410 protein-coding genes, 9 tRNA genes, 3 rRNA genes, 1 other RNA gene and 4 pseudogenes (2 of these 427 only partly in view) are annotated in these 451472 nt (G+C 65.2%); 284 read left to right on the top strand and 143 right to left on the bottom strand.

All coding sequences use genetic code 11. The features are described from left to right. The 7 genes from BLU04_RS15070 to BLU04_RS15040 form a co-directional block, all read left to right on the top strand. Positions 1-1101: ribosomal RNA gene (locus tag BLU04_RS15070) — 16S ribosomal RNA — on the top strand (it extends 416 nt beyond the left edge of the window). Positions 1102-1309: 208 nt separating this feature from the next. Next, positions 1310-1382 (top strand) — tRNA-Ala (locus BLU04_RS15065). A 27-nt stretch (positions 1383-1409) separates the two neighbouring features. Continuing rightward, positions 1410-1486, top strand: a tRNA-Ile gene (locus BLU04_RS15060). A gap of 197 nt (positions 1487-1683) precedes the next feature. Beyond that, positions 1684-4537: ribosomal RNA gene (locus BLU04_RS15055) — 23S ribosomal RNA — on the top strand. 206 nt (positions 4538-4743) lie between these two features. Then, positions 4744-4858 (top strand): 5S ribosomal RNA (gene rrf / locus BLU04_RS15050). The 16S, 23S and 5S rRNA genes sit together here with 2 tRNA genes alongside, the layout of an rRNA operon. Before the next feature lie 158 nt (positions 4859-5016). Continuing rightward, a complete protein-coding gene (locus BLU04_RS15045; protein ID WP_157895392.1) occupies positions 5017-5280 on the top strand; it encodes a hypothetical protein in 264 nt (87 codons plus the stop codon). Positions 5281-5307: 27 nt separating this feature from the next. Continuing rightward, on the top strand, positions 5308-5658 hold the full coding sequence (locus tag BLU04_RS15040) for a hypothetical protein (RefSeq protein WP_093287857.1): 351 nt from the start codon (positions 5308-5310) through the stop codon (positions 5656-5658). 841 nt (positions 5659-6499) lie between these two features. On the opposite strand, the gene BLU04_RS15035 is transcribed toward BLU04_RS15040, so the two are convergent. The 6 genes from BLU04_RS15035 to BLU04_RS15010 are packed head-to-tail and all read right to left on the bottom strand — an operon-like array spanning position 6500 to position 11351. Beyond that, on the bottom strand, positions 6500-6739 hold the full coding sequence (locus BLU04_RS15035; protein ID WP_093287855.1) for a hypothetical protein: 240 nt from the start codon (positions 6737-6739) through the stop codon (positions 6500-6502). Next, positions 6736-7365 carry a DNA-3-methyladenine glycosylase gene (locus BLU04_RS15030; RefSeq protein WP_093287852.1) on the bottom strand — a complete coding sequence of 210 codons (630 nt, stop codon included), beginning with the start codon at positions 7363-7365 and terminating at the stop codon, positions 6736-6738. Before BLU04_RS15030 ends, BLU04_RS15035 begins: the two co-directional genes overlap by 4 nt. A gap of 37 nt (positions 7366-7402) precedes the next feature. Continuing rightward, positions 7403-7843, bottom strand: coding sequence for a hypothetical protein (locus tag BLU04_RS15025; RefSeq protein ID WP_093287849.1), 441 nt, complete (start codon positions 7841-7843; stop codon positions 7403-7405). An 18-nt stretch (positions 7844-7861) separates the two neighbouring features. Then, positions 7862-8803, bottom strand: a complete 942-nt coding sequence (gene msrP, locus BLU04_RS15020; protein ID WP_093287846.1) for a protein-methionine-sulfoxide reductase catalytic subunit MsrP — start codon at positions 8801-8803, stop codon at positions 7862-7864. Positions 8804-8827: 24 nt separating this feature from the next. Further along, the gene (locus tag BLU04_RS15015; protein ID WP_093287844.1) at positions 8828-9475 is read right to left on the bottom strand and encodes an N-acetylmuramoyl-L-alanine amidase; all 648 of its coding nucleotides are present in this window, start codon (positions 9473-9475) and stop codon (positions 8828-8830) included. Between the two features lies 1 nt (position 9476). Beyond that, the gene (locus tag BLU04_RS15010; RefSeq protein ID WP_093287842.1) at positions 9477-11351 is read right to left on the bottom strand and encodes a S8 family serine peptidase; all 1875 of its coding nucleotides are present in this window, start codon (positions 11349-11351) and stop codon (positions 9477-9479) included. A gap of 55 nt (positions 11352-11406) precedes the next feature. Between BLU04_RS15010 and BLU04_RS15005 the strand changes: the two genes are divergently transcribed. From BLU04_RS15005 to murD, 3 genes are read left to right on the top strand one after another with little or no spacing between them, the layout of a single operon-like run. Then, positions 11407-11763 (top strand): hypothetical protein, encoded by a 357-nt coding sequence (locus BLU04_RS15005; RefSeq protein WP_157895391.1) that lies wholly within the window; start codon positions 11407-11409, stop codon positions 11761-11763. Beyond that, on the top strand, positions 11703-13103 hold the full coding sequence (locus BLU04_RS15000) for a hypothetical protein (protein ID WP_162274697.1): 1401 nt from the start codon (positions 11703-11705) through the stop codon (positions 13101-13103). The genes BLU04_RS15005 and BLU04_RS15000 overlap by 61 nt, the downstream gene beginning before the upstream one ends. A 4-nt stretch (positions 13104-13107) precedes the next feature. Continuing rightward, on the top strand, positions 13108-14430 hold the full coding sequence (gene murD, locus BLU04_RS14995; RefSeq protein ID WP_093287834.1) for a UDP-N-acetylmuramoyl-L-alanine--D-glutamate ligase: 1323 nt from the start codon (positions 13108-13110) through the stop codon (positions 14428-14430). A gap of 64 nt (positions 14431-14494) precedes the next feature. On the opposite strand, the gene BLU04_RS14990 is transcribed toward murD, so the two are convergent. The 10 genes from BLU04_RS14990 to BLU04_RS14945 form a co-directional block, all read right to left on the bottom strand. Then, a complete protein-coding gene (locus BLU04_RS14990; protein WP_093287831.1) occupies positions 14495-15352 on the bottom strand; it encodes a glucosaminidase domain-containing protein in 858 nt (285 codons plus the stop codon). Positions 15353-15553: 201 nt separating this feature from the next. Beyond that, the gene (locus BLU04_RS14985) at positions 15554-16057 is read right to left on the bottom strand and encodes an FHA domain-containing protein (protein ID WP_093287828.1); all 504 of its coding nucleotides are present in this window, start codon (positions 16055-16057) and stop codon (positions 15554-15556) included. A 43-nt stretch (positions 16058-16100) separates the two neighbouring features. Beyond that, positions 16101-17318 (bottom strand): glutamine-hydrolyzing carbamoyl-phosphate synthase small subunit, encoded by a 1218-nt coding sequence (gene carA, locus BLU04_RS14980; RefSeq protein WP_093287825.1) that lies wholly within the window; start codon positions 17316-17318, stop codon positions 16101-16103. Beyond that, positions 17318-18637 carry a dihydroorotase gene (locus BLU04_RS14975; protein WP_093287823.1) on the bottom strand — a complete coding sequence of 440 codons (1320 nt, stop codon included), beginning with the start codon at positions 18635-18637 and terminating at the stop codon, positions 17318-17320. Before BLU04_RS14975 ends, carA begins: the two co-directional genes overlap by 1 nt. 23 nt (positions 18638-18660) lie before the next feature. Next, the gene (locus BLU04_RS14970) at positions 18661-19638 is read right to left on the bottom strand and encodes an aspartate carbamoyltransferase catalytic subunit (RefSeq protein WP_093287820.1); all 978 of its coding nucleotides are present in this window, start codon (positions 19636-19638) and stop codon (positions 18661-18663) included. Between the two features lie 5 nt (positions 19639-19643). Further along, positions 19644-20171: a bifunctional pyr operon transcriptional regulator/uracil phosphoribosyltransferase PyrR gene (pyrR, locus tag BLU04_RS14965; protein ID WP_093287817.1), complete on the bottom strand. Its 528-nt coding sequence runs from the start codon at positions 20169-20171 to the stop codon at positions 19644-19646. 235 nt (positions 20172-20406) lie between these two features. Next, on the bottom strand, positions 20407-22545 hold the full coding sequence (locus tag BLU04_RS14960) for a hybrid sensor histidine kinase/response regulator (protein ID WP_093287815.1): 2139 nt from the start codon (positions 22543-22545) through the stop codon (positions 20407-20409). Between the two features lie 130 nt (positions 22546-22675). Then, entirely contained in the window at positions 22676-22915 is a 240-nt protein-coding gene (locus BLU04_RS14955) for a DUF4032 domain-containing protein (RefSeq protein WP_093287812.1), read from the bottom strand. A 147-nt stretch (positions 22916-23062) separates the two neighbouring features. Then, on the bottom strand, positions 23063-24169 hold the full coding sequence (locus BLU04_RS14950; protein WP_093287809.1) for an Mrp/NBP35 family ATP-binding protein: 1107 nt from the start codon (positions 24167-24169) through the stop codon (positions 23063-23065). After that, positions 24166-24804 (bottom strand): site-2 protease family protein, encoded by a 639-nt coding sequence (locus tag BLU04_RS14945; RefSeq protein ID WP_093287806.1) that lies wholly within the window; start codon positions 24802-24804, stop codon positions 24166-24168. The genes BLU04_RS14950 and BLU04_RS14945 overlap by 4 nt, the downstream gene beginning before the upstream one ends. 212 nt (positions 24805-25016) lie before the next feature. Between BLU04_RS14945 and BLU04_RS14940 the strand changes: the two genes are divergently transcribed. The 8 genes from BLU04_RS14940 to BLU04_RS14905 all read left to right on the top strand — a co-directional run bounded on the left by BLU04_RS14940 (position 25017) and on the right by BLU04_RS14905 (position 33211). Next, positions 25017-26591 carry a DUF1343 domain-containing protein gene (locus BLU04_RS14940; RefSeq protein ID WP_157895390.1) on the top strand — a complete coding sequence of 525 codons (1575 nt, stop codon included), beginning with the start codon at positions 25017-25019 and terminating at the stop codon, positions 26589-26591. A gap of 19 nt (positions 26592-26610) precedes the next feature. Continuing rightward, on the top strand, positions 26611-26973 hold the full coding sequence (locus BLU04_RS14935; RefSeq protein ID WP_093287800.1) for a type II toxin-antitoxin system RelE/ParE family toxin: 363 nt from the start codon (positions 26611-26613) through the stop codon (positions 26971-26973). Beyond that, positions 26960-27982, top strand: a complete 1023-nt coding sequence (locus tag BLU04_RS14930; RefSeq protein WP_093287798.1) for a VWA domain-containing protein — start codon at positions 26960-26962, stop codon at positions 27980-27982. Before BLU04_RS14935 ends, BLU04_RS14930 begins: the two co-directional genes overlap by 14 nt. 22 nt (positions 27983-28004) lie before the next feature. Then, entirely contained in the window at positions 28005-30302 is a 2298-nt protein-coding gene (locus tag BLU04_RS14925) for a cation:proton antiporter (RefSeq protein WP_093287795.1), read from the top strand. Positions 30303-30624: 322 nt separating this feature from the next. Continuing rightward, the gene (locus BLU04_RS14920; protein ID WP_093287792.1) at positions 30625-32142 is read left to right on the top strand and encodes an ammonium transporter; all 1518 of its coding nucleotides are present in this window, start codon (positions 30625-30627) and stop codon (positions 32140-32142) included. Between the two features lie 93 nt (positions 32143-32235). Beyond that, positions 32236-32574 carry a P-II family nitrogen regulator gene (locus tag BLU04_RS14915; RefSeq protein ID WP_093287789.1) on the top strand — a complete coding sequence of 113 codons (339 nt, stop codon included), beginning with the start codon at positions 32236-32238 and terminating at the stop codon, positions 32572-32574. A 111-nt stretch (positions 32575-32685) separates the two neighbouring features. Continuing rightward, positions 32686-33039, top strand: a complete 354-nt coding sequence (locus BLU04_RS14910) for a hypothetical protein (RefSeq protein ID WP_093287786.1) — start codon at positions 32686-32688, stop codon at positions 33037-33039. A gap of 96 nt (positions 33040-33135) precedes the next feature. After that, positions 33136-33211, top strand: a tRNA-Gln gene (locus BLU04_RS14905). 154 nt (positions 33212-33365) lie between these two features. Here BLU04_RS14905 and BLU04_RS14900 read toward each other — a convergent pair. From BLU04_RS14900 to BLU04_RS14885, 4 genes are all read right to left on the bottom strand, one after another. Continuing rightward, positions 33366-34922 carry a glycoside hydrolase family 2 TIM barrel-domain containing protein gene (locus BLU04_RS14900; RefSeq protein WP_093287783.1) on the bottom strand — a complete coding sequence of 519 codons (1557 nt, stop codon included), beginning with the start codon at positions 34920-34922 and terminating at the stop codon, positions 33366-33368. Positions 34923-34985: 63 nt separating this feature from the next. Further along, positions 34986-35363: a hypothetical protein gene (locus tag BLU04_RS14895; protein WP_157895389.1), complete on the bottom strand. Its 378-nt coding sequence runs from the start codon at positions 35361-35363 to the stop codon at positions 34986-34988. Between the two features lie 70 nt (positions 35364-35433). Beyond that, positions 35434-37596, bottom strand: coding sequence for a polysaccharide lyase family protein (locus BLU04_RS14890; protein ID WP_093287777.1), 2163 nt, complete (start codon positions 37594-37596; stop codon positions 35434-35436). Positions 37597-37626: 30 nt separating this feature from the next. Next, on the bottom strand, positions 37627-39801 hold the full coding sequence (locus tag BLU04_RS14885; protein ID WP_093287774.1) for a galactosylceramidase: 2175 nt from the start codon (positions 39799-39801) through the stop codon (positions 37627-37629). Positions 39802-39900: 99 nt separating this feature from the next. Here BLU04_RS14885 and BLU04_RS14880 point away from each other — a divergent pair, with 99 nt between their 5' ends. From BLU04_RS14880 to BLU04_RS14815, 14 genes are all read left to right on the top strand, one after another. Further along, entirely contained in the window at positions 39901-41226 is a 1326-nt protein-coding gene (locus BLU04_RS14880) for a glycoside hydrolase family 28 protein (RefSeq protein ID WP_093287771.1), read from the top strand. Further along, entirely contained in the window at positions 41226-43712 is a 2487-nt protein-coding gene (locus tag BLU04_RS14875) for a glycosyl hydrolase 115 family protein (protein ID WP_157895388.1), read from the top strand. The genes BLU04_RS14880 and BLU04_RS14875 overlap by 1 nt, the downstream gene beginning before the upstream one ends. A 62-nt stretch (positions 43713-43774) precedes the next feature. Next, entirely contained in the window at positions 43775-45031 is a 1257-nt protein-coding gene (locus BLU04_RS14870; RefSeq protein WP_093287765.1) for an MFS transporter, read from the top strand. A gap of 14 nt (positions 45032-45045) precedes the next feature. Further along, positions 45046-45837, top strand: a complete 792-nt coding sequence (locus tag BLU04_RS14865; RefSeq protein WP_197672973.1) for a rhamnogalacturonan acetylesterase — start codon at positions 45046-45048, stop codon at positions 45835-45837. Further along, positions 45834-46781 (top strand): family 43 glycosylhydrolase, encoded by a 948-nt coding sequence (locus BLU04_RS14860; protein WP_093287760.1) that lies wholly within the window; start codon positions 45834-45836, stop codon positions 46779-46781. Before BLU04_RS14865 ends, BLU04_RS14860 begins: the two co-directional genes overlap by 4 nt. A 119-nt stretch (positions 46782-46900) precedes the next feature. Continuing rightward, a complete protein-coding gene (locus tag BLU04_RS14855; RefSeq protein ID WP_093287757.1) occupies positions 46901-47977 on the top strand; it encodes a LacI family DNA-binding transcriptional regulator in 1077 nt (358 codons plus the stop codon). 4 nt (positions 47978-47981) lie between these two features. After that, the gene (gene rhaM, locus BLU04_RS14850) at positions 47982-48296 is read left to right on the top strand and encodes an L-rhamnose mutarotase (protein ID WP_093287754.1); all 315 of its coding nucleotides are present in this window, start codon (positions 47982-47984) and stop codon (positions 48294-48296) included. 240 nt (positions 48297-48536) lie between these two features. Beyond that, positions 48537-49316 carry a prepilin-type N-terminal cleavage/methylation domain-containing protein gene (locus tag BLU04_RS14845; RefSeq protein ID WP_093287752.1) on the top strand — a complete coding sequence of 260 codons (780 nt, stop codon included), beginning with the start codon at positions 48537-48539 and terminating at the stop codon, positions 49314-49316. 24 nt (positions 49317-49340) lie between these two features. Continuing rightward, positions 49341-49829: a hypothetical protein gene (locus BLU04_RS14840; protein ID WP_093287749.1), complete on the top strand. Its 489-nt coding sequence runs from the start codon at positions 49341-49343 to the stop codon at positions 49827-49829. Continuing rightward, positions 49801-50955 (top strand): prepilin-type N-terminal cleavage/methylation domain-containing protein, encoded by a 1155-nt coding sequence (locus BLU04_RS14835; RefSeq protein WP_093287746.1) that lies wholly within the window; start codon positions 49801-49803, stop codon positions 50953-50955. Before BLU04_RS14840 ends, BLU04_RS14835 begins: the two co-directional genes overlap by 29 nt. Positions 50956-50996: 41 nt before the next feature. Further along, positions 50997-55253: a hypothetical protein gene (locus tag BLU04_RS14830; RefSeq protein ID WP_093287744.1), complete on the top strand. Its 4257-nt coding sequence runs from the start codon at positions 50997-50999 to the stop codon at positions 55251-55253. Positions 55254-55269: 16 nt separating this feature from the next. Next, entirely contained in the window at positions 55270-56355 is a 1086-nt protein-coding gene (rhaT, locus tag BLU04_RS14825) for an L-rhamnose/proton symporter RhaT (RefSeq protein WP_093288720.1), read from the top strand. A 15-nt stretch (positions 56356-56370) separates the two neighbouring features. Then, positions 56371-57654 (top strand): glycoside hydrolase family 28 protein, encoded by a 1284-nt coding sequence (locus BLU04_RS14820; RefSeq protein ID WP_093287742.1) that lies wholly within the window; start codon positions 56371-56373, stop codon positions 57652-57654. Positions 57655-57776: 122 nt separating this feature from the next. After that, positions 57777-58475, top strand: coding sequence for a hypothetical protein (locus BLU04_RS14815; protein WP_157895386.1), 699 nt, complete (start codon positions 57777-57779; stop codon positions 58473-58475). Positions 58476-58482: 7 nt separating this feature from the next. On the opposite strand, the gene BLU04_RS14810 is transcribed toward BLU04_RS14815, so the two are convergent. Both BLU04_RS14810 and BLU04_RS14805 read right to left on the bottom strand, forming a co-directional pair. Beyond that, positions 58483-61038 carry a glycosyl hydrolase gene (locus BLU04_RS14810; protein ID WP_093287737.1) on the bottom strand — a complete coding sequence of 852 codons (2556 nt, stop codon included), beginning with the start codon at positions 61036-61038 and terminating at the stop codon, positions 58483-58485. A 90-nt stretch (positions 61039-61128) separates the two neighbouring features. Further along, positions 61129-62373, bottom strand: coding sequence for a Gfo/Idh/MocA family oxidoreductase (locus BLU04_RS14805; RefSeq protein ID WP_093287735.1), 1245 nt, complete (start codon positions 62371-62373; stop codon positions 61129-61131). Between the two features lie 303 nt (positions 62374-62676). Here BLU04_RS14805 and BLU04_RS14800 point away from each other — a divergent pair, with 303 nt between their 5' ends. After that, the gene (locus BLU04_RS14800; protein ID WP_093287732.1) at positions 62677-63957 is read left to right on the top strand and encodes a PEP-CTERM sorting domain-containing protein; all 1281 of its coding nucleotides are present in this window, start codon (positions 62677-62679) and stop codon (positions 63955-63957) included. Between the two features lie 120 nt (positions 63958-64077). Next, positions 64078-66087, top strand: a complete 2010-nt coding sequence (locus BLU04_RS14795) for a beta-galactosidase (RefSeq protein WP_093287730.1) — start codon at positions 64078-64080, stop codon at positions 66085-66087. A 47-nt stretch (positions 66088-66134) separates the two neighbouring features. On the opposite strand, the gene BLU04_RS14790 is transcribed toward BLU04_RS14795, so the two are convergent. Both BLU04_RS14790 and BLU04_RS16645 read right to left on the bottom strand, forming a co-directional pair. Then, a complete protein-coding gene (locus BLU04_RS14790; protein WP_093287727.1) occupies positions 66135-67355 on the bottom strand; it encodes an oligogalacturonate lyase family protein in 1221 nt (406 codons plus the stop codon). Beyond that, positions 67352-67705: a hypothetical protein gene (locus BLU04_RS16645; protein WP_157895385.1), complete on the bottom strand. Its 354-nt coding sequence runs from the start codon at positions 67703-67705 to the stop codon at positions 67352-67354. The genes BLU04_RS14790 and BLU04_RS16645 overlap by 4 nt, the downstream gene beginning before the upstream one ends. A 9-nt stretch (positions 67706-67714) precedes the next feature. Between BLU04_RS16645 and BLU04_RS14785 the strand changes: the two genes are divergently transcribed. From BLU04_RS14785 to BLU04_RS14765, 5 genes and pseudogenes are all read left to right on the top strand, one after another. Then, entirely contained in the window at positions 67715-68908 is a 1194-nt protein-coding gene (locus BLU04_RS14785) for a rhamnogalacturonan acetylesterase (protein WP_157895384.1), read from the top strand. A 118-nt stretch (positions 68909-69026) separates the two neighbouring features. Next, positions 69027-70316: an MFS transporter gene (locus BLU04_RS14780; RefSeq protein ID WP_162274696.1), complete on the top strand. Its 1290-nt coding sequence runs from the start codon at positions 69027-69029 to the stop codon at positions 70314-70316. Positions 70317-70328: 12 nt separating this feature from the next. Then, entirely contained in the window at positions 70329-71222 is an 894-nt protein-coding gene (locus BLU04_RS14775; protein WP_093287719.1) for a rhamnogalacturonan acetylesterase, read from the top strand. Between the two features lie 35 nt (positions 71223-71257). Beyond that, positions 71258-72061, top strand: a pseudogene (locus BLU04_RS14770) (alpha/beta hydrolase); the annotation flags it as partial. Next, positions 72013-72837 carry a GDSL-type esterase/lipase family protein gene (locus tag BLU04_RS14765; RefSeq protein ID WP_093287717.1) on the top strand — a complete coding sequence of 275 codons (825 nt, stop codon included), beginning with the start codon at positions 72013-72015 and terminating at the stop codon, positions 72835-72837. The pseudogene BLU04_RS14770 and the gene BLU04_RS14765, both read left to right, overlap by 49 nt. Positions 72838-73104: 267 nt before the next feature. On the opposite strand, the gene BLU04_RS14760 is transcribed toward BLU04_RS14765, so the two are convergent. Both BLU04_RS14760 and melA read right to left on the bottom strand, forming a co-directional pair. Then, positions 73105-75666 carry a carboxypeptidase regulatory-like domain-containing protein gene (locus tag BLU04_RS14760; protein ID WP_157895382.1) on the bottom strand — a complete coding sequence of 854 codons (2562 nt, stop codon included), beginning with the start codon at positions 75664-75666 and terminating at the stop codon, positions 73105-73107. Positions 75667-76109: 443 nt separating this feature from the next. Continuing rightward, positions 76110-78287, bottom strand: a complete 2178-nt coding sequence (gene melA, locus BLU04_RS17115; protein ID WP_093287712.1) for an alpha-galactosidase — start codon at positions 78285-78287, stop codon at positions 76110-76112. A 192-nt stretch (positions 78288-78479) separates the two neighbouring features. Between melA and BLU04_RS14750 the strand changes: the two genes are divergently transcribed. The 3 genes from BLU04_RS14750 to BLU04_RS14740 all read left to right on the top strand — a co-directional run bounded on the left by BLU04_RS14750 (position 78480) and on the right by BLU04_RS14740 (position 83475). Beyond that, the gene (locus BLU04_RS14750; protein ID WP_162274695.1) at positions 78480-79232 is read left to right on the top strand and encodes an AraC family transcriptional regulator; all 753 of its coding nucleotides are present in this window, start codon (positions 78480-78482) and stop codon (positions 79230-79232) included. Positions 79233-79260: 28 nt separating this feature from the next. After that, complete coding sequence (locus BLU04_RS14745; protein WP_093287707.1) at positions 79261-80328, top strand: substrate-binding domain-containing protein; 1068 nt, start codon at positions 79261-79263, stop codon at positions 80326-80328. 111 nt (positions 80329-80439) lie between these two features. Next, positions 80440-83475 (top strand): alpha-mannosidase, encoded by a 3036-nt coding sequence (locus tag BLU04_RS14740; protein ID WP_093287704.1) that lies wholly within the window; start codon positions 80440-80442, stop codon positions 83473-83475. A 72-nt stretch (positions 83476-83547) separates the two neighbouring features. Here BLU04_RS14740 and BLU04_RS14735 read toward each other — a convergent pair whose 3' ends face one another. Continuing rightward, positions 83548-84468 carry a hypothetical protein gene (locus BLU04_RS14735; protein WP_093287702.1) on the bottom strand — a complete coding sequence of 307 codons (921 nt, stop codon included), beginning with the start codon at positions 84466-84468 and terminating at the stop codon, positions 83548-83550. A 69-nt stretch (positions 84469-84537) separates the two neighbouring features. Here BLU04_RS14735 and plsY point away from each other — a divergent pair, with 69 nt between their 5' ends. The 11 genes from plsY (at position 84538) to BLU04_RS14680 (ending at position 94570) form a co-directional block, all read left to right on the top strand. Next, entirely contained in the window at positions 84538-85197 is a 660-nt protein-coding gene (plsY, locus tag BLU04_RS14730; RefSeq protein WP_197672971.1) for a glycerol-3-phosphate 1-O-acyltransferase PlsY, read from the top strand. A gap of 36 nt (positions 85198-85233) precedes the next feature. Further along, positions 85234-86133: an NAD(P)H-dependent glycerol-3-phosphate dehydrogenase gene (locus tag BLU04_RS14725; protein ID WP_093287696.1), complete on the top strand. Its 900-nt coding sequence runs from the start codon at positions 85234-85236 to the stop codon at positions 86131-86133. A gap of 84 nt (positions 86134-86217) precedes the next feature. Next, the gene (locus BLU04_RS14720) at positions 86218-87285 is read left to right on the top strand and encodes a M42 family peptidase (RefSeq protein ID WP_231964875.1); all 1068 of its coding nucleotides are present in this window, start codon (positions 86218-86220) and stop codon (positions 87283-87285) included. Positions 87286-87299: 14 nt separating this feature from the next. Beyond that, positions 87300-87686: a VOC family protein gene (locus tag BLU04_RS14715; RefSeq protein WP_093287694.1), complete on the top strand. Its 387-nt coding sequence runs from the start codon at positions 87300-87302 to the stop codon at positions 87684-87686. A gap of 15 nt (positions 87687-87701) precedes the next feature. After that, positions 87702-88379, top strand: a complete 678-nt coding sequence (gene rpe / locus BLU04_RS14710) for a ribulose-phosphate 3-epimerase (protein WP_093287691.1) — start codon at positions 87702-87704, stop codon at positions 88377-88379. A 371-nt stretch (positions 88380-88750) separates the two neighbouring features. Then, positions 88751-90553: a translation elongation factor 4 gene (gene lepA, locus BLU04_RS14705; protein WP_093287688.1), complete on the top strand. Its 1803-nt coding sequence runs from the start codon at positions 88751-88753 to the stop codon at positions 90551-90553. A 24-nt stretch (positions 90554-90577) separates the two neighbouring features. After that, entirely contained in the window at positions 90578-91807 is a 1230-nt protein-coding gene (lepB, locus tag BLU04_RS14700) for a signal peptidase I (protein ID WP_093287685.1), read from the top strand. Between the two features lie 10 nt (positions 91808-91817). Then, the gene (locus tag BLU04_RS14695) at positions 91818-92435 is read left to right on the top strand and encodes a hypothetical protein (protein WP_093287682.1); all 618 of its coding nucleotides are present in this window, start codon (positions 91818-91820) and stop codon (positions 92433-92435) included. A 45-nt stretch (positions 92436-92480) separates the two neighbouring features. Then, positions 92481-93443: an alpha/beta fold hydrolase gene (locus BLU04_RS14690; protein WP_093287679.1), complete on the top strand. Its 963-nt coding sequence runs from the start codon at positions 92481-92483 to the stop codon at positions 93441-93443. 60 nt (positions 93444-93503) lie between these two features. Then, positions 93504-94304, top strand: coding sequence for an ABC transporter ATP-binding protein (locus tag BLU04_RS14685; RefSeq protein WP_093287676.1), 801 nt, complete (start codon positions 93504-93506; stop codon positions 94302-94304). An 8-nt stretch (positions 94305-94312) separates the two neighbouring features. Next, the gene (locus tag BLU04_RS14680) at positions 94313-94570 is read left to right on the top strand and encodes a hypothetical protein (RefSeq protein WP_093287673.1); all 258 of its coding nucleotides are present in this window, start codon (positions 94313-94315) and stop codon (positions 94568-94570) included. A gap of 42 nt (positions 94571-94612) precedes the next feature. Here the strand turns inward: BLU04_RS14680 and BLU04_RS14675 are convergent, their stop codons facing one another. From BLU04_RS14675 to BLU04_RS14665, 3 genes are read right to left on the bottom strand one after another with little or no spacing between them, the layout of a single operon-like run. Continuing rightward, complete coding sequence (locus BLU04_RS14675) at positions 94613-95518, bottom strand: transglutaminase family protein (RefSeq protein ID WP_093287670.1); 906 nt, start codon at positions 95516-95518, stop codon at positions 94613-94615. 13 nt (positions 95519-95531) lie between these two features. Continuing rightward, complete coding sequence (locus tag BLU04_RS14670; protein ID WP_093287668.1) at positions 95532-96494, bottom strand: alpha-E domain-containing protein; 963 nt, start codon at positions 96492-96494, stop codon at positions 95532-95534. Positions 96495-96530: 36 nt separating this feature from the next. Then, entirely contained in the window at positions 96531-97949 is a 1419-nt protein-coding gene (locus tag BLU04_RS14665; RefSeq protein ID WP_343124807.1) for a circularly permuted type 2 ATP-grasp protein, read from the bottom strand. A gap of 340 nt (positions 97950-98289) precedes the next feature. Between BLU04_RS14665 and BLU04_RS14660 the strand changes: the two genes are divergently transcribed. Both BLU04_RS14660 and BLU04_RS14655 read left to right on the top strand, forming a co-directional pair. After that, positions 98290-100395 (top strand): hypothetical protein, encoded by a 2106-nt coding sequence (locus BLU04_RS14660; protein ID WP_093287662.1) that lies wholly within the window; start codon positions 98290-98292, stop codon positions 100393-100395. A gap of 134 nt (positions 100396-100529) precedes the next feature. Beyond that, positions 100530-101531 carry a 2-hydroxyacid dehydrogenase gene (locus tag BLU04_RS14655; protein WP_093287659.1) on the top strand — a complete coding sequence of 334 codons (1002 nt, stop codon included), beginning with the start codon at positions 100530-100532 and terminating at the stop codon, positions 101529-101531. Positions 101532-101549: 18 nt separating this feature from the next. Here the strand turns inward: BLU04_RS14655 and BLU04_RS14650 are convergent, their stop codons facing one another. From BLU04_RS14650 to proS, 4 genes are all read right to left on the bottom strand, one after another. Continuing rightward, positions 101550-101846 (bottom strand): hypothetical protein, encoded by a 297-nt coding sequence (locus BLU04_RS14650; RefSeq protein ID WP_093287657.1) that lies wholly within the window; start codon positions 101844-101846, stop codon positions 101550-101552. An 80-nt stretch (positions 101847-101926) separates the two neighbouring features. Continuing rightward, positions 101927-102955, bottom strand: coding sequence for an NAD(P)-dependent alcohol dehydrogenase (locus BLU04_RS14645; protein ID WP_093287654.1), 1029 nt, complete (start codon positions 102953-102955; stop codon positions 101927-101929). 49 nt (positions 102956-103004) lie between these two features. Continuing rightward, complete coding sequence (locus tag BLU04_RS16640) at positions 103005-103202, bottom strand: hypothetical protein (protein ID WP_157895381.1); 198 nt, start codon at positions 103200-103202, stop codon at positions 103005-103007. Positions 103203-103297: 95 nt separating this feature from the next. Continuing rightward, positions 103298-104851: a proline--tRNA ligase gene (gene proS / locus BLU04_RS14640; protein WP_093287651.1), complete on the bottom strand. Its 1554-nt coding sequence runs from the start codon at positions 104849-104851 to the stop codon at positions 103298-103300. Between the two features lie 69 nt (positions 104852-104920). Here proS and rbfA point away from each other — a divergent pair, with 69 nt between their 5' ends. After that, positions 104921-105295 (top strand): 30S ribosome-binding factor RbfA, encoded by a 375-nt coding sequence (gene rbfA / locus BLU04_RS14635; protein ID WP_093287649.1) that lies wholly within the window; start codon positions 104921-104923, stop codon positions 105293-105295. A 61-nt stretch (positions 105296-105356) separates the two neighbouring features. On the opposite strand, the gene purL is transcribed toward rbfA, so the two are convergent. From purL to gpmI, 7 genes are all read right to left on the bottom strand, one after another. Beyond that, complete coding sequence (gene purL / locus BLU04_RS14630) at positions 105357-107684, bottom strand: phosphoribosylformylglycinamidine synthase subunit PurL (protein ID WP_197672970.1); 2328 nt, start codon at positions 107682-107684, stop codon at positions 105357-105359. 21 nt (positions 107685-107705) lie between these two features. Continuing rightward, positions 107706-108401 (bottom strand): phosphoribosylformylglycinamidine synthase subunit PurQ, encoded by a 696-nt coding sequence (purQ, locus tag BLU04_RS14625; protein WP_093287646.1) that lies wholly within the window; start codon positions 108399-108401, stop codon positions 107706-107708. A 45-nt stretch (positions 108402-108446) separates the two neighbouring features. Beyond that, positions 108447-108902, bottom strand: a complete 456-nt coding sequence (gene purS, locus BLU04_RS14620) for a phosphoribosylformylglycinamidine synthase subunit PurS (protein WP_093287644.1) — start codon at positions 108900-108902, stop codon at positions 108447-108449. Positions 108903-108916: 14 nt separating this feature from the next. Then, positions 108917-110215 carry an adenylosuccinate lyase gene (gene purB / locus BLU04_RS14615; protein ID WP_093287641.1) on the bottom strand — a complete coding sequence of 433 codons (1299 nt, stop codon included), beginning with the start codon at positions 110213-110215 and terminating at the stop codon, positions 108917-108919. A gap of 806 nt (positions 110216-111021) precedes the next feature. Then, positions 111022-112860 (bottom strand): SPFH domain-containing protein, encoded by a 1839-nt coding sequence (locus BLU04_RS14610; protein WP_093287638.1) that lies wholly within the window; start codon positions 112858-112860, stop codon positions 111022-111024. A 121-nt stretch (positions 112861-112981) separates the two neighbouring features. Then, positions 112982-114103, bottom strand: coding sequence for a hypothetical protein (locus BLU04_RS14605; RefSeq protein ID WP_093287636.1), 1122 nt, complete (start codon positions 114101-114103; stop codon positions 112982-112984). A gap of 404 nt (positions 114104-114507) precedes the next feature. Further along, the gene (gene gpmI / locus BLU04_RS14600) at positions 114508-116094 is read right to left on the bottom strand and encodes a 2,3-bisphosphoglycerate-independent phosphoglycerate mutase (RefSeq protein WP_093287633.1); all 1587 of its coding nucleotides are present in this window, start codon (positions 116092-116094) and stop codon (positions 114508-114510) included. Positions 116095-116199: 105 nt separating this feature from the next. Between gpmI and rpiB the strand changes: the two genes are divergently transcribed. After that, positions 116200-116628, top strand: coding sequence for a ribose 5-phosphate isomerase B (rpiB, locus tag BLU04_RS14595; RefSeq protein WP_093287631.1), 429 nt, complete (start codon positions 116200-116202; stop codon positions 116626-116628). 251 nt (positions 116629-116879) lie between these two features. Here the strand turns inward: rpiB and BLU04_RS14590 are convergent, their stop codons facing one another. After that, on the bottom strand, positions 116880-117473 hold the full coding sequence (locus BLU04_RS14590) for a hypothetical protein (RefSeq protein WP_093287628.1): 594 nt from the start codon (positions 117471-117473) through the stop codon (positions 116880-116882). A 125-nt stretch (positions 117474-117598) separates the two neighbouring features. On the opposite strand from BLU04_RS14590, the gene BLU04_RS14585 reads away from it, so the two are divergent. Beyond that, positions 117599-117675: transfer RNA gene (locus BLU04_RS14585), tRNA-Arg, on the top strand. A gap of 226 nt (positions 117676-117901) precedes the next feature. Here BLU04_RS14585 and BLU04_RS14580 read toward each other — a convergent pair. Next, the gene (locus BLU04_RS14580) at positions 117902-118378 is read right to left on the bottom strand and encodes a hypothetical protein (RefSeq protein WP_157895380.1); all 477 of its coding nucleotides are present in this window, start codon (positions 118376-118378) and stop codon (positions 117902-117904) included. 155 nt (positions 118379-118533) lie between these two features. Between BLU04_RS14580 and BLU04_RS14575 the strand changes: the two genes are divergently transcribed. Genes BLU04_RS14575 through BLU04_RS14555 form a run of 5 tightly spaced genes read left to right on the top strand, consistent with a single transcriptional unit; the run spans position 118534 to position 123243 of the window. Then, positions 118534-119466, top strand: a complete 933-nt coding sequence (locus BLU04_RS14575) for a RodZ domain-containing protein (RefSeq protein WP_093287623.1) — start codon at positions 118534-118536, stop codon at positions 119464-119466. A 24-nt stretch (positions 119467-119490) separates the two neighbouring features. Beyond that, positions 119491-120969 carry a 30S ribosomal protein S12 methylthiotransferase RimO gene (gene rimO, locus BLU04_RS14570; RefSeq protein ID WP_197672969.1) on the top strand — a complete coding sequence of 493 codons (1479 nt, stop codon included), beginning with the start codon at positions 119491-119493 and terminating at the stop codon, positions 120967-120969. 28 nt (positions 120970-120997) lie between these two features. Continuing rightward, positions 120998-122230: a CDP-diacylglycerol--glycerol-3-phosphate 3-phosphatidyltransferase gene (gene pgsA, locus BLU04_RS14565; RefSeq protein ID WP_093287620.1), complete on the top strand. Its 1233-nt coding sequence runs from the start codon at positions 120998-121000 to the stop codon at positions 122228-122230. A gap of 10 nt (positions 122231-122240) precedes the next feature. Continuing rightward, positions 122241-122804 carry a DJ-1 family glyoxalase III gene (locus BLU04_RS14560; RefSeq protein WP_093287618.1) on the top strand — a complete coding sequence of 188 codons (564 nt, stop codon included), beginning with the start codon at positions 122241-122243 and terminating at the stop codon, positions 122802-122804. A 13-nt stretch (positions 122805-122817) separates the two neighbouring features. Then, a complete protein-coding gene (locus BLU04_RS14555) occupies positions 122818-123243 on the top strand; it encodes a VOC family protein (protein WP_093287615.1) in 426 nt (141 codons plus the stop codon). A gap of 18 nt (positions 123244-123261) precedes the next feature. On the opposite strand, the gene BLU04_RS14550 is transcribed toward BLU04_RS14555, so the two are convergent. The 4 genes from BLU04_RS14550 to ilvD all read right to left on the bottom strand — a co-directional run bounded on the left by BLU04_RS14550 (position 123262) and on the right by ilvD (position 128588). Then, on the bottom strand, positions 123262-123831 hold the full coding sequence (locus BLU04_RS14550) for a response regulator (RefSeq protein ID WP_093287613.1): 570 nt from the start codon (positions 123829-123831) through the stop codon (positions 123262-123264). A gap of 170 nt (positions 123832-124001) precedes the next feature. Continuing rightward, positions 124002-125624, bottom strand: coding sequence for a PAS domain-containing methyl-accepting chemotaxis protein (locus BLU04_RS14545; protein ID WP_093287611.1), 1623 nt, complete (start codon positions 125622-125624; stop codon positions 124002-124004). A 182-nt stretch (positions 125625-125806) separates the two neighbouring features. Next, positions 125807-126781, bottom strand: a complete 975-nt coding sequence (locus BLU04_RS14540) for a cation diffusion facilitator family transporter (RefSeq protein WP_093287608.1) — start codon at positions 126779-126781, stop codon at positions 125807-125809. Between the two features lie 34 nt (positions 126782-126815). Beyond that, the gene (ilvD, locus tag BLU04_RS14535) at positions 126816-128588 is read right to left on the bottom strand and encodes a dihydroxy-acid dehydratase (RefSeq protein ID WP_093287606.1); all 1773 of its coding nucleotides are present in this window, start codon (positions 128586-128588) and stop codon (positions 126816-126818) included. Positions 128589-128699: 111 nt separating this feature from the next. Between ilvD and BLU04_RS14530 the strand changes: the two genes are divergently transcribed. Beyond that, on the top strand, positions 128700-128885 hold the full coding sequence (locus BLU04_RS14530; RefSeq protein ID WP_093287603.1) for a hypothetical protein: 186 nt from the start codon (positions 128700-128702) through the stop codon (positions 128883-128885). After that, a complete protein-coding gene (locus tag BLU04_RS14525; protein WP_093287601.1) occupies positions 128875-129099 on the top strand; it encodes a hypothetical protein in 225 nt (74 codons plus the stop codon). Before BLU04_RS14530 ends, BLU04_RS14525 begins: the two co-directional genes overlap by 11 nt. Before the next feature lie 36 nt (positions 129100-129135). On the opposite strand, the gene BLU04_RS14520 is transcribed toward BLU04_RS14525, so the two are convergent. The 4 genes from BLU04_RS14520 to BLU04_RS14505 are packed head-to-tail and all read right to left on the bottom strand — an operon-like array spanning position 129136 to position 133027. Further along, positions 129136-129453 (bottom strand): hypothetical protein, encoded by a 318-nt coding sequence (locus tag BLU04_RS14520; RefSeq protein ID WP_093287598.1) that lies wholly within the window; start codon positions 129451-129453, stop codon positions 129136-129138. Positions 129454-129469: 16 nt separating this feature from the next. Beyond that, positions 129470-130291: a TatD family hydrolase gene (locus tag BLU04_RS14515; RefSeq protein WP_093287595.1), complete on the bottom strand. Its 822-nt coding sequence runs from the start codon at positions 130289-130291 to the stop codon at positions 129470-129472. A 32-nt stretch (positions 130292-130323) separates the two neighbouring features. Continuing rightward, positions 130324-132144 carry a TIGR03790 family protein gene (locus BLU04_RS14510; protein ID WP_093287592.1) on the bottom strand — a complete coding sequence of 607 codons (1821 nt, stop codon included), beginning with the start codon at positions 132142-132144 and terminating at the stop codon, positions 130324-130326. A gap of 40 nt (positions 132145-132184) precedes the next feature. Beyond that, positions 132185-133027, bottom strand: a complete 843-nt coding sequence (locus tag BLU04_RS14505; protein WP_231964873.1) for an MBL fold metallo-hydrolase — start codon at positions 133025-133027, stop codon at positions 132185-132187. A 116-nt stretch (positions 133028-133143) separates the two neighbouring features. Here BLU04_RS14505 and recN point away from each other — a divergent pair, with 116 nt between their 5' ends. Next, positions 133144-134832: a DNA repair protein RecN gene (gene recN / locus BLU04_RS14500; protein WP_157895379.1), complete on the top strand. Its 1689-nt coding sequence runs from the start codon at positions 133144-133146 to the stop codon at positions 134830-134832. Between the two features lie 33 nt (positions 134833-134865). Here recN and BLU04_RS14495 read toward each other — a convergent pair whose 3' ends face one another. Genes BLU04_RS14495 through ligA form a run of 3 tightly spaced genes read right to left on the bottom strand, consistent with a single transcriptional unit; the run spans position 134866 to position 141330 of the window. Further along, entirely contained in the window at positions 134866-135993 is a 1128-nt protein-coding gene (locus tag BLU04_RS14495; RefSeq protein WP_093287586.1) for a sulfotransferase domain-containing protein, read from the bottom strand. A 57-nt stretch (positions 135994-136050) separates the two neighbouring features. Further along, on the bottom strand, positions 136051-139191 hold the full coding sequence (locus tag BLU04_RS14490; RefSeq protein WP_093287583.1) for a PD-(D/E)XK nuclease family protein: 3141 nt from the start codon (positions 139189-139191) through the stop codon (positions 136051-136053). A gap of 12 nt (positions 139192-139203) precedes the next feature. Then, on the bottom strand, positions 139204-141330 hold the full coding sequence (gene ligA, locus BLU04_RS14485) for an NAD-dependent DNA ligase LigA (protein WP_093287580.1): 2127 nt from the start codon (positions 141328-141330) through the stop codon (positions 139204-139206). Between the two features lie 46 nt (positions 141331-141376). On the opposite strand from ligA, the gene BLU04_RS14480 reads away from it, so the two are divergent. Further along, positions 141377-143203, top strand: coding sequence for an N-acetylmuramic acid 6-phosphate etherase (locus tag BLU04_RS14480; protein ID WP_093287577.1), 1827 nt, complete (start codon positions 141377-141379; stop codon positions 143201-143203). Between the two features lie 36 nt (positions 143204-143239). Here the strand turns inward: BLU04_RS14480 and bcp are convergent, their stop codons facing one another. Both bcp and BLU04_RS14470 read right to left on the bottom strand, forming a co-directional pair. Further along, complete coding sequence (gene bcp, locus BLU04_RS14475; protein WP_093287575.1) at positions 143240-143710, bottom strand: thioredoxin-dependent thiol peroxidase; 471 nt, start codon at positions 143708-143710, stop codon at positions 143240-143242. Then, positions 143707-144852, bottom strand: coding sequence for an LptF/LptG family permease (locus BLU04_RS14470; protein ID WP_157895378.1), 1146 nt, complete (start codon positions 144850-144852; stop codon positions 143707-143709). Before BLU04_RS14470 ends, bcp begins: the two co-directional genes overlap by 4 nt. 20 nt (positions 144853-144872) lie before the next feature. Between BLU04_RS14470 and BLU04_RS14465 the strand changes: the two genes are divergently transcribed. The 36 genes from BLU04_RS14465 to BLU04_RS16635 all read left to right on the top strand — a co-directional run bounded on the left by BLU04_RS14465 (position 144873) and on the right by BLU04_RS16635 (position 166202). Then, positions 144873-145463 (top strand): SIS domain-containing protein, encoded by a 591-nt coding sequence (locus BLU04_RS14465; protein WP_093287570.1) that lies wholly within the window; start codon positions 144873-144875, stop codon positions 145461-145463. A 106-nt stretch (positions 145464-145569) separates the two neighbouring features. Next, entirely contained in the window at positions 145570-145785 is a 216-nt protein-coding gene (locus BLU04_RS14460) for a hypothetical protein (protein WP_093287567.1), read from the top strand. Between the two features lie 266 nt (positions 145786-146051). Beyond that, a complete protein-coding gene (gene rpsL, locus BLU04_RS14455) occupies positions 146052-146471 on the top strand; it encodes a 30S ribosomal protein S12 (RefSeq protein ID WP_093287565.1) in 420 nt (139 codons plus the stop codon). Between the two features lie 42 nt (positions 146472-146513). Continuing rightward, a complete protein-coding gene (rpsG, locus tag BLU04_RS14450) occupies positions 146514-146987 on the top strand; it encodes a 30S ribosomal protein S7 (protein ID WP_093287562.1) in 474 nt (157 codons plus the stop codon). A 34-nt stretch (positions 146988-147021) separates the two neighbouring features. Continuing rightward, a complete protein-coding gene (gene fusA, locus BLU04_RS14445) occupies positions 147022-149193 on the top strand; it encodes an elongation factor G (protein WP_093287559.1) in 2172 nt (723 codons plus the stop codon). A 45-nt stretch (positions 149194-149238) separates the two neighbouring features. Further along, entirely contained in the window at positions 149239-149547 is a 309-nt protein-coding gene (rpsJ, locus tag BLU04_RS14440; protein ID WP_093287556.1) for a 30S ribosomal protein S10, read from the top strand. 20 nt (positions 149548-149567) lie between these two features. Further along, the gene (gene rplC, locus BLU04_RS14435; RefSeq protein WP_093287553.1) at positions 149568-150266 is read left to right on the top strand and encodes a 50S ribosomal protein L3; all 699 of its coding nucleotides are present in this window, start codon (positions 149568-149570) and stop codon (positions 150264-150266) included. Between the two features lie 36 nt (positions 150267-150302). Next, complete coding sequence (gene rplD / locus BLU04_RS14430; RefSeq protein ID WP_093288707.1) at positions 150303-150917, top strand: 50S ribosomal protein L4; 615 nt, start codon at positions 150303-150305, stop codon at positions 150915-150917. Positions 150918-150947: 30 nt separating this feature from the next. Then, on the top strand, positions 150948-151232 hold the full coding sequence (gene rplW / locus BLU04_RS14425; protein WP_093287550.1) for a 50S ribosomal protein L23: 285 nt from the start codon (positions 150948-150950) through the stop codon (positions 151230-151232). 30 nt (positions 151233-151262) lie between these two features. Further along, complete coding sequence (rplB, locus tag BLU04_RS14420; RefSeq protein WP_093287548.1) at positions 151263-152105, top strand: 50S ribosomal protein L2; 843 nt, start codon at positions 151263-151265, stop codon at positions 152103-152105. Positions 152106-152146: 41 nt separating this feature from the next. Further along, positions 152147-152425 carry a 30S ribosomal protein S19 gene (gene rpsS, locus BLU04_RS14415; protein ID WP_093287546.1) on the top strand — a complete coding sequence of 93 codons (279 nt, stop codon included), beginning with the start codon at positions 152147-152149 and terminating at the stop codon, positions 152423-152425. 44 nt (positions 152426-152469) lie between these two features. Further along, positions 152470-153342, top strand: a complete 873-nt coding sequence (locus BLU04_RS14410) for a hypothetical protein (protein WP_093287543.1) — start codon at positions 152470-152472, stop codon at positions 153340-153342. Between the two features lie 38 nt (positions 153343-153380). Next, a complete protein-coding gene (gene rplV / locus BLU04_RS14405; RefSeq protein ID WP_093287541.1) occupies positions 153381-153800 on the top strand; it encodes a 50S ribosomal protein L22 in 420 nt (139 codons plus the stop codon). Positions 153801-153837: 37 nt separating this feature from the next. Beyond that, on the top strand, positions 153838-154482 hold the full coding sequence (gene rpsC, locus BLU04_RS14400; RefSeq protein WP_093287538.1) for a 30S ribosomal protein S3: 645 nt from the start codon (positions 153838-153840) through the stop codon (positions 154480-154482). 32 nt (positions 154483-154514) lie between these two features. Beyond that, positions 154515-154940 (top strand): 50S ribosomal protein L16, encoded by a 426-nt coding sequence (gene rplP / locus BLU04_RS14395; protein ID WP_093287536.1) that lies wholly within the window; start codon positions 154515-154517, stop codon positions 154938-154940. A 2-nt stretch (positions 154941-154942) separates the two neighbouring features. Beyond that, positions 154943-155188 carry a 50S ribosomal protein L29 gene (gene rpmC, locus BLU04_RS14390; RefSeq protein ID WP_093288703.1) on the top strand — a complete coding sequence of 82 codons (246 nt, stop codon included), beginning with the start codon at positions 154943-154945 and terminating at the stop codon, positions 155186-155188. A gap of 80 nt (positions 155189-155268) precedes the next feature. Next, on the top strand, positions 155269-155550 hold the full coding sequence (gene rpsQ, locus BLU04_RS14385) for a 30S ribosomal protein S17 (RefSeq protein WP_093287533.1): 282 nt from the start codon (positions 155269-155271) through the stop codon (positions 155548-155550). 32 nt (positions 155551-155582) lie between these two features. Continuing rightward, the gene (rplN, locus tag BLU04_RS14380) at positions 155583-155948 is read left to right on the top strand and encodes a 50S ribosomal protein L14 (protein WP_093287530.1); all 366 of its coding nucleotides are present in this window, start codon (positions 155583-155585) and stop codon (positions 155946-155948) included. 2 nt (positions 155949-155950) lie between these two features. Beyond that, entirely contained in the window at positions 155951-156256 is a 306-nt protein-coding gene (gene rplX / locus BLU04_RS14375) for a 50S ribosomal protein L24 (protein ID WP_093287527.1), read from the top strand. A 3-nt stretch (positions 156257-156259) separates the two neighbouring features. Further along, positions 156260-156877: a 50S ribosomal protein L5 gene (gene rplE / locus BLU04_RS14370; protein WP_093287524.1), complete on the top strand. Its 618-nt coding sequence runs from the start codon at positions 156260-156262 to the stop codon at positions 156875-156877. Positions 156878-156886: 9 nt separating this feature from the next. Continuing rightward, on the top strand, positions 156887-157072 hold the full coding sequence (locus tag BLU04_RS14365; RefSeq protein ID WP_093287521.1) for a type Z 30S ribosomal protein S14: 186 nt from the start codon (positions 156887-156889) through the stop codon (positions 157070-157072). Between the two features lie 33 nt (positions 157073-157105). Next, positions 157106-157507 carry a 30S ribosomal protein S8 gene (gene rpsH, locus BLU04_RS14360; protein ID WP_093287518.1) on the top strand — a complete coding sequence of 134 codons (402 nt, stop codon included), beginning with the start codon at positions 157106-157108 and terminating at the stop codon, positions 157505-157507. 9 nt (positions 157508-157516) lie between these two features. Next, positions 157517-158059 (top strand): 50S ribosomal protein L6, encoded by a 543-nt coding sequence (gene rplF, locus BLU04_RS14355; protein ID WP_093287515.1) that lies wholly within the window; start codon positions 157517-157519, stop codon positions 158057-158059. A gap of 27 nt (positions 158060-158086) precedes the next feature. Then, positions 158087-158449: a 50S ribosomal protein L18 gene (rplR, locus tag BLU04_RS14350; RefSeq protein ID WP_093287512.1), complete on the top strand. Its 363-nt coding sequence runs from the start codon at positions 158087-158089 to the stop codon at positions 158447-158449. Position 158450: 1 nt separating this feature from the next. Then, a complete protein-coding gene (gene rpsE / locus BLU04_RS14345) occupies positions 158451-159167 on the top strand; it encodes a 30S ribosomal protein S5 (protein WP_093287509.1) in 717 nt (238 codons plus the stop codon). A 36-nt stretch (positions 159168-159203) separates the two neighbouring features. Next, on the top strand, positions 159204-159704 hold the full coding sequence (rplO, locus tag BLU04_RS14340) for a 50S ribosomal protein L15 (protein ID WP_093287506.1): 501 nt from the start codon (positions 159204-159206) through the stop codon (positions 159702-159704). Positions 159705-159938: 234 nt separating this feature from the next. Next, positions 159939-161423 (top strand): preprotein translocase subunit SecY, encoded by a 1485-nt coding sequence (gene secY, locus BLU04_RS14335; RefSeq protein WP_093287502.1) that lies wholly within the window; start codon positions 159939-159941, stop codon positions 161421-161423. A gap of 33 nt (positions 161424-161456) precedes the next feature. Further along, positions 161457-162221 (top strand): type I methionyl aminopeptidase, encoded by a 765-nt coding sequence (gene map, locus BLU04_RS14330; RefSeq protein ID WP_093287500.1) that lies wholly within the window; start codon positions 161457-161459, stop codon positions 162219-162221. Then, positions 162194-162412, top strand: a complete 219-nt coding sequence (gene infA, locus BLU04_RS14325; RefSeq protein ID WP_093287497.1) for a translation initiation factor IF-1 — start codon at positions 162194-162196, stop codon at positions 162410-162412. Before map ends, infA begins: the two co-directional genes overlap by 28 nt. Positions 162413-162460: 48 nt before the next feature. Beyond that, positions 162461-162577 (top strand): type B 50S ribosomal protein L36, encoded by a 117-nt coding sequence (ykgO, locus tag BLU04_RS14320; RefSeq protein WP_093287495.1) that lies wholly within the window; start codon positions 162461-162463, stop codon positions 162575-162577. 38 nt (positions 162578-162615) lie between these two features. After that, a complete protein-coding gene (gene rpsM, locus BLU04_RS14315; protein WP_093287491.1) occupies positions 162616-163008 on the top strand; it encodes a 30S ribosomal protein S13 in 393 nt (130 codons plus the stop codon). 44 nt (positions 163009-163052) lie between these two features. After that, positions 163053-163607, top strand: coding sequence for a 30S ribosomal protein S11 (gene rpsK, locus BLU04_RS14310; RefSeq protein ID WP_093287489.1), 555 nt, complete (start codon positions 163053-163055; stop codon positions 163605-163607). 51 nt (positions 163608-163658) lie between these two features. After that, a complete protein-coding gene (gene rpsD / locus BLU04_RS14305) occupies positions 163659-164267 on the top strand; it encodes a 30S ribosomal protein S4 (RefSeq protein ID WP_093287486.1) in 609 nt (202 codons plus the stop codon). 94 nt (positions 164268-164361) lie between these two features. Beyond that, a complete protein-coding gene (locus tag BLU04_RS14300) occupies positions 164362-165375 on the top strand; it encodes a DNA-directed RNA polymerase subunit alpha (RefSeq protein ID WP_093287483.1) in 1014 nt (337 codons plus the stop codon). A 35-nt stretch (positions 165376-165410) separates the two neighbouring features. Next, positions 165411-165836 carry a 50S ribosomal protein L17 gene (gene rplQ / locus BLU04_RS14295; protein WP_093287481.1) on the top strand — a complete coding sequence of 142 codons (426 nt, stop codon included), beginning with the start codon at positions 165411-165413 and terminating at the stop codon, positions 165834-165836. 102 nt (positions 165837-165938) lie between these two features. After that, positions 165939-166202, top strand: coding sequence for a DUF4177 domain-containing protein (locus BLU04_RS16635; RefSeq protein WP_157895377.1), 264 nt, complete (start codon positions 165939-165941; stop codon positions 166200-166202). A gap of 316 nt (positions 166203-166518) precedes the next feature. On the opposite strand, the gene BLU04_RS14290 is transcribed toward BLU04_RS16635, so the two are convergent. The 8 genes from BLU04_RS14290 to BLU04_RS14255 form a co-directional block, all read right to left on the bottom strand. After that, positions 166519-166959: a nucleoside deaminase gene (locus BLU04_RS14290; RefSeq protein WP_093287478.1), complete on the bottom strand. Its 441-nt coding sequence runs from the start codon at positions 166957-166959 to the stop codon at positions 166519-166521. Positions 166960-166975: 16 nt separating this feature from the next. Then, on the bottom strand, positions 166976-167356 hold the full coding sequence (locus BLU04_RS14285) for a molybdenum cofactor biosynthesis protein MoaE (protein ID WP_093287476.1): 381 nt from the start codon (positions 167354-167356) through the stop codon (positions 166976-166978). Positions 167357-167373: 17 nt separating this feature from the next. Next, positions 167374-167610: a MoaD/ThiS family protein gene (locus tag BLU04_RS14280; protein ID WP_093287473.1), complete on the bottom strand. Its 237-nt coding sequence runs from the start codon at positions 167608-167610 to the stop codon at positions 167374-167376. Between the two features lie 7 nt (positions 167611-167617). After that, entirely contained in the window at positions 167618-168673 is a 1056-nt protein-coding gene (gene moaA / locus BLU04_RS14275; RefSeq protein ID WP_231964872.1) for a GTP 3',8-cyclase MoaA, read from the bottom strand. 6 nt (positions 168674-168679) lie between these two features. Further along, positions 168680-169600 carry a hypothetical protein gene (locus tag BLU04_RS14270; protein ID WP_093287470.1) on the bottom strand — a complete coding sequence of 307 codons (921 nt, stop codon included), beginning with the start codon at positions 169598-169600 and terminating at the stop codon, positions 168680-168682. A 152-nt stretch (positions 169601-169752) separates the two neighbouring features. After that, a complete protein-coding gene (locus BLU04_RS14265) occupies positions 169753-171090 on the bottom strand; it encodes a deoxyguanosinetriphosphate triphosphohydrolase (RefSeq protein WP_093287467.1) in 1338 nt (445 codons plus the stop codon). Positions 171091-171147: 57 nt separating this feature from the next. Beyond that, positions 171148-171513 (bottom strand): hypothetical protein, encoded by a 366-nt coding sequence (locus tag BLU04_RS14260; RefSeq protein WP_093287464.1) that lies wholly within the window; start codon positions 171511-171513, stop codon positions 171148-171150. Positions 171514-171632: 119 nt separating this feature from the next. After that, positions 171633-173663, bottom strand: coding sequence for a prolyl oligopeptidase family serine peptidase (locus tag BLU04_RS14255; protein WP_197672967.1), 2031 nt, complete (start codon positions 173661-173663; stop codon positions 171633-171635). A gap of 172 nt (positions 173664-173835) precedes the next feature. On the opposite strand from BLU04_RS14255, the gene BLU04_RS14250 reads away from it, so the two are divergent. Genes BLU04_RS14250 through BLU04_RS14235 form a run of 4 tightly spaced genes read left to right on the top strand, consistent with a single transcriptional unit; the run spans position 173836 to position 179264 of the window. Then, complete coding sequence (locus BLU04_RS14250) at positions 173836-175851, top strand: prolyl oligopeptidase family serine peptidase (protein ID WP_162274694.1); 2016 nt, start codon at positions 173836-173838, stop codon at positions 175849-175851. Further along, positions 175848-177497 (top strand): peptide ABC transporter substrate-binding protein, encoded by a 1650-nt coding sequence (locus BLU04_RS14245; protein ID WP_093287459.1) that lies wholly within the window; start codon positions 175848-175850, stop codon positions 177495-177497. Before BLU04_RS14250 ends, BLU04_RS14245 begins: the two co-directional genes overlap by 4 nt. Next, the gene (locus BLU04_RS14240) at positions 177494-178411 is read left to right on the top strand and encodes an ABC transporter permease subunit (RefSeq protein ID WP_093287456.1); all 918 of its coding nucleotides are present in this window, start codon (positions 177494-177496) and stop codon (positions 178409-178411) included. Before BLU04_RS14245 ends, BLU04_RS14240 begins: the two co-directional genes overlap by 4 nt. After that, entirely contained in the window at positions 178404-179264 is an 861-nt protein-coding gene (locus tag BLU04_RS14235; RefSeq protein WP_093287453.1) for an ABC transporter permease, read from the top strand. The genes BLU04_RS14240 and BLU04_RS14235 overlap by 8 nt, the downstream gene beginning before the upstream one ends. Before the next feature lie 6 nt (positions 179265-179270). Here BLU04_RS14235 and BLU04_RS14230 read toward each other — a convergent pair whose 3' ends face one another. From BLU04_RS14230 to BLU04_RS14215, 4 genes and pseudogenes are all read right to left on the bottom strand, one after another. Then, positions 179271-180290 carry an NAD-dependent epimerase gene (locus BLU04_RS14230; protein ID WP_093287450.1) on the bottom strand — a complete coding sequence of 340 codons (1020 nt, stop codon included), beginning with the start codon at positions 180288-180290 and terminating at the stop codon, positions 179271-179273. 16 nt (positions 180291-180306) lie between these two features. Further along, positions 180307-181460: pseudogene (dnaJ, locus tag BLU04_RS14225) on the bottom strand (molecular chaperone DnaJ). A 46-nt stretch (positions 181461-181506) separates the two neighbouring features. Beyond that, positions 181507-182094 (bottom strand): annotated as a pseudogene (gene grpE, locus BLU04_RS14220) (nucleotide exchange factor GrpE); the annotation flags it as partial. Positions 182095-182229: 135 nt separating this feature from the next. Further along, positions 182230-182721 carry an STAS domain-containing protein gene (locus BLU04_RS14215; RefSeq protein WP_343124806.1) on the bottom strand — a complete coding sequence of 164 codons (492 nt, stop codon included), beginning with the start codon at positions 182719-182721 and terminating at the stop codon, positions 182230-182232. Between the two features lie 151 nt (positions 182722-182872). Here BLU04_RS14215 and BLU04_RS14210 point away from each other — a divergent pair, with 151 nt between their 5' ends. After that, positions 182873-185458, top strand: coding sequence for a DNA translocase FtsK (locus tag BLU04_RS14210; RefSeq protein WP_157895375.1), 2586 nt, complete (start codon positions 182873-182875; stop codon positions 185456-185458). A gap of 464 nt (positions 185459-185922) precedes the next feature. Further along, positions 185923-187611, top strand: coding sequence for a methyl-accepting chemotaxis protein (locus BLU04_RS14205; protein ID WP_093287442.1), 1689 nt, complete (start codon positions 185923-185925; stop codon positions 187609-187611). An 11-nt stretch (positions 187612-187622) separates the two neighbouring features. Here BLU04_RS14205 and BLU04_RS14200 read toward each other — a convergent pair whose 3' ends face one another. The 8 genes from BLU04_RS14200 to lysS all read right to left on the bottom strand — a co-directional run bounded on the left by BLU04_RS14200 (position 187623) and on the right by lysS (position 194487). After that, complete coding sequence (locus BLU04_RS14200; protein WP_093287439.1) at positions 187623-189179, bottom strand: excinuclease ABC subunit UvrC; 1557 nt, start codon at positions 189177-189179, stop codon at positions 187623-187625. Positions 189180-189242: 63 nt separating this feature from the next. Next, positions 189243-189491 carry a hypothetical protein gene (locus BLU04_RS14195; protein ID WP_093287436.1) on the bottom strand — a complete coding sequence of 83 codons (249 nt, stop codon included), beginning with the start codon at positions 189489-189491 and terminating at the stop codon, positions 189243-189245. An 83-nt stretch (positions 189492-189574) separates the two neighbouring features. Continuing rightward, positions 189575-189952 carry a response regulator gene (locus BLU04_RS14190; RefSeq protein WP_093287433.1) on the bottom strand — a complete coding sequence of 126 codons (378 nt, stop codon included), beginning with the start codon at positions 189950-189952 and terminating at the stop codon, positions 189575-189577. 151 nt (positions 189953-190103) lie between these two features. Then, positions 190104-190778 (bottom strand): lysophospholipid acyltransferase family protein, encoded by a 675-nt coding sequence (locus BLU04_RS14185; RefSeq protein ID WP_093287430.1) that lies wholly within the window; start codon positions 190776-190778, stop codon positions 190104-190106. A 25-nt stretch (positions 190779-190803) separates the two neighbouring features. Continuing rightward, positions 190804-190878: transfer RNA gene (locus BLU04_RS14180), tRNA-Val, on the bottom strand. Between the two features lie 95 nt (positions 190879-190973). Next, positions 190974-191612, bottom strand: a complete 639-nt coding sequence (locus BLU04_RS14175) for a lysophospholipid acyltransferase family protein (RefSeq protein WP_157895374.1) — start codon at positions 191610-191612, stop codon at positions 190974-190976. A 17-nt stretch (positions 191613-191629) separates the two neighbouring features. Then, complete coding sequence (locus BLU04_RS14170; RefSeq protein ID WP_093287428.1) at positions 191630-192967, bottom strand: MFS transporter; 1338 nt, start codon at positions 192965-192967, stop codon at positions 191630-191632. Positions 192968-193017: 50 nt separating this feature from the next. Then, positions 193018-194487 carry a lysine--tRNA ligase gene (gene lysS, locus BLU04_RS14165; RefSeq protein WP_093287425.1) on the bottom strand — a complete coding sequence of 490 codons (1470 nt, stop codon included), beginning with the start codon at positions 194485-194487 and terminating at the stop codon, positions 193018-193020. Between the two features lie 131 nt (positions 194488-194618). On the opposite strand from lysS, the gene BLU04_RS14160 reads away from it, so the two are divergent. Then, entirely contained in the window at positions 194619-195128 is a 510-nt protein-coding gene (locus BLU04_RS14160; RefSeq protein ID WP_157895373.1) for a DUF2059 domain-containing protein, read from the top strand. 173 nt (positions 195129-195301) lie between these two features. Here BLU04_RS14160 and BLU04_RS14155 read toward each other — a convergent pair whose 3' ends face one another. Beyond that, complete coding sequence (locus tag BLU04_RS14155) at positions 195302-196039, bottom strand: glycosyltransferase family 2 protein (protein WP_093287420.1); 738 nt, start codon at positions 196037-196039, stop codon at positions 195302-195304. A gap of 77 nt (positions 196040-196116) precedes the next feature. Here BLU04_RS14155 and BLU04_RS14150 point away from each other — a divergent pair, with 77 nt between their 5' ends. Further along, positions 196117-198051, top strand: a complete 1935-nt coding sequence (locus BLU04_RS14150; protein ID WP_093287417.1) for a hypothetical protein — start codon at positions 196117-196119, stop codon at positions 198049-198051. A 19-nt stretch (positions 198052-198070) separates the two neighbouring features. Here the strand turns inward: BLU04_RS14150 and BLU04_RS14145 are convergent, their stop codons facing one another. After that, positions 198071-199336: a DNA recombination protein RmuC gene (locus BLU04_RS14145; RefSeq protein ID WP_093287414.1), complete on the bottom strand. Its 1266-nt coding sequence runs from the start codon at positions 199334-199336 to the stop codon at positions 198071-198073. A gap of 78 nt (positions 199337-199414) precedes the next feature. On the opposite strand from BLU04_RS14145, the gene BLU04_RS14140 reads away from it, so the two are divergent. Continuing rightward, the gene (locus tag BLU04_RS14140) at positions 199415-200620 is read left to right on the top strand and encodes a DEAD/DEAH box helicase (RefSeq protein ID WP_157895372.1); all 1206 of its coding nucleotides are present in this window, start codon (positions 199415-199417) and stop codon (positions 200618-200620) included. Positions 200621-200627: 7 nt separating this feature from the next. Here the strand turns inward: BLU04_RS14140 and BLU04_RS14135 are convergent, their stop codons facing one another. Continuing rightward, the gene (locus tag BLU04_RS14135) at positions 200628-200927 is read right to left on the bottom strand and encodes a 4a-hydroxytetrahydrobiopterin dehydratase (protein WP_093287412.1); all 300 of its coding nucleotides are present in this window, start codon (positions 200925-200927) and stop codon (positions 200628-200630) included. A 116-nt stretch (positions 200928-201043) separates the two neighbouring features. Between BLU04_RS14135 and BLU04_RS14130 the strand changes: the two genes are divergently transcribed. The 44 genes from BLU04_RS14130 (at position 201044) to BLU04_RS13920 (ending at position 236351) form a co-directional block, all read left to right on the top strand. Then, entirely contained in the window at positions 201044-201304 is a 261-nt protein-coding gene (locus BLU04_RS14130; RefSeq protein ID WP_093287409.1) for a hypothetical protein, read from the top strand. Between the two features lie 199 nt (positions 201305-201503). Beyond that, complete coding sequence (flgB, locus tag BLU04_RS14125) at positions 201504-201902, top strand: flagellar basal body rod protein FlgB (RefSeq protein ID WP_093287407.1); 399 nt, start codon at positions 201504-201506, stop codon at positions 201900-201902. Between the two features lie 23 nt (positions 201903-201925). Next, positions 201926-202348, top strand: a complete 423-nt coding sequence (gene flgC / locus BLU04_RS14120; protein WP_093287404.1) for a flagellar basal body rod protein FlgC — start codon at positions 201926-201928, stop codon at positions 202346-202348. A gap of 13 nt (positions 202349-202361) precedes the next feature. Further along, positions 202362-202799 (top strand): flagellar hook-basal body complex protein FliE, encoded by a 438-nt coding sequence (gene fliE / locus BLU04_RS14115; protein WP_093287402.1) that lies wholly within the window; start codon positions 202362-202364, stop codon positions 202797-202799. A 58-nt stretch (positions 202800-202857) separates the two neighbouring features. After that, positions 202858-204459, top strand: a complete 1602-nt coding sequence (gene fliF / locus BLU04_RS14110; protein ID WP_093287399.1) for a flagellar basal-body MS-ring/collar protein FliF — start codon at positions 202858-202860, stop codon at positions 204457-204459. A 32-nt stretch (positions 204460-204491) separates the two neighbouring features. After that, positions 204492-205577: a flagellar motor switch protein FliG gene (gene fliG / locus BLU04_RS14105; protein ID WP_093287397.1), complete on the top strand. Its 1086-nt coding sequence runs from the start codon at positions 204492-204494 to the stop codon at positions 205575-205577. Between the two features lie 28 nt (positions 205578-205605). Next, positions 205606-206226: a FliH/SctL family protein gene (locus BLU04_RS14100; RefSeq protein WP_093287394.1), complete on the top strand. Its 621-nt coding sequence runs from the start codon at positions 205606-205608 to the stop codon at positions 206224-206226. A gap of 20 nt (positions 206227-206246) precedes the next feature. Continuing rightward, positions 206247-207590 (top strand): FliI/YscN family ATPase, encoded by a 1344-nt coding sequence (locus BLU04_RS14095; protein ID WP_093287393.1) that lies wholly within the window; start codon positions 206247-206249, stop codon positions 207588-207590. 9 nt (positions 207591-207599) lie between these two features. Further along, positions 207600-208082 (top strand): hypothetical protein, encoded by a 483-nt coding sequence (locus BLU04_RS14090; RefSeq protein ID WP_093287390.1) that lies wholly within the window; start codon positions 207600-207602, stop codon positions 208080-208082. 12 nt (positions 208083-208094) lie between these two features. Then, positions 208095-208727, top strand: coding sequence for a hypothetical protein (locus tag BLU04_RS14085; protein ID WP_093287387.1), 633 nt, complete (start codon positions 208095-208097; stop codon positions 208725-208727). A 16-nt stretch (positions 208728-208743) separates the two neighbouring features. Then, a complete protein-coding gene (locus BLU04_RS14080; protein WP_093287385.1) occupies positions 208744-210576 on the top strand; it encodes a hypothetical protein in 1833 nt (610 codons plus the stop codon). A gap of 23 nt (positions 210577-210599) precedes the next feature. Continuing rightward, complete coding sequence (locus BLU04_RS14075; RefSeq protein WP_093287382.1) at positions 210600-211016, top strand: hypothetical protein; 417 nt, start codon at positions 210600-210602, stop codon at positions 211014-211016. Between the two features lie 48 nt (positions 211017-211064). After that, a complete protein-coding gene (locus tag BLU04_RS14070) occupies positions 211065-211508 on the top strand; it encodes a flagellar hook capping FlgD N-terminal domain-containing protein (RefSeq protein WP_093287380.1) in 444 nt (147 codons plus the stop codon). A 58-nt stretch (positions 211509-211566) separates the two neighbouring features. After that, positions 211567-212487: a flagellar hook-basal body complex protein gene (locus tag BLU04_RS14065; RefSeq protein WP_093287377.1), complete on the top strand. Its 921-nt coding sequence runs from the start codon at positions 211567-211569 to the stop codon at positions 212485-212487. Between the two features lie 153 nt (positions 212488-212640). Further along, positions 212641-213222: a flagellar basal body-associated FliL family protein gene (locus tag BLU04_RS14060; RefSeq protein ID WP_093287375.1), complete on the top strand. Its 582-nt coding sequence runs from the start codon at positions 212641-212643 to the stop codon at positions 213220-213222. Positions 213223-213226: 4 nt separating this feature from the next. Beyond that, positions 213227-214291 (top strand): FliM/FliN family flagellar motor switch protein, encoded by a 1065-nt coding sequence (locus tag BLU04_RS14055; protein WP_093287372.1) that lies wholly within the window; start codon positions 213227-213229, stop codon positions 214289-214291. A gap of 24 nt (positions 214292-214315) precedes the next feature. Next, positions 214316-214570: a flagellar motor switch protein FliN gene (gene fliN / locus BLU04_RS14050; protein ID WP_093287370.1), complete on the top strand. Its 255-nt coding sequence runs from the start codon at positions 214316-214318 to the stop codon at positions 214568-214570. Between the two features lie 22 nt (positions 214571-214592). Next, a complete protein-coding gene (locus BLU04_RS14045; protein WP_093287367.1) occupies positions 214593-215000 on the top strand; it encodes a flagellar biosynthetic protein FliO in 408 nt (135 codons plus the stop codon). Between the two features lie 218 nt (positions 215001-215218). Next, positions 215219-215845, top strand: a complete 627-nt coding sequence (gene fliP, locus BLU04_RS14040; protein WP_255360052.1) for a flagellar type III secretion system pore protein FliP — start codon at positions 215219-215221, stop codon at positions 215843-215845. A gap of 10 nt (positions 215846-215855) precedes the next feature. After that, entirely contained in the window at positions 215856-216134 is a 279-nt protein-coding gene (locus BLU04_RS14035; protein WP_093287362.1) for a flagellar biosynthetic protein FliQ, read from the top strand. A gap of 19 nt (positions 216135-216153) precedes the next feature. Continuing rightward, positions 216154-216921: a flagellar biosynthetic protein FliR gene (locus BLU04_RS14030; protein WP_093287359.1), complete on the top strand. Its 768-nt coding sequence runs from the start codon at positions 216154-216156 to the stop codon at positions 216919-216921. Between the two features lie 17 nt (positions 216922-216938). Continuing rightward, a complete protein-coding gene (locus tag BLU04_RS14025) occupies positions 216939-218033 on the top strand; it encodes an EscU/YscU/HrcU family type III secretion system export apparatus switch protein (RefSeq protein WP_093287356.1) in 1095 nt (364 codons plus the stop codon). A 15-nt stretch (positions 218034-218048) separates the two neighbouring features. Continuing rightward, positions 218049-220133, top strand: coding sequence for a flagellar biosynthesis protein FlhA (locus tag BLU04_RS14020; RefSeq protein ID WP_093287354.1), 2085 nt, complete (start codon positions 218049-218051; stop codon positions 220131-220133). An 88-nt stretch (positions 220134-220221) separates the two neighbouring features. Continuing rightward, a complete protein-coding gene (locus BLU04_RS14015; protein ID WP_093287351.1) occupies positions 220222-220533 on the top strand; it encodes a hypothetical protein in 312 nt (103 codons plus the stop codon). A gap of 25 nt (positions 220534-220558) precedes the next feature. Then, on the top strand, positions 220559-221344 hold the full coding sequence (locus BLU04_RS14010) for a FliA/WhiG family RNA polymerase sigma factor (protein ID WP_093287349.1): 786 nt from the start codon (positions 220559-220561) through the stop codon (positions 221342-221344). Between the two features lie 22 nt (positions 221345-221366). After that, on the top strand, positions 221367-222230 hold the full coding sequence (locus tag BLU04_RS14005; protein ID WP_093287346.1) for a motility-associated protein: 864 nt from the start codon (positions 221367-221369) through the stop codon (positions 222228-222230). 34 nt (positions 222231-222264) lie between these two features. Continuing rightward, positions 222265-223023: a flagellar motor protein MotB gene (locus tag BLU04_RS14000; RefSeq protein ID WP_093287343.1), complete on the top strand. Its 759-nt coding sequence runs from the start codon at positions 222265-222267 to the stop codon at positions 223021-223023. Further along, complete coding sequence (locus BLU04_RS13995) at positions 223020-223406, top strand: hypothetical protein (RefSeq protein WP_093287340.1); 387 nt, start codon at positions 223020-223022, stop codon at positions 223404-223406. The genes BLU04_RS14000 and BLU04_RS13995 overlap by 4 nt, the downstream gene beginning before the upstream one ends. Before the next feature lie 175 nt (positions 223407-223581). Further along, a complete protein-coding gene (locus tag BLU04_RS13990) occupies positions 223582-224376 on the top strand; it encodes a flagellar hook-basal body protein (protein WP_093287337.1) in 795 nt (264 codons plus the stop codon). 42 nt (positions 224377-224418) lie between these two features. Beyond that, positions 224419-225210 carry a flagellar basal-body rod protein FlgG gene (flgG, locus tag BLU04_RS13985; RefSeq protein WP_093287334.1) on the top strand — a complete coding sequence of 264 codons (792 nt, stop codon included), beginning with the start codon at positions 224419-224421 and terminating at the stop codon, positions 225208-225210. 19 nt (positions 225211-225229) lie between these two features. Next, positions 225230-226315, top strand: a complete 1086-nt coding sequence (gene flgA / locus BLU04_RS13980; RefSeq protein ID WP_093287331.1) for a flagellar basal body P-ring formation chaperone FlgA — start codon at positions 225230-225232, stop codon at positions 226313-226315. A gap of 5 nt (positions 226316-226320) precedes the next feature. After that, entirely contained in the window at positions 226321-226965 is a 645-nt protein-coding gene (locus tag BLU04_RS13975; protein ID WP_157895370.1) for a flagellar basal body L-ring protein FlgH, read from the top strand. A 59-nt stretch (positions 226966-227024) separates the two neighbouring features. After that, a complete protein-coding gene (locus tag BLU04_RS16630) occupies positions 227025-227171 on the top strand; it encodes a hypothetical protein (RefSeq protein ID WP_157895369.1) in 147 nt (48 codons plus the stop codon). Positions 227172-227178: 7 nt separating this feature from the next. Further along, entirely contained in the window at positions 227179-228408 is a 1230-nt protein-coding gene (locus tag BLU04_RS13970; RefSeq protein ID WP_093287326.1) for a flagellar basal body P-ring protein FlgI, read from the top strand. A 9-nt stretch (positions 228409-228417) separates the two neighbouring features. Further along, positions 228418-228840: a hypothetical protein gene (locus BLU04_RS13965; RefSeq protein ID WP_093287323.1), complete on the top strand. Its 423-nt coding sequence runs from the start codon at positions 228418-228420 to the stop codon at positions 228838-228840. 12 nt (positions 228841-228852) lie between these two features. After that, positions 228853-229314 carry a flagellar export chaperone FlgN gene (gene flgN, locus BLU04_RS13960; RefSeq protein WP_093287321.1) on the top strand — a complete coding sequence of 154 codons (462 nt, stop codon included), beginning with the start codon at positions 228853-228855 and terminating at the stop codon, positions 229312-229314. 38 nt (positions 229315-229352) lie between these two features. Beyond that, positions 229353-230924 (top strand): flagellar hook-associated protein FlgK, encoded by a 1572-nt coding sequence (gene flgK, locus BLU04_RS13955; RefSeq protein WP_093287318.1) that lies wholly within the window; start codon positions 229353-229355, stop codon positions 230922-230924. Between the two features lie 31 nt (positions 230925-230955). Beyond that, positions 230956-231912, top strand: a complete 957-nt coding sequence (locus tag BLU04_RS13950; RefSeq protein ID WP_093287315.1) for a hypothetical protein — start codon at positions 230956-230958, stop codon at positions 231910-231912. Between the two features lie 9 nt (positions 231913-231921). Continuing rightward, positions 231922-232338 (top strand): flagellar assembly protein FliW, encoded by a 417-nt coding sequence (gene fliW / locus BLU04_RS13945; RefSeq protein WP_093287313.1) that lies wholly within the window; start codon positions 231922-231924, stop codon positions 232336-232338. A 15-nt stretch (positions 232339-232353) separates the two neighbouring features. After that, positions 232354-232611, top strand: coding sequence for a carbon storage regulator CsrA (csrA, locus tag BLU04_RS13940; RefSeq protein WP_093287310.1), 258 nt, complete (start codon positions 232354-232356; stop codon positions 232609-232611). Between the two features lie 148 nt (positions 232612-232759). Further along, a complete protein-coding gene (locus tag BLU04_RS13935) occupies positions 232760-233488 on the top strand; it encodes a hypothetical protein (RefSeq protein WP_157895368.1) in 729 nt (242 codons plus the stop codon). A 145-nt stretch (positions 233489-233633) separates the two neighbouring features. After that, positions 233634-234155, top strand: a complete 522-nt coding sequence (locus tag BLU04_RS13930) for a chemotaxis protein CheD (RefSeq protein ID WP_157895367.1) — start codon at positions 233634-233636, stop codon at positions 234153-234155. Beyond that, positions 234152-235048, top strand: coding sequence for an HDOD domain-containing protein (locus BLU04_RS13925; RefSeq protein ID WP_093287301.1), 897 nt, complete (start codon positions 234152-234154; stop codon positions 235046-235048). The genes BLU04_RS13930 and BLU04_RS13925 overlap by 4 nt, the downstream gene beginning before the upstream one ends. A 49-nt stretch (positions 235049-235097) precedes the next feature. Continuing rightward, the gene (locus BLU04_RS13920) at positions 235098-236351 is read left to right on the top strand and encodes an acetylxylan esterase (RefSeq protein ID WP_093287298.1); all 1254 of its coding nucleotides are present in this window, start codon (positions 235098-235100) and stop codon (positions 236349-236351) included. Between the two features lie 46 nt (positions 236352-236397). Here BLU04_RS13920 and BLU04_RS13915 read toward each other — a convergent pair whose 3' ends face one another. Next, complete coding sequence (locus BLU04_RS13915) at positions 236398-237108, bottom strand: type I 3-dehydroquinate dehydratase (protein ID WP_157895366.1); 711 nt, start codon at positions 237106-237108, stop codon at positions 236398-236400. Between the two features lie 172 nt (positions 237109-237280). Here BLU04_RS13915 and BLU04_RS13910 point away from each other — a divergent pair, with 172 nt between their 5' ends. From BLU04_RS13910 to BLU04_RS13860, 11 genes are all read left to right on the top strand, one after another. Beyond that, positions 237281-238315 carry a rod shape-determining protein gene (locus BLU04_RS13910; RefSeq protein WP_093287293.1) on the top strand — a complete coding sequence of 345 codons (1035 nt, stop codon included), beginning with the start codon at positions 237281-237283 and terminating at the stop codon, positions 238313-238315. A 75-nt stretch (positions 238316-238390) separates the two neighbouring features. Further along, positions 238391-239218 (top strand): rod shape-determining protein MreC, encoded by an 828-nt coding sequence (gene mreC / locus BLU04_RS13905; RefSeq protein WP_093287290.1) that lies wholly within the window; start codon positions 238391-238393, stop codon positions 239216-239218. Between the two features lie 15 nt (positions 239219-239233). Continuing rightward, a complete protein-coding gene (mreD, locus tag BLU04_RS13900; protein ID WP_093287287.1) occupies positions 239234-239761 on the top strand; it encodes a rod shape-determining protein MreD in 528 nt (175 codons plus the stop codon). Beyond that, on the top strand, positions 239751-241829 hold the full coding sequence (gene mrdA / locus BLU04_RS13895) for a penicillin-binding protein 2 (RefSeq protein WP_093287284.1): 2079 nt from the start codon (positions 239751-239753) through the stop codon (positions 241827-241829). The genes mreD and mrdA overlap by 11 nt, the downstream gene beginning before the upstream one ends. 33 nt (positions 241830-241862) lie before the next feature. Further along, positions 241863-242996, top strand: coding sequence for an FtsW/RodA/SpoVE family cell cycle protein (locus BLU04_RS13890; RefSeq protein WP_093287282.1), 1134 nt, complete (start codon positions 241863-241865; stop codon positions 242994-242996). 51 nt (positions 242997-243047) lie between these two features. After that, positions 243048-244718 (top strand): Rne/Rng family ribonuclease, encoded by a 1671-nt coding sequence (locus BLU04_RS13885; RefSeq protein WP_093287279.1) that lies wholly within the window; start codon positions 243048-243050, stop codon positions 244716-244718. 33 nt (positions 244719-244751) lie between these two features. After that, positions 244752-246011: an FtsX-like permease family protein gene (locus tag BLU04_RS13880; protein WP_093287277.1), complete on the top strand. Its 1260-nt coding sequence runs from the start codon at positions 244752-244754 to the stop codon at positions 246009-246011. Beyond that, positions 246004-246684, top strand: coding sequence for an ABC transporter ATP-binding protein (locus tag BLU04_RS13875; RefSeq protein WP_093287274.1), 681 nt, complete (start codon positions 246004-246006; stop codon positions 246682-246684). The genes BLU04_RS13880 and BLU04_RS13875 overlap by 8 nt, the downstream gene beginning before the upstream one ends. A gap of 65 nt (positions 246685-246749) precedes the next feature. Then, on the top strand, positions 246750-247622 hold the full coding sequence (ilvE, locus tag BLU04_RS13870; protein WP_093287272.1) for a branched-chain-amino-acid transaminase: 873 nt from the start codon (positions 246750-246752) through the stop codon (positions 247620-247622). Between the two features lie 44 nt (positions 247623-247666). Further along, positions 247667-248158, top strand: a complete 492-nt coding sequence (locus BLU04_RS13865) for a UvrB/UvrC motif-containing protein (RefSeq protein WP_093287270.1) — start codon at positions 247667-247669, stop codon at positions 248156-248158. 1 nt (position 248159) lies between these two features. Then, a complete protein-coding gene (locus BLU04_RS13860; protein WP_157895364.1) occupies positions 248160-249647 on the top strand; it encodes a hypothetical protein in 1488 nt (495 codons plus the stop codon). 16 nt (positions 249648-249663) lie between these two features. On the opposite strand, the gene rlmN is transcribed toward BLU04_RS13860, so the two are convergent. Then, the gene (gene rlmN, locus BLU04_RS13855) at positions 249664-250707 is read right to left on the bottom strand and encodes a 23S rRNA (adenine(2503)-C(2))-methyltransferase RlmN (protein ID WP_093287265.1); all 1044 of its coding nucleotides are present in this window, start codon (positions 250705-250707) and stop codon (positions 249664-249666) included. A 61-nt stretch (positions 250708-250768) separates the two neighbouring features. Between rlmN and BLU04_RS13850 the strand changes: the two genes are divergently transcribed. From BLU04_RS13850 to ispG, 9 genes are all read left to right on the top strand, one after another. Next, entirely contained in the window at positions 250769-251755 is a 987-nt protein-coding gene (locus BLU04_RS13850) for a 2-enoyl thioester reductase domain-containing protein (RefSeq protein WP_162274693.1), read from the top strand. Between the two features lie 173 nt (positions 251756-251928). Further along, entirely contained in the window at positions 251929-254073 is a 2145-nt protein-coding gene (locus tag BLU04_RS13845; RefSeq protein WP_093287258.1) for an LPS-assembly protein LptD, read from the top strand. Positions 254074-254148: 75 nt separating this feature from the next. Then, positions 254149-255441, top strand: a complete 1293-nt coding sequence (locus BLU04_RS13840) for a UDP-glucose/GDP-mannose dehydrogenase family protein (protein ID WP_093287255.1) — start codon at positions 254149-254151, stop codon at positions 255439-255441. A 30-nt stretch (positions 255442-255471) separates the two neighbouring features. Next, a complete protein-coding gene (locus BLU04_RS13835; RefSeq protein ID WP_093287252.1) occupies positions 255472-256737 on the top strand; it encodes an adenylosuccinate synthase in 1266 nt (421 codons plus the stop codon). A gap of 32 nt (positions 256738-256769) precedes the next feature. Then, entirely contained in the window at positions 256770-257489 is a 720-nt protein-coding gene (locus tag BLU04_RS13830; protein WP_093287250.1) for an isoprenyl transferase, read from the top strand. Between the two features lie 13 nt (positions 257490-257502). Further along, positions 257503-258381: a CDP-archaeol synthase gene (locus tag BLU04_RS13825; RefSeq protein ID WP_157895363.1), complete on the top strand. Its 879-nt coding sequence runs from the start codon at positions 257503-257505 to the stop codon at positions 258379-258381. A gap of 57 nt (positions 258382-258438) precedes the next feature. Beyond that, on the top strand, positions 258439-259632 hold the full coding sequence (locus BLU04_RS13820; RefSeq protein ID WP_093287244.1) for a 1-deoxy-D-xylulose-5-phosphate reductoisomerase: 1194 nt from the start codon (positions 258439-258441) through the stop codon (positions 259630-259632). Positions 259633-259648: 16 nt separating this feature from the next. Then, a complete protein-coding gene (gene rseP / locus BLU04_RS13815; RefSeq protein WP_093287242.1) occupies positions 259649-261193 on the top strand; it encodes an RIP metalloprotease RseP in 1545 nt (514 codons plus the stop codon). A 56-nt stretch (positions 261194-261249) separates the two neighbouring features. Then, a complete protein-coding gene (gene ispG, locus BLU04_RS13810) occupies positions 261250-263025 on the top strand; it encodes a (E)-4-hydroxy-3-methylbut-2-enyl-diphosphate synthase (RefSeq protein WP_093287239.1) in 1776 nt (591 codons plus the stop codon). A 75-nt stretch (positions 263026-263100) separates the two neighbouring features. On the opposite strand, the gene BLU04_RS13805 is transcribed toward ispG, so the two are convergent. After that, positions 263101-263862: an SDR family oxidoreductase gene (locus tag BLU04_RS13805; RefSeq protein ID WP_093287237.1), complete on the bottom strand. Its 762-nt coding sequence runs from the start codon at positions 263860-263862 to the stop codon at positions 263101-263103. A gap of 90 nt (positions 263863-263952) precedes the next feature. Between BLU04_RS13805 and BLU04_RS13800 the strand changes: the two genes are divergently transcribed. Further along, on the top strand, positions 263953-264654 hold the full coding sequence (locus BLU04_RS13800; protein WP_093287234.1) for a TetR/AcrR family transcriptional regulator: 702 nt from the start codon (positions 263953-263955) through the stop codon (positions 264652-264654). On the opposite strand, the gene trmFO is transcribed toward BLU04_RS13800, so the two are convergent. Continuing rightward, positions 264561-265940, bottom strand: a complete 1380-nt coding sequence (gene trmFO, locus BLU04_RS13795; protein ID WP_093287232.1) for a methylenetetrahydrofolate--tRNA-(uracil(54)-C(5))-methyltransferase (FADH(2)-oxidizing) TrmFO — start codon at positions 265938-265940, stop codon at positions 264561-264563. The genes BLU04_RS13800 and trmFO overlap by 94 nt on opposite strands. Before the next feature lie 90 nt (positions 265941-266030). Between trmFO and BLU04_RS13790 the strand changes: the two genes are divergently transcribed. From BLU04_RS13790 to BLU04_RS13770, 5 genes are all read left to right on the top strand, one after another. Beyond that, entirely contained in the window at positions 266031-266351 is a 321-nt protein-coding gene (locus tag BLU04_RS13790; protein WP_197672966.1) for a lipid-A-disaccharide synthase N-terminal domain-containing protein, read from the top strand. Positions 266352-266518: 167 nt separating this feature from the next. Continuing rightward, positions 266519-267178, top strand: coding sequence for a CerR family C-terminal domain-containing protein (locus BLU04_RS13785; protein WP_093287226.1), 660 nt, complete (start codon positions 266519-266521; stop codon positions 267176-267178). Positions 267179-267204: 26 nt separating this feature from the next. Beyond that, positions 267205-268218 carry an HlyD family secretion protein gene (locus BLU04_RS13780; RefSeq protein WP_093287223.1) on the top strand — a complete coding sequence of 338 codons (1014 nt, stop codon included), beginning with the start codon at positions 267205-267207 and terminating at the stop codon, positions 268216-268218. Positions 268219-268254: 36 nt separating this feature from the next. Then, positions 268255-269808, top strand: coding sequence for a DHA2 family efflux MFS transporter permease subunit (locus BLU04_RS13775; RefSeq protein WP_093287220.1), 1554 nt, complete (start codon positions 268255-268257; stop codon positions 269806-269808). 5 nt (positions 269809-269813) lie between these two features. After that, positions 269814-271343, top strand: coding sequence for an efflux transporter outer membrane subunit (locus tag BLU04_RS13770; RefSeq protein WP_093287218.1), 1530 nt, complete (start codon positions 269814-269816; stop codon positions 271341-271343). Positions 271344-271355: 12 nt separating this feature from the next. Here the strand turns inward: BLU04_RS13770 and BLU04_RS13765 are convergent, their stop codons facing one another. Continuing rightward, positions 271356-272267, bottom strand: a complete 912-nt coding sequence (locus BLU04_RS13765; RefSeq protein ID WP_093287216.1) for a DnaJ C-terminal domain-containing protein — start codon at positions 272265-272267, stop codon at positions 271356-271358. A gap of 269 nt (positions 272268-272536) precedes the next feature. On the opposite strand from BLU04_RS13765, the gene BLU04_RS13760 reads away from it, so the two are divergent. Next, positions 272537-272923, top strand: a complete 387-nt coding sequence (locus tag BLU04_RS13760; RefSeq protein WP_093287214.1) for a flagellar protein FliT — start codon at positions 272537-272539, stop codon at positions 272921-272923. A 37-nt stretch (positions 272924-272960) separates the two neighbouring features. Here BLU04_RS13760 and BLU04_RS13755 read toward each other — a convergent pair whose 3' ends face one another. Next, the gene (locus BLU04_RS13755) at positions 272961-274106 is read right to left on the bottom strand and encodes a serine hydrolase domain-containing protein (RefSeq protein ID WP_093287213.1); all 1146 of its coding nucleotides are present in this window, start codon (positions 274104-274106) and stop codon (positions 272961-272963) included. Further along, entirely contained in the window at positions 274103-275902 is a 1800-nt protein-coding gene (locus tag BLU04_RS13750; protein ID WP_093287211.1) for a glycosyltransferase family 39 protein, read from the bottom strand. Before BLU04_RS13750 ends, BLU04_RS13755 begins: the two co-directional genes overlap by 4 nt. Positions 275903-275989: 87 nt before the next feature. Between BLU04_RS13750 and BLU04_RS13745 the strand changes: the two genes are divergently transcribed. Beyond that, positions 275990-276451 (top strand): acetolactate synthase, encoded by a 462-nt coding sequence (locus BLU04_RS13745; RefSeq protein ID WP_231964871.1) that lies wholly within the window; start codon positions 275990-275992, stop codon positions 276449-276451. A gap of 38 nt (positions 276452-276489) precedes the next feature. Continuing rightward, positions 276490-277230, top strand: coding sequence for a lycopene cyclase domain-containing protein (locus BLU04_RS13740; RefSeq protein ID WP_162274692.1), 741 nt, complete (start codon positions 276490-276492; stop codon positions 277228-277230). Between the two features lie 11 nt (positions 277231-277241). Here BLU04_RS13740 and BLU04_RS13735 read toward each other — a convergent pair whose 3' ends face one another. Both BLU04_RS13735 and BLU04_RS13730 read right to left on the bottom strand, forming a co-directional pair. After that, positions 277242-278447 carry a glycosyltransferase family 61 protein gene (locus BLU04_RS13735; RefSeq protein ID WP_093287204.1) on the bottom strand — a complete coding sequence of 402 codons (1206 nt, stop codon included), beginning with the start codon at positions 278445-278447 and terminating at the stop codon, positions 277242-277244. Between the two features lie 55 nt (positions 278448-278502). After that, positions 278503-279483, bottom strand: coding sequence for a metalloregulator ArsR/SmtB family transcription factor (locus BLU04_RS13730; RefSeq protein ID WP_093288688.1), 981 nt, complete (start codon positions 279481-279483; stop codon positions 278503-278505). Positions 279484-279575: 92 nt separating this feature from the next. On the opposite strand from BLU04_RS13730, the gene metK reads away from it, so the two are divergent. After that, on the top strand, positions 279576-280757 hold the full coding sequence (gene metK / locus BLU04_RS13725; protein ID WP_093287201.1) for a methionine adenosyltransferase: 1182 nt from the start codon (positions 279576-279578) through the stop codon (positions 280755-280757). Positions 280758-280790: 33 nt separating this feature from the next. Next, a complete protein-coding gene (gene ahcY, locus BLU04_RS13720) occupies positions 280791-282095 on the top strand; it encodes an adenosylhomocysteinase (RefSeq protein WP_093287198.1) in 1305 nt (434 codons plus the stop codon). 335 nt (positions 282096-282430) lie between these two features. Here ahcY and BLU04_RS13715 read toward each other — a convergent pair whose 3' ends face one another. Continuing rightward, positions 282431-284659: a methyl-accepting chemotaxis protein gene (locus BLU04_RS13715; protein ID WP_093287196.1), complete on the bottom strand. Its 2229-nt coding sequence runs from the start codon at positions 284657-284659 to the stop codon at positions 282431-282433. Between the two features lie 112 nt (positions 284660-284771). On the opposite strand from BLU04_RS13715, the gene BLU04_RS13710 reads away from it, so the two are divergent. Continuing rightward, complete coding sequence (locus BLU04_RS13710) at positions 284772-285653, top strand: polyprenyl synthetase family protein (protein ID WP_093287193.1); 882 nt, start codon at positions 284772-284774, stop codon at positions 285651-285653. 3 nt (positions 285654-285656) lie between these two features. Here the strand turns inward: BLU04_RS13710 and BLU04_RS13705 are convergent, their stop codons facing one another. From BLU04_RS13705 to BLU04_RS16625, 5 genes are all read right to left on the bottom strand, one after another. Continuing rightward, complete coding sequence (locus tag BLU04_RS13705) at positions 285657-286772, bottom strand: ATP-binding cassette domain-containing protein (RefSeq protein ID WP_093287190.1); 1116 nt, start codon at positions 286770-286772, stop codon at positions 285657-285659. Then, positions 286769-287437, bottom strand: coding sequence for a molybdate ABC transporter permease subunit (gene modB, locus BLU04_RS13700; protein ID WP_093287188.1), 669 nt, complete (start codon positions 287435-287437; stop codon positions 286769-286771). The genes BLU04_RS13705 and modB overlap by 4 nt, the downstream gene beginning before the upstream one ends. Before the next feature lie 18 nt (positions 287438-287455). Continuing rightward, entirely contained in the window at positions 287456-287818 is a 363-nt protein-coding gene (locus BLU04_RS13695; protein WP_093287185.1) for a 6-carboxytetrahydropterin synthase, read from the bottom strand. A gap of 165 nt (positions 287819-287983) precedes the next feature. After that, positions 287984-289042: an acyl-CoA reductase gene (locus BLU04_RS13690; RefSeq protein WP_157895362.1), complete on the bottom strand. Its 1059-nt coding sequence runs from the start codon at positions 289040-289042 to the stop codon at positions 287984-287986. Continuing rightward, positions 289039-290127, bottom strand: coding sequence for an acyl-protein synthetase (locus BLU04_RS16625; RefSeq protein ID WP_162274691.1), 1089 nt, complete (start codon positions 290125-290127; stop codon positions 289039-289041). Before BLU04_RS16625 ends, BLU04_RS13690 begins: the two co-directional genes overlap by 4 nt. Before the next feature lie 81 nt (positions 290128-290208). Between BLU04_RS16625 and BLU04_RS13685 the strand changes: the two genes are divergently transcribed. The 8 genes from BLU04_RS13685 (at position 290209) to BLU04_RS13650 (ending at position 300453) form a co-directional block, all read left to right on the top strand. Further along, positions 290209-290553: a polymer-forming cytoskeletal protein gene (locus tag BLU04_RS13685; RefSeq protein WP_093287183.1), complete on the top strand. Its 345-nt coding sequence runs from the start codon at positions 290209-290211 to the stop codon at positions 290551-290553. Beyond that, on the top strand, positions 290554-291291 hold the full coding sequence (locus BLU04_RS13680; protein ID WP_093287180.1) for a polymer-forming cytoskeletal protein: 738 nt from the start codon (positions 290554-290556) through the stop codon (positions 291289-291291). 89 nt (positions 291292-291380) lie between these two features. Beyond that, the gene (locus BLU04_RS13675; RefSeq protein WP_093287177.1) at positions 291381-291536 is read left to right on the top strand and encodes a small basic protein; all 156 of its coding nucleotides are present in this window, start codon (positions 291381-291383) and stop codon (positions 291534-291536) included. A gap of 241 nt (positions 291537-291777) precedes the next feature. After that, complete coding sequence (locus BLU04_RS13670; protein WP_093287174.1) at positions 291778-293079, top strand: MFS transporter; 1302 nt, start codon at positions 291778-291780, stop codon at positions 293077-293079. 63 nt (positions 293080-293142) lie between these two features. Next, on the top strand, positions 293143-294216 hold the full coding sequence (locus BLU04_RS13665; protein WP_093287172.1) for a pseudouridine synthase: 1074 nt from the start codon (positions 293143-293145) through the stop codon (positions 294214-294216). Between the two features lie 36 nt (positions 294217-294252). After that, on the top strand, positions 294253-295647 hold the full coding sequence (gene argH / locus BLU04_RS13660) for an argininosuccinate lyase (RefSeq protein WP_093287169.1): 1395 nt from the start codon (positions 294253-294255) through the stop codon (positions 295645-295647). Positions 295648-295723: 76 nt separating this feature from the next. Next, positions 295724-297046, top strand: a complete 1323-nt coding sequence (locus BLU04_RS13655) for a hypothetical protein (protein ID WP_157895360.1) — start codon at positions 295724-295726, stop codon at positions 297044-297046. Next, positions 297028-300453 carry a hypothetical protein gene (locus BLU04_RS13650; RefSeq protein ID WP_157895359.1) on the top strand — a complete coding sequence of 1142 codons (3426 nt, stop codon included), beginning with the start codon at positions 297028-297030 and terminating at the stop codon, positions 300451-300453. The genes BLU04_RS13655 and BLU04_RS13650 overlap by 19 nt, the downstream gene beginning before the upstream one ends. A gap of 15 nt (positions 300454-300468) precedes the next feature. Here the strand turns inward: BLU04_RS13650 and BLU04_RS13645 are convergent, their stop codons facing one another. Continuing rightward, the gene (locus BLU04_RS13645; protein WP_093287161.1) at positions 300469-300711 is read right to left on the bottom strand and encodes a hypothetical protein; all 243 of its coding nucleotides are present in this window, start codon (positions 300709-300711) and stop codon (positions 300469-300471) included. Positions 300712-300832: 121 nt separating this feature from the next. Between BLU04_RS13645 and BLU04_RS13640 the strand changes: the two genes are divergently transcribed. Beyond that, positions 300833-301378, top strand: a complete 546-nt coding sequence (locus BLU04_RS13640) for a 3-isopropylmalate dehydratase (RefSeq protein ID WP_093287158.1) — start codon at positions 300833-300835, stop codon at positions 301376-301378. 24 nt (positions 301379-301402) lie between these two features. Beyond that, positions 301403-302488: a 3-isopropylmalate dehydrogenase gene (leuB, locus tag BLU04_RS13635; RefSeq protein ID WP_093287156.1), complete on the top strand. Its 1086-nt coding sequence runs from the start codon at positions 301403-301405 to the stop codon at positions 302486-302488. Between the two features lie 81 nt (positions 302489-302569). On the opposite strand, the gene BLU04_RS13630 is transcribed toward leuB, so the two are convergent. After that, on the bottom strand, positions 302570-303022 hold the full coding sequence (locus BLU04_RS13630) for a hypothetical protein (RefSeq protein ID WP_093287153.1): 453 nt from the start codon (positions 303020-303022) through the stop codon (positions 302570-302572). Positions 303023-303154: 132 nt separating this feature from the next. Between BLU04_RS13630 and BLU04_RS13625 the strand changes: the two genes are divergently transcribed. Further along, complete coding sequence (locus BLU04_RS13625) at positions 303155-304300, top strand: AsnC family transcriptional regulator (RefSeq protein WP_093287150.1); 1146 nt, start codon at positions 303155-303157, stop codon at positions 304298-304300. Between the two features lie 131 nt (positions 304301-304431). Next, positions 304432-305589 carry a hypothetical protein gene (locus BLU04_RS16855; RefSeq protein ID WP_157895358.1) on the top strand — a complete coding sequence of 386 codons (1158 nt, stop codon included), beginning with the start codon at positions 304432-304434 and terminating at the stop codon, positions 305587-305589. Between the two features lie 66 nt (positions 305590-305655). On the opposite strand, the gene BLU04_RS13615 is transcribed toward BLU04_RS16855, so the two are convergent. Then, positions 305656-306234: a nucleoside monophosphate kinase gene (locus BLU04_RS13615; RefSeq protein WP_093287145.1), complete on the bottom strand. Its 579-nt coding sequence runs from the start codon at positions 306232-306234 to the stop codon at positions 305656-305658. Between the two features lie 144 nt (positions 306235-306378). Here BLU04_RS13615 and BLU04_RS13610 point away from each other — a divergent pair, with 144 nt between their 5' ends. The 8 genes from BLU04_RS13610 (at position 306379) to BLU04_RS13575 (ending at position 316481) form a co-directional block, all read left to right on the top strand. Continuing rightward, positions 306379-307101 (top strand): MotA/TolQ/ExbB proton channel family protein, encoded by a 723-nt coding sequence (locus BLU04_RS13610; protein ID WP_157895357.1) that lies wholly within the window; start codon positions 306379-306381, stop codon positions 307099-307101. A 25-nt stretch (positions 307102-307126) separates the two neighbouring features. After that, entirely contained in the window at positions 307127-307618 is a 492-nt protein-coding gene (locus tag BLU04_RS13605; protein ID WP_093287139.1) for a biopolymer transporter ExbD, read from the top strand. Next, positions 307615-310077 (top strand): tetratricopeptide repeat protein, encoded by a 2463-nt coding sequence (locus BLU04_RS13600; protein ID WP_093287137.1) that lies wholly within the window; start codon positions 307615-307617, stop codon positions 310075-310077. The genes BLU04_RS13605 and BLU04_RS13600 overlap by 4 nt, the downstream gene beginning before the upstream one ends. Before the next feature lie 6 nt (positions 310078-310083). Continuing rightward, positions 310084-311133: an OmpA family protein gene (locus tag BLU04_RS13595; RefSeq protein WP_093287134.1), complete on the top strand. Its 1050-nt coding sequence runs from the start codon at positions 310084-310086 to the stop codon at positions 311131-311133. Positions 311134-311236: 103 nt separating this feature from the next. Continuing rightward, complete coding sequence (locus BLU04_RS16620) at positions 311237-311629, top strand: hypothetical protein (RefSeq protein WP_157895356.1); 393 nt, start codon at positions 311237-311239, stop codon at positions 311627-311629. Positions 311630-311665: 36 nt separating this feature from the next. Further along, positions 311666-312883, top strand: a complete 1218-nt coding sequence (locus BLU04_RS13585) for a pyridoxal phosphate-dependent aminotransferase family protein (protein ID WP_093287131.1) — start codon at positions 311666-311668, stop codon at positions 312881-312883. Positions 312884-313008: 125 nt separating this feature from the next. Next, positions 313009-313401, top strand: coding sequence for a BlaI/MecI/CopY family transcriptional regulator (locus BLU04_RS13580; protein WP_093287129.1), 393 nt, complete (start codon positions 313009-313011; stop codon positions 313399-313401). Further along, on the top strand, positions 313398-316481 hold the full coding sequence (locus BLU04_RS13575) for a M56 family metallopeptidase (RefSeq protein ID WP_093287126.1): 3084 nt from the start codon (positions 313398-313400) through the stop codon (positions 316479-316481). The genes BLU04_RS13580 and BLU04_RS13575 overlap by 4 nt, the downstream gene beginning before the upstream one ends. Here the strand turns inward: BLU04_RS13575 and BLU04_RS13570 are convergent. Both BLU04_RS13570 and BLU04_RS13565 read right to left on the bottom strand, forming a co-directional pair. Continuing rightward, positions 316462-317697 carry a glycosyltransferase family 4 protein gene (locus BLU04_RS13570; protein ID WP_093287123.1) on the bottom strand — a complete coding sequence of 412 codons (1236 nt, stop codon included), beginning with the start codon at positions 317695-317697 and terminating at the stop codon, positions 316462-316464. The two genes, BLU04_RS13575 and BLU04_RS13570, sit on opposite strands and share 20 nt — an antisense overlap. A 9-nt stretch (positions 317698-317706) precedes the next feature. Further along, positions 317707-318795, bottom strand: coding sequence for a glycosyltransferase family protein (locus BLU04_RS13565; protein ID WP_093287120.1), 1089 nt, complete (start codon positions 318793-318795; stop codon positions 317707-317709). An 82-nt stretch (positions 318796-318877) separates the two neighbouring features. Here BLU04_RS13565 and BLU04_RS13560 point away from each other — a divergent pair, with 82 nt between their 5' ends. The 6 genes from BLU04_RS13560 to BLU04_RS13535 all read left to right on the top strand — a co-directional run bounded on the left by BLU04_RS13560 (position 318878) and on the right by BLU04_RS13535 (position 324039). After that, a complete protein-coding gene (locus BLU04_RS13560) occupies positions 318878-319357 on the top strand; it encodes a hypothetical protein (RefSeq protein WP_093287117.1) in 480 nt (159 codons plus the stop codon). Beyond that, the gene (locus BLU04_RS13555; protein ID WP_093287115.1) at positions 319354-320337 is read left to right on the top strand and encodes a hypothetical protein; all 984 of its coding nucleotides are present in this window, start codon (positions 319354-319356) and stop codon (positions 320335-320337) included. Before BLU04_RS13560 ends, BLU04_RS13555 begins: the two co-directional genes overlap by 4 nt. 51 nt (positions 320338-320388) lie before the next feature. Next, positions 320389-321522 carry a glycosyltransferase gene (locus BLU04_RS13550; protein ID WP_162274690.1) on the top strand — a complete coding sequence of 378 codons (1134 nt, stop codon included), beginning with the start codon at positions 320389-320391 and terminating at the stop codon, positions 321520-321522. Further along, a complete protein-coding gene (locus BLU04_RS13545) occupies positions 321519-322301 on the top strand; it encodes a hypothetical protein (protein ID WP_093287111.1) in 783 nt (260 codons plus the stop codon). The genes BLU04_RS13550 and BLU04_RS13545 overlap by 4 nt, the downstream gene beginning before the upstream one ends. 4 nt (positions 322302-322305) lie before the next feature. Beyond that, positions 322306-323547 (top strand): aminotransferase class III-fold pyridoxal phosphate-dependent enzyme, encoded by a 1242-nt coding sequence (locus tag BLU04_RS13540; RefSeq protein ID WP_093287108.1) that lies wholly within the window; start codon positions 322306-322308, stop codon positions 323545-323547. A gap of 63 nt (positions 323548-323610) precedes the next feature. Further along, positions 323611-324039: a hypothetical protein gene (locus tag BLU04_RS13535; protein ID WP_157895355.1), complete on the top strand. Its 429-nt coding sequence runs from the start codon at positions 323611-323613 to the stop codon at positions 324037-324039. Here BLU04_RS13535 and BLU04_RS13530 read toward each other — a convergent pair. The 3 genes from BLU04_RS13530 to BLU04_RS16755 all read right to left on the bottom strand — a co-directional run bounded on the left by BLU04_RS13530 (position 324036) and on the right by BLU04_RS16755 (position 327044). Then, entirely contained in the window at positions 324036-324884 is an 849-nt protein-coding gene (locus tag BLU04_RS13530; protein WP_093287103.1) for an SDR family NAD(P)-dependent oxidoreductase, read from the bottom strand. The two genes, BLU04_RS13535 and BLU04_RS13530, sit on opposite strands and share 4 nt — an antisense overlap. 4 nt (positions 324885-324888) lie before the next feature. After that, complete coding sequence (locus BLU04_RS13525; RefSeq protein ID WP_093287101.1) at positions 324889-326166, bottom strand: beta-ketoacyl-[acyl-carrier-protein] synthase family protein; 1278 nt, start codon at positions 326164-326166, stop codon at positions 324889-324891. Positions 326167-326264: 98 nt separating this feature from the next. Continuing rightward, positions 326265-327044, bottom strand: coding sequence for a phosphopantetheine-binding protein (locus tag BLU04_RS16755; protein ID WP_162274689.1), 780 nt, complete (start codon positions 327042-327044; stop codon positions 326265-326267). Between the two features lie 201 nt (positions 327045-327245). Between BLU04_RS16755 and BLU04_RS17185 the strand changes: the two genes are divergently transcribed. Beyond that, positions 327246-328388, top strand: coding sequence for a glycosyltransferase family 4 protein (locus BLU04_RS17185; protein ID WP_093287099.1), 1143 nt, complete (start codon positions 327246-327248; stop codon positions 328386-328388). A 9-nt stretch (positions 328389-328397) separates the two neighbouring features. On the opposite strand, the gene BLU04_RS13510 is transcribed toward BLU04_RS17185, so the two are convergent. Further along, positions 328398-329987, bottom strand: coding sequence for a 1,4-alpha-glucan branching protein domain-containing protein (locus BLU04_RS13510; RefSeq protein ID WP_093287097.1), 1590 nt, complete (start codon positions 329985-329987; stop codon positions 328398-328400). Between the two features lie 102 nt (positions 329988-330089). Next, complete coding sequence (locus BLU04_RS13505) at positions 330090-331316, bottom strand: DUF4912 domain-containing protein (RefSeq protein WP_093287094.1); 1227 nt, start codon at positions 331314-331316, stop codon at positions 330090-330092. Positions 331317-331620: 304 nt separating this feature from the next. On the opposite strand from BLU04_RS13505, the gene BLU04_RS13500 reads away from it, so the two are divergent. Beyond that, positions 331621-332463: an NAD(P)-dependent oxidoreductase gene (locus BLU04_RS13500; protein ID WP_093287092.1), complete on the top strand. Its 843-nt coding sequence runs from the start codon at positions 331621-331623 to the stop codon at positions 332461-332463. A gap of 77 nt (positions 332464-332540) precedes the next feature. Here the strand turns inward: BLU04_RS13500 and BLU04_RS13495 are convergent, their stop codons facing one another. Then, on the bottom strand, positions 332541-332945 hold the full coding sequence (locus BLU04_RS13495) for a hypothetical protein (protein ID WP_093287089.1): 405 nt from the start codon (positions 332943-332945) through the stop codon (positions 332541-332543). Positions 332946-333111: 166 nt separating this feature from the next. Between BLU04_RS13495 and bamD the strand changes: the two genes are divergently transcribed. The 12 genes from bamD (at position 333112) to BLU04_RS13435 (ending at position 344056) form a co-directional block, all read left to right on the top strand. Further along, positions 333112-334191, top strand: a complete 1080-nt coding sequence (gene bamD / locus BLU04_RS13490) for an outer membrane protein assembly factor BamD (protein ID WP_093287087.1) — start codon at positions 333112-333114, stop codon at positions 334189-334191. Beyond that, the gene (locus BLU04_RS13485) at positions 334191-334712 is read left to right on the top strand and encodes an LptE family protein (protein WP_093287084.1); all 522 of its coding nucleotides are present in this window, start codon (positions 334191-334193) and stop codon (positions 334710-334712) included. The genes bamD and BLU04_RS13485 overlap by 1 nt, the downstream gene beginning before the upstream one ends. Positions 334713-334719: 7 nt before the next feature. After that, positions 334720-336021: a pitrilysin family protein gene (locus BLU04_RS13480; RefSeq protein ID WP_093287081.1), complete on the top strand. Its 1302-nt coding sequence runs from the start codon at positions 334720-334722 to the stop codon at positions 336019-336021. 19 nt (positions 336022-336040) lie between these two features. Then, the gene (locus BLU04_RS13475; protein WP_093287079.1) at positions 336041-337246 is read left to right on the top strand and encodes an anthranilate synthase component I family protein; all 1206 of its coding nucleotides are present in this window, start codon (positions 336041-336043) and stop codon (positions 337244-337246) included. A gap of 19 nt (positions 337247-337265) precedes the next feature. Next, a complete protein-coding gene (hprK, locus tag BLU04_RS13470; RefSeq protein ID WP_093287077.1) occupies positions 337266-338312 on the top strand; it encodes an HPr(Ser) kinase/phosphatase in 1047 nt (348 codons plus the stop codon). Positions 338313-338437: 125 nt separating this feature from the next. Next, positions 338438-338746, top strand: coding sequence for an HPr family phosphocarrier protein (locus BLU04_RS13465; RefSeq protein ID WP_093287075.1), 309 nt, complete (start codon positions 338438-338440; stop codon positions 338744-338746). A gap of 30 nt (positions 338747-338776) precedes the next feature. Next, complete coding sequence (gene ptsP / locus BLU04_RS13460) at positions 338777-340549, top strand: phosphoenolpyruvate--protein phosphotransferase (RefSeq protein ID WP_157895352.1); 1773 nt, start codon at positions 338777-338779, stop codon at positions 340547-340549. A 62-nt stretch (positions 340550-340611) separates the two neighbouring features. After that, positions 340612-341352 (top strand): glycosyltransferase, encoded by a 741-nt coding sequence (locus BLU04_RS13455; protein WP_093287069.1) that lies wholly within the window; start codon positions 340612-340614, stop codon positions 341350-341352. Next, on the top strand, positions 341333-342229 hold the full coding sequence (locus BLU04_RS13450; protein ID WP_093287067.1) for a polysaccharide deacetylase family protein: 897 nt from the start codon (positions 341333-341335) through the stop codon (positions 342227-342229). Before BLU04_RS13455 ends, BLU04_RS13450 begins: the two co-directional genes overlap by 20 nt. A gap of 3 nt (positions 342230-342232) precedes the next feature. After that, on the top strand, positions 342233-343036 hold the full coding sequence (locus BLU04_RS13445) for a fumarylacetoacetate hydrolase family protein (RefSeq protein ID WP_093287064.1): 804 nt from the start codon (positions 342233-342235) through the stop codon (positions 343034-343036). 31 nt (positions 343037-343067) lie between these two features. Next, positions 343068-343655 carry a hypothetical protein gene (locus BLU04_RS13440; protein WP_093287061.1) on the top strand — a complete coding sequence of 196 codons (588 nt, stop codon included), beginning with the start codon at positions 343068-343070 and terminating at the stop codon, positions 343653-343655. Positions 343656-343693: 38 nt separating this feature from the next. Then, a complete protein-coding gene (locus BLU04_RS13435) occupies positions 343694-344056 on the top strand; it encodes a DUF6504 family protein (RefSeq protein WP_093287059.1) in 363 nt (120 codons plus the stop codon). Here the strand turns inward: BLU04_RS13435 and BLU04_RS13430 are convergent. Then, positions 344053-345273: a metallophosphoesterase gene (locus BLU04_RS13430; protein ID WP_093287056.1), complete on the bottom strand. Its 1221-nt coding sequence runs from the start codon at positions 345271-345273 to the stop codon at positions 344053-344055. The two genes, BLU04_RS13435 and BLU04_RS13430, sit on opposite strands and share 4 nt — an antisense overlap. Before the next feature lie 267 nt (positions 345274-345540). Between BLU04_RS13430 and coxB the strand changes: the two genes are divergently transcribed. The 7 genes from coxB (at position 345541) to BLU04_RS13395 (ending at position 352889) form a co-directional block, all read left to right on the top strand. Beyond that, positions 345541-346596: a cytochrome c oxidase subunit II gene (gene coxB / locus BLU04_RS13425; RefSeq protein WP_093287054.1), complete on the top strand. Its 1056-nt coding sequence runs from the start codon at positions 345541-345543 to the stop codon at positions 346594-346596. A 6-nt stretch (positions 346597-346602) separates the two neighbouring features. Beyond that, positions 346603-348873: a cytochrome c oxidase subunit I gene (ctaD, locus tag BLU04_RS13420; RefSeq protein WP_093287051.1), complete on the top strand. Its 2271-nt coding sequence runs from the start codon at positions 346603-346605 to the stop codon at positions 348871-348873. A 40-nt stretch (positions 348874-348913) separates the two neighbouring features. Continuing rightward, positions 348914-349759, top strand: coding sequence for a cytochrome c oxidase assembly protein (locus BLU04_RS13415; RefSeq protein ID WP_093287049.1), 846 nt, complete (start codon positions 348914-348916; stop codon positions 349757-349759). A gap of 12 nt (positions 349760-349771) precedes the next feature. After that, positions 349772-350053 carry a hypothetical protein gene (locus BLU04_RS13410; RefSeq protein ID WP_093287046.1) on the top strand — a complete coding sequence of 94 codons (282 nt, stop codon included), beginning with the start codon at positions 349772-349774 and terminating at the stop codon, positions 350051-350053. After that, a complete protein-coding gene (locus BLU04_RS17030; RefSeq protein ID WP_231964869.1) occupies positions 350046-350705 on the top strand; it encodes a Rieske 2Fe-2S domain-containing protein in 660 nt (219 codons plus the stop codon). Before BLU04_RS13410 ends, BLU04_RS17030 begins: the two co-directional genes overlap by 8 nt. Before the next feature lie 16 nt (positions 350706-350721). After that, positions 350722-352179 carry a cytochrome b N-terminal domain-containing protein gene (locus BLU04_RS13400; RefSeq protein WP_093287044.1) on the top strand — a complete coding sequence of 486 codons (1458 nt, stop codon included), beginning with the start codon at positions 350722-350724 and terminating at the stop codon, positions 352177-352179. Between the two features lie 116 nt (positions 352180-352295). Beyond that, a complete protein-coding gene (locus tag BLU04_RS13395; RefSeq protein WP_093287041.1) occupies positions 352296-352889 on the top strand; it encodes a hypothetical protein in 594 nt (197 codons plus the stop codon). 20 nt (positions 352890-352909) lie between these two features. On the opposite strand, the gene BLU04_RS13390 is transcribed toward BLU04_RS13395, so the two are convergent. The 5 genes from BLU04_RS13390 to gnd form a co-directional block, all read right to left on the bottom strand. Further along, entirely contained in the window at positions 352910-354190 is a 1281-nt protein-coding gene (locus tag BLU04_RS13390; RefSeq protein ID WP_093287038.1) for a HAMP domain-containing sensor histidine kinase, read from the bottom strand. 48 nt (positions 354191-354238) lie between these two features. After that, positions 354239-354313 (bottom strand) — tRNA-Cys (locus BLU04_RS13385). Positions 354314-354381: 68 nt separating this feature from the next. Further along, entirely contained in the window at positions 354382-355053 is a 672-nt protein-coding gene (locus BLU04_RS13380) for a tetratricopeptide repeat protein (RefSeq protein WP_162274688.1), read from the bottom strand. A 62-nt stretch (positions 355054-355115) separates the two neighbouring features. Further along, positions 355116-356654, bottom strand: a complete 1539-nt coding sequence (gene zwf / locus BLU04_RS13375; protein WP_093287032.1) for a glucose-6-phosphate dehydrogenase — start codon at positions 356652-356654, stop codon at positions 355116-355118. A 45-nt stretch (positions 356655-356699) separates the two neighbouring features. Further along, positions 356700-358157, bottom strand: a complete 1458-nt coding sequence (gene gnd / locus BLU04_RS13370) for a decarboxylating NADP(+)-dependent phosphogluconate dehydrogenase (protein ID WP_093287030.1) — start codon at positions 358155-358157, stop codon at positions 356700-356702. 213 nt (positions 358158-358370) lie between these two features. Between gnd and BLU04_RS13365 the strand changes: the two genes are divergently transcribed. From BLU04_RS13365 to BLU04_RS13350, 4 genes are all read left to right on the top strand, one after another. After that, positions 358371-359090: a UDP-galactose-lipid carrier transferase gene (locus BLU04_RS13365; protein WP_093287027.1), complete on the top strand. Its 720-nt coding sequence runs from the start codon at positions 358371-358373 to the stop codon at positions 359088-359090. A gap of 2 nt (positions 359091-359092) precedes the next feature. After that, the gene (locus tag BLU04_RS13360; protein ID WP_093287025.1) at positions 359093-359542 is read left to right on the top strand and encodes a thioesterase family protein; all 450 of its coding nucleotides are present in this window, start codon (positions 359093-359095) and stop codon (positions 359540-359542) included. 191 nt (positions 359543-359733) lie between these two features. Continuing rightward, a complete protein-coding gene (locus tag BLU04_RS13355) occupies positions 359734-361398 on the top strand; it encodes a methyl-accepting chemotaxis protein (protein WP_093287023.1) in 1665 nt (554 codons plus the stop codon). 157 nt (positions 361399-361555) lie between these two features. Then, positions 361556-363226: a methyl-accepting chemotaxis protein gene (locus BLU04_RS13350; protein WP_197672965.1), complete on the top strand. Its 1671-nt coding sequence runs from the start codon at positions 361556-361558 to the stop codon at positions 363224-363226. A gap of 29 nt (positions 363227-363255) precedes the next feature. Here the strand turns inward: BLU04_RS13350 and BLU04_RS13345 are convergent, their stop codons facing one another. Further along, on the bottom strand, positions 363256-364902 hold the full coding sequence (locus tag BLU04_RS13345) for an NAD+ synthase (protein WP_093287020.1): 1647 nt from the start codon (positions 364900-364902) through the stop codon (positions 363256-363258). 113 nt (positions 364903-365015) lie between these two features. Between BLU04_RS13345 and BLU04_RS13340 the strand changes: the two genes are divergently transcribed. Beyond that, complete coding sequence (locus BLU04_RS13340; protein WP_093287018.1) at positions 365016-366314, top strand: tetratricopeptide repeat protein; 1299 nt, start codon at positions 365016-365018, stop codon at positions 366312-366314. Positions 366315-366321: 7 nt separating this feature from the next. On the opposite strand, the gene BLU04_RS13335 is transcribed toward BLU04_RS13340, so the two are convergent. The 3 genes from BLU04_RS13335 to pyrF all read right to left on the bottom strand — a co-directional run bounded on the left by BLU04_RS13335 (position 366322) and on the right by pyrF (position 370863). Further along, positions 366322-367641 carry a dicarboxylate/amino acid:cation symporter gene (locus BLU04_RS13335; RefSeq protein WP_093287015.1) on the bottom strand — a complete coding sequence of 440 codons (1320 nt, stop codon included), beginning with the start codon at positions 367639-367641 and terminating at the stop codon, positions 366322-366324. Between the two features lie 110 nt (positions 367642-367751). Further along, the gene (locus tag BLU04_RS13330) at positions 367752-370004 is read right to left on the bottom strand and encodes an ABC transporter substrate-binding protein (protein WP_162274687.1); all 2253 of its coding nucleotides are present in this window, start codon (positions 370002-370004) and stop codon (positions 367752-367754) included. Positions 370005-370176: 172 nt separating this feature from the next. Next, the gene (pyrF, locus tag BLU04_RS13325) at positions 370177-370863 is read right to left on the bottom strand and encodes an orotidine-5'-phosphate decarboxylase (protein ID WP_093287010.1); all 687 of its coding nucleotides are present in this window, start codon (positions 370861-370863) and stop codon (positions 370177-370179) included. Positions 370864-370895: 32 nt separating this feature from the next. Here pyrF and ispE point away from each other — a divergent pair, with 32 nt between their 5' ends. The 19 genes from ispE (at position 370896) to BLU04_RS13230 (ending at position 391038) form a co-directional block, all read left to right on the top strand. Then, positions 370896-371756, top strand: a complete 861-nt coding sequence (ispE, locus tag BLU04_RS13320) for a 4-(cytidine 5'-diphospho)-2-C-methyl-D-erythritol kinase (protein ID WP_093287008.1) — start codon at positions 370896-370898, stop codon at positions 371754-371756. A 159-nt stretch (positions 371757-371915) separates the two neighbouring features. Next, positions 371916-374336: a hypothetical protein gene (locus BLU04_RS13315; RefSeq protein WP_157895350.1), complete on the top strand. Its 2421-nt coding sequence runs from the start codon at positions 371916-371918 to the stop codon at positions 374334-374336. 78 nt (positions 374337-374414) lie between these two features. Next, positions 374415-375506, top strand: coding sequence for a glycine cleavage system aminomethyltransferase GcvT (gene gcvT / locus BLU04_RS13310; protein ID WP_093287003.1), 1092 nt, complete (start codon positions 374415-374417; stop codon positions 375504-375506). A 31-nt stretch (positions 375507-375537) separates the two neighbouring features. Next, positions 375538-375927, top strand: a complete 390-nt coding sequence (gene gcvH, locus BLU04_RS13305) for a glycine cleavage system protein GcvH (protein WP_093287000.1) — start codon at positions 375538-375540, stop codon at positions 375925-375927. A 25-nt stretch (positions 375928-375952) separates the two neighbouring features. Beyond that, entirely contained in the window at positions 375953-378880 is a 2928-nt protein-coding gene (gene gcvP, locus BLU04_RS13300; RefSeq protein ID WP_093286998.1) for an aminomethyl-transferring glycine dehydrogenase, read from the top strand. 6 nt (positions 378881-378886) lie between these two features. Then, complete coding sequence (locus BLU04_RS13295; protein ID WP_093286995.1) at positions 378887-380209, top strand: hypothetical protein; 1323 nt, start codon at positions 378887-378889, stop codon at positions 380207-380209. Continuing rightward, positions 380206-381288 carry a hypothetical protein gene (locus tag BLU04_RS13290; RefSeq protein WP_093286992.1) on the top strand — a complete coding sequence of 361 codons (1083 nt, stop codon included), beginning with the start codon at positions 380206-380208 and terminating at the stop codon, positions 381286-381288. The genes BLU04_RS13295 and BLU04_RS13290 overlap by 4 nt, the downstream gene beginning before the upstream one ends. Beyond that, entirely contained in the window at positions 381266-381889 is a 624-nt protein-coding gene (locus BLU04_RS13285; RefSeq protein WP_093286989.1) for a hypothetical protein, read from the top strand. Before BLU04_RS13290 ends, BLU04_RS13285 begins: the two co-directional genes overlap by 23 nt. Beyond that, entirely contained in the window at positions 381882-382487 is a 606-nt protein-coding gene (locus tag BLU04_RS13280; protein ID WP_093286987.1) for a hypothetical protein, read from the top strand. Before BLU04_RS13285 ends, BLU04_RS13280 begins: the two co-directional genes overlap by 8 nt. Before the next feature lie 125 nt (positions 382488-382612). Beyond that, positions 382613-383911, top strand: coding sequence for a trigger factor (gene tig, locus BLU04_RS13275; protein ID WP_093286985.1), 1299 nt, complete (start codon positions 382613-382615; stop codon positions 383909-383911). 8 nt (positions 383912-383919) lie between these two features. Continuing rightward, entirely contained in the window at positions 383920-384591 is a 672-nt protein-coding gene (gene clpP / locus BLU04_RS13270) for an ATP-dependent Clp endopeptidase proteolytic subunit ClpP (protein WP_093286983.1), read from the top strand. Between the two features lie 18 nt (positions 384592-384609). Further along, complete coding sequence (gene clpX / locus BLU04_RS13265) at positions 384610-385914, top strand: ATP-dependent Clp protease ATP-binding subunit ClpX (RefSeq protein WP_173862572.1); 1305 nt, start codon at positions 384610-384612, stop codon at positions 385912-385914. Between the two features lie 64 nt (positions 385915-385978). Further along, the gene (locus BLU04_RS13260; protein ID WP_093286980.1) at positions 385979-386353 is read left to right on the top strand and encodes a hypothetical protein; all 375 of its coding nucleotides are present in this window, start codon (positions 385979-385981) and stop codon (positions 386351-386353) included. Between the two features lie 120 nt (positions 386354-386473). Next, entirely contained in the window at positions 386474-386785 is a 312-nt protein-coding gene (gene rplU / locus BLU04_RS13255; protein ID WP_093286978.1) for a 50S ribosomal protein L21, read from the top strand. A gap of 34 nt (positions 386786-386819) precedes the next feature. Continuing rightward, positions 386820-387071, top strand: a complete 252-nt coding sequence (gene rpmA / locus BLU04_RS13250) for a 50S ribosomal protein L27 (protein ID WP_093286975.1) — start codon at positions 386820-386822, stop codon at positions 387069-387071. A 94-nt stretch (positions 387072-387165) separates the two neighbouring features. Further along, a complete protein-coding gene (gene obgE, locus BLU04_RS13245) occupies positions 387166-388272 on the top strand; it encodes a GTPase ObgE (RefSeq protein ID WP_093286972.1) in 1107 nt (368 codons plus the stop codon). Positions 388273-388383: 111 nt separating this feature from the next. Next, positions 388384-389679, top strand: coding sequence for an NAD(P)/FAD-dependent oxidoreductase (locus BLU04_RS13240; protein ID WP_093286970.1), 1296 nt, complete (start codon positions 388384-388386; stop codon positions 389677-389679). Between the two features lie 71 nt (positions 389680-389750). Continuing rightward, positions 389751-390860: a Xaa-Pro peptidase family protein gene (locus BLU04_RS13235; protein WP_093286968.1), complete on the top strand. Its 1110-nt coding sequence runs from the start codon at positions 389751-389753 to the stop codon at positions 390858-390860. Positions 390861-390951: 91 nt separating this feature from the next. Further along, positions 390952-391038 (top strand) — tRNA-Ser (locus BLU04_RS13230). Positions 391039-391239: 201 nt separating this feature from the next. Here BLU04_RS13230 and BLU04_RS13225 read toward each other — a convergent pair. After that, positions 391240-392568 (bottom strand): MFS transporter, encoded by a 1329-nt coding sequence (locus BLU04_RS13225; RefSeq protein ID WP_093286965.1) that lies wholly within the window; start codon positions 392566-392568, stop codon positions 391240-391242. 331 nt (positions 392569-392899) lie between these two features. On the opposite strand from BLU04_RS13225, the gene BLU04_RS13220 reads away from it, so the two are divergent. The 4 genes from BLU04_RS13220 (at position 392900) to BLU04_RS13205 (ending at position 397296) form a co-directional block, all read left to right on the top strand. Continuing rightward, positions 392900-395614 (top strand): response regulator, encoded by a 2715-nt coding sequence (locus BLU04_RS13220; RefSeq protein ID WP_093286963.1) that lies wholly within the window; start codon positions 392900-392902, stop codon positions 395612-395614. An 80-nt stretch (positions 395615-395694) separates the two neighbouring features. Then, positions 395695-396081 (top strand): hypothetical protein, encoded by a 387-nt coding sequence (locus BLU04_RS13215; RefSeq protein ID WP_157895349.1) that lies wholly within the window; start codon positions 395695-395697, stop codon positions 396079-396081. 144 nt (positions 396082-396225) lie between these two features. Next, positions 396226-396600: a hypothetical protein gene (locus BLU04_RS13210; RefSeq protein WP_093286958.1), complete on the top strand. Its 375-nt coding sequence runs from the start codon at positions 396226-396228 to the stop codon at positions 396598-396600. Between the two features lie 57 nt (positions 396601-396657). Continuing rightward, a complete protein-coding gene (locus BLU04_RS13205) occupies positions 396658-397296 on the top strand; it encodes a hypothetical protein (protein WP_093286955.1) in 639 nt (212 codons plus the stop codon). A gap of 19 nt (positions 397297-397315) precedes the next feature. On the opposite strand, the gene BLU04_RS13200 is transcribed toward BLU04_RS13205, so the two are convergent. The 17 genes and pseudogenes from BLU04_RS13200 to panC all read right to left on the bottom strand — a co-directional run bounded on the left by BLU04_RS13200 (position 397316) and on the right by panC (position 415323). Next, positions 397316-398188 carry a DMT family transporter gene (locus BLU04_RS13200; RefSeq protein ID WP_093286952.1) on the bottom strand — a complete coding sequence of 291 codons (873 nt, stop codon included), beginning with the start codon at positions 398186-398188 and terminating at the stop codon, positions 397316-397318. 53 nt (positions 398189-398241) lie between these two features. Continuing rightward, positions 398242-398609, bottom strand: a transfer-messenger RNA (tmRNA) gene (gene ssrA, locus BLU04_RS13195). 50 nt (positions 398610-398659) lie between these two features. Continuing rightward, on the bottom strand, positions 398660-399349 hold the full coding sequence (gene nth / locus BLU04_RS13190) for an endonuclease III (RefSeq protein WP_093286950.1): 690 nt from the start codon (positions 399347-399349) through the stop codon (positions 398660-398662). Positions 399350-399372: 23 nt separating this feature from the next. Next, complete coding sequence (locus BLU04_RS13185) at positions 399373-400668, bottom strand: extracellular solute-binding protein (RefSeq protein WP_093286947.1); 1296 nt, start codon at positions 400666-400668, stop codon at positions 399373-399375. A gap of 25 nt (positions 400669-400693) precedes the next feature. Continuing rightward, positions 400694-402109 carry a leucyl aminopeptidase gene (locus BLU04_RS13180; protein WP_093286945.1) on the bottom strand — a complete coding sequence of 472 codons (1416 nt, stop codon included), beginning with the start codon at positions 402107-402109 and terminating at the stop codon, positions 400694-400696. Positions 402110-402164: 55 nt separating this feature from the next. Further along, positions 402165-403439, bottom strand: a pseudogene (locus tag BLU04_RS13175) (4-hydroxy-3-methylbut-2-enyl diphosphate reductase); the annotation flags it as partial. Positions 403440-403507: 68 nt separating this feature from the next. Continuing rightward, positions 403508-403861, bottom strand: a complete 354-nt coding sequence (locus tag BLU04_RS13170) for an arsenate reductase family protein (protein WP_093286939.1) — start codon at positions 403859-403861, stop codon at positions 403508-403510. A 158-nt stretch (positions 403862-404019) separates the two neighbouring features. Then, positions 404020-404093: transfer RNA gene (locus BLU04_RS13165), tRNA-Gly, on the bottom strand. Between the two features lie 48 nt (positions 404094-404141). Next, positions 404142-404215 (bottom strand) — tRNA-Arg (locus BLU04_RS13160). 72 nt (positions 404216-404287) lie between these two features. Continuing rightward, positions 404288-405007 (bottom strand): polysaccharide biosynthesis/export family protein, encoded by a 720-nt coding sequence (locus tag BLU04_RS13155; RefSeq protein WP_093286937.1) that lies wholly within the window; start codon positions 405005-405007, stop codon positions 404288-404290. A gap of 20 nt (positions 405008-405027) precedes the next feature. Then, the gene (locus tag BLU04_RS13150) at positions 405028-407217 is read right to left on the bottom strand and encodes a tyrosine-protein kinase domain-containing protein (RefSeq protein WP_093286934.1); all 2190 of its coding nucleotides are present in this window, start codon (positions 407215-407217) and stop codon (positions 405028-405030) included. A 143-nt stretch (positions 407218-407360) separates the two neighbouring features. After that, entirely contained in the window at positions 407361-408653 is a 1293-nt protein-coding gene (locus BLU04_RS13145; RefSeq protein ID WP_093286932.1) for an outer membrane beta-barrel protein, read from the bottom strand. A 117-nt stretch (positions 408654-408770) separates the two neighbouring features. Further along, the gene (locus BLU04_RS13140) at positions 408771-410561 is read right to left on the bottom strand and encodes a hypothetical protein (RefSeq protein ID WP_093286929.1); all 1791 of its coding nucleotides are present in this window, start codon (positions 410559-410561) and stop codon (positions 408771-408773) included. 21 nt (positions 410562-410582) lie between these two features. Further along, entirely contained in the window at positions 410583-411980 is a 1398-nt protein-coding gene (locus tag BLU04_RS13135; RefSeq protein WP_093286927.1) for a sigma-54 dependent transcriptional regulator, read from the bottom strand. Further along, positions 411977-413194 (bottom strand): ATP-binding protein, encoded by a 1218-nt coding sequence (locus BLU04_RS13130; RefSeq protein ID WP_093286924.1) that lies wholly within the window; start codon positions 413192-413194, stop codon positions 411977-411979. The genes BLU04_RS13135 and BLU04_RS13130 overlap by 4 nt, the downstream gene beginning before the upstream one ends. A gap of 30 nt (positions 413195-413224) precedes the next feature. Continuing rightward, on the bottom strand, positions 413225-414472 hold the full coding sequence (locus BLU04_RS17110; RefSeq protein ID WP_093286921.1) for an N-acetylmuramoyl-L-alanine amidase: 1248 nt from the start codon (positions 414470-414472) through the stop codon (positions 413225-413227). A gap of 2 nt (positions 414473-414474) precedes the next feature. After that, entirely contained in the window at positions 414475-415323 is an 849-nt protein-coding gene (panC, locus tag BLU04_RS13120) for a pantoate--beta-alanine ligase (protein ID WP_093286919.1), read from the bottom strand. A 344-nt stretch (positions 415324-415667) separates the two neighbouring features. On the opposite strand from panC, the gene BLU04_RS13115 reads away from it, so the two are divergent. Continuing rightward, positions 415668-416837, top strand: coding sequence for an ankyrin repeat domain-containing protein (locus BLU04_RS13115; protein WP_157895348.1), 1170 nt, complete (start codon positions 415668-415670; stop codon positions 416835-416837). 55 nt (positions 416838-416892) lie between these two features. On the opposite strand, the gene BLU04_RS13110 is transcribed toward BLU04_RS13115, so the two are convergent. Both BLU04_RS13110 and BLU04_RS13105 read right to left on the bottom strand, forming a co-directional pair. Next, positions 416893-417273 (bottom strand): hypothetical protein, encoded by a 381-nt coding sequence (locus tag BLU04_RS13110; RefSeq protein ID WP_093286914.1) that lies wholly within the window; start codon positions 417271-417273, stop codon positions 416893-416895. A 36-nt stretch (positions 417274-417309) separates the two neighbouring features. Beyond that, positions 417310-417771, bottom strand: coding sequence for a bifunctional nuclease family protein (locus tag BLU04_RS13105; RefSeq protein WP_231964867.1), 462 nt, complete (start codon positions 417769-417771; stop codon positions 417310-417312). A gap of 219 nt (positions 417772-417990) precedes the next feature. On the opposite strand from BLU04_RS13105, the gene speA reads away from it, so the two are divergent. Next, positions 417991-419910, top strand: a complete 1920-nt coding sequence (speA, locus tag BLU04_RS13100; protein ID WP_093286909.1) for a biosynthetic arginine decarboxylase — start codon at positions 417991-417993, stop codon at positions 419908-419910. Positions 419911-419924: 14 nt separating this feature from the next. Next, a complete protein-coding gene (locus BLU04_RS13095) occupies positions 419925-420941 on the top strand; it encodes an endonuclease/exonuclease/phosphatase family protein (RefSeq protein ID WP_093286906.1) in 1017 nt (338 codons plus the stop codon). Here BLU04_RS13095 and BLU04_RS13090 read toward each other — a convergent pair. After that, positions 420938-421567 carry a DedA family protein gene (locus BLU04_RS13090; protein ID WP_093286904.1) on the bottom strand — a complete coding sequence of 210 codons (630 nt, stop codon included), beginning with the start codon at positions 421565-421567 and terminating at the stop codon, positions 420938-420940. The genes BLU04_RS13095 and BLU04_RS13090 overlap by 4 nt on opposite strands. Positions 421568-422054: 487 nt before the next feature. Here BLU04_RS13090 and gap point away from each other — a divergent pair, with 487 nt between their 5' ends. The 7 genes from gap to BLU04_RS13055 all read left to right on the top strand — a co-directional run bounded on the left by gap (position 422055) and on the right by BLU04_RS13055 (position 429233). After that, positions 422055-423104 carry a type I glyceraldehyde-3-phosphate dehydrogenase gene (gap, locus tag BLU04_RS13085; RefSeq protein ID WP_093286901.1) on the top strand — a complete coding sequence of 350 codons (1050 nt, stop codon included), beginning with the start codon at positions 422055-422057 and terminating at the stop codon, positions 423102-423104. 112 nt (positions 423105-423216) lie between these two features. Continuing rightward, positions 423217-424434, top strand: a complete 1218-nt coding sequence (locus BLU04_RS17020) for a phosphoglycerate kinase (RefSeq protein WP_093286898.1) — start codon at positions 423217-423219, stop codon at positions 424432-424434. 66 nt (positions 424435-424500) lie between these two features. Next, entirely contained in the window at positions 424501-425295 is a 795-nt protein-coding gene (gene tpiA, locus BLU04_RS17015) for a triose-phosphate isomerase (protein WP_093286896.1), read from the top strand. 30 nt (positions 425296-425325) lie between these two features. Then, the gene (gene secG / locus BLU04_RS13070; RefSeq protein WP_093286893.1) at positions 425326-425709 is read left to right on the top strand and encodes a preprotein translocase subunit SecG; all 384 of its coding nucleotides are present in this window, start codon (positions 425326-425328) and stop codon (positions 425707-425709) included. Positions 425710-425728: 19 nt separating this feature from the next. After that, positions 425729-427369, top strand: a complete 1641-nt coding sequence (locus BLU04_RS13065; RefSeq protein ID WP_197672964.1) for a peptide ABC transporter substrate-binding protein — start codon at positions 425729-425731, stop codon at positions 427367-427369. Then, positions 427366-428313, top strand: a complete 948-nt coding sequence (locus BLU04_RS13060; protein WP_197672962.1) for an ABC transporter permease — start codon at positions 427366-427368, stop codon at positions 428311-428313. The genes BLU04_RS13065 and BLU04_RS13060 overlap by 4 nt, the downstream gene beginning before the upstream one ends. Continuing rightward, positions 428310-429233 carry an ABC transporter permease gene (locus BLU04_RS13055; RefSeq protein ID WP_093286891.1) on the top strand — a complete coding sequence of 308 codons (924 nt, stop codon included), beginning with the start codon at positions 428310-428312 and terminating at the stop codon, positions 429231-429233. Before BLU04_RS13060 ends, BLU04_RS13055 begins: the two co-directional genes overlap by 4 nt. Before the next feature lie 9 nt (positions 429234-429242). Here BLU04_RS13055 and BLU04_RS13050 read toward each other — a convergent pair whose 3' ends face one another. Beyond that, complete coding sequence (locus BLU04_RS13050) at positions 429243-429959, bottom strand: aminotransferase class IV (protein ID WP_093286888.1); 717 nt, start codon at positions 429957-429959, stop codon at positions 429243-429245. 55 nt (positions 429960-430014) lie between these two features. Between BLU04_RS13050 and BLU04_RS13045 the strand changes: the two genes are divergently transcribed. The 10 genes from BLU04_RS13045 (at position 430015) to BLU04_RS13000 (ending at position 442268) form a co-directional block, all read left to right on the top strand. Continuing rightward, entirely contained in the window at positions 430015-430587 is a 573-nt protein-coding gene (locus BLU04_RS13045) for a pseudouridine synthase (protein ID WP_093286885.1), read from the top strand. A 7-nt stretch (positions 430588-430594) separates the two neighbouring features. After that, positions 430595-431788 carry an L-2-hydroxyglutarate oxidase gene (lhgO, locus tag BLU04_RS13040; RefSeq protein ID WP_093286882.1) on the top strand — a complete coding sequence of 398 codons (1194 nt, stop codon included), beginning with the start codon at positions 430595-430597 and terminating at the stop codon, positions 431786-431788. Between the two features lie 138 nt (positions 431789-431926). Continuing rightward, positions 431927-433876, top strand: a complete 1950-nt coding sequence (locus tag BLU04_RS13035; RefSeq protein WP_162274685.1) for a glycosyltransferase — start codon at positions 431927-431929, stop codon at positions 433874-433876. Beyond that, entirely contained in the window at positions 433873-435819 is a 1947-nt protein-coding gene (locus BLU04_RS13030) for a glycosyltransferase family 1 protein (RefSeq protein ID WP_093286877.1), read from the top strand. Before BLU04_RS13035 ends, BLU04_RS13030 begins: the two co-directional genes overlap by 4 nt. 20 nt (positions 435820-435839) lie before the next feature. After that, positions 435840-436595, top strand: a complete 756-nt coding sequence (locus BLU04_RS13025) for a nucleotidyltransferase family protein (RefSeq protein ID WP_093286874.1) — start codon at positions 435840-435842, stop codon at positions 436593-436595. A gap of 23 nt (positions 436596-436618) precedes the next feature. Further along, positions 436619-437821, top strand: coding sequence for a class I SAM-dependent methyltransferase (locus BLU04_RS13020; protein WP_093286872.1), 1203 nt, complete (start codon positions 436619-436621; stop codon positions 437819-437821). 43 nt (positions 437822-437864) lie between these two features. Beyond that, a complete protein-coding gene (locus BLU04_RS13015) occupies positions 437865-438791 on the top strand; it encodes an NAD-dependent epimerase/dehydratase family protein (protein WP_093286869.1) in 927 nt (308 codons plus the stop codon). Between the two features lie 48 nt (positions 438792-438839). Next, positions 438840-439832: a hypothetical protein gene (locus BLU04_RS13010; RefSeq protein WP_093286867.1), complete on the top strand. Its 993-nt coding sequence runs from the start codon at positions 438840-438842 to the stop codon at positions 439830-439832. A gap of 31 nt (positions 439833-439863) precedes the next feature. Beyond that, positions 439864-441036: a UDP-galactopyranose mutase gene (locus tag BLU04_RS13005; protein WP_093286864.1), complete on the top strand. Its 1173-nt coding sequence runs from the start codon at positions 439864-439866 to the stop codon at positions 441034-441036. Further along, positions 441033-442268 (top strand): glycosyltransferase family 4 protein, encoded by a 1236-nt coding sequence (locus BLU04_RS13000; protein WP_093286861.1) that lies wholly within the window; start codon positions 441033-441035, stop codon positions 442266-442268. The genes BLU04_RS13005 and BLU04_RS13000 overlap by 4 nt, the downstream gene beginning before the upstream one ends. Here BLU04_RS13000 and BLU04_RS12995 read toward each other — a convergent pair. The 6 genes from BLU04_RS12995 to BLU04_RS12970 form a co-directional block, all read right to left on the bottom strand. Further along, complete coding sequence (locus BLU04_RS12995) at positions 442265-443908, bottom strand: glycosyltransferase (protein WP_093286858.1); 1644 nt, start codon at positions 443906-443908, stop codon at positions 442265-442267. The two genes, BLU04_RS13000 and BLU04_RS12995, sit on opposite strands and share 4 nt — an antisense overlap. Before the next feature lie 2 nt (positions 443909-443910). Further along, the gene (locus BLU04_RS12990) at positions 443911-444852 is read right to left on the bottom strand and encodes a chemotaxis protein (RefSeq protein ID WP_093286855.1); all 942 of its coding nucleotides are present in this window, start codon (positions 444850-444852) and stop codon (positions 443911-443913) included. A gap of 104 nt (positions 444853-444956) precedes the next feature. Continuing rightward, on the bottom strand, positions 444957-447137 hold the full coding sequence (locus tag BLU04_RS12985; RefSeq protein WP_093286853.1) for a thioredoxin domain-containing protein: 2181 nt from the start codon (positions 447135-447137) through the stop codon (positions 444957-444959). Next, positions 447134-448201 carry a glycosyltransferase family 9 protein gene (locus tag BLU04_RS12980; protein WP_093286850.1) on the bottom strand — a complete coding sequence of 356 codons (1068 nt, stop codon included), beginning with the start codon at positions 448199-448201 and terminating at the stop codon, positions 447134-447136. Before BLU04_RS12980 ends, BLU04_RS12985 begins: the two co-directional genes overlap by 4 nt. Positions 448202-448229: 28 nt before the next feature. After that, the gene (locus BLU04_RS12975; RefSeq protein WP_093286848.1) at positions 448230-449369 is read right to left on the bottom strand and encodes a DegT/DnrJ/EryC1/StrS family aminotransferase; all 1140 of its coding nucleotides are present in this window, start codon (positions 449367-449369) and stop codon (positions 448230-448232) included. 3 nt (positions 449370-449372) lie between these two features. Next, positions 449373-450143 carry a pyridoxine 5'-phosphate synthase gene (locus tag BLU04_RS12970; RefSeq protein WP_093286845.1) on the bottom strand — a complete coding sequence of 257 codons (771 nt, stop codon included), beginning with the start codon at positions 450141-450143 and terminating at the stop codon, positions 449373-449375. Between the two features lie 171 nt (positions 450144-450314). On the opposite strand from BLU04_RS12970, the gene glnD reads away from it, so the two are divergent. Continuing rightward, positions 450315-451472 carry the beginning of a [protein-PII] uridylyltransferase gene (glnD, locus tag BLU04_RS12965; RefSeq protein ID WP_093286842.1) on the top strand. Its footprint extends 1611 nt past the window's final position, so only the first 1158 of its 2769 coding nucleotides appear in the window; its start codon is at positions 450315-450317; the stop codon falls past the right edge of the window.

Genomic DNA, 451472 nt, shown 5'->3' with positions numbered 1-451472 from the left:
AGGTTTTCGGATTGTAAACTCCTGTCACTGCAGAGCAAAGCTACGGTACTAATATCACCGGAGTCTGATAGTATGCAGGGAGGAAGGGACGGCTAACTCTGTGCCAGCAGCCGCGGTAATACAGAGGTCCCGAGCGTTGTTCGGATTCACTGGGCGTAAAGGGTGTGTAGGAGGTTTGATAAGTCAGGTGTGAAATCCCATCGCTCAACGATGGAACTGCATTCGATACTGTCAGACTAGAGGATCGGAGGGGGAAGCGGAATTCTTGGTGTAGCGGTGAAATGCGTAGATATCAAGAGGAACACCGGTGGCGAAGGCGGCTTCCTGGAAGATACCTGACTCTGAAACACGAAAGCTAGGGGAGCGAATGGGATTAGATACCCCAGTAGTCCTAGCTGTAAACGGTGTGCGTTAAGCGCTAGCGGATTCGACCCCGCTGGTGCTGTAGATAACTCGTTAAACGCACCGCCTGAGGAGTACGGTCGCAAGATTAAAACTCAAAGAAATTGACGGGGGCCCGCACAAGCGGTGGAGTATGTGGCTTAATTCGATGCAACGCGAAGAACCTTACCCAGGCTTGACATGCATTGTTCAAGGGATGAAAGTCTCTGGCTAGCAATAGCGAATTGCACAGGTGCTGCATGGCTGTCGTCAGCTCGTGTCGTGAGATGTTGGGTTAAGTCCCGCAACGAGCGCAACCCCTATGAACTGTTGCCGAAAGGATCTCTGTTCAGACTGCCCTGTTTAACGGGGAGGAAGGTGGGGATGACGTCAAGTCAGTATGGCCCTTACGCCTGGGGCTGCACACGTACTACAATGCTCAGTACAGAAGGAAGCAAGACCGCGAGGTGGAGCAAATCCCTAAAACTGAGCCCAGTTCGGATTGGAGGCTGCAACTCGCCTCCATGAAGTTGGAATCGCTAGTAATGGCGCATCAGCTACGGCGCCGTGAATACGTTCCCGGGCCTTGTACACACCGCCCGTCACATCATGAAAGCCTATTGTACCCGAAGTCGGTTTCCGCCTAAGGTATGGTCGGTAATTGGGATGAAGTCGTAACAAGGTAGCCGTAGGGGAACCTGCGGCTGGATCACCTCCTTTCTAAGGAGTAGATTTGATTACCCTTTGCAATTTATTGCTCAAAGGCTCTGGCAAATCAGGTCGACCACTAACCCGAACGTCGCAAGATGTTCTGCATGTGGTTAAAGCCTTAAAACCGAAAGGAATTAAGGTACTTGACGTTCCGCACAATTCAGTCTTGTCGCTTCGATCTAAAACAAGGTAAGAGACCCTGACCAAAACACTCACCGGGGGCATAGCTCAGTTGGTAGAGCGGTAGCTTTGCAAGCTATAGGTCAGGGGTTCGAATCCCCTTGCCTCCACAAAAGTATTTTTCGGACACTTTGCAGGGGCCTGTAGCTCAGTTGGTTAGAGCATGCGCTTGATAAGCGCAGGGTCACTGGTTCGAATCCAGTCAGGCCCACCACTTCAATGCTGGTGATAAGAGCCTGACAAAAATTATCTCAATCAAAAATAAAGATTCCCGATTTGCAACGCTTTCCCGGCCGCAAGGCCAGGGTAACGTTCTTTGAAAACTACAGGTAACGCGGAAAAAATTACAACTTTTGTTGAGCAATTTTTTCAACTCAACGAGCAATCGTTGAGATGAGAACCAATGTAAGAAAATAAGCTACTAAGAGCACATAATGAATGCCTTGGCGCTAGTAGGCGATGAAGGACGTGGCAAACTGCGATAAGCCTCGGGGAGTGGTAAGCACACTTTGATCCGGGGATTTCCGAATGGGGTAACCCAGCCAGAGTAATATTTGGCTACAGCGGTGTGAATTCATAGCACCGTCTGCGCGACACCAGCTGAAGTGAAACATCTCAGTAAGCTGTGGAAAAGAAAACGACAGTGATTCCGTAAGTAGTGGCGAGCGAAAGCGGAACAGCCCAAACCCGAAAGTTTACTTTTGGGGGTTATAGGGCCTCGATGTGGAATTGATTGTGTTAGATGAAGCGGATGGAAAGTCGCCCCATAGAAGGTGAGAGGCCTTTAATCGAAAACATGATCATACCTAGAGGTACCCTGAGTAATACGATGCACGTGAAACTTCGTATGAATTCGTGCCGACCACGGCATAAGGCTAAATACTAACTAGCGACCGATAGTGAACCAGTACCGCGAGGGAAAGGTGAAAAGAACCGCTGTGAGCGGAGTGAAATAGAACCTGCAATTATGTGCTTACAAGGTGTCAGAGCCCGCAAGGGTGATGGCCTGCCTTTTGCTTAATGAGTCTGCGAGTTACTGTCCGTGGCAAGTCCAAGTCCCTTTGGGATGGAGGCGAAGCGAAAGCGAGTCTGAAATGGGCGTTAAGCCGCTGGCAGTAGACCCGAAGGTGAGGTGATCTACGCATGGCCAGGTTGAAGTTTCCTTAACCGGAAATGAAGGACCGAACCCGTGAAGGTTGAAAACTTCTGGGATGAGCTGTGTGTAGGAGCGAAAGACTAATCAAACCCACTGATAGCTGGTTCTCCCCGAAATAGCTTGAGGGCTAGCCTCGTGTGCTGATCTATAGGGGTAGAGCACTGGATAGACTAGGGTCCATACCCGGATACCGAATCTAATCAAACTCCGAATACTATAGAATGAAACACGGGAGTCAGACTGCGAGGGATAAGCTTCGTAGTCGAGAGGAAAACAATCCAGATCGACAGCTAAGGTGCCCAAATTGTGCTAAGTGGAAAGGATGTTAAGTTTCTAAAACAGTGAGGATGTTGGCTTAGAGGCAGCCATCATTTAAACAGTGCGTAATAGCTGACTCATCGAGAAACTTAGCGCCGAAAATGATTGGCGATTAAGCACAATACCGAAGCTTCGAATGCACCGGGATTTCGATCCTGGTGTTTGGTAGGGGAGCGTTCTTAGTGCTGTGAAGCAGGAGGGAAACCAACTGTGGAGCGCTTTGAAGTGAGAATGCAGACATGAGTAGCGATAAGACAGGTTTAATTCCTGTCCGCCGTAAACCCAAGGTTTCCTGGGGAAGGTTCGTCCTCCCAGGGTTAGCCGGGAACTAAGTCGAGGCCGTAAGGCGTAGGCGATGTCAAGCTGGTTTAATATTCCAGCGCCACCGACATTTAATCCAGAGGGACGCATGGTAGGAGAGATTCCAGGTGTTGAACGTCCTGGTGCCGCAAGGCATACTGAGGAAGCAATTCTGAGGGAATTTCTTGAATACTGTGCCGAGAAAAGCTCTGGTGTATACTAAGGTGCCCGTACCGTAAACCGACACAGGTGGGTGAGTCGAGTAGACTAAGGCGCGTGAGTGAAACCTCTTTAAGGAACTCGGCAAATTAACCCCGTAACTTCGGAAGAAGGGGTACCCTAGCAATAGGGTCTCAGAAAATTGCGTCAACCGACTGTTTAACAAAAACACAGCTCTCTGCTAAGTCGCAAGACGACGTATAGGGAGTGACACGTGACCAATGCTGGAAGATTACGGTAAGAGGTCAGCCGCAAGGCGAAGCTTTGAGCCCAAGTCCCAGTGAATGTCGGCCGTAACTATAACGGTCCTAAGGTAGCGAAATTCCTTGTCGGGTAAGTTCCGACCTGCACGAATCGTGTAACGAGTTGACGACTGTCTCAAAGAGGAGCTCAGCGAAGTTGTAATGGCGGTGAAGATGCCGCCTTCCTGCAGTAGGACGGAAAGACCCCGTGCACCTTTACTGTAAGCTGTTACTGGATTTTTATGTGGAATACTTAGCGTAAGTGGGAGGCTTTGAAGCAATCCTTGCGGGGATTGCAGAGCCGCCAATGAAACACCACCTTTTCTTCATGAAAATTCTAACCCCTCGCCATTATCTGGCAGGGGGACAATGGCAGCGGGTCAGTTTGACTGGGGCGGTTTCCTCCCAAAGAGTAACGGAGGAGTTCGAAGGTTCACTCAGCATGGTTGGTAATCATGCGTCGAGCATATAGGTAGAAGTGAGCTTAACTGCGAGACCTACAAGTCGAGCAGATACGAAAGTAGGACTAAGTGATCCGGTGGTAGAATGTGGAATTGCCATCGCTCAACGGACAAAAGGTACGCCGGGGATAACAGGCTGATCGCGCCCAAGAGTTCATATCGACGGCGCGGTTTGGCACCTCGATGTCGGCTCATCGCATCCTGGGGCTGGAGAAGGTCCCAAGGGTCCGGCTGTTCGCCGGTTAAAGCGGTACGCGAGCTGGGTTCAGAACGTCGTGAGACAGTTCGGTCCTTATCCACTGTGGGCGCAGGATATTTGAAGGGTTCATTCCTTAGTACGAGAGGACCGGGAATGACGAACCTCTGGTGTTCCGGTTGTGTTGTCAAACGCAGCGCCGGGTAGCTATGTTCGGAAAGGATAAGCGCTGAAAGCATCTAAGCGCCAAGCCTATCCTAAGATGAGATATCCCCATTAGGGTCGAGGTAGACCACCTCGTTGATAGGTCGCAAGTGTAATCACAGTAATGTGTTCAGCTGAGCGATACTAATTACCCGATTGGCTTATTTTTTCAACAATGCACGTTGGATTTTTTCTGCTTTGCCTGTAGTTTTCAGAGAACGATTGTTCTTTTGAAAATTTTTGAATACTGGTTTTCAGTATGTCACCAGAGATTCTGGCTTCGACCTCCGGTCGGTGTCAAAATCGATCCGGTTACAACTGAGTGTCGGGCGCTGAAACGCGCACTTTACTCAGCACAAACCCGGATGCCAGCACTCTGGTGGCTTTGAGACGTGGCCCCACCCGTTCCCATCCCGAACACGGAAGTTAAACGCGTCATCGCCGATGGTAGTGCTTCTATAGGCTGCGCGAGAGTAGGCTGTTGCCAGATTCATCAACCCCGACTAGTGAAAACTAGTCGGGGTTGTTTTTTGCCCAGATGGCGTCTCCACTTTGGTTTTGAACCGCGGGAGGCTGCCCTGAATTTCTAAAAAAAACCTAAAAACAGTTGTCGAGCCGGGAGTCGTTTCCTAGGCTTTTCCACCTCACATGAAAGTAGTCAATTTTGTCATCGCCCTGTTTGCGTTGCTGGTCACGATCAGCATCATCACGAATAATGTCCTGATCAGCTCGAACGCCGAGATTCAGAACGAGCTGGGCGCCGTCCAGCAGATCGCGCAGACGGCCCCGGGAAAGCGTGAAGCGTTGATCCGCCTGGCGAACCGGGTGAATCAGGACGCGCCGCTCGATCCGAAGCTGCGTGAGCTCCTCACCAGCCTCCAGATCACGGTGAATCCGACGCCCGCGAAGTAATTTTCATCCCCATTCTAAGGTATTTCTATGAGCCAGAATTTTGAGTCCCCGAGTTCCAACGACACCCCCGCTTGGCTGGATTGGTTCGGTTGGCAGGTTCCCGTTGCGATCCTCGTCCTGACACTGCTCGGGACGAACATGGTGCAGTTTGTGAAGATCCTCGACGCCCGCTCGACGCTGACGAAGAACAAGGAAGTGCTGCTTCGCGACGACGTGAAGAAGCAGCTGGCCGAGGCGCAGCAGACGGCGAAGACCCTCGACGCGCTGGTTCGCGGCGTGGTCGATCTCTCGGCGACCGATGCGAATGCGAAGAAGATTGTCGACGAGTTCCAGATCCGGGTGAACGCGCCCCAGGGTGGCGCTCCCGCGGCTCGCTAAGCGACGCTGAGATTCTCTCAAAAAACCCCGATCCGAAAGGATCGGGGTTTTTTGTTTTGATGGGGATGGGGGGATTCCGATGTGTCTCTCCGGATGGATTTGCAGGGGAGAAGCGTTGTTTTTGGGGCGCAATGGGGAGGGCGGCCGAAATGGTTTGATCCGCCCCAGCGTGGCTCTTCCATACGCTTCCTCTCCCAATAGGAGTCTAGGGGTATTGGTACCGCTACCCCTTCAGTACGTAACCTCGGACGCTTGGGGAAGCAGCGGACGATATCTCTCCGAAGGACTCCGCGAACGGACGCGCGTCCTCTCTCTCAGGCCTCTCAGAGCGGAGTCTGAGGGTGCAACCCTCAGAAGCTTTAAAGTGCGGTGGTCATGGAGGGGACACGGGGTGGCCGCCGGTCTGTCCCGAAGGGCTGCATGGCTCCCCTGGCATCCATGAAAGACTGACGCTTGGAAGCAGCATCCATGGGAAAGGGACGTGTGGGGGAAAGGGATCGCGGATTGGGGAGTGCCCTTCGGGACTTGCGCGGTCAACCCTGTACAGCTGGAGGCGATCCGCTTTAACGCCACAGAGGGGCTTGCCTCCCGGCCATGCCAGTTAGTTTCCCCTGAGGAACGAGTGTCGCTACCGCGACGGCATTCTGCCCCTCCGTGACCTCCTGTTCTGAGGGCCTCAACTAGGCGGACGCGTTTCCCCCTGCGCCTCGTCTCCGAACTGGATTAAAATCGGATGGTTCCAGTACGCCCGAGGGTACGAGCGATAGGGAGAGACGTGGCCAATAGGCCCTGACTCCTATTGGGAGACGGCTCTATGGGGGAGGGATGCTAGGCAGTCTGTCTAATGCCCTTCTACCGGCTTGCCTTCGAGGTGGTGGAGGGCTTTTTGGTAGCTTTTGTTTTGGAGGAAGTGGCGGAGCTGGGGGGAGGTGTGAGCTGTGTTTTTTGCCTGCCAGCGGTCGATGATTTCGAAGTGGGGGAGGAGGGGGGGCGGGGGGGTGACGCTCTTTTGGCGGGCGACGTCGGCGAAGAAGGCTTCGAGGGCGGCTTTCAGCTCGGCGTGGGCGGCTTCGGAACTCATGCCTCCAATATAACGCCGTCGTCTTCGGGCTTCCAGAGAAAGCGCCACGGTTTCCCGGCCCATTCGGGACCGGCGTAATCGATGCCGATGCGGGGGCCGGCGACGATGTGCCGGGGGCGAAGGCCAGTTTCCTCGATCGAGAGGCGTTGGGCGCGGGGGCCGGTGAGGGGGAGGCGGTTGTCGGCCCGGGTGAGGGCGAGGGCGGTGGCGATTTTTCCGGGGCCGTCGGCCCAGCGGGCTTCGGGGATGCCGGGGCGGCGGCGGGCGACGGTTTCTTTTCCTTCGGTGATGCGGAGGCCCCGAAGGAGGGTGGCCATGGGGGAGTCGGCGGGGCCGGTGACGACGTTGAGCATCGAGTGGAGGCCGTAGCAGAGGTAGACGTAGGCGATGCCGCCGGGGGCGAAGAGGGGCTCGGTCCGCGCGGTGCGGCGGTGGGCGAAGCCGTGGCAGGCTTTGTCTTCGGCCCCGCCGTAGGCCTCGGTTTCGACGATGATTCCGGCGGTGCGGGTGCCGTCGGGGGCTTGGGCGACGAGGCGTTTTCCGAGGAGGGAGCGGGCGGCGGCGACGGGGTCGGGGTTCCGGTAGAAGGCAAGGGGGAGGTGCCTGGGCTTGGATGGCTGCGCCATGGCCGGGAGGGGTGAGGAGAGGCGGCTCGCTTTTCCTTTAGCGGGCCGGTTCCGCCTCGACGGCGGAAAGGGGCTGGAGGGCCGGGGAGGGGAGGCGATGGGGGCGGGCTTTTTCGCCGATCCAGAGGAGGACGATGGGGACGAGGATGCCGGCGAGGAGGGCGGCGATGACCGATTTTTTCCGGGGGCTGCCCTTGAAGGCGAGGATGAGGCCGAGGAGGAGGGAGAGGAGGAGGCCGATCGACATAGCGACGACGAGCCATTTGAAGGCGTGGGTGGCGTAGGTGTGGGGGCCGGAGAGGGGGTAGTATTGGTCGATGTGGATGGTGGAGAGTTTCTCGATCCAGCTTTGGCCGAAGCCGAGACCTTTGTTCCGGTTGGGGCTGACGGTCTGCCACCAACCGGTGACGGTGAAGAGGATGAGGAGGGGGGCGAAGAAGACGCCGAGATAGAGATGGAGGCGGCGGAGGAGCTTCATTCTGTGAGAGCGGAGGCTCTAGCTTTTGTAGAGGGCGGCGACCTGGGCGGCGTAGCCGTTGTAGGGGAGGGTGGGGATGCGTTCGTCGCCGTTGCCGATGTCGCGCTCGGTTTCCTGGGACCAGCGGGGGTGGGGGACGCGGGGATCGACGTTGGAGAGGTAGCTGTATTCGTCGGGGGCGAGGTCGTTCCAGAAGGTGGGGGGCTGCTGGGCGATGAATTCGATGGAGACGATCGACTTGGGGCTCTTGTAGCCGTATTTCCACGGGACGACGAGGCGGAAGGGGGCGCCGTGCTGCATGGGGAGGGGTTTCCCGTAGACGCCGGTGACGCCGAGGGTGAGGTCGTTCCGGGCTTCGTCGATCCGGAGGCCTTCGTAGTAGGGCCAGGGGAAGCTGTTGTCCCGCTGGCCGGGGGCGTGGGCGGGATCGTTGAAGGAGAGGAAGCGGAGGTGCTTGGCCCCGGAGAGGGGCTTGCAGTAGTCGACGAATTTCGCGAAGGGGAAGCCGTCCCACGGGACGACCATCGACCAGCCCTCGACGCAGCGCATGCGGTAGATCCGCTCCTCGGCGGGGAACTTCGCCATGAGGTCTTCGATGCCGATCTCGAACGGTTTCTCGACGAGGCCGCCGACCCGGATGGTCCAGGGGTTGGTGGGGAAACCGGCGGCGAGGCGGCCGACGCGGCTTTTGTCGGTGGTGAATTCGTAGAAGTTGTTGTAGCTCCCGGCGATGTTGGCCGGGGTGAGGCGGCGGTCGGCGAGGGCGGGGAAGGCCGGATTGGGCTTTGGGGCGTAGGGCGGCTTGCCGGGGGCCTCGGCATCGGCGGCCCGCAGGAGGCCGGAGGAGAGGGAGTAGGCCCCCAGGCCGAGGCCGAGGCCTTTGAGGAATTTCCGGCGTCCGAGGAAGAGGGCTTCGGGGGTGACCCGCGCTTCGGGGAGAGAATGGCGGGGGCGGCTCATAAAAAGGGGGGAGGCGGCGGCCCGCTACTCGTCTTTGCCGTAGTTGGCGATGCCGTCGGCGATGGCCTGGGCGATCTGCTGGCGGTAGGCGGGGTCCAATATTTTCTTCCCTTCGGCGGGACTTGTCAAATAGCCGCCCTCGACAAGGATGCAGGGCCAGCGGTTGTGGTGGAGGACGAAGAGGCAGTGGGACTGGACGCCGCGGTCGGTATCGGGCTTCAGGCGGCGGACGAGGCAGCGGTGGACGGAGGAGGCGAGGGTGCGGCTGCCGCCGCCGCTGTAGTAGATGGTGGTGACGCCGTCGGCGTGGCTGGCGCGGTAGGCGTCGAAGTGGATGCTGACGAAGATGGCGTCCCGGGCGCGGTTGGAGATGGTGCAGCGGTCGGGGAGGGGGATGAAGGTGTCGTCGGTACGGGTCATGACGACGGTGTAGCCGGCGGCTTCGAGGAGTTTCTCGAGCCGGAGGCCGACGTCGAGGGTCATGGTTTTCTCGGCGATCCGCTGGCCGGGGATGCCGCCGCGGTCCTGGCCGCCGTGGCCGGGATCGACGACGACGGTGGTGAAGGCGGGGGCGAGGCCGGGCGCCAAGACGAGGGCGGCCAGGAGGACGGCCGGCAGGAAGGAAAGGAACTTCGGGAAGGACGGCATGGGGGAGGGCTTGGGCTGGCGCATCCTATTTTTGATGCCGGGCCTTGAGCAATGCAAAAGATCGGGCCGGGTTCATGAGGAGGATGCGGGAATCGGAGGGGGAGGGATCGGCCCCGTCCCGGATCAGGGCGGCGGCGTCGAGGGGGCTGAGGGCGGGATCGAGGGCGAAGAGTTTCGCCGCCAGGTTGGCGACATTGGGGGAGGCCATGGAGGTGCCGGAGAAGGGCATGACGGTGCCGCCGGGGATCTTGCTCTTCACCTCGAAGCCGTCGGCGTAGACGGAGACGTTCTTGCCGAAGCTGGTGAAGGAGGTCTCGTCGCCCGCCTGGTCGACGGCGCCGACGGTGATGAGGTTCGGCAGGATGAAGGAGGAGGGGATGACTTCGTCGAAGGCGACGTCGTTGTCGGAGTTCCCGGCGGCGGTGACGAAGAGGATGTCGGGGGCGCTGCGGAGGGCGTCGAGGAGGCCGTCCCGGCCGATGTCGAAGATTTTCCGGGCGGTCTTGGCGCGGTCGGCGGCGTCCTTGCCGACGCCGTTCGCCTCCAGGGCGTCCTCGATGCTGCGGAGGTCGCCGCCCCAGCTCATGTTGACGACGCGGACGCGCCGGGCGCGGAAGAAGGCGACGGTCTGCTTGTACGATTCGACGTCCTTCACGGCCTGCTCGACGGTGGGGACCTCGGGGATCATGTGGTAGTCGAAGGTGATGCGGCCCACGACGAGGCGGGCGGCGGGGTTCCCGGCGACGGCGATCCCGGCGACGTGGGTGCCGTGGGCGTAGTTGCCGAAGAGCTCGAGGTCCTCGAGGTAGGGCTTCACCTGGTCCTGGGGGATGGAGGAGGTCTTTTTCTTCACCTCGGTGGCCTCGGGGCTGTCGACGGCGGCGCGGAGGTCGAGGAAGCCCTTGATCTGGTTCTTCATCTCGGGGAGGCGCTTCTGGTCGGCGGGGGCGATGGGGAAGAGGGGGCCGGTGACGAGGTTGGAGTGGAGGTCGAAGGCGATGACGGCGGGCGCGTTGTCGCCGCCGGTCTCGACGTTGCCCTTGTAGAGGGGGAGGTCGACGCCGGAGTCCCAGATGCCGACGGGGACGGGGACGAGGTTCTTTTCCCGGGAGAGGTCGAGGTTGCGGGCGGCCCAGATGTCGGGCTTCTTCGTCTGATGCTTCGCGACGGCGTCGCTGAGGACGGCGACGACGTCGGCCTTCAGCGGGAGGGAGTAGAGGAGGAAGGCGCGGAGGGAGAGGAGGCGGGCGGCGGTGTCGGCGCTGAGGGTGTGGGTCTTCGCGACGGCGGGCTCGATCTCGCTCTCGACGACGCCCCGGATGAGGTTCTCGCTCCGGATCTCGAAGCTTCCCTTGAGGTCCTTCACCTCGGCCTGGACGACGTTCCAGGGCATCGCGGCGACCTTCGCGGCGAGGGCCTCGCGGAAGGCGGCGGAGAGGGAGAAATTCGGCCCCATCTGGGAGTAGGAGGAGACTTGGCCGACGGTGAGGCGGGTCTCGGAGACGAGGCCGGTGACGAGCTTGGCGGAGGGCTTGGTCTCGAGGTCGCGGATCTCGCGGATGAGGCGGAGGGCGGTCTCGGTGTCGTCCTTCAGGATGGCGATGGCGAGGAGGGTCCCCTTGAGTTTCTTCAGGGTGGTGGTGTCCTCGACGTCGTAGGTGGCGAGGTCGGCCTCGATGTCCTTCTGGACGGCGTCGGCGAGGGCGTTGGCCTTGGGGGCCGAGTCGAAGAGGGAGACGGCCTTGCCGTCGAGGGGGTAGGTGTGGCGGGGGAGGTCGTCGAGGGTGTGGACGGCTTTCTTGGCCGGGGCCTGGGCCGAGGTGGCGGCCTCGTTCTTTTTGCAGGAGGCGAGGGGGAGGAGGAGGAGCGGCAGGAGGAGCAGGAGGCGGAAATTCGTCACGGGGATAAAAATGGGCCTTTCCCCCGCTGAAATGAAGTTTTAAATGGAGAAAGCCATGCTTCGCCTTTTCTTTCTGTTGTTTCTCCTGGCGGCGGGAGGGGCTCTCCCTGCCCGCGCGGAGGAGGATGCGGCCCTGGCGAAGGCCCGGATCATGGAGCCGACGCCTCCCAAGGGGCAGCGGCCCGATTTCCTCTTCCTCCCGAATGGCTGGGGCAACTCTCCCGAGGCGGCGACGGCCGACCTCGACCGGGTGATCGCCGTCTTCGTCGACCGGCCCGGGTTCCGCCGCTTCGACTACATCAAGGTGGTGGCGGTGGGGCGGGGGATCTATGAGGCCGACGGGATGTGCACGTGGGACGCGAAGACGGCGATCTCCCCGGCGACGCGGAAGCAGCCGTGGCATTCGAGATGAGCGAGGAACGTTATCGCGCCCTCCGGGAGCGCCATCCGTCGCTGACCTACGAGGGCTTCACCGCCGAGGAGCGGGAGGGGAATCTGGTCTGCCATTTCGAGTTCTCGCTGGAGGAGGGGCCGACGTTCCGGCCTGCGCTTTCGATCCCGTTGCCGACGGAGGGAGGGGGCGTCCCGTCCGGGGCGCTGAAGGCTTTGGTCTTCCGCATCGGGCTCGTCGAGCTGATCAGCTATTGGAAGGCGGCCTGCCCGCCCCGCGTGGTGTTGCGGGCGGGGAAGCTCGGCGCGGAGGAAGCGGCGTGGTGGCGGTGGGTCTGGTTCCACGGCCTCGGGGAATTTTTCTATCTGAACAAGATCGGGGCCGAGATCGACACGTTCCTGACGCTGGAGCAGGACGCCGCCGCGCCCGATTGGCCGTTGCTCCCGGCTTCCGGGGGGAAGGGGATCCTGGTCCCGATCGGCGGGGGGAAAGATTCCCTCGTGACGCTCGACCTCCTGCGCGGCCATCGCGATGAGGTGAGCTGTTTCCTCCTCGGGCGGACGCGGGCGCAGGCGGAGAGCGTGCGGCTGATGGGCTACGGCGAGGCGCAGGTGATCCAGGGGCGGCGGGCGATCGCGCCGGAGCTGCTGGAGCTGAACCGGCAGGGCTATCTGAACGGGCATACGCCGTTCTCGGCGATGCTCGGCTACGTGACGGCGCTGACGGCGGCGCTCCACGGGAGGCGCTATATCGCGCTCTCGAACGAGTCGAGCGCGAGCGAGCCGACGGTGCCGGGGACCGAGGTGAATCACCAGTTCTCGAAGGGGTGGGAGTTCGAGCGCCGCTTCGCCGCCGAGCTGGGCCGGATCGCGCCGGGGATTTCCTATTTCAGCCTCTTGCGCCCGTGGAACGAGCTGCGGATCGCGGAGCGCTTCGCCCGCATCCCGGGGGCGCTGGGGGTCTTCCGCAGCTGCAATGTGGGGAGCCGGGACGATCGCTGGTGCGGGAAGTGTCCGAAGTGCCTCTTTGTCGACATCCTCCTCGCCCCCTTCGTGGGGCGGGCGGAACGGAGCGCGGTCTTCGGCGGGTTCCCCCCGCTGGAGGAGGCCTCGTTGCAGCCCATTTTCGACGAATTGACCGGGGTGGCGGCGACGAAGCCGTTCGAGTGCGTCGGGGAGGTGGGGGAGGTCCGGGCGGCGTTGGCGTTGGCGTTGGAAAAGGGGGAGGCCCCGGTGCTGGTCCGTGATTTTGCTTCCGGCCATGGGGAGAAACTCCCTTCCGCCGAAGAGGCCGCCGGTGTGTTACGCTTTTTTAATGACCGAAATGGGGTTCCGGCCCATCTTCTTCCCCTCCTGACGTAACATCATGGTTTCCGGTCTCATCGATTTTTTGGCGGGGAAGGAGATCCTTCTCTGGGGTTTTGGCCGGGAGGGGCGGTCGAGTTATCGCTTTTTGAGGAAGCACTTTCCGGGAAAGCGGCTGACGATCGCCGATGCGAAGATCGCGCCGATCCAGGAAGAGCTGAAGGCCGATCCGCTCCTTTCGTTCCTTTCCCAGGAGGCGGTGCCGGGGCGGTTGACCGCGTTCGATCTCGTCTTGAAGAGCCCGGGGATCCCGACGGCCAGCCTCGGCCTCCCGCCCGACGCCGCTTACCGCATCGCGGGGCAGGCCGATCTTTTCCTCCGCTTCGCGCCGGGCCGGGTGGCCGGGGTGACGGGGACGAAGGGGAAGAGCACGACCTCCCATCTGCTGCGGCATCTGTTGGCCGCCGCCGGGGCCGACGTCCGGCTGGGGGGGAATATCGGGATTCCGCTCTGGGAGCTGATCGAGGAGCTGGGGCCCGATTCGATCACGGTGGCGGAGCTCTCCTCCTATCAGCTGGAAAATATCCGGCACGGCCCTCACGTCGCCCTCTGGCTCAATCTCTATGAGGAGCATCTCAATTATCACGGTACCTTCGCGGCCTACCGGAGCGCGAAGGCGAATCTGGCCCGGGCGCTGAAGCCGGGGGGCCACCTGATTTACCGGGCTGACGATCCCCGTCTGGGGCAGGGCCTGGCCGAGGTGGCGCTTCCGCCTGGGGTGGTCCGCCACCCGTTCGATGCGGAGAGGGAGTTCCCGTTCTCGCTGGCCGGGAACGCCCAGCTGCCAGGCAATCATAACCGGCTGAATGCGATGGCCGCCTGGATGGCGGCGAAGCTCCTTCTTCCCGGCCTCGATCCGGCGACGGTGCAGAAGGCCCTCGACACCTTCCTGGCCCTGCCGCACCGGCTGGAGCCGGTGGGGATCGTGGGGGGAATCCGGTATTACAATGACTCGATCTCGACCGTGCCGGAGGCGACGCTGGCGGCGCTCGAGGCGTTGCCCGAGACCGATATCCTCATTGCCGGGGGGATGGACCGGGGGGTTTCCTACAAGGGATTGACCGAGGCGCTGCGCCGGTCGCGGCTCCGCTGGCTGATCGTGATGCCGGAGACCGGGGCGATCCTGGCGGCCCAGCTGCGGGCGGGGGAATGTCGTTTTCAAATCGCCGCGGTCGGGACGCTGGAAGAGGCGGTGGCGGTGGCGAAGCGGGAGGGGAAGGCGGGGAGCCTCTGCCTCCTGTCCCCGGCGGCGTCGAGCTATCACCAGTACAAGAATTTCGAGGAACGGGGGGAAGCGTTCCGAAGGTTGGTGCTCCAATCCTAATCCCAAGACGCAAAAAAACCGGCCTCCCTTTCGGGAGCCGGTTTTTTTCGTACGACGCTTAAGCTTACGAGCGCGAGTTCTTCGCCGTGATCGCCGCGTTGGCCTTGGCGACCTGCGAGGAGTACATGGTGTCGAGCTTGTCGAGGTTGTGGCGGTTGATGATGGTGCGGACCATCTCGACGTAGTGGGGGTCGCCGCAGTAGCCGTCGCGGAGGACGGTGCTGATGAATTCGAGCCCGGTCTTCTTGTTGAAGGCGTTGTCGTAGCGGCCGGTTTCCCGGAGGAAGGCGGCATAGCCGGAGAACCCTTCGGCGAGGTTCGCGTAGGCGCGGAAGTCGGCGATGGTCGGGATGCTGCCGTCGTCGAGGGTGGGGACGTTCTTCTGGCGGGGGCCCTTCCAGGTGTCGAAGGCCTTGATGCCGAAGAAGTTGTTTCCCTTCGTGGCGAGGCTGCTCTGGCCGTAGCGGCTTTCGAGGATCGCCTGGGCCATGACGGCGGAGGCGGGGATCCCCTCGGTGATCTGGATGCGTAGGGCCTCGGGGAGGGCCGCTTCGAGGAAGCGTTCCTGGGCCGAATTCTGGGCAGTCTCGAAGACCGAGTTCAGCGTCTTCGCCATCGTGAGGATATCGGCGGTCGAGCTGTTCTGGACGCTGAGGAGGTTGGCGATCTTGAGGTCGCGCTCGGCGATGGCCTGGGCCTTGGCGTCTTCGATCTCGGCCATCCGCTGGTGCTGCTCCCAGTAGGAGGCGGCGAACGACTTGCCGACCTTGCTCATCGAGATGACGGTGAGGAGGAGGGTCGCCGAGACGGCGATCCAGAAGGCGTTCGAAAGCACGAGCGTCGTGAAGAGGCCGACGCGCTTCGGCTTGTCCTCGAAGAAGGGCCGGCGGGCGATGGCGTGTGTCAGGTTGATGCTTTTCATGATGTGACCTTTTTTAAGTTCGTCCTATTCGCTGCGTGAGTTTCCTTGAGTAAGTACACTCAGTACAACGACCCTGTACGATAAGGGTTGAATCTGCCACGTTTCGGTACCGTGTCAAGTCAGCTTACTTCATTTAAATGAAGTAAACGGAGGGGGTCGAATCGCCCTCCCAGCGACCGGGGAACAGGGGGAAGCCCGGGATTACTTCGTCGTGAAGAGGACGAAGAGGGCGTAGCCGACGGCGCCGAGGGCGAGGAGGCCGACCGCCCCGAGGATGAGGGGCCAGGGGCCGCTTTCCTTTGATTTGGAGCGGGTTGCGGCGGTGGTGCCGGAGAAGTGGGAGGGGCGGCCCCGGGAGACCGACTGGTCGAGGGGGATGCCGATCCGCAGTTCGGGGAGGGGGGTCTCGGCGGGGGAGTTCTCCGACTCGTAGAGGAGATCGACGTTGCCGAAGCGGACGGTGTCGCCCTGGCGGAGGGGGGAGGTCTGGATTTTTTCTCCGTTCACCCGGCTCCCGTTGGTCGACTCGAGATCGGTGACGATGTAGTCCCCGGCTTCGAGGTTCAGCTCGGCGTGGTGGCTGGAGATGCTGTTGTCGGGGAGGTGGAGGGCGTTGTCGGGAGTCCGGCCGACGGTGATCTTCTGACCGGCGAGGTCAAAAACCTGATTCGCAAAATCGCTATTCTGGCCGATGAAACGAGGCATAGGAGGGTACCGTTATTCTTTGGATGAGGCTGCGGGAGCGGTTTTAGGAGACGCCGGGGACTTTTCCGGTTTCGATCGCGGTGGCGAAGTCGTCGAAGAAGCGGGTGGTCTCGTGGGGGCCGGGGGAGGCCTCCGGGTGATACTGGACGGAGAAGACGGGGAGCTTCCGGTGGGTGAGGCCCTCGCAGGTCCGGTCGTTCAGGTTGATCTGGCTGATCGCGACGGTCTCCGTGGGGAGGGAATCGGCGTCGACGGCGAAGCCGTGGTTCTGGGAGGTGATGCTGACCCGGCCGGTGTTCTCGCCGCCGACTTCCTGGACGGGCTGGTTGCCGCCGCGGTGGCCGAACTTCAGCTTGAAGGTCTTGCCGCCGAGGGCGTAGCCGAGGATCTGGTGGCCGAGGCAGATGCCGAAGACGGGGATCTTCGACGCCACGAGCTTCCGGGCCGTCTCGTGGGCGTAGGTGAGCTTCGAGGGGTCGCCGGGGCCGTTGGAGAGGAAGACGCCGGCCGGCTTCATGGCGAGGACTTCCTCGGCGGGGGTCCGGGCGGGGACGACGGTGACGGCGAAGCCGTGCTGCCGGAGGCGGCGGAGGATGTTGTACTTGATGCCGAAGTCGTAGGCGACGATCCGGTGGCGGACGGGGGGCAGGGGGGCGAAGTAGTCTTCGCCGGTGAGGGGGCGGGCTCCTTCGGGGCGGGTGCCCTGGACGAGGGTCCATTTCCGGCTCCGGGAGCCGTCAACGTCCCACTCGTAGGTTTTCTTGGTCGAGGTGAGCTCGACGAAGTCCTGGTCCTCGTAGCGCCAGGCGTTGGCCTGGGCGATCGCTTCCTTCTCGGAGACGTCCTCGGTGGTCAGGACGCCCCGGAGGGCGCCCTTCGTGCGGAGGTGCTTCGTGAGGGCACGGGTGTCGATGCCGGAGATGCCGGGGATGCCGTATTCGGAGAGGTAGCTGGAGAGGTCCTGGTTCGAGCGCCAGCTGCTGGCCCGGGGGGAGAGGCGGCGGACGGCGAAGCCGGAGACCTGGGCCTTGTCCGACTCGACGTCGAGGGGGTTGACGCCGTAGTTCCCGATCTCGGGGTAGGTCATTGTGATGATCTGGCCCGCGTAGGAGGGATCGGTGAGGATCTCCTGGTAGCCGGTCATCGAGGTGTTGAAACAGACCTCGCCGACCCGGGTGGCGGGTGCGCCGAAGGCTTGTCCGCGAAAGACGAGTCCGTCTTCGAGGGCCAGGAGTGCGGGGCGGGGGGAGGGAGTGGGCATTACAGTTTCCAGATGATGTGTCCGTTAACAATGGTGAGTACCGCGCGGCCACGCAAGGGCATTTTGTCGAACGGGCAGTTCCGGGAGCGGGACTCGAACTGCTCCGCGTCGACGACCCACTCCAGGGAGGGGTCGATGACGGTGACGTCGGCGTCGGCCCCGAAGGCGAGGGTTCCCTTGTTCAATTTGTCGAGGCGGAGGATCCGGGCGGGCTCGATGGTGAGGCGGGAGATCATCGTCGGCCAATCGATGACCTTCGGCTCGATGAGGGCCTTGATGAAGACGGGGAGCTCGGTCTCGAGGCCGATGATGCCGAAGGGGGCGCGGTCGAACTCGACCTCCTTCTCGTGCCTCGTGTGGGGGGCGTGATCGCTCGCGAGGACCTCGATGGTCCCGTCGGCGACCGCCTCGAGGAGGGCCTGGCGGTCGGCCTCGGTGCGGAGCGGGGGGTTCATCTTGTAGTTGGTGTCGTAGCCCTGGCAGGTCTCGTCGGTGAGGAGGAGGTGGTGGGGCATCGCCTCGCCGTGGATCCGGATGCCGCGCTGCTTCGCCTCCCGGAGGATGCGGACGGAGCCGATGCTGGAGAGGTGCTGGCAGAGGATGGTGGTCCCGGTCAGCTCGGAGAGCATGGCGTTCCGGCCGACGATGATCTCCTCGGCGATGGCGGGCCAGCCCCGGAGGCCGAGGACGGTGCTCCAGTAGCCCTCGTTCATGACGGCCCCGGCGGTGAGGGCGTAGTCCTGGCAATGGTCGAGGACGGGGAGGTCGAACATCTTCGCGTATTCGAGGGCGCGGCGCATCAGCTCGTTGTTCTGGATGCAGTGGCCGTCGTCGGTGATGGCGACGACGCCCGCCTTCTTCAGGGAGCCGATGGGGGCCAGCAGCTCGCCCTTCATTTCGACCGAGAGGCAGCCGGTGGGGTAGACGTTGACGACGGCGTCGTTCGCGATCTTCTGCTGCATCCAGACGACGGTATCGACGCTGTCGACGGCGGGCCGGGTGTTCGGCATCGCGACGATGCTGGTGAAGCCCCCGGCGGCGGCGGCGCGGCTGCCGTGGCGGATGGTCTCCTTCGCGGAGCCGCCCGGCTCGCGGAGGTGGACGTGGACGTCGATGAGGCCGGGGGTGACGATCTTCCCGGCGACGTCGACGGTCTGCCACGCGGCGTCCGGATGGAGCGCGGGATCGACGACCTTGCCGTCGAGGAGGTGGACGTCGCCGACGGCGTCGCGCTTCGACGCCGGATCGATGACGCGGCCGCCCTGGAGTTTCAGGGCGAGGGGTTGGGTGCCGGGGGCGGGACGTTCTTGGATGCTCATGCAGGGCGCGTCGTGAAATTAGGCTAGGCGGAGACTCCCTGCGGGCCTTGGCCGCCGGAGAGGAGATAGAGGATGGCCATGCGGACGGCCATGCCGTTGGAGACCTGTTCGAGGATCACCGAGTTCGCGCAGTCGGCGACGCCGCTGTCGATCTCGACGCCGCGGTTGATCGGGCCGGGATGCATGATCATGACATCGGGGCGGCATTTCTTGAAGCGATCCGCCGTGAGGCCGAAGAGGGCGGTGTATTCGCCGAGGGAGGGGAAGAGGGTCTTCTGCTGCCGCTCGTGCTGGATGCGGAGGAGCATGAGGACGTGGCTCTCGGCGAGGACGTCGTCGATCGAGTGGCTGAGCTTCACCCGGTTTCCCGCGACGCCGAACTGGGAGAAGACGAGGGGGAGGAGGGTGGTGGGGCCGACGAGGGTGACCTCGGCGCCCGATTTCAGCAGGGCCCAGATGTTCGAGCGGGCGACGCGGCTGAAGAGGATGTCCCCGATGATGGCGACTTTCTTCCCCTTCAGGTCGGGGAAGTGCTGGCGGATGGTGAAGAGGTCGAGGAGGCCCTGGGTGGGGTGCTCGTGGGCGCCGTCCCCGGCGTTGATGACGCCCGCCTCGAGGCGCTCCGCGAGGAACTGGGCGGCCCCGGCGGCGGAGTGGCGGAGGATGACCAGGTTGGTCCCCATGGCCTGGAGGTTGAGGGCGGTGTCCTTCAGGGTCTCGCCCTTGGTGAAGGAGCTGCGGTCGCTGTCGAGGGAGAGGACGTCGGCGCTGAGGCGGCTGGCGGCGAGCTCGAAGGAGGCGCGGGTGCGGGTGCTCGGCTCGACGAAGAGGTTGATGACGGTCTTGCCCCGAAGGGAGGGGACTTTCTTGATCTGCCGGCCCAGCACTTCCTTGAAGGCGGCGGCGGTCGAGAGGATGAGCTCGATCTCCCACGATTCGAGGTCGCGGATCGCGAGGAGGTCTTTGCGTTTCCAGGCTTGGGCTGGGGCGGTGGTGGGCATGGGCGTCAGGATTGGAGCAGGACGGAATCGTGGCCGTCGTTTTCGGTGAAGTGGACGGTGACGCGGTCGGCGAGGGAGGTGGTGAAGGCCGCCCCGACGAAGTCGGCCTGGATCGGGAGCTGGCGGTGGCCCCGGTCGACGAGCGCCAGGAGGCGGATGGCGGCGGGGCGGCCGAAGTCGTTCAGCGCGTCGAGGGCGGCCCGGGTCGTCCGGCCGGTGAAGAGGACGTCGTCGACGAGGAGGACGGTCTTCCCCGTCGGGTCGAAGGGGATCTCGGTCTGGTGGGGGATGGGGAGGTGCTGGCTGAGGTCGTCCCGGTGGAAGGTGATGTCGATCTGGCCGACGGGGGGGATCTGGCTGCCGGTGATCGCCCCGATCCGGTCGGCGAGGCGGCGGGCCAGGGTGACGCCCCGCGTGGGGAGGCCGACGAGGGCGAGGGACTGGGGCTGAGAAACGGAAGCGGCGACCTCGGAGGCGAGGCGTTCAATCAGGGCGGCGATCTGCGCGCCGTCGAGGAGGGGCCGGGTTTCCATGGGATAAAGAGAGTCTCATGGAACTACCCGATCCGGCAGGGGACTGCAAGCGTTAGCGGGGGCCCGCGGTCAGGGAAGGGGGAGGCGGGACCTGTCGCGGACGAATTGGCGCTGGAGCTGCAATTGCTGGTCGAGCTTGCGGTAGAGGATGTAGCCCACGACGCCCAATGCGAGGAATGCCCATTTCATGCCCAAAAGTAATGCAGGAGCGGGCGATGTCAAAAAACGGGGCGCGTCAAATATCCCAGGCATCCTCCGCGGGCGTCAGGATTTCCCACAGCTTGTCCCGGAGGGCCTGGGGGAGGAGGGGCTTGGAGAGGATGGCGGCGACGCCGAGTTCCTCGAGCTGCTGCTGGGCTTCCTCGGAGATCATGCCGCTGAAGACGACGATCTTGCCCCGGTAATCTCGGGGCGCGCGGCGGAGCTCGCGGATGAGGTCGAGGCCGGAAAGGTTCGGCATGTTGAGGTCGGTGAGGACGAGGTCCCAGCGCCGGGGCTCGGCCTCGTAGGCGCGGAGGGCGGCGAGGCCGTCGGCTTGGCGGGAGACGACGAATCCCTGGCGGAGGAGGAAGGCGCCGATGGCCCCGGCGACGAAGTCGTCGTCCTCGGCATAGAGGATCTGGCGGCCGAGGGCGGGGTTGGCGGGGGCGGCGGGCTGGGCCTTGCCGGGGGGCTTTTTCCCGGCGGGCTCTTCGGACTGGGTCCGGCGGGGGAGGTTCAGGCGGAAGGTGGTGCCGTGGCCGAGCCGGCTCTCGAGGTCGATGAAGCCGCCGACGGCCTCGACGAAGCTCCAGACGGCGGCGAGGCCGAGGCCGGTCCCCTTGCGCGGCCCCTTCGTGGTGAAGAAGGGCTGGAAGACCCATTGGCGGGTCTCGGTCGACATGCCGGTGCCGTTGTCGGTGACGTAGAGCTGCTGGAAGGGCTCCGGCTTCCCGGAGGCGGTGGCGGTCGCCGGAGGCTGGGCGATCAGGGCGCGGGTGCCGACGACGATGGTGGGGACCCAGGCGGGATCGCCGCCCTCGGACGCCTTGTCCAACTTATCGACCAGGGCGTCCTTGGCGTTGAGGATCAGGTTGATGAGGGCCTGGGAGAGGCTGCCCCGGTTGTAGAGGGCGGGGGGGAGGTCGGGATCGAAGGCGGTCTCGATCCGGATGCGGCGATCGAGGGTGCGGTGGATGAACTGGAGGGTCTCCCCGGCGATGTCGGAGAGGCGGAGGAGCTCGAGCTTCTCGTTCCCCGGCTTGCTCATCTGCATGATGCGGCTGACGAGGTTCGCGGCGGAGTGGATGGCCCGGTCGACGGCGGCGAGGTCGTCCTGGAGGCCGGGGCGGTCGCCGAGCTGGGCGGTGACGTTCTCCACGTGGAGGAGCATCGGGGTGAGGATGTTGTTGAACTCGTGGGCGACGCCCGCCGCGAGCTCGCCGACGGCCTTCAGGCGGCGGCTCTGGTGGAGCTCCTGCTCGGCCCGCTTCCGCTCCGTGATGTCGAGGCCGACGAGGATCGCCCCCGAGGGGAGGTCGTGGGCGTCGAGGAGGCGCGAGATGTTCCAGAGGAGGATCGGGGTGGCGACGTTCCCGCTGGTGGCCCCGGCCGCCGGGGCGGGGGTGACGGGGATCTCGTAGTTCCGGATGGGATGGCCGTGGAAGGCGGCGGCGATGCGGCGGGTGATCTCCTCCCGGAGCTCGGCGGGGACGGCGAGGGAGAGGTAGCTCTGGCCGAGGGCGGCCTCGCGCTTCACGCCGATGACGTGCTCGGCCTCGGTGTTCCACTCGAAGATCGTGTAGTCGAGGTTGATTCCGATGATGACGCTGGCGGCGGTCTCGATGACGGAGCGGAATTTCCGCTCGCGCTGCGTCAGCTCCTCGAGGACGCGGCGGCGGGCGTTGATCTCGTGGATCGTCCCCAGCATCCGGACGGGGCGGCCCGCGGTGTCGTGGAAGGCGCGGCCCCGGTTGCGGTACCACTGGTAGGTCCCGCTTCGCGTGCGGATGCGGAACTCGAAATCGTAGGGGGCGCGGTTTTCGAGGTGGGCAATGTGGATGTCGCGGATCCGCTCCCGCTCGTCGGGATGGAGGCGGGCCTCGAAGTCGGCGATCCGGGAGTCGGGGGCGGGATCGTCCTGCGGGTAGCCGAGGAGTTCCCCGTAGATGGGGGAAAAGTAGGCGTTGCCGGTGACGAGGTCCCAATCCCAGATGCCGGTGCGGGAGCCGAGGGCGGCGAGGCGGAAGCGATCCTCCTCCTCGGTGGGAGCGCGCCCGATAGGGGAAGCCGGGACGGGGAGGGGATAGAGGAAGCCGGAGGAGGTCCGCTCCTGTTCGCTCCGGGTGGTGGTGACGGAATCGAGGGAGAAGAAGGAGAGGAGCTGGTCTTGCATGAGGGAATTTATTTATATTTAGTCTATGGATTTAGTATTTTAAATAACAAAATAAGGCAAGAGCCGGTTATTTTGAAGTTAAAGAGGCCCGGAGGAGGCCGGAGGGAAGAGGGGCTGCCCTCTCCAGGCGTTAGGAAACGCCGATGCGGGAGCCGTCGCTGCGGCGCTGGAGGACGCCGTGGCGGTGTTCGCGCCAGGTGGCGCGGTGGTTGACGATCCAGTCGAGGAGGGCTTTTTCAAAGCCGACGTCCTGACCGGCCTTTTCACTCTCCAACCACTTGTGCTTGAGGATTTCTTCGCGTTCGGCGAGGAATTCCTGATACAGGGCGGAGTTCCGGAAGAGCTTTTCGTTATCGTGCGAGGTGTCCATCAGGTCGATGAAGCGGGTGTCACTTTCGAGTTACACTGTATATGCGAGAGAGGGCGTTTGTCAAGTGGCGGGGCCGCTGAACGCAATAACCGGCTCAGGTATTTTACCTAAAAATCGGGAAATATTTTGTAAAACTTTAATGGAGTCTTACCCGAGCCGTTTCTGAATCGCCGTCGCCGCAGCGAGGAAGGCCTGGGCGGTCGCCGATTCGGGAGAGTGAAGGCTGAGGGGAACGCCCGCGTCGCCCGATTCGCGCAGGGCGATCTCGATGGGGATCTCGCCGAGGAGGGGAACGCCGAGGCGGGCGGCCTCGTGCTTGCCGCCGTCGGAGCCGAAGATGGCGTACCGCTTGCCGTTGTCGGGACAGAGGAAGGCGCTCATGTTCTCGATGAGGCCGAGGAGGGGGACGTTGACTTTCTGGAACATCGAGGCGGCCTTGCGGGCGTCGATGAGGGCGACTTCCTGCGGCGTCGTCACGATGATCGCACCGGAGAGGGCGACGGTCTGGACGATGGTGAGCTGGATGTCGCCGGTGCCGGGGGGAAGGTCGAGGAGGAGGATGTCGAGCTCGCCCCAGGCGACGTTGCGGAGGAACTGCTGGGTGTAGCGGGTGACCATCGGCCCGCGGAGGACGGCGGGGGCGTCCCCCTCGAGGAGGAAGCCCATGCTCATGAGGCGGAGGCCGTGGCGCTCGATGGGAAGGATCCTCGTCTCGTCCTCGGCGACGGGGGCTTCCCGGGTGCCGAACATGTGGGCGATGCTGGGGCCGTAGATGTCGCAATCGCAGAGGCCGACGCGCCATCCGGCCTGCCGCAAGGCGACGGCGAGGTTCGCGGCGACGGTCGATTTCCCGACGCCGCCCTTGCCGCTGGCGACCGCGACGATGTGGCGGACGCCGGGGATCTCGGTCTTGTAGGAGACGGGACCGGTGGCCCCGGGGGCCTGCGCGTGGGCGTGGGGGGCGGCGGCGGGCGGCGCGGCGACGGCGATCTCGACCTCGATCTCGAGGTCGGCCCCGCCGGGGAGGAGGGTGTGGAGGGCGTCGCGGACGGCGAGGTCGATCTGCCGGGGCAGTTCCTTGTCGGCGGTGGCGAGGGCGAGGCGGAGGGTGATCTTTTGGCGATCCCCGGTTCCGATCGGGGCGATGGCGGTCCCCTTCACGAGGCCGAAGGAGACGATGTCCCGGCTGAATCCGGGGTATTTGACGGTCTTCAGCGCGGCGATGATCTGGTCTTCGCGTAGGGGGGAATTCATTTGAGGAAAAGGATGAGGTGTTCGGTGTGGGCCAGCACGTAATAGGTGAGGGCGCCGATCGCCGAAAGGAGGGGGGTGAAGGAGAGGAGGACGAAGAAGGCGACGAACCACCAGACGTTGCCGGGGTTCATGAGCTCCTCGGGGAGGCGGAAGAAGGCGCCGAGGAGGAGCCAGCCGTCGAAGGGGGGGATGGGGATGAGGAGGTGGGAGAGGCCGATGAAGCCGGAGATGAAGGCGGCGGTGTCGAGGAGGTTGCACCAAGTCGAGTCGGGGGCGAGGAAAAGGGTACGGCAGGCGGTGAGGATGACGGCGATGAGGAGGCTGGCGAGGGGCCCCGCGACGGCGAAGAGGACCATCTGGAGCCGGGGCTGGCGCTCGTCCGGGGTGAAGGGGACGGGACGGCCCCAGCCGAGGGGGGTGAGGCTGTGGTTGAGGACGAAGTTCAGGACGGGGAGGATGAGGGTCCCCCAGATGTCGATATGGCTGAGGGGATTGAGGGTGAGGCGGCCTTCGTCCTCGGCCTCGTCGTCGCCCAACCAGTGGGCGGCCCAGGCGTGGGCGACCTCGTGGAGGGTGACCAGCGGGATGAAGAGGAGGAAGATGTAGAGGGATTGGAGGAAGGACGGGGAGGACATGGGGTCGGGACGGGGATGGATCGGGGTCGGGAGCCAGAAGTTAGGGGGATTTGGGGGGAAGGGCAAGCGGGGAGGGGGGCGGGGCATTGCCGGGGCTTGCTCCGTCTTTTAGAAAGAACGCGACCTTTTCAAAGTGAATCACAGCCTCTAGAACGGGGGCCGATCGAAGCGCGTCAGCCAAGCGCGCCGGTCTTTTTCTGGTATTCTATCTCATGTCTTTCCGTCCTTTCCTGTTCCTGTTGCCGTTTTTGGCGCTGAGCCCGGTCCTGGGCCGGGCGCAGGAGGCGTCGGGAAGCGGGACGACTGCGGCCCCAGCGGCCTCGGCCCCCGCGCCGTCGGCGACGCCCGATCCCGCTCCGGCCCCGGCTCCGCCTGTCGCGCCCGGGCCGGTGACGGCGACGGCTCCCGCCGCAGCGCCCTCCGATCCCGCGCCGACGGCGGCCCCGGCGGCGAGTGCGGCGAGCGTCCCGGCCGCGCCGCCGAGCCCGACGACGACGACCACCACGACGATCACGACGACGGTGGCGACACCCGCCCCTTCCCCCCCCGCCGCCTCGACGGCTCCTTCGGCGTCTTCCGGGTTGAAGGTCGTCCGCCTCGGGATCGATGTGTTGGCGGCCGATGATTTCAAGGCGTTGGCGGGGAAGCGGGTGGGGCTGATCACGAATCAATCGGGGGTGAACCGGAAGGGGATCTCGACGATCGACGTGTTGCGGGCGGCTCCTAACGTGAAGCTGGTCGCCCTCTACGGGCCGGAACACGGGGTCTACGGGGCGGAGCATGCGGGGCTTTACGTGGCGAGTTCGGTCGACACGCGGACCTCGCTCCCGGTCTATTCCCTTTACGGCGACACGAAGAAGCCGACCCCCGACATGTTGAAGGACATCGACGTCCTGGTCCTCGACATCCAGGACATCGGGGCGCGGAGCTACACCTTCATCGGGACGATGGCGCTGGCGATGGAGGCCTGCGGGGAGGCGGGGAAGGAATTCATGGTCCTCGACCGGCCGAATCCGATCGGGGGGAACCGCGTGGAGGGGATGCCGCTGGGGGCGAAGACGCTGGCCCTCGACCTGAAGTCCCGCTCCCTGGTCGGGAACCTTCCGATCCCCTACGTCCACGGCCTCACGATGGGGGAACTGGCCCAGATGATCGTGGGGGAGGGGTGGATCAAGGCGGCCCCGAAGAAGCTGACGGTGATCCCGATGAAGGGCTGGAAGCGGGAGATGACGTGGAAGGAGACGAACCTGGCGTGGGTCCCGCCGTCCCCCCACATCCCGACGCCGGAGAGCACCTTCGGCTATGTGCTGACGGGGCTGTGGGGCGATATCCCGGGGATCGCGAACGGGGTCGGCTACACGCTCCCCTTCGGCCTGGTCGGCGGGGCGACGATCGACCGCTATGCGCTCCAGAAGGGGATGGAGGACCGGAAGCTGCCGGGGATGCTCTTCATCCCCACGCTCTTCCAGCCGTTCTATTTCGGGAACAAGGACAAGCTCCTCTCCGGGGTCCAGGTGATCTGCACCGATCCGGCGAAGGCGAACCTGATGACGACCTCGATGGCGCTGATCGAGGAGATCCAGACGGAGCTGGGCCACGAGGTCCTCTCCTCGATGAGCAAGTCCGACACCGACCTCTTCGACAAGCTGTGCGGCGGCGACACGGTGCGGCTCCACCTGATCGCCCGGAAGCCGGTCGCCGATTTGATCGCCAGCTGGCAGCCTTTCCTTGACGATTTCCGTGTTCGGCGGGAGAAGTATCTCCTGTACAAGACGACGCCTCCCTAGACCCCCGACCACCCTTACTTTGAAAAAGACCTTCCAGATTATTTTCAACAGCATTAGCGCCGAGGAATTGGCCGCGCTGCCGACGGTGCTGCAGCTCTCGGTGACGGCGAGCCTCGAATCGATCCCGGAGCACTTCGGCGCCGGGGGCGAGGGCGACTACGGCCGCCTGGAGCGCGAGGGGCGGACGATCTACCGCTACCGCGTCGGCGATTACCGGATCTATTTCGAGAAGGGGGAGCGGGGCATCATCGTCCATCGCGTCCTGAACCGGAACACGCTGAAGGATTTCCTTTTCCGCTCGAATCTCCCCGTCCTCGCGGCGGAAGACGAGGCGCTCCAGAAAAACCCTGAATTCTGGAAGATGCTGGATGGGCCTAAGTAAGGAAGAGAAGGAACGCTCCCAGCGATGGGAGGCACCCTCCTCGGGCGGCCGCTACGGCGGGCTCGGGCGGACGGGGTGGCTCTTCGTCGGGGCCGTCGTCCTTTACCTCGCCCTCTTCGGGCTCTTCCGCGGCCTCCCCCTTTTCAACACGCTCCAGGAGACCCCGCCCGTCGTCCCCGAGGTGGTGATCGAGGGGGGCGGCGCCTCCCTCCCGGCCCTCGCCTCGGTGGCGACGCCCGCTCCGGCCTCCCTCCGCCCGGCCCCCGCCCCGCTCCTCCCGTCCCCGACGCCCGGCCCCCTCGCGGCGACGCCGCCCCCGGCGGCGACGGCAGCGAAGACCGACCGGGCGTCCTCGGCCCCGGCGCTGGCTGCGGCGTCCCCTTCGGCCCCGGCGGCGACCGACGCCCCCTCCCAGGAGGGCGGGGAGGGGCGGGTAGCGTTGTTCGACATGGCGGTCTCCTCCCGCCGGGTGGTCTATCTCCTCGATGTCTCGGGGAGCATGCAGGAGCCTTCCGATCCCGCCGCGCCGGGCGGGACGGGGAAGAGCCGCTTCGAGGTCTCGACGGAGGAGATCCGCCGCTCGATCCGGGGGCTTCCGCCGCAGGTCTCCTTCAACATCGTCTTCTTCGCCGACGGGGCGGTCTCGCTCTCCCCCGATCCCCTCCCGGCGACGCCCGAGGCGAAGCGGCGGGCCGAGGCGTTCCTTTCCAAGCTCCCCGACATGGGCGGGAGTACCCGCTTCGTGGCGGGCATCCACGAGGCATTGCGCAACGGCGGGGACACGCTATTCCTGACGACCGACGGGGGCCTCAACGAGCCGGAGTGGAAGGTGATCGAGAAGGTGCAGGAGGAGATGGCGGCGATGCCGGTGAAGCCCCGGCTCTACACCTTCGGGATGACGGCGGGGCCGATGGAGGACGGGACCGACCGCCTCTTCGAGAAGCTCTGCCTGATGTATGGCGGCCGCTACCAGCCGATGCGGGAATGGCAGGCGGGAAAGCCGCAGTAAATCTTAGACCGAGGAGAGCGCGATGGAAGAGGGCCTGCTGTTGATCCGTGATTTGGCCGTGGTGCTCAGCTTCGCCGCGGCGGCGGGGGTGTTGCTGCGGAAGATCGGCATCTCGACCGTCGTCGCCTACCTGGCGGCGGGGATGATCGTCGGCCCGAACACGCCGCCCTTCTCCCTCGTCCACGACATCGCCCGCATCCACACCCTTTCGGAACTCGGCCTCGTCTTCCTGATGTTCTTCGTCGGGATGGAGCTGAGCCTGCGCCGGGTGCGGCAGCTCGGCGCGCCGCTCCTCCTGATCACGGCGGGGACGGCGGGCGGGGTCTTCTGGCTCTCGCAGGGGCTGACGCAGGCCCTCGGCTGGGACCCGACGGCGGGGCTCTACGTCGCCGGGATGCTGATGGTCTCCAGCTCCGCCATCATCACGAAGACCCTCGGCGAGTCGGGGGCGATGCACGAGCGTTTCGCCCGCCGGGCGATGGGCATGATGGTGCTGGAGGACATCGTGGCGGTGGTGATGCTGGCGCTGCTGGCGACGAAGGGGGCGGCGGCCCATGGCGGAAGTGGAGGCGGGGCGGAGGAGTTCGACCTCGGCAAGATGCTGGTGCTGATGGGCGGCTTCGTGGCGCTGATGGTGGTGGCGGGGATCCTCGTGGTCCCCTCGTTCCTCCGGGGGCTCTCGAAGGTCTCCGACGTCGACCTCCGCGTGGCGGCGGTGGCGGGGATTCTCCTCGGGATCGCCTACATGGCGGCCTCGGCGGGTTACTCGGTGGCGCTCGGCTCGTTCCTCTTCGGGATGGTGGTGGCGGAGACGAATTACCGGGAGCGGGTCGAGAAGGCCTTCACCGGGGTGAAGGCGATGTTCGTCGTCGTCTTCTTCGTCTCGGTCGGGATGCTGATCAATATCCACGACGTGCTCGCCCATTGGGGCCTCGTCCTCCTCGTCGCCTCCTTCTCGATCGCCGCGCGGGCGACGGCGGCGACCCTCTCCCAGCTGGTGACCGGCATCCCCCTGAGCGCCGCCGTCCGGACGGCGCTGGTGGTGACGCCGATCGGCGAATTTTCCTACATCATCGCCCAGCTGGCGGTCGACGCGAAGGCGGTCCCCCTCTATTTCTACAGCGTGGCGGCGGGGGCCTCGGTGATCTCGGCGTTCCTCGCCCCGTTCCTCGTCCGGTTCTCGGAGCGGATCGCGGAGGAAGTGGAGAAGAGGCAGCCCGCCCCACTGAAGTGGCTGCTGGGAGGCTATCGCGACCGGCTCACGAAGACCGGGGCCCGGATGGACCGGAGCCCGCTCTGGGTGCTGACCCGGGGGAGGATCGGGCAGGTGGTGCTGGAGGGGCTTCTCTTCGTCGGCATCCTCGGGTTCTCCCCGATGCTGCGGCGGTCGGTCGGCTGGACGGCGGAGTTCCTCGGCGTCAGCGCGTGGATGGACGAGCTGAAGTGGGCCTTCTGGGGCGTGGTGCTGGTCTCGGCCCTCGTCCTCGCGGTGGCGACGTGGCGGAACGTGGCGGCCCTCGGGATGATCGTCTCGCAGGCCTTCTTCTGGGAGAAGGGGCGGAAGGTCGGCCGGTTCCTCGATCTGGCGATCCAGATCGGCTCCGGCGCGGTGCTGCTGGGGGTCTTCTACCGGCTCTTCCCGGTCTACGTCCCGGGCGGGAAGGTCGGCTGGCTGCTCCTTCTCGCCGCGATGATTTCCTTCCTCTGGTTCCTGCGGAAGCGGCTGATCCGGTGGCACAGCCGCCTCCAGTTCTCGATGACGCGGGCGTTCAAGGAGGAGGTCTCCCGCGCGAAGCTCCGCCCGGGCAAGACGATGCGGGAGGAGGATTGGGGCGTCGACCTCGTCGAGGTCACCATTCCCCAGGGGGTCGCCTATGCCGGGCAGAGCCTCCGCGCCCTCGGCATCCGGAGCCGGATGGGGTGCACCGTCGTCGAAATCGAGCGGCAGGGCGTCGAGCTGGCCAATCCCCATCCCGATCAGTCCCTCTATCCGGGAGACCGCGTCCTCCTCGTCGGCGGCGAAAAGGAGACGGCCCAGACCCGCGCCTTCCTCGAGCGGGAAGGGAAGGACGAGGCTGAATCGTTCCGGGAAAACACCCTCGAAACGGTCCTCATCCCCGAGGGGAGTCCCCACCTCGGAAGGACCCTCGCCGAGCTCGGAGTTTTTACTGAAACAGGCGTGCAAATCATCGGTATCCGTCGCGAGGGTAAAACGTTCTTAAATCCTTCGGCGAAAGAGACTTTCAAAGCGGGGGACGCCCTCCTGATCCTCGCCACGCCTGAAGAGGGATCGCAGTTCGAGCAGTGGCTCCTCGGTTAATCGGGAGCCGAGCGAAAACACTTAGGAAAGTGGCATGACTGTTGCTTTAACTCCTCCATATGATTTCGGAATGGAAACAGACGTGGAACGGATGGCTTGCCGTCCTCTCCGCCCTTTTGCCCATTTTGAAGTCGATGCCTTCCCCAGCTCCCGTGGCGGTTCGGTCCTCCCATCATCGTCATGATGGAGGGCCCCGGGTGGGAATCCGGAGGAAGGCGTTCTAAACCATTTCGTCCGGGTTCGGTTTTGTGCCGGGAGCCTGGACGATGAACAGAAAGAAACACGGACTGCTGTGCGGTCCTAATCACTAAACAACAATAACATGAAGAAAATTGCATCGATCTGTTGCTCCTTGCTCTTGGGCCTTTCGGCTCTCGGCTTCCCGGCGGCCCATGCCGAAGAAGCGTCCGCGGCCATCGTCGCTGACGCCGCTGCCACCTCCGCCGCCCCCGCCACGCCTCCTCCCGGCACGCTCGAACAGCGTGTGGCCGACCTCGAGGCCTACATGAACAACGGTGCCGTCGGAACGGCGACCGAAGGGGACAAGACGACCACCTGGACGTCCAACCTCTCCATCGGACCGGGCCACAACGCCTGGATGATGACCTGCTCGGCGCTCGTCCTCTTCATGACGCTCCCCGGCCTGGCGCTCTTCTACGGCGGCCTCGTCCGTCGCAAGAACGTCCTCTCCGTCCTGGCCCAGTGCTTCCTGATCACCGGGATCGTCTCGATCCTCTGGTGGATCGTCGGCTACAGCTTCTGCTTCTCCGCCAGCTCGGACGGCCTCCTCAAGGGCATCCTCGGCGGGACCACGCAGGCCTTCCTCCACGGCGTGAGCTCCACCCCCAACACGGGCTACTCCGCGTGGGCCGGTGAGAACGTCTTCTCGATGTTCCAGCTCATGTTCGCTATCATCACCCCGGCGCTCATCGTCGGCGCGATCGCCGAACGCGTGAAGTTCACCGCCATCGCGGTCTTCATGACCCTCTGGATGTTCGCGGTCTACTTCCCCATGGCCCACATGGTCTGGGGCGGCGACGGCCTCATGAACGGTGTCTGGAACGCCGACGCCAAGATCAAGGCGATCGACTTCGCCGGTGGTACCGTCGTTCACATGACCTCGGGTTGGTCCGCGCTCGTCTTCGCGCTGATCGTCGGCAAGCGCCTCGGCTTCGGCACGCAGAGCTTCGCCCCCCACAGCGTCGTCCTCTGCATGGTCGGCACCGGCATGCTCTGGGTCGGCTGGTACGGCTTCAACGCGGGCAGCGCCGGCGCCGCCGACGTCGTCTCCGCCAACGCCTTCATGACCACCACGCTCGCCACCGCCTTCGCCTCGTTCGTCTGGGCCGCCCTTGAATTCATCTTCAAGAAGAAGGCCAGCGTCCTCGGCTTCTGCTCCGGCGCCGTCGCCGGCCTCGTCGTGATCACCCCTGCTTGCGGCTTCGTCAATGCCGAAGGCGCCGCCTGGATCGGCCTCGCCGCCGGTGTGGTTCCGTTCTTCGCCGTGACCTTCCTCAAGCCGATGCTCGGCTACGACGACGCGCTCGACACCTTCGGCGTCCACGCCGTCGGCGGCACCCTCGGTGCCATCCTGACCGGCGTCCTTGCGACCCCCGACGTGAACAGCAACCTCAACACCAACCTCAAGGACCTCATCGCGAACCACACCCTGGTTTACGAGCAGCTCAAGGCGGTTGGCGTGACGATCGTCCTCTCCGTGGTCGCCACGGCGGTCATCGCCTACCTCGTGAAGTTCACCATCGGTCTCCGCCCGACCCCCGAGCAGGAAACCCAGGGTCTCGACATCGTCGATCACGGCGAGGAGGGCTACATCCTCTAAACTTCGGTTTAGAAGAATCCAATCCAGGAACCCGCGCGGAGCGGGGCGCATCGCTCCACTCCGCCGGGATCCAAACAAAACTGAGATCACTACATGAAAAAGATCGAAGCCATCATCAAGCCCTTCAAGCTCGAAGAAGTGAAAGCCGCGCTTTCCGAAATCGGCATCGAAGGGATGACCGTCACCGAGGTTAAGGGATTCGGCCGCCAGAAGGGCCACACCGAGATCTACCGTGGCAGCGAATACACCGTCGACTTCCTCCCCAAGGTGAAGGTCGAGATCGTCGTCGCCGACGACAAGGTCGAGGCCGCCACGAAGTCGGTCCTCACCACCGCCAAGACCGGCAAGATCGGTGACGGGAAGATCTTCATCCTCCCCATCGAGCAGGCCTTCCGCATCCGCACCGACGAGACGGGCGACAAGGCTGTCTAATTCGTAGAGATACGCGTTAAAAGGTTATGGGAAGGGCGATCCGGCTTGCCGGGTCGCCCTTTTTATTTTGCGCGTCCCGGGCGATGGCACGTCCGATGCTTCCCTAAAAGCATGAGCGTTCTCAAGCGTTCGATGGACCTCGTCGAAGAGATTCGGCGGGAGCTCGATTCCCGTGCGATCGGGAAGGGGAAATCCGTTGCCGCCGGGCATAAATGGCCCCAGGGCCTCGGAGAAGAGATCGAGCGGGCCGTCTGGGAGGCCCTCCGCCTGTGGGATGCCGAGCTGGCGCTCCCCGTCTGCCCTCTCACCGGCCAGGTCTACGCCGGAGGCGAATGGATCGACCTCGTCACCTACCTCCGCGACCACATCGCCAAGCCCCTCGTCGGAAAGTTTTCCGACCGCGCCCTCCTCGACCTCGTCGAGCGGGAGATGAGTCTCTACCACCAGCACGTCCTCGTCCGCTGAGTGCGCCGGTGCCGGGCAAAATGCCGGTGAGGGGCCATTTTTTTAGCAACAGGCTTGCCAAGTTCCCGTTTTCACGTAGAACGATTCTTCCTCCATTGCCGCGTGGTGCAATTGGTAGCACACCAGATTCTGGATCTGGGTGTTCTAGGTTCGAGTCCTAGCGCGGCAACCACTTTCGAAAGGCCCGTCCTCATCTGAGGGCGGGCTTTTCCTTTGTATTCAAGCGGGTTTGGTGTGACGTGGGAGCGCAACCTCGTGGAGCGGCGCTCTTGCCGCATGAACCGAGCTAATCCATGGGATCGGGCGGCTGCGCTGATTTCTTCCAATCAGGGAGCGGGGGCGGAGCTAGCCTCCAGAACCCAATCGCACGAGTCGGTTGGTTTTTCGGTCGAGGACGAGCCGATTACTTCAATGTGATTGTTGCCCGGAAGAAGAAGTACATTTTCCCAATGCGCGATTTTCACGGCATCCGGTTTTGTCTTGCCGAGAGACTGACCGTTCACGATCAATTCCACCTCGGCACTGTTGGAGTAAGCTTTGACTTCGGTGACGGCGACTTTTCTCGGCGTCGATCGGCGTGAGGCGATATAGACCATGGGTTGCAGATTCCAGTTCGCCTTGTAAAAAAAGTAGGCGTCCTTCTTCGTTGCCCGATCTTGGGTGACTAATCCCTTGTCGTTCAATCCGGTTTGCCCCCCTTCGTCGCGGCCTGCGCTGGGAAGATCGAACATCACCCAGATGAAGCATCCCCATAGCTTCTGATTGTTTTGCATCGTTTTCCAGATGCGCTCGTGGATGTAACTTTGCCATTCCTCGGGATGAAACGGACCTTTGGGATTCACCTTGTCGAGCGAACCTTCCTGATGTTGGTCGGTGTTGGCGCCTCCACCGAATTCCGAAATGCAGATGCGCTCGCCCATCTCTTCGAAGCGATCGCTGATAAACTTCGCCATATCGTTCGGATTCCCTTTGTACCAGCCGGGATACGTATTGAAACAAATGGCGGTAGGGATGGTGTTAAATGTTCGGCCGGGGTGAGCCGTCGCGGCGACGTCGATGCGGGTCGGATCGAGTTCCTGAATCACCGCCTTCAGGTGGGTCAGGAGAGCGTCGGGCGGCGGGGCTTTTTGGATGTCCAGCTCGTTGAATAGGCCCCAGAAGGTCGCGGCGGGGCTATTGTAGTGTTGCAGGACCATTTCCCTCGCCTGGAGTTCCGCATTGGCGCTGAACTCGGGTGTATCGCGAATGCCAATGCTACTAACCAGGGGGACTTCATTCCAGAGCATCAGCCCTTCCCGATCGCACAAGTTGTGAAGATGCTCGCTTTGGGGGTAGTGAGAAAGGCGAATCGCGGTGACGCCCATGTCCGAGATGATCCGCACATCCCGTTCCTCGTCTTCGGGGCTCATGGCCCAGCCTTTGTCGCGAAGATCCTGATGACGGTTCACTCCGTGGATCGGGTAGGGAACTCCGTTGAGGAGGATTCCGTCGGTTTTGGAATAGGCAAGGGTCCGCAAGCCGAGGGCCTGCGTGATTTCATCGACTACTTTCTGGTCGCGCAACACACGGATGGTCGCGGTGTAGAGATAGGGATCATTGCGTCCATTCCAAGGATGAGGGAACGATAGGGTGATAAGACCAGTGGCTGTCTTCGTCGCTCGGCTTTCGACGGTCTCGTTGGTGGAGATCTTGCCTACCGATTTTCCGCCAGCATCGGTGATCTCGCATTCGACTGTCACGTTCGCCGATGCGGGGAGACCGTTGGAGACGAGGGATCGGATTTCGACTGAGGCCTTGTCTGCTTCGAGGGATTTCGTGGTGAGATATGCCCCGGGCGAAGCAAAATCGAGGGGGGTGATGCAAACGGGGTCGGTGACGATCAATTCGACGGGCCGATAGATGCCGCCATCGACGTTGAAATCGCCTCCGATGGGGGGAACGTCGTCCTAGTGAGAATTGTCGACTTGCACTCGCAGTTCGTTGGCCGAGCCGAAGTGCATCAGCGAGGCGGCTTGGAAGCGGATGAATACTCGCTTGTCCTTCCAGTCGGCCGGGATGTCGAGACTGCGTTCATACCAGCCGATGCCTCGGTAATAGCCTCCTTTGACTTCCGGATTCCCTTTTTTGCCTAATTGTCCGTCCATGGCATTCCACGTATGGGGGATGGAAATCTCTTCCCAATCGCCGGTCGATGCCGTCAGAGGGACGTCTGCCTTGATGAACTTCCATCCGGAAGTCAGCGGGCTTGTCATGCGTTGAGCGGAAGCTGTTCCCGAGGTGAACAATAGAAGCGTTCCGCACAGCGCTAGGATGGTCGATTTCATGAGCTTTGGTGCGATGCGCTTCCGCATCCTCTTGTGATCTGGTTTTGGCTTATTTCGTCAGAGACGCGCTTTATTCTTCGTCTGCTTTGTCCTGCTTGCCGTGGGGCGCTGTCGAGGGAGTGACGTCGTTGCTTCCGGGAGGGGGAGGGGTTTTGTCGGGATCGACCTCGAGACGGAGGTAGTCGTAGACGACGCCGCTGGTGAGGTCTCCGGCGGGAACGGTCAGCGTCATCTGGTTTTCGCCGGAGCGGAGGACGGAGGCGTCGAAGGGGAGGCTCTTTTCCTGCCAGACGCCCTTGTCCGTATTGTAGCGGATGGCGTTGGTGGAGACGGGACGGATGCCGCCCACCTTCTTTCCGTTGACGGCGACGAGGAGGGTGGTGCTGTCCGCGCCTGCCAAGGCGAGCCGCAGGGTGGCGGTGCCCCGCGAGGGAGCCTCCGTGGTGAACTTGATGGTCCAGGTGGTGTCCTTGCCGTGGCCGATGGTTTTCCACATGTCCTTGCCTTCGGTGCCGGTCATCACCCATCCGAAGGGCTGGTTGGCGGGATCTTCGGCGGCCGGGTTGAGCCAGGACCGGTTTTCTCCATGGGGGACCTGTTCGAAGAACCAGTCTTTGGAGCAGTCGCTTTGGCCGACGGTGTAGGTGATGTCGTTCGGGAAGAGGAGCGGATAGCGGACGCACCAGCCCCAGCGCCAGAAATTCGTGCCGTCGCCTTTGAAGAACTCGCTCGCGTTGCGATTGGGATAGCCGATCTCCCACACCTGCTTGCCGTAGCGGACGGGCGTCCATTTGATCTGGCCGAGATCGACGGTCTGGCCGGCGGCGACGGTGACGTTGGCCTGCTCATATTCGCCCAGGACGCCGTTGGCGAAGGCGTGAAGGGTATAGGTGCCGGGACGGATGTTCTCGATGGTGAACTTGCCGTCTTCGGTTCCGTCGGCCCAGAACTGGTAGTAGTTCCCGTCGTGGGGCCAGGTGACGAGGGTGCCGTTGCCCGCCCGGAGCTGGAAGGAGGAGCCGCTGCCTTGATAGTCCGGATGGGCGATGCCGACGGTGAGGTTGGGAAGCTTGGCGGTGGCGGCTTGGGGATCGTCGAGGATGAACTGGCCGGTGACGGTGCCGCGCTCGGCCTTCTTGGGGTAGTCGACGCCGTTGACCCAATCGAAGGGCCACTTGGCCTTCTGAATCTTTGCTTGGGCGACGGCGTCCTGCCACAGGGCGAGGCCGTTCTGCCTCCAGGCGTCGGGGACGGACGGGTTGCCGCTGCCGGATGTGGCTGCCAGCGCGTCGAGATCGGCCTGGGAGGGGACGCGGGGGTTGGCGAGGGTGTTGCAGTAGACGAAGATGGGGCCGACGACCTTGTTCCATTCTTCGCCCGTGGGGATATGGACGTTCGTCCCTCCGGCGTAGTGACCGGAGGTCCAGTAATCGAGCATGGTCGCGCTAAGATGGGAGAGGAGGTCGAGTTTCTCGGAGCCGCCGCCGATGTATTCCATCGACGGGTTCATGAAGTAGAGGCCGATGTGCTCCTTGGTGCTCGACCAGCCCCAGGCGGGGGTTCGATACATGATCGCGCAGTAGTTGTACTTGTGCTCGACCGAGTTCTTGTAGACGCCGGTACCGAGGATGTGCTGCTCCTTGGCGTGGATGACGGGCCCCGCCTCGAAGTCCTGGCCGGAGGCCATCAGCATGTTCCGGTCGGCGTCGACGGAGAGCCAGTCCATGACGGGCCTGCCCTCGATGCAGAAGCGGCCTTCGCCGATGCCGACTTCGGGGTAGTCGGCCTTGTGGGTGAAGATGCCGTAGGTGTAGAAGCCGCTGACGCCGCGTTCCATGCAGTAGCGGGTCTCGATGTCGAGTTTGCCATTCACTCCCTTCAGGGAGATCTCGGCCCGGTCCCCGCCGGTAGAGGCGGGATCGATCGTCAGCGACGCCTTGACCTCGCCTGATGGCGTCTCCTCCCAATTGCCGCCGCGACCGATCAGATCGACGCCGCGATAGGTCAACTGGACCATGTTGCCGTTCTTCTTGCTCACGGTCGCCTTGACGATGCCGTTGTCGAGGATCCAGACGGTGGGGGTGTCCTTGACGGTGACAGGCGACGAAACGGTCGGGGGAGCAACGACCGGCACGACATCGTCAGCCGCCCTCGTCGACAGGGTCGCGGAGACGACCAGGAGCAGGGCCAAACCAAGTTTCGCGGAATGGAAGGGGGAGGGGTGCGTATTCATTCGGAAAGGTCGGGGTTCACGAAATGTGGTCTAGGGTTTGTCCTGGCTTTTATACAGAGGGGCTGTTCCTGCATTGGCCGGCGTCGGCGAGGGAAGGGGAGCATCGGGGGCGTGGATGAGCAGGTTGTCGAAATAGGCGCCGCTGAAGGTTTTCCCTCCCCCGGCGATCAGTCCCGCCATGCCCCGCGGATAGAGGGTGTCCATGGCCGAAAGGACGGGCGCGCCATCGACCAGCCCTGTGATCGCCGATCCTGAGAAACGGAGTTTTACGTTGTGCCACTGGCCCGGGGCGATATTGGGAAGGGAAGCGGTGGCCAGTACCTTTTCTCCCCATTCGCCCTCTTGCTTCCCTTGGGCCTTGAGCAGTGCTTGTTGTTCCACATCGCCGACGGGTTTCTTGGGGGCTTTACCCCGAACGACGACGAGGCGGCATTGACCGTCCGATGCCAATTGGAGGAAATAGCCTTTGGGGATGGTTCCGTAGCCGGTGCCCACGTGATTCACGCGACCCATGACGCCGCCCGATTCGCCTTGGCCGAGCGAGATGTCGGCACTGATCTCGTAATCGCTCCACCGGTCATCTCCGAGGATGGTGTAAGGAAGCCATTCCGGAGCCCACGAAAGTGGCTGGATCGGGACGGACTGGTGTAGGCATTTCCCTTGATGATCGGGACGCTCGGCGATCTCGAACGCGCCGCTGATATCGGCGGTGTATCGGGGCAGGTATCCCCATTGTTCGGGAGAGCCGTATTCCTCGAAGGTTTCATAGTAGGGGAAGGGGAAGGGTTTGTCGGGCGGAATGTCGGGGAAGGAGCCCTTTTGCTGTCCCGTGGTGGTGGAGAGGGAGTAGACGGAGTCGGGCTCCAGAATGAGGGTGAAGCTGCCCTGGTCTGGAACGATTTTCTCCTGTTGGACGAATTGCTCTTTCTCGTTGCTCCGCCAGACGCAAAGTTCCTTGCTGGAGAGGCCGCCGCCGACGGTGAAGCGGACGCGCTGGGGCGAAGGGGCGCCTTTGGTTTCGACGATCACGCTGTAGTCGTTTTCCGGGGACTTCAGCGTGACGAAGGTGCCGCCGCCCTTCAGGTTGCCGCAACCGCCGTTGAGGTACTGCCACCCTGTCTGGGAGAATTGGCCATAGTGGGCGTAAGCCCAGAGCGCCTCGCGGATCTCATAGTGGCCGCTCCAGGGGGACCGGGCCAGCAGCATGGACGGATCTTCCGAATAGGGTTCCATCGGATAGACCCCCGCGACGTCGTACCAGAACATGACCTTGGTCGCGCCGCTGATGATGAAGTTCTCGTTCATGGCCTGGACGATGCTGATTTCGCAGTCGAACCCCTTTTTATAGACGTGCTCCTCGCTGTTCCAGATCGGCTTGCCCAGCCGGTCGGCCAGGGCGCGGACCTCGGGCGGCGCGGGCATCGCCAGGAAGGTATGGGCGCTGATGATGTCGACGGAGTCGCGCAACGCCGCGTCGGTCAGCATTTCGGAGGCCCAGTCGAATTTGGTCTTCGAGAAATTGTCGAAGCCGTGGATTTTGACCTTCTGAAAGCCGGCTTCGTTCAGCGTGGCGCGGAGTTTCTTGGGGAAATCGAGGTTCACCCCTTTTTCATTGCGGCATCCGACGGCGTCGAGATCGAGACCGTAGGCCTTCTTGAGTTCCTCAATCCATTTCACGTAGTAGTCGCACATGTCCTGCGACCAGAATTGGCCCTTGCCGATCCACCCCGGAGCGCTCCATGCGAGGGCGTCGAGGGTGATGGCGGGATTGCGCTTCTTGGCTTCCTGCAAAATCCACCACGTATAGCCCCGGCTGGCACTGAGGTCTCCCCGCTCATGCATGTGGGAGGGCATCGAGCCTTGGGTGGAATTGGCGTCGCCGGGGATTTCAACCAGGACCGCGCTCGTCGAGGCGCCGAACTTGGGCTTGAAGAGAAGGTCGAGGATCTGGCTCCGCTGGGGTTCGGGATAATCCTTGAGCAAAACCGAGGTGGCTCCCCCTCCGTTCACGGCACCGATCCCGTCGAACTGCCTGCCGCCGGCGTCCCCTCTAAGTTCGATTGCCTGAGCTTCGGGAGACGTTTCCTCCGGTGTGGGGTGGGCTACGATAGGGCTGAGAACGAGGGTCCACCCGAGGAGGGCGGGCCGCAGCAAGACGCGGGAAATGATCCATCCATGCGGATTCCTGAAGAGGGGTGGCTTCATGTGAAAAGGACGGATGAATTGCGGGGGTTGTATTAGTATTGCAAAAAATTACAGCAAAAAGAAGGTAAAAAATTGACTCCTTAAAAAGGGTGTTCTAGTGTGGCCCTGCTGCTGGGTGTCATTAAGATAATCGACGCCCAAAGCGAAAGTGTCTTCATGAAAATATTTCGCTCCCTCCTCCTGGCTGGATTAGGTCTTTTCGGTTGGGCGTCTCTCCTTGCGGTCGGTGCCCATGGAGAGGGGGACGAAACCCGACGCTTCAATGTCAGAGATTTCGGTGCCGTCGGCGACGGGGTGACAAAAGAGACCTTGGCCATCCAGAAGGCTCTCGACGCCTGTGCCGAGGCCGGGGGAGGGGAAGTGCTTTTCCCCGAGGGGACGTATCTGACGGGAAGTATCGAACTCAAAAGCCACGTCCACCTTGTTCTCGATGCCAAGGCGGTTCTCCAGGGCAGCGGAGACAAGGCCGATTACCCGTTGGGGACGGCCCGTTGGGAAGGGCTGATGGCACTTGCTTATCTGGCTCTCCTGCGTGCTGACCATGCTGAGGATCTCGCGATCACGGGGGCGGGGACGATTCAGGGAGACGCAAAGATCGGCACTCTGCGGAATCCGAGGGCTCCGACGCTGATCGAGTTCACGGAGTGCAAAAAGATCCTTCTCGACGGTCCCACGCTCCACAGCACCCATATTTGGACTTTCCATCCCACGTTCTGCGAGGACGTGACGGTGAGGAACCTGATGGTCCAGACCTACGGCTCGAATTCGGACGGAGTCGATCCCGATTCGTGCCGCCACGTGGTGATCGACAACTGTACCTTTGAGACGGGCGACGACAATATCGCGATCAAGTCGGGGAAGGGACAGGAGGGCGTCAAGGTGGGGCGTCCCTGCGAGGACATCTCGATCACGAATTGTACGTTCGTAAAGGGCGCTGCCGCCATCGCCCTGGGTAGCGAGCTTTCCGGAGGGATCAGCAATGTGCGGGTGAGCCACTGCAAGTTCAGCCAGGGCTGGGTCGCCATCCAGTTGAAGAGCCGGGCGGGAAGGGCGGGCTACATCAGGGACTTCGTCGCGGAGGACATCGATGTCGGTCCCGAGCCGATGCTCTGGGTCGAGACCGACTACAAGTACAACCCCGATCCCCAGGGAGTCGCCGGTCCGGAAGGCTTTACGAAGTTCGAGAACATCCGCATCTCCAACGCCCGGGTGAACGGCAAAAGCGTCGTCTCCATCAAGGCCACCCCCGACAATCCGGCCGACGGGATCGTGCTGGAGAACATCACTGGCACCTGTTCGGAACCCTGGATTATCAAGAATGCCTCGAACGTGACCCTTAGGGATATCCACGTCTCGGGCTTCAAGGGGCCGTTTCTTTCGCTGGAAAACGCGAGCGGGACGGGGCTCGATCAGGATAAGCACTGATGAGGACGGCACTCTGGCTTTTGGTGCTCGGCGTCGGGATGGCGCGCGCCGCGGTGCCGATCGTCGAGCAGGAAGCCAGCCCCGAGGACGCTCCTCTCGTCGCGGCAGGGAAGGCGACGCCTCTTTATTACGATGCGGGTGACGCCAAGGTCGTCCAGATCGCGGTGCGGCTCCTTTCGGAGGACGTGGAGCGGGTGACAGGGAGCAAACCCGAAGTCCGGACGACGGCGCCGGAGCCGGGAGCCGACGTGGTCTTCGTCGGGACGTTGGGCAAGAGTCCGCTGATCGACGGCCTGGTGGCGGCAGGGAAGTTCGACGCGGGGGATGTGAAGGGGAAGTGGGAATCGTGGGTGGTCGCCACCGTCGTCGATCCCGTCCCGGGCATCCATCGGGCGCTCGTCATCGCCGGGGCCGACCGGCGCGGCACGGCGTTCGGGGTGTTCAGCCTCTCGGAGGCCCTCGGCGTCTCGCCCTGGTATTGGTGGGCCGACGTCCCGGCAACCCATCGCGCCGCCGCCTTCGTGAAGGCGGGGCGCTACGTCCAGGCTTCTCCGGCGGTGAAGTATCGCGGCATCTTTCTCAACGACGAGGATTGGGGGCTGCAACCCTGGGCCGCGAAGACGTTCGAGCCTGAGACGAAGGACATCGGCCCCAAGACCTACGCGAAGATCTTCGAACTGCTGCTCCGACTGCGGGCGAACACGATCTGGCCCGCGATGCATCCTTGCACGAAGGCCTTCAATCTCTATCCCGAGAACAAGCGGGTGGCCGACGACTACGCGATCGTCATGGGCTCGTCCCATGCGGAACCGATGTTGCGGGACAACGTCACCGAGTGGGACGCCGCCTCGCGCGGCGAATGGAACTACCAGACCAACGGAGAGAACGTGAAGAAGTACTGGGAGGAGCGCGTCTCCGAGAACGGGGCCTACGAGAACCTCTACACGCTGGGGATGCGGGGCATCCACGACGGCGCGATGCCCGCCAAGGGGACGACGGAGGAGAAGGCCCGGCTCATGGAGAAGATCTTCGCCGACCAGCGGGACATGCTCTCCCGCCTCGTGAACCCGGACCTTGCGAAGGTCGGCCAGATCTTCGTCCCCTACAAGGAGGTGCTGAAGATCTATCAGGCGGGGCTACGTGTGCCGGAGGATGTCACTCTGGTCTGGGTCGACGACAACTACGGCTACATCCGCCAACTTTCCGATGCCGGGGAACAGAAGCGTTCCGGCGGCGCGGGAGTCTACTACCATCTCTCCTACTGGGGCAGCCCCGCCGACTATCTCTGGCTTTGCACCACGCCCCCCGCCCTGACCTGGGAGGAGATGACGAAGGCCTACGATTACGGGACGCGCAACGTTTGGATCGCCAACGTTGGCGATATCAAGCCGGGGGAAATCGGCATGGAATGGTTCCTCCAACTCGCCTGGGACGTCGACGGGCGGCGGGACTTCAACCAGCGGAAGTGGCTGGCCGCCTGGGCAGGACGGCAGTTCGGAACGGAGAATGCCGACGCCATCGGCGCGATCCTCGACGAGTACTACCGGCTCAACTACGCCCCGAAGCCGGAGCATCTCGACTCCAAGGAAGTCCGCTTCACGCCGTCCGAGGGGGCGGCGCGGCTCGAAAGATTCGCGCGCCTGCTTGAGCAGCTCGAAGTCGTCGAGGCGAAGCTCGCAGCAAACCAGAAATCGTCCTTCCTCGAACTCGTCGCCTACCCGGTCCGAGGCGCGGCCCGGATGAACCAGAAGTTCCTTGCCGCCGCAGCGGGAGACGACGCGAAATCGACAGCCGCCTACGAGGCGATCCGCAAGGAAACAGCCGCGTACAACGCCGTCGAAAACGGGAAGTGGTCCCTGATGATGGATATCGCCCCCCGGAAGCAGAAGGTTTTCGGTCCGGCGGCGAAGGAAGCGGGGGACGGAGAACCGGCGTGGCCTCAGGGGACGCTGGCCATGGAGGCGGAGCACTATGCCCGGGCGATGGATCGGGGGCCGGGGAGGTGGACGGTGATCGATGGCTTGGCGCGATCGGGGAACGCCGTTGGCGTCCTGCCGGCGACCGATTTCGTTGCGATCCCTCCCGAGTCGATCGCGACCCAGGCTCCCGGCCTCGAGTACGACGTCGAAACCCGGCTCTCCGGCCCGGTCACCGTCACCCTCTATTGCCTGCCCACCCATGCGGTTTATCCCGGGCGGAAATTGCGCTATGCGGTGGCGATCGACGACGAGAAACCGACGGTGGTCGATATCGAGACCTCCGCCGACGACAAGAAGGAGGGAGCCTGGTCGGGCAACGTCCTGCGCGGCGCGGCGATTCATGCGAGCGCCCACACCCTGGCCGCGCCGGGACGGCACACGATCAAGGTCTGGAGTCTCGATCCCGGGTTGCTGTACGACAAGGTCGTCCTTTCGTCGCAGCCGCTGCCCTATTCTTTCTACGGCCCTCCGGAAAACGTTCCGGTGCCTTCCCGGTCCACGCTGTAACTCGACCTCTTTCCACGATGTCATCCGCATCCCTCCCCCCGCAGCCGCACAGACTGATCCCCATGGGAGTGACGCGCTTCCGCTGGGTCATCTGCGCGCTTCTCTTCTTCGCCACGACGATTCTCTACGTCGATCGCCAGATTCTCTCGCTCCTCAAGCCGATCCTCGACGATCAGATGGGGTGGACGGCGACCCAGTTCGGCGCGATCAACGCCGGATTCCAGGCTGCCTACGGCGTCAGTCTCCTCTTCTTCGGCTGGCTGATCGACCGCTGGGGGACGAAGCGTGGCTACGCCCTTTCCATCGGAGCGTGGAGCATCGCCGCGGTCGGGCATGCGCTCGTGGGCGGCATCGGCAGCTTTGCTGTGGCGCGAGTGGCGCTCGGGCTGGGCGAGGGGGGGAATTTCCCGGGAGCGATCAAGGCGGTGGCACAGTGGTTCCCCCGGGCGGAGCGGGCCTTGGCGACGAGCCTATTCAACTCGGGCGCGAACGTGGGGGCGACGCTGGCCCCGGCGATCATTCCGCCCATCGCCCTCTCGCTCGGCTGGCACGGAGCCTACGTCCTCGTCGGCCTCACTGGCGTGGTCTGGCTGTTCCTCTGGTGGCGCTTCTTCGACGACCCCACGCGTTCGGATCGCGTCTCCGAGGCCGAGCTGGCCCATATCGAGTCCGACCCCGGCGATCCGGGCGACGCCGGGGCGGCGATGACGTGGCGCGAGGTCTTGCGCCATCGCGAGGCGTGGTCCTTCATCGCGGGCAAGTTCCTGACCGATCCGATCTGGTGGTTCTTCCTGATCTGGCTCCCCGACTTCTTCAAGAAGACGCGCGGCCTCGACATCAAGGGAAGCTGGGCGCTCCTCGTCGGCGTCTACGGGATCGTCACGGTGCTAAGCCTTTTCGGCGGCTGGGTTACGGGATGGCTCGTCAAGCTGGGCTGGACGGTCACCCGCGCGCGGAAGACCGGTATGGCGCTCTTCGCGCTCTGCGTCGTTCCCATCGCTTTCGCCACGCGGGTCGGGGATTGGACGGCGGTGATTCTCATCGGTTTGGCCGGGGCCGCCCACCAGGCCTGGTCGGCGAACCTTTACTCGACGGTCTCGGACATGTTCCCGAAGCGGGCGGTGGCCGCGATCGTCGGCCTCGGCGGGATGGCCGGATCGATCGGGGCGATGATCTTCCCCATTGTCTCGGGGGTGATCCTCGACCGCTTCACGGAGGGCTACGCGATCCTCTTCGGCTTTTGCTCGGGTGCCTACATCCTGGCGTTTGTCGTGAATCATCTTCTGGCCCCCCGATTTGAGCGGGTGCGCCTCGATTGAGGTCTGCCTTTTTTATGAAAACCCTCATGCTGGTACGGTCCTTGCTGATCCTCACCTTCGGTTGCGGTTGTGCCATCGCCCAGGACGTTCCGAATGCCTCGAAACTGAAGATCGGGATCATCGGGGATTCGACGGTGTGCAATTATCCTGCCGGATCGCGGCAGGAGGGCTGGGGAGAGGAGCTGCCCTCCTATTTCTCGGCCGATACGACGTTCCTGAACACCGCCGAGAAGGGGAGGAGTACGAAGACGTTTCCCGCTGCCCACTGGAAGCAGATCCTCGACTTCAAGCCCGACTACGTCCTGATCCAGTTCGGCCACAACGATTCCCATGAGAAGAGCCGCCCGGAAGCGACCGACGCCGCCACCGACTTCCGCGAGAACCTCAAGCGTTACATCGCCGAGGCGAGGGCGAGTGGGATCGTCGCGGTCCTCGTCACGCCGGTCCACCGGCGGACGTTCGACGAATCGGGCCACCTCACCACGGAACTGGAGCCCTACGTGACGGCGATGCGCGAGGTGGCGAAGGAAGTCGATACCCCCCTCGTCGATCTCTACCAGGCGAGCGGCGTCTTCTTCGAATCGCTCGGCGAGAAGGCGAGCGATACGCTCACGATGAACACCGTCAGCAATGCCGACCAGCAGGGCAAGCCCGACCGCACCCACTTTACCACGAAGGGAGCGAAGGCCATCGCCGGTCTGGTGGCGACGGAACTGGCGAAGGTTGATCCCAAGTTGATGGCGGCGGTTCTCCCCTCCATGTCGGCGAGTTCTTCGACTCCGGCGATTCCCCCCACAAATCCATGACGATTCGACTCCGCGCGGGGCATAGCATTCTTCTGCTGCTCATTTTGTTTGTGTGTCTCGCCTTGCCCCAGGTTCAGGCACAGGTTCCGATTTTGCCCGATTTTCATGCGGACCCCTCGGCCAGAGTCTTTGGCGGGAAGCTCTACGTTTACCCCACCCATGACATCGCCGGAATGCAGCATTGGGACGAGGTCGATTGGCATGTGTTCTCCACGGATGACATGGTGAAGTGGACGGACCACGGAGTCATTTTCAGCCTGAAGGAGATCTCTTGGGCGGACAAGGAGGCATGGGCGCCGGATTGCATCGAGCGGAACGGAAAATATTACTTCTATTTTCCCGCGGGAGGGCAAATCGGGGTCGCCGTCGGCGATTCACCGACCGGTCCGTTCAAGGACGCGCTCGGCAAGCCGTTGATTGCCTCGAAGGAGGCCGGTATCCGGTATTGCATCGATCCGGCGGTCTTCATCGATGACGACGGTCATGCTTACCTCTATTACGGAGGGGGAAGGCAATTGGGTGTGGTGAAGCTGAAAGACGACATGATCACACGGGACGGAGCGATTCAGGTTCTCGACATGGCGAACTTCTACGAGGGTGTCTGGATTCATAAGCGCAATGGCATCTATTACGCGAGTTATCCCACGCGCCCCGGCGGAGCGGCCCAGGCCAACGTGATGGTCTACAGCATGGCGAAGAATCCCCTGGGGCCCTGGGAATACAAGGGAGAGATCATCGACAATCATTCCCCGAACGTCCATGGCTCGATCACGGAGTTCAAAGGGCAGGCATATCTCTTTTACCACGCCGCTCTTTTTCCGGGTCGGCGGGAGCGGCAAACCTGCGTCGAGCCCCTTTTCTACAATGCTGATGGGACCATCAAACCGATCCGGATGTCGCAACCCGAGGCTTCGACCTCTTCGACTCTTCCTGAGTCCAAATAATGGAAGAGGGCATGGTCGTCGGAAAGAGGCTGAGGGGGGAATCTTGTTTTGCTTTGCAGCAAATCTCTAAATCGACGTTGTAAATGGCTGCAAATTAACGCAACGTAACCACGTTCACTATGGCACGCACCCGCAAGAAGACTGATTCCTCGGCTACGATGGAAAACGTGGCGAAGAAGCTCAACCTTTCGGTGGCGACCGTCTCCCGCGCCCTCCGGCGGGTTCCGGGCATCAATGCCGAGACCCGGGCGTTGGTCCTTCAAACCGCCTCCGAGGTCGGCTACCGCCTGCCGCGCAGCTACCGGAGTTCGACGGTCGGCGGGAAGGACCGCTTGCAGCATATCGGCGTCTTCATGGAGACGACGAACGGCACCCAGTCCCATCCCTACCTCACGGGGTTGAGTGATGCGGCGATGTCCCTGAACAGCTCGCTCGTGATCCATCATGTGAAGCCGGGCGAATGCGCCAGTGTGCTCGACCCGGCGCAGCAGCCCACGGCGATGCGCTCCGGGCTGCTCTCGGGCGTCGTCCTGATCTTCTGGTGGCCCTCCGATGTCGTCCGCGCCTTGAGCCAGAAGCTTCCGACGGTTTCGATCATGCACAAGTATCCCGGCACCGACGTCGACATGGTCGGCCTCGACAACGAGGGCGGCATGGATCTTCTGGTGCGGGAGCTTTACGCTAAGGGGCACCGGAAGATCGCCTTCGTCGGGCGCTGCTCGCAGCTCCATTGGTCGACCGCCCGCTTCGGGGGGTATGTCGCCGCGCTTGCCTCCCTCGGGATCGAATACCGGCCCGATTGGGTCATCGATGTCGACTTCGATACCCTTTCGAGCAAGGAAGCAGGCTGGGAAGGCTATGGGGAGAAGGTCGAGAAGCTGCGCAAGGCGGGGATCACCGCTTGGGTCTGCTCGACTGAGCCCGCGGGGTGGATGCTTCACGATTGGTTTACCGCGCGAGGACTTCGCGTGCCTGAGGATGTCTCGATCACCGGCTTCCACCGGCCTAACCAAGCCGAGTCTTCGCGGCCCGACCTCACCAGCGTCGGTGCCTCCTACGAGGCGATCGGCGCGGCGGCGCTCAAGCGGCTCCAGATTCGGATCAAGAATCCGGCCGAATCGTGTCGTTCCATCCTCTTCCCGAGCGATTTTTATCCGGGCTCGACCGTCGGTCCTGTTCCCTCCAAGGCTTCCTGATCCGATGCTCCGCAAGGCTTTCGTCATGTCCGTGGGGGAGGGGAACGAGGCCGAGTACGAACGTCGGCACTCTCCGATCTGGCCCGAACTGGAGGAAGTCCTCCGGCAACACGGGGTGAGCAATTACTCGATCTTCCTCCATCCGGAGACGCGCCAGCTTTTCGGTTATGCCGAAATCGAGGATGAGACGCGATGGAAGGCGATTGCGGAGACGCCGATCTGCCGCAAATGGTGGGCGCACATGAGCGAGATCATGCCCTCGAACCCGGACCACAGTCCGGTGAGTTGCCCGCTGGTTGAGGTCTTCCACCTCGACTGATTGCATTCTGTGCCCCATCGGGGCGTCTCTTCTCTCTGGCAGCCTCCCTTTTCTAAGGGTTCCTACTCAGTCAATTTGCAGTTGTATGGTTCGTATTCCTACTTATTTGCAATAGGTGTATTTTTTAAAAGTTTTTAAAAATCAACTAGTTAGGATTAAAGTTGCAAAAAATTACGGCATAAAATTGACTTTCAAGAATTGCTGCTTTAGGCTGAGGGCAGACTTCAAAAAGGTCGAATTATGCAAACCACGACGCATCGCTGCACGAGGGTTCGAGTTTCTGCTCTTTGCCGGAAGAGACGAGGAATGGGAGCGCGGAGATCGGGCGGATTCAGCCTGATCGAACTGCTTATCGTGGTTGCCATTATCGGCGTGATGGCGGTAGTCTCGATCCAGTCCTTCTCGTCCGTCGGGCGGAATCAAGCGGTGGGCAAGGCCACCGGCGATTTGGTCTCGATCCTGGAGATGGCCCGGTCCCACGCCATGGCCAACAACAGTTACGTCTACGTCGGGTTTTACAAACCCTCGGGGGCCGACCTCGCGAAGCGGGGCAGCGGCTCGTGCGTCTACGTCAGCGTCGCGGCGACGGTCGACGGCACTTCGGGATATGAGAACGGTTCGTGGACGCCCTCGCTGGTCAGCCTCTCGAAGCTCCAGTGCCTCGAAGGTGTCAGCCTCGTCCCCGTCGACAGCATCAAGACCTACCTGCCGAACGTCGACATGACGTTCTCGAGCCTCGACGCCGCGACGACGACGGCCCTCACCACGTTCACGGCGCAGGACCTCGGCTTCGGACAGGGACGCAATCCCGTGGGAACGTTCGATCTCGTCATCCAGTTCAAGCCGAACGGAGGCGCCAACGTCGTCACCGATCTTACCGGACAGACCGTGCCGCATTACGTCGCGGTGGGGTTGGTTCCGGCTACCGGAAGCAGCGCGACCGTCTCGGCGAACTGTTCCCTCATCCGCGTCGACGGGGTCACCGGGTTCGTCCGTTTCTATCGCCCGGGCCAGATGTAAAGACGGGGCCCGATGTGTGCGTCAATGTCCGTGAACGTGGGGAGCCGCCATCGCCGCATCGGGAGCCGAGGCTTCAACCTCGTCGAGCTGGCGCTCTCGCTTGGCATTTGCAGCTTTTGCATCATCGGAATCATGGGGCTCCTTCCCATCGGGTTGAACACGAATCGCGACACGGTGGCGCAGACCGAGGCCGCCGGGATCGTCCGGGCGGCTGTCGCCGACATCCAGACGGTGGGCTCGAGCGGGATCACCGGGCGCTTCAAGCTCAAGGTGACGAGTGCCTCTTCTTCCGACGCGGCGCCGCAGACCCTCTACGTCTTTCCGAACGGATCGTATTCGACCAGTCTCACCGGCGCCTCGGGAGCCGCCCAATACCGGCTCGACGTGGCCTTCTTGAAGTCCTCCGCGGTACGGATTCTCGTCACATGGCCGGCTCCGGGGATCAAAACGGTCGATCAATGGCCCTCGGGCCAGGCGGGAAGTTATGAGGTGGTCACGGTTCTCAATCCCTGACCGGCGTTCCCGCCTTCCGAAGCTGGCGGGCCGCCGGGGGTTCACGCTGGTCGAGATGCTGGTCACGCTGGCGGTCTTCGTCCTGCTGATGGTCCTCAATGCCGAGTTGGTCCAGAACACGACGGCGGCGGCCGGCCTCTCCCGAAAGCGCCTCGACATCGACGAGCAGGCCCGCTTCATCATGGACTGCCTGGGGCAGGACCTCGCGCGGATGGTCTCGCGTTCCGACGTCGACTCCTACTTCCCCACGCAGACGGGGAACGCCCAGATGCTCTTCTACTCGGAGGTCCCGGGCTACGCCGACGCCTCGGCGGGCGCTTCCTGCGGCGTCTCCCTCGTTGGGTATCGCGTCAATACGTCCTCGGCCAGCGCGAATTACAACTCCCTGGAGCGGTGCGGGTCCGCGGTCGGCTGGAGTGCCTCGGGCTCCGGCGGCAGCGGAATGGTCTTCCTGACGCCCAAGGGGAGCACCTCCGGCGGAGTTTTCAATTTCGAGCCGCTCCCGAACAGCACCCTTTCCCCCTCCACGAATCCCGACCTCGCCGCCTGGAAGGGCGCTTCCTCGACCCTCTACCAACAGATCGGCGCCGGGGTCTTCCGTTTTTCCGTCTGTTACCTGTTGCGGGACGGCACCTACTCGACGATCCCGGTGCTTCAGAAGACGCCCTCGGGATGGGGATCGAGCCCGTTTTACGCTTCCCAGAAGGGGGCGCCGACGAGTTCCTCCGATTCGGGCTCCGGCTATGCCGGAGGTTCCCGTTGGTATGATTCGACAGGTTATCGTGGCTACATCTGCACGGACGCGACGTCGGGGAGTGCCGTCTGGACGCCCCTGGGCTGGGGTGACGTTTCCGCCGTCGTCGTCACTGTCGCGGGGCTCGACAACGCGAGCCTCGGGATCATCCATTCGATGAAGCTCGATCTCCTCGCCGCGGCGAAAGCCTTGCCCGACATCGGGACCTCCGATCTCGGCCAGTCGTCGCCGCTCCTGCCTGCCCAGAAATGGACCGACGTGATTCAGTCGGGCTCGTTTGCCACTTCGTCCGGCCTGCCTGTCCGGATCGCCGGGGCGATCCGGGTCTACGAGCGGCATTTCTACCTGCACACCCGCACTCCCACTCCATGAAATCGATGCCTTGTTCGCAAAATCCGAAGGCTTTCCCGCCTGTGCTCGGTCGGGAGCGCGGCGTGGCCCTGGTGGTCGTCCTCTCCTTCATGGCGTTGCTGGTCGGCGTCGTCCTCGCCTTTTTCTCGATCAGCCAGCTCCAGCGGCAGGTCTCCAAGAGCAGTTCCAGCCAGACCTCGGCCGAGATCCTCGCCGACGGCGCGGTGAACCGCATCATCGGCGACCTGAAGAGCGAGATCGTGGCGGGATCGAAGACGCTCAGTCCCAGTGCCGGGACGGCCATCCTCTATCTTCCCTCCAAGGCGGCGAACGCCATCCCGGCCTTGGCTGTCCCCGGCTACACGAGCGCGACGATCGTCGGTTCGGGCCTCGAGAACGTCGTGAAGGTGAGCAAATCCGGCCTGTCCTTCTATTCCGGTGGAGCCTCCCGGGCGATCGCCGCCTCTACCACGAATGCCGCCCGCAACGGGCACGCGCTTTCGCTGAGCGCATGGAACAAGCCACTCCTTATGGCCAAGGCGACCTCCGGTTCCTCCACCGACTTCACGCCGAAAAATTTCACCGCCCCCGACTGGATCCTGGTCGATCGCTCCGGTAGTAATCCCACGGCGTGGAACTCCGACCTGATCCGGACTTCCTCGGCCGCCGACACGGCGGCAGTCGTTGGCCGCTATGCCTACGTTGTCTACAATGAAGGAGGCCTTCTCGACGCCAATGTGGCCGGCTATCCCTCCGTCGTCACCAATCAGCCGACGACCGGCTATGGCATCAAGAACCAGGTCGACCTGAAAAGTTCGCTCGCCTATGCCGACCTGACCCAGACTGGGCTCAATCAAAAGCAGATCGACCAGCTTGCGGCATGGCGGAACAGCGGCACGCTCCTCTCCTCGGGTAGCGGCCCCAGCAGTTTCGCCCTGACGGCTTCGAGCGCCGTTTACACCAACTTCTTCGTTTGGGCCAACCGCAACGGAAGCGGCTTCCTCAATGCTTCCCCGGTCGGAACGGCTCCGGCGGGGACGACCGACCACGTCTTCGTCAGCCGCCAGCAGCTTCTCAATTTCGCGACTCAGATCGCCAAGGTCGGCGGGAATTCCCTCAGCGCGACCCAGAACGCCCTCCGTTACCTCGGGACGTTCAGCCGGGGTGTGAGCCAGCCCAGCTACATCCCCCCGACCTCGAATCCAGTGCTGAGCACGTCGGCTCCCACGGTAGCGTTGTCCGCGGTAAGCGGGGGCAATACCGGTTACGGCCTCGACAAGTCGATCAACCCGATCTTTCCCCAGGTGGCGGCGTCGGGGACGTTTACTCGCAACGACGGCAGCACGGCTTCGGTGGGCGATGCCCTCGTCAAGAAGCGCTTCGCCCTCGATCGTCTGGTCTGGATCACCTATGCCGGACCGATCGCGGACGACAACGGCAACCTCAATCCGGCGAGTGATTCCGGAATTACGACGATGATCGCAACGTTGGAGGAGACCTACGGATTCGCGCCCACCTTCCTGAAGCAGGGAGGACCGGCGAACATCAAGAAATACTTCGGTCTCGAGTGGAAAGTCGATCCGGCCGACAGCCAACACAAGTGGTTCTACGACTACCACAACACCACGGGGTCTCCCACGGCGGGGAGCAAGCGCTCGATCCAGCTTCTCAAGGACATTGCCGCCCTGGGGAGCCAAGCCCGCGATCCCGATTTCTTCGAACTGATCAAGGCAACGGTTTCCGCCGGATCGAAGGCGAAGGTGGCCGCCAATCCGACGCTGGCCAAGGCGCGCAACGGGACCAGCTATCAGTACGATCCCCTCTACGTCCAGAGCCAGCTCGATGGCTCCCTCGATTACGCCATCCTCCAGATCGGTGCCAACATCATCGCCCAGGCAACCCTCGACGCCTATCCTCCCCGCATCGTCTTCGACGACAGCGGCAGCGTCTCCGGGGATGTGGCGACCGAATTTCGCGGCGTGAAGAACCTCCCCTACCTCTACCGGTTCCATTACGGCATGCTCAAGATGCGGATGGAGAGCCCGGACGCGAACAAGATCACGAGCAACGGCTCCACAGCAGTCAATTATGCGGTGGCGACCTCGATTTCGGGCAACACGGTGAGCGATACCGGCGTCGTCGCGTTGATGATGATCCCCGACGTCTGGAATCCGCACGACGTGAATACCTCCCCCGGGTATCCCTCTCCCGCCGACTTCCGGGTCACGGCCGACAGCATCTATCCCTCGGGGATCGTCGAGACGGAGCCGACGAACTACATTGGCTCCGCCGCCGCCGGGTCCGACACGGTCGACGTCTATTCTTCCTACAGTTCGTTCACGACCATCGATACCACCCAATTCAAGCAAAGCCGGGGAGGCGCGACGATGTCCCGGGCGTTCAACGGCAACGCGGGTAAGGCGACGGGGTTCGTCATCCAATCTCCCAATACAACGAAGGGCTCGAACGTCACGTTGAATTTCACAATCCCGGCCTCCGGCTCGACTTCGGCCGCCGCGACGACGATGTTCCGCGAGCCGACGATGCTGGGACAGGTGAACGTCAGCGGAAGCAACCTGAAGATGAACATTGCGTCCGATCCCGATCTGCTTCTCCTGAAGAACGCCGCAGGGCAGGCCGTGTACGATGCCTCGGCGGGAGGACTCCGCTGCGAAACGCCCGATCCTCTCAACCAGAGCGCCGCGCCCGCGATCAATCCGAACGCCAACTTCACCGGGTTCGTCATCGGCCTCTATCCCGTCGAGTGGGTGGCCGACGGCAATGTCTATCGGAGCTGGGCTCCACTGGCCAGCGCCAATGGGTTGGGGGGAGGCCTTGTCCCGATGACAATGCGGCTGCAATGCAGCAATCCGAACATCAACAACGGCAATGCGGATCCCGCCGGTTCCTGGCTGACCTACGACATGAAGTTCGTTTCGGGTTCCCCTTATGCCATGCTTCAAACCCTGACTCCCTTCGGGAGTGGTACAGCCGTCGGGAGCCTTAGAAACAGCGGGGGCACGGCCGTTGGCAACCGGAATGCGGCGACACAGGGGTCGCTCCTTCCGCCGATCTATACGTATGGCGCCGATTGCATGTGGACGGGCTTCGTCGATCCCCGCAGCAGCCGCTTCTCCTCTCCGGCGGGGATGTATGCGAGCGGGGTCAACGGTGTGGGCAATACCCGCACCGATTGGATCGACACGGCCAACGGCATCCTCCTGAGCACCCGCCCCGGAGTCAATGCGGGCTACGGGGTGCCCTACGGTTCAGCTTCGGCCAGTTACGGCAAGATGTCGAGGGGCGGGAGCATCAATTGGTTCGGTAGCAGCACCTATTTCCGTTCCGGCCTCTACGCCCAAAACCTCCCGACGGCCCTCGACGACGGCAAGAGCACCTCGGGCGCCACCTCCGGCGGCGGCGGTTCGGCCTCCTACTACCAGGATCCGGACGGCGTCCTTCGGCGCGCCATGGGGGGGTATGTCGTTCCTTCGGGGGGGACGCCGGCCGCCACGACGGTCGGCCTGCCGATTGCGAGCACCCTCGCGAACGGGGCTGTGAATGTCACGCCGGCGCAGAATCAAAGCCAGAGTCGACCGATCGTTTTGAACCGGCCTTTCGCCTCGGTCGCCGAGTTGGGTTATGTCTTTTCGGGAACGCCCTGGAAGAACCTCGACTTCTTCACTCCGGAGAGCGGAGACGCCGCGCTTCTCGACATCTTCTGCGTCCACGACACGCCCGATCCCGCGGGCCTCGTGGCCGGGATGGTCGATCTCAACACGCGCCAGGCCCCCGTCCTCCAGGCCTTGTTCTCGGGAGCCTGTATCGACGAGAACAATCATCTCGCAACAACTCCCACGGGCGCCATCGCCGCGATGAGCGATCCCACGCTCGTGAAGGATCTGGCCAATGCCGTGATCAGCCGGAGCACCTCTTCAGCGTCGAACAAGGGACCTTTCCAGAACGTCAGCGAGCTGGTCGGCAAGTACATCCCCGGCTACGCGGGCGGTTTCAACGGGCAGGCGTTCGACGGGTTCAGCAACGATATTGGCGCAATCTCCGGTTTCACCGCCTCTCCCTCGCTGACGAACATCCAGCGCTTCCGCGAGTCGGCGATCCGCCCGTTGGCGTCCGTGGGGCAGACGCGAGTCTGGAATCTTATGATCGATGTGGTTTCGCAGACAGGCCGCTATCCAACTGCCGCGAAGTCGGCTGATGACTTCATCATGGAGGGGGAGCGACGCTATTGGGTCCACCTCGCGATCGACCGCCTCACCGGCAAGGTGCTCGATAAGCAAGTCGAGGTCGTCCAACAGTAGAGATTTGTCTTTTTTCATGACTCCCAATCCCCTCCTCGGACTGATCTTCCATTGGATCGGCGGCCTGGCCTCGGCCAGCTTTTATATTCCCTATCGCGGCGTCCGCAAATGGGCATGGGAGAGCTATTGGATCGTGGGCGGATTTTTCAGTTGGATCGTCGCACCGTGGCTCTTCGCGTGGCTCCTCGTCCCCCATCTCGGCGCGATCCTGAGGGAGGCACCCGGCGGGGCCGTCGGTTGGTCGTTTCTTTTCGGCACTTTGTGGGGGGTGGGGGGGCTGACGTTCGGGCTCACGATGCGCTATCTGGGTATCGCGCTTGGGATGGCGATCGCCCTCGGGTTCTGCGCCGCGTTCGGGACGCTGATGCCTCCTCTCGTGGCCGGGGATTTGGGACGAATCGCCCATACGGTCTCGGGACAGTGGATTCTCTCCGGGGTGGCGGTGTGCCTTCTCGGGATCGGCGTGAGCGGGTGCGCCGGGATGTCGAAGGAGAGCGAGCTTTCGGAAGAGGAGAAACGACGGACCATCCGGGAGTTCCATTTCGCGAAAGGGCTGGGGATGGCGGTCTTCTCCGGGGTGATGAGCGCCTGCATGTCGTACGGCTTCGCCTCGGGAAAGCCGATTGCGGAGATCGCCGCAAAGCACCTTGCGGAGGACGGGGCGGGGCCTCTCTGGCGGAACCTGCCGGTCCTTGTCGTGGTGCTCCTGGGCGGTTTCGCAACGAATGGTGTGTGGTGCCTCGTCCTCAACCTGAGGAACCGGACGTGGGGTGATTATATTTCCCGCAGGGATGGCCACGGCCATGACGTGCCGCTCTTGGCCAATTACGTCTTCTCCGCGATCGCCGGAGTAACGTGGTATCTCCAGTTCTTCTTTTACTCGATGGGAGAGACCTGCATGGGAGCCTACGGATTCTCGAGTTGGACGCTCCACATGGCGAGCATCATCATCTTCAGCACGTTGTGGGGAATCGCCCTTCGCGAATGGAAGGGGACGAGCTTCCGCACTCACCTCCTCATCGGCCTCGGCCTCTTTGCCCTTGTCGGATCGACGGTGATCGTGGGCTACGGCAATTACCTCGGCGCGGCGGCGAAGCCTTAATAACCAGTCATTATCATGTCACAGATTTTTTCGTCCCTCTTCGTCCTTGTCCTTGTCTTGCTCTCCTGCGGGAGGGCCGAAACCTCCTCCTCGCCGGAAAGAGTCGACATCGTCCAATACGGTGCTGTGGGGGACGGCAAGACGCTGAACACCCTGGCGATCCAGTCTGCCATCGACAAGTGCGCGGACGCCGGAGGAGGGACGCTCCTGATTCCCGCAGGGACGTTCCTTTCCGGGGCGCTGTTTCTGAAGCCCGGCGTGAACCTCCATCTGGACAAGGGCGCGGTGCTTCAGGGATCGACGGATATCGCCGACTATCCGGAGGGGGAAACCCGCATCGAAGGCAAGATCCAGACCTGGGTGCCCGCTCTCGTCAACGCGGCGCACGCCGACCATCTCCGTATCGACGGAGAGGGGACGATCCAGGGCGGGGGAAAAGCTTTCTGGGACGCCTTCTGGAAACGGCGCGCGGCCAATAAGGACGCCACGAACCTCGAGGTGAAGCGCCCCCGCAACGTCTTCATCCAGGATTCGAAAGACGTCTACCTCGGCGGTATCGCCCTGCGCCAATCGGGTTTCTGGAACTTGCATCTGTTCCGCTGCCAGGATGTGCACATCGAGAAGCTCGATATTCGTACACAGCTTAAAGCGCCGAGCACCGATGGGATCGATCTCGATAGTTGCCAGAATGTGAGCATCGACGGTTGTTTCATTTCCGTGGACGACGACAACATCTGCCTCAAGGGAAGCAAGGGGCCGACTGCTCTCGACGACCCGACGATTTTGCCCGACGAGAACATCCATATTTCCAACTGCACGTTCGGGCTGGGGAACGCGGCGCTCACCCTCGGCAGCGAGGCGACGACGGTACGCAATGTGGTGATGGAAAACTGCAAAATTGCGGGAAAGGAGAAGAATTGCCTTGTCTCGCTCAAGCTTCGTCCCGACACGGAACAGCATTACGAAGGCATCGTCGTCCGCAACATCACGATCGACAATCCGGCGGTTCAATTGATCCAAATCAAGGGCTGGACGCAGTTCTTCGACTTGCAGGGAAAGCCTGCGCCGAGCCAATGGGTTTCTGACGTTACGCTTTCCGATATCACCGGAACCTTGAAAAGCTTTGGTCAGATCGATGGGCCGGAGAAAAGCACGGTCCAGAATGTCACGTTCAAGAATATCGACATCACCCTGAAGACTCCCGATGTGATCACGAAGAGGGTGAGCGGCTTGAAATTCGACAACGTGAAGATCAACGGGGTTTTTTACGGGAACGAGCCGCAGGCGAGTGGTAACTGACGAAGTATTTCACGACACATTTCGATAGACGAATTGCGGTAAATTATTGTAAAATATTGCAATAACTATACCGTATCTCAAGGGGGACGGCCTATGGTTCCAACACCCCATCGTTGAATGAAATGTCGCGAATCGCCTTTGCCTTCATGTTATCCGTGCTCTGCCTTGTTATCGGAACTGAGTCTCTCCGAGCAGAAATTCATCCGGTTCCTGCGGGAAAAGGGGTGCTTCCGCCAGCCCAGGGTAAAGAGGTGATCCAGGCCGATGATGTGGTGAAGCTCTTTCAGAAGGAGGAGCAGGGCGCCGTGGAAAGGCTCTCCTCCAAGCCTATCCGCGTGAAGGGACATGTCCGGAATTTTCACGACGAGCATCCGCTGAACCATGAGCATGATTTCTTCGTCGACCTGACGCAGGCCGATGCGCCGTGGCATGTCTACGTCCGCTTTTCTCACGATCAGCTCGATGCGTTTTGCCTTCCCGAAGACAAGAGGCCAAAGAGCCCGGAGAAGCACTATGCCGATTATCAGCGGACGATGAACCAGATCAATACGGACGCCTATTACGACAAGGATCTGAACTGCATCGCACTCCATTACTCCGAGACGCTCGCTCCGCCGAAGCAGAAGAACAAGGTCCCTCCCAAGGGGGTGAACCAGGGGAACGCGTCGAAGGATGTCTTCGAATCGTTCTCCGCCGACAAGATTCCCCTCCTGTCGGTGAACGATGCCTTCGACGCCGATGTCGAGTTCGAGCAGGTGGCGGCGGAGAATACGGTGATTTTCCGCTCGACCGCCGTTCCCTTTGAGCCGCCCCTCCATTGAGGAGACATCAAGGGGCGGATGGCGTGCTCGCGGGAAGAAGGGGTGCCACCGGAGTGAGCGTCACCGGACCTAAAAGCCCCGAGTCGGCGAGGGGCCACTTCGAAGCGTTGAAAGGCTTGTAGTTGGTGCCGACGACGCCGATATCGTTGAACTCATGCCAGGCGACGCCTCGGCGGTCGAGGTCGCTGATTCGGTTGGCCGAGGTGTTCGTGACTTCGATCTCGAGGACATTGCCTTTCGGCAAGAGGGGACCGATCACGATTTGGAAGGGGGGCGCGATCAGCGTTCCCATTTCCTGTCCGTTGAGGCGCACGCGCGCGCTTTGGCAGACCTTTCCGAGGTCGAGGCGGGCTGTGGTGCCCATGCCCGTAGGCGCATCCCAAGTCAGAGTATAGAGGGCTGTGCCGTCGAATGCCCGTGCAGTGTCGCCTCCATTCTGGGTCCAGGAGGCGAGGGTATCCATATCGAAGGGCGGAGGAAGTTCCGGGCCCCCGGTCAGGAAGCGGACGTGCCAGGTGCCCGTCAAGGGCACGGGCGTGGCGGTGGAGCGCCATAGAGCGGCGCTGGGGCCGTCGGGCCTGCGTTCGGAGAAGAGGCGGACCAGCGTCGATTCTCCTGGCGCGAGTTGGAGATAGACTTCGGAGAGGTCCGTTTCCCTGGCACGGATCGGGATCGATCCGATGGCGCCGCTCATCGGGTCGAAGCGGTAGGCGACCTCGGCGTGCTTCGCGAGGGAAATCCATCCGTCGACGGCCTGGTTTCCCTTGTTGGAGATGAAGTAGAACACCCCGTCGGGAAGCGCGCGCCGCACATATTGAAGGCCTGGCTGGTCGCACAGGAATTCACGCGGCACGCCCGCTCCCTCGAGGGAGGCCAGCAAGGGGCCGACGACGACTTTGCCCGAGAGCCCGCGGGCCGCCGCCGTCAGAGTGCGGAGCTTTTCGCGCCGTTCGTCGAGGCGTGTCCATCCCGGCACGTCTTCGGGCAATTGCTCCTCGAAGATCACCGTGGCGCCTTTGCGGGCGAGATCGAGGAGGGTTTCCAACGTTCCTTCGGGCATGAGCTTGCACTTCGGAACGACGAGGGCCCGATAGCGGACGTCGCCGATCGCGATGCGGCCTTTCTCCGTCTGGAGGCGCGCGATCTGCCGGTCGGAAACGTAGTCGAACTGATAGCCCCGCTCGTAGAGCTTCGCCGCGGCCCGTCCGAAGGATTGGCCTTCGAAGATCGTCTTGTCGTCGACGGCAAACGGATGGACGAGGCTCTTGCCCGCTTCGCTCCAGGCGTCGTAGACCGGCCAATAGAGGAGAAGATCGCCGTCCGGCTGGCCTGCCTGGAGGACCGATTGGCAGCGCGTGATGTAGGCGTTGAGTGTCCCCACGTCGTGCCAGATCGAGTTGCGCGGGTTCATCTCGGTGGAGGCATAGAAGACCCAGCCGGGCCAGGCGACCTCGTCGGGGGAGTAGCAGACTCCGTGGTAGACGATGTGGTTGATGCCGGAGAGGAACATGTCGTCGACGAGGTTTTTCATGTCGGCCAGAGTTTCGGTGAAGTGCTCGGCGAGCCAGGTTCCGGTCTCGCCCGAGCAGAGGGGATGCCCTCCCACGTGCGCGGCCGAGGAGGCGAACTTCGAGAAGAGCCGGTTCCGGGCTTTGTTGAACATCTCCGTCTCCGGGATGTCGGCGAGGGCGTAGAGGTCGAGCAGGTTCGCGGGGGCTCCGTGGGCCTGATAGCGGGCAAGGAAGCCGTGATCGTGTGACCAGGAGACCCACTTCGGCATGGTGACCTCGCACATCAGGTCGGAGAGGGTCTCGCGGTAATCGGAGCGGACGCGGGAGGCATGGTCGTCGGACGGTGTGGTGAGCAGGGCCGGTAGCTCGTCCTGGAAGCGATACCCCCGGCGTTTCTCGAAGGCTTCCGGGAAATCGGGGCTCCAGTTCGCGCCGAAGTACTCGTAGGAATCCTGGTGGACGGCTCGGGGTTTGAGGTCGCCCAGGCTGCCGAGGGGGCCGTCGAAGGTCTTGAGGTAATCGTCCATCGCCTTGCCGTAGAAGGGATTGATCATCCAGCCCTCGCCGCCGGGGCCGGCGCGCTTCACCTTGTCGCTCGGCTGCGTGCGGACGGCGGAGGAATCGCCGTTCGCCGCCAAGAGCTGTTTGAAGTCGATCTTGGCCGAGGCCTCCTCCTTGGTGACGCCCGGCCCGCCGAAGCACCAACCCGATCCGAGCGTCATGTCGATGCCCAGGCCGAGCCGCTTTCCTTCGGCGACGGTGTACTGGAGCATCCCGATCCATTGCGGGCTGAGGAACGGGATGTAGCTGCCTTCCGATCCCTTCGCCCCGTAGATGGGAATGATCTGGACCCCGCCCATTCCGGCATCCCGATAGCGCGTCAGTTCCCGGGTCAGATTCTCCTTGTCGACCGCGCTCCCCATCCACCACCAGAACGCCCACGGCTTCTGGGTTTCGGTGACGGGAGGCCAGACGGGGGTGGCATCCTGGGCGCTCAAGGGCAGGAGAGCTGTTGACCAAGCTGCGAGGAGGAGGAGAACGGGCTTTGTCATGGACAGGAGGAATGCCGCTTGCCGCTTCTCTTTTAGCGTATCGGAAAGAGTCGGTCTGCGCTATCGCCGATCCGTTTGAAGCGGACCGTCTTAGGCGGCCACCTGGACGGGGTGCGCATCGGTCCGCGCCGTCAAGTCCCCATCGAGGAGCAAATGGGTGAGTTCCGCGAGACGGACGGGGCGCGGCTTCGCCGTGGCCCAGGGGATGCCCTGCTCCGAGAAGAGCTTTCCGTTGAGAAGGGTGTGCTTCACGGCCTCGTGCAGGAAGGCGACGGAGAAGCCCGTCTGCTCTTCCTTCGTGTAGTGCCGGATATGGGCGCGGGAGATGTCGTGGATGCCCCCGGAGGAGAGGAGCATGCCGTTCGTGGCGGAGACGTAGCCCAGGGTATCCTGGAGCCGCGTCTCGAAATGGTCGCGATCCCCGCGCAGCACGTCGACGAAGGCGTCGTAGTTGCGGTCGAGGAGTTCCTGGGTCGTCTCGGGACGGTTCAGGCCGGGGCCCAGGTTGGTCTCGAGCGTGGCACCGTCGTTGCCGAGCCGGGCCCAGCCCTTCGATCCGCGCACGTCGATCCGGAAGGGGAGGCATTGCTCGGTGGCGTGGGTCACGGCCAAGGCGAAGCGGATGCCGCTGCGGCCGAACTTCCCCCTCAGGCAGGCGGTGTCGTAGCTCTCGATGGGGCGCGCCCGATACATCTCGCCCTCGACTTCCGAGGGAACGTCGAAATCGGATTCCGTCGCGCCCGCCAGGAACATCACGTTGTGGACGAGGTGGGCCAGCGCATTGGTCGCCGGGCCGTCGAAGATCGGGTTTCCGTCGCGGATCATCCGCCCGGCCCAAGGGGAGCGGTTGTAATAGCCGTCGAGGCGGGGCCAGCAACCTCCCGCATGGATTTCCTGAATCCTTCCAAAGTCCCCCGCGACGATCCGGCGCTTGAGCTCCTGCATGCAGGTTGACCCGATATATTGGAAGCCCACGGAGACCCGGCGTTCCGTGTCGGCGGCCACGAGAGAGCGGAGCTGCTGGACGAGGGGGACGGGCGGTTTCTCCAGATTCACCCAGAGCCCGCGATGAATGCAGGCCGAGGCCATCTCATAGTGGAAGGGGATCGGCGTGGCGATCGTCACCGCGTCGAGCTCGGTCTCCTCGTCGAGGAGGGAACGGTAATCCGAATACCAGCGGATGCCGAGAGCCTCCAGGGCGGTCTTCTGCTCAGGGAGGGGAGAGGGCTCGGCCACGGCGATCAAGCGGCCCTTTCCGGCCTTTTCGAGGCGCTCGATGGAGGCCCGATGATAGGAACCGATGCCGCCGACGCCGATCAGTCCGAAACGAATCATAAGGGAATAGTGGAGGAGATTCTCCGGGGGTTGTTCATTATTTTGCAATATTTTGCATAAAATACAAATATAAAATAAGACATAGGTGAAAATGCTCAATTTTTTATTATTACTCTTTTAAATCGAAATCCATTCAGAAGATATTTTGCAAAAATTTGCTGAGAAATTATAAAATTGTATTTACATGATTAGCGGCTTTTGAGATTCTTGAGATGGTTCAACCGCAAATCCTCTGCTCCGCAGCATGTTTTTTGGGGGGGAGGACAACGCGATAACTCAATACGCAGGAAAACGGATCGTCTTATGAAACAAGCAAACTTGGGAATCGCCGCCCGCGTTCTGGTCGCCTTAGTCTTGATGTTCGGGACAAGGGCGTTTTCGGCCGACGTCTATTATTACAATGGAGCGGGGACGACGAACGTCCTTCATGGGCTTGCGGATTGGGTCAACGGCAGTGCCTCGGCACCAGCTGATACGGCGACTCTCGGTAGCAGCGGCAATTCGCTGGTCTTCAGTGACAACAGTTCCTACCTCGCGGCAGGGTCTCCCACGAATCTCTCCATTTCGACCGAAGCTTCCCTCACCTACGGCAATATCGTCGACAACTTGGCTGAGAATCTGACGCTGTCGCTCTCTAGCGGTGCCTCGATCTCGATCAAGGCCACTCCCAACACATTCTACTCCGCTTACGGCTCCACTGCCTATTACATGATCGATATGAGCCAGGCGGGAGGGAACTTGGAATTCGCGATGGGGACGGGAGCTTCCTACAAGCTCATTGCCGCAACCGCTGCCATCACGCAGACGTGGAATGTTGCCACAGGCCGAACGCTCACCTTCGATAGCGGAACCATCAGCACGAGCGGGACGACTCAAGGTACCCTGGTCTTGACGGGTGGAGGCAATATCGTCCTCAACGCAAACATCACGACCGGTTCCAACTGGGGTTGGACGGTCCAGGGGGCGAATGTCACGATGGCGGGAGCCAATGTCTATACCCGCTCGACGAGCATTTCCTCCGGGGCCCTTACGCTGAGCGGCAGTATTGCGTCGAGCTTCATAAATGTCACCGGAGGGACTTTCCGGGGAACGGGAACCATCAGTCCGGGAACGGGCACCCAGGGTCTAGTTTCAGTGGCCAGCGGGGCCATTCTTCAGGCGGGAGCCGATTCTACGACGACGGGGACGACGCTTTCTCTCCTGGGTGGTCTGAAGATGCTTTCGGGATCGACGCTGGAGTTCGTCGTCAATTCTGACCTTAGTCATACGACGCTCGCTCTCGCCGCGGCACCGACGAACTCGCAGACGAATGCATTCGCCTCGGCTCTCTCAGTGACCCTTTTGGGAACGTTGGCGGCCGGCACCTACGATAATATCATCACTGGTCTTGCCTCTGATCCCGGGACGGAGAGCACATGGGTCCTCACCAATGGCGGCTATACGGCTACCTTTGTTTACGACGGGGCGGGTGATATTGATCTGACGCTGGCCGCCGTTCCTGAGCCGGGGACGGTCTCCCTCCTGATGTTCGGCTCCGCGGCGTTGCTCTTCGCGGCCCGGAAGCGGTTCCGGTTCGCCGCTTGAGCTTGAGGGATCCCTGTTTGCTCTCCACGATGGAGTCGAGACGACTCCCATTCCCACTGCGTCGTCCCCCCGCTTCCTTGCGTGAGGGACGGCGCTTTTTCATGATCCTCCTTTCCTGAAATGAACAAGAACACGATTCTCGCGAAGACCGGCCAGATTCTCTACGGCGGGGACTACAACCCGGAGCAGTGGCCTGAGAGCGTCTGGAAGGAGGACATGCGGCTGATGCGCCTTGCGGGGGTGAACTTCGTGAGCATCGGCATCTTTTCCTGGGCGAAGCTTCAGCCGACCGAGAAGACCTTCGACTTCGGATGGCTCGACCGCCTGATGTATCTCCTCGGCGAGAACGGGATCTGGGCCGACCTCGCCACGGCGACGGCCTCGCCGCCCCCGTGGATGTCCCGCTATCCCGATCTCCTCGCCGTCGACGTCGACGGGCACGTCTATTCCCATGGATCGCGGCAGCATTTCTCGCCGAGCAGCCCGACGTACCTGCGCTTCGCCGAGGCGCTGGTGAAGAAAATTGCCGCCCGCTACGCAAAGCATCCGGCCCTCGCCGCGTGGCATCTCAACAACGAGTACGCCTGCCACATGAACATGTGTTACGGCGAGGCCTCGGCGAAGGCGTTCCGTCTCTGGCTGAAGGAGCGCTATCACACCTTAGACGCGCTCAACGCGGCGTGGGGGACGGCGTTCTGGAGCCAGCACTACTCGGCCTGGGAGGACGTCCAGCCGCCCCGCAAGACGCCGATGTTTTCCAATCCGGCTCAGACGCTCGACTTCCACCGCTTCACCAACGCGGCCTTCCTGAAGATCGCCAAGATGGAGTGTGCCATCCTGCGCAAGGCGACGCCCGATCTCCCGATCACGACGAACCTGATGAGTTTCTTCAAGCCCCTCGATTACTTCGAGTGGGCCAAGGAACTCGATTTCGTGAGTTGGGACAGCTACCCCGATCCTCTCGACTACGGGGAGCTGATCGGGGCGCGAGGCCACGACCTGACCCGCTCGCTCAAGCCGGGCCGTCCGTTCGTATTGATGGAGCAGGTGACCTCGCACGTGAACTGGAGGCCGGTCAACGTCGCCAAGCCGGTCGGGACGATGCGTCTCTGGAGCCACCAGTCGGTCGCGCGCGGCGCCGACGGGGTCATGTTCTTCCAATGGCGGCAGGCGGCTTCGGGGGCCGAGAAATACCACGGATCGATGGTTCCCCACAGCCCCGATCCCGAGAAGACGCGGGTCTTCCAGGAAGTCCGCGAGCTGGGGGCCGAGCTGAAGAAGCTGGAGCCGGTGGCGGGCACTCTCGTCCGGAGCCGGGCGGCAATCGTCGTCGATTGGGAGACGTGGTGGGCGCTGGAGCTTCCTTCGAAGCCGACGGAGTTCAATTACCTCGCCGCGATCGAACCGGTCCACCGCTACTTCTATGAGCGGAATATCGCGGTCGACTTCGTCACACCCCAGAGCGATCTCTCCGGCTACAGTCTTGTCGTCGCTCCCACGCTCTACCTCCTGCGGGGGAAGGACGCCAAGCATCTCGACCGCTATGTCCGAGAAGGAGGAACGTTCCTTGCCACATGCTTCTCGGGCATCGTTGACGAGAACGAGCGGATCGTCCCTGGCGGCTATCCCGGCCATTTGCGGGAGACTCTTGGTCTCTGGATCGAGGAATGGTGGCCGCTCGGCCCGTCCGAGACCCGAAAGGTCCGCCTGGGTGCGAAGGCCCTTTCGGGATCGCGCTGGAGCGAGGTGATCCACCTGAAGGGGGCCAAGGCTTTGGCGACCTTCGAGGAAGGCTACCTGAAGGGGAAACCTGCCGTGACGCGGCATGCCCTGGGCAAGGGACAGGCGTTCTACGTCGGCACGGTTCTCGACGACTCTTCTCTCGGCGTCCTCCTTGACGACCTCTCCCGCGGACTGAAGTTGGCGGCGCCGATCAAGGCTCCGAAGGGGGTCGAGGTCACGCTTCGGGAGGGCGGGGGAAAGCGGTTCCTCTTCCTCCTGAATCACAATGGCAAGGCCGTGCGCCTTCCGCTGGGACGCCTGAAAGGAACCGATTTGATCTCCGGACGGAAGAGCGGGAAGGCCGTTTTGCTGAAGGCGAGCGACGTGGCCGTGATCGAGCTGGAATAAGGCATCCTGCCGGGAAGAGGGGTCCTCTTCCCCAGTCGGGAGGGGCGTTAGCGCCGGAACTCTTTCGGCATCTCGACGGCGTAGGCTTGCGGCTTGCCCGAGAAGGTCGCGGTGAACGTCACCCAGCGCTGGTCCGGGGTGAGGTGGGGATTGGGCTCGGCGGCCTTGTAGTCGTTGGCGGCCATGGTGCAGAGCTTGATGGGACGAAGGGCTCCCTTTTCGGGGACGAGGATGTACATGGCCTGCAAGGCGGGGTTCGTCTTATTGGTCCCCCCGTCGCAGACGAAGAATTTCCCGTCGGGAGAGTTCGTGTAATGGATCGAGCCGAAGGGGGGGACGATCGGGTAGCGGGTGATTTCCCCGGTGGCGATGTTCTTGCCTTCGAGGAAATGCTTGTCGGGCGTGTTGCGGTAGAGGTGGTCGTACCAGACGGTGGTGCCGTCGCTCGACCAGAATTCGTGGCCGGCGATCTCGTTCTCCTCGGTGCGCTTGAGGACGAGCTGCGGCTGCGAGCCGTCGCCGATGCGGAGGAGCCAGATGCGGTCGACCTTGGCCCAGTTGCCTTCGTGGCAGTACATCAGGAGCTTCGGATCGGTGGGCGAGAACTGGACGTGGCCGAGCCAGGTGTCGATCCGGTGGAGTTCGGTGACCTTCCCCGTCTTGATGTCGGCGGCCAGGAGTAGGTTGGTTTCATGGCGCTCGAGGATGTCGTTGAAGGCCTTGCTTTGATTCGGCGGCGTGGTGAGCGGCTTGTCGTTCTGATGTTCCTTGGCGAGGCCTCCGGTCCCGACGACGAGAGTCTCGTCGGCATTGACCGCCAGCCCTCCGGTGCAGACGAACTCGGCGGGGATGTCGGCGACTTTCCTGGTCTTGAAATCGAGAAGGTTCGTGACGTAGATCGCGTGGTCGTTGTCGCCGGTGAAATAGAGGTTGCCGGAGGCGGGTGCCAGAACCTGGTTCTTTGTCATCAGGTCGGTGAGCTTGCGCAGTTCGCCGGTCTTGAAGTCGTAGCGGTACATCAGCCCTGCCGTATGGCCGGAGCCGGGATCGAGATGGCGGACGAGGGTGTAGCGGCTGTCCGGGGTGGTGCTGGCCTGGGTGAAGTAGATGACGCCGGCGGCGGGATCGAGGCTTTTGGAGAGGTGGACGATTTGGGCTCCCGTGTCGGAATCCTTGAATGCGTCGGCAAGGGGGGCGTCGGCGGCATGGGCGATCAGCGGGGAGAGTGCTCCCACGAGGAGCCATGTGAAGAGGGGGAGGGGATTCATTGCGGTGTGAAGGTCTCGTTTTCGTTCGGCGACTCGGCGGAATGATGCTCGTCCGCGCAGTGGCCGGGTGAGGGGGAGTGTAATTGTAATTGCAATAAATTGCAGTAAAAAAATGTAAATAAATTGACTCTCACGCCACGATTGTTTAGTGTGTTTGCCGTGTTTGCTGCGCTGTCGGCAACGACTTCTTCATCTACATTTCGGTCCGAAAAGGGCGCAACCTTATCTTTTTCCGTCCCATGTTGTCCCGCCTGGCCTTCTTTGCCCTTCTGGCGTTCTTTCCGATCGCTTCTTCCGCTGCCAAGGAGTGGAAATTTGATTTCGGTCCCGCCCCGGCTCAGGACGGGCATGTGCAGGTTTTGGCGACATCGACGTACTCGAAGGAGGTGGGCTACGGCTTCCTCGACGCGTCGGAGGTTTCGGGCGTCGACCGCAAGACCGAGGGCTCCCGTGGCAGCTTCTGCACGGCGTCCTCGCCCTTCGTCTTCGCCGTCGACCTGCCCGAAGGGAACTACGACGTGAAGGTTACCTTCGGCGATCCGGCCGAGGCGGCCTCGACGGCGATCAAGGCCGAGGCGCGCCGCCTTCTTCTGGCGGAGACTCCCACGACGGCAGGGCAGATCGAGTCCCGCACCTTCACGCTCAATGTCCGCACGCCTGCCATTCCCGGCGGCGGCGAGGCCGCCATCGATGCCCGGGAAAAAGGGACGCCCGACTGGGACGACAAGCTGACGCTCGAATTCAACGGGAAGCGTCCCTGCATCGCCTCGGTTGAGATTTCCGAGGCACCCTCCGCTGTCACGCTCTTCATCGCGGGAGATTCGACCGTCACCGACCAGCCGAACGAGCCGTGGTCGGGCTGGGGCATGATGCTGCCGTCTTTCCTTCAGCCCGGCATCGCCGTCTCGAATCAGGCGCACTCGGGGCTCGCCCTGTTCAGTTTTGAGTCACAGAAGCGTCTCCAGAAGATCCTCGCGACGATGAAAAAGGGGGACTACCTCTTCATTCAGTTCGGCCATAACGACCAGAAGGACAAGCGTCCAGGAGCCGGAGCAGCGACGACCTACACCGCCGATCTCAAGCGCTATGTCGAGGCGGTCCGAGCGAAGGAAGGGCTGCCGGTCCTCGTCACCTCGATGGAGCGGCGGCTCTGGAAGGGGGACGAATTCCAGCCCAGCCTGGGAGCCTATGCCGACGCGGTGAGGCAGGTGGGGCAGGAGATGAATGTGCCGGTGATCGATCTCAATGCGATGAGCATGGTCTTTTACAAGGCGCTCGGGCCGGAGCCGTCGAAGCAGGCCTTCGTCCATTATCCGGCGAACACCTTCCCGGGCCAGGACAAGCCCCTGGCCGACAATACTCACCACAACGCCTACGGCGCCTACGAATTGGCCCGGTGCATCGTCGAGGGAATCCGGGCGCAGGTTCCTGCCCTCGCGCCCTTTCTGCGTGAGGGAATCGGAACCTTCGATCCGGCCAAGCCCGACGCGCCGTCGAGCCTCGGCATCCCGCCCAGTCTCTCCCAGTCGGTCGAAAAGCCGGCCGGAAATTGAGCCGTTCAGAGCGAAATCGAGTATGGAGTCCTCCGTCATTGTTCCCGACGAGCCGAACCCGGCACCGTCGCAGCCCCGTCAATGGAGGGTGGGAACGCTGGCGTACGGGAGCGCTGGTTTGGCAGTTCTCCTGGCTTGGCTGCTGTGGGGGGATTTCGCCCTTTCCCTCCGCGACCGCGCCGTGGTGCCGATCGTCCAACTCCTCTTCAAGCGTTTCGGAGCTTCCGACACGACGGTCGGCATCCTTTACTCCTCGCTGCCGTCCCTGCTCGGCCTCACCGTCGGGCCGATCATGGGGTATTGGTCGGACCGTTACCGCTCCCGACTCGGACGCCGCATTCCGTTTCTTCTGGGGACGACCCCCTTCATCGTCCTCACCATGGTCGGGATGGCGTTCTGCTCCCAGTTGGGAGCGTCGCTTCACGTACTCCTGGGGAGTCGCTCGCCGGGGCTCGGGGCGTGCTCGCTCGGTATGCTGGGCACCTTCTGGTTTTTCTTCGAGATGTGCTGCGTCACGTTGACGCCGATCTATCAGGGCCTGTTGAACGACGTCGTTCCGCAAGAGGTCATGGGGCGGGTCATGGGGCTCGTTCGCGCCTTCAGCCTCGGCGCGGGGATCGTCTTCAATTACGGAATGATGGGCATGGCGAAGACCCATTACATCGGGATCCTCCTGGCCGTCGCCGTCCTCTACGGCGTCGGCCTCACGATGATGTGCCTGCGCGTGAAGGAGGGAGGCTATCCTCCGCCTCCGGAGTCTCCGGCTGCGACCGAGGGCGGCGGCTTGGCGGGATACTGTCGGGAAAATTTCGGGCTCGGCTATTACCGACTCTACTTCGCGACGGTGGTGCTCATCTGCCTTTCTCCGCTCGCGTTCAATCTCTTTTCCCTCTTCTATGCGGACAGTGTCGGCATGAGCATGGACTCCTATGGGAAATGCATCGCCCTGACCTTCGGCATTTCCTTGCTCCTGGCCTATCCCCTGGGCGCCTTGGCCGATCGTTTCCATCCCCTGCGCGTGACCATCGCGGGGCTCGTTCTCTATGCCGCGGCGATGGCGATCTGCCCTCTTTACGTCCACGATGCCACGTCGTTCGGCGTGGCGCTGGTCGTTCATGGCGTCCTTTCCGGAGTGGCCATGACCGCCGCGGCATCCTTGGGGCAGCGTCTTTTGCCGAGGTCGAAGTTCTCCGAGATGGTCTCCGTCACCAGCGCTCTCTTCAGCCTCGTCCAATTCGGGTTCGCCCCGGCGCTCGGATTGCTTCTCGACCGGACGGGGCACGGTTACGTCCACACCTTCCACGTCAGCGTCGCGATGACGATCCTTGCCGTGATCGCAGGCCTCTTCCTCTATCGCCGTTTCGTCGCCTTGGGCGGGCCTTCCGGCTACCGGCCGCCCGAAATCTAACCTCACTCCCCTATGAAAAAAACGCTCCTGTTCTTCCTGCCCTTCCTCGCCCTTTCCTCGGTACTGGCCCAGAATGAGATCAATCCCGTCGAGAAGGAACCGACTCCGACCAAGCGGCAGGTTGATCCTTCTCTCCCGACCCTCTTCATTGTCGGCGATTCGACGGTCGAGAACGGCAATGCCGGGCACGTCGGCTGGGGCGAGCCCTTGGTCTCCTATTTCGACCTCAAGAAGATCAACGTCGTCAATATGGCGATTGGCGGGCGAAGCAGCCGTTCCTACATCGAGGAAGGCCGGTGGGCGGCTGTCCTCTCCAAGATGAAGGCGGGCGACTTCCTCCTCGTCCAGTTCGGCCACAATGACGGCGGCTCCCCGAGCGATCCGAAGCGCGGAGACCGCGCCACCCTCAAGGGGGGAGGAGACGACACGGTGAATGCCGTGAACCCCAAGAACCAGCAGGAAGTCGTCGTCCATTCCTATGGCTGGTATATGCGTCAGTATGTCTCCGACACCAAGGCGAAGGGTGCGACGCCTATCGTCTGCTCCCTGATTCCCCGCAAGCTGTGGGGAAGCGAAGGCAAGATCGGCCATTCCACCGATTACGGGGCCTGGGCCCAGGACGCGGCCAAAGCCGCCGGGGGTCTCTTCATCGATCTCAACGGGATCATCGCCGACCGCTACAACGCGATGGGGAAGGAGAAGGTCGACACCCTCTTCGCCGACGAGCACACCCACACCAACGCCGCCGGGGCGGAGATCAACGCCGAGTCGGTCGTGATGGGCCTCAAGGGCCTTGCCGACAATCCTCTGGCGTCGTTCTTCTCGGACAAGGGTGCCGCCGTCAGTGTCGCTCCCCCCATCGCGGAAGCGGCTTCGGCACCGGCGCCGACGGCTTCCAATCCTTGAAAACGGCGTTCCTAGGGGCTCTTGTTCTGGGGGTGATGCTGGGGGGGCTCTGCGCGGCGGGCGCCCAGCAGAAGATCGCCCTGTACGACGGCCCCGCGCCGGGAAGCCATGGGGAAGGCGAGGTCGATAAGCCGTACCTCCTCGTCTTCCTTCCGGAGGGCGACGCCTCCGGAGCCGTCGTCATCTGCCCGGGCGGAGCCTATGCCCATCTTTCGATGGAGACCGAGGGGACGAATGTGGCTCGGTGGTGGCAAGCGCACGGCGTGGCCGCCGCCGTGTTGCGGTACCGATTGCCGGGGGAGGGCTACCGGCATCCCGCCCCCTTGCAGGACGCCCAGCGCGCGCTGCGCCTCGTCCGCAGTCATGCCGAGGAATGGCATTTCAGTCCGCAGCGCGTCGGGATCATGGGATTCTCGGCCGGAGGTCACTTGGCATCGACGCTGGAAACCCATTACGACGGAGGTGATCCCGCGTCGGCCGATCCGGTGGAGCGCATCGATTGCCGTCCCGACTTCGCCGTGTTGGTTTATCCGGTGATCTCGATGACGGACGGCGTCGCCCATGCGGGTTCGAAGGCGAACCTCCTGGGTCCCTCTCCCGATCCGGTGCTGGTGGCATCGCTCTCGAACGAGACCCAGGTGACCTCCCGGACGCCGCCCACGCTGATCGTCCGGGCCGTCGATGACAAGTCGGTCGACCCCGGGAATGGGAACCTCATGCTCGCCGCCTTGCAGAAGGCGGGAGTTCCCTCGACGCTTCAGGAGTATCCGAAAGGTGGCCATGGCTTCGGATGGGGAAGGCCTTCTTCTCCCGTCGGCTGGCTCGACGCCGTGGCTCGCTGGCTGAACGAGCAGGGAATTTCTCTCGTCTCGACATCCCCGCCGGAGTCGTCCTCCTCGCCCGCTTCCACCGATTCGACATCGACCAAGGAAGAGAAATCCCTCCCTCCGTCGGGAAGCGGGGCGGAGAAAAGCGAAGAAAAGCGGCCGCTTCCGGAGATCCCATCGAAGCACCCAAGCGGATTCGCGTTGCCTGCGTTGGGGACAGCATCACGGCGGGTTACGGACTGCCTTCCACGGCCCAATCGTATCCGGCCCAGCTTGGAAAATTACTGGGGGAAGGTTGGGAAGTCGGGAATTTCGGCAGTTCCGGCAAGACTCTTCTCAAGAATACCCTGGCTCCCTATTGGAAGACCGGCGCGTTGAACAAGGCCCTTGCCTTCAAGCCCGATGTCGTGGTCATCCAGCTCGGGACGAACGACACGAAACAAGAATACCTCAAGCTCAAGGGCGATTTCGTCGGCGACTACAAGGCGTTGATCGCTCTTTTCCAAAAACTCGACACGAAGCCACGTATCTTCCTCTGTCGTCCTCCCTTCATCTTTCGAGCAGACAGCGGGGGAGACACGGAAGAGGGCCTTGAGCAGCTCTTGCCCCTCATCGACCAAGTCGCGACGGAAACGGGTCTGCCAGAAATCGACAACCATGCGGTCACTGGCGACAAGGGAGCGCTTTTCCCCGACAAACTCCATCCGAATCAGGAGGGAGCAGGCATCCTTGCCCGCACGGTTTACCGCGGGATTACCGGAAAGTCGTTTGAAGTAGTGATGCCCTGATCTGCGAATTCGGGCTTTTCGGGAAAGAGTACTGCATCTTTCTTTTAATGCCCAAAAAAGAGCCCAAAAATTTGGTAAATGCGTTTTTACTCTGAGGGCAACTAGGTTCGAGTCCTAGCGCGGCAACTTTTTCTCTCTCTGAGGGAAAGACTCCTCTCTAAGGGGGAGTAATCAGGGGAACTCTGGAATCATCCAGAGCAGCGCGTCTAGGTGGCACCAGCTTTTCTGTCCTCTTCGTGGCGAAAACTCTCTCTTTAACAATCCTGCTTAAGGGATTGGTGGCTTGCTCACTGTTGCTATCTTTAATTCGGGCTGCATCGTTCCTAGGTCGAGCCGCTTCGTTTCCTCGCCGAGAGTGAACTCGGTCGTCGCGATATAAACAGGCATCCCCTCTGCCGTGGCCGGTCGTGGCGAACGGAAGTGAATCACAAGGCGGTACTTGCCGGGAGCCACGCCATCAACATGGAACACTCCATCGGGATCGATCTCGAAAGCCCCAGTGAAGGCAGCCCCCGAAAAGCACGGCATCAACCGTCCTTGGATCGCCAGAGGCTCGAAACGCGACATGTCGCCGGGGAGCGTCAGCCTACCGCAGATCGATCCTTCACCTCTCCCCCGCAGGTCGATCTCCGTCACTGAGCCCTCGACCACCTCGATAAACGGCATGTGGCCCCAAGCCAACCCCGCTACCGCCATCTGAGCCAAACCGGCCCGCAAATGGCCGAAGAAAAGGCCCCCCTCTTCCGCCGTAGCCTGCTTTTCAAGCAAGATCGCCGGTAGGGCCGTTGGACCTTTTTCATCGGGAAAAAAGAGTGAGATATGGCTGCCGACAGGTAAAGGAGAGGTCTTAACTCGGACACCGGCCCACGCCTGGAGTCGGAGCACGGAAGTCCCCAGCACTTCTTCGCTGGTCGTTACGAGATAACCGATATCGGGATGGAGAACGACGACTGGAAAGTTCGCTTCCTGCGCAGGAAAGTCGTAGCTCCCTTTCTCGTCTGTCTCTACGGTCCAATGCTCATCCTCCTGGATAACCCTTCCCGCTCGGATCGTGGCGACACCTCCGGTCCCGACCACGGTCAACCGTGCGCCTTCAACAGGCTTCCCTTCGGGCGAAACCACCGTTCCAGAAACATCGGCAATGGGCGACAATGGAAAGTCGATCACGACATTCCCTTCTCCACGCGCAATGCGCCGGGAAACGGAGGGAAGATACCCATTCGCCTCGATCCGAATCCGTTGAAACGGCTCTTCCCCTGGTCCCCCGCCATGACCCACGCTCAAGAAGTCGTATCGTCCGAAGTGATGGAGATACCTTCCCTCCCGATACTCGACAGGGCGGCGAAGGCGGGGATCATTCCAAAATGGCACCGTCTGTCCCCCGAACTCTTTCCCTGCCAGCAACGTGAAGATCGGAATCGGCAGCCCCGTCCGCGCGTCGACGACGCTCCCTTCCACGCGAAGAGGTCGCCGCATGCGAAAGACCAGCGGATCGGCCTGAACCCGCAACTCTCCCATCTGGACCTCGAAGTCCTCGTGAACGAGAAGGCACCAGACGGAATCGTCCGGCCCATGTTCCCAGACGAACTCACCGTTCTCATCCGAATCGGCAAACCAGTTTCGCAGCGAGCGATGTCCGCGCCAACTATGCGGCCCAAGGTGAACCCCGGCCACCGGCTTCCCCTCGGCATCGACAATCCGCCCTCGAATCGGCGTCCCCTCGGAAAGGACCACCCGCAGCGGCACCGAAGGGACATCGATGAAAAGCTCGATCAACTCGGGCGCATATCCCGGCGCAATGAAGGTCAGAATCGGCCGGTCCCGGCCTCCTTCGAGGGAAAGGGCTCCGAAGCGAAACCGCCCCGCCACATCGGTGATCGTCGAAGGCCGCGTCACCGAATCGGACCCCGCCTCCCCGAAAAAGACCTCGACCCCGTTCAAGGGAACTCCCGCCGCATCGATAACCGTTCCCTCACAGACGGAGCCGTCCCTCACGATCAGCACCGCCTCTCTGGCGCGGAACGCCTCGGCAGGAGGGAGCGGGTCGATTCGTTCCCGGACATACTCTGGGTGGGCGACGGCTACACTCATGCGGATGAGATCGGACGGAGCCTCGGAGAAAGTCCAGCGTCCTTCCGCATCGGTCACCGCCTCCCGCTCCCACAGATCATTGAAGACCTGCGCGCCCTCGCGGTCCCCGGAGGAACCTCGCAGAATCAGGACCACCCGGGCATGGCCGACCGGCTCTCCCCGGCGATTTCGGACCACGCCCCCGATCGTCCGCCGCCGTTCCATTGTTAGGACAAAGGTCTCGGGCAATCGCGCTGTCTGTCGATTCCAGCTCCAGGAAACCAGGCGCGGCACCCGCTCCGAATGGACGACCCGGATGCTCAGATACTGAGAGCCAGAAGCGAGGGGAGGCACCACCGCCGTCCCGTCGGCCCCGGTCTTGAGTTGGTTTTTCGCCGCAGGACTTGCCTCGATGGAAAGAACAGCACCGACAATCGGCTCTCCCGTTTCAGGATCGACGACGCGAAACAGCATACCTCCCTCCGTCCGGGTTCTGGAAAGGACCGCCTCCTTGAATTCAGCCCAATTCTTGAAGCCATGTTCCCGGGCGATCACCCATTGCGCGTCATTCAGCGCGGGCGGCTCCTCCTTCGCTCCTCGTAGGGAGACAAAACGCGCCAGAGCTTCGGGGGCTCCCGTCGCGTGGGCCTTCAGCAGAGATTTGGCCTCGTTCCTGTAGAAATCGAGGTTGGGACGGGGCGGCAATTGCCGTGTAGGGGAACCGCTGGGACGAGGGAAATCGGGCTGCGATCCGGACATAAGACCTCCATGCGTGGTGCCTGGGGTCCGCCGTCAGGCCGCACAAAGGTTGAACGGCGCTGCTTCTTCGTCAAGTGGACAACGTCCTTTCCGCGGACCGGGATGCGCCCTTTTGCGCGGCCTCATTGAAGCCTCGAAACGGCAAAGCGTCAAGTTTTCGAGAGGCAGGCTCGCGCTTCAACGAAGACTATAACAATCTGGGCCCATAAATAGGTGAGAGGTGCCGCCCTTCTTCGGGCGGTGTGCTTGAGCGAAAGCCTCTCTACGGCTCCCCTATGCTCGTCGTCGTTCTCCTTCGGGCTGCCTCCTCCCGCCGCCTCGCGGGCCTTCGCTTCGTTTCTCCTCGCTAGAGGGCAAGGTTCCCTTGACGGCCCTAGGGCTGTTGTGAGCTTTGAGTGGGTTGCGTGAGGTTTTACTGAACGATGAAGGGGTGAAGCCCGGCCTTATCGGGCGAACTCGACGCGGGTGAAGTGGTTGGGGTTGGCGTGGGAGTCGAAGTGGCCGCCGAGGGAGGTGCGGCCGCCGCTGTGGGCGTCGCCGAGGGCGGTGACGTTGGCGTAGACGTCGAAGAGGAGGCTCTCCGCCGTGGAGCTGATTCCGGCGGTGGCGAAGGGGATCTCGATCTCGATCTCGTAGCCCGCGCCTTTCCGGCTCGGGGTGATGCGGGGGGCGAGGCCGGGGAACGGTTTCCGTGCGCTGGAGAGGCAGGTGACTTTCTTCGCGCCGGGCTGGGGGAGGAGGAAGAACGGGGTGATCGGATCGCTGTCCGAGGCGGCGAAGAAGAGTTCGACGGTCGATCCTTCCCAGGTGACGGCGGAGGGGGTGATCTTCGAGTCGTCGACGGCGATGCGGAAATGGATCGACCGGTTTTTGACTTTTAGCGTTCCTTCGGCGGCGGGGAATCCGGCGAGCTTCAGCTCGAAGCGGGCTCCCTCTCCTCCCGCTTGGAGGACGGTGCGGGGGCGGACGAGGTAGTCTTTGGTGAGGATGTCGGAGGAGGGGCTTTCGAGGCGGAGGGCGAGGCCTTGGGAAAGGGGCGTCCCGTGGGGGAGGGTGACCGGCTTGCGGACGGTCTTCCCGGCGGGGACGGCGATCTTGAGCTTGAGCGGGGGCCGGGAGGAGAGGCGGCTTCCGTAGGGGGTGGCGCGGAGCTCGAGGGAGGCGGTGACGGCCTTGGGGCGGGGGTTGATGACGACGACCTCGGCGTGGAGCGTGCCATCCTTTTTCCTGCTGGTGGCTTTTTCGTCGAGGCGGATGTCGGCGATGAGGCGGTCTCCGGTGCCGGCCCAGGCGCGGCCGGTGTGGGGGATGACGGGGGCGAAGTCGCCGAGGAGGCCGACTTTCTGGTGGGCTTCGATGAGGTCGTCGCACATGGCCCAGATCTTGTCGAGGGGGAGGACGGTGGCGGTGTGGGGGTCCATCATCACGGCGTGGTAGATGTGTTCCCGCTTTCCGGTGAGGGCGGCTTCGACGGTGAGGTCCTGGACGTTGATGTTGCTCTGGCAGAGGGCGGCGAGCTGGGGCGGGAGGGTTCCCACGTGGGTCGGCTGGATGCCCTGGGCGTCGACGAGGCAGGGAACCTCGACGCAGGCCCCGGCGGGGAGGTTGTCGATGAGGTTCCGGTTGGGGACGTTCCCGTAGATGACGCGGGGGGTGTCGGTCTCCCGCGAGTGGATGATGTAGGAGCCGTATTCGTGGGACTGGGGGTGGACGACGATGCCGTCCTTGCCGCCGAGGAGCTCGGCCTCGGTCTTTTCCCAGGTGCCGATGATCGCCTCGCAGCGGCGGAGGTATTCGTCGATGGGGACGTCGAACCGCTCGATCACCTTTTTCCCGTGGTGGATGAAGTAGGGGACGTATTCGCTCTGGTGTTCGCTCGACTCGGTGACGAAGTAGCCGGTGCGGCGCATCATCTCGAAGCGGACTTTCTCCGCATTGAAGCCGGGCTTGTCGAGGAGGGCGAAGAGGAGGGGGTAGGCGTCCTGGCCCTTGTACTCGAACTTCAGGAAGAAGGCCATGTGGTTGATCCCGGCGACCTTGTAGGTGACGTCCTCGAAGGGGAGCCCGGCGAGGGTGGCGAGCTGCTGGGAGGTGCCCTGGACGGAGTGGCAGAGGCCGACGTGGGGGATGCCGACGGCGCGGTGAACGGCGGTGCAGTTCATCGCCATCGGGTTGGTGTAGTTCAGCAGGAGGCAATCGGGGGCGCCGACCTCGGCGATGTCCTGTGCGATGCGGTTGATGACGGGGATGGTGCGGAGGGCGCGGAAGACGCCGCCGACGCCGAGGGTGTCCCCGATGGTCTGGAGGAGTCCGTATTTGCGGGGGATCTCGAAGTCGATGACGGTGCCGGGCTTGTAGCCGCCGACCTGGACGGTGCAGATGACGTAGCGGGCGCCGCGGACGGCCTCGCGGCGGTCGAGGGTGGCGGTGACCGTGGCCTTCACGCCGAGGGCGGCGACGATCCGTTCGGCCATGACCTTCGCCACCTTGAGGCGGGCGGGATCGATGTCCATGAGGCAGAGGGTGGCGTCGGAAAGTTCGGCGAACTGGAGGACGTCGCTGATGAGGTTCTTGGCGAAAACGACCGATCCGGCACCGATGAGGGTGATCTTGAGGCTCATGGTTCCACGCTGTCACGAAGCGGCCCCGGGGCCAGAAAATACTTGTGACATGGTTTATCATTTTTGTGATATAGATGGGTCATGGGAAATGAGGTCGAAGATCTGATTCTGGTGCCGTTCGGTATTTCCATGGAGAAACAGGGTGGGCCCCGTTATTCCTGGGACAACCAGGCGCGAGGGGACGATTTTTTTGTGATATTCCAGTACACCTACCGGGGCCGGGGGACGATCGAGTTCGGCGGGAAGGCCTATGACGTGCCGCCGGGGCACGCCTTCATCGCGATGATCCCGGAGGCGAGCCGCTATTACTATCCGCCGGAGGAAAAGGGGGAGTGGGTCTTTTCCTGGATCAATTTCTACGGGGACTTGGCGTTCCGGCTCTGGGGCGGATTGCGGGAGCGGGGCGGCCCGGTGGTGGCGCTGGCCCCGGCGGCGGTGCGGCTGCTGGAGGCGCTGATCGCGCGGGCGCGGAGCCGCGCCTGGCGCGATCCCTACGAGGTGAGCGGCGACGCGTACCGCTTTTACCTGGAGGTCCTCCGGCATGTGCGGCCGGTGCAGCGGAAGACGGCGGAGCCGCTGGCCCGGGCGATCGCCCACCTGCGGAACCATTACCAGACGCCGCTGCGGATCAAGGAGGTGGCGGCGCTGGTCGAGATGAGCCGGGAACACTTCACCCGGCTCTTCTTCAAGCAGATGGGGGTGAGCCCGGCGCTCTTCCTCCGGCAGATCCGGCTGGAGATGGCGGCCCGCCTGCTGCGGACGACGGAGCTGCCGGTGGCCGAGGTCGCCTTCCGGAGCGGCTTCGCCTCGGCGACGCAGATGGGGGTCTTCTTCAAGCGGCGGAACCGGCTCTCCCCGACGCTCTATCGTCGGCGGAACCGGAGCGAAGCGGGGAAGCCGGGGCCGAAGCAGAAGCGGCTGGCGTCGGCCAAGGCGATTCGGTAAGAGCCTTCCCGTTATCCTTTGAAGAATCATGGCGAGACCCGCTGACAAGCTCCGGGCGGTGGTGGAGGTGATCCGGGCGCGGATTGCCCACGGGAGCGACGCGCTCCGGGGGATGCCGGGGGAGCGGCAGCTGGCGATCGAGCTGGGGGTGAGCCGCCAGACGGTGCGGAGCGCGATCGGGCAGCTGGAGCGCGAGGGATGCCTGGCCCGGCTGCCGAACGGGCGGATCGGGGCCGCTGCCGGGAGGGAGGGGAGCGCGCGGCGGCCGGAGATCGGGTTCGTCCGGCGCGCGGAGGGATCCCAGGAGAATGCGTTTTGGCTGAACGGGATCACCCGGGCCGTCGACGGACGGGCGACGGTGCGGGAGGTTTCCTTCGACCACTTCGGCGATCCGGCGCTCGCGGCGGCGCTGGAGGCGTTCGACGGGATCTTCCTCCATCCGTCGAGGGAAAGTGCCTCGCCGTGGCTGGGGGAGCGGCTCCGTTCCTCCCGGTGCCGGGTGGCGATTCTCGATTTCGACTGGACCGCCTACGGCCTGCCCTCGATCTCGGTCTTCCCGGCGCGGGCCGAGTGGAAGCTCCTCGAGCACCTGCGGGACCTGGGCCATCGGCGGGTCGATTGCGTCAACGCGCAGCCCCTCGATCCGGTGATCGAGGCCCGCATCGCGGCGTGGCGGGAGGGGCTGGCGGAATTCGGCCTCACGGGCCGGCTTCATTCCGATCCGGGCTACCCGGCGGTGGAGATGGCCTATCGCCTGATGCGGCGGAAGCTGAAGGCGCGGGAGCGGTCGCCGCTCGGCACCGCGCTGCTCTGCGTGACCGGCCCCGCCGCTGTCGGGACGCTCCGCGCCTGCGCCGACGAGGGGATCGCGGTGGGGCGCGACCTCTCCGTGGTGGCGATGAATGACGAGGGGCTGGGCCCCTACCTGACGCCCTCGCTGACCTGCCTCCAATCGCCGCCCCGGGAGAATTTCCTCCTTTCGGCCGTCGAATGGATGATCGGAAGGAAGGAGTGGCAGGGGTCGCTGTGGGTGGAGCCGAAGGATATCCCGATGTTCGTCGGGGAATCGTCGGGTGCGGCCCTGCGATCGTTTTAATCCTTTTTGACCCGGGGCCCCTTTGTTGCTTTGATTGTTTGATTATTTGGCCTTTCTGAATCGACTTGCCAAAACTGAGTTAACATACCAATTTTGGTATTAATATTATTTATGCTGAAGCACCCCGAAATCACCAAGGGCCGCCTGGTCCGTTTTGCGAGCGAACTCAAGGCTGTTCTCTATCCGCGCTCCGTGGCGTTGGAAAAGCTGGAGACCTATGCCGCGCCGGGCCGGATTGCCTATGCCGAGGCGGTGAAGGGGAAGTTCCGGCCCGCGAAGGTCGGGGAGCGTTTCGGCCCCGGCTGGTCGACCCATTGGTTCCGCATCGGCTATGCGGTGCCGAAGGAGTGGGCGGGCGAGGAGGTCCTCCTCCACTTCGATTCGTCGTCCGAGGGGTGCGTCTGGCGGGACGGGGTGCCGATCCAGGGATTGACGAGCTATAATTGGGGGCCGGAGGAGATCCGCTCCCACTACACCCTCGCCGCGAAGGCGAAGGGGGGGGAGCGGGGCGTCTTCTACGTCGAGGGGGCGATCAACGGGATGTTCGGCCTGAGCGACGGCGGCGGGCGGACGCAGGACGAGGCGCTGGGCCACCTCCGGCAGGCGCGGCTGGTGACGCGGGACCGGCTGGCCTGGGACCTGATGTGGGACTTCGCGGTGATCAAGGAGATGGCCGAGCGGCTTCCCGCCGACGGCCTCGCCCAGGGCCCCGCGCTGACGGCGGCGAACGAGATCGTCAATACCGTGGTCCTGGGCGACCGCTCGACGTACGCGGCGGGACGCGCCATCGCGAAGAAGTTCCTGGCCGCGAAGAACGGGGACCGGACCCATCACGTCTCCGCCATCGGCCATGCCCACATCGACACCGCGTGGCTGTGGCCCCTGGCCGAGACGATGCGGAAGTGCTACCGGACGTTCTCGACCGCCGTCCTGATGATGGACACTTATCCCGAGTACAAGTTCGTCTGCTCCCAGGCCCAGCAGCTGGCCTGGATCAAGGTACAGCAGCCCGCGCTCTACGCGAAGCTGAAGGAGAAGGCGAAGACGGGGCAGTTCGTCCCGGCGGGCGGCACGTGGATCGAGCCCGATTGCAATATTCCCTCGGGGGAATCGCTGGTGCGGCAGTTCCTCGCCGGGCAGCGCTTCTTCAAGCGGGAGTTCGGCTCCTATTGCGAGGAGTTCTGGAATCCCGACGTCTTCGGCTACAGCGGCGCGCTGCCGCAGATCCTGCGCGGGGCGGGGATCGAGTACTTCCTGACGCAGAAGCTTTCCTGGAACCAGCTGAACCGGCCGGCGAGCAGCACCTTCCAGTGGGAGGGGATCGACGGCTCGCGGGTGTTGACCCACTTCCCGCCAACCGACACCTACAACGCGGTCTGCACGGTCGAGGAAATCCAGAAGCACATCACGAATTTCAAGGACAAGGAACGGGCCGCCGAGAGTTACCTGCTCTTCGGCTTCGGCGACGGCGGCGGCGGGCCGACGGAGGAGATGGTGGAGCGGCTGCGCCGGATGAAGAACGTCGCCGGACTTCCCGAGGTGGCGATGCGGACGCCGCGCGAGTTCTTCAAGCGCTGCGACGAGAACCTGAAGGACCCGACGGTCTGGTCGGGCGAGCTTTACTTCGAGCTTCATCGCGGCACCTACACGACGCAGGCCGCGAACAAGCGGGACAACCGGCGCAGCGAGGAGCTGCTCCACGACGTCGAGTTCCTCTCCTTCCTGGCCCGTTCCCTCAAGGGGGCGAAGTATCCGCAGGCCGAGATCAACGGCCTGTGGGAGACGGTCCTCCTCAACCAGTTCCACGACATCATCCCCGGCTCCTCGATCCGCGAGGTCTATGAGGATTCCGACAAGGATTATGCCCGCGTCCTCGGCTCCGCCGGAAAGCTGCGGGAAGAGGCGCTGGCGAAGGTCGTCCCGGCGGGGAATGGGAAGGGCAAGAATGTCCTCGCCCTCAACACGCTGGGCTGGCCCCGCCGCGAGGTGGCCTCGCTCGGCGGGAAATGGACTTTTGCCGAGGCACCGGCCTACGGCTATACCGTGGCGGCTCCGGCGGCGGCCCCAGCGGCCCCGGTCAAGGTGACGCTGGGGAAGAACGGCTTCACCCTCGAAAACGGTCTGGTCCGGGCGAAGTTCGACGGGCAGGGGCGGCTCGTCAGCTTCCTCGACAAGCGGGAGGCCGACGGAGGCCGTGAGACGGTCGAGGCCGGGAAGAAGGGGAATCAGTATGTCCTCTTCGAGGATCGGCCCGAACGTTGGGATGCCTGGGATACCGACATCTATCACCTGGACAAGCGGACCGACGTCGATGCGGTGAAGGCGCTCCGCGTGGTCGGGGACGACCCGCTGCGGGCGACGGTCGAGGTCGAGATGACGGTGAGTGCGAAGGCGACGCTGACGCAGCGCATCTCGCTTTCCGCCGAATCGCCCCGGCTCGACTTCGAGGCCGAGGTCGACTGGCGCGAGAAGGACCGTTTCCTGAAGGTCGAGTTCCCGCTCGCCCTCCGCAGCGACTACGCGACCTTCGAGATCCAGTTCGGCCACGTTCGCCGGCCGACCCATTTCAACACGACGTGGGACTTCGCCCGGTTCGAGGTCAGCGCGCACAAGTGGGCCGATCTTTCGGAGCCCGCCTACGGCGTCGCTCTCCTCAACGACTCGAAGTACGGCTACGCCTGCCACGGCAATGTGCTGCGGCTCTCCCTCCTCCGCGCCCCGAAGTCGCCCGATCCCGAGGCCGACATGGGGGTCCATCGCTTCCGTTACGCGCTCTATCCCCATGCGAACGGGCCGCAGCTCGGCGGGGTCATCCCGGAGGCGGCGGCGTTCAATCAGCCGTTGCAGGTTTCGGCGACGGGGGCGGCTCCCGGGGCGAAGGGCTTCTTTGCTAGCACGAACCCGGCGGTGGTGATCGACACGATCAAGAAGGCCGAGGACTCGGACGACCTCGTCGTCCGTCTCTTCGAGTCTCACGGCGCGCACCAAAACGCCACGTTCCGCAGCGCCTTCCCGATCGCGAAGGCGGCGAAGGTCAACCTGCTGGAGGAGGGAGGCAAGGCGGTCCCCGTCGGCAAGGAGGGGATCAAGCTGGCGTTGCGCCCCTTCGAGGTGGTGACGCTGAAGCTGGCGCTGAAGAAGGGGTAGTTTCTGCTGCCAGCGAAAAGCCCCACCCCTCCGAGGAGGGGTGGGGCTTTTGTTTTTACCGGAGGAAGGCGCTTACTTCAGCGTGGCGAAGAAGGCCTTGGCCCCGGCGACGGTGGTGATCGATTCGGAGAGGGTGCCGATCTGCCACGTCTCTTCATGGCTGCGGCTGGCGCCGACGGGGAGGGGGCCGAGGGGGGCGAGGGTTTCGAGCTCGAGGATGTCCTTGTTGGTGAAGAGCTCGAAGTTCGAGCCGTCGTCGGGGTAGGTGCCGCCGGGGGCGGGGACGGTCTTGGCGAAGTAGTGGTTGCCCAGCTGGTAGGCGACCCACTTTTCCTGGAAGTGGAGGCCCATCTTGAAGCATTTGGAGTCGGCCTCGTGGCGGACGAACCAGAACTCCTTCTCGAGCGTGAGGCGGGGGTCGTTCAGGTGGCTGTACTTCCAGAGGACGACGCGGCGGTTGGACTGGTAGTCGTCGACGTTGACGGGGGTGCCGGGGGGATTGTCGAGGGGATGGAGCTTCGGGGCCGACTGGGGGAGGACGGCGGTGCCGCCGGGCGCCATGACGCTGAGGGCCCAGGGGGTGACTTCGAGGGGCTTCGTCCCGCTGTTCGTGAGGGTGTGGAGGACGGTGAAGCGGCCGTTGCCGAGGGAGGCGATGCGCAGGGTCTTCTGCCAGCCGTGGTCGGACTGGGCCGGGGAGGCGATCTCGACGGTGTTGTCGTCGATCTTCCGGTAGTCGACGGGGACGTTGTCGGGGGTGTAGCTCTCCTCGTTCTCGGGCGCGGTCCAGAAGCGGTGGCCGCCGCGGATCTTCCATTCCTCCTCCCCGGCCCGGCCGATCTGGTCGGGGAACTCGCAGAAGAGATTCTTCCCGCCGATGGGGGCGGCGTGGAGGATGCGGGGGCCGACGTCGAGGGTGATGACGAGTTCGGCGATGCCGTCATTGAGGCGGAGGTTCCGTTTCCAGCCCTTGAATTCGATTTCGGAGATCATGAGTGGGGGGGAGGCTACAGCGTATTTCAGATTGCCGCAAGACAGTCGGAGCGGTAGAACGCTCCCCCTGTGGAATTGCCCTATTTTATCGAAACCGGTTCCCGTCACCTGCGGATGGCGGCGGCGGTGATGTTGTGTTTCTCTTTCCTGATCGGGTCGATCCCGTTCGGATTCCTGCTGGGTAAGTGGAACGGCCTCGACCTGCGCAAGCACGGCAGCGGCAATATTGGCGCGACGAATGTCTGGCGGGTATTGGGCTGGAAGTGGGGTCTTCCGGCGTTTCTCCTCGATTTCTTCAAGGGCTTCCTTCCCGCCTTCATCTTCGTCTTCTTCGTCCCCCACGGGCGGCGGATGGAGTGGGAGGTGGCCGTGGTGCTGATCGGCCTGGTGGCGACGCTGGGGCATAACTTCACGCCGTGGCTGGGCGGCAAGGGCGGCAAAGGGGTGGCGACCTCGGCGGGGGCGATCGCGGCCTTCATGCCCGAGGCCTTCCTCGTGATCCTGGCGGTCTGGGGGGCCTCCTTCTGGCTGACCCGCATCGTCTCGCTCGCCTCGATCCTCGCCTCGGCGGTGCTCCCGGTGGCCGCCTTCGTCCTCTATCCGAACAAGCGGATCTTCTTCGTTTTCGGCCTGCTCGCGGGCGGGATGACGATCCTCCGGCATCGGGCGAACATCGAGCGCCTCCTCCGCGGCGAGGAGAAGCGGATGGGTTCCCCGAAGGCGAAGTAACGGCGAAGCAGAACCCCGCCCCTTTTCCATTTTTCCATGAAAGTCGGCATCCTCGGCGCGGGAAAGTGGGGGACGGCGATGGGGGACGTCCTCCTCCGCAACGGCCATGAGCCGATTTACCGCCATCACGGCGATGCGGCCGAGGGGTGGCCCCCGGGCATCGACTTCCTCATCGTCGCGATCCCCGTCCAGGCGATGCGGGCGACGCTCTCCCGCTTCCCCGCCCCGGGTGTTCCGGTCCTCTCCCTGAGCAAGGGGCTCGAGGTCGGCACCGGACTGCGGGTGAGCGAGATCATCGGGCAGGTCTGGCCCGGGACCGAAACGGCGGCCCTCTCCGGCCCGAATTTCGCCTCGGAGATCGCCGCCGGGCTTCCCGCCGCCGCCGTCGTCGCCGCCGGGAGCGAGGCCCTCGCCGAACGGCTCCAGGCCCTCTTCCACCATCGTTCTTTCCGGCTTTATCGCTCGACCGATCTGACCGGGGTCGAGTTGGGCGGGGCGTTGAAGAACGTCTACGCCATCGCGGCGGGGCTCTGCGTCGGGATGAACCTTGGTCACAACGCCTTCGCCGCGCTGTTGACCCGTTGCCTTGCCGAGATGACCCGGATCGGCGTCCGCCTCGGCGGGAGGCCGGAGACCTTCGCCGGGCTGAGCGGGGTGGGCGACCTCCTCCTGACCTCGGGAAGCGAACTGAGCCGCAATTACCGCGTCGGCAGCCTGCTGGCGGGGGGGAGGACGCTCCAGGCCATCCTGGCCGAGGTCGGCGTCGCGGAAGGGGTCGAGACGGCCCGGTCGCTCTACAGCCTCGCGGCGGTCCCCGCCGAGGCGAAGCCGGTCGCCTGCCAGGTCTACGCGATCCTCTTCGAGGGCCTCCCCCCGCAGCGGGCGGTGGCCGGATTGATGGAGCGGGCGGCGGCTCCCGAGATTCGTCCGGTCTAACGGAAGAGGGAGGGCGTTGGGAGGGGATCTTTTTTAGGCCCTTTTCAATTGGGCGAAATGAGATACCTTGGTGGGCCTATCTCTATGAGACAAAAATCCCTCGATTTCCTGCGGAAGCTTCTTGAAACCCCCAGCCCTTCGAGCGGGGAGGCGGCGGGGCAGCGGGTCTGGCTCGATTACGTTTCCGAGTTCGCCGACGAGACGGGGAGCGATGCCTACGGCAATTCGTGGGCGATCCTGAACCCGAAGGGCTCCCCCCGCATCATGGTCGTCGGCCACGGGGACGAGATCGGCTTCCAGATCCAATATATCTCGGAGGAGGGCTTCCTCTACTTCGCCCCGGTCGGCGGTCCCGATCCGGCCCTGGCCCGCGGCCAGCGCGTCCACATCCATCATGAGGGGAAAAAGACCCTCGGCGTCGTCGGCTCCCTCGCCGTCCACATGCAGGAGCGGGACAAGAAGCCCGAGGTCCCGGCCTGGCACGATCTCTTCATCGACATCGGCGCCAAGAACCGCAAGGACGCCGAGAAGCGGGCCGCCGTCGGCGACCTCGTCACCTACACCGCCGGCTTCGAGCAGCTCAACGGCGATGTCTATGTCGCCCGCGCCTGCGACAACCGGGTCGGCACGTTCGTCGCGGCGGAGACCCTCCGCCTCGCCTCGGAGCTGAAGGGGATCGACGTCTGCCTGATCGCGGTCTCGACGATCCAGGAGGAGAACGGCCTCTACGGCGCGAGCATGGTCGGCTACTCCCTCCAGCCCGACGCGGCCCTCGTCGTCGACGTCGGCCACTCGACCGACATGCCGCTGGCGAACGCCAAACGCTTCGGCGACATCAAGCTCGGCAAGGGGCCGGTCCTGAACCGGGGCAGCGTGAACCATCCCGTCCTCGTCGAGCGCCTCGCGAAGACGGCGAAGGCGAAGAAGATCGACATCCAGCTGAGCATCGACGCCCGCTGGTCGGGCACCGACGCCGACGCGATCTTCAAGCAGCGCGGTGGCGTCCCGACGGCGGCCCTCGGCATCCCGAACCGCTACATGCACAGCCCCGTCGAGGTGATCGACCTCGGCGACCTCGTCAACCTTTCCGAATGGCTCTGCGCCTTCACCGCCGGGGTGAAGGAAGGGGAGAAATTCAAGGTCAAAATCTAAACCCTTCCCATCCCATGCCCGTCCTCCGCCTCCTCCACACCCGTTATCGGGTCGAAGACCTCGAAAAGACCGTCTCCTTCTACAAGGAGGTCCTCGGCCTCGAGCAGGTCAGCTCCCACACCTCCTCGCGCGGCTCGACCTTGGTCTTCTTCAAGGTCCCGGGCAGCGAGGAACTGATCGAGATCTGCCACTATCCGAAGAGCGGCCCCGTCCAGGTCGGCCCCGACCTGACCCACCTCGCCTTCGAGGTCGCCGACATCGAGGCCTTCGCCGCCGAGGCCGCCGCGAAGGGCTATCCCTTCAGCGAGGGGCCCTCGGCCCCCTCGGCCTCGGGCTCCCGGATCGGCTTCATCGACGCCCCCGAGGGGTACGAAATCGAGTTGATCGAGAAGAAGAAATAGGGTCCCCTGTCATCCATGAAGCCGATCCTCCTGGCCCCGTCGATCCTGGCCGCCGACTACGGAAACATTGAGCGCGATGTCCGTGCCGTCGAGGCCGCGGGGGTCGATTGCCTCCATGTCGACATCATGGACGGCCACTTCGTCCCGAACATGACCTTCGGGCCCGACTTCGTCGCGATGCTCCGCCGGATCACCCGGCTCCCGCTCGACGTCCATCTCATGATCCAGCAGCCGGACCGCTACGTCCGCTCCTTCATCGAGGCCGGGGCCGACACGATCACGATCCACCTCGAGGCGTATCATGACGTGGGCCGGACCCTCGACCTCATCAAGAGCATGGGCTGCCGCGCCGGGATCGCCGTCAATCCGCTGACGCTGATCGAGAAGGCCGAGAAGTACATGAAGCGGGTCGACCTGGTCCTCTGCATGACGGTGAACCCGGGGTTCGGCGGGCAGCCGTTCATCATGGAAGTGCTTGAGAAGGTCCGCTTCGCCCGTCTCTTCCGGGATCAGAATAATCTCAATTACGACATCGAGGTCGACGGCGGCCTCACTGCCGACACGATCGGACCGGCGGTTGTCTCGGGGGCGAACTTGATTGTCGCGGGGTCGTCGATCTTCGGGAAGCAGGACATTCCGGCGGCGGTGAAGCTTCTGCGGCAGAAGGCGGCGGAGGCGAACGCGGCGGGGTAGGGGTTTGGGGGCGCGTCCTTCGCGCCGTTTTGCGGAGTGCCCTTCGGGGCTGGCGGGGTCGACCCTGTACAGCTGGAGGCGATCCGCTTTATAGCCCAAGAGGGGCTTTGCCCCTCCTCGAACCTCCCCTTCGGAGGGCCTTAGCTAGGCGGACGCGCTTTGGCTGTGCCTCGTCTTCTATCTGGATTGAAATCGGCTGCTTCCTGGAGCGTCCGAGGGTACGGATTGCGGGGGGTAGACGGGACCAATACGCCTAGACTCCTATTGGGAGACGGCTCTATGGGAGAGGGGTGTGCAGGGGGTCCGAACCCTCTTGCCGTAGGGGGGATTTCCACTACAATCCCTTTTTTGCCCCTTTATCTCCCTTTTTCATGAGTTCCGAGCTGATCCGTAATTTCTGCATTATCGCCCACATCGACCACGGGAAGACGACGCTTTCCGACCGGTTGCTGCAGGCCACCGATACGATCTCTCTCCGGGACATGCAGAACCAGATGCTCGACTCGATGGATCTGGAGAAGGAGCGGGGCATCACGATCAAGGCCCACCCGGTCACGATGGTCTATCACGCGAAGGACGGGAAGACCTACCGGCTGAACCTGATCGACACCCCCGGCCACGTCGACTTCGCCTATGAGGTCTCCCGCAGCCTCTCGGCGTGCGACGGCGCGCTCCTCGTCATCGACGCGGCGCAGGGCGTCGAGGCGCAGACGGTGGCGAACGTCCACCTCGCCTCGAAGCAGAACCTGACCCTCATCCCGGTCATCAACAAGATCGACCTCCCGAGCGCGAACGTCCCCTCGGTCCAGAAGCAGGTCGAGGACCTCCTCGCCATCCCGGGGGAGGATTGCGTCCCGTGCAGCGCGAAGCAGGGGATCGGCATCTCGGAGATCCTCGAGGCCGTCGTCGCCCGCATCCCCGCCCCGCCGGAGCCGAAGGACAACACCCTCCGCGCCCTCGTCTTCGATTCCCTCTTCGACACCTACCGGGGCGTCGTCACCTACGTCCGGGTCTTCTCGGGCGAGCTCAAGGCGGGGACCCAGATCCTCCTGATGTCGACGAACCAGGCCTACGAGGTCAAGGAAGTCGGCATCTTCACTCCGAAGATGACCCGGCAGGACAAGCTCCTCCCCGGCCACACCGGCTACCTGATCGCGAACATCAAGAGCCCCGTCGACATCAAGATCGGCGACACGATCACGACCTCGGTCGCCCCCGCGAAGGAGCCGCTCCCCGGCTTCAAGCAGATCACCCCGATGGTCTTCAGCGGCATCTACCCGATCAACACCGCCGAGTTCGAGCTCCTGAAGGTCGCGATCGCGAAGCTCCAGATCAACGACGCGGCGCTGGTCTACACCGCCGAGTCGAGCGTCGCGCTCGGCTCCGGCTTCCGCTGCGGCTTCCTCGGCCTCCTCCACATGGAGATCGTCCAGGAGCGTCTCCGCCGGGAGTACGACATGGACATCATTGCGACCTACCCGAGCGTCATCTACCAGATCCGCCTCACGAACGGCGAGGAGATCGAGGTCGACAACCCGGTGAAGATGCCCGACCCCTCGACGATCGACGTGATCCGCGAGCCGATGGTGAAGGTCTTCATCATGATCCCGAACGAGAACATCGGGGACATCCTCCAGCTCGTCATGGAAAAGCGCGGCTCGTGCGAGCACACGGAGTCGGTCGACGACAAGCGGGTCATGCTCCATTGCGACATTCCGCTCTCGGAAATCCTCGTCGACTTCAACGACCGGATCAAGTCGATCACCCGGGGCTACGGCTCGATGGACTACGAGACGGCCCCCTACCGCGCGGGCGACCTCGTGAAGCTCGACGTGATGGTGAACGGCGAGCCGGTCGACGCCTTCTCCTCGATCGTCGACCGCGAGAAGGCCCCCGCCCGGGGACGCCAGATCGCGGCGAAGCTGAAGGAAGTGATCCCGCCCCACCTCTTCCGCATCCCGATCCAGGCGACGATCGGCGCGAAGATCGTGGCCCGCGAGGACGTCGGCTCGGTCGGCAAGAATGTGACGGCGAAGTGCTACGGCGGCGATATCTCCCGCAAGCGGAAGCTCCTCGAGAAGCAGAAGGAGGGCAAGAAGCGGATGAAGTCGTTCGGCCGCGTCGACATCCCGCAGGAGGCCTTCATCGCCGTGTTGAAGACCGACGTCGGTTGATCGCCATTCCCCCAGCCCCTTTTTATGGATCGTCTCCCCTCCGATTCCCCCAAGCCCAAAGACTCCAAGGCGGCGCAGGTCAGGCCGGCCCAGGCCGCCCCGGAAGGGTTCTGGGCGAAGTGGACGCTCCGTTCCCAGGCCGACGATTACCTGAAGGCGATCCGCAAGCAGCGCATCTATAATTCCGACCGCATCCCGGCGGCGCAGCTCCGCGAGGTCCTCGCCTTCGAGGAGGAACTGGGCGGGGCGCTGAAGCGGCGGGAGACGGCCCGCTACGCGCCGCTGATGGAAAAGGGGGAGGAGATCGCGGTCTCGCTCTTCCCGGTCCGGGGGAACGACTGGCTCCGGGAGAACGTCGAGGTGGCCTTCGTCGCCATCGCGGCGGCCCTCGCGCTGCGGGCCTTCTTCCTCCAACCCTTCAAGATCCCGACCGACTCGATGAAGCCGACGCTCTACGGCATCCAGACGGTGAAGGTCGACGCGGCCTCCCATGCGAAGACCTCGTTCCTCGGCTCGATCTGGCGGCAGCTCGTCTTCGGGGAGAGCGACGGGCTGATCGTCCTCGACCATCCGGCGAGGATCACCGACATCCAGGGGGGGAGCCTCACCCCGTGGTTCGATTACACCGACATCCTCTTCGACACCGGCGAGACGCGCCGGGCCTGGATCACGAAGGACGCGGTGACCTACAAGCTGGGCCTCGCCGTGGGGCAGCGCTTCGAGGCCGGGGAGCCGGTCCTCAGCTACCGGAACTCGGCGGGGGACCAGGTCTTCGTCGACAAGTTTTCCTTCAACTTCCGCCTCCCGAAGCGGGGAGAGGTCTTCGTCTTCCGCACGAACGGCATCCGGGGGATCGAGGACGACATGGCCCGGCGCGGCATCTTCACCTCCCAGTTCTACATCAAGCGGTGCGTCGGCCTCCCGGGCGACACCCTCCGCCTCATCCCGCCGCTGCTCGAGATCAACGGGGTCTCCGAGGGGGCGACGATCCCGTGGGCGATCCGGCGCGTCGAGGCGGCGCAGGACGGCTACCGGGGCTACGGCTATCTCAACTCCCTCGTCAATCCGCCGAGCTTCCTGCGCGGACCGGCGGAGACGTACAGCGTCGAGCCCGATACGTTCTGGGCGATGGGGGACAACAGCTACAACAGCCAGGACAGCCGCTTCTGGGGCGCGGTTCCCCGGGAGAACACGGTGGGGGTCGGCCTCGTCGTCTATTGGCCGTTCGGCGCCCGTTGGGGGCTGATCCGGTAGGAGAGGGGCGATGCGGCGCGTCCTGGTCTCCTCGGCGGCGTTGCTCCTGCTGCTTCTCCTCGGGACCGGGTTTTTTTATTGGCGATGGACCGCGACGGGACCGATGGCTTCGTCGGGCGGGCTCTGGTTCCCGAAGACGATCCTCCTCCCGGTGCCCGGCTTCGCGCAGAACGACCCGCGCTGGGGGGACGACTTCCTCGGGGCGACGCCGGGACGGCTCGGCGGGGAGGGGTGCGCCGTCACCTCGGCGGCGATGGTGCTCTGTTATTTCGGGATCCCGACCGATCCCCATTTCCTCAATCTCTTCCTCACCGAGACCGGCGGCTACACGCCGCAGGGCTGGATCGAGTGGGAGGGGGCCGAGGCCCTGCGGCCCGGGACGGTGCGGAAGGTCTACGAGGATCTGCCCTCCCATTTCCTCGTCGACCGGAACCTCTGGCGCGGCATCCCCTCGATCGTCCGCCTGCGGATGCGGGGCGGGACGACGCACTTCGTCGTCATCGTCGGGAAGCGGGGCTTCGATTACCTGATCCGCGATCCGGGGGCGGGGTTCGCGCAGGGGGTCTATCCGCTGCGGGAATTGACGCCGCAGATCGAGGCGCTGCGGTTTTACGTGGCGGGACGATAGCCCCCGCTTTTCTTTTCCGGCGGGCCTGCTACCGTTCACGGCACTATGCCCCTCGTTGATCTTCCTCTCGAAAAGCTCCATCATTACCAGGGGCTCTCTCCTCGGCCCGGTGACTTCGATGCCTTCTGGGACCGGAGCCTGGCCGAGATGAAGGCCCTCGACCCGAAGGTCGATCTCGTTCCCGCCGCCTTCCAGGCGCCGTTCGCCGATTGCCACGATCTCTACTTCACCGGCGTCGGCGGCTCGCGGATCCACGCGAAGCTGCTCCGGCCGAAGGCCTCGGCGGGACTCCAGCCGGCCGTCGTCCAGTTCCACGGCTATACGGGGAGCTGCGGCGATTGGCAGGGGAAACTCGCCCTCGTCGCCGCCGGTTTCACCGTCGCGGCGCTCGATTGCCGGGGTCAGGGCGGGCGCTCCGAGGACCGGGGCGGCGTCTCCGGGACGACCCATAACGGGCACATCATCCGCGGCCTCGACGGCGCGCCCGAGGGGCTCCTCTTCCGCCAGATCTTCCTCGATACGGCGCAGCTCGCCGGGATCGTGATGGGCCTTCCGGGCGTCGACGCCACCCGCGTCGCGGCGATGGGCGGCAGCCAGGGCGGGGCGCTCGCCATCGCCTGCGCGGCGCTGGAGCCCCGCATCCGCCGCCTCGCGACGGTCTTCCCGTTCCTGAGCGATTACCGCCGGGTCTGGGAGATGGATCAGGCGAAGGACGCCTACGCGGAGCTGAAGACCTACTTCCGCAACTTCGATCCGCTCCACGAGCGGGAGGACGAGATCTTCATGAAGCTCGGCTACATCGACATCCAGAACCTCGCCCCGCGCATCAAGGCGGAGACGGTGATGAGCGTCGGCCTGATGGATTCGGTCTGCCCGCCCTCGACCCAGTTCGCGGCCTACAACAAAATCACGGCGCCGAAATCGCTCCGCATCTATCCCGACTTCGGCCACGAGGGCCTGCCGGGGAACGACGACGCGATCTTCCAGTTCGTGACGCGGCCTTACTAAGGCAGCGACTTCACCGCCCTCGGTTGATTTCCGTCGGGGCCGCCGCCATAGTGGCTTGCTATGCGGCGGCCTTCTTCGTCTTCAGACCAACCGATTCTCGACATCCACGGCCTTTCCCTGCTCCGGGAGACGGCGATCCTGCGGGACATCGACTGGACGATCGGGCGGGGGGAGCATTGGGTGTTGCTGGGGGCCAACGGCTCGGGCAAGACCTCGCTCCTCTCGGCGTTGACGGGGTATCTCCCGGCGAGCTCGGGGACGGTCGCGCTCCTCGGGCGGACCTTCGGCGCGTACGACTGGCGGGAACTGCGGAAGCAGGTCGGGCTGGTCAGTTCGGCGCTCCGGCAGCGCGTCGAGGACGGGGAGACGGGGCTCGAGGTGGTCGTCACCGGCAAGGAGGCCGTCGTCAATCATTGGGGGCCGGTGAAGGCGGCCGATCGGAAGAAGGGACTGGCGCTCCTCTCCCGCCTCGGCTGCCGCCGCCTGGCCGACCGGCCGTGGCTTTTCCTTTCCCAGGGGGAGAGGCAGCGGGTCTTGATCGCCCGCGCCCTGATGGCCGACGTCCATGTCCTGATCCTCGACGAGCCCTGCGCGGGCCTCGATCCGGCGGCGCGGGAGGAATTCCTCGGCTTCCTCCAAAAATGGGTCGCCCGGCCCGACGCCCCGACGGTGATCCTCGTGACCCATCACGTGGAGGAGATCGTTCCCGGCTTCACCCATGGGCTGGTCCTGCGGAAGGGACGGGTGATCGCCTCGGGGACGCTGGAAAAGACGGTGACGAGGGCGGTCCTTTCCGCCGCCTTCGGCGCCAGGATGGGCGTGTCGCGCCGGAACGGGCGCTATGCCCTGAAGATCGGTTAAGGGGACGCATGGGAACCGAACTCAACGAAGCGATCCGCACGATCCTCGTCCGCGATTGGGACCCGCTCGACATCGCGTCGGAACGGCCGATCGAGGACGAGTACGATCCCTACCTGCTCCAGCTCCATGACATCGCCGAGCGGAAGCTGGGGGCCGACGCGCTTTTCGTCGCCCTGTGGCGGATCGAGACGGTCCTCCTGCGCCAGCCGGGCGATTGGCCGAAAACGCGGACGATCGCGGAGAGGATCGCGGCGATCGAGGTCTAGGGCCAAGGAGCAACGCGGCCTGGCCCTGAATGTCGATGGGCCCTAGTGATGGTCGAGCTGCGCGGGGAGGGAGAAGACGTGCTTCGGCCCTTCCTGCAGCTCCTTCACGGTCACCTTGCTCTCGATCTTGCGCTCGGCCATGCCCTGGAAGACGCCGCGCGTCGAGGGGACGTCGGCGTAGTCCCGGCCCGTGGCGACGCGGATGTGGCGGGTGGTGGGGACGGTGCCGTGGGTGGGGTCGAAGCCGACCCAGCCCCAGCCGGGGAGGCAGACCTCGACCCAGGAATGGGTGTCGGCGCGGTCGGCCATCTTGTGGCCTTCGGCGCTCCAGAGGTAGTAGCCGTTGACGTAGCGGGCCGGGATGCCGAGCTGCCGGACGAGGGCGATCATGAGGTGGCTGAAGTCCTGGCTCGTCGCCTTGCCCTTGGCGAGGACCTCTTCCAACGGCGAGGGGACGCGGGAGGGGGGCGGGACGAGGGAGAGCTTCTTCTTCAGCCCCTTGTTGATCTCGGTGAGGAGGGTGTAGGGATCGCCCCGGCGGACGACGTTGAGCGCCTTCACCAGTTCGAGGAGGGCCGGGGTCGTCTGGACGAATTTGCTCGGCATGAGGTCCTCCCAGTAGTCGCCGCCCTGGGAGGTGAGGTGCTCGATCTCCTCCCAGATGTCGGAGTTCTGGGTGGTGACGGAGGGGAACTCATCGACGACCTCGACGATGGCCCGGGCGGTGATCACGAGGTGCTCGTGGAGGCGGGGGATGTCGAAGTGGTGGACGGTGTTCCCCTGGTGGTCGGGGTAGTGGAGGACGTTGCTGCGGGGCTCGGTCTGGAGCTCGAAGGCGAGGCAGCGCTGGGCTCCCTCGGAGCGGGGCATCATCCGGCATTCGACGAGGTTCTCCGAGACGGGGGCCGAGTACTCGTGCCGGGTGCGGTGGAGGATGGAATAGAACATGGCGCGGAGGGGGCTAGATCGCGATGGCGTTTTCGAGGGGGAAGTTGATGTAGCTGCTGTAGACGGCCTGGTGGATCTGGTCCGACTGGGCCTCGATCGAGGCGGTGAAGGCGTGGAGATCCCCGGCGAGGACGTCGTCGATCTCGGCGTAGCGGAGCATCGAGGCGAGCTTCCCGGCGCGGCGGACGAGGGTGGGGGTGTGCTCCCCGTCATTGAGCTCGACGATGCGGTGGGCGGCCTCGTCGACGGCGAGGGCGGCGAAGCAGGCGGCCTGCGGGAACTCGGGCTCCAGGAGGAGGTACTCGGCGACGAGCTTCGGCTGGATGTCGGCGGTGTGGTGGTTGCAGAACGACTCGAAGGCGCTGCACGCCTTGAGGAGGCCGACCCATTCCATGAAGTTCTCCCCGACGCCCCCGCCCTCCTTCTTCTTGTAGAAGGTGCGGAAGTGGGTGCTGGTGAAGGTGGAGACGAGGGAGGCCCGCTCCAGGTAGCGGCCGATGAGGATGAACTGCCACGACTCGCCCCGGTTGATGGTGGTGTGGGTGAGGCCGTTGAAGAGGGTGATGCTGTCGATGATCTGGCGCAGGAGGTCGTTGGGATCGGTCGAGAGGATCGAGGCGAAGCCGGGCTCCCGGAGGCGGAGGTGGAGGCGGTTCAGCTGGGACCACATCTCGGAGCTGATGTGGTCGCGGAGCTGGCGGGCGTTCGACCGGGCGGCGCTGATCGAGGTGAGGATGGAGGCGCTGTTCTCGGGATCGAGGACGAGGTAATGGAGCATCGGCGCGCTCTCCAGCGGGACGTCCTTCGGGACGGGGATCGAGAGGCTGTCGAGGATCCGCTTCCAGCGTTCCTCCTCGCTGCCGCCGGAGTGGTCGAGCATGAGGTGGAGGTGGACGCTGAGGAGGCGGGCGGAACGCTCGGCCCGTTCGAGGTAACGGGCCATCCAGTAGAGGCTGTCGGCAACGCGGGAAAGCATAGGAAGGGTTTCGCTGGGGTGGGCTGGCGTTTGTGCTTAGTCGGCTTTGGTTCCCTTGGCCGGCTCGTCGTTGACGACCCAGGTGTCCTTGCTGCCGCCGCCCTGGGAGGAGTTCACGACCAGGGAACCGCGGGTGAAGGCGACGCGGGTGAGGCCGCCGGGGACGATGCGGACCTTTTCCCCGAAGAGGATGAAGGGCCGGAGATCGATGTGGCGGGGTTCCATCTTCCCATCGACGAAGCAGGGGGAGCGGGAGAAGCTGAGCGTCGGCTGGGCGATGTAGTTGCGGGGGTTCGACTTGATCTTGTCGGCGAACTCGGCGCGCTGCTCCTTCGTGCTCTGCGGCCCGATGAGCATGCCGTAGCCGCCCGACTCGCCGACGGCCTTGACGACGAGCTTGTCGAGGTTCGCCAGGACGTGCTGGCGGTCCTTGTCGCGGACGCAGAGGTAGGTCTCGACGTTGTGGAGGACCGGTTCCTCCTTCAGGTAGTAGCGGATCATGTCCGGGACGTAGGCGTAGATGGCCTTGTCGTCGGCGATGCCGGTGCCGAGGGCGTTGGCGAGGTTGACGTTGCCCGCGCGGTAGGCGTTGAAGAGGCCGGGGACGCCGAGCATGGAGTCCTCGCGGAAGGCGACGGGATCGATGAAGTCGTCGTCGATCCGGCGGTAGATGGTGTCGACGCGCTTCAGCCCCGCCGTCGTCTTCATGTAGACGATGTTGTCGTGGACGATGAGGTCCTGGCCCTGGACGAGGGGGATGCCCATCTGCCAGGCGAGGAAGGAGTGCTCGAAGTAGGCCGAGTTGTAGATGCCGGGCGTCAGGAGGACGATGGAGGGCTCCGAACGGCCGAGGGGGGAGAGCTCCCGCAGGGTGGTGAGGAGGGACTGGCCGTAGTGGTCGATCGGGCGGACGTGGCTGTTGCGGAAGATGCCGGGGAAGGTGTTCTTCATCACCTGCCGGTTCGTCAGCATGTAGGAGACGCCGCTGGGGACGCGGAGGTTGTCCTCGAGGATGACGAAGCTGCCGTCGGGCATGCGGAGCATGTCGGAGCCGCAGATGGAGACGTAGATGTCCCGCCGGACGCGCCAGCCGCGCATCTCGCGGCGGTATTGGGGGCAGGTGTAGATGAGCTCCGCGGGGATGATCTTGTCGGCGATGATCTTGCAGGGGCCGTAGATGTCCTTGAGGAAGAGGTTCAGCGCGGTGATGCGCTGGGTGAGGCCCTTTTCCAGGTGGTCCCACTCGGCCCCGGTGATGATGCGGGGGAGGAGGTCGAAGGGGATGATCTTCTCGGTCCCTTCCTTGCGGCCGTAGACGGCGAAGGTGATGCCCTGGTGGAGGAAGGCGTTGTCGGCGGCCTGCTGGCGCTTCCGGACGTCCTCGTGGGGGAGTTCCTTCAGCTTCCGGTGGAGGGGGCGGTAGGCCTTGCGGGCCCCGCCTTCCTTCTCGAACATCTCGTCGTAGATGCCTTCGTCGAGGGGGTAGGAGTCGAAGACGGAGGGCGGCGGGGTGCTTTCCGCGGCGGGGGTCGATTTCTGAGACTGGGACGAATCGCTTTTTTCAGTTTTGACCGTGGACATGGGGAAAGGATCGATGGGGGAAAGACCGGATAAGGCTCCGATGGGATTTAAGCAAGGGGTGTGCCGTTTGCCTGTTCTCGAGGGTAATAAATGGAAGGGGAACGGGGCCGAATGAGTCTAACTTGTTTGCTCTCTTTTATTTCCATTGAAAAGAATAAAAACTCTGTTTGAGTTTGCTGTTGATGAAGTTCAAGACCCTCCTCGGGACGGGCGAATGACGCTCCTCCTCTTCCTCGACGGGCATCCTGTCCTTCGCTGGAGCCTCGGCCTCCTGTTGCTGGCGGGGGCGGGTGCGGTGGCCTTGGCGCCCTTTTTCCCGGAGGTTCCGGCGGGGGTCGGCAAAGGGGGGAGGCGGACCGCCCTCCGCCTCGGGCTTTTCCTCCTCCTCGCGTTCGCGGCGTTGCTGACGCTGCAATCGCCCCTCGTCGTCCATCGGGAGGCGTTCAATATCGACGAGGCGGTCTTCGTCTCCGAAGCGGTGACGTATCGCGATGTCCCCCATGCCCTGCCGTGGCGGGAGGTCGACGGGTATTCGGGCGGGCCGCTGATTCCGTTGCAACTGCTCTGGACGGTTCCTTTTGGCCTGCCGATCGACTATGCGACGGCCCGGATCACGGTCCTCCTCGACATGGTTCTCTTCCTCGGCCTGTTCTGGCTGGGGGCGCGGCGGGTCTGGGGGGAGCGGATCGCGGGGCTGGCGGTGCCGCCCTTTCTCTCCCTGTTCGCCCTCAGCCTCTTGTTTTATGCGAGCGAGTATCCCTGCCTCCCCTTGTGCGGCGGGGCGTTGTGGGCCCTGGCTGTTCTCTTCGCCAGGCGTTCGGAGGGGGGGAAGGGGAGGTGGGCGGCGTTCGGCCTCGGCGTGGCGGTCGGGGCGATGCTGTTCGTCAAGCTGCAGGCGGCCCCGATCGCGCTCTTTTTGTTCCTCTCCGGCGTGGCGCTGATCGGATGGCGGCGGCAGGGGGCATCGCTGTGGCTCTGTCTCTGCCTCCTTGCGGGAACGGGGGTTCCGGCGGCGGCGTTGCTGGGGCCGCTGGCGGCGGCGGGGCGGTTCCTCGATTTCTGGAACGGATATGTCGTCTGGGCCTTCGGTTACGTGGGGGAGGGGGCCGGGATCGTGGCGCGGGTGAAGCTGATCCTCCAGTTTGTGCTGAACCCCAAAATCCCCATGACGCTTTTCCTGGTGCAGGCGGCGGTCGTGGCGACGGTCTTTCTCTTGCCGGGCTGGAGGCGCTGGGGGCGGACCCAATGGCTGTGGGCCGCCTGGGCGGTCGGCTTCGGCGTATTCGCGTTCCTGGCGGTGGGGGCCTCGGGGCGGAATTATCATCATTACGCGATCTTCACGATCCCGGCCCTCGCCGTGGGATGGGCCGTGGTGGCGCGGGGATGGGAATGGAGTGTCGATCGGGAGGCGATCCCGGTCGGCTTGGTCAGGCGCCCGGTTTCTTCCTCGTTCGCGCTGGGATGGCTCGCGGTCGGGACGGTCTTTCTCCTCGTGACGCGGGAGGCGTTGTTCATCGGCCTCACGCAGCATCATGCGATCGACATGGATCAATTCGGCCCGCGCGAGGCGGCGGTGCTGCCCCGGGCGATGATGTGGGGCGGTTGGGTCGCCCTGCTCGCCCTGGCCGGATTGGCCTGGGCGCTGGCGCGGCGGGGGAAGTGGCTGGGCGTGATCCTCTTCGCCGGGGTCGTGGCGGCGATGCCCCATTTCACCCCCTTCGGGTTTCTGGCCGTGATCCTCGGGACGCTGGTCGTGGTGCGGTGGGGGAGGCCGGGGGAGGGGGCGGCGGCCTGCCTCCTCGCGGTGGTCCTTCCCTATGCCTTCATGGTCCACTTCCGGATCAGCGAGGTGGGGGAGGTGGCCAAATGGAAGGATCCCTCGATCTATCCCGTGGCGGCGCAGATCCGAGCGTTGCGAGGGGATGCGGCGGTGCCCGAACGGGTGGCCGTCTGGGGCTGGTACTCGGCGATGAGCGCCGAGACCGGCCTGCCGATGGGGACCCGCGATCCGGGGAGCGACATGGCGATCCGCCCCGGCCCGCTGCGGGAGATGTACCGCGCGCGGTTCCTGGACGATGTGCGGCGGAACCGGCCCCGGTTCCTCGTCGACGCCGTCACGCCCCACGCGTGGTTCTTCGCCGATTGGCGTCAGGAACGGATCGATTCCTTCCCGGAACTCGCCGCCTATGTGGAGGCGCATTACCGCCTCGTCACGGAGATCGACGACGTGCGGATTTACCTCCTGCGGACGGCGTCGGCGCGGAATCCGGTCTTTTCCAGGATCGAAAGGCGATGGGCATGGAGACGTTCCCCGAACTGAGGGACGAGATCGAGCGGCGCTACCGCCTCGCGGTCGAGGTCAACGGGATGCGGCTCTATGTGCTGAGGGACGAATAGGCGAGGTGCGGCGGAATGCCCCTTTACGGCGGGAGGGCGATCTTCCTAAAATAAGGAATGAAAATCGCCGTCTTCGACACCCACCGGTTTGAACGCGAAGCCTTGGAGAAGGCGAATGTCGGGGGCGCGCTGGGGCATGAGCTCTCCTTCTTCGAGCCGATGCTGACGGCCCAGACGGCGGCCCTCGCCGAGGGGTTCCCGGTGGTCTGCGTCTTCGTTCACGACCGCCTCGATGCGGCGGCAATCGCCCTCCTGGCGAAGGGGGGGACGCGGCTGATCGCGCTCCGTTGCGCGGGATTCAACAACGTCGACCTCAATGCGGCGGGGGAGGCCGGGATCCGCGTGGTGCGGGTGCCGGAGTATTCCCCCTACTCGGTCGCGGAGCATGCGATGGGGCTCCTGATGGCGCTGAACCGGAAGCTGCCCCGGGCCTATAACCGGGTGCGGGATGGGAACTTCTCCCTCGACGGACTGGTCGGCTTCGATCTCCACGGGAAGACGGTGGGGGTGATCGGGACGGGGAAGATCGGGGCCGCCTTCACGCGGATCGCGAAGGGCTTCGGCTGCCGCCTCCTCGGTTACGACGCCTACCCGAATCAGCCGCTCATCGCCGAGACGGGGATCGAGTACGTCTCCCTCGATCGTCTCTACGCCGAGGCCGATGTGATTTCCCTCCACGTGCCGCTTTTCAAGGAGACCTTCCACCTCATCAACGCCGAGGCGCTGGAGAAGGTGAAGCCCTCGGTGATCATCGTGAACACGAGCCGCGGGGCGTTGATCGATGCGTCGGCGCTCTCCGACGCGCTGAAGCGGAAGCGGATCGGCGGCGCGGCCCTCGACGTCTACGAGGAGGAGGAAGACCTCTTCTTCCGCGACCTCTCGAACGAGGTCCTGCAGGACGACGTGCTGGCGCGGTTGCTGACCTTCCCTAACGTCCTGATCACGGCACACCAGGCCTTCCTGACCGAAGAGGCGCTGGGAGGAATCGCCGGGACGACGCTGGGAAATATCACGGCCTTCGAGGCCGGGAAGCCGCTCTCCTTCGAGCTGAAGGCGTAGGAAAGAAGGGGGAACGCTTTACCGTTCGACGGTGAAGACGGTGTGGAAGGTCGGCGCGAGGTAGCCGTTTTCCTGATCCGCCTCGACCCAATCCCAATCGACGTTGTCGGCGATGCACTCGAGGCGCGCCAGCTTGGGCACCTTGTCGTAATGCCCTTCGTACCGGTCGGGCTCGCCGAAGAGGGCGAACATCGAGTCGCGCGAGATCCCGACGCGGCCATCGGTGGTGGTGAAGGCGAGGAGGCCGAAAGCCCGAAGGAGGACGACGACGGCTTCGCTGTGGGGGTGCTCCGATTTGGAAGGGGTGGGGCTCACGTGTGTCCTAGTTATACCCCGTGAAAGGGGGTGAGGCAAGAGGCGATGGGTAAAAACACTTAATCACCCGCTTTCGCTGCTCAAGCGAGGTCGTTCACCAGCACGATCCGGTAGCGGGCCTTGCCGGAGCGGAGATGGTCGAGGGCCTCGTTGACCTTCGAGAGCGGGAAGGTCTCGGTGACCGGCGCGATGGCGTGGCGGGCGGCGAAGTCGAGCATCCGGCTCATCGCGACGGGGCTTCCGGTGGGGGAGCCGGAGACTTCCTTCTGTCCCATGATGAGGCTGAAGGCGGGGATCTCCAGCGGCTTCAGGACGGCGCCGACGACGTGGAGGCGGCCCTTCGGGGCGAGGGTGGAGAGGAGGGCGTTGTCGTCCTGGGGGGCGTTGATCGTCGACAGGATGAGGTCGAGGCTCCCGGCCAGGGACTTCAGCGCGTCGGCTTTCTTTGTGTTGTGGACGAAGTGAGCGCCCATCTGCCGGGCCTCGGCTTCCTTGCTGTCGCTCGTCGTGAAGGCGTGGACCTCGCAGCCCCATTTGTTCGCGAACTGGAGGGCCATGTGGCCGAGGCCGCCGATCCCGATGATGCCGACGCGTGCCGTAGGGGAGATGTTGAAGGAGAGGAACGGGTCGAAGACGGTGATGCCGCCGCAGAGCAGGGGGCCCGATTTCGCGGGATCGAGGGCCTCGGGCATCGGACGGGTCCAGGCCCAATGGGCGCGGAGCCGTTCGGCGAAGCCGCCGTGGCGGCCGCCGATGGTTGGCTGGGCGGTGGTGCAGAGATTATGGCTGCCCGAGAGGCACTGGGGGCACGACATGCAGCTGTTGGCCGTCCAGCCGATGCCGACGCGCTGGCCGATCTTCAGCCCCTTCCCCTGCGCCTCGGAGCCGAGGGCGAGGACGGTGCCGACGGCCTCGTGGCCGGGGACGAAGGGATAGGCGGTCATCCCCCACTCGTTGTCGAGCATCGAGAGATCGGAGTGGCAGACGCCGCAATGGCTGACGGCGATCTCGACCTCGGACGCGCCGAGCGGGCCGGGATCGAAGGAGAAGGGCTGGAGGGGGGCTCCGGCTGAGGGAGCTGCGAAGGCGCGGATGGGGGTGCTGCTCATGGTAAAGAAGGTAGGCGCTCGGGAGGGGAAGGCAATCCCGGGGCCGGGCCTACTTCCCCTTCAATCCATTGAGCATGCTGGCCATGCTGGGGCTGGCCAAGGCGTGGAGAAGGCCTCCGGCCACATCGGGGCCTCCCCCCGAGGTGGAGGAACTGCGTCCCGAGAAATCGTCATTGGAGCTGGTGGCGCTACTCCACGGCGAGACCGTGTTATCGGCATGGGAGGAGGCGCACCCTGCGAGCGGCAAGACGCTGAAGAGCGCGAAAGCTCCCGCAAGCCGAAGCGGCGAACATGTGGGAGGGGTCCTCACACTCCGTTTGTATCACAAACGGCTTCGCCGCATCAATACGACTTCGCGAAGACGACCCGCTGCTTGCTCGGCTGGCCGGTGAAGGGGCAGGTGCCGCCTTCGGGATTTTCCTCGAAGGGGATGCACCGGATGGTGACCTTCAGGTCTTCCTTCAGTTTCTCTTCCAGCGCGGTGTCGCCCGCGAAGTGGGTGAGGGCGAAGCCGCCGTGGATCTCGGGCTTGTCGGGGTTCTGCGGGGTGAAGAAGGCGTAGAATTCCTCCTTCGTGTCGATCTTCCGGGTGTGCTCGCGGAGGTTGGCCTCGGCGCGGGCGTAGAGGGCGGCCTGGATCTCGGTGAGGGTCGTTCCGATGTGGGCGACGAGGTCGGCGAGGGGGATGCCGCTCTTTTCCTTCACGCCCTTGTCGCGGCGACCGACGAAGGCGGTCCCGGCGGCGAGGTCGCGCGGCCCGATCTCGGCGCGGAGGGGGACGCCTTTCTTGATCCACTCCCAGCCCTTGGAGCTGCCGCCGGTGTCGCGGTTGTCGACTTCGACCCGGACGGGCTCGCCCGCGTAGGTCTGGGCGCGGAGCTCGGCGGCGAGTTTGTAGCAGGCGTCGAGGACGGCGTCCTTCTGGTCGTCCTTCGGGATGACGGGGATGATGACGATCTGGGTGGGGGCGACGCGGGGCGGGAGGACGAGGCCGTCGTCGTCGCTATGGGCCATGATCATGGTGCCGATGAGGCGGGTGCTGACGCCCCAGCTCGTCGTCCAGGCGTGCTCCAGCTTCTTCTCGCGGCCGAGGAACTTGATCTCGTAGGCCTTGGCGAAGTTCTGGCCGAGGAAGTGAGAGGTCCCGGCCTGGACGGCCTTGCGGTCCTGGACCATCGCCTCGATGCAGAGGGTGCGGAGGGCGCCGGGGAAACGCTCGTTCTCCGACTTCTCTCCCGTGAGGACGGGAAGGGCGAGGTGCTCCTTGGCGAAGGCCTCGTACTCGCGGAGCATCTTTTCCGTCTCGATCACGGCCTCCTCGGCGGTCTCGTGGGCGGTGTGGCCTTCCTGCCAGAGGAACTCCGCCGTGCGGAGGAAGAGGCGGGGGCGGAGCTCCCAGCGGACGACGTTGGCCCACTGGTTGATCAGGATCGGGAGATCGCGGTAGGACTGGACCCAGCGGCTGTAGGCCGCGCCGATGATCGTCTCCGAGGTGGGGCGGACGACGAGCGGCTCGGCGAGCTTCCCCGTGGGGACGAGCTTTCCGTCGGGACCGGCCTCGAGGCGGTGGTGGGTGACGACGGCGCATTCCTTCGCGAAGCCCTCGACGTGCTTCGCCTCTTTCTCCAGGTAGGAGAGGGGGATGAACATGGGGAAGTAGGCGTTTTTGTGGCCCGTCGCCTTGATGCGGACGTCGAGCTGGGCCTGGATGAGTTCCCAGATGCCGTAGCCCCACGGCTTGATCACCATGCAGCCGCGGACTTCGGAGTTCTCCGCCATGTCGGCGGCGGCGATCACCTGCTGGTACCACTCGGGGAAATCGGCCTGGCGGGTGGGGGTGATGGCGGTCGCCGGTTTGGCGTTTTGCTGCTGCTGGGGCTTGGGCTGCTGGGACATAAGGGAGCTGGCATTAAAGCCCAGACACTAGGGGTTGGCAACCCTGGCGGGGGGAGGTAGAGTGGGAATATGAGCGAACGGACGGAGAGAATGTCGGAAGTCATCCGGCGGGAATTGAGCACCTTGATGCTGCGGGAAAACAAGCTGGAGGGCCTCCTGTTGACGATCATCGCGGTCGAGACCAGCCCCGACATGAAGCATGCCTACGTCTATCTGAGCATGATCGAGCAGGAGGTCTCCAAGGGGAAGGCCCTCGGCCTCCTCAACCGCTGCAAGGGCGAGTGGCAGCACGAGCTCGGCAAGCGGATCAGCGCGAAGTTCACCCCGCGCCTCCACTTCGATTTCGACAACGGCCAGGAGCGGGGCGACCGCGTCCTCTCGGTCCTCGAGGAGATCGAGCGGCAGAAGGCGCGGGAAGAGGCGCTACGGAGCCCGCAGCAGTAATCGTTTTTTCAACAAAAAGGGCGTCCCGTTCCGGGACGCCCTTTTTGTCGGCGAGGATCTCTTAGGCCATGATCCGGTCGAGGCTCTCGCCCCAGGCCGTTTCCAGCTCGGGGAGGGGCCAGGAGAGGGTCTGTTCCCGGTAGTGGAGGACGAGGTCTTTCCCGCCGACGACGCCGATCCGCTGGGCGGGGACGCCCGCGGCGTCGCATTCGGCCAGCACCGCGCCGAGGCTCTCGCTGGAGACCGAGAGGATGATGCGGCTCTGGGTCTCGTTGAAGAGGGTGATGTCGAGGCGCTGGTCCCAGGGGAGGTCGACGATGGCGCCGAGGCCGGGCTGGGAGGGCGACTTCGAGGGGGAGCCGAGGCACGATTCGGCCAGGGCGAGGCCGAGGCCGCCCTCGCTGACGTCGTGGGCGCTGCGGACCCAGCCCTTCTTGATCAGCTCGACGACGGTGTGGTGGAGGTGCTTCTCCCGGCCGAGGTCGAGGAGGGGGGCGAAGCCGCGCTTCACGCCGTGGATCTCCTGGGCGTAGATGGTCCCGGCCATTTCCCAGCCGAAGCCGCCGAGGAGGACGATCTGGTCCCCCTCGTTCTTGAAGTCGGCGGTGGTGATGTGCTTCTCGTCCTCGATGACGCCGACCATGCCGATCGTGGGCGTGGGGTCGACGGCCCCGGCGGGGGACTGGTTGTAGAGGCTGACGTTGCCGCCGGTGACGGGGACGTCGAAGAAGCGGCAGGCGTGGGAGATGCCCTGGACCGATTCCTTCAGCTGCCAGAAGATCGCCGGGTTGTGTGGGTTGCCGAAGTTGAGGTTGTCGGTGACGCCGATGGGGAGGGCTCCGGTGACGGCGAGGTTCCGCGCGGCCTCGGCGACGGCGATCTCGCCGCCGCGGCGGGGATCGAGGAGGCAGTAGCGGGCGGTGCAATCGACGGTGGCGGCGAGGAACTTCGGCTTCGCGCCTTCCTCGGTGACGACGCGGAAGACGGCGGCGTCGCTGCCCGGGGGGACGGCGGCACCGAGGCGGACCATGTGGTCATACTGCCGGTAGACCCACCGCTTCGAGGCGAGGCTCGGCGCGGAAATCAGGTCGAGGAGGGTTTTCTTGTAGTCGGAAGGCTCGGGCGTCATGCCGAGGTCGAAGCGGTTCAGCTCGGCCTGGTGCTCGGGCATCTTCGACTCGCGGTAGTAGATGGGGGCCTCGTCGGTGAGGGAGGCGGCGGAGATCTCCGCGACGGTGATGCCGTGGAATTTCACGCGCATGATGCCGTCGTCGGTGACCTTGCCGATCTCGGCGACGGGGAGGTCCCACTTCTCGAAGATCGCCTTCACCTCGGCCTCGAAGCCCTTGCGGACGATAATGAGCATCCGCTCCTGCGACTCGGAGAGCATGATCTCGTAGGGGGTCATGTTCGCCTCGCGCTGGGGGACGTACTGGAGGTCGATCTCGATGCCGGTGCCGCCGCGGCTCGCGGTCTCGCAGGTGGAGCAGGTGAGGCCCGCCGCGCCCATGTCCTGGACGCCGACGACGGCCTCGGGATGCTTGAAGAGTTCGAGGCAGGCCTCGAGGAGGAGCTTCTCCATGAAGGGATCGCCGACCTGGACGGCGGGGCGGTCGGCCTTGGAGTCCTCGGTCAAATCGCGGGAGGCGAAGGCGGCACCCGCCAGGCCGTCGCGGCCGGTGCGGGCGCCGACGTAGAAGACGGGGTTGCCGAGGCCGGAGGCCTTGCCCAGGCGGATCTGGTCGTGCCGGAGGATGCCGAGGGAGAAGGCGTTGACGAGGGGGTTCCCCTCGTAGGAGGGATCGAACTGGACCTCGCCGCCGATGGTCGGGACGCCGATGCAATTGCCGTAGTGGGCGATGCCGCTGACGACGCCGCTGAAGAGGCGGCGGTTGTGCTTGGCGGCGGGGGAATCGCCCCGGATCTCGCCGAAGCGGAGGGAGTTCAGGTTGAAGACCGGGCGGGCCCCCATGGTGAAGATGTCCCGCAGGATGCCGCCGACGCCGGTCGCCGCGCCCTGGAAGGGCTCGACGGCGCTCGGGTGGTTGTGCGACTCGATCTTGAAGGCGACGGCCCAGCCGTCGCCGATGTCGATGACGCCCGCGTTCTCGTCGCCCGCCTTCACGAGGACGGTGGGGCCGGTGGTGGGGAAGTTCCGCAGCTCGGGGCGGGAGTTCTTGTAGGAGCAATGCTCGCTCCACATGACGGAGAAGATGCCGAGCTCGGTGATGTTCGGGTGCCGCCCGAGGATCTTCACGACGTGCTCGTATTCCTCGGCGGTGAGGCCGTGTTTCGCGATGACGGCCTCGGGCATGGCGGGGTTGCCGCTGGCGTTCGTGGTGGCCTTCGGGGCGGGCGTTTTCTTCGTGCTGCTCTTGCTCGTGGGCATAGGAGGAAAGGGGAAAGGACGTTAGTTCTTGGAAAGGACTTCGATCGCCGACTGGAAGAAGGCGAGGCCGTCGGTCGAGCCGAGGACGGCCTCGGCGGCCCGCTCGGGATGGGGCATGAGGCCGACGACGTTGCCGGCCTCGTTGCAGATTCCCGCGATGTTCAGGCGGGAGCCGTTGGGGTTCGCCTCGTCGGTCGCCTTGCCGGCGGCGTCGACGTAGGTGAAGAGGATCTGGCCCTTGCTGCGGAGCGCCTTCAGGGTGGCGTCGTCCGCGTAGTAGTTCCCCTCGCCGTGGGCGATCGGGATCTCAAGGGTCTGGCCGGTGAGGTAGTGGCGGGTGACGAGGGAGTCGGGCCGCTCGACGCGGAGGCGGACGGTCTCGCAGCGGAAGTGCTGGTCCCGGTTGCGCAGGAGCGCGCCGGGGAGGAGGCCCGCCTCGGTGAGGATCTGGAAGCCGTTGCAGATGCCGAGGACCGGCTTGCCCTTGGCGGCGGCTTCCTTCACGGCCTTCATCGCGGGGGAGAACCGGGCGATGGCGCCGCAGCGGAGGTAATCGCCGTAGGAAAAGCCGCCGGGGACGATGACGGCGTCGGCGTCGCGGAGGTTTTCCTCCTTGTGCCAGACGGTGTAGGCGTCCTGCCCGAGGACGTTCTTGAGGACGTGGTGGCAGTCCTGGTCGCAGTTCGACCCGGGGAATTGGAGGATGGCCCAGCGCATCTGTTTTGGTGAGGTTGAGGGGAGGGTTGCTTGCTTCGTTGCGGGCTACTTCTTCTTCGCCGTTTTCTTGGCGGGGGCCGGGGCGGGCGCGGCCTTCTTCGCCGGGGCGGCGGGCTTGGCGGCTTTGGCGACCTTCACGGCCTTGGGGATCTTGACGACGGCGGGCTTCGTCTTGACCGGGGCGGGCTTGGCTTTCTCGACCTTGGCGACGGGGACGGCGGCGGTCTTGGGCTTGGCTTCGACCTTGGCGGGTGAGGCGACGCCCTCGAGCTGGAGGGTGTAGTCCTCGACGACGGGGTTCGAGAGGAGGTCGCCGCTGATCTCGTCGAGCTTCTTGCGGAGCGCCTCGACGTTGTTGCCGGAGACTTCGAGCTCGATGTACTTGCCGATGCGGGCGGAGGAGACGGCGTCGAAGCCGAGGGAGTGGATGGCGCGGCGGACGGCCTCGCCCTGGGGGTCGAGGACGCTCTTCTTCGGGGTGACGATGATGCGGGCGATCATGATGATGGTTCCTGTTATTTGGTGATACCGAGTTTCTTGAAGGTCGATTTGACGTGGCGGAAGTGTTTGGCCGGGGAGCAGGCGATCTCGATTTCCTTCGGGGAAAGGTACTTCGCGATGGTCGCCGACTTCTTCACGTGGCCGATGAAGGGCTCCTGGGTCCGCCAGCAGTCCATGGCGGCGCTCTGGACGGCCTCGTAGGCGTCGCGGCGGGCGGCCCCCTTGTCGGTCAGCGCGAGGAGGATGCTCTGGGAGCCGTAGAGGCCCTTCGTGAGCTCCATGTTCCGCTTCATGTTCTCCGGGTAGACGATCTGGCGCTCGATCATCTTGTCGAGGAGGACGAGCATGTAGTCGAGGGCGATCGTGGCGTCGGGGAAGATGATCCGCTCGACGGAGGAGTGGGAGATGTCCCGCTCGTGCCAGAGGGCGACGTTCTCCAGGGCGGCGACGGCGTGGCCGCGGATGAGGCGGGAGAGGCCGCTCAGTTTTTCCCCGGTGATCGGGTTCCGCTTGTGGGGCATGGCGCTGCTCCCCTTCTGCCCGGGGGCGAAGTATTCCTCGACCTCGAGGACCTCGGTCCGCTGGAGGTGGCGGAATTCGGTGGCCCAGCGGTCGACGCTCGAGGCGATGAGCGCGAGGGTCGTCATGAAGTGGGCGTGCCGGTCCCGCTGGAGGGTCTGGGTGCTGAGGTCGGCGGCCTTCAGTTTCAGCTTCTTGCAGACGTAGGTCTCGACGCGGGGATCGAGGTGGGCGTGGGTGCCGACGGCCCCGGAGAGCTTTCCGACGGCGATCTGGGCGCGGGCCTCCTGGAGGCGGGTGATGGAGCGGCCGAACTCGTCGTACATGAGGGCGAGCTTCAGCCCGTAGGTGAGGGGCTCCGCGTGGATGCCGTGGGAACGGCCGATCATCGGGACGAGGGCGTATTTCTTCGCCTTGGCGGCGACGGTCTTGCGGAGGCTCTTCAGGTCGGCGAGGAGGATGTCGGCGGCGGCGACGAGCTGGAGGGCGAGGGTGGTGTCGAGGAGGTCGGACGAGGTGAGGCCCTGGTGGATCCAGCGCCCGGCGGGGCCGACGTGGTGGGCGACTTCTTCGAGGAAGGCGAGGACGTCGTGGTTCGTCCGCTTTTCGTTCTCGTGGACCTGGGCGGCGCGGTAGGTGGCCTTGGCTCGGACGGTCTTGGCGTCGGCGGCCGGGATCTGGCCGATCTTGGCCATCCCCTCGACGGCGAGGACCTCGATCTCGAGCCAATGGTCGAGTTTGGTCTTTTCTTCCCAAATGGCCGTCATTTCCGGCCGCGAATAGCGTGCGATCATGGAACCGAAGAGACTAGGCGGGAGGGGGACACTCCGTCAATGGCATCTGGAGAGGGGGGGCGCGAAGTTGTGGGGTGTGCCCTTTGGGGCTGGCGGGGTCGACCCTGTACAGCTGGAGGTAACCCGCTTTAACGCCACAGAGGGGCTCCGCCCCTCCGTGACCTCCTGTTCTGAGGGCCTGAACTAGGCGGACGCGTTTCCCCCTGCGCCTTGTCTCCTCACTGGATTAAAATCGGATGGTTCCAGTACGCCCGAGGGTACGTACGGAAGGGGTAGCGGTACCAATACGCCCTGACTCCCATCGGGAGGGAAGCGTATGGGAGAGATATATTCAGGGTTCAGCCCCGAGGAGATAGGCCTGTATCCTTGGATGCTCTTTCCCATGGCTCGGCCCTCATGGAGGTTAAGATCCAGCGGAGTAGAGCGGGCGTATGGGAGATCGGCCTCTCGGTTCCGCCAGTGCTGGGAAACGTTTTTCTTCCATGCGCTTGGCAAATGGAGTGCTTGGGAGAGGGACGCTCGGCGACGCCACGGAGCGGGGCAGCCCTTCGGGACCTGCGCGGTCAACCCTGTACAGGTGGAGGCGATCCGCTTTATAGCCCAAGAGGGGCTTTGCCCCTCCTGGAACCTCCCCTTCGGAGGGCCTTAGCTAGGCGGACGCGCTTGGGCGGCGTCTCGTCTACTAACTGGATTAAAATCGGATGGTTCCTGGAGCGTCCGAGGGTACGAGCTATAGGGAGAGACGGGGCCAATACGCCCTGACTCCTATTGGGAGGGGCGCTTGGGATGATCACGCGTTCCTGCGCCTAGGCGGACGGTGCTGGCGGTATTACGCGGGGCTGTGCGGGGTGATCCTTGGCGATCAGGTTCGCCAGGAGGACGCTGACCAGGGAGCCGCCTTCTCCCTTTTCTCCGCCGCCGGCGACGGTGATGTGGGGGACGAGGGGCATTCCGGAGGCGGCGAGCGCCTTTCCGATCTCGATGGTGGCGTAGTTGCCCTGGCCGACGGCCTCGGTCTTCAGCCGGATGACCTCGGCTTCGGCGGTGCCGACGGCGGTGATCTTCCGGCCTTCGGCGTCGCCGACGAGGCTCAGGACCTCGGCGTCGGCGGCGGCGTTGATCTTCTTCGCGTCGGCCTCGCCGCTCGCCTTCTTCACGGCGGCCTTCGCCGCGAAGTCGGCGATGCTGACGCTCCGCTCGGCGTCGACGACGCGGGCCTGGGTGTCGGCGAGGGACTTCGCCTGCTGGAAGGCCATGCGGTTGTCCTCGGCGACTTTCTGGGTCTGGTAGGTCACCGTCTCCTGCTCGGCGATCTTCCGGTCGGTGAGGGTCTTCATCAGGTCCTCGGGCGGGACGATGTCGCCGATGAGGGTATCGACGGCGACGACGTCGTACTCGGTCAGCGCCCCGGCGATCCGGCTCCGGGCGTCGGCCTGCCGCTGCTGGCGCTGCTTGAGGAAGTCGATCACGTCGGCCCCCTGGGCGGCGTTGCGGAAGTAGTTGCCGATCGTCGGCTCGAGGACCTGGGTGACGAGGTTCGCCATGTTGCCGAAGCGGGCGATGACCTTCGGGGCGGCGTTGCGCGGGATGTGGATGATCTGCGAGACGTCGAGGTTGAAGCGGAAGCCGTCGGAGGAGCGGACGGTGATGGTGGAGAGCTTCTCGTCGAGCTTGTGGGACTCGCTCTTACCGGTCGCCCAGTTCAGGACGACGTTGGCCGTCGGGACGTTCTCGACCTTGTGGGTATAGGGGTTGATCGGGTACTTGCCGGGGTCGAGGGGCTCCGCCCAGACGCCCTTCTGGCCGCGGCCGACGAGGTTGCCGTGCTTGAAGCTGTCTCCCGAGAGGTCGACCCCCTTTTCCCCGACGTAGGCGATGACGACGCCCGCGTAGGCGATGGGGACTTCGGTCATCGGCTTCAGCTCGATCCGGGCGAAGGCGGGATTGATGAAGTAGCGGCCCGCGAGGAGGACCTGCTCCTGGAGGCCCTTCGAGCCGCCATTGTCGAGGAACGACTGGGCGTCCTGGTACATGTTGTGGTTCTCGATCTCCTTCCCCGCGATGTCGCCGGTGGCGAGGGGGAAGCCTTCCTTCGTGGTGACGACGCCGACCATGTTGTCGGGGATGTCGAGGACGTCGGCCTCGGTGATCGTGAAGAGGGCGGTGTTGATCCGGTAGTCGCCGGGCGGGATGATGGTGATCTGGGTGCCGCGCTCGCCGCCGTCGGTGAGGAAGGCGCGGGCGTTCTGGAACGAGTCGCAGGCGACTTTCTTCGCCAGGACCTTGCCACCCCGCAGGGGGTTGCCGCCGCGGGCCTCGACGACGCCGACCTTGCCGCCGCGGACGGTGGTGAAGGGCTGGATGCTGACGGCGAACTGCCAGGGCCAGAGCCAGAAGTGGACGCCGGGGGAGAGGGTGTCCGCCTGCCAGCCCGCCTCGCCGTGGAGGGCGATGATCTCGCCGTCGGGGAGGCTGCGGTGCTCGCCGAAGAGGACCCACTTCTTGTTGAGCAGGCCGATGGCGTCGTTCGGGATGATGACGACGCCGAAGAGGCGGAGGATCGCCTTGTAGCAGACCAGGGCGATGAGGAGGAGGATCAGGGCTACGACGGAGACGCCAATGATGAGGATCGTGTTCGAGTCCATAGGGGTGAGGGAGGGTTACGTTGTAGCCATCCCGGACCCGGCGAACAAGCGATGTCTCCCGAAGTAGCCGGGGAAAATGACGAATCCGGCTGAAGAGTGAGGGGCCGGAAGGAGGGAGGCTCTAGTGGCCGAATCCGAAGTCGTTCGGGTCCTTGACCTTGGAGCGGTAGGGGGCCGTGGTGGGCGGGGCGGCGCTCGTCGGGATCGAGGGGGTGACGATCGGGCGGGGGGTCGAGATGGCCGAGGTCGGCATCGAGGCGGGGATCGGATTGGAGAAGCTCTGGCTGGTGAAGAGGGTCGGCATCGCCGAAGGGGGGAGGGAGGAGGGGCTGATCGAGGCGGTCCGCATGGTATTGGCCGAGGGAAGGGCGGCGGTCTGGCCGAAGGAGGCGGAGCCGGGGACGATGCCCGAGGTGATGGGGGCGGTCCCGGCGATCGAGGTGGAGGAGAAAGTCGGGGTCGAGGCCGTGGCGGCGCCTCCCTTGCCGTTGCCGGTGAGGACGACGGGGGCGAGCATGTCGGGGTTGATCGGCTCGATCGAGGCGATGGCGGCGGAGGAGCCTGCCGCCGCCGAAGCGGTCGCGTTGCCGCCGCCTTCGAGCGGCTTGCTGACTTCCTTGTTGAGGCCCTGGAGGAGGGGCTTGAAACCGTTGCCGTTGGCCGAGTTGGCGGAGCCCGACGAATCGGAGCCCTTGTCCTGGCCGGGGGCGGAGTTCGTCATCGCAAGGCCATCGCCGGTGTTCTTCGTCGCGGCGGTGTTTTTATCCTTGTCCTTGTCGGCGGCCTTGGCGGTTTTCTTCGCGTCGGCGGTCTCGTCGGAGCCGAGGCCGGCTCCTTCCTTGCTCGCCTTTTCGCGGTCCTTGGCGATCTGTTGGGGATCGAGGAGCTTTTTCTCGTCGTAGGGGTTGGCCTTCTGGCCGTTCTTGTCGGTGCCGAGGGCGTCCTGCTCTTTCTTGATCCCCTTGGCGAGCCAGTCGGAATTGGGGTTGGAATCGTTGCTCTTCGCCTTCGGGTCCTTGAGGGTCTTCCCGTCGGGCTTCAGGAGGCTGGTCGAGTCGGAAGGGGAGGGGGCGGGCGTCGGCGTGGCGACGGGCGTATTCGGCATGAGCGAATCGGGCGTCAGCGCGGGCGAGGTCGAGGGCCCCATTCGGGAGGAGTCGACGGGGGCGTAAATGGACTGGGGAAGGACGGCGGTACCGTCGGCGCGCAGGGGGAGTGTCCCGAACGCGGCCAAGGAGCCCAAGAGGAGGGTCTGGAAAGTTAAACTGCGTACCTTCACTGCTTAAGGATACCTTGGAATCCGTTGGGTAGCAATCAAAGTCAGGCAAAAAGGGCTCCTTTTACCACTTAGGGGAAAAGGGCCATGAGTGAGTGGGGAAAGGGGGCGCGGGGGAGTGGCGGCCCTTCGGGACGGGGTACATGGCCCTGTACAGCTGGATGCGATCCGCGCGTTTAAAGATGCAAGAGGGGCTGCGCCCCTCCTGCACCGCCCCCTCTGATGGGCCTTGGTGTAGGCGGAGCGCGACCCAAAAGGCCTATCTCCCATAAGCCTGCTCTATTCCGCTGGATCTAACCTCCTTGAGGGCCGAGCCATGGGAAGGAGCATCCGAGGAGCAATCTTATGCTCCTCGGTGCCGGGAGCTCCCCCTACTTCCGCACGATCAGGCTATGCCCCGTCATTTCTGCCGGTTGCGGCACGCCGAGGAGGTCGAGGAGAGTCGGGGCGACGTCGGCCAGGACGCCGTTCTTCAATTCGACCGATTCATGATCGGCTCCGACGTAGAGGAAGTGGACGAGGTTCGTCGTGTGGGCGGTGTGGGGGGTGCCGTCTTCGGCGATGAGGCGCTCGCAGTTGCCGTGGTCGGCGGTGACGAGGACGGCCCCGCCGAGGGAGAGGATCTTGTTCACGACCTTCTCGACGTCGCGGTCGATCTCCTCGACGGCCTTGATTCCGGCCTCGACGATGCCGGTGTGGCCGACCATGTCGGGGTTGGCGAAGTTCAGGATGAGGAGGTCGTACTTCCCGGTGTCGAGCCGGGCGAGGACCTTGCCGGTCAGCTCCGGGGCGCTCATCTCGGGCTGGAGGTCGTAGGTGGCGACCTTCGGGGAGGCGGCCATCTCCCGGTCCTCGCCGGGGTAGGCGATCTCGACGCCGCCGTTGAAGAAGTAGGTGACGTGGGGATATTTCTCGGTCTCGGCCATGCGGAGCTGGGTCTTGCCCGCCGCGCTGACGACCTCGCCGAGGATGTTCTTCATGCTCTGCGGCCCGTAGAGGACCTTCACGCCGCGCGCGCCGAAGGTGGCGTCGTACGCAGTCATCGTGGCGAAGGCGACCCGGGGGACCTTCCCGGTCTCGAAGCCCTTGAACTCGGGATCGAGGAAGACGTGGGAGAGCTGCCGGGCGCGGTCGGAGCGGAAGTTCGTGAAGAGGATCGCGTCGCCGTCGGCGATGAGGGGGCGGGGGTGGTCGACGAGGACGGTGGCGGGGAAGAACTCGTCGGTCTTCCCGGCGGCGTAGGCGGCCTCGATGGCGGCGATCGGATCGGCCGCCTTCGCGCCGATGCCGGAGACGACGAGGTCGTAGGCCTGCTTCACCCGCTCCCAGCGGTTGTCCCGGTCCATGGCGAAGTAGCGGCCGATCATCGTGGCGAGGGTGCCGTGGCCGATCCGGGCGAGCTGCGCTTGCAGGGCCTTCACGTAGCCGAGGCCGCTGGAGGGGGGCGTGTCCCGGCCGTCGAGGAAGGCGTGGACGTAGACCTGCGCGATGCCCGCCGCCTTCGCCGCCTCGATGAAGGCGTAGAGGTGCTCCTGGCTGGAGTGGACACCGCCGTCGGAGAGGAGGCCGAAGAGGTGGAGGGCGCCGTTCTTCGCCTTGAGGTCGGCGAGGAAGGCGGCGAGGACGGGGTTCTTCGCGAACTCGCCGTCGGCGATCGCCTTGTTGATCCGGGTGAGGTCCTGGTAGACGATGCGGCCCGCGCCGAGGTTCAGGTGGCCGACCTCGCTGTTCCCCATCTGGCCCTCGGGGAGGCCGACGTCGAGGCCCGAGGCGCTGAGGCGGCTCTGGGGGTAGGTGGCGTAGAGGTGGTCGTGGAAGGGGGTCTTCGCGAGGAGGGTCGAGTTCCCCTCCTTCACCGCCGCGGGGGACTGGTGGTCGTTGCCGCTGGCGGGGCTGATGCCCCAGCCGTCGCGGATGATGAGGGCTACGGGGCGGTGGGGGGCGGGGGAGGTGGACATAGACGGGTTATATCTACGACGGAACGGGCGGGATTGCCAATCTTCGATTCAAGTCTGCGGTTGAAAAGCGTCATGAAATAGGTTCAATTGCTACACCACTCCCCCATGAAAATTTCCATCGGCTCCGACCACGCCGGCTTCCGCTACAAGGAGGCCATCAAAGCTCACCTCGAAGGCAAGGGCCATGAGGTCCTCGACTTCGGGACCCATTCCGACGCCTCGTGCGATTATCCGGTCTACATCCGTCCCGCCGCCGAGGCGGTGGCGAAGGGTGAGGCCGTCTGCGGCATCGTCCTGGGCGGCTCCGGCAACGGCGAGGCGATCGTCGCGAACAAGGTGAAGGGGATCCGCTGCGCGGTCTGCTTCTCCCTCGACACCGCGAAGTGGGCCAAGGGCCACAACAACGCGAACGTCATCTCCATCGGAGAGCGGACGGTGAGCCAGGAACTGGCCCTCCAGATCGTCGACGCGTGGCTGGCGACCGAGTTCGAGGGGGGACGCCACCTCAACCGGATCAACCAGATCGAGGGGTAGGGGGTTCGCGAAGGAGGCGGTGAATGCCCTTCGGGACTGGGTACAGACCCTGTACAGGTGGATGTAACCCGCACGGGTTAGACGACGCAAGAGGGGCTTCGCCCCTCCTGGACCTCCCCGTCAGATAGGCCTGAACTGTTTGGAGCGGTACCACATTAGGCTGTCCGCTTCGGGTAAAGCGCGTCCGCTAGTTCCCCTGTCCGCTTGGGAGGAACTACGCGTCCGAATGTTGGGGGAGAGCCGAGGGGGACTTAGTTTACCGCTCGATTCCCCGCCCGGTTCATCGCCTGGACGGTAATGCCGATCGCAGCGAGGACGGCGAAGACGATCAGTCCCGTCCGGCCCGCCCCGCCCGCGACGGCGGCGATGCCACAGCTGCGGACGATGAGGGAGGCCCCGTAGAGGGAGGAGAGGACGATCAGGCCCCAATCGAAGAGGACCAGGGCGAGGACCGCCCCGAGGATGCCCCCGATGATGAAGGGGAGGTTCGGGGCGATGTGGGGGATGAAGCGGCCCAGTTCCTGGAGGGAGACGGGGGGCGCCCAATCGGGGCCGGTCGAGGAAACCAGGCCGAGGCGGAAGGCGATCTCGCAGACCGCCGCCCCGCCCGCGAAGAAGCCGACCCAGGCCGCCGCGAGCGGCTGGAAGCAGATCGCGAGGACGATCCCGAGGCCCGCCCCGGCGACGGCGGCGAGGAGTTCCATCCACCAGGGACGCCCGACGAGCCATTGGAGGCCGAGCTGCCAGCCGATCACCGCCCCGATGACGGCGACGCCGACCCAGAAGAGAGTCCGGCCGAGAAGGAGGAGTACCACGCCGCAGAGAAGGGGAAGCCAGTCGATCATATCCCCGAAGATAGCGCGGTTTGCTTTTTCGCGCTAGGGCTCACTTCTGACTTGCCCGAAGGAAGGGCTCCCCTCATAGTCCCTCTCCCTTATCGGGAGCCGTCCGATTCCCCCGGACAGCCATCGCACTCGTAGCTCAACTGGATAGAGTACAGCCCTCCGAAGGCTGGGGTTTTGGGTTCAAATCCCAACGAGTGCACCACTTCCAACACCATTGCCCCAAAGGGTGTTACGCCCTGGAAAATGCAGGGATTTGTATTTAATCAAACGGACTGTAAGTGTTTGGAGCTGAAATGCGGCCGGCCGTAACTCTGCCGACTCGAAAACAGCCCTTGGTTGCCCTCATTGTTGCATGAATCACCATTCCGGTCTTCGTCAGCGACCCGCTTGGGTGTGCTGGATTGGCCTCGCCTTGCTCTTGATTCAGCCTAACGGATCGCGAAAACAATCTCCTCCCAGTAGCCGTCCCCCCGCTCCTTTTTCATGTTGTCAGAAAAAGGCTCTAACGGAAGGCCTTCTCGGATTGCTCTAAGGGAAACTGCTTTCAAAACGTCGGCCTGGCCACTGGACGAAATGGTAGTGATCTGATCGATCATGCCGTTGGCTCGGACGTAGAATTTGAATCGAACTTCCCCGACGCCGATGAGAGGCATGTTTTTTTCGACGTTGATATACCAGTAGGTGCCGATGGTCTTGTAGAGCTTCGACTCGTACTTATCGGATTCGGACGCATCGACTCCATCGTTCACGATCTCTTTGGGAGCGCCTCCCTTAATTTGAGAGCGGACCTGAATGAATGTGTGAGTAGGCGGAATGGAATCAACAGCCGCCGTCGGAATGAGGTCTTCGGCGTGGACGGCGAGCGCCAGGAAGGCCGAGACAAAGAAGAGGTGGCAGGGCTTCATATTAGCACCGTAGCGCAGAACCACGCGCAAGGCATCGACAAACCACTTTTCTCTTTGCTTTCTCTCCTGGAGGATTCTCTGGTCGACACTGCAAAATCGGGCGAAGAGGGCCTTGCCAACCCTGCGGCACCCGCCTACCCTGTCCTCTCTTTTAAATGAAAAGTGTAGGCACTCAATTGCGCGAGGCGCGTCATGCCCGGGGATGGACCCCGAAGGCCGCCGCCAAGGCGACGAAGATCAAGGAGCAGCAGATCCTTCTCCTTGAAGGAGAGGAGTACGGGAAATTTCCCGCCCCCGCCTATGTCCGCGGCTTCGTCCGGATCTATGCCAAGACCCTCGGCCTGAACGAGGCCAAGGTGTTGCACGAGCTCGACAAGGTCCTCGCCATCGAGGGGGAGGAGGTTTACCTGGCTTCCTCGCCGGTCCATTGCATCCCGGTCGAGCCCCGCTGGAAGAAGCTCCTCTCGCCGCGCGGCCTCGCCCTTCTCTTCGCCCTCTCGGTGATCGCCGTCGTCATCACCTTCCTCTCGATCCGCCTCACCCAGGTCATGCCCGACGTCCGGCACAAGATCGAGGCCGCCCAGGTGGCCCACAACCAGGCGACGGAAAAGAGCGAGAAGGCCGATAAGGGGGACAAGAAGGAAAAGGAGAAGGATGAGATCCCCGTCGCCAAGGCCGTCGCGGTCGAGTCGGAGCCCCCGGTGGCGAAGGCCGTCGCGGTGAGTCCCGCGCCCTCTCCCGATTCGGAGCCCGTCGCCGTCGCCAAGGCCGTTCCCGTCGAGGGCGGGGCTTCCGCCCAGCCGTCGGCGACCGGGTCGGCCCCCGTCGTCGCCGCCCCCGCCGCCGCCGACAACCTCGTCATCAAGGCGACCGACGATTGCTACGTCCGCGTGCTGCTGACCGAGGGGGGGCAGAGCAAGGAACTCTTCTCCGCCGTGATGAAGGCGGGGGCGGAGCAGCACTTCAGCGGCCAGAAATTCCAGCTGCGGCTCGCCAATCCGTCGGCGATCACGGCGATCTTCAACGGGGAGAGCTACCACAGCGACGCCCGTTCCCAGGGCGATTTCTCGATGCCCCCCGGAAACTAGTCAACTCGGACCCTCCCTCCTTCCATGAGCCCCTCTTCCGCCCTTCCCACTCCTGCCGCCCCCGTTCCCGACGTGATCCGCGTCGGCCTCCTCTCCCTCGGCTGCGCGAAGAACCTCGTCGATTCGGAGATCATGATCGGCCACCTGAACCAGGCCGGGATGGCGATGACCGCGAACGCCGAGGAGGCCGACGTCCTCATCGTCAACACCTGCTCCTTCATCGACGCCTCGAAGGAGGAGAGCATCAACGCGATCTTCGAGGCGAACAAGGAGCGGGGCATGAGCAAGCGGCGCAAGGGCCAGAAGCTCATCGTCGCCGGGTGCATGGCGCAGCGTTTCTCGAAGGACCTCCCCGGGATCATGCCCGAGGTCGACGCCTTCATCGGCCTCGACCAGGTGACGAAGATCGTCCCGATCATCGAGCAGATCTTCGGCCTTCCCTCCCGGAAGAAATCGACGGCGACGCCGCCCCCGAGCTTCATCGAGGGGAAGTCGACCTACATCCCCGACTTCGACACGCCCCGCATCCGCCTCACGCCGAAGCACACCGCCTACGTGAAGATCGCCGAGGGGTGCAACCATCCCTGCACCTTCTGCATCATCCCCCAGATCCGGGGGAAGCACCGGAGCCGGACGATTGCCTCGGTGGTCGCCGAGGTTCGGCAGCTCGTCGCCGCGGGCGTCCGCGAGGTGAACCTCATCTCACAGGACACGACCTACTTCGGCATGGACCGCTGGGAGCAGAAGGCCGGTCCCCGCCAGCAGATCGATTCGAGCCGGGGGGAGACCCTCTGCGACCTCCTCGCCGCCCTCCAGGAGATCGAGGGCGATTTCTGGATCCGACTCCTCTACACCCACCCCGCCCACTGGAGCGACGAGCTGATCGCCGTCATCGCCCGCTCGAACAAGGTGGCCCGCTACATCGACATCCCGCTCCAGCACATCGCCCAGAACATGTTGGAGAAGATGCAGCGCGAGACCTCGGAACAGTATATCCGCGACCTCGTCGCCCGCATCCGCAAGGGGATCCCCGGCGTCACCGTCCGGACGACCTTCATCGTCGGCTTCCCCGGCGAGACCGACGCCGATTTCGAGACCCTCCTCGGCTTCATCGAGGAATCGCGCTTTGACCGCCTCGGCGTCTTCCGCTACTCCCAGGAGGAGGGGACCCGCGCCGCGAAGATGGACGGGCAGCTTTCCGACAAGGTGAAGCAGTCCCGCTGGAACCGCGCCATGGCCCTCCAGAAGGAGCTGGCCGGGCAGGTCGGCGGGCAGTTCGTCGGGAAGAAGCTCCGCGTCCTCGTCGAGGCCCCCGGCATCGCCCGTTCCGAGGGGGACGCGCCGGAGGTCGACGGGCAGGTCTTCGTCGATCCCGCGCTCCCGGTCTCCGAGTTCGCGACGGTGACGATCGCCGAGGCCCACGATTACGACCTGATCGCGCAGGGCTCCGATCCCGCGCAGGTCGCCGCGACCGCCGCCTCCGAAATCGAGATGACGGCCTAGGCCCCGTCCCAAAAACACGGGGAGTCTTATGGCCAAGCCGCTTCGCTTCACCCTGAATCTGCCGAACCAGCTCTCGCTCGGGCGGCTCGTCCTCTGCGCGTTCTTCGTCGCCGCGCTGAGCATCGACTTCTCCTTCCGCTACACCGTCGCCCTCGCCATCTTCGTCGTGGCGAGCCTCACCGACTGGCTCGACGGCTACATCGCCCGGAAGCAGAACATCGTCACCGACCTCGGGAAGCTCCTCGACCCGCTGGCCGACAAGATCCTGGTCAGCGCCGCCTTCGTCGGGATGATCGGGGACGACTACGGCGCGCCGATGTGGATGGTGGTCACGATCATCGCCCGGGAGTTCCTCATCACCGGCCTCCGCATCGTCGCGGCGAACCGGGGATACCTACTCGCCGCCGAGAAGGCCGGGAAGCACAAGACGATCTCGCAGATGGTCTTCGTGATCGTCTCCCTCTTCCTCGCCGCCACGCTCGAGATGAGCATCCCCGACGGCCCGATCATCACCTTCCTCGATTACATCCAGCCCGCCCTCCTCTGGATCGCCCTCGGCATCACCCTCCTTTCGGGGTGGATCTATTTCTGGAAGAACCGGGGACTCTTTGCCGTCGAGGACGAGGTCGAGGAGAAGAAGGGGGACGCCCCCGCGCCCTCTCCCGCCGCTCCCGTCAAGGAGCCCGCCTTCAAGGAATGGCAGGCCGTCGTCACCTCCCTCGGCGCGGGCCGCCAGGCCCTCATCCTTCGCAAGGGCGGGATCGCCGAGGGGAAGAGCGGCTTCTCGGTGAAGCACCGCCGTTTCTGGCTCCTCCCGACCCGGTTCCATCAGCAGGGGGAGAAGCTCCTGGCCGAGCGGCTCCCCGCCGGGGCCATCGTCACGGGCGGCTTCGAGGAAGTCCCCGCCTCGGGCGTCGACACGGTGCGGGTCGAGTTCTTTGCCGAAGTCACCCACGTCGCCTACCTCACCGAGTGGAGCGCCGTCGCCGCCCTCGCCCCCTTCCATCCGTGGAAGGAAGAGGTGATCCGGGAGCGGTTCGAGTGGAAGGAGCCGGGCATCCACGCCTTCCTCGTCCGGGTCCGCCGCCTCCGGGAGCCGAAGGAGATCGTCTGGGAGAAGGGCTTCGACGGGTGCAAGTCGTGGGTCGAGGTCCCCGTCGCCTTCTCGTCCGCCGATCCGGTTTTGGACGAGGCCGCCTATCGTGCTATCGTCGGGGAGATCGGCGCGGCGTTGCCTGGAACGGCACTTGCTGAAATTTAAAGACCAACCTATGAGCAAGACCGCCCTGGTGATTCTGGCCCCCGGCTTCGAGGAGATCGAGGCCATCGCGACGATCGATCTCCTCCGCCGCGCCGGAGTCGAGGTGACCGTCGCCGGGACGATCCCCGGCATCCTCATCGCCTCGCGGAAAACCCGGCACCTGGCCGACATCGACCTCAGCGACGTCATCGAGCACCTTTACGACCTCATCGTCCTCCCGGGCGGCAACGACGGCGTCGCCCACCTGAAGATCGACGGGCGGGTGAAGGCGATCGTCGAGCGGCAGATCGTCGCGGGGCGGCTGCTGGGAATGATCTGCGCGGCCCCGACGCTCCTCCTCGAGTGGGGCTTCCTGCCCGGCGAGAAGGTGATCTGCCATCCTTCGGTCCAATCCCAGTTCCCCCCGGAGCGGCTCGCCGCCGGAGAGCGCGTCGTCACCGCGGCGAACGGGAACCTCATCACCAGCCTCGCGGCTGGGAGCGCGGTCGAGTTCGGCTACGCCCTCGTCGGGCGGCTGCTCGGGCCCGAGGCGGTGGAGGCCGTGAACGGCGGTGTCTGCGCGAAGCTCTCTTAAATTTTCATTTTTTATGGCGAACAAGAATCCCCTCATCGGCGGCGGTTTTCATCACGTGGCGGTCAAGGTCGTCGATTTCGACGCCGCCGTCGCGTTCTACACGAAGCTCGGCTTCACCGAGAAGGTCTCCTGGGGCGAGGGGGACGGCCGCGCCGTGATGCTCGATACCGGGGACGGAAATTACGTCGAGGTCTTCGCGGGCGGCAAGCCCGGGGCGGTCTCCGACGGGATCATCCACTTCGCGATCCGGACGCCCGACACCGACGCGGCCCACAAGCTCGCCCTCTCCCTCGGCGCGGTCGAGACGATGGCCCCCACGACGGTGCCGGTGAAGAACACGAGCAAGGCGGGGCTGCCCGCCGAGGTCCCGTTCCGCATCTCGTTCGTCCGCGCCCCCGGCGGGGAGAGCATCGAGTTCTTCCAGAACGAGTTGACCTAGGTCCAGGTTGAATCGCCTTCAGATTCCTTCGGGAGGAATCGGATGGGGGGCGTCGGGAGTTGCTTCGGGTCCCTTCTCGTCACCGGGTTGCTCGAAGCGTTCTCCGAGTTTGCCGTGACTCTCGGTATGGAGCTGCTTGCCCGTCCGATCGACGGCGGGTACCTCGCAGGTGATCCAATAGGAATGGAGCACCTCCAGCTGGTGGGCGAGATCGTCGGGAGAGGACGGCTTCACATGATAGGAGCTGGCGCCGAGCATGTAGGCTTTTTTGATGTCGTCCTGATCGGCCGATCCCGAGAAAACAATTGTCGGAATCACGGCCCATTCGGGATTTCCCATGAGAAACTCGAGGACCGCGAAGCCGTCGGCCTCCGGCATTTTCAAGTCGGTCATCACGAACGTGGGATAGGCGAAACGGCTCCGGTCGGCGTATTGGCCCTCCCCCATCATGTAGGCGATCGCCTCCAGGCCGTTGTTCACGATGTGAATGGGGGTCGTGACGCCGACTTTCCTGAAGCCTCGAGTCATCAGGAATTGGTCGTTGGGATCGTCCTCCACCATCAGGATCGTGGGGTTTTCTTTTTTCATGAGGGAAAACGGTCGTGAGCCCAGCACCCCGGGTGGGGCGCGAGAGTGCTCCCGGGGCACTCCCAAACTACCCGTGAATCCCGATAATTCCTAGCGATGCTTTTGCGAAAGCGGCCCAACGGGAGGACCAGGGCTTTTCTCGGGCCCTGACCGGCAAACCTCCCGAACGCTTAGCTCTGGAGCCGTACCGCTTTCGCCCGGGCCTTGATTTCCCGGGGCCGGGGGGCGGCAGCTTCCCCGTCTCCGAGGTGGAAGATCGAGACGGCTTCGGACAGCTTCCGGATCTGCTCTTCGAGATCCCGCGTGTTGTCGAGCGATTCGGCGACCATCGTGGCGTTCTGCTGGGTCAGCTCGTCGACCTGGGTGAGGGCAGTGTTGATCTGGGTGACGCCGAGGCTCTGCTCCTCGGTGGCGGTGGTGATCTCCCCGACGGCGACGGTGATGTTCCGGGCCGAGGTGACGATGCGGCCCATGGTGGCGTTGGCCTCGGTGACGAGGGTGTTCCCGAGGGCGACTTTCTGGTGCGATTCCTCGATCAGCTCGTCGATCTCCTTGGCGGCCTGGGCGGAGCGGTGGGCGAGGGAGCGGACCTCGTCGGCGACGACGGCGAACCCGGCTCCGGCGTCCCCGGCGCGGGCGGCCTCGACGGCGGCGTTCAGGGCGAGGATGTTCGTCTGGAAGGCGATGGCGTCGATCAGCTTCGTGATGTCGGCGATCTTCTTCGATTGGGCGGTGATCTCGTACATCGTCGACTCGACGCGGGCGACGGCCTTGCCGCCCTGCTCGGCGATCTCCGAGGCGGTGGCGACGAGGGTCCGCGACTCGGAGGCCCGGTCGGCGTTCTGCCTCACGGTGGAGGAGAGTTCCTCGACGCTGGCGGCGGTTTCCTCGAGGTTCGCGGCCTGGGCGGTGGTCCGGTCGGAGAGGGCGGCGGCGCCGGAGGCGAGGTCGCCCGTGGCGACGCGGAGCTGGTCGGCGTTGGCCCGGACGTCGCCGATGGTGGCGATGAGGTTGACGTTCATCTGGCGCAGGGCCTCGATGAGGAGGCCGAAGTCGTCCCGGCGGCGGGTGCTGATGCGGAGGGTGAGGTCGCCCGAGGCGATGGCGAAGGCGGCCTGGGTGACCTGTCGGAGCGGGACGAGGATCCCCGCATGGAGGACGACCCAGAGCATCCCGATGACGATCATCCCGACGAGGGAGAGGAGGGAGAGGACGTGGCCGTCGAAGCCGAAGAAGGGAAGGAGGCCGTGGGCGATGAGGAGAAGCATCGTGAATCCGAGTGCGGCCCCGATCTTCACGGTGAGGGACATGTCCCGCACGCGGCCCGCGAGGCCGCGGAGGCCGGACGACATGACGCGGCCCCCGTGAAGGCGGATGCCGGAGTGGCCCTGGTTGATCCGCTCGTAGAGGTCGGCGGCGGCGGCGATCTGCTGCCGGGTCGGCTTCGTGCGGACCGACATGTAGCCGACGAGGACGCCGTCTTCCCGGACCGGGGTGACGTTGGCGAAGACCCAGTAGTGGTCGCCGTTCTTGCAGCGGTTCTTCACGACGCCGGTCCACTGGCCGCCGGTGCGGACAGTCTCCCACAGGTCGGCGAAGGCCGCGGCGGGCATGTCGGGATGGCGGATTAGGTTGTGGGGCTGGCCGAGGAGTTCCTCCTCGGTGAAGCCGCTGATCTCGATGAAGGCCGGGTTGACGTAGGTGATGTGGCCCTTGAGGTCGGTCTTCGAGACGATGGAGGAGCCTTCGCGGAGTTCCTGTTCCTGGTTGGTGACGGGCTGATTCAGTCGCATAAAAAAGGGAAGCTGAGCAAGGCAAGCACAGACCTTTTCGAGAACAATTAAAAAGATGCGATCTAAGTAATCAATTGGGAGTAAATGTTAGATAAGATTTACTAAAATGGCGTGGGTGGACCGAAATTGGCGTGGAACGCCGGCGCGTGTCCTTGTGCGGGCAGGACCGAACGCGCTTGGCCCTAAACCCAGCCCTTCGGCGTCGGCTCGATGTGGACGTCGACGTCGACGATGTTCTCGTCGGAGGCGATGAGGCTGTCCTTCACCTGGTGGGCGATGCGGTGGCCGGTGCGGACCGAGGCGTCGCCGTCGACGATGACGTGGATGTCGACGTAGTATTCGAGGCCGCTCTTGCGGATGCGGCACTTGTCGATCCCGACGACGTCGTCGACCCGGGCGGCGAGTTTCCGGGTCTTTTCGATCAGGTCCTCGGGCGGGGCGGCGTCCATGATCTCGTTGAAGGCCGGTCCGGCGAGGGCGATGCCGTTGATCCCGATGATGACCGAGGCGGCGAGCGCGGCGATGGCGTCGGCGGAACGGTAGGTCGGCCCGCCGAAGATGGCGATGCCGACACCGACGAAGGCGGCGAGGGAGCTCATGGCGTCAGAGCGGTGGTGCCACGCCTCGCCCATGAGGGAGCTGCTTTTCAGCGTTTCCCCGGCGCTCTTCACCCGGCGGGCGAGGAGCTCCTTCACGACGATGATGAGGCCGAGGACGGGGAGGACGAACCACTTCGGGGCGTGTTCCCCCGGGTGCATGATTCGGTTGATCCCGCCGACGGCGATGGCGACCGCCGCCGCGATGAGGGCGAGGGCGACCATCAGCCCCGCGAGCGACTCGGCCTTGCCGTGGCCGTAGGGGTGGGAGGAGTCGGCGGGGCGGAGGGAGAGGCGGAGGCCGATCCAGACGACGGAGGAGGTGACGGCGTCGGTGGTCGACTCGATGCCGTCGGCAATCAGCGCGTAGGAGTGGCCGAGGAGGCCGACGGCGATCTTCAGTGCGGCGAGGCCGAGGTTCGTGACGACGCCGAGCCCGGCGAGCCGAAGGGCGTTCTGGATCGAGGGGGTGTCGAGCGTCAGCGGGGCGTTCCCCCTCGAATCCGAGGAGCTGGCCTGGGAACCGACCGAGGGGAGGTGGGAGGTGAGGTCCTTTTCCATCGGTCGGTTCCCTTGGCGCAGGCGCTCGGGCCTCCTACTGGTGGCCCTTGCCGGGCGCGATCTGCGGGTCGAGGTGGAAGTCGGTGACGGCGCCGAGGTTCGCCGGGCTGACGAGGGCGGCGTACTTCGCGAGGACGCCCTTCGTATAGCGGGGGGCGGGGGCCTTCCACTTCTTCTTCCGGGCGGCGAGCTCCTTCGCGGGGACGCCGAGGGTGATCGTGTGCTTCTTCGCGTCGATGGTGATCGGGTCGCCGTTCTTCACGAAGGCGAGGGGACCGCCCGCGTAGGCCTCGGGCGCGATGTGGCCGACGACGAAGCCGTGGCTGCCGCCGGAGAAGCGGCCGTCGGTGATGAGCGCGACCTCCTTGCCGAGGCCCTTGCCCATGACGGCCGAGGTGGGGGCGAGCATCTCGCGCATGCCGGGACCGCCGCGCGGCCCCTCGTAGCGGATGACGATGACGTCGCCCTTCTTCACGGTGCCGTCGAGGATCGCGGCGAGCGATTTCTCCTCCGACTCGAAGACGCGGGCCTTGCCCTCGAACTTCAGGCCTTCCTTGCCGCTGATCTTGGCGACCGCGCCGTCGGGGGCGAGGTTGCCCTTGAGGATGACGAGGTGGCCGTCGGGCTTGATCGGGTTGTCGAAGGGACGGATGATTTCCTGCCCGGCGGGGTAGTCCTTCACGTCCTTGAGGTTCTCGGCGAGGGTCTTCCCGGTGACGGTGAGGCAATCGCCGTGGAGGAGGCCCTTCGCCAGCAGGCGCTTCATGAGCGGGGTGAGGCCGCCGATGCGGCTGAGGGCGGCCATGACGAAGCGGCCGCTCGGCTTGAGGTCGGCGAGGACGGGGACCTTCTTCCCGATCCGGGTGAAGTCCTCGAGGGTCAGCTTCACGCCCGCCGTGTGGGCGATGGCGAGGAGGTGGAGGACGGCGTTCGTGCTGCCGCCGAGGGCCATGACGACGGTGATGGCGTTCTCGAAGGCCTTCCGCGTCATGATGTCGCGGGGGCGGATGTTCTTCGCGATGAGGTTGAGCACCGCCGCGCCCGCCTTGCGGCAATCCTCGCGCTTCTCGTCCGACTCGGCGATCTGGGAGGAGCTGTTCGGGAGGCTCATGCCGAGGGCCTCGATGGCGGAGCCCATGGTGTTCGCCGTATACATGCCGCCGCACGAGCCGGCGCCGGGGATGGCGCATTTCTCGATGGCGGTCAGTTCGCTCTCGGGGATGTTGTGGTTGGCGTGCTGGCCGACGGCCTCGAAGACGTTGACGAGGTCGATCTCCTTCCCCTTGAAGCAGCCGGGGAGGATGGTGCCGCCGTAGACGAAGACGGAGGGGCGATTCAGGCGGGCCATCGAGATGAGGCAGCCCGGCATGTTCTTGTCGCAGCCGCCGATGGCGACGTAGCCGTCCATGCCCTGGCAGCCGACGACGGTCTCGATCGAATCGGCGATGACCTCGCGGGAGACGAGGGAATATTTCATCCCCTCGGTCCCCATCGAGATGCCGTCGGCGATGGTGATGGTGTTGAAGATGATCGCCTTGCCGCCCGCGGCGTCGGTCCCGGCGGCGGCCTCGTCGGCCAGCTTGTTGATGTGCATGTTGCACGGGGTGACCATGCTCCACGTCGAGGCGATGCCGATGATGTTCTTGTCGAAGTCGGCGGGCTTGAACCCGGTGGGATAGAGCATCGACCGGTTCGGGGCGCGCTCGACGCCGTCGACGACCGTGGCCGAGAAGGCGCGGTGGGCTTTGGCGGGATGGGCGGCTTCCTTGGCGGAGCCCTTGCGGCTGGGATCGTCGATGGTTCTCATGGGAGGTGGATCACTCTAAGGGAAGGGAGGGGAGGGGGCAAGCTTGTGTCGCGGATTGCCAAGAGATAGGCGGTGAGGGTAGGTTTCCCTCATGCCGAGGAAAGTCAGGAATTGATCGCTGACTTGGAGCGTGCCGGATGGGTGATGATCGAGGGAGGGAAGGGGAGCCATCGCAAGTTTGCGCATGACCGATCAGGGCGTAAACTGATCCTGAGCGGGGCGATGGGAGCCGATGCCCATTTTTATCAGGAAAAGCTGGTTAAAAAAGCGGTTCAGGAGGTCAAAAATGAAAAGTGATTATCTCAAGTTCGTCCAGTGGAGCGCCGAGGATCGCCTTTATGTGGGTTACTGCCCCGATCTTTTCATTGGCGGCATCTGCCACGGCAAGGATGAGCAAAAGGTCTATGCCGACTTGTGCCGCCATGTGACCGAAGAGCTGGCCGGACTCCGCAAGGCGCGGCAGCCGATGCCGGAACGGCGGGCTTTGGTTGCTGAAGCGGTGGCGGTGTAAGCCCGCACAGCGCGAAGGAGGCGCGGGTAAGAGAATTTATTGCGCCGCCGGAGGCTCCGGATGCGTGTGCCAGGGATTGAATCGGCCGCGGTCTCCTTTTTCGAGCCACCAAATCAGCCAGCCTTTCTTCTCCAGATCCCGGATGCGTCGATCAAGGAAAGTCAGGGCCTGCAGAAGGCTGCCGAGTTGATCGACTTGGAAAATCTCGATGGGGCGTGCCTCGACTTCGTCGAGGCTGATGGTGCAGGCGTAGTCGCCATTTCCGCATGATGTGAAGCCATGAACGGTGGCGACGATCTTTGTGACGACACCCTCGCGTTCCAGGAAGAGTTCGCGTTGGAAGAGGGGGTCCATAAGAGGATGGATGATATTAACCCATCCTGAAAAACGCCCGCGCCGTCTTTGTCGTGGCGGTGGCGAGTTCTTCCAGGGGGATGCCGCGCAGCTCGGCGATCTTCTCGGCGACGAGGCGGGTGTGGGCGGGCTCGCACCGCTTGCCCCGGTGGGGGACGGGGGCGAGGTAGGGGCAGTCGGTCTCGACCATGAACTGATCGAGGAGGACGGCTCGGGCGGTCTGGTGGACGAGTTCGGCGTTCTTGAAGGTGACGATGCCGGTGAAGGAAACGAGATGGCCGAGGGCGATGACTTCGGCGGCCTGGGCGGGGCTCCCGCCGAAGCAGTGGAAGACGCCGCGCAGTTTCCCGGTGAAGTCTTTCAAAACGGCCAGCGTGTCAGCCCAGCAGTCGCCGCGCTGGTGGATGACGACGTTCAAGCCTGCCTCGGCGGCGATTTCCAATTGGGCGCGGAAGACCTCGGCCTGCCATTTCTTGACCTGCTCGTCGATCTCGGCGGCGAGGACGGGGTCTTCGGGGGCTTCCTTCGCGCCGGGGAGGCGGTAGTAGTCGAGGCCGGTCTCGCCGATGGCGGCGACCCCTTTTTCCTTCGCCATCTCGCGGAGGAGGGGGATCTGGGAGAGCGATTCGGAACCGACATCGCACGGATGGATGCCGACGGCGGCATGGACGACGCCGGGGTATTTCTGCGCGAGGCCGAGGGCGCGGCGGCTCGAATCGATGCGGGTGCCGATGGAGACGATCCCGGTGACCCCGGCTTCCTTCGACCGCGCCAGGACGGCATCGAAGTCGGGAGCAAAGTCGGGGTAATCGAGGTGGGCGTGGGTGTCGATCAGCATGGCGCTAACGTAAGACCTGATCGGACGGAAAGCTAGGGCGCCTCGGGCTTCGCCAGCGCCGGGCTCGAGATCGCCGGAGCGGCCGAAGGCGCAACGGCAGGGGGCAGGGCGGTCCCGGAGAGGCTGGGGGCCGAGGTGTTCCCGGCGGCGCTGGGAATCCCGTCGGAGTTCATGACCTGCTTGTAGTAGTCCATGAGGCCGTAGTAGACCGACTCGTTCGGGTAGCGGTTGAGCTGGAGGAGGAGGACCCGCTTGGCGTCCTTCAGGCGGAAGCGGTTCTGATAGGCCTTGGCGGCCTTGAGGTTGGTCCGCTCCTGGTCTTCGAGGCTGGTCGCGGTGTTGAAGGCCTTCTCGTAGGCCTGGGCGACGGTGGTGTTCGCCGGGAGGAGGCGGGGGTCGCTCATGAGGTCGCCGTAGCCTTCCCATCCGGCGGTGGTCAGCTTCGGGTCCTGGGCGACGGTCTTCAGCCGTTCCTTGAGGTCATTAAGGTTGTCGGTGTCGTCCTCGGCGCTGCCGGCGGCGTTGAGCTGGCGGCGGAGGGACTGGATGAGGAGGAGGTCGCGGTGCTTGCCGGGGCCGCTGACGGCGATGGCTTTGTCGGTGGGAAGGCCGAAGGGGGTGTAGAGGGGGTCGCCGACGAAGGTGGTCATCCAGGAGAGGACTTTCTGGGAGCCGTAACCGGCCTCGATGAAGCTCTCCCCGTCGAGGATGCGGCGGGAGAAGTCGTCCCAATGGGGCATGAAGTCGAGGTAGGGTTCGTAGACGGCGCCCATGGTGGCGGCGGCGCCCTTCGCAAGGAGCGGGCCGGCCCAGTTTTCCTTGTCGGAGCGGAGGGTGGCGGCGTCGTAGGAATGGATGTGGTAGGCGATGGCGCCCTTGGCGAAGGCGGGCTCGCTGGTGGAGCCGTCCTTGACCTCGCGCATGAAGGGACCCTTGGCGTTCCCGGCATACCAGCCCGCGTAGAGGGCGACGTTGGTCCAGGGGAGGTTGTCGGGGAAGAGGTCGGGCTTGGTGTCGACCTCGATCTCCATCCCCTCGCGGCGGAAGTAGGGGACGCTGTCGAGGAGCATCTTGTCCCCGGAGAAGTAGCCGCTGCTCGCCTTGTCGAGGCCGCGGGTGTCGATCTCGACCCGACCGGCGAGGCGGTTCTGCTCGGCGAGCTTCGCGTCGTCGATCATCCGGCGGACGTCGTTGGCGGTCGGGCCGTCGAGGCGGCCGACGAGGATCATCTGGAGGGCGTCGAGCTCGTCGAAGGAACGCTTGAAGCCGAGGAGGTAGAAGGGGTTCGGCATGACGCCGATGATCGGGAGGCCCTGGAGGGGGAGGAGGGTGAGCTCGGAATCGACGGAGGCGGCGTTCGTGTTGAGCTCGGCGACGGCGGTGGGGGTCTCCTGGACGCTGGGGTCGTGGGCGATCTTCAGGGGGATCCCCTTCATCAGGACGATGCACCAGATCTTGTTCTCGATGGCGAGGCTGACGTCGAGGGTCTTGTTCTGGCCGAGGGGGAACTGGCCGGGGGCCCGCTTGATCCACCGCTTCCGCACGAGGTAGTCGTCGATGGGGGCGCGGATCTGTTTCTCGTATTGGGCGCGGTTGATCTCCTCCTCCAGGGGGGCGTCGATGCCGAGGATGCGGTCGTCGGGGATGCCGCGGGCCTTGGCGTAGTAGCGGGCGAGGGAGAGGCTGTCGGGAGAGAGGTTGTTGTAGACGATGAGGAGGTGCTCCTTCAGCGCGGAGGAGCCGCCGCCGCTGCCGCTACCGCCTTCGGCCCGGAGGGGGGACGGAAGGAGGAGCGGGAGACCGAGGACGAGGAGCGTCGTCAGGAGGAGGAGCCGGGGGAGGGGAAGCGTCATCGTCGTGTGTATCGGTGTATCGGCAGGAAAAGGGGGAGGATTAAGACGATTGCTTTAGGGGTTCTCCAAGGGTAAACCGCATCCCATCATAGGCGACATGGACGCCGGGGGGCAATCCCGCTTCTCGGTCGGCATGCGATTTGTGGTGGGTGAGGTGGGTCAGGATCGTCTCCCCGGCCCCGACTTCCCGGCCCGCGGCGATGGCCTCGGCGATGGTCATGTGGGTCGGGTGCTCCTCGTCCCGGAGGCCGTCGATGACGAGCCGCTCGACGTCGCGGAGGGCCGCCTTCGTCGCGTCGGGGAGGGTCTTGCAGTCGGGGATGTAGGCGAAGAGCTTCCGTCCCGCCTGCGGACCGGTCCCCCGGAAGAGGAAGCCGTGGGTGACGGTCCGGCCGTGAGTCACGGGGAGGGGGATGACGTCGAGGACCCCGACGCGGAACGACTCCCCCTCCGGCGGGAAAGGGACGGCGTCGGCCCGGACATAGCCGTGGACGACGATGGAGGGATCGAAGGCGTAGGCGTAGGTCCGCCGGAGGACTTCGAGGGTCTCCGGGGAGGCGTGGACCGGCATCCGGGCGCGGTTCAGCTCGCAGAAGCGGCGGAGGTCGTCGAAGCCGAAGAGGTGGTCGGCATGGCCGTGGGTGAAGAGGACGGCCCGGACGTGGCGGACCCGTTGGGCGATGCACTGGAGGCGGAGCTCCGGCGTGGTGTCGACGAGGATCTGGGTGCCGTCCGGCCCCTCGTCACCGTCATTGAGGTAGATCGAGGAGCGGGTCCGCTTGTCCCTGGGATCGGCGGAGGTGCAGACGGCGCAATCGCAGACCATCATGGGGACCCCCTGGGAGGTGCCGGAGCCGAGGAGGGTGACGGTGACGGGGGTCATGGATGGCCGCTCTGAATGATCCCTTTCTTATCAGTTGGCACGGAGGGGAGGAAGAGCTAAATAAACCCCGTTCCTCTCCCGCCGCAACCCCGTCCCTCCAACCTCGTTTTTCGGTCATGATCTCCTCCCTCCGCATCAAAAACCTGGCCCTCATCGACGATCTCCGCTGGGAGATGGGGCCGGGCTTCAACGCGCTGACCGGCGAGACCGGCGCGGGCAAATCGATCCTGATCGACGCCCTCATGCTGCTGGCCGGGGAACGGGCCGACAAGACCCTCATCCGCTCCGGCGAGACGGCCTGCTCCGTCGAGGCCGAGGTCGCCCTTTCCGGGGAGCTGGCCGCCGCCATGGCGGCGATCCTCGACGACATCGGCGCGGAGCCGTGCGAAGACGGGGTGCTGCTGCTGAAGCGGACGCTCAGTGCTTCCGGGGCGACCGGCGCCTCCCTCTCGAACAAGCAGTTCGCCAACGGCGGCGCGGTGACCCTCCAGGCGCTGAAGCGGATCGGCGATCTCCTCGTCGACCTCCACGGGCCGCACGACCACCAGTCCCTCCTGCGGACGGCGGAGCAGCTCCACCTCCTCGACGCCCACGGGAAAACGGCCCCGCTCCGCGCCGAGGTCGCCAAGGCCCACGGGGCGTGGCGGGAGGCGGCCCAGCGCCGCGCCGCGATGACCCTCAGCGAGAAGGAGCGGACGGAGCGGATCGACCGCCTCCGCCACCGCGTCTCCGAGATCGAGAACGCCCGCCTGAAGCCGGGCGAGGACGCCGAGGTCGAGCGCGATTTCAAGCTGGCGAACAACTCCCGGCAGCTCCTCGAATGGGCGTCGACCCTCCTCAACCTCGTCACCGACGGGGAGGGGGCCGTCCTCGGGCAGCTGGCGCAGGTCGAGAAGACCCTCCTGGCCTGGCAGAAGATCGATCCCGACGCCGTCCAATGGGCCGAGGCGAACCATCGCGCCGTCGCCGAGCTGCAGGAGCTGGCCTCCTCGGTCCGCGATTACTCGGAGCGGGTCGACCTCGACGGGGAGCGGCTCCGGCAGGTCGAGGAACGGATGGCGCTCCTCCACGGTTTGAAGAAGAAGTACGGCCCGAGCCTCGACGAGGTCATCGCGACCGGCGCGGCCGAGGCCGAGGAATTGAAGGGCCTGGAGGACCGCGACGAGACGCTGGCCCGGCTGGAGAAGGAGGAAGCCGCCGCGAAGAAGGCGCTCTCCGCCCTCGCGGAGAAGCTGACCGCCGCCCGGAAGAAGACGGCGAAGCCGCTCGCCGAATCGGTGACGAAGGAGCTGCGCGGCCTCGGCTTCAAGTCGGCGGTTTTCGACGTCTCCCTCAAGGCCAAGGCCGAACCGACGACGGACGGGGCCGACGAGGTCGAGTTCCTCTTCGCCCCGAACGTCGGCGAGGCGACCCAGCCCCTCCGCTCCATCGCCTCGAGCGGCGAAATGGCCCGCGTGATGCTGGCGATCAAGACGACGCTGGCCGAGGTCGACTCGGTCCCCGTCCTCGTCTTCGACGAGGTCGACGCGAACGTCGGCGGCGAGACGGCGTGGGAGGTCGGGCGGAAGCTCGCCCGCCTCGGCGCGAACGGGGAGCGGCAGGTCCTCTGCATCACCCACCAGCCCCAGGTCGCCGCCCAGGGGAAGGCCCACTTCCACGTCGAGAAGGCGGTGAAGGAAGGCCGGACGACAACGAAGCTGACCGAGCTGAACCGCGCCGCCCGGGCGAAGGAACTGGCCCGGATGCTCGGCGGGGCGAACAAGGAGTCGCTGGCGCTGGCGGAGAAGATGCTCGATCGAAAGTAGGCTCGCTTTTCCCGGACCCCGAATCAGGAGGGTTTAGAACCCGGAAGGCTGGGCCTCATAGCCCAACCGACGGTTCAGTTCCAATAGCCCCGTCTCCTTGAAGAAAACCTCCACAGCAGGGGTCCAATGATCCTGCCACCGGCTCCGCCGGCCGCTGTAGGTGGGGGTGGGGGTGTTCCGGGTGTGGATCAGGGCGACCTGGATGGTGACGGCGAGGCCGGGGGCGATGTTCTCGAATTCCTTGCGCCAGAAGGGCGAAAGGAGGCCGTTTTCAAGCTCCTCGTAGCGGAGGAACGAATCGACGCCGGGATGGGCGGCCTCGGCCTGGGCCAGGAGCGTGGCGGCCATGTCGCCGATGAAGTGGAGGTCGTGGTCCCGGAAGGCGTCGAGGAAGAGAGAGAAGCGGTCGAGGTCGCCCGCCTTGCGCCAGAGGGCGTCCTTGATGTCGAGGGGGTGGACTTTGTTGAGCTTGAAGCGGTAGAGGCTGACGAGGATGTCCCGCAGGTTGCGGACGCAGGGGAGGGTCTTGATCCCGAGGCGGGCGATCCTTTCGGTCTCCGCTTCCTTGCCGAGATGGCCGACGAGGAGCTGGCCGGGGTGGAGGATCGCGGCGATGAGGTCTTCGTCGCAGGCGAGGCGGACCCGGTAGGGGTTCACGTGGAGGTGTTCGTCGGGCAGGCCCCGGTAGTCGTCGACGATGCCGTGGCCGAGGTGGAGGCGGAGGCTGTGCCAGCCGACGGAGGCGAGGGCCTTTTCGAGGAAGTAGGTGCCGCTCTTCGGGATGCTGTTGATGAGGAGGGGCGGGAGCGGGCAGGCCGGGGAGGGAAGGGGGGCGTCGTTCTCCAGAAGGGGGGCGAAGAGGAGGGGCCAGCGGTGGTTTTCCAGGGTGCCGGACCAGGTGCGCCCCTCGCGCCGGAAGCGGCTGACGACCTTCCCGCCTTCGTCGATCAGGATGAGGTCGATCCCGTCCTCTTTTTCCTCGAGCGCCCATCGGATGACGTGGGGCGGACGGTAGCCGTAGAAGGTGCCGCCGGGCCGGAGGACGAGCTGGCCGTGGAAGTTGTTGCAGGGGCTGCCGTAGGCGAAGACGGCGCTGGAAAGGGCGGCGGCCTCGCGTTGAAGGAGGATGGAGGAGACCGGAGTGGCTTCGAGTTCGGGCATGGGTCGACGTTTGGAAATGGGGCGATTGGACTGCCTGACGCGAGGGGCCCCGCTTTGTTACGCCGATTTCTTGCCCCGCTCCCAGACGGAGAGGCCGGGAGTCCGCGCCCACTTGGCCGCGAGGGTCTTCGCCGGAATGTCGAGGAGGGCGAGGGGGACCGCCTTTTTCTGGGTGAACCGTTCCCGGAGCGCGAGGAACTGGCCCCACCGGCCCTCGATCCACGCCTCGCGGAGGACGGCCCAGAGGGGGGCGAAGGCGGGATCGGCGGGATCGACCTCGACGGGGGCGGCCGGTTCCTCGGCCCCGCGGTGGAGGACGAGGGCGTGGGTCTCGCGGAGGTGGGGCCAGGTGGCGCGGAGGAGGGCGGCGTAGACGACGAGCTGGAAGTAGGTCCCCTCCCGCGCGGTCTCCCCGGGGGAGAAGTCCCTGGCGTTCTCGCCGGTCTTGAAGTCGATGACGACGGCGCGGGTCGCCTCCTCCGGGGTCGGGGCGTCGAGGGCGACGAGGTCGGCTTTCCCCTTCCACAACAGCGGCGGGAGGACGGACTCGCCGCCGCCCGCGGAATCGGAAAGGGGCGGCGTCAGGGGGATCTCGACGGCGATGTGGGTGAAGGCGGCGGGGAGCTGGGCGCGGCATTTCCGGGCGAGCTGGCCGACGTGGGTGGCGAGGCGCTGCCATTCGCTCCTCCACCAGCGGGGGGGCTCCCGCCGGGCGGCGGTGAAGGCGCGCCGGAGTTCGGCCTCGCCCTCGGCGAGGGAGGCGGCGAGGGCGGCGTCCCACGCGGCGATTTCGGGGATCGGGATCCAGCGGGAGCCCAGATGCAATCCCTCGGCGGTCGCGGGCCGGAGGCGGGTGATCGATTGCTCGATGAGGCGGTGGAGGAGGTTTCCCTGGAAAAGTGCCCAGCGGCTTTCCTCGGTCCATTCGGGGCGCTCCCGCTCGTTCGCGTCGAGGCGGAGGGCGTGGGCGAACCAGGCGGTCGCCGGGTCCCGGAGGGTCGCCTCGGCGGCGCGGGCGGTGATCTCCGCAAGGGGGTTGGGCTTCCCGGGGCCGGAGCGGAGGAGGAAGGAGAATTCGTTGAAGGCGGTTTGCGGATCGGTCCGCGCGCGGCGGGCCTGGGCGACCGCATCGAGGGCGGGGGAATCGGTCGATGGGCGGGCGGGCGTCGGATCGGCCGCCTTCATATCGGCAGCCTTCAGGAGGAGGGCGGGGAGGCCGTCGTTCCAGGGGCCGCGATGCGCCTCCCAGGCCTGGCGGAAGAACTCGGAGGGGTGGAGTTCCCGCGCGCCGTCGATCTCGTTGGCGGCGGCGCTGCAGAGGACGATTTCCTCGGCCCCGCCGTCGAGGAGGGCGGCGAAGGTTTCCCGTTCCAGGTGGGCGTGGACGAGGCCGGTCAGCAGGGGGGCGGTGCCGGGAAGGTAGCTTTCCTCGCTCTTCCCCGCGCCCTCGCCGGAGGGGGAGGGGCGGCGGACCTGGGCGTTGAGCCGCTCCCGGAGGGCGTCGGAGAGGAGGGGGGAGGAACCGCTCTTCCCCGCGTCGGGCCGGGGCCACTGGCGCTCGGTGACTTCGGCGAGGAGGAGGCGTCGCCACGGGAGGCCGCGCGCCGCCTCGGGGGAGAGGAGGTGGACGGGGGCCCATTCGGAGGCGTCCCGCGTCTCCTCCCTCCGGGTGACGAAGGAGAGGAGGAGGCTGCACGCCGCCTCGCGGCTGACGGGCCGCCGCCACTCGGAGGCGAGGCGGGTCAACTCCCGCGAGAGGAAGCCCCGGATCTGCTTCCCGAGGGGGCCGACGAGGAGGTCGAGCTGCGCGGAGAGGCGGTCGAGGTAGTCTCGCAGGGGGGCCTCGGCGGGCCAGCGCCCTTCGCCCTGGGGGCCGTTCCACCATTTCAGGAACTTGTCGAGGGCGGGGAGGGGCTTCCGCTGGGCGGCGACGGCGGCGAGGACGGCGACGTGGTCGTTCGGCATCCGGGTGTAGGCCTCGGCGAGGGCGCGGCCGAGTTCGCCGCCCCAGAGCTGGGGCTCGCCGAAGCGGTCGGCGAAGGCCCGGATCGTGATGACTTTCCGCCAGAAGAGGAGGAAGGGCTCGGCCCAGAGGTCGTCCTGCTGGAGGGCGATCCAGTCGGCAAGGATCGCCTGCTCGAAGCGGAGCGGGAGGGGGGTGGAGAAGGCGGAATGGAACGGGATATCGCGCGCCCGGAGGAGCTGGGCGACGCGGGAGGCGACGGGCGAATCCTGCGGGAAGACGAGGCCGATGGGGCTGTCGTGGGAGGGCGCTGCCGATGAAGGGGACTCGGAAAGCCAGACCGTCGTCTGCCTCACGATGAGTTGGGCGAGGTCTTCGCCCCCGGGGGTGATGTGGAAGCGGGGAGCGGCGGGGGCGGACGACGGGGCGAAGGCCTCGTCCTGTTCGGGCAATCGGGAGGAGGCCCCGGGGAGGGCCTGCTCGACGAGGTCGAACCAGGGCCCCTCGACGGTTTCCTCCTGCCCGGCGGCGAGGAGGGTGAGGACGGCGCTCTCCTCCCACGCCCGGAGGGCGGCGCCGAGGAGGGAGAAGTCGGCGCTCTGCCGGATGCCGCAGTTGAAGAGGACGAGGGTGCCGGGGATCGACCGGGGGCGGGCGGCGGCGGCCTCGAAGACGAGGCGGTCCCGCCTCGCCCGGAGGCCGGGGGCCATGCTCTCCTCGATCTCCTCCCACGCGCGGCGGAGCGGGGCGAGGTGGGAGTGGTCCCGCTCCTCGGCGGCGAGGAAGGAGCGGAAGGAATGGCCCGCGACGGTCAGCTCGTCGAGGGCGGTGCGGAGCGGGGCTGCGTTCCGCGCGAGGGCGCGGCAGAGGGGGGCGGGGTTCTCCTCCTCGTCGAGGCCGAGGTGGGCGACGGAGCGGGCGGCGGTTTCCCGCAGGAGGAAGTCGAGCTCCTCCCGGCCCCAGAGCGGGGCGCGTTCGGGGGCCGCCAGGAGCGTCGCGCCGAGCCGGGTGCGGAGGTGGTTCGGCAGGAGGAGGGAGACGTTGAAGAGGGAGAGGCCGTGCTCCAGCAGGTGTCGCTTGCAGGCGGCGCGGTGGATCGGCGTCGGGAAGACGATCGTGAGGGGCCGGGTGACCTGCGTCCCCATCTCTCCGGGATTCCGCCAGCCCCGCCACAGGAGGCGCAGCGTGCCGAGGAGGTCGGCGGGGCTGTCGCAGAGGAGGTGGCGGGAGGGCATGGGCAGCAGGGATCAGCCTTCCAGTTGGAATGTCCCTGCCGGGAGAAAGGGCTCCTCGCCCCGGACCAGCCGCTCGAAGGCGGCTTCGTCGAGGACCGGGACTTCGTGCTTCTTCGCGTCCTTCGCCTTCTGGCCGCCGCCCTCCCCGGCGAGGAGGTAGTCGGTCTTCTTGCTGACGCTCCCCGCGATCTTCCCCCCGGCGGCGCGGATCCGTTCGGCGAAGGCCTCGCGGGGGGCGGAGAGGGTGCCGGTGAGGACGAAGGTCTTGCCGAAGAGGGGCCCCTCGGTCGCCTTCTGCGGGACGGTGAAGCGGAGCCCGGCGTCGAGGTAGCGTTGGAGGAGGGCCCGGTTCTCCGGGTTGTCGAAATAATCGCGGAGGCTCTTCGCCATGACGCCGCCGATCTGCGGGACGCTCTCGATCTCCTCCAGCGAGGCGTTCATGAGGGCCTCCAGGGAGCCGAAGTGGGCGGCGAGGTCGTTCCCCGACGTCGCCCCGACGTGGATGATGCCGAGGGCGAAGAGGAACTTGCCGAGGGGCCGCTCCTTGCTCGCCGCGATGCCGTCGAGGAGGTTCCGGGCCGACTTCTCGGCCATCCGGTCGAGGGCCATGACCGGCTCGAGGGCGAGGCCGTAGAGATCGACGGGGTCGCGGACGAGGCCCTTCTGGATGAGCTGTTCGGCCGCCGCGTCGCCGAGGTTCTCGATGTCCATCGCCGACCGCTGGGCGTAGTGGAGGAGCCGTTGCTTCACCTGTTCCGGGCAGCGGGCGGTGTTCGTGCAGCGGAGGAAGATCCCCTCGCGGGTGAGGGGGGCCTGGCAGGAGGGGCAGAGGGCGGGGGCGACGACCGGCTCTTCGGCCCCGGTCCGGGCCTCGAGGTCGACGCCGACGACGGCGGGGATGACCTCCCCGGCTTTCTCGACGTAGACGAAGTCGCCCTTCCGCACACCCTTCCGCTCCAGGTCGTCGAGGTTGTGGAGGGTCGCCCGCCGCACCGTCGAGCCCGAGACGAAGACCGGCTCCATCTCGGCGACGGGGGTGATCGTCCCGGTGCGGCCGACCTGGAAGGTGACGTCGTTCAGCTTCGTCCGCGCCCGTTCCGCGCTGTACTTGTAGGCCATCGCCCAGCGGGGGGCCTTCGAGGTGAGGCCCAGCTGGGCGCGGAGGGGCCATTCGTTGAGCTTCACGACGGCCCCGTCGGTCTCGTAGGGGAAGGTCTTCCGCAGCGCGTCGAGTTCCTCGATGGCGGCGAGGACGGCGGCGGTGTCGGCGCAGGGGCGATGCCACGAGGGGGTGGGGAGGCCGAACCGGGGGAGGAGGGCGAACCATTCCTCCTGCGTGGCGCAATCGACCCCCTTCATCTCCCCCGGCCCGTAGAGGACGATGGCGAGGGGACGCTGGGCGACGAGCTTCGGGTCGAGCTGCTTCAGCGATCCGGCGGCGGCGTTGCGGGGGTTGGCGAAGGGGGCCTCCCCCGCCTCGACCCGCTTCCGGTTCATCTCGGCGAACCCGGCGGAGGGGAAGTAGACCTCGCCCCGGACCTCGAGGACCTCGGGGAGGGAGGCGCCGTCGACGGGGGCAAGGGTGAGGGGAAGGCGGCGGATGGTGCGGAGGTTCTGGGTGACGTCGTCGCCCTGCTTACCGTCGCCCCGGGTCGCGCCGAGGACGAGGCGGCCTCCCTCGTAGCGGAGGCTGACGGCGACGCCGTCGACCTTCGGCTCGACGACGAAGGAATGGGGCTTGCCGAGGAGGAGCTTGGCGACCCGCTTCGTGAATTCCTCGACCTCCTCCTTGGAATAGGTGTTGTCGAGGGAGAGCATCGGGGCGGCATGGGGGACCGATGCGAAGTAGGTAAGTGCAGGTCCTATTCTCGTATTGAGTTGCTCCCAAGATCCTTGAATTTGGCTCCAGGACCCTTGCATGCGGCTCCAAGAGCCTTCTCCCACTACCTGAGTAGGGGAGTCTGAAGTGATGAGATCAGGGTGTTGTTGTTCAAGTTTGAGGAGATTTCGATAGAGGAGATCGTATTCCTGGTCGGAAATTGTGGGCGCTGCATCGACATAATAGGCGTGATTATGACGATTGATTTCGGCCACCAATTCGGAGTGTCGTTCTTCGGGATTTTTGCCGCTTTCGCTCATCGGTTCTTGCCTTCGTTTTCCAGTTAAGAATACTGGAAGTCTTCGCATGAAAAGACAACCCCTTGCTTCCGCTCCGGCTACTCCCGTCACCCTCGGCATCGAGGGCGGAGCCACCAACACGACCTGGGCGATCCTCGACGCCGCCGGGAACGTCGTCGGCAAGGGCAAGGGCAACAACAGCGGCAACCTCCACCACCTGGACGATGCCCAGCTCGCCTCCCTCTTCGCGTCGATCCGCGCCGGGATCGGCGCCGGCTTCCGCGTCGCCGCCATCGGCGGGGCCTTCGCGGGCTGCCATCTCCCTGCGGCGAAGCTCCGGGCGGAGAACCATCTCCGCGCCGTCTGGCCCGATGTCGAGAAGATCGTCGTCGGGGAGGACACCCGCTCCGCCTTCGCGGCGGCGCACGGGGACAAGGACGGCATCATCGTCATCGCCGGGACCGGTTCCAACGTCCAGGGCCGCAACGGCGACCGCTGGGAGAAGGCGGGCGGCTGGGGCCACCTCTTCGGCGACTTCGGCGGCGGCTACGACATCGCCCGGCGCGGCCTCGAGGCGGCCTACAAGCATTTCGACTCGACCGGGGAAACCGGCCTCCTCGCCCAGGCCTTCCTCGAAAAGTCGGGCCAGAACAACCTCGTCGAATTCGTGACGTGGATCCTCGAGCACGATTCCAAGACCGAGGTCGCCTCCCTCGTCCTCGCCGTCTTCGAGGCGGCGGCGAAGGGGGACAAGCTGGCCCATGCCGCCCTCGCCGAGGGCGCGGCCCATCTGGCCGACCGGGTCCTCTTCGTCGCCCGGCGCCTCGGGTTGAAGAAGCCCGACATCGGGATCATCGGCAGCCTCCCGGAGAAGAACCCCTTCTATTTCGCGATGTTCGAGAAGGAAGTCCGCAAGCGGATCACCGCCGGACGCCTCTTCATCATCACCCTGCCCGGCGCCGTCGGCGCGGCGCTGATGATCCCCGGCACCGCCCTCTCCGACTCTGCCGCCCAACCTGCCAAGAAGGGGGAAAAGGCCGTGAAGGTCATGAAGGCCGGCAAGGCGATCGCCGCCACCCCCTACGCCCAGGCGACGACCGAGGAGCGGAATCCCCGCTCCGGCGGCCTCGACAAGAAGAGCGTCGCCGACCTCGTCGCGCTCTTCGTCGATGAGGAACGCCAGGTCGAGAAGGCGCTGAAGAAGGCCGAGCCCTCCCTCGTCGCCGCCGCCGGGAAGATCGCCGCCGCCCTCAAGGCCGGGGGCCGTCTCTTCTACGTCGGGGCCGGGACCAGTGGCCGCCTCGGCATCCTCGATGCGAGCGAGATGCCCCCCACCTTCAACGTCCCGCCGAGCCTCGTCCAGGGGATCATCGCGGGAGGCTCCGAGGCCGTCTTCAAGGCCCAGGAAGGGGCCGAGGACAGCGCCGACGGCGGGCGCGACGCCATCCGCTCCCGCGGCATCGGGAAGAAGGACATCGTCGTCGGCATCACCGCCAGCGGCACCGCCCCCTTCGTCCGCGCCGCCATCGAGGAAGCCGCCCGGATCGGCGCCCAGACGGTCCTCCTCGTCTGCAACCCGAATTATCCGAAGCTGAAGGCGGCCAAGACCGTCGTCGTCCTCCCCACCGGCCCCGAGCTGGTCACCGGCTCGACCCGCCTGAAGGCGGGGACTGCGACGAAGCTGGCGCTGAACCTCTTCAGCACCATCGCGATGATCCGCACCGGCCGGGTCCGCGACAACCTGATGATCAACGTCCGCCCGACGAACGTGAAGCTGAAGGACCGCGCCCGCCGCCTGGTGAAGACCCTGACCGGCGTCAGCGACGACGACGCGCTGAAGCGCTTGGAAAAGACGAAGTGGGACGTGGCAAAGGCCGTCGATCTGAAGAAGTAGGCTTTGCCGCTTTGGTCGCACCGGGGCGGCCGAGGACTACAAATCCTTCAACGCCGCCAGTACTTCCCCCGCGTGGCCCTCGGGCTTCACCTTCTCGAAGATCTTCGCGATCTTGCCTTTGGCATCGATGATGAAGGTCGTCCGGGCGACGCCCATGTACTTCTTCCCGTAGAGGGCTTTCTCGATCCAGACGCCGTAGGCGGCGACGATCTCCTTCTCCGTGTCGGCGAGGAGCGGGTAGGGGAGCTTGAACTTGGCGGCGAATTTCTCGTGCTTGTCGGCCGGATCGGGGCTGACGCCGAGGAGGGTCGCTTTCTTCCGCAGGGTGGCATAGGCGTCCCGGAAGCTGCAGGCCTCGACGGTGCAGCCGGGGGTATCGTCCTTCGGATAGAAGAAGAGGACGACTGGCTTGTCCTGAAGGAGCAATTCCTTCAGGGAGACGATCTCCCCGGTCTGGGTCGGGGCGCTGAAGGCGGGGGCTTTCGAGCCGAGTTTGGGGAGGCTCATGCTTTGGCGTCGGATTCGGTTCTGGGGAGGAGGTTTTCCAGGAGGTTGAAGCCGCCCATCCGGGCGATCCGCCAGAGCGCCCAGCCGCCGAAGCCGAGCATCGGGATCAGGACGGCGAGGAAGGGGGGCAGACGGCCGCTTCGGCCCAGCGCTAGGAAGAAATTCCAGACCACGTAGAAGCCGATCAGGAGGAAGATGGCGTTGAAGACCCCTGCGCCGACGTGCCGCCGCCCCGATTCGAGCCCCTGCGGGAGGGCGAAGAGGACGAGGACCACCGCCGCCCAGGGGTAGACGAGGAGGTAATCGATCTGGGCCTGGTAGGGGGAGAGGCGGGCGGCATCGATCTCCGAGTTGTCGACGGCGCGGCGGAGGTCGCCGATCGACATCTCGTCGGGGCTCCGCAGGGTCTTCACCATCTGCTGGGGGGCGGCGGCCTCCCCGGCGTCGGAGAGGGGGAAGCGGTCGAAGAACTGCTGTGTCGCCATCGCCCCCTGCTCGTCGAACGACTCGACGAGGACGTCCTCCAGCGTCCAGGTCGCCGTCGCGGCGTCCCAGAGCCCCCGGCGGGCGAAGAGGAGGCGGACGTCCCGGCCCGCCTCGTTCTGGTCGCAGACCTCGATCTCGGAGGCCAGGTTCGTCGAAAGGGAGAGGGATTGGACGAACCAGGTCCGGTGGCGGGAGGAATCGCGGTAGACCTGGGCGTTATAGACGCGCTCCGTCCCCGGCTTGCTCCGGAGCTCCTCCATGATCGACTTCTGGCGGGCGCGGGCGTCGCCCCCGGGGCCGAGGGTGAGGAAGTAGAGGAGGACCGTCCCCGCGAAGCCGAGGACGATGAAAGGAAGGAAGATCGCCCCGGGGCTGACGCCGCAGGCCTGCATCGCCACCAGCTGGCTCGTCCGGTTCAGCGTCAGGAGCGTATAGAGAGTGGAGAAGAGGAGGGCCGGGGGGAGGACCATCAGGAGCGCCCCCGGGATCAGCGCCCCGTAATAGGAGAAGATCAGGGAGGCCCGGTCCCGGTTCTGGGTGAATTCGTCGATCGAATTGAAGAGGTCCTGGACGATCAGCAGCAGGAGGCACGCCCCCAGGCAGAACAGGAACGAACTCAGGAGGGAAACAAAAAGGTGGCGAAGGAGAATCTTCACGATCTAATCTGGCAGCTCTTATGAGTAGCGAAGCAGTGGCATACGGGTCAATCGTCGAAACACAATTCGCCGAGCTGCGCGCTCTGGTCGAGGCCGCCGGGAGCTCGATCGGTCCCGTCTCCGCCATGGCCGAGGTCGTCGTCGCCGCCCTGCGCGGGGGGAAGAAGATCCTCACCGCCGGGAACGGCGGGAGCGCCTCCGACGCCCTCCACATGGCCGAGGAACTGATCGGCCGTTACCGGAGCGACCGCGTCGCCCTTCCCGCCGTCTGCCTCGCCGCCGATGCCACCGCCCTGACCTGCATCGGGAACGACTTCGGCTTCGACAAGATCTTCTCCCGCCAGGTCGAGGGGCTGGGCCGTCCCGGCGACGTCCTCGTCGTCTACTCGACCAGCGGGAACTCGAGGAATCTCGTCCTGGCCGTCCAGGCCGCGAAGGATCTCGGCGTGAAGACCCTTGGCCTCCTCGGCAAGGACGGCGGGGAACTCGCCCCCCTCGTCGACGTCGCCTGGATCGTCCCGGCGAAGAACACCGCCCGCATCCAGGAACTCCATACCTGGGCGATGCACGCCATTCTGGAGACCGTCGAGGTCGCCTTCCCGGCGGCCTAAATCGGGAAAAGAGCCGCCCCGATCACACCGTTTCCTCCTCCTCCGCCTCGCAAATCAGCCTCCTTCACCTCCGCTTTCCCCGTTTTCCACCCCGCTTCCTCCTCGTATGAATACCTTTTTCGGCAACATCGTCTCCGCCTGCGTCGCCTTCGGCGTCGTCCTCTGGGTCCAGTGGACCCACGTGGAGGAGAAGATTCAGGGAATGGCCGATATTTACGGCGCTCCCGCCACGGTCCGGCAGGTCGCCGCGACCCCGGCGACCCCCGCTACAACCCCTGACAGCGCGGCTCAGACGGCCGCCGCCGCTCCCGCGAATCCCTGATTTTCTGTCAAGGGAATGTTCGCCCGGGAAGTGGCCTTCCCGGCGTTTCGTTCCCAAAAGGGGAGGGAATCGGCCGCCGATTCGTCCCCAAAAGCGGCCGTTTTGACGACGGCGGGGCAGGGGATGGTTTCCGATGCAAGCGGAAACCGAACCACCCTCGGATAAAAAAACAAAAAATTTCTTGCGAGAAAAATTCTTTTTAGCATTCTAACCCTTCCCGTTTTGAGACGGGAAAAGTTTTCAGTTTCAAAGAACAAGCGAAAAATATGCCGACGATCAACCAGTTAGTGCGTAAGGGCCGTAGCCAGGCGAAGAACAAGACCAAGGCTCCCGCCCTTAAGAACTGCCCGCAGCGCCGTGGCGTTTGCGTGCAGGTCATGACCCGCACCCCGAAGAAGCCGAACTCCGCGCTCCGCAAGGTCGCCAAGGTTCGCCTCACGAACGGGCAGGAAGTCATCGCCTACATCCCCGGTGAAGGCCACAATCTCCAGGAACACTCGATCGTCCTCGTTCGCGGCGGTCGTGTTAAGGATTTGCCCGGTGTCCGTTACCACATCGTCCGCGGCACCCTCGACGCCACCGGCGCCGTCGGGCCGAGCAGCACCAACAAGCTGAACCGTAACGTCAGCCGCAGCAAGTACGGCGTCAAGAAGCCGAAGGCCGGCGCCGCCGCCGCCAAGAAGTAAGCAATCGGTAATAACCCTTTCCAGAAAACAACCAAGGATCCTATGGCCAGACGCCGCAGCGCCGCTAAGCGCGAAACCATTCCCGACGCGAAGTACGAGTCGACCCTCGTCACCCGCCTCATCACCTCCCTCATGCTCTCGGGCAAGCGGGCGACCGCCGAGAAGATTGTCTACGGCGCGATCGACTCGATCAACGAGGGGAACAAGGACAGCAACCCCCTCGACATCCTCAAGCGGGCCATTGACAACGTGAAGCCCCGCCTCGAGGTCAAGTCCCGCCGCGTCGGCGGTGCGACCTACCAGGTTCCGATGGAAGTTCCGCCCGAACGCCAGCTCGCCCTCGCGATGCGCTGGATCGTCGGCTTCGCCCAGAAGCGTCGCGGCACCTCGATGCTCAAGGCCCTCGCCGCCGAGCTCAAGGACGCGGCCAATGCCCAGGGCAACGCCATCAAGAAGCGGGACGACGTGCACAAGATGGCTCAGGCCAATCGTGCGTTCGCCCACCTCCGCTTCTAATCCGGTCTCTCAATTCCTTACCGATCCCATTACCATGTCCGCCGTCGTTGATCCCAAGAAAAGCACGAACCCCAATTCCCCCAAGCGCCCCTATCCGATGGAGCGCACGCGGAATTTCGGTATCTGCGCCCACATTGACGCGGGTAAGACCACGACGACGGAGCGGATCCTCTTCTACACCGGCGCCGTCCACAAGATGGGCGAAGTCCATGAAGGTACGACCGTGACCGACTGGATGGAGCAGGAGCGCGAGCGTGGCATCACGATCACCTCCGCCGCCACCACCTGCTTCTGGCCTGCCCGGAAGGAAGAGGGGATCGCCAAGATCTTCGAGGGCCAGAAGTTCCGCATCAACATCATCGATACTCCCGGACACGTCGACTTCACTGCCGAAGTCGAGCGTTCCCTCCGCGTCCTCGACGGCGCGGTCGCCGTCTTCTGTGGCGTCGCCGGTGTCCAGCCCCAGTCCGAGACGGTCTGGCGCCAGGCCACCAAGTACAACGTCCCCCGCATCGCGTTCGTCAACAAGATGGACCGCGTCGGTGCCAATTTCGACAACGCGCTGAAGGAAATGCGCGAGAAGCTCGGCGCGAACGCCTGGCCCGTCCTCATCCCCCTCGGCAAGGAAGACTACCTCACCGGCCAGATCGACGTCGTCAACCAGAAGGCCCTCGTCTATAACGACGACGATCGCTTCGGTTCGACCTACGAGGCTGTCGAGATCCCCGACGAGCACAAGGAAATGGCCGCCCAGGCCCTCCGCGACCTCATCGAAGCCGTCGCCGACAAGGACGAAGAAGTCGGCGAACTCTTCCTTTCCGAGAAGCAGCCCACCCCGATGCAGCTCAAGCAGGCGATCCGTCGCCTCGTGCTGAAGAGCGAGCTCGTCCCCGTCGTCGGCGGTTCCGCCTTCAAGAACAAGGGTGTCCAGATGCTCGTCGACGCCGTCATCGACTATCTCCCGAGCCCCCTCGACCGTCTCCCCGCCAAGGGCCAGGACCCGGACGATCACTCGGTCGAAGTCCTCGCCCCCGCCGACGACAACAACCAGTTCTGCTCCCTCGCCTTCAAGCTCTGGACCGACCCCTTCGTCGGCAAGCTCGTCTTCTTCCGCGTCTACTCGGGCAAGCTCAACAAGGGCGACTCCGTCTACAATCCCCGGACCAACAAGACCGAGCGCATCAGCCGCATCGTCCAGATCCAGGCCGACAAGCGCGAAGACATCGAGACCGTCTACGCCGGTGACATCGCCGCCCTCGTCGGCGTCAAGAACATCCAGACCGGTGACACCCTCGCCGATCCCGATTACTCCATCCAGCTCGAGCCCCCGTCCTTCCCCGAGCCCGTCATTTCCATGGCGATCGAGCCGAAGACCAAGGGCGACCGCGAGAAGATGGGCGACGGCCTCGGCCGCCTCATGGAAGAAGATCCCACGTTCTTCGTCTCCACGAACGAAGAGACCGGACAGACCATCATCGCCGGCATGGGCGAACTCCACCTCGACATCATCTGCGACCGTCTGAAGCGCGAATTCAACGTTCTCACGAACGCCGGCGCGCCCCAGATCGCCTACCGCGAAACGATCCTCCAGGCCGCCAACGGCGAAGGCAAGCTCGTCAAGCAGTCGGGCGGCCGCGGTCAATACGGCCACGTCGTCCTCGAGATCATCCCCAACGAGCGGGGCAAGGGCAACGAAGTCGAGAGCAAGATCGTCGGCGGCAGCATCCCGAAGGAATTCATCGGGCCGTCCAAGAAGGGTGTCGAAGAGGCGCTCCTCAACGGCGTCGTCAACGGCAGCCCCGTCATCGACGTCAAGGTCAACATCCTCGACGGCAGCTTCCATGAAGTCGACTCCAACGAGTTGGCCTTCAAGATGGCCGCCATCTTCGCGACCAAGAACGCGATGGAAAAGGCCAAGCCCATTCTCCTCGAGCCCATCATGAAAGTCGAAGTCTCGACCCCGGACGAATTCCAGGGCGACATCCTCGGCGACTTGAACCGCCGCCGCGGCAAGATCATGAATGTCGAGACGAAGGGCAACAGCTCCAACGTCCACGCCGAAGTCCCTCTGGCCGAAATGTTCGGCTACGTCAACAACATCCGTTCCATGTCGAAGGGCCGTGCGGCCTACTCGATGGAGCCCTCCCACTTTGAGCAGGTCCCCGCCGGGGTCCTCGCCCAGATCAAGGAGCAGAAGAAGGGCTAAAGCAGCCATAATCGTTCTTTATTACACGCATAACCTCGCATTTCTATGGCAGCCACTAAGATTCGTATCCGCCTCAAAGGCTTTGACTATCGCCTCCTCGACCGCGCCGCGGTCGAGATCGCGGACACCGCCCGCCGCACCGGCTCCGCCGTTGCCGGCCCCATCCCCCTTCCGACCAAGATCGAGAAGTACACCGTGAACCGCTCGCCTCACGTCGACAAGAAGAGCATGGACCAGTTCGAGATCCGCACCCACAAGCGCCTCCTCGACATCATCGAGCCGACCTCGAAGACGGTGGATGAGCTGAAGAAGCTCAACCTGCCCGCCGGTGTCGACATCACGATCAAAATCTAATTTTCACCGAACTGAGCATCATGAGTGTTGGCATCTTAGGTAAGAAAATCGGCATGACCCGCGTCTACGACGAGGCGGGCGTCTCCACCCCCGTCACCGTCATTTCGGCGGCCCCGAACGTCGTCCTTCAGGTCAAGGGCCTCGAGAAGGACAAGTATCAGGCCATCCAGGTCGGCTTTTCCGAGCAGAAGGAACAGCGCCTCTCGAAGCCCGTCGCCGGCCACTTCAAGAAGGCGGGCGTCTCCGCGAAGCGCTTCGTCCGCGAATTCCGCACCGGCACCGGTGACGACTTCAAGGTCGGCGACGAGATCAAGGTCGATCGTTTCACCGTCGGCCAGACCGTCGACGTCATCGGCGTCTCCAAGGGCAAGGGCTTCCAGGGACCGATGAAGAAGCACAACTTCCACGGTCAGGGCGCCGCCCACGGATCGAAGACCCACCGCCGCAACGGCGCCGTCGGTCAGCGTTCCACCCCCGGCCGCATCTTTAAGAACATGGGCATGGCCGGCCACATGGGCGACGAGAACAAGACCGTCCAGAATCTCCGCGTCATCCAGGTCCGCCCCGATGACAACACCCTCGTCATCAGCGGCGCCATCCCCGGCGCCAACGGGAACCTCGTCGTCGTCCGCACGGCGATCAAGGGCCAGCCCAAGGTCAAGAAAGTCGCCGCCTCGAAGTCGGCCAACCCGATGAAGGAATCGAAGAAGAAGAAGTAGTCTTCTTCCCTCATTCATCTCTATCCATTGCAAGCCATGAGCAAAGCAACTCCTCTCACCCTCGAAACCGCCGGCAAAGCCCTGCAGGTCGAGCTGATCGCCAACGGCAAGGGCACCCAGGCCCTCCACGACACCATCGTCGCCTACCGCGCCAACCGGCGCGCGGGCACCCGTGGCACCAAGACCAAGGCCACCGTCAACAAGTCCGGCAAGAAGCCCTGGCGCCAGAAGGGCACCGGCCGCGCCCGCGCCGGCTACGCCTCCTCGCCCATCTGGCGCGGCGGCGGCGTCGTCTTCGGCCCCCAGAACCGGGACTTCTCCAAGATCACCCCGAAGAAGGTGAAGCAGCTCGCCCTCAAGAAGGCGATCAGCGAGCGCGCCAAGGATGAGTCCCTCATCCTGGTCGAGGCTCTCGAATTGAAGGACGCGAAGACGAAGAACCTCGTCGCCCTTCTCGAAGGGTTCAAGATCGAGGGCTCCGTCCTCATCGTCCTCGCCGAAGCCAACGACAACATTTACCTGGCCTCCCGGAACCATCTGGCTCTGGAAGCCGTCACCGCCGATTCGGTCAACGCCGAGGACCTCCTCCGCTTCGACAAGATCGTCCTCACCCAGGCCGCCCTCGACAAGATCGCGGCCCGTCTCAAGTAACCCTTAGAGACTCACAGAAGAGACAAGACCATGCGCGATCCTTACGCCATCATCAAGAACCCCCGCGTCACGGAGAAGGGCTCCGCCCTTGCCGAGCGGGTCAACCAGTACGTCTTCGAAGTCGCCCGCGACGCCACGAAGATCGAAATCAAGTTCGCCGTCGAGCGGATCTTCAACAAGAAGGTCACCTCGGTGAACACCCTCAACGTCCGCGGCAAGGCCAAGCGCAGCCGCCTCGGCAAGGCGACGACCACCTCGGCCAAGAAGAAGGCCATCGTCACCCTGAAGGAAGGCGACAAGATCGAGCTCGTCTAAGACGGCTAAAACATCCACAGGCACACCACCATGGCTACCAAGAATTTCCGCCCGTTGACGCCCTCCCTGCGCACCACGCAGCTCGGGGACTTCTCCGACATCACCAAGAGCACGCCCGAGCGTTCCCTCACCGAGCCGATTCGCAAGACCGGCGGCCGTAACAACAACGGCCGTCTCACCATGCGCCATCGCGGCGGTGGTCACAAGCAGCGTTACCGGATCATCGATTTCAAGCGGAACAAGATCGGCGTCAGCGCCGTCGTCGAGTCGATCGAGTACGATCCGAATCGTACCTCCCGCATCGCCCTCCTGAAGTACCAGGACGGCGAGAAGCGCTACATCATCGCCCCGAACGGCCTCCAGGTCGGCGCGAAGATCGTCACCGGCCCCGACGCCGAGCCCACCGCGGGCAACGCCCTCCCGATCGACAAGATCCCCCTCGGTGTGCCGATCCACAACATCGAAGTCATCCCCGGTCGCGGCGGCCAGCTCGTCCGCTCTGCGGGCGGCAACGCCACCGTGATGTCGATCGACGCGGGCTACGCGAACATCCGCCTGCCCTCGGGCGAAATCCGCAAGATCTTCGCCACCTGCTACGCCACGGTCGGCCAGGTCGGCAATCTCGATCACTTCAACAAGTCTCTCGGCAAGGCCGGTCGCAGCCGCTGGATGGGCATCCGTCCGACGGTCCGCGGCATGGTCATGAACCCGGTCGACCACCCGAACGGTGGCGGTCAGGGCAAGAGCAAGGGCGGCGGCGGACGCCAGCAGCTGAAGTCCCCCTGGGGTCAATACGCGAAGGGTCTCAAGACCCGGGCGCGCTACAAGGCCAGCGATAAGTTCATCGTTGAGCGCCGGAAGAAGAAGAAATAGTCCGGTCATCACTCTCAAAAACCCCTTACAGCTAACACATCATGGGACGCAGTCTTAAAAAAGGTCCGTTTATCGACGATCATCTCCAGGAGAAGATCGACAAAATGGAAAAAGCCGGAACGAAGAAGCCGATCAAGACCTGGTCGCGCCGCTCGTTGGTGACGCCCGACTTCGTCGGCCACACCTTCATGGTTCACAACGGCAAGATTTTCAACTCGGTCTTCGTGACCGAAAACATGGTCGGCCACCGTCTGGGCGAGTTCTCGCCCACCCGCACTTTCAAGCGGCACGGCAGCCACACGGAAAAGGCCGCGAAGTAAGCCCCGCGAGCGGGGCTTGCTTTGGTCTTCCGGAGACGGACGCCATGAAGGGAGCCATCGGGATTCTCGCCCGGTGGCTTCGGCGTCTAGTCGAAGGGAAGGAGAGTCGGGGATTTTCGCCCTTCGGGGCGGGAATGGGGATGGGGACCGCCACGGCGGTCCTTGCGATTTGGTTGATTTTGGCCGGGGCTGAAGCCCGGGCCGATAGTTCTTTGACGGTAAATGGGGGAGCCGGAGCCGCCGGATCGAAAGATCCGAAGGCGACGGTTCCCCAGGGCAGCAAGGGTGACGGCACCGCTACGGTGGCCGATCTGCAAGAGCAGGTCCGGCGGCTGCAGCAGAGCCTCGCCTTGGCCAACGCGGACGCGGAAGCGTTTCGGCGGCAGTGGCAGGACCTTCGCTTGAGGGACCAGGCCATCGGCGTCGAGATGTTGACGGGAGACGAAAAACGGTTGCAAAACCGGGTCGTCGAGGCGGTGCGGGAGTTGTATCAGACGGAAAAGGAACGGCGTGAGGCCGTCAACCGGCTGCAGCAGCTCCTCGACTCCGGACGCGAGGTTCTGAAGGGGACGACGGGTATCGATCTGCAAAAGCGGAACGATTACGAAGTCGCCTCCCGCGCGGCGGCCGAGTTTTTGGCCCTGCGCAAGGAACCGGGGGTCCCCATCGCCGGGGACCTCGGCCAGATGCAGGTCGTCCATGTGAATGGCGACCTGGGCGCGGTGATCCTGAACGCGGGAGCCGAGCTGGGTGTGAACCCCGGGATGCCCTTTCGGATCGTGCGCGATGGCCAGACCATCGGCACGGTCCGCGCGTTTGAAGTCAGGGAAAAGGTCTGCGCGGCGGTGGTCGAAACCATCGCAAGCGGAAAAGAATTGAAGTCAGGTGATCGTGTCGCTGTCGCGGCACAAAAATAAGGAGCTCGGGTTCCGAAAAGTCCCGAAGGAAAAAAGTTATGGCACAAGTGAAAGCAGTGACGAAGTTTGCGCGTATCTCCGCCTTCAAGGCGCGGGAAGTGACGCGTGCGATTCAGGGTCTTCCCGCGGCGGACGCCCTGGAGCGGCTCGAATTCTATCCGAAGAAGGCCGCCCGCATCGTCTACAAGACCCTCCACTCCGCAATCGCCAACGCGGAGAACAACAACAATCTCGACCGCGCTGGGCTCATCGTGAAGGAAGCGATCGTCGGCGAAGGCCCGACCTTCAAGCGTTTCCAGCCCAAGGCCCGCGGCAGCGCCGGCCCGATCCGCAAGCGCACCAGCCACGTCCGCATCGTCCTCGAGGAGGGTGAGACCAAGGCCGCCAAGGCCAAGGCCGAAAAGGCCGCGAAGGCCGCCGCCAAGCCCAAGAAGGAAAAGGCGAAGAAGGCCGAGTAATCGGATTCGATTTTAAAAAAGAACACAGAGAACCACTATGGGTCAAAAAGTTAATCCGATCGGCTTCCGCGTCGCCGTCAACCGCAACTGGCGGTCGATCTGGTATGCGGACAAGAAGGACTTCCCCGTCTACGTCGTCGAGGACTACCACATCCGCCGCTTCGTGAAGAAGAAGCTCGAGCAGGCGGCCGTTTCCAAGGTCGTCATCGAGCGCGCCGGCAACCGCGTCCGCGTGAACATCCACACGGCCCGCCCCGGCCTCGTCATCGGCCGCAAGGCCGCCGAGCTCGACAAGCTCAAGGAAGAGATCCGCGCCTTCACCAACCAGAACCGCGAAGTCCTCATCGACGTCAAGGAAGTGAAGAACCCGGAGCTCGACGCCCAGCTCGTCGCCGAGAACATCGCCGCCCAGATCGAGCGCCGTATCTCCCATCGCCGCGCGATGAAGAAGGCCCTCCAGCTCACCATGAGCGTCGGCGCCCTCGGCATCCGCATCCGCGCCTCGGGCCGCCTCGGCGGTTCGGAAATCGCCCGCACGGAACGCTACCTCGAGGGGAAGGTTCCCCTCCACACGCTCCGCGCCGACGTCGACTACGGCTTCACCGAAGCCAACACCATCGCCGGCAAGATCGGCATCAAGGTCTGGATCTGCCGCAAGGACGAAGTTCCCCAGGCCGCCTAAGCCCCTCGTAACACCTAGCCAGGTATCCACTCATGCCCCTGTTACCCAAGCGCGTTAAATACCGCAAAACCCAGCGCGGCAGCCGCAAAGGCACCGCCACCCGCAACATCCAGATCGATTTCGGGAACTACGCCCTCCAGACCCTGGAGCGCGCGTGGATCACGAACATCCAGATCGAAGCCTGCCGCGTTGCCATCACCCGCAACATGAAGCGCAAGGGCAAGCTCTGGACCCGCATCTTCCCCGACAAGTCGGTCACCGCCCGCCCCCCGGAAACCCGGATGGGTAAGGGTAAAGGTCAGCCCGAATATTGGGTCGCCGTGGTGAAGCCCGGCAACATTCTCTTTGAACTCGACGGTATTCCCGAGGCCACGGCCAAGGAATGTCTCCGCTTGGCCGCCACGAAGCTGCCGATCCGGACCCGTTTCATTACCCGCGCAGGAAAGGTGGCAGCATGAGCTTGACGATCCAAGAAACCCGTAATCTCTCCGACGCCGAACTCGCTTCCAAGAAGCAGGACGCCCGTCAGGAAATCTTCAACCTCCGCCTGCAGCAGCAGACGGGGGCTCTCGAAAAGACGAGCCGCCTCGGCGAACTCCGCAAGGATATCGCCAAGATCGAGACCGTCTCCAGCGAGCGCCGCAAGGGCCTGAAGATCGTGTCGAAGCCGGCCAAGGCCCCGAAGACCACGAAGAAGACTGCGTAAGAACGGCAATTTTGGGATGAGGCGAAAAACTTCTTGAACTCCGGGAATTTTCGCCCATTCTGCCCAACCCTCTCTAAAATATGACTGAAACCGCAGTACCCCCCGAGACCGCCGCCGCCGTCGCGCACCGCAAGGAGCAGACCGGCACCGTTGTCTCGACGAAGATGAGCAAGACGATCGTCGTTCGCGTCGATCGCCGCGTGCCCCATCCTCAATACAAGAAGATCGTCAACGTGACGAAGAAGTTTTACGCCCACGACGCGCAGGGCACGGCCAAGGAGGGCGATCGCGTCCTCATCCGTGAGACCCGCCCTCTCAGCCGCCTGAAGCGCTGGGAACTCGTCGAAGTGCTCAAGCACTAAAGCGTCAAACCAAAATTTGAAAGTCTACCGATATGATTCAAATCCGCACATGGCTTGACGTCGCCGACAACACGGGGGCCAAGCGTGCCACCATGATCGGCGTCATCGGCAAACGCACCCTCCACGCCGGCATTGGCGACGTCATCACGGCGACCGTCAAGGAAGCCGCCCCCGATGGCACGGTCAAGAAGAGCGAAGTCGTTCGCGCCGTCGTCGTCCGCACCAAGCAGTCCATCCGTCGTACGGACGGGTCCGCCCTCCGCTTCGACAGCAACGCCATTGTCATCATCGACAAGGATCTCAACCCCCGCGGCACCCGTATCTTCGGGCCCGTCGCCCGGGAACTTCGTGAAAAGAGCTTCATGAAGATCATCTCTCTCGCGCCGGAGGTCGTCTAATTATGGCTAAAGAACTCATCAAGATTTCCCGCCAGCCCAAGCAGGCCAGCTACCACGTGAAGAAGGGTGACGAAGTGATCGTCATCGCCGGCACGCAGCGCGGCAAGAAGGGGAAGGTCCTCAAGATCAGCCGCGTGAGCAATCGCGTCCTGGTCGAGGGCGTCAACCTCATCAAGAAGGTCGCCCGCCCCACCCAGGAAAATCCCCAGGGCGGCATCAAGGAGCTCGAAGGCTCCATCCACATCTCGAACCTCAAGCTTGTCAGCGCCTACGAAAAGAGCCGCGCCGCCAAGGTGAAGGGAGCCTAAACCATGTCTGACTCCACTCCTCTCCCGCCCCCCGCGTTCCTGACGAAGTACAAGGAAAAGGTCGCCCCGGCCCTCCAGGCTTCGCGCAAGTACGCCAACGTCCACCAGATTCCGCAGATCGAGAAGATCGTCGTGAACACCTGCGTGAGCGCCTCGATCGACACGAAGCTCGCCCTCGAGGACGCCGTCAAGGAAATCACCGCCATCACCGGCCAGAAGCCGATCCGCACCAAGTCCAAGGTGAGCATCGCGAACTTCAAGCTCCGTGAGAACCAGGAAATCGGCGCGAAGGTCACCCTCCGCGGCCGGATCATGTGGGAATTCCTCGAACGCCTCATCGTGGCGGCCCTCCCCCGCATCCGCGACTTCCGCGGTGTCTCGAACCGCGCCTTCGACGGCCGCGGCAGCTACACCCTCGGCGTCAAGGATCACACGATCTTCCCCGAAATCGAGCTCGACAAGGTGAAGCGCACCATCGGCATGGACGTGACGATCGTCACCTCCGCCCCGACCAACGAAGAGGCCCGCGAACTTCTCGCCCTCCTCGGCATGCCCTTTACGGAACGCAAACAGCAGGCCGCGACCGCGGCAGCAGAGCCGGCAGTCGCCGGCAAGAACTAAGGATCGACTATGGCTAAAAAAGCATGGATTAACCGGCAGAAGCGGACCCCCAAGTTCGCCTCCCGCGCCTACAATCGTTGCCAGATCACCGGACGTCGCCGCGCCTTCATGCGGAAGTTCGGCGTCAGCCGCCTCACCTTCCGTGAGTTGGCCCTGGCCGCCGAAATCCCCGGCGTCACCAAGTCGAGCTGGTAAACTACCCCAACCCCTTAGAAACCAGAACCTGCCATGCAGACCGATCCTTTGGCTGACTTCCTCAGCGCCCTTCGCAACGCCTCGCGCGCCTCGAAGGCCGAAGTTGTCATGCCCTATTCCCGCCTCAAGGGCGACGTCGCGAACGTCCTCAAAGAGGAAGGCTACCTCGACTCCGTCGAGATCCTCAACAAAGACGACAACAAGATCAAGCCGAAGCTGAAGGTCACCCTTCGCGGCACGGCGAAGATCAAGACGCTGCGCGAAATCAAGCGCATCAGCAAGCCCGGCCTTCGCCGTTACGTCGGCGCCGGGGAGATCCCCCGCGTCCTCGGCGGCCTCGGCGTCTCCGTCCTCTCCACGCCCCGCGGCGTGATGGCCGGACACCGGGCGAAGCAACTCAACGTCGGGGGCGAACTCCTCCTGACCGTTTACTAAAGTAAGACTATGTCCCGCGTTGGTAATAACCCCATTCCCGTTCCCGGCGGCGTCAAGATCGCCGTCAACGGTTCCGAAATCAAGGTCGAAGGGCCCAAGGGCAAGGCTACCCACAGCCTCCCGAAGTCGCTCGTCGCCCGTCTTGAAAACAGCATCCTGACCCTCAAGAACGAGGGGACGGAACGCCAGGACCGCGCGCTGCACGGCCTTCACCGCAGCCTCCTGGCGAACCACGTCGAAGGCGTCTCCAAGGGCTTCACCAAGAAGCTCGAGATCCAGGGCGTCGGTTTCAAGGCCGCCCTCGCCGGCGACGTCCTGACCCTGAACCTCGGGTTCTCCCACCCGATCCTCTTCAAGGTCCCGCCCGCCATCAAGGTCACCGTCATCGATCCGACGAACATCCAGATCGACGGATCCGACAAGCAGCTCGTCGGCGCCGTCGCCGCCGACATCCGCGGCTACTACCCCCCCGAACCCTACAAGGGCAAGGGCGTCCGTTACTCGGGCGAAGTCGTCCGCCGCAAGCAGGGCAAGACGGCCCAGAGCAAGTAATCGCGGCCACCAACACATCATACTGCCATGCCCATTCTTACCAAAAAGGCCATCCGCAACCGGGTGCACACCCGCCTCCGCCGCAAGGTGACGGGGACCACGGAACGGCCCCGCCTCAGCATCAACTTCACTGGCCGCCACATCACCGCCCAGATCATCAACGACGAAGAGGGGAAGACCCTCGTCAGCGTTCACACGACCGAGAAGTCCCTCGACTCCGCGGCCCTGAAGCCGAACGCCAAGGGCGCCGACCACGTCGGCAAGCTCGTCGCCGAACGGGCGAAGGAGAAACAGATTGCCAAGGTCGTCTTCGACCGCGGCGGTTTCCGTTACCACGGAAAAGTTAAAGCATTGGCTGACGCGGCTCGCGCGGCCGGATTGGAATTCTAATATGGCCGACAACGTTGAAGTCAAGGAACAGCAGGCCGCGCCTGCTGTCGCAGAAACCGCCGCCGCTCCCGCTCCGGCGGCAGCTGCTGGCGCTCCCGCCCAGTCGAACTACCGCGGCGGTGGCGGACGTGGTCCCGGTGGCCGTGGCCCCGGCGGTCGTGGTCCCGGCGGCGGTGGCCGCGGTCCCCGTCGTCCCCGTAACCCCGAGCCCAAGGGCGAGGATAACGGCATCTCCGACAAGCTCGTCCACATCAATCGCTGCTCCAAGGTCGTCAAGGGCGGCCGTCGTTTCAGCTTCAGCGCCCTCGTCGTCGTCGGCGACAAGAAGGGCCGCGTCGGCATCGGTTTCGGCAAGGCCAACGAAGTCCAGGACGCCGTCAAGAAGGCGACCGAGAACGCCAAGCACCAGCTCGAGCCGATCTCCCTCAAGGATGCGACCATCCCGCACGAGGTCTTCGGCACCTTCGACGGTGGCAAGGTTCTCCTGAAGCCGGCCTCCCCCGGTACGGGCCTCATCGCCGGTTCTGCGGTTCGCGCCGTCGTCGAGCTCGCCGGCGTCAAGGACGTCCTCACGAAGTCCCTCGGTTCCGATAATCCCTACAACGTCGTCAAGGCGACGTTGGACGCGCTCCGCCAGCTCCGCACCCGCGAACAGATCTTCACGGGCCGCGGCAAGAAGGCGAAGCAGAAGGTCGTCGCGGAAGTCGCGGCTTCCTAAGCCACCGGTCACAACACTTAGCACTCCATCACGATCATGAGACTCCACGATTTGAAGCCCCGCCCCGGTGCGACGCACCGCGTCAAGCGCCTCGGCTCGGGCGAAAGCTCCGGCAAGGGCAAGACCAGCGGCAAGGGCCACAAGGGTCAGAAGGCCCGCTCCGGCGGCAGCATCCGCCTCGGTTTCGAGGGCGGCCAGATGCCCCTCATCCGGCGTATCCCGAAGCGCGGCTTTAACAACAAGGACTTCGCCACCGTCTACGCCCCCGTCAATGTCGGCGATCTCCAGGACCTGAAGGTCACGGAAATCGACGAGAAGGCGCTCCGCGCCGCGGGCCTCGTCAACGGCAACTGGGACGGCGTCAAGATCCTCGGCACCGGCGAGCTGACCAAAAAGGTCTCCGTCAAGGTCACCGCGATCAGCGAGTCGGCGAAGAAGAAGATCGAAGCCGCCGGCGGCACGATCGAGCTCGTCGCGAAGGCTCAGAAGGCCCCCAAGGCCAAAGCTCCCCAGGCGACGAAGGCCAAGGCGGCCTAAGCCCCCTTCCCACCATCCCGGCCCCTGTTCCTCTTCCTCTCCCCGCGCGGGGAGGGGAGAGGAGGAGGGATCGAGAAAGAGGAACCGCCCCGGCTGCCGCCCTGTTCAAGGCAGTTCAAGGGCGGTTTTTTATTTTATCTCGCATCCGTCGCGAAAGGCCCTTGCAGTTCTCCCCCGGTTCGGGGCATTTTAAGAGCCCTTTCATTTCTCACTTTTTCAAGAAAACCGATCACCATGTTCTCCGCGTTCACCAATAGCTTCAAGATTCCGGAACTCCGCCAGCGCATTCTCTTCACCCTGGCCCTCCTCGTCGTCGTCCGCGTCGGCGCGGCGATTCCCTGCCCCGGGGTCAACACGCAGGTCCTCGGGGAGTTCTTCTCCAAGATCGTCGACCAGCAGTCGCAGGGCTCGGTGATCGGAATGTTCAATCTCTTCAGCGGCGGCGCCCTCGAAAATTGCGCCCTCTTCTCCCTCGGCGTCATGCCCTACATCAGCGCCAGCATCATGATGCAGCTCATGACGGCGGTGATCCCCAGCCTGGCGAAGCTGGCCCGCGAGGAAGGCGGCCGCCAGAAGGTGACCCAGTATTCCCGCGTCCTCACCCTCATCCTCTGCCTCGTCCAGGGCTACCTCCTCGCCCTCGGCTTCGAGAAGCCGGAGAGCATCCCGTTCCTCAGCGGCATCGGCAGCGTCGTCGCTCAGCTCGGCATGCCCCTCGTCGCCGATCCGGGCTGGGGCTTCCGCATCATGACCGTCATCTCCCTCACCACCGGGACGATGATCCTCATGTGGCTCGGCGAGCAGATCACCGAGAAGGGGATCGGCAACGGCGTCTCCCTCATCATCACCGTCGGCATCCTGGCCCGCTTCCCCGCGGCCCTCGTCAACGGCTGGCAGAAGCTGATCTCCGGCGGAAGCCCGCTCCTCGTCATCCTCCTCCTCCTCTTCCTCCTCGTCGTCATCGCGGGGACGATCGCCATGACCCAGGCGGTCCGGAAGATCATCGTCCAATATGCGAAGCAGGTGCGCGGGAACAAGGTCTACGGCGGCCAGTCGTCGTTCCTCCCGCTGAAGGTGAACTACGCGGGGGTCATGCCGATCATCTTCGCCCAGGCCATCCTCCTCTTCCCGGCCGTCCTCATGGGCTTCGTCTCGAAGTCCCAGTGGGTCGCCTCGATCGCGCAGAGCCTCGCCTCGGGCTGGCTCCACTACACCTTCACGGTGCTGATGATCCTCTTCTTCTCCTACTTCTGGGTCGCCACGCAGTTCAATCCCGTCCAGATCGCCGACGATCTGAAGAAGCACGGCGGCTTCATCCCCGGCGTCCGTCCCGGCCAGCCGACCGCCGACTTCCTCGACTTCACGATGACCCGCCTGACCCTCGCCGGGGCGACCTTCCTCGCCGTCCTCGCGGTGCTGCCGATGATCATCCAGTATTGGCTCCGCGTCCCCGCCCTCACGGCGCAGTTCTTCGGCGGCACCAGCCTCCTCATCATGGTCGGCGTCGTCCTCGACACGATGCGCCAGACCGAGACCTACCTCCTCCAGCGCCACTATGACGGCTTCCTGAAGCGCGGCAAGGTCAAGGGCCGTTCCGCCACCGCCTCCTCCTCGCAGGGGAACGGCGCGTCGAGCGACGCCGTCATCTGGCTCTGGACGGGCATCGCCGTCGTCGTCGTCGCGGGGATCGCCATCTTCCTCAGCCACCACGCCCGCTAACTTTTACGCGCCGCCCCTTCGCGCCTTCCTGCCGTGATTCCCATCAAACGCCCCGCCGAGATCGAGGGGATGCGGCGGGCCGGGGCATGTGTCGCCGAGGTGCTGGAGAAGACGGCGGCGATCATCGCCCCTGGACTCACGACGCGCGAGGTCGACGCCTTCGCGGCGGCTGAGATCGCCCGCCTCGGCGCGAAGAGCGCCTTCCTCGGCTATCGCGGCTTCCCCGGCAACATTTGCATCTCGGTCAACGAGGAGGTCGTCCACGGCATCGGCGGCTCCCGCCGCCTCCAGGTCGGCGACGTCGTGAAGCTCGACGTCGGCCTCATCAAGGAAGGCTGGATCGGCGACACCGCGACGACCGTCCCCGTCGGCATCGTCGAGCCCGCCGTCGCGAAGCTCCTCGACGTCACCCGCGCCTCCCTCTACGAGGGGATCGCCCAGGCGAAGGACGGAAACCGCGTCGGCGATATTTCCCACGCCGTCGAGCAGTACGTCATCCGCCACGGCTTCACCGTCGTCCGCGAGTTCGTCGGCCACGGCGTCGGACGGAAGCTCCACGAGGAGCCCCAGGTGCCGAACTACGGCCGCCCCCGCAACGGCCCGAAGCTCAAGGCCGGCATGACCCTCGCCATCGAGCCCATGGTCAACATGGGCCGTTGCGATGTCCGCATCCTCGCCGACGGCTGGACCGTCGTGGCCACCGACGGGCTGAAGTCGTCCCATTTCGAACACGTCGTCCTCGTCACCGAGGGCGAACCGGAAATCCTCACATGTCGAGCCGCGACTGCATCGAAGTAGAAGGCATCGTCCTGGACGTCCTCCAGAACGGCGTTTTCCGGGTCGAGCTGGCGAACGGGCATCGTCTGTTGGCGCACGTTTCCGGCGAAATGCGAATGAATTTAACAAAAGTATTGCAAGGCAGCAAAGTCCTGCTAGAAATTTCACCTTACGACTTGAGTCGAGGACGCATTGTCTCTCGACGGGAATAGTTGTAAGCAAACTTGACTCACAAAGAGTCAAGAACATTTTTTTATTTTATGAAGGTCAGAGCCTCAGTTAAGCGTCGTACGGCGGATTGTCAGGTCATCCGTCGCAAAGGGCGTATTTACATCATCAACAAGAAGAATCCGCGCCTGAAACAGCGTCAAGGCTGATTCGCGGGAACTCGTTACTTAGCATCCAAGGAAAATATATGCCGCGCTTATTGGGAGTTGATATTCCTGGCGACAAACGCCTCGAAGCCTCTTTGCCTTACATTTACGGAATCGGGCCGACCCGTTCCAAGCAGATCTGCGAACTCGCCGAAATCGACCCGAACATCCGGGCGAAGGAGCTGACCGACCAGCAGCTTAACCGGATCATCACCGTCATCCAGGACAACAAGTTCGTCATCGAAGGCGACCTGCGCCGGGAACTCCAGCAGAACCTGAAGCGCCTCCAGGCCATCAATTCTTACCGGGGCATCCGCCACCGCCGGGGTCTCCCCGTTCGCGGCCAGCGCACCGGAACCAACGCCCGCACCCGCAAGGGCCCGCGGAAGACCGTTGGCGTCGTCCGCAACAAGGACGCGAAGGCCGGCAAATAAGCGCGACCCAAATCCGCGTTCCAACCCCAGACCCGCAACCAGTCATGTCCGACGAAGTCAAGAAGCAGCCCAAGGCCGAGGCGTCCGCCGCCCCCGCCGCCACGGCAGAAAAGAAGCCCGCCGCCCCCAAGGGCAAGAAGGCGGAAGCCGCCGCCCCCGCGCCGGCGCCCGCCCCCGACCTTTCCCTCGATCTCTCCCTCGATCCCAACATCATCGAGAAACCGAAAATCGTCAAGGCCAAGGGAAGCAAGAACATCCACATCGGCGTCGCCCATGTGCTTGCCTCCTTCAACAACACGATCGTCTCGATCACCGATCTCAGCGGCAACGTCATCGGTTGGTCCAGCGCCGGCAAGTGCGGTTTCCGCGGCTCGAAGAAGTCGACCGCCTACGTCGCCCAGGTCGTGACGCAGGATGCCTGCCGCCAGGCCATGTCCCACGGGTTGAAGGAAGTCAGCGTCCGGGTCAAGGGCCCGGGCACGGGTCGTGAATCGGCCGTCCGCGCCCTCCAGGCCGTCGGCCTCGAGGTCACGACGATCCTCGACGTCACCCCCGTCCCCCACAACGGCTGCCGCCCGCGCAAGCAGCGCCGCGTCTGATGCGCCGCGTCGCATCACGGAACCCCTTACTTATCCCCTAGGAGAAAAATCATGGCTCGTTATACCGGCCCCCGCACCAAAAAAAGCCGCCGTTTCGGCGCCCCCATCTTCGGCCCCAGCAAGGCGCTCGAACGTCGTCCCTACGCCCCCGGCCAGCACGGCGAAAAAAGCCGCCGCAAGGTCTCGGAATACGGCGTCGCCCTCGGCGAAAAGCAGAAGCTGAAGCTCATGTACGGCGTTCTCGAACGCCAGTTCCGCCGCTACTTCGAGGCGGCGCAGAAGAAGCGCGGCGTAACCGGCCTCCTCCTGCTCCAGATCCTCGAGTCCCGGCTCGACAACGTCGTCTTCCGCCTCGGCCTCGCCAATTCCCGCCGCTCCGCCCGGCAGTTCATCAGCCACGGCCACATCCTCGTGAACGGCAAGAAGGTCACCATCGCCAGCTACAACACCAAGCCCTCCGAGGTCGTTGAAGTCGTCGACAAGCCCAATGCCCGCAAGCTCGCCGAGAAGAACCTCGAGATCATGCAGATCGCCCCCGTCCCTGCCTGGCTCTCGCTCGACAAGGGTGCCTTCAAGGGTGAGATCCAGCGGATCCCGAGCCGCGAGGAGATCGCCCCGATCGCCAACGAGCAGCTCGTCGTCGAACTCTACTCGCGCTAAACCCTCGCTTACCTGAAGGGGCTTCGGCCCCGCTGCGGCCCCCTTCAGGCGCGAGACCCACCCGCTTAACTCAACCGGACACAACCCTACTGCTATGCCCATCCGTTTAGGCCGTTTTGAAATCCCGAACCGCCTCGTCAAGGACGAAGCGAGCGCGACGCCCACCTATGCCAAGTTCGTTGCCGAGCCCTTCGAGGCCGGCTACGGGCATACCATCGGCAACTCCCTCCGCCGCGTCCTCCTCTCCTCCCTGGAAGGGGCCGCCATCACCTCGGTGAAGATCGAGGGCGCGCTCCACGAGTTCGCCACGCTGCCGGGCGTCGTCGAAGACGTCACCGACATCGTCCTCAACCTGAAGAAGGTCCTCTTCAAGTTCCCGAACCGCGAGCCCCGCACCTTCTTCCTCAGCGTGACGAAGGAAGGCTCCGTGACGGCGGGCGACATCAAGGTCGACGCCGGCGTCGAGGTCCTGAACCCCGATCTGGTCATCGCCACCCTCGACAAGAAGCAGCGCTTCGACGCCGAGATCGAAGTCCGCGTCGGCCGCGGCTTCGCCACCGCCGACCTGAACAAGAAGCCGGAACAGTCGATCGGCGTCATCGCCATCGACTCCCTCTTCTCCCCCGTCCGCAAGGTCAAGTATGCGGTCGAGAACACCCGCGTCGGCCAGCGCACCGATTACGACAAGCTCGTCCTCGAAATGTGGACCGACGGCCGCCTGACGCCCGACGAGGCCCTCCTCCAGTCGTCCGCGATCCTGCGCCACCACCTCGACATCTTCGTCAACTACAGCGAAGAGCCCATCGAGTTCGAGGAGACGAAGCCCGTCGCCCGCGAAGAGGACAGCAAGCTCAAGAAGCTCCTCAACATGAGCGTCAACGAGATCGAGCTCTCTGTCCGCGCCGCCAACTGCCTCAACAACGCCAACATCACCACCGTCGGTCAGCTCGCGATGAAGACCGAGGCGGAGATGCTCAAGTACCGCAACTTCGGCAAGAAGTCGCTCAACGAGATCAAGGACAAGCTCCTCTCGCTGAACCTCTCCCTTGGCATGAAGTTCGACACCAATCTCCTCGACAATCCCGTCGAGGCCGCGCCCATCGAGTAATCGAAGCGCTTTACCATCCATCAGGAGTTTGAATCATGCGCCATTTACGCAAAGTCACGAAGCTGGGACGCACTTCCAAGCATAAGGAAGCCCTCGTCGCCAACCTCGTCAGCAGCCTCATCCAGCACAGCCGGATCCAGACCACCCTCGCCAAGGCGAAGGTGATCCGCCCGGTTGCCGAAAAGCTCGTCACCCTCGCCAAGGGCGGCACCCTTCACGACCGCCGTCTGGCCGTCTCCCGCATCCGCAACAAGGACGCGGTGAAGAAGCTCTTCGCCGAAATCGGACCGCGCTTCCAGGATCGCCAGGGTGGCTACACCCGCATCCTGAAGCTCGGCCATCGCACCACCGACGCGGCGAAGATCGCCCTCATCGAGTGGGTCGATTACCAGCTCCCCGGCACCGAGGCGAACGCCTCCGCCGCGGCCGCTGCGACGGTCGAGGAAAAGAAGGCTGAATAAGCCTGCTTTCCCAAGCTTTAAAAAACCCCGGAGGTGACTCCGGGGTTTTTTGTTGAGGAGGAGAAGGCTTGAGTGGGCTACAAAATGCCTTAGCGTGAGGCAATGAACAAATACTTCTCTGCCGTGGGGCTTTTGCTTCTGGCTTTGGTGCTGATTTTTGCTGTTACCGAGCGTTCCCGGGCGCAGACGGCTCCGGCTCCCGGCGTTCGATGGGAGTATAAGCTTTTGACTGGAAGCTATCTGTCCGAACGAGAGTTAAACGATCTGGGAAAAGAAGGATGGGAGGCCGTTACTGCAACGCCGACGGAAATCGCCGAGGGTTCTTTGAGGCGTTGGAGCATCATCATGAAGCGTCCCTTGAAATAGCATGGGGATGCCGATCCCGAAGGGATCAAAGGCGGGTAGCCGAGGTTTGAGGACGTAGCCCGGCACTCTCTGGAAAGGGGGGCGGAGGGCTTTCGAGGTGCGCCCCGGTCATCTTCAACGGGAAGAGATCCTGTTTTCGAGGCGCGATTTGATGGGCTTAATACCGGTGGTGTCGCTTCGCTCAACCACCGGCTACCGGCTGACACCCCTCCGGGGTGTTTTAAAAGCGTTTAGCGGCGGTGTGCAGGTGAAACGAAAACCAGGACTGCCACGAAGAGAAAGGTAGCGCGATCCAAATCATAGAAACCCGCCTGCCTTAAACCCCGATATCTTCGTTCCACAGCGTCGGCTCTTCGGCGATGAATTTCTCCATCAGCTCGATGCAGGTGGGGTCGTTGACGACTTCGACGGTGATGCCTTGGCTACGGACGTACTCCTCGGGCCCCTGGAAGGTCTTGTTCTCCCCGACGACGATCTTGGGGATGTCGTAGAGGAGGGCCGCGCCGCTGCACATGGGGCAGGGGGAGAGGGTGGAGTAGAGGACGCACTCGCGGTAGAGCGCGCCGGGCTGGCGTCCGGCGTTTTCCAGGCAATTCATCTCGGCGTGGTGGATGACGCTGCCGTGTTGGACGCGCTGGTTGTGGCCCCGGCCGATGATCTTGCCGTTGTGGACGAGGACGGAGCCGATGGGGATGCCGCCGGCTGCCCGGCCTTTGCGGGCTTCTTCGATCGCGGCTTGGAGGAAGGGGTCTGCCATGGGAGGGGAACGTTATTCAGATTTTCCAGATCGGCACGTCTTCTTTCATCCGGTCGATCAGGAGTTTGGCGAAGGCGAAGGCCTCGGCGCGGTGCTTGGCGGCGACGCGGACGTGGAGGGAGGCTTCCCGGGTGGTGACGTGGCCGAGGCGGTGGAGGAAGGAGACGGAGCGGCAGGGGTGGTCCTTTTCGAGCTCGGCGCAGATGCGGCGGAGCTCTTTCTCGGCCATGGGAAGGTAGGCCTCGTAGTCGAGGCCGGGAATGGGCTCCCCGTTTTCGAGGCTCCGGACGACGCCGTAGAAGTCGACGATAGCCCCGACTTCGCTGTCCTGCGCCAGGGGGAAGGCGGGCGGGGCGACGGTGATGGGCCGGTCGGTGAAGGCGATGGAGACCTGCATGGGCGTTCCGGGGCGGCCTAGCCGCCGCTGACGGGGGGAAGGATGGCGAGTTCCCGGGCGGTTTCGGGGATCGAGGCGTCCCACTCGATGTATTCCTGGTCGAGGGCGGGGCGGGTGCCGCGCGGGAGGGAGAGGCGGGCCTGGGGGAAGTGGCGGTCGAGGAAGGTGGAGGGAGTATCGCCGGGGAGGAGGGCTGCTTCGATCTCGGAACTGCCGAGGATGTCCCGGGCGCGGGCGAAGGCGAGGAGGCGCATGAGAACGCTAACCGCCGATGGCGGTCATGACGCGGGAGGGCTGGTAGTTGTTGCGGAAGAGGTGTTCGAGAGGTTTCTCGGCGAGGGTCTGCAGGAAGAGGGAGTCGAGGGTGGCGGCGACTTCGGAGGCGGGCTGGCCGGAGCGGAGGGCGGCTTTCAGGTCGATCTCGAGGTGGTTGCCGAGGCAGGGGCGGAGCTTGCCGTCGGAGGTGAGGCGGACCTTGTTGCAGGCGTCGCAGAAATGGAGGTCGGTGAGGGCGCCGATGAAGCCGAGGGTCGCTCCGGTCTCCTTCATCCGGTAATACTTCGCGGGACCGTGGCCGGGGGGCTTGCCGACTTCGAGGGGGATCATCTCGCTCCGGGCGGCGAGGCGCTGGAAGACTTCGCCCGCGGGGAGGAAATTCGACTCGTTGAGCATCTCGGTGAGGCTGATCGGCATGAGCTCGATGAAGCGGAGGGCGGTGTCGTTCCGGGCGGCGAAGGCGACGAGGGCGTCGATCTGGTCCTCGTTCTTGCCGCGCATGAGGACGGTGTTGAGCTTGATCGAGGGGAAGCCGAGGGCCTTGCAGAGGGCGATCCCTTCGAGGACGGGGGCGATGTGGCCCCGGGTGATGTGGTGGTAGGTGTCGGGATCGAGGGCGTCGAGGCTGATGTTGATCCGCTCCAGGCCCGCCTTGCGGAGGGCGGGGGCGAGCTCGGGGAGGCGGGTGCCGTTGGTGGTCAGCTGGACGGTCTCGACGCCGGGGGTGGCGACGAGGCGCTCGATGAAGTCGACGATGCCGTCCCGGATGAGGGGTTCCCCCCCGGTGACGCGGAAGTGGCGGAAGCCGCGCCGGACGGCGGCCCGGACGATGGCGAGGAACTCGTCCCAGGTGAGAAGCTCCTCCCGGTCGGTCCAGGCGGAAAAGCTTTCCGGGAGGCAATAGAGGCACCGCTCATTGCAGCGGTCGGTGACGGAGAGGCGGAGGTAGTCGACTTTCCGGGGGACGACGGCGGCGCTGGCGGCCGGAAGATCCCGGATCGCCGCGTGGAGTGCCGTCGTCGGCTCGGAGGCCATGCTCATACCCTTTTAATGTCCGGGCGAATAGTGGAGGACGCAAACGGCTTTTTCGGTCGCGCCAGGGGCGAGGAGGCGGAGGCCTTCGCCATGGTGGATGGCGTTGGGGAGGCCGAGCCACGGCTCGATGCAATAGAAGTCGGATTCGGGCTTCTCGGTCCAGGTGGTGACGGTGTGCCAGGGGACGGCGTTGCCGGAGGGGTTGAGGTCGAAGGCGATCTTCGCCCCGGTCGAGCGGTCGAGGGCGGCGAAGGTGGTTTCGAGGGGACCGGTGTGGAAGCGGTCGACGAGGTCGGGATCGCCGAGGGTGGTGTCGGCGGGCGGGGTGGCGTTCCAGACCGGGTTGCCGTCGTCGCCGCGATAGCCGGCCTTGGCGAAGGGAAGATCGATCTCCCAGGCGTCCCGGTCCTTGGCGGGGATGTTGAAGTAGAAATGGTGGCCCGCGTAGTAGGGGAGGGGGGCCGAGCCGGGGGCGCCGGTGTTCGTGGTGATGAATTGGACTTCGAGGGAGGTCTCGGTCAGCCGATAGACGACCTCGAAGCGGAAGGCGAAGGGATAGGCGAGGCGGGTCGCCTCGGTGTCGGTGATCGCCATCCGGAGTTCCAGGGAATCGATGCTCTCGAGGACTTCGTAGGGCATCTCCCGGGCGAAGCCGTGGGCGGGGAGGTCGCGGACGACCCCGGCGGCGTCCTTCCACTTGCCGAGGACGCCGTCGACGTAGTGGCGGGCGATGAAGGGAAAGAGGATCGGGTCGCCGCCGCGGATCTTCGTCGGTGCCGACCAATCGGCGTCGGCGGGCCAGCGGATGATCTGCTTCCCTCCGAAGCTCCATTCGAGGAGCTGCGCGCCGTGCTGCGGAGCGATGAGGATGGAGGCGGTGCCGCAGGAGAGGCGGACGACGTTGCGGCCTTGGAACGAGAGGGTCTCTTTCATCGGGGGGATGGGATCAATCTACCCCGATACGGGGGCTTTTCAATGCTGATCGGGGAAAGGGGGCGCGAAGGGGGGCGCTGGGTGCTCCTTCGGGACCGGGTGGAGACCCCCCTACAGCTGGATAAAGGCTGGGGGAACCGAGGGGGACGGGCTTAGCGGCCGGGCAACGAAATCCCCTTCAGCATCTTGTACAGACTGACGGCGTAGCTATCGGTCATCCCCGAGACGAAGTCGAGGAGGTCGAGGAGCTGGTGGTAGCGGGGGAGGGTGTCGTTGCGGAACTGAGCGGGGACGAGGCGGAGGAGGGTCTTGTCCTGGGCGCTCCGGCGGGGGGAGAACTGGGCCGAAGCGAAGAGCTCGAGGAGGCCGCCGAGGACCTCGAAGCCCGCGGCCTCGATCCGGACGACCTGCTCGGAGCCGTAGATCTTCGGGATCGAGACTTTCTGGATTTTCTCCAGCGCGGGGCCGGAGGGGAAGTCGGGGAGCTTGATGAGGGGGATCATCAGTTCGCCGGCGAGGATGGAGTCGTGGTGGCGGAGGAAGGCCTGGGTGGTCTGCTGGATGGCGGAGCCGATGGCCTGGGCGCGGAGGATGCCGACGTGGTTGCGCTGGCGGTCGGGAAGCCGCTCCGCCTTCGATTTTTTCCCGATGACTTTGTCGAAGAGGGTATGGACCTCGTTGTAGGTGACGTGGCCGAGGCGAAAGCCGTCCTCGAAGTCGATGATCCGGTAGCAGATGTCGTCGGCGGCCTCGACGAGGAAGACGAGGGGATGGCGGCACCAGCCCTGGCCCTGCCGGAAGAGGCCGAGTTCCCCGGCAGCCTGGTCGAAGAGGGCGGCTTCGCTCTGGAAGTAACCGAATTTCTTCTTCGCCCAGGGCGTCGAGGGATCGCCGTGGGCGGAGGAGGGGGCGGGATATTTCGCGAAGGCCCCGAGGGCGGCGCAGGTGAGCTGGAGGCCGCCCTTGTCCTTCGCCATCTGGAGGCGGGCGAGGAGGCGGAAGCCCTGGGCGTTGCCCTCGTAGAATTCGAGGTCCTTCTGCTCGCCCTCGCTGAGGTCGGCGCGGAAGGTGTCGATGGTCTTCGAGGTCTTGAACCAATGGCGGATGGCGTCCTCGCCGGAATGGCCGAAGGGGGGGTTCCCGATGTCGTGGGCGAGGCAGGCGGAGGAGACGATGGCCCCGATGTCCGAGGGATGGAGATGGCGAAGGCGGCGGTCCCGCTTCACGAGATCCTGTCCGACGGCGGTGCCGAGGCTCCGGCCCATGCACGAGGTCTCCAGGCTGTGGGTGAGGCGGGTGTGGACGAAATCGTTGTCGGCGAGGGGGAAGACCTGGGTCTTGTCCTGGAGGCGGCGGAAGGCGGTGGAGAAGACGATCCGGTCGAAGTCCTGATGGAAGGGCGGGCGCGCCGGATCGATCGCCTCGGTCGCCTTGTCGAGTTTGCCGAGGCGGCGGTGCGAGAGGAGCTTCGGCCATTCCATCTTACTCATGAGGAGCCGAAGATGCCACTTCGGCCCCTCACGGGGAAGGCTAAACAATGGCCGACGCTATTCGTGCCAGCGGTTGACCGAGAGGGCCTGGGGGCCCGGGGAGGGGGCGTCGGAGAACGAATGGAAGTAGCGGTTGTGGGCGACCTGGGCCCCGCCGCTTTCGAGGATCGTCTTCGCGTCGTCGATGTTCCGGGCGCTGACGCAGACGAGGATGGTGCTGACGCCCGCCAGGTGGCGGAGGTAGCGGGCGAAGAGGGGGTGAGGGAGTTTCTTCAGGAACTGCTGCGGCATGAGACGGCGCAGGATGCGGATCTGCCCGCTGCGGTAGCCGGTCTTACGCAGGGTACGGACGGCGCTCGTGGCGGTTTCCAGGTCGGGAAAGGCTCCGGTGACTTTCATCACCGGCGCGGTGCGGGGTTTCATGTGGCAGACTCCAAGGTTGAGGGTTCCTACTCAACGCCCACTTGGCGTAATTACCTATAATGTCGGCCCCCCGTTTGGGGGTGTCAACGACCCCGATTATTTATGTAAACGCTTTAGTTTTATTTCGTAAGATTCTCCTGGAGAAAGAGAACCTTGGCAGCTCCGAGAAAGTCGCGGTTCGATTTTTTCGCGAAGCCGTGGCCCTCGTCCTTGGCGAGGAGGTACCAGGGGGCCTGCTTGTTTTTCTTGAGGGCGGCGACGAGCTGCTCGGCCTCGGAGGCGGGGACGCGGGGATCGTTGCCCCCGGCGACGATGAAGAGGGGGCGGGTCAGCTTCTCGGCATGGGTCAGCGGAGAGATGTCGTCGAGGATCAGGGCCATGCGGGGGTCGCGCTCGTCGCCGTATTCGACGCGGCGGAGGTCGCGGCGGTAGTCCTCGGTGTTCTTCAGGAAGGTGACGAAGTGGGTGATGCCGACCTCCTCGATCCCGGCGCGGAGTTGGTCGGGATAGTGGATTAGGGAGGCGAGGACCATGTAGCCGCCGTAGGAGCCGCCGGAGACGATGACGCGCTTCGCGTCGAGCTCCGGCTGCTTCGCGATCCAGTCGAGGAGGGCACCGATGTCCTTCACGGAATCCTCGCGCTTCTCGCCGTTGTCGAGGTCGAGGTAGCTCTTCCCGTAGCCGCTGGAGCCCCGGACGTTCGGGACGAGGAGGGCGATGCCGAGCTCGTTCACGTAGAAGGGGATCATCGCGGAGAAGCCGGGGGTGAACTGCCCCTCGGGGCCGCCGTGGATGAGGATGACGACGGGGGCAGGGCTCTTCGCGTCGGCCTTTGCGGGCTTGTAGTAGAAGGCGGGGATCTGGCGGGGTTTGGTGTCGCTCGCGCCGGGGGCGGAGGGGACGGTGTCGAAGGTGTCGTAGGCGATGAGCGTCGGGACGGGGAAGGTGGCGGTGTTGAGGCCGCCGACCTCGCTGTTGGTCCACCGCTGGAGGCTCCTTTCCGAGCTGTTTTGGGCGAGGGTGAGGACGTAGACGTCGGCGGGGTTCTGGGGGGAGTTCAGGGTGAGGCCGAGCTTCGTCCCGTCGGGCGAGAAGCTGAGGCCGCCGACCTGGCCGACGGGGATGTCGGCGGCGGGCTGGTATTCCTGGGTCTTGGGGTCGAGGAGATAGAGCTTGCCGACGCCGCCCTCGTTCGTCGTGAAGGCGAGGAGGCCGGCCTCGGGGGAGGTTTCGATCTCGTCGACGTCCCACGGGATCGCGTCGGTGAGGGACTTCAGCTTTTCCTTGTCGAGGTCGAAGTAGACGAGGCGGTGGAACTCGGAGCCCTCGTCGGAGGTGAGGTAGATCCCCTTGCCGTCGGGGCTCCAGCGGGCGTCGCCGTAGCTGATCTTCGTCTTGGTCGGATGGACGGGGGTCAGCTTCTTCGAGGAAATATCGAGGACGAAGAGGTATGATTCGGTCGCCGAGATCTCGTGCATGACGAGGAGGCGGCGGTCGTCGGGCGACCAATCGAGGGGGACCCAGGCCCCGGCGTTGGCGAGGAGGAGGCGGGCCGACTTCGCGTCGTCGGGCGAGGCGGCGTAGAGGTCCCAGTCCCGCCCGTTGCGGCCGAGGTCGTAGTAGGCGTATTGGTTCCCCTTGTGGGCCCAGCGGATGCCGCCGTGCTTGGCGGGGGTCTTGGTGTCGGTGAGGAGGGTGGAGAGGCCGGTCTGGCTGTTGAAGAAATGGATCTGGTGGTTCTCGTTGCCGCCGACGTCCTTCAGGTAGAGGAAGCCGGGGGCGTTGCCCGAACCGGCGGGGATGGGGCGGGGGAAGGCGCCGCCGATCGGTTCCTTGAAGAAGGTGAGCTGCTGGCGGTCCATGCCCGGCCCGGCGACGCGGTGGACCTGGGCCGTCTCGGCGAAGCGGGTGAGGATGAGGAGGCTGCCCGCGTTCGGTCCCTGTTCCCATCCGGCAAGGCCCGCGCCCCGGGTGCTCTGGTATTGGAGGAGGCGGTCGGAGAGGGCGGGCGGGATCGCCGGGATGTTCTCCATGACGAGGTTCCCTTTCTCGACGCGGCCCGGGATCGCGTCCGCTGCGGCGGGGGCGGGCGTGTCGGCCAGGAGAGAGGAGGTCAGGGCAAGAAAGGCGAGGGGGAAGAGGGCTTTCATGGCGGGATCGGTTCCCGCTTTGTAGCGTAGCTTTTGCAAGGGTTCAATCCTTGCGGAGGGGAGGAGAGTGATCTAATTACTCTTTGTGGATGATCGCCGCTTTTTTCTGCCATTGCTCCTCGTCGTCCTTGCCCTCGCGGGTTGTGAGCGGAAAGGGGCTCCGGTGAACGCGGTGTCTGATGATCCGTTCCTGTGGCTGGAAGACGCGAAGAGCGTCCGGACCGAGGAATGGACGGCGAAGGAAGCCGCAACGACCCGGGCGTGGCTCGACGCGCTGCCCTCGCGGCCCCTGCTGCAGAAGCGCCTTTCCGAACTCCTTTACCTCCCCGCCGTCGGCGTGCCGGAGGAGGCGGACGGCCGTTATTTCTATGCCCGGAAGGAAGCGGGGCGGGAGAAGGCGGTCGAGGTGGTGCGGGAGAAGGGGAAGGAGCGGATTCTGCTCGACCCCGAGACGTTGAGCGCCGACGGCAGCACCTCCCTCGGCGTCTGGGTTCCGAACGAGGCCGGGACGAAGGTCGCCTATTCGCTCCACCGGAACAATTCGGACGAGGCGACGCTCTACCTCCTCGACGTGGCGACGGGGAGGACGGCGGAGACCGACGTGATCCCGGGGGCGAAGTACGCCTCCCCCTCGTGGCTCCCCGACGGGAGCGGTTATTTTTACACGTGGCTCCCGGTCGATCCGGCGATCCCGACGGCCGACCGGCCCGGCCATGCGGAGGTCCGCTTCCACCGCCTCGGGACCGATCCGGCGCGGGACGAGGTCGTCCATCCGGCGACGGGCGACGCCCGGACGTTCCTCGGCGCGGGGGTCGACGAGGAGGGGCGCTACCTCATCGCGACGATCAGCCATGGCTGGTCCGAGACCGATGTTTTCTACCGCGACCTGAAATCGCCCGACGGTGGCTGGAAGGAACTGGCGAAGGGATTGAAGGGGGAGACCTCGGTGATCCCGTGGCACGGGTCCTTCACGATCCTGAGCGCCGACAGGGAATCGCACGGCGCGGTCTACCAGGTCTCCGCCGCCGATCCGGCCCGCGACAACTGGAAGGAGATCGTCCCGGCCTCGGCAGGGGTGATCCAGTCGATCTCGCTGATCGGGGGGAAGCTGGCGCTGGTCCGGACGCAGGACGCGAGCCACTCGCTCGAACTCCGCGACCTCGACGGCGGCCATCCGAAGACGGTCGAGCTGCCCGGCCTCGGGAGCCTCGGCGGCCTTTCGGGACGGGCGAAGAGCGGCGAGGCGTTCTTCCGCTTCGCCTCGTTCACGATCCCGCCCCGGATCTTCCGCCTCGACGTCGGGACGGCGAAGACGACGCTCTGGGATGAGGTGAAGTTCCCGATCGATCCCGCGCCCTACGAGGTGAAGCAGGTTTTCTACGCGTCGAAGGACGGGACGCGGGTCCCGATGTTCATCGTCGGGCGGAAGGAGGCGCTGAAGGACGGCCTGCGCGACGGGAATCATCCGCTCCTCCTCTCGGGCTACGGCGGCTTCTCGGTGACGATGGAGCCCTATTTCTCCTCCAGCCTCTATGCGTGGCTGGAGGCGGGGGGGATCTACGCGGTGGCGAACCTCCGGGGCGGGGGCGAGTACGGCGAGGAATGGCACCGGGCCGGGATGCTCGAGCGGAAGCAGAACGTCTTCGACGACTTCACCGCCGCCGCCCGGTTCCTCATCGACGGGAAGTACACGCGGGCGGAGAAGCTCGCCATCTCGGGCGGCTCGAACGGCGGCCTCCTCGTCGGCGCGGCGCTGACCCAGCATCCCGAGCTTTACCGCGCCGTCGTCTGCGCGGTGCCGCTCCTCGACATGGTCCGTTACACTCTCTTCGGCAGCGGGAGGACGTGGATCGAGGAATACGGCGATCCGGCCGATCCGGCGGCGCTGAAGTGGCTCGCGGCCTATTCCCCCTACCAGCACGTGACGAAGGGGGCGGCCTACCCCGCCGTCCTGATGCTCTCCGCCGACAGCGACGACCGGGTCGACCCGATGCACGCGCGGAAGATGATCGCGAAGCTCCAGGCCGAGGCCGCTCCCGGGAGCGGTCCCTTCCTCCTCCGCGTCCAGAAGAACGCCGGTCACGGCGGGGCCGACCTCGTCCGCTCCACTGTCGAGGAGAAGGCCGATATGTACGCCTTCCTGATCGACCGCCTCGGCGTCGACTACCCCCCGGGGCCCGCGCAATGAACCGCCTCCTGCTTCCTCTCCTGGCCTTGGCCCTGGCCTTCACCGGCTGCAAGAAGCGGGAGACCCCCGTCGAGAAGGGCGACCGCGAAGGGGTTCTCCTTCTCGGCAATGCGTCGGAGCCGAGCTCGATCGATCCCCACATGACCCAGTGGGACATGGATGGAAAGATCACGGCGGCGCTCTTCGAGGGGTTGACCGATGTCGATTCGACGACGCTCCAGCCGATTCCGGCGACGGCCTCTTCCTGGGAAATCTCGCCCGACGGGCTGACTTACACCTTCCACCTGAGGCCCGAGGCGAAGTGGTCGAACGGCGATCCCCTTACGGCCTACGACTTCCTTTACGCCGCGCGGCGGATTCTCTCGCCGAACCTCGGGTCCGAGGCGGCGCGGCATCATTTCATGGTCCACAACGCCCAGGCCTACAACCTGGGCAAGATCACCGATTTTTCCCAGGTCGGTTACGAGGTTCCCGACGCCCACACCTTCCGCCTTCATCTCGACTATCCCGTTCCCTACCTCCTTTATTTGATGTCGGGCGATCCGTGGTATCCGATTCACCAGAAAACGATCGAAAAATTCGGAGCCATCGACCAGCGGGACACCGCCTGGACGTTGCCGGGGAACCTCGTCGGCAACGGGGCCTTCACGCTGAAGAAATGGAAGGTGAACGACGTGATCGAGGTGGTGAAGAATCCCTACTATTGGGACGCCGCGCAGGTCCGCCTCAACGCGATCCGGTTTTTCCCCATCGGAAGCCAGGATAGCGAGGAGCGGGCGTTCCGCTCCGGCCAGATCCATGTGACCTTCTCGATGCCGCTCTCGAAGATCGACGGGTACCGCGCCCATCATCCGGAGTTCTTCCAGAACGGGCCGATCCTGGTCAGCTATTTCTATCAGTTCAACGTCGATCGCAAGCCGTTCGACAAGGTCGAGGTGCGCCGCGCCCTCGCGCTGGCGATCGACCGGGAGAGCATCGTGAAGGAAGTGATGCGGGGGGGGCAGGTTCCAGCCTATCGTCTCACGCCGCCGGGCATGGGGGCTTATGACGTCGACGATAGCGGGCCGATGTTTTCCGCCGATCTGGCCGAGGCGAAGCGGCTCCTGGCCGCCGCAGGATATCCCGACGGGAAGGGTTTTCCCAAGGTCGAGCTGCTCTACAACACCAGCGAGGGGCATCGTCGCATTGCCGAGGCGATCCAGCAGATGTGGAAGAAGAATCTCGGGATCGACGTCACGCTCTACAACCAGGAAGCGAAAGTCTACTACGAGACGCTTCAGAAAAAGGATTACCAGGTGGCGCGCATGGGGTGGGGCGGCGGCTACTTCGACCCGACGGCTTTCCTCGACATCATGCGGGGCGATGCCGAAAACAACCACACCGGTTGGGCGAATCCCCGGTACGACGGACTGATGGAACAGGCCAAGCGGACGGCCGACGCCCGGGCGCGGCTCGTGCTCCTGAAGCAGGCGGAACATCTTCTCATGGACGAGATGCCGCTCATGCCGATCTACTTCTACACGAAACCGCTGTTGGTCCGACCCGAGGTGCAGGGATGGAGGCCGAACCTGCTGGAGGCCCATTCCTACAAGACCCTGTGGCTCGATCCGGCGAAGGCCGGACAGGCCCGATTGGAGAAACAATGATCCGCTTCCTCGCCCGGCGCCTGCTGGAGATGATCCCCGTCCTCTTTGTCATCGCGACGCTCTCGTTCTTCCTGATCCGGCTCGCGCCGGGGGGGCCGTTCTCCGGCGAGAAGGCGCTGCGGAAGGAGACGCTGGCGGTACTGAACCATCACTACGGCCTCGACCAGCCGCTCGGCGTCCAATACGTCCGCTACATGGGGAATCTCCTCCATGGCGACCTCGGCCCCTCGTTCAAGTACCCGACGCGGAGTGTGAACGAGCTGATCGCGCAGGCGTTCCCGGTCTCGGCCGAGCTGGGGCTCTGGGCGCTCGGCTTCGCCCTCCTCGTCGGCGTCCCGCTGGGGATGGTGGCGGCGCTGAAGGCCGACACGCCCGCCGACTGGATTCCGATGGCGGGGGCGATGCTCGGCATCTGCCTGCCGTCGTTCGTCCTCGGGCCGCTCCTCATCCTCTTCTTCGCCTTCACCCTCGGCTGGTGCGACGCCTCGGGATGGTTCGATTGGAACAACCGTCTCCTCCCCGCGCTGACGCTCGGCATCGGGGCGGCGGCCGTCCTGGCCCGGATGACGCGGGCGGGGATGCTCGAGGTCCTTTCCCAGGATTACATCCGAACGGCGCGGGCGAAGGGCGTCACCGAGTGGGCCGTCGTCTTCCGTCACGCCATCCGGGGCGGGATGACGCCGGTCCTCTCCCTCATGGGCCCGGCGACGGCGGGGGTGCTGACGGGATCGTTCGCCGTCGAGTCGATCTTCCAGATCCCGGGCCTCGGAGGGTTCTTCGTCACGGCGGCCTTCAACCGGGACTACACGATGGTGCTGGGGACGATCCTCTTCTACGCCGTGCTGCTGCTGGTCTTCAACCTGATCTTCGACATGGTCCTCATCGCGATCAACCCGAGGCTGAAGTATGAGTGATCACCTCCCCGTCTCGGCCCAGCCCGGCGTCTGGAAGCGGTTCCGGCGGCGGCCGCTCGCCTTCTACTCCCTCTGGTTCCTGCTGGGGCTGATCGTCCTGGTCGTCGCGGGGCCATGGCTCTGCGGCCAGTCCTATGCGGCGAACAACCTCGCCCTCGGCGCGACGGGGCCGGGCCGCGCCCATTGGTTCGGGACCGACGAGCTGGGGCGCGACCTCTTCGTCCGCATCCTCTACGGCGGGCGGATCTCGTTCTCCGTCGGCCTCTGCGCCACGGCGGTCTCCCTCGTCATCGGCGTCGTCTACGGGGCGATCTCGGGCTATTGCGGCGGGTGGATCGACTCGGTGCTGATGCGGGCGGTCGACATCCTTTACGCGCTTCCGTTCACTGTCTTCGTCATCCTGCTGACGGTCTTCTTCGGCCATAACTTCATCCTCCTCTTCGTCGCCATCGGGGCGGTGGAGTGGCTCTCGATGGCCCGGATCGTCCGGGGGCAGGTCCAGTCCCTCCGGCAGCAGGACTTCGTGGCGGCGGCGCGGATCCTCGGCTCCTCGGAGCGGAGTATCGTCTTCCGGCACCTGATCCCGAACGCCATCGGCCCGGTGATCGTCTACGCGACACTGACCGTCCCGGCAGTCATGCTGACCGAGGCGTTCCTCAGCTTCCTCGGCCTCGGCGTCCAGCCCCCGATGAGTTCGTGGGGCTCGCTGATCGACGACGGCGCGAAGGTGATGGAGGAGTTCCCGTGGCTGATCGTCTTCCCCTCCGTGGCGCTGGGGGCGACGATCCTCTCGCTGAACTTCGTCGGCGACGGGCTGCGCGACGCGTTCGATCCGAAGAAGACGGGGCGCTAGCCCTGGCTAATCGAGCGCGTGGCCCCGTTCCCGATACCACTTCACGAAGCGGGGAATCCCCTCGGAGATCGGCGTGGAGGGGGCGAAGCCGACGGCCTCCCGCAACGCCTCGACGTCGGCGGCGGTTTCCTCGACGTCGCCGGGCTGCATGGGGAGGTGATTCAGGATCGCCTTTTTTCCGGTCGCCTTCTCGATTTCCTCGATGAAGGCCATGAGCTCGATGGGGCGGTTGTTCCCGATGTTGTAGACGCGGTAGGGAGCGGTGCTGGAGGCGGGATCGGGATTCACGCCGTCCCAGGCGGGATTCGGTGCGGCGGGGAGGTCGAGGACGCGGATGAAGCCCTCGACGACGTCGTCGATGTAGGTGAAGTCGCGGCGCATCCTGCCGCCGTTGAAGACGTCGATCTTCTCCCCCTTCAGGATCGCCTTGGTGAACTTGTAGTAGGCCATGTCGGGCCGTCCCCAGGGGCCGTAGACGGTGAAGAAGCGGAGGCCGGTCGTCGGGATCCGGTAGAGGTGGGAGTAGGTGTGGGCCATCAGCTCGTTCGCCTTTTTCGTGGCGGCGTAGAGGCTGACGGGGTGGTCGACGTTGTTGCCGACGGCGAAGGGGAGGTTCCGGTTCAGCCCGTAGACCGAGCTGGAGCTGGCGTAGACGAGGTGGCCGGTCGCGTTCTGGCGGGCGCCCTCGAGGATGTTGAGGAAGCTCTGGAGGTTGCTCTCGGCGTAGGCGTGGGGATTGGTGAGGCTGTAGCGGACCCCGGCCTGGGCGGAGAGGTGGGCGATGCGGTCGAACTTCGTCCCGGCGAAGAGCCCCTCGGAGGCCTCGCGGTGGGAGAGGTCGAGCTTCACGAAGCGGAAGTTGCCGCCCTTGGGGAAGGGGAGCTCGGCGAGGCGGGCCTCCTTCAGCTTCGGGTTGTAGTAGTCGTTCAGGTTGTCGATGCCGACGACCTCGTGACCGGCCTGCGCCAATCGCAGGGCGATGTGGGAGCCGATGAAGCCCGCGGCGCCGGTGACGAGGATTTTCACGACGGGACGGCGTCGGTTAGCTGAAGAAGCGTTTTGCCTTCTTCACGAAGCTTTCCTGCTGGGGATGGATCCGTTCGTCGCAGCTGGTGGCGAAGGCCTGGAGGAGCTCCCGCTGCTCGATGTTGAGGGAGGTGGGGACCTCGATGAGGATGCGGACGTGGAGGTCGCCGGGGGTGCGGCTGCGGAGGTCGGGAAGGCCCTTCCCCTTGAGCCGGAAGAGGCGGCCGTGCTGGCTGCCCGCGGGGATCTTCACGATGGCCTTGCCGTCGAGGGTGGGGACCTCGAGGTCGCCGCCGAGGGTGGCGCGGGCGAAGCTGATGGGGACGTCGCAGAAGAGGTCGGCGCCGTCGCGCTTGAAGAGCTCGTGCTCGCGGACGTGGACGACGACGAGGAGGTCGCCCGAGGGGCCGCCGTTGACGCCGCCCTCGCCGTGACCGGCGGAGCGGAGGCGGGTGCCGTCGTCGATGCCGGCGGGGATGCGGACGTTGATCGAGGCCTTGTGCTTCACGCGGCCCTCGCCCTTGCAGCGGGTGCAGCTCTTCTCGATGGTCTTCCCGGTGCCGCGGCAGCGCGGGCAGGTCTGGGCCATCTGGATGAATCCGGCGCGGACGGTGACCTGGCCGTGGCCGGCGCAGGTGGCGCAGGTGGTGATCTTCGAGCCGGGCTCGGCGCCGCTCCCGTCGCACTGGGGGCAGGTGTCGAGCTTGTGGAAGTTGATTTCCTTCTCGCAGCCGCGGGCGGCTTCCTCGAAGGAGATCTCGAGGTCGTAGCGGAGGTCGGAACCCCGGCCGCGCGAGCTGCGTCCGCCGCCGCCCCCGCCGCCGAAGGCGTCGTCGAAGCCGCCGCCGAAGACCTCGCGGAAGATGTCGAAGGGATCGTGGAACCCGCCGCCCCCTCCACCGCCGCCGCCCCCCCGCCCGCCCCGCGCCCGGCGGCGGGATCGAAGGCGGCGTGGCCGTAGCGGTCGTAGGCGGCCCGCTTGTTCGCGTCGGAAAGGGCCTCGTAGGCCTCGCCTAGTTCCTTGAACTTCTCCTCGGCACCCTTGCGATCCTGCGGGTTCTTGTCCGGGTGGTGCTGGGCGGCGAGTTTCCGGTAGGCCTTTTTCAGGTCTTCGGGCGTGACGTTGCGGTCGACGCCGAGGATCTCGTAGTAATCGCGTTTGGAGGCCATGGGAGGTGGGGGAAGGGGAGGAAAGCTGAGTCGGACGGGGTCTGCCTTACTTGGCCTCGGACTTCGCCTTCTCTTTCTTGTCCGATTTCTCGGGCTTGCCCTCGGAAACGGTGACCATGGAGGGGCGGAGGAGCTTCCCCTTCAGGAGGTAGCCCTTGCGGCGCTGGGTGACGACGGAGCCTTCGGCGACGGTCTCCGAGTGCTCGTGGCCGATCGCCTCGTGGCGGTGGGGGTCGAAGGGCTTCCCCTCGGCGTCGATCGCCTCGAGGCCCGATTCCTTCAGGAAATTCTGCATCTGGCCGAGGACCATCTGGAGGCCGACGGAGATGGCCTTCGCGTCGGCGGCGTTCGCGGCGGCGAGCATGCCGAGCTCGAAGTTGTCGACGACGGGGATGAGGGTCTCCAGGAGGGCCTCGTTGGCGAAGCGGATGGCCTCCTCCTTTTCCTTCGCGATCCGCTTCCGGGCGTTGTCCCATTCCGCCATGGTGCGGACGAGCTTGTCCTGGAGCTCGGCGACCTTGGCGGTCTGCTTGGCCAGTTCGGCGGCGAGGTCGACGGGGGTCTCGGACGCCTCGGCGGCAGGGGAGGCGGGGATCTCTTCTTTCTGTACTTCTTCGCTCATGGTCGGGTGCTCTTTAGATTCGTTACGTCGGTTCTGATCTCTAGGAAAGTGAAAAAATGGAGATAAAGGGAAAACGGAAACGGGCGGTCATCCCGTTTTCCGGTCTTCCGGCTGCTTGGGAAAAGGAAGGGCCCGAAAGGGGGGGGCCTAATCGACCGTCTGGCCGAGGTCTTCCTTCAGGTAGGCGACGACGTCCTTGAACTTCGCCACGTTCCGGGCGTCCCACTGCATGAGGGTCTCGTGGGCTTCGAGCATCGTCTCGCCGGTCTCGACTTTGCCGGCGGCGGTGCCGTCGAGCTTCTCGGTCGTCTCGGGGGCGGGGACGGGGGCGGAGGTCTCGAAGCGGAAGAGGCGGTCGAGGCCGAGGTTCTGGATCAGCTCGGTGTTCCGGGCCGTGGCGTTCAGGAGCTGGAGGGTCGAGGCCTCGGCGGTCGCGGCGCGGAGCTTGATGCCGATTCCGGCCAGGGTCCCGAGGAAGGTGCTATCGAGATAGGTGCATTCCTTGAGATCGATGACGATCTCTTTGGCACCGTTTTTGAGCACTTCTTCGGAGAAATGCTTCACATGGGAGGCATTTTGAAACGAACCCCGCCCGATCACTTGGATATAAACCAGGTCCCCGTTGCGGGCTACCTGCACAGTCGACTTTTCCACCCGCTTATCATTAACCAATGGGGGGAAAGCGTCAACCGTTCGATTGTTTCGAGTGATTTTTATTTCTTACGCATAAAATTTCTATTCGGGATTGAAAGGAGGGGCCGGGGAGCCGATACTCCCAGCCTCAAAGTCCATGGCAAAAACGGTCACCAAACAGAAGCAGGGGCATGTCTATTCGGAAGTCTGGGGCGGGGTCTTTTCGTTGGTGACGATTTTGACCTTCCTGAGCCTGGTGAACTACGACGCGGGCGACCTCGGCTTCAATCTTTCCCACTCCAACGAGCAGATCGGCAACGCCATCGGCTGGATCGGGGCGGTCTGGTCGTTCATTCTGTTCTGGTGCTTCGGGATGGCGGCCCATCTGGTGCCGTTCCTTTTCCTGGTGGCGGCGATCTCGTTCTTCGTGAAAAAGGAGACGGCCTGGGGGCAGGCGGCTCTCTGGGCCCTCCTTTTCCTCCTGACGACCTCGGCCCTCCTCGACCTCCAGCATTTCTTCGGCGAGGTCTGGCAGCGGAAGATCGGCATCGCCGACAGCGTCGGCGGGTTTCTGGGCCGGTGGATCAGTCTTTTCCTGCAGAAGGTGGCCGGGGTGACGGGGGCGACGATCCTCCTGAGCTCGCTGATGTTGACGGCCCTCTTCTTCCTCTACCGCCTCGGCCCGGTCGAGCTCGTCGCCCGGTGCTGGAACTGGCTGGCCGATCAGATCCAGGAATGGCAGGACAGCCGCCTGGAGAAGCAGGGGGCCGTCGGCCAGATCGAGGTGGCGAAGCGGAAGCTGGGCCGGGAACAGAAGATCCTCGAAAAGACCCTCGCGAAGCAGGCGGCGGCCTCGGTGCCGAGGCCCACTCCGGTCCCGCAGGTCATGCCGATTCCGGCCCTCGACGAGGAAGAGGCGCCCGCCGTCCCGCTCCCCCCGCCCCGGATCATCGACGCGGCGGTAAAGGCGGAGGTCCCCCCGCCGGTCGAGCCGCTCCCCGTGGCGAAGAAGGAAGAGGCCAAAGAAGTGAGGGAGCCCGAGGAAATCGAGGCGGTGATTCCCGCCAAGGCTCCCGAAGTCCGGGAGCGGAAGCCCGCGCCGGTTTCCTCCTCGCACGCCCCGGCGAATCTCTCCGGCCTCTCCGCCGTCGGCGGGTATGACGACTACCTCCTGCCGCCGCTCGCCCTCCTGAAGAAGGCCGATGTCAGCCGCCACGTCCCGACGAGCGAGGCGGAGCTGGTCGCCAATGCGGAGCTCCTCGTCTTCACCCTTTCGACCTTCGGCATCGAGGTGACGCGCGGCGACATCACGAAGGGGGCGACGATCACCCGCTACGAGGTCTATCCCGCCGTCGGCGTCCGCGTCGACCGGATCGTGACCCTCCAGCGCGACCTCGCCCGCGCGATGAAGGCGGAGCGGATCAACATCCTCGCCCCGATCCCCGGCAAGGACAGTGTCGGCATCGAGATCCCGAACACCTCGAAGGTCCCCATCGTCCTCCGCGACCTCTTCGAGACGCCCGAGTGGACCTCGGCGAAGTCGCGCATCCCGCTCGCCCTCGGCAAGGGGGTCTACGGGGAGACGCTGGTCGCCGACCTCGCGGAGATGCCCCACCTCCTCATCGCGGGGACGACGGGCTCGGGCAAATCGGTCTGCATCAATTCGATCCTCCTCAGCCTCCTCTACAAGTTCAGCCCTGCCGACCTCCGCCTCATCCTCGTCGATCCGAAGCAGGTCGAAATGCAGGTCTACAACGACATCCCCCACCTCGTCGTCCCCGTCGTCGTCGATCCGAAGAAGGTCCTCGTCGCCCTGAACTGGGCGGTGAAGGAGATGGAGAAGCGGTACAAGATGCTGGCGATGACCGGCGTCCGGAACATCGCCGCCTTCAACGCCCGCCCGAAGGACAAGGAAAAGGCCGAGATCGAGTCGAAGCGGAAGCAGGACGAGCCCGAGCAGCTCGACCTCCTGGCCGGGGCCGAGGGCGGCGACGCCGACGGGGTGAAGCTCCCCGCCGAGATCCCGAAGCATCTCCGGCCCGATCCCGACGACGTGATCCCCGAAAAGCTCCCCTACCTCGTCATCATCATCGACGAGTTGGCCGACCTCATGCAGACGACCGGGGCCGACGTCGAGACCGCCATCGTCCGCCTCTGCCAGAAGGCGCGTGCCGCGGGGATCCATTTGATCGTCGCGACGCAGACGCCGCGACGCGAGGTCATCACCAGCCTCATCAAGACGAACATCCCCTCCCGCGTCGCCTTCCAGGTGCCGAGCTCGCTCGACTCCCGCGTCATCCTCGACGAGAACGGCGCGGAGAACCTCCTGGGCAAGGGCGACATGCTCTACCTCGCGCCCGGCTCCGGGAAGACGATGCGCGGGCAGGGGGCCTTCGTCACCGACGACGAGGTGAAGACCGTCGTCGAGTTCACGGCGAAGCAGGCCGGGGCCCGCTTCGAGGCCGAGATCCACAAGAAGCTCAACCCCCAGGGCGCGACCGACGAGGAGATCGCCGACGAGGACAAGGAACTCATCGTCGATTGCCTCGACGTCATCCGGGAGGAGAAGCGGGCGAGCACCTCGATGCTCCAGCGGCGTCTCCGGCTCGGATACAACCGGGCGGCCTGGGTCGTCGACTTCCTCGAACGCCACGGCATCCTCGGCCCCGAAAACGGAGCCAAGCCGCGGGAAATTCTGGTCGATCTTGATCAGTACGACCCGGGCGTCCTCTTCGGGGGCTAGGCCGCCTTCGGCTCCGCGAGTGCGAAGACGCGCAAGTCATCCCAAGCGTTCCTCTCCCGATAGAAGTCTGGGCGTATTGGCCCCGTCTCTCCCTATAGTGCGTACCCTCGGGCGCTCCAGGAAGCAGCCGATTTTAAAACAGTTTGGAGACAAGGCGCCGCCCAAGCGCGTCCGCCTAGATCAGGCCCTCCGAAGGGGAGGTTCGAGGAGGGGCGAAGCCCCTCTTGGGCTATAAAGCGGATCGCCTCCAGCTGTACAGGGTCGACCGCGCCAGCCCCGAAGGGCCGCCCCACTCCCACGGCATCCAGGGAAGCGTACCTCCTGGAAAAAGCTCCACGAAATAGCAAGTCGCCTTGGTCTCCTCCAAGCATTTCCGTTCTCCAATTTGTCCGCCTCCATCCTACAACCGAAAACCGCCCCGTCCGATACCCCTCCTTCCTCCCTCCCCGTAGTTTGAGTCCACTATGAAAAACTGGACGATTCGGGCCCGGGTGACACTCGGCTTTGGTGTGTTGATCACCCTTACGTTGGCGCTGGGCCTCTTCGCCGTGTTCCATTTCCTTTCCCTCAAGAAGGGCGCGGGCGACGTCGCCCTCAATTGGTATCCCTCGGTCGAGAAGCTCGTCGAGGGGCAGATCAAGGCCTCGGAGATCCAGCGTTCCGTGCTGCGGATGATGATGGCCGAGACGCCCGAGGAGGCGCAGCAGAAGGAATCGGACATCGTGAAGCAGGTCGACCAGTTCGCGACGATCCTCGTCGACTACAAGAAACTGGTCGATCCCCAGGAAACCGCCCTTTATCAGGCGACCCTCGACGCGCGGGATAAGTACCTCGCCGCCCTCGCCGTGATCCGGACGATGTCCCTCGGCGGCCAGCTGAAGGAAGCCCAGCATCTCTCGAAGGACGCGATGCGGACGACCTACAACGCGATGCTCCAGGCCCTCGCCGACGAGGCCAATTTCAACAAGGAGCACATGCGTGCCGTCGCGAAGGAGAGCAACGAGGAGGGAACCTTCGCCGTCCAGGCGACGGTGGCGGGGGTGGCGACGGCCTTTCTCCTGGCGCTGGGGACCGGGTGGTTCATCATCCGGGACGTCAACCGGCAGCTGAACGCGATCGGCTCCCTGCTGGGGCAAAGCTCCGAGCAGGTCGGAGGCGCGGCGGAACAGGTCGCCGGGAGCAGCCAGATCCTGGCCACGGGGTCGAGCGAGCAGGCGGCGAGCCTGGAGGAGACGAGCGCCAGCCTGGAGGAGATCTCGAGCATGACGCAGAAGAATGCCGAGAGCGCCGATCACGCGCAGACGCTGGCCGGGGAGACCCGGCAGGCGGCGGAGACGGGCGTCCTTCGCACCCGCGAGATGCGGGGGGCGACGGAGGGGATCGTCGGGGCCGTCGGCGAGATGGCCGACGCGATCCGGGGGATCAAGCAGTCGAGCGACGACGTCTCGAAGATTTTGAAAGCCATCGACGAGATCGCGTTCCAGACGAATATCCTCGCCCTGAACGCCGCCGTCGAGGCGGCGCGGGCCGGGGAGGCGGGCGCGGGGTTCGCCGTCGTCGCCGAGGAGGTGCGGGCGCTGGCGCAGCGGAGCGCCGAGGCGGCGAAGGAGACTTCGCGCCTCATCGAGGCGTCGGCGGCGCAGAGCGCCCGGGGCGTCGAGGCGAACGAGCGGGTCGCCGCCCGGGTCGCCGAGATCGGGAAGAAATCGGCGGCGGTCGAGCAGAGCCTCGGCGAGATCGTCGAGAAGGTGCGGCAGGTCGACACGCTGGTCTCTTCCGTCGCCATGGCTTCCAAGGAGCAGAACGGCGGCGTCCAGCAGATCACGACGGCGGTGCAGCAGATCGATCGGGTGACGCAGGCGAACGCGGCGGCCTCCGAGGAGACGGCGAGCGCCTCCGAGGAGCTGAACCAGCAGACGACCGAATTGCGCCGCTCGATCACGATGCTCCTGAGCCTCGTGGGGCGGGAGGCGGGCGAGGTGGAGGATCGGGGCCACGCGCGCGGCCCCGAGGCCGGGGAGGTCTGGCACGAGGAGGGGGCGCGCCACCGGCCGCTGAGCCGGACGACCGCAGGGGCGATCCCGCTCCCGCCGGAACGGACGGTGACGGTTTCCAAGGTGCGATCGAAGACGGCCTTCGTCGGCGAATCGTAGGCCCGGGCGGGCTACTCCTCGTCGACCCGGATTTCCCCGGAAAAGTCCTCGTAGTCGGGCGCGGTCTCGACGGGGCGGCCGTCGAGGCGCTCGAAAAAGGCGACGATCTCGACGGCGAGGCGCTGGCTGATGCCGGGGACCTCGGCCAATTCGGCCGTCGAGGCTTTCCTGATCCGGGCGACCGAGCCGAAGTGGGCGAGCAGGGCCTTTTTCCGGGAGGTGCTGATGCCGGGGCAGTCGTCGAGGAGGCTCTCGGTCATCCGCTGTTTCAGGAGGAGGCGATGGTAGCCGTTGGCGAAGCGGTGGGCCTCGTCCCGGATCCGCTGGAGGAGGCGGAGGCCGGGGTGGGACTTCGGCAGGACGAGGGGGAGGGAGGTGCCGGGACGATAGATTTCCTCGTTCCGCTTCGCGAGGCCGATCAGGGGGATCTCCTTCAGGCCGAGGATCTGGAGCTCGGTCCACGCGGAGCCGACCTGGCCGAGGCCGCCGTCGACGACGATGAGGTCGGGCTTGCGGAGGTTCTCCTTCAGCACGCGGCCGTAGCGGCGGCGGACGACCTCGGCCATGCTCGCGAAGTCGTCCTGCCCCTCGACGCTCTGGATCCGGTAGCGCCGGTAGAGGGAGCGGTCGGACTTGCCCTCCCGGAAGCAGACCATCGAGGCGACCTTGTGGGTGGTCGAGATGTTCGAGATGTCGAAGCATTCCATGAGGCGGGGCGGGCCGGGGAGGCCGAGGGCCTTGGCCAGCTCCTCCATGTCCCGCTGGGGGACGACGGTGCTCTCTCCCTGGAAGGGGCGGAGGAAGCGCTTCGTGGGGGAGGTGGTCTTCCGCAGGTCGTCGAGGAGGTTGCGGAGGCGGGCGGCCTTCTCGAAGTCGAGCTTGTCGGCGGCGCTCTTCATCTCGGCCTCCATCTTCTCCATCGTGTCGGAGGAGCGGCCCTGGAGGAACTCGCACGCCTGGTTGACGGTCTCCATGTAGGCCTCGCGGCTGATCCGGCCGATGCAGGGGGCGGAGCAGTTCCGGATGACGTCGTCGAGGCAGTGCTTGTGATCGATCTCCCCCGGGATGCGGGGGGAGCAGGTGCGGAGGTGGAACTGCCGCTGGATCATGTTCATCGAGGCGCGGAGGGAGCCGGAATGGGCGAAGGGGCCGAAATAGCGTGCGCCGTCCTCCTTCTTCGTCCGGGTGAGGTGGAAGCGGGGGAACGGCTCGGTGAGGTTGATCTTCACCATCAGGAAGTGCTTGTCGTCCCGGAAGCTGACGTTGTAGCGGGGGCGGTATTCCTTGATCAGCTTGCCTTCGAGGAGGAGGGCTTCGGGCTCCGACTTTACGACGTGGAAGGTCATCCCCCGGATGGCGTCGACGAGGGCGCGGGTCTTCGGCTCGGCGAGGGTCCGGCGGGAGGGATGGAAGTACTGGCTGACGCGCCGATGGAGGTCGCGGGCCTTGCCGACATAGATGATCCGGTCGAGGCGGTCCTTGAAGAGGTAGACGCCCGGCTTGTGGGGGAGGTTCCGCACGGTCTCCGCGAGGAGGCTGCGGGGGTCGAGGGGCTCGGGCTCCGACATGGTGGAGTAAGAAGCTACCTCAAATCGACTGCCTCCGCCAGCACTGGGACGCGTATCTCCTGGTCAGGAAGTCTCGGCGATCTTCTGTGCTTTCCTAATCAAGGCAAATGCCGCTCCCAACAAAAACAAGCCGACAACAACAAATGCACAAGACAACGCCCCAAAAGCAAATGTCATTTTCTGAGCAATGCTCGCGAGCGCGTCTGGGTTATGCATCTTGGAAATCATGGGAAAGAGAGTCAACGCTAGGTGGATGCCATAGCCTGCGCCTACGACTAACACTCCTCCTGTAATCAAAAATAGTTTCTTCATATCTGACCTTTTGGAGTCTTAAACGTGCGGGTTGCATCCACCTATACAGGGGGATATCTCAAGTCCCGAAGGAGCATCCCCCTTCACTTCAACGAGGCCGCGAGCTGGGTCTCGACGAGGGCGATCAGCTCGTGGATGTGGAAGGGCTTGCTGATGGTGGCTTGGGCACCGAGGGCGGCGGCGGCGGTGAGGAGGTCGTGGGGGCCGGTGCGGCCTCCGCCCGACATGGCGATGATGGGGAGGGTGGGCAGGTGCTTCCGGACCTCGATGATCGTCTCGATCCCTTCCTTGTTCGGCATGATCAGGTCGGTGATCATGAGGTCGAAGGCATGGGCCTGGCAGAGGCGGAGGGCATCGGTGCCGTCCGGGGCCTCGGTCACGGTATGGCCTTTTTCCTGGAGAACGCGGACGAGGACGGTTCGGAAAGGGGCCTCGTCCTCGATGATCAAAATTTTCGCCATGCCTTATTGAACGTAAGAAGGAAGCCCGGCCTTCTGTTTGAACGCCCTTTTTCCCCATGAAAGAGAGTAGGGAGTTGGGTGAAAAATGTAGCAGAATCGTTGCAAATTGAAAACAATAATCTGCTTAAAATGACATTATATAAATTACGTTTTATCTTTTCTCCCAACGCACCTGGGCCGAGACGGCCCGCTCGACCGGACGGAGGGAAACCTCCCGGTCAAGGTCGGCGTGGAGGCGGATCATCTCTTCCTTGAAGAGGAGGGAGAGGTCCCGGGGATCGGCCCCCTCGGAGGGGACGATGGGCGGGCCGAAGCGGACGAAGAGGCGGGGGCGCCGGAAGAGGCTCCGCCATTGGTAGAGCTGGTCGGGGCCGACGAGGAGGACGGGGACGATGGGGACCCGGGCGTTCCGGGCCAGGGTGAGGGAGCCGTCCTTGATGGGGCCGCCGTTGAGGACCGAGGTGGGGCCGTGGCGGATGCCGCCCTCGACGAAGATGCCGACGCAGCGGCCCCGCTCGAGGCGGTCGAGGCAGACCTTGATCGAGGCGAGGTCGCGGCGGGTCCGGTCGAAGGCGAAGGCGTTCAGCGCCCGGAAGAAGCGGGAGACGAAGGGATGCTGGAAGAACTCGGCCGAGGTGAGGTAATCGATCGGGCGGGGGGTGGCCGCGGTGAGGACGGGCGGATCGAAGTGGCTGACGTGGTTCGAGGCGAGGATGAAGGCGCCCCGGCGGGGGAGATGCTCCCGGCCCGAGACGCGGAGGGAGACGAAGAGGAGCGCGAGGAGCCGGACGGAGAACTGGCAGAGCCGGTAGAAGAGATCGGGCATCGGGGCCCGATCGGGGGGAGGAAGGTGGTGCGCGGTGGCAGGTTTGAACTGCCGACCCCTACAGTGTCAATGTAGTGCTCTACCACTGAGCTAACCGCGCATTCCCGGCGATGGGAAAGGTAGGTGTAGAAGAGTTTTTTCCGGCTGGCAAATCAATTTGCAGCGAAGGTCGAAAAAAGCTCAACAAATCACCGTTCAATCCCCGCCCAAGGCCTCCCCCACCTTCAGGCACCAGGCTTCGATCTCCTCGGGAGTGAGCTCGGGCGGGACGTGGAGGGGCGTTCCCCAGACGATGCGGCAGGTGGAGAAGGGGAGGGGAATCTGGAAGCGGTCCCAGCTCCGGATCTCCTTCTTCCAGCCGAGGGTGTAGGTGATGGGAACGATGGCCGCGCCGGAGAGCTGGGCGGCGGTGACGACGCCGGGCTTCACGCGGTAGCGGGGGCCGCGGGGGCCGTCCGGAGTGATGGCGGCGTCGTGGCCCTCGGCGATGTAGCGGAGGAAGGCGCGGATGCCGAGGCCGCCTTTCTTCGAGGTGGAGCCGCGCGCGGTGCCGACGTTGAAGCGGCCGACGATCCGGCTGATCAGCTCCCCGTCCTTGCTCCGGCTGGCGAGGACGACGGCGGGGCGCTTCGGAAAGAAGTGGCGGTAGATCGGCGGGATGAGGAGGAGGCGGTTGTGCCAGAAGGCGTAGATGAGGGGCCCCTGCGGCGGATGGGCGATCACGCCGCCCTGATCGACGACCTCGAAGCGGAGGCTGGCGGAGAGGAGCCGGATGAGGAAGGCGGCGAGGCGGACGATGGCGGCCTGGAGGAGGGCGGTGAGGAGGCGTTTCACGGAGGGTCGGGCCAAGGTTAGAGGGTCGGAGGTCTCCGGTAGATGAGGCGGGAGATGGCCCGCCAGGGCGTGGCGACGAAGAGTTCGTGGAAGAAGGCCTCGGTGGTCATCGCCCGGGGTTCGTCGAGTTTCTTCAGGAAGAGGAGGGAGGAAAGGCAGATGAGGGCGACGCCGACGTAGCAGACGGTGTAGTGGTTGATCTCCCCGGTCGCGCCGAGGGCGATGTGGAGCGGGGCGAGGCTGTCGGCGAGGATGCCCCAGAAGATCGGGCCGACGCCGAGGGCGATGCTCATGGTGACGCTGAAGAGGGCGAAGAAGTGGCTCCGGCCCATGGCGGGGACGGTGGCCATGGCGAGGCGGGTGTTCGCCATGCCGAAGACCGAACTGCCGAGGGCGGCGAAGAGTTCCAGGACGACGACGACGGCGAAATGGGGGTAGAGGAGCCGGGTCGAGACGGCGGCCCACAGCATGAAGTGGACGAAGAGGCAGAGGCCCGAGAAGGCGAGAAGGGGGCGGCTGCCGACGCGGTCGACGATCCGGCCGAAGCCCCAGATGACGGAGATGGCGAAGAAGGCGGCGACCGAGGTGAGGAGGAAGATGTCCGTGGTGGGCCAATGGTAGACGTCCCGGAGGGTCGGCACCCAGAGGACGCCCGCCCCGGCGAGGCCGAGGTTCACCACGACGTTGTAGACGAGGAGCTTCAGGAAGGGCCGGTAGAGGATCATCGAGCGCCAGGGGATCTTTTCCGTGCTGCGGGATTCGGGCGGCACGGGGATGTCGGGGATGCGGCGGAGGAAGGTGAGGCTGACGGCGGCGGTGAGGAAGGCGAGGGAGAAGGAGATGGTGTAGGCCGTGGCTCCGGTGACGGCGCGGAAGAGGAGGGCGCCGCCGATGACGGTGATGAAGGAGGCGACGGCCCCGAAGGCCTGGTCCCGGGAGACGAAGGTCCCCCGGACGTTTTCGGGGACGAGGTGGGTCATCCACGGCAGGAAGCCGCAGGCGGAGATGCCCCGGGAGAAGTTGTAGGCGAAGAGGAGGAAGATCATCAGCATCATCCCGGTCGTCCCGCCGAGGCGGAAGGCGATGGCCGGGACGCAGACGATGCCGAGGATGATGAAGGTCCGCGCCGTCCAGCCCCGGAGGACGAAGTTCCGGTAGCCGACCCGCTCGACGAAGCTGGCGGCGGGGATCTGGAGGATGTTCAGGATGTTCGGCAGGGCGGTGACAATGCCGATGACGGTGGCGGAGGCCCCCAGGTACTTGAAGTACAGGATCATGTGGGCCCCGATGACGATGGAGAAGGAGAAGGTGTTGAAGAACTGGAACACGTGGGCGTTCCAGATCCCCTTCGGCATGCCCGATCCCGGGGGCACGACCGCCGCTGCCTGTCCCTCCGTGCTCACCGTTATTTGGGCCGCAGGAGCGGGAAGAGGATCACGTCGCGGATCGACTCGGCCCCGGTGAGGAGCATGACGAGGCGGTCGACGCCGATGCCGATGCCGCCCGCCGGGGGCATGCCGTGCTCCAGGGCGAGGAGGAAGTCCTCGTCGAGGTTGTGGACTTCCTCGCCGACCTGCTCCTCCAGTCGCGAGCGCTGGACGATGGGGTCGTTGAGCTCGCTGTAGCCGGGGGAGATTTCCTGTCCGTTGATGAGGAGTTCGAAGACGTCGACGACGCTCGGATCCTCGGCGTTCTGCTTCGCCAGGGGGACGAGTTCCTTCGGGAGATGGGTGATGAAGACCGGGTTCACCGTGACGGCCTCGACCTTCTTCTCGAAGACGTGGTTCGTCACCTCGTGGTCGAGGAGGTCGGGGCCGATCTCGACGCCGATCTCGGCGGCCCGCTTCCGGCGGCCTTCGGGGGTGAGGTCGAACCAGTCGGCCCCGGCGGCTTCCTTCACGGCGTCGCGGTAACGCTTGCGCGGCCACGGCCCGGTCAGGTCGATCGTCTTGCGCGGGCTGCCGTCCTCGGGGGTCGGGCCGGTGGCGATCCGGAGGCTCCCGATCACGGTCTGCGCGAGGTGGATGACGAGGCCCTCGACGAAGGAGGCCATCGCCTCGTAGTCGGCATAGGCCTGGTAGATCTCGATCGCGGTGAACTCGGGGTTGTGCTTCCGGGAGAGGCCCTCGTTGCGGAAATTGCGGTTGATCTCGAAGACCCGCTCGAAGCCGCCCACGAGGAGGCGCTTCAGGTAGAGCTCCGTCGCGATGCGGAGGTAGAGCTGGAGGTTGAGGGCCTTGTGGTGGGTGACGAAGGGCTGGGCCGCCGCGCCGCCCGCGATGGCCTGCATCATCGGGGTCTCGACTTCGAGGAAGCCGCGCTCCTCCAGGTAGCGGCGGATCTCGCTGACGATCCTGCTCCGCAGGACGAAGGTGCGGCGGACCTCCTCGTTCACGATGAGGTCGAGGTAGCGTTGGCGGTAGCGGGTCTCGTCGTCGGAGAGGCCGTGCCAGGCCGAGGGGAGGGGACGGAGCGACTTCGAGAGGAGGACGAACTTCGTCACCTTCACCGTCTTCTCGCCGGTCCGGGTGGTGAAGAGGGTTCCCTCGAAGCCGACGATGTCGCCGAGGTCGAGGCGGCGGAACGATTCGAGGAGGGCGGCGTCGGCGGCGTCGCCGCAGAGGGACTGCTTGTTCGCGTAGAACTGGAGCTTGCCCGTCTGGTCGAGGAAGTGGCCGAAGATGCTCTTGCCCATGTCGCGGAGGGCGACGAGGCGGCCCGCGACGCGGACGCTCTTTTCCTCGGCGAAGTCGGCGATGACCGAGGCGACGGAGAGGGTGTCGGGGAAGGAGGTGCCGAAGGGGTCGGTCCCCTCGGCGCGCCACGCGTCGAGCTTGGCGCGGCGGAGTTGAAGCAATTCGCTGAGTTCGTCCATGGGAAGGAATGACGGTAGACGCCTCTTTTGCGGGAGGCAAACAGGTTCTTGATCCCTTTGGGTTGAACGAATTCTTTCGGCCTTGCGGCTCGGGTGGCGGCTCTGCGAGAGTCGTCCATCCCCCTCTCACGATGAAACAGATCCTCCTGCTGGCGTTGTCGCTTTCCGTGCTCGTTTCGGGCTCTCCCGTCCGGGCCCTGGCCCAGGCGACGCCGTCGTTGCCTTCGGCTCCGTCGGCCCCTTCGGCCGCCGAGGTCGATCCGGCGAAGGCCGAGGAGATCCGGAAGCTGATGGAGGTCTCGGGCGTCTCGCGGATGATGGACCAGATCCTCGACCAGATCATCGGCCAAGCCCGGGCGACGAACACGACCGTCCCGACCGAATTCTGGGACCACCTGCGGGAGAAGCTCGACACGAAGAGCCTCATCAACCAGACGATGGCGCTCTACGCGAAATATTACTCCGTCGACGACCTGAAGGCGCTCAACGCCTTCTACCAAAGCCCCGCCGGGCAGCACATGCTGGCCGTCCAGCCGAAGCTGATGCAGGAAAGCATGCAGCTGGGAATGAAGTGGGGAGAGAACGTCGGCAAGGCCGTGGCCCAGGAAATGGCGCAGAAGCGGGACTCGCAGGCTCCCTAGGCCTCCCCGAGGGCCATCTTTCCTTCTCCGAAGCGCGCTCCGGCTGGAATCACGGGGAAAGAAAGATCCTCTGCGGAGCGCGCCTTATATTCGATCCGGTCCCGGGGGTGTCGCTACGCTCGACCCCCGGCTAATTTCTGTGACCCTTTCAGGGTCACAGCGTGGCGCGCCCCCTACGCCCGATAGCTCTTCTTAATATTAAGAAGGCCAATAAACGCCCGCCACGACTCGGACGCGAAACGCCCCGGAGGCAGACCCCGGCTGACGCCGAAGCGGCGGACGCGGTGGAGGACGTAGACCTGCTTGATCGTGTAGTTCTCCAGCTCGGCGCGGAGGAGGAGCTCCGTGTTGAGGAGGGTCGGCATGCAGGTCGTCCGGGGGAGGATGTCGAGGACCATGGCGGTCCGCATCAGCCGGAAGGCCGAGTTGACGTCGAGGTAGGGGACGCCGAAGAAGAACCAGGTCAGCTTGTTGAAGATCGCCGAGGCGTAGCGGCGGAGCCAGGGATCCTTCCGCCCGATCTTCGCGCCGTGGATGAGGTCGTATTGGCCGGCGTAGCGGGCCACCTTCCAGAAATCGGCGGCGACGTACTGGCCGTCGGAATCGGTGAAGAAGATCCAGGGGCAGCGTGCCTCGTTGTAGAGGCGGCGGGTCGCCGCCGCGAAGCCGTCCCGCATCGGCTGCTCGACGACCCGGAGGAAGGGATGCTTCGCCGCGAGCTCGCGGAGGATCTCGCGGGTGCCGTCGGTGCTGTTCCCGTCCTCGAAGACGAATTCGGAGCCCGCGGGGAGGTGCCGCACGACGTCCTCGATCCATTCCTCGACGACGCCGCGGATCACGTCGGCCTCGTTGCACACCGGCATCAGGATGGAGACCGGTTCAGTCAGAGGGACGATCGGGGTGGGCTTCATGCGCCCCAAACTCAAACAGACTTTTTTTTCTTTTCAATGGAAATAAAAGCCAGAACCTTGGCCTCGCAGCCCAGACTATGTTTTCCAGTCCCGCTCTTTTCCCGCTGCTTTCCCAGGGGACGGGCCTGGCGCTCGTCGCGGGGATGGCGATGCTGGCCTGGTCCTCGTTCCTGCCGAAGGCGCGGCGTCCCGCCTGGGACCGGCCCTGGCTCTTCGCCCTCGGCCTCTTCCTCGCCGTCTACGCCCTCCGCGTCCCGACGATCCTCTTTCCCCTCCCGTTCAACACCGACGAGGATGTCTTCCTCGCCGAGGCGATCACCTACCGCGACCTCCACGGGATCGTCCCCTGGCGCGATGTCGACAGCTATTCGGGCGGCCCCCTGATCGCGCTCCAGCTGTTGTGGACCGCCCCCTTCGGCCTTCCCCTCAGCTTTATCACCGAGCGGATCACGGCGATCTTCGACGAGGGGCTCTTCCTCCTCTTTTTCTGGCTCGCCGTCCGGCGTCTCTTCGGGGAGCCGCTGGCCCGGCTCTCGGTCTTTCCGTTCTTCCTCTTCTTCGCCCTGGCGATCCATATCGAATGGATCCACTACAGCAGCGAGCATCTCTCGCTCCCGCTCTTCGGGGCCGCCCTCTGGCTGTTGGCCCGGATCTGGAAGGGGACGGCGGTCGGCTGGCTGCGGTTCGATCTGGCGGCGCTGGGGGGGGTGCTCGCGCTGCAGCCCTTCGTGAAGCTGCAGGGAGCGCCCGAGGCGCTCTTCCTTGGGTTAACGGGGTTGGGCCTCGCGGTGCGGAAGCCGGGGGGATGGAAGGCGGCTGGCTTCCTGGTCGGCGGGGCGGGGGTGCCGCTGGCGCTGTTTTTCGCCTTTCTCCAAAGCCAGGGGGCTGTCGGCGATTTTTGGAACGCCTACATCGTCTGGGCCGTCGAGTACAGCAAGGGGGTGGGCCTGCTCCAGCGTGGCGACGTTGCCCTCGAGTTCCTCTTCAATCCGAAGACGGCGGTTCACGTCCTTTCGATGATGCTTTCCTTTCTCCTGCTCTGCCTGGTTTTCCCCGCGTGGAGGCGGCGGCAGGGGCGGTGGATCCTTTCCTGGGCGCTCGGCTTCTTCCTCGTGGCCGTCGTTGCGGTGACGACTTCGGGGAAGGGGACGTTCCATTACATCCTTTATCTCCTTCCGGCCTTGGCGGTCCTGATGACGATCGGGGCGCGGCAGGCGCTCTTTGCTGGTCGGCGGGGGTGGTCGATTCCGGGGGCGCTTCTGGCCGGCTTGATCGTCTGGGGCGGGATCGTGGTCTTTTATTATGCGCCGAGGGGAACCGGCGGGTCCCGCGTGATGGCGTGGCCTGCGGCGGCGGTCTGTGTGGCTGTGCTCCTCGTTCTCTTCGCCCTGGCGCGGGCGCAGGTGGGGAAGCGGTGGGGGTGGGTGGGCATCGCCCTCTTCGTTGTGGTCTTGGTGGAGATTCCCCATTTCCACCATTTCTCGGCGTTGGGGATCTTCCTTCTCATGGCGTTGCTCTGGGGGCAGGCGGAACGGTTCCCGCGTCTCGCCCCATTCCTTCTCTGCGCGGCGGTTCCGCTCCTCTTCCTGGCCAAGTACACGAAGGGCTATGGGCGGACGCTTCTCGTGACTCGTTGCCCGGTCGATTCGCCGATGGCCCGGGCGGTCCAGGCCGAGGCCCGGCCCGGCGACCGGATCGCGATCTGGGGATGGTCCCCGGAGTTGGCGGTCTTCGCAGGCCTCCCCCTCGGGACGCGGGAGCCCTCGACCGACATGGCGATCGGCGGAGGGCCGCGGCAGGCGTTCTATCAGGCCCGGTTTCTTCACGACCTCGCGAGGAATCGTCCCCGGCTGTTCGTCGAGGCGGTGGGGCCGGGCAGTTACCTCTTCCACGACCGGGCGACCGAGGGGATCGACCGTTTCCCCGAAGTGGGCCGCTATGTGAACGAGCACTACGCCTTGCGGACCGAGGCCGACGGCATGCGTCTCTTCGTTCTCAAGGAAGGGCGTTGACCCTGGGGTCGGCTCCCGATCAGAGCCCCAGCTCGCCGAGCTTCCCAGCCTCGATGATCTTCGCCACGGGGAGGGCGTCGGGGAGTTCGGCGGCGGCGTGGGCGGCGTCGAGTTCCTTGAACTTCCGGGCGGTGACGAGGACGCGGCTGGTGAGGGAGGAGGTCGCCTTGTTGTAGGCGTCGACCGATTGGCCGAGGTGCTTTCCCATGTCGTTCCAGTGGTCGGTCATGGTGGCGAGGCGCTTGTGGAGTTCGGTGCCGAGGGCGCTGATTTCCTGGGCGTTCGCGGCGAGGCTCTCCTGCCGCCAGCCGTAGGCGACGGCCTGGAGGAGGGCGATCAGCGTCGTCGGCGTGGCGAGGATGACCCGCTTCTCGACCCCCGCCTCGATGAGGCCGGGATCGTGCTCCAGCGCCGCGCCGAAGAAGTTTTCCCCCGGCAGGAAGAGGACGACGAACTCGGGCGAGGGGGTGAACTGTTCCCAGTAGCTCTTCCGGCTCAGCGCGGCGATGTGGTCGCGGATCTGGCGGGCGTGGTCGCGGAGCTTCAGGAGGCGGGTCTCGTCGTCCTGGGCCTCGGCGGCTTCGAGGTAGGAGGAGAGGGGAGCCTTGGCGTCGACGACGATGCTCTTCTTCGAGGGGAGGCGGACGATGAGGTCGGGGCGGAGGCGGCCGGTATCGGTGGTGGCGCTCTCCTGTTCGGTGAAGTCGCAATACTCGACCATCCCGGCCATCTCGACGACGCGGCGGAGCTGGATTTCCCCCCACCGGCCCCGGGTGGCGGGGGCGCGGAGGGCGCGGACGAGGTTGGAGGCCTCGAGGCGGAGCTTTTCCTGGGTCTGGCCCATCGTCTCGAGGTGTTGGCGGAGGCCCTCGTAGGCCCCGACGCGGCTTTTCTCGATCTCGCCGATCTTCCCCTCGAACCGCTCGAGGCTTTCCCGCACCGGTTTCATCAGCTCGACGATCGAGGTCTGGCGCTTGTCGAGGTCAACCTTCGCCCCTTCCTGGAAGGTGGCGAGGCTGGTCTTCGCCATTTCGAGGAAGCGGCGGTTGTTGGCCTCCAGGGCCTCGCCGGAGAGGGTCTTGAAGGCGTTGGAGAGGGCGATCTGGCCGTCCCGGTGGGCGGCCTCGACGGCGGCGAGCTTCTCGGCGTTCTGCTTCCGCTCCTGCTCCAGGCGCTCCTTCAGGACGGCGGTCTCGGTCCCGGCGTCGCGGCGGAGCCAGAAGGCGGCCAGGAAGCCGAGGAGGGCACCGAGAAGGAGGAAAAGGAGGGCGGAAACGACAGTCATCCGAAGTTTTATAGCATCGAGTCCCCCTTGTTTTAAAGGAAACCTTGCGCGGTTTTCCGCTTCCGGTAGATTGCCGCGATGTCGTTTCAGGAATTCGGCCTTTCCGAGGCCATCGTTCACGGAGTTCAGTGCCTGGGTTATGTCGACCCGACGCCGATCCAGCTCCGTGCCATCCCGGCCGTCCTGTCCGGCAAGGATTTGATCGCGGCCGCCCAGACCGGCACGGGCAAGACCGCCGCCTTCGGCCTCCCCATTTTGAGCCGCCTCGGCGACCACCAGAAGGGCGGACCCCGGGTCCTCGTCCTCGAGCCGACGCGGGAACTCGCCGCCCAGGTCGACGAGGCGTTCCGCGACTTCATCCGCTACACGAATCTCAAGGTCACGGCACTCTTCGGCGGCGTCGGCTACGGCAGCCAGGAAGAGGCCCTCGCCTCGGGCGTCGACATCGTCGTCGCGACCCCCGGCCGCCTCCTCGACCATCTGGAAAAGGGGACCCTGAAGCTCGGCGGCGTCCGGCACCTCGTCCTCGACGAGGTCGACCGGATGCTCGACATGGGCTTCATCCCCGACGTCCGCCGGATCGTCGGCGCGACGCCGACCTCGGAGGAGGGCCGCCAGTCGCTCCTCTTCACCGCCACGATGCCCCCGGAGATCGAGCGCCTCGCTTCCTTCGTCCTGAAGGAGCCCGAAGTGATCGAGATCGGCGGCCGCCGCTCCCCCGCCGAGACCGTCAGCCACTACTTCTATCCCGTCTCGGTGATGCAGAAGCACGAGCTGCTCCAGGCGCTCCTCGAAAAGACGAGCTACCACAGCGTCATCATCTTCTCCCGGACGAAGGCCGGGGCCGACGTCATCGCGGCCCGCCTCGAGGAATCGGGCCACTCGGTCGCCGTCCTCCATTCGGATCGCTCCCAGGGTGAGCGAACCGAGGCCCTCGCCGGGTTCAAGAACGGGACCTTCGAGGTTCTCGTCGCCACCGACCTCGCCGCGCGCGGCATCGACATCCAGGGAGTCAGCCACGTCATCAACTTCGACGTCCCCCTCCATGCGGAAGACTACGTCCACCGCATCGGCCGGACGGGCCGCGCCGACACGACGGGCGACGCCTTCACGCTGATCACGGCCGAAGAGATCAAGGAAGTCGAGTCGATCGAGCGTTTCATCGGCCAGAAGGTCGAGCGGCAGAAGCTCGAGGAGTTCCCTTACCGCTACACCGCCCTCTTCTCCACCACGCCCGCCACCGCGAAGCCGAGGAAGAAGATCGGCGTTCGCCGCAAGCGGTAAAGACGGCTTACGCCGTCCAATCGAGCGTAAAGACCCCCTGCGTCCGCAGGGCCACCGTCTCCGCCGGGATCTTGTCGATCCGGTCCGCCAGGGAACGGTCTTTCTCGGTGATCTTGTTGCCCGCGCTGTGGGTGACGAGGGTCAGGGTGACCTTGTTCCAGCGGAGATCGATATCGGGATGATGGTCGGCATCCTCGGCCAGGCGGGCCACCTCGACGGTGAACCCGATCGCGGCCTTGAAATCGTCGAAAACAAAGGTCTTGTGGAGACCAGCCCCATCCTCAGCCCACGGAAGCGCATCTTTCATTGCTCCCTATAAGAAAGCGCGCTTTAGGTTAATGTGCAACAGGCTTGTTTTTACGTATTTTAATATAAAAATCTTGTCTCAGTTCATAAAAGAGCCTATCTCCTTCGCACCCAAGCATGAGTGCGAAGCCGATCTTATCGTCCGTGGCTGCCGCTCCCGCCCCGTTGCTCCATGACCGGATGCAGCGGGCCGCCCGCATTGTCGGCGCTCCGGGCAATTACAAGGTCTGCGAGGGGTGCGAATCGATCCTCTCGAAGAACGTCTCCCTCTGCCCGACCTGCCGCGGCTACCGCTTCGATAGCGATTACGCCCGGGTGATCACCCACGCCAATGTCCTCGCGACCCGGGTCCCGGTCTCGATTCTGTGGGAGGACTGATTTTCCCTTCGACGGTCCTAAGAGGAGGTTGGGAATATTTTGCCGATTCCTGGACGGGAAAAAATATCCACATTTCGCCGATTTTCGCGCAAAATAGCGTCTAAAATAAAAGTTTTATCTTATGCAAATATCTTATTCAGAGTTATTTGTGAAAAAATGCCATACCCCATGGCATGAGGTTTGCTAACTAATCTGCAACATGAGTGACGGCGTCGGACAGATCTTCAACGATCCCACCCTTTCCAGCCTGAAGCTGACCCTTCAGGCCAGCTCGGCGCGTCAGGTGGCGCTCGCGAGCAATATCGTCAATAGCAATACCCCCGGGTACAAGCGGGTCGATCTCACCACTTCCTTCCAGAACGACCTGAACAGCGCCCTGAAGAACCTCGACCAGGGTTCCCCGCTCTCCGCGACGCCGAAGGCCGCCTTCGACACCGCCGATCTCCAGAACCCGGCCCGCTACGACGGGAACACGGTGAACCTCGATCAGGAAGTGACCGAGATGATGAAGAACAGCGCGAATTACTCCTTCTCCGCGAAGCTCCTGGCCCTGAAGTACTCGGCCCTCAAGGACGCGATCACCGGCAAGACCAGCTAACCCGACGCTAACGAGAAACGACCATGGCCAATCTGATCCCCGCCATCGACATCAGCTCCTCCGGCCTCCAGGCCGAGCGGACGCGGCTCGAAATCGTTGCCTCCAACATCACCAACGCGCAGACGACGCGCGGCCCCGACGGGCTGCCCTACCGGCGCAAGGAAGTCATCTTCGCCCCGGTCCTCGACCAGGCCCAGGCGGCGGGGAACAAGGCGACCGGCGTCAAGATCGGCAAGATCGTCGACGACCCGACCCCTTTCCAGAACATCTACATGCCCGGCCATCCGCACGCCGACGCCAAGGGCTTCGTGAAGATGCCGAACGTCAACATCGTCGACGAGATGGTCGACATGATGACCTCCAGCCGCGCCTACGAGGCGAACCTCGAGGTGATCAAGAACGCCCGCCAGATGGTGACCCAGGCGATGCAGATCGCCGAAGCGTAAAAGATAACCGGCCATGATCGACTTCATTTCCGCCCTCTCCTCGGTGACCTCCGCCGCCTCCGGCACCGGTGCCGCCGCCCCGAACGTCGTCGGGAATCACATGATCCAGCAGGGGAACGGGATGTCGTTCTCCTTCGAGCTGCCGAAGCCGGTCGGCGGGGCCACCCCGGCGCAGGGGACCGACGCGGTTTCCGCCTTCGCCCCCAGCACGTCGACCAGCGGCCTCTCCAGCGCCGACGGCGGCGGGACGATCGTGAAGATGATCAACTCGGTGAACGATTACCAGGCCTCGGCGGGCGAGAAGGTCCGCGACGTCCTCATGGGCGGCAAGACGACCCTCGACGAGGCGATGGTCGCCTCGCAGGAGTCGAGCGTCGCCTTCAAGCTTTTGGCCGAGATGAGAAACAAAGCCGTCGATTCCTACCAGGAAGTGATGCGGATGCAGATTTGAGCAGCGCAAGGATGCCCAGGAGACAACGCCCCAGAGTCAAGAGTAAGGAAACCCCTCAATGAACGAACTTTTCAAGAATGTGCAGCAGGTCTGGACCGGGATCCCGGCCAACCGCCGGATGCCGATCCTCATCGCCGCCGCGGTCATGATCATCGCGTTGACCACCGTCATCGTCTACTCGGCCAACAAGCCGAAGATGGACGTCCTCTTCGGGGGCATGCAGATCACCGAGGCGGCGAAGGTCGTCGACTTCCTGAAGCAGAAGAAAGTCCCCTACGAGCTGGCCGACCAGGGCCGCACGGTCCGCGTCCCCTCCACGGAGGTCGACGGCCTCCGCCTCGGCCTGGCCGAGTCGGGCATCCCCCGCGCCGACGACACGGCGGGCGGTTCCGGCTTCGAGCTCTTCGACAAGCCGAGCTTCGGCATGCCCGACTTCATGCAGAAGGCGAACTACAACCGCGCCATCCAGGGCGAACTCGCCCGGACGATCCGCCACATGGACGACGTCGAGCAGGCCCGCGTCATGATCGTCACCCCGGAGCAGCGCCTCTTCCAGAAGGACCAGAAGGAGGCGAAGGCCTCCGTCTTCCTCCTCCTCAAATCGGGCCGCAGCCTCGGGCCGAACCAGATCAAGGCGATCCAGTTCCTCGTCGCGAACAGCGTCGAGGGCCTCCAGCCGAACCACGTCAGCATCGTCGACTCGACCGGGAAGTCCCTCGTCGAGAACGACGAGGGCAACAGCCTCGGCGCGCTCAGCAACACGCAGCTGGCCGCGAAGAAGGCCTACGAGGATTACCTCCGCCAGAAGGTCCAGGTGATGCTCGACCAGACCCTCGGCATGAACCAGTCCTCGGTCCAGATCTCGGCCGACCTCAATTTCGACGCCGTCCAGCAGACCTCGGAGCAGTTCGACCCGAAGAGCCAGGTCATCAGCCAGGAGACGATCTCCAACGAGTCGACCCACAGCAAGACCTCCGGCACCGACGCCACGGTCGGCTCCAAGACCAACACCGAGCAGAACCAGGACACCGGCAAGACCTCCAACGAGAGCGACGCCACGAAGGAGAGCCAGGCGAACCATTACAACATGAACCGCGTCGTCCAGAGCACCTCGAAGGCGATGGGGGTTCCCGTCCGGCTCACCGCCGCCGTCTTCGTCAACGTCCGCAAGACCGGCACCGGCGCGGCCCAGACGGTGACGCCCCGGACGCCCCAGGAAATCCAGAAGCTGACCGAGATGGTGCAGCAGGCCATCGGCTACACGAACACGGGCGACCGCAAGGACATGGTCTCGGTCAACGAGACCGAGTTCACCCAGATGTTCGAGGAAGTCCCGATGGAGCCGGCCAAGACCGTCCTCGGCCTGAAGGAAGAGTGGCTCAGCTACGTCAGCCAGGGCATCCTCATCCTCCTGGCGGTCCTCGTCCTCCTCTACCTCCGCGGCATGCTGAAGACCTCCAACGGCTTCGAGAACGACACCTCCGGGGAGTTCTCCAGCATCCTGAACCGCTACAAGAAGATGGCCGACGACGCCCTCGCCGAGGCCGACGAGCAGCGGGTGGCCCCCTCCGCCCTCTCCGCCGACGAGCTGGGCAAGCTGATCCGGGACAATCCGGGCAATACTTCCCAGGCAATCAAGGTCTGGATGATGCGCAACTGATGCGATAGAGTTTCCAAAAAAGGAAAAATATTATGGCCGCCGCCGCTGAAACCCCGACAAAAGCCCTCGCCGTTCCCGGCAAGCCGGGCGCAAACGAAGTCGTCGATCCCCTGCGCGGGTGGTCGAAGAAGCAGCGCCTCGCCGCCCTCCTCGTCGTCCTCGGCAAGGACATCGCCGCGCAGATCCTCAACGATTTCGACGAGCGCGACGTCGAGGAAGTCACGACCGAAATGGCCCGGATCGACTTCGTCCCCGTCGAGACGCAGAAGGCGCTCCTCAAGGAATTCACCGGCGTCGCGGTCGACGCCGTCGCCTCGGCGGCGGGCGGCCCCCAGTTCGCCAAGGACGTGCTGGAGCGTTCCATCGGCAGCTTCAAGGCCAACGAGCTGATCAACCGCATCGCGCCGAACAAGGCCCGCAACGTCGACATCACCGTCCTCCGCGACATCCAGCCCCGCCAGCTGATCAACCTCCTCCGCAAGGAGCAGATCCAGACCTGGGCCCTCGTCCTTTCCTACCTCGATCCCGCCCGCTGCGCCGAGGTCCTCTCCCTCATCAGCGCCGACCTCCGCACCGACATCGTCGAGCGGATCGCCACGATGGAGCCGACCTCCTCCGAGGTCGTCGAGCAGATCCTCAACCACATCAAGCGCCGCGTCGCGCTGAAGAACACCCTTTCCGTCACCAGCTCCGGCGGCGCCCGCATCCTCGCGGAGGTCATCAACGCGCTGGAGGACTCGATCTCGAAGCAGGTCCTCACCGGCCTCGAGGAGCGGAACCCCGACCTGGCGAAGAACATCCAGAAACTCCTCTTCGTCTTCGAGGACATCGGCGACATGGACAAGCAGACCATGGCCCGCATCCTCCGCGAGGTCGATTACCACCAGCTCGCCGTGGCCCTCAAGACGGCCTCCGAGCGCCTCAAGTCGGCGGTCCTCAACAGCCTCTCGAAGCGCGCCGCCGAGGGTCTCCAGGAAGAAATCCAATACATGCCTCCCGTCCGCCTCACCGACGTCGAGGAAGCGCAGGAAAAGATCATCGAGGTCGTCCGCGAACTCGAGTCGAACGGCGAAATCACCGTCAGCAAGGGCGGCGGCGGCCGCAACGAACTCGTCTGACGCGCGTCAATCAACGTAACGCCCTTCCATGAACACCTTCCAGGTCACCGTCCCGTTTTCGGTCGATTGCATCAAGGTTCGCCGCCTGCGGCCGATCCCGGTGATCGCCGTCGAGCCGGTGGAAGGGGAGGGGAGGGCGGCCGACGAGTCGCCGATCTACGAGACCCTCTACGACGGCTCCTACGAGGCCGGCGTCCGCGCCGGACGCCTCATGGCGCTCCGGGAAACCGAGGCGGCGCGGCAGGCCGACGCCCGCGCCCTCCAGGCCGTCCTCGCCCAGATGGACAACGTCCTCCAGGAATTGATCCGCACCGCCGAGGGCCATCTCCCCGACCTCCTCATGGCGGCGCTGGGACGGGTCTTCCGCGAGCACGATTTCACCCAGGAGGAAATGGGGCGCGAAGTCGCCGCCCTCCTCGGCGAGGTCCACCAGGCCCAGTCGATCACGATCGAGATCGCCCCCGACGCCCTCGCCACGCTCCAGGCGCGGGTCGAGAAACTCGACCTCTCGATCCACAGCGGTCGGATCCAGTGGAAGGGGAACGCCGACCTCGCCCGGGGCGAGTACATGATCCACACCGACCTCGGCGTGGTCGACGGCCGCCGCCACTCGAAGCTCTCCCAGATCCGCACGGGACTCGACAGCTAACCCATTCTAAAGCCAACCGCATGCCCAAGCCCACCTCCTTCTCCGGCGCCGTCGCCCGCACCTCGCGTGCGTTGGGGCAGGTGCGCCCCATCGGGGTGGCGGGCCGGGTGACGAAGGTCGTCGGCCTGACGGTCGAGTCGCAGGGACCGCCCGCCTCCCTCGGCGAGGCCTGCTGGATCTACTGCGAGGGGACCCGCAAGCGCCGCCTGGCCGAGGTCGTCGGGTTCCGCGACGGGAAGCTCCTCCTCATGCCCTGGGAGGGCCTCGAAGGGATCGGCGTCGGCGACAGCGTCCAGTCGACCGGCGCGCCGCCCCAGATCCCCGTCGGCTACGGCGTCCTGGGCCGGATCATCGATCCCCTCGGACGTCCCATCGACGACCTCGGCCCGCTCCCGACGAACACCGTCTACGCCCCGCTGGTGAAGGACGTGCCGCCCCCCTCCCGGCGTCCCCGGATCAAGAACGTCTTCCGCACCGGCGTCCGCGCCATCGATTCCTTCGCCACGACCGGCGCGGGGCAGCGCCTCGGCATCTTCGCCGGCTCGGGCGTCGGCAAGAGCACCCTCCTCGGGATGATCTGCCGCTACGCCGACGCCGACATCAACGTCATCGCCCTCATCGGCGAGCGGGGCCGGGAAGTCCTCGAATTCGTCGAGCGCGACCTCGGCCCCGAGGCCCTGAAGCGGAGCGTCGTCATCGTCGCCACCTCGGACCAGCCCGCGCTGGCCCGGATCAAGGCCGCCTTCACGGCGAACACCATCGCCGCCTGGTTCCGCGCCCAGGGGAAGCACGTCCTCCTCATGATGGACTCGCTGACCCGCCTCGCCATGGCGCAGCGGGAAGTCGGCCTCGCCGTCGGGGAGCCCCCGGCGACGCGCGGCTATCCCCCCTCGGTCTTCGGCCTCATGCCCGTCGTCCTCGAGCAGGCGGGCTGCCTCGACAACGGGATCATCACCGGTTTCTACACGATCCTCACCGAGGGCGACGACTGGAACGATCCGGTCAGCGATTGCGCCCGCTCGATCCTCGACGGACACCTCCTCCTCACCCGCCGCCTCGCCTCGGAGAACCATTATCCCGCCCTCGACGTTCTCGACAGCCTGAGCCGTCTCCAGAGCAACCTCATCACCGAGGACCAGCGCGACCTCGTCAGCCGCGCCCGCCAGATCCTCTCGATCCAGCGGCAGTATCGGGAACTCGTCGAGATCGGGGCCTACACGCCCGGCAGCAACACGAACCTCGACCACGCCCTCGCGGTCTATCCCCGCCTCGTCCAGTTCCTCCGCCAGCGGGTCGAGGATTCCTGCACGGTCGAGGAATCGTTCAGCCTCCTCGGCCAGATCCTCGGCCAGCGGGCCGCATAAGGTTAAGCCATGAGCTCCAAAAACCCCCAACACCGCCCGCTGGAGATCCTCCATCGCCTCCGGGAATATGCCCTGGAGCAGGAAGAGGTGAAGCTCATGGAGCGCCAGCGCGAGGAGCTGGCCCAGCAGGCCGTCTGCGAGGGCTCTCTTGCGGCGCTGCAGGACAATTTCTCCCACGGCACGACGGAGATGAAGGTCTACGAGTATGCCCGCCGCGACGTCTGCATCCGCGAGGCGGGGATCCAGCACAACCTCGACCTCCGCCACCTCGGCCTCGCCCAGTTCGCCCGCCGCGAGCAGGTCGAGGCGACGCTGAAGGCGAAGGCCCATGCCGACATGATCGCCCGGGTCCTCGAGCGCCGCCGCGCCGACGACCTCGCCGAGCTCGAGCGGATCGAGCGCCGGGAGAACGACGAGGCGGCCCAGAACCAATTCACCCAGCGCGCGATGGCCGAGGCCGCCGAAGCCCGGGAAACGGCCGGAATCGAGTAAGGAAATTTCATCATGGCACCTGTCATTATCTCCATCGCCGCCGGTTTGGGCATGATCTTCGGCATCCTCGGGGGGGTCTTCATCAGCCTCTCCAAGGTGAAGCTTCCCGCGTGGCCCCATGCGAAGCACGTCAGCTTCGCCGACTCGACGCCGACCGTGCCGAAGACCTTCGAGGATGTCTCGAAGGTCGCCTCGGAGCTCGACTCCTGGAGGCGCGACCTCAACGAGAAGAACGAAAAATCGCTCTCCCTCGACGCCGAGCTGGCCCGCCGCGAGGAGATCATCCGCGCGGAGCGGGAGGCCCTCGACAAGGAAAAGGACCGCCTCGCCCAGGTCCAGAAGGACATGGAATCCCGCCTCATCAAGATCCGGGAGAGCGAGGCCCCGCGCCTCGAGGAGCTGGCCGGCCTCTACAAGACGATGAAGCCCGACAGCGCCATCGACCTCATGCGGGCGCTCCCCTCGGAGCAGGTCACAAAAATTTTGTCGACTTCGGCCATGGACAGGAAAGTCCAGGCCAAGCTGCTGAGCCTCTGGGTGAGCAAATATCCCGGAGACAAGGCGATCGTCGCGCAGATCACCAACGACCTCGTCAGGACGACGAAGGACAGTACTTCCGATGGATCGGGTTCCAACGCCCCCTAACCATCCGGAGTACCTCATGCCTATCACCCTTTCGCCGGGCGCTTCCGCCCCGGCCTCCGCTGGAGCCGCGTCCGCGTCCTCCTCTTCGACGGTCTCCGATCCGCTCGCCCCGACCTCCGGCCAGGGCGGCAGCTTCGCCTCCTGGTTCGACGAGGCGGCGATCGATCCCGCGAGGGCTTCCGCCGCGACGGCCCTGGCTCCCTTGGCCGATCCCTCTGCGACGGCATCCTCCTCGGCGACTTCCGATGATGCCTCCGCCTCCGCCGACGCCGGGACGACCGATGCGGCCGACGCCCTGGCCTCCTCGCTGACGGTTTCCGACGCGACGCTCTCGGCGGTGATGCAGGCCATCGCGGCCTTCACCCAGGCTCCGATCCCGGCGGCGCCCCAGCCGCTGCCCCAGCCCGGCGCGGATTCGACGACGCCGGCCGAGGGGACTGCGGCTGCTGCAACGGCGACAGCTGCGGGGACCGCGACGCTCCCTTCGACCGCCGCCGATGCGCTCGCCTCGCTTCCGTCGATCCCCGGGCAGGGGACCCTGCCCGACGGAGCGACTCCGGCCGCGGCCTCCGCTCCCGCCCCGGCCGCCACGGCGACGACCGCCTCCCTTTCCGCCGCCGGCGTGACGCCCGATGCGGCTTCCGCTCTCACCGCCGCCGCCGGAACCAAGACCGCTTCCGTCGATCCGAAGTCGGGCAAGGCCCAGGCCGCCACGGCTTCCAACGCGAAGACGGCGGGCAAGGATCAAGGGAAGGGGAGTGCCGATGCTGCTGCCTCTTCGGCCCGCGCCTTCGGGACTTCCGTTTCTTCCAATATCGCCAATGGCACGAATACGGCCTCGGCTTCGTCCGCCGCGCCTTCTCCCGCCGAGGTGGCGGCGGCTCTCACCGCTCCTGCGGTGACCGCGGCCGGTTCGGTGGTGGAAAATAATGCCGCTGCGACGGTGGTGGGCGGAACAAATTCACCTTCGTTGGCCGACCTCGGCGTCCTCGCCGCGAGTGTCGATCCCCGGAAAACGGGTGAAATCACCGATTCTTCGGCGAAAAGTAAGGGGAAAGAGGCCTCGAAGGATCTTTCTGCCGATTCGAGCGCCGATGGAACGGAGGTTGGCACGGTTTTTTCTGGAGTACCGGCAATGGGTCTCTTCACGGAAAATTCTGCCCGCCTCGGGACGACGACCGAAATCAGCTTCGGCAACGCCCTCAAGGCCTATCGCACCGGGAGCGGCGGGACGATCTCGTCTTCGGCCTCCACCCCGGGGTCGGGGGAGCGCGACGAGAGCTCCCTCTCCGAGGCCCAGCTCCGCGCTCGCGTGAGGGGAACCGTGGCCCAGGATGGGGCGACCGGCGCGGTTTCCTCCCAAACCCAGTCGCACGCCGCCACGGCCCCGCAGTCGGGCTCCGACGGCGTCGACGCCGCCTCGGCGAACCGTTTCCTTGACCTGGTGAAGCAGGCCGCCGCCCAGCCCGCGCTGGCGACGCCGCAGCGGATCTCGGTCGACCTCCAGACGCCTCCCGGCGAGACGGTGACGGTCATTTTCTCCCAGAACAACAACAGCGGCCAGGTGCGGGCGCAGCTCAGCGCGAGCGATCCGACCTCCCTCCAGTGGCTCCAGCAGCAGGTCGATTCCCTGCGCGGCAGCACGAACGGCAACGGGGCGAACGTCGTCTGGCTCCCCCCGCAGCTCGACAACCAGCAGAACCGCGACGCCCGGCAGGACAATCCCCAGCAGAATCAACAGAACCCCAACGGACAGAACCGCCCCAGCACCCGCAGTGCCGAGGACCTCGCCCTGGCCGACTCCCTTTTCGGATCGAACGGAGCCCTCAGCTCCCTCACTTCCCGCTAATCCAACCCACCCCATCCACCCTTATGTCACCCGCCCTCATCGCTCCCGCCTCCGCCGTCGCCGCCAAAGCCGTCCACGGCGTCATGAGCCTGAATCCGACCAGCCTCCTGGCCCCGGCCCCGACGAAGACCGCGGGCGGCGCCTCGGCGAACTTCGCCTCCACCCTCGGCCGCGCCACCACGGTCAGCCCCTCGGGCCTCGTCGGGATGAGCCCCGCCGACCTGCGCAAGACGATTTCCTCCCTCAACCCCGACCAGCAGACGGCGCTCTCCCAGCAGCTCGTCGGCGCCGACGTGACCGTCCAGGACGCCTCGGGCCGGCTCGTCAGCGGGGCCCTGAACAAACTTCGGATCGAGAACGGATTCCCGGTCTTCTCGGTTGCCGGCCAGGATTATTCCCTGGGGCAACTCGCGGCAGTCAACAAACCGGCCTACGCCTAATCCAACCCCAAGGAAAACCAGCACACCGGTAACCGGAATCCAAACACCATGAGCATCTCCACAGTCTCCTCCGCCACGGCCTCGGGCTCGACGACGGCCTCGACCTCGTCGAACGCCTCGATGAGCACGGCCGACTTCTACAAGATCATCGTCGCCCAGCTCCAGAACCAGTCCCCCGACGACACGACCGACTCGAACGCGATGGTCCAGAACATGATGGCTATCTCGAATTACCAGGCGATCAACGGCATGAGCACCGACACGACGAAGCTGTCGAACTACAGCACGGCGAACTCCCTGCTCGGCAAGACGGTGACCGTGACCCCCTCGACCCTCTCCTCCGACACCGTGACGGGAACGGTCGACAACGTCACCTACTCGTCCGACGGCACGGCCTCGATCACGATCAACAACAACTCCTACGACCTGAGCACCGTCCTGAGCGTGGCCAACACGGCGTCCTCGACGTCGACCGGCACGACGGCCCAGTAATTTCAAAGCACCGCATAACGCAAGCAACCCAGCCAACCCCAACCGAGGATATAATTATATGGTTCGCAGCCTCTTCTCCGCAGTCAGCGGTCTCGTCAATCACCAGACCGCGATGGACGTCATCGGCAACAACATCGCCAACGTCAACACTACCGGCTTCAAGGCCAGCACGGCCGAGTTCGGCCAGGCCTTCAGCCAGAACGCCCGCCTCGCCAACACCTCGACCCCCATCGGCCTCGACATCGGCCTCGGCAGCCGCATCGAAGGCACCGTGACCGACTTCAGCCAGGGCGCCTTCCAGCGGACCGACGTCCCGTCCGACGTCGGCATCTCCGGCAGCGGCATGTTCACGGTGAACACCGCCAGCACCGCCTCCGCGGGCGCGACGGTCTACACGCGCGCCGGCAACTTCGTGACCGACGTCAACGGCTACCTCCGCACCTCCGACGGGTACTACGTCCAGGGTTACACCGGGACGGGGACCTCGCTCGGGTTCAACACCACCCTCGGCAGCACCTACACCGCGCCGACGGCCCCGACGGGCGCCGTCGCCCAGGCGAGCCTCAGCAACATCCAGATCCCGACCTCGATGTACGACAGCACGACCGGCACGACGCTCCAGATCAGCGGCTCCGGTTTCAGCATCGGCACGAACGGCGCGATCACCGTCACCGACAGCGCGGGGACTTCCGCGATCATCGGCTATGTGACGCTGGCCAGCGTCCAGAACCAGAACGGCCTCAGCGACCAGGGCCAGGGCTACTACACCACGACGGCCGCCTCCGGCTCGGCGAGCTACTACGCGGCCGACACCGGCCCCGTCGGTGCGACCCAGGCCGGCGCGTTGGAGCTTTCCAACGCCGACGTCGCGACGCAGTTCTCCAACATGATCGTCATCCAGCGCGGTTACGACGCCAACGCCAAGGTCATCACCACCAGCAGCCAGATGCTGCAGACGGCGGTGAACATGGTCCAGTAAGCGGGATTCGCGGTCGAATTCCTCCTCCGGTTTGGCGGCGCCCGGTCCCTTTTTTGGGGACCGGGCGTTTGTGCGAATGTGGGAAGCTAAATAGATCACATGAATCAATAAACTTGACCCTCCTTCAGGGTCTATCCACTCTTTCAGCCAGCTATGTCCGATACCCCTCCCGCCGACTCTGGTGCCTCTGGAAACAGCTCTTCCTCCGGCATGGTTGTGGCCATCGCCGTCGCCGTCATCATGTTGGCGGCCGGATTTGCCATGGTTTACTTCATTCTTCCCGGGCGTCTGGCCGATGAATTGGCGAAGAAAATGCCCGCCGCCGACGCCTCCGAGGGGGGCGACTCCCACGGAGCCGAAGCCGCCGCGCCCGCCGAGGGGGCCAAGGGCGAGGCCAAGGCGGGCGAAGGCAAGGAAGGCGCGACCGGCGCTCCCGGCGCCGGCTTCACCCTTTCCGACATCCTCGTCAACGTCACCGGGACCGGCGGCAGCCGCTTCATCAAGGTCTCCGTCTACTTCCAGGCCCCGATGAACGTCCAGACCGAGCTCCAGGGGATGCGCGACCAGTTGAAGGACATCGTCTCCAACACGCTGGCCCAGAAAAGCCTCGCCGAGCTCTCCGATTCGGGCGTCCGCGGACGCCTCCGTTCCGAGCTCCTCGCCACCATCAACCCTCTGCTGAAGAGCAAGGGCGAGGTGCAGAACATCTACTTCCCGGAATTCATCATCCAGTAACTCGATGGCCGCCGAAACCTCCGCCGCAGATGTCCTAAGCCAGTCCGAAGTCGAGGCGATTCTCGCCTCGATCCAGACCGGCGTCGACCCCTCGGCCAAGGTAGTCACCACCTCCTCCAGTTCGAGCGGCGGCGGCGGCGGCGAGTCCTACACCAGCAGCGGCGAGGGGCACCAGGTCCAGCCCTTCGACTTCCGGAGTCCCGTCTTCCTGACCCCGGCGCAGATGCGCCGCCTCCGCATCAAGCACGAGGAATTCATCCGCAACCTCGGCGCGACCCTTTCCGTCTTCCTCCGCATGGAGTTCCTGCTCCAGATGTCCCGGCTGGAGACGACGACCTATCGCCAGCTCGTCGAGAGCATGACGATGCCGAGCTACCTCACGCTCTTCCGCATGAAGCCCCTCACGGGCATCGGCGTCCTCGACATCTCCCCCCGCCTCGGCCTCACCGTCATCGACCGGATGCTCGGCGGCCCCGGCCACTCCGTGAAGGTGGAGCGCGAGTTCACCGACATGGAGCAGACCGTCCTCGAGAACTTCATCAAGGTCATCATCAAGGAGTACACCGAGAGCTGGCTCCGCTTCCAGAAGCTCGAATGGGAGAAGGTCGGGAACGAGAACACCGTCCGTTTCCTGAACCTCGCCGACGAGGATGCCACGATGCTCTACCTGGAGATCGAGGCCCGCTTCGGCGACTGCGTCGCCAGCATGCGCTTCATCTTCTCCTACACGATGATCGAGAGCCTCGTGGAGCAGCTGATGCGGGAGATCACCGACGACCGCTCCTACGAGGAGGAGACGAAGCAGAAGCTCCCGGAGGACATGAACTCCCCGACCTACAACATCTCGATCCCCGTCTCCGCCCACTGGCGCGGCTTCACCGTTTCCCTGGCCGACATCAGCGAGCTCGCCGTCGGCGACGTCCTCATGCTCGACCCGAATAAGACCCGGCGCGCCGAGGTCGATCTCGGCCTCCTGCCGAAGTTCTACGCCGACGTCGACGCGATCCCCGGCGTCACCGCCCCCCTCGGGACGAAGGCCTCGGTCACTTTAAACAGCAAAATCGAATAATTCCCGAGCACCCTCACACACACTATGGCCGAAAAGAACATTGATCTGGTGATGGACATCATGGTGGGCCTGAGCGTCGAGCTCGGGCGCGCGCAGATGAAGGTGCGGGATGTCATGGCGCTCTCCAGCGGCACCGTGCTGCAGCTCGACAAGAAGGTCGACGAGAACGTCGACCTCTACGTCAACGGGAAGCTGATCGGGCGCGGGGAAGTCGTCGTCGTCGATGAATCGCTCGGCATCAAGATCACCGAGGTCTTCAAACAGGCCGTCGGTCGCTGAAGGACGGACGCCCCAATCCCAAATGAGCGTGGCTTGGTTCCTAGGCGCGGCGGCGGAGCAAGCGACGTCGGCCTCGGCCTCGCTTCCCTCCTCCTCCGCGTTCGCCTCGGTCGGCTCCGCCGCCGTCACCCCCCCGCTGGCGTGGTGGCGTCTGGCGGCGCTGATCGTCCTCTTCGCCGTCCTGCTCGGGATCTGGTTCTACCTGAACCGGAGCCGGTTCAACCTCCGCTCCCTCGGCTCGCTCGGTTCGACGGTCGGGGGCGGGCGGAAGATCGAGGTGAAGGAACAGCGTTGGCTCACCTCGCGGACCTCGGTCGCCCTCGTCGAGGTCGACGGGCAGCGTTTCCTCCTGGCCCACGGTCCCGATACCGCCTCCTGGCAGCCCCTGCAGCCCTCCTCCTCCGCCACCCCTCTTCCGCCCGCGTCATGAGTTCCTCCCCGTCCCCTTCCATCCCCGCCCCGGTCGCCCGCCTCCGCCGGAGCCGCCTCCTGAGGCGGGCCGCCTGCGGCAGCCTCTGCGGCCTCGTCGTCCTCCTCGCGGGCTGGCTCTTCCTCGGCCCCGGCGCGGGCCACGCCGCCGCCGCCCCCGGGGGGAACGACATCCTCAACGTCACGATCAACAACGGCCCCGGCAGCGCCAACCTGAGCATGCCGCTCCAGATCCTCGTGATGTTCACGGTGCTGAGTATCGCGCCCGGCCTCGTCATCATGACGACGTGCTTCGTCCGCATCATCATCGTCCTCTCCTTCCTCCGCAACGCGCTGACCCTCCAGACGCCGCCGAACCAGGTGCTGCTGGCGCTGGCGATGTTCCTCACCTTCTTCATCATGCAGCCGACGTGGAAGAAGGTCGTCGACGACGCGATCACGCCGATGCGGGACAACAAGATCACCTTCGAGCAGGGCGTCGACCGCGCCGAGGCCCCGCTGAAGACCTTCATGCTGAAGTACGCCGGGGAACAGGATCTCCGCCTCTTCATCAGCATGTCGCCGACGCCGGTCGAGCTGACGACGCCCGACGCCCTCCCGATCCAGATCATCATCCCGGCCTTCATGCTCTCCGAGCTGAAGCGGGGCTTCGAGATGGGGCTCATGATCCTCCTTCCCTTCCTCGTCATCGACATGGTCGTCGCCTCGATCCTGATGGCCCTCGGCATGATGATGCTGCCGCCGCCCACCGTCTCCCTGCCGGTGAAGCTGATGGTCTTCGTCCTCGTCGACGGCTGGACGCTGCTGGTGAAATCGATCGTCGATAGCTTCAAGGTTCCGACCTAGGATCAAGCGTATGGGTTCATTCAATGTCGACCAGGCCCTCGAGGTCATCCGGCTCTGCCTCTGGGAGGGGATCTATGTCTCGGCCCCGCTGATCCTCGGTGCGCTGATCATCGGCCTCATCGTCAGCATCCTCCAGACCATCACCACCATCCAGGAGGCGACGCTCTCCTTCGTCCCGAAGCTCCTCTGGGCCATCGCGGGGACGTGGTTCTTCGCCCCCTACATGCTGGCCCACCTCACCCAGCTCACCAGCACCTTCTTCCAGCGCGCGGCCGAGATCGCCAAGTAGGGGGAAGGGAAGGGGAATCATGCATCTCTTCATCGATCCCATCGCCCTGTGGCTCGTCGCCTCGCGCCTTTCGGGATGGATGCTGCTGAGCCCCGGCTTCACCGAGATCAACACCCCCCAGCTGACCCGCGCCGCGCTGATCCTCTGGCTCAGCTACCTCCTCCTTCCCCTCATCGGGCCGATCGAGGCGCCCCTCGGCTCCCTGCCCGACCTCGGGATCGCCCTCATGGGGGAGTTCGTCATCGGGGCCGGCTACGGGCTGATGCTCCGGCTGATCTTCTCGGCGGTCCAGTTCGGCGGCGTCCTGATCGACAGCGAGCTCGGCTACCTCTACGCGCAGCAGGTCAATCCCTTCGTCCCCCTCAGCGGCGGCATCTTCAGCCGCCTCTTCCTCCTCCTCTCGGTCCTCTACTTCTGGCTCTTCGATTACTTCCGGGTCGTCCTCTTCGCGCTGAAGGAAAGCTTCGTCCTCGTCCCCGTCGGGGCGATCGGCGGGGCCCTCTTCGACATCGGGCTGCTGGTGAAGCTCTCCGGGGCCCTCTTCGTCGGGGGGCTGACCATCGCCGCGCCGATCATGGCGCTGATGTTCTTCGTCACGATCTCGGTCGGCTTCCTCGCCCGCACCGTCCAGGGGTTGAGCCTGTTCTCGGAAAGCTTCGTCCTGCGGATCGTCATCGGCCTCGCCGGGGTCGTCGTCTTCCTTCCCCTCCTGTTCCTCCTCATGCGGATCGAGATGGAGCAGATCCTCCCAATGTCGTCCCGGTACTTCAAATTCGCCCTCCCCTAACCACGAGGTAACCCACCATGGCGGACGAGAACAAACCCCTACCAGCGTCAGCGAAGAAGCGGAAGGAACTCCGCGGCAAGGGGTCGGTCGTCCGCAGCCCCGACATCGTCACCACCGTCGTGATCGGGGTGACCCTCTTCGGGCTGATGTACTTCGGGAGCCGGATGGGGATCGGCTTCGCCCAGTTCATGGAGCAGTGCTTCCAGGAGGCGGGGAAGCCCGCCGGGCAGGAGACGGTCTCCGGGATCATCCGCCCCATGCTGACGGGGACGCCCGTCATGGCCCTCATGCTCTTCTGCGCCGCCGTCGTCCTGGCGGCGATCCTGGCGAACCTCGTCCAGACCGGCCCGATCATCGTCCCGTTCCAGATCGAGCAGGGGATGAGCCGTCTCAATCCGGTGAACGGGGTGAAGACGATCTTTTCCCTCCGCCGCCTCGTCGCCTCCGGGCTGGCGATCCTGAAGCTCATCATCATCGTCGCCTTCGCCTACGCGGCGGTGCGGGAACTGTGGAACTCCCCCGTCTTCCTCGGGCCGGTCAACGTCTCCCAGCTCGGGGCCTTCTTCCAGCAGGCGGCCTGGGCCGTCGGCTGGCGGATCCTCGTCGCCCTCCTGATCCTGGCGACGGTCGATTACCTCTACCAGCGCTGGCAATACGAGAAGGACAACAAGATGTCCCTCCAGGAACTGAAGGACGAAGTCCGCCAGTCCGAAGGTTCCAACGAGGTGAAGAGCCGCCAGCGCGGGATGATGCGGAAGATCCGCTCCCTCCGCCGCCAGCTGGAGGACATGACCAACGCGACGATCGTCGTGACGAACCCGACCCATTACGCCGTCGCCCTCCGCTACGTCCGCGGGGAGAACGACGCCCCGGTCGTCCTCGCCAAGGGCGTCCGGCGGAACGCCCAGGCGATCAAGGCCGAGGCGGCCCGGCTCGGCATCCCGACGATGGAGAACGTCTCCCTGGCGCGGGGCCTCTACAAGCACGCCGAGGTCGGTGAGGTGATTCCGCCCCTCTACTTCCAGGCAGTTGCACAAATCCTCGCCGATCTCTACCGTCGCGGGTACCGGGCCATGCTCGCCGAAAACGAGCAGCGGGACGGGCTCAAGTAATTTGCCATTGTTGTCATGAACGCCACCCTCATCAGCCGATTCATCCGGGGCGGAAGCGGCATCTTCAGCGTCGCGCTCCTCGGGATCGTCCTGATCCTGGTGCTGCCGATCTCGCCCGCGTTCATCGACCTCTTCCTGGTGATGAGCATGACGCTCTCGATCCTCATCATCCTCACGGTGGCGAACCTGAAGGACCCGACCGAGTTCTTCGTCTTCCCCACCGTCCTCCTCTTCACGACCCTCTTCCGTCTCGGCCTGAACGTGGCGACGACCCGCTCGATCCTGGTCAATGCCGACGCGGGCCATCTGATCACGGCCTTCGGCGAGTTCGGCGTCTCGGGGAACGCCGTCGTCGGGATCGTCGTCTTCATCATCCTGACGATCATCAACTTCATGGTCATCACGAAGGGCGCGGGCCGCGTCGCCGAGGTCTCGGCCCGGTTCACCCTGGACGCGATGCCGGGCAAGCAGATGGCGATCGATGCCGACCTCAACGCCGGGATCATCTCCGAGAAGGAGGCCCGGGACCGCCGCCAGGGCATCCAGCGGGAGGCGAGCTTCTACGGCGCGATGGACGGCGCCAGCAAGTTCGTCAGCGGCGACGCCATCGCCGGGATCATCATCACCCTCGTCAACCTGATCGGCGGCTTCGCCATCGGCGTGCTGCAGAAGGGCTACAGCGTCGAGGAATCGATTCACAAGTTCTCCCTCCTCAGTATCGGCGACGGCCTCGTCACCCAGATCCCGGCCCTGATCACCTCGGTCGCCGCCGGTATCCTCGTCACCCGTTCCAGCTCGGGCTCGGCCCTCGGGGAGGACTTCTCCAAGCAGCTCTTCGCCAGCGGCAAGGTCATGATCACGACGGGGGTCGCCCTCTGCGTCCTCGCCCTCGTCCCCGGCTTCCCCACCGTCTCGATGCTGGGCATCGGGGTGGTCCTCTTCGGCATCTCCTACTTCCTGCCGAAGAACAAGGTCGAGGCGGAGAAGCTCCAGCAGGAGCTGAAGTCGAAGGAGCAGAAAGACAAGGAAGCCCGGGACCGAGAACAGCGCCCCGAGACGATCCTGAAGCTCGACCCCCTTGCCCTCGAGATCGGCCTCGACCTCCTCCCCCTCGTCAACGGCAACGTGAAGGGGATGCTCGACCGCCTCAGCGTCCTGCGGCGGAGCCTCTCCCAGGACCTCGGTATCATCGTCCCCTCCATCGCGGTGCGCGACAACCCGAGCCTTCCCTCCCACCAGTATTCGTTCCTCCTCCGCGGCCACGACGTCGCCTCGGGCGACCTCTACCTCGGCCAGTTCCTCGCCATGGGCGTCGGGACCTCGCAGAAGCCGCTCCGGGGCCGCGCGACGAAGGAACCGGCCTTCGGCCTCCCCGCCACCTGGATCGTCGAGGCGGAGCGGCGCGAGGCGGAGCGCCTCGGCTACGCCGTCGTCGATCCGCTCTCGGTCCTCATCACCCACGTCAGCGAGACCCTCCGCCGCCACGCCGCCGACATCTTCACCCGGCAGGACACCCAGAACCTCCTCGACACGATCAAGGAGACCCACGTCGCCCTCCTCGCCGAAATCAAGCTCCTCCAGATCAACGTCGGCCTGATCCACCGCGTCCTCCAGGGGCTGCTCCGCGAGGGGATCTCGATCCGGGAACTCCCCGTCATCCTCGAAAAGCTCTGCGACCAGGTCGGCTACACGAAGAACCCCGACGAGATCGTCGAGGCCTGCCGCAAGGTCCTGAGCCTCGAGATCTGCCGCCACCTCGAGATCCAGGAGAACAAGCTCCTCTGCATCACGATGGTCCCGGAGCTCGAGCAATACGTCGCCAAGGGGGTCCGCCAGTCGCAGCAGGACATCTCCCTCGTCCTCGATCCCGGCATGGCCCGCCACCTCCACGAGCATCTCCAGCGCGGCAGCAAGGAACTCTCCCGCCAGGGCCGCAACCCGGTCCTCCTCTGCTCCCCCCTCGTCCGCCTGGGGCTGAAGCGGTTCTTCGCCGAGAGCTTCCCGCTCCTCCAGATCGCGGCCTACAACGAGATTCCGTCGAAGTACGACGTCCAGCCGGCCTACGCCATCCCGAACTATGCGGCGACGGCGCCGATCTAAAAGCGATGGCACTTTTTACATGTTTGTAAAACGGGGAATTGCCAGCCGCAACCGACTGAGATAAGCAAAGGAAAGGGGAGATACCGACATGTTCAAAATTCTGACCGAGACCAAACTCCCGCCGATGATCAACAAGGTCGTCGTCGTCGCCGGTTTGCTGGGCATGCTGGTCGGGCTCCTCCTGTGCTACACCAACCGGGAATCGCTTCCCTATTCGCTCCTTTTCGCCGCGCTCTTCGGCTGCTTCGCCGCCGCGGGGGTCAAGTTCGTCATCGTGAAATTCATCCGCGCCTGGATGGAAGGAAAGCTCGAGCAGGCCGCCAACGAGCGGGAAGAGGCCAAGCGGAAGGCCGAGGAATTGATGAAGGAAGACAAGAAGGACGAGCAGAAGAAAGCCTAGTCCCTCGATTTTTTCCCGAATTTCCATGGACCCGCAACCCTCTCCTCTTCCCCGCCGGGCGGTCGTGCCGCCGCCCCCGCCGCCCGTGAAGCGGACCGAGGAGGAGCGCGACACGCTGATCCGGTCCCTCCTGCCGATGGTGAACTTCGTCGTCGCCCGGATGGGGCTCTACCTGCCGCCCCACATCGCGCAGGACGACCTCATCAGCGCGGGCGTCATGGGCCTCCTCGACGCCGTCGACCGCTACGATCCCTCCCGCGGGACGACGCTGAAGACCTATTGCACCTTCCGCATCCGGGGCCAGATCCTCGACGAGCTCCGCCGCCTCGACTGGGTCCCCCGCTCGGTCCACAAGGATGCCCGGACCCTCGAGGCCGCCCAGGACGCCGCCGCCCAGCGCCTCGGCCGGGAGCCGACGGAGGACGAGCTGGCGAAGGAAATGGGGATGAGCGTCAAGGACCTCCTCGAGATGCTCGACCGGATCCGTCCCGTCTCCTATTTTTCCCTCCAGGAACCGGTCTTCAACAGCGAGGAGGGCGACTCTCTCTCCCACGAGGACGTTGTCGCCGATCCCACTTCTTTGACCCCATTTGCGAGCTTGCTAAATGAGGAGGATAAAGCCATTTTACGCATGACAATGGAAAAACTGCCCGTGCAGCAGCTCCATGTCCTGACGCTGTATTACATGGAAAACCTTCGCCTCAAAGACATCGCCGAGATCCTGAATATCACGGAATCCCGTGTCTCCCAGGTGCATACGCTGGCGATCACCCGGCTCCGTTCGACCTTCCTGAAGGAGCGGAAGCGGTAACCCCACAGAGAAAAGGACACCTATGTTGTTGCTTGCTGGTTGGGGTATCGTGTTCGGCTCGGTTTTCGGCGGCTTCCTGTACAACGGGGGCCACATGGAGTCCCTGCTCCACCCGGGCGAATGGTTCATCATCATCGGCGTCGGCGTCGGCTACCTCGTCGGCGGCAGCCCCGGTTCGGTCCTCAAGGCGACGCTCGCGAAGATGAAGCAGGCGACGGGGGCCGTACCCTATCCGCAGGAACGGTATCTCGATCTCTGCAAGGGGTTGTACGAGCTCTTCATGATCGCGCGCGAGCAGGGCGTCGTCGGCATCGAGGAACACGTCGTCAATCCGGCCTCGAGCCCGATCTTCTCGAAGTATCCCGCCTTCCTCGCCGACCACCACGCCATCGCCTTCCTCCAGGACGCCCTTCGGCCCCTCATCGAAGGCCGCATGAAGCCGGAACAGCTCCGCGTCTCCCTCACCGAGGAAGTGCAGAAGATCCACCACCACCAGCAGGGGCCGCTCATCATTCTCAACAAGGTCTCGGACGCGCTCCCCGGCGTCGGCATCGTCGCCGCCGTTCTCGGCATCGTCGTCACCATGGGCTTCCTCTCGGGTGAAAAGGCGGTCATCGGCGAGAAGGTCGCCTCGGCGCTCGTCGGCACCTTCCTCGGCCTCCTGCTCAGCTACGGCCTGATGCAGCCGCTCATCGTGAAGATCGAGTTCATCAACGAGGACGAGATCGCCTATTACCAGGTCATGTGCAACATGATCGTCAGCTACGCCAACGGTTCCCCGCCGATCATGGCCGCCGAATCGGGCCGCAAGGCGATTCCCCCCGACCGTCAGCCCGTGAGCGACGCGTTCGAGACCGAACTCAAATCCCTCAAGCGGCCCGCCTAGCCCCGGTGGCTAGCCAGGACCAGAAGTCACGACTATGGGCGGCGGACACGGAGGCGGAAGTTGGAAGGTCGCCTACGCGGACTTCATGACGTCGATGTTCGCGCTCTTCCTGTGCCTCTGGATCATGGGCGCCGACGAGGAGACGAAGCGCGCCATCGAGGACTATTTCCAAGGCAAGAAGACGAACATCCACGCGGGCCAGAAGGCGATCCTCGCGAAGGAAGTGACGCACGAGTACAAGCAGGTCCCACAGGACCACGCCAGCAAGGAGATGGTCTCGATCAATCCGCTCCAGCAGGCCGTCGAGGAGATCCGGAAGCAGCTGAGCAACAGCAGCGAGGTGGGCGACGACCAGATCCGCTTCGACTACACCGCCGACGGCGTCCGCATCACGATGATCGACAAGGCGAAGAAGCCGTTCTTCGAGCCGAACTCCCCCAACCTCACCGCCTTCGGCCAGTTCGTCCTCCAGACGATCGGTTGGCAGATCGAGCGGCTCCCCGTCCAGGTGGAGGTCGAGGGCCACGCCGAGCGTAGCGAGGGGAACGCCGACAATATCAAGGGGTGGGAGACCTCGACCCAGCGGGCCGTCTCCTCGGAGCAGGCCCTCGGCGACAGCGGGGTGAAGGCCTCCCAGTTCTTCCGCATCGCGGGGAAGGGCTCCTCCGATCCGATCGACCCGGCCAACCCCGGTTCCGAGGACAACCGGCGGATTGCGATTGTCTTGCGTCCGGGGGCGGGTGAAGATCCCGACAGTTTCCGTCAGAAAATGAAGGAATCCCAATCTCCATGAGCTTTCTCAATCCCGACGACAAGACCCGGATCCAGATCCGGAAGCCTTCCGCTCCCTCAGCCGCGCCTGCCGGGGCTCCCGCCGCGGGCGCTTCCCCCGTCGGCGTCGTGAAGGCCGGAGCCCCCGGAGTTCCGGGTAAGCCTCCGCTGCCGGGTGCCAAGCCCGGGCTGAAGCCGGGTGCCCCCGCCCCGAAGCCGGCGACCGCCGTCGTTGCCATCGTGAAGCAGAAAGCGCCGCCGAAGGTCGAGGTCCTGGAGACCGCTCCCGGCGTCTTTGAAGTCCACTTTTCCTGCTCCTGCGGGGAGCAGTATCTCATCCGCTGCGAGTCGGCCGACAAGGCCAAGGCGGAGGAAAAATCTTCCGCGCCCAATTTGCCCTCCTAGGCAAAAAAGCGGCAAAAAAATCCCTTTCCAAAAGGGACTTTCCTGCCGGTCCTCCGAAAAGAATCGGAGAAAACCGAGCCTTCCTCTCTTATGAGCCCTTCGGGGAGGGGATAAAATAGCCGTTCTCGATCCCGGGCAGGGGACTTGGCACAAGGCGTGCGAAGTATGAGGCAAGATGGAAATCGGCCTTTACGAAGCAGTCAGCGGGATGAAGTCGCAGGCGATCCAGCAGGAGACGATTTCCTCCAACCTGGCCCGCATGAGCATGCCCGGCAACAAGCGGACGATGGTCGCCTTCGAGATCCCGAAGGATTCCGACCTCCAGAAGGGGGGCAACATCCCCGGCACCATCCGCCGCCTCGGCATGAAGGCCGCCCCGCTCCAGGCCCGCACCGTCACCGATTTCACCCCCGCCGAGGTCGCCCGGACCGGCGCCGATTACGATTTCGGCATTGTCGGCGACGGCTTCTTCAAGGTCCGCGAACAGGACGGCTCCACTTCCTACACCCGGGACGGCCAGTTCCACCTCACGAACGAGGGGAAGATGGTGACCCTCGACGGCGCCACCGTCCTCGGCGAAGGGGATGCCCCGATCACGATCGCCGCGAAGGACTCGGTCAAGGTCAAGGTCGACCCGAACGGCGTCATCCGGGCCGACGACGGCGCGAAGAGCGTCAAGATCGGCAGCCTCACCTTCGCCCACTTCGACGATCCCCGGACCGTCCTCTCCCTCGGCGCTCCCAACGGCCGCTTCGTCGCCAGCAGCGAGGCCCCCCCCACCGCCTTCAAGTCCGGCCTGGGCAAGGACAGCGCCGTGATGCAGGGCGCGCTCGAAAGCTCCAACGCCAACTCGGTCAGCGAGATGGTCAGCCTCGTCAACGTCGTCCGCGCCTACGAGGCCAGCCAGAAGCTCACCACCGCCGAGGACACCCTCACCGGCGACATCGTCCACGCGATGAACAACACCTAAGACGGCCCCTTTTCCCATTCCTAACCCGAGAGACCCAAGACCATGATCCGTTCCCTCTACTCCGCCGCCAGCGGGATGCTCGCCCAGCAGACGAACATCGACGTCATCGCGAACAACCTGGCCAACGTCAACACGCCCGGCTTCAAGGGCTCGACGCCCCAGTTCGAGGATCTCCTCTACGATACGCAGAAGCAGCCCGGCACCGAGCTCGGCACCGGCGACAAGACCCCGGGCAGCCTCGCGGTCGGCTACGGCACGAAGGTCACCGCCACGGCCCGCGACTTCACCCAGGGCGAATTCGTCGCCGGGGATCCCCAGTATAGCGTCGCGATCAGCGGCCGCGGCTTCTTCAAGGTTCTCATGACCGACGGCTCCGGGACCAACGGCTACACCCGCGCGGGCAACTTCGCCCTGAACGCGAACGGCGAAATCGTGACCCCCGACGGCGCGAAGCTCGTCGGCGCCCCGACGATCCCGACGGGGACGAAGTCGGTCTCCATCGGGCCGGACGGCACCGTGACGCTGACCGACTCGACCGGCCAGACGGCCAGCGCCGGTCAGATCACCCTCTCCGACTTCATCAATCCGAACGGCCTCAAGGCCGAGGGCAACAACCTCTTCACCGAGACCCCCGCCTCCGGCACCGCGACCGAAGGCAAGCCCGGCTCGACCGGCCTCGGCTCCCTCCAGCAGGGCTACGTGGAAAACTCGAACGTCTCCGTCGTCAACGAGATGGTGAAGATGATCCAGGCCCAGCGCGCCTACGAGGTCAACTCCAAGGCGATTCAGGCCGCCGACAACATGATGGAGCAGGCCGACAACCTCCGCCGCTAAACCTTTCCCCACCTGACCGATGAAAACCTTCCGCCTCTCCGCTTCCGCGCTGGTGCTGGCTTCCCTCGCCGGAAGCCTCGGCCACCTCGGCGCGCAGCAGCTCGCCTCCTTCCAGGCGTCGGGCCAGGTTTTCTCCGCCGCCCAGGCTCCGGCCACCGCCGCCGACGCGGCTCCCGCTCCCGCGCCGGCCCAGGGCGTGACGATCAGCGCGCCTTCCGACCGGGTGATCCTCCAGTTCCGGCAGGAGACCGACATCGTCGGCGGCACGGTGGTGCTGGGCGATCTCGTCGCCTCGGACAAGCCGCTGCCCGCCGACCTGGCCGCGATCCCGATCGCCGTCGCCCCCGCCTTCAACACGAGCCGGATCGTCTCCCGCAACGCCGTCGAGGGGGTCCTCCTCGGCCATCCCGAATTCCGCTCCTACAGCCTTATCGGCGTCGACAGCTGCATGGTGAAGCGCCCCGGACGCACCGTCTCCGCCGCCGAGCTCCCCGCCGTCCTCCTCCCCGAGATCCAGCGGGCCACGCAGGGCGCGGGCGACGTGAAGATCGAGGAAGTCGCCCGCATCCAGGGCGGCATGATCCCCGCCGGGCGGATCGGCGCGCAGGTCCAGCTGGGCGACGGCGCGCTGAACCACACCTGGGGCACCGCGACGGTCCGCTACTACTCCGGCACGGGGGAACTCGTCGGAACCTCGACGGTCAGCTTCCGCTGGAGCTGGCAGCGGACGGCGTGGATCGCCCTCCGCCCCATCTCCCCCGGCGAGGAATACAACCCGATCGATTTCCGCGAGACCGCCGTCGACGGCATCAAGCTCGGCACGAACTTCGTCGACAAGCTCCCCGACCCGGGCGAGCTGGTCGCCGCCCGGCTGATCCCCGTCGGGACCGTCCTGGTGCCGAACGCCCTCGCGCCGAAGAAGATCGTGCAGAAGGGGAAGAACGTCACGGTGACCTACAACCAGAATCACGTGAAGATCAGCATGAGGGGCCTTTGCCTTCAGGACGGGGCCCGGGGCGAGGTGATCCCGGTGAGGAACATGAACTCCCAGAAGACGATCTACGCCAAGGTCGTCGGGGAACAGGAATTGGAGATCGTTCAATGAATCGGATGTCGGCTTTGCTCTTTGCCGCAGTGTTGCTCTTCGTCGATCGCGGCTTCGCCGAGGTCCTCGGGCCGGGCCGGATCTCGCCTTACAGCGCCCCGGGCTCGATCTTCCCCGCCGATCCGAACTCGGTCGGCGGCCGCTCGAAGTCGCTTTATTCCGATCCCTCGGCCTGCAGCATCGGGGACACGGTGACGATCGTCGTCAACCTCAGCCAGGTGTCGACCCGGGCGAAGACCCTCGCCACCGGCAAGACCGCCAGCGTCAACGACAGCGTCACCTCCTTCCTCATCCCGAACAACGTCGCCGGGAACTACGGCAACCAGTGGGCCGGGGCGCAGACCTTCGCGGGGAGCGGCTCCCAGACCAGCAACGAGGTCATGACGACGACGGTCCAGGCCCGGATCACCGAGGTCTATCCGAACGGCACCTTCCGCGTCGAGGCGCTCCGCGTCCAGCAGAACGACAAGGAACGGACGACCCTCACCCTCTCCGGCATCGTCCGCCAGCAGGACCTCGACGCGACCAACGCGGTCAGCTCGACCCAGGTGGCCGATCTCCAGATCAAAAGCGACGGCGTCGGCGACGTCACCCGCGCCACCCGCAAGGGCTGGATCACCACCATCTACGAGTTCATCAACCCTTTCTAGCCTGAGGCCCCAAGTCCAGTCCCCTCCGACACTCTTAACCGCCAACCGCTTTACCCCACGTGAACAAACTGACCCTCCTCGCCGCCCTGGTGCTCTTCGGAGTCCTCCTCAGCCTGGCCTCGACCTCGCCGAAGGCGTCGGCCACCGCCGCCGCCGTCGCGGGGCAGGGGAGTGCGAAGCCGTTCCTCGTCGAAGGCAATCACTAATCCGCCCATGAACCTCTCTCTCAAAACCCTGGCCGCCCTCGTCCTCCTCGGCGCGCTCTCCCTCGGCACCGCCTCGGCGCAGTCCCGGGTGAAGGACGTCGCCGACGTGCAGGGGAACCGGGACAACTTCCTCTACGGCTACGGCATCGTCTCCGGCCTCGCGGGGCAGGGCGATTCCGACCCGATCAGCACCCAGCAGGTCGTCTCCAACTTCCTGAAGAACTTCGGCCTCACGATCACCGCCCAGAACATCAAGGCGAAGAACTCGGCCGCCGTCATGGTCACCGCCCGGATCGGCGCGGGGCTCCGGAACGGCAAGAAGTTCGACGTCGTCGTCTCCTCCCTCAGCGATGCGAAGTCGCTCCAGGGCGGCACCCTCCAGCTCACCTACCTGATCGGCCCGGACAAGCAGGTCTACGCCCAGGCCCAGGGGCCGCTCTCCATCGGCGGCTTCACCCTCAGCGCCGGGGCGGGCGCGGCGCCGGGCGGCGGCGCGGGGGCCGAGTTCACGAAGAACCATCCCACCGTCGGCATGATCCCCGACGGGGCGATCATGGAACGTGAAATCCCCACCAGCTACTTCGCCAGCGGCGCCCTGGAGATCTCCCTCCGCGCCCCCGACTTCACCTCCGCCGTCCGCCTCGCCAACGCGGTCAACGAGCAGATCGGGCCGATCGCCGAGGCCCTCAGCTCGAGCACCGTCCGGGTCTTCGTCCCCAAGGAAGCGCAGGCCGAGGACAAGCAGCTCGAATTCATCGCCCGCGTCGAGAACGTCGTCTTCCGGCCCGACGTCCCCGCCCGGATCATCATGAACGAGCGGACCGGCACCATCGTCTTCACCTCGGCGATCAAGATCGACTCCGTCGCCATCGCCCACGGCAACCTCACCGTCCAGGTCGCCCAGAGCTACGATGTCTCCCAGCCGCCTCCCGGCACGGGCAACACCGCGATCGTCAACAACGGGAACGGGACGATCACCGGCGGCGGCGCGGCGGCGGCCCCGGCGGGCCCCGGCGGCCCCGTCACCGGCGCGCCCGGGGCGGCGATCGCCACCCCCAACGTCAGCCTCAACGTCCAGGAAGAGAAAAAGAAGATCATCGTCTTCAACGACCTCGCCACCGCCCAGGACGTCGCCGCGGCGCTCAACGCCCTCGGCGTCACGCCCCGCGACGTGATGGCGATCTTCCAGGAAATCAAGGAAGCCGGCGCCCTCCAGGCCGACCTCGTCGTCCACTAAGCCAAAACCATGACGATCTCCTCCATCAACTCGATCGCCTCCCAGGCCGGCCAGCCCGTCACCGCCCCCGCGTTGAAGGAGGCCGACACGAAGAAGCTGAAGGACACCGCCGTCCAGATGGAGGCGACGTTCAACGGCTACATGCTCGACGAAATGGTGAAGGGCCTCCCCGGCACCTCGGGCGGCAAGACCGACGAGTTCTCCGGCGAGGTCTTCGGCGGGATCTTCAAGCAGGCCATCGCCACCCAGATGGCCCAGCAGAACACCGGCCCCACGGGCATCGCCCAGCAGATGTACCAGCAGATGTTGCAGAAGCACGCCCGTTCCGAGGCGCAGAAGCAGGGCATCGCGCTCCCCGCCGGATCGCTGATCGCCCTCCGCGCCACCGCCGTGAACCCTGCCGACGAGCCCCTGACCCCTCTTTCCAAATAACATCCCCAATTTATGACCACCGCGACCTCCGAAACCCTCCCTGTCGAAAACGAAGCCGGCCAGATCGTCCTCCAGCAGCTCGAAGAGATGCTCGACGAATTGATCCAGTGCCAGCGGGACGAGCAGGAATGCATCCTGAACCGGGACGTGACGCGGCTTCCCACGATCTGCGAGAAGATCACCCACCTCACGACGAACCTGGAACGGCACCAGCTCAACCTCAAGACCTTCATCCAGGCCCGCCCGCTCTCCGAGGGGCAGGACCGCCTCCGGCAGGAGTGCGTGAAGAAGTTCCGCCGGATGCAGGACCTCGCCCAGCAGAACCACATGCTCCTGGAGAACAGCCTCCGCTTCCTCCAGCAGGTGATGTGCGAGTTCCTCGGCGCGAAGCGGAAGCAGACCACCTACAACCACATGGGATCGATCTCCAGCGCCTTCGCGGGCAGCGGCCTGCTGATGGACGTGAAGGTCTAGGTTTTTTCTGAAACAGGAATAGGAGCGAGGAACGCATTATGGCACACAGTCTTGGTCTTGCGGGCGGAATCTACCTGGGCAACGGCGCGTTGCAGGTCGCCCAGCTGCAGATCCAAACGGCCGGTCGCAACGTCGCGAACGCCTCCACGGAGGGGGCGTCCCGCCAGCGCGTCGTCTCCACGGAGGACATCACGCTGAACATCGGCGGCGGCGACATGAGCATCGGCGTCGTCAGCCTCGGCCTCACCTCGCTCCGCAACAAGTACCTCGACACCCAGGTCCAGAACGAGAACTCCAACCTCGGCTACGCGACCGAGATGGATTCCTTCACCGCCGAGGCGCAGGACGCCCTCGCGGAGCAACTCAGCAGCACCCAGCTCGATCCGACCCAGGCGACGAGCCAGACCGGCCTCACCTCGGCGGCGACGAACCTCTACACCGCGTGGAGCGCCCTCGGCGCGAACCCGACCTCGGACAACTACCGGGATGCGGTCTCCAGCGCGGCGAACTCCTTCGTCACGACGGCGAAGACGATCTACAACCAGATCGCCAGCGTGAAGGAAGGCGGCTTCACCGAGGCCAACACCGAGGTCGCGACGGTCAACTCCCTGACCACCGAGATCGCGAACTACAACGTCCAGATCTCGAAGGCCGAGCTCAACACGGCGACGGCCCAGGGCGTCCCCCTGAACCAGGCCGACGACCTCCGCGACGCCCGGCAGCTGGCGGTGGAGCAGCTTTCCAAGCTCGCGAACGTCACGGTCACGACGAACGCGCAGCACAGCAACATGATCGACATCGCGTTGACCGACACCCCCGGCGTCTCCCTCGTCACCGGGATCTACGGCGGCGGCGCGGGGACCAGCTACGCCCTCTCCGTCACCGGTTCCGACCCGACGACGGGCGCGACCGGCTACGCGATCGGCAACGACCTCACCCTGACCGCCACCTCGGCGTCGAACGGGACGACGACGGCCTCGCCGACGGGCGGCAGCCTCGGCGGCCTCCTCAACATCGACAACAACGTGATCGGCAAGGAGCAGACCACCGCGAGCGCCTTCAGCGGCGGCTCCTCGCTCCTCGACCGCTACAACACTTTCATCAACAACGTCGTCACCGGGATCAACTCCGCGGTGGCCTCGGGCTACGACCAGAACGGTGCCGCCGTGACCACTCCCTTCTTCACCACCAGCTCCTCCTCCTCGACCGCCAGCACCGGCGCCTTCGACCTCGCCGTGAACCAGGTCTACGACCTGAACAACGCGAACTACAACAACGACCTCATCCCGGCGGCGACGACGACCGCCGGCCAGCTCGACGGCAGCAACGCGACGAAGATCGCGGCGCTGGCCGACGATCCCAGCACGCTCTCCTTCTACAAGTCGGTCGTCACGACGACGGCGGCGGCCCGGAGCGCGGCGGCGACGAACCTCACTTCGCAGAATCTCATGAGCACCCAGGTCACGAACCAGCGGAACTCGGTTTCCGGCATCTCGGTGAACGACGAAACCGTCGACCTCCTCACCTTCCAGCGCGCCTTCGAGGCCTCCTCGAAGTTCATCAACACGCTGGACCAGATGTACCAGACGATCATCAACAACCTCGGTTAAGCCCCAGAGTTAATCCCAAGGAGAAATTCCCATGCGCGTCACCTCCCAGACCTTCCCGAACCAGCTCAAGGACACCACGAGCACCCTCCTGAGCCGGGAAAACAAGCTGAGCCAGCAGATCTCGACCGGGATGAACATCCTCGACCCGTCGGACAACGTCGCCGGGTTCGGCGACCTCAACAACTACCGGACGAACGAGCTGCAGACCCAGCAGTATTCGGCGAACACCGACTCCGCGACGCTGGCGGCCCAGAACAGCTACCAGGGGATGGCCGACCTCCAGACGCTGATGAGCCGCGCCAGCGAGCTGATCACCTCGGCCAACGGCGTCTCCGACGCCTCCACCTACCACATCATCGGCCAAGAAATGGGGACGATCGCCGACCAGATCGCCTCGATCGCGAACCGGTCGACGAACGGCGTCTACCTCTACGGCAGCACCGGGAACGTCCCCCCCCTCGTCTCGAACCCGAGCGCGCCGCCCAGCTACGTCTTCAACAGCTCGGCCAATTACAGCTCCAACGTCACCTCCTACGAGATCAACGCGAACCTCAGCGTGAACATCGGCCTCACCGCGGGGAGCAGCACCGCGGGCTTCAACGGCTTCCTCTACAAGGCGGGCCAGACGAGCACCGACACCTACACCCTCATCGCCTCCCTGGCGACGGAGATGCAGAACGCGACCTCGACGGCCGATCCCTTCGCGGCGGAGGGCGGCTACGCCTCGGCCATGCAGCAGGTCAACGCCGCGGTCTCCCTCTCCTCGGAGAGCGTCGGCATCGCCTCGGCGAAGCTGACCCAGCTCTCGACGAACGCGACCGCGCTGACCAACCAGATGACGAACCTGAGGAAGCAGGCCAGTACCCTCAGCGACGCCAACACGGCGAACCTGGCCACCGACCTGACGACGGTGCAGACGGCCTATCAGGCGGCATTGCAATCGGGCGCGAAGATCCTCAACATGAGCCTGCTCGATTACATCACCTAATTCTTATCCATGGCCGAACTTGACCCCATCGAGAGGGAAATCCTCGATAAAACCTTCACGTTTCCGCAGGGGATCCCCGGTTTCCCCACGCTCCACCGCTTCGTCTTCTCGCAGGAGGAGGGCCACCGCCCCTTCACCGTCATGCGGAGCGTCGAGGACGTCAACGTCGCCTTCGTGGTGATCGAGGCCTTCTACCTGAAGCCCGATTACGTCATGGACGTCGACGACATCGAGCTCGAGCCCATCGGTTCCCCCGGGCCGCTCGACTGCGTCATCCTTTTCATCATCCGCCTCGAAAGCGGGAAGCCGTTCCGCATCCACGCGAACCTCCGCGCGCCTCTCGTCCTCCACAAGGAGAAGAAGCTGGGCAGCCAGATCGTCCTCCACGATGCCCGCTACTCCGAGCAGGAAACCTTCGAATTCTAGAAAGGAAAACCCACCATGTTAGTACTTTCCAGAAAGCCCGGAGAATCGATCAAGCTGGGAGACGAGATCGAGGTTGTCATCGTCGCCGTCGAGGGCCAGCGCGTCCGCATCGGCATCAAGGCCCCCCGCGAAGTCCGCATCCTCCGCACCGAAATCGACCCGAAGATCATCCAGTCGAACCAGGACGCCGTCCTGAAGCCGAACGTCCTTCCCGCCGACCTCCTGCGGCAGGCCGCCGAGGCCCGCGCCCGCAAGGACGGGGAGGGGAAGTAATTTTACCCGGAAAGCCGATTTGGAATGGGTCTTGCTTCTTTTTAATCAATGAGAAGGACGCGATTTTATGTTTTTTTAATTAAAAACTGGACGCCCCTCTCTGCAATTGATTTAGTGTGGTAGATTTAATCTGAAGGATCACAGGGTTATGAACTCACAGTCAGGGAAGGCGACCCCCGAAATTTTGCTGGTCTTGGCGATCATCGCCCTGGCCTGCTTCGTCGGCGTCCAGAAATTCCTCCTCGATAAGAAATTCCTCGCGGTCCAGGAGAAGATCGACGGCGTCAAGAAGGACGGCGAAGACAACGTCAGCAAGCTGAGCGCGAACCTCAACAGCCGCTACCTCCAGCTCCTCAAGCTTTCCGAAGAGATCGCCATGCAGCAGGGCCGCTTCGTCACGATCGAGCGTTCCCTGGCCGCCGAGCGGGAATCGATGTCGACGCTGCAGGACGACTTCAAGCGCGATCTCGACGCCGTCCGCAAGAAGGACGGCGAGCACGCCGCGGCCGTCGCGACGCTCGAGGACAAATTCAAGAACGAGATCGCCGCGAAGGAGCGGAGCATCGGCCAGCTGCAGACCGAGTACGACGGCCTGAAGAACCTGATGGACGACCAGTCTGCCCTCCTCGTCATGGTACGCGAGCAGTCGATCCTCAACAGCGCCGGCGGCGGCGCGGGAGCGGGCGGGGCCGGCGGCAACGGCGCCGCGGGGAGCGCGACGCCCCAGCCCATCGACGTCTTCCCCACCCCGGCCACGCCCCAGTCTCCCGATTCGGTCGCCGGAAGCTCCCTCGTCCCGATTCCCTCGGGCTCCTCCCCCTCGACGCCGCAGCCGGCGCCGGTCCCCGTCCACGACGCGGGTCCGAACATGAAATAACACCTAGGAAGACCTTCTTCCTCGACAGCCCCCGAGCCGGGACAGTATTGTGCGGCGAATGTTCGCGCTGCGGGCTCGGTGAAGGGCGATGTCGCCCCGCCGTTCCGGGCTTGAATCCTTTATAGCCTCTTCGGAAAGTGACTGTTTGAACACCCCGCTTGCCCCCACCTCAGCGTCGGGAACGGAATATCGGGAAACGATCGTCGGAGTGGCCGATATCAAGATGGCCTCCGGGGCCTCCTGGATCATCACGACCTACGCCCTCGGTTCCTGTCTCGGCATCACCCTCTACGATCCGGCCAAGAAGATCGGCGGAATGCTCCATGCGATGCTTCCCGACTCGAAGCTCCACCAGAGCCAGGGCGCGACGAAGATCGCCATGTTCCTCGACAGCGGGATGAACGAGCTCCTCGCCCAGCTCAAGAAGGCGGGCGCGGGAAGCCACCTGGAGTGCAAGGTCTTCGGCGGCTCCCAGGTGATGAGTGCCGACAAGTTCTTCCGCATCGGCGACCGGAACATCGAGACCTTCAAGACCCTCAGCCAGACCCTCGGCCTCCGCGTCGGTGCCTGGGAAGTCGGCGGCCACGTCAATCGAACGATCAAATTCTATCTCGAATCGGGACAGGTCTCCGTTCGGACCCCCAACCAACCTCTCTTTTGGAAATGAGCGATCCCACGCCCACGCCGCCTCCGGGACAGCCGCTGCCTCTCAGCCTCGTTTGCGAGATGGCGCGAAGCATTCCCTGCTCCCCCTGGCTCCTGCCGCCCCTCATGGACCTCCTCTCGAAGCCCGAGAAGGCCGAGGCGAACGACGTCCAGTCGATGATCATGAAGGACCCCGGCCTCTCCACGGCGGTCCTGCGGATGGCCAACTCGGCCTTCTTCGCCTCTTCCGCCCAGTGCGAGACCGTGGCCGACGCCGTCGTCCGGATCGGCTTCAAGCAGCTCTACCGCATCGCCGCCGGTTCCCTCGCGGGCCGCTGGCTGGCGAATCAGCCCGTCGGCGCCTACGGCTGGGAGCCGGGCGATCTTTACAAGCATTCCCTCTGCGTCGCCGTCGCCTCGGAAGCGCTCGCGAAGAAGGTCGGTCACGGCATCCAGCCGGAGCTGGCCTACACCGCGGGCCTCCTCCACGATGTCGGCAAGCTCGCCCTGGCGCACGCCTGCGCCGATCAGTTCGAGCGGATCCGCGTCCACCAGCTGGAAAAGAACATCCCCTGGCGCCAGGCGGAACACGATCTCCTCGGCTACGACCACACCGACGTCGGCGGCGTCCTCACCGAAGGCTGGGGCTATCCCGTCAGCCTCATCGAGGTGGCCTGCTACTATCCCCGTCCTCGGATGGCGGGCAACGAGCAGCAGCCGCTGGTCGCCCTGGTTCATGCCGGGAAGCACCTGGCGACGAGCATGGGCTATGGCGTCGGCGAGGACGGTTTCAGCGTCGAACTCGACGAGGAACTCCTCCAGCGCCTCGGCGTGACCGAGGAACTGCTCGAGAAGCTCCTCCCCGAGATCGTCACGGGGACCGAGAAGCTCCTCAGCAGCGGCATTCCTTCCTAGACATTCGGCCCTTTCAAAAAGGGCGGTTCTCGCATAGGATTTCTGTCCCATGCGTTGCCTTCTCTCCGCCCTACTCCTGTTTCCCTCCCTGGCCTTGTGGGCCGGGGAACTGACGCTGATCGGGACGACCGACAAGGAACAGGCCTTCTACGATCCCGGCGAAAAAATGGTCTTCACCATCCGCCTCGCCGACGGTGCGGCTCCCGATGCGAAGCTCGTCGCCGGGAAGAAGCTGAAATGGACTCGCACCGGCGATGACGCGAAGACCGAGACCGGCGAGATGGTTTCGTCCGAGACCGAGCCGCTGGTCATCACGACCTCGATCGACAAGCCGGGCTTCGTCCGCATCGAGGTCGCCGCGCTCGACGAGGGGGGGAAGCCGCTCGTCAATTCCAAGGGATCGGTCCGCTTCGACGGCGGCGCGGGAGTCGAGCCGGAGAAGCTCGAGGGCGTTCCCGAACCGGCCGATTTCGACTCCTTCTGGACCGCGCAGAAGGCCCGCCTCGCCGAGGTGCCGATGAAGGTCTCCCTCACCGAGATTCCCTCACCCGATCCCGCCTTCGTCGTCTATGACGTGAAGATCGATTGCGCCGGCGGAAAGCCGGTCTCGGGCTATTTCACCAAGCCGAAGGACGCCGCGCCGAAGTCGCTCAAGGCCCGCGCCGGATTCATGGGGTACGGCGTCGGCAGCCCTCCGATCGACCGGGAGAAGGAGACGTTGGTCTTGACCATCAACGCCCACGGCATCGAGAACGGCAAGGACGCCGCCTACTATGAGGCGTTGAAGAATGGCGAGCTGAAGGGCTATGCCTTCAAGAACGACGAGAACGCCAAGCCGGAGACGGCCTACTTCAACGGGATGATCCTCCGGGTGCTGCGGGCGCTTGAATTCCTCAAGAGCCAGCCGGAGTGGAACGGGCACGATCTCATCGTCAGCGGCGGCAGCCAGGGCGGCTTCCAATCGCTGGCCGGGGCGGCATTGGACAAGGACGTCACGCTCTGCCGGGTCGGCATTCCCTGGTGCTGCGACCTGGGAGGGATCACTCTCGGGCGGCTCCGGGGCTGGCGGCCCGATTACGTCGCCGGTCTCGGCTATTACGACGGGGCCAACATGGCGAAGCGGATTACCTGCCCCACGACGATCGTGGCCGGTCTCGGCGATTACGTCTGCCCGCCGTCGGGGGTCTGCGTCCTCTACAACAACCTGAAAGCGGCCGCTTCGCGGCAGCTGGAGTTCGTGCAGGGGAGGACCCACGCCTTCGCGCCCGCCGTGGCGCAGCGGACGACGCTGAAGAGTCCTTAGGGCCATCTCCATTCATCGGCGGGCCGCCGATGAATGGAGATGGGTCCTAGGCCGGCAGCGTCTTGCGGAATGCCGCCAGCGCCTTGGCCGAGGGCTGGCCGGGGGCGGCGGGGCGGTCGAGGTAGCCGTAGAGGAGCTTCGATCCGAGGCTGCCCAGCACCTCGCGCGAGAGGTTGCCGTGGGGGCCGACGCCCATGACGGCCCACGGCTGCCTTCCTTTTTCCTCCAGCAGAACGCGGGCCAGGAGCGCGAGATCGGCCTGGCTCTCGATCCGCGCCGCGATCTTCGCGAGGGTCGGCTTCGCCTTGCGGAACGCCGCGATCCACCGGCGGAGCAGGGCCGGGGTGAGGGGCTTCGGGATCGAGTGGGCGGAGAGGATGACGGTCTTGCCGGTCACCTTCGCGGCCTCTAGGATGCCCTCCAGCTCGTTGCGGGAGGCGAGCTCGAGGTCGATCGCCTCGGCCTCGTGCATGAGGAAGGCGTAGGCCTCGGTCCGCTCGCCCGGTTTCCAGGCGCGGACGCCGCCCTCGGCGGGGATGCGGCAGGTGAGAAGGACGGGGAGCTTCCGGCGGCGCAGGGCGGGCTCGATGGCGTCGATGGTCAGCCCGGCCTTGAGGAGGGCGTCGACCCGGACTTCGGCCAGGTCGGCTCCGATCCCGTTCCCGACGAGGGAGGCGAGGAGCGCGAGTCCCTTCGGGGTCGTCACGGTGCCGACGATGAGGGGGCGGGTCGAAAGCGGGGGGAAGGAGAGGGGCATAAGGAGGTGAATGAGGCGGGAAGGGGAGGGAATCGTCGAACAGCCGGGGGCGAAGGTCAAAACGTATTTTCCTCTGTACAAACCCGAAAGACTTTGCCAAAACACACTTAAGCGGCTAATCCAGATGGATTCAGTTACCCCCGTTTTCCGTTTTAAAAATTGATATAACTCTATGCTTTTCAAATCCTTTTCGAGTTTCTTCACAAATGACATTGGTATCGATCTCGGCACGGCGAATACACTGGTCTACGTAAAAGACCGGGGAATCGTTTTGCGCGAGCCGTCGGTCGTCGCGATCCAGCAGGGGACGAAGAAAGTCCTCGCCGTCGGCGACGAGGCGAAGCGGATGCTCGGCCGCACTCCCGGCAACATCATCGCCGTCCGTCCACTGAAGGACGGGGTCATCGCCGATTTCGAGATCACCGAGGCGATGCTCAGCGCCTTCATCCGCAAGGTCCAGAACCGCCTCAAGCTCCGTCCGCCCCGGGTCGTCATCGCGGTGCCGAGCGGCATCACCGAAGTCGAGAAGCGCGCGGTGCAGGATTCCGCCCGCCACGCCGGGGCGCGTGAGGTCCACCTGATCGAGGAGCCGATGGCGGCGGCGATCGGCGTCGGCCTTCCCGTGCAGGAAGCCGCGGGCAACATGATCGTCGACATCGGCGGCGGCACCACCGAGGTCGCCATCATCTCCCTCGCGGGCATCGTCTACAGCCGCAGCGTCCGCGTCGCGGGCGACGAGCTCGACGAGAGCATCATCAATTACATGCGCCGGGCCTACAACCTCATGGTCGGCGAGCGCACCGCCGAGGAGATCAAGATCAAGATCGGCTCCGCCTATCCCCCCGAGAAGGAGACGACGATGGAAGTGCGCGGCCGCGACCTCGTCGCCGGCCTCCCGAAGACCCTCACGATCACCTCGCAGGAAGTCCGCGAGGCGCTGATGGAACCGGTCTCCGTCATCGTCGAGTCGGTCCGCATCACGCTGGAGCGCTGCCCTCCGGAGCTCTCCGCCGACCTCGTCGAGCGCGGCATCGTCCTCGCGGGCGGCGGCGCGCTGCTGCGCGGCCTCGACCGCCTGCTGGCCGAGGAGACCGGCCTTCCCGTCCACGTGGCGGAAGACCCCCTCAGCGCCGTCGCGGAAGGAACCGGCAAGGTGCTGGAAGAATTCCGGTACCTTCGCAAGATTTCCGAAGGTGAAGGCTCCTGAGCCTAATCTCGGTATCCCACTCCCCGCCGCGCTCCGCCGTCCCCTGACGGCGGGTGCCGGCGTACCGATGTCGTCGTGAACCGCCTCGTCTGGTACACCGTCTCGATCCTCGCCCTGGCCCTGGTGATGGGCGGGCTCTTCATGGAGCCCGATTCCAAGCAGCAGATCCAGAAGGTGGTCCTCGACCTCGTCTCCCCCGCGATCAGCCTCTTCGACCACCAGCGCGACGTCGCCCGCGAGGTGCGGCACAGCTTCAAGTCGCTCGACCAGGTCCAGAAGGAGGCCGCCGAGCTCCGCGAGAAGAACATCCAGCTCACGACGGAGAACGCCGTGCTGAAGAACTTCCAGGAGGAGAACGCGAAGCTCCGCGAGATGCTCGAGTTCAAGCAGGCGACCCGCTACAAGCTGATGGCTGCCCGCGTCGTCAGCCACGATCCCGCCAACTGGTGGGACACCGTCCAGATCAACCGCGGCTGGACCGACAGCGACAAGCTCGTCTCCGACCTTCCCGTCGTCACGCCGCGCGGCCTCGTCGGCAAGACGAAGCTCGTCTCCCGCAACGTCACCGAGGTCATCCTCATCAACAACCAGAACTGCCGCGTCTCCGGCGTCGTCGAGGGTTCCCGGGACCAGGGCATCGTGATCGGCATGGGCGCGCCCGCCGAGGGGAGCCCCCGCCTGCGGATGAAGTTTTTACCCCGGGGGGCCCAGTTGGCCGTCGGGCAGAGGATTTTCACGGGAGGCGCGGGCGGGGTTTTCCCTCCCGGGCTCTTCATCGGAACGATCATGGAGGCGCCTCCGCTTAGCGCCTCGACCGAATTCGGCCTCTACCGCGAGGCGGTCCTTGATCCCGCACTGGACCTGACCGACCTGGACGAGCTCTTCGTCGTCCTCTCGGAATAGAACCGCACGCAGGACATGATTTTCTGCCTCCTTGGGATCGGGCTCCTCTCGATCGTCGTGAAGATGATCGAGCCGAATCTTCCCCTCATCGGAGTGCGTCCCTTCCTCATCGTCCTCCCCGTCCTCTACGGCGCGATGCGGATGGAGGGGGGCTCCCCCTTCGTCCTCGCCGTCCTCTTCGGGACGCTGATCGACATCCTTTCCCCGCAGCGCCTCGGCACCGAGGCGATCGTCCTCTCCCTCCTCATCGTCCTCACCTGGATGCAGCGCGGCGTCTTCCCCTTCGCCAGCTACCTCAGCGCGGCGGTCCTCGCGATGGTGACCACCTTCGTCTGCTCCTTCGTCGATTACGCCTTCTTCAGCTGGCAGTCGGGGGACGCCTCCTGGCACTTCCCCGTCTGGGTCCGCTTCGCGTGGATGGCGGTGATCAACATGGTGCTGGCGGTGCCGTTTTTCTGGCTGTGCGACCTGGTCTTCATCCGCTGGTGGAAGCTCGGCGTCCGGCCTCCCGAAGAGGGGGAGAGGAGCAAGTATGCTCTTTGAGCCGATGGCCTACGCCCGCACCCGCTTCGTCGTGGTGGGCGGCTGCTTCATCCTCGGGGCCTGCGTCCTGCTGGTCCGCCTCTGGAACATCGAGGTGGCGGAGGGGAAGACCTACGCGGGGCAGCAGCGGGACCAGACGACGGTCAATGTCCGCCTCTCCCCGGCGCGCGGCGCGATCGTCGACCGGAACGGCGTCGCCTTCGCCGAGAACCGGGCGAGCTTCGACATCGATTTCTACCTCGACGAGCTGGTCCGCAACTACCGCCGGGAACACAAGAACCGCCTGCCGATGGTGACCGTGCCGAAACGCTCCGGCGGCACCCGCCAGCGGATCGACATCGTCAAGATCGTCACCACCTACCTGGAGCCGATCTCCCTCAACCTCGGCTTCGCCATCAAGCTCGACGAGAAGGCGATCAACCGCCACTACGAGACGACGCCGACGATCCCGTTCCAATACCGGAGCGACGTCGACTTCGCCACGCTGGCGAAGTTCTCCGAGCGGAGCCTCGGCGTCCCCGGCATCCAGATCGCGGTGCGGCCCGTCCGCTCCTACAACTACGGGGCGATGGCCCCCCACATCCTCGGCTACGTCGGCGTCCCGGACGAGAAGGACGTCGCCGCCCTCGAGGACGGCGAGCTGATCCCGGAAGAGGTCGGGCGGCACGGCCTGGAAAAGGCCTTCGACGGGCAGCTGCAGGGGAAGCCGGGCGCGCGCGTCCTCCAGGTCGACCACCGGGGCTACATCAACAAGGTCGAGGACGAGATCCCGCCGACCATCGGCAATTCCCTCCGCCTGACCATCGACGCCCGGATGCAGTACATCGTCGAGCAGGTCCTCCGCCGCCAGGGCCGGGCCTCGGCCGTCGTCATGGACCCGTGGAACGGGGACATCCTCGCGATGGCCTCGGTCCCCAGCTACGACCCGAACGACTTCATCCCCCGCATCAGCAGCGACAAGTGGAAGAACCTCATCGGCGACCCGACGGCCCCCCTCCTTAACCGCGCCCTCAGCACCTACGTCCCCGGCTCGACGTTCAAGGTCGTCGTCAGCCTCGCCGCGATGAAGGCGGGGAAGCTGACGCCCAACACGACGATCAACTGCCCCAGCGCAATCTGGATCGGGAACCGCCTCTTCCACAATGACGACAAGGCCGACCGCCCCGCCGTCGACGTGAAGGAATCGCTCCGTCTCTCGATCAACACCTTCTACTACCAGCTCGGCATCCGCATCGGGATCAATACGATCAAGGACTTCGCCGAGGAACTCGGCCTCGGCCTGCCGACGGAGCTGCCGCTGCCCGAGGACAAGGGGCTGATCCCGACCCCCGCCTGGCTGAAGCAGGTCCACCCCCTCGACCATTGGAGCGACGCCCGCACGGCCAACGTCTCGATCGGGCAGGGGGAAGTCGGCGTCTCGCCCGTCCAGATGGCCGTCGTCATGTCGGCGGTCGCCAACGGCGGCACGGTCTACTATCCCCGGCTCATCGAGGGGGTGAACGCATTCGACGGGAGCGAGGTCGTCTCGGTGCCGACCCGGGTCCGGGGGACGATCGACGCCGGGAAGGAGAACCTCGACGCGGTCCGCGAGGGGCTGCGCCAGGTCGTCGACTCCGGCACGGCGACGCTCGTTCAGCTTCCCTACTGGAAGGTGGCGGGGAAGACCGGCACCGCGCAGGCCTTCCGCCGCGTCGACGGGCAGACGATGCGCGATCTCCGCACCTGGTTCTACTGCTACGCCCCCTACGAGAAGCCCCGCTACGTCGTCTGTGTCCTCGTCGAGGGCGGCGAATGGGGCGGCAGCACGAACGGCCCCCTCGTCCACGACATCCTCGAGGGGCTCCACCAGCTCGAGCTCGGGCAGGTGCCCGACCTCGTCTACCTGAATCCCGCGGCGGGCAACTTCAGCGGCATGACCTCCTACACCGCCCCGGCGATGCCGAGCGACGGGCCGGTGTCGGGAACGGCGGTCCCCGAGGACGCGGCCGACGCCCCGCAGAGCCCGCCGCCCGAGAACGAGCGCTTCCTCCCCACCTCCTCCAAGGGTCCCCGCGGATCGAAACGTTAAGGATCCGCCGGAAGCCCCACGCGCCGCCAAGCCATGAAAGAAATTTTCTCCAAGATCGGACGCCTTCACTGGCCGCTCTTCTTCCTCATCCTCGCGCTCTGCGGGGCGAGCATCGCCTTCATCTACAGCGCCACCTATTTCTCCGAGGGGACCGAGTTCCGCAACGCCTGGATGAACCAGATCTACTGGCTCGTCATCGGGCTGGCCGTCTTCTTTGTCGTCGCCCTCGTCGACTACCACGTCTGGATCGAGCACGCCTGGATCTTCTACCTCGTCTCGCTCGTCCTCCTCGTCGCCGTCCTCCTCTTCGGCACCTCGATGTACGGCGCGAAGCGGTGGCTCCCCATCCCCCACGTCACCACCATCCAGCCCTCCGAGGTGGCGAAGCCCGCCTACATCCTCATGCTCGTCTGGCTGCTGTGCAAGATCCCGAACCGGGGCTTCAAGATGTGCGCCATCACCTGCGGTTTCGTCGGCATTCCGTTCCTCCTCATCAAGATGCAGCCCGACCTCGGCTCCGGCGCCGTCCTGCTGCCGATCTCGCTGATCCTCCTTTTCATCGCGGGAGTGAAGAAGCGCTACATCCTCGTTCCGATCCTTCTCGTCGTCGGCCTCGTCGGCTTCACCTACTTCGGCGTCCACAAGATGGGGATGAAGATTCCCGGCCTGAAGCAATACCAGATGGAGCGCATCGAGACGTTCTACAACCCCGATTTCGACAAGCTCGGCAAGGGCTGGATGACGAAGCAGTCCCTCATCGCCATCGGCTCCGGCGGCCTGACGGGGAAGGGCTACCTGAAGGGGACCCAGGCGATGCTCGGCTACCTGCCGAAAAACACCTCCTACAACGACTTCGTCTTCGCCAGCATCGGCGAGGAAGGCGGCTTCCGCACCGGGGCCCTCGTCATCATCGGCCTCGGGGCCGCCTTCACCCTCTGCCTCTATGTCTCTTCCCAGGCGGCCGACAATGCGGGGGCCCTCTTGGCCGCAGGAGTATCGACCCTCCTGTTCACCCATTTCTTCGTCAACATTGGCATGACCATGCGGGTCGTCCCCGTCACGGGCATCCCACTGCCGTTCATGAGCTACGGCGGCACCTTCCTCGTCATCTGCTTCTCGATGATCGGCCTGGTCCAGAGCGTCTGGATCCATCGTCGGACACGGTAGTCCTTACTTTTTCACACCCCCTTTCTCCAACCCTCACAAAGGAAAACAATTATGGTCTTAGACAAAATTCGGGAATTCTTCGGTTTCAAGAAGCACGGCGACGAGAAGGAAATCATCATCAGCTGCGAGCGCCTCGAGCGGCGCGTCGCCCTCCTCGAGGGCGGGCGGCTGGAGGAATTCGCGATCGAGCGCGATAGCGACCGCCAGATCTCGGGGAACATCTACAAGGGCCGGGTGAAGAACCTCGAGTCGGGCCTCAAGGCGATGTTCGTCGACATCGGCATCGACAAGAACGCCTTCCTCCACTACTGGGACGCGATCCCGGCGGCGCTCGACTCGAGCGTCGAGACGATCGAGCGCGGCAACAAGAAGAAGAACCAGCGCCGCGTCACCGCCGACGACATCCCCCGCCTCTACCCCCCCGGTTCCGACGTCATCGTCCAGGTGACGAAGGGCCCGATCGGGACGAAGGGCCCCCGGATCACGACGAACATCAGCCTCGCCGGGCGCTACCTCGTCCTCATGCCGTTCACCGACCAGTTCGGCATCTCCCGCAAGATCGAGAGCCAGAAGGAGCGGCAGCGCCTCCGGAAGATCCTCGCCGGCCTCGACGTGCCGGACGGCATGGGCGTCATCATTCGCACCGTCGGGGAGGGGCAGCGCCCCCGCTTCTTCGTCCGCGACCTCGCCGTTCTCCTCGAGCAGTGGAAGAAGGTCGAGCAGAAGCTCCAGAACGTCCCCGCCCCGGCCCTCCTCCTCCAGGAGCCCGACCTCGTCGAGCGGACGGTCCGCGACTTCCTCACCGACGAGATCGACCGGATCATCCTCGACAACGAGGAGGAGGCGAACCGGGTGAAGGAGCTGATCGGGAGCATCTCCAAGCGTTCCCAGAAGAAGATCCGCTACTACAACGAGGCGACGCCGATCTTCGAGCGTTTCAACGTCGACAAGCAGATCGACGGCGCCTTCCGCCGCCAGGTCTGGCTGCCGTGCGGCGGCTACCTCGTCATCGACGAGACCGAGGCGCTCGTCGCCGTCGACGTGAACACGGGCCGCAACAAGGGCGGCAAGGACCAGGACAAGACGATCACCCAGACGAACCTCGAGGCGGCCGAGGAAGTCGCCCGCCAGCTCCGGCTCCGCAACATCGGCGGCCTCGTCATCATCGACTTCATCGACATGCGGGACCGCAAGGACCAGCAGGCCGTGGTCAACAAGCTCAAGGACGGCGTCCGCCGCGACAAGGCGAAGACGAACATCCTCCCGATCTCGAGCCTCGGCCTCCTCGAGATGACCCGCCAGCGGGTCCAGGAAAGCATCAGCCGCTCCCTCTATGCCGAGTGCCCCCATTGCAAGGGCCGCGGCATGGTGAAGTCTCCCGAGACGATGAGCGTCGAGATCCAGCGCGCGATCATCCGCATCCTCCGCCTCTACCCCGATGTCCACGAGCTCCGCATCCACGTGAACGGCGTCGTCATGGAGCGGCTGAAGAACGAGGACGAGGAGCTCCTCGTCGACCTCGAGCGGCGCTTCCAGGGCCGCCTCACCTTCCGCGTCGACCCGAAGCTCGGCATCGAGGACTTCAAGCTCGTCAACGTCGCCACCGACCAGGAGATCGACCCGAAGTCGGACGCCGCCTCCGGGGCCGCCACCGCCCATGCGGAGTCGAAGGAGCACCGTTCCGACCGCGAGCGGAGCGACCGCGAACGGGGCCGCCGCTAGGAACCGGGGCCGGGGTTCCCGCTCCGCCATGAAATGAAGCCGATCCTCGAACTCTCCGTCGCGCTCCGCTACCTGCGCCCGCGGCGGACGTTCGTGTCGGCGATCACGGTCCTCTCGGTCCTCGGGGTGACGCTCGCCGTCGCCGTCCTGATCATCGTCCTCTCCGTCATGGCGGGGTTCGAGCGGGAGCTGCAGAACAAGATCATCGGCTTCAACGCCCACCTCGTCGTCACCTCGGGGGGGATCGTCGAGAAATACCCCGACCTCCTCGCCAAACTGGAGAAGGAGCCGGAGGTCCTCGGGGCCGCCCCCTACGTCACCGGGCCGATCTTCACCATCTTCCAGGGCCACACCAACGCGCCGATGCTCCGGGGAATCGACCCTGTCGCCGAGGAGCGGGTGTTGCCGTTGAAGAAATACCTCGTCGCCGGGGAGTTCGAGCTGCGCGGCGATTCGGTCCTCGTCGGGCGGGAGTGGGCGTGGCGGAACCAGGCCTTCGTCGGGGACAAGGTCACCGTCTACGGCCCCCGGCAGCTCCAGGGGATGACGAAGACGAGTGCGAAGGGAGGGAAGCCGCAGGAGGTCGTCCTCCCATCGGAACTGATCATCACCGGGATTTTCGAGACCGGGCTCTACGAGTACGACCTGAACTTCCTCCTCACCTCGCTCGAAACGGCCCAATACCTCTACAATCTCCCCGACGGCAGCGTCCACGGCATCGCCCTCCGCGTGCCCGATCCGCTCCGCGCCGGTCCGGTCCGGGACCGGATCAACGACCATTTCCCCGCCCCGATCCACGCGCGGACGTGGAGCGACATGAACCGGACCCTCTTCACCGCCATCGCGACCGAGAAGACGGTGATGGCCTTCATCCTCTTCTTCATCATGATCGTCGCCGCCTTCGGCCTCTGCAGCACCCTCATCACGATCACCGTCCAGAAGGCCCGGGAGATCGGCCTCCTGAAGGCGATCGGGGCGCGGGACGGGCAGATCCTCGGGATCTTCGTCGTCCACGGCCTCGTCGTCGGCTGCCTCGGGGCGGTCCTCGGCGTCGCGATGGCGGCGGTCGCGCTCTATTACCGCAATCCGTTCCGCGATTTCATGGGCCGCCGCCTCGGCATCGATCTCTTCCCGCCCGAGGTCTACAACTTCTCCTCGCTCCCCGCCGAGGTCTCCTTCGGCCAGGTCGGGGCGATCGCCGGGGCGGCGGTCGTCATCTGCATGGTGGCGGCGCTGATTCCGGCGCTGGCGGCGGCGCGTCTCGACCCGGTGGAGGCATTGCGTCATGAGTAATCCCTTGATCGAGGCGCGGGGCATCGGGAAGACCTACCGGATGGGGAGTGGCACCGTCCCCGTCCTTTCCGGCATCGATCTGACGATCGCTCCCGGCGACTTCCTGACGATCTGCGGGGCCTCGGGCTCGGGCAAGAGCACCCTCCTCCAGATCCTGGGCGGCCTCCAGCGGCCCGATTCGGGGGAACTCCTCTGGCGGGGCGAGGCGACCCGGGGATGGTCCCGCGCCCGCATCGCCGCATGGCGGGGGCGGCAGGTCGGCTTCGTCTTCCAGTCCTACCAGCTGTTGCCCGAGTTCTCCGCCGTCGAGAACGTCGACCTCCCCGCCGTGATCCGGGGGGAGGGGGACCGGGAGGCGAGCCTCGCCCTCCTCCGGGGCTTCGGCCTCGCCGAGCGGGCGGAGCACCGGCCGAACGAGCTTTCCGGGGGAGAACAACAGCGCGTGGCCCTCGCCCGCGCCCTGCGGAACCGCCCCTCCCTGATCCTGGCCGACGAGCCGACCGGGAGCCTCGACCGGGAGACGGGCCGGGAAATCCTCCGTTATTTGACCGAGCGGGTCGCCCGGCCCGAATTCGCCTCCAGCGCCCTCGTCGTCGTCACCCACGATCCCGAAATCGCCGCCCTGGGAGCCCGCCGGGTCGTGGTCGAGGGGGGGAAGCTCCGGGAAACGTAATTTTGATTCGCTTTCCGTCCCGGGAAGAGTAGGAATCGATGTTTCGGGATATTCCTCACGCTACTATGAAAATCTTCATCGACGGGGCCTTTTACGATCAGGCCGATGCCAAAATCTCTGTGTTCGACCACGGCCTCCTCTACGGGGACGGCGTTTTCGAGGGCATCCGGGTCTACAACGGCCGGGTCTTCCTCATGGAGGAACACCTCGACCGCCTCGCCGATTCGGCCAAGGCGATCCTGCTGAAGCTCCCGCTCTCCCTCGCCGAGATCCGCGAGGCGACCCTCGAAACCTGCCGCCAGAACAACCTCCGCGACGGCTACATCCGCCTCGTCGTCACCCGCGGCGTCGGCAACCTCGGCCTCAGCCCCGACAAGTGCCCGAAGGCGACGATCTTCATCATCGCCGACACGATCCAGCTCTACCCCGAGAAGTTCTACGAGGAAGGCCTCCGCGTCGTCACGGTGCCGAGCCAGCGCATCCCCCCGGCGGCCCTCAGCCCGGCGGTGAAGTCGCTCAACTACCTCAACAACATCATGGCGAAGATCGAGTGCCAGCAGGCCGGCGCCCAGGAGGCGATCATGCTGAACCACGAGGGGTACGTCGCCGAATGTTCCGGGGACAACGTCTTCGTCGTGAAGAAGGGCGTGATCACCACCCCGCCGATCTGGGCCGGGGCCCTCGGCGGCCTCACCCGCTCCTGCGTCATCACCCTGGCGAAGCAGGCCGGGCGCGACCTCCGCGAGAGCATGCTGACCCGGTACGACCTCTTCGTCGCCGACGAGATCTTCCTCACCGGCACCGCCGCCGAGGTCGTCCCCGTCGTCGATGTCGACGGCCGCTCGATCGGCAACGGCAAGCCCGGCCCGGTCTCGGGCGACCTGACCCGTCGTTTTCGGGAATTGACCCGGACGTCGGGTGTGGCAATTTATAGTTAAGGCCTGTGGAGGGGCAAAACCCCTCCGCGCGAGCCCCTATCGCCATGCTTAAATGCCAGTTTTGCACTGAGACGGCCACGGTCCACCTGACGCAGATCGTCGGCGGCAAGATGCAGAAGATCGATCTCTGCGAGAAGTGTGCCAAGGAAAAGGGGGTCTCCGACCCCGCCGGGTTTTCCCTGGCCGACATGCTCCTCGGCCTCGGCGCGGCCGACCAGATCAAGACGGCGACGCCCGACGAACTGATCTGCCCGCAGTGCGGCTTCACCCAGCCCGACTTCAAGAAGACGGGCCGCCTCGGCTGCGCCGCCTGCTACGAGACCTTCAACGAGGGTCTCGCGACGATCCTGAAGGACATGCACAAGGGGACGAGCCACAAGGGCAAGGCTCCGACCCGCTTCGCCAAGCAGCGGATCTTCGCCGACCAGATGCGCGACCTCCGCAAGGATCTCCAGAAGGCGATCACCGAGGAGAAGTACGAGGAGGCCGCCAGCCTCCGCGACAAGATCTCCCAGCTCGAAAGCCAGCTGAAGTAGTATGGGTCTCTCGTGGGAAGGCGTGAGGAGTTGGCCTTCCGGTCGGTTGACGTGGGCGCTCGTCGCGGGCTGGTTCGTCCTCGCCTTCCTTGATTTCCCGATCCCGTTCCTCGACGACATCTGTTACGGGGCCCCCGCCATCGAGGTCGCGAACGGCCATGGGCCGATGATTCCGTGGTCGGCCTATTACCTCGAGCGGTTCGGCGGCCATTCCTGCTACCCGCCCTATTACGCCTACCTCCTCGGCGGCTGGCTGAAGGTGTTCGGCGTCACGACGGCGAGTTTCCTCTTCTTCATGTCGACCTGCGGCGCGGCGGTGACCCTCGCCTTCGCCTATTGGATCCGCCGCTGGAAATTGCCGACGTGGACCGAGGCCGTCGCCGCCCTCCTCTTCGTCATCCTCCTGCCGACGCGGGGCTTCCGGCCCGATCTCTGCGGCTTCGCCCTGTTCGCTGTCGGGGCCTGGATGGAGGCCGGGGGAGGGGGGCCGAGGAAGCTGGCGGGCACGCTCCTCATTTTCGCCTCGGTCGCGACGCTGCCGTTCCTCGGCGTCCTCGCGCTGCCGCTCTTCCTCTACCGCTTCGCCGAGGGCTTCCTCCTTCCCGACCGGGCCCTGCGGAACGCCCGCTGGGGGGCCCTGGCGCTGCGGCTGGCCGTGGCGGGCGCGGTGACCGGGTTCCTTTTCCTGGCGATGATCGGCTTCCACCTGGAGCCGTTCTGGACGAACTTCAAGGGGAACGCCGAGGACACGGTCAACCTCCTCGGATCGATCTACCTCCACAACCTTTTCCGCTCCCCCGGCATCTTCCTGCGGTTGGTCGTCTTCCCGGCCCTCTTTTTCACCGGGGCGGCCTGCTACCTCGTCTCGGCCTACCGGGAATTCGCCCGCTCCGGCGACGGCCCGGGAAAGGTGGCCTTCTCGCTCCGCCTCGGGGCGGTGCTATTGGCATTGGGGCTCATCGTGCGGGGCATCGCCGTTTCCTCGGCGGGGCTCGCCCTCTTCGACCTCATCTGCTGCTTCGGGGCCGTCGCCGTGGCGGGGTGGGCTTGGAAGCTCGGCCGGAGGACGGTCGCGGTCGGCCTCACGGCGGCGGTTTGCGGCCTCTACCTCCTCGCCTGCTGGCAGATCGTGAACTGGATCTTCTGCAAGCCGCCGAATCCGGCCAACCTCGCCGCCATCCGGCAGGAGCTGGAAGCCGAGCCGCCCGACCTGATCCAGATCGACATGTCGGCCCTCCGCTACCTGTACGATTACCGGCTGCCGCCCAACGCCCGGGATTCGGTCTTCACCGATTTCGATTATGCGCAGTGGCAGCAATTGACGCCGGAGCAGCGCCACGGCCAGAAGCGGGTCTGGGTCGTCAACGCCGTCAGCCTGACCTATTACGACGCCTACAAGAACGATCCCCGCATCGAGCCGGTCCGCCTCTTCGGCGTGAAGATCCCCCACTGCGTCCGCAACGGGGCCGAGCTCTTCCTCCTGAAGTAGGAGGAAGTTCCCGGCCCTAGGCCGACTGGATTTCCCGCAGCCGCAGCTGGCCGCAGGCGGCGTCGATGTCGTGGCCTTTCTCGTGCCGGACGGTGGCGGTGCACCCGGCCCCCTTCAGATGGGCGGCGAAGGCCTCGATTACCGCGTCGGAGGGGCGCTTCCACGGCAGGCCCTCGACGGTGTTGTAGGGGATGAGATTGACCTTGGCCCGGACGCGGCGGGCATGGCGGGCGAGGAGCTTCGCCTCCTCGGGCGCGTCGTTCACCCCCTCGATCAGGATGTACTCGAAGGTGATGAACTGGCTCTTCTTCCCCGCATAGTCCTCGCAGGCGTCGAGGAGGGCGGCGATCGGGTATTTCCGGTTCACCGGCATGATCTGGGAGCGGACGGGATCGCTCGCCCCGTGGAGGGAGATGGCGAGGCGGAGCTGCCGGGGCTGGGCGGCGAGCATCCCGATCTGGGGGACGAGGCCGCTCGTCGAGATCGTGATGTGGCGCGCCCCGATGTTGAGGCCCCAGGGGGAGTTGATCATCTCGATCGCCTGCATCAGGTTCTCGTAGTTGGCCATCGGCTCCCCCATCCCCATGAAGACGAGGTTGTCGATCCGGGACTCGGCGACCCGCTCCGCCTCGATGATCTGGCCGACGATCTCGGCCGGGGAGAGGTGGCGCTTCCAGCCGTCGAGGCCGCTGGCGCAGAACTTGCACCCGTAGGCGCAACCGACCTGGCTCGAGACACAGAGGGTCTGCCGCGCGGAACGCTCGCCGAAGAGATCGACGTTGGCGGGAATGAGGACGCTCTCGATGAAGTCGCCCCGTTCGAGCTTCCAGAGGAATTTCCGGGTCGTGTCCTTCGAGCCCTGGATCTTCGCCGCCGTCATCGGCGTCAGGCTGTAGCGGGAGGCGAGGTGGGCCCGCATCGGGGCGGGGAGGTTCGACATCGCCTCGAAGGAGGAGGCCTTTTTCACGAAGACCCACTCGACGAGCTGCTTCCGCCGGTACTCGGGCTGGCCGGGGCCGAGGTCCCAGGCGGGGGGGAGATGGTCGAGAAGGTATTCCATGCGAACGGACTACGGTATCCGATCGGTTGCTTTGGGGCAAGGAGAGTGGCATCCTGCCCGGGTGAAAAGCACCCACGCCCTCGTTTTCGAGAAGTTCGGCCCTCCTGCGGAAGTCTTGCAGCTGATCGAGGAGCCCCTCCCGGAGACCGGGCCGGGCGAGGTGAAGGTGCGGATGATCGCCAGCCCGATCAATCCCTCCGACTTGAACTACATCGAGGGGACCTACGGCCTGAAGCCGGGACTCCCCGCCCATGCGGGGCTCGAAGGGGCGGGGGAGGTCGTCGAGGTCGGTCCGGGCGTCGAGGGCGTGAGCGAAGGGGACCTCGTCTCCGCGCCCCGCCAACTCGGGAATTGGCGGGAAGCCTTCGTCGCCCCCGCCGCCGACCTCCGGGTCTTCCCGAAGGGGTTGAAGCCGGAGCAGGCGGCGATGTTCCATATCAATCCGCTGACGGCCTGGGCCTTCCTCCACGAGATCGTCCCCCTCCAGCCGGGGGCCTGGATCGTCCAGAACGCGGCGACCTCGGCGGTGGGGCGGCAGGTGATCGCCCTCGCCCATAAGCTCGGCCTGCGGACAGTGAACCTCGTCCGCAAGGCCGACGATATCCCCCTCCTGAAGGCGCTCGGGGCCGACGTGGTCGCCGTCACCGAGGGGGCCGACGCCGGGGCGATCCGGGAGGAGATGGGGAAGGGGAAAGCTTTATTGGGCCTGAACGCCGTCGGCGGGGAGAGCGCCGCCTTGGTCTCGAAGCTCCTTGCCCCAGGCGGGGTCCACGTGACCTATGGGGCGATGAGCCGCCAGCCGGTGAAGGTCTCCAACGGGGCGCTGATCTTCAGCGCGATGACCTATCGCGGTTTCTGGCTGACCCATTGGCTGAAGGGGGTGAGCCCGGCCCGGCTCGCCGAGGCCGAGGCGATGGTCGCCGATTGCTTCCGGGAAGGGATTTTCCAGGCCGAAGTGGCTGGAAAGTATTCGCTTAACGAATACAAGGAAGCACTCGCTTCGATCGGAAAAGAGCGGGGGAAGAATTTATTTCAGCTCTCTGTGTAATTCTTTTGCACTTTTTACGCCCCCTGCTATCAAATGTCCTCTGAATGAGGGCTCGTTCGATCCTCTGTGTCATAGGCTTGTGCCTTGGACTCGCGCTTCCTGAGCGGCCGGTTTCGGCCCAGGAAGCGGGGGTCGGCCCCGACGCATCGACGTCCCTTTCCCCCCTGCCCAGTGTGCCGGCCGTCCCGACGGGGGCGATCCCGATGGAAATCACCGCCGACGGGGAGACGAATTTCATCGCCGGGCTGGCGACGGCGAGCGTCAACGTCATCGTCCGTTACGGGGGCGATATCCTCTACGCCGACAAGGTGGTCTTCGACTCGAAGACGAAGACGGCGATGGCCGAGGGGAACGTCCGCATCTATACCGGCCCCCGCCTCTACCGGGGCGACCACATCAGCTACAACTTCGAGACCCACGCGGTGACGTCGACCGACTTCGCCCTCGCCACCTTCCCCGTCTTCGGCGCGGGCCGGAAAGTCTCCACCCCCGACGACAACCACTACCAGATCACCGACGGCTACGTGACGACCGAGAACCGGACCAATCCCGGCTTCCGCATCAAGGCCCACACGATCGAGATTTATCCCAACGACCGGGTCGTCCTGAAGAACGTCGTTTTCTACGTCGGCGACGTGCCGGTGATGTGGATGCCCTTCTTCTACCAGGACCTCCAGTCGAACGACACGACGGTCAGCTTCCGCGGCGGCACCAATTCCCGCTTCGGCGTCGAGCTCCTCTCGACCGTGAACTGGCGGGTGAGCAAGGACTTCCAGGTCGCCTTCCACGAGGATTACCGCTCCCGCCGGGGCGAGGCGGGCGGCGTCGACTTCAAGTTCCGGCCGACCAAGGACGGCAGCGGCTTCTTCCGCGCCTATTCCGTCAACGACGACGACTCGAAGGAGAACCCGACCTCGATTCCCCGTTCCCCCATCGGGCGGGACCGCTACCTCTTCGCCCTCCAGGAGATCTTCCCCGTTTCCGACGGCCTGACCGGCAAGATCAACGCCAACGTCTGGAGCGATCCCTACATCACCGAGGACTTCTACCGGAACCAGTTCGCCGGGGAGCGGATGCCCGACAACACGGTCGAGTTCACCCAGTGGACGCCGAACTTCGAGGTCTCCGTCCTCGGACGCCTCCAGCCGAACCGCTTCTTCGACGGCACCGAGCGGGCCCCCGAGGTCCGCCTCGACCTGAAGCCGGTGAGCCTCTTCGGCAGCCGCGTCCAGTATCAGGGCGAGGCGAGCGTCGTCAATTTCCAGCAGAATTTCTCGAACCAGACCTACTACAACGCCGTCCGTCCGAAGAACTACAGCGCCTACCGCTGGGACACCTACCACCAGTTCTCCCTGCCCCAGCAGTTCTTCGGCTGGCTGAACTCGACCCCCCACGTCGGGTTCCGCGGGACGGCGTGGAGCAACGACAACAACGGCCTCTATACCGACCACGTCCAGGACTCGGCCCAGCGCGCCGTCGTCGACGCGGGCGAGGAACTCTCCTTCAAGCTCTCCCAGACTTGGAACGACGCAAACGTCCCCGGCCTCGCCGTCGACGGCTTACGCCATGTCGTCGAGCCCTACATGAACGCCGAGGCGATCCTCCCCACCGCCGGGCGCGACCTCGTCCGGGGCTTCGACGACCGGGTGGCGAACACCTGGGCCAACCCCCTCGGCTTCCCCGGCTGGAACTCGGTCGATTCCATCGACCGCCAGGTCGTCCTCCGCGAGGGCGTCCGGAACAAGATCCAGACGAAGCGCGACGGGAAGAACTGGGACCTCCTCGACTGGGACCTCTACACCGACGTCAACCTCACCCGGCATTATGACGAAGAGCAGATCCTCCGTTCCGACACTCTCAGCCACGCCTACAGCGACCTCACGATCCGGCCCTTCCCCTGGCTCCACTTCGATTCCCGCGCGGCGATCGACACGAAGGGGAACAGCTACGACATGTACGACCAGAGCATCTCCTGGCAGCCCGACCGCTCCTACCAGTTCACCGTCGGCGACCGCCTCCTCCAGAACGTCACCGCCGTCGACATCTACGGCCTGCCGATCCAGAACTCGAACAACATCTACGTGAAGAATTTCTGGCGCCTGAACGAGCATTGGCAGTTCCAGACCTTCCACGCCTTCGACACCACGGACAGCCACCTCAGCGAGCAGAATTACACCATCTACCGCGACCTCTCCTCCTGGCAGATCGGCCTGACCCTCTCGGAGCGGAACAACCGCAACAGCGAGAGCGAGCAGTCGGTCTACCTGAGCTTCACGCTGAAGGCCTTCCCCAACGCGAGCATCCGCGTTTCCGAATAAGCGTGCGGCAGCCTTTCTGGAATAACGCTTTTCAGACGCCGTTTTTCGTCGCAACCTCCTACTTTTCGTCTTTTTATGAAGCTAGCCATTATCGGGTCGGGTTATGTTGGTCTTACGACAGGAACGTGCTTTGCCGAGGTCGGTCACGAGGTGATCTGCGTCGACAACAACGAGCATAAGGTCGCCGCCCTGCGCGCGGGGAAGATCCCCATCTACGAGCCCGGCCTCGAGGAGATGATCGTCCGCAACGTCGCCAACGGGCGGCTGAAGTTCACGACCTCGATCAAGGAAGGCGTCGACAACGCCCTCGTCGTCTTCATCGCCGTCCCCACGCCGCCCCAGCCCGACGGCAGCGTCGACCTCAGCTTCGTCGAGAAGGTCGCCCGCGAGATCGCCGGCGTCATCACCGACTACCGCGTCGTCGTCGACAAGAGCACCGTCCCCGTGAAGACCGGCGAGAAGGTCCGCCAGACCATCTCCCGCTACAACTCGGGCGGCGTCGAGTTCGACGTCGTCAGCAATCCCGAGTTCCTCCGCGAAGGCTCCGCCGTCGCCGACCTCATGAAGCCGGACCGCGTCGTCGTCGGCGCCGACACCGAGAAGGCCGGGAACATCATGAAGGAGCTCTACACCCCCTTCGGCGCGCCGATCCTCGTCACCGACCTCAACTCGGCCGAGCTCATCAAGCATGCCGCGAACAGCTTCCTCGCGCTGAAGATCTCCTACATCAACGCGATCTCCCGCATCTGCGAGGCCTCCGGGGCGAACGTCGAGATGGTCGCCCAGGGCATGGGCGCCGACCACCGCATCGGCCGCGCCTTCCTCAACGCGGGCATCGGCTACGGCGGCTCGTGCTTCCCGAAGGATCTCTCCGCCTTCATCCGCATCTCCGAGGATCTCGGCTACGACTTCGGCCTCCTGAAGGAGGTCTCCCGGATCAACGACGACCAGCGGGAGCACTTCGTGAAGCAGATCCGCGACAGCCTCTGGGTCTTCCGCGAAAAGCGGGTCGGCCTCCTCGGCCTCGCCTTCAAGGGGAACACCGACGACGTCCGCAACAGCGTCGCGATGGACCTCGCCCAGATCTTCCTGAAGGAAGGGGCCCACGTCATCGCCTATGACCCGCAGGGCGCGGAGAAGGCGAAGGAAATCGAGCCCCGCCTCGAGATCGTCTCCAGGGGCGAGGACGTCGCCGAGAAGGCCGACGTCATCGTCGTGGCGACGGAGTGGAAGGAATTCCGCGACCTCGACTGGGCCTCGATGCGGAAGCGCGCCCTCAGCAACCTCCTCTTCGACGGCCGCAACCTCCTCGACCCCGCGAAGGTCGCCGCCCTCGGATTCGAATACCACAGCATCGGCCGCCGCTAGGCCGGGCCGATCGCGCATCAGACTATTGCCATGAACACGATTTTGGTTGGAGCCCAATGGGGCGATGAAGGAAAAGGGAAGATCATCGACGTCCTGACGAAGGACGTCGACATCGTCGTCCGCTCCCAGGGCGGGAACAACGCCGGGCACACCGTCGAGGTCGGCGAGGAGAAGTACATCCTCCACCTCATCCCCTCCGGCATCCTCTGGCCGAAGAAGACCTGCGTCATCGGCAACGGCGTCGTCATCGATCCGGTCTCCCTCGTGAAGGAGATCAAGGGCCTCGAATCGCGCGGCTTCAAGACCGCCGGACGCCTCCTCCTCAGCGAGATGGCCCACCTCGTCTTCCCCTACCACCGCGCCATCGACGAGCTCCGCGAGATCCGCAAGGGCAAGGGCAAGATCGGGACGACGAAGCGCGGCATCGGCCCCGCCTACGGCGACAAGGCCGCCCGCGTCGGCCTCCGCCTCGTCGACCTCCTCGACGCCCGGAAGTTCAAGGACAAGCTCGCCGAGCGGATCGAGACGAACAACATCGCGATCAAGGCCCTCGGCGGCAAGGCGATCCCCTTCAAGGAAACGCACGCCGACTACGAAGCCGCGGCGAAGGTCCTCCGCCCCTACGTCACCCACACCGTCGTCTGGCTCCACGAGGCCCTGGCGAAGAAGAAGAAGATGCTCTTCGAGGGCGCGCAAGGAACCTTCCTCGACATCGACTTCGGCACCTATCCCTACGTCACCTCGTCGAACACGACGGCAGGCGGCGCCTCGACCGGCTCCGGCGTCCCGCCTCACCGGATCGACCGCGTCGTCGGCGTGATGAAGGCCTACACCACCCGCGTCGGCGAGGGGAACCTCCCGACCGAGAGCGAGGAACTGAGCGATCTCTTCCACGGCATGGGCCGGGAATTCGGCGCGACGACCGGCCGCGCCCGCCGCTGCGGTTGGTTCGACGCCGTCGCCACCCATTACGCCAGCCTGGTGAACGGCTTCGACGAACTCGCCGTGACGAACCTCGACGGCCTCGACTCGCTCGCCGAGATCAAGGTCTGCACCGCCTACGAGATCAAGGGCAAGAAGTTCGCCCACCCCCCCGCCGACATCGCCGAGTGGAACGCGGTGAAGCCGGTCTACAAGACGTTCAAGGGGTGGAAGAGCGACACCAGCAAGATCCGCGAATACAAGAAGCTCCCCCTTGCGGCCCGGAACTACCTCAAGGCGATCGGCGATCTCACCGGCGGAAAGCTGACCATCGCCTCGGTCGGCCCCCGCCGCGAGGCGACGCTCTGGGTTTAACCGGACTCCCCTCCAGCGGACGGAACATCCCCATGGCATCCGCCCCCGAAAAGAGCAAGATCCCCCGCCACGTCGCCCTCATCATGGACGGCAACGGGCGGTGGGCCCGTTCGCGGAAGATGCTTCGGGCGATGGGCCACCGGGAGGGGGTCGAGTCGGTCCGGGAGATCGTCCGCGTCGGGAGCGAGGTCGGGGTCGAGTTCCTGACCCTCTACGCCTTCTCGGTCGAGAACTGGCAGCGGCCCGCCGCCGAGGTGGCGACCCTCATGCGGTTCCTCGAGTCGTTCCTGAAGAACGAGGTTCCCGAGCTCCACAGGAACAACGTCCGCCTTCACGCCATCGGCCGCCTGAACGATCTGCCGAAGCGGGTCCAGGCCCAGCTCCACAAGAGCATCGAGGCGACGAAGGAGAACACCGGCCTCACCCTCATCCTCGCCCTCAGCTACGGTGGACGGGTCGAGATCGTCGAGGCTGTCCGCTCCCTCATCCGGGAGGTCCAGGAAGGGCGTCTCGACGCGGCGCAGATCGACGAGAACGCCTTCAGCCACCATCTCTACACCCGCTACTACCCCGATCCCGACCTCCTGATCCGGACCAGCGGCGAGATGCGTCTCTCGAACTTCCTCCTCTGGCAGCTTTCCTACACCGAGATCTACGTCACGAAGACCCTCTGGCCCGATTTCCGCCGCGCGGAGTTCCTCGCCGCCCTCGCCGATTATGCGGGGAGACAACGGCGCTTCGGTAAGGTATAGGGGAGGGGAATTTATGGGAGTTTCCCGTTCCGTCCTTCTCCGCCGCGGCTTCTCGACGCTCCTCCTCTGGGGCATCGTCCTCTGGATTCTGCTCTCGGGCTCGAAGCTCTGGCCGATGGTTCTTCTCTCCGTCTCGGGCCTCCTGGCCCAGTGGGAGTTCTATCAGATCCAGCGGGAGAAGAAGCTCCGCGTCTTCCGGCGCTGGGGGGTCTTCTGCGGCCTCCTGCTCTACGTCGGCTGCGGCATCATCCTGATCGGCGCGCCCCGATACATCGCCCGGATCGACCTGCTGGAACAGGCGATCTTCGTCCTCCTGACCATCGGCGTCCTCGTCCGCGTCGTCCTCTCCAAGGAGGCCTTCGAGACCCCCATCGTCACCGTTGCGCTGACCCTCCTCGGCTTCTTCTACATCCCGTTCCTCTTCACCTTCTTCGCCCGCCTCGCCTTCTGGCCGGGGGCGACCTACCAGACGGCGTTCATCCTCTTCTACCTCCTGGCGGTGACGAAGTTCTGCGACGCCGGGGCCTTCGTTGCCGGGAGCCTGGCGGGGAAGCACAAGATGATCCCCCGGATCAGCCCCGGGAAGACGTGGGAAGGGTTTGCCGGAGGGGTCGCCCTCTCGGTCGTCATCAGCGTCCTCCTGATCCATTATTTCCCGAAAGGCCTCCCCGATTTCGGCCTCTGGGACGGGGTTTGCCTCGGCACCCTGCTGGCTCTGGCGAGCGTCGTCGGCGACCTGGCCGAGTCGGTCGTGAAGCGGGACGCCCAAATCAAGGATTCGGGCCGGTTCATCCCCGGAATCGGCGGCGCCCTCGACCTGATCGACAGCATCCTTTTCACCGCCCCCGTCTTCTATTTTTACGTCCAGTTCCGGGTCGGATTTGCATGGTAATCAAGCGGGAACTCCCTACGCTAAGGGTTCCTAATTTGTTCCTGATTTTTCCTATCCATGCGTAAGAAAGTTCTCATCCTCGGCTCGACCGGTTCGATCGGCCTGAGCGCCCTCAAGGTGGCCCGCGATCTGCCCGACCGGATGGAGGTCGTCGGCCTCGCCGCCGCCAGCTCCGCGAAGGTCCTGGCCGAGCAGGCCCGGGAATTCCGCCCGAAGGCCGTCGCCCTCTTCAACGAGGCCGGTCTCCCCGAACTCAAGGCCGGTCTCCCCGTCGGGACCGAGTGCTATGCCGGGGCCGAAGGGTTGATCAAACTGGTCGAGGTCACGGGGGCCGACATGGTCCTCGTCGCCATCGTCGGGACCCAGGGCCTCCATCCCGCGCTGGCCGCCATCGAGGCGGGCAAGGAACTCGCCGTCGCCAGCAAGGAAATCCTCGTCATGGCCGGGGCCATCGTCACCGAGGCGGCGAAGCGGAAGAACGTCCCGATCCTCCCCGTCGACAGCGAGCACAACGCGATCTTCCAGTGCCTCCACGGAGAGACCCCGAAGCATGTCCGCCGCCTCATCCTCACCGCCTCGGGCGGTCCCTTCCGCAAGACGGCGAAGGAAGCCCTCCGCGAGGTCACCCTCGAGCAGGCACTGAAGCATCCCACCTGGACGATGGGCCGGAAGATCACGATCGATTCGGCGACGATGTTCAACAAGGGCCTCGAGATGATCGAGGCGAAGTGGCTCTTCGACGTCCCGATGTCGCAGGTCGACGTCGTCGTCCATCCGCAGAGCATCGTCCATTCCCTCGTCGAGTTCGTCGACGGCTCGCAGCTCGCCCAGCTCAGCCATTCCGACATGTGCTTCCCGATCCAGTACGCGATCACCTACCCGGCGCGGCTGCCGAACAGCCTCCGCCCGCTGAACCTCGCCGAGGTCGGCTCCCTCGCCTTCGAGGCCCCCGATGCCGACCGCTTCCCGGCCCTCCGCCTCGCGCGGCAGGCGGGCGAGGCCTGCGGCACGCTGCCGTCGGTCTTCAACGCGGCGAACGAGGTCGCCGTCGACGCCTTCGTCGCCCGGACGATCCGCTTCGACGAGATCCCGGCCTGCGTCGAGGCGGTGATGGACCGCCACACGCTCGTTTCGACCCCCTCGCTCGACGCCCTCATCGCCGCCGACGGCTGGGCCCGGCAGGCGGCCGCCGAATGGGTCCGCGTCGAGGCGGGCGGGTACGCCGCCCTCCAATCCCTGGCCAAGGCCTGATTTTTTCTTTTTTAATATGGGACGCTTCACTTTCCGTTTTTGGCTCAAGATCGCCATCGCCCTGGCGCTGGCCGCCGGGGTGGCTTGGTATTTCCGCACCGCCCAGCCCCTCGTCGTGCTGGCGGAGGTGCTGCTCTCCTTCAACCTCTTCATCTTCGTCCACGAGCTCGGCCACTTCCTCGCCGCGAAGTGGCGGGGGCTGGTGATCGAGCGGTTCGCCCTCTGGTTCGGCAAGCCGCTCTGGAAGAAGCGGATCGGCGGGGTTGACTGGATCCTCGGCTCGATCCCGGCGGGCGGCTACGTCGCCCTGCCGCAGATGGCCCCGATGGAAGCGATCGAAGGGGGTGGCGCCGGCGGCGATATCGCCCGCGAGAACCTTCCCCCGATCTCGGTCCTCGACAAGGCGATCGTCGCCTTTGCCGGGCCGCTCTTCAGCATGGGGCTCGCGCTCGTCTTCTCCTGCCTCGTCTGGGCCGTCGGACGTCCCCTCGGCGAGGGCGACAGCACGACGGTGGTCGGCTACGTCGAGGAAAACTCCCCGGCCTCCCGCGCCGGGTTGCAGGCGGGGGACAAGATCCTCTCGATCGACGGCCACCCGGTCGACCGCTTCTCCGGGATGAAGGCGACGTCGATCACGTGGCGGATCGTCAGCAGCGAGGGGGAGACGATCGCCTTCGAGGTCGCCCGCCCCGGGCAGGCCGCCCCGCTCCGCTTCGACGTCGTTCCCGAGATCCCGAAGGGGAGCGTCTTCCAGCGGAAGGCGCTCCGGCAGATCGAAATCTGGCCCGCGATCACTCCCATCGTGGCGAAGGTCTTCCCCGGCGGCCCCGCCGCCCGGGCCGGCATCCGGGCGAACGACGAGGTCGTCTCCGTCAACGGCGAGCGCCTCTTCTCGACGGCGGCGCTCGGCGGTTACATGGCGGCCCATCCCGGGGAACTCCGCCTCGTCGTCGTGCGGGGAGGGGAGAAGCAGCCCCAGACGATCTCGATGACGCCGGAGATCCCCGTCGGGCAGAAGGAATACCGGATCGGCCTCGTCTGGGACCCGCACGGCAAGATGGGACTCATCTTCCCGACGCCGCTGGAACAGGTCCGGGATACGGTCGACTCGATGAAGAACACCCTCGGTTCGGTCTTCTCGCCGAAGTCGGGCATCGGGGCGCAGCACCTCAGCGGACCGATCGGCATCCTCCGTTACCTCTACATCCTCTTCGTCTCGCAGGACGGCTGGCGGCTGGTCCTCTGGTTCAGCGTCTTCCTCAACATCAACCTCGCGATCATGAACCTCCTCCCGATCCCGATCCTCGACGGCGGCCACATCGTGATGGCCGTCATCGAGGCGATCCGCCGGAGGCCGCTCTCCCTGCGGACACTCGAGTTCGTGAACTCGGCCTGCGCCGCCGTCGTCATCGGCTTCCTCGCCTACGTCACCTTCTTCGACCTCCAGGACCTGCCTTGGAAGCGGCACGCGAAGGAGGCCGCCCCCTCGGAGATGAAGTTCGCCCCGGAGCCCGCAGCCGCCCCCGCGACCCCTTCCGCGCCCGCGCAACCTAAGCCTTGAGCCCCGGCCATTTGGCGTTTATTTTAATCAAAAACCGTTCCGTCCGCTAAAGAAGCATGAAGCACACTCCCCATCCCTATCGTTATCAGCGCCGCCTCACCCGCGAGGTCCTCGTCGGCGGAATCGGCTTCGGCGCGGCGAACCCGATCCGGGTCCAGTCGATGATCACCTGCGATACGATGGACACGGCGAAGTCGGTCGGCCAGACCACCGACCTCGCGAACGCCGGCTGTTCCCTCGTCCGCATCACCGCGCCGACGGTGAAGGACGCCGCCAATCTCCAGAACATCAAGGCGGAGCTCGCCGCGAAGGGGATCAACGTCCCGATCGTCGCCGACATCCATTTCAAGCCCGAGGCCGCGATGGAGGCCGCGAAGTGGGTCGACAAGATCCGCATCAACCCCGGCAACTTCGCCGACAAGAAGAAGTTCAACGTCCGCGACTACACCGACGAGCAGTACGCCGAGGAGATCGCCCGGATCGAGGAATGCTTCGAGCCCCTCGTCCGCCTCTGCCAGGAGCGGAAGATCGCCATGCGGATCGGGACGAACCACGGCTCCCTCGCCGACCGGCTCATGAACCGCTACGGCGATTCCCCGCAGGGGATGGTCGAGAGCGCCCTCGAATACGCCCGCGCCGCCCGGAAGTTCGGCTACAATGACTTCGTCTTCTCGATGAAGTCGTCGAACCCGAAGGTGATGATCGGGGCTTACCGCCTCCTCGTCGCGACCCTCGATTCCCTCGGGCCCGACTGGAACTACCCGATCCACCTCGGCGTCACCGAGGCGGGCGACGGCGAGGACGGTCGCATCAAGAGCGCCATCGGCATCGGCGCGTTGCTGGCCGACGGCATCGGCGATACTCTCCGCGTTTCCCTCACCGAGGACAGCATCCGGGAGATCCCTGTCGGCCGGGCCCTCGCGGCCCAGGTGGCGAAGCTCGCCGCGCTCCCTCCGCTCCCCGATTCCCCCGCGCTCTCCTTCGATCCCTTCACCTACACCCGCCGCGCCTCGAAGACGATCAAGGTCGGCGACTTCGCCCTCGGCGGCGGGGAGACGATCCGCGTCGTCGTCCCGGAGAAGAATTTCAACCTCCTCGCCTCGGCGAACGAGACCTTCGGCGACATCGCGCCCGAGATCGTCTACGAGAAGTCGGGCGTCATCGAGGTCGACCTGACCGACGCGAAGGCCTTCGAGTTCCTCGAGAAGGAAGAGGAGCCCCGCTTCGTCACGATCAAGGACGGTACCCCCTACGCTCCCATCGCCGCCTTCCGCTACCTGGCGGCGAAGATCCCGGCCCGCCACGCGATCCTCCTGAAGGACACCTTCAACCCGCCCGCCGAAGGAACCCAGCCCGACCCGCTGGAGGCTCTCCTTACTGCGGCGACGACGATTGGCGCCCTCCTCTGCGACGGCATCGGCGACGCGATCCTCGTCCGGGGCGAGCCGGGCGCGGGCGGCGCGCTGCGCCTCTCCTACAACATCCTCCAGGCCTCGGGGAACCGGATCTTCAAGACCGACTACGTCGCCTGTCCCTCGTGCGGGCGGACGCTCTTCGACCTCCAGACGACGACGGCCAAGATCCGCGCGGCGACGAACCACCTGAAGGGAGTGAAGATCGCCGTCATGGGCTGCATCGTGAATGGCCCCGGCGAGATGGCCGACGCCGATTTCGGCTACGTCGGCGGCGCGCCGAGCAAGATCAACCTCTACATCAACAAGACCCCGGTGAAGTTCAATATTCCCGAGGCCGAGGCTGTCGACCGCCTCGTCGACCTGATCAAGGAGAACGGCCGCTGGGTCGATCCGGCGCCGACGCCCGCCAAGGTCTAAGACCTGTCCGCTCCAAGCAAAACGCCTTGCTTCCCTTCCGGGGAGCAAGGCGTTTTTGTTGGAGGGCAGGGAGAGTTACTGGACGGAGAGGCCGCCGTCGACCAGCGAGGCGGTGCCGGTGACGAAGGAGGAATCATCCGAGGCGAGGAAGAGGACCGCCTTGGCCAGCTCCTCGGGCTGCCCGACCCGCTTCAGCGCGTGCATGTTCGCGAGGCCCGACTGGGCTTCGGGGGTGTCGTTCTTCTCGCGGAACATCGGGGTGTCGATCGCGCCGGGGAGGACGGCGTTCACCCGGATCTTCTGAGCCCCGTATTCGACGGCGAGGGTCTGCGTCAGGCCGATCAGCCCGGCCTTGCTCGCCGCGTAGGCTGCCACGCCGGGGAAGGAGCGGGTGTGGCCGACGAAGGTCGAGGTGAAGATGAGGGAGCCGCCTCCGGCCTTGATCAGCTCGGGAATCTGGTGCTTCGCCCCGAGGAAGGCGCTGGTGAGGTTGACGGCGAGGGTGTCGTTCCAGCCCGCTTCGGAAACCCCGATGGTCGGCCCCAGCTCGCCGAGGGTTCCGGCGTTGTTGAAGGCGACGTCGAGGCGGCCGTATTTCTCGAGGGCGAGGGCGACCAGGGCCTGCGCGTAGGCTTCCGACTTCACGTCCCCGGCGAGGGCGACGGCCTGGCCGCCCGCCGCCTCGATCTCGGCGACCAGGGTGGCGAGTTCGCTTTCCCGGCGCGCGCCGACGACCACCTTCGCCCCTTCGGCGGCGAAGAGTTTGGCGGTATCCCGGCCGATGCCGGAGCTGGCCCCGGTGACGAGGGCCACTTTGTCTTTCAGTCTGTTGCTCATAAGATTCGTTTCTTTTTTGATTTATTTGGAACGTTCGTTCCGTTATTATGCCTCAAGCTAATCGGGACCTGGCCTGGAGTCAACATAATTATGAAACGATCGATCCAAAATATCGAAAAGAAGCCCCGGAGCCGGGGTCGTCCCCGGGCGTTCGACCGGGAAGCGGCCCTCGACCGGGCGATGGAACTCTTCTGGGAGCGGGGCTTCGAGGGGACCTCCCTCGACAGCCTGACCGAGGCGATGGGGATCAGCACGTCGAGCCTCTATGCCACCTTCGGCGACAAGGAGAGGCTGTTCCAGGCCGCCATCGAGCGTTATTCCGCCGGGCCGGGGGCCTATCACCCCCGCATCCTGCGGGAGGAGCCGACGGCGCGCGCCGCCATGGCGCGGCTTTTCTCGACCCTGGCGCAGGAATTGACCCGGACCGACCAGCCCCTCGGCTGCATGGTCTCGCTCGCCGTCGTCCAGGCCTCGCCTGCGGCGTCGCCGGTGCGGCAGGCGCTGGCCGCCTACCGGACGGGGGCACGACAGCGGATGGTCGAGAAGCTCCGCGAGGGGATCGCCTCGGGAGAGCTTCCCGAGGCGACCGACGCCGAGTCGCTGGCCCAGTTCTTCTGGGGCGTGATCCAGGGCATGGGAGCCCAGGCGCGGGACGGGGCGAGCCGGGACGACCTGGAGCGGATGGGCCGCTATGCCCTTCAGGCGTTTGAGGCGGCGGGGTGGGCGGGCGAGGAGGAGAGGGCGATCCCGGCGGCCAAGCCTTCCATCCGCGTCAGGGCGCGGCGGCTGTAGGCGGCCCCGCGCAATTGCTTGTCCCGGGGGCGGCCCTCGGCGGGGAGTTCCGGCAGGATGCCGAAGTTCGCCTTCATCGGCTGGAAGTGTTTCGGCTCCGCGTGGGTGATGTAGTGGCAGAGGGCGCCGAGCATCGTATCGGGATGGAGGACGAGGGCCTCCTTCCCCTCGATCCGCAGGGCCGCGTTGATCCCGGCGAGGAGGCCGGTCGCGGCGTTCCCGGCATAACCCTCGACGCCGACGATCTGCCCGGCGAAGAAGAGATCGGGACGCGTCCGCAGGAAGAGGCCCGATTCGAGGAGGGTGGGGGAGTTGATGAAGGTATTCCGGTGCATCTGGCCGAGGCGGATGAATTCGGCCTTCCCCAGGCCGGGGATCATGCGGAGGATCCGTTCCTGCTCGCCCCACTTGATGTTCGTCTGGAATCCGACGAGGTTGTAGAGCGACCCCGCGAGGTTGTCCTGCCGGAGCTGGAGGACGGCATGGGGGCGGCGTCCGGTGCGGGGATCCTCCAGGCCGACGGGGCGCATCGGGCCGAAGGCGAGGGCGTCGTCGCCGCGCGAGGCGAGGATCTCGATGGGGAGGCAGCTCTCGAAGAATTGCTCGTCCTCCTTCTCGAAGTCGCGGAGGGGCATCCGTTCCGCCGTCTTCAGGGCGTCGACGAAGGCGCGGTATTCCTCGCGGTTCAACGGACAGTTGAGGTAATCGCCCTCGGCCCCATCTCCTCCAAGTCCTTTGTTGTAGCGGGAGGAGCGGAAGCAGATCGAGAGGTCGAGGGAGTCGTGCTCCACGATGGGGGCGATGGCGTCGTAGAAGTAGAGGGCGTCGCTTCCGGTGATCGCCTTGATCGAGGCGGCGAGGGGGGCGCTGGTGAGGGGGCCGCTGGCGACGACGACGACGCCTTCCTGCGGGACGGCCTGCACTTCCTCGCGGCGGATCTCGATGAGGGGATGGGCGGAGAGACGGTTCGTGACCTCCTCGGCAAAGCGGTCCCGGTCGACGGCGAGGGCGTTCCCGGCGGGGACGCGGGCGGTCTCGGCGCACTGGAGGATGAAGGAGCCGAGGAGCCGCATTTCCGCATGGAGGAGGCCGCCCGCCCGGTCGGGGAGGTCGGAGCCGAGGGAGTTGCTGCAGACGAGTTCGGCGAAGCGGTCGGTGAGATGGGCGGGGGTCGGGACGACGGGGCGCATCTCGCTCAGGACGACGCGGTGCCCGCGCTCGGCGAGCTGCCAGGCAGCCTCGGAACCGGCGAGGCCCGCGCCGATGACGTGGACGGGGGAAGACATCCCGGAAAGTAACATCGCGGGGGAAAGGGTGACAACGCTGCATTGCATCGTCTCCCCCTCCCGACTACGCTGCGGATTCCCATGAACGAAATGCTCCTTTCCTTCCACTTCTTCGGCCACCCGGTGACGGTGACGGGATGGAAGCTCGTCGGCTACTGCGGCACCCTCATCTTCGCCGGGCGGTGGGTCGTCCAGCTCATCGCCTCCCGGAAGGCGGGCCATCCGGTGGTGCCGCCCGCGTTCTGGTACATGAGCGCGGCGGGGAGCCTCATGGTCCTGGCCTACTTCACCTTCGGGAAGAACGACTCGGTCGGCATCCTCGGGAATCTCTTCCCGGCCTTCATCGGGTTCTACAATCTCTCCCTCGCCCTGCGGCACAAGAAAAAGAAGGCAGCCGAAGCGGTTCGTTAGGGTGCGCGAAGGGAGCGGTGAGTGCTCCTTCGGGACCGGGCAGAGACCCTGTCTGCTTGGGAGGAATCACGGGTCCGAGTGCCGGCGGAGCCGAGGGGAATGATACTTTAAAACAGTCGTTTTAATTCTTGTTGACGAATTCAAACGGGCGTTTTAAATATCGGTTTATGAAGTTGGCATCGCCGAAGGAAACGCAGAAACAGGCGAAGGAGAAGATCGTCGCCGCCGCCGGGGAAGTCTTCGCCGAGCGCGGGTTCCGGGACGCCACGGTGCGGGAGATCACCGCCCGGGCCGGGGTCAATGTCGCCGCGGTGAACTACTATTTCCGCGACAAGGAGGAGCTTTACCATTCCGTCCTCCGCGAGGCGAAGTCGAAATGCGCCGACATGATCGAGCCGAACGCCCCCGGGACGGCCGAGAAACGGTTCCGGGACTTCGTCCACCGCTTCGTGAGCCACCTCCTCGACCCGAACCGGCCCGATTGGCACATGCGGGTCATCACGCAGGAGATGATCAACCCGACCTCGGGCCTCGCCATCCTGGTCGACGAATTGACCGGGCCGGTTTTCCGCCGCCTCTGCGAGCTGATCGATGAAATCGTCGGGAAGCGGATGCCCGAGACCGAGCTGCATCTCCTGGCCGGCAGCGTCCTCGGCCAGTGCCTCTTTCATCGCCGCAGCCGGGCGATGATCGAGCGGCTGGCTCCCGAACTTTGCGCCGATCCCGATCAGGTCGCGAAAATCGCCGACCACATCGTCCGTTTTTCCCTCGCGGCATTGGGTGCCAACGTTCCCGCGTCCCGCGCCAAAACCGCTTCCCGAGCCTAATTCAAGAACTCCCAACGAGAACGACCATGAGCGACACCCCCGCCTCTCCCGAAGAAAGCAACAAAGAAGGTTTTAAGGAAGGATTCAAGGAAGGCTTCAAGGAGGCCAAGCACGAAGGGGGCAAGGAAGGGGAGAAGGGCGGCCAGAAGAAGGAGGAAAAGCCCTCTCCGTTCAAGCAGAAGGCCGCCGCGCTCTTCAGGAACCGGACCTTCCAGGTGGTCGCCGGGATTGTCGTCGTCGGGTTCCTCGTCTACACGGTGATCCACGCCTTCACTCACGAGGAGACCGACGACGCCTACACGACGGGCCACATCCACAACGTCGCCTCCCGCGTCTCCGGGACGGTCCTCGAAGTCCGCGTCGAGGACAACCAGGTGGTGAAGGAGGGCGATATCCTCGTCCTCCTCGATCCCGCCGATTACCAGGTGCAGGTCGACCAGGCCCGCGCCGAGTTGAAGAAGGCGAAGGCCGACCACGAGCGGCTGCTTCCGCTGAAGGGCGACGACGCGATCTCCCAGCAGGACTTCGACGCGGCCGAGAGCGCCTACAAGGTCGCCGAAGCGAAGCTGAAGGATGCCGAGAACCAGCTCTCCTACTGCACGATCAAGGCCCCCTCCGACGGGCGGATCGGGCGGAAGACGGTCGAGACGGGGAACCGGGTCACCGTCGGCGGGGCGCTGCTGGCGGTCGTCGAGGACGTCTGGGTCGTGGCGAATTTCAAGGAGACCCAACTCGGCAAGATCCGGCGCGGTCAGCCCGTCGATATCGCCATCGACGTGATTTCCGGCAAGACCTTCCGCGGTCACATCGACAGCTGGTCCCCGGGTACGGGAGCGACCTTCGCCCTCCTGCCGCCCGACAACGCGACGGGGAACTTCACGAAGATCGTCCAGCGCGTTCCGGTGAAGATCCGCTTCGAGCCCGACTCGATCCGCGGCTACGAAGAGCAGATCGTCCCCGGTCTCTCCTGCACGCCGACCATCGCGGTAGGGACCAAGCGTGAACGGGAGCGGGAAACCCCGGCCCAGCCCCAGCCCTAATCCGGCTCGCGAACGCCGCACTTCCCCCCCATCGCCATGGAACAACGTGTCTCCCCCAAGCAATGGCTCGCCCTCTTCGGCGCGATGCTGGGGGCGTTCATGGCGGTCCTCGACATCCAGATCACGAATTCCTCGCTGAACGACATCGCCGGGGCGCTCGGCTGCTCGCTGGAGGAGGGGTCGTGGATCTCGACGGCCTACCTCGTCGCGGAGATCATCGTCATCGGGATCACCGGCTGGGTCGCCCGCATCGTCTCGGTGAAGCGGTACATCCTCTTCAGCACGGTCGCCTTCGTCGGCTGCTCGATCCTCTGCGCCTTTTCCCAGAACCTGAACATGATGATCGCGGCCCGCGTCCTCCAGGGGCTGACGGGCGGGGCCCTCATCCCGATGGCGATGATGGTGAACCTCACCATCATGCCTCCGAAGGCCCAGCCCCTGGGCAACGCCATCTTCGCGATGACGGCGACCTTCGCCCCCTCCGTCGGCCCGACGATCGGCGGCTGGCTGACCGACAATTACGGCTGGGAGTGGATCTTCTTCATCAACGTCGTCCCCGGCATCCTCATGTTCCTCCTCATCGCGGCGAACCTGCCCCAGGACGAGGCGAAGCCGGAACTGCTGAAGGAGGGCGATTACTTCGGCATCCTCGCGATGGGGATCGGCCTCGGCTCGCTCGAATACGTGCTGGAGGAGGGGGAACGGAAGGATTGGTTCGGCAGCCCGCTCATCGTCCGCTTCGCGATCCTCGCCGTCGTCTTCATCGGCCTCTTCCTCTACATCGAGCTCACCTCGAAGAAGCCGTTCCTGAACCTCCGGGTCTTCCGCTACGTGAACTTCACCCTCTGCTCGATGATCCTCTCGGCCCTCGGCCTCGCGCTCTACGGAACGGTCTACCTCATCCCCCTCTACCTCGCCCAGATCCAGGGTTACAATTCCCTCCAGATCGGCCTGACGCTGATGTGGGCGGGGATTCCCCAGCTCTTCATCCTTCCCTTCGTCCCCCGCCTGATGAAGGTGGTCGATCCCCGGATTCTCGCGGGCTTCGGCATCGTCCTCTTCTCGGGAAGCTGCTTCATGGACGCCTTCCTCTCGCCCGACTTCGCCATGGACCAGTTCCGCGTCTCGAACGTCGTCCGGGCGATCGGGCAGCCGTTCCTCTTCGTCCCGCTCCTCAGCATGTCGACGACGGGGATTCCCCGGAGCGAGGCGGGCTCGGCCTCGGCCCTCTTCAACATGAGCCGGAACATCGGCGGCTCGATCGGCATCGCCCTCCTCTCGACGGTCCTGACGCAGCGGGAGCACCTCCATTCGGTCCGCATGGGGGAATGGGTGACGACCTACACCCCGGCGTTCCATGCCCGGATCGACGCGCTGACGGCGATGTTCCAGGCGAAGGGCCTCGACACGGCGACGGCCTCCTCCTTCGCGCTGAAGGCCGTCGACGGGGCGATGCGGAAGCAGTCCTATATCCAGGCCTACAGCGACGCCTTCCTCGTCATCGGCGTCGTCCTCCTCCTGAGCGGCCTCAGCCTTTTCTTCCTTCCCAAACCGGCACCGATGGGCGGCGGCGTTCCTTCGGCCCACTAAAGAACATGAAACATCCCCTCCTTCTTTCCCTCGCCCTCGTCCCCCTCCTGGTCGCCGGGTGCGCCGTCGGCCCCGATTACCATCGCGCCGAGGTCGATGCGGCCTCGGCCCAGCCGCCTCCGGCCGACTGGCAGTGGCAGAAGGCCGATCCCCGCGACGCCGCGCCCCGGGACGACTGGTGGGTGCTCTACGGCGATCCCGAGCTGACCCGGCTGGAGGCGTTGGCGACGGCCCAGAACCAGGACCTCCGCTCCGCGATCGCGCGGGTCGACAAGGCGCGGGCGCAGGCGCGGCTCACCGGGGCCTCCTTCTTCCCGAGCCTCTCGCTGGAGCCCGCCGCGGCCCGCGAGCGCCTCAGCGGGAACAATCCCCAGCTGGCGCAGGCGGCGCGGGGCCAGTCGATCCCGCCCGCGACGATCAACTCCTTCAACGTCCCCGTCGACCTCAGCTACGAGATCGACCTCTGGGGCCGGGTCCGCCGCTCCTTCGAGTCGGCCCGCGACGAGGCCCAGGCGGCGGTGGCCGAGACGGAGAACGTCCTCCTCACCCTGCATTCCGACGTGGCGATCGACTACTTCACGCTGCGCGAGTACGATACCGAGCTGGCCATCCTGCGCCAGACCGTCGAGACGCGGAAGAAGTCCCTCGACATCACCGAGAAGCGGGTGAGGGCGGGCCGGGCCACGGCGGTCGACTTCGAGCAGGCGAAGACCGAGTTGGCGAACTCCGAGGCCGACCTCGCCGAAGTGGCGCAGAACCGGGCCGAGACGCAGAACGCCCTCGCCGTCCTCTGCGGCGCGGCGGCGTCGGGCTTCGCGGTGAGCGAGTCGCCGCTTCCCGCCGACCTGCTGCCCCCCGCGATCCCCGTCGGCCTGCCCGCGACGCTGCTGGAGCGCCGTCCCGACGTGGCGCGGGCCGAGCGGACGATGGCGGCGCGGAACGCCCAGATCGGCGTCGCCTACGCGGCCTACTTCCCGAAGGTGAGCCTGACGGGGCAATACGGCTACCTCAGCGCGAGCGCCAGCAACCTCTTCACGAAGCCGAGCAACATCTGGTCCTTCGGCCCCTCGATCGACCTGCCGCTCTTCACCGGCGGCCAGACGACGGCGCAGGTGAAGGCGGCCCGGGCCGACTACGAGGGGGCGGTGGCCGATTATCGCGGGACGGTGCTGGAGGCCTTCCGCGACGTCGAGGACGCGCTGGCGCGGCAGCACTTCCTCGCCGAGCGGGCCGCCGCCCTGGGCCGCTCCGCCGAGGCGGCGACGAAGGCGCGGGAATTCTCCGAACGGCGCTACCGAAGCGGCGCGGTCGATTACTTCGAGGTGACGCAGTCCCAGCGGACCGAGCTGGCGGCCCGGCGGGCGCAGGCCCAGGTCGTCGGGCAGCGGCTCTATGCCGGAGTGCGGCTGATCAAGGCCCTCGGCGGCGGATGGAACGAGGCGCAGTTGATGGCCGAAGCGCCCGCGCCGTATCCGGTGTTGCCGCTCGATAGCAAGGCCCCGGAGCCGGGTGTGCCGGTGGCGAAGACAGAGTAGGGCGGCGCTCCCTTACTGCTTATACTGCTGCCGCGCCAGCGCCTGCCACAGTTCCTTTTCCTTCGCCGAGGCGGCGGTCGGGACGTGGAGCTTCACGGTGGCGTAGAGGAGGCCGCGGTCGCCGTTGCCGCCGGCCTTCGGGACGCCGTGGCCGACGAGGGTGAAGCGTTGGCCGGGCTGGGTGCCGGCCGGGATGTAGAGATCGGCGGTGCCGTCGAGCGTCGGGACGCGGACGCGGCCTCCCAGCGCGGCTTCCCACGGGGTGAGGGTGAGATCGGTGAGGAGGTTGTCCCCCATGAGGCGGAAACGGAGGTGGCGGGCGAAGGCGATCTCGAGGAAGAGGTCCCCGGCGGCGTTCCGGTAGCGGTCGGTGTAGCCGAGGCCCCGGAGGCGGATCCGCTGGCCGCTGTAGACGTTGGCCGGGATCTCGACGCGGCAGGAATGGATCGTCTGGCGGCGCGTCGTGGCATCCTTCTGGTCGATGCTGATGACGTAGGTCGCGCCGTGGATGGCGTCCTCGAGGGTGATTTCGAGCGACGACTCGATGTCGAGGTCGTTCCGGTGGACCGGCTGGGGACCGCCGTCGAACGACTCGGCGGCCTTCTTCTTGCGGGCCTTCGGAACGGGAGCGGGAGCAGGAGGAGGGGGCGTGGCGGCGGCGGGCCGGGGGTTGCTGGTGCGGAAGGAGAAGCGGCTCCGCTCGTCCTTCATGCGGAGGTCGTAATCGCGGCGGAGCTCGGCGTCGCTCAGGGTGCTGTAGGCTTCCTGGAGTTGCTTGAACACTTCCTCGGCCATCGCCTTGTTGACGGCGACGTCGGGATGGTAGATGCGCGCCAATTGGCGATAGGCCTTCCGGATGTCGTCCTGGCTCGCGCTCGAAACGAGGCCGAGGCGGACATAATAATTGAAGGCGACTGTGGCCATACCGTTCGTGAAGCGAATTTCGTTCCCGTTTAACGTCTTGTGCCTTAAATTCTGGGCGACATTTTACTTTTCTAAAAGCAGTAATTTAGATTTTTTTACCCACATGCGTTTTCCGTGTAACTCCTTACGGCCGGTCGTGAGGGGAACTGTTTTGGCCTCACTTGCATTTTGGGCTCAAGAATGATTCACTCCGTGCCGATGAAGGAGGGGAACGAGCATTGCCTATGCGTCTGCCTCCCACCCGATTCCCCCACCTCAAACCCGGTGCCATGAAAGTCTTTGAAACTGCCGACAAGATCCGGCTCCTTCGGAAGATGATCGAGCAGGTCATGTGGGAATGGAATGCCGTGAAGGAAGGCCGCTGGGAGGAGCTCCCCGACCACGGCGCCAAGAAGCAGGCGTTGATCGCCGAGATGACTTCCCACGAGTGGATGCCGGGACCGGAGGAACGGGACAATCCCGAGATCCTGATCCTCGAATCGCAGATCATCGACCTGGAATATCAGGTGAAGAAGATGCTCGAATCGCGCATCAACGTCGTCTCGACCCAGATCGACGAGCTGAAGCGCCGCCACAATGTCTGGCAGAAGGCGGCCGCCCCCTACCGCCAGGCCGTCGGCCTTTCGGGCGGGACCTATAACGGCGCGGCGCAATAGCCTGAGCTGGCGCGCGCCGATCTTTCCTCTCCGTTTCCTAGCCTGCCGCCGAGGCAAGGCCCAGGTCTTCGTAAATCGCGCCGTTCAGCGCCCGCGCCCTCGGGCGATGGGGCATCTCCCCCGGCATGCCGTTGACGATCCAGGCGGCGACGAGGTCGTGCTCGGGATCGTGGAAGGCGCAGGACGATTGCGCGCCGCTGTGGCCGAAGGTCCGTTCGGAGGCGTGGGGACCGAAGCCGTAGGGGATCGGATTCGTCCCGGGATCGGTCTCGTATTTCTTCGAATCGATGATGAAGCCGAGGCCCCAGTCGAGGGTGTGCCGGAACGTCAGGTCGTAGAGGCCGACGCGGTGGCGGGCGGTGAGGAGGGCGACGGTCTCCGGGCGGAGAATGCGGACGCCGTGGAGCGTCCCGCCGCCCGCCATCATCTCGTAGAGCAGCGCGAGCTGGGCGATCGGCCCGTGGCCGCTGCTTCCCGGCCAGCACCGGCCGTAGCCTTCCTCGCTGTCCCAGAAGCGGTGGGGCTCGTTGCGGCCCAGGGCGGTGTTGTGGAGCCAACCGATCCGGCCCGCCGCGTCGTAGTCCCGGTAGAGGGCGGGGGTCATCTCGAAGGAGCAATCGTTCATCCCGAGGGGGCGGAAGATTTCCTGCCGGATCCACGAGGCGTACGATTGGCCGGTGATCCGGGCGACGATCTCGCCGAGGACGAACCAGCTGGCCGAGATCTGGTAGCCCGCCGTCTGGCCGGGAATCCAGTTCGGCTCGAGCGGGGCGGCGCAGATGCGCTCGAGGTTTTCCTCCCAGGTGTTGCGGTTCCACATCGAGTCGGCGGTGCGGAAGCCGCAGGTGTGGGTGAGAAGATGGGTCAGCGCGATCGCCTCCTTGCCGCCCTGGCCGAATTCGGGGAGCCAGTCGGTGACGCGCTGGTCGAGGGTCAGCCGCTTTTCCTCCAGCAGCCGTCCGACGGCGAGGGCCGCGAGGGGCTTCGAGCAGGAGAGCCAAGTCATCAGCGTCTCGGGCCGCATGGGGAGGCCCTCCCGGGCCTCGCCCCATGCGCCGGAGAAGCGGGTCTTCTTCCCGTGCCGGACGTAGAGCTGGGCTCCGAAGTGGAGGCCCTTCTCGCGGCCTTCCTCGAGGAGGGCGAGGGTCTTCGGGAAGGCGGCCCAGTCGGAGGAAAGAGTCATGGCCGGACGATGACGCGGAGCTTCACCCAGCTCGCCCGGGCGAAGTTGATGCCGGAGACGGTTTCGTACTCGTTGAATTTATAGGTATAGACTTCTCCATTGGGGCCGGTAGGCGCGGTGCCGGTGAACACAATGCCGGGGTGGACGCCTTCAACGTAGAGAGCCTGCTCCTCGATCTTTTTCTTCAGGTCCTGCGCTTCGCTGGACGGTTTCGTGCCGTGGCCCAAGCCTTGGAAGAAATGCTTCAGCGCCGTGTCGATGTGGATTTCGTTTTCGAGGGTGACGGCGAGGATGGGATGTTCCGCGTCGGCGGCGGCGACAATCTTGTTCACGTCGTCGGGCGTCGGGACGAAGTCCCAATGCCTGCCGGTGTAGAAGACGAGGCTTCCCTCGGCGAAGCCTTGCGCGACGAGTCGGGGATGCTTGCCGGTCCGGGCGGCGAAGTCGGCCTCGATCTGGGCGATGCGGAGAGCGGGGAGGAGGGGGCGGAAGCCGACGCCGATGAGGAAGAAGCCGAGGCCGATCAGGATGACGGCCCATACGGCGTGGCGGAGACGGTCGGTCTCGTAGACGTAGATCAGCGTGATGCCTCCCGCGAGGACGATGGAGAGGCCGATGAGGGCTTCCCGGAGCGGCAGGTAGGGCTGGACCCACGGCGCGGCGAGGACGACGAAGTGGAGGAAGAGGAAGAGGGCCGCATAGAGTCCGCAGACCGTCCACGCGACGATCCGGGGCCAGCGGGGCAGCGGCGCGGCGAGGCCGGGGGCCTGCCCCAGCAGGAGGAAGAAGGCAGGCATCGCCGGAAGGATGTAGTGGGGGAGCTGGGTGGCGTAGCCCGCGAAGATGAGGTAGGGGGCGACGAGCCACGAGAAGAGGAAGGCGTTCTGCCGGTTCCAGTTCCGCTGGAGGAGGACGATGACGTAGCCGAAGAGGGCGGCCCAGGGGAAGAAGCTGAGGAAGGCGGTGCAGAGGTAGTAGGGGGCGAAGTAGGCGCGGCTGTTGAGCGGCTCCAGGCCGCGCTCGACGACGTGCTTTTCCATCCCGACGCTCCACCAGAGGCCGTGGGTCTTGATCAGGCCGGGGATGCCCCAGAGGCCGATGACGAGGAGGACGAGGAGGAGTCCCTGCCCGATCTTCAGCCGTCCCCATGCCTCCTGCCGTCGCCAGAAGACGAAGCGGAAGAGGAGCATGGTGACGACCGGGACGGCGAGGGTGATCGGCCCCTTCGCGAGGAACCCGGCGGCGAGGGCGAAGTAGAGAGTGAGGAGGCGGCCCCGGCGTTTCTTGTCTCCTTCGGCGGAGTCGTCGGTCAGGAGGTCGAAGAGCGCCCACTGGGCGACGGTGACGGCGAGGACCATCGGCATGTCGGCGACGGAGAGGCGGCCATGGAGGAGGATCTGGAGCGAGGTGAGGAGGGAGAACGCCGCCGCGAATCCGGCCCCCGCCGAGAACCACTTCCGCCCCATCCCCCAGACGACGAAGCCGAGGGCGACGGTGCTGACGATCGAGTGGAGGCGGGCGGTCAGCTCGTTGATCCCGCCGAGGGCGTAGAAGACCGCCATCGTCCAGTAGGTGAGGGGGGGCTTGTCGAAGCGGTACTCGCCGTTGAAGGTCGGGACGATCCAGTCGTGGCGTTCCATCATCTCCCGGGTCGCCTGGGCGAAGCGGGGCTCGTCCCGGTCGATCAGGGGGAGGCCGAAGCTGCCGCAGAAGAGGAGGACGGCGACGCCGAGGAGGAGGGCGATCTGCGCGCGGGTCGAGAATTCCGGGAGGCGCGGACTGCGAAAAAGGGGCATCCCGATACTTTTAGGCCCCGGTGCGGGAGGGGGAAAGGGAAAAACAAGACGTGACAGGCCGCCTCCCTCCTCGTTCAATAGAGGGCTGTGTCTATCGAAACCGAAAACGATCTGCGGGAAAGCCGCATCAAGCAGTTCTCCGTCTTCATGGAAAACAAGGCGGGGCGTCTCCTCGACCTCGTGAAGCTCCTCGGCGAAAACCACGTCCACATCGTCGCCCTGACGATCCTCGACAGCGTCGACGCCTCGATCGTCCGCCTCGTCGTCGACGATCCCTCCCGGGCGCGGTCGATCTTCCTCGAGCACACCGTCTCCTTCACCGAGTCGACCCTCGTCGTCATCGAGTTGCCGAGCAGCTCCGAGGACCTCGGCAGCGTCCTCAGCGCCCTGCTGCAGGCCGAGTGCAACATCTTCTTCAGCTACTCCTTCCTGACCCGCCCGCGCGGCAAGGCGGCCCTCGCCGTCCACGTCGACGACGAGGACGTGGCGATCGGGGTGCTGACCCAGAACCACTTCAAGATCCTCTCGCAGCGCGACATCAGCCGCTAAGGCTGGTTTTTGCTTACGGGCCGGGAGGGGGGAGCGGTGTGACTTATCTGGGATTCCACGCCCGTTTCAACCTGCCGCCGACGCTCCTCCTCGCCTTTCTGCTGGGGCGGCACTGGGAGGGCGGGCTTTCCTTTTTCGGGCTCAACCTGGTCGCGGCGGCGATCGTCTGCCTCCTCGTCTTCCTCTTCGCCTCGCCGTGGGACAACTGGGCGGTCCAGCAGGGCATCTGGGGGTTCACCCCCCATCGGACGGGCCGCCGAATCGGATGGCTGCCGTGGGAGGAGTATCTCTTTTTCCTGTGGCAGAGCGTCAACGTCGTCGGGACGGTCGCGCTCCTGTTCTTCCTGCGGCCCGGCTGGCGGACGGGGGAGGCGACGCCGCTCTCGCCGCTCAACGGGCTGGGCGTCCTGGCGATCCTGGCGGGGTGGGCCGCCGTCCTGCACTGGTGGCGGGAGAAGCCCCGCTCCCCGCGTTGGGGGTATGCCTGGCATCTCTTCTCCTGGTTCCTCCCCGTGATCGCGTTCCAATGGGCGATCGCCCCCGCGCTCCTCTTCCACCAACTGCCGGTGATCGCCTGCGCCGGGGCGCTGTGGGGGACCTATTACACGGTGGCTGACCTGGTCGCTGTCCGCTCGGGGATCTGGTTCTTCGATCCGAAGCAAATCACCGGGGTCCGCCTCGGCGGCATCCTGCCTTGGGAGGAGGCGGCGTTCTTCTACGTGACCTCGTGGCTGGTGGCGCAGAGCTTTGTGATGCTCCTTCCCGCCGCAGGGCGGTGAGGCGGGGCGTCCTACTTCGTTTCCGAGAGGAAGGCCCGGAGGGCGGCGGCGAAGTCGTCGGCGCTGAGATAGAAATCGGAGGCCTCGGCGGCTCCGGCCTCTTCCTTTTCCTTCCTCGCGCCATTCACATGGAGGCTCCGGTAGGTGTAGCCGAAGGCCGCCGCCTGCCAGCAGTGGTAGGGCGGGGCGAAGCCGGGCGGGAAGATCTCCAGCAGCCGGAGGGGGGCGCCCTGGCGGAAGAGGGTGTTGTCGAACGCGGAACCGTGGGGGCCGACGATCACCGAGGCGTCGGCGAAGAGTTCCATCTGCGCCTTGAAGGAGAGGGTTCCGGGATCGACGACGCGGAGCCCCGCCGCCTCGGCCGCTGCCTCGATCTCGGCGAGGTTGGAGAAGGAGCGCCGGTTGCGCCGCGTCAGGAAGATCGCCTGGCCCGGCCCGGCGGGAGGCGGCGGGCAGCAGCCGATGAGGCGGAGCACTCCCTCGCCGGTCTCCCGGTCGTTCACCGCCGATTTGCCGAAGATGACGCGGCCCGCGTCGATCGGGGTCTCGCTGTCCATGACGATCCATTTCCGGTCCCGCAGGGCGGGGGAACCGTTGGCTAGGCACTCCCGCCACAGCGGATGATTCGCCAGCCGCGCGCTGATCACGACGGGGATCGCGCGGGAGACGCCCCGGCGCTCGAAGAGGGCGAGGCGGCCGAGGATGTCGTTGAGGAAATGGCCGTGGTTGGTGTCGAAGGGATCGGTGAGGAGGACGATCTCGGGGAGGACGGGGTCCGGGGCCTGGCGGAGGTAGGAGCGGAGGCCGGGGACGCCGAGGCAATAGCCGTTCGGCACCGATTCCCGGATGACGCCGTAGCCGGGAAGGATCACCCAGCCGCCGACGGGGTCGATCCGCAGGGGGCGGGAGCCCCGGCCGGACGCGGTCACGTCGTAGACGTACTCGTCCTGGGCGTGGTCGACGGTGGTCCAGTGGCGGTTGTAGAAGCGGAAGGCGTCGAGGAGGCTCCCGGTCGCCTCCGGGGGCCGGTTTCCCGGCCAGGGGGCGGTGATCCGCTGGGCGCGGTAGACGTCGGGAGCGCGGTGGAGGCGGCGGACGAGGCCCGACCAGACCTCGAAGACGAGGAACCGGAGGAGGCGGCTCCGCCACGGGACGTGGGACCAGGGGAGCCAATCGGGCTTCGGGCTGGGAGGGGAGACGGTGGAGGCGCCGAGCATGGTTCGGGGAACGTTATTTCACGGTCCCGTGAAATCGAGAAGAAAAGACCGTCTCCTACTTCCGCGCCGAGGCGAGGAGGGGGCGGAGGCCGGGCGGATCGGGATCGGGATCGAGGACCTGGACGGCGATGTCGTTGAACCCGGCCTTCTTCAGCCAGATGCGGAGGTCGGTCTCGTTGAAGCCGAGCCAGTAGTCGCCGTAGAGCTCCCGCGCCTCGTCGAAGTGGTGCTGGCTGAGGTCGAGGATCAGGAAGAGGCCGCCCGGCTTCAGGATGCGGGCGGCGGCCCGGATCGCCTCGGCGGGGTTCGCCGTGTGGTGGAGGGCCTGGCTCATGATGGCGATGTCGACGCTTTCCGGGTCGATCGGCGGCGCGGCGATGTCGCCGAGGCGGTATTCGAGGTTCGGGATCGCCTTGGCGCGGACTTCGGCCATGGCGTACTCGACCATCTTCGGGGAGTTGTCGATCGCGATGACCTGCTTCGCCCGGCGGCAGAGGAGCTGGGAAAGCCAGCCCTCGCCCGCGCCGAGGTCGGCGATGACCTTCTCCGGGACGAGGTGGGAGAGGAGGGGGCCGACGGCGCCCCAGCTCCGGCCCGGGCAGCGGGCGCGGTCGAGGCGGCCCGCCATGCGGTTGAAGTATTCGGTGGCGGCATCGCGCCGCTTCGCCAGGACCTCGCGGAGGGCGGCCTCGTCGGCCCCGGCCTCGTCGGTCTCCTGGAGCATGAGGAGGGCGGTCTGGACGATTTGCGACGTCGCCTCGGAGAGGGCGGGATGGAGGGTGTAATAGATCCGCTGCCCCTCCCGGCGGGAATGGACGAGGGCGGTCTTCCGCAGCGTGGCGAGGTGGTTGGAGATCGTCGGCTGGCTCAGGTGGAGGATCTGCTGGAGCTCGGCGACGGAGAGTTCCTCCCGCTGGAGGAGGGCCAGGAGGCGGAGGCGGCTGGTGTCCCCGAGGACGGGCCAGAGTTCCTTCAGGCTCGCGCCGGGGGAAGGGGACTTGCCGGTCCGGGTTTTCGGGGATTGGGTCTTCGCCATCGCCATTCCCGAAGAGTTATTGATATATTTGGATGCGTCAATTTATTTTGTTGCATGGCGGGGGCGAAGGTGTACGGTCTTCACCCATCTCTATGAGCAAATCGTATATCTTCTCGTCCGAGTCGGTGACCGAAGGGCATCCCGACAAGGTTTGTGACACCATTTCCGACGCCATCCTCGACGCCTGCCTCGCGCAGGACAAATACAGCCGCGTCGCCTGCGAGACCCTCGCGAAGAGCAACCTCGTCGTCGTCGCCGGGGAGATCACCACGAAGGCGAACCTCGACTACGTCAGCATCGTCCGCGAGGCGATCCGCGGCATCGGCTACACTTACGACGACGACGTCTTCCACGCCGACAAGGTCCACGTCCTCAATGCGCTGACCCGCCAGAGCGCCGACATCGCCCAGGGCGTCGACGCCGAGAAGCACGAAGGCAAGGAAACCGCCGAGCAGGGCGCGGGCGACCAGGGCCTCATGTTCGGCTTCGCCTGCACCGAGTCCCCCGAGCTGATGCCCGCCCCGATCGTCTACGCCCACAAGCTGGGCCGGAAGCTCGCCGACCTCCGCAAGAGCGGCAAGGTGAAGTGGCTCCGCCCCGACGCCAAGACCCAGGTTTCCCTCCAGTACGTGAACGGCGTCCCCGTCCGCGTCGACGCGGTCGTCGTCTCGACCCAGCACGCCGACGGCGTGAAGCACAAGGAGATCGAGAAGTACGTGATCGAGGAGATCATCAAGAAGACGATCCCCGCGAAGCTCCTCGACAAGAAGACCCGCTACTTCGTCAACCCCACCGGCCGCTTCGTCATCGGCGGTCCCGAGGGGGACAGCGGCCTCACGGGCCGCAAGATCATCGTCGACACCTACGGCGGCATGGGCCGCCACGGCGGCGGCGCCTTCTCGGGCAAGGACCCGTCGAAGGTCGACCGCAGCGCCGCCTACATGGGCCGCTACGTCGCGAAGAACGTCGTCGCCGCCGGCCTCGCCGACCGCGTCGAGATCCAGTTCGCCTACGCCATCGGCTATCCCGAGCCGATCTCCATCGCGGTCGACACCTTCGGCACCGGCAAGGTCGACGAGGCGAAGATCGAGAAGGCGATCCGCGAGGTCTTCAGCTTCAAGCCCGCGAACATCGTGAAGCAGCTCAATCTCCTCCGCCCCGTCTACAGCAAGAGCACGAACTACGGCCACTTCGGCCGCACCGACGATCTCAACGCCCTGACGTGGGAGAAGACCGACAAGGCCAAGGCCCTCGCGAAGCTGGCCGGTCTCTAGCATTCAAATCAACCCGACACACGGACACCCATTATGAGCAACGACTACAAGGTTAAGAACATCTCCGAGGCCGATTACGGCCGGAAGGAAATCACCATCGCCGAGCACGAGATGCCCGGCCTCATGGCCCTCCGCAAGGAATACAAGAACGTGAAGCCCCTCAAGGGCGCGCGGATCGCGGGCTGCCTCCACATGACGATCCAGACGGCGGTCCTCATCGAGACCCTCGTCGACCTCGGCGCCGAGGTCCGCTGGAGCTCGTGCAACATCTTCTCCACGCAGGACCACGCCGCCGCGGCCATCGCCGCCGCCGGCATCCCCGTCTTCGCCTGGAAGGGGATGAACGCGGAAGAGTTCGACTGGTGCATCGAGCAGACGCTGAAATGGCCGGACGGCTCCGCCCTCAACATGATCCTCGACGACGGCGGCGATCTCACGAACATGGTCCACGACAAGTATCCCGAGCTGCTCAAGGGCATCGCGGGCCTCTCCGAGGAGACCACCACCGGCGTCCACCGCCTCCACCTCCGCGAGAAGAACGGGACCCTCAAGCTCCCCGCCATCAACGTCAACGACTCGTGCACGAAGAGCAAGTTCGACAACCTCTACGGTTGCCGTGAATCGTTCCTCGACGCCGTGAAGCGCGCCACCGACGTCATGGTCGCGGGCAAGGTCGTCGTCGTCGCCGGTTACGGCGACGTCGGCAAGGGCTGCGTCCAGGCCGCCAAGGGCCTCGGCGCCCGCGTCCTCGTCACCGAGATCGACCCGATCAACGCCCTCCAGGCCGCGATGGAAGGCTTCCAGGTCACGACGATGGAAGAGGCCGCGAAGGTCGGCGACATCTTCGTCACCACCACGGGCAACGTCGACGTCATCACCCGCGCCCACATGGACGCGATGAAGACCCAGGCGATCGTCTGCAACATCGGCCACTTCGACAGCGAGGTCGAAGTCGGCTCCCTCTACAACGACGCGACGCTGAAGAAGGTCAACATCAAGCCCCTCGTCGACCAGTTCGTCTGGCCCTCCGGGAAGGTGCTGACGGTCCTCGCCGAAGGCCGCCTCGTCAACCTCGGCTGCGCCACGGGCCATCCCAGCTTCGTCATGTCGGCCTCGTTCACGAACCAGACCGTCGCCCAGCTCGAGCTCTGGCAGAACAAGGACAACGGCAAGTACGAGAACAAGGTCTACGTCCTCCCGAAGACCCTCGACGAGAAGGTCGCCCGCCTCCACCTCGACCAGCTCGGCGTGAAGCTCACCAAGCTCACCCCGAAGCAGGCCGAGTACCTCGGCATCTCCGCCGACGGCCCCTACAAGCCCGAGAACTACCGCTACTAAGCCAAGCGATCGATCGAGAGATGGAAAAGGCGCGTCCCGTAAAGGGACGCGCCTTTTTCGTGGCGCGAGAAAGATCCCCAGCACTCGGACGCATGATTCCTCCCAAGCGGACAAGGGATCTGGCGGACGCGCTCTACCCGAAGCGGACGGCCTAATGCGGTACGGCTAGAACAGTTCAGGCCTATCAGACGGGGACTGCCGTCGCGGTAGCGACACTCGTTCCCCAGGGGAGACTGACTTGCAGTGCCGGGAGGCAAGTCCAGGAGGGGCGAAGCCCTTCTTGCGTCGTCTAACCCGTGCGGATCGCCTCCACCGCCTCCTTCGCGCTCCCCCTCCTAAACCGAGGCCAGCGCGGCACGGGAGGGCGGCTTCGGGAACGCCTTCCGGTAAGGGGCCGGAGCCGTCGGGGGCTGCGCCGGGGAGTTGACGGGGAGAAGCGGCCGTTCCCGGTGGGTCTCCTCGACCATGCCGACGAGTTCCTGGACGTTCTTTCGTACCTCGGCGGCCTGTTCCCGGAGGTGGTTGGCGGCGGAGGCCGTCTGGCGGGCGGCCTCGGCGTTGTTCTGGGTGATCGTGTCGATCTCCTTGCTCGCTTCGGAGATGACCTGGAGGCCCTCGCTCTGCTGGGCCGAATCGACGGCGATCGCCTCCATCACGGTGTCGGTGTTCCGGGCATGGTCGAGGATCGAGCGGAGGTGGCCGTCGACGCGGCTCGCGCTCTCCAGGATCGCCTCGATGCGGAGGAGGGCCTCCTCGCTCGTCTTCACCCCTTCCTCGACCTTCTGGAGGGCCAGCTCCACCTTGCTGCCCGAGTTGCGGGAGGCTTCCGTGCTCCGGTGGGAGAGGTTCCGCACCTCGTCGGCGACGACGGCGAAGCCCGCCCCGTGGTGGCCCGCCCGGGCGGCCTCGACCGAGGCGTTGAGGGAAAGGATGCGGGTCTGGAGGGCGATGGCGTCGATCTGGCGGAAGGCCTGGGAGATCCCCTTGCTGAATTCGCGGAGTTCCCCCATCGCGGTGCGGAGGTGCTCGCCCGAGGCGCGGACCTCCTCGGCGGCGGCATTCATCGTCCTCATCGCCTCCTCGCCCGACTCGGCGGCGGAGCGGGTCTCGCGGGACATGTCGCGGGCCTGCCGGGCGCGGACGGCGGTCTCCTTCGTCGAGGCGGCGATCTGGCTGAGAGAGGAGGCGGTCTTGCGGACGGCCTCGCTCTGGCGCTGGGTCTGCCGTTCCATTTCCTTCCCGGCGGCGTTGAAATGCTCCGCCGTCTTCAGCGTCTCCTCGGTCTTGCTGGAGAGGGTGTTGGCGATCTGGAGGATGACGGCCTTCACCGAGTCGGTCAGGACGCGGGTGACGACCTGCCCCATGAGGAGGGCGAGGAGGAGGGTCCCGCCGAGCGCGGCGAAAGCGAAGAACTTCGTCGAGCCGATGTGCTTCAGCGTCGAGCCGCTCCGCTCGTCGACGCCCTGGGAGGCGGCGGCGGTGATGTTCTCGCTGATCGTGCGGAGGGAGGCGAGGTCGGCGGCGCACTTCTCCTTGGCCTTCGACATGACCTTCCACGAGATCACGAAGTTCCGCAGGAAGGAGCGGAAGACCTGGGCCTGCGACTGGGCGTTGGAGAGGTCGTCCTTCCGCGCGAGGCCGACGGAGGAACCGGCGGCGGGCTTCCAGTCCCGCTCCGGCGGGGTGAGGGCGAGGAGCTGGTCGATCATCGGGAGGACGTCGTCGAATTCCTTCGCCGTGGCGGCGATCGCCTCGGCGTCCTGGCGGGCGATGTTGCGGTTGGTCTCGCTGGCGACGTGGGCGGTCTTGTCGAGGATGGCGTCGATCAGTTCCAGGCGGGCGGCGACCTTCGTGTTCGTGTTGGAGCTGTCCTGATCCTTGCGGAGCTTGTCCCGCTGGGCCGAGGCGATCTTGCCGAGGAGGGTGAGGAAGTTCTGCTGCGTGTCGTCGAGGGTTTCCCGCGCGTCGCGCATCGCCGAGATGCCCGAATCGAGGGCGGCGAAGTCGCCGCCCTGCCGCGCGGGGGGAACGGCGGAGGGAGCTGGAGATGCCGCCGGATCGGGCGCCGCGGCGTCGGCGGCGGGGGCGACCGCCGTCCCGGCGAAGCTGCGGAACGAGGCCTCGAAGGGAGGGAGGAGGCGGACGGCGGCGGGAGTCGAGGCGAGGGCGGGATCGGCCTGGATGGCGGCGAGTTCCTTTTCGGTGGCGTCGAGCGCCGCGAGGGTCGCGGCGCTGTCGACGGGATCGAGGGTCAGGCTGAGCCGGGTGGCGGCGTTGAGGAGGTCGGCGGAGGCCTTGCCGAGGCGCTTGGAGACCTCGATGGCGGGGAGGTTCTCCGAGCGGAGGTCGACGGTGGCGTCCTGGATCGACTTCAGGCTGTGGAGCATGAAAAGGCCGAGCCCGACGAGGGGGACGAGGAGGAGGGAAAACCCGAAGAAGATTTTTTTCCCGAGGGAAAGCTTGGCGAAGCCGTTCTTGTTCCCGTTCCGATCCGTCCGATCCTTCTCGATACCCTGATTGCCAACGCCACCCTTAACCGCCTGCTGCCCGAGGGAAGAAACCATGGAGCGTACAACGCCTTCCTTCGGTGACGGGACGATGTGCGCTGCGTGACAACTCGGTGAAGAATGGTTTTCGTTTGCCAATGCTTCCCATTCGGATCATAAAAACAGCGCGATGAATCTTGCCCCCTATTGGAAGGCCCGTCAGGGCGAAGTCGAAGCCTCCCTCAACGCCCTCCTTCCGAAGGAGAAGACCCGTCCCGCGACGATCCACAAGGCGATGCGCTACAGCATCTTCGCCGGGGGCAAGCGGCTCCGCCCGATCCTGACCCTCGCCGCCTCGGAGGCGATCTCCGGCAAGTACAAGGACGCCCTCCCGCTCGCCTGCGCCGTCGAGTGCATCCACACCTATTCCCTGATCCATGACGATCTCCCCTGCATGGACAACGACGATCTCCGCCGGGGCAAGCCGACCTCGCACAAGGTCTTCGGCGAAGGGATCGCCGTCCTCGCGGGCGACGCCCTCCTGACCATCGCCTTCGAGATGACCGCCAAGGCCAAGGCATCGAAGCGCTACAACCACGGCGCCCTCGTCCTCGAGCTGGCCGAGGTCTCCGGCAGCCAGGCCCTCATCGGCGGCCAGGTGGCCGACACCGAGGGCGAGGGGAAGAAGCTCTCCCCCGCCGACCTCCGCTACATCCACGAGAACAAGACGGCGGCCCTCATCACCGGCTCCCTCCGCCTCGGCGCGATGAGCGCGAACGCGACGGAAAAGCAGCTCGCCGCCATCACCGAATTCGGCCAGGCCCTCGGCCTCGCCTTCCAGGTCATCGACGACATCCTCGACTGCACCCAGACCTCGGAGCAGCTCGGCAAGAGCGCGGGCAAGGACATCGCCGCGCAGAAGGCGACCTACCCCTCGATCCTCGGCATGGACAAGGCCGTGAAGGAAGCGGCCCGCCTGACGAAGAAGGCCGACGACGCCCTGAAGATCTTCGGTGTCAAGGGGGAGACCCTCCGCGCCATCGCGGGGTACATGCTCGAGCGGAAGAATTAGGCCTTAGGCATCCCGCGCCATCAGGTGGACGCAGGGGGCTTTGATCAGGGCGATGACGGGGAGGCCGGGCCGCAGGCCGAGGTCGCCCATCGCTTCCCGGGTGAGGAGGGCCTTCAACGGGACGCCTCCCGGCAGGCCGCAATCGATCTCGACCCGCACCAGCGCCCCTTCCTCCCCGATCCGTGAAATCGTTCCGGGAAGCCGATTCCGGGGGCTGCTCGTCTCCCTCCTCGTATCGGCTGAGTCGCGGGCGAGGCTGACATCGGCCGCCTGGATCGAGACGTGGACGAGGCGGACGCTCGGGCTCAACTGGGGGGCGACGGCGAGGAGCCGCGCGTTCCCCGTCTGGACCCGCGCGAGGCCCTCGGCTTGCTCCTCCACTTCGCCCTCGAACAGGGTATCGCTGCCGACGATCCGGGCCGCCTCGGCCGTGGCGGGACGATTGAAGACCTCGGAGACCGAGCCGTGTTGAAGGATGCGTCCCTGGTCGATCAGGACGACTTGGTCTCCCAGGACGGCGGCTTCCTTCGGATCGTGGGTGACGAGGAGCGCGGGAATTCCGGCCTCGACGAGGAACGCGCGCAATTCTCCCCGGAGTCGTTCCCGGGTCGGCACGTCGAGGGCGGAAAGGGGCTCGTCGAGGAGGAGGAGTCCCGGATGGGGCCAGAGCGCCCGCCCCAGGGCGACGCGTTGGCGCTGCCCCCCGGAAAGCGCCGAGGGAAGGCGATCCTCCAGTCCCGAGAGCCCGAGCTGCCCTATCAGCTTCGAGAAATTTTTCTCGCGTTCTTCCCGGGAAGGAGGGCCTCCGTGGCCCGGGCGGAAGCGGCCGTAAACGAGGTTCTCCCGGACCGTCAGGTGGGGAAAGAGGGCGTAATTCTGGGGGACGTAGCCGATGCGGCGCTCTTGCGGGGGGCAGACGAAGCGGTCGTCGTTCCAGAAGAATCCACGGAAGAAGATCTTCCCGGCCTCGGGCCGGTCGAGCCCGGCGACGCAGCGCAGGAGCGTCGTCTTCCCCGCTCCCGAGGGACCGAACAGGACGGTGACGCCCAGGGGGATGACGAGGTCGCCGGTCTCGATGTTCCGGATGCGGACGTGCTCGAGGTGGAGGGCGTCGATCATGCGCGCCCCTTCCTTTTCTGAAGGCGCTCCCCGAACCAGAGCGCGGCGAAGGCCATGGCGGCGACGATGGCGACGAGGAGCCACGCCTCGTCGTCCCGGCCTTCGAGGACGTCCTGATAGATCGCGGTGGAGAGGGTCATCGTCTTGCCGGGAATGATCCCGGCGACCATCACCGTCGCGCCGAACTCGCCGAGGGCGCGGGCGAAGGCGAGGAGGGTTCCGGCGACGATGCCCCGGCGGGAGAGCGGCAGCGTGACGGTGCGGAAGACCCGCGCCTCCCCGGCCCCGAGGGTCCGGGCGGTCTGTTCCAGCGCGGGATCGACTTCCTCGATGGCGGCCCGGACGGTGCGGACGAAGAGGGGGAGGGCCATGACGGCGAGGGCGAGGACGACGGCGGGCCAGGCGAAGACGAGGTCGATGCCGTGGGCGTGGAGCCAACCCCCGATGGGTCCCCGCCGCCCGAGGAGGACGAGGAGGAGGAGGCCGGTGACGACCGGCGGGAGGGCGAGGGGAAGGGCGACGCAGGTCTCGACGAGCGATTTTCCCGGCCATTCCTTCCGGGCGAGGAGCCACGCCAGCGCGATGCCGGGCGGGAAGATCAACGCGACGGCCAGCAGGGCGGCCCCCGCCGTGAAGGCGGTGAGATGGAGGACGGGGTCGCTCATGTCGCGCGGGGGCCGACCTTAATCCCCCCGGTAGACGCAGCGGGAACGGGAGGTCTCGTGGAGGACGATCTCGGAGAGGCCCGGCAGCTTCGGCGCGAGGCGGGTCCAGAGCCAGTGGCAGATGTTCTCGATGGAGGGGATCTCGAGGCCCGGGATGTCGTTCAGGCAGGCGTGGTCGAGGGTCTCCATGAGGGGGGCCATCGCCTCGGAGATGAGGGCGTGATCGTAGAAAATGCCGGTCTTCGGATCGACCTCGCCGGTGACCGAGATGGTCAGCTTGAAGCTGTGGCCGTGCATGGCCCGGCACTTGTGCCCTTCGGGAAAGGAAGGGAGGGCCTGGGCGGCCTCGAACTCGAAATCCTTGCAGAGAGTGATCTTCACGTCGTTTTATCCTAGGTCCAATCGGCAATGAGACAAGACCGCGTTGCTTCGGATTGGCCCTAGGCGACCGCGCGAAGGTGTGGCCTAAAGCCACATCGAGCGAAGGGCAACAACGGGAGACGGGGCAAAGCCCCGCCGGCGCGGTTGTCTCATTGCCGATTGGACCTAGAGGACCTCACGGTCAACCCATTTCACGAGATCGGCCAATCGGGGACGCCCATCGTGGTGGCGGAACAAGGGGGGCTGCTGGCATTGGCCGACGGGGCAGATCCTCTCCGCGCCGAGGGCGAGGGCGAGGGCCTCGTCGGCGGGGGAAAAGGGGGCGCGGAGGCCGACGGTCGAGATTTTTTCCCGGAAAGGAAGGAGGGCCTTTTCGACGGCCTTCGGAGAGGCGATCCGGACGGCGACGGTGCGATGGGTGTAGCCGTCCCGGAAGGCGGGATCGGGATCGAGGAGGACGGTCGAGCCGAGCGGGCTCGCGCTTTCCCAGAGACGGCCCCCGGCGGCGCGGACGGCGTGCTTCGCGTTGCGGATGAAGGCGGCGTGGGCGAGAGGCGGCGGCGTGGCGGGGAGGGCGTGCAGCGCCCGGGCCAGGGCCTCGCAGAAGGCGACGGCGTCCGAGCCCGGGGCGAGGTAGACGGCCTGGGGGGAGAGGCATCCGAGTTGGGCGTGGGCCGAGACGTCGTGCGCGACGGCGGCGGCGAGCCCCGGAGCCGTCTTGACCAGCTTCCCGAGCCAGAGGAGGGAGACGCGATGGCCGTAGGGCAGGAAGACCTGATCGGGCCGCAACCGGGCGCGGACGGCGGCGACGGCCTCGTCCCCGCCGTAGGCGATCACGGCGTCAATATTGGGTCCGGCCACTTCCTTCGGACGGAAGGCGGTGCGCAGGGCGAGGAAGGGCCGGAGGGGGGCGGGGAGCGAGGCCGCAAAGGCCCGGATCGCCTTCCGCACGGCGGGATCCCGGGGGAGCTTCGCCACGTTGCGGGAACCGAGGAGGAGGCCGATGAGGAGGCTTTGGAGGCCGGCCTCGGGGACGTTGCCGGGGCAGAGGTGGTAGATCGTCCGGGGCGCGACGGCGCGGCTGGCGATCCCCGGGGCGCGGGGCGTCCAGCGGTCGAGGGCGTCGGTGGAACCGAGCTCGACTTCGAGCCACGCCGTCAGGGCCGGGGGCTTCAGTCCGAAGAGGGGGGCGAGGAGGGCGGCCCGTTGCCGCGCGGAGCTCACTGGAGATCCTCCGCGTCGAGGGAGCAGCCCCGGCGGGGGAGCTGCGGCACGCGGCCGATGAGCCGGAAGTGCTGGTAATCGTTGATCGTCGAGAGGCCGAGGTCGGCGGTCTCCAGCGCGAGGACGCCGTCGACGTTGGCGAGGTCGATCCACCGGAGGAGCCCCTGGCGGCCCTTGGTCTGGATCTTGCCGTTGACCGGGCTGATCGGGAGGATGCGGGTCCACGGCGGCAGGTGATGGGCGCCGACGGGGCCTTGGGCGTAGGCCTGGCTGCTGAGCTCGGTCATCCCGTATTCGTTCCAGAGAGAGGGGAGGGGGAGGCCCAGAAGCTTCGAGAGTTCCTGGTAGAGGAGCGGCTTGGCGACCTCGCGGCTCCGGCCCTTGAAGCCGCCGGTCTCCATGAGGAAGCTCCCCTCCGGCAGCCGGAACGGCCCGAGGCCGGCATCGATCAGGTGGACGAAGGCGAAGGCGGTGCCGAGGATGCCGACGGGGGTCTGCCGTTCCTCGGCCTGCTTCAGGGCGCGGGCCAAGGCGTCGAGGCGGAGACGGTCCCCCTCGACGAAAAATCGGGAATGGCGGCGGTCGCCCCGGGCCTCGATGAAGAAGCCGAGCATCGCCGAGAGGGAGGAGTGGGGGTTCTCTTCCGGCGAGGGGGCGAGGCAGAGGAGGGGAAGGCGCTTCGGCAGGCCGGGCATCGAGAAGGGGCCGACGAGCTCGGCGGCGGCGAGGGCCGAGGCGCGGTAGAGGTCGGTGAAGAGGAGCCGCTGCATCCCTTTCCGCCCGGTCGTCGTCCCGCTGGTCCGGTAGAGCGCGCGGGCGCTCTTCGCCGGGTGGCAGAAGAGGGTCTTTCTCTTGAAGAGTTCCTGGGGGGCCGAGGGGATCTCCCGCCAGGAGAGGATCGCCTTGGGGGAGTCGACGCCCTCCGCCCGGCACCACGTCCGGTAGGGGGCGTTCTTCGAGAACTGCCAGGCGAAGAGCTCCAGCGCGGCTTGATTGAAGCCGACGTCGTCTCCCCCCTTCAGGGCGGCGATGCGCCGCCACCAGGCGGCGCGGAGGGAAGGGGTGAGGAACATGGAAGGGCTCATCTTCGCTGAGTTAAATATATTTTTGAAGTCGATTTCTTGCCACTGGCGGAATGTGGTCTTAAATAGGAACCGGTATCCGCAATGGAAGCGACCGCCCCCACCACCGTCCTCCCCACCGAACTCCGCCTCATCGGCGACCTCACCGTGTTCGGGAGCGCCCGCATCGCCTGCGAGCTGCGCGGCAAGGTCCACGTCCGGGACCACCTGGAGATCTTCAAGGAAGCCCGGATCGACGGCGAGCTGCGGAGCGGCTCCCTCCGCATCGAGCCTGGCGCCCGGATCAAGGCCCTCCTCCTGATCGGCAAGGCCGCGACCCATCCCACCGCCCCCGTCCTCAGCGTCGGCATGGGCGACGGCCTCGGCGACCTCCTGCGCCGTTTCTTCTCCCTTTTCGGTTTCCGCATGCGGATGGGAGGAGTGCGGTAAATGAACCTCAAGGGCAGCGGCAACAAATCGTCCGCCGACCGCATCACCGTCACCTGCCCCCATTGCGAGGGGACGCAGCAGGAACCGGCCGAGGCGATCTCGACTGTCTGCCGCCACTGCAACGGCTACTTCTCCCTCGAGACGAAGGGGAACGCCGGTCGGCGCGTCCGGAAGCAGAAGCCCTCCCGCCTCATCCGCTGCCCCCAGTGCGAGAGCGAGCAGAAGGTCTACGAGGACGCCCTCTCCGCCGTCTGCTCCTCCTGCGGGTGCCATCTCAACATCGGCAGCTACACGCTGGAGGGGGTCGTCCGGCAGCGGGTCCACACCAGCGGCGACGTCGTCTTCGAGGCGAATGTCCGCTACAGCGGCCCCGAGATCCGGGGCCGGAACGTCACCGTGAGCGGGGAGATCAAGTCGGCCCGCATCCGGGCCCTCGAATCGATCCTGTTGTCGAAGAAGGGCTCCGTCCGGGGTGCCTTGATGGCCCCCCTCATCCGCGTCCTCCGCGGGGCCGAAACCGCGGTCGACCGGGTGCGGACGACCCTCCTCGAAGCCGACGGACGGATCAACGCCCGCCAGATCTACGCCCGGGAGAAAATCCACGTCCTGAGCGAGGGCATCGTCGAGGCTCCAGTCCTTCTCACCCATGAAATAATTGTCGAGCCGGGCGGTTCCCTCTCGGGGATGATCGACACCGATACGCTTCCCCCCTCCGACGGGGATGAAGAAACTGCGTGACAATTCGCCGGGTCCGGGCATTCTGACGAGCCCGATTGGTGAGAGCCGTTCAGGGAAACGAATTTTTAGGATAACTCAGGAGTCATATCATGTCACAGCATCGCAGTCTTCGCACGTCCTCGGCGACGGCCACCAAGCGGAACGTCCTCAAGCGCTTCGAGCGCGTTGACCTGCTCAAGAAGCGCGGTCAGTGGAAGGAAGGGGACCGCGTCCTCGGCCTCCGCAAGACGAAGCCCGACGCGTAGTCGTCCGCGTCCGCGCGGCTGGCCTTCGTGGTTGGTTTTTCGCGCGCAGGCGCACACGTTTCCTTAAAAAAGGGACGGACCTTCAGGTCCGTCCCTTTCTTTTTTTCCAGCGAAGGTCTAGGTAATTTCCAAAGGTGCAATATTGGCGATTTGGATTATCTTAGGGGTAAGTCGTCAGTCGTCGCGGTCGTCGACCCGGCGCGGAACCTTCACCCCCCTCCCACTCCGGAAAGGAAAACGCATGGAAACCTCCCCCGTCCCCCTCAGCCCCGCCGCCGACCGACTGCGGCGGATCAAAGCCATCTTCATCGGCTCCTGCGGCAACCTGATCGAGTGGTTCGATTTCTACACCTACACCGCCTTCGCCCTCTACTTCGCCAAATCGTTCTTCCCGGCGGGCGATGAGGTGGTGCAGCAGCTCAACGCCGCCCTCCTCTTCGCCGGGGGCTTCCTGGCGCGGCCCTTCGGCGGGTGGCTCTTCGGCCATCTGGCCGACCGCTACGGACGCCGCCGTTCCCTGACCCTCTCCGTCGTCCTCATGTGCGCCGGGTCCCTCATGATCGCCCTATGCCCGACCTACGCGACCATCGGGATCGCCGCCCCCATCGTCCTCGGCCTGGCCCGGGTGATCCAGGGCCTCAGCCTCGGCGGCGAATACGGGACCAGCGCCACCTACCTCAGCGAGGTCGCCGACCGGAAGCATCGCGGATTCTACTCCAGCTTCCAATACGTCACCCTCATCGGCGGGCAGCTCACCGCGATCTTCGTCCTCCTCCTCCTCCAGCAGGTCCTCCTCAGCCCCGAGGAACTCCGCGCCTGGGGCTGGCGGATCCCGTTCGTCATCGGCGGCATCCTCGCCGTCATGGGCGCGGTGATGCGGCGGAACCTCCACGAGACCGAGCAGTTCCTCGAGACCGACGCCAGCGTGAAGAAGGAGAACCCCCTCCGCACCCTGATCCGCTACCCGAAGGAAGTGGCCCTCGTCATCGGCCTCACGGCGGGCGGAACCCTCGCCTTCTACACCTATACGACCTACATGCAGAAGTTCCTGAAGCTCTCGGTCCATCTCACCGACCTCCAGACCACGACTGTCGTCGCCGCCTCGCTGATCTTCGCCCTCCTCCTCCAGCCGCTCTACGGGGCGCTCTCCGACAAGATCGGCCGGAAGCCCCTCCTCATCGCCTTCGGCGTCCTTGGCACCCTCTGCACCGTCCCCCTCCTCACCGGCCTCCATGCGGCGAAGGGGCCGTTCGAGTGCTTCCTCTTCATCGCCGGGGCCTGGGCCTTCACCTCCTGCTACACCTCGATCAACGCCGTCGTGAAGGCGGAGCTCTTCCCCGCCCACATCCGGGCGACCGGCGTCGGCGTCCCCTACGCCGTCACCGTCTCGATCTTCGGCGGCACGGCCGAACCGATCGCCCTGAAGTTCAAGCAGATCGGCCACGAGGAATATTTCTACTACTACGCCAGCCTCTGCATCTTCCTCTCCCTCCTCGTCTATTGCACCATGCGGGACACGCGGAAGGCGTCGCTGATCGAATAGTTTTGGCACACGTTTGTTTCTAGGCGGAAGCGGAGGTTATCTGATAGCCTTCCGCTTTCCCTCATGAGTACCCGTCTAAACCGTTTCCTGGCCCAATCGGGCTTCGGCTCCCGCCGCGCCTGCGAGCAACTTGTCACCGACGGGCGGGTCTCGATCAACGGGAAGGTCGTCACCGACCTCTCCACCCAGGTGGAGGAGGGGGATCAGGTGAAGGTTGGCAGCCGCCTGGCCCGCAACGAAGCCGCCGCCCGTTCCCTCACGGCGATGCTGAACAAGCCGAAGGGCTTCCTCTGCACCGCCGACGATCCCGAGGGACGCCGGACCATCTACGACCTCCTCCCGAGCGACTGGCCCCGCGTCTTCTACGTCGGCCGCCTCGACGTCGACAGCGAAGGCCTCCTCATCGTCACGAACGACGGCGCCCTCGCCCAGCGCCTCACCCATCCGAGCTACAAGCTCCCGAAGACCTACGAGGTGACCCTCGACCGCGAGTTCGATTTCTCCACCGCCGACAAGCTCCGCAAGGGAGTCCTCATTGAGGGGAAAAAGGCCCGCGTCGAGGAGATCCATTCCCTCGGCGGTTCTTCGGTGAAGGTCGTCCTCATGCAGGGGATCAAGCGGCAGATCCGCCTCATGTTCCTCTACCTCGGCTACAAGGTCCGCCGCCTCATGCGGACCGAGATCGGGACCCTGAAGCTCGACCGCCTCCCTTCCGGCCAGTGGAAGATGCTGACCGAAAAGGACATCGCCAAACACCTCTCCCCGACGAAGCAGGCCCGTCCGCCCGAGCTCAAGCCGGTCCGTTCCTTCTTGAAGAAGCCGTTCGGCAAGGTCGAGGGCGGAAACTACAACAAGCCCGATCGTCCCGAGAGGCCCGAAAGGTCTTCCAGCGCCGATCGCCCTGAAAGACCCGAGCGCCGCGTCTTCGGTTCGGCTTCTCCTTCCTCCTCCTACAAGAAGCCGGGAACCCGCACCCCGGTCGGCAAGGCGAGCAGCGGTACCTATCGTGCCCGGCCTTCGCCCAAGGGTGAGACGAAGGGCGGCTTCCGCAGCGGCCCGAAATCGTCCGCCTCCAAGACGAGTTCCTACAAGGCGAGCTACAAGGGCGGCAGCGCCCGCCGCACTTCCCGTTACTAAGCTTCCTCCCCGTTTCCCCAACCTCATCCTGACATCATGAGCGCCCCCGCCGATCAAGCCAACCAAGCCCTCTGGGGCGGCCGTTTCACCGAGGGGGCCGCGGCCCTGCTCCAGCGTTTCAGCCAATCGGTCTCCTTCGATTGGCGTCTCTACAAGCACGACATCCGGGGCAGCATCGCCCACGCCACGATGCTGCTGAAGATCGGCATCCTGACGCAGGAAGAGCTCGACGCCATCGCCTCCGGCCTCCGCCAGATCGAGGACGAGATCGACCGGGGCGCCTTCGCCTGGGCCGTCGACAAGGAGGACGTCCACATGAACATCGAGGCCGTCCTCACCGCCCGCGTCCCCGCCGGGGCGAAGCTCCACACCGGCCGGAGCCGGAACGACCAGGTGGCGACCGACATGCGCCTCTGGATCCGCGACGAGATCGCCCGGGACCTCGAGGCCGTCCGGGGCCTCCAAAAGGCCCTCGTCGCCTGGGCCGAGCGCGACGCCTCCGTCGTCATCCCCGGCTACACCCACCTCCAGCGGGCCCAGCCCGTCACCCTCGGCCATCACCTCCTCGCCTACGTCGAGATGCTGGAGCGCGACGCGGGCCGCCTTGCCGACGCCTCGGCGCGGGCCAACGTCCTCCCCCTCGGCAGCGGGGCCATCGCGGGGAGCACCCTCCCGCTCGACCGCGCCTACGTCGCCCAGCTCCTCGGCTTCGCCCGCGTCTCGGAAAACTCGATGGACTCGGTCAGCGACCGCGATTTCATCGTCGAGTACGCCGCCGCCGCCGCCCTCGCCGCCGTCCACCTCTCCCGATTCTCCGAGGACCTCATCCTCTGGTCGAGCGCCGAGTTCGACTTCATCCGCCTCCCCGACGCCTACACGACCGGCTCCAGCCTCATGCCGCAGAAGAAGAACCCCGACGTCGCCGAACTGGTGCGGGGGAAGAGCGGCCGCGTCGTCGGCAATCTCATGTCCCTCCTCACGCTGCTGAAGGGCCTCCCGATGACCTACAATCGCGACCTCCAGGAGGACAAGGAACGGCTCTTCGATACCGCCGACACCCTCCACGCCTCGCTCGAGATCCTCGCCGCCATGCTCGAGGGAACTGTCGTCAAGGCCGCCAAATGCCGCGCCGCCGCCTCCGATCCGCTCCTCCTCGCCACCGACCTCGCCGATTGGCTCGTCAAGCAGGGGATGCCCTTCCGCCAGGCCCACCACGCCGTCGGCGCCGCCGTCGGCCTCGCGGAGAAAAAGGGGGTGCCGCTGAACCAGCTCTCCGTCGCCGACCTGAAGACGATCTCCGACGTCTACAACGAGGAAGCCCTCGCCCTCTTCGACCTCGACCTCGCCCTCACCAACCGCCTCACCGCGGGAGCCCCCAATCCGGCTTCCGTGGCGGCGCAGGTCAAGCGGTGGAAGGAAAAGCTGGCCTGACCGGTTCCGTTTCCTGCCTCTTCCGATGAGCCTCCTGCGGCGGATATTCCTCTCCGCAGGGGGCTTTTTCTTTTTCATGCTCTTCCCGCTCCAGGCGGTCGAGGAAGGGCCTTCCTTCTGGGTCTGGCAGCGGACGCTGCCGCCCGTGAGGGAGGAGGTCCGGGAATGGCGGGCGAGGGGGCTCCATGCCCTTTATTGGCATGGCGGGACGCTGGTCTCGGACGGGGTGGGATGGCGCTGGGGGGAGCGGGTGGAGATCGACTGGCAAGCGGCTGATCGCGCCGTTGCCGGATCGGGGATCGAGATCGTCCCCGTCGTCCGGCTGGAGCTGAAGCCGGGAGCCGATTGGCCCTCCGACAAGGGGCTCTTCGAGCTCCTCGACACCTTTGCCGCGAAGACGGGTGCCCGGAAAATCGAGGTCGATTACGAAGCTCCCGACCGGCTGCTGCCGACCTATGCCGCGTTCCTCCGGGAATGGAAAACCCGGGGGCGTTCCGTGGGCCTCTCGATCTCGGCCTTGGCCCATTGGGCGGGGAGCGCCTCCCTGTTCCGGGAAAGCGTCGAGGAAATCGTTCCGATGTTTTATGACCTGAGCGACCTGAGCCATGGGCGGGAGCAGGTGGGAAAGGATGGCTTCCTTCCGCCGCTCGCCGGTCCCGATTTGTCCCGGCAGATCGCGGCCTGGAAGGGTTGCCCGGTGCCGTGGCGGGCCGGGCTGCCGAATTTCTCCCGGCTGACGTTGCTCTCGAAGGAGGGGGAGAGCCGGGGGAGCTTCCGGAAATGGGATTGGGGCGGCCTCCTCCGTTCGCCGTTCCTCGACGACGCGGGGAGGGTGGCGGGGGAGGGGGTGCTGTTCGGTTCCCCGATCGCCCCGGGAGAACGGATCGTCCTCCGCTTTCCCGACGCCGGGGCGCTGGCGTCGGGAATCGGGGCGGCCCGGGCGGCGGGGGCCTCCGGGGTACTCTATTTCCGGTTGCCGGGAGCGGAGGCGGCGTCGGGTTACAGCCTGCCGATGCTCCAGGCGCTGGGGCGCGGCGACCGGCCCGGGCCCCATCTCGGCGTCGCATGGGACGAGGCGGGCCGGATCGTCTTGAAAAACGACTCGGAAGCCGATTTAATGCCTTTCGTGGGAGGCTCCAAAGAGGTGCGATTCGGTTACACCCTGGAGGTGGAGGCTTCCCTTCCTTTTTTGCGCGGAGCGGTGCCGGGCGATTTCGCCACGGCATCGAAGGGCGGCGGCCTTGAATCGCGCTCCCTTTCCCTGCGCTTCGGGCAGCTTCCCTCCGGAGCGATTCTCCGCACCGGTTTCCTCGAACACCTTCCCCCGTCGCCCGGAACGACCTTCCGCTGGCGCATTCCGGAACTCGATTCCGACTCCCTATGGCATCCCTTCGATTGATCGTCTCGTTCGTTTTCCTGCCCGTCTGCGCGTGGGCGACGGGCGGGGGGTATGACGCGGCCCCCCCGGTCTTGCCGTACTATCTCGCCCGCCTTCCGGCGAAGAGCATCGGCCAGATCTACCAGGAGACCTTTTCGCCCGTGCCGCGCTCCGATTACGACGGTTTCTCCCTTTACCGGGAGAGCGATACCGAGGCGTTCGCCAAGGGGACTTCGCCGGAATTGACGGAGAGGATTGCCGGGGCGATCCGGGCGCGCCGGAGTTGGGGCGGCGGGGCGTCCGAGCTCAACCTCCTCCAGGATTTCTACGACCTCAGCCTTTCCCGGACGATCCCGGGGCCGGAGATGGCCGCCTATGTCCGCTGGCGGAAGGCGAATGAGGTGGAAAGTTTGAGCCACTCCCAGTGGGAGCCCAAATTGATCCCCCCCGGCCGAATCGCCGAGGCGATGAAGCTGGCCGAGGCCTCCTCACCCGAGATGCGCCCTCATTGGGACTACGTCGTCGGCGCCTTCTATTTCAAGGGCGGCAACGACACGGACAGCGAGCGTTACTTCGACCAAGTGCTCGCCGAGGCCCCACAGCATCCCCGCGCCGAGGCGGCACTCTTCATGAAGGCCCGGTGCCATTTCTCCCAGACGGTCTACGGAGACCGGCTGACGCTCCAGGTGAAGGAGGCGAAACGGGCCGAGACGGAGGCCCTCTTCAAGCGTTACCTGAAGGCCTATCCGAAAGGGCGCTATCGGGCCGATGCCCTCGGCTGGCTCGGCGGCTTGGCTTACGAGTTTCGCCATTGCTCCGAGGCGGTCGGTTACTTCCTCCACCAGACCGAGGATCGGGACCATCCCGAGGACTTCGCCCCGGCGGTGACGATGATCGAGAAAAGCCTCGTGCGGATGAGCTACCGGGCCAACACGACGGGCGGCATCGACGAGGAAATTTACGGGGCGGCGGAGCCTTCCCCCGATTACGACGCCCTGGCCTCCCAGCCCCGCGTGGCGCTCGCCGTGGCCTACCTGATCCTGAATACGGCTCCGAAGGATCCTGATTCATATCGTCGGGATGGGACGTCCCTTCGCCAACAGGCGGAGGGGGCTGAGGCATGGCGGCAGACGGCGCTGGCCCGCCTCGCGAAGGCGGTGGCCGCCCACCGGAAGGATTATGTGGGAGAGGCCTGGCAGGATCGCTCCCTGGCCATCCTCGCCTATGCGGCGAGCGACGGAGGGGACCAGAAGCAGGCCCTGACCCTCGTGGCGATGGCCGGGAAGAAGGCCCCGGCGAGGAGCGACGACCTCGCCTTCGCCCGCGCCCTGATCCTCCACCGGGCGGGCGACCTCGAAGCGGCGACGCAGGCCTGGCGCGATTTCCTGAGGGCCTTTCCGCGCAGCCCCCTCTGGGGCGGTGCCCGTCTCCGCTACGCCCTCGTCCTTCACGACCGGAAGCAGGACGGGGAGGCCCTCCTCGAGCTCGCCGCTCTGAACGGGAATCGCCTTCCGGTCCGTTCGGGTCTCGGCGGGACGGTGACGACGCCTCCGGCGAGCGTCTCCCAGATCGGGCTCGATTATTCCGGCGCTTCCTATGCCGAGGTCGCCCAGGCGCTCGACGCGCTCCTGAACTTCGCCCCGATCGAGTCGCTGGAGCCGGTGTTGCAGAACACCGACCCGGCGCTCGAAAACCTCCGGAACGATCTTTGCGCCGTCTTGCGGCAACGGGCGCTGGCCCGCGACGATTTCCGGATGGCCGCCCGTTTCGAGGGCTATGCCGGGAAGCGGCGCGAACTGGAGGAACGGGCCGCGAAGCAGGAGCACCTCACGGCCAAGGCCGGGGCGACGGCCTCCGGCGCGTGGGAGATGGCCGACTGGTGGAGAACGCGCCGGAAGCAGGCGCTCCCGTTCCCGCTCGACGGGACGGAATGCCGCGGCATCCTCTTCGACGGCGAGGGGGCCGGGGCCGGAAGCCTGCGCCTGCAAAACGGCCAGGCCCTCGGCTTCCCCGCCGCCACGATGCAGGCCGAGCTCGACGGTCGGGAGGAGCTTCTCCACGCCGTCCGCTGGTGGCGGAAGACGGAGGAGATCGATCCGAAGGGAGAACTCACCCCGAAGGCGCTCTGGGCGGAGATCGATGCGGCGAGGCGGATCGCCTCGGTTTCCCCCTATACCCTGGGCCGGGCGGTCGAGAACGGCTCGATCGAGGGAACCCGTCCGCTCTACGACCGACTCCTTTCCCTTTATCCCGCCTCCGCCGAGGCGAAGCGGGCCGCGGTCTATTGGTCATTGCCGTTGGAAGGGATGAAGAGCGGGTCTTTCTTCGTGACCTCCGATGTCGACCTCGATTCCCGGAGGGTGAACGGACGTTCGACCTATACCGAGACGCAGTGGGATCTTTCCCGTCCGGGAAGAGACAATCGGAGTGGGGACGGAACCGACGGGAAAGAGTATCGTCGCCGCCTCGAGGCCCTTCCCGAAAAGGCCCTCTCCCTCGACGCGGAGGCTTTCCAGCGGGAGCTCAAGGGGCTCCGCGAGCGGGCGCCGGCGGCATTCCATGAGGTCAATTTACTCGACGACCTCCTTCTCCTTTCCCGCGTTCCGAAGCTCGATCGGGCGATTGTCGCCGAGTATGTCAGGGCTCGCCTCCTGCTTCTCCGGCGGAGCGACGACGGGTGGTATGGAGAGCGGCTCGACGCCGGAACGTGCCTGGCCGCCGTCGACGCCCTGGAGGCGAAAAAAGGAGCCGCCCCGATCCGGGATTTCACCGCCTTTCTCCGACTCGCGATCACGGCCAGCGTCCGCATCGATCTCGAGGCGAAGGGAGTCGACAAGAACGGCGCTCCCTTGACCTATGCCGGCTGCGATTACCCGGCGCTGATGCGGGAAGCCTCGGCCTTCCTTGCCGCCTATCCTTCGAGCCCGAAGCGGGAGGCGGCCGCCCTGTTGCGCCTGCGGGGATTGATTCTGGGGAGCCGACTCCAGCAGGTCGGAATCGATCTCGCTTGGCCCGCCGGGGATCACTGGGACTGGACGGCGAGCCGCCGTTTCTGGCGGGCGTCCCCTTTCGATAGTCCGGCGGTCGAGGCGGCCTTCCGGGATTACGAGCGGGAGTTCCCCGCGCCGACCTTCCCCAACGCCCTGATCTCCCTCCGGGCCGAGGCGGCACTTTCCCGGCAGGATTGGGCGGGGGCCCTCGGTTACGCGGACGCCTTGCTGAGGCAGGAAACCGCTCCCGAGCTCTGGTCTGAGGCGGCGGGCCAATTGGGTTGGATCTTCGACAAGCTCGACGACGAGGCGCTGCGCTGGCAGGTCTTGCCGTTGATCCTGCGGAATCCCGCCTTCAAGGAGGATTTGACCGCCTATCTTGCCAGCGGCCATCTGCCCTGGATCAAGGGCTACCTGAAGGGAAAACTGGGAGGGTAGCCTGCATAACAGGCTCTAAGTCGTCCGGAAAAAGTCGGAAATGAAGCGGGAGGCTCTTTCCTCGCAGCTGGCGGTGACCTGGACGGGGATGTTGTTCAGGGGGAGGGAGAAAGGGGTCGGGCCGTCCCAGTCTCTCTGGGGTTCGATCACGTCGGGGACGAAGGCGGGGATACCCCGGTCTTCCAGGTATCCCTTCACCGCCACCGCCGCTTCAAGGCTCGAAAAGGAGGCGACTGTCACCAGCGGATTCATGTCCATAAGGGTAAGATAGTCGCAAAAGCCCTGTTTCTCAAGCCGGGAGAAACAAACAGGGCCTTGCTAGGGAAGGGGAAAAGGAGTTAAATAGCCCCTCCTTCCCCGCACCACTTCGCATAATATTATGAGCAAACTCATCTCCGGCCCCGCGTTCGTCGTCAAAGACAACATCGATACCGATCAGATCATCCCGGCCCAGTACCTGATGCTGGTCCCCACCGTCCCGGCCGAATACGACAAGCTCGGCTCCTACGCGATGATCGGCCTCCCCGAGGGCGAGTATAAGGAAAAGTTCGTCGCCGAGGGGAAGACCAAGACCGAATACGCCGTCCTCATCGCCGGGAAGAACCTCGGCTGCGGCTCCTCCCGCGAGCACGCCCCGATCGCCCTCGGCGCGGCGGGGTGCAAGGTCGCCATCGCGGAGACCTACGCCCGCATCTTCTTCCGCAACTGCATCGCGACGGGGGAGGTCTTCCCCTACGAGTCGAACGAGCGCCTCGTCGACGTGATCAAGACGGGCGACCACGTCGAGGTCGACTTCGACAAGGACGAGGTCCGCGCCAACGGCAAGACCTACCCGCTGAAGCCGCTGGGCGACGTCCGCCCCGTCGTCGAGGCGGGCGGCATCTTCAACTACGCCCGGAAGGCCGGGATGATCGCCGCCAAGTAGGCGAAATCGTCTTCCCCTTCTGACATGAGTTCCACGCACAAGATCGCGGTCCTTGCCGGAGACGGCATCGGGCCCGAAGTGATGGCCGTCACGCTCCCCCTCCTCGAGAAGGTCGGCGCGAAGTTCGGACTTTCGTTCTCCTTCGAGGAGGCCCTCGTCGGCGGCGCCGCCATCGACGCCCACGGCAAGGCCCTCCCCGAGTCGACCGTCGAGGTCTGCCGCCGCGCCGAGGCGATCCTCTTCGGCTCCGTCGGCGGCCCGAAGTGGGAGACCCTCCCGCCGAACGAGCAGCCCGAGCGGGCCGCCCTTCTCCCCCTGCGGAAGATCTTCAGCCTCTACGCGAACCTCCGCCCGGCGATCTGCTACCCGCAGCTCATCGAGGCCTCGCCGATCAAGAACAAGCTCATCCCGAACGGCTTCGACATCCTCGTCGTCCGCGAGCTGACGGGCGGCCTCTACTTCGGCCTCCCGAAGGAAACGACGAAGACCGAGCGCGGCGAGCGGGCCGTCGACACCCTCGTCTACGAGACGCCCGAGATCGAGCGGATCACCCACACGGCCTTCAAGGCCGCGCAGGGCCGCCGGAAGCACGTCACCCTTGTCGACAAGGCAAACGTCCTCGAATCGAGCCTCCTCTGGCGCAAGACGGTGAAGGCGATCGCCCCGCAGTATCCCGACGTGACGCTCGACTTCGTCTACGTCGACAACGCCGCGATGCAGGTCATCAAGAACCCGGCCCAGTACGACGTCCTCCTCTGCGAGAACCTCTTCGGCGACATCCTCAGCGACGAGGTTGCGGCGGCGACCGGTTCTCTCGGCCTCCTCCCCAGCGCCTCCCTCGGCGCGGGCGGGAAGTTTGGCCTCTTCGAGCCGAGCGGCGGCACCGCCCCCGACATCGCGGGGAAGGGGATCGCCAACCCGATCGCCCAGATCCTCTCGGCGGCGCTCCTGCTCCGCTTCAGCCTGGGGCGCGAGGACGCGGCCCTGGCCATCGAGAAGGCCGTCAACGAGACGATCGCCGCGGGCTACCGCACCGGTGACATCTGGAGCGAGGGGCTGACCCGGGTCAACACCCGCGAGATGGGCGACCAGATCCTCTCCCGGATCTAGAACACGACCTAGGCTTCGGCTTTCGCAACGAAAAAGGCGCACCGCAGGGTGCGCCTTTTTTCGTGCCCGGAAGCGGTGCCCTTATTGGGCTGCCGCCGCCAGCCGGTGCCAGGGAATCCCGGCCAGCAGGAGGAGGAAGGAGCCGACGTGGAAGAAGAAGAGGCGGCTGTATTTGGCCTCGTCGGTCGTCGCCTTCCGCGCCAGGACGGAGCCAACGTGGGCGAGGGCGACGGCCAGCACCATGAAGGTGACGTGCTCGATGGCGAAGAAGCGCATGTTGCCGTCCTTCATGTGCTCGCCCGGGGCCTGCCAGAACGCGCGGGTGAGGGGATCGATGGCGTAGAGAAGGATGCCGAGGAGGAGCTGGAGGTCGAGGAAGCCGACGTAGGAGGTTCCGGCGATCTTGGCCGCCCTGGTCCAGGGGCGCGTGTACTTCCACCCGATGAAGGTGAGGGAGACCGAGACGAGGCCGGCGGCGAGGACGAGCCAGCGGACGCCGCTGTGGGCCTGGAGCAGGATATAGGAAAGAGGCATGGCGCAAACTGGAGCAAAGCGGGGACAAGATCAAGCCGCCAAGGGCCGCTTCGGGGCGATCCCGCCCGCCATTTTGCCGCACCCGGTTTGGCTTGTTCGGAGGGGGAGGGAAGGGCTATCGTGCCTTCCATCATGTCCCTGACCGCGCCCGACGCCGAAGCCATCCCCATCAGCACCCACGATCCGGTCAACGCCGCGATCCTCGCCGTTTCCGAGGACCGGATTTCGGGGTTCAACCGCTCCCCCATCGCCGAGATCGCCGCGCTCTCCGGCATCGGGATCGAGACGGTGATCGGGCGGATCCGCGCGATGCTCCGCGCCGGGACGATCCGCCGCGTCCGGCAGACCCTCATGGCGACCGACCTCGCCCCCGGTGCCCTCGTCGCCTGGGAAGTGGGGCAGGAGCAGATCGAGGCCGGGTTCGATTACCTCTTCAAGCACGATCCCTTCAGCGGCCACGTCGTCGTCCGCTCGACCGACGCCGAGACCGCCGGGTCCCAATACAAGCTCTGGACGACGTTGAAGGTGCCGCAGGGCTACTCGATGCCGAAGCATGCCGAATGGCTGCGGCGGAAGATCGGGGCGGAGAGCTTCCGCCTGATGCCGGCGAAGGGGATTTTCGCTCTAGGCGTCGGCCACGTGCGGCGGCGCGATATTCCCTTCGGATCGAAGGGGGAGGCCGACGCGGTGATGCATCCGGTGACGGTCCAGGAATTGAGCGACCTCGAATGGCGGGTGCTGACGACGCTGAAGCGGGAATTCGAGCCCGAGGAAATCGTCGAGAAGATCTGGACCGCCCGGGCCGCCGAGGCCGGGATCCCGTTGGAGGAGTTCATCGCCGTCGCCGAGGATCTGAACCGGCGGAAGGTGATCGGCCGTTTCTCGACCTTCCTCGAACACGTGAAGGCGAACGCCGCCGGGGAGCGGGTGACCCGCTTCAACGCCCTCTTCCATTGGGCCGTCCCCGCCGGGCGGGAGATCGAGGCGGGCCGCCAGGTCGGCCGCTTCCACATCCTGACCCATGCCTATTGGCGCGAGGGCGGTCCCGACTTCAAGAGCGTCAATATCATGGCCGTGGCCCATGGCAGCGACAAGGAGGTCGTCCGCCAGCACAAGGCGGCGATCGACGCCCACCTCGCCGAGTCGGGCATTCCCGTCGCCTACACGAATATCTTCTGGGGCGGCCGGAGCGAGATCAAGCCGTCGGAAATCACGCCCCATGCCTACCGCGCCTGGGCCGCCTCGGTCGGGATCGATCCGAAGGAGATGGAGGCCTGATGGGCGCGACGGACGGCGAAGGGGAGGGGAGGGTCGGAGCACCTTGGTTCCGCAACCCCAAAGTGTTGGGCATCGTCGGTGCGGTTTCGGTGGCGCTCGTCGCCGGGGGGATTTTCCTGTTCTGCGGGTCGATGCCCGGATCAACGTCCGACGACGAGATCCATACGGCGCGGAAGCGGACGAACGATTTCGCGGCGTGGAGCCGCAAGGAGACGGCCCTCGTCTCGAACACCGCCGGGACCGGTTCCCTCCACCTCTTCGGCGAGGAGGCGAAGCAGAAGGTCGGCTGGTGGGACGCCCGTTTCAAGCTGCCGAGCGAGAAGGCGGTCCGCGCCGCGCTCCAGCGGCGGCTGCCCGATTACCTCCGCATCGCCGCACTGCGCCCCCTGTCCCTCACTCCCGGCGAGGACGGGGACGGCGTCGCGGTCCTCTATGCGGTGAAGCTGAAGGCGCGGGACGATGTCTACGCGGTTTCGGTCGTTGCCGAGCCCGCGCCCACGCTCGCCCCGATGCCGTCCCTGGCGGAGCCTCTCGTCGATTTGCTCGTCCTGGCCGACGATCTGCCGCCGGGCTTCGCCTACCGGCCCGATGACCGGACCCTTCTCCTTGCGAAGGGGCAGTCGGCCGAGGTGACGTGGAAGGTCAACCAGGCGGTGAAGGAGGAAGGCGTCTGGAAGGTCATCGATGCCGATCCGATCCACTTCGAGGCGAACGGCGCTTATGAATACGGCCTCCTCGACGGAAACCGGAAGGGAACGCCTGCGGCCCGCCTGATCCGCTCCGCCGATGCGCTGGAAACGGGGGCGGCGTCGGAAAAGACGGCCCTCGCCGGGTTTGGCGAACGGGTCGGCGTCATCGAGAAACAGATCGGCGACTTCCGCCGGGCGAAGCTCGCCGAGGTTCCCGATGCGCGGCGCGATACGTCGAAGTTCGGCGGCAACGGCTCGGGCGAGCCGACGAAGACCGGGATGCGCGTCGGCGGCGGTGCGGTCGGCGGAGCCGGGATCGGTGCCCTCGCCGGAGGAGGGGAGGGGGCCGGATGGGGTGCCCTCGGCGGGGCCGTCCTCGGCGGGATCTACGACATCGTCTCGAAGTCGAACGATGCCGACAAGTTGAAGAAGGCGCAGGACGCCGATTACCAGCGCCAGCTCTCGGCGCGGAGCGCCGCCCAACGCCGTGCCGACGCCGAGACGACGGCCTATGCGAATCAGCTTTACGCCGCCTACGCGCAGGAGTTGAAAGCGAAGGCCGAGGCGCAAGTGAAGAAGATCAAGGGGACGGCGCTCTAGTTTTTTGCTGCATACGCAAAAAGGGCTTCCCTTCCGGGAAGCCCTTTTTCGTGCCGCGCGGTTCGGTTAAAAATCGAGCGTCTTGAGGATGTCCCGCAGCACCTGGTAGGGGGACTGGAGGGCGTCGACGTGGGTCGTCATCTTCTCGCCGAAGAAGTCGAGGACCGGCTTGGTCTCTTCCTCGTAGGTGAGGAGGCGTTGGGTGATGACCTGCTCGTTCGCGTCGTCGAGGCGGTTGTCCTTGAGGGCGCGGCGCTTCAGGCGGGCGACGAGCTTCACCCGGTCGGGGCAGCTCAGGTGGTAGACGTGGCGGATGTCGAGTTTCTCCGCGAGGATCTTCGCCTGGGGCAGGTTGCGGGGGATGCCGTCGAGGACGAGGATGTCGGACTCCGCGCTGACGCGGCCCGAGGCCTCGACCTTGGCGAGCTGCTCGGCCCAAAGGCTGACGGTCAGGTCGTCGGGAACGAGTTCGCCCCGGCTCGAATACTTGAGAAAGGCTTCGCCGAGAGGAGATTGGGGATCGAGGGAACGGAAGACGTCGCCGCAGGCGCAATGCCAAAACCCGGGAATGTTACCTAAGATCTTGCCCTGAGTGCCCTTGCCGGAGCCGGGGGCGCCGAAGAGCAGGATGGTACGATATTTCACTGGCCCACGACACTAGTGACATTTCCTAGAATAGGCAAGTCTTGCATTTGCTACTTTATAGGCGTCGAAAGGGAGAGGGGATGGAAAGGAGTCTTTTCCAGGTGGTAAAGCCTCCTTTTCTAGGGTATGGAAGAGCATCCCGGTATGACTTCCCTCTTCTATCCCCTTCTGGCTCAGGCCGCTTCGACTCCGGCTTCTGCCCCCACCGATGTCCTTGGCCCCGTTTCGGCGCTCTCCCTCTGGGAGCTTCTGAAGGCGGGGGGGCTGGTGATGATGCCCCTTTTCCTCGCCTCGATCGCGGCGGTTTTCCTGATCGGCTATTATTTCTTCACCCTCCGCCGGAAGGCGATCACCCAGGACGAGCTGGAAAACCGGATCGACGCCTACCTGGCCGACGAGGATCTCTCCGGCCTCGCCGCCTACCTGAAGGACCGCCCGGAGGCGCTCGCCGAGGTGCTCTCCAAGGTCCTCGAATTCACCTACCGCCGGAAGGACGCCGATCCCGACGCGATCGCCGCGATCGCCGAGTCCGAGGGGGCGCGGATCGCCGCGATGCTCAACCAGCGCGTGGTCTACCTCCTCGACATCGGCGTCCTCTCCCCGATGCTCGGCCTCTTCGGCACGGTGGTCGGCATCCTCCGTTCCTTCGGCACGATCGCGACCGAGGCGCTGACGATGCGGACGATGATGCTGGCCGGGGGCGTCTCCCAGGCCCTCGTCGCCACGGCGGCGGGGCTCATCGTCGGCATCGCCTCGATGTTCTTCTATTCCTACTTCCGGGGCCGCGTCCAATCGCTGATCTCGGTCTTCGAGGTGGCGACGACGGCCCGGGTGCAGGAGATCATCCTGATGAAGAAGCGGCGCTAGTCCCTTTCTCCCCCTCCTTTTCCCAATGAATTTCCGCCGCCGCATCGTCACGGAGCAAATCGGCCTGCAGCTGGCGCCGATGATCGACGTCGTCCTCTTCCTGCTCTGCTTCTTCATCCTCACGTGGAACCTGGCCCGGTACGAGGCCGACATCGACGTGAAGGTGCCGACCGCGAAGCAGGGCAAGGAGCCGAAGCGGCTCCCGGGCGAGGTGATCGTCAATGTCACGAAGGACGGCGTCATCAACCTCAACCGCCGCCCCGTTTCCCCTGACGAGCTCCAGCAGATCCTCGCCGGGGTGGTGCAGGAGTATCCCGACCAGGCCGTCATCGTCCGGGCCGATGCCGATGCGAAGTACCAGGCCGTCGTCGCCGTCCTCGACGCCTGCCGCGCCGCCGACGCGTGGAACATCGCCTTCGCCACGCTTCGCCCCGGGGCCGAGGGATCCGGCTCCGCCGGCGCGGCTCCCGCTCCCGCCGCCAATCCCGTCCCGACGGCGGCCCCGGCCAAGCCATGAGAGCCCGTGGAGGAGCGCGAGGGCTTGCCCCGGCCCTCGTCCTCGGGATGGTCCTGGGCCTGGGTCGGACCGGCGCGGCGCAGGACGCCGCCCCGGCGGCCTCGTCCGCCGCCGGGACGACTGCGGCCACGCTCGACGTCCGCCCGCTCCTCGACACCCAGCTCCAACAGGCGGACATGCTCTACACGGCCAAGCGTTACGACGAGGCGTTGCTGGCCTACTCCGACCTCCTCGCCTCCCTCGCCGAGAGCCAGCGGGAGCAGGCCCTCTTCCGCATCGGCGAGTCCTACCGCCTCCTGGGCCGGACCGACGAGGCGGCCTCGGTCTTCAAGCTCCTTTCGGAGACCTACTCCGGCGACGCCTTCGCCGTCATGGCCTCCTACCGGCGCGGCGACATCCTTTACCGCAAGGGCGACTACGCCGGGGCGCTCCCCCTCCTCGACGGCGTCGCCAACGCCCCGGTCGGTCCCGCCTCGGTGATCGACGACGCGACGCGGGAGGCGGCCCGTTTCTTCGCCGCCGCCTCGCGGATGCGGATCGGCAAGGAAGAGGAGGGGAACGCGATCCTCCGGGACTTCGCGGGCCGCACGCCGCCGATCGTCTACACCGCCGCCGCCGCCCAGATGCTGGCCGAGTGGTCGGAGAGGAAGGACGATTGGGCCGGGGCGCAGACGTACTGGCAGACCGTGCTGAACGCCTCGGCGCCGACGGAGAAGGCGGCGCGCGCGCAGGCGGCGAGCCGCGCGGCCCTCGCCGCCCTCCGTCAGAATCCGCCCCGCGAGAACGAGGCGGAGAAGCTCTTCCTCAACGGCCTCCAGATCGATCCCGACGGGGCCTATGCGAAGGTGGCGAACACCGGCCTCCTCGATCTCTACTACCGGCAGCAGCGTTACAAGGAAGTCGTCGCCCTCTTCGACAAGAGCCGGGACCGCCTCCTCGATTCGAGCCGCGCCGCCGTCTTCCTCGAGGCCGCCCGCTCCCATTACCGGCTGAAGAACCTCCCCGACGCCGTCCGGATCTACGACCTCTTCCTCTCCCAGTTTTCGGCCAACGGCCTCGTCCCCGCCGTCGCCTACGAGCGGCTCATCGCCCAGGTCGAGCTCTCCCGCGACAACGTGCCGGGAGAGACCGCCGCCTTCCTCTCCGCCTACCCTGCCTCGCCCGTCGTGCCGCAGGTCCTCTACCTGCGGGCGCGGTGGTATAGCGACCAGAAACGCTTCGCCGAGGCGAAGCCGATCTGGGACCAGCTCGCCGGGATGAAGGACCTCCCCGACGGCCTCCCGGCGACCGAGATTTACTTCGAGGCCCCCCGCGCCCACTACGCCCTCTCCGAATGGAAGGCGGCGGCCGACGGTTTCGCCCTGTTCATCAAAAAAGAGGGCGGAAGGAAGGAAACGGCGGCGCTCGAATTCTCCGCCCGCCAGTGCCGCGCCGTCGCCCTCGAAAACGTCCCCGACGCCGCCGGGGCCGTCGCCGCGTGGGCCGAGGTGGCGAAGGCGGCCTCGCCCAAATCGCCCGAGGTCCAGATGGCGACGGAGAGGATCGCCGTCCTCGACGCCCGCCTCGCCGCGAACAACACGCCGGGGGCGAAGGAGGGGATGCTCGCCGCCTTCCGCCAGATCGTCTCCGATTTTCCCGGCAGCAAGCTCCTCCCGCTCGCCGCCTACACGTTGGGGGCCGAGGCCTTCGCGGCGCGGGACTATGCTTCGGCCGAGCCCCTCCTCGCCCAGGCGCGGGCGGGCGATCCGAAGGCGTGGCAGATTCCGGCGACCTACCGCCTCCTCTGGATCGTGTGGCAGAAGAAGGATCTCGATAAGACCGAGGCCCTCGTCCGCGATTACGACGGATTCACGAACGCCGCCGACCCGCAGTCGAAGGAAATCCGCGTCCCTGCCGGGCTCTACTACTGGATGGGCTCGCAGGAGGCCGACGCCGGACATCCCGAGGCTGCCGCCGTCTGGTACGCGGCGGTGACGGTCCATCCCGCGGCGGGGACCTACCTCGCCTCCGCGTGGTGGGAACTGGCCGAGGCCCAGCGGAAGCTGAAGCGGTGGCCCGCGGCGGTCGTCAGCTACCAGACCTTCCGCGCGAAGGAGGCGAAGAGCGCCGAGACCTCCCCCGTCCTCCTCGCCCTCGCCGAGGCCCAGATCGGGGAGGGGAAGGACTTCGCCGGCGCGAAGGAGAACCTCGACAAGGTCCTCCTCCAGGAACCGGAGGGGAAGAACAACGCCCAGGCCCGCTACCTGACCGGGCGCTGGCACCTGGCGCAGAAGCAGTATGGCGACGCCTTGAAATCGTTCGCCACCCTCAGCCTCATCTACCGGGACGACGTCATCACGCCCCGCGCCCTGAACGCCGCCGCGCAGGCCGCCGACCTCGCCGGGGAGAAGGCGCAGGCGGAAGGATTCCGGAAAAAATTGCGGGACGGGTACCCCGCTTTCAACGATACTGGGGAGTAAGTTCGCATGGCCACGGCACCTCTTTTCTCATCGACGTTCTGGCGTCCCCCCGCCATCGGGCGGCGGCGCTGGGTCGTCCCCGTCGCGCTCTTCCTCTCGCTGGCCGTCCATGGAGCCTTCTTCTACGTTTCGGACAGCTTCCACGTCGGCCGTCTCGCGATCCCGGCGGAGAAAGGCCGGATGACGCAGCCGACCCAGGTGAAGCGGGTCGAGATCCCGCCGACGGCGATCGACCAGCCGCCGCCGACCCCCGTCCCCCCGCCGCCGCAGGTCGTCCAGAACGCCCCCTCGCGGTTGCCCGAGCCCTCTCCCCAGATGGTCGACCACGGCCTGCTCGGCGCGCCCTCGCCCTCGACCTCCCTCCCGCTGGAAGGGCCGGGGAGCCTCCCCGCCTTCACTCCCGTCGTTCCCGCGCCGCCCGCCTCGGTCAGCCCCTACGCGCTCGACGACCACGCGAAGCTCGATGCCGAAATCTCCAAATTCACCCTCGCCCCGACGACGCCCGGTGTCCCGGCGACGGTCCCCGCCGCGACCCTCCCCGCGCCGGGGAACCCGACCGCCATCGGCTCGAGCCTGCCCGGCCAGGGCCGGGGAGGGGACCCCGTTCCCGCCCCCTCGGCGCTGCCCTCCCCGGAGCAGATCGGACTCCAGTTCCGCACCCCGCCCCCGACGCTCAACCCGAACCTTCCCCAGCCCGTCGTCCTCACTCTGCCGACCGACATTCTCTTCGACTTCGACTCCGCCCAGCTCCGGCCGGGTGCCGAGGCGGTGCTGGGGCAGGCGTTGAAATACATCGGGAAATATCTCCGCGCCGACGTCGAGGTCGACGGCTTCACCGACTCCTTCGGCAAGGACGACTACAACCAGAAGCTGAGCCTCGACCGCGCCTCCGCCGTCCAAATGTGGCTCCGGCAGCGGTTGCCCGAGGCGAAATTCGGCGTCTCGGCCAAGGGCTACGGCGCGACGCGCCCCGTCGTCCCGACCACCGGAACCATCGAGCAGCAGCAGAAAAACCGCCGGGTCGAGATCATCGTCCGGGCGCTTTCTTCGACTTAGCCGAGATCTCTTTCGGGAGATGGTTTTGATCGGGAAATTATTTTCCCGGATTGGGCTTGGCATTTCCACCGTTCCGCCTTTAAAAATTGGGATGCCCGAAAGTGTGGAATATGTCAAAAAGCAGGCCGTCCGAGTGACCCCTGCCGCGGTGAAGGGCCTTTTGCTCAAGCTTCCCCTGCTCAAGGTCGAGTTCACCCAGATCGCCGCCCCCGCCTTTCCCCATCTCTTCGAGCAGCTTGAGTTCCTCGCCGGTCTCGTCGAGGACTTCGCCGAAGGGGTTGACGAACAGATTCCCTACGTCGTCGCCGCCGAGGCCGCCTTCGTCCTCCTCTACGTCCACAAGCACATCGACATGATCTCGGGCGAGCTTCCTTCCGACGCCCACGCGGACGATTCGTCGATCGTCCGTGCCGTCCTCACTTCCCGTCAGGCCGAACTTGCCGATTACGCCTCCCGCCATCAAATTCCCTGGCAGGGGTTGACTCCGAAGCCGTGATGCGGGACGCTTAGTCCCTTTCTCTTTCAGCTCCTCATGCTTTCCACCCTTTTCTCCACCCAGAAGGCGCGCCCGATCCACGACCGGATCGAGGACGACGTCAATACCAAGCTCCGGCTGAAGTATGACCCCTTCTACCATACCGTCGACGCCGTCGAGGGGCTCCACCTCCAGGTGGAAGGGAAAAAGATGCTCATGATGAGCAGCAACGAGTACCTCGGCCTCAGCCAGCACCCGAAGGTCGTCGCCGCCTCGCAGGAGGCCGCCGCCACGTGGGGCACCAGCTCGTGCGGCTCCCGTCTCGCCAACGGCTCCCGCGGCTACCATCGCGAGCTCGAGGAGGAGATGGCCGCCTTCCTCGGCACCGAAGCCTGCCACGTCATCGTCGCCGGTTACCTCGCCTGCCAGGGCAGCCTCGCGGCCCTCGCCCGCCGGGGCGACGCCCTCATCGTCGACAAGAGCATCCACTCCTCCCTCTGGGACGGCGCGCAGCTCTCCGGCGCCGACATCGAGCGCTTCACCCACGGGGACATGGCCTCCCTCCGCACCCTTCTCGAAAGCCTCAGCCCCACCCAGCCGAAGCTGATCGCCGTCGACGGCGTCTACTCGATGGAAGGCCATCTCGCCCCCGTCCCGGAACTCGTCGAACTCTCCCAGAAGCACGGGGCCTTCCTCCTCGTCGACGACGCGCACGGCTTCGGCGTCTTCGGCAAGCAGGGCCGGGGCGTCTGCGACCATTTCGGCGCCAACGGGAAGATCGACCTCATCGTCGGCAGCTTCTCGAAGTCCCTCGCCAGCACCGGCGGTTTCATGGCGGGGAGCAAGGCGACCATCGACTATCTCCGCACCTCGTGCCGCCAGATCATCTTCAGCGCCGCCCTGACGCCGCCCGCCGCCGCCTCCAGCCTCGCCGCCCTCCGCGTCATGCAGGCCGAGCCGCAGCACCAGGAACGGCTCCTCGCGAACTCGTCCTACTACCGCCAGCTCCTCGACGAGGCCGGGATCGATTACTGGGAAAGCCCGACGCCCGCCGTCCCGATCGTCATCGGGAACAAGGAAAAGTGCTACCTGGTCTGGAAGGCCCTCTGGGATGCCGGTTTCTTCACCGTCATGTCGATTGCTCCCGGCGTCCCTGCCGGAAAGGATCTGATCCGCACCGCCGTCTCCGCCCTTCACCAGAAGGAAGAGCTCGAGCGTTTCGTCGAGACCCTGAAGGCCGCCTGCAAGAAGGCCGGCGTCAGCCTCAAGAAGTAGTCGATACCCGGGGCAGGCCCGGTTTCTCCTCCGTTCGTTCCGGGTTCTTTCGCGCGGGCTAACCTACGAAATAGTTCGTTGCTTTGGGATTGCCTATCTTACGAAGATCGTCGTAGGATGTGAGAATGAGCGACAAACGGACTCCGCCGACGCAGGCAGAACTTGAAATCCTTCAGGCCCTCTGGGGCGGAGGTCCGCAGACCGTCCGGCAGATCTGGGAGGCGATGGGAAGCCGGGGCGGCTACACGACGACGCTGAAGCTCCTCCAGATCATGTTCGAGAAAGGACTCGTCACCCGCGATGAGTCGCGGATGACCCACATCTACGCGGCAGCCGTGGCCGAGGGGGAAAACCAGGAGAGGATGGTCGGCGGCATGATCGACCGGGTCTTCGGGGGTTCCCTCAGCCAGCTCGTCCTCCGCGCCCTCTCGGCGAAGCCGACCTCGCCCGAGGAACTGGCCGCCATCCGCGCTCTGATCGACGAGGCGCAGAAGGAAAAGCGGGGGAGGAAGAAATGAGCGCCTGGAGCGAGCGGCTGGGATGGATGCTGATCCATTCCGTCTGGATCGGGACGCTGCTGGCCCTCGGCCTTCGCCTGGGCTTGGCGCTGATGCCGGAGCGGACGGCGAAGGCCCGTTACACCGTCGGCTGCGCGGCCCTGATCGCGATGGCCGTGCTGCCGTGGTGGACCTTCGCCTCCAGCGATTTCACGGCGCGGATGGAAAAGGCCCCGGTCCGCGTTGCGGTGGCGGAAGAGGTGGCGAAGACGCCGGTTTCCTTCGCGACAGTGACAGCGGGTAAAGAAATGCCATTCGAGTGGCAGGCGGAAGGAAAGCTCCGGCTCGAACCCTACCTGCCGTGGCTCACCTCCCTCTGGTTCGCGGGCGTCACTTTCTTTCTCATCCGGCTGGCCCGTGGCTGGCACGGCGTTCGAGCCTTGGCGCGGAGTCCGCTTCTTCCCGTCGACGAGGTGTGGCGGGATCGCTTCGCCGCCCTCTGCGGGCGTGCCGGAGTCGCGCGGCTGGTTCGCTTCGGTGAAAGCGCGGCGGTCACCGTTCCGATGGTCGCCGGATGGTTCAAGCCGGTCATTCTCTTCCCCCTGGGCGTGATGGCCTCGCTCCCGGTCGAGCAGGTCGAGGCAATCCTTCTTCATGAGTTGGCCCATATCCGTCGCCACGATGCCTTCGTCAATCTTCTCCAGGCCGTCTGCGAGGCTCTGTTCTTCTATCACCCCGCCGTCTGGTACATCAGCCGTGTCCTGCGGGAGGAGCGGGAAAATGCGTGTGACGATCTCGTGGTCTCCTGGTCGGGAGACGCTCTCGGGTATGCCGAGGCTTTGGCCGCGTTCGAGGGAGAGAGGGCCGGTTCCCTCGCTCTGGCTGCGAGCGGGGAAGGGGAACTACTAGCCCGAGTACGCCGTCTTTTGGGGGTTGGAGAGGGGAGTGCTCGGAAGGGCGTCGCCACCCTAGCGGTGTCGGCGATCTTTCTCGGCGTCGCTCTCTATTTGGGAACGATGTTCCTCCTGCCGCTCCTCTCGGCGAAGGTGATGACGGCGGCGGAACGGATTGCCTCGATCAAGGATTCCGAGCCGGAATGGCAAAAATCGGACGGGAATGCCGCCGATGTCTCCCTATCGGGAACCTTGCGGACGGAGGACGGATTGCCGCTGCCTCGGAAAATCTCGCTCAACGTGACGAGTCGGTACGAAAACGGAAGAACCTTTGCCGACATCCAACGGACGGGCGAAACCTTTGCTGCCAAAGGCAAGGGCGATTTCGTGTGGCTCTCGGGATGGGCCGCCGGGTACGCCCCTTTCTCGATGCAGCTGCCGAAGGCCGAGGGTGGCAAGGTTGGCCCGGTCGAGGTGGTGTTTAAGAAAGGAATTCCGGCGCGGATTCGGGTCGTTTCGGAAACGGGCGCGCCGCTTCCCGGCGTGAAGGTGGAAGGGTGGGTAGGACAGCATGATCCGAATTTCGGGGTTTCCGAACAGACGGGGAGCGATGGAACGGTTTCCCTGGGACAATTCGCCGTCGATACCAAGGCCAAGCTGACTTTCTTCCGGCCCGGCTGGCAAAAAATCGTCGCCGAATACCATGCATGGGAGGAGGACAAGCTGATCGACGTGGTCCTGCGTCCGTCGATTCCTGCGCGGGGCATCATCGTCGATGAGGAGAGTGGAAGACCGGTTGCCGGGGCGGAGGTGCAGATGGCGGCGGAATTGGAATCGAATGGAAGTGTCCATTCCTCCTACGGCATCGATTATGAACCCCAAATCTTGGCGCATTCGGATGAGGCTGGCCGTTTCGTCGTCAACGATCTCAGCGAGGAGATGGGATATCGCGTTTATGTGAAAGCGGCAGGCTATCCGTTGGCCGTTTTTCCGTTGCGAGTCGGTGAGGGAGTCCTGGAGCAGACTTTTCCGCTGGAGAAAGGAATGCGATTCAGCGGGAAGATCGTTCATCCCAGGGGAAGGGATGGAACGGGCTCGATGCCTTCGGCGATTATCTGTCATCTGATGGCCCAGCTGGGGCATGCCCAGGCGGTGGGATACGATGTCGCGGGGACGTTGACGGTTTCGTCTTCGGGAGAGGAACTGTTCTTCTCTTTCGATGAACTTCCTTCGTCTCATCTCGTTTCCGGGGTTCCCTATACCTTTCAGGTCGGCGGAAGAAGCTTCGACGTTAATCTGAAGAAGGATACCGAGGGCTATGTCTTCGATTTGGCAGGGAAGGATACGAAGTCGCACGTCGAGATCTTCCTCAATCCGGGGAGGGGACAGCCGATGCCCGGCGGGGCGTTGCATGTCTATTTCTTGGAATCGGGGGTGGGAGAGGGGATAGCCCAGAGGGGAGTCTTGAAAGATCTTCCGCTTTCCGAGGGGCACGCGGAGATCGAGGTGCCCGCCCCGAACCGGATGAGTGTTTCGGCAGACCGGCTCCTCGGCTATTGGTTCCCTAGGGAGGATTTTGATATCAAGGAAAGCGACGCAACGTTCTCCAAAAAAATCACCCTGGTCCCGGCAGGGGTGATCCGGGGCCGGGTGGTCTTGCCTGACGGAAGCCCCTCGACGAAGAGTTTCTTCACTCACATCGATGTGGTGAAAGCGCCTTCTGTTCTGAAGGACAAGGGAATCGATAGCGGTGAGGCGATCATCGACAGCGCCATGTTGATGGACCGTTATCAAACGACGCCGCTTCCGTTCGGCGGAACCTACCGGGTGTTTTTGTGGGCAGGGACCCACTTCGAAGCAGGAGAAGCGCTCGAAGTCGATGCAGCCCATCCGATCGTCGAGCGGGACATGACGTGGCATCCGGGGGTTCCGGTTCAGGGAGCGTTGGTCGATGGAGAGGGAAAGCCGGTCGGGGGCGTCGAGATCAGTTTAAACTATCGGCACTCCGAGAGGCATTCCTTCGGCTCCAGCGTTATGCCGAGAGCGAGTGACGGAACATTCTCGTTCGAGGATATCAACTTCGACGTTCCCGGCTTTTACGAGATCGTCTTCAAGGATCCGGCGGGGCAGGACGTGCGGACGCGTCTGGAACGGCCCGTCGAAGGAAAGCCTCTCGTGATCGTCTACCCTACGGGCGAGAAGAGGTAACCCGGCGGAAGGCCTCGGCGAGCTTCGCGGCGTTTTTGGAGACGAGGAAGTTTTCCTCGACCCAGGCGCGGGCCTCGGCGCGGATCGTGGCGCAGAGGGCGTCGTTGCCCGCCAGCTTCCGCACGGCGGCGGCGATGGCCTCGGGCTTGCCGCCGGGAGCGATGAGGCCGGTCTTCCCGTCATGGATCGCCTCGGTCGTCCCCGCCGCGTCGCTGGAGACGACGGGGAGGCCGCAGGCCATCGCCTCGGGGATGACGTTGGGGAGGCCGTCGCGGTCGCCCTCGCTGTCGATGATGCCGGAGTGGCAGAAGAGGTCGGCGCGGCGGTATTCCTCGCGGACGGCGGCCTCGGAAAGATGGCCGGTGAGGGTCACCGCGTCGGCGACGCCGAGGGCCTCGGCGCGGGCGGCAAGCTCGGCCTGAAGGGGGCCGTCCCCGACGATGCGGAGCGTCGCGGCGATGCCCGCCTTGCGCAGCAGGGCGATCGCCTCGATCTGGCTGGCCTGCCCTTTCTTCGGGACGAGGCGGCCGACGGAGACGATGCGGACGGGGCCGGCGGCGGGGATCGGGGGACGGGCGGCGATCTCATCCAGCGGGGGCAGCGTGGTGAGGCCGCGCCGGGAGAGGACGATTTTCTCCCGCGCCTCGGGAACGCGACCGGAGAGGTAATCGACATTCATCTGCGTCGTCGTATGGACGAGGGCGGCCCGTTTCAGCTTGGCATCGAGGAATCGGTCGCCTCCACGCCGGTGGATGTCGTAGGCGTGGGCACCGAAGCTGAAGGGGAAGCCGCAGAAGGCTCCGAGGATCGCGGCGGCGGTGGCGGGAGCGGTGGCCCAGGCGCCGTGGATCAGATCGTACCCGGCGAGGCGGAAGGCGGCGGCATGCCGCAGGGCGAAGAGGAGGCCGAGGAAGGCGTGGTTGAACTCGTCGCCGGAGCGGGGAGGGCGGGAGAGGAGGTGGGCGAGACCGGCGGGAAGGTGGGCGAGCTGCCGCACGGCCTCGACGAGGAAGAGGTCGGGCCGGGAGAAAAGCTCGCCCGGGCGGTGGGTGTGGAGGGTGACGCCGGGGACCGGTTCCCACGCGGGGACGCCGGAAGGGGTCCACATGGAATGGACGTGGACCTCGATCCCGCTCGCCGCGACGCCCCGGATCTCCCGCTGGAGGAAGGTCTGGGAGGCGACGGGGAAGGTGATGAAGAGGTAGGCGACTTTCACCGGCTCTTCCTATTCGCCGGGATTGATCGGGGCGATCTCGCGGGGGTTCGCGATGAGGTGGCGCATCCGGGCGACGAGTTCGTCGGTCCCCTCGCGGAACTTCGCGGTCACGTTCGCGCTGTATTCGGCGAGCTTCGCCTCGAAGGCGGAGAAGAGGGCGGGGGTCGGCTCCAGCGTCGTCGAGTAGTCGCCGAAGCCCATTTCCTTCACGTGCCAGGCGTTGATGAACTGCTCGAACAGGGTGTGGACGGGGAAGCAAAGGGTCGGTTTCCCGTAGTAGAAGGCCTCGGAGAGGAGGTTGTGGCCGCCGTTCACCACGGCGTAGGCGCTGGAGGCGAGGTCGTCGAGGATCCGCTCGGGATGGTAGGCGCGGAAGGTGACGTTCCCCTCGACGCGGTCCTCGTTGTGGAAGCCGTAGACGATGACGGGGCGCTTCAGTTCCTTCAGCGTGGCGATGAGGCGGTGGAAGGTGGGGCTGGTCTGGTAGACGAAGATGTGGTCCCCGGCCGAGGGGGTGCGGGTCTTCACGACGTCGCGGACGACGGCGGGGAAGAGCTCGTCGACGACGTATTTCCGCGCCGGCTTCATCGGGGGGTGGAAGAAGGAGACGCTGAGGTTGTGCTTCGTCCGGTCGAAGAAGAGATAGTCGTTCGCCATCGCCAGCCGCCAGGAGAGCTTCTGCGAATCGGGGACCGGATAGGTGCACGCCTTCATCACGTGGGAGTGGTCGACGGAGAAGCAGGCGAGGTTCATCTTCTGCGCGGCGAGGGGAAGAAAGAACTCCCGGTCGACGATGGCGACGTCGGGCTGCCACTTCTCGACGAGGCCCTGGATCTTGTCGACGACGCGGGGCATCGCGAGGTGGCAGCGGATGATCTGGCCGATCGTCAGGGGAACGGAGACCCGCTGCTTCCGGTGGACGGTGCGGAGGACGGGGACATCGAGGCACTTCCACTTCTTCATCGCGGCCATGGCGAGGGCGACCTTGCCGCCGCCGACGAAGATGAATTCATGCTCCGGCATCCGGTTGACGAGGGAGAGCGTCCGCATGAGGTGGCCGTGGGTGTTGCCCATCACGCCGTAAAGAATCCGTGCCATCCGGGGAGAATGAGGGTTTTCCCCAGAAAGTAAAACCAAGTAAAACCTCGCCAAGCCGTCCGGCGCTTTTTATTTTCGTCCGATGTCCCTTCGTCGCCCCCGGACTCCTTGGCGAGCCTACCGACGGCTCGTCGTCGGGGGAGCCGTCGGGCTGGCCGCCGCGGCGCTCCTCGGCTTCGCCGCCCTCGGGACACCGCTGCTCGAGGTTTTCCCGTTCTATTCCTGGATCCTCTTCCCCGTGGAGCCGAACGGGAAGGGCTATCAGGTCTATATCGAGCGGGTGGGGGAGAAATGGTTCGCCCCGCCGCTCCCCTTCAACCAGGCCGAGGGCGTCGTCCGGAACCCCCGCTCGGTCGTCCTCTTCCGCGTCATTCAGCGGCTGGGGAGGGCCTGCCGGGAGGGGAATGAGGCGGAAGTCGTCCGGCAGCGCGGCTATCTGGAAGCTGCGATGGAGCCCGGCACGGTCTACGGCCTGACCGCCGTCGAGGCCGATCCGATCACCCTCTGGAAGACGAAGCAACCGGCCCGGGAAACCCCCCTTCGCACCTTCTTCGTCCCATGAATCCGTTTTTCTTCCTCCGCTCGGTCCGGCGTTGGTTTTCCCAACCGACGGAAGCTCCGGCTCCCGTTCCTTCCCCGTTCCGCCGCCAGACGGAGGCGTGGGGGAACGCCCGCGTCCTGGTGCGGTGCTTCTATGCGGGGTTGGTCTACCTGGCGGCCTCGCTCATTCCCGGATGGGAAGGGATCGTCGGGCGGGTCCCCGTCGCGCCGCTCTGGCCGGTGGCGTGGCTCCATTCGGGGGAGGGGATCACGGCGATCCTCTCGCTCTACCTGTTCGGGGCGATCGCCGCCCTCGCCTTTCCGGAGCAGCGGTGGGCGCGGGCGGCGGCCTTCGTCGGCGTCCTCGAGTATGTCGCCTACGGCAACTCCTTCGGGAAGATCGGCCACAGCATGCATGGCTGGGTCCTCGTCTCGCTGATCTTCGTCCTCCTTCCCCGGGGCGGCTTCACGGAGCGGAACCGGGCGGTGCGGCAGCAGTTCCTCCACGTCGTCTGGCTCGCGACGTTCCTCCTGCTCTACATCTACTTCATGTCGGGGATGTCGAAGGTGGGGGGGTGCCTCTGGCAGTTGTGGAACGGGGAGACGTCGGTGCTCAACCCCTACTCCCTCTCGAACCAGATCGCCGACCGCCTCAACCAGACGCAGACCTCGAACGCCGTCGCCGTCTGGCTGATCGACCATCATTGGGTCGGCTGGATCCTCTATCTGGGGGTCATTTACCTGCAGATCGCCGCCCTCTGGGCCGCGTTCCGTCCCGAGCTCCTGCGCCCCGTCGGTCTGGCGATGATCCTCTTCCACGTCGGCACCTATTTCATCTTCACGATCGTTTTCCTGCCGATGGTGCTGCTGGCCGGGCTCCTCCTGCTGGTTTCCCCCTGGGCCGGGGCGGGATCGACCGACCTGGGCCGGACCTGCTGGGGACGGCTGCCCGGTGTGGGGGTTACGCGATTTTTGTTCCGGCGGATGGCGAACCGCGGTTGACCTCGAACGGCGGCCCGTACAATCTTGGCCCAAGTTTTAGCGATGCGAATCATGGTTCTAACCTCCTCGACCGGGGGGGGACACAATATGCGGGCGCGATCCCTCGCCCAATGGACGGCGAAGGAGCGGCCCCAGTGGAAGATCGACGTCCATTCGGCCCTCGAATCGACGCACGGGCTCTATCGTTTCGGCGTCGAGCTCTACAACACGATCCAGCGGACCTGGCCCCAGCTCCATCACGTCTATTTCAACTACCTCGAGGTCGCCGCGATGTTCAAGCACGGCCACCGGATCCTCGGCCGGGGCCGCTACGTGGAGGTGCTGGAGAACTTCCGGCCCGACGTCATCGTCAGCGTCCACGGCTCGACGAACCACGGCTTCTTCGACATCGCCCGGCACGTCCTCGGGCGGGACAAGGTGAAGTGCGTCACCTACTGCGCCGAGATGTGGGGCGGCTACGGGATGAGCCGCCATTGGGTCAATCCCGACGCCGACCTCTTCATCGGCTCGATGCCGGAGACCGTCGACGCCGCGATCGACCTCGGGATGCCGAAGGCGAAGACCCTCGCGGGCGGCTTCCTCCTCCATCCCAGCTTCTATTCGGAGATCGAATACCGGGAGACCGAGGCCTTCTGGAACGGGACGCTGAAGCTCGATCCCGACAAGTTCACCGTCATCCTCAGCACCGGGGCGAACAGCGCGAACAACCACGAGCGCTTCCTCCGCGTCCTCCACCGCATCGGGCGGCCCCTCCAGGTCGTCGCCCTCTGCGGCAGCAACGATGCGACCCGCTGGCGGATCGAGGAACTGGCCCCGATCCTCGAAAGGCAGGGCATCGTCGTCCGCGCCCTGCCGACGACCGACAAGATGGCCCTCCTGATGCGCTCCGCCTCGGCGATCCTCGCCCGGCCCGGGTCCGGGACGACGAACGAGGCGATCCAGAGCGGCTGCCCGATCCTCTTCAACCGCCTCGGCGGAATCATGCCGCAGGAGATGATCACCGAGCGCTTCTGCCGGGAACACCGCCTCTCCGTCTCGATCTCGAAGCCGGGCGACCTGCCCGAGATCCTCCGCGACTGGATCGACCATCCCGAGCACCGCCAGGGCTACCTCAGCCGCATGGAGGCCGTCCGTCCCCGCGTCACCCCGGTCGATCTCCTGCAAACCCTGGAGAACCTCCGATGAGTTCGGCCCCCCTCAACTCCCAGGGCCACGCCCGGCTCTATCTCCACGCCGTCCTCCCCTGCTTCGTCGATCTCATCGCGCAGGACGCCGCAGCGCGGGAGGTCGTCGCGCGGTGGAACGCCCGGATCGTCCTCCGCATCGTCGACGGTCCCGCCGCGACGCTCACCTTCCGGGGCGGCAGCGTCGCCCATGTCCCGGAGGCCCTTCCCGGTTCCGACGTCACCCTCCTCTTCCTCTCCGCCGCCCACCTGAACGCCTTCTTCGCCGGGAACGCCGCCGCCGTTCCGCTCCCCGTCTGGGGCGCATGGCGGATCGGCCTTTTGACCGGATTCAGCAAGGTCGCCGAGCGGCTCGAGGCCGTCCTCGAAGGGGAGGGCGATGTCCTCGCCACCGCCGAGGGCCGCCGCGTCCATGCCCGCCTCACCCTCATCGCGGCGGGCCTCGGCCTCCGGCCCCTCGCCGAGTACGACGTCCTCGGCCAGGCGACGTTGAAGGGCATCCCCCAAGGCCTTGCCGCCTTTTCCATCGGCGGGGAGGCGGATGCGACCGTCTGGTTCGAGAACCGTCCCGGCGCGTGGACCGCAGGCTGGAGCCAGCCCCCGCGCCGACCCGACGTCCAGATCACCTTCGCCGACATCGACGTCGCCTACGCCGCCCTCCGCGACGAGGCCGACACCTACGCCGCCGTCGGCCTCGGGCAGATCACCGTCGACGGCCTCGTCCCGCTCGCCGACGGCCTGAACCTCGTCATGGAACGGCTCCGTGACTACCTTGAATAAATCTATGGGCCGCGACTTCTCCCAATCCCTCGCCCTCTTCGAGCGGGCCTCCCGCGTCATCCCCGGCGGCATCTACGGCCACACCACCCCCGCCGCCGTCCTCCCGGGCCGCTCCCCCTACTACGCCGTCCGCGCCTCCGGCTCCCGTTATTGGGACGTCGACGGGAACGAATACATCGATTACATGTGCGGCTACGGCCCCATCGTCCTCGGCCACGGCCACCCCGGCGTCGAGGAAGCCGCCGAGCGCCAGCGCCGCGAGGCCCTCTGCGTGAATCATCCCGGCCCCGTCATGATCGAGCTGGCCGAGTACCTCGTCGACCGCGTCGACTTCGCTTCCTGGGCCGTCTTCGGCAAGAACGGCTCCGACATGACCACCTGGGCCATCCAGGTCGCCCGCGAGCAGACCAAGCGGAAGAAGATCCTCAAGATCGCCGGGGCCTACCACGGCATCGCCCCCTGGTGCACCCCCGGCCACGCCGGAGTCATCGAGGAAGACACCGCCCACATCCACACCTTCCCGTGGAACGACCTCGACGCCTTCACGGCCCGGCTGAAGGAATTCCGGGGCGAGATCGCCGGGGTCATCCTCACCCCCTTCCACCATCCCGCCTTTTCCCCCTCCATCCTCCCCGCCGACGGCTTCCTGCGCGGCGTCGAGGAAGCGTGCCGCCGCGAAGGGATCGTCATCATCCTCGACGACATCCGCGCCGGGTTCCGCCTCCACCACGGCGGCTCCCACCGCTACTTCGGCTTCGAGCCCGATCTCATCTGCTTCTGCAAGGCCATCGCCAACGGCCACCCCCTCTCCGCCGCCCTCGGACGGAAAGACCTCCGGATCGCCGCCAGCAAGGTCTTCCTCACCGGCAGCTACTGGAACAGCCCGCCTCCCATGGCCGCCTCGCTCGCCTGCCTCCAGCTGCTGGAAAAGGAAAACGGCGTCGAGATCATGAAGATCCGGGGCCAAGCCCTCATGGACGGCCTCACCGCCGCCGGGGCGAAGCACGGTTACACGATCCTCTCCTCCGGCCCCCCCGCCATCCCCTATCCCACCTTCGCCGACGACGCCGACTTCCGCCGCCAGCAACGCTTCTGCGCCGAAGTGACCGCCAGGGGCGCCTTCTTCCACCCCCACCACAACTGGTTCCTCTCCACCGCCCACACCGAGGCCGATATTGCCGAGACGGTGCGGATCGCGGAGGAGGCGTTTGCTGTGGTGCGCGAGATTGAGGTCAGCCAAAAATAGGCCATTTTCTGCGAAAGGCGGACTCTCTTGCTCTCGGCGTTCTATGATGATAGAATGTGCTACATGAGCGCCAAGCGTTGGCCCAAGATAGTGGTGTGGGTGCTGCTTCTTACCGTGGGGCTTCTGCTTTTGGATTTTTTCACATTCCCGGCTACCAGCCGAGGCACGGGATTAAAAGCGGCTGAAAATACAAATAACCATGCCCTCATGGAGCAACTGAGGACAGGTCTTCTCAACTACAAGGCGGATTACGGCCAAAATCTAACGGGAGATAATCAAAGAGTTTATCGTGCCTTCCTCGGGGATAATCCGAGAGGAATTATCTACATGGAATTTCACAAGCGCGATATTCCCTTGGGAGATCAGGTGCTTGATCTTTGGGGGACACCCTACGAAATGGTGGGCGACGACAAAGGCATCACGGCGATCCGTTCGGCGGGCAAGGACAGGAAGTTTGGGACTCCTGACGATATCGTCGTGAATGTTCCTTAACCGGCCTTCTTCGCCGTCTTCAGCCCGTAGTAGAGCCTGAGTCCCCACTGCACCCATGCGCGATGGGCGAGGCGGACGAGGAAGGGGGCGATGCGGGCTTGGAAGATGTCTCCCACGGCGACGACGGGGCGCTTGGTCTTTCCTTCGACGATGCTGACCAAGGCGTCGGCGACCTGTTGCGGGTCGGGCGCGTTGTTCATGTTCTTGTCGATGGCGTTCCAGGCGGCTTCGAGGTTCGGGGCGTAGGCGGCGGCGAGGGCGGGGGACAGCTCGATGCGGCGGGTCGAGTCGTGGAACTTTGTCCTGAAGTCGCCGGGGCGGAGGTCGACGAGGCGGATGCCGGTGTGGGCGAGCTCGATGCCGAGGCCCTCGGTCATCGCGCTGAGGGCGGCCTTGCTCATGCTGTAGGGGGCGAGGAAGGGGAGGGGGAACTCGGTGGCGAGGGAGGCGACGTTGACGATGAGGCCGCGATTGGCGGCCCGCATGGCGGGGAGGGCGGCGCGGACGAGGTCGAGGGGGCCGAAGAGGAGGAGGTCGAGCTGGGCCTTGAACTCGTCGTCGGAGAAACCTTCGAGGGGGCCGAAGGTGCCGCTTCCCGCGTTGTTGATCAGCACGTCGAAAGTGCCGCCCGCCTCGGCCTCGGCGGCGAGGAAGGCGGCGGCGATGCCTTCTCGATCGTTCAGGTTCAGGACGACGGGGTGGAAGTTCGGAAGATCGGTCGGGAGGTTCTCGAGCTTCCGGGCGGTGCCCCAGACGTGGTGGCCCCGGGCGGCCAGGGTGCGGGCGGTGAGGAGGCCGATCCCGGCGCTGGCCCCGGTGAGAAAGACTTTCTTGGGGGTGCTCATGACGTTAGCTCCCTTCCCACTTCTTGAAGAGGAGGCTGACGTTGGCCCCGCCGAAGCCGCTCGAGTTGCTCATGGCGTAGCGGGGGGCGGCGTCGACGGGCTTGTCGACGACGGGGACGCCGGCACAGCCGGGGTCGAGTTCGGTGATGTTCGCCGAGACGGGGGTGAAGCCCTCCAGGAGGGAGAGGACGGTGAAGCCCGCCTCCTGCGCCCCGGCGAGGCAGAGGCCGTGGCCGGTGAGGCTCTTCGTGCTGCTGACGTAGGGAACTTTCTTCCCCTCGGTGGTGGCGCCGAAGACGGCCTTGATCGCGCCGATCTCGGCGATGTCGCCGGGCGGGGTCGAGGTGGCGTGGGCGTTGATGTAGTCGATGTCGGCGGGGTTGAGCTTCGCGTCGTCGAGGGCGTTGCGCATGGCGCGGGCGAGGCCGTCGCCGCTCGGGTCGGGGGCCATGATGTTGTAGCCGTCGGACGACTCGCCCCAGCCGACGACCTCGGCGAGGATGTTCGCGCTCCGCTTCTTAGCGTGTTCGAGTTCCTCGAGGACGAGGGTCGCCCCGCCGCCGGTGAAAACGAAGCCGTCGCGCTTCCGGTCGAAGGCGCAGGGGCTGAGCTTCGGATCGGTGGCGGCGCTGAGGGCGCGGATGCCCGCGAAGGGGAGGCCGGTGAACTTCGAGTTGTCCTCGGCCCCGACGACGAACATGACGTCCTGGCGGCCCATGCGGATGAGGTCGGTGGCGCTGCCGAGGCCGTGGGCGGAGGAGGCGCAGGCGCTGATGATGCCCCAGCAGGAGCCCTTGATCTTGTAGAGCGCGCCGAGGTTGATGTTCAGGGTGCCGGGGATCGAGGCGACCATGCCGAGGGGCTGGCACTTCTGGATGCCGCGGGTGACCATGACGTTGAGGTGGTCGTACATCAGCCACATCGAACCGGCGGAGGAGCAGAGGAGGCCGGTGCGGGGATGGGAGACGAGTTCGGGGCCGAGGCCCGCGGCGGCGATGGCCTGCTGGACGGCGGCGAAGCCGAAGATGGCGTTCGGCCCCATGGAGCGGAGCTGGGCGCGGCCGAGCTTGTATTCCGGGGGGATCGTCCAGTCCTCGGGATCGGTGGTGGGGAAGGCGAAGTCCTTGATGATGCCGCCGAGCTTCACGGGGACGTCGGCCCCGGCGAATTCGTCGAAGAGGCCGACGCCGGTTTTGGTTTCGCGCAGGCTTTCGAGCACCTGGGCCTGGGAATTCCCGATGCTGGTGATGAAGCCGAGACCGGTGACGACGACGCGACGCATAGGCACTGAATGTACAGGGAAGGGGCGGCGATGCAAAAAAAAAGACCCGGATCGGGATGCAAATCCGATCGGGGTCTTTGGGGAGGCGGGACGGAGTCCTAGGCGGCGGCAGGGACGGCGGCGGCCTCTTCGGCGTCGGCGGCCTCGGCCGCTTTTTCCAGGCTCTCGATGTCGCCGAAGGCGAGGATGAGCTTGTTGATCTTGGCGACCTTGGCCCCGTTCACCTTCACGACGCCCTCGAAGAGGGCGACGGGGGCGCGGAGGCGGAGGAGCTTCGCCTCGAAGTCGAGGCGATCGCCCGGCTTGGCGCGCTTGTGGAAGGAGGCGCCGTCGAGGGAGGCGAAGACGACCTCGTTGCTGGCGACGGGATGGTCGAGCCGCTTGGCGCCCTCGTCGAGGACCCAGAGGCAGCAGGCCTGGCCGAGGGCCTCGAAGACGATGGCGGCGGGGACGACGGGGTTGTCCTTGAAGTGGCCGTCAAAGAAGAGCTCGTCGCCCTTCAGGAGGTAGGAGGCGGTGAGGGAGTCGCCCTCGATGGTCGCCTCGTCGATGAAGAGGAAGGGGGGCTGCTGGGGGACGATGAGGGCGATCTTGTCGCGGTCGTACTTCTTCACGACGGCGGAGGAGGCGGTCTCGGTCGGCTCGCCGGAGATCTTCTTGTTGATGAAGGTGGTGACGTCGCCCATGGTGCGGATGTTCCGCAGCTCGCTGTCCTCGATGCGGAAGCCGAGGGCCTCCTCGATGGAGAGGACGATCTCGAGCATCGTCAGGGAGTCGATGCCGAGGTCTTCGGCCAGAAGGGTTTCGGGAGTCGTGTCGGCGATGGAGATCTTCGACTCGGCGGGGAGGTATCGCTCGATGATCCCCTTGACGATCATGGGGGCGAGGGAGACCTCGTTCTCGTTGCGGAACTTCAGGACAGCCTCAAAAACTTCGGGCCTGCAACGTCTTAAGGCTTGTTTCAGGTCGGCAACTTGTTTCTCATCCAACGGCATAGATCTCCAGTAAACTGTGAACGGTAAATTTAAGTCCCGCACCGGATGCGTAAAGGTTAAAACGCCTGTTTTCCAAAAAAACTTATGAAACCAGCGTGGCCTTCCATCGTCATCACCCACGAGTACGCCCCTTTCCGGGGCGGGGCCGGGACGTTTTGCGCCGAAGTCGCCAACGCGGCCTTTGCCGCGGGGATTCCCGTCGAGGTCTGGGCTCCCGGCGCGGTCAGCGCGGAGGACCGGCGCGGGGTGCCGGTCCGGCGGCTCGGCGGGCGGGGCTCGCTCCGGTTCTGGGACCAGGCCCGCTTCATGGCGGCGCTGTGGTGGCGTCGGCGCGAATTCCGGGGGAAGCGGCTCTTCCTCGGGAGCGTCGGGGCCCATCTCGCGTTTCTTTATTTTCACCGGTTCGGCCTGTTGCGGGAGGTCGACGCGGTGCCGGTCTTTCACGGATCGGAGGCGCTCCGCTATCGCCGCAGCCCGGGGATGTTCCGCGCGGCCCGGCGGTGGCTGGCGGGGCGGGCGGTCTATTCGTCCTCCCGTTGCGCGGCCCGGTTGGTGGAGGAGAGCGGCCTGTTGACCTCGGGGCAGAAGGTCGTCGTCGCTCCCTGCGCCTTGCGGGAGGCGATCCGGATCGATGCGGACCGCCTGTTGCAGGAGGAGGCAGCCTCGCCCCGGGCTCCGCTGGAGATCCGTCCGTTCCGCATCCTCACGCTGGCGCGGCTCCATCCGCGCAAGGGGCAGATCGACACGGCGCGGGCCTTGGCGCTCCTTCCTTCGGAGGTGCGGCGCGGCTTGGTCTACGAGGTGGGCGGCGCGGGCGATCCCTCCTACCTGCGGGAGATCCAGCGGGTCTGCCGCGAGGGAAACGTCCCCTTCGCCTACCTCGGGGAAATTCCCGAAGGGGAGATGGCCGGCGCGTTCGCCCGGTGCGATCTCTACGTGATGAGCAGCCGTTCCCTCGCGCGGAGCGTCGAAGGCTTCGGGATGACCTACCTGGAGGCGGGCGCGCTCGGCAAGGCGGTGGTCGGCTACCGCTCCGGCGGCGTCGACGAGGCGGTGAAGGACGGGGAGACGGGCCTCCTCGTCGAGGAGGGGGACGTCACCGCGCTCTCGAAGGTGCTGGCCCGGCTGATTTCCGACGAGGCCCTGCGCGCCCGCATGGGCGCGGCAGGGAAGGAATGGGCGCGGAAGCCGGACTGGACGGCCTCCGCGCGGATTCTGTTCTCCTGACCGATTACCCTAGAGGTAATACCGCCAGTTGACGTTCGGGAAGATATTGTCCCGCCACTCGCAGTTGCCGAGGAAGGCCTCGTCGATCTGGTTCCGCTCGATCTCGTCGCAGATGCGGTTGAAGCGGAGGAGGTGGTCCTTCGTCCGCTTCACGGCGTAGGGGACCATCGTTCCCATCTTCATGATGAAGGCCCAGTCGCTCGACTGGGCGAGCAGGAGTTCCCGGGCGGCCTGCTTCAGCGCGCGGTCGGTGAGGCCGTAGGCGTTCGCGTTCGCGCGGGCGATCGAGATCATCCGCTCGGCGGCGCGGTGGAGGTGGGTGTAGATCCAGTCGTTGGTCGGCCCGAGCCAGACTTCCCAATAGCCCTTGTCGCCCCACGAGGAAGCCGAGGGGGTGGCGATCTGCTGGGTCGGGTACTTCGCGAGGTATTCGCTCGGCGTGATCGTCTTGAAGACGTTCTGGTCGCAGGCGGTCTTGCGGAGGAAGAAGTTCAGGAACTGCGGCCCCTCGAACCACCAATGGCCGTAGAGTTCCGCGTCGTAGGGGGCGAGGACGATGGGGGGACGGCCCATGACGCCGCGCAGGTGCTCGATCTGCTGCTGCCGGTTGAAGACGAAGTTCCCGGCGTGGCTGGCCGCGATCTCGCGGGCGACCTGGGGGCGGTAGGCCTGTTTCTGCGGGGTCTTGCCGGTGATCTTGTAGTATTTGAGGCCGACGAATTTCCGCTGCCCGTTCGGCTGGATGTAGGGGCGGATGTAGTCGTAATCGAGGTCGAAGCCGACGTCGCGGTAGAATTCCCGGTAGTTGACATCGCCCGGGTAGCCTTCCTCGGCGCTCCAGACCTGCTTGCTCGACTCGACGTCGCGGCCGAAGGCGGCGGGGCCGCTCGGGGTGAAGATCGGGGCGAAGATGCCGTAGGCGGGCCGGGGCTCGGCGAAGAGGACGCCGTGGCTGTCGACGGTGAACCAGCGGATCTCGGCCTCCTGGAGGAACTTGTCGAGGCCGGGGACGAAGGCGCACTCGGGGAGCCAGATGCCGCGCGGGTCCCGGCCGAAGCATTCCCGGTAATGGTCCCGGGCGACGAGGATCTGGGCGCGGACGGCCTCGGGGTAGTCCATCATCAGCGGCAGGTAGCCGTGGGTGGCGCCGCAGGTGATGATCTCGAGCTTGCCCGCGTCCTGGAATTTCTTGAACGCGGTGATGAGGTTCCGGCCGTATTTGTCGGCGAAGACGTACCGGCAGTTCTCGAGCATGTTCTTGTAGAACCAGGCGAGCTCGTGGAACTCGGCATTGTTCTTCGTCCGCTCGATTTCCTTGTGGGAGAGCTCGATCAGGCGCTCCAGCTCGCGGAGGTAGCGGCCCTGGAGGAGGGGATCGAGGAGCATCGCGCAGAGCGGCGGCGTCATCGACATGGTGAGGCGGAAGTCGATGCCGTCGTCGATGAGCCCGTCCATCATGTTGATGAGCGGGATGTAGGTCTCGGTGATGGCTTCGTAGAGCCAGTCTTCCTCGAGGAAGTTCTCGTACTCGGGGTGGCGGACGAAGGGAAGATGCGCGTGGAGGATCAGCGAGAGATAGCCCTGAGGCTCGGAATGCATATGGGAACGTTTTCGGGGTGGGCGGTGGGAAGAGAGGGGATCGCTGCGCTGGACTTGGCTCGACTTAGTTCGACTTAGCTCGATTTCAAGGCAAGGCGTGAATCAGGCGAAGCGGCCGAAGGGTTCCGGGCGGGGCGTCTGCGAGGTGGCGTCGACCTGCCCGATGAACTCGCTCAACCGGAGGAAGGAGAGGAGGGCCGAGCGCCGCTCGACGCCGTCGGGGGAAACGGCCTCGATCGGGATGTGGAACTGGCCGTCGGGGAGGTTGAAGTGGAAGGTGAAGGTGCCGTCTTCCTTCAGCGCGATGTTCCGCCCGTCGATGCGGACCTTCGCCTTCGGATCGGTGCCGCCGTAGATGATCAGCTCCGCGTTGACGTGCATGAAGAAGTTCCGCGGCGCGCCGAAGGAGGAGCCCAAGGGGGTGGTGTGGCTGCTCGGCATCGGGCCGACGATGGGCCACTGGCCGGAGCTGGTGCTGCGGTTCTGCTCCATGCGGCGGCGGAGGACCTCGGTGATGTCGTGGGAGCCGACGCGGTGGGTGCGGTGGATCTCGTCGCCGAGGTAGTCGTAGACGCCGTCGCCGGGATCGGCCTCGTTCTCGAAGACCTCGAAGGGGAAGGTGAAGCCCTCTTCCTGGAGGCGGCCGAGAGTCTCGACGAGTTCCTCGCCCGGGTTCATGTGAGCGCGGATCATCTCCAGCAGGTTGCGGAAGGGGATGTGGAAGGGAAGGGTGACGAAGCGGCCCTTCGTGTTCGGCGAGACGGTGTCGCGCGGGGTCTTCGTCTTGCCGGAGCGGGAGACGACCTCGAACTTCCCGTCGCGGAAGAAGCCGAGCTCGGCGTAGTAGGTCGCACCGGGGTTGTGGGTGTGGAGGTACCAGTGCTTCGCCCACGGCCCGATCTCGATCTGCTGGACGCGGTTGCCGTTCTCCGAGAGGAGGACGAGGAAGACCTTGCCGTCGCTCGCCTGATGGGCGAGGTCGCGGAACTGGTCGCCGGTGAGGTCCCAGTAGGCGAAGAGGAAATAGGGATCGCGGGCGACGAGATAGACCTTCTTCGTGCCGTAGGATTCGGGGAGCTCGCCGAGGTGCTCGTAGGCGGGAACCTCGTGATGAGCCATCGGCGGCGGGGTCAGGACAAACTTGTAGGCCTCGGGGTCGACCGACTGGACGACGGGGCGGGCGCTGAGCTGCGGATCGGCGGGACGGAGGGAGGCGGCGACGCGGGGGGATTTGCGGAGTACCGGGGCGGCCTTTTCGGCGGCGACCCGTTCCGATTTCGTCCGCGCCTGGGAGCGGCGCGAGGCTCCTTCAGAGGTTTTCTTTGCCATGATAGGTTATTAGGTTTGTAGCTTAGCCGCACTTTTCCAAATCTCAAACCGACGACCGCATTTTTGCGGTATTTTCCCCACCCTGAGCGAGCGGGATGTTTATATGCCGTGAGTTGGAGGAGTTCAAGTCCATATCACTTCGATTGCTTTACAAGGAAACTGCATTCATTGCCTGATCTTTTTAGGAATGTCTTCCATTCAGAGAAAACAGCGTTCGACGGATGTTAAGCAAATCCTGGGCCACTTTTTACGGCGGGGAATGAGTGGTCCGGGACCGAAGCGCATGGTACGGTCCTCCCTTAACATGAGCGAAACGAAGGTAGCGATTTTAGGCCTCGGAATCATCGGCGAGGCGTGGGCGAAGAACCTCGAGGCCGACGGCGTCCCGCTGGCGCTGTGGAACCGGACGAAAAAGGATCGGCCCCACGTCGTCGCCGAGGCTGCCGACGCGGCGCGGGGGGCGACCCACGTGATCGTCGTCGTCTCCGACGCGTCGGCGGTCGGCGGGGTGATCGACGCGATCGTCCCCGTCCTGAAGCCGGGCCAGATCGTAATCCAGTCGAGCACCATCACGCCCGAGGCCGTCCATGAGGCGGAGGCGAAGGTGCGCGCGACGGGTGCCTCGTTCCTCGACTGTCCCTTCACCGGCAGCAAGCCGGCGGCGGAAAAGCGGGAGACGGTCTATTACATCGGTGGCGACGACGCGGTGATCGAGGCGGCCCGGCCCGTGCTGCAGCGCCTCTCGAAGGCGATCCTGCCCATCGGCGGGATCGGGGCGGCCTCGGCGCTGAAGCTGGCGATGAACCTGAACATCGCCGGGGTGGCGCAGACCCTGTGCGAAAGCCTTTCCCTCGCCCGCTCGGCGGGAATCGCCGACGAGGTCTACTTCTCCGCGCTGAAGCTCAATGTCTCGAACTCGGGCATCGTGGCGCTGAAGGAACGGCTGATCCGGGAGGAGGACTTCGCGCCCCAATTCTCCCTGAAGCACATGTACAAGGATCTCCGGCAGGCGAAGACCGTCGCCGGACGCCGCCACTTCCCGCTCCTCGAACGGCTCCTCGAAGTCTACGAGGCCGGGACGGGGAGGGGGTTCTCCGACGACGACTTCATCTCCCTCATCCGGCTGCTCGAACGGCCGAAGGTCTAGAACGGCAGAACGGTATTGAGACGCAAAAAAACGCCGCTCCGGGGGGAGCGGCGTTTTTCTTGGGAAGGACGCGAAGGCTACTTGAGGACTTCGCCGAGCTTGCCGATGTTGCGCCAGCTATCGACGTTGATTTCGAGCGGCCCGATGTGGAGGAAGGCCTGGTCGACGCGGCCGCGGATGACGATCGTCTTGCCGACGGGGAGGTCGATGTCGCTGTCGAGCTGGATCTTGCCGCCGTCCTCGTCGGTGAAGAAGTAGACGTGGTCGTTGTGCTTTGCGGTGACCTTGCCGATGATGGCGACCTTGGTGTCGTCGCGGTCGAGGTCATTCTCGTTGGCCTTGATCCACTTCACGGTGGTCAGGTGCCACTTGTTGCCTTCGGGGGCGGTGCACTTGCCCGCGTCGCACGCAGCGGAGGCGGAGAAGGCGGGGGCGAAGGCGCAGAATGCCACGAGGAGAGAGGAAGCAATGAGTTTTTTCATTGGAGGAACGATGCTCCCCTTTGCCTAAAAGTTGTCAACGCAATAAGAGCTATTTTGTTTATCGAATTCTCATTTTTTCATCCTGTTTTTAAAATGAAAAAGAAGCGGATGGGGGAGCTCTAAACGCCGCCTTGTATAATTGGGCAACGCTCTCTAGGTTTCCGCGATGGGTCGTCGTTTTCTCCTGTTCGCCTTGCTGGGCCTCGGTGCCGCGCTCTCTTTTCCCGTACCGGCCGGCGCGGCCCTGGTGTGGCGTTCCGGCGAGGGCTGGGTCGACGAGAGCTCCGGCGCGGGCCTTTCGGCGTCGAGTTCCCGCGACCAGCTCGAGATCGCGAAGAAGCTCGAGGCCGATCAGAAGTTCGACGACGCCCTGAAGGCCTACCGCATCCTCGTCCGCAAGTGGCCGCTCTCGTTCTTCGCCCCCGAGGCCCAGTTCAAGATCGGCTTCTGCCTCGAGAAAAAGGCCGACTTCTGGAACGCCTACAAGGCCTACCAGAAGATGATCCAGAAGTACCCGGCCAGCACCTTCTTCGAGCAGGCCCTCGACCGGGAATTCGCCATCGGGAACCTTTACCTCGCGGGCGAGCCGCAGCGCCTCATGCGGATCCCGCTCGGCCCCTCGATGGACCGCACCGCCGAGATCTTCGAGAACATCATCAAGGCCGCTCCCTACGGCGAGCATGCCGCCGAGGCCCAGTTCAAGATCGGCCTGGCGCGGGAAAAGCAGAAGAAATTCCCCGACGCCGTCGCCTCCTACACGAAGATCCTCGACAAGTATCCCGGCCATCCCGTCGCCACCGACGCCCAGTACCAGATCGGCTACGCCTGGTACATCGCCTCCCGCGAGCCCGAGTACGACCAGAGTGCCGCGCAGAAGGCGATCGAGGCCTTCGAGGACTTCATCGTCCGTTACCCGAACAGCGAGAAGGTCGCCGCCGCGAACACCCACATCGCCCTCCTCAAGGGGAAGGAGACGCAGGGGAGCTTCAACATCGCCCGCTTCTACGAGAAGGATAAGCAATACAAGGCGGCCTACATCTATTACAACGACGTGATCCAGCGGAACCCCGACTCGGCGCAGGCGAAGGAAGCCCGCAAGAAGGTCGAGCAGCTCCGGCCCCTCGTCGGTGCCGGGACCACCGACGTGCCGATGCCGACGGGAGGGGAGGCCGCGCCGCCCGCTCCCTCGCCCGCGGCCCCCTCCGTCGGCTCGCCGGTCCTCAATCCCGTCGGGGAGGCGAACTGATGAAGGCCTCCCTGATCGCGCCTTGCGCCGCGCTGATGTTGGCTTTGGGCCTGGGCGGCTGCGCCGGGTACCGCGTCGGCAGCGTCGGGGGGAAGAACATCCAGGGCGTCTCGACGATCTACGTCCCGGTGATCCACAACGCGACGCTCGAGCCGGGGATGGATGTCCCGACGACCTCGGCGATCATCCGCGCCTTCGACCAGGAGGGGACGCTGAAGACCTCCGGGACGAACGCCGCCGATGCCGAACTCACCGTGACCATCGTCAGCATCGGGCGGGAGCAGATGCAGACCGAGTACCTCGACGTCTCCTCGACGACGCAGCTGAAGATCTCGGTCTCCGCCCGCGTCACCTGCGTCAACCGCCGGACGGGGAAGAAGATCGTCGACAACGCCGAGGTCAGCGGGGTCAATTCCTACTTCGTCGGGCGCGATCAGGTCGAGGCGGAGCGTCAGGCCCTGCCGATCGCCGAGCAGGATCTGGCCAAGCGCATCGTCGCCCTCGTCGTCGAGGGCTGGTAGGCGAAAGATGGGCATGGTCTTCCAGTCGACCCTCTCGGCGGGCGGCATCCCGGTCGTCGTCTCCGAGATGACCCAGGTGGAGAGCGTCTGCGTCGGCCTCTGGTTCCCCGTCGGCAGCCGCCACGAGGCGGCCCGCCTTTCCGGCGCCCTCCACTTCATCGAGCACCTCTTCTTCAAGGGGACAAAGCGGCGCACCGCGCGCCAGATCTCCGAGGCGGTCGAGGGGGTCGGCGGGTACCTCAACGCCTTCACCTCGGAGGAGATGACCTGCTACCACGCCGCCGCCCCGGCCTCCCGCCTGGCGCTCCTCTTCGACGTCCTCCTCGACATGGTCGACGGCTCCCTCTTCGCCCCGGAGGAGGTCGAGCGCGAGCGCGGCGTGATCCTCGAGGAGATCAAGATGTATGACGACCAGCCCTCGCAGCTGGTCCAGGAGCGGCTCAATGCCCTCCTCTGGCCCGGGAGCGCCCTCGGACGGCCGATCACCGGGACGCGGGCCTCGGTCTCCCGCCTCTCCCGGGCCGACCTCGTCGGCTGCCGGGAGCGGTACTGCGCCCCCTCCCGGATGACGGTGACCGTCGCCGGACGGACGACGCTGCCCGAGGTCCTCTCCCACCTCGGCAGGCGGAAGGGCGGTGGCGCGGCGGCCCGCTTCTCCCTGCCCGCCAGCGCGCTGTTCAAGCCGGGCGGCAAGGCAGAGGCGATGGCTTCCCGCGTCTCGGCGCTCGAGAAGGGGATCGAGCAGACCCACATCGCCCTCGGCTTCCGGGGCGGCTCCCGCCACGATCCCTCCCGCTATGCGGCGAAGATGCTCTCCGTCATCGTCGGGGAGAACATGAGCTCGCGGCTCTTCCAGCGGATCCGGGAGCGCCACGGCCTCGCCTACTCGATCGCCAGCCAGATTTCCTATTATCATGACACGGGGAGCTTCTCCGTCCTCGCCGGGGTCGAGAACGAGAAGACCGAGCGGGCCCTGGGCCTCATCCTCCAGACCCTCGCCGAGATCGTGGCGAAGCCTCCCTCCGCCGCCGAACTCCGCCGGGCGCGGGATTACGTCGTCGGGCAGACCTACATGGGCCTCGAGAGCACGTCCAACCAGATGATGTGGGCCGGGGAGGGGATGATCGGCTACGGGAAGGTCCTCACTCCCCGCGAGGTCGAGGCCCGGATCGCCGCGGTGACGCGGGAGGAAGTCCAGCAGGTCGCCGCCTCGCTCTTCGTGCCCCGGAACCTCGCCATCGCCTCGGTCGGCCCCGGCGTGACGAAGGAAGCGCTGGCGAAGCTGGCGGCCTCCGTTCCATCGCGGTAGGTTGGAAGAAGGGAACGCCATGCCTTCCGACTTCTTCTCCCTCAACTCCTGGAACGTCCCCGGCGTTCTCTACCAGGGAGCCAATCCGGTCGAGGTGATCGAGGGGGAGGCCGCCGATTGGCCGCGCCTGCGGGAGGCCCTCGCCCGGGCGGCCTCGCGGAACCCCCACGGCAGCCGGGCCGACCGGCCCCATCCGGCGGGCGGCGCCGTCGGCTGCTTCCGCTACGACGGCTCCTTCCGCTTCGGCATCTATCCCGAGATCGAGGTCGTCCCCGCCGCGGAGAACAATCCCCAATGGAAGGCCCGCCGGGGCCTCTTCCCCGCCGGGGCGGCGCTGCCGACGGACTGGGTTTCCGACCTCGACGCGGAGGCCTTCGCCGCCCGGGTGCGGACGGCCCAGGAATACATCGCGCAGGGGGACATCTACCAGATCAACCTCACCCACCGCTTCCGCACCCCTTTCCGGGGGAATCCCTACCTGCTCTTCGAGTGCCTCATGGAGCGGAGCCCCGCCCCCGGCGCGGCCTTCCTCGAATCGGGCGACGCCTCGATCCTCTGCGCCTCGCCCGAGCTCTTCCTCCGCCTCGACGGCCGCCGCATCGTCACGAAGCCGATCAAGGGGACCCGTCCCCGGGACCGCGATCCCTTGCGCGACCGGCAGCTCGCCTACGAGCTGATCACCGACCCGAAGGAACAGGCCGAGCTCGTCATGATCACCGATCTGGAGCGCAACGACCTCGGCCGGATCTGCGAGTACGGGACCGTCTCGGTCACCGATCTCCTCCGGCTGGAAAGCTATCCGCAGGTCTACCACCTCGTCTCGACCGTCGAGGGACTGGTGCGCGAGGGGGTCGACCCGATCGCGGCGATCTCCGCCTGCTTCCCCGGCGGCTCGATCACCGGCGCGCCGAAGCGGCGGGCGATGGAAATCATCGCCGAGCTGGAACCGGTGCCGCGCGGCCTCTACACCGGGGCGATCGGCTGGATCGGCTTCAACGGGGACGCCGCCTTCTCCATGGCGATCCGCACCATGATCCACGAGGGGGAGGGGCTCCAGTTCCACGTCGGCAGCGGCATCACCGCCGATTCCGATCCCCTCCGCGAATACGAGGAGACGCTCCACAAGTCGCGCGGCCTCCGCCTCGCCGTCGAGGCCTACCACGAGCGGCTGGCCCAGGCCGACGCGCCGGGCTCCCGCAATAATAGTCTGGCCACGCGGCGATAAACGGATTATCTAGCGAAGGATGGCACCATCGGCTTCCCGCAAGGGTTCGGGCTCCTCTTCGGGGAACCAGGGGAAATCAGGAAAATCGGGGAAATCGGACAAACCGACCCCCCTCACGAAAAGCCAGATCCCCCAGGTCACCGTCGGCCAATTCTACACCCAGCACGCGGACACGCTGCAGCTGAAGCTCCTCGCCGGCGCGGGCGGCCTCCAGCGTTTCATCCGCGAGGGATCGGTGAACCGTCCCGGCCTCGGCCTCGCCGGTTATTTCAAGTATTTCGCGAGCAACCGCGTCCAGGTCATCGGCAGCAGCGAGACCTCCTATCTGAAGTCCCTCCCGCAGGAGGAGGGACGCGAGCGGATCCGCGAGATGTTCCGCCACGGCATCCCCTGCCTCATGCTGGCGCGGGACATCAAGCCGCCGAAGATGATCCTCGAGGAGGCCGAGTCGGCCGAAATCTCGGTCTTCCAGAGCCCGCTGACGACGATGCGCCTCATCAACGCGGCGACGATCTGCCTCGAGATCGATTTCGCCCCCCAGGCGACGCAGCACGGCAGCATGGTCGACATCCAGGGCATCGGCATCCTGATCCGGGGCAAGAGCGGCGTCGGCAAGAGCGAGTGCGTCCTCTCCCTCCTCGATCGCGGCCACAGCCTCGTGGCCGACGATATCACCCGCATCCGGTGCCTCGAAAACCGCGAACTGGTCGGCACCTCGACGGAGATCACCCGCTTCCATATGGAAGTGCGCGGGATCGGGATCATCAATGTTGCTAATTTATTCGGGGTGAGAGGGATACGTCTTGAGAAGCGCCTCGACCTCGTGGTGACCCTGGCCGAGTGGACGCCGGAGCTGGAGATCGACCGGATCGGCCTCGACCAGGACTACTATGAAATCTTGCAAATCAAAGTACCCCATGTCACCATCCCTGTGAGGCCGGGAAGGGATCTGGCGACGCTGGTCGAAGTCGCCGCGTGCGACCAGAAATTGCGTAGCATGGGCCAAAATTCGGCCTTGGAATTTAACGAGCGGCTGCTCGCGGTGATGCGGAACCGGGAAAAGTAACGAAAAATGGGGTCTGGGTAAAAAAAGGGGTGGATTTTATTGGTTAAACCGGGCGAAATGACATCAACCGTGGGTGGAGTAACAATTTAAGAAACGTTTTTACGTTTATTTGAGGCAAGAGAACGATGAGCAGCGTTGCAGCAAAAAAAGGCGAGGCCGGAGGGGCAAAAATCACGCGCGAAGTCGTGATCCTCAATAAACTCGGCATGCACGCCCGCCCTGCGGCGATGTTCGTCCGTGTTGCCAACAAATTCAGCGCCGATCTCATCGTCGAAAAGGACGGCGAAGAGGTGAACGGCAAGAGCATCATGGGCCTCATGCTCCTCGCCGCCGGTTGCGGCTCCCGCCTGAAGCTGACTGCCGTCGGCGACGACGCCGCCAACGCCCTCAAGGATATCGAGGAAATTATTTCTCGCAAATTCGACGAGGAGTAAACAGACTCCCCGAGGATGGCCTCAAAGAGTGTGCAACGCGAAACAAACAAGGTTGCCACCGAGACTCGATTTCAAGGCATTCCCGGCTCCCCGGGGATCGCCACCGGCCCGGTTCTCCTGCTGAGGCAGAACCGCCCCAACATCCGCCGCCGTCCGATCACGGCCGACAAGATTCCCGCCGAGCTGGAGCGACTCGAAGTCGCCCTCCTCCGCACCCGCCAGCAGATCCTCGAGGCCCAGGAACGCCTCGCCACCTCGGTCGGCAAGGCCGAGGCCGCCATCTTCGAGGCCCACCTCCTCGTCGTCGAGGACCCCACGATCCTCCAGGGCGTGAAGGCGAAGCTCGCCGAGAAGCTCATCTCCGTCGAGGCCGTCTACCAGGACATCACCAGCAGCCTGGCCGACCAGATGCTCGCCCTCGAGGACGATTACCTCCGCGAGCGGGCCGAGGACATCCACGACGTCAGTCGCCGCGTCCTCCAGAACCTCCGCGCGCCGGGCGAGGCCGGGGTCGAGATCTCCCAGCCCTGCATCGTCGTCGCCGACGCCCTGAGCCTCACCGATCTCATGGCGACCGATCGCTCCGCCCTTCTCGGCTTCGCCACGGAGCAGGGGAACCGGATGTCCCACGCGGCGATCATCGCCCGCTCCCTGAACATCCCCGCCGTCGTCGGTCTGCGCGACGTCGTCGACCAGATCGAGAACGGCATGGAGGTGCTGCTCGACGGCATCACCGGCCTCCTCATCCTTCTGCCGAACGAGCAGACGAAGTTCGAGTACGGGCAGATGGAGGAGCGCCGCCACCGCGTCGAGGAGCAGCTCGACACCCTGCGGGACACCCTCGCGGCGACGAGGGACGGCCACCGCGTCATCATCTCGGCCAACGTCGAGCTGCCGGAGGACTTCCCCCACGTCGCGGAGAGCGGCGCCGAGGGGATCGGCCTCTACCGCACCGAGTTCCTCTTCATCAACCGCAACGACCTCCCGGGCGAGGAGGAGCAGTGCGAGGTCTACCGCAAGGCCGCGCAGACCGCGAAGCCCCATTCGATCATCATCCGCACCCTCGACGTCGGCGGCGACAAGGCCGCCGTCCTCATCACCGGGGACGAGCCCGAGGCCAATCCCTTCCTCGGCTGGCGCGGCATCCGCCTCTGCCTCGACCGCCTCGACGTCTTCAAGACCCAGCTCCGCGCCATCGCCCGCGCCAGCGTCGAGGGGAACGTCCGGGTCATGTTCCCGATGGTCAGCGACATCGCCGAGATCCGCCGCTCGAAGGCCCTGTTCCTCGAGGCCCTCGCCGAGATCCGCGCCGAGGGCGTCCCCGTCCCGGAAAAGGTCGAGATCGGCGTCATGATCGAGGTTCCCTCGGCGGCCCTCACGGCCGACATCCTCGCGAAGGAAGTCGACTTCTTCAGCATCGGGACGAACGACCTCGTCCAATACACGATGGCCGTCGACCGCCTCAACGAGCGCGTTGCCTCCCTCTATCAGCCGTGCCATCCCGCCGTCCTCCGCCTCATCGCGCGGGTCGCCGAGGAAGCCCACAAGAACGGCATCTGGGCCGGCATCTGCGGCGAAATGGCGAGCGACGTCCTCCTCACCCCCCTCCTCATCGGCCTCGGCATCGACGAGTTGAGCATGGGCTCCGTCTCCGTCCCCCGGGTGAAGAAGGCGATCCAGAGCGTCAACCGCGAGGAATGCGCCGAGATCGCCCGGACCTACCTTGCGGCCTCGACCCATGACGAAATCGTCAAGGGTCTCGCCGAGTTCGCGAAGAAGACCTATCCCGACCTCATCATTTGAGGGGAGACGGTCTCATTTTCTGATTTTCCTCCGTCCCCCGGCCCTGTAATGAGTAGGGGACCGTGCCGCCGTCCTCGCTCCAGCTTTCCCTGATCCTCCCCATCTACAACGAGGAAAACGCCGTCGGACGGACCCTGGACGAGCTGATTCCCTTCGCCGAGACGAAGCCCGAATGGGAGTTCGTCATCGTCGACGACGGCTCCCTCGACCGGACCCCCGCCCTGATCGCCGCCCGGCTCTCCGCCCCCGGCGCCCCCGCCAACGTCCACCTCCTCGCCCTGACCGCCAACGGAGGGAAGGGGAACGCCGTCCGCGCCGGGTTCTCCCAGGCCAAGGGGGAGCGCCTCTGCTTCACCGACGGCGACCTGCCCTATTCCCTCGACCAGGTCCTCCACCTCGGCGCGACGCTGGCCGAATTCGACGTCGTCATCGGCTCGCGGAACCTTCCCGACTCGAAGAACGAGGGCGTCGTCCTTCGGCGGCAGCTCCTCGGGGGCGGCTTCAACCGCCTGGTCCGGCTCTTCATGGGGATCCCCCACCGGGATACCCAGGCCGGGCTGAAGGGCTTCCGCCGCGAGGTGGGCCGGAAGCTCTTCGAGAAGATGCGGATCGGCGGCTTCTCCTTCGATGTGGAACTCCTCTATCTCGCGAAGAAATACGGCCACCGCGTCGGGGAGATCCCCGTCCGCGTCAGCTCGGCCCACAGCTACAAAACCTCGAAGCTGAAGCTCATCCGGGATTCCCTCCGGATGTTCCTCGGCCTCGTCCAGATCCGTTTCAACGATGTCGCGGGTAAATACTAACCTCGGCGGGACGAGCATCCGGCTCCGCCCCGGCATCGCGAAGCCGCTCCCCAAGGCCCTCCTGAGCTTCGACGTCGAGGAATTCGACCTCCCCGGCGAGTACGGCCAGGGGAACCTCCCTTCCGAGGAAACCCAGATCGACGTCGGCACGCGGGGCCTCACCGCCGTCCTGGAACTCCTCGACCGGACCGGCGTCCGGGCTACCTTCTTCACCACCGCCGTCTTCGCCGCGGCCCGGCCCGAGATGATCCGGCGGATCGCCGAGAGCCCGCTGCGGCACGAGGTCGCCTCCCACGGCTGGAGCCATTCCTCCTTCGAGGAGCGGGACCTCCTCCGCTCCCGGGTCGCCCTCCAGCAAATCACCGGGAAGCCGGTCACCGGCTTCCGCCGCGCCCGCTTCGGGGAGTTCGACCGCCGCGCCCTCGCCGCCGCCGGATACCGCTACGATTCCTCCGACAATCCGATCTGGCTCCCGGGCCGCTACAACAATTTCAAGAAACCGCGCACGGCCTACCGCCTCGGCGACCTCGGCAGCGAGGGGGTCACGATCCTTCCCGTCTCGGCCTCGCCCCTGGTCCGGTACCCGCTCTTCTGGCTCAGCTTCAAGCATTCCCCGATGGCCCTCTACCGCCTCGCCAGCCAGTGGGTCCTGCGGGAGGACGGCTACCTCAACATCTTCTTCCATCCCTGGGAATTCACCTCCCTGAAGGGTTTCAAGATCCCCTTCGTCGTCCGCCGCCGCGCGGGGGAGAAGATGGTCGCCCGCCTCGAGGCCTATCTCCTCTGGCTCAAGGAACGGGCCGACTTCGACACCCTTGCGGACTTCGCCGTTCGGTGGGAAAATCAGCAAGCCCTCTCCCTCTTTAAAAAATCCTGAATCATGAAGATCATCCGCTACCGCGACGCGAAGGGAACCCTCGGCCATGCCGAGCAGAAGCCCGACGGGGCCTACCGGATCGAGGGGGATCTCTACGGCGACTTCAAGGTGACTTCGGAAAAGGTTGAGGTCGCCCAGCTCCTCGCCCCCGTCGAGCCCGCCGCGCTTCTCTGCATCGGCCTCAACTACCGCCGCCACGCCGAGGAGACCGGCGCGAAGATCCCGACCTATCCGGTCCTCTTCATCAAGAACCCCGGCGCCCTCCAACACCCGGGCAGGCCGATCGTCCTCCCCCGCAAGCTGCGGAGCGACGCCGTCGATTACGAGTGCGAGCTCGCCGTCGTCATCGGCCGCCGCTGCAAGAACGTCTCGAAGGAGAACGCCCTCGACTACGTCCTCGGCTACACTGCGGCGAACGACGTCAGTTCCCGCGACTGGCAGAAGGAAAAGGGAGGCAGCCAATGGTGCCGGGGGAAGAGCTTCGACACCTTCTGCCCTCTCGGCCCCGTCCTCGTCACGAAGGACGAGATCCCGAACCCCAACTCCCTCCGCCTCAGCACCACCGTCTCGGGCGAAGTCCTCCAGGACTGGAACACGGGCGACATGATCTTCGACGTCCCGACGATCATCGAGTTCCTCAGCGGCAGCACCACCCTCCTGCCCGGCACCGTCATCCTCACCGGCACCCCCCAGGGCGTCGGCATGGCCCGGACCCCCGCCCGCTGGCTCCAGCCCGGGGAAACCGTGACGATCGAGATCGAGAAGATCGGGAAATTGACGAATCCCGTTGTCGAAGAACAGGTTTGATTTGTCGGGGAAAGGGGAGTAGCCTTTGTTTATGGCTACAGGCGTCAGCTCCGTGATCCCCTCGGGCTACCTGTCGGCCGACGCCTACTCCGGCCTCTCCGAGGCCCAGCAAAAGGCCTCCAGCGCGGCCCAGACCCTCCTCAACAGCCAGTACGCCCTCGCCACGCAGAACCTGACGGCGAGCCAGAGCGCCAATTCGATTATCTCCCTCGGCACCTCGGGGAGCTCCACCACCTCAGCGGCCGCCCAGACCGGCCTCGCCTCCCAGCAGAGCGCCCTCAGCTCCCTCATCAGCTCGACGAGCGGCGAAGATTCCGGCACCGGCGGCGGCATCTCGAACATCGCCCAGCTTTCCCTCCTCACCGCCCTGACCCGCGCCGGAATCGCCGGGACCGGCGGCTCCTCCGATGCCTCGGGCGTCGATGCCACCATCGCGGCGGGCAAGGAAGGGCTGGCCGCGAGCAAGGCCTCGTTGATCAGTTCGGCCGTCAGCTTGCTGAACAACGGCTCCTCCGCCTCCGATTCCTCCACCGGCTCCCTCACCGGGAACATCGCAAGCCTTTACTACAATCAGCAGGCGGCAACGGCCATCGGCTCCTTGTATTCGAGCCAGGCCTAGCCTGGTTCCTCCCTCCAACGTCCCTGCCCGGCCCAGCCATGCCCCGCGCCTTCGTCAGCGAGCCGCTCCTTCCGCTGGAGGGAAGCTTCGATACCGCCCTGATGTCCCGGGGCGAGCCGGGGGTGCCGCGCCGTTTCCGTTGGCGGGATCGGGAATGGACCGTGGCCGAGGTCCTCGACTCCCGCCGGGAATTCGGCGATTGCAGCCACGGCAGCGGCGAACGCTACGTGCGGAAGCACCGCTACCGGATCCGGACCGTCGAGGGCTGGGTCCTCCTCGTCGATTTCAAGCGGACCTTCGGGCGGGGCCAAGTCACCTCGGCCCGGACCCGCTGGCGGGTCTTCAGCATCGAGGAACAGCCAGAAGACGAGGGAACGCGCAAGGGGTGGCCTTCGGGCTAAACCCGCTTCAACGTCACCAACCCGATCTCCGCCGGGGCATTGATCCGCAGGGGGAACCAATTCCCCGCGCCGTTCGAGACGACGAGGCGGCACTCTTCCTTTTCATAGAGCCCCGACCAGTACCGGAAGAAGACGGGGCCGCAGCCGATCGACTTCGTCAGCATGATCTGCCCGCCGTGCGTGTGGCCGGAGAGGGTGAGGGGAATGCCGGCCGCGACGGCGCCGTCGAAGCAATGCGGATGATGCCCCAGCAGGATCGGGAAGGTATCGGCCCGCCAGTCGATCCGGTCGGGACCGACGCTCGTCTCCCAGCTGAGGCCGATGATCTGGACCGGGACCTCGCGGACGGTGATCACCCGGGAATCGTTGAAGAGGAAGTTCAGCCCCGAGGCCCGGGCCGCGGCGCGGAAGGCGTCGGCGTCCTCATAGAGGTCGTGGTTCCCCTCGCAGAGCCAGAGGCCGTAGCGGGATCGCATCCCGCGCAGGCAATCGAGGGCGGCGGGAAGATCGGTGAGGTTGTAGTCGATCAGGTCTCCCGTGAACGCGATGAGGTCGACGTCGAGGGCGTTCACCGTGTCGGTGATCCGCCGGAGGTAATCGGTATCGATGAAGCGTCCCGCGTGGAAGTCGCTGACATGGGCGATGCGGAGGCCGTCGAGCTCCGGCGGGAGATCGGGAATCAGCACCTCGGTCTTGCGCGTCCGGAAGAAGGGGAGTTGGAGGTACGCTGCCACCGTCATCCCGAGGGTCGAGACGGCGGGAAGCAAGGCGGCACCGGTGCGGAAGAGGAATTGGCGGCGGTTCGGGTTGGCCACTTCTTCTTCGGTCGCGCTTGTCGTCGTGTCGGGGGAGGGGGAAGGCACGGGCGCGGTCCGATAGCGGCGATAGAGCTTGCCGCTCCAGCGGACGAGGTGGCGGATCGCCGCCGCCACCAGGAGGAACGCGGTGACCAGGGGAAGCGTCAGCAGGTTCCAGAGCAGGATGAGGCTCGGCAGGAAACGGCCTGGCAGCGGCGGGGCTTCATGGAACATCATGCGCGGGATCGTGATCCAGCAGAACCCGAGCAGCTCGAAGCCGATGAAGCAGGCGAGGGCGATGCGGAGGCCCCGACGCCAGGGCGGCGAGAGGCGGCGGACGAAGCCGTAGAGCAATCCCCAGCAGATTCCGTTGAGGGTGAGCGCGATGAGGAAGACGACCGTGGCGAAATGGAGTTTCATTGAAAGAAGCGGGACGGAAGCAAGGGCAAAGGAGGATGCGAAGGGGGAGGGGAAAGGGAAAGTGGGTTAACCGGATGTTTTTTGTTCTTCCAGCTTAAAAAAGAATGCGCACCGACTCTTTCTATTTGAAATTAAAAAATACCTACGGCAACCTGCGGCAACTTGTGGTCGATATGCGGCAAATTGCCGCGGTTTCGCCCCCGGTTATTCATTGCTATTTTGCCCCAAGCATTGTCGAGTTTTACCGTTATTGTCACCCCCTAGATCATGCTCTCAGAATCCTTTTTGTCCAAGTGGATCCCGACTTTATCGAGCCAGTCCCCGCAGGCCGCGGAGATGACCCGGATCACCCTCATCGTCACGGCGGTCTGCGTCGCCATCTTCCTCATCGTCACCGCCTGGGTCATCTACTCGATCGTTCACTTCCGGGACCGCGGCGAAGCCGGTGAACCGTCCCAGAAGCCTCTCGATCACCGGATCGAAATCGTCTGGACGATCATCCCCCTCCTGATCTGCGTCTACCTCGGCTGGATCACCGTCGCCAGCCTCTTCGGCAAGAACAACGGCGAGCCGCTCCCCGGAGCCAAGCCCGACATCATCGTCTCCGGCGCCCAGTGGTGGTGGGACGTCCGCTATCCCGACCTCGGGATCATCACGGCCAACGAAATCCACATCGAGGCCGGGAAGCCCTTCACCGTCCAGCTCGACTCCTACGACGTCATCCACACCTTCTGGGTTCCCGACGTCGGCCGGAAGCAGCAGATGATCCCCGGCCACCACAACACCATCGTCTTCCAGCACAACGTCCCCGGCCGCTACCTCGGGGCCTGCGCCCAGTTCTGCGGCAACCAGCACGCCTGGATGCGCCTTCTCCTCGTCGTCGACAGCCCGGCGGATTACGCCGCCTGGGTCGCCCAGCAGAAGGCGACGCCGAAGGTGCCCTCTGGCGAGACTCCCGCCATTGCCGCCCCCGCCGCTTTCGCCACGAAGGCCGGGACCGCCGCCGCTGCCGTCGCTCCTGTCTCCGCCCTAGGCGACCTCGAGAAGAGCATCGCCCGCGGCTACAAGATCTATCAGGACCAGACCTGCGGCACCTGCCACCGGATCGACGGCGTCAGCACAGCCCGCTACGCGCCCGACCTGACCCACGTCGCCTCCCGGGAGACCCTCGGCGCCGGGGTCATCACCCACAACACCCCGGAGGCGCTCTACCTCTGGATGAAGAATCCCCAAGCCATCAAGCCCGGCTGCAACATGCCCAACTTCCAGTTCAGCGAAGAGCAGGCCCACGATCTGACCAATTATCTCGAGACCCTCAAATAAGTTAGCATGAGCTCCTCCACCCTTTCCGATTCCCACTCCTCCGACGCCCACGGCCACGATGCCCACGGGCACGGCGGCTTCCGCAGCCTCCGCTTCGAGTGGATGGCCAGCGTCGATCACAAGCAGATCGGCGTCATGTACATGGTCGGCGCCCTCTTCTTCCTGGTCGTCGCCGGGAGCGAGGCGCTCCTCATGCGCCTCCAGCTCTGCTGGGCCAATGCCCACTTCATCTCCCCGCTGACCTTCAACCAGCTCTTCACCATGCACGGCACCAGCATGGTCTTCCTCGTCGGCATGCCCGTGCTGGCCGGGTTCCAGAACTACTTCGTCCCCCTCATGGTCGGCGCGCGGGACGTCGCTTTCCCGCGGTTGAACGCCCTCGCGTTCTGGATGTTCCCCCTCGGCGGCATCATGCTGAACTTCAGCTTCCTCACCGGGGCCGCCCCCGAGGTCGGCTGGTTCAGCTACGCCCCGTTGAGCGAGCGGACCTTCACCTCCACCCTCGGGCCGGACTACTACAGCCTCGGCCTCCTCGCCCTCGGTATCGGCTCCGTCGGCTCCTCCTTCAACATCATCGTCACGGTCCTGAAGTTCCGCGCTCCGGGCATGAGCCTCCAGCGCGTCCCCCTCTTCGTCTGGATGTCGTTCATTACCGCGATCCTCACGGTGCTGGCCCTCCCCGCCCTCAACGCGGGCCTCGTCATGCTCACGGCGGACCGGATGCTCGACGCCCACTTCTTCAAGAGCGCGGGCGGCGGCGACCCTCTCTTCTGGGAGCACGTCTTCTGGGTCTTCGGCCACCCCGAGGTCTACATCCTCATCCTGCCCGCCTTCGGCATGGTCTCCGAGATCATCCCCGTCTTCTCCCGCCGCCCGATCACCGGCTACGGCTTCATCACCGTCTCGGCGGTCGCCATCGCCCTCCTCGGCTTCGGCGTCTGGGCCCACCACATGTTCGTCGCCGGCCTCGGCATCTACGCCGACGCCTTCTTCGCCGTCGGCACCATGCTGATCGCCATCCCGACCGGGGTGAAGATCTTCAACTGGACCTCGACGATGTGGCGCGGCCGCATCAAGTTCACCACCGCCATGCTCTTCTGCATCGGCTTCCTGATCGTCTTCGTCTGCGGCGGCGTCAGCGGCGTCATGCTCGCCGTCGCCCCGTTCGACTGGGCCGTGAGCGACAGCTACTTCATCATCGCCCACTTCCACTACGTCCTCATCGGCGGCACCGTCTTCGGCCTCTTCGCCGGCGGTTACTACTGGTTCCCGAAGATCACCGGCCGGATGCTCGACGAGCGCCTCGGCCGCATCCACTTCTGGTGCACGATGATCGGCTTCAACATGACGTTCTTCGTCCAGCACTTCCTCGGCCTCATGGGGATGCCGCGCCGCATCTACACCTACCCCGACCTCCCCGGCTGGAGCATCCTGAACTGCATCTCCTCCGTCGGCGCTCTGATCTTCGCTCTCGGCACGCTCCCGTTCATCTACAACATCATCAAGAGCAACCTGCGCGGCCAGATCGCCGGGAACAACCCCTGGAACGGCTGGACCCTGGAATGGGCCACCACCTCGCCGCCTCCCCACGACAACTTCGACCTCGTCCCCCCCATCCACGGACCCCGTCCCCTCTGGGATCTGGCCCACCCGGACGACATGGACATCAAGCGGGAACCGACGAAGGACGAGGCCCCGATCAAGATGCACCTGAACAAGGTCCTGATGATCTTCTTCATCAGCTCCGAAGGCGTCTTCTTCTCGATGCTCATCAGCGCCTACATCCTCTTCAACCACAACCCGCCGCCCGACATCAACGCGGACACCGTGTTGAACATCCCCCGGACCTGGTTCTTCTCCATCGCCCTCTTCGCGAGCAGCTGGACGATGCACAAGGCGGAGCACTTCCTCCGCGCGGGCAACGACCGGAAGTTCCTCGGCTGGCTCGGGGCGACGATCGTCCTCGGCCTCACCTTCGTCGGCGGCCAGGCCTACGAATACGCGGAGCTCTTCGGCGAGGGGATCAACCTCGGCCGCAACGTCTTCGGCAGCACCTTCTTCACCCTCACCGGGTTCCACGGCATCCACGTCTTCGTCGGCATCATCGCCCTCGCGGTCTTCTGGGGCCTCGGCCTGATGAAGGAAAACCTGAAGACCGAGAACCGGATGGAATCCTTCGAGGCGCTCGGCTGGTACTGGCACTTCGTCGACGTCGTCTGGGTCGTCCTCTTCCTGATGATCTACCACCCGATCGGCTGGATCACCCGCTTGTTCTAAGGCTCCACTTAAGACGTTTGCAAACACTCCGCTAAACACTATGAGTTCCCAAGTTTCCCTCGTTCTCGGTCTCTGGAATTGGACCTCCCCGGCGTGGATCGTCGCGGGCGTGGCCGCCTTCCTCTACCTCCGCTCCCATCGGGGCCGGATGTCGGGGAGCCGTCCGCTCCTCTTCGCCGCCTCGGTCACGGCCTTCCTCCTGGCCACCGTCTCGCCGCTGGCCCGCCTCTCCAACGGCTACCTGTTCAGCGTCCACATGGTGCACCACATCCTGCTCCTCCTCGTCGCCCCGGCCCTCCTCCTCATGAGCCTCGATCCCGAGGTCGTGACGTCGGCGCTGAAGAAGAGCCCCTTCCTCTCGAAGGCCTCGGCCCTCTTCGGGAAGCCCCTCCTCGGCTGGGCCATGGGCATCGGCGCGATGGGCTTCTGGCATTTGCCCTCCCTCTGCTCCGCCTCTCAGGAGATCGGTGCGGTTTCCCAGATCCAGACCGCCAGCCTCCTCCTCATGGGTGCGGCCTTCTGGTGGCCGGTGATCGCCCCCGTCTCGGAACAGCGGCTCCACCCCCTCCAGGGCGTCGGCTACCTCTTCTCCTCCTGCGTCGCCTGCACCCTGATCGGGATCTACCTCACGTTCTCCCCGGTCAGCGTCTGCCCCTCCTTCGCGCACGGCATGGATCCCCTCGGCCTCCGCAGCTGGATCCAGGGTGACCTCGGCCTCACCCCCCAGCACGACCAGCAGATCGGCGGCCTCCTCATGTGGGTCCCTTCCTGCCTCATCTACATGAGCGGCGTCTTCGTCCTTTTCTACCGCTGGTACGCCCGGCCCGACTCCACCCTCGCCAACGAGGGTGCCGCCACCGCCGTTTCCAAGTCTTCCCACGCCTAAGGAGATCCGATCATGTCTTACGAAACGCCTCAGCAACCCTCCGCCCCGGTCGACAAGACGGGCTGGAGCAAGCCCCTGCCCGAAATCATCCCCCCGCCGACCTTCGCCCCGGTCTTCTTCTCCGCCGGCATCGTCTTCACCGCCTGGGGTCCCCTGACTTCGTGGATCCTTTCCGCCGTCGGCCTCGGCCTCATCATCCTGGCCCTGCGGGTCTGGCTCGGCGAACTCCGCGCCGACTGGAAAAAGACGGCCCAAGCGTCCAAAACGTCCACGTCCTCCTCTTCCCATGAGTAACGATTCCACTTCCGGCGGCTGCTGCGGCGGCCACGACCACTCCCATGACGCCGTCGCCCCCGGCGCGCAGCCTCACACCCACGTCGAAGGCGAAGGCTGCTGCGGAGGTCATGACCACGATCATGGCGGCCACGGCCATGGCGCTTCCAAGCCCCTCTTCGACGGTCCCATCTTCAAGAACGACTTCGAGCGTCGCGAGTTCCTCAAGACGGCGATCCCCGGCGCCATTGCCGGTGCCGTCCTCACGGTCCCGATCGCGGGCTACATGGTCCTTCCGAGCATCGAGGGGAACAAGCACCGATTCGTCTCCGTCGGCCCGATCGACAAGTTCGTCGTCGGCGAGACCGTCCTCGTCGAGCTCGCCAACCCGGACGACTTCTCCTGGGCCGGCGTCACCTCGAAGGTCGCCGCCTGGGTCCGCCGCGAGAGCGAGACCGACTTCATCGCCTTCTCGGTGAACTGCTCCCACCTCGGCTGCCCCGTCCGCTGGCTCCCGAAGGCCAAGCTCTTCATGTGCCCCTGCCACGGCGGGGTCTACAACAAGGACGGCAACGTCGTCGCCGGACCGCCCCCGAAGTCCCTCAACCGCTATGAAGTCCGCACCGAAGGCGGCGAGGTCCAGCTCATGACCCAGCCCATCTTCCTGGCCTGATTTTCCCCACTTAGTTATGCTCAAAAAGACGCAAAAGCTCGTTATCGATTCCCTCGAGTGGATGGAGGATCGGACAGGCATCTGGGCCATGTTCGGCCCCGTACTCACCCACCTCGCGCCCAAGGACGCGAAGTGGTGGTACGTCTACGGCAGCGCCACGCTGATGGCGTTCATGATCCAGGTCGCCACCGGGGTCGCCCTGATGTTCTCCTATATCCCCTCCGGCGGGCAGGCCTACGACAGCCTGAAGTACATCGCCGACGTGGCCCCCTGGGGTCATCTCATCCGCGGCATGCACTACTTCGGCGCCTCGGCGATGATCCTCCTCATCGGCATCCACATGGGGCAGGTCTTCTTCCACGGTTCCTACAAGTTCCCGCGGGAAATGAACTGGGTCACCGGCATCTTCCTCCTCGCCTTCACCCTCGGCCTCGGCTTCACCGGCCAGACTCTGCGGTGGGACAGCAACGCCGTCTGGTCGATCGTCGTCGCCGCCGAGCAGGCCGCCCGCGTGCCCGTCATCGGCCATTGGCTGGCCCACTTCATCCTGGCAGGGGACAACGTGAACGGGGCGACATTGGGGAGGTTCTTCACCATGCACGTCTTCGTGCTCCCCGCCCTCGCCATCGCCGGTATCGGCCTCCACATGGTCCTCGTCATGCGCCACGGCATCGCCGAAATGCCGAACGAGGAGCATCCCGTCATCGTCGAGACCTACCGCGAGGAATACCACGCCCGCCTGGAGAAGACCGGAATCCCGTTCTGGCTCATGGCCTGGCGCGACTCGTTCTTCAGCCTCTTCGTCGTCCTCGCCGTCCTCGCGGCCGCGATCTGGTTCGAGCCGCCCCCGGTCGAGCTTCCCCCCGATCCTAGCATCATCGAGACCTCTCCGACGCCCGACTTCTACCTGAAGTGGTACCTCGCGGTACTCTCCCTGGCCCAGTCGGACATGGAGGATTACATCATCCTCGGCGCTCCCGCCTTCCTCGGCATCCTGCTCTTCGCGGTTCCGTTCCTCAGCAATTCCGGTCACCGCTCGCCGAGCAAGCGGCCCTGGTCGGTCGTGGCGCTCATCACCGCCTACCTCTTCGTCGGCGGCTTCTGGGTGGCCGGCGAGAAGATGGACTGGACCCCCAAGGTCCATCCGAAGCCGATCACCGCCGAGTTCATCGGCGCGACCGAAGGCCCGATCTGGCACGGCGCCCAGCTCTTCCAGGACAAGGGCTGCTATAACTGCCACCAGATGGGCCATGACGGCGGCAAGAAAGGCCCCGACCTCACCTTCGTCGGCGATCGCCTGAAGAAGGACAACCTCGTCATCCGCATCAACATGGGCGGCGTGAACATGCCCGGCTACGCCGGTAACATGGAAGCGAACGACCTCCGCGACCTCGTCGCCTTCCTCGAAGACCGCAAGCGCAAGCACAGCCAGCATCCCGAGGAACTCCATACCGGCCAGAAGGGGATCGACTAGTCCCTTCCTTCTGGAAAGGCAAACGCCCGCTCTCCTGCCAAGGAGGTGGGCGTTTTTCGTCGGCAGTGAAAGTGGCATCGACATCGGTTGAAGAGGGGAGGACGATGAGGGGACCGATGAAAACCTCCTGCCGTCGATCTCTGCTGTTCGGAATCGCTGCGCTCTGGACCTTCCTGCCGGGAACCCAGGCCGACTCGGTGACCCCCGCCGACGCCTTCACGCGGGTGCCGGTGATTTTTAGCGGCGGCCATGACACCGACCCCCGCGATCGGGGGCGTCCCGTGATCCTCATCGCGGGGGCGCTCGGCGTCCCTCCCGAGACCTTCCGCGAGGCCTTCAGCCATGTCCATCCCGCCGGGCCGAACGCGGGAGGGCCGACTCCCGATGAGGCCCGCCAAAACAAGAAGGCCCTCCTCGACGTCCTCGCCCCCCTGGGGATCACCAACGAACGGCTCGATACGGTCTCGAACTACTATCGTTACAACAAGAGCAAGGGAGAGATGTGGCCGACGAAGCCCGCCGAGGCCTACGCCCTCGTCGAAAGCGGAAGCGTCACCCGGTTCGTCATCACCAACGGGGGTTCCGGCTACAGCTCCCCGCCGACGGTCGCCGTCCCCGGAGTGCAGGGCGGGAATGCCTCCGCCCACCTCGTCTATAAAAAGGAGTTCGACGGAAACGGTTCGGTCGATTCGATCCGGTTCGTCCAGTAAGGGCGAGGCCTGAGCGCCGATCAGGCGCTGGCCGCAGGAAGGGTGAAGCGGATCGAGGTGCCCGAGCCGGGGGCGCTTTCGGTCGTGATCGTCCCGCCGTTTTTGCCGACGAACTCATGGCAAATCCGCAGGCCAAGGCCGATTCCCGATTCCCGGTTCGTTCCCGGCGTGGAGCGGTAGTTGCCCGGCGCAAAGAGCTTTTCGAGCTGTTCCGGCTTCATGCCGACCCCGGTGTCGCGGACGCTGATTTCCCATTCTCCCGACGTCGGGGTCCTCTTTTTCCCGTCAATCTCGACGAGGCCTCCCGAAGGGGTGAATTTCACGGCATTCGAGAGGAGGTTGCGGAAGATGGCTACGACCTGGGTCCGGTCGGCCCAGGCCTGCGCGTCCTCGGGAATCCGGTTTTCGAAGCAGACGCCCTTGTCCTTGCCGATGCCGGAAAGAAGCTGGAGCGCCTCGTCGGCCACCGCCCGGAGGGAGATGGTTTCGGGGATCGCCTCGATCCGCTGGAGCTGCTCGGTCGACCAATTCAGGGTGTTCCGCATCGAGTGGATGACGTGGCCGACCTCCTGTTGCAGGGTCTGCCGGTAGGCCTTGAAATCGGCCGGGCTGATGAGGTCCTGGTCGAGGAAATCGAGCGACGATTTCAGCCGCCCGATGGGACCGAGGAAGTCGTGGGAGATCAGGGAGAAGATCTTGTTCTTCGCCTGGTTGGCCTCTTGGAGCGAGGCGTTCTTGCGGTCGATCTCCTCGCGGTAGGTGTTGTAGATCTCGTGGAAGATGTTCAGGAGCCAGCAGTAGGCGAAGAGGAAGACGACCATGTTGACGACGAAGAGGAAGTGGGACTCGTCCCCCAGGTCGCGATAGGAGATTTTGACGGCGATGAAGAGGCCTCCCAGGATCGCAAAGAAGAGGTAACGAAGGGCCGTCGATCCGAAGAGGATCGAGCCGATGGCAATCAGCAACAGGAGCGATTCCTCGCGGCCGTTGTGGAAGAGCCACCCCGTCGCCGCAAAGGAAAGGGCGGCGGTGAGGAGTCCGACGGCGGCGGCCGTCCTAAACCGTTTCTTCAGGATGAAGCCCATGGAGAGGCAGCCCCCGAGCATGAAAAAGAGGTTGAAGGGGAGGGGCTGCCAGAGATGGGCGTAGAGATTGCTGACGGTGCGGATCCCACCGCCGACGATCATCGCGATGAGGACGACGTTCAGGATCTGCATCTTCTTCCGTTCCTCGAACGAGGTATGGGGGGTGACCCCGAAGGAGATCGCCGAGATGCAGAATCGGGCGAAGCGGAAGGACATGGGTGAGGGGGGGCGGCTGGGCGCTCCTCCCGGGAGGAGCGGGTAAATTGGAGGCGGGAGCCGGAATCGAACCGGCGCATGGGGCTTTTGCAGAGCCCGGCCTTACCACTTGGCTATCCCGCCGTGTGCTCTGGGCATCACAGCCGCTCTCGGGGCGATCCCGTCGAGGGTGGAGGCGGACTATGCCTCATTCACGGCTTGCTGGCAAACAAGAAGAAATAATCCCTTCCGTATTGGAGGAAGAGATCGTGGCCGTAGAGGGTCTCGGCTTGCTGCATGAGGGGCTTCACCTCGTCGGGCCGCTTCTTCATCTGGGCGACGGCGGCTTTGGCGAAGTAATAGGCGGGGGTCGCCTCGTCGAAGGCGTTGAAGACGGTGCCGGAGGCGAGCCGTTCCGCCTCGCCCGCGTCGCCGAGGCCGACGGCGCAGTAAAGGAGCTGGAGGGAGAGCTCGGCGGTCTCGCCGCCCCGCTGGAGGGCTTCCTGGTAGCAGGGCTTCGCCGCGTCGAAGCGGCGGAGGCGGTAGTAGAAGTCGCCGAACTGGCGGCGGTAGGCGGAGGAGTTCGGGTCGAGGGCGATCGCCTTCCTGAAGGTCGCCTCGGCCGGTTCGTTCTTGCCCTGGGCCGCGAGGGAACGGGCGTAGAGCATCAGGAACCGGACGTTGTTGGGCTCGCCCTTCAAGGCGGCCTCGCAGAGGGCGGCGGCCTTCTCGGCATCGCCGGTCTTGAACGTGACGAAGGCCTCCTGCCAGGGGTCGAGCTTGACCTCGGCCTCCTTTTCCTTGGCAGGGGCCTTGTCGGTCGCCTTATCGGCGGTGGCCGCCGCCGCCGGGAAGCTCCCCATCCCCCCGATCCCAACGGCCACGCCTAGGGCTCCGATCCGGAGAAGGCGTGGCAGCGGGTGGGGCATGAAGGGGAGGAGGGCGCTTAGTCGTTGGTCAGAGAAGCCCAGCTCCGGCCGTCGCGCCGGAGCATCTCGTCCCCTTCGACGGGGCCCATGGAGCCGGGCGCGTAGAGGGGAATGTAGTCGGTTTCCTGGTTCTTCCACGCGTCCTTGAAGGCGTCGATGATCCGCCACGACTGCTCGACTTCGTCGCTCCGGGTGAAGAGCGTCGATTCGCCGAGGAGGGCGTCGCAGATGAGCCGCTCGTAGGCCTCGGGGAAGTAGTGGGCGGTATCCTGCCGGTAGCTGAAGTCCATGCCGACGGTCTGGAGGGTCGGCTGGCTCGGCGTCTTCGTGTTGAAGTGGAGGTGGATGCCCTCGTTCGGCTGGATGCGGATGCGGAGGCGGTTCCGGTAGATCCGGTTCGCCGCGCCCGCGAAGAGCGCGCCCGGGGGACGGCGGAAGACGATGTTGATCTCGGTGAACTGCTTCGCCAGGGCCTTGCCCGTGCGGAGGTAGAACGGGACGCCCGACCAACGCCAGTTGTCGATCTCGAGCTTGAGGGCGACGTAGGTCTCGGTCAGGGAGTTCGGCTTCACCCGGTCTTCCTGGCGGTAGGCGGGGATCTGCTTCCCGTTGAGGATGCCCGCGCCGTATTGGGCGCGGACCGAGTTGGCGAGGATGTAGTCGGGCTTCGGCGTGGCCACGGCGCGGAGGACCTTTACCTTCTCGTCGCGGATCGACTCGGCGTCGAGGACGGCCGGGGGCTCCATGGCGATGAGGGAGAAGAGCTGCATCATGTGGTTCTGCAGCATGTCCCGGACGGCGCCGGCCTCGTCGTAGTAGCCGCCGCGTCCCTCGACGCTGACGGTCTCGGCGACGGTGATCTGGACGTGGTCGATGTACTTGTGGTCCCAGAGGGGCTCGTAGATCGAGTTGCCGAAGCGGAAGTAGAGGAGGTTCTGGACGGTCTCCTTGCCGAGGTAGTGGTCGATGCGGTAGATCGAGCTCTCAGGGAAGGCGTGCTGGATTTCCTCGTTGAGCTTCTGCGCGCTGGCGAGGTCGATGCCGAAGGGCTTCTCGACGATGAGGCGGCGGAGGTGGTTCGCGCCCTTCTTCTGGGCGAGGCCGGCGGCGGCGAGGTTCATCGCCACGGGGCCGAAGAACTCGGGCGCGGTGGCGAGGTAGTAGAGGGCGTTCTCGCCGAAGATCTTCGCCTCGGGGAGGCTCTTGATCCGCTCGCCGAGCTTCTTGTAATCCTCGACGTTCGGCAGGTCGCCCTGCTGGTAGTAGATGTGCTGCTCGAGTTCCTTCCAGACCTTCTCGTCGACGGGCTTCGTATGGGAGAACTTGTCGAGGGCTTCCTTCAGGTCCTTGCGGAATTCGGCGTCGGTCTTCGGGCGACGGGCGAAGCCGATGATGGCGAAGCCTTCGGGAAGATGGCCGTTCTTCTGGAGGTGGTAGAAAGCCGGGACGATCTTCCGGTGGGTGAGGTCGCCCGTCGCGCCGAAGATGACCGCCACGGAGGGCGGCACCTTCGTGGCGGTCGAGACGAAGTCGGGGCAGTTGGTGCTGGTGGACATGGGGGGCTCCCGTGTGTTGCCTGGCTGGTGGGCTGGGGCGTTGGCTTACGCGTTGTAGGTCGTCGAGGAGACCGAACCGCCCTTGCCGGTCCAGTTCGTGTGGAAGAACTCGCCGCGGGGCTTGTCGAGCCGCTCGTAGGTGTGCGCGCCGAAGTAGTCGCGCTGGGCCTGGAGGAGGTTCGCCGGGAGCTTCGCGGTGCGGATGCCGTCGTAGAAGGAGAGCGAGGTGGAGAACGTCGGGACCGGGATGCCGAGGGTGACGGCCTGGGCGACGACGCGGCGCCACGCGCCCTGCGACTTCTCGATCTCGCCGGCGAAGAAGCCGTCGAGGAGGAGGTTGACGAGGGCGGGGTTCTTGTCGAAGGCTTCCTTGATCTTGCCGAGGAAGCGGCTGCGGATGATGCAGCCGCCGCGCCACATGAGGGCGATGCCGCCGTAGTTCAGCTCCCAGTTGTTTTCCTTCGCCGCGGCGCGGAGGAGGAGGTAGCCCTGGGCGTAGGAGATGATCTTCGAGGCGTAGAGGGCGAGGCGGACGTCGTCGATGAACTTCTTCTTGTCGCCGCTGAACTTGGCGTCGGGCCCCTTGAGGATCTTGGAGGCCTCGACGCGGGCGTCCTTCATGGAGGAGAGGGCGCGGGAGAAGACGGCCTCGGCGATCAGCGTGACGGGGGTGCCGGTGTCGAGGGCGGAGACGACGGTCCACTTGCCGGTGCCCTTCTGGCCCGCGGTGTCGAGGATCTTGTCGACGAGGGGGGCCCCGTCGGTGTCCTTGAACTTGAAGATGTCGCTGGTGATCTCGATGAGGTAGGAGTCGAGCTCGGTCTTGTTCCACTCGGTGAAGATGGAATGGAACTCGTCGGCCTCGATGCCGAGACCGTCGCGGAGGAGCTGGTAGGCCTCGCAGATGAGCTGCATGTCGCCGTACTCGATGCCGTTGTGGACCATCTTCACGTAGTGGCCCGCGCCGTCCTCGCCGACCCAGTCGCAGCAGGGGGCGCCGCCGTCGACCTTCGCGCTGATCGACTGGAAGATTTCCTTCACGGCGGGCCAGGCTTCCTTCGCGCCGCCGGGCATGATGGAGGGGCCGGTGCGCGCGCCTTCCTCGCCGCCGGAGACGCCGCTGCCGACGAAGAGGATGCCCTTCGCGGCGAGGTCCTTCGTGCGGCGGATCGAGTCGGGGTAGTAGGAGTTGCCGCCGTCGATGATGATGTCGCCCTTTTCAAGGAAGGGGAGGATGTGGCCGATGAACTCGTCGACCGCCGCTCCGGCCTTCACCATGAGCATGACGCGGCGGGGGCGCTTCAGGAGCTTGCAGAGTTCCTCGATGGAGTGGGCGCCGATGACTTTCGTCCCCTTCGCCTCGTTGGCGAGGAAGTCGTCGACCTTTTTCACCGTCCGGTTGAAGACGGCGACGGTGTAGCCGTGGTCGTTCATGTTGAGGACGAGGTTCTGGCCCATGACGGCCAGGCCGATGAGGCCGATGTCAGCTTGAGGGGTGCTCATGATATTCTTGGTGGTTGTGATTGGTTTTCGTTCGGAAAGGGGTCTTCCGTTTTGCCTACCGATTCCCTAAAAAGCCAACCTCAATTTTATCCCGGCGGTGAATTTGGCTCATGCCCCGGATCGGCCGGGGAGATGAATGGCAACGCCGCGCAAAGACGCCGCAAATTCAATGCTTGTAGGCCCAGTTACCAACTGCTATCGGCTTGAGCCACTATGCTGAAGATCAGCCAGCTCGACCTCACCAAGACGATTTCGGATAAAAACGACTATCAGGAGACGTTGAAGCAGCTGCAGCTGAAGATCGTCCGCCAGCAGGCGAAGCTCAACCACTCGAAACGCTCCCTCGTCTGCGTCTTCGAGGGGCCCGATGCGGCCGGGAAGGGGGGCGCGATCAAGCGCGTCACGGAGCACCTCGATCCCCGCACCGTCCGCGTCTATTCCATCGTGAAGCCGACGACCGAGGAGTATCGCCGCCATTACATGTGGCGCTTCTGGGCGAAGCTCCCCTCCTACGGGGAATTCACCGTCTTCGACCGCTCCTGGTACGGGCGCGTCCTCGTGGAACGGATCGAGTCCTTCGCCACCGAGCCGGAGTGGAAGCGGGCCTACCGCGAGATCAACGAGTTCGAGAAGACCCTCGTCGACGACGGGGTGATCCTCCTGAAGTTCTACCTGATGATCAGCAAGGACGAGCAGCTCCGCCGCTTCAAGAAGCGGGAGAACGACCCGACCAAGTACTGGAAGATCAACGACGAGGATTGGCGGAACCGGCGCAAGTGGGACCAATACATCACCAGCGCCGACGACATGTTCGAGAAGACCCATCACAAGCACGCCCCGTGGCACCTGATCGAGGCCGACCACAAGTGGTATGCCCGCGTGAAGGTGCTGAAGGCCGTCACCTCCGCCCTCGAAAAAGAGCTCGAGGTCTGAGAATGAGCGACGGGGCCTCTCCTTCTCCTCAGCCGCCTTCCCCCCGTTACACGGGGACGATCCGGGTCTATTACTTCGATACCGACGCGGGCGGCGTCGTCCACAACGTCGCCTATCTCCGGATGATCGAGGTCGTCCGCACCGACCTGGCCGCCAACCTCGGCTGGACCATGAAGGAGATGGCCGATACCGGGATCGTCCCCGTCGTCGCCCGGACCGAGATCGATTACCTGAAGCCCGCCCGCCTCGGCGACGATCTCCGGATCGAGGGCCGCCTCGTCTCGTTTGAGAAAATCCGGTTCCACCTCGAGTTCGAGATTTTCCGCGCCTCCGACGGCGTCCTCCTCACCCGCTGCCGCCAGACCATGGTGACGGTCAACATCGCCTCGGGCCGTCCCCAGCCGGTGTTGAAGCGGTGGGTCGAGACGTTTCCCGACCTCATTTCCCGATAGCGATTCGTAAACCTTTCTTCGATGGGTGCGGTGTGTGCGCCTACGCGTCTAGGGGAAGGACCTCAGGTGGCATTACTTATTGATAAACGGGATGTGTTTTCCTTATATTCCAAAGGAAGCGATTGATCAAAATCAAGCAGGCATTTTGCAAGGAAGCACGGAGTTAACTCTCAAGAGAACAAATAAGGATTATGAAAAACTGGACGATTCGTAAGCGGGTGATTTTCGGCTTTGCGTTGGTGATCGGCCTTTCGATCGTGATCGGACTTTTTGCGATCAACCGGATTTCCGGGCTGAAGAGCGACATTGATGATATCGCCACGAACTGGACGCCCTCGGTCAACGCCCTGACCAAGATCGAAAGCCAGGTGGGTACCTTGCGGCGGGAGAATCTGCTGATGCTTCTGACGGCGGCGACGGTTTCGATCGACGCGGGTCAGGAGGTGTCAAAGAAGGTTGTCCAGGAGGAAGCCGACTTGGCGAAAATGATCGCCGATTACAAGACCTTGGTCGAAGGGGATACCGGGGAAATGAAGCTCTATGAGGAGATGGCTGCGACCAGCAAGCCCTACTTCGACGCCATCAACGAAGTGAGCGCCCTCCTGAGGTCGGGGCAGCTCAGCGCCGCCGAGGAACTGCGCGCCAAGAAAGCCTCTCCGGCGGGGAACGCTCTGGTGAAGGCGATCGATGCTGAGGTGGAATTCAACCAGTCTCACCTGACCAATCAGGCCAACCTGAGCAATAAGGTCGCCTCGATGGCCGTCATGGGCATCGGTATCGGCCTGGGAGTCTCGGTCGGCCTCGCCCTCCTGATCGGCATTGCCATCGTGAGCGGCGTCAATCTCTCTCTGAACCGGATCGGGGAGATCCTGAAAGGAAGCTCCAGCCAGGTGGCGAGCTCCTCCGGGCAGGTTTCCAGCAGCAGCCAGAGCCTCGCCGAGGGGGCCAGCCAGCAGGCGGCGAGCATCGAGGAGACGAGCGCCAGCATCGAGGAAATCTCCAGCATGACGCGGAAGAACGCCGAGAGCGCCGATCATGCCCGGACGATCTCGGCCGAGACCCGGAACGCCGCGGAGCAGGGCGTCGCCCGCACCCACGAAATGAAGACCGCGACCCAGGCGATCCTCACGGCGAGCCGCGAGATGGGTTCCGCGATCCAGGATATCAAGAAATCGAGCGACGATGTCTCGAAGATCATCAAGACGATCGACGAGATCGCGTTTCAGACGAATATCCTTGCCCTGAATGCCGCCGTCGAGGCGGCCCGGGCGGGCGAAGCCGGCGCCGGATTCGCCGTGGTGGCGGAGGAGGTTCGTTCCCTCGCCCAGCGGAGCGCCAATGCGGCGAAGGAAACGGCGCGGATGATCGAGGCCTCCGCGGCCCAGAGCCTGCGCGGCGTCGAGGTGAATACTCAGGTGTCGATGCGCATCGATGAAATTTCGCGGAAATCGGAGGGAGTTGCCCAGAGCCTCGAGGAGATCGTCGGCCGGGTGCGCGAGGTCGATGAGTTGGTTTCCAGCATCGCGATGGCCTCGAAGGAGCAATCGACGGGGCTGACCCAGATCACGATCGCCATCGAGCAGATGGACAAGGTCACCCAGTCGACGGCCGCCGCCGCCGAAGAGACCTCGGCTGCCGCCCAGGAAATGAACAACCAGGCCGGGGAAATGGAAGGGGCAGTCGGGTCCCTCATGGGCCTGATCAATGGCGGTGCCGGGACGGGGGCGGTGCCTGTTCGCCAGGCCATCCCACTCCCCTCCCGTCCGGCGGCATCGCTGCCGAAAAATAGCCACGGGGTCCGGCAATCCCCCCGCTTGACGGCAGTCAAAGCGTCGATTCCCTTTCAGGGGGAGTGAGGCGGGGTAAACGGCTGACTTTTAGCAAGGGGGAGATTGCCGGGCAGGGCGATCTCCCCCATTCTTTTTCAAGGGGGGGAGTGAAATGAACGGGCTTTCCCGAAGAAGTCCAAAAAGGACCTAAGAGAATGCCTCATTGTGTCGAAAGAAAGGTACCATGGAAAATTGGACGATTCGGAAGCGGGTTCTGTTTGGCTTCTCACTCTTGCTCGCGCTCGCCCTGCTGATCGGCGTCTTCGGGATCAACCGCATCTCGGGGGTTCATGATGATGTGGAACGAATTGCCGAGGATTGGACTCCCTCGGTCGAGGCCCTGGTCGACATCCAGACGGCTGTCAACGACCTGCGCCGGGGCAATGTTCGCCTCCTTCTGAGCGCGGTAACGGGAGCTTCGGAAGAGATCAAGACGGGCCTCGCCCAGACCGCTTCGGGCCAGGCCGATCTGAACAGGATGATCGCGGATTACAAGAAACAGGTCGATGAGGACATCGGGGAGGGGAAGCTTTACGACGATGTCCTGGCGACGAAGGCGGTCTATTTCAAGGCGATCGACGGAGTCTCGGCTTTCGTCGACAAGGGCCAGCCGAAGGAGGCGATGGACGAGTGGAAGCAAAACATGATTCCTGCGGGGACCAATTTCGTCAAAGCCCTCAGGGCCGAGATCGATTTTAACCGGGTCCACCTGCGAGAAACTTCGGCGACGAGCAACAAGAAGGCGCGCGACGGCATGCTGGCGATCTGGGTGGCGCTGGCCCTCGTCGTCGTCGTGGCGATTGCCATGGGCTCCTTCATCGTCCGGGGCATCAATGAATCGCTGAACCGGATCAGCGTGACGCTGCGGGGGAGTTCCGATCAGGTGGCGAGCGCCTCCGGCCAGGTCGCCGGGAGCAGCCAAAGCCTCGCCGAGGGAGCGAGCGAGCAGGCGGCGAGCATCGAGGAGACGAGCGCTAGCATCGAGGAGATCTCCAGCATGACGCGGAAGAACGCCGAGAGCGCCGAGCACGCGCGGACGATCTCGACCCGGACGCGGAGCGCCGCGGAGGAGGGGGTCGCCCGGACGGACGAGATGAGGGACGCGACCACGGCGATCCAGCAGGCGAGCGTCGCGATGGGATCGGCGATCAACGACATCAAGAAATCGAGCGACGATGTCTCGAAGATCCTGAAGACGATCGACGAGATCGCGTTCCAGACGAACATCCTCGCCCTGAACGCTGCCGTCGAGGCGGCTCGGGCGGGCGAGGCCGGGGCCGGGTTCGCCGTGGTGGCCGAGGAAGTCCGCTCCCTCGCCCAGCGCAGCGCCGACGCGGCGAAGGAGACCGCCCGGATGATCGACGCCTCGGTGGCGCAGAGCGTCCGTGGCGTCGACGTGAACCGGCAGGTGGCGGCCCGCATCGAGGAAATCGCGCGGAAGTCCGAAGGGGTCAGCGAGAGCCTCGGGGCGATCGTCTCCGGTGTCCGGGAGGTCGATGACCTCGTCTCGGGCATCGCCACGGCCTCGAAAGAGCAGAGCCTCGGCCTCAGCCAGATCACGACGGCGATCGAGCAGATGGACAAGGTGACCCAGGCCAACGCCTCGGGCGCCGAGCAGACCTCCGCCGCCGCGCAGGAGCTCCAGCAGCAGGCGGTCGAGCTCCAGGGGGCGGTCGGCGCTTTGTTGGCGCTAGTGAACGGAGAGGGTGCGGAAGTCTCCCATCATGCCTCGGCCCCCGTCCAGAAGCGGCACGTGGTGGCGACCCAGGCCCGGGTTTCCTCCGGCATCCCGATGCCGGGAGCGCGGACGGAGAGCAAGGCGTTGCGGTCTTCCTCCGGGTTTACCGGGGAGTAGGGATGCGCCGGGGGCCCGTGAAGCCGGGCCTATCCCTTGAACCGATGGGCGATGGGGATGCGCCGTCCCGTGCCGAACGCACGGGGCGAGACCTTGAGGACCGGCGCGGCCTGCTGCCGCTTGTATTCGCTGACCCGGATCTTGCGCAGGATGTCGTCGACGAGTTCGGGCGCATGGCCCATGTCGATCAGCTCCAGGCGGCTCTTGTGGTCGACGAGGCTGGCCTGGAGGATCGCGTCGAGGACGGCGTAATCGGGAAGGCTGTCCTGGTCGGTCTGGTTCGGGCGGAGTTCGGCGCTGGGGGGCTTCGTGATCGAGGCGGCGGGGATGAATTCCTTCTCCCGGTTGATCCAGCGGGCGAGGGCATAAACCTCGGTCTTCCACAGGTCGCCGATCGGGGCGAGGGCGCCGCACATGTCGCCGTAAAGGGTGCAATAGCCGACGGAGATCTCCGATTTGTTTCCCGTCGTCAGGATCAGGTGGCCGAATTTGTTCGAGAGCGCCATCAGGAGGACACCGCGCAGGCGGGCCTGGATGTTCTCCTCGGTGGCGTCGGCCTCTTTCCCCTGGAAGAGGGGGCCGAGGGTCTTCTCCAACGTCTCGACCGAGTCGGCGATCGGGACGACGTGGAGGGGGATGCCGAGGTTCTCCGCCAGCTTCCGGGCGTCGTCGAGGCTGCCGGGGCTCGAATGGCGGGAGGGGAGGGAATAGCCGTGGACGTTCTCCTTGCCGAGGGCCTCGACCGCGAGGGCGGCGACGACGGCCGAGTCGATCCCGCCGGAGAGACCGAGGGCGACCGACTTGAAGCCGCATTTCTCGACGTAATCCCGGAGGCCGAGGGCGATGGCGCGGTAGAGCTTCTCCTCCGGGGAGAGGGTAACCGTCTCGACCGGCGCGGGGGAGCTGAGATCGACAGTCGAGGTGGCCTCCGCGAAGGAGGGGGCGGCGTGGAGGAGATGGCCGGTGGCGTCGAAGACGGTGCTCTGGCCGTCGAAGACGAGCTCGTCGTTCCCGCCGACGAGGTTCACCTGGACGATGGGGACCCCTTCGTCCTGGGCGATGCGGGAGAGCATGGCGTTCCGCGTCGTCTGCTTCCCGGCGTACCACGGGGAAGCCGAGAGATTGAGGATGAGCTGGGCTCCCGCGACGGCGAGGTTGCGGACGGGATCGTAATGGTAGCGGCGATCGGCCTCGGGCCAGAAATCGTTGTCGTTCCAGATGTCCTCGCAGATGGTGACGCCGATGAGGCGGTCCTGCCAGCGGACGAGGGCGGCCGACTTGGCCGGCTCGAAGTAGCGGTCCTCGTCGAAGACATCGTAGGTCGGGAGGAGGGTCTTGTGGATCGTCTGGACGATCTGGCCCCGGTGGATCCAGGCGACCGAGTTCCAGAGGGGCCGCCCGGGGCGGACCGGGTTCCGCTCGGCGAAGCCGACGCAGAGGGAGGCCTCTCCGTGGGCGGTTTCCTTGACAACCTGCCTCAGGGCGAGCTGGGTCGCCTCGATGAAGTCGGGACGGAGGAAGAGGTCGCGCGAGGCGTAGCCGCAGAGATAGAGCTCCGGCGTGACGACGATGTCGGCCCCTTCCTTGACGAGTTTTTCGTAGCCTTCGAGAAGCTTGCTAACATTTCCGGAAAAATCTCCGATAGTGGAGTTGAGCTGAAGGAGGCCGATTTTCATGCGGATGCTTTCGTGTTTTACCGCCGTTGGCGGGCGGGAGCGAGAGGAAATCTTTTTGGTGGCATGGAATTTAGGGGTTATCGTCGTAATTGAAGTTTATAACTCAAGATCTTATGTCCGCGCCGAAGTTCTCAGGAGATTCCGACGTCCGCCGCGAGATCCAGACCATTCTGGGCTACTACGAGCTGTCGATGTGGGACGAGGCCCTGGCCGAGGCCGCCGAGGCCGAGGCGAAGATCGGTCCCCGGTTCGAGTTCGACGAGCTCCGCCTCGCCATCCTCCAGGAGGCGCGGCGGTGGGGGGAGATGCGCGTTGTCGGGGAGCGGTGCGCCCGCCGGGAACCGACCCGGCCCGCCTGGTTTATCGGCTGGGCCTACGCCCTACGGCGGGAGCAATCGATCACCGCGGCCCGGAAAGTCCTCGAGCTCGCCCTCTCCCTCCATCCGAAGGAGGCGCTGATTCCCTTCAATCTCGCCTGCTACGCTGCCCAGACCGACCGGCTCACCGAGGCGCAGGCATTCCTCGAACAGGCTGTGGCGCTCGATCCCCGCCTGAGGAAGCAGGCCGAAGCCGATCCCGACTTGGCCCCGTTGCGCGGCGAAAAAAAGCCGGCCAAAACGACGCCGAAGACGAAGGCGAAGGCCAAGGAGAAGCCGCCCGGAAAAGGCGCTCCGAAGGGACCGCCGGGGACGCCCCCGATTCACGAGACGCACGAGCCCGCGGAGGACTCCCCCCAGCGGAAGCAGGAGTCGGAGGAGACCTTCCTCGCCTCTTCCCTTTCCTCTCCGCTGTCGATCTCGAAGCCCGAAGGGCGGAAGAGCGAGGGAGTCTCCCCCCTGGCCGAGGCTCTTTACGCGGTGACGCGGAAGCTGATCGAGGGGGATTCAACGGCCCGGGCGCTCGCGCTCCACGCGCTGGTCGAGTCGAAGGCCGAGGCCCTCCTCGTGGCGATGCTGGCGCTGGAGGAGCCGGGCATCGCCCCGTTGGCGATGCGGGGGCTCTGGGAGTGCTGGCTCAACGAGGAGGGGGCCGCCGCCCGCACCGAGATCGAGCGCGGCATGACGCGCCTCGACAAGGCCGATTATCCCGGGGCCGAGGAGGTCTTCGCCCGTCTCATCTCCGCCTTCCCCGCCTGGGCCGAGCCGGTGAACAAGCTGGCGACGGTCTGTTATCTGGAAAAACGCTACGAGGAGAGCCTCGCGCTCTGCCGCCAGGTGGTGCGGATGAAGGTCGACCACTTCGGCGCGTGGCAGGGGATGTCCCTTTGCGCGATCCAGCTGTCCCAATGGGACGCGGCCCTCGACGCCGCCCGCCAGTCCCTCCGCCTCCAGCCCCAGAACGCCGCCCACCGGGAGCTGGTCCGCTCCCTGGAAAAGAAGGTCGGCGGGGACTCCGCCGACCCTTCGATCTAGAGCTCGGTTAGGCGACCGCCTCGACGACCGAGCGGGGCCTTTCGAGATTGGCGCGGACCTCTTCCGCCGAGACCTCGTTTTCCCAACGGCTGATCGCGACGGTGGCGACGCCGTTGCCGATCATGTTCGTGATCGCGCGGCACTCGCTCATGAAGCGGTCGATGCCGACGAGGATGGCGAGCGATTCGATCGGCACCGTGGGGACGACGGCGAGGGTCGCCGCCAGGGTGATGAACCCGGCCCCGGTCACGCCGCTGGCCCCCTTCGAGGAGAGCATCGAGACGCCGAGGAGGACGAAGATCTGCCACGCGTCGAGGTGGGTGTTGGTCGCCTGCGCCAGGAAGATCGTGGCGAGGGTCATGTAGATGTTCGTCCCGTCGAGGTTGAAGCTGTAGCCGAGGGGGATGACGAGGCCGACGGTCTGCTTCGTGCAGCCGAGGCCTTCCATCTTGTTGATCATGCCGGGAAGCGCCGTCTCCGAGGAGCTGGTGCCGAGGACGAGGAGGAGTTCCTCCTTGATGTAGGCGAGGAAGCGGAAGATCGAGAAGCCGCTGATCTTCGCGACGATCCCGAGGACGATGACAATGAAGGCGACGGAGGTGAGGTAGAACGTCGCGATCAGGAGGACGAGCTTGTTCAGGGAGCCGATGCCGTAGCTGCCGACGGTGAAGGCCATCGCGCCGAACGCGCCGATGGGGGCGATCCGGACGACGATCCGCATGATGCTGAAGATGACCGTGGCGACGGTGTCGACGGCCCGCAGGACGGGGAGGGCGGGCTCGCCGATCATCGAGAGGGAGACGCCGGTGAGGCTCGCGATCAGGAGGGTCTGGAGGAGGTTGCCGCTCGAGAAGGGGGCGAAGAACGACTCGGGGATCAGGTTCAGGAGGAAGTCGACGACGGTGAGGTTCTGCGACTGGTCGAGGTATTTGTGGGCGATCTTCGGGTCGAGCGTGGCGGGATCGATGTTGAAGCCGGTGCCGGGCTGGAAGAAGAGGACGACGGCGAGGCCGATGAGGAGGGCGAGGGTCGAGACGATCTCGAAGTAGACGAGGGTCTTCAGGCTGACGCGGCCGAACTTCCGCTTGTCGCTCGTCGAGGCGATGCCATGGACGATCGTGCAGAAGATGATCGGCGCGATGATCATCTTGATGAGCTTCACGAAGCCGTCGCCGAGGGGCTTCAGCTGCTTCCCGAGATCGGGATAGAGGTGGCCGACGAGGATGCCGAGGGCCACGGCGACGAGGACCTGGATGTAGAGGATCCGATACCACGGTTTCCGATGGGGCGATTCTTTCAAGACCTCTTTGGACGGCAGGGTGCTCATATTCTCGGTAAGATACCTTAAGTCCGCTTAAATTACAATTATAACGAACTGTCTAGGCAAAACTGCTCCCCCCTCGGCGGGGCGGCAGGGAAAACCCGAGGTCCGAAGCTTTACGCGGTGGCCGGGACCGGCGCGGCGGCCTGATTGATATCGGCCAGCAGGGTGACGAGGAAGAGGCTGCCCTCGCCCTCGCGGGTCTGGAGGAGGATATCGCCGCCCATCCGGCGGGCGAGGTCGCGGGCGATGCCGAGGCCGCTGCCATGGGGGCGGGCGTCGGTATCGGGGGCGGTGGCGGGGGGGAGGTCGAAGAGCTTCCCCTGGAGCGAGGCGGCGACGCCCGGGCCGGTGTCCTTCACGTGGAACCGGAGGAGGACCTTGCCGACCTCGTCGGTCTGGCCCATTTGGACGCTGACGGTGACCTTCCCCTTTTCGGTGAATTTCAACGCGTTGTTCACGAGGTTCGAGAGGATCTGGTGGAGGCGGAGCGGGTCGAGGCGGACCGAGACCGGGACCCCCTCGTCGACGGTGTGCTCCAGCATCAGCCCCTTGGCCTCGGCGGCGGGGCGGAAGAGGTCGCCCAGCTCGCTCGTGAAGGTGCGGAGGTCGATGGGGGCGGGGCTGAATTCGCTCTTGTCTTCCTGGTCCTTCGTCCGGTCGAAGAGGTCGGTGACGAGGTGGACGAGGCTTCCCGCCGCTTTCTCGACGAGGAGAAGGTTTTCCCGGACATCCTGCGGCAGGGTGCTCTGGAGGACGAGGCGGACGAGGCCGATGATCCCGGTGAGGGGCTTGCGGACTTCCTGGCTGACGTCCTCGACGTAGCTGTTCTTCGCGGCGTTGGCGCTCTCGGCGGCCTGCTTCGCCTGGAGGAGTTCGAGTTCCCGCTGGTGGCGGTGGGTGATCTCGGTGAGGGAGAGGAGGACGGCGGGGCGTCCGTCGAATTCGATCCCCCCCGCCGAGACGAGGGTCCAGATGAGGCGGCCCTTGCCGGTGAGGCAGGCGATCTCCTCGTCGCAGAGGGAACGATGGGACGAGACCCCGGCGACGATCCGGTCCCGGTCCTCCGCATAGGCGTAGAAATGGTGGGCCGCCGGGCCGCCGGGGTTCGCGGGGTTGGGAGTCGGAAGCTCGAGGAGCTCGAAGGCGCGCCGGTTGGCGAAGAGGATCTGGAGGCTCTTCGGTTCCGCGATGAGGATGGGGAAGGGGGCGGCCTCGACGAGGTCGCGGTATTGCTTCTCGCTGCGGCGGAGCTGCTGTTCCGTCCGGGAGCGGAGGAGGATTTCCCGGCGGAGCTTCTGGTTCAGTCGGAGGAGGGGGAAGAGCCAGAGGAGGGCCGCCATGGTGACGGCGCCGAAGACGGCGAGGATCCAGTAGATCTCGTGGAGGTCGAGGCCGCTCTTTTCCTTGTAGAGGAAGGCGTCGAGGTCGACGTGGTTGTCCATCATCCCGGTCTCGCGGTAGACCTCCTCGATTTCCTTCCAGCGGCCGGGGTTGATGTAGCCGATCTCGATCAGCTCCGGGTGCATCAGGCGGCGGGTCTCGATGGCCTCGAAGACGAGGCGGTCCTGGGTGTTCTGGCTCGGGTACTTCTTGAGGATGAGGTCGATGATCTCGTCGGGATGCTCCATCGCGTAGTTCCAGCCCTGGAGCGTCGCCTTGCGGAAGGCGCGGACCCGGTCGGGATGGTCGTGGAGTTCCTTCTCGGTCGTGAAGAGGGAATCCCCGTAGAAATCGACCCCGCCGGAGCGGGGGGTGAATTCCATCGACTCGTAGCCCTTCGAGCGGAGGAGATAGGCCTCGTCGGTCGAGTAGGCCGTCATCGCGGCGACCTTCCCGGAGATCAGGTCGTCGACATTGAAGGTGTGGGGGACGGTGTTCAGCTTAGAGGGATCGATCCCCTCGTTGTGGAAGTAGGCGAGGATGTCGGCCGACTGCTTCTCCATCATGATCGGCTTCCCGACCAGGTCGTGGATGTCCCGGATCGTGTCGCCGTGGAGGGCGAGGAGGACGAAGGGGGAGTGCTGGTAGATGACGGCGAGGACGACGACCGGGGCGCCCTTCGCCCGGGCGAGCATCAGGTCGGAGGTGCCGACGCCGTATTGGGACCGGCCATCGACGACTTCCTTGATGACGTCGGTGGCCGGAGTGGCCTCCTGAAGATCGACGTTGAGGCCGGCATCCTTGTAGTAGCCCTTTTCCTGGGCCGCGTAATAACCGGCGAACTGGAACTGGTGGGTCCACTTCAACTGGACCCGGATCGCATCGGGAGCGGGGGCGACGTCGGCCCTGGCCACGCCTGACGCGAGGAGGATGGCGGCCACCCCCCCCAGAACGCGCATCGACAGGCTGTGTAAGTGAAGACGCATGAATTCCCCTGGGTACTGGAATACATGAAAGCGCCGATTCGCCATTTACTAAGCGAATTTGGACGAAATGGGCAAAAAAGCGGACGAAACACCTGAAACCGCTCTCAGAGAAGAAGAAAGAGAGATTCGGGGGAAGCCCGTTCGGGCCGAATCCGATCCGATTGAGACCGGATCAGGCCGAGACCGTGGCCAAGGCCCGGGCTGCGGCGACGGGATCGGCGGCCTCGGTGATCGGGCGGCCGATGACGAGGTGGCTCGCCCCCAGGCGGAGGGCTTCCTCGGCCGAAAGGGTCCGCTTCTGGTCGCCGAGGCGGTCGGCGGTTCCCCGGATGCCGGGGGTGACGAGGACGATCTCCTTCCCGAGCCGTTCCCGGATCGGGGCGATCTCCAAAGGGGAGCAGACGAGGCCCTTCAGCCCCGCCTTTTGGGCCATCTCGGCCAGGAAGAGGACCTGCTCCCCAGGGGTCCGGGCCTGGCCGGTGGCCCGGAGGGAGGCCTCGTCCATGCTGGTGAGGACGGTGACGCCGAGGACGGTCGTCCCGGTGCCCTCGGCCCCCTTCAGGGCCGCCTCGATCATGGCGGGACCGCCCGAGGCGTGGATGGTGAGGAAGCGGACGTCGAGGGCGGCGGCGGCGCGGACGGCCTTGCGGACCGTCTCGGGGATGTCGTGGAACTTCAGGTCGAGGAAGACCTCGACGCCCTGCTCCCGGAGCTGCCGGATGAAAAGAGGGCCTTCCCGGGTGAAAAGTTGGCTGCCGACCTTGAAAAAGCGGAGATAATCCTTGATTTGCGCGACGAGACGGAGAGCCTGTTCGGCTTCGTCGAAATCGAGGGCAACGATGATGGGATCGGCGGGCATTTGGATTATTTTACCGGTTAAGGAAACGTCTGATGTTGAAAAAAATTGAAGTCTTTGCACCCGCAAAGATCAACCTCTATTTGAAAATTGTCGGCAAGCGGCCCGACGGTTTCCACGCGCTCGAAACCCTCATGGTGCCGATCACCGTCGGCGACCTCCTCACGGTCTCCCTCAAAGGGGAGGGGGATCCGTCGGTGACGATGACCTGCGACCGGGCCGACCTCCCCGCCGACCCGACGAACCTCGCCTGGCGGGCCGCCCGGCTCTTCATCGAACGGTTCGGGATCAAGGAAGGGGTCGACATCGCCCTGACGAAGCGGGTCCCCGTCGGGGCCGGTCTCGGCGGGGGGAGCAGCGACGGCGCCCACGTCCTCCTCGCCCTGAGGCAGCTGACGGGCGTCGCCGCCTCCGATGCCGATCTGGCCGAGATCGCCGCCCGGCTGGGGAGCGACGTCCCCTTCTTCATCTACCGCCGCCCCGCCCTCTGCACGGGCCGGGGGGAGATCATCGAGCCGGTCGCCGCCTGGAGCGGGGCCGACACCGAAGCCGTCCAGGGCCTCCTCGTCCATCCCGGCTTCGGCGTCCCGACGCCGTGGGCCTACCAGACCTACGCGCAGAACCCGCAGCCCGGCTCCCAGGGGCCGGAGTTCTCCTTCGGCGCGCTCCGGAACGACCTCGAGCCGCCCGTCTTCTCCAAATACCTCTGGCTCCCGACCGCCAAGGAATGGTTCACCCGCCAGCCCGGCGTCGTCGGCGCGATGATGAGCGGGAGCGGCAGCTCCGTCTTCGCCCTGCTGGGGAAGGGGGGCGATGCCGCCGCCCTGGCCGCCGCCTTCCGCAAGGAATTCGGGGAGAATCTCTTCGCCGAGCCTTTTAAGGTGTGGCGTCCTTAGTGGATGAATCGATCTTGTAGCCTTTTCCTTCTCATGAGATAAAAGAGCTCGATGGGGCTCCATTCGCTTCCCTTGCGGAGTCTCTGCGGACTCCTTCTACTGACGTCCTTTTTTCGGGCATCGGCTGGGGAGATTCTGCCCCGCTACGGCTGGGAGACTATGCCCGTGCCGCCGCAGCAGCAGGTGGTGTGGCAGCCTCGCGAAGCCGGTTTGTCTGAAGGTTTCGTTCACGACGTTGGCTTGTTGTTCGACCTCGGATTCCCCGATCCCCGGGGCTGCACCTATCGGGAAATGACGGTCGTCGTCGGCAGCAGCACGTGGGGTGACGGCGCGCTGATCCCGATCCATGGGTGGGCGATCCCTGCCGTGTCGGGACCGCCCCGTTTCGGCATCGGTTGGAATGGATTGGTCTATCCTCTGGTTTCCATCGGTCACGAGCTTGATTTGCGGGCCGATGTGGAAGCTGCGTTACGTGAAGATCGGGCTTGGCTCGACGCCGTGCGGATCACGAATGAACAGCGAGAGGAACGTCGCAAGCGGGAAGATGTGGCGCAGGGGAAGGAGCATGTTGTTTTTGATTTTCCCACCCGGCTGGATCATGCCGTTTCGGAAAGGGAAGGCGTGGCTCCGGGGGTTGCATTGGCGGAACCTGTGCCGGGACAGGGACCGAGGTTGACCGCGCTCCAGGCGATCTTTTTGCTGCGGCTGGGAGAAGGCGAGTTGGCGGGGCGGGTCGAGGAACAATGGAAATCAGGCTTCGGAAGCGGAGATGACTACGTTTATCTGGCCCGGGAATGGTGTTGGGCTCTTTTCGACCGTGCACTGGGTGCCCAACGCCGGGGGGATGATCGATTGGCGCTCGCCGATCTGCGGAGGTTGGATTCCCTCCTTCCTCGCGTCGAAGTGGAGGCGCAACGACACGAGGCCGTGATCGACAGTACGCGGGTGAAATGGAGCGACGCTCGGGTGATCTTTGGACAGGTGCCAGTACTGCTGGCGGATGAGGAAAGACGGGTCGCGGAACCCGCTTATGCTCTCGTCCCTTCTTTGTCGAAACGTTCTGCTATCCTATCGCTCCAGGCTCCCGTCATGCCGAAGGGCCAGGGCGATCCCGAGCGGATTCGGAACCTGATTCGCAATTTGGAATTGGTTTCGGCTACGCAGGACGGCCAGCCCGGGAATGTCAATCCAGCGGACGATCCGATCGTTCAGGCCTTGATCGGGGAGGGGGAGGACGCCGTCGGCCCTCTCCTCGATTGCCTCGAATTCGATACCCGGATGACCCGATCCGTCCGTTTTGGGCGGGATTTTTTCCGGGGCCGCACTGTTGTCTCTGTCTCCGAGGTGGCATATGTGGCTCTCGCCTCGATCTTGAACGCCGATTTCTTCCGCACCGGGGCGATCAATGACGGGCTCACCCAGCATGAAGACGAGGGGCGAAAGGCGATGGCGTCGCAAATTCGCGCCTACTGGAACGCTTATGGAAACGAGCCGATCCCCCAGCGCTGGTATCGGATCGTGGGGAATGAGCATGCCTCCGAGGCTCTTTGGCTGGAGGCGATGCGGCGCATCGTCGAGCCGATGAATGTAAGGGTCCGTTCCATGGGGGCGACGACGTTTACGAGCGTCCCTCCGGCAGACGGGCATCCGACCACGGAAATGAAAGGTGAGGCATTGCGTGAACTGAAGGATCCTTCGGTCTCCGATCTGCTGGTTCGCCGTCTCAAAGGGGAAGAGGCGCGGTTGAGAACCGTGCAGGAGGCGAATGCCTGGCGGGACGCTTTCCAGAAGGTGCTTTTTGTCGGAACGGCTTTGGCCCAGTGGGATGGGCGGGGGAGAAAGGCCGAATTGGAAGAGGCTTCCGCGCAAATCCTTGCGGGGTATGTGAAGCCACCTCCTTTTAGCGTAGGCTCCGCAGAGTGGCTAAGGCTCGAGCCAATCACTACGTTCCTGGAGTGGCGTTTGAGAACCGGAGGAGTCCCGGCGGCGAAGAGTGCCGTGGAATGGCTGAGTCTCATTACTGAAAATTGGAAAGGGGCTCCGGAACACGGGCAGTTTGGCGATCTCTGCGTTCTGGCGTGGAAGCATCCCGACGCTCCGGGCATGAGCGCTGCGGTCGATGCTTTGTTCGCCAAGGGCGGAGGAGGGGCGCTCTTTCTTGAAAAAACCGACTGGATTTATGATCACGATGCCTTCCTGACTTCCCCCATGCTCCGCTTCGCCGGGGTGCGTGCCGAGGTGGCGTCGATCCTGGAGAATAAAGCCATGGCTGGGGAGGGAGAAGTGGAGGCGGAAGGGGTGGCGGCCTACGTCGGCGGTGGTTCGTTCTCGAAGAGCGGCGCCACGCCCTTTCCGGTGAGACCGGCGGTGGGAACCCGTTTCCCCGTCCGTTATGGCGATCTGGAGGCGTGGTTCCTTTCGCAAATCCCCGGCATGCCTCTGTTTATCCTTGCCTGGCCGGAAAAGCGGCGGGATGAGGCGATCGCAGCTTACGAGGCGCTTCTTCGGGATCCCGGCTGGAAATTCGAGGAATATCAGGGGAAGGCCCGTGCGGTTCATGACTTGGGGGCTCATCGGTAGCGTTCGCTAAGTCAGGAGGTTGAGAAAGAGATCGTGGATGTATTTGACACCTACTTTTTCTTCTCTCTAGCCTCTCCAATGACCGCTCCTGTCTCCGCTCCCCTCCTCGAAACGCCCCTTGCGGCGGCGCACCGGAAGGCCGGGGCCCGGATGGTCGAGTTCGGCGGATGGTCGATGCCGGTTTTCTACACCAGCATCCTTGACGAGCATCAGGCCGTCCGCACCGGTGCCGGGCTCTTCGACATCTCCCACATGGGCGAATTCATGATCGAGGGCCCCGCCGCCGCGGCCTTCCTCAATTCCCTCCTGACGAACGATATCGAGCGTCTCCGCATCGGCGACGGCCAATACACCCTCATGCTCAACGGGCAGGGCGGTGTGATCGACGATCTGATCATCTACCGGGCCGACGAGGAGGCCTTCTTCCTCGTCGTCAACGCCTCGAAGATCGACGAGGACCGCGCCTGGATCGAATCCCGGCTCCCGGGCGAGGGCGTGGTCTTTGCGGACAAGAGCGCCTCCTATGCCGCCGTGGCCCTCCAGGGACCAAAGAGCGACGCTCTCCTGGCCGACCTCGGCTGGCCCCGCCCCCCGCGCAACGGGATCGTCCCGGCCCGTCTCCCGTTCCTCGCCTTCATCACCCGGACCGGCTATACCGGCGAAGACGGTTTCGAGATCTTCTGCGAAGCCGCTTCGGCCGAGGCGCTCTGGGACCGGCTGATCGCCGCCGGGGCGAAACCGGCGGGCCTCGGCTGCCGGGACACCCTCCGCCTGGAGTCGTGCTACCCGCTCAACGGCAACGACCTTTCCCCCGAGCGGACTCCCCTCGAGGCGGGCCTCGGGATCTTCGTCTCGCTGACGAAGGAGGCCGACTTCCCCGGCAAGGCGCGGCTCGTTGCGCAGAAGGCGGACGGGGTCGCCCAGCGGCTCGTCGCCCTCCGCCCCGTCGAGAAGTCGGCGCCGCCCCGCTCCCACTACAAGCTCTTTGCCGGGGAGAAGCTCGTCGGCGAGGTGACGAGCGGCGGCCTTTCCCCGACCCTCGGCCACGGCATCGCCCTGGCCTACGTCGAGGCCGAGTACGCGAAGCCCGGCCAGCGCCTCGACCTCGAGGTGCGCGAGCGCCGGTCCCCCGTCGAAGTCGTCCCGAAGCCCTTTTACAAGCGTTCCTAACCCATCCGATACCGACCCTAACTCCACTTTTATGAGCAGCAGCCACATCCCCGAAGGCCTCCTTTACGCCGAATCCCATGAATGGGTGAAACTCGACGGCGACATCGCCACGGTCGGCATCACCGACCACGCCCAGAGCGAACTCTCCGACGTCGTCTTCGTCGAGCTGCCGAAGGTCGGCAAGGTCGTCGCCGCGAAGTCGCCCGCCGCCGTCGTCGAATCGGTCAAGGCCGCCTCCGACATCTACGCCCCGCTCTCGGGCGAGGTCATCGAGGTGAACAAGGACCTCGAGGGCGAGCCCGTCCTCGTCAACACCGATCCCTACGGCAAGGCGTGGATCTTCAAGCTCCGCCTCTCCGACCCCTCCCAGACGGCGAAGCTGAACGACGCCGCCGGTTACGCCAAACTGATCGCCTCCTAGTCTTCCGACAGTGCCTCCGCTTCCGATGACCTCCCGCCCCCCCGCCTCCGCCCTTTCCTCCGCCAACGACGCCCTCGCCGGTCCCTCGGACTGGCTGGCCGCCCGCCACCTCGGCTCGAACGCCGACGAGGTCGCCGCGATGCTGAAGGTCACGGGCCATGCCTCGCTCGAGGCGCTGGTCGACGAGGCGGTCCCCGAGGCGATCCGGCTCCGCCGTCCGCTGGCGCTCCCCGCCGCCCTCGGCGAGCGGGAAGGGGTGGCCCGGCTCCGCTCCCTCTCGGAAAAGAACCAGCTCTTCCGCACCTACATCGGGACGGGCTACCACGATTGCATCGTCCCGCCGGTGATCCAGCGGAACGTCCTGGAGAACCCGGCGTGGTACACCTCCTATACGCCCTACCAGGCGGAGATCTCCCAGGGCCGCCTCGAGGCGCTGCTCAACTTCCAGACCCTCGTCTCCGACCTCACCGGGATGGAGGTCGCGAACGCCTCCCTCCTCGACGAGGCGACCGCCGCCGCCGAGGCGATGGCGATGGCCTTCCACCTGCGGAAGAACGACGGGGCCCGCCTCTTCGTCCTCTCCCACCTCGCCCATCCCCAGATCGTCGAGGTCGTCCAGACCCGCGCGAAGCCGCTCGGCATCGCCGTCCTCGTGACCGACGTCTTCAAGGACGCGGCGCTCATCGACGCCTCGGTCTTCGGCCTCCTCCTCCAGTATCCGGCGACCGACGGCTCCCTCCTTTCCTACGACGCCCCGATCGCGAAGGCGAAGGAGGCGGGCGCCCTCGTCGTCGTCGCCGCCGACCTCCTCGCCTTGACGGTGCTCCGGCCCCCCGGCGAGTTCGGGGCCGACATCGTCCTCGGCAATTCCCAACGCTTCGGCGTCCCCCTCGGCTACGGCGGGCCCCACGCCGCCTTCTTCGCCACGAAGGACGAGTACAAGCGTTCCATGCCGGGCCGCCTCATCGGCGTCTCGAAGGACGCGCAGGGGAACCACGCCCTCCGCCTCTCCCTCCAGACCCGGGAACAGCACATCCGCCGCGAGAAGGCGACGAGCAACATCTGCACCGCCCAGGCGCTGCTGGCGAACATGGCTTCCTTCTACGCCGTCTGGCACGGCCCCGAGGGGCTCCGCCGGATCGCGGCCCGCGTCCATCTGTTGGCGAAGGCGCTCGCCGAAGGGCTCCGCCGCGCCGGGTACGCCCTCGGCGAGGCCCCGTTCTTCGACACCCTCCACGTCTTCCCCGCCGCCGGGGAGACCGTCGACGGCCTCATGGCCCGCGCCGTCGCCGCCGGGATCAATCTCCGCACCCTCGACGCGGGGCTGCCGACCCGTTCCCTGGCCATCTCCCTCAACGAGACGACGACCCCCGCCGACATCGACGCCCTGCTCGCCCTCTTCTCCCCTAAGACGCCGCTGACCTTCGATGCGTTGAAGGAGAGCCCGGGCCTCGACGCCGCGTTCCCCGCCGCCTTCGCGCGGCAGGGGGCGATCCTCACCCATCCCGTCTTCAACCGGCACCATACCGAGACCGAGTTCCTCCGCTACGTCCGCCACCTGGAGCTGAAGGACATCTCCCTGGCCACGTCGATGATCCCCCTCGGGTCGTGCACGATGAAGCTCAACGCGACGAGCGAGATGCTCGCCGTCACCTTCCCCGGCTTCTCGAAGCTCCATCCCTTCGTCCCCGTCGAGCAGGCGCAGGGCTATGCGGAGCTCTTCGCCGAGCTCGAAGGGTGGCTCGCCGAGATCACCGGCTTCGCCGCCGTCTCCCTCCAGCCGAACGCCGGTTCCCAGGGCGAATACGCCGGGCTCCTGGCGATCCGCGACTACCATCTCTCCAAGGGCGAGGGGAACCGCCACGTCTGCATCATCCCGACCTCGGCCCACGGCACCAATCCGGCGAGCGCCGCGATGGCCGGCTTCAAGGTCGTCGCCGTCGCCTGCGACGCCGAGGGGAACATCGACATCGCCGACCTCCGGGCGAAGGCCGAGGCCCACAAGGCCGACCTCGCCGCGCTCATGGTCACCTATCCCTCGACCTTCGGGGTCTTCGAGGAAGGGATCGTCGAGATTTGCCGCATCGTCCACGCGGCGGGCGGGCAGGTCTACATGGACGGCGCGAACATGAACGCCCAGGTCGGCCTCTGCCGCCCCGGCGACATCGGGGCCGACGTCTGCCACCTCAATCTCCACAAAACCTTCGCCATCCCGCACGGCGGCGGCGGTCCCGGCGTCGGCCCCATCGGCGTCGCCGCCCACCTGAAGCCGTTCCTTCCCTCCCACTCGGTGATCGGGAACGGGACCTCGGGGAAGTCGGGCGCGGTCTCCTCGGCCCCGTGGGGGAGCGCCTCGATCCTCCCGATCTCGTGGGCCTACATCGCGATGCTCGGCGGCTCCGGCGTCACCGAGGCGACGAAGCTCGCGATCCTGAACGCGAACTACATCGCCCGCCGCCTGGAGAATCATTTCCCCGTCCTCTTCCGGGGCCACGGGAACCTCGTCGCTCACGAGTGCATCATCGACCTGCGCGGCTGGAAGAAGGCCGGGATCGAGGTCGAGGACGTCGCGAAGCGGCTCATCGACTACGGCTTCCACGCCCCGACGATGTCGTGGCCCGTCCCCGGCACGCTGATGATCGAGCCGACCGAGAGCGAGTCGAAGGAGGAGCTCGACCGCTTCTGCGACGCGATGCTCTCGATCCACGGCGAGATCGAGGCCGTCGCCTCGGGCCAGGCCGACCCGAAGGACAACGTCCTGAAGAACGCCCCCCACACCGCCGTCGTCGTCTGCGGCGACGCGTGGGACCGGCCTTACACCCGGGAGCAGGCCGCCTTTCCGCTGCCGTGGCTGCGGACCCATAAAGTCTGGTCTCCCGTCGGCCGGGTCGATAACGTTTACGGAGACCGGAACCTCATCTGCTCCTGCCTCCCGGTCGATGCCTACGTTTAGACTTTTATGAACCACCTCCGCCGCATCGACGCGGAAATCCTGGCGAAGGCCGGGCGTTCCGATGCGGCGGAGATTTTCGCGGCGCGGGGGTTGCCGCTTCCCGATCCCTCCCCGAAGGAGGGGAGGGGACTCCCGATCCCGGAGCAGACCTACCGCCGCCGCCTTTCCCAATACGGGGCGGCGGTCTCCCCGGTTGAGGGGCAGATCTCGTTCCTCGGGGCCGGATTCGGCTCCTGCTTCGTTCCCTCTTCCCTCGCCGGGGCGATGGAGACGGCCTCCCTCGCCGCCCGCCGGAATCCCGACGCCTGGGGGGAACGGCTGGCCCGCCACCTCGCCGCGTTGACGGGGATGGCCGCCGTCCTTCCCGCGGTGCTGACGGCCCGGGATGCCGCCTCGACCCTCGTCCACCTCATCGCCGAGGCGCGGCCCGGGTGCCGGGAAATCCTCCTCGCCGGGACCCTCCCGCTCACCTTCGACAAGCCGCTCCGGCGGCAGCTTGACCGCTTCGGCTTCCGCTGCCGCACTCTCGGCTGGGAAGACGGCGTCGTCTCGGCCTCGGAACTCCTCGCCCATTTCTCCGCCCCGCCGACGGCGGCGTCGACGTCGAACGGGATCGCCGCCGTCCTCGTCGCCTCGCCGAACGCCCTCGGCTGCCTTGAGCCGATGAGCGAGATCGGCCAGATCGTCCACCACCGGGGGGCCCTCTTCATCCCCCTGGTCGACCCCCTCAGCCTCGCCCTCCTGCGGACACCGGGCGAGGTCGCGGCCAATTTCTGTTGCGGTTCCCTGCATTCCGTCGGCCTCTCCCGGCGCGGGGTGGGGGATGGCTGGTTCGTTGCGGCGGGGGAATACCAGAAGGCCTACCTCGACCGTTCCGAAATGGATCGCCACCTTGGTGGGGGCTTCCCCGCCCGCTCCGGGGGACAGGCGGGCGAGGCGGCGGCCTTTCTCGAAGGACTCGGCGGGGAAGGGCTGGCGACGCTGGCCGGGCTCCGGCTCCAGTACGCCCGCTTCCTGCACTCGGCCCTTTCGCAGATCACCGGTTTCCACCCCGCCTTCCCGGCGAAGGTCCCTTTCTTCAACGAATTCGTCTTCCAGACGCCGCTCCCTGCCGAGGAGATCGTCGCCGAGTTGGAAGAGCAAGGGATTTGCGCCGGGCTCCCCGTCCGGCTTCCAAGTGCCACACAGGCGATACCGGAGAGCAAGCCGAGCGGCCTCCTCGTCTCGGTCACCGAGCGGCGGACGTTGCGTGAGATGGAATACTTCCTCAAAGCCCTCAAGCAACTCCGGGACCGCAACGCCGGTCGGATTCTGGGGGCCGATCTATGACTCGGGCCTCCTCCCTCGCCGCCTTTTTCTCCGACACCCCCTTTCAACCGCCCTTCGGCGGCGGGGAGCTGGCCGAGGGGATGCTCTCCTCCGACTACCGCCGGGTCCGTCCGCTCGCCTTTCCCGAGGGAGACGCGGCCCGGGGGGAGGGCTCGGTCCCGCTCTCGGCGGCGGTCTCCTCCTCGCCCTTTCGCCAGATCCTCCTCGATCCCGCCGTCGCGCCGCTGCTCCGGCTCCATCCCTTCCAATCGGCGCAGGGAAGGGAAGGGGAACGGGAGTGGCTCTTCTCTGTGCGGGAATGGCTGCGGGAGCGGCTTTCCTACGGTTCCCTCGGTTCGCCCACGGCTTCCTACGACGGCGTCCTCGACCAGGCCGAGGCGCTCCTCCGCGCCTGGACGCGGGAAAAGTACCTGATCGAGGCCGAGGGAATCGTCCTAGTGGCGACCGAGGCGGAGATCGCCGCCCGCACTGTCCCGCCCGACGCGGTTCCCCTGCGGAACCCGCTCGCGTTCTCCCCGGCCCGCCTTTACCTCCTGACCCCGGCGGCCATCGAGGCGGAGTTGCTCGCCGGAGGCGCGCGGGCCGTGGGGGAGATCGTCGAGTCGGCCCATCACGTCGGCTCCCTCGCCGGGGTCGGCCCGGTCGACATCCGTTCGATCGGGGCGGGGTTGAATCCGGCCCGGCTCGGCTTCGACCTCGCCTTCTTCGATTTCTCCTTCTTCCTGGAGGGCGATGGCGAATGGTATCTCCCCGCCTTCGACCGGAGTTTCTCCGCGTGGCTCCGCCCCGATGCCGACGAGGAGTGGACCAATCGCCCCGACCTGCTGCTGCGGATCGACGCCGGGCTGCGGCTGATGGGAGAGGCGGGCCTCGCCGCCGCAGCGACGGCAGCGGCGATCCGGGCCGATTACGCTCGCCGCCTGCTCGCCCAGGCAGGGTCGAAGGCGTCGGGGGCTGGTTCCCTGCTGGAGATCGGAATGCCGGGCCGGGGGCCGCTCCGTTTTTCGGGATTGGAAACGTCCGGGGAAATCGAGAGCATGGTGAAGGAAATCATCGATGAAGAAGGTCAAAGAAGTTAGGGCGGAGTCGGTCGAGCAAGTCACCCCGCGCCTGCTCTTCTGGAGCGCCTACGATCCGGCGTGCAAGGCGGTCCTCTGCGCGAAGGCGTGGCTGGGGGAGAAGGGCTGGCTCTTCATCGACCCGATCGAGGCCGACGGGGAGGAACTCGAAGCCGCGCTGGGCGGCCACCCCACCTTCGCTGTCGTGTTGACGAACGGGAACCATGCCCGTGCCGCCGAAGGCTTCCGCCGCCGCTTCGGCATTCCCATCCACGCCCATGCCGACGCGGTCGAGGAACTCGGTATCGTCGTCGACCATCCCTTCGCCGGGGAGGAAGCGGTCGGGGGCCTCCTCGCGATCCCGATTCCCGGAGGCGGGGCGGGGGAGACGGCCTTTCATGCGCCCGACGACGGGGGAGTCCTCTTCCTCGGCGACGCCGTCATCAACCTGGAGGAAACGGGCCTCGCCCTCCTGCCGAAAAAGTACTGCCTCAACGAGAAGGCGAGCCGTGCCTCGCTAAAACAATTGCTCCGTCTCGATTTCTCCCTTATCACCTTTGCCCATGGCACTCCTCTCCGGATTCAGGCAAAAGAGCGGCTTCGGCTTCTCCTCAATGAGTAAGCGCGGCGTTCGTTTCCTGGCGGCGGGCTGGCTGGCGCTCGCCCTGGGCGGCATGGCAATCGAGGCTCAGGCCCAGGCACAGAATCAGGCCGCGCCGCCGCAGACCGAGTTGCAGGTCCCCTCGGCCGGGCCGATGAAGTCGACCGACCTCGGGCCGGCGATCCCCCAGACGGCCCCCTCGAACGTCAACGTCCAGCCCCGCAGCCCCTATTCCGCCACCCGCCCGCCGAATCCCGTCCCGCCCCCGCCCGAAATCGCCGCATCGCTCGACACCTTCTTCAAGGGGCTGATGCGGAGCGACGTGAAGAAGAGCTTCGGTCTCCTCCTCCAGGGCAGCCGCCTCGCCGCCCAGGAAGACAGCGTCAATTACTACGTCGACAAGATCCAGCAGGCCCTCACGCTCTACGGCAAGGTGAGCGATTACGAGGTCTACGACACCCGCATCATCGGCGCCCACCTGGTCGCGACGACCTACATCAGCTCCCTCGCGATCAACCCGCTGAAGTGGCGCTTCGTCTATTACCGGGCCGGGAACGACAAGGGCTGGGTGCTGATCAAGCTCAGCATCAGCGACTCGATCGACGATCTGGTCGAATAAAGAGGGAGGGAATGGGGGGCATAGCGTGCCCCCATCCTCACGCTTCGGGTTCGCTCGGGGCTTGACCCCGCCCCCGGGAGCCGCTTTAGTAACCCACTCCCCATTTTACTGTTAAACCACTGCTTATGAACGTTACCATTGAAGAAATCTCGGCGTGCCGCAAGCGCCTCCGCATCGAAGTTCCCGCCGACCGCGTCAACGAGGAGTTCGACAAAGTCGCCGCCGATTACTCGAAGCACGCCCGCATCCCCGGCTTCCGCCCCGGCAAGGCCCCGAAGGGCGTCATCCTCAAGAAGTACCAGAAGGAGATCGAGAGCGAGCTCCAGCGGACCCTCGTCCCGAAGGCCTACCGCGAAGCGTTCGAGAAGCGGAACCTCAACGTCGTCAGCTACCCCGACGTCGAGTCGGTCAGCTACCAGCCCGGCCTCTCCCTGAGCTTCTCCACCCTCATCGACGTCGCCCCCGAATTCGCCCTCCCGAACTACAAGGGCCTCACCGTCAAGGGCCGCTCGACCGAGATCACCGAGGACGACGTGACCAAGGCGAAGGAGCGGCTCCTCTCCCAGTACGGCAAGTTCGTCGACGCTCCCGCCCGGCCCATCCAGGCCGAGGACATCGCCGTCCTCGACTACAAGGGCACCGTCGACGGCAAGGCCATCGAGGAAATCGCCCCCCAGGCCCGCCAGCTCTCCGGCGGCGTCGACCAGTGGCTCCTCGTCCGTTCCGATTTCTTCGTCCCCGGCTTCACCGACGCCCTGATCGGCCTGAACATCAATGACAAGAAGACCATCACCGTCACCATCCCCGACGACGCGATCATCGACGCCCTGAAGGGCAAGAGCGCCGTCTACGAGGTCGAGGTGAAGGGGATCAAGGTCCGCGAGCTCCCCGAAATCACCGACGCCCTCTCCCAGCAGCTCGTCGGCGTCCCCGCCGCCGAGTTCGAGACGAAGCTCCGCACCGAGCTCAAGAACGAGAAGGAACGCGAAGTGAAGGCCGAGCAGCGCAAGGAAATCGGCGAGGCCCTCATCGCCGCGGTCGACTTCGAGCTCCCCGAGTCGGTCGTGAAGGACGAGACCCGCGACATCGTCCAGGACATCGTCTCCGAGAACCAGTCCCGCGGCATCCCCGCCGAGGTGCTGGAGGAGAAGAAGCAGGAAATCTTCGACAACGCCGCCAAGGGCGCGAAGGAGACCGTGAAGCTCCAGTTCATCCTCCGCCGCATCGCCGAGGAGGAAAAGATTACCGTCACCCAGGACCAGGTCGCCAACTACGTCACCTACCTCGCCTACCAGTCGGGCAAGCCGGTCGAGAAGTTCGTCAAGGAGCTCTCCGACAAGGGCGGCTTCGCCGAAGTCCAGCGCCGCCTCCTCTCCCAGAACGTGATCGACTTCTTGCTGGGACAGGCAAACGTGGTAGCCTGATAGGACTTATGAGCTTCCCGCTGATTCCGCAGATTCTGCAGCCTTTGAACGGCCGGGGCGCCTCGCACGGCGCCGTCGTCCCCATGGTCGTCGAGCAGACGGGCCGCGGGGAGCAGGGGTACGACATCTACTCCCGCCTGCTGAAGGACCGGATCGTCTTCATCGGCACGCCGATCGACGACAACGTGGCCAACGTCATCATCGCGCAGCTCCTCTTCCTCCAGATGCAGGACCCGAAGAAGGACATCCACATCTACATCCACTCCCCCGGCGGCTACGTCACCGCGGGCCTCGCGATCTACGACACGATGCAGTTCATGAGCTGCGACGTCTGCACCTACTGCATCGGCCAGGCGGCCAGCATGGGCGCGGTGCTCCTCGCGGCGGGGACGAAGGGGAAGCGTTTCGGCCTCCCCCACGCCCGCATCATGATCCACCAGCCTCTCGGCGGCGCCCAGGGGCAGGCCTCCGACATCAGCATCCAGGCCAAGGAAATCCTCCGGACCAAGAAGACCCTCAACGAGATCCTGGCCGCCCACACCGGCCAGCCCTTCGAGCGGGTCGAGAAGGACACCGACCGGGACTTCTTCATGTCGGCCGAGGACGCCAAGACCTACGGCCTCATCGACGAGGTCGTGAAGACGAAGAAAGACCTCGTCCCCCCGTCGGTCGATAAATAACGCCGGAAGACGAACGCTATGGCCCGGCCCACGAACCTGACCATGTGTTCCTTCTGCGGCCGCAGCCATGCGGAGGTCCGCAAGCTGATCGCCGGTCCCGGCGTCTACATCTGCGACAGCTGCATCGTCGTCTGCAAGAACATCCTCGACAAGGAACTGCGCGAGGAAGGGCAGGGGAAGGACGGCATCGCCTCGACCCTCCGCGTCCCGAAGCCCCTCGAGATCCGCCGCGCCCTCGACGAGCACGTCATCGGGCAGGACTACGCGAAGAAGGTCCTCTCCGTCGCCGTCCACAACCATTACAAGCGGCTCCTCGCCTCCGAAACCAAGGCCCCCGCCGAAGGGAAGGGGGGCGACGCGATTCCTTTCGTCTCCGGCCACGAGGTCGAGATCGACAAGAGCAACATCCTCCTCATCGGCCCCACCGGTTCGGGAAAAACCCTCCTCGCCCGGACGCTGGCCCGGCTCCTCGACGTCCCCTTCTGCATCGCCGATGCCACCACCCTGACCGAGGCCGGGTACGTCGGCGAGGATGTCGAGACCATCGTCCTCCGCCTCCTCCAGGCCGCCGATTACGACGTGAAGAAGGCCGAGCGAGGCATCATCTACATCGACGAGATCGACAAGATCGCCCGCCGCGGCGACAGCGCCTCGATCACCCGGGACGTCTCGGGCGAGGGCGTCCAGCAGGCCCTGCTGAAAATCCTCGAGGGGAGCATCTGCAATGTTCCCCCCCAGGGCGGCCGGAAGCATCCCCAGCAGGAATACATCCAGATCAACACCGAGAAGATCCTCTTCATCTGCGGCGGCGCCTTCGTCGGGCTGCCCCAGATCGTCCAGCGGCGGATGGGGCGGAAGAGCCTCGGCTTCGGCGTCGGCGGCCCCGTCACCCACGACGAGCTCAACGCCAGCCGCCTCCTCCGCGAGACCGAGCCCGAAGACCTCATCTCCTACGGCCTGATTCCCGAATTCATCGGCCGCCTCCCCGTCTGCGCCCCCCTGGCCGAGCTGAGCGAGGACGAGCTCGTCCAGGTGCTCACCGACCCGAAGAACGCCCTGACGAAGCAGTACGAGAAGCTCATGGGGATGGAGAACGTCGCCCTGACCTTCACGAAGGACGCCCTCCGCGCCCTCGCCGAGGAGGCGATCAAGAAGGGAACCGGGGCCCGCGCCCTGCGGACCCTCCTCGAAAAGCGGATGCTCGACCTCATGTACGATCTCCCCTCCCGCGACGACATCGCCGAGGTGACGATCAACCGCGCCGCCGTCGAAGGGCGGAAGCCGCCCCTCATCCGGCGGAAGCAGGACAAGGAAGCGGCCTAGCATTCCGAGCGACTTAACCTTGCCTCTTTCCAAAACCGGGAAAGTGGTTTATTTTAGAAATGTCATGAAAAAGTCGGCCTCCTCCCTCCTGCTCGTCGGTCTCCTCGCCCTGGGCGCGGGAATCTCCTCCCTCCACGCCGCCGACGACACCACGCCCGGCTTCAGCACCAGCAATGGCACCCTCGCGAAGAAGAACGCCGCCGGTCCCTCCCTCCGCAAGGGCAAGACGGAGGCCGAGCAGCCCGGCGTCACCTACGGCGGCCTCGGCGTCGACCTTTACAAGAAGGGTCCGATCCTCCTTTCCCCGCTCGCTCCGGCGAACGCGGGCTACGGCAAGAGCTACTTCAGCTCCTCCGCTACCGGCCCGGCGAACATGGCCGTCACCCATACGGCGCAGAAGCCGACGGGCGGCCTGAGCCTCTTCTCGATCGAGTTTTAATTTCTCCCCCGCGCCCTTCTCTGAGGGGAGGGCGGTTTTTTAAGGGGACGAAACAAATTTGTTGCATTCCGGGGGCCTTTTGGCATCCTCAACCTTCCTAATTTTATCAGGACACAGAATATGTCTATCGCAGTCATTCGCACCGGCGGAAAGCAGTACAAGGTCACCGTGGGTGATATCCTTGATGTCGAGCTCTTGGAAGGTAAAGATTCCAAGGCCATCATCAACGATGTCCTCCTCGTGGCCAACGGCACCGACGTCAAGATCGGTACCCCCCTTGTCACCGGGGCCAGCGTTTCCCTCGAACTCGTCGAAGAAGTGAAGGCCGACAAGGTTGTCGCCTTCAAGTATCGTCGCCGCGAGGGCTATCACCGCACCGTCGGCCATCGGCAGAAGCTGAGCCGCGTCAAGGTCACCGCGATCACGGTCTAATCAATTTCGATCCAGAAAACAGGAGTAACTTCTCATGGCACATAAAAAAGGTCAGGGCAGCACGCGCAACGGGCGCGATAGCGTTAGCAAGCGTCTCGGCGTCAAGATCTTCGGCGACCAGTCGATCACGGCCGGCGCGATCATCCTCCGCCAGCGCGGCACCCCGGTGAACGCGGGCAAGAACGTCGGCATGGGCCGCGATCACACCCTCTTCGCCCTCATCGACGGCAAGGTCTCGTTCGACACGAAGAAGAAGCTGGTTCACGTCGTCGCGTCCGCTTCCTAAGCCTTCGCATTGTTTTCCGAAGCGGCGCAGCGGGCCACAAGCCCCATGCGCCGCTTTTTTTTAGATTTTTAGCCTCCCCTCCCGAGATATTCCTATGTTTGTCGATCGCATCCGTATCATGGCCCGCGCCGGAAAAGGCGGCCGCGGCTGCGTCAGCTTCCTGCGGGAACTCCACAAGCCCAACGGCGGCCCCAACGGCGGCGACGGCGGAAAGGGCGGCAGCGTCATCCTCGAGGTCGACCACCACCTGAACAACCTCGCCCACATCGGCTACGTCCCCCACCAGTACGCGAAGAACGGGGAGAACGGCCAGCACAAGCAGATGTCGGGCAGGAACGCCCCCGACCTCGTCCTCAAAGTCCCGCCCGGCACGATCATCAGCCGCCTCGAAGTTCCGCCCGATTCCCCCGAGCCCGAGTTCGACGAATTCGGCGCCCCCCTCGTCCCCTCCTCGCAGCGGCTCCTCCCGATCCCCGACATCGGGACCGAGCTCGAAGTCATCGCCGACCTGGTCGAGCCCGGGCAGCGCATCGTCCTCTGCCAGGGCGGCGACGGCGGGCGCGGCAACCGCCATTTCAAGTCGTCGATCAACCAGGCCCCCCGCCGTTACGAAGAGGGCTGGCCCGGCGAGAACGGCCAATATCTCCTCGAGCTGAAGTCGATCGCCGACGTCGGCCTCGTCGGCTATCCGAACGCCGGGAAGTCGACCCTCCTCGGCGCCCTTTCCAAGGCCCAGCCGAAGATCGGCGCCTATCCCTTCACCACGCTCGAGCCGATGATCGGCATCGTCGAGTATCCCGATTACCGGAAAGTCTCCGTCGCCGATATTCCCGGCCTCATCGAAGGGGCGAGCGAGGGGCGCGGCCTCGGCCATGAATTCCTCCGGCACGTCGAGCGGTGCGCCGTCCTCCTCTTCGTCATCGACATGTCGGGCCTCGAAGGGCGCGACCCCTACGACGATTACGCCCTCCTCCGCAAGGAACTGAAGCTCTACCGGGCCGAGCTGGCCACCCGCCCCTCCCTCATCCTGGCGAACAAGATGGACCTTCCCGGCTCCGAGGAAAACCTCGCCGCCTTCAAGAAGCGGAGCCGCCGCAAGGTCATCCCGGCCGCGGGCGGCAGCGGGGAGGGGATCGAAGAGCTCAAAAAACTCCTCCGCAAGGCCGTCGAGCAGAAGAATTCTGCCGACGACAAGGAGTGATGTTGACTCTGGGCGAAAAACAACGAATCTAAGCCCACAATTTCAAGGTAAACGCGCCTGGCTCTGAAGGCGCAGGCGCGGTTGCCTGATCAAAGTCACAGGAACCACGTCATGTCCCAAAAGAAACGCATCGTTGTCATCGGAGCCGGTTTCGGCGGCCTCGAATTCGCCAAGAACCTCCATACCGAAAACGCCGAACTGATCGTCATCGATCGGCGCAATCACCACCTCTTCCAGCCCCTCCTGTACCAGGTGGCTTCCGCCGGGCTGGCCGAGTCGGAAATCGCGCAGCCGATCCGCGCCATCCTCCACGACCTGCCGAACACGACCGTCTACCTCGACGAAGTCAGCAGCGTCAACGTCGCCGAGAAGAAGGTCATCGCCCGCGAGCGGACCTTCTCCTACGACTACCTCGTCCTCGCCGCCGGCGGGAAGACCTCCTACTTCGGCAACGACCAGTGGTCCGAGTTCGCCCCCGGCCTGAAGACCATCGACGACGCCCTCTCGATCCGCCAGAAGCTCCTCTCCGCCCTCGAAGAGGCCGAGAACACGACGAGCGCCGAGCTCCGCAAGGAACTCCTCACCTTCGTCGTCGTCGGCGGCGGCCCCACGGGCGTCGAGACGGCCGGCGCCTTCGCCGAGCTGGCGAAGAAGGTCATCCCCCAGGACTTCAACCACGTCGACACCCGCGACGCCCGCATCATCCTCATCGAGGCCGCCCCCCGCATCATGGGCCACCTCCCCGAGGACCTCTCCGCCCACACGAAGGGCGAACTGGAGAAGCTTGGCGTCGACGTCCGCGTCGGCGCGATGGTGAAGGCCATCCGCCAGAACGAGGTCGAGCTCGCCGACGGCACCATCATCCGCTCCGCCGTCATCGTCTGGTCGGCCGGTGTCGCCGCCAGCCCCGTCACCCGCACCCTCGGCGTCCCCGTCGACCGCGGCGGCCGCATCGAAGTCAGCCCCGATCTCAGCGTCCCCGGACATCCCGAGATCTTCGCCATCGGCGATCTCGCCTTCTCCAAGGGCAACAAGGGCAAGCCGGTCCCCGGCGTCTCCCCCGGTGCCATCCAGATGGGGGCCCATGCGGCCAAGGTCATCAACGCCGAGCTCGCCTCGGGCAAGGTCGACGCCGCCAGCCGCCCCGAGTTCAAGTACTTCGACAAGGGAACGATGGCGACCATCGGCCGCTCCAAGGCCGTCGTCATGATCGGCAATGTCAAGTTCCACGGCTTCTTCGCCTGGGTCACCTGGCTCTTCGTCCACCTCATCTACCTCGTCGGCTTCCGGAACCGGCTCGCCGTCCTGCTCCAGTGGGGTTACAGCTACATCCGCTACAAGCACGGCGCCCGCATCATCACCGACAACTACAGCGCCTCGGTGCAGGGTCGTCCGAAGGTGACCTGATCGGGTTGATCCCCTGATCAAAAAAGCGGCGGCACGATTGCTTCGTGGCGCCGTTTTTTTATGCTCGGAGGATGCCCCCAGCCGCCCGCCTCATCTACGCCGCCAGCGACCACGATGCCGACCTCCTCTACGCCACCCGGCTTTCGGTCCCCGATCCCTTCCTCTGGCTGAAAGTCGGACGGAAGACCATCGCCGTCCTCAGCCCCCTGGAGGTCGACCGGGCGCGCAAAAACGGTTGCGCCGACCTCGTCCTCTGCACCGAAGACCTCGCCCCGGCGGGGAAACGTACCGCCGCCGACCTCGTCGCCGTCCTCGCGAAGCAATACCGCTTCACCTCCGTCGAGGTCCCGGAGAGCTTCCCCCTCGGCCTCGCCCAAGAGCTGAAGAAAAAACGGATCGCCGTCCGTGCCGTCTCCAAGAACGGCCTCTTCTTCCCCGAGCGGGAAATCAAGGCCGAGGACGAAGTCGCCAAGATCACCCATGCCCTCCGCCTCGCCGAGATCGGGATGACCCGGGCCTTCGAGGTGCTCCGCGCGAGCGACGTCGGCCCCCGACGCGCCCTGCGCTGGGGCGGGAAGCCGCTGACCTCGGAACGGCTCCGGGGCGAGATCGACGCCGCCATCATTCGCGAAGGCGGCCTCCCCGCCGGGACCATCGTCGCCGGGGGCGATCAGGCCTGCGACCCCCACGAGCGCGGCCATGGCCCCCTGCGGGCCGACGAGGCGATCATCCTCGATATCTTCCCCCGCGACCAACGGACCGGCTACTTCGGCGACCTCACCCGCACCGTCGTGAAGGGAACGCCCTCGCCCGCCCTCGAACACCTCTACGCCACTGTCGAGGCCGGCAAGAAGTGGGTCATGAAGAAGATGGCCCCCGGCGTCGACGGCGGTCCGCTCCACAAGGAATTGACCGCCCGCTTCGCCGCCGCCGGTTACCCCACCGAGCGGAAGAACGGCCGCTGGACCGGCTTCTTCCACGGCACCGGTCACAGCCTCGGCCTCGAAATCCACGAGCCCCCCCGCTTCGGCGCGGGCAAATTCAAGGAAGGCCACATGATGACCGTCGAACCCGGGCTCTATATTCCCGGCCTCGGCGGGGTCCGGCTCGAAGACCTCGTCGTCGTGACGAAGAAAGGAGTCAGGAACCTGACCCGGGTCGAGGAGCGGTTGCGGCTCTGAAAAAAGTCGAAAAAGACGAAAAGGGGATTTGCCCCCCTCCGTCAATCTTGCTTTACTCGTCATCCCGCTAGAAGGCTAGCGTTCGCAAGAAGGACAGGTGCCAGAGTGGTTGATTGGGCTCGCCTGGAAAGCGTGTAACGCCTTAAAACGTTCGAGGGTTCGAATCCCTCCCTGTCCGCAGCGGACAAAGAAACTTTGTCCGCAAGGACAGGGTCTCCCTAAAGCCGGAGGCGATTATCGGATGGGGGACCGGGAGACGGGGCCCCAATCCCTCCCTGTCTAATTGAAAACGGCGCGAAGCGTATCCCCTCGCTTAGTCCACCCTTCCCTGCCAGTTAGCTTCCCTTTACGAGAGGTGCCCCATCGCGCAGGCAGTCCCCTACACCACCCGCCCCAACTCCCGCCGTTTCCGCCAAAACAGCACCGCACAGAGCCCTCCGCCAAACGCGACCCACGCAGGGAGGAAAACCAACGCCTCTCCCACGGCAGCCTGGGCATCGCCCCCATTGCGGACCGACCGGAGCACCACCGCGAAGGCAAGGCTGATGAATCCGTAGCCGAGGTTGAACGCCACCCCCTTGAACGAGAGGACCGTCGCCCGGTGGGACGAATCGACCAAGGCATTGAGATAGTAGGAAACCATGTAGCCGAGCGTCATCATGGCGGCCCCGAGGGGGAAGAGGAAAAGGACCCCCCAATGGTTCCAGCGATAGGCCACCCCGATCAATCCGGCGACAACCACCGCCGTCACGTGGAGGTAATTGCGGGCCACCGAGCCGCTGCCGACGAGCCTCCTGGCGAGGGGGCTCACCACGAGGCCCAGGCCGCCCAACGACGCTCCCACGATGCCGAAGAGGGCCTCCGGGAGATGAATCAGCCGGTAATAGGAACTGGAGAAGGTGAGGAAGAGCCGGACGACCGAATCAAGGATCACCCCCGCCACGATGACGAAGAGCGCCACGGGCGTCTTGGCGATCCAGCCGCCGGCCCTCGCCGCGATGTTCCAGGCCGTCGCCTCGGCGTTTCCCCGATCTCCGGCTTCAGGGGCGACGCGGCGGACGTGGACCGACGGTTCCCGAAGGCCGAGAACGGTCCAGAGGGCGAGGAGGGCCGTCGCCAGATTCAGGTACACCGGGAAGCGCAGCGTCGTGGCCTGGTCCAAATGAACGTGAATCCCGACCGCCGCCAGCAGGCCCGAGAGAAAGGCGGGGTCGTAGACGGCACCGCCGACCAGCATGGCGATCATCATCCCGACGCTCTGCCAACGCATCACCTGATTCAACACCTGGGGCCACTCGTCGGAACGGTTCCGCTCCGCCAGGGAGTCGAAAACCAGCGCCTCGTCGGCACCGCTGGCCATGCCCTCGGCAATGCCGCTGAGCAGACGGTTCGCCAGGCAGCAGAGGACGAGTATCCAGCCTCCGTTGCGGGGGGCCACGCTGAGGAGAACCATCTCGGCGACCATGAGGACGGCCGCCGTGACGATCAGCGGCTTTCTCCCGATCCGGTCGGCCAGCACCCCGGCGGGGAGGTCGGTGAAGACGATCGCCAGGGCCCACGCGAAATTCAGCAGGGTATATTCGGTGCCGCTCAGGCCCAGGTCGAGGAACAAGACCGCGAGGACGGGATAGTAGAACCGGGAGTTGAACAGAACCCGGAAAAAGACGAAGCGCCGCCAATTCCGGTCGGCGTCAGTGAGGGCCGTCATGCGGCCTCGGCAATCCCGGCGTGAATCGCCGTGAGCCCCTCGACGGCGTCGCCATCAATCGGCAAGGGGAGGGGAGGCTTCATGGCGGGGGAGCGTTTCCGCAGGGTAAGCCGGAGTCCGGCATCTTGCCATCCCTTTCATCCGTAGAGCGCGCTCCGCTTGGGTTCCCGACGTCGTGTGGAAAAATATTGAACGTATCTTGTCCCTGCGATGTCTCTCCCGGTCCGCGCAAAATAATTCGCGCACGGCTCGTTCAAATGCTATTATTGTCCTCCAAGCGGGAGGAGGAAGGGGGGCCTTTAAGTTCCTTTCGCTTGGTGCTGAAAAAGTTATGGCCATGAACGCTGTGGCGTCCCCCCGTCTTTCACGCTTTTTTGCGGGTACACCGCTTCGCTTCGTTTCTGCCGCGTTCATGTTGGCTCTGTTCGGGGTTGCGATCTTTCTTTCCCTCCATAGCTTTCGCGGTTTGGTCGGGACGGGGAAGGAGGTCGTCGAGACGCGGAACCGGGCGCATGCCCTGGCTCGGCTCTCCTCGGGGGTTTTCGAGGAAAACAGTGACTATCGCGGGTACCTTCTGACGGGCGAGTCCTCTTACCTCGACCAAGTCGTGCAGATGAGGGAGGAGATGGAAGCGTCGTTGGCGCGGCTTCATTCGCAGAGGGACGGTTCCGATTCCGAGCGGCTCCTGGTGGAGAGCTATCGCCGTTGGCAGGAGGCGATCTCGCAGAATATCGCCCGCATGCAGGAATCAGCCCATCGCGGCCGCCTGCCGGTGGAGGCGTCGGTATTGGAGGGCGAGACGCGGGCTCTCGACGCGGCCATGGATCGCCTCGCGGCCCAGTTCGAGCGGAAGCAGCAGCATCGGAGGGAGGAGTTCGATTCGGGTTCGACCTCGGGCATCGATCTCCTGGCGTTGCAGCGGCGCGCCCATGCGCTGGCCCGGCTTTCCTCCGAGGTCTTCGAGGCGAACAGCGATTACCGCGGTTATCTGCTGACCGGGAATGGCTCCTTTCTCGAGCAGTTGAGGCAGATGGAGGGGGAAATGGGAGGATCGCTGGCGCGGCTCCGTCCCGCCGGCGGGGAACCGAACGATGTGGGTGAGGTCGAGGCGGCTCTCCGGCGGTGGAGGGAGGGGGTTTCCCTCGACGCGGAACGGGTGAGGAAGAGCCTGTCCGGCACGGCGATGTCGGTCTCTCCCGAGTTGCTCGGGGAAGGGGAGTTGCGGGAACTCGACCGGCTGATGGATTCGCTTTCCGACGAGATCGAGCAAGATTCCTCGCGCCAGACGGAAGCCTGGCAGGGGAAGGTCTTCGCCGCGCTGCAGGATCAGATGTTGCTGAGCCTGCTGATCCTGATGGCGATGGGGGGAATGGGCTGGCTGCTCTACAGCGATGCCCGGCGGGGACGGAAGATGATGGCCTTGTCGGCGGCGCGGGATGCGGCGGAAGAGGGGGCGCGGGTGAAGTCGGAGTTCCTGGCCAACATGAGCCACGAGATCCGGACGCCGATGAACGGCGTGATCGGCATGGCCGAACTGCTGCGCGAGACCGAGCTGACTTCCGACCAGCGGCAGCAGGTCGAGATCATCGGGCGGAGCGGCGACGCGCTTCTCTCGATCATCAACGACATCCTCGATTTTTCCAAGATCGAGGCGGGCCAGTTCCAGCTCGATCTCCATTCCTTCAACCTGCGGGACTGCGTGGAGCGGACCCTGGAAAGCCTCGCCCCCATTGCGGCGGAGCGGAAGATCGACCTGCTCTGCCGGATCGATCCGGGGATGCCTCTGGCCCTGGTGGGGGACGATCTCCGGCTCCGGCAGGTGCTCCTCAACCTGGCGGGGAATGCGGTGAAGTTCACCGCGCAGGGGGAGGTCGAGATCGCCCTGCGCGGGATCGATGCGCCCCCGGGGACGAATGTCGGGGGTTTCCCCGGCTTTGCGACGATCCATTTCTCGATCCGGGACACCGGCATCGGCATCCCGCGCGAAAAGATCGCCGGTCTGTTTTCGGCCTTCACGCAGGTCGACACCTCGACGCATCGGCACTATGGCGGGACCGGCCTGGGCCTGGCGATCAGCCAGAGGATCGTCGGCAAGATGGGGGGCGTGATCTCGGTCGAGAGCGCGCCAGGAGTGGGCTCGGTCTTCTCGTTCACGCTAACCTTCCCCCTCAGCAGGGAGGAACTGCCGGAGCCGATCCCGGAGCAGGGGAAGCTCCGCCTGCGGAAGGTGCTGATCGTCGACGACAGCGAGGCGAACCGGGCGATTCTGGTCCAGCAGACACGGAGCTGGGGGATGGTGCCGGAGAAGTATGGCACCTCGGCGGAGGCGCTGGAACGCCTGCGGCGCGAGGGGGCGTTCGACGTCGCCCTCATCGATTATCACATGCCGGGGATGAATGGGGACGAGCTGGCCGGCGAGATGGGGAAACTCGCTCCCGACCTGCCGATCCTGATCCTCAGTTCGGCGGCACCGACGGGATCGGCGGAGCCGGGCCTTCCCTCAGTGAAAAGACGCCTCTGGAAGCCGCTGCGGCAGGAGGCGCTTTATCGGGCGCTGGTCGAGGTGTTGGCAAGCGGATCTCAGGGTTCCGAGACGAAGCCGCAGAAGAGCGCGGCCTCCTCCCTTGATTCCTCGACGGCCCTCCGCTCGCCCCTCCGCATCCTGGTGGCCGAGGACAACCTCGTGAACCAGCGCGTCGCCTGCGGCCTGTTGCGGGGGTTGGGATATCAGCCCGACGTGGTTCCCAATGGGGCGGCGGTGCTGGAGGCCGTGGAACGGAGGCAGGGAGAGGGACAGCCTTACGACCTGGTCCTGATGGATGTCCAGATGCCCGGCCTCGACGGCCTGGCGGCAACCCGCCAATTGCGCCAGGCTCCCTATGCCGCGGGACTCCGCATCGTGGCGATGACGGCGAATGCGATGGCGAACGAGGTGCGGGAATGTGCCGAGGCCGGAATGGACGATTATATCGGCAAGCCCTTTCACGGAAAGGACCTGACCCTCATCCTGGAACGGAGCTATCAGGCGCGGCAGAAGGGGCATTGAGACCGAAGAGTGGAAGGGGGTCTTGTCTCCTTGTCTAATGGGCGTTTGGCCCTACGCTGGACCCTCCACCCGCTCCTTCGATGAATCTTGAAACCTTCCTTGCCGCCGTTGCCCCGTTGAATCTTTTGACCGCCGAGGCCGGTATTTTCAGGATCCGGCATCAGGACCGGGCCGCGATGGAGTTCGGGCTCCAGAAGGAAATCTTCACCGGCACCTGGGCCGAAGGCAACGACCTGAACTTCACGGCGTTGACCCCGAGGGGCCGGGATCTCCTCACGCGGCTCTTCGGCGACGTCCTTCTCCGCCGCGCCGTCGAGCGGGAGTTCACGACCCGCACCCGCTTCCATTTGAAGTCGGCATTGAAGTTCGCGACCCAGGCTGCCGAAGGGCTGCCCCCCCAATCGCCCCAGCCGTCGGAGCCGCCTCACTCCACGCAGCCGCCCGAATCGGAAGCGTCGGCTTCCTAGCGTTTTCCTGGTTGGGGTATTCCATGTAGGCCGGGCGTTGATCGTCAACGGCTGATGTGTTAGTCTCCGCGCCACATGAATGAAAAGGGGACGCTTTGGGCTGCATTGGGGGTCGTTTTATTGGTTTTAGGCGGGGTCTTTTTTATGTCCCATCTCACGGAGGGGACGAAGGAAAAAGAAATCCGCGCCGGGATCGATTTCATGGGAGGGAAGCTCTCCGCGGTGCAGCCGCTCCAGAGTTTTCGGGCCCTCGATGCCGAGGGGGCGTTTTCCCGCCACTCGGGGCTCTTCCGGGTCGGGGCCGATTATGCGGCGTTCCGGCTGGCGGAGGATCTTTGGCCCAAGGTGCGGAATGCCCCGGCGAACGACAGCAACCGGAACGACATCGAGGCGTTCTACGTCGAGGCGCAGGATCGGTTGAAGCAGGATCTGCTTTCGAGCCAATACACGGCGGCCGATCTCGGAAGTCTGGTCGGCGAATCGAATTTGTGGGATAAGTTGAATCGGGATCCCCACTAAAACGGGGCGAGGGGGGGACAAACCTTTAGACGAGCTCTCTCCAGGGCCTATTGCATCATGCGTTCACTCGGTATCGCTTTCGTCTTTTGCGTCATCGGCGCGGCCCTCGGCGCGGGGGCGATCTTCCAGGAAATGCTCCTGCCGGAGCGGGAGCGGGCGGCGAGCCGTGCCGATGCCCTCCAGGGGGAGGTGAAGGAGGCCCGCGAGGCGGCGAAGGCCGCCGAGGAGCGGGCCAAAGGCGGCATTGAGCAGGCGCAGGAAAAGATGGCCGAATCGTCCGATGCGGCGGCGAGCGGCGTGCGGCGGGAAAATGAAGCGTTGAAAAGGCAATTGGCCGAGGAGAAGCGCAAGAACGAGGAGCTGGCCGAGAAGCTGGCCGATTCGGCTTCCGGCAAGTCGACCGCCGCCGCGACTCCCTTCGTCGTTCCCGCCGCGGCTCCGAAGGCCGAATCGACTCCGGTCGATACCGCCGTCCCGAAAGGGCCGACTCTCGACGATCTCAAAAAGGAACTGGCCTCGGTTCAGGCCGCACTTCAGGAAGCGCAGAAGGGGCGCTCCAACTGGGAGGAACAGCAGCGGCAGCAGGGCTTCCGCAGCGGCGGCAGCATGCCGGACGAGTTTTCTTCCCGTCGGATCAACGAGCTTCAGGCGAAGGTCGATAACCTCCAGTTCAAGGTCGATACCTTCGGCAAATAAGGTGCTTTAGCCTCGGATCTCAAGGACGGGCGGGTGACGCCTCCCGTTTCAACAAGGTGAGGGCAATCCCGGCCAACACGGCGAGGGAAACCAGGACGAGACGAAGGGTCGGGGCCTCTCCCAGGAGGGGGAGGCTGATCAGGGCGGTGAGGACGGGGACGCTCAATTGAACGGTGGCTGCCGAGGTCGCGCTGAGGCCCCGAAGGGCGGCGTACCAAATGATGTACCCGAAGGCCGAGGTGACGACGCCGGAGCAGACGGCGTAGACGATCCCCGCCGAGACCCAATGGAGGCCGTGAAAAAAGGGAAGGCAGCCCAGGGTGGCGAGGACGACGAGGGAGGTGGCCCGGAGGAAATTACCCGCGTTCTCGGCGAGGGGATCGCCCCGGCCCTGGCCGCGCAGGGAATAGAATCCCCAGCCGACCCCGGCCACGATCATCAAGAGGGCCTCGAAGAGCGGCGGGGCGGTTGCTCCCGGGAGCAGGAGTACCAGGATGCCGCCCAGCGCCAGGAGGAGGCCGAGGCCCTGCCAGCCGTTGAAGATTTCCCCCCGGCGCCAGCCGGCGATGAGCATGGTGAGCTGGACCGCGCCGAAGGAAAGGAGGGCCCCCGTTCCGGCCGAGAGGAGCACATAGGAGAAGGTGAAGGGAACGGCGTAGAGGAGAAGGGCGAAGGCGGAGAGCCAACTGCCGCCGAGACGAGGGTGGTCCCCCCTTTTTCGCACGAGGACGAGGGCCAGGAGGGTGAGCGTGGCGGTGGCGAGGCGGATCACGATGAAGCTGCCGGGATCGATTCCCGTTTCCTTCAGGGCGAGGCGGGAGAGGAGGGAGTTGCCCGCGAAGGCGAGGAGGGAGAGGGAGGTCAGGAGGAGGGTCCTGGGCAGCGAGGGCATCGGATAAAAAAAGGTCCCGGCCCTTCCCCCGTGGTCGGGAGGAAGGGCCGGGATGGTGGAGGCGGGGGGATTCGAACCCCCGTCTTTCGGCGATTAGCCAGCCGCTTCTACAAGTTTAGCGATCCATTTGTTCTCGAACGGTGAGTTGCCGGATCGCAGGCCCCACCATCCCAGTCACCACGTTGATGCCGACATGCAAGGTCGGTCACTCACCTTGCACACCCGCCCGGCTAATAGCGCCGTTGTCTCCCAGCCGGAGTCGGAGCAACGACGTCGTGCTTATTTTTTAATTAAGCAGCGAGGGCCAATTCTTCGTTGGCTTTTATTTTTTTGAACTGGTTTTTTTACGAGGCCAACCAATTCACAGCCCTCGACTTGCCGCGGGCAGCCGCACATCGAAATCGATGCCAAATGCGCCCCCGTACAGGAAAGATAGGCGAGAAGGCGGACGATGTCAAAGTCGCACGGGAATCACGTTGCACCGGTTTTTTTCGGTGCTTTGGCCGGGCCCTTGGCCTTGGGGACGCCCCGTTTGGGGCAGAGATCGGCGACCTCGCAGTGGGGGCAATCGGGGTTCCGGGCCATGCAGCGGCGGCGTCCGTGCCAGATGAGGAGGTGGGAGAAGAGGGTCCATTCGGCGCGCGGGATCAGGCGCTGGAGGACCTTTTCGATCTTCACCGGATCGAGTTCCCCCCGGACGAGGGCGAGACGGTTGGAGAGGCGGGCGACGTGGGTGTCGACGACGACGCCCGATTCGATGCCGAAGGCGTTCCCGAGGACGACGTTGGCGGTCTTCCTTCCGACCCCGGCGAGGGCGGTCAACTCTTCCATGGTGCGGGGAACCTCGCCGCCGTGATCGCGGACGAGGGCCTGGGCGCAGAGGACGATGTTTTTCGCCTTGTTTCGGTAGAGGCCGATCCGCTTGATGGCCTGCTCGACTTCGGGGACCGGGGCGGCGGCGAGGGCGGCGGGGGAGGGGTAGGCGGCGAAAAGGCCCGGGGTGACGCGGTTCACGAGGACGTCGGTGCACTGCGCCGAGAGGATCGTGGCGATGAGGAGCTGGAAGGGGGTCTTGAAATCGAGCTCGCAGTGGGCGTCGGGATAGGCGGCGCGGAGCCGGGCGACGAGTTCCGGGACGCGGGCTTGGGCGGAGGTCGCCATGATCGGTCGGGACTCCGTGGTTCCTATTTCGCGTCGGGCTTGATGTCGTCGACGAGGGTGTGGATCTTCGCGAGGAATTTGCCCGTCGTGGTCGAGGCGGAGGAGAACGTTCCCATGAGGCTGTCGGCGATCTCGTAGATGCGGGGGGCCTGGGCGCCGATGTAGGGGGGGACGGCGTAGTCGAGGGACTGGAGGACGATGGGGGAGGCGGAGGCGCCGCCGTCGTCGTCGCTGGTTCCGGAGAGGCGGGCGGGGGACCAGCCGTCGAGGGGGATCGCGGAGAGGCGCTCGGCGAGGCCGCGGGCGGCCTGGAGGGAAGGCTCTTCCAGCGTTCGGCTGTTGACGGCCCAGCCGCGGAGGCGCATGGGGGTGGCGCGGCGGAGGCGGTCGGGCTCCATGGCGTATTTGGCGGGCAGGAGGGTGACGCCCCAGTTGACGTCGGGGGCGGAACGGATCGCCTTCATCAGCTCGCTGCCGCCGATGAGCATGGCGGATTGGCCCCGGAGGAAGAAGAGGGGCTTGCCTCCCTGGGGGGTGGGGGCGGCGAAGGTGTACTTCTGATAGATATCGATGAGGAACTGGAGGGCTTCCTTCTGGATGCTGTCCCCCTCGGCGCTGCCGAGGTTCCACTGGCGGTTGTTGTAGACGGGAGCGCCGAGCTGGAGGGAGAAGGCGTTCCAGAGGCCGAGGGTGGGGACGACCTCGATGCCGTAATGGGGGGGGCGGCCGCTGACGGAGGGCTTGTAGAGCGCCTTGGCGACGTCGAGGAGGGAATCCCAGTTCCACTGGTCGTCAGGGTAGGCGATGCCGACGCGGTCGAACTCGGCCTTGTTGTAGTAAAGGAGGGTGAGGGAGTATTGGGCGGGGTAGGCGAGGAGGGCGTTGTCCCCGCGCTGGAAGGGGGCGAGGGTCTGGGGGACCCACTGGGAGGCGTCGATCGAGGCCAGGGGGAGGCGCTGGAGGGCGCCGCTCTTGTCGAGGCTCTCCGCATCGGCGGCGGAGACGGGGAAGACGTCGGGGGCTTCCCGGTTCCGGGCGGTGATGATGCGGGCCGATTCAAAGTCGGTCCGCGAAGCGAAGAGGCGGAGGCTGATCTTCGCGTTGAGGGCGGTTTCCCAACCGGGGATGCGGTTGCGGATCTTGTCGGCGTCGGCATTCCCCGCCACGGCCCAGAGGATGAGGGAGGCGGTTTTCTTGACGGTCCCATCGCTGCTGACGGGGGTTCCCTTTTTCGGCAGGACGATCCGCGTTTCCTCCTGCATCCCGAAGTAGAGGGTGAGGGTGATCGCGGTCGCGGCGATGACGAAGATGAGGAACACGCGTCGGGATGGGAAGGGCACGGGTTTACTTCTTTTTCCGGAGGAAATCGACGAGCAGGCGGACGCCGAAGCCGGTCGCGCCCTTTTCCAGGTAGGGAAGTTCCTTGGTGATCCAGGCGGGGCCGGCGATGTCGAGGTGGACCCAGGGGGTTTCCCCGGCCCAATGCTGGAGGAAGGAGGCGGCGGTCGAGGCGCCGCCCTCGCGGCCGCCGGTGTTCTTCACGAGGGCGACGTCGCTCTTGATCTGGTCGGCGTATTCGTCCCCCATCGGGAGGGGCCAGACGGGATCGCCCGCGGCTTCGGAACGCTCCCAGAGGGCCTGCCGGAGGGCGGGATCGGAGGTGAAGAGGCCGGCCCGGCTCCCGCCGAGGGCGACGACGCAGGCACCGGTGAGGGTGGCGAGGTCGAAGAGGAGGCGGGGCTTGTGCTTCGCGACGGCGTAGGCGAGGGCGTCGGCGAGGACGATGCGGCCCTCGGCGTCGGTATTCAGGACCTCGATGGTCTGGCCGCTGTAGGTGGTGACGATGTCGCCGGGGCGATAGGCGCGGCTGCCCGGCATGTTCTCGGCGCTGGTGATGAGGCCGACGACGTTGATCGGGAGTTTCAGGTCGGCGACGGCCCGGAGGATGCCGAGGACGGCGCACCCCCCCATCTTGTCGAACTTCATCTCGTCCATCCGGTCGCTCGGTTTGATGCTGATGCCGCCGCTGTCGAAGGTGATCGCCTTGCCGACGATGACGACGGGAGCGTCCTTGCGGGCGCCGCCCTCGTATTCGAGGGAGATGAGGCGGGGGGGATTGGCGGAGCCTTTGCCGACGGCGAGGATGCCGCCGAAGCCTTCCTTTTCCAGCCGTTTCTCGTCCCAGACGGTGTACTTGAGGTGGTGGGTGCGGGCGAGTTCCTTCGCGATGTCGGCGAGAACGATGGGGGTGATTTCGTTGCCGGGGAGGTTGCCGATCTCGCGGACGATATTCGTCGCCTCGGCGATGTGGCGGGAGGCCTCGGCCTCCTTCTTCGCGGCGGCGAGGTGGGCGGGCGCGACGACGACGCGGAGGCTCTTCAAGATCGTCTTGCGCCGGGCGGCGGGGGCCTTGAAGGCCTCGAACTTGTAGGCGGCGAGGAAGATCCCCTCGACGATGGGGCCGACGTGGGCCTCGTGGCCGGTGGCGTCGACGAGGATCTCCTCCGCGCCGATCTTCAGGAGGGACTTCGCCCCGCTCCCCGCGGCGCGGCGGAGGAGGTCCGGCGTGACGGAGGCGGAAGCGCCGATGCCGACGTAGAGGACGCGCCGGGCTCCCTCGCGGTGGAGGAGGGAGGTCGAGGCGAGGCCGTCGAACTCGGCGGGCTTCACGTCGGCCACGGGGCGGGAGCCGCGGGGGGCGAATCGGAGGAGGTCGGCCTTGGAGGAGGCGGGCGCTTGGGCGAGGACTTCGAGCTTCATTCGGGTGCGGGGTGGGATGAGGGCGGTGGTGGGGAGCGAGCCGGGAGGCCGGGGACTAGGCCTGGGGAGGGAGGCCGAGGTCCTTGGGGAGGAGCTCGGTGACGTCGACGTTGCGGAAGGAGAAGAGCTTCTTGATGGTCTCCTCGATCAGGTTGTTCGGGCAGGAGGCGCCGGCGGTGATGCCGACCTGGACGTCGCCCTCGGGGAGCCAGTTCTTCGTGGTGACTTCCTTGCTCTCGTGGAGGTTCCAGTGGCAGATTTCCTTCGGGGAGACGAGCTTGTCCGAGTTCTTGATGAAGTAGGTGGGAAGCTCGACTTCGCCCATCTCGGCGAGGTGGGAGGTGTTGCTGCTGTTGTAGCCGCCGACGACGATGAGGACGTCGGGCTTGTCGTTGTCGAGCATGTCCTTCAGGGCGTCCTGGCGCTCCTGGGTCGCGCCGCAGATGGTGTCGAAGAAGCGGAAGTGCTGGTCGAGGGCGGCGACGCCGTAGCGGTCCTCGATCGCCTTGCGGATGCGGTTCTGCACTTCCTCGGTCTCGCCGCGCATCATGGTCGTCTGGTTGGCGACGCCGACGGCGCGGAGGTGGATGTCGGGATCGAAGTTGGGGGAGTAGGCACCCTTGAACTTTTCAAGGAACTCTTCCTTGTTGCCGCCGTTGCGGATGTAGTCGCAGACGTAGTCGGTTTCCTTGAGGTTGTAGACGACGAGGTAGTGTCCGCTCGGCTCGGTGCCGTCGCCGATGGCGCGGCTGGCGGTCGCCTTCGTCTCCTCGTGCCAGGCCTTGCCGTGGATGATCGAGGTGATCTGCTCCTTCTTGTATTGGCGGATCCGCTTCCAGACGCTCATGACGTCGCCGCAGGTGGTGTCGACGACCTGGCAGCCGATCTCGCGGATGCGGTTGGTGGTCTTCACCTCGGCGCCGAAGGCGGGGACGATGACGACGTCCTCGCCGGTGAGGTGGTCGATCTGGTATTGGCCGTCGACTTCGTGGAGCTGCTTGATGCCCATCCCGGAGAGCTGGTCGTTGACCTCGGGGTTATGGATGATCTCGCCGAGGAGGAAGATGTTCTGTTCATGGCAGACCTTCGCGGCGGCGTAGGCGAGGTCGATGGCGCGCTCGACGCCGTAGCAGAAGCCGAAGGCCTTGGCCAATTTCACGGTGATGCCCGCGGCGGCGATGGGGGAGCCGGTGTGGCGGAGGAATTCAACGATGGGGCTCCGGTAATGCCCCTCGACCTCGGCCTGGACGAGCTTCATGACTTCGGGGGTACGGAGATTGACCTTTTTCGGCGACGACATAGGGCGAAATAGTGCCTTGGCCTCAGAGAGAGGTCAAAGGGATTTAGGGGGGAGATAAGGGAGAGCCGCAGCGGCTATTTCACTCGGTTCGTGAGCGTTTAGCCCAGAACCGCGCCCCATTCCTCTTCCTTGAATCCGACGCGTAGAATGTCTTTGCCGATGAGGAAAGGCCTTTTGACGAGATTGCCGTTGGAGCCGAGCAGGGCGATCGCTTCGGCTTCGGACATGGCGGGGAATTTTTCTCCCAGACCCAGCGCCCGATAATCCTGTCCGGAGGTGTTGAAAAGCTTCCGCCGATCGCCGCCGTATTCCTTCAGCATGGCCTGGAGTTCGGCCTTCGACGGCGGGGTCTCGCGGATGGGGATGTTGGTATGCGCGATGCCCCGGGAGGTAAGAAATTTCAACGCTTTCCGGCAGGTGTCGCAACCGGAGTAGGTATAGATTTTAAGCACGGCAAGGGGGTCTAATCTGGAGAAGTGGAGCGGGTGAAGGGAATCGAATTGGCCTCCCGGCCCTGCTGGTTAGTTAGCCCCTTTTTCGGAAAATCGCTAGCGCGATGGCAGTCTCTCCTTCGGGTTCGGGGATTCTGGGTGCGCTCCACTTCGGAAAGTGGAGCGGGTGAAGGGAATCGAACCCTCGTATGGAGATTGGAAATCTCCCGTTCTACCATTGAACTACACCCGCAAAATGAAGGGGAGGGGAGCCCTCCGGCGCTTCCACACGTTGAAAAAATGGGCCCTAAAGGATTCGAACCTTTGACCTGCTGATCCGTAGTCAGCCGCTCTAATCCGCTGAGCTAAGGGCCCGTGTCCGTGGAATGCGGAGGGGCAGGATGCAAAGAGGCGGCCGTTTTGGCAATCTCTTTTGTTCCGTTTCGATTAAAAAATGGAACGGGGGATCTGAACCTGGTCTCCGGCCTGGAGCGGAATGTCGATGGAGGGGTTCTTGATCGCCTCGAGGGCGTTGAGATGGAGGACGCCGGTCTTGCGGAGGATCTGGATGTCCCGGCGGTTGGCGAAGTCGGTGAAGCCGCCGCAGGCCGTGACGGCCTTGAGGGCGGTCAAGTCGTTGGTGAAGACGATGCGCTGGGGGGAACGGACCTCGCCGTTGACGTTCACAAAGCGGGCCTGGGGGACGATGGTGATGTTCGGCGTGGTGAAGATATGGCGGCTGCGATAGGCGTCCTCGATTGCCTGCTTCAACCGGGTTGAGGTATATCCGGCGGCCCGGAAGGAAGTCGGGATGTAGGGCATCGAGATATCGCCCTTCTCGTCGACCTTCATTTCGCTGATGAAGCTCTCCTCGTTCGGGACGCCGGTGAGGCGGATGGTGAGGATGTCCCCGGGGCGGAGGATGTCGCCGGAAGGGTCGTCGTTCAGCGTGGGCGCCGGTGCGGGGGCGGGAGTGGCGATCGTCGTGGTCGTCGCGGGAGCGGGGTCGTTGACGCCTGCGGGGGCAGTGGGGAGGGTGGCGAAGGGGGTTTCGGCTCCCGGATTGGCGGCGGGAGCGGTGGAGGTGCTGCCGGTCTCCCCCATGCAGGAGGCGAGGAGGGGGAGGAGGACGAGGAGGAGGAGGCGGGCAAGAAGGGGGGAGGACATGATGGGTAAACCGGGATCGGTTAGAACTCGTCGGGCTGGGAAGGCGGAGTGGGCGGCGGCGTGGTTCCGGGAGGAAGAGGGGGAGCGGGGCGAGGCTGGAGGGAGGAGCCTTTCTTCTTCTTTTTCCGGTTCTTCGGGTTGTTGTAATAGTCGGCGTAGGCGCCGTAGTAGTAATAGCCCTCGTCGCTGTTGGTGGCGACCGAGTTGAGGGCGACGCCGACGAGGTTCCCCTGGACTTCCTCGATGGCTTTCTTCGTCCGGATCGAGATTTCGCGGGGATAGCGGCGGTGCTGGATGACCATGACGACCTTGTCGACCTCGTGGGCGATGACCGAGGCGTCGCTGACGCCGAGGGCGGGCGGGGAGTCGATGAAGATAACCTGGTACTTCTCCTTCAGCTCGACGATGATTTCCCGGAGGACCTGGTTGTCGAAACGGCTGATGGCGTCGTGGGCGTCTTCGCCTGCGGGGATGATATGGAGGTTCGGGATGGCGGTCTCCCGAATGAGGTCGGCGATGGGGACGCCGCGGATGAGGTGGTCGGCGAGGCCGGGGCCGGAGGCGATGTCGAGGATCGTGTGCTGGGAGGGGCGGCGCAAGTCGGCGTCGAGGATGATGACCGACTGGCCCGCCTCGGCGCAGACGTGGGCGAGGTTGAAGAGGGTGGTCGACTTGCCCTCGCCCGGGCCGCCGCTGATCATGGTGAGGGTGTTGCCGGGGCCGGAGTGGGCCTGGAGGTCGATGCGGGCGCGGAGGATGCGGTAGCTCTCGGCGTGGGGGGTGTCCTTAGGCTCCTTGTTGAGGGGCTTCACGCCGCGGGGGATGATCCCGAGGACGGGAACGCCGAGGGTTTTCTCGACGTCGTTGAGGCTCTTGACGCTGGTGTCGAGGTATTCGATGAAGAAGGCGACAGAGAGGCCGAGCAGGAGCCCGGCGACGCCGGAGAGGGTGATGTTCAGCCACAGGATCGGCCGGACGGGATTGGGATTCGTGTTGGCCGGGGAGATGACGGTGGCCGGCTGGCTGGGCGATTGCTGGTCGAGGTTCTCCTGCTTGTAGCGGATCTCGTATTGGTCGAGGATGTATTGCTGCCGGTCGCGCTCCTTCACGGCTTCCTGGAAGGGGGCCATCTTGTCGCTCTTTTCCTGGCGCAGCTTGTCGCGGAGGGAGGCGACGTCGGCCTCGAGGAGCTTGAGCTTTTCCTCGCTGACGTTGAGATCGATGAGGAGGGCGCGGCGCTTGCCCTCGGCGAGGGACTTCAGCTGTTCCTGGGCGCGGCCGACGGCGGCGCGGAGCGACTGGACGCGGGGGTGTTCCTCGCCGAAGCCGCCCTTGAGGAGGCTCTGGATGTTGGCGCTGCCCTGGAGTTCCTGCTGGCGGATCTGGTCGATGTTGGCGTCGTTCAGGCCGAGGGAGGGGAGGGTGTCGATGAGGTCCTCGGTGGAGAGGTTCTTCAGCTGCTCGTAGCGGACGCGGCGGGCGACGGCGTCCTGCCGGGCGTCGTCGAGCTGCTTCTGCTTCCCTTCGAGTTCCTGGTCGAGGAGCTGGCTCTCGTTCTGGGTGCCGGGGATGATGTCGACGCCGAGCTGGAGGCGCATGTCGTCGACCTTCTTCTTGGCGTCGGTGACGATGGTGCGCTGCTTCTCGATCTGGTCGGCGACGTTGTCGAGGCCGCGGTTGATCCGGTCTTTCTCGTTCTTCGTGCGGACGCCGATATAGGTTTCGGCAATGGTGTTGGCGAGGAGGGGGGCCTCCTCCATCTCCTCGCTGATGCCGGTGATCTGGATGATGTTCGAGCCGCGCTGGGGCTCGACCTTCAGGTGGCGGCCGAGGAGGATCCCGTAGACTTCGTCCTCGCGCAGGAGGCGCTCCCCGTGGAGGTAGCGTTGGGACCACTTCTCGACGAGGTTGAGTTTCTTGATGACGGGATAGAGGATTTCCTTCGATTCGATGGTCGACCGCTCCGACTCGAAGAAAATGGGGTCGAAGGCGTTGCGGTCGCTCTGGCTGAAGACCTGGACGTCCTTGTCCTGCTTGAAGACGCGGATGTCGACGGTGCCGCCGTATTGCTTCTGGAGGACGAAGGCGGAGACGAAGTATCCCGTGCCGAAGGTCAGGATGAAGAGGGTGAGGATGATCCCGAAGCGGGCGCGGATGACCCGCCAATAGTCATTGAAATGGGGGAGATCGATCGACTCGGAAACAGACATGTAAGTAGTGACGTTAAGTCATGGCCGCGCTTCTGGCAAAGCCATTGCGCTGAAAAATGGGGGAGGGACTCACTCGATGTGCTGCTGGGCGATTTCCCGCGCTCTCCCCGCTCCCCGGATGGACGCTGCGGCGCGGGTCCGGCCTAGAACGATCCGGTCAGACCGATCGAGATCTGATTGCGGTTGTAGGAGCTGCCGATGGAGGTGGCACCGACGTTGGTCAGGGTGTAGCCGGCGTTCAGGTTGAGATACTGGGTGAGGTCGTATCCCAATCCGGCGGTGAGGCCGAGGGTGTTCTCGTAGTAGCTGCTGGCCCCCGCGTTGATCGAGGTGTCGCCGTCGCTCTTGTTCAACGAATAGCTGCCCTGGAGGCGGCCGGTGAGCTTCGCGGTGAACTTGTAGGAACCGGCGAGGGAGAAGGAATCGGTCGTCGCGCTGCTGTAGCTGGAGACGTCGGTCGGGGCGACGCTGTGGAGGTAGCTGAAATCGAGGGAGCTGCGGGCCCCGGTCTGCCAGGTGACGAAGGCGGTGGCGTAGGGGGCGAAGCTGCTGTTGAGGCCGCTCGCGTCGTAGACGGTGTAGACGCCGCCGCCGCGCGCCCCGACGGTGACCTCGGGGAGGACGGTCCAGTCGGCGCCGGTGTAGATCGTGTAGGAGTTCCAGCTGCGGCTGACCGGGAGGCCGGTGGTGGTGGAGACGGTCTTGTATTCGTAGTCCTGGATGCTGATCGAGCCGCCGTTCACGAGGGTGACGGTGGGGGTGAGGGTGTAGCGGAAGTCGTTCTGGAGGGTGTGGGCGTCGCGGTTGTTGGTGTTGGCGACGGTCTTGTCGTCGTAGCTGTAATAGTCGTTCGTGTAGGAACTGACGGTCGAGAGCTTCGGGGTCCAGGTGGTGGTGCCCTGGAGGCTGAACGTGTTGTTGAAGTAGGTGCCGGCGACGCGGTTCACGACGCTGCCGGTGCTGATCTCGGGTTCCTGGGCGTAGTGGACGCGGTCCCGGGCGTCGAGGCTGAAGCGGCTGGAGAAGGTGTGGTTGGCGCGGAGGACGAGGTCGTGGCCGAAGTCGAAGGTCTTGTCGCGGTCGGCGTAGGCGGTGGCGTCGAAGGTGTACCGGGCGGAGAGCAGGGTATCGGCCATCGGATAATTGAAGAGGAAGCTCGGCTCGACGGTGGTCTTGTAGTCGCTGACCTTATTATCGTGCGCTGTGTAAATATTGTCGTCGTATTCCTCGCGGAGGGAGGCGGAAACGGAGAAGGCCTTCTTCGACTCGGCCTTAAGCTGGGCCTGGGTCTTCGTGTACTCCTCACCCTGCTGTAGGGGAGCAACCCCGGCACCCGCCTCGGGCATGGTAATGAGATTACCCAGGTCGGGCTGCTGCGCGAAGAGGGGGAGGGCGGAGGCTGCCAGAACCGCCAAGGTAGGAATGCTTAATTTCATTGCCAAGCGTACGTTGGTTTATTCTTCCTATTTTTTACGCTAAGACAACAACAAAATTGATGGTGATTAGGCAATGTGGGAAAATACCTAAAATGACCTAAGTGGCTGTCGATTGGGTTATTTTTGGGGCCAACGAGGGCGATCGGTCAGCAGGAGGTACTCGTTTTCGTTCGGGGGGAGGCGGATGAGGGCGGTGAGGGGAATCTCGGCGGGACGCTGGAGGCCGAGGACGAGGAGGGCCCATCCTTTCCACTCGCCCTTGTAGATTTCGTTGAGGGCCTGGGAATTCATGCTGAGGGGGGTCAGGAGAATGCCGGAGAGGGGGTGGACGTAGTCATTGATTTCGATGAAATCCTTCGTGGTGGCGGGGAGCCAGAGGGAGGTCCGATCGCCGTACCAGGCGGTGGCGTAGGGGATGTCGGTGGCGATGATCTCGTCTTCCATATACCACCGGGAGGCGAGCGTGATCATCGGGGGATGGTAGGGGGGATAATGGAAGGCCGATCCCTCGGGCTTCAGGAGGGCGAGGAAGAAGGGGAAGCAGTTGAGCCCGACGAAGAGCCAGAGGACGACCTTGCGGAGGAGGCCGAGGCCGAGCTCGAGGCGGTCGAGGAGGATGTGGAAGAAGGAGGCTCCGAAGACGGTGATGACGGCGAGGAGGAGGACGAGGCGGTTCTGGCTCGACAGGAGTTTCGGCTCCGAGGCGGCGATGGCGGGGCCGACGACGAGGAGGAGGAGGGCGACGAGGGTGACGTAGCGGAGTTTCTGCGCGTGGGTCCGCTTGAAGAAGTGAAGGAGCCCGGCGAAGAAGAAGAAGACGATGAAGCTGGCTCCCAGGTTGGAGAAGCCGTTCTCGATGCTCCAGCGGAGGCCGTGGATGAGGTTGTGGAAGCTGGCCCCCCAGGGGGAGAGGGTGTCGACGATCGGATGGTAGGACCGCTGGAGGAGGGTGCCGGGATAGCCTTCCCCGCCGGCGGCAAGGAGAAGGACGGCCCCGCCGAAGAGATCGCCGGTGAGGGAATAGTTGCGGAAGAGCCAGGGGAGGTCGACGAGGCCGCAGGCGACGAGGAGGATCACGATCGGAAGGCCCCGGGAGCGCAGGAAGAGGGCGGCGAGGAAGAGGGCGGGGATGAGCCAGAGGGCGCTGTAATCGGAAAGCGCGGCGAGGGCGAGGAAGAGGCTGCTGCCGGTGAAGTTCAGGAGGACGGAGGCCGAGGCGCCGCGCTCCTCCTTCTCGTTGGCCAGGAAGGCGCGGTGGAGGAAGAGGGCGGAGAGGGTGAGGAGGAGGAGGGTGAAGGAGGTGGCGAGGCCGGTGACGGAAAAGCGCCAGAGGATGGGGGAGAAGAGGAGGAGGATGCCGGAGAGCTGGGCGACGCGGAGGTCGAAGAGGGCGAGGGCGAGGAAGAAGCCGGTGAAGGCGGTGGCGACGAGGCAGGCCTGGTTGAAGAGAAGGGCGATGAGCTCGGCCCGGTTCGCGAAGGGATTGCCCGAGATGGGGGCCTCGAAGGAGACGCCGGTGATCTTGTAGAGGACGGCGAGGGCGGCGGGGTAGAGGGGCGGGGTCAGCGTTTCCGGCAGGGAGAGTTTCGGCAGAGCGGTCGGAACGGCGGAGCCGAGTTCGGACGAAAGGCCGCCGGTGGCGAGGAAGGCGCGGTTCCGGTCCTGGGAGAGGCGGAAGGGGGTGAGGACTTTGGTGCTGTACCCTTCGCCCCGGGCGAGCTGCCGGGCGATCTGGGCGTTGTCCATCGCCTGGGTCTCGCCGAAGCTGTGGAAGTTTCCGTTCCCCGGATTGAGGCCGACGTCGTACCAGGCGGCGAGGCCGAGGAAGATGATGGAGAAGGTGATGAGGCGGACCCAGGCGGTTCCCTTGCCGAGTTCGAGGGTGTAGAGGAGCTGGTGGAAAGTCATGGGGGGAGGAGGGGATGCGGTTTAAAGGTGCTCGAGTTGGTACTCGTTGATTTTCCGGTGGAGGGTGCGGCGGCTGATGCCGAGCATCTTCGCCGCCTCGGTCCGGTTTCCCTGGCAGATCTTCAGCGATTGGATGATGAACTTTTTCTCCATCGCCTCAAGATTGAGGTTGTGGGAATCGAAGGAGGTGCCGCCCGTCCCGCCAAGACCGGAAAGCGCGGGGGGCATGAAGAGGCGCTCGGGGAGGTCGTGGAGGTCGACGGTCTCCCCGCGGGCGAGGACGACGCCGTGCTCGACGGCCATGCGGAGTTCCCGGACGTTGCCCGGCCAGTCGTAGGCGAGGAGGGCCTCCCGCGCGGAGGGGGTGATGTGGAGGACCCGCTTGTCGTTCTCCTTCGAGAATTCCTTGAGGAAGGCGGCGAGGAGGAGGGGGATGTCCTCCTTGCGCTGCCGCAGGGGCGGCATGGTGATCTTGACGACGTTGAGGCGGAAGTAGAGGTCCTCGCGGAATTTCCCCTCGGCGACCATCGATTCGAGGTTCCGGTTCGTCGCGGCGATGATGCGGGTGTCGACCTCGATGGTCTGGTTGCCCCCGACGCGCTGGAGGGTCCGCTCGCCGATGACGCGGAGGAGCTTCACCTGGGTCGAGGCGTCGATCTCGCCGATCTCGTCGAGGAAGAGGGTGCCGTGGTTGGCCTCCTCGAAGCGGCCGATGCGCCGCTCGGTCGCGCCGGTGAAGGAGCCTTTCTCGTGGCCGAAGAGCTCGCTCTCCAGGAGCTGCGGGGAGAGCGCGGCGCAATGGACGGTGACGAGGGGCTTTTCCTTGCGCGGGCTGAGGCCGTGGAGGGCCTGGGCGGCGAGTTCCTTCCCGGTTCCGCTTTCCCCTTCGATGAGGACGCTGGCCCGGGCGGGGGCGACCTGCTGGATTTTCTCCAGGATCTGCTGCATCACCGGCGAATTCCCGAGGAGGCGCTCGACGCCGAATTTCTTGTCGAGGGCCTTCTTCAGCTGGACGTTCTCGGCCTCGACGCGGGTGGAGCGGAGGGCGCGGGCGAGGAGCATCTCGAGCTTGTCGAGGTTCAGCGGCTTCGTGACGTAGTCGTAGGCCCCCCGGCGCATCGCCTCGACGGCGTTGTCGACCGAGCCGTAGGCCGTCATGAGGAGGGAGACGGGGGGCTTCGGGAGGCTCTGGGCCTTGGAAAGGAGATCCATGCCGCTCTCGGTGCCGAGGCGGAGATCGGTGAGGAGGAGGTCGATCGGCTCGGTTTCGAGGACGTTCCAGGCCGACTGGATGTCGGGGGCGAGGTAGACCTCGTACTTGTCCTCGAAGGCGCGGCGGAGGCCGTCGCGGGTGTTTTTCTCGTCCTCGACGATGAGGAGGCCGGGGAGGTTTCCCTTCAGTTCGGGGAGATGTTTCATTTCTTGGCTTGGATGTCGGAGGCCGGGGCGCCTCCGTCGGGGGAACCGGCGGTGAGGAGGCGGACGCGTCGCTCGGGCAGGGGGAGGAGGATGCGGACGGTGGTGCCGCGGCCTTCATGGCTCTCGATCTGCATCTCGCCGCCGTGGTCGCGGACGATGCGGCGGACGATGAGGAGGCCGAGGCCGGTGCCGGAGGCCTTCGTGGTGTAGTAGGGCTCGAAGATGCGGGTGATCCGGTCGGGGGAGATGCCGGAGCCGTTGTCGATGAAGGAGAGGATGAGGTGGGTGTCGTCCCGCTCGGAGACGATGCGGAGGATGCCGCCGGTCCGCATCGCCTGGACGCCGTTCTTGATGAGGTTGTAGAAGGCCTGCTTGATCTGGTCCCGGTCGATCAGGAGGGCCGGGGCGCCGGGGTCGAGGTCGATCTCGACGAGCATGTCCCGGTCGTCGATCTCGGGCTTCAGGAAGGCGACCGATTCCTCGAGGAGGGCGTTGAGGTTCTCCGGCTTCAGCTGGGGGGAGGTGGGGCGGACGGCGCGAAGGAAATTCGCGATGATGGTGTCGAGGCGGGCGATCTCCGACTGGAGGACCTGCCACGATTCCTTCGTGGCGGGCGACTTGAAGGCGTCGAGACGCCTCAGGTCGCGCTCCAGAAGCTGGAGGTGGATGTTGAGGGAGTTCAGCGGGTTGCCGAGCTCGTGGGCGACGCCCGCGGCGAGGAGGGTGAGGGCTCCGAGCTTTTCCGACTCGATGGTCTCCCGCGTCTCCTCGCGGGCGAGGGTGAGGTCGCGGAAGATCAGGACGAAGCCGCCCGCGGGCGGGCCCTTTCGGGGGCGGCCCTGGCCGTGGTCGGAGGCGTCGAGGGGGACGCAGCTGAGGTTGAGCTGGCGGCGGAGGGGATAGGTGACCTCGAGGTCGCGGTTGAGGATCTGCTTCTCGGCGAGGAGGGAGGCCCACGGGATGCCGCGCAGGTAGCGCGAGATCGGCTGCTGGAGGGCTTCCTCCCCGGGGAGCCCCAGCAGGTCCTCGACGGCGTGGTTGAGGTAGAGGATGCGCCCCTCGGGATCGATGACGACGATCCCTTCCTGGAGGGTGTTGAAGACGGTTTCGAGGAACCCCTTTTCCCGGGCGAGCTGCTGGAGGTAATTCTGCAGGTCGTCGGAGCCGACGCGGTCGATCCGGTGGAGGAGCTTGTCGAGGAAGGTGTTCTTCATGGCCTGCGGGGTGGAACCGGTGGCGTCGTCCTAGGGCTGGGCCTGCTGGGGTTGCTGAGTTTGCTGCGCCGGAGGGATGGGGGCCATGGCCGTGGGATCGGAGGGAATGGCGGGGGGAACGGTGGAGATCTCGGGCGCGGGCTCGGGGACGGCGGGGGCGGTCGGGATGTTGAGGACGGCGGGCGCGGAGGGCGGGGAAGAAGGGGGGCCGGGTTCGAGGTTCGGCTCGGAGAACGAGGCGCGGAAGGCGGCGGCGAGGGGGGACTTCGTGCTGCGGAGGAAATCGCCGATGCCGTCGGCGATGAATTCGGCGAGCTTCTGGCGATAGGCGGTCTGGGCGATGAGGCGCGACTCGAGCGGGTTCGTGAGGAAGCCTCCCTCGACGAGGGTGGCGGGGAGGGGGTTCTCCTTGAGGACGACGAAGCGGGCCCGCTTCACGCCCCGGTCGGCCTCGAGGTCGCCGGGGTTGAGGCCGTTGGAGATGCGCCGGTGGATGGAGGAGGCGAGGAGGATGTTGAGGGGGTTTTCCTCGTTACCGGGGACGTTCTCGAAGTCGGATTGGCGGAGGGAGCCCTCGGAGCTGGTGGAGGAGGCGCCGCGCGGCGTCTCGGCATAGGTCTCGAGGCCGCGCGCGCCCCGGCCCGCCGAGTTGAAGTGGATGCTGACGAAGAGGAAATCGGGATAGCGTTCGCCGAAGCGGGCCCGTTCCTCGAGGGGGATGAACTCGTCCCGGCGGCGGGTGAGGACGGTGGTGACGTTCCGGGACTGGAGGAGCCGCTCCAGGCGGAAGGCGGTGTCGAGGGTGTAGGTCTTCTCCATGCCGCCCTGGGTCGAGTAGGCACCGTTGTCGGCCCCGCCGTGGCCGGGGTCGATGATGACGCCCTTGAAGGGGTTGTCGGTGGCGATCTTGGCGGGACGGAGGAGGGGCTCGAAGAAGTAGGCGAGGTCGATGCGGGAGACGTACCAGCCGCCCTCTTCGGCGAGGACGGGGAAGCTGAGGTAGTGGCAGACCCCGTTGTAGGTGATCCGGGTGCTGTCGGCCTCGAAGGTGATCTGCCCGCGCGGCCCCTTCACGGAGAGGCGGTGGTTGTCGTTGACGGTGGGGGAGGGGAATTCGTAGAAGGCGCAGAAATCGGCGAGGGGGAGGTAGTCCCGATGGTTGCGGGTGACGAGGTGCCAGCTGGTGTTCTCGGCCCGGAGGAGTCCGGGGAAGAGGAGGAACAGCTGCGGGAGCAGGAGGAAAAGGAGGCGGAGCTTGAACTTCACGGCGGCAGGCATGGCTAGGCTAGACGACGGGAACGGACGCCTTGTTTCACTCTTTTCGCTCTTTTTCGGGGAGCCGGGGAAAGGAGCGGGAGATTGTCGATGAGGCGGGTCTTGCCGACGCGGATGGCGGCGCAGAGGCGGCCGTCGACGGCCTCGACGTAATCGAGCGTCAGCCCGGGAAGGCGGGTGATGTGGGTGCGGAACCAGGCGGCGGGGGCGGGCTGGACCACGGCGGCCTGGAGGAGGAGGGGGAGGGCGAGGGCCCGGTTCCGCTCGGCGGGGGTGAGGTAGCGGTTGCGGGAGCTGAGGGCGAGGCCGTCCCGGTCCCGGACGATCTCGACGGGGACGATCCGGACGGGAAGGGCGAGATCGCGGACGACGCGCTCGATGACGGAGAGCTGCTGGGCATCCTTCAGGCCGAAGAAGGCGAGATCGGGCTGGGTGAGGGCGAAGAGCTTCGTGACGACGGTGGCGACGCCCCGGAAGTGGCCGGGACGCGATCCGCCGCAGCGGCCGAGGGAGGCGGCCTCCTCGGTTACCCAGGTGCTGTGGTCGGGGGCGTAGAGGTTCGCGGGGTTGAAGAGGACATCGACGCCGAGGCGGCGGCAGAGGGCGGCGTCGGCGTCGAGGGGACGGGGATAGCGGGAGAGGTCTTCCTTCGGGCCGAACTGGGTCGGGTTCACGTAGAGGGAGACGATCACGTGGGCGGCCTGCTTGCGCGCCTGGCGGATCAATTCGGCATGGCCCTCGTGGAGCGCGCCCATGGTCGGGACCAGGGCAATCCGGGCTCTTTGTCCCACTTTCTCCCGTTTCCACCGGAGGGCCAATTGCTGCATGAGGTCGGGCGAAGTGATGCGACGCATGGAATGTGACATTATTACCCGCTTTCGGGGTGGGGGCAAGGACGAGAAAAGGTGACGCTCTCCGGGCCGGACTTCAAGTCGCGGTTTTGGCGCGAGTTTAATGCCGTAGGAGGGGCTTGTTTTACCGACGTGATCTATTTGTTTTATATTAGACTGTGAAAATTGCGTTAATTTCTGTTGAATTTCGTATTACTTTTGTTTTGAGTGAGTTACGACGGAATTTTTAGGGAATCCAAAAAACACCAATCGGACGGAACCGGCTTTAAAGCGGATGAATCGGTCGCCGTTATTTTCAAGGGAGTGAATTTATGGCAGGAGGAGTTATGATGGCAGGATCAAAGGCAATGACGCCCGAAATGATGTACGACGGGATCGCCAAATCGTTGATGGGCGACGATCCCGAATTCTTGGTCCGCTGCATCGCGGGGCTCAAGGTCTCCGCCGTCTCGATCCGGCTCGAAGGGTCCGATCTGCTCAGCATTGCGATCCAGAAGAATGCCTGCCGCTGCATCGAGTCGCTGAAGCGGCTCGGCTTCGAGGTCGACCGCCTCAGCCCCAGCGCGGGAAAGCATCCTCTCGAGGAGGCGATCGACGCGAAGACGCCGGTGATGGTCGAGTACCTCCTCCGCGCCGGAACGAATCCCAATAGCCCCCACACCCGCTACGGCACGATCATGCACGCCGCCGCCGCGACCCGCCTGATCGACAGCCTCCTCCCCGTCCTCCTGGCCCGAAAGGGCGACGCGAACATCCGCCATCCGGTCGACCAGTCTTCCCCGCTCCATGCCGCCGTCGTCTCCGGGCAGATGCTGAACGTCGAGCAGCTGCTCGACCGCAAGGCGATCGTCAATCTCTCCGACGACAAGGGCCGGACGCCGCTCCATCTCTCGGTGAACCTCGCCGACAACGGGACGATCATGATCCGCCTCCTCGATTACGGCGCCGATCCGACCGCGCCCGACCTGGAGGGGAAGACCCCCCTCGACCTTGCCAAGGAGCGGGGCGAGAAGTCCCTCATCCGTCCGCTGGAGGAGCGTTCCGCCTGGGGTTCCCTGCTGACGCCGCAGTTCCCGATGTCGAAGAAGGCGGTGATGAAGCCCGAGCCCTCCCGGATCGAAGTCCTCGGCTTCATCGAGCGGGGCAACCGGCAGCTGATCGTGAATTGCTTCGAGAACAAGGGCGTGACGGCATGGGACCCGACGAAGACGGCGAAGGCCTCGCCCCTCCTCCTGGCGCTCGAAAACCGCCGCCTCGACCTCGCCGCGCTCCTCCTGGCCTACGGCCTCGGCGTCAACGACCGGGGCGAGGAAAAGCGGAACGTGGTCTATTACCTCTTCAAGGCGACGAAGAGCCCCGAGGCGCTGAAGGCCTTCCTGCTGGCGATCCACCGCCTCAATCCCCTCCTGCTGACGGAGGAAGACGCGAAGGGCCATCGGCCCCTGAAAGCGGCGATCGAGGACGGCGCGGAGATCGATTACGCGCTCGGCGAAGAGCTGATCGGGTCGACGTACTAAACGACGTCGGGAACCCCGCCGCCAGGCCGCAGGAACTCGACGGCGTGGGCTGCCGTCAGCGGCCCAGGCCGCCGAAGGCCTTGCGGCCGCTCCACAGCAGGAACGCGGCGAGCAGGCAGATCAGGATCAGCACCGGCTCGAAGAGCCCCGCCCCCTTCGTGATGAAGAGGTGGAAGGCGAGGATGTTCACGATGATCGGCCCGAGGACGAGGAGGCCGAAGTTTCGCGTCCGGGGAATGGCGACGAGGAGGCCGCCGATCAATTCGCAGACTTTCACGAACGTCATGTAGCCCGTGGGGACGAAGGCGTCCATGAAGGAGGCCGCGGGGCCCGGCGGGAGGGAGGGCGTCGGCGCGAGCTTCAGGAGTACCATGAGGGAGAAGACGACGAAGAGGAGGCCGAGCAGGGCTCCGGCGATATGGGCGGCGATTTTCATGGGATGAGAGAGGTCCTGATCGGTCCTTATAATTGATTAAAGCGGCTCTTCGCCTTCGTTCCCGGCGTCCTTGCGGGCCTGGCGCATCTTTTCCAGCAGTTCGGTCGCGTCCTCGACCTCGTCCCAGACCTCGCGGCTGACGAAGATCGGGCGTTTCTTGGCCAGGGCGATGGCGAGGCAGTCGCTCGGGCGGGCGTCGATCTCGATGATCTTCTGGTGGACCTCGTTCTCGGCCTTCAGGATGATGCGGGCGAAGTAGGTGTTGCTCCGCAGGTCGTTGATCACGACGCGGTCGATGGCGATGTCGAAGGCGTCGAAGATCAGGCCGATCAACTCGTGGGTGAGGGGGCGCTCGCTCCGCTCGTCCCGCATGGAAAGGGCAATGGCGCGGCCGACGTAGGAATCGACGGTGATGACGAAGACCTTCTCCTCGTTCCCCAGGATGATGGCCACGCCCTGCTGCTCGGTCGGGAAGACGCCCTCGACTCGGACGGGCACAACGTCGGATTTCACTGGGCCTATTTAAACATCCGGAGCCGGGTTGACAAGCCAAGCGATGGGAGGGGGACCAAACAGGCCCGAACCGGCCTTAATGCCAGTTGCTTTTCCCCTGTTTTTCTTTCTCGCTCCGCGAGGGCATTGTGTCAGTCGTGAAAAATCTTTCGTGGAACCTGCAGATGCATTGCCAAAACCCCGCCGCTTCTTATAGTCCGCCAAATGACTACCCCCGACGGGCAATGGGATCTCCAGGAAGCACTTCAGACGTACCAGATCGATCGTTGGGGCGCGGGCTATTTCGGCGTTAACGACAAGGGCAACATCTCGGTCAGCCCGCTCCAGGAGCAGGGCGCGCAGATCGACATGGCCGAGGTGATCGAGGACGCCCGCGAGCGCGGCCTGAAGTTCCCGATGCTCCTCCGCTTCCAGGACCTCCTGCGCCACCGGGTGCAGCGGCTGAACGAGGCCTTCGGCGAGGCGATCCGCGAGGCCGGCTACGGCGGCGTCTACCGCGGCGTCTTTCCCATCAAGGTGAACCAGCTTCGCGAGGTCGTCGAGGAGATCGTCGACGCCGGGGCGCCCTACCACCACGGCCTCGAGGTCGGGAGCAAGCCGGAGCTCTTCGCGGGGCTGGCGATGCACACTGACCTCGAAAGCCTGATGATCTGCAACGGCTACAAGGACAAGACCTTCATCGAGACCGCCCTCATGGGCCGCAAGCTCGGCAAGACGATCATCATGGTCGTCGAGAAGATCGAGGAATTGAAGGCGATCATCGACATCTCCCGCAACATGAACGTCGAGCCGATGATCGGCATCCGCGTCCGCCTCAGCACGAAGAGCGGCGGGAAGTGGGCCCTCTCCGGCGGGGAAAACGCGAAGTTCGGCCTCTCCACGGCGGAGCTGCTGGAGGCGGCGGAGATCCTGCGGGGCAACGGGATGGCCCATTGCTTCAAGCTGATCCACTTCCACATCGGCTCCCAGATCCCCGACATCCAGACGGTGAAGCGGGCGGCCCGCGAGGGGGCGCGCTACTACGGGAAGCTCTGGAAGGAAGGCTTCGCCCTCGGCTACCTCGATGTCGGCGGCGGCCTCGGCGTCGACTATGACGGCAGCCGGTCGGCCAACGACACGAGCATCAATTACACGCTGAACGAATACGCCCGGGACATCGTCTACAACGTCGCCGAGATATGCAACGAGGAGCAGGTCCCCCATCCGACGCTCGTCAGCGAGAGCGGCCGCGCCGTCGTCGCCCACCACTCGGTCCTCATCGTCGATGTCTTCGGCGCGATCGAGAAGACGAAGCGGGAGAAGACCTCGGAGAACATCGTCCCGGCCCACAAGCTGGCCGCCGATCTCCTCGAGATCCGCCAGACGCTGAACCGGAAGAACCGCCGGGAGCTCTTCCACGACGCCCTCCAGATCAAGGAGGATTGCGAGGCGCGGTTCAACCTCGGCCTCCTCGACCTCCAGGCGAAGGCCCAGATCGAGACCCTCTTCTGGGAAATCGCCGAGGAAATCGTCCGCCACTACCGCGGCGCGCCGACGATCCCGAAGGAAATTCGGGAGCTCGAGGATTCCCTCGGCGACCAGTTCCTCTGCAACTTCTCCCTCTTCCAGTCCCTGATCGACCATTGGGCGCTCGGCCAGATGTTCCCCATCGCCCCGGTCCATCGCCTCAACGAGAAACCGGCCCACCAGGGGACCCTCGTCGACATCACCTGCGATTCCGACGGGAAGATCTCCGAGTTCATCACCGGCGAGGAAGTCCTCCAGGGGACGCTCCCCCTCCACGCGATCGACGGACGGCCCTACTACCTCGGCATCTTCCTGATGGGGGCCTACCAGGACATCATGGGCGACCAGCACAACCTCTTCGGCAACGTGAACGAGGCCCACGTCTTCCTCGATCCCGACGAGGAGGACGGCTTCTATATCGAGGAGACGATCCCCGGCGTCAGCATCGGGGAGATGCTCGCCTCGGTGCAGTACGATCCCCACCTGATCGAGCGGGCGATGAAGGCCCAGATCGACGCGGCGATCAAGGCCGACGTCCTCAAGCCGAACGAGGGGATGCGCCTCCTGGAGAATTACGAAAAGGGCCTGAAGGGGTCGACGTACCTCCAGTTCGATTAAGCCGCGCCGTCGAAATGAAAGCCCTCCGCCTTGCCGGGATTTTCCTGCTGGGCTGGGGGCTTTTTTGCGCCGTACCGCCCCGGGCCGCGGCGGGGGAGGGGAAGACCTTCACGGCGTGCTGGTGGAACGTCGAGAACTTCGGCGTCACCGACCGCTTCATCGACGGGCGGCATGTCCTTTCGGCGATGAAACCGGCGGCGGAGATCAACGCCGTCGTCGCAATCCTCCGCAAGATCGATCCCGATATCGTCGGCGTCGCCGAGATCATCCGCGACCCGCAGGACCGGAACATCCATCTCTTCCGGGAGGTGCTGAAGCAGGCGGGCCTCGATTATCCCTGCATGGCGACGGTGCTGGGCCACGATACCCGGATCCAGCTCCTCCTCCTTTCCCGCTTTCCGATCGTCGCCGCCGAGGAGCTGAACAAGGACCGTTTCCCCGTCACGCTGGTCGATGGGCGGACGAGGGAACGGCGCGAGGCCCGTTTCTCCGTGAACCGGGGCTTCGTCTCCGCCGAGATCGAGGTCGCTCCCGGCTATCGGCTGGGGGTGATGCTGGCCCATTTGAAGTCGAAGAAGGCCGACGCGTCGAAGGCCGAGATCGAGATCGCGCCGGAGGAGCCCGGGGAGACGGGTGATGCCGTGGTGCGCCGGAAGGAGGCCCAGACCCTCCGAGGCCAGGCCGATGCCTTCCTGGCACGGCATCCGGGAGAAGACCTCCTCGTCATGGGGGACCTGAACGACACCGAGGAAGGCGGGAGCCTCCGGGCGTTGTGGGGAGGGAAGGGGAAGGAATCGCCGCTCTGGCCCCTGCCACTGGTCGATCGGCTGGGGGAGCAATGGACCGAGGTGGTCTATCCGAAGAAGACCCGGGAGCGGATCGATTACCAGCTGGTGAACGCCTCCCTGCGGACGCGGTTCGAGCCGGAGGGCTCTTTCCTTTACCTCAGCCGCCCCGAGGAAGGCCCGGGCCTCGATGCCACCACGGCGAGCGATCACCGCCCGCTGGTGGCGCGGTTCCGGGTGCCCTAGCGGGAGTGGAGCACCTTGATCAGAATCAGCAGCGGAATCACGACCAATCCCGCGATCAGGATGAACTTCTTGAAGTGATTCTCCAGCAGGTCGCGCACTTTCTCCCCGAAGGCCCGGATGAGGAAGGCGACGAGAAGGAGGCGCGCCCCCCGCCCGATGGCGTCGGCAATGAGGAGCGTCGTCAGCGGGACGCCGCAGATGCCCGAGGTGATGGTGAAGACCTTCGCCGGGATATAGGTGAACGGGCCGCCGATCAGGACGAGGAAGGCGTTCTTCTGGTACTCGGCGGAGACCTTGTCGAACAACTCCGGGTGGAAGCCCGGGATATGGGCGAACATCCACGGCCCGATCAGGTTCCAGCCATGATGGCCGATGTTCCACCCAACGACCGCGCCGAGGAGGGAGAAGGGGAGGGCGATCAGCGGATAGAGCCACCACTTCTTCGGATGGGCGAAGGCGAGAAGGATCAGGATCGCCTCGGGCGGGATCGGGAAGAACGAGGCGTCGGCGAAGGCGACGAGGCAGAGGGCCGGGATCGCATAGGGGGTCGAGCACCAGTGGATCGTCCAATTGTAGAGACGGCGGAAGGGGTGGAGGATCGGGGAGGCTGCCGGTGCGGTTTCCATATCAGAAGCTTTTTCGTTATTCCGGCAGGGCGCGCTGTGAGGAAGTTTACTTTCCGCCTAGGCGCGAGCGGCGCGGTGTGTGTGCGACACACATAAGCCGCGAGCAACAACGGAGGAAAGTAAAATCCCTCCAGCCCGGAGGGTTGGGCCAGAATTGGCCTGCTGGCTTTGTTGCCGATCTCACAAGACCACTGCGGGTATTGCTTCGGCTCGGCGTCGCGCCATCAGGCCAATTCTGCCCCAACGCGCCCTGCCGGAATAACGAAAAAGCTTCTGGGCCTTTAACTAACTATAATTCGGCCCCGTTTTCAGAAGAATCGGGCAATATGGGGCCATTGTGAGGGGGAAGGACGGTTTTGCGTTGACGCTCCCCCAAACGGCTTCATAAATGAAGGCCTGTCGTCCCTTTTTAAGCTCCGCCCCGGCGAGGCGGAGGGGGAGCAGGATGAAGCACAATTATCGAGAATCAGAACACTAAAGGAATCATATGAGCGTTAAAATTGGTATCAACGGGTTCGGCCGCATCGGCCGCCTTGTTTTCCGGGCCATCGTCGAGCAGGGCCTGCTGGGCAAAGAAGTCGAAGTCGTCGCCGTGAACGATCTCGTTCCCGCCGACAACCTCGCCTACCTCGTGAAGTATGATTCCACCCAGGGCCGCTTCAAGGGCGAAGTCCACAGCGAGAAGTCGGCTCCCTCCGTCGCCGAGGACGACGTCCTCGTCGTCAACGGCTTCAAGATCAAGTGCCTCGCCGTGAAGGAAGGCCCCGCCGCGATCCCGTGGAAGGACCTGGGCGTCGACGTCGTCATCGAGTCGACCGGCCTCTTCACCGACGCCGAGAAGGCCAAGGGCCACATCACCGCGGGCGCGAAGAAGGTCATCATCAGCGCCCCCGCGAAGGGCGAGGACATCACCGTCGTCACCGGCGTCAACAACGAGAAGTACGACCCCGCCCTGCACCACATCATCTCCAACGCCAGCTGCACGACGAACTGCCTCGCGCCGATCGTCCACGTCCTCCTGAAGGAAGGCATCGGCATCGAGGAAGGCCTCATGACGACCGTCCACAGCTACACCGCCACCCAGAAGACCGTCGACGGCCCGTCGAAGAAGGATTGGAAGGGCGGCCGTACCGCGGCGACGAACATCATTCCCTCCACGACCGGCGCCGCGAAGGCCGTCGCGCTCGTCTGCCCCGAGGTGAAGGGCAAGCTCACCGGCATGTCGTTCCGCGTCCCGACGCCGACCGTCTCCGTCGTCGACCTCACGGTCAAGACCACGAAGGCGACCAGCTACAAGGAAATCTGCGAGCTCATGAAGAAGGCGAGCGAGACCTACCTCAAGGGCATCCTCGGCTACACCACCGACGAGGTCGTCTCCGGCGACTTCATCCACGACACCCGTTCCAGCATCTTCGACGCCGGCTCGGGCATCGAGCTCAACGAGCACTTCTTCAAGCTCGTCAGCTGGTACGACAACGAGTGGGGCTACTCCAACCGCACCGTCGACCTCCTCAAGCAGGTCGTCAAGGGCCTCTAATACCGAGGCTTCCTCCCGCACGCCGCACGTTCCGAAATCTCGGGGCGTGCGGCGTTGCTCTTCCCAAGCACAAGCACAAACAGACCAACCCTCCCCCACCTTCCCCCCAGCCATGGCCAAAGTAACGATTCGCGATCTCGAGCTCAACGGACTCCGCACCCTCGTGCGCGTCGACTACAACGTCCCGCTCGACGAAAAGGACGGCGCCTACGTCATCACCGACGACACCCGCATCCGCGAGACGTTGCCGACGATCAAGCTGCTCCGCGAAAAGGGCGCCCGGATCATCCTCTGCGCCCACATGGGCCGTCCGAAGGGGAAGAAGAACGTGAAGGAGAGCCTCGCCCCCGTCGCCGTCCGCCTGGCCGAGCTGAGCGGCACCCCCGTCCAGTTCTCCGAGGAGACCGTCGGTCCCGTCGCCGAGGCCAAGGCCGCCGCGCTCAAGGACGGCGAGATCCTCCTCCTGGAGAACACCCGCTTCCACGCCGAGGAGGAAAAGAACGATCCCGTCTTCGCCGCCCAGCTCGGCAAGCTCGCCGACGTCTACATCAATGACGCCTTCGGCGCCGCCCACCGTGCCCACGCCTCGACCGAGGGGGTCGCCAAGTTCGTGAAGGAAAAGGGGATCGGCCTCCTCATGGAACGGGAGCTGAAGTTCCTCGGCGACGCCGTCGCCCACGCGCAGAAGCCCTTCGTCGTCATCCTCGGCGGGGCCAAGGTCTCCGACAAGATCAAGGTGATCGACTCCCTCCTCGATAAGGCCGACACGATCCTGATCGGCGGCGCGATGGCCTACACCTTCGCCCTCGCCCTCGGCAAGAAGGTCGGCAAGTCCCTCGTTGAGCCCGATCAGGTCGGCACCGCCCTGGCGGCCCTCGACAAGGCGAAGGCCAAGGGGGTCAAGTTCCTCCTTCCCGTCGACAACTACATCGTCGAGGAATTCGATTTCGCGAAGAAGACGGTCTCCCCCGGCCGCTACACCAACCCGGGCGACCAGATCCCCGACGGCTGGGAAGGGGTCGACATCGGGCCTGAGACGGTGAAGCTCTGGACGGCCGAGATCGCCACGGCGAAGACCGTCCTCTGGAACGGCCCGGCGGGCGTCTTCGAGGTCAAGGAATGCGCGAAGGGGACCTTCGCCATCGCCGAGGCCGTCGCGGCGAACCGCGAGGCCGTCACGATCATCGGCGGCGGCGATTCGGTGAAGGCGGTGAAGCGCGCGGGCGTGGCCGACAAGGTTTCCTTCATCTCGACGGGCGGCGGCGCCTCCCTCGAATTCCTCGAAGGAGCCGTCCTCCCCGGCGTCGCCTGCATTCCCGACAAGGCTTGACCGCCTTGCCGGTTCTGCTTGAATAACCCCTCCTTGCTGACCGAGGAAAACCGACCCAACTTATTTATGTCGAAGATTTACCGTAAAAAGATCATCGCCGGAAACTGGAAGATGAACAAGACGGCGACCGAGGCGAAGCTCCTCGCCGCCGAAGTCCTGAACGAAGTGAAGAAGTTCGATCAGGCCGACATCGTCCTCATTCCCCCCTTCACCGCGCTCGGCGTCGTCGCCGAGCTCGTCGGCGAGGTCCCGAACGTCTTCCTCGGCGCGCAGAACGTCCATCAGGCGGCCAGCGGCGCCTACACCGGGGAAATCTCGGTGGCGATGCTCCGCGACGTCTACTGCCGGTACGTCATCGTCGGCCACTCGGAGCGCCGCCAGTATTTCGCCGAGAGCGACGCCCTGATCAACGAGAAGGTCAAGGTCGCCCTCGCGGGCAGCCTCCGCCCCATCCTCTGCGTCGGCGAGACGCTGAAGGAGCGGGAAGGCGGCGACGCCGTCTGGAAGAAGGTCCTCACGAAGCAGCTCACCGGCGGCCTCGACGGGATTCCCGAGAAGGATTTCTCCGACATCATCATCGCCTATGAGCCCGTCTGGGCCATCGGCACCGGCAAGACGGCCTCTCCCGCCCAGGCGCAGGAAGCCCACGCCTTCATCCGCAGCCTCATCGAGAAGAACATCTCGGCCGAGGTCGCCCGCAAGATCCGCATCCAGTACGGCGGCAGCGTGAAGGCCGAGAACGCCGCCGAGATCCTCCACCAGCCCGACATCGACGGCGCCCTCGTCGGCGGCGCGAGCCTCGACGCCCGCGGCTTCGCGGCGATCGTCCTGAGCGCGGCCGAGCCCGGCGCGGCCAGCTAAGTCAGCCTTTCCCTTCCAAGATACACGTCCATGAACATCCTGATCGACATCCTCATCGTCCTCTTCGTCGGCCTCAGCCTCCTGCTGGTCCTCGCCATCCTCATGCAGCGCTCGAAGCAGGACGGCCTCGGCGCGGCCTTCGGCGGCGGCCTGACCGAGACCGTCTTCGGCGCCCAGACCTCGGCGGTCCTCGTGAAGTTCACCTCGTGGCTGACGGGGATGTTCTTCTTCCTCGCCATCCTCCTGGCCTACCTCACGAGCCACCGGGCCGCCGAATCGTCCCTCCACAAGCGGCTGGTGCAGCCCGACGCGTCGGCGGTCGCCCCGGCGGCGACGCCCGCTCCCGCGCCCGTTCCCGCTTCGGCCGCGGCGTCGTCCGAAGCGCCTGCGGCGGCTCCTGCGGCGAAAAAATAACGCGGCTTTATCGGGACGCGTGAAGCAGAGTTCCGTTAAACATCTCCTGAGGGCCGGGATTCCGGCCCTCTTTCTTTTTGCCCTCCTCCTCTCCGGGCTTTCCGGCTGCGACGGCGGGCGGCAGCGGGCCGATCTCGTCTTCGCCAACGGCGCGGAGCCGGAGAGCCTCGATCCCCACACCGTCACCGGGCAGCCGGAGATCCGCCTCTGCGAGGCCCTCTTCGAGGGGCTGACGACGCGGAGCGGGGAAGGGAAGATCGTCCCCGGCCTCGCCGAGCGTTGGGAGATCTCGCCCGACGGGCGGACCTACACCTTCCACCTCCGCGAATCGGCGTGGAGCAACGGGGACCGGCTGACCTCGCTCGATTTCGTCGAGTCGTGGCGTCGGGCGATGAGCCCGGTCACCGCCTCGGGCTATGCCGATTTCTATTACCCGATCGTCAACGCCCAGGCCTACAACGAGGGGAAGATCGACGACTTCGCGAAGGTCGGCGTCTCGGCCCCCGACGAGAAGACCCTCGTCGTCCAGCTCGTCGAGCCGACGCCCTATTTCCCCGACATCTGCGCCTGCTCGACCCTCGCCCCCGTCCACCTGGAATCGATGAAGAAATGGGGCGAGGACTGGATCAAGCCCGGCCACCTCGTCTCGAATGGCCCCTTCGTCCTCGAATCGTGGCGGCTCAACGACCGGGTCCGCCTCCGGAAGAACCCCCGCTACTGGAACGCCGCCGCCGTCCGTCTCGAAACCGTCGACGCCCTCTCCCTCTCCTCGGCGACGACCGCCTTCAACCTCTTCCACTCCGGCCTCTGCGACCTGATCCTCGACAAGTCGCTCGTCCCTTCCTTCTTCATCGACGTGCTGCGGACGAAGCCCTACTTCCACCCCGCGCCGATCCTCGGCGACTACTTCTACCGCCTCAACGTGACGCGGAAGCCGCTCTCCGATCCCCGCGTCCGGCAGGCCCTCGCGCTGGCGGTCGACAAGAGGCGGATCGTCGAGCGGATCACCCGGTCGGGAGAGCCGACGATGAACACGTTCGTCCCGCCCGGCTTTGCCGACCGGGGGTATCCCTATCCCGCCGGACTCGCCTACGATCCCGAGAAGGCGCGGGCCCTCCTGGCCCAGGCCGGATATCCCGGCGGCAAGGGCTTCCCCCTCATCTCGATCCTCTACAACAGCAGCGAGCAGAACGAGCAGATCGCGACCGAGATCCAGGCCATCTGGAAGGAGAACCTCGGGATCAACGTCACCCTCCGCAACCAGGAGTGGAAGGTCTACCTCAACTCGATGAGCAGCCTCGACTTCGACATCGCCCGGTCGAGCTGGGTCGCCGATTACCCCGATCCGACGACGTTCCTGAACTGCTTCGAGACCGGCAACGGGAACAACCGCACCGGCTGGTCTTCCCCCGCCTACGACGGCCTGCTGGCCGCCGCCCGCCGCGAGCCCGACATGGCGAAGCGCCTCGACCTCCTCGCCCGGGCCGAGTCGATCCTCGTCGAGAAGGAGCTGCCGGTGATCCCCCTTTACCAATACGTGACGACGGCCCTCTATCATGCGGAGCGGCTCGACGGCTTCACGCCGAACCCGATCGACGACCATCCGATCCGGGACATGGCGATGAAGCCGAAGTCCGGGCAAGGGGAGGGGAGGCCGTGAGTTCGGGCGGCGGCAGCAGCGTTAGCTTCGCCGGGTTCCTGGCGCGGCGGCTTCTCTCGGGGGCGCTCGTCCTCTTCGTCGTCGTCTCGCTCACCTTCCTCGCGATGCGCTTCGCGCCGGGCAATCCCTTCACCACGGAGCGGGCGATCCCCGAGGCCGTCCTCCACCAGCTCCAGGCCCGCTACAACCTCGCGGGGACGCGGGGGGAACAGTACTTCAACTACCTCGGCAGCCTCGCCCACGGCGATCTCGGCCCCTCGATCCGGTACAAGAACCGGACGGTCGGCGAGATCCTGGCCCAATCGCTCCCCGTCTCGATGGCGATCGGGGCGTGCGCCTTCGTGATCGCGATGACGGCGGGGATCGCCCTCGGCTCCTTCGCCGCCGTCCGGCATAACCAGGCGGGGGACCGCGGCGCGATGCTCCTCTCCCTGCTCGGCATCTCGCTTCCCTCCTTCGTCCTCGCCCCCCTGGCGATCCTCCTCTTCGGCGTCGGCCTCCGGTGGTTCCCCGTCGCCGGATGGGGCGGCCCGCGGGAACTGATCCTCCCCTCGGTCTGCCTCGCGCTCCCCTTCGCCGCCTCGGTCGCCCGCCTGATGCGGACGAGCCTCCTCGACGTGCTCCAGCAGGACTACGTCCGGACGGCCCGGGCGAAGGGCGTGGCCGAGGGGCGCGTCGTCTACGTCCACGCGCTGAAGGTCGCGATCCTCCCCGTCCTCGCCTATGCGGGGCCGCTGGCGGCGAACCTCATGACCGGCTCCCTCGTCGTCGAGCAGATCTTCGCGATCCCCGGCATCGGGCCGTTCTTCGTGAACAGCGTCCTCAACCTCGACATCTTCCTGGTGGGCGGCGTGGTGCTGGTCTACAGCTTCCTCCTCGTCCTCTTCAACATCGTCGTCGACGTCCTCTGCGCAATGCTCGACAAACGGATCCGGAACACATGAGCGCTACGTCCCCGTCCTCCTCCGCGTCCGCGCCCAAGCCGAAGGTCCCCCTTTCCTGGATCCTCTTCGGCAACCGGTGGATGGCGGGCTCGACGATCCTCCTCGTCCTCCTCGTCGTCGCGGCCGTCGTCGGGCCGTTCCTCACCGGCTACGCGCCGGAGACGACCTCGGGCGCCCAGTTCCTTCCGCCCTGCCGCGCCCACTGGTTCGGGACCGACCTCCACGGGCGGGACCTCCTGACCCGCATCCTCTGCGGGGCGCGGCTCTCCCTCCTCGTCGGCCTCGTCGGGGCCGGGGTCAGCCTCGTCATCGGCGTCGCCTACGGGGCGATCTCGGGCTACGCCGGGGGGCGGACCGACAACGCGATGATGCGGATCGTCGACATCATCGCCTCCCTTCCGACGCTGATCTTCATCATCCTCCTCATCGCCGTCCTCGAAAAGCCGCTGACCCAGACCTTCTCCGGCGTGTGGAAGACCGAGGCGCGGATCGTCCTCCTCTTCGTCGGCATCGGCTGCTTCGAGTGGCTGACGATGGCCCGGATCGTCCGGGGGCAGGTGCTGGTGCTGAAGGAGCTCTCCTTCGTCCAGGCGGCGCGGACCCTCGGGCAGAGCCCGTTCAAGATCGTCTTCCGCCACCTGGTGCCGAACCTTCTCGGCATCGTGATCGTCTACCTCACCCTCTCGATCCCGTCGGTCATCCTCCAGGAATCGTTCCTCAGCTTCCTCGGCCTCGGCGTCCAGGCCCCGGCGGCGAGCCTCGGCTCCCTGATGGCCGAGGGAGTACAGGTGATCAACCCGCTCCGCGTCTCGTGGTGGCTCCTCGTCTTCCCCGGCAGCTTCATGGCGGCGACGCTGATGGCGTTGAACTTCCTCGGCGACGGCCTCCGGGACATCCTCGACCCGAAGTCGGTACGGTAGGGAAGCCCGTCAGATCTTCAGATCGGCGCGGTACTGTCCGGCCAGCTTCCGGGTCACCGGGCCGGGGGAGATTTCCCAGCCGTCGAGCCGGATGACGGGGCGGATCCCGATCCAGCTGTTCGTCAGGAAGATTTCCTCCGCCTCCTCCAGCACGGAGGGCGGGAAATAGCCTTCGACGATCTTCCCCGGTTTCCCGGAGAATTGGGCGAAGATCCACCGGCGGACGGCCCCGTTCCGGCAGCCGCAGTCGAGGGCGGGGGTGTGGATCTGGCCCTTCCGGACCCAGAAGAGATTGGTCATCGCCCCCGAGGCGAGGTAGCCGTTTTCGTTGAGGAGGAGCCCCTCGTCGTGGCCCGCCGCCTCGGCGCTCTTCCGGGCCTGCCAATGGGTGAGGTAGGAGAGGGTCTTGTAACGGGCGTCCCAGTTCATCGAGCCGACCCGTTCCGGCGCGATCCGGACGCGGAAGTGCTCGAGCGGGGAGCCGGGCTCGTGGGTGAAGAGCGCCCGGCCCCCCTCGCTGTCGACGATCCACCGCCACCGTCCGGTGTCGCCCGGGAGGCGCGAGGCCTTTTCGTGGAGGTTGTCGCGGAATTCGGCGGGAAGGACGAGGCCGACGGCTTCGGCCGCCTCGCGCAGGGAGGCCAGATGTTCCTCGAGGAGGAGCGGGCGGCCGGCCTCGACGCGGAGGGTCTCGAATACGCCGAGCCAGGGGAGGAATGTCTTCATGTCTTCCGATCTTGAAAAGCTCCGGCTAGAGTGCAGAACGGAAGTTCCTCCCGCAATGTTGATCGCATTCCACAAACCTTACGGCGTCCTCAGCCAGTTCACCCCCGACGGCTCGCCGAACCGGACCCTGGCCGAATTCGGCTTTCCCAAGCGGGTCTATCCGCTCGGCCGCCTCGACGCCGACAGCGAGGGGCTCCTCCTCCTTTCCGACGAGGCGGGGCTCAACACCCGGCTCCTCGACCCCGAGAAGGGGGAGGGCCATCCCCGCACGTACTGGGCGCAGGTGGAGCGGGTGCCGGGGGCGGAGGCGCTGGCGAAGCTGGCCAAGGGAGGGATCGAAATCCAGGGCTATCGGGCCCGCCCCTGCCGCGCCTGGCTCCTCGATCCCCAGCCCGAAGTCGTCCCCCGCGATCCCCCGATCCGCTTCCGCAAGAACGTCCCCGATTCCTGGATCGGCCTCGAGTTGATCGAGGGAAAGAACCGGCAGGTCCGCCGGATGACGGCGGCGGTAGGCCATCCGACGCTGCGGCTCCTGCGGGTCGCGGTCGGGACGTTCCCGCTCGGGACGCTGGCGGCGGGGAAGTGGGTCGAGGTTTCGGCTGGCGATCGGAAGCGGTTGGGTCTTTGATACGGCGATGTCCAGGAAGTACGCCGTCATCGGGGGAGGCATCATCGGCCTCGCCACCGCGATCAAGCTGTTGAAATCCCATCCGGGCGCCGAGGTCGTCGTCTATGAGAAGGATGCCCGCCCCGGCCAGCAGCAGACGACCCACAACAGCGGCGTCCTCCACTGTGGCCTCTACTACAAGCCCGGCTCCCTCAAGGCCCGTCTCGCCGTGAGCGGCATCCGGGAGATGGTCGCCTTCTGCCAGGAACACGGCATCGCCCATGAGATCTGCGGGAAACTCGTCGTGGCGACCGACGAGGCCGAGGTCGTCCGCCTCCGCGCCCTCCAGGAACGGGGCGTGGCGAACGGCCTCTCCGGCCTGGAATGGCTCGACGCCGGTCCGATGCGGGAGATCGAGCCCCACGTCGCCGGGATCGCTGCCCTGCGGGTGCCGCAGGAGGGGATCGTCGATTACGCCCAGGTCGTCGTCGCGATGGCCGCCGAGATCGGCCGCCTGGGCGGGACAATCCGTTGCAACGCGAAGCTGAAGCGGGCCTGCCCCGAGGGAGGCGGCTGGCGCCTCGAGACGGCGGCGGGCGATTTCGCGGCCGATTTCCTCATCAACTGCGGCGGCCTCCACTCCGATCGCGTCGCGGGAGCGGCGGGGGAGAAGAGCCCGGTGAAGATCGTCCCGTTCCGCGGGGAATACTACGAGCTCCGTCCGGACCGGCAGTTCCTCGTCCGCAACCTGATCTATCCCGTTCCCGACCCGACGTTCCCGTTCCTCGGCGTCCACTTCACCCGCCTCATCCACGGCGGCATCGAGGCGGGGCCGAACGCCGTCCTCGCCTGGGCGCGGGAGGGGTACAGGAAGACCGACGTGAATCCCTTCGATCTCTGGGACGCCCTCAGCTTCCCCGGCCTTTGGAAGTTCCTGAACAAGCACCGCCGGATGTGCTGGGAGGAGATCGAGCGTTCGTGGAGCAAGCGGCTCTTCTGCGCCTCCCTCCAGCGCCTCGTTCCCGATGTGCGGATCGACGATCTCTCTGCCGGCGGGGCGGGGGTCCGCGCCCAGGCGATGGACCCCTCGGGGGAACTGGTCCAGGATTTCTCCCTCATCCGCCGTCCCAATGCCCTCCACGTGGTCAACGCGCCCTCGCCCGGGGCGACGGCCTCGCTCGCCATCGGGGAAGAAATCGTCCGTCTGATCGACGCAAATTAATAGAACAGATCTTCATTAAATTAATGGTGGTAAAATAGTAATGGACGTATTTACTCAAATTTGAGTAATAATAGGTCTATGTCCCTGGAGGCTGGCACACCCCCATCACATTCTTCCCACTCTGAGGGACCTCTCCGAGTGTTGCTCCTCCATCCCTGGGCGGTGGGGGAAAAGCCCGAGGCCTGGGAAAGGCTGACCGCCCTCGTCCGTTACCTGAGCGCGGGCGGAGCCGAAGTCTCTCTGCTGCTTCCCGATTACCGGGACCCGCTCGTCTTCTCCGACCTTCGCATCACCTATTTCTTCCCTCCCGACGCGGTTCGCAACATCGCGGGGATCGTCGACGGCCTTTCGAGCCAGGAGGCCTATGCGGGGTTCAGCCGCGAGGAACTGATCCTCCTGCTCCGCTTCCAGGTCTATCGGGACCATCCCCCCTTCGAGGCCGCCCTCGACGCGGCGATCTCGGCCGCCGACGTCGTCCTCCTCGACGAGCCGTTCTGGGCGCGGAGCGTCGGCCCTCTCTGTAAGCGCCAGGGCAAGCCGCTCCTCCTCACTTCCCACGGGGCCTGCTGCCGCGCGGCGGGGCATTCCAAGGCGCAAAAGCTCTTCGTCATCAGCGAGGTCGAGGCCTTCCGGCAGGCCGATGCCCTGTTCTTCCGCTCGGCGCAGGACCGTGACCTCTTCGTCCGCTACGGGGTTGCGGGGGAGGCCCTCCCGGAAGGGGCAGGGACCGACGCCGAACGCGGCGCGCCCTACGGAGCCGCCTTGGCCAGGTTGACCGGGGGGCGCTTCCCCGCCGCCGCCGCCCGGAAGCGGGGCCTCGTCCTCCTCGATCCGACGCTCAAGATCATCCACGGTCATTTCTTCAACTACGCGAAGTCGATCTCCGATGCGGCGCAGCGGGCCGGGATCTCTTTCCTCGCCTTGGGGGCGCAGGGGATCGCGCCGGAGATCACCTCCCAGCTGCGGGCCGTTCCGACCTTCCGCCACGGCTATCTCGACGAGCTCTTCCGCCATCCCGAGGCCGGGACGCCGGGCGAGGGGAACGCCCAGTACGATTTCGCGATGGCGAACATCGAGTTCTATCACGATCTCTCGCACGCCCTCCCGCAGGTCGCCACCTCGGACACGCTCTTCATGCCGACCCTCGACCATCGGCAATTGCTCGCCTGGAGCTGGCTGCTGGCCCGTTGGCCCGCCGGGCTTTGTCCCGAGGTGGTCCTCTTCTTCCGCATGACCTACTACCGGCCCGCGCCGGACGGCAGCCTGGCGCTCCACTCGAATTCGTTCTTCCTCGCCCAGGGCTTCGCCGCGCTCCAGCAGGTGGCCGTGGCCCAGGGAAGGCGGATCCGCCTCGTCACCGACAGCGAGGGGTTGGCGAAGGAATACCGCCAATGGACCTCGCTCCCCATCGAGGTCGTCCCGATTCCCCACACCGTCCCGCTTCCCTCGGCGCATGAGGGGAAGGGGACGGCGGGTCTGCCCCCGAAGAAGGAAGGACGGCTCCGCTTCATCATCCTGGGCGACGCCCGGGAGGAGAAGGGGATCCCCCTCGTCGCCCTCGCCGTGGCGCAACTCGCCCAGCGTCCCGATTTTGCCGAGATGGAGTTCGTCCTCCAGGCCTTCATCGGAAGCCGCCATCACCAGTCGATGGAGCCTTTTCTCGCCGCCCTTCGCCGCATCGCCGGGGAGAACCTCACGCTGGTCGACCGCGCCCTCGACGAGGCCGGATATCACGAGCTCCTCACCAGCGCCGACGTGGTCCTCATCCCTTACCAGAAGACGGCCTACTTCTCCCGCACCTCGGGGATCTTCACCGAGGCCGTCGCCAACGGGAAGCCAGTCGTCGTCACCGAGGGGACCTGGATGAGCGGCCAGCTCGGCGATTCCGGCGCGGGCGTCCTCTTCGAGGACGGCAGCGCCGCCTCCCTCGCCGAGGCGATCCTGAAGGCGAAGCGGGAGTTCCCGACCCTGCGCGAAAACGTCCTCCGCCTGCGCGAGGGTTATCTCGCCTACCACAATCCCGATTCGTTCCTGAACGTCCTCCTCGGTCCTGCCGGGGCTGATGGAACCGGGGGAGGGGCGTCATGAGTTTTCTTTCCCACGCGCGGAACTTCGAGGATGTGATCCTTCGCCGCGCCCTCCGGTCGGTCGATCGCGGCTTCTACGTCGATATCGGCGCGGGCGACCCGCAGGAGGGATCGGTGACCTGTTCCTTTTATGGGATGGGCTGGCGCGGCATCAATATCGAGCCCCGCGAGGCTCTCTGGCAGAAGCTCCAGGCGGCCCGGCCCGAGGACGGCAATTATCGCTCCCTGCCTTCGACGGCGGGGGAGTTGCAGGCACTCTGCGCGGAACGGAAGGCCGGGGAAATCCACTTCCTCCGCATCGACCTCGACGGCGAGGAGCAGCCGATCGCGGCGACGCTGGCCGGGATCGATCTCCGGCTCCTCCGTCCCTGGGTGATCGTCGTCCGCGCCGTGAAGCCCGACGGGCGGATGGCTCTCTCTTTCGGCTGGGAGGCGGCGCTCGCCGCGGGCGACTATCTCTTCGTCCACTTCGACGGGGTGAACCGCTTTTATCTTCCGAAGGAGCGCGAGGCGTCGCTGCGGGCGCCCCTTTCGCTCCCTCCCGGCGTCTTCGACGATTTTGTCCGCCATTCCGAATGGGTCGCCCACGAGATGGCCCGGCAGCGGACCCAGCAGCTGGTCGGCGCGCTCCAGCGATTGGAAGGGGCGGCGAGCGAATCGGTGCTCCTCCGCGTCCGCGCGGCGGTCCTTGAAAAGCTGCTGGCCCAGGCGCGGGGATCGGAGGAGGCGGTGCCGCCCCTCCCCGGAACGGAACCTCGGCAGCTCCTGATCGATATCCACCGCCTCGCCCGGACCTATCGGCAGACGGGGATCGAGCGGGTGATGGCCGGGCTGGTCAGCGAGTTCCTCCGCTGCCCGCCCGAGGGTTATCGGACCGAGCCGGTCTACGTCGGCGATGACGGGGTCTATCGCTATGCGCGGAAGCTGAAGGCCCGGCTTCGCAAGGAATCGGACGCGGGAATCATCGAGGAGCCGGTCGAGGGGAAACCCGGCGACCTCTTCCTCCAGCTCGACCTCGGGATCTATCACTTCGTGCCGACGGCGAATCTCTGCGTGAAGCTCGCGCGGCAGGGGGTGCGGCTCTACTTCGTCGTCTACGATCTCCTGCCAATCCTCCACCGCCAATGGTTCCTCCCGGAAACCCATCCGCTCTACGAGAACTGGCTCCGGGCGACCGCCCAGATCGCCGACGGCTTCCTTTGCATCTCCAAGAGCGTGGCGAGCGACCTCGCCCGCTGGCTCAACCACAACAAGCCCGAGCGGGCCGAGCCCCTGAAGATCGACTGGTTCCACCTCGGGGCCGACCTCGACACGGGAATCCCGACCGACGGGGTGCCCGACGGCTTCGAGAATGCGCTCGCCCATCTGAAGCGGCTGCCGATGGTCCTCATGGTCGGTACCGTCGAGCCCCGGAAGGGATATCTTCAGACGTTGGCGGCCTTCGAGCTCCTCTGGAAGAAGGGGGTCAACGCCTACCTCGTCATCGTCGGGAAGAAGGGGTGGGCGCTGGAGCCGCTCTGGGAGGCGATGGAGAAGCATCCCGAGGCGGGCCGCCGCCTCCTCTGGTTCCAGGTCGCGAGCGACGAGATGCTCCTCAAGCTTTACGAAACCGCCTCGGGCCTCCTGATGGCCTCCGAGGGGGAGGGCTTCGGCCTGCCGCTGATCGAGGCGGCCCGGCATCGGCTGCCGATCCTGGTCCGCGATCTTCCCGTCTTCCGCGAGGTCGCGGGAGGCCATGCCACCTACTTCTCCGGGGCCGCCCCGGAAGCCCTCGCCGGGGCGCTGGAGGCGTGGATTCCCGCGCTCGCGGCGAAGACGGCCCAGCCTTCCGGGGGGATGCCGATCCTGACGTGGGACGAAAGCCGCCGCCAGATGGCCGAGGCCCTTTTCGGCGGAAAAACTCGGCTGCAATGGCCATCGCCTTCGGTTACAAAATCAGTTTAAATCACGCGACCTTCCGCCCCATGCCCGAACTTCCCTCCATCGCCCCATCCGCCGTCGTCGCCGTCATCCTCGCGGGAGGGCAGGGGACCCGCATCCGCCATCTCCTTCCCGACCTGCCGAAGCCGATGGCTCCCGCGGCGGGGAAGCCCTTCATCGAATGGGTCGTCCGCTATCTGCTGGCCCAGGGGATCGGGCGGGTCGTGATCTCGGCGGGATACAAGGCCGAGGCGATCGAGGCCCATTTCAAGACCCTCAGCCTGCCCGGGCTGACGCTCGCCTGCGTGGCCGAGCCGGAGCCCCTCGGCACGGCGGGCGGCTTCCTCCACGCCGTCGAGGCCTCGGGGCTCTCCCCCGAGGGATGGCTGGTGCTGAACGGCGATTCGCTCGCCCTCGGGCCGCTCGCGCCGCTCTTCGCCGCCGCGGGGAAGAACGGCGGGGCGCTGCTCGGCCTCCGCGTCGAGGAGGCCTCCCGCTACGGGACGATCACCGTCGGCGTGAACGACCGGATCACCCGCTTCGCCGAGAAACGGGAGAACGCGGGACCCGGGACGATCAGCGCCGGGGTCTACCTCTTCCATTACGAGCTACTCGCCTCCTTCCCCGCCGGGAAGCCGCTGAGCTTCGAGACCGAGGTCTTCCCCGGCCTGCTGGCGGGGGGCACCTCCCTCGGCCTCGCCCCGCTTCCCTCCTCGACCCCGTTCCTCGACATCGGCACGCCGGAGACCCTCCGCCAGGCTGAGACCTTCATCGCTTCCAATTCCTCCTTCTTCGCTTAACCCCCCCCGACCCTCCCATCCCCATGATCTGCCGCGTCTGCGACTCCACGAACCTTGAACCGGTCATCGACCTCGGCGAGCAGCCGTGGTGCAACCACTTCCTCACGGCCGAGCAGGTCGGCAAGGAGCCCTTCTATCCCCTCCGCGTCGTCTTCTGCAAGGCGTGCTCGACCGCCCAGCTCGACTACACGGTCAAGAAGGAGATCATGTTCGCCGACCACACCTACCTCTCCGGGATGACGAAGACGTTGAGCGACCACTTCGCCCATATCGCGCAGGAGGTCGACGACCGCTTCTTCAAGGACCGGAAGGAAAAGGCGATCCTCGACATCGGATCGAACGACGGCACCCAGATCGGCCACTACAAGGCCCTCGGCTACGCGGTGCAGGGGGTCGAATCGTCGACGATGCCCGCCGAGATCGCGAACAAGAACGGGCTGAACACCCTCCACGCCTTCTTCAACAAGGAGACCGCCGAGAAGCTGGGCCGGAAATACGAAGTCATCAACGCCTCGGGCGTCTTCTTCCACCTGGAGGAACTCCACTCCGTCACCGAGGGGATCAAGCTCTCCCTCGCCGAGGACGGCGTCTTCGTCGTCCAGTTCCTCTACATGAAGCGGATCGCGGAGAACTGCGCCTTCGACCAGATCTATCATGAGCACCTCCTCTACTACAACCTGGAGACGCTGAAGAAGCTTCTCTCCCGGCACGGCCTCGAACTCTTCGACGCCTATCTCTCGCCGATCCACGGCGGCTCGATGATCGGCTTCGTCGGCCATCCCGGGAAGCGGCCCCAGGCCGAGCGCCTGGCGACCGCCATCGCCGAGGAGAACGCCGCCGGGGCGAACACGATCGAATATTACCAGGCCTTCGCCAAGCGGATCGAGGCGATGAAGGAACGCAATCTCGCCTACCTCCGCGCGAAGAAGGCCGAGGGGAAGAAGGTCTTCGGCATGGGCGCCCCGGTGAAGGGGAACACGCTGCTGAACTACTTCGGCGTCGGCCCCGACCTCGTCCAGGTGTTGCTGGAGAAGAACACCCTCCGGCGCGGCCTCTACTCCCCCGGCATGCACATCCCCGTCCACATCGAGGGGGAGTACCCCGGCCAGCCCGACGTCTATTACGTCCTCGCCTGGAACTTCCGGAAGGAGATCCTCGCCCGGAACCAGGCCCTGATCGCCCAGGGGATCGAGTTCTTCTTCCCCGTCGAGGCGGAGGGAAGCTAGGAGCCAGCCTGATCGTTTCACTCCATTTAAAACCGATTCCATCATGAATATCTTTGTCACCGGCGGCGGCGGCTTCCTCGGCCAGCACCTCCTCGCCACGCTGAAGGCCCAGGGCCATACTGTCGTCTCCCCGACCTCGCGCGAGGCCGACCTGCGGAAGCCGGGCGCGCTCGACGGCTATGCGGGGAAGTTCGACCGGATCTTCCACCTCGCGGCCTGGACCCAGGCGGGCGACTTCTGCCTCCACCACCCGGGCGAGCAGTGGATCATCAACCAGGAGATGAACACGAACGTCCTCTCCTGGTGGCAGCGCCTCCAGCCCCAGGCGAAGATGATCTCGATGGGAACGAGCTGCGCCTACGCGCCCGACCTCGAGTTGAAGGAGCCCTATTACCTCGTCGGGGAGCCGATCGAATCGCTCTTCACCTACGCGATGACGAAGCGGATGCTCTACGCCGGGCAGCTGGCCCTGCAGAAGCAATACGGCATGCGCTACCTGACGCTCGTCCCCTCGACGCTCTACGGCTCCGGCTACCACACCGACGGGCGGCAGATGCACTTCATCTTCGACCTCATCCGGAAGATCCTCCGCGCGAAGTTCTACGGGGAGGAGGTCGTCCTCTGGGGCGACGGCACCCAGCGACGGGAGATCGTCCTCGTCGACGACTTCATCGAGGCGATGCTCTTCCTGGCCGACAGCCGGGAGAACGACCTCATCAACATCGGCAGCGGGATCGAGTATCCGATCCGCCACTTCGCGGGGCTCATCTGCGAGGAGGTCGGCTACGACGCCGCGAAGATCTCCTACGACACCTCCCGCTACGTCGGGGCGAAGTCGAAGTGCCTCGATATCGACAAGCTGAAGGGCATCCATCCCGGCTGGACCCAGACCCCCCTCGAGACGGGCCTGCGGAAGACGATCGGCTGGTTCCTCGACAACAAGGAAAAGGTCCTTCCCCCGGCTTCCTAAGGTTTCCCCTCATTTCCAAACCACTCCGCACCCAGCAAAGGCACGACGATGATTATTTCCCGCACTCCCCTCCGGATCAGCTTCTTCGGAGGCGGCACCGATTATCCGAATTATTACGAGGAGAACGACCAGGGCGGCGAGGTGCTGAGCACCGCGATCGACCAGTACATCTACATCACCGTCAACCGCCTTACCGCGTTCTTCGAGCACCGCATCCATATCGGGTACTCGAAGTCGGAACTGGTGAAGGAAGTGGCGGAGATCGAGCACCCGAGCGCCCGGTGCTGCCTGCAGCACCTCGGCATCGCGTCGGGGGTCGAGATCTTCGCCATGGCCGACCTGCCCGCGCGGACCGGCCTCGGCTCGAGCTCGGCCTTCACCGTCGGCCTCCTCCACGGCCTCCACGCCTTCAAGCACGAGCTGGTCAGCAATGACTTCCTCGCCCGCGAGGCGATCCATATCGAGCAGAAGGTGATCGGGGAGCGGGTCGGCAGCCAGGACCAGGTCGTCGCCGCCATCGGCGGGCTCAATCACATCCATTTCAACAAGGAGACGACCTTCCGGGTCGACCGCCTCCCCGTCTGCCCGAAGCGGAAGGCGTTCCTCCATTCCCACCTGATGCTCTTCTTCACCTGCATCTCCCGCTCGGCGAACGAGATCCTGGGCGAGCAGGAGGCGAAGGTCGCCGTCAACGGCGCCTCCCTCGCGCGGATGCGGGAACAGGCGCGGGAAGGGGGAGAGATCCTCTGCGACGCGAAGCACGACATCCGCGCCTTCGGCGAGCTCCTCCACGAGGGCTGGATGCTGAAGCGGGGCCTCTCCTCGCGGGTCAGCAACTCCCTGATCGACACCGCCTACGCCACGGCCCGGGAACAGGGGGCCATCGGCGGGAAGCTCCTCGGCGCGGGCGGCGGCGGCTTCCTCCTCCTCTTCGTTCCCCCGGAGAAGCAGGAGGCGGTGAAGGCGAGCCTGCCGGGCCTGATGCATGTGCCCTTCGGCTTCGAGGAAGAGGGAACCCGGCTGATCCATTACGCCGATTAAAGCCCGTTCATCTCGACTAGTTTTTCCATCGATGAAAACGATCGCCTTCGCCGGTGCGGGATTGAGCAGCGCCGTCCTGGCCCGGCAGCTGGCCGACACGGGGCGGTTCCGCTGCGTCCTCTTCGACAAGCGGCCCCACCTCGGCGGCAACTGCCACACGGCGCGCGACGAGGCGACCGGGGTGATGCTCCACACCTACGGCCCCCACATCTTCCACACGAGCAACAAGGCCGTCTGGGACTACGTGAACCGCTTCACCGAGTTCGGCGCCTTCGTCAACCGCGTCCGGGCGGTGACGCCGAAGGGGATCTTCTCCCTGCCGGTGAACCTGATGACGCTCAACCAGTTCTTCGGGAAGAACATGACCCCGAAGGAGGCCGAGGCCTTCGTCCGCGAGCTCGGCGCGCCGTTCCGCACGGGGAACGAGCGGACTTTCGAGGAGGTCGCGCTGAGCCTCGTCGGCGAGGCCCTCTACCGGAACTTCTTCCACGGCTACACGAAAAAGCAGTGGGGCTGCGAGCCGACCGAGCTTCCCGGCTCGATCATCAAGCGGCTCCCCCTCCGCTTCAATTACCGGGACGATTACTACCAGTCGATCTACCAGGGGATCCCGCTCCACGGCTACACGCCGATGATCGAGAAGATCGTCGACCATCCCGCCATCGAGGTCCGCCTCGGCGAGGGGCTGGAGCGCGACCCGGTCGTGAACGGGAGCGAGTTCGACCACCTCTTCTGGTCGGGGCCGATCGACGCCTGCTACGGCTTCCGGCACGGGCGGCTTTCCTACCGGACGGTCTACTGGAGCCAGGAGCGCCTCGACGGCGACGCCCAGGGGACGGTCTGCCTCAACTACACGGCCGAGGATGTCCCGTACACCCGGAAGATCGAATACAAGCACTACACCCCGTGGGAGAGCCACGAAAAGACGCTCGTCTCGACCGAGTTCAGCAAGGCGACGGGGCCGGCCGACGATCCCTATTACCCGATCCGCTCCGATCGGGACATGGCGACCCTGCGCCATTACGTCGAGGAGGCCGGGCGGGAGACGAAGGTGAGCTTCATCGGACGGCTCGGCACCTACCGCTATCTCGACATGCACATGGTGGTCGAGGAGAGCCTCGTCTACGCGGAGCGCCTCCTGGCGGCGGGCGAGGGGGCGGCCTGGCCCCGGTTCTCGATCGCCGACGAGAAGGTCCTCGCATGAAGGCGGCGATCCTCTATCCCCACACGACCCGGTTCCCCTCCGGGGCGACGCTCCGGTTCTCCCAGATGGTCGAGTACGTGGGGAAGCGGGTCGATTCGCTCGAGGTCTTCGTCCCCGACGAGGGGAAGGAGTGGACCGACGGAAACGTCCATTGGAACTTCGTCCCCTACGACCTCACCCCGCGCAACGAGGCGACGCCGGGCGGGGGCGTCGACGCCGCGCTCTGCGAGGTGACGCTGCGGCTCTACCTCCTCGCCGACCAGAAGAAGGAGGGCGACCTGAAGCTCATCGGGATGACCCGGGCCGGGATCGACATCGTCTGGAGCTTCTACCGCCTCTTCAACAACCCCGCGATGATGGCGAAGATCGCCGGGATCATCGAGGGGGCCGACATCGTCTTCATCGAGTACCCCTATTGGGCCCGCTGGATCGTCCCGCTCTGCCGGAAGGCGGGGGCGACCTCGGTCCTCACCGCGTACGACGTGCTGGCGCTGACCTGCCCCGATCCGGGCCTCGTCCCGTGGGTAAAGGCGATGGAGAACGAGGCGTTCTCCTTCCCCGACCATCTTTGTGCCGTCTCCCGCGCCGATGCCGCCGGGATGGTCGCCGACGGCTTCCCTGCCGAGGCGGTGACGAACCCGATCGATTGCCGCAAGGGGGCCGAGACGCCGAACGAGAAGGTGCTGTGGGCGATGCGGGAGAAGTACAAGCTCCCCGAGGGATCGATCGCGTTCTTCGTCGGCGGCACCTGGTTCGCGAACAGGAAGGCGGTCGAGATCATCATGGGGATCGCTCCCCGGGTGCCGGAGTGCACCTTCGTCGTCGCCGGGGGCTGCTGCGGCGCGGGACGGAACGGGAATTTCATCTCCCTCGGCGTCCTCAGCGACCGGGAACTCCAGGCGATGTATCACCTCGCGACGATGATCCTCGTGCCGCTCCGGGCGGGGACGGGAAGCTCCCTGAAGTTCATCGAGGCCCTCTCCTACGGCAAGGCCGTGATCACGACGCCCGAGGGGGCGCGGGGTTATCCGGTGGTCGACGGCGACAGCGCCGTGATGATCGACCGGGAAGAGGAGCTGATCCCCCGCGTCCGGGAGCTGCTGGCCGACGCGCCCCGCCGCGAGGCGCTGGGCAAGGCCGCGCGCGCGCTGGCGGAGCAGTATCACTTCGAGGCCGTCTTCGCCCTCTACGGGCAGTGGATCGAAGCGGCGCGGGCCAAGCGCAAGGCTTAGGGAATCAAACGTCCGGCCTCGTCGAGGCCGCGGTCGATGACCTGGAAGGCTCCGACGCCCCATTTCAGGTTCACCTTGGTCCCGTTCCCCATCATGTTCCCGCGCGTCCGGCGGCAATGGTCGCGGAGGCGCTTGAAGGGATGGCGGATGGCGATGTGGCCGTCGAAGAGGACGTCGTAGCCGGCCGCGCGGAGGGCGATCTGGTGGTCGAGGTCGTCCCACGAGCCGGGGGAAAGGGCGACGTCGATGCCGCCCGCCTTGTCGAAGGCCTTCCGGCGGTAGAGGAGGCAGCACCCCATGTTCGCGATGGTGCGGGTGAGGTGGTTGTGCTGGCCGGTGTCCTTCGTCCCCTGGTTGTTGCTCCCGCCGGGCCAGAGGCGGTAGTCGGCCCACTGGATCGTCTCAGGATCGTCGTGGTTCAGCACCTTTCCGCCGACGACTCCGGCGTAGAGGTGCTCCCGCAGGCGGTCGACCATGCGGGTCAGCCAGTCGGGCTGGATCTCGATGTCGTCGTCGAGCTTCGCGACGAGGGGGGCGTCGGAGGCCGAGAGGAGCCAGTTGAAGGCGGCGGGGAAGCCGAGGTTCACCGGGGTCTCGATGATTTCGATCCGGAAGGGGAAGGAATGGGCGGAGCCCTGCTTCCCGAAGGCCTCGATCCGGGCGCGGCTCCCCGCGGTATCGCCGTTCAGGAGGACGAAGAGGCGGACGAGGTGGCGGTCCGGGTAGGTGGTGGCGGCGAGGGAGGCGAGGGTCTTTTCGAGGAGGGGGATGTTGTTCCGCGTGACCATGAGGAGATCGACGGCGGGATGGTCGAGGCCTTTCCAGTCGTCGAGCAGGGTCTTGCCGATCCTCCAGCAGATCGGGGTCTCCCCCCAGCGGGCGCGGACGGCGTGGAGATCGGGATGGGAAGGGTTCCAGCGCCACTTCTTCTTCCAGAGATTGATCGTCCGCTCGTCGAGGTCGGGGACGGTGCCGGGGACTTGGAGGCGGTTGAGCTCGTCGAAGGTATTCCGGTGAATGTTGACGACCAGGACGGCCGGATCGACGGCGACGGTGAAGCCCGCCGCCCGGACACTGAGGCAGAGGTCGTCGCCGAAGAGGGAGAAGGGGGTGGCGTCGGGCGCGGAGCAACCGGCGAGGGCGGCCCCGATGGGATCGGGCGTCGCGGCGAGGGCGGCGAGGGCCTCCGGACGGATGACGAAGAGCCACGGCAGGACGGCGTCGACCTCGGTGAAGCGGGCGAACCTGTCGGCCTCCGATTCGCCGTAGCCGATGTTCGCGAAGTGGTCCCGGGGGCCGAGGGCGGAGACGACGGTCCGGCCGCAGGAGAGGATGAGGCCGACCCGGTCGTAGATCTTCGGGGCGACGAGGCCGAGGGCGGGATCGGCCTTCAGCCGGTCGAGGAAGAGGGGGAGCCAATCTTTCGTCGCCATGCCGACGGCGGGATCGACCACGACGACGGGAGTGCCGCCCCGGCGGGCCAGGAGGGCTTCCCGGACGGCGGCGGGGCCGCCGGGGACGGGGATGATGTCGAGGGGGAGCCCGGCGCTCTCCCGCAGGTGGGAGGAAAAGGCAGCGAGGTCGACCTGCTTCGGGTCGGCCGCGATCAGTACAGGTATTGGAACCGGGGCGGCTGCCATGCTCAGGCGGCGACGCCGCAGTGCTGGTCGATGATGGCGACGATCTGGTCGATCCGCGGCTTGCTGATGTGGGCCGTGCTGCCGACGGTGCGGCACTTCGCGGCCATCTGCTCGTTGATGAGGGAGGAGTACATCACGATGGGGAGGGTCTTCAGGCCGAGGGTCTCCCGGGTGTTCTTGCAGAGGGTGAGGCCGTCCATCATCGGCATCTCGATATCGGTGAGGAGGAGGTCGAAGAGGCCGTTCGGGTCCTTGCCCTCACTGATCGCCTTGGAGACTTCGGCCGAGATGTGGTCGTAGGCCCGTTTGCCGTTTTCAAAGAGCTGGATGTTGGTGAAGCCGGCCTCGTGGAGCTGGCCGGAGGTCATCTTGCGGATCATCGACGAATCCTCGGCGAAGAGGATGCGGACGTTCTTCCGCTCGCCCCGGTGGGAGATCCCCTTGGCGGTCGCGGAGGAGGCGTGGATGCTGTTCTCCGGGACGATCTTCGACATGAGGTGCTCCAGGTCGAGGAGCATGATGACGCGGTCGCCGATGGTGATGGTGCCGGTGACGGAGGCGGTGGAGCCGGGGATGACGTCCTCGAAGGGCTGGAGCTTGCTCCAGGAGAGGCGGTGGATCCGGTTCACGCCGTCGATGAGGTAGCTGGAGATGATGTCGTTGAACTGGGTGATGATCGCCAGGCGGCGGTCGTCGCGCGGGGCCTCGCCCTCGATCGAGAGGATCGAGCGGAGGTTGACGAGGAGGATCGGCTTCCCCTGGAAGTAGATGATCCCCTCGACGCCGTGCGGCACCTCGCTGACCTGCGTCAACATCGAGGGCTGGTAGTGGACGACCTTTTTGACCTTCGCGACGTTGATGCCGTAGTGGCGTCCCGCGACGGTGAATTCGATGATCTCGAGCTCGTTCGTTCCGACTTCGAGGAGGATGTCCGATTGGGCCATAGTGGTGACGCTTATTTGACGCTTTCGATGCGTGTCAGGTTGGGATGTTGGCGATTGGCTTTGACTGGCGCTCTGGCATAGGCCCCCCAAGGGCGCGTCGGTTTCTATATCACCTCGGTCGAGGAATGGGAATGCTTTTCAAGCATATTGCGTAGTACTACGGGGTCGCTCGTGGGGAGTCGGCAGGCGAAGTCCTCGCAGAGGAAGGCGGTGGGTTTGCCATCAAGGGAACGGAGGGACGCGTAGAAGGGGGCCTGTCGGCCGAAGACCTCGGGGATCGGCTCCCCGGGGACGAAGCGGAGGAGGGTGCGCTGGGGAAGGAAGAGGCGGCGGGCCTCGCGCAGGAGGGCGCGGGTTCCTTCGTCCCCGGTTTCGGACGGGCCGACGATGACGAGGTGGAGGGCGGGGGAGAGGGCCTCCTCCAAGGCGGCCATCAGCCGGGGAGCAGCCTCGGGCGCGCGCTCGAGAATGCGGCGGGAGGCGCGAAAGATCGCCTCGGCCCGTTCCCGGTAGGCCTCGTCCCCCAGGAGGCGGTGGAGGCGGAGGAGGTTCCCGGCGGCGACCGAGTTGGCGGCCGGTTCGGCCCCGTCGTATTCTTCCTTCATGCGGAGGAGGAGGGAGGGATCGTCCCCGGCCGAGGCGAAGTAGCCCCCGGCGGCGGGGTCCCAGAAGAGGGCCTCCATCTGTTTTTGCAGCGCGGCGGCCTCGGAGAGCCACCGGTTCTCGAAGGTCGCCTCGTAGAGGTCGAGGAGCCCGGCGATGAGGCAGGCGTAGTCTTCGGCGAAGCCCTCGACGGTGCCGGGTCCCTCCCGGTAGGCGCGGAGGAGGCGGCCCGTCCCGGGCTGGCGGAGGCGGGTGAGGAGGAAATCGGCGGTCCGTTCGGCGGCGGCGCGGTAGCGAGGCTCGGGTTCGAGTTCTCCGAGGGCCTGGGCGGCGACGGCGAGGGCCGAGAGGGCGAGGCCGTTCCAGGCGGTAAGGATCTTGTCGTCCCGGTGGGGGAGGGGACGCTTCGAGCGGATGGCGCGGAGGGTGCGGCGGGCGGCGGCGAGGGCGATCTCGACTTCGACCTCGGAGCGGGAGAACCGGGCTGCGGCTGCGGCGCTGGAGTGGCGGCGGATGAGGACGTTCTGGCCGACGAACTCGCCGTGGGGATCGGAACCGGGCGGGGTGTTGCCCCCTTTCTCGACGCCGTAGACGTAGGCGAAGAGGGGCACGTCGGCACCGAGATGGCGGACGATCTCCTCGTCGGTCCAGACGTAGTAGGCCCCTTCGACCTTGTGGCCGCCGGGGGCGCTCCCCTCGGGGAGGCTGTCGGCGTCCTCGGCGGAGTGGAAGCCGCCTTCGGGATGGGCCATCTCGTCGAGGAGGTAGTCGAGGGTTTCCCGGACGACGACGGCGTGGCGTTCCTCGCCCGTGATGCGGAAGGCCTCGGTGTAGGCGAGGGCGAGCTGGGCCTGATCGTAGAGCATCTTCTCGAAATGGGGGACGTGCCAGAAGGTGTCGACGGAGTAGCGGTGGAAGCCGCCGCCGAGATGGTCCCGCATGCCGCCCGCGGCCATCTTGTCGAGGGTGAAGAGGGCCATGTCGAGGGCGGCCCGGGCCGTGGAGGCGTTCTCCCGGCGGAGCCGGGCCGCGTGGCGGAAGAGGAAGTCGAAGATCGCCGGGCGGGGGAACTTCGGAGCCTGGCCGAAGCCGCCCTCACGCCCGTCGAAGCGGGAGCGGAAGGTGTCGAAGCCGTCGGCGAGGATGACCTTGGGCTGGAGGGCGGTCCCGTCGGAGGGGACCTCGGCCGATTCGGCGAGAGAGGCGAAGAACCGCTCGCTCTGCGCGACGATGCCGTCGCGTTCGGTCTTCCAGAGCTGGGCGATCCGGCGCAGGAGGTCGGGGAAACCGGGCCGTCCGTAGCGGCTGTCGGGGGCGAAGTAGGTGCCGCCGTAGAAGGGCTTCAGGTCGGGGGTCAGCCAGACGCTCATCGGCCAGCCGCCGTGGCCGGTCGCGCTCTGGACGTAGGCCATGTAGAGGCGGTCGACATCGGGCCGCTCCTCGCGGTCGAGCTTCACCGGGATGAAGCCGTCGTTCAGGAGGCGGGCGGTCGCCTCGTTCTCGAACGATTCGTGGGCCATGACGTGGCACCAGTGGCAGGTCGAGTAGCCGATCGAGAGGAAGATCGGCTTCTGCTCGGCACGGGCCTTCGCGAAGGCGGCGGGCCCCCACGGGAGCCATTCGACGGGATTCTCCGCGTGCTGGAGGAGGTAGGGGCTCTTTTCGTGGGCGAGGGCGTTCATGCGTGGGAGGAGGAGGGAAGGAGGCGGGCGAGGACCCCGGCGACCTCGTCGACGGGGATCTCGGCGAAGGTGCGGCGGAAGAAGGCGTCGCGGGCTTCCCCGGCGCGGCGGACGGCGCGGCTGCGGAGGACTTCGACCCGGTTGCCGAGGGGCGCCCAGCGGGTCGGCCCGTAGGGGGCCTCGACCCGGCCGAAGAGGACGACGACGGGGCAATCGACGGCGGCGGCGAGGTGGCTGGGGCCGGTGTCCCGGGTGACGAGGGCGAGGGCCCCGCGCAGGAGCCACGCCAACTCGGCGAGGTCGATCTTCCCGGTGAGGTCGACGAAGGGGAGATTCGCCGCCTGGGCTCCGGCGCGGAACTCCCGGTGGGAGGGATCGTCGAACTGGTGGCCGACGAGGACGATGGCGGCGCCGTGCCGGGCACGGAGGCGGAGGGCGAGGTCGAGGTAGTGGGCGACGGGCCACCGCGCGATGGGGGAGAAGGCCGAGGGATGGAGGCAGACGTAGTGCTTCAGCCGCCCGGCGACGGCCTCCCCGAGCTTCTGGTCGAGCGTTTCCCGCGAAGCCCGGGGGAGGGAGACGACGGCGCGGAGCGATTCTTCCTCCGGGGCCGCGATGCCCAGCGGTTTCAGGAGATCGAAGTTGTAGGAGGCCTCCCGCATGCGGAATTCCTTCCGGCGGTCGGGGACGGCCCCGGTGAGGGCGAAGTCGGTCCAGCCGCTCCCATAGCCGATCCGGCGGGGAATCCCGGCGAGCTGCGCGGCGAGGTTCAGGGCGGGATCGGGATGAAGGGAAACGACGGCGTCGAAGCGGCCTTCCTTGAGCTTTCGCCGCAGGAGGAGGACCCGTTCGACGAAGGTGGCGCGCGGATCGGGGAGGGCGAAGAATCCGGCGGCGGCAAGGCTGGGATGGTCCTGGAAGAGCGGGGCCATGACGGGCCGCGCCGCGAAGAAGACCTCGGCCTCGGGGAAGGCCGCCGCGACGTGGGCGAGGCAGGAGGAGGCGATGATGACGTCGCCGACGCGATCGGGGCGGACGATCAGGAGGCGGCGGGGCGGGTTCATCTCTCCTTCATCTCTCCGTTGCGAGACGCTACGGTTTGAGGAAAGTTGCGATTTCCCTCACGACGAAGGCGATTTCCTCGGGCCGGAGCTCGGGGAAGATCGGGAGGGCGAGGGTTTCCTGCGCCAACGCCTCGGAGACGGGAAGGGATCCGGGCCGGTAGCCGAGGGGGGCGAAGCACTCCTGGAGGTGGAGGGGGATGGGGTAGTAGATCTCGGTCGTCACCCCCTGGTCGGCGAGGTGCTGGCGGAGGGCGTCCCGGCGGCTGCGGCCGTTCCCTTCGGCGGGGAGGCGGATGACGTATTGGTTGTAGATGTGGCTGCCCCGGCAGAGGCGGGGGAGGAGGAGGGAGGCGAAGGGAAGGGCGCTTTCGGCGAAGAGCTTGTCGTAGAGCGCGGCATTGGCGCGGCGGGCCTCGTGGGCGGCGTCGAGGCGGGGGAGTTTCGCCCGCAGGAAGGCGGCCTGGAGGGCGTCGAGGCGGAAGTTCCCGCCGACGCTCTCGTGATGGTATTTCACATGCATCCCGTGGTTGCGGAGGGCGCGGAGGCGTTTGCCGAGGGCGCGGTCCGGGGTGACGAGGAGGCCGCCGTCGCCGAGGGCGCCGAGGTTTTTCGTCGGGAAGAAGGAATAGCACCCCATGAGTCCGAGGGTGCCGACCGCCCGGCCCTCGAACTCGGTGCCGATCGCCTGCGCGGCGTCCTCGATGACGGGGATCCGGTGGCGGTTGGCGATCTCGAGGGTCGCCTCGAGGTCGGCCGACTGGCCGAAGAGGTGGACGGGGATGATCGCCTTCGTCTTCGGCGTGATCCGGGCGGCGACCTGCGACGGGTCGATGGTGAAGCAGCCGGGAAGGACGTCGACGAAGACCGGCGTCGCCCCCGTCCGGGAGACACATCCGGCGGTGGCGAAGAAGGTGTAGGCGGGGCAGATCACCTCGTCGCCCGGGCCGATCCCGAGCGCCATGAGGGCGAGGAGGATCGCGTCGGTCCCCGAGGAGAGGCCGATGGCCTCGACGCCTCCGCCGAGGTAGGAGGCGCATTCCCGCTCGAGGGCCTCGACCTCGGGTCCCATGATGAACTGGCCGCTGGCGAGGACCCGCTCGAAGGCGGCGCGGAGGTCGCCGGTGAGGGCGGCGTCCTGGCGGGAGAAGTCGAGGAGGGGGACTTTCATGGCTTACTTCCGAGCTTTGGCTTTGACCTGGGCCTTGGCCTTCAGGATCGCGACGATTTCCTTCACGGCGGCGGCCATGCCGACCTCGACGGCGCGGGCGACGATGGAGTGACCGATGTTCAGCGTGTGGAGATGGGGGACGGTCTCGATGAAGGGGGCGAGGTTCCGGTAATGGAGGCCGTGACCGGCGTTCACCTGGAGGCCGAGGGCGTGGGCCTGCTCGGCGGCGGCCCACTGGCGTTCGAGCTCCCGCCTGATCGCGGCGGCGGTCCGGGCATTGGCATAGGCCCCGGTGTGGAGCTCGATGCAGGGCGCGCCGATCCGGGCGGCGGCGTCGATCTGCCCGGGATCGGGATCGATGAAGAGGCTCGGGACGATGCCGCCCTTCACCAGCCGGGCGACGGCGTTGGCGACGCGGCGCTCCGAGCCGAGGAGGTCGAGGCCCCCTTCGGTCGTGATTTCCTGCCGGTTCTCCGGGACGAGGCAGGCCTCTTCCGGCTTCAGCTTCAGCGCATAGGCGACCATCGCCGGGGTGACGGCCATCTCGAGGTTCAGGACGGTTTTGATCTGTTTCCGCAGGCGCCGGACGTCGTGGTCCTGGATGTGGCGGCGGTCCTCGCGGAGGTGGACGGTGATGCCCTTCGCTCCGGCCTTCTCGGCGAGGAGGGCGAGGGGGACGGGATCGGGCTCCGCATGGGCGGAATCCGATTCATGGCGGTAGCGGGCCTGCCGAAGCGTGGCGACGTGGTCGATATTGAGTCCGAGGCGGATCATGGAAGAGGTTCACGATAGAAGCTTTCGTCTATTTTTAAAGGGGAAAGCGCCTTTTCGGGGGCTTCCCGCCCAAAGGATGTCCAAAGGAGGCAAAACGAATGCATTTTACGCTTTCGGATCAGGGAGAGTCGTTTACTTTGGTAGGCGAAACGATCCAAAAACGATCCTGCAATGGCCCTGAGTTATCTCGAAAAAGTTCTCCGACACGCCGAGAAAAAGCTCCTGGCCGAAACCGAGGGAAAGAAGAAGCCGACCGACCGGCTCGACCTCTACCGCCGCTTCCTCAAGCTGGAGGAACACCGCCTCAAGCTTGCCCACGCCTCGGGCGAGAGCGGCCGCGAGATCAGCCGCCGCCGCGCCCAGCTCATCACGATCCTCCTGCGCGAGGTCTGGCAGCGGGCCGTCCAGCACGTTAGCGACGCAGCGCAGTTCGGCGAGGGCGCGAAGAACCCCGAGATGCTCCTTTCCGCCGTCGGCGGCTTCGGGCGCGGGGAGCTCAACCCCGGCAGCGACGTCGACATCCTCTTCCTCTACACGAAGGGCCGGAAGACCGAGTACAAGGTCGTCGAGGCGATGGTCGAGCAGGTCCTCTACATGCTCTGGGACGTCGGCTTCAAGGTCGGCCATGCCGTGCGGACCCTCGACGAGCTCGTCGAGGAGGCCAACGCGAACCTCGAGACGAAGACCTCCCTGCTGGAGTGCCGCTTCCTCTGCGGCGACGAGAAGCTGTGGCGCAATTTCGAGAAGGTCCTGGTGAAGGAGTGCATCAAGGGCCACCAGGAGCAGTACCTCACCTGGCGCGTCCACGAGCAGAACTCCCGCCACGAGAAATTCGGCGGCACTGTCTTCGTCCAGGAGCCGAACGTGAAGAACGGCTGCGGCGGCCTCCGCGACTTCCAGAATCTCCTCTGGGTGGCCAACGTCTCCCGCGGCATCCGCACCATGGCGGGCCTCCAGGAGGCGAAGCTCCTCTATCCCTCGGAGCGGAAGCAGATCGAGAGCGCCTACGACTTCATCCACCGCATCCGGACGGAGATGCATTACCTCCAGAAGCGGGCCGGGGACCAGCTGACCCTCGAGCTCCAGGGCCGCGTGGCGAACAGCCTCCGCTATCCCCAGGCGAACATCCTCCTCCGCACCGAGGCGCTGATGAAGGAGTATTACCGCCACTCCCACAATATCTACCTCATCTGCAATTCCCTCGCCCGGCGCATCTCCGGGGTCGATGCCGAGGCGGTGCCGAAGAAGTCGAAGTGGTCGTTCCTCCGGCGCGACGGGCGGACGCAGAAGATCGACGTCTTCACGCTGAAGAACGGCGAGCTCGAGATC

This window comes from Verrucomicrobium sp. GAS474 (genome assembly GCF_900105685.1).
Lineage (GTDB): Bacteria > Verrucomicrobiota > Verrucomicrobiia > Methylacidiphilales > GAS474 > GAS474.
This window is presented reverse-complemented; position numbering and strand designations above follow the sequence as displayed.

Bases quoted from the DNA above. Each gene is read 5' to 3' on its own strand.
- BLU04_RS13330 (WP_162274687.1), bottom strand. From the start codon at position 370,004: ATGCGTCTTCACTTACACAGCCTGTCGATGCGCGTTCTGGGGGGGGTG.
- BLU04_RS14940 (WP_157895390.1), top strand. From the start codon at position 25,017: ATGTCTTTCCGTCCTTTCCTGTTCCTGTTGCCGTTTTTGGCGCTGAGC.
- fliE (WP_093287402.1), top strand. From the start codon at position 202,362: ATGATCGACTTCATTTCCGCCCTCTCCTCGGTGACCTCCGCCGCCTCC.
- BLU04_RS13465 (WP_093287075.1), top strand. From the start codon at position 338,438: ATGAGCAGCGTTGCAGCAAAAAAAGGCGAGGCCGGAGGGGCAAAAATC.
- BLU04_RS14005 (WP_093287346.1), top strand. From the start codon at position 221,367: ATGTTGTTGCTTGCTGGTTGGGGTATCGTGTTCGGCTCGGTTTTCGGC.
- BLU04_RS13970 (WP_093287326.1), top strand. From the start codon at position 227,179: ATGAACCTCTCTCTCAAAACCCTGGCCGCCCTCGTCCTCCTCGGCGCG.
- tig (WP_093286985.1), top strand. From the start codon at position 382,613: ATGAACGTTACCATTGAAGAAATCTCGGCGTGCCGCAAGCGCCTCCGC.
- BLU04_RS13575 (WP_093287126.1), top strand. From the start codon at position 313,398: ATGAGCGCCTGGAGCGAGCGGCTGGGATGGATGCTGATCCATTCCGTC.
- fliP (WP_255360052.1), top strand. From the start codon at position 215,219: ATGCCGCTCCAGATCCTCGTGATGTTCACGGTGCTGAGTATCGCGCCC.
- BLU04_RS13005 (WP_093286864.1), top strand. From the start codon at position 439,864: ATGAAAACGATCGCCTTCGCCGGTGCGGGATTGAGCAGCGCCGTCCTG.
- BLU04_RS13730 (WP_093288688.1), bottom strand. From the start codon at position 279,483: ATGGCGAAGACCCAATCCCCGAAAACCCGGACCGGCAAGTCCCCTTCC.
- BLU04_RS13140 (WP_093286929.1), bottom strand. From the start codon at position 410,561: ATGACTTTCCACCAGCTCCTCTACACCCTCGAACTCGGCAAGGGAACC.
- BLU04_RS14555 (WP_093287615.1), top strand. From the start codon at position 122,818: ATGGCGAACAAGAATCCCCTCATCGGCGGCGGTTTTCATCACGTGGCG.
- BLU04_RS16755 (WP_162274689.1), bottom strand. From the start codon at position 327,044: ATGATCGTCAAGGGGATCATCGAGCGATACCTCCCCGCCGAGTCGAAG.
- ispG (WP_093287239.1), top strand. From the start codon at position 261,250: ATGAAGCACACTCCCCATCCCTATCGTTATCAGCGCCGCCTCACCCGC.
- BLU04_RS14515 (WP_093287595.1), bottom strand. From the start codon at position 130,291: ATGCTGATCGACACCCACGCCCACCTCGATTACCCCGACTTTGCTCCC.
- BLU04_RS13015 (WP_093286869.1), top strand. From the start codon at position 437,865: ATGAATATCTTTGTCACCGGCGGCGGCGGCTTCCTCGGCCAGCACCTC.
- BLU04_RS14970 (WP_093287820.1), bottom strand. From the start codon at position 19,638: ATGCCCACCACCGCCCCAGCCCAAGCCTGGAAACGCAAAGACCTCCTC.
- purS (WP_093287644.1), bottom strand. From the start codon at position 108,902: ATGATCGCCCGCATCATCGTCACCCCGAAGAAGAGCGTCCTCGACCCC.
- BLU04_RS14090 (WP_093287390.1), top strand. From the start codon at position 207,600: ATGAGCTCCAAAAACCCCCAACACCGCCCGCTGGAGATCCTCCATCGC.
- BLU04_RS13610 (WP_157895357.1), top strand. From the start codon at position 306,379: ATGACTTCCCTCTTCTATCCCCTTCTGGCTCAGGCCGCTTCGACTCCG.
- BLU04_RS16635 (WP_157895377.1), top strand. From the start codon at position 165,939: ATGAACAAATACTTCTCTGCCGTGGGGCTTTTGCTTCTGGCTTTGGTG.
- rpsH (WP_093287518.1), top strand. From the start codon at position 157,106: ATGCAGACCGATCCTTTGGCTGACTTCCTCAGCGCCCTTCGCAACGCC.
- BLU04_RS13295 (WP_093286995.1), top strand. From the start codon at position 378,887: ATGAACCACCTCCGCCGCATCGACGCGGAAATCCTGGCGAAGGCCGGG.
- rseP (WP_093287242.1), top strand. From the start codon at position 259,649: ATGGGACGCTTCACTTTCCGTTTTTGGCTCAAGATCGCCATCGCCCTG.
- BLU04_RS13565 (WP_093287120.1), bottom strand. From the start codon at position 318,795: ATGGCACGGATTCTTTACGGCGTGATGGGCAACACCCACGGCCACCTC.
- BLU04_RS13820 (WP_093287244.1), top strand. From the start codon at position 258,439: ATGCGTAAGAAAGTTCTCATCCTCGGCTCGACCGGTTCGATCGGCCTG.
- BLU04_RS13115 (WP_157895348.1), top strand. From the start codon at position 415,668: ATGACGCCCGAAATGATGTACGACGGGATCGCCAAATCGTTGATGGGC.
- BLU04_RS13545 (WP_093287111.1), top strand. From the start codon at position 321,519: ATGAGTTCGGCCCCCCTCAACTCCCAGGGCCACGCCCGGCTCTATCTC.
- zwf (WP_093287032.1), bottom strand. From the start codon at position 356,654: ATGTCCACCAGCACCAACTGCCCCGACTTCGTCTCGACCGCCACGAAG.
- purB (WP_093287641.1), bottom strand. From the start codon at position 110,215: ATGATCGCACGCTATTCGCGGCCGGAAATGACGGCCATTTGGGAAGAA.
- BLU04_RS13735 (WP_093287204.1), bottom strand. From the start codon at position 278,447: ATGCTCGGCGCCTCCACCGTCTCCCCTCCCAGCCCGAAGCCCGATTGG.
- BLU04_RS14460 (WP_093287567.1), top strand. From the start codon at position 145,570: ATGAATACCTTTTTCGGCAACATCGTCTCCGCCTGCGTCGCCTTCGGC.
- BLU04_RS14760 (WP_157895382.1), bottom strand. From the start codon at position 75,666: ATGTCCGGATCGCAGCCCGATTTCCCTCGTCCCAGCGGTTCCCCTACA.
- rpsG (WP_093287562.1), top strand. From the start codon at position 146,514: ATGGCCAGACGCCGCAGCGCCGCTAAGCGCGAAACCATTCCCGACGCG.
- BLU04_RS14550 (WP_093287613.1), bottom strand. From the start codon at position 123,831: ATGAAAAAAGAAAACCCCACGATCCTGATGGTGGAGGACGATCCCAAC.
- BLU04_RS13890 (WP_093287282.1), top strand. From the start codon at position 241,863: ATGAAAGAAATTTTCTCCAAGATCGGACGCCTTCACTGGCCGCTCTTC.
- BLU04_RS13285 (WP_093286989.1), top strand. From the start codon at position 381,266: ATGAAGAAGGTCAAAGAAGTTAGGGCGGAGTCGGTCGAGCAAGTCACC.
- BLU04_RS13475 (WP_093287079.1), top strand. From the start codon at position 336,041: ATGCCTTCCGACTTCTTCTCCCTCAACTCCTGGAACGTCCCCGGCGTT.
- tpiA (WP_093286896.1), top strand. From the start codon at position 424,501: ATGTCGAAGATTTACCGTAAAAAGATCATCGCCGGAAACTGGAAGATG.
- BLU04_RS16855 (WP_157895358.1), top strand. From the start codon at position 304,432: ATGCCCGGATCAACGTCCGACGACGAGATCCATACGGCGCGGAAGCGG.
- BLU04_RS13450 (WP_093287067.1), top strand. From the start codon at position 341,333: ATGTCGCGGGTAAATACTAACCTCGGCGGGACGAGCATCCGGCTCCGC.
- BLU04_RS12990 (WP_093286855.1), bottom strand. From the start codon at position 444,852: ATGGCCCAATCGGACATCCTCCTCGAAGTCGGAACGAACGAGCTCGAG.
- rpsK (WP_093287489.1), top strand. From the start codon at position 163,053: ATGTCCGACGAAGTCAAGAAGCAGCCCAAGGCCGAGGCGTCCGCCGCC.
- BLU04_RS13655 (WP_157895360.1), top strand. From the start codon at position 295,724: ATGCTCTTCCCGCTCCAGGCGGTCGAGGAAGGGCCTTCCTTCTGGGTC.
- BLU04_RS13675 (WP_093287177.1), top strand. From the start codon at position 291,381: ATGTCACAGCATCGCAGTCTTCGCACGTCCTCGGCGACGGCCACCAAG.
- rpmA (WP_093286975.1), top strand. From the start codon at position 386,820: ATGGCACATAAAAAAGGTCAGGGCAGCACGCGCAACGGGCGCGATAGC.
- BLU04_RS13595 (WP_093287134.1), top strand. From the start codon at position 310,084: ATGGCCACGGCACCTCTTTTCTCATCGACGTTCTGGCGTCCCCCCGCC.
- rpe (WP_093287691.1), top strand. From the start codon at position 87,702: ATGAAGCCGATCCTCCTGGCCCCGTCGATCCTGGCCGCCGACTACGGA.
- BLU04_RS14255 (WP_197672967.1), bottom strand. From the start codon at position 173,663: ATGAAAGCCCTCTTCCCCCTCGCCTTTCTTGCCCTGACCTCCTCTCTC.
- BLU04_RS14510 (WP_093287592.1), bottom strand. From the start codon at position 132,144: ATGACGCTTCCCCTCCCCCGGCTCCTCCTCCTGACGACGCTCCTCGTC.
- BLU04_RS14930 (WP_093287798.1), top strand. From the start codon at position 26,960: ATGGGCCTAAGTAAGGAAGAGAAGGAACGCTCCCAGCGATGGGAGGCA.
- BLU04_RS14060 (WP_093287375.1), top strand. From the start codon at position 212,641: ATGTCCGATACCCCTCCCGCCGACTCTGGTGCCTCTGGAAACAGCTCT.
- BLU04_RS13650 (WP_157895359.1), top strand. From the start codon at position 297,028: ATGGCATCCCTTCGATTGATCGTCTCGTTCGTTTTCCTGCCCGTCTGC.
- BLU04_RS13220 (WP_093286963.1), top strand. From the start codon at position 392,900: ATGGCCATGAACGCTGTGGCGTCCCCCCGTCTTTCACGCTTTTTTGCG.
- BLU04_RS14590 (WP_093287628.1), bottom strand. From the start codon at position 117,473: ATGATCGACTGGCTTCCCCTTCTCTGCGGCGTGGTACTCCTCCTTCTC.
- BLU04_RS14010 (WP_093287349.1), top strand. From the start codon at position 220,559: ATGGACCCGCAACCCTCTCCTCTTCCCCGCCGGGCGGTCGTGCCGCCG.
- obgE (WP_093286972.1), top strand. From the start codon at position 387,166: ATGTTTGTCGATCGCATCCGTATCATGGCCCGCGCCGGAAAAGGCGGC.
- BLU04_RS14160 (WP_157895373.1), top strand. From the start codon at position 194,619: ATGAAACAGATCCTCCTGCTGGCGTTGTCGCTTTCCGTGCTCGTTTCG.
- moaA (WP_231964872.1), bottom strand. From the start codon at position 168,673: ATGAGCATGGCCTCCGAGCCGACGACGGCACTCCACGCGGCGATCCGG.
- infA (WP_093287497.1), top strand. From the start codon at position 162,194: ATGTCGAGCCGCGACTGCATCGAAGTAGAAGGCATCGTCCTGGACGTC.
- BLU04_RS14235 (WP_093287453.1), top strand. From the start codon at position 178,404: ATGAGTGATCACCTCCCCGTCTCGGCCCAGCCCGGCGTCTGGAAGCGG.
- BLU04_RS14490 (WP_093287583.1), bottom strand. From the start codon at position 139,191: ATGCCCTCCCGCCACCTCCTCTGCGACAGCCCCGCCGACCTCCTCGGC.
- BLU04_RS14960 (WP_093287815.1), bottom strand. From the start codon at position 22,545: ATGCAAGACCAGCTCCTCTCCTTCTTCTCCCTCGATTCCGTCACCACC.
- BLU04_RS14895 (WP_157895389.1), bottom strand. From the start codon at position 35,363: ATGAAATCGACCATCCTAGCGCTGTGCGGAACGCTTCTATTGTTCACC.
- BLU04_RS14505 (WP_231964873.1), bottom strand. From the start codon at position 133,027: ATGACCCCCGTCACCGTCACCCTCCTCGGCTCCGGCACCTCCCAGGGG.
- BLU04_RS17110 (WP_093286921.1), bottom strand. From the start codon at position 414,472: ATGCCTGCCGCCGTGAAGTTCAAGCTCCGCCTCCTTTTCCTCCTGCTC.
- BLU04_RS14185 (WP_093287430.1), bottom strand. From the start codon at position 190,778: ATGCCCGATCTCTTCTACCGGCTCTGCCAGTTCTCCGTCCGGCTCCTC.
- BLU04_RS13210 (WP_093286958.1), top strand. From the start codon at position 396,226: ATGTCCCATCTCACGGAGGGGACGAAGGAAAAAGAAATCCGCGCCGGG.
- fliN (WP_093287370.1), top strand. From the start codon at position 214,316: ATGGCCGAAAAGAACATTGATCTGGTGATGGACATCATGGTGGGCCTG.
- BLU04_RS14280 (WP_093287473.1), bottom strand. From the start codon at position 167,610: ATGCGCCTCCTCGCCTTCGCCCGCGCCCGGGACATCCTCGGCAGTTCC.
- BLU04_RS13975 (WP_157895370.1), top strand. From the start codon at position 226,321: ATGTCGGCTTTGCTCTTTGCCGCAGTGTTGCTCTTCGTCGATCGCGGC.
- BLU04_RS13580 (WP_093287129.1), top strand. From the start codon at position 313,009: ATGAGCGACAAACGGACTCCGCCGACGCAGGCAGAACTTGAAATCCTT.
- BLU04_RS13800 (WP_093287234.1), top strand. From the start codon at position 263,953: ATGAAACGATCGATCCAAAATATCGAAAAGAAGCCCCGGAGCCGGGGT.
- BLU04_RS13925 (WP_093287301.1), top strand. From the start codon at position 234,152: ATGAGCGATCCCACGCCCACGCCGCCTCCGGGACAGCCGCTGCCTCTC.
- argH (WP_093287169.1), top strand. From the start codon at position 294,253: ATGAGCGCCCCCGCCGATCAAGCCAACCAAGCCCTCTGGGGCGGCCGT.
- rpsS (WP_093287546.1), top strand. From the start codon at position 152,147: ATGGGACGCAGTCTTAAAAAAGGTCCGTTTATCGACGATCATCTCCAG.
- BLU04_RS14245 (WP_093287459.1), top strand. From the start codon at position 175,848: ATGAACCGCCTCCTGCTTCCTCTCCTGGCCTTGGCCCTGGCCTTCACC.
- gcvT (WP_093287003.1), top strand. From the start codon at position 374,415: ATGACCGCTCCTGTCTCCGCTCCCCTCCTCGAAACGCCCCTTGCGGCG.
- BLU04_RS14240 (WP_093287456.1), top strand. From the start codon at position 177,494: ATGATCCGCTTCCTCGCCCGGCGCCTGCTGGAGATGATCCCCGTCCTC.
- BLU04_RS13935 (WP_157895368.1), top strand. From the start codon at position 232,760: ATGAACTCACAGTCAGGGAAGGCGACCCCCGAAATTTTGCTGGTCTTG.
- ahcY (WP_093287198.1), top strand. From the start codon at position 280,791: ATGAGCAACGACTACAAGGTTAAGAACATCTCCGAGGCCGATTACGGC.
- BLU04_RS14265 (WP_093287467.1), bottom strand. From the start codon at position 171,090: ATGAGTAAGATGGAATGGCCGAAGCTCCTCTCGCACCGCCGCCTCGGC.
- BLU04_RS13775 (WP_093287220.1), top strand. From the start codon at position 268,255: ATGGAACAACGTGTCTCCCCCAAGCAATGGCTCGCCCTCTTCGGCGCG.
- BLU04_RS13400 (WP_093287044.1), top strand. From the start codon at position 350,722: ATGCTCAAAAAGACGCAAAAGCTCGTTATCGATTCCCTCGAGTGGATG.
- rplU (WP_093286978.1), top strand. From the start codon at position 386,474: ATGTCTATCGCAGTCATTCGCACCGGCGGAAAGCAGTACAAGGTCACC.
- BLU04_RS13010 (WP_093286867.1), top strand. From the start codon at position 438,840: ATGATTATTTCCCGCACTCCCCTCCGGATCAGCTTCTTCGGAGGCGGC.
- BLU04_RS13390 (WP_093287038.1), bottom strand. From the start codon at position 354,190: ATGTCCTTCCGCTTCGCCCGATTCTGCATCTCGGCGATCTCCTTCGGG.
- BLU04_RS14885 (WP_093287774.1), bottom strand. From the start codon at position 39,801: ATGAAGCCACCCCTCTTCAGGAATCCGCATGGATGGATCATTTCCCGC.
- BLU04_RS13050 (WP_093286888.1), bottom strand. From the start codon at position 429,959: ATGAAGACATTCCTCCCCTGGCTCGGCGTATTCGAGACCCTCCGCGTC.
- BLU04_RS14100 (WP_093287394.1), top strand. From the start codon at position 205,606: ATGAACACCTTCCAGGTCACCGTCCCGTTTTCGGTCGATTGCATCAAG.
- BLU04_RS14790 (WP_093287727.1), bottom strand. From the start codon at position 67,355: ATGAATCCCCTCCCCCTCTTCACATGGCTCCTCGTGGGAGCACTCTCC.
- carA (WP_093287825.1), bottom strand. From the start codon at position 17,318: ATGCCCACTCCCTCCCCCCGCCCCGCACTCCTGGCCCTCGAAGACGGA.
- gap (WP_093286901.1), top strand. From the start codon at position 422,055: ATGAGCGTTAAAATTGGTATCAACGGGTTCGGCCGCATCGGCCGCCTT.
- BLU04_RS14745 (WP_093287707.1), top strand. From the start codon at position 79,261: ATGGCGAGACCCGCTGACAAGCTCCGGGCGGTGGTGGAGGTGATCCGG.
- BLU04_RS14795 (WP_093287730.1), top strand. From the start codon at position 64,078: ATGAACAAGAACACGATTCTCGCGAAGACCGGCCAGATTCTCTACGGC.
- BLU04_RS14205 (WP_093287442.1), top strand. From the start codon at position 185,923: ATGAAAAACTGGACGATTCGGGCCCGGGTGACACTCGGCTTTGGTGTG.
- BLU04_RS13805 (WP_093287237.1), bottom strand. From the start codon at position 263,862: ATGAGCAACAGACTGAAAGACAAAGTGGCCCTCGTCACCGGGGCCAGC.
- BLU04_RS13530 (WP_093287103.1), bottom strand. From the start codon at position 324,884: ATGAGCACCCCCAAGAAAGTCTTTCTCACCGGGGCCAGCGCCGGGATC.
- rpsL (WP_093287565.1), top strand. From the start codon at position 146,052: ATGCCGACGATCAACCAGTTAGTGCGTAAGGGCCGTAGCCAGGCGAAG.
- BLU04_RS13600 (WP_093287137.1), top strand. From the start codon at position 307,615: ATGAGAGCCCGTGGAGGAGCGCGAGGGCTTGCCCCGGCCCTCGTCCTC.
- BLU04_RS14200 (WP_093287439.1), bottom strand. From the start codon at position 189,179: ATGTCGGAGCCCGAGCCCCTCGACCCCCGCAGCCTCCTCGCGGAGACC.
- BLU04_RS13415 (WP_093287049.1), top strand. From the start codon at position 348,914: ATGAGTTCCCAAGTTTCCCTCGTTCTCGGTCTCTGGAATTGGACCTCC.
- BLU04_RS14065 (WP_093287377.1), top strand. From the start codon at position 211,567: ATGGTTCGCAGCCTCTTCTCCGCAGTCAGCGGTCTCGTCAATCACCAG.
- BLU04_RS13340 (WP_093287018.1), top strand. From the start codon at position 365,016: ATGTCCGCGCCGAAGTTCTCAGGAGATTCCGACGTCCGCCGCGAGATC.
- BLU04_RS12995 (WP_093286858.1), bottom strand. From the start codon at position 443,908: ATGGCAGCCGCCCCGGTTCCAATACCTGTACTGATCGCGGCCGACCCG.
- rplO (WP_093287506.1), top strand. From the start codon at position 159,204: ATGAGACTCCACGATTTGAAGCCCCGCCCCGGTGCGACGCACCGCGTC.
- BLU04_RS13705 (WP_093287190.1), bottom strand. From the start codon at position 286,772: ATGATCGACGCCCTCCACCTCGAGCACGTCCGCATCCGGAACATCGAG.
- pyrR (WP_093287817.1), bottom strand. From the start codon at position 20,171: ATGGAAACCCGGCCCCTCCTCGACGGCGCGCAGATCGCCGCCCTGATT.
- BLU04_RS14300 (WP_093287483.1), top strand. From the start codon at position 164,362: ATGCCCATCCGTTTAGGCCGTTTTGAAATCCCGAACCGCCTCGTCAAG.
- BLU04_RS14365 (WP_093287521.1), top strand. From the start codon at position 156,887: ATGGCTAAAAAAGCATGGATTAACCGGCAGAAGCGGACCCCCAAGTTC.
- BLU04_RS13840 (WP_093287255.1), top strand. From the start codon at position 254,149: ATGAAGCTAGCCATTATCGGGTCGGGTTATGTTGGTCTTACGACAGGA.
- BLU04_RS15040 (WP_093287857.1), top strand. From the start codon at position 5,308: ATGAGCCAGAATTTTGAGTCCCCGAGTTCCAACGACACCCCCGCTTGG.
- BLU04_RS12975 (WP_093286848.1), bottom strand. From the start codon at position 449,369: ATGAAAGTCCCCCTCCTCGACTTCTCCCGCCAGGACGCCGCCCTCACC.
- rlmN (WP_093287265.1), bottom strand. From the start codon at position 250,707: ATGGAATACCTTCTCGACCATCTCCCCCCCGCCTGGGACCTCGGCCCC.
- BLU04_RS13410 (WP_093287046.1), top strand. From the start codon at position 349,772: ATGTCTTACGAAACGCCTCAGCAACCCTCCGCCCCGGTCGACAAGACG.
- lysS (WP_093287425.1), bottom strand. From the start codon at position 194,487: ATGGACGAACTCAGCGAATTGCTTCAACTCCGCCGCGCCAAGCTCGAC.
- clpX (WP_173862572.1), top strand. From the start codon at position 384,610: ATGGCCCGGCCCACGAACCTGACCATGTGTTCCTTCTGCGGCCGCAGC.
- BLU04_RS14015 (WP_093287351.1), top strand. From the start codon at position 220,222: ATGTTCAAAATTCTGACCGAGACCAAACTCCCGCCGATGATCAACAAG.
- rplN (WP_093287530.1), top strand. From the start codon at position 155,583: ATGATTCAAATCCGCACATGGCTTGACGTCGCCGACAACACGGGGGCC.
- BLU04_RS14000 (WP_093287343.1), top strand. From the start codon at position 222,265: ATGGGCGGCGGACACGGAGGCGGAAGTTGGAAGGTCGCCTACGCGGAC.
- BLU04_RS14130 (WP_093287409.1), top strand. From the start codon at position 201,044: ATGAGTGCGAAGCCGATCTTATCGTCCGTGGCTGCCGCTCCCGCCCCG.
- BLU04_RS14875 (WP_157895388.1), top strand. From the start codon at position 41,226: ATGAGGACGGCACTCTGGCTTTTGGTGCTCGGCGTCGGGATGGCGCGC.
- rplP (WP_093287536.1), top strand. From the start codon at position 154,515: ATGCCCCTGTTACCCAAGCGCGTTAAATACCGCAAAACCCAGCGCGGC.
- BLU04_RS12970 (WP_093286845.1), bottom strand. From the start codon at position 450,143: ATGATCCGCCTCGGACTCAATATCGACCACGTCGCCACGCTTCGGCAG.
- BLU04_RS16645 (WP_157895385.1), bottom strand. From the start codon at position 67,705: ATGCCCGTCCTGAGCCGGGGCGGGACCGAAATCAAATTTCCACTCCTT.
- BLU04_RS13950 (WP_093287315.1), top strand. From the start codon at position 230,956: ATGCGCGTCACCTCCCAGACCTTCCCGAACCAGCTCAAGGACACCACG.
- BLU04_RS14030 (WP_093287359.1), top strand. From the start codon at position 216,154: ATGCATCTCTTCATCGATCCCATCGCCCTGTGGCTCGTCGCCTCGCGC.
- BLU04_RS14775 (WP_093287719.1), top strand. From the start codon at position 70,329: ATGAAAAAAACGCTCCTGTTCTTCCTGCCCTTCCTCGCCCTTTCCTCG.
- lepA (WP_093287688.1), top strand. From the start codon at position 88,751: ATGAGTTCCGAGCTGATCCGTAATTTCTGCATTATCGCCCACATCGAC.
- BLU04_RS13830 (WP_093287250.1), top strand. From the start codon at position 256,770: ATGGCATCCGCCCCCGAAAAGAGCAAGATCCCCCGCCACGTCGCCCTC.
- BLU04_RS14170 (WP_093287428.1), bottom strand. From the start codon at position 192,967: ATGCCGAAGGGGATCTGGAACGCCCACGTGTTCCAGTTCTTCAACACC.
- proS (WP_093287651.1), bottom strand. From the start codon at position 104,851: ATGTCCCAGCAGCCCAAGCCCCAGCAGCAGCAAAACGCCAAACCGGCG.
- BLU04_RS13180 (WP_093286945.1), bottom strand. From the start codon at position 402,109: ATGAAGCTCGAAGTCCTCGCCCAAGCGCCCGCCTCCTCCAAGGCCGAC.
- BLU04_RS13000 (WP_093286861.1), top strand. From the start codon at position 441,033: ATGAAGGCGGCGATCCTCTATCCCCACACGACCCGGTTCCCCTCCGGG.
- BLU04_RS13335 (WP_093287015.1), bottom strand. From the start codon at position 367,641: ATGAGCACCCTGCCGTCCAAAGAGGTCTTGAAAGAATCGCCCCATCGG.
- BLU04_RS13550 (WP_162274690.1), top strand. From the start codon at position 320,389: ATGGTTCTAACCTCCTCGACCGGGGGGGGACACAATATGCGGGCGCGA.
- BLU04_RS14675 (WP_093287670.1), bottom strand. From the start codon at position 95,518: ATGTTCTATTCCATCCTCCACCGCACCCGGCACGAGTACTCGGCCCCC.
- rplF (WP_093287515.1), top strand. From the start codon at position 157,517: ATGTCCCGCGTTGGTAATAACCCCATTCCCGTTCCCGGCGGCGTCAAG.
- BLU04_RS13055 (WP_093286891.1), top strand. From the start codon at position 428,310: ATGAGCGCTACGTCCCCGTCCTCCTCCGCGTCCGCGCCCAAGCCGAAG.
- BLU04_RS14990 (WP_093287831.1), bottom strand. From the start codon at position 15,352: ATGAAAAGCATCAACCTGACACACGCCATCGCCCGCCGGCCCTTCTTC.
- BLU04_RS14855 (WP_093287757.1), top strand. From the start codon at position 46,901: ATGGCACGCACCCGCAAGAAGACTGATTCCTCGGCTACGATGGAAAAC.
- fliG (WP_093287397.1), top strand. From the start codon at position 204,492: ATGGCCGCCGCCGCTGAAACCCCGACAAAAGCCCTCGCCGTTCCCGGC.
- BLU04_RS14135 (WP_093287412.1), bottom strand. From the start codon at position 200,927: ATGAAAGATGCGCTTCCGTGGGCTGAGGATGGGGCTGGTCTCCACAAG.
- rpsE (WP_093287509.1), top strand. From the start codon at position 158,451: ATGGCCGACAACGTTGAAGTCAAGGAACAGCAGGCCGCGCCTGCTGTC.
- BLU04_RS14560 (WP_093287618.1), top strand. From the start codon at position 122,241: ATGAGCAAGACCGCCCTGGTGATTCTGGCCCCCGGCTTCGAGGAGATC.
- BLU04_RS14035 (WP_093287362.1), top strand. From the start codon at position 215,856: ATGGGTTCATTCAATGTCGACCAGGCCCTCGAGGTCATCCGGCTCTGC.
- BLU04_RS13555 (WP_093287115.1), top strand. From the start codon at position 319,354: ATGAATCCGTTTTTCTTCCTCCGCTCGGTCCGGCGTTGGTTTTCCCAA.
- ctaD (WP_093287051.1), top strand. From the start codon at position 346,603: ATGAGCTCCTCCACCCTTTCCGATTCCCACTCCTCCGACGCCCACGGC.
- BLU04_RS13260 (WP_093286980.1), top strand. From the start codon at position 385,979: ATGAAAAAGTCGGCCTCCTCCCTCCTGCTCGTCGGTCTCCTCGCCCTG.
- BLU04_RS13915 (WP_157895366.1), bottom strand. From the start codon at position 237,108: ATGCCCCTCTCCTTCCCCCCGCTTTCGACCCGCCCCCTCATCGTCGGC.
- BLU04_RS13315 (WP_157895350.1), top strand. From the start codon at position 371,916: ATGCCCGTGCCGCCGCAGCAGCAGGTGGTGTGGCAGCCTCGCGAAGCC.
- BLU04_RS13430 (WP_093287056.1), bottom strand. From the start codon at position 345,273: ATGAAACTCCATTTCGCCACGGTCGTCTTCCTCATCGCGCTCACCCTC.
- pyrF (WP_093287010.1), bottom strand. From the start codon at position 370,863: ATGCCCGCCGATCCCATCATCGTTGCCCTCGATTTCGACGAAGCCGAA.
- BLU04_RS14070 (WP_093287380.1), top strand. From the start codon at position 211,065: ATGAGCATCTCCACAGTCTCCTCCGCCACGGCCTCGGGCTCGACGACG.
- BLU04_RS13785 (WP_093287226.1), top strand. From the start codon at position 266,519: ATGAAGTTGGCATCGCCGAAGGAAACGCAGAAACAGGCGAAGGAGAAG.
- BLU04_RS13495 (WP_093287089.1), bottom strand. From the start codon at position 332,945: ATGAAAAAACTCATTGCTTCCTCTCTCCTCGTGGCATTCTGCGCCTTC.
- BLU04_RS13665 (WP_093287172.1), top strand. From the start codon at position 293,143: ATGAGTACCCGTCTAAACCGTTTCCTGGCCCAATCGGGCTTCGGCTCC.
- BLU04_RS14870 (WP_093287765.1), top strand. From the start codon at position 43,775: ATGGGAGTGACGCGCTTCCGCTGGGTCATCTGCGCGCTTCTCTTCTTC.
- BLU04_RS13875 (WP_093287274.1), top strand. From the start codon at position 246,004: ATGAGTAATCCCTTGATCGAGGCGCGGGGCATCGGGAAGACCTACCGG.
- BLU04_RS13885 (WP_093287279.1), top strand. From the start codon at position 243,048: ATGGTCTTAGACAAAATTCGGGAATTCTTCGGTTTCAAGAAGCACGGC.
- BLU04_RS14520 (WP_093287598.1), bottom strand. From the start codon at position 129,453: ATGGACCCCCTCTTCCAACGCGAACTCTTCCTGGAACGCGAGGGTGTC.
- BLU04_RS14735 (WP_093287702.1), bottom strand. From the start codon at position 84,468: ATGATCTCCGAAATCGAATTCAAGGGCTGGAAACGGAACCTCCGCCTC.
- nth (WP_093286950.1), bottom strand. From the start codon at position 399,349: ATGGCGACCTCCGCCCAAGCCCGCGTCCCGGAACTCGTCGCCCGGCTC.
- BLU04_RS14950 (WP_093287809.1), bottom strand. From the start codon at position 24,169: ATGAATTCCCCCCTACGCGAAGACCAGATCATCGCCGCGCTGAAGACC.
- rplV (WP_093287541.1), top strand. From the start codon at position 153,381: ATGGCACAAGTGAAAGCAGTGACGAAGTTTGCGCGTATCTCCGCCTTC.
- ilvE (WP_093287272.1), top strand. From the start codon at position 246,750: ATGAAAATCTTCATCGACGGGGCCTTTTACGATCAGGCCGATGCCAAA.
- BLU04_RS13440 (WP_093287061.1), top strand. From the start codon at position 343,068: ATGGCTACAGGCGTCAGCTCCGTGATCCCCTCGGGCTACCTGTCGGCC.
- flgG (WP_093287334.1), top strand. From the start codon at position 224,419: ATGATCCGTTCCCTCTACTCCGCCGCCAGCGGGATGCTCGCCCAGCAG.
- BLU04_RS15045 (WP_157895392.1), top strand. From the start codon at position 5,017: ATGAAAGTAGTCAATTTTGTCATCGCCCTGTTTGCGTTGCTGGTCACG.
- purQ (WP_093287646.1), bottom strand. From the start codon at position 108,401: ATGCGCTGGGCCATCCTCCAATTCCCCGGGTCGAACTGCGACCAGGAC.
- BLU04_RS13215 (WP_157895349.1), top strand. From the start codon at position 395,695: ATGAATCTTGAAACCTTCCTTGCCGCCGTTGCCCCGTTGAATCTTTTG.
- leuB (WP_093287156.1), top strand. From the start codon at position 301,403: ATGAGTTCCACGCACAAGATCGCGGTCCTTGCCGGAGACGGCATCGGG.
- BLU04_RS14860 (WP_093287760.1), top strand. From the start codon at position 45,834: ATGACGATTCGACTCCGCGCGGGGCATAGCATTCTTCTGCTGCTCATT.
- BLU04_RS13780 (WP_093287223.1), top strand. From the start codon at position 267,205: ATGAGCGACACCCCCGCCTCTCCCGAAGAAAGCAACAAAGAAGGTTTT.
- BLU04_RS12985 (WP_093286853.1), bottom strand. From the start codon at position 447,137: ATGAACGCCCTCGCCCACGAAAAGAGCCCCTACCTCCTCCAGCACGCG.
- BLU04_RS14210 (WP_157895375.1), top strand. From the start codon at position 182,873: ATGGCAAAAACGGTCACCAAACAGAAGCAGGGGCATGTCTATTCGGAA.
- BLU04_RS14890 (WP_093287777.1), bottom strand. From the start codon at position 37,596: ATGAATACGCACCCCTCCCCCTTCCATTCCGCGAAACTTGGTTTGGCC.
- murD (WP_093287834.1), top strand. From the start codon at position 13,108: ATGGTTTCCGGTCTCATCGATTTTTTGGCGGGGAAGGAGATCCTTCTC.
- fliW (WP_093287313.1), top strand. From the start codon at position 231,922: ATGGCCGAACTTGACCCCATCGAGAGGGAAATCCTCGATAAAACCTTC.
- BLU04_RS13500 (WP_093287092.1), top strand. From the start codon at position 331,621: ATGAGCGAAACGAAGGTAGCGATTTTAGGCCTCGGAATCATCGGCGAG.
- bcp (WP_093287575.1), bottom strand. From the start codon at position 143,710: ATGAGCCTCCCCAAACTCGGCTCGAAAGCCCCCGCCTTCAGCGCCCCG.
- flgN (WP_093287321.1), top strand. From the start codon at position 228,853: ATGACCACCGCGACCTCCGAAACCCTCCCTGTCGAAAACGAAGCCGGC.
- BLU04_RS14815 (WP_157895386.1), top strand. From the start codon at position 57,777: ATGTCGCGAATCGCCTTTGCCTTCATGTTATCCGTGCTCTGCCTTGTT.
- BLU04_RS14655 (WP_093287659.1), top strand. From the start codon at position 100,530: ATGAAAATCGCCGTCTTCGACACCCACCGGTTTGAACGCGAAGCCTTG.
- gpmI (WP_093287633.1), bottom strand. From the start codon at position 116,094: ATGTCCACCTCCCCCGCCCCCCACCGCCCCGTAGCCCTCATCATCCGC.
- rplD (WP_093288707.1), top strand. From the start codon at position 150,303: ATGAGCAAAGCAACTCCTCTCACCCTCGAAACCGCCGGCAAAGCCCTG.
- BLU04_RS13135 (WP_093286927.1), bottom strand. From the start codon at position 411,980: ATGAAACATCTCCCCGAACTGAAGGGAAACCTCCCCGGCCTCCTCATC.
- BLU04_RS13865 (WP_093287270.1), top strand. From the start codon at position 247,667: ATGCTTAAATGCCAGTTTTGCACTGAGACGGCCACGGTCCACCTGACG.
- BLU04_RS17185 (WP_093287099.1), top strand. From the start codon at position 327,246: ATGAAACCAGCGTGGCCTTCCATCGTCATCACCCACGAGTACGCCCCT.
- BLU04_RS14075 (WP_093287382.1), top strand. From the start codon at position 210,600: ATGTCACCCGCCCTCATCGCTCCCGCCTCCGCCGTCGCCGCCAAAGCC.
- msrP (WP_093287846.1), bottom strand. From the start codon at position 8,803: ATGAGCCGCCCCCGCCATTCTCTCCCCGAAGCGCGGGTCACCCCCGAA.
- flgA (WP_093287331.1), top strand. From the start codon at position 225,230: ATGAAAACCTTCCGCCTCTCCGCTTCCGCGCTGGTGCTGGCTTCCCTC.
- pgsA (WP_093287620.1), top strand. From the start codon at position 120,998: ATGGCCAAGCCGCTTCGCTTCACCCTGAATCTGCCGAACCAGCTCTCG.
- BLU04_RS14670 (WP_093287668.1), bottom strand. From the start codon at position 96,494: ATGCTTTCCCGCGTTGCCGACAGCCTCTACTGGATGGCCCGTTACCTC.
- BLU04_RS14800 (WP_093287732.1), top strand. From the start codon at position 62,677: ATGAAACAAGCAAACTTGGGAATCGCCGCCCGCGTTCTGGTCGCCTTA.
- BLU04_RS13630 (WP_093287153.1), bottom strand. From the start codon at position 303,022: ATGCCTCTTTCCTATATCCTGCTCCAGGCCCACAGCGGCGTCCGCTGG.
- rpsM (WP_093287491.1), top strand. From the start codon at position 162,616: ATGCCGCGCTTATTGGGAGTTGATATTCCTGGCGACAAACGCCTCGAA.
- coxB (WP_093287054.1), top strand. From the start codon at position 345,541: ATGCTCTCAGAATCCTTTTTGTCCAAGTGGATCCCGACTTTATCGAGC.
- BLU04_RS14410 (WP_093287543.1), top strand. From the start codon at position 152,470: ATGAAGGGAGCCATCGGGATTCTCGCCCGGTGGCTTCGGCGTCTAGTC.
- BLU04_RS14155 (WP_093287420.1), bottom strand. From the start codon at position 196,039: ATGAAGCCCACCCCGATCGTCCCTCTGACTGAACCGGTCTCCATCCTG.
- BLU04_RS14840 (WP_093287749.1), top strand. From the start codon at position 49,341: ATGTCCGTGAACGTGGGGAGCCGCCATCGCCGCATCGGGAGCCGAGGC.
- BLU04_RS14545 (WP_093287611.1), bottom strand. From the start codon at position 125,624: ATGCGACTGAATCAGCCCGTCACCAACCAGGAACAGGAACTCCGCGAA.
- BLU04_RS13360 (WP_093287025.1), top strand. From the start codon at position 359,093: ATGAGCGACGGGGCCTCTCCTTCTCCTCAGCCGCCTTCCCCCCGTTAC.
- rplQ (WP_093287481.1), top strand. From the start codon at position 165,411: ATGCGCCATTTACGCAAAGTCACGAAGCTGGGACGCACTTCCAAGCAT.
- BLU04_RS13645 (WP_093287161.1), bottom strand. From the start codon at position 300,711: ATGGACATGAATCCGCTGGTGACAGTCGCCTCCTTTTCGAGCCTTGAA.
- recN (WP_157895379.1), top strand. From the start codon at position 133,144: ATGATCTCCTCCCTCCGCATCAAAAACCTGGCCCTCATCGACGATCTC.
- BLU04_RS14805 (WP_093287735.1), bottom strand. From the start codon at position 62,373: ATGATTCGTTTCGGACTGATCGGCGTCGGCGGCATCGGTTCCTATCAT.
- BLU04_RS17020 (WP_093286898.1), top strand. From the start codon at position 423,217: ATGGCCAAAGTAACGATTCGCGATCTCGAGCTCAACGGACTCCGCACC.
- BLU04_RS14540 (WP_093287608.1), bottom strand. From the start codon at position 126,781: ATGGAAAAGGACCTCACCTCCCACCTCCCCTCGGTCGGTTCCCAGGCC.
- BLU04_RS13025 (WP_093286874.1), top strand. From the start codon at position 435,840: ATGCCCGAACTTCCCTCCATCGCCCCATCCGCCGTCGTCGCCGTCATC.
- mreD (WP_093287287.1), top strand. From the start codon at position 239,234: ATGATTTTCTGCCTCCTTGGGATCGGGCTCCTCTCGATCGTCGTGAAG.
- rpiB (WP_093287631.1), top strand. From the start codon at position 116,200: ATGAAAATTTCCATCGGCTCCGACCACGCCGGCTTCCGCTACAAGGAG.
- modB (WP_093287188.1), bottom strand. From the start codon at position 287,437: ATGAGCGACCCCGTCCTCCATCTCACCGCCTTCACGGCGGGGGCCGCC.
- rplC (WP_093287553.1), top strand. From the start codon at position 149,568: ATGAGTGTTGGCATCTTAGGTAAGAAAATCGGCATGACCCGCGTCTAC.
- BLU04_RS15030 (WP_093287852.1), bottom strand. From the start codon at position 7,365: ATGGCGCAGCCATCCAAGCCCAGGCACCTCCCCCTTGCCTTCTACCGG.
- flgK (WP_093287318.1), top strand. From the start codon at position 229,353: ATGGCACACAGTCTTGGTCTTGCGGGCGGAATCTACCTGGGCAACGGC.
- BLU04_RS13280 (WP_093286987.1), top strand. From the start codon at position 381,882: ATGAGTAAGCGCGGCGTTCGTTTCCTGGCGGCGGGCTGGCTGGCGCTC.
- BLU04_RS14645 (WP_093287654.1), bottom strand. From the start codon at position 102,955: ATGAGCAGCACCCCCATCCGCGCCTTCGCAGCTCCCTCAGCCGGAGCC.
- clpP (WP_093286983.1), top strand. From the start codon at position 383,920: ATGAGCTTCCCGCTGATTCCGCAGATTCTGCAGCCTTTGAACGGCCGG.
- BLU04_RS13625 (WP_093287150.1), top strand. From the start codon at position 303,155: ATGTCCCTGACCGCGCCCGACGCCGAAGCCATCCCCATCAGCACCCAC.
- rhaT (WP_093288720.1), top strand. From the start codon at position 55,270: ATGACTCCCAATCCCCTCCTCGGACTGATCTTCCATTGGATCGGCGGC.
- secG (WP_093286893.1), top strand. From the start codon at position 425,326: ATGAACATCCTGATCGACATCCTCATCGTCCTCTTCGTCGGCCTCAGC.
- BLU04_RS14285 (WP_093287476.1), bottom strand. From the start codon at position 167,356: ATGCAGGTCTCCATCGCCTTCACCGACCGGCCCATCACCGTCGCCCCG.
- speA (WP_093286909.1), top strand. From the start codon at position 417,991: ATGACTACCCCCGACGGGCAATGGGATCTCCAGGAAGCACTTCAGACG.
- BLU04_RS14525 (WP_093287601.1), top strand. From the start codon at position 128,875: ATGAAAAGTGATTATCTCAAGTTCGTCCAGTGGAGCGCCGAGGATCGC.
- BLU04_RS13355 (WP_093287023.1), top strand. From the start codon at position 359,734: ATGAAAAACTGGACGATTCGTAAGCGGGTGATTTTCGGCTTTGCGTTG.
- BLU04_RS14810 (WP_093287737.1), bottom strand. From the start codon at position 61,038: ATGACAAAGCCCGTTCTCCTCCTCCTCGCAGCTTGGTCAACAGCTCTC.
- BLU04_RS14055 (WP_093287372.1), top strand. From the start codon at position 213,227: ATGGCCGCCGAAACCTCCGCCGCAGATGTCCTAAGCCAGTCCGAAGTC.
- BLU04_RS13770 (WP_093287218.1), top strand. From the start codon at position 269,814: ATGAAACATCCCCTCCTTCTTTCCCTCGCCCTCGTCCCCCTCCTGGTC.
- BLU04_RS14480 (WP_093287577.1), top strand. From the start codon at position 141,377: ATGAAAAGACAACCCCTTGCTTCCGCTCCGGCTACTCCCGTCACCCTC.
- BLU04_RS15015 (WP_093287844.1), bottom strand. From the start codon at position 9,475: ATGCGCCAGCCCAAGCCCTCCCCCATGCCGTCCTTCCCGAAGTTCCTT.
- BLU04_RS13920 (WP_093287298.1), top strand. From the start codon at position 235,098: ATGCGTTGCCTTCTCTCCGCCCTACTCCTGTTTCCCTCCCTGGCCTTG.
- BLU04_RS13225 (WP_093286965.1), bottom strand. From the start codon at position 392,568: ATGACGGCCCTCACTGACGCCGACCGGAATTGGCGGCGCTTCGTCTTT.
- rpsJ (WP_093287556.1), top strand. From the start codon at position 149,239: ATGGCAGCCACTAAGATTCGTATCCGCCTCAAAGGCTTTGACTATCGC.
- BLU04_RS13790 (WP_197672966.1), top strand. From the start codon at position 266,031: ATGCTCCTTTCCTTCCACTTCTTCGGCCACCCGGTGACGGTGACGGGA.
- trmFO (WP_093287232.1), bottom strand. From the start codon at position 265,940: ATGTCTTCCCCCGTCCACGTCATCGGCGCGGGCCTCGCCGGTTCCGAG.
- BLU04_RS14725 (WP_093287696.1), top strand. From the start codon at position 85,234: ATGAAAGTCGGCATCCTCGGCGCGGGAAAGTGGGGGACGGCGATGGGG.
- BLU04_RS13540 (WP_093287108.1), top strand. From the start codon at position 322,306: ATGGGCCGCGACTTCTCCCAATCCCTCGCCCTCTTCGAGCGGGCCTCC.
- BLU04_RS14765 (WP_093287717.1), top strand. From the start codon at position 72,013: ATGGGGAAGGCCTTCTTCTCCCGTCGGCTGGCTCGACGCCGTGGCTCG.
- ispE (WP_093287008.1), top strand. From the start codon at position 370,896: ATGTTGAAAAAAATTGAAGTCTTTGCACCCGCAAAGATCAACCTCTAT.
- BLU04_RS13235 (WP_093286968.1), top strand. From the start codon at position 389,751: ATGCCCCCAGCCGCCCGCCTCATCTACGCCGCCAGCGACCACGATGCC.
- BLU04_RS14720 (WP_231964875.1), top strand. From the start codon at position 86,218: ATGAGACAAAAATCCCTCGATTTCCTGCGGAAGCTTCTTGAAACCCCC.
- BLU04_RS13395 (WP_093287041.1), top strand. From the start codon at position 352,296: ATGAAAACCTCCTGCCGTCGATCTCTGCTGTTCGGAATCGCTGCGCTC.
- metK (WP_093287201.1), top strand. From the start codon at position 279,576: ATGAGCAAATCGTATATCTTCTCGTCCGAGTCGGTGACCGAAGGGCAT.
- BLU04_RS14095 (WP_093287393.1), top strand. From the start codon at position 206,247: ATGCCCAAGCCCACCTCCTTCTCCGGCGCCGTCGCCCGCACCTCGCGT.
- rpsC (WP_093287538.1), top strand. From the start codon at position 153,838: ATGGGTCAAAAAGTTAATCCGATCGGCTTCCGCGTCGCCGTCAACCGC.
- BLU04_RS13200 (WP_093286952.1), bottom strand. From the start codon at position 398,188: ATGCCCTCGCTGCCCAGGACCCTCCTCCTGACCTCCCTCTCCCTCCTC.
- BLU04_RS14195 (WP_093287436.1), bottom strand. From the start codon at position 189,491: ATGAAGAAACTATTTTTGATTACAGGAGGAGTGTTAGTCGTAGGCGCA.
- BLU04_RS14915 (WP_093287789.1), top strand. From the start codon at position 32,236: ATGAAAAAGATCGAAGCCATCATCAAGCCCTTCAAGCTCGAAGAAGTG.
- BLU04_RS13825 (WP_157895363.1), top strand. From the start codon at position 257,503: ATGGGAGTTTCCCGTTCCGTCCTTCTCCGCCGCGGCTTCTCGACGCTC.
- mrdA (WP_093287284.1), top strand. From the start codon at position 239,751: ATGCTCTTTGAGCCGATGGCCTACGCCCGCACCCGCTTCGTCGTGGTG.
- fusA (WP_093287559.1), top strand. From the start codon at position 147,022: ATGTCCGCCGTCGTTGATCCCAAGAAAAGCACGAACCCCAATTCCCCC.
- BLU04_RS14660 (WP_093287662.1), top strand. From the start codon at position 98,290: ATGACGCTCCTCCTCTTCCTCGACGGGCATCCTGTCCTTCGCTGGAGC.
- BLU04_RS17030 (WP_231964869.1), top strand. From the start codon at position 350,046: ATGAGTAACGATTCCACTTCCGGCGGCTGCTGCGGCGGCCACGACCAC.
- BLU04_RS13715 (WP_093287196.1), bottom strand. From the start codon at position 284,659: ATGGTTTCTTCCCTCGGGCAGCAGGCGGTTAAGGGTGGCGTTGGCAAT.
- BLU04_RS13765 (WP_093287216.1), bottom strand. From the start codon at position 272,267: ATGGCCACAGTCGCCTTCAATTATTATGTCCGCCTCGGCCTCGTTTCG.
- BLU04_RS14575 (WP_093287623.1), top strand. From the start codon at position 118,534: ATGAAAAGTGTAGGCACTCAATTGCGCGAGGCGCGTCATGCCCGGGGA.
- BLU04_RS13095 (WP_093286906.1), top strand. From the start codon at position 419,925: ATGAAAGCCCTCCGCCTTGCCGGGATTTTCCTGCTGGGCTGGGGGCTT.
- BLU04_RS13485 (WP_093287084.1), top strand. From the start codon at position 334,191: ATGAAGGCCTCCCTGATCGCGCCTTGCGCCGCGCTGATGTTGGCTTTG.
- gcvH (WP_093287000.1), top strand. From the start codon at position 375,538: ATGAGCAGCAGCCACATCCCCGAAGGCCTCCTTTACGCCGAATCCCAT.
- BLU04_RS14910 (WP_093287786.1), top strand. From the start codon at position 32,686: ATGAGCGTTCTCAAGCGTTCGATGGACCTCGTCGAAGAGATTCGGCGG.
- ykgO (WP_093287495.1), top strand. From the start codon at position 162,461: ATGAAGGTCAGAGCCTCAGTTAAGCGTCGTACGGCGGATTGTCAGGTC.
- BLU04_RS13640 (WP_093287158.1), top strand. From the start codon at position 300,833: ATGAGCAAACTCATCTCCGGCCCCGCGTTCGTCGTCAAAGACAACATC.
- flgC (WP_093287404.1), top strand. From the start codon at position 201,926: ATGGCCAATCTGATCCCCGCCATCGACATCAGCTCCTCCGGCCTCCAG.
- BLU04_RS13155 (WP_093286937.1), bottom strand. From the start codon at position 405,007: ATGTCCTCCCCCCTTCTTGCCCGCCTCCTCCTCCTCGTCCTCCTCCCC.
- flgB (WP_093287407.1), top strand. From the start codon at position 201,504: ATGAGTGACGGCGTCGGACAGATCTTCAACGATCCCACCCTTTCCAGC.
- BLU04_RS14495 (WP_093287586.1), bottom strand. From the start codon at position 135,993: ATGCCCGAACTCGAAGCCACTCCGGTCTCCTCCATCCTCCTTCAACGC.
- BLU04_RS16625 (WP_162274691.1), bottom strand. From the start codon at position 290,127: ATGAGCCCTTCCATGTTCCTCACCCCTTCCCTCCGCGCCGCCTGGTGG.
- BLU04_RS13205 (WP_093286955.1), top strand. From the start codon at position 396,658: ATGCGTTCACTCGGTATCGCTTTCGTCTTTTGCGTCATCGGCGCGGCC.
- BLU04_RS14985 (WP_093287828.1), bottom strand. From the start codon at position 16,057: ATGCCTCGTTTCATCGGCCAGAATAGCGATTTTGCGAATCAGGTTTTT.
- BLU04_RS13535 (WP_157895355.1), top strand. From the start codon at position 323,611: ATGAGCGCCAAGCGTTGGCCCAAGATAGTGGTGTGGGTGCTGCTTCTT.
- BLU04_RS14045 (WP_093287367.1), top strand. From the start codon at position 214,593: ATGAGCGTGGCTTGGTTCCTAGGCGCGGCGGCGGAGCAAGCGACGTCG.
- BLU04_RS14715 (WP_093287694.1), top strand. From the start codon at position 87,300: ATGCCCGTCCTCCGCCTCCTCCACACCCGTTATCGGGTCGAAGACCTC.
- BLU04_RS14260 (WP_093287464.1), bottom strand. From the start codon at position 171,513: ATGAAACCCCGCACCGCGCCGGTGATGAAAGTCACCGGAGCCTTTCCC.
- BLU04_RS13505 (WP_093287094.1), bottom strand. From the start codon at position 331,316: ATGGCAAAGAAAACCTCTGAAGGAGCCTCGCGCCGCTCCCAGGCGCGG.
- BLU04_RS13755 (WP_093287213.1), bottom strand. From the start codon at position 274,106: ATGACTCTTTCCTCCGACTGGGCCGCCTTCCCGAAGACCCTCGCCCTC.
- melA (WP_093287712.1), bottom strand. From the start codon at position 78,287: ATGAGCCTCAAGATCACCCTCATCGGTGCCGGATCGGTCGTTTTCGCC.
- BLU04_RS13835 (WP_093287252.1), top strand. From the start codon at position 255,472: ATGAACACGATTTTGGTTGGAGCCCAATGGGGCGATGAAGGAAAAGGG.
- BLU04_RS13290 (WP_093286992.1), top strand. From the start codon at position 380,206: ATGACTCGGGCCTCCTCCCTCGCCGCCTTTTTCTCCGACACCCCCTTT.
- BLU04_RS14020 (WP_093287354.1), top strand. From the start codon at position 218,049: ATGAACGCCACCCTCATCAGCCGATTCATCCGGGGCGGAAGCGGCATC.
- BLU04_RS13350 (WP_197672965.1), top strand. From the start codon at position 361,556: ATGGAAAATTGGACGATTCGGAAGCGGGTTCTGTTTGGCTTCTCACTC.
- BLU04_RS14270 (WP_093287470.1), bottom strand. From the start codon at position 169,600: ATGAAAGAGACCCTCTCGTTCCAAGGCCGCAACGTCGTCCGCCTCTCC.
- rpsD (WP_093287486.1), top strand. From the start codon at position 163,659: ATGGCTCGTTATACCGGCCCCCGCACCAAAAAAAGCCGCCGTTTCGGC.
- BLU04_RS14740 (WP_093287704.1), top strand. From the start codon at position 80,440: ATGCTGAAGCACCCCGAAATCACCAAGGGCCGCCTGGTCCGTTTTGCG.
- BLU04_RS13965 (WP_093287323.1), top strand. From the start codon at position 228,418: ATGACGATCTCCTCCATCAACTCGATCGCCTCCCAGGCCGGCCAGCCC.
- BLU04_RS12980 (WP_093286850.1), bottom strand. From the start codon at position 448,201: ATGAACCCGCCCCGCCGCCTCCTGATCGTCCGCCCCGATCGCGTCGGC.
- rplB (WP_093287548.1), top strand. From the start codon at position 151,263: ATGGCTACCAAGAATTTCCGCCCGTTGACGCCCTCCCTGCGCACCACG.
- BLU04_RS14690 (WP_093287679.1), top strand. From the start codon at position 92,481: ATGCCCCTCGTTGATCTTCCTCTCGAAAAGCTCCATCATTACCAGGGG.
- BLU04_RS13605 (WP_093287139.1), top strand. From the start codon at position 307,127: ATGAATTTCCGCCGCCGCATCGTCACGGAGCAAATCGGCCTGCAGCTG.
- bamD (WP_093287087.1), top strand. From the start codon at position 333,112: ATGGGTCGTCGTTTTCTCCTGTTCGCCTTGCTGGGCCTCGGTGCCGCG.
- BLU04_RS14465 (WP_093287570.1), top strand. From the start codon at position 144,873: ATGAGTAGCGAAGCAGTGGCATACGGGTCAATCGTCGAAACACAATTC.
- BLU04_RS14580 (WP_157895380.1), bottom strand. From the start codon at position 118,378: ATGAAGCCCTGCCACCTCTTCTTTGTCTCGGCCTTCCTGGCGCTCGCC.
- BLU04_RS13860 (WP_157895364.1), top strand. From the start codon at position 248,160: ATGGGTCTCTCGTGGGAAGGCGTGAGGAGTTGGCCTTCCGGTCGGTTG.
- BLU04_RS14680 (WP_093287673.1), top strand. From the start codon at position 94,313: ATGGGAACCGAACTCAACGAAGCGATCCGCACGATCCTCGTCCGCGAT.
- BLU04_RS13710 (WP_093287193.1), top strand. From the start codon at position 284,772: ATGAATCTTGCCCCCTATTGGAAGGCCCGTCAGGGCGAAGTCGAAGCC.
- BLU04_RS14955 (WP_093287812.1), bottom strand. From the start codon at position 22,915: ATGGACACCTCGCACGATAACGAAAAGCTCTTCCGGAACTCCGCCCTG.
- rplW (WP_093287550.1), top strand. From the start codon at position 150,948: ATGCGCGATCCTTACGCCATCATCAAGAACCCCCGCGTCACGGAGAAG.
- BLU04_RS13445 (WP_093287064.1), top strand. From the start codon at position 342,233: ATGAAGATCATCCGCTACCGCGACGCGAAGGGAACCCTCGGCCATGCC.
- BLU04_RS13480 (WP_093287081.1), top strand. From the start codon at position 334,720: ATGGGCATGGTCTTCCAGTCGACCCTCTCGGCGGGCGGCATCCCGGTC.
- ligA (WP_093287580.1), bottom strand. From the start codon at position 141,330: ATGAGCGAAAGCGGCAAAAATCCCGAAGAACGACACTCCGAATTGGTG.
- BLU04_RS14025 (WP_093287356.1), top strand. From the start codon at position 216,939: ATGGCGGACGAGAACAAACCCCTACCAGCGTCAGCGAAGAAGCGGAAG.
- BLU04_RS14145 (WP_093287414.1), bottom strand. From the start codon at position 199,336: ATGACTGTCGTTTCCGCCCTCCTTTTCCTCCTTCTCGGTGCCCTCCTC.
- BLU04_RS14925 (WP_093287795.1), top strand. From the start codon at position 28,005: ATGGAAGAGGGCCTGCTGTTGATCCGTGATTTGGCCGTGGTGCTCAGC.
- secY (WP_093287502.1), top strand. From the start codon at position 159,939: ATGTTCTCCGCGTTCACCAATAGCTTCAAGATTCCGGAACTCCGCCAG.
- BLU04_RS13240 (WP_093286970.1), top strand. From the start codon at position 388,384: ATGTCCCAAAAGAAACGCATCGTTGTCATCGGAGCCGGTTTCGGCGGC.
- rplR (WP_093287512.1), top strand. From the start codon at position 158,087: ATGCCCATTCTTACCAAAAAGGCCATCCGCAACCGGGTGCACACCCGC.
- BLU04_RS14290 (WP_093287478.1), bottom strand. From the start codon at position 166,959: ATGGCAGACCCCTTCCTCCAAGCCGCGATCGAAGAAGCCCGCAAAGGC.
- gnd (WP_093287030.1), bottom strand. From the start codon at position 358,157: ATGAGCACCCCTCAAGCTGACATCGGCCTCATCGGCCTGGCCGTCATG.
- BLU04_RS13365 (WP_093287027.1), top strand. From the start codon at position 358,371: ATGCTGAAGATCAGCCAGCTCGACCTCACCAAGACGATTTCGGATAAA.
- BLU04_RS15035 (WP_093287855.1), bottom strand. From the start codon at position 6,739: ATGAGTTCCGAAGCCGCCCACGCCGAGCTGAAAGCCGCCCTCGAAGCC.
- BLU04_RS14975 (WP_093287823.1), bottom strand. From the start codon at position 18,637: ATGAGCATCCAAGAACGTCCCGCCCCCGGCACCCAACCCCTCGCCCTG.
- rplE (WP_093287524.1), top strand. From the start codon at position 156,260: ATGTCTGACTCCACTCCTCTCCCGCCCCCCGCGTTCCTGACGAAGTAC.
- panC (WP_093286919.1), bottom strand. From the start codon at position 415,323: ATGCGTCGCATCACTTCGCCCGACCTCATGCAGCAATTGGCCCTCCGG.
- BLU04_RS14150 (WP_093287417.1), top strand. From the start codon at position 196,117: ATGTTTTCCAGTCCCGCTCTTTTCCCGCTGCTTTCCCAGGGGACGGGC.
- BLU04_RS14665 (WP_343124807.1), bottom strand. From the start codon at position 97,949: ATGTTCGAGAAGGAAGGCGGGGCCCGCAAGGCCTACCGCCCCCTCCAC.
- BLU04_RS13030 (WP_093286877.1), top strand. From the start codon at position 433,873: ATGAGTTTTCTTTCCCACGCGCGGAACTTCGAGGATGTGATCCTTCGC.
- BLU04_RS13525 (WP_093287101.1), bottom strand. From the start codon at position 326,166: ATGCGTCGCGTCGTCGTCACCGGTCTCGGCTTCATCACCAGCATCGGG.
- fliF (WP_093287399.1), top strand. From the start codon at position 202,858: ATGAACGAACTTTTCAAGAATGTGCAGCAGGTCTGGACCGGGATCCCG.
- BLU04_RS13150 (WP_093286934.1), bottom strand. From the start codon at position 407,217: ATGTCTGTTTCCGAGTCGATCGATCTCCCCCATTTCAATGACTATTGG.
- rhaM (WP_093287754.1), top strand. From the start codon at position 47,982: ATGCTCCGCAAGGCTTTCGTCATGTCCGTGGGGGAGGGGAACGAGGCC.
- BLU04_RS14820 (WP_093287742.1), top strand. From the start codon at position 56,371: ATGTCACAGATTTTTTCGTCCCTCTTCGTCCTTGTCCTTGTCTTGCTC.
- BLU04_RS14610 (WP_093287638.1), bottom strand. From the start codon at position 112,860: ATGGACTCGAACACGATCCTCATCATTGGCGTCTCCGTCGTAGCCCTG.
- BLU04_RS13130 (WP_093286924.1), bottom strand. From the start codon at position 413,194: ATGAAGAACACCTTCCTCGACAAGCTCCTCCACCGGATCGACCGCGTC.
- lhgO (WP_093286882.1), top strand. From the start codon at position 430,595: ATGTCCAGGAAGTACGCCGTCATCGGGGGAGGCATCATCGGCCTCGCC.
- BLU04_RS14685 (WP_093287676.1), top strand. From the start codon at position 93,504: ATGCGGCGGCCTTCTTCGTCTTCAGACCAACCGATTCTCGACATCCAC.
- ilvD (WP_093287606.1), bottom strand. From the start codon at position 128,588: ATGAGAACCATCGACGATCCCAGCCGCAAGGGCTCCGCCAAGGAAGCC.
- BLU04_RS13435 (WP_093287059.1), top strand. From the start codon at position 343,694: ATGCCCCGCGCCTTCGTCAGCGAGCCGCTCCTTCCGCTGGAGGGAAGC.
- rimO (WP_197672969.1), top strand. From the start codon at position 119,491: ATGAGCCCCTCTTCCGCCCTTCCCACTCCTGCCGCCCCCGTTCCCGAC.
- lepB (WP_093287685.1), top strand. From the start codon at position 90,578: ATGGATCGTCTCCCCTCCGATTCCCCCAAGCCCAAAGACTCCAAGGCG.
- BLU04_RS14845 (WP_093287752.1), top strand. From the start codon at position 48,537: ATGCAAACCACGACGCATCGCTGCACGAGGGTTCGAGTTTCTGCTCTT.
- BLU04_RS14695 (WP_093287682.1), top strand. From the start codon at position 91,818: ATGCGGCGCGTCCTGGTCTCCTCGGCGGCGTTGCTCCTGCTGCTTCTC.
- BLU04_RS13995 (WP_093287340.1), top strand. From the start codon at position 223,020: ATGAGCTTTCTCAATCCCGACGACAAGACCCGGATCCAGATCCGGAAG.
- BLU04_RS13750 (WP_093287211.1), bottom strand. From the start codon at position 275,902: ATGCCCCTTTTTCGCAGTCCGCGCCTCCCGGAATTCTCGACCCGCGCG.
- BLU04_RS15005 (WP_157895391.1), top strand. From the start codon at position 11,407: ATGCTTCGCCTTTTCTTTCTGTTGTTTCTCCTGGCGGCGGGAGGGGCT.
- BLU04_RS13090 (WP_093286904.1), bottom strand. From the start codon at position 421,567: ATGGAAACCGCACCGGCAGCCTCCCCGATCCTCCACCCCTTCCGCCGT.
- BLU04_RS13990 (WP_093287337.1), top strand. From the start codon at position 223,582: ATGGAAATCGGCCTTTACGAAGCAGTCAGCGGGATGAAGTCGCAGGCG.
- BLU04_RS14865 (WP_197672973.1), top strand. From the start codon at position 45,046: ATGAAAACCCTCATGCTGGTACGGTCCTTGCTGATCCTCACCTTCGGT.
- csrA (WP_093287310.1), top strand. From the start codon at position 232,354: ATGTTAGTACTTTCCAGAAAGCCCGGAGAATCGATCAAGCTGGGAGAC.
- BLU04_RS13510 (WP_093287097.1), bottom strand. From the start codon at position 329,987: ATGCATTCCGAGCCTCAGGGCTATCTCTCGCTGATCCTCCACGCGCAT.
- BLU04_RS14190 (WP_093287433.1), bottom strand. From the start codon at position 189,952: ATGGCGAAAATTTTGATCATCGAGGACGAGGCCCCTTTCCGAACCGTC.
- BLU04_RS13910 (WP_093287293.1), top strand. From the start codon at position 237,281: ATGCTTTTCAAATCCTTTTCGAGTTTCTTCACAAATGACATTGGTATC.
- BLU04_RS14920 (WP_093287792.1), top strand. From the start codon at position 30,625: ATGAAGAAAATTGCATCGATCTGTTGCTCCTTGCTCTTGGGCCTTTCG.
- BLU04_RS13680 (WP_093287180.1), top strand. From the start codon at position 290,554: ATGAACCTCAAGGGCAGCGGCAACAAATCGTCCGCCGACCGCATCACC.
- BLU04_RS13110 (WP_093286914.1), bottom strand. From the start codon at position 417,273: ATGAAAATCGCCGCCCATATCGCCGGAGCCCTGCTCGGCCTCCTCTTC.
- hprK (WP_093287077.1), top strand. From the start codon at position 337,266: ATGGCACCATCGGCTTCCCGCAAGGGTTCGGGCTCCTCTTCGGGGAAC.
- gcvP (WP_093286998.1), top strand. From the start codon at position 375,953: ATGACCTCCCGCCCCCCCGCCTCCGCCCTTTCCTCCGCCAACGACGCC.
- rpsQ (WP_093287533.1), top strand. From the start codon at position 155,269: ATGACTGAAACCGCAGTACCCCCCGAGACCGCCGCCGCCGTCGCGCAC.
- BLU04_RS13560 (WP_093287117.1), top strand. From the start codon at position 318,878: ATGTCCCTTCGTCGCCCCCGGACTCCTTGGCGAGCCTACCGACGGCTC.
- BLU04_RS13670 (WP_093287174.1), top strand. From the start codon at position 291,778: ATGGAAACCTCCCCCGTCCCCCTCAGCCCCGCCGCCGACCGACTGCGG.
- BLU04_RS14080 (WP_093287385.1), top strand. From the start codon at position 208,744: ATGCCTATCACCCTTTCGCCGGGCGCTTCCGCCCCGGCCTCCGCTGGA.
- BLU04_RS14085 (WP_093287387.1), top strand. From the start codon at position 208,095: ATGGCACCTGTCATTATCTCCATCGCCGCCGGTTTGGGCATGATCTTC.
- BLU04_RS14140 (WP_157895372.1), top strand. From the start codon at position 199,415: ATGTCGTTTCAGGAATTCGGCCTTTCCGAGGCCATCGTTCACGGAGTT.
- BLU04_RS13045 (WP_093286885.1), top strand. From the start codon at position 430,015: ATGTTGATCGCATTCCACAAACCTTACGGCGTCCTCAGCCAGTTCACC.
- BLU04_RS13585 (WP_093287131.1), top strand. From the start codon at position 311,666: ATGCTTTCCACCCTTTTCTCCACCCAGAAGGCGCGCCCGATCCACGAC.
- BLU04_RS14945 (WP_093287806.1), bottom strand. From the start codon at position 24,804: ATGTCCTCCCCGTCCTTCCTCCAATCCCTCTACATCTTCCTCCTCTTC.
- BLU04_RS13020 (WP_093286872.1), top strand. From the start codon at position 436,619: ATGATCTGCCGCGTCTGCGACTCCACGAACCTTGAACCGGTCATCGAC.
- BLU04_RS13145 (WP_093286932.1), bottom strand. From the start codon at position 408,653: ATGAAATTAAGCATTCCTACCTTGGCGGTTCTGGCAGCCTCCGCCCTC.
- BLU04_RS15025 (WP_093287849.1), bottom strand. From the start codon at position 7,843: ATGAAGCTCCTCCGCCGCCTCCATCTCTATCTCGGCGTCTTCTTCGCC.
- BLU04_RS14835 (WP_093287746.1), top strand. From the start codon at position 49,801: ATGAGGTGGTCACGGTTCTCAATCCCTGACCGGCGTTCCCGCCTTCCG.
- rplX (WP_093287527.1), top strand. From the start codon at position 155,951: ATGGCTAAAGAACTCATCAAGATTTCCCGCCAGCCCAAGCAGGCCAGC.
- BLU04_RS13880 (WP_093287277.1), top strand. From the start codon at position 244,752: ATGAAGCCGATCCTCGAACTCTCCGTCGCGCTCCGCTACCTGCGCCCG.
- BLU04_RS13685 (WP_093287183.1), top strand. From the start codon at position 290,209: ATGGAAGCGACCGCCCCCACCACCGTCCTCCCCACCGAACTCCGCCTC.
- BLU04_RS13760 (WP_093287214.1), top strand. From the start codon at position 272,537: ATGAAAGTCTTTGAAACTGCCGACAAGATCCGGCTCCTTCGGAAGATG.
- BLU04_RS13345 (WP_093287020.1), bottom strand. From the start codon at position 364,902: ATGAAAATCGGCCTCCTTCAGCTCAACTCCACTATCGGAGATTTTTCC.
- purL (WP_197672970.1), bottom strand. From the start codon at position 107,684: ATGCCCACGAGCAAGAGCAGCACGAAGAAAACGCCCGCCCCGAAGGCC.
- rbfA (WP_093287649.1), top strand. From the start codon at position 104,921: ATGAGCGAACGGACGGAGAGAATGTCGGAAGTCATCCGGCGGGAATTG.